Here is a 461,373-nt window from a genome sequence, read left to right as displayed (position 1 = left end):
CTTTTTATACTTTTTTGATGTATAAAGGCCTTGCGCTGCTACCCATGATCGGGCGGCTTATTTCACAGCTACGCTCTTAATAAAAAAGTAAGAGCCCGCAATGACCTACGCTTCAGCTATCAGGGATCTCTACATAGCCCGCTGCAACCTTTCGGCTTCATGGGACCATTACAAAACCCCGTGAAGGGATCCTGAAGTCTTGGATCGGCCATTGCGATTGCCCCGGTGATGGATATATATTCGCATTCCAAAAACTTTATATGTACTTTAAATTGTAGGAGGTGGTTTAAATGACAAAACAAAGGAAGGATAAGCTCAAAGAATATATAGCTTTCGATCCGCTTCAAATCGAGGGGGTTAAACGGAGAACCCTTGGTGATGGCACCATAGGCGGAAAGGCTAAAGGTTTTCTCTATTCAAAGATAATTCTGCAGGGAAAAAGCGATGAGATTTTAACAAATGTGATGTTCCCTCAGAGCTATTTTATCGCGACCAGCGTGTACGAAGAATTTTTAGAAAAAAATGGCATTTATAAAATTTTAGAGGAATCATCCCAGGATCTCGAGAGGACCCAGAGAGCGATCATGGAAGGGAATTTTTCCGATTATGTAAATGATTTTCTGAAACGGGTATTGAGCGTTATGAACTGTCCGCTGGCTATAAGGTCATCTTCGATGCTGGAGGACAGTGTCAAATATTCCTTTGCGGGTAAGTATTTTACCACGTTTATATCCAACAGAGGCAGCGAAAAGGAGAGACTGCAAAAGCTTACCGATGCCATAAAACAGGTCTACGCCAGCACCTTCGGTAAAAACTCGGTGGTTTACAGAAAAAAGCACGGGCTCGAAGACGAAAAGATGGCGGTTATTATTCAGGAACTCTTCGGAAAACAGAGGGGTGACGGCTTTTACCCGGAAATAGCAGGCGTAGGTTTTTCGCAGAACTACCGGCGTTTTACCGAGAGGATAAGAAAGGAAGACGGGGTCGTCCGCATGGTGTTCGGGCTCGGCACCAGGAGCACCGGAAGGGGATATGCCAGGACCTTTTCTCTGACAAACCTGGAGTTAAGGCCCGAAGGCAACAACGCTCAGGAAATAGCCAAGTATTCTCAGGAGACCTTTGACATGCTCAATCTGAAGACGGGGAAGTTAGAATCGTATAATATCAATGAGAGGCTTGACCTGATACCTTATCACAGGAGTTTCAACAGGTTGTGTTCCCTGTATTCCGCAGCCGAAAACATGATAAAAGACATTCCTCCAGTCATAACCTCTCTCAGCGCGGGTGAAAAGCTCATATTTACATTCGACAGATTCCCGGCTTATAAACCGCGATTTTTCAGTTTGATGAAATATCTTTTTTCGGTGCTCGAAGACGCTATGGGGATCGCGGTGGATGTGGAATGGGCTTATGAGCCGGAAGACCCCAGGTTCGCCCTTATTCAGGTGAGGCCCCTGTCAAGCTTGGAAGAGTACCGGAAGGTTAGGATTCCCGAAAAAATAAAGAAGGAGGATATCATCCTTGCCGGCGACCGGATGTTGACCAACGGTATGGTGCAGGGCATCAAATACCTGGTGTACGTCGACCATGACGAATTCCACAAAAGCCCTGATAAATACGCCATCGCCAGGGAAGTGGGCAGGGTGAACGAAACGCTGGCCGGTGAAAGATATATCCTGGTGGGGCCGGGACGGTGGGGTTCCAGTAATCCGGTGCAGGGTGTCCCCGTAAACTACAATGAGATATGCAACTGCGGCGTGCTTATTGAAGTGGGCATCCAGAGGAAGAGATTCACACCGGAGCTTTCTTACGGCACCCATTTTTTCGCCAATTTGGAGCTGGACGGTATCCTCTACATACCGGTTTTCGACAGCATCGAGACCAATATAATCAATTTTGACTGGTTCCGGAATGCATCGAGAAAAGCCACCGGCCACAGGGCGGTTTGGATTTATGAGGGGGAATTCGATGTTTATCTGGACGGGGACAATATGAAGGGGATTATATTGAAAAAATAAAGGCGGGTTAAACAAGCGCTAGCCCGTTTAACCCGCTTTTTTTAAACATTACCTTTCCGTGTTCATAAAACGCACCAAGACAACAGCAGCCTGGGCTCTTGTAACCGGGACCTGCGGCAGGAATCTGCCGGAAACGCCCTTGATCAGGCCGAGACCCATGGCGATGGCTGCATGGCCTCTGTAAACGGGATTGACCGACGCGCCGTCTTCCGCTTTGATAACGTATGTATCCTGAAGGGAAGCGACCCTGTCATACCCCATGGCTCTCACCAGGATTGCCGCCATGAGTTCCCGCGTAATGGGACCTTCACCCTGAACCTCGCCTTTTTTAACAAACCCCGCCCTGACGGCGGCGTCGATTATCTTTTCGGCCTCTTTGCCGTCCTTTTCTGGCGGTGTGGGGATTCCGTATTTGAGCATAAGCTCCCGCGCCGTTTCAACCGGGTAATTACCGGTGGCGGCAAGCATCATTTTAAGGAATTCGGCGGCGGTGATTTTTTCGTCGGGGCCGAACTTTTCGCCCTGCGAATCGATGATGCCCATATTTACAAGCAATTGCACTTCCTTTTCGGCCCAGTGGCCTCTAATATCGGTGAACTCGGGTTTGGGCTTTTCCTCGATGGGATTGCCGGCATAATCCAGGGGCTTCATGTCGAAGGCGTCGAAGGTGTACGAGGGCGACGGGTTGACACCGTATACGAGCCTGTATCCACTACCGCTCCTTTCGGATTCATTGAACCGTATGTATCCCAGCTGCAGGCCTACTTTTTCGAGGAAGAGGTCTTGGGCCCGGTCTTTATCTACGACACCTTTAGGCTCGGGGAAGGTGGCATCGGACCATCTGCTGTAATAACTTAAGATCTTGCCGGTCCGGGCGTCGACGGTTACACTGAAACCGTTGTCCGGGAAGGGTATTCCGTTGACCTGCCTTGTGTAATTAAATACGAATTCTCTTGTTTTTTCCGGAACCGGCTGCTGATTTTCAGGGTTTTCGAGTTTAACCATCAAGTGCTTTTCAGGCTGCACCTTTTTAAGGAAATCATTTGCTTTTTCCTCGGCTGCTTCCCGATCGATGTTCTGCTTAAAGTCATCTCTGTAGCGCGAGCTGTCGTATATATCGAAACTCAGGAGTTCCGAGGTCGATGCGTCAACCCGGGCGTTTATTGAGCCGTAATCTTCGGGCTTTCCGGAATTTTTCTCCCAGCTGATGCTCCACACCCTGCGCCCGGGGTTGTCGTAATCCTCGTAAAGCCCTGCATACCGCTGCTCGTAATTACCGGGTATTTCCACGTATTTTTTTACGACCTCAACGGCTTTTTCCTTGGGGATCAATTTTTTTGCAGCATCCAGTTCCTTCTGTTCCTGGGGCGTCAGTTCATCCAAAGCCCGCTTGGCTTCTCCGGCTCCGTAGCCGTCAAAGAATACGGGATTCCCGTTGGAATATCCCTGGCTCAGCTCCTCTCCGGTGAAGGCGTCCACGTAAAAGCTGTTGGGATTATTGACCTGATATACCAGTTTAACCTTTTGCTCTCTTGTTTCGTAATTGTAAAACCGCCTGTACATCAAAGTCAATCCGGATTTTTCAAGGAATACCTTTTCGGCATCCTCTTTGGGTAAAATTTTTTTCGGAGACGGCAGTGCTTCAAAGGTCCACTGGAAGCTGTAGTTGGTGACTTCACCGGTAAAGGCGTCTACGGTGATGTTAAAACCGTTGTCGATTACAGGGATACCCTCGTAAACTCTTTCAAAATAAAGGTGATACTGGCGGGTGTGAACGTCGATCAGTGGCCTTACCGGGGGGGCAACCTGCCTGCGGTAGACGGTCATTGCAAATTCTTCAGGCTGAAGCTTTGTCGCAAATCCTTGAGCAATCTTTTTCGCATCCTCTTCGGAAATCTTAGGCAAAAGGGTACCTTTTCGAGTATCTTCGCCGGAGTAATTGGAGAGGTGTTTTATGTATCCCCTATCGGCGTCCACCGTAACGTAGAGCCTCTTATAGGGCTCTTTGGAGGTACTCCAGTTTAGATTCCACATCCTGCCTTCGGATGTTTCACTATAGTCTATAGAAAATTTGTCATAGATGCTGGTGTCGAAAAACTTTTTTACGAGCTCGACGGCCTGCTCCTGTGAGAATTTCGGATTTTCACCGGCGAAAGTAGAAGCGGGAAAGGTCGAAAGAAAGAAAAGAAGGATAAGCGCCCATGCAAAAGGGGCCTTGAATCTTTTCATAATGTTTTCCCTCCCTGATATGATATTAAGGTACGTTTTCTGGAACTTTCCATCACCTCCCTTTATGGAAATTATAACATTATTTAAAAAAATATTTCACAATTTTATGTTACAGATTTATTACAAGGAAATACGTAAAGAATTCTTAATCAAGAGTCTCTTTAAAATCCCTATCCAGCCGGTATATGAAGGCAAGAATTTCTGCGACAGCTCTGTAGAGTTCGGGTGGGATTTCAAGTCCGACTTCCACCGAAAGAAGGGCCCCGGCCAGTTCCGGGTCAGTGTGGAGGGGAATGCCGTGTTCCTTTGCTGTTTGTATTATTCTTTCGGCGGTTTCGCCCCTGCCCGAAGCCACCACCCTGGGGGCTCCATCTTTTTCGGGGTCGTATTTTAAAGCAACGGCTTTCCTTTGAGGAAATTTTTCCCTTTCACTCACGCTAGCCTCTCCTTTTTACGGTTTTATTCATACGGTTATGTCCACGCCGCTGTTGATGCCGGAGGGATCAAGGTCCTCGAAAAGAAATTTATCGATGTCTACTTTTTGCCATTTCCACCGGAGGGATTCGACCACCAGGGAGCGAGGGATCTTCTCCCTTATGTCCTCGTATCTTTTCCTCGCAATATCCAGCTTTTCCCTATCCTCGAACACCAAACTACCGTCTATGACTCCCTTTGAATAAGTAAGATTCACAAGAATTCTTCCCAGGCCTGCTATGTTGACCAGGAAAGAAAGGTTAACGGGCGGTGACCCTTGGCGTTCTTCCCGCCGCCTTTTTACCTTTAGCAGTATATTTCCGAAAAATGGATGACCAACAGAGAAAAAGGCCACCTTTACGTCTTTAAGGTCGGCGTGGGCCGCATTCAGAACCTTCAGCGCTATCCGGATGAAGGTGCTGGGCTCCGCAGCTTCCCGGGCAGCGGAACCGGGCTTTTCTTCTACGGCGTTATTCCAAAGATCCCCGGTCGAACGGGGCAGAATCTCGTCTTCGAGGGTCGGGTTTTCACGGGGGCGGTCGATTTCCTCGACCAGTTTTTCAATGACCCGGGAAAATATTTTCAGCCGGTTTTGGGTTATGGGGATGTTGAGTTTGGACAGGGTAAGAATGGGCAAAAGGTCCCTCCCGGCAGGAGTAGCGGCCGGGGGGCGGTGGGTTGCTTTATCCTGCCGGTTTAGTACTTTAAACACGATCTGGTCAGCTGAGAACCGGACCGGTTTCAGGGTGAGGGTCTGACCTTCCGCAAACCCGAGGTCGGTCCTGGCTAAGATCCTTTCGCCATTTATGTCGATGATATAGCCGCCTTCAACTTTTTTGCATACCACGGCCCTGCAGGCCGTGTCTACAGAAGCCGAAAGATTAGGGCTCGGGCCTTCAACCATAAAGGTTTTCATAGCTCTTCCACCTTTTGCTGTATTTGCCTAATATTATACAAAAATTTTTCCATTTAAGATACAGTAAATAAGCGAACATTCATGAAAATTTATTAATAAATGTTCGATTTTATATTGACTTTTTGAGCTGTATCTGGTAACATACAGGTATCAAAAAAATATTAACGTCTACCCCCTATATAATTCCGGGAATATGGCCCGGAAGTCTCTACCGGGTGGCCGTAAACCACCGCAGGCTATAGGGGAAAGTTTCTTTTCCCCGTAGTCGGGGACTTTTTGTTTTTTGCTGGGGGAATAATAAAACGTGGAGGGATACATTTGAAGGACGAGATGGCAATTTACAGCAAGTCATCCGGTAATCTGATGGACAGACTCTTTAACCTCTCCGAAAGCGGAACCGATGTCAGGACTGAGGTCACCGCGGGTCTCACCACTTTTGTCACGATGGCCTATATACTCCTGGTCAATCCGATAGTCCTCAAGGATGCGGGCCTGGACCAGGGAGCGGTTTTTATGGCCACCGCCCTGGCTGCCGCCGTTTCGACTATGTTCATGGGGCTTTACGCCAACTATCCTTTCGCCCTTGCGCCCGGTATGGGCCTCAACGCTTTCTTCGCCTACGTAATGGTAGGAAAAATGCAGATTCCCTGGCAGACCGCTCTTGGTGCGGTATTTATCTCGGGTATAATCGCTGTAATCGTTACGCTGACCGGCCTCAGGGAGATGCTTATCAGAGCAATTCCGCTGCCGCTGAAGCACGCAGTGGGTGCAGGTATAGGGCTTTTCATAGCCTTTATAGGTTTTAAAAACGCGGGCATAATAGTTTCAAATCCAGCTACTTTCGTGGATCTGGGCAACTTCAAAGACCCGGGCACCCTGCTCGCTACCATCGGCCTTATAGTTACCGCGGTCCTGGTGGCCCGGGGAGTCAGGGGCGGGATGCTCCTGGGAATAATAATAACCACCATAATCGGGATACCTATGGGGATTACCAAATTGCCGGGGTCTCTTATCTCCGCACCCCCCAGCATGGCGCCGGGGCTTTTAAAGCTCGATATAGCCGGAGCCCTGAAGTTCTCGATGTTTCCGGTGATATTCTCCCTTTTCTTTGCCGACCTTTTCGACACCATCGGTACCTTCGTCGGGGTTGCCAGCCGCACCGGCATGATAGATGAGAAGGGCAATTTAAAGAATGGCAACAGGGCTCTGCTTGCCGATTCTCTTGGTACCGTCATAGGTTCACTGCTGGGCACCAGCAACACCACCACCTATGTGGAAAGCGCCGCCGGCGTAAGCGTGGGAGGCAGGACGGGCCTCACTTCGGTGGTTGTATCGCTGCTTTTCATAGCCAGTATATTATTCTCGCCCTTAGCGCTGGCAGTACCGTCCCAGGCCACCGCTCCGGCCCTGATAATAGTGGGCATTTTTATGGCGAGCAGCCTTAATGAGATAAAATTCGATAACTTTTACGAGGCTTTTCCCGCCTTTATCACCGCCGTGCTCATGCCCCTTACCTTCAGCATATCGATGGGGCTTGCTGTGGGCTTCATATCCTATACCCTGCTGATGCTCCTGTCCGGCAGGGGTAGGGAGGTCCACTGGATGATGTACGTGCTCACGGCAACCTTCGTGCTGTATTTCGTGTTCGTAAGATAAAAGGAGTGCTGTAGAGGAACTGTAAGCCCGCACCGCTAGGTGATATGCTCCCCTCTGAAGTAAACGGTTTTTATTATTTCAACTGTCTACTTGACAGGGGGCAGTTCACTAAGCGGTGCGGGCTTAAAATTTGTATATTCTTTGCAGCGGAATTGTGGTAAAATCGAATCTGAGATATGCTTTTTGGGGGGGATTTCCATGAGTGCAAAAGTGTATTTTTACAGCATGCGCGCAAAAAAGCGTTCCCAAAGCCTTTCAGCGAAGGTCACGAAGCTCTTCGATGCCGCTGGATTTAAAAGCATCATATCCGAAAACGACCTTGTGGCGATAAAGATTCATTTCGGAGAAAAGGGAAACAACGCTTACATAAACCCAATATTCGTCCGGCAGGTGGTGGAAAAGGTTAAAAATAGCGGAGGCAAACCTTTCCTGACGGACACGAATACCCTCTACAAAGGTTCCAGGAGCAACGGCGTTGACCATGTTGTGACCGCAATTGAAAACGGTTTTGCGTATGCAGTGGCCGGGGCCCCCGTGGTTATCGCCGACGGTATTGTGAGCAAAGACTCAGTTGAAGTTAAGATAGGGAAAAAGCATTTCGAGACTGTGAAGATCGCATCCGGGATTTATTACGCCAATTCCATGATTGTCATGTCCCATTTTAAAGGCCACGAGACGGCGGGTTTCGGCGGGGCCATAAAGAACCTGGCCATGGGATGCGCCCCTGCCGCTGGCAAGCAGCAGCAGCACTCCACATTGAAGCCCTTCGTGGATAAAAACTGCAGGAAGTGTCTATCCTGTATCAAAAACTGCCCCGAGGAGGCGATTTCGCTGGTAGACGGGGCGGCGTATATAGATCCCGAAAAATGCGTCGGCTGCGGCGAGTGCATCTCGATGTGCTACTTCGGCGTGATTAAACCCCAGTGGAAGACCGATAACCGGGAGTTCATTGAGAGGATGACCGAGCACGCCTACGGAGCCTTCCTCACAAAAAAAGGCAAAATAGCGTTCATGAACTTCGTGATGAACGTAACTCCGCTGTGCGATTGCACCCCCTGGAGTGACGCACCGCTGGTGCCCGATGTAGGCATCCTGGCGTCGCTGGACCCGGTGGCCATAGACCAGGCGAGCTACGACCTGGTAACGAGCCAGCACGGGCACAGGAACAGTGCTCTGGGAGAGGCAGGTAGGGGTTTCGAACCCGGTGAGGATAAATTCGCTGCCGTTCACCCGGAGGCCAATGGCCTGGTGCAGCTGGAATACGCCGAAGAACTAGGGATGGGCACCAGGAAATACGAGCTGGTGGAGTTAAACTAGAAGACAAAATAAGAGCCGTGCCTATGGCACGGCTCGTGCTTATAACAGGGCTTAGCACTTATCATCGAAGTCTTTAAAGTCGCCCAACAGGAGAAGAATAAGTATCAGGAATACTATAAACGCCTTGCGATCATCAAAAAATCTGTGGGACATTTCGGTACCTCCTTTAACATTTTCTAGTTATAATATATGATAAATCGGTAATCGGGGTTACTTTTAAAGGCAACATTTTGATTGGCGAGTGAGAAAAGGGTCGTGAAATTTCCATCCCGGGGAGGATAAGTTCGCCGCCGTGCACCCGGAGGCCAATGGCCTGGTGCAGCTGGAATACGCCGAAGAACTGGGGATGGGCGCCAGGAACGACATAATAAGAGCCGTGCCTAGGGCACGGCTCATGTTTATATAACAAGGCTTAGCACTTGTCGTGGAAATCTTTTTCGCCTAACAATAGAAGAATCAGTATCAGAAATACTATAAACGCCTTGCGATCGTCAAAGAATCTCCTGCGGTCGTCGAAAAATCCGCCGGACATTCAGGCACCTCCTTTCATTTTCTTGTTATAATATATGATTAGTCGGCAATGGGGGTTCCTTTATAAAGGCAACACTTTAATCGCAGAAAAAAAAAAAGAGGGATTTCATATCCCTCTTTTATATAGTCAGAACTAACGGCTTATTTCCACCGTTTTTGCGGCAGGGTTCCATACCACCTTTGCCCCGAGCACCTCGCTCACGAATCTCAGCGGAACCATTGTCCTGGAGTTCTTCAGCTCGGCCTTGGTGTCGAAAGGCACGGTCTTTCCGTTCAAGATCGCTTTTTTCTCGCCTATCTTAAGGCTGATATTTTTCCCGTTGCCCTCTATTATGACCATGTTGTTTTTACTGTCCCAATGAACCCTGGCACCCAGGCTCTCAGAAATGAACCTGACGGGCACCATGGTGCGCTGCTCGCTGTTGATGTAGGGCTGCTGATCAGGAAAGTCCACCTCGACGCCGTTGACCTTAACGGTAAGATCAACCACCTGAAGCCTTATTTTTTCTGTGAGGCCTTCGGTTTTGACGGTGAGGTAAATTTCACCAGATTTTTTTGCGTTGATGGTAAGGGTTTTTGCGTCGAAGCTCGCCGACCCGGCAGGGGATACGGCGTATTCTACGGAATACGGGTAGCCGAGCTGTATTTTATGGCCCGCAGGAGAGATACCGTAGATCTTGAGAACCGTTGGCTGGCCCATTTTAAGCGCTGGAGTTTCGGTGATGATCTTTTCAAGTAACGGTACCACCCTGTAGTTTATTCTGTCTCCCTGAATATTGACCAGCACAGCTGCCGGTTCTCGAGCGTTTACTCCGGGGACGTTTACGTATCTGATCCCGTCCTCCATTCTGGTCGAAAATTTTTCCGCCCCTCCGGAAATCACCCACATGTTTCGGTAAGCATCCCTGTGATCGGAAAGGACCTTTTTGAGGAGGTCGCCCTCCAGCGGATCTTTGAAAGCCTCGGGAGTTCTGTCCAGGACCACAATGATGTTTTTATATTTGGAAGCGGCAGATTTTACGTCCTCTTTAAGTTTCAACCACTGGCCGGGGTTGGTAAGCCTCAGGCTGCCCTTCGAAGCGTCCAGGAATATAAAGAAGGTTCCGGCGACAGCGTGGGTGGAATAGCCGGATCCGGCCATCCTGTAATTTTTGAGGACTGCCGCTGCGCTGCCGTTCTGCGGGGCAAGGCCGCCGACATAGGCCCGACCCGCGATAACGTTGAACCCGGTCTTAAAACGCCCAAAGACCGAAGACGCCATATTGAAGGTCTTTTGGTAGGCCTGACTGTAGTTAGTGCCCATCAATAGGTCCCCGAAAACGCCGAAAGTTACGCTATCGCTCTGGAACGGGGTATTTGCCTCGTCAACGGGAAGCGGAACAGGGGGCAAAAGCGATTCGTCGAATTCTCCGGAGTCTCCTACCTTTACCAGGGCGCCGGCTTTAAGATTCATGAATCGGGCGATAACCGCACCCACCCCGGGGCTGGTCGATGCAATAAATACACCGTTTTCAAAGTATCCGGGGTTTCCGGTGACCTCCCAGGTAATGTCCACCGGCTCAATCGGAGCTCTGTAACCCATTCTGTCGACTGCATAAACTGCGAAGGATTTCTTCCCACCCGGGGAAAGCTGAATCCTGGCGGGTTCCACGGCGATCGCCGCTGTATCTTGCAGCACCCTGATGTTGACGGAGGCTTTGAGGTCACCTAAAGAAGCCGTAACGGTGCCGGTGCCGCTCTTTTCGGCGTAAAGTACGTTCCCGCTAAAAGTGCCCAGTCCCCCCGAAACGCTCCACCTGATAAGGCTTGGGTCCACATCGACGGGATTGTAGTTCTCGTCGAAGGCCTTTATATCAAATACTCTGTGGCCCTTTTTCGGTATGTTGAAGGAACTAGCGACTATTTTAAAGCCGTGGACCTTCCCCGAAGAGGGTAACTTTGCAAAGATGCCCAGGCCATTGACGACGGGCCTTTCGGTTTTTTCCGAAACGCTGTTAATGACGGCCGGAGCTTTTTCTCCTGGAGCCCTCACTACCATGGTGGACGAGCCTCCGCCGTCCAGGTTAATGGCGTTGTAAGCACCCAGGTTCAACATCAGCCGGGCCAGCTCTTCCTGGGTCATACCCCTGCTTTCCGCCTGCCTTCCGTCCACCACAGCCAGTATGAGAGTCTTGCCGTCTTTCGTAAAACCTATAGCCGTTCTGGGGTTTTGCCCCGCTATGTTGTGAGAGAAGGTGGGGGGTATTGCCCCGTTTTCCACAAGAACCGCACCGCCGCCCAGAGCCATTTTTAGGTTTGAAATGTCGGGCGTAATCTTTAGGTCGATCTTTACAACGTCTCCGATTGCAAACTTATTTTTTAAAAACTCCGAGCCTGCTCCTATGGCGGCGAGTATAAGGGAGTCATGCGGAATTTCGGCCGATCTTCCGTCAAAGATGTTGACAACCTCGCCGTTTTCGATAACGGCGAATGTCATATCGGGAGTGCCCGCCGGTAATGCCGGGGTGGTTTTTCCGAAGTCCGGGGTATAGACCATTATCCTGCCTTGTCCGGTACCCACCTTATTTACACCACCGATCTCAAAGGAAGTGCCGTCGGGAGCTTCCACCTTTCCGGTGAATTCCAGGCGCAGCAGCTGGGGTATCTTTTCAAATGTAAGGGCAAAGGCGGCCATGTCCTTTCTGTTGGATGGAGACGAGATAAGTTCACCGTCGGTCACCTGGACGCCTATGGGCGATGAAGGATTGGCCATTATGAAGAAGTCGCCGTTCACACCGGCAACAGCTCCGTTTTCCGCTACCATCCTGCTCAGGATCTGGCGCTCCGAAAGCCCTTTCGTGTTCATTATGGCATCTATGTCCACATTTTCCGAAGTCAGGTCTACTTTCAGGATATGTATTTTTTGCCACCCCAGGGATGTAAATACCGTCCTTCCTTCATAGGTGACTCCCCGGGTTACCGGAAACCCGTCCACTTCTTCGTGGAGGAGCACCTCTTGAGCTAAGCCCTGGAACGCAGAAGAGAAAAGCAGGAAAAATGCAAGAAAAGCCGGTAGAATCCGCTTGGCGATGATTCCCAGGTGCATTTTGAATTCAACTCCTTGTTAATTTTTTTTGGTGTCCCTTTCCTAAATATTCTAATTCTATGCGCCCGGGGAATTTCCTTTATATGTAACAAACTTGTAATATTTAATTGGGTGAAAGCGATATTAGAGTAGACCCGTTCTCCGGACAAGGTAGAAGAGAAAAAGGAGGATTGGCTGGTGAACCAGATAGATAAAGAGGGAGTGCCGTCCCAGGCGGGATAAAGGGTTTTCGGTAAGGGTGCCGAGGAGCCTGAATCCCCTGGCGTAAAACAGTTGTCCCAAGGCCGTGCCGTAGAGGAAGACACCGAAGTAGGGCAGGAGGGGGTAATAGTCCAGGGAAGCGAAAGAGCGGGTCGTAAGCCCGAAAGGGAAAACATATGGATTCCGGACCGTTAGGGTGTTGAAATAGATACCGGTTGCGATTGTGGCAGTGCCGAGAAGGATCACTGCCGCCGGCTTCATTCTTTTTAAGAGCCCTGAGATCATATAGGCAGAGCCCAGGAAGTGAAGTATCCCGAATTTTATATAGTTGGTTTTATCCAGGGTGTAGGTTGCCGCCGTGAGGGCCATACCGAGCAGAAAGATGCGGATGCCTCTTAAAACGGGGCGGCAGCTGAAACAGGAGCTTATGCCAGCGATAGCTATGAACATAATAGCTGAAAGCTTCCCCTCGTAGTACCAGAAGCCGCGGGTATAATCGATGTCGACGCCGAAGTAGTAGGAAAGGTCGAAAACGGCATGGAATATTACCATCAGCACGATGGCTATGCCGCGGAAAAAGTCGAGTTCAACAATACGCTTCATAAAAATACCAGCCCTTCGGGTGTTTTTATCTTAGTATACCATCCCGGAGGGAAAATATATAGTATGGGCAAAATTTTTACGCGGCTCCAGAGAACTAAATTGAGGCTAAAAAGCCTTTAAAAAGAATAGCATAAAAAATTTTTTTGTAGCAGGAAAACCAAAATTTATGGCGAAATAATATAGCATAATGACAACGTTATCAAAATACAGAGGTGTTAGATGAAAAATATACGTAAACAACCTACAATAAAGGATGTAGCAAGAGAAGCAGGAGTATCACTTAAAACAGTATCGAGGGTTATAAATAATTCCAGCAAGGTTAAACCGGAGACCCGGGAGAAGGTTTTAAAAGCAATTAAAACCTTGGGATACCGCCCGAACGCAGTTGCGAGAGGACTAAGGATTAAAAAAACTTACTCCATAGGTGTGATTATCGCAGATATTACGAACAATTTCTATAGCAATATAGTTAGAGGAATAGAAGATGTCGCTCTCAGTAGAAATTACAGCATGCTGCTTGCAAACTCTGATGAGATGCTTTCAAAAGAGAAATTATACACTAGGGTTTTTACTGAAAAACAGATTGAAGGGATGATAATTGTTCCTTCGGCAGGTTCTAAGGAGTATTTGAAGCCTCTATTAAAGAATGTTCCAATTGTATTCATCGATAGAGATGTCGAAGAATTAGAAGTATCGTCAGTTACTGTAGATAATGAAAGAGGGGCATACGAACTCACAAAACATCTTATAGTGGACCACGGTTACACGAAAATTGCATATATATCCCATACTATGGGCGTTACGACGAGCGACAAGAGATACGAAGGATTTAAAAGAGCATTGTATGAATTTGGTATTACCCCGATTGCTGAACTAATCAAGCTCGATAATAAAACTGCACAAGATGGGTATCGAGCAACAAAAGAAATAATAAGCAGCGGTAACAGACCTCAAGCCATTTTTACAAGTAATAACGTGATGGCCTTGGGCGCTATGAAAGCGCTGGAATATTATTCTTTAGAAGCGCCGAGGGATATAGCATTGGTGACCTTCGATGACATTAAATGGGCAGAAGGATTCAGACCTCATCTGACTGTAATGTCCCAGCCGGCCTATGAAATAGGAAGGCACGCAGCAAATATCCTGTTTAAACAGATGGATGGAGAATCCAAATTGGAAAAAGTTGTATTACCTACCCAGTTGATCATAAGGGATTCCTGCGGCTGTACTATGATTAAAAAAAATAATTAATACAATATATATTTTTTATGACAACGTTAGACATTTTTCATTCTAAAAAGAAGAGGGGTGTAGAAAGGTGTTGAAAAAGTCAAAAGTAAAAGAAATTCAGGAAAAAGTTTATGAAGCATTGAAAAAGGCCAATATAGCAATAACCCCCGAGGAAAAGGAGAACATTGAGGTTGCGGACTTCGGCTTGGGTGATTTAGAAAATACAGGTCTTCAGCTCCTAGTCTATGTCAACACCGACAGGTATTGCGCCAAGGAATTGGTGCTGTTCCCCGGACAAACATGCCCGGAGCACAGGCATCCTCCGGTAAACGGCAAGCCGGGAAAGCAGGAAACCTTCCGCTGCAGATACGGAAAAGTATATTTGTATGTAGAGGGGGAAAAGACTGAAAACCCTCACTGCAGACCGCCTAAAGGGAGCGAACAGTATTATACCGTCTGGCATGAGATCGAATTAAACCCGGGTGAGCAATATACCATAGAGCCCAATACATTGCATTGGTTCCAGGCAGGAGAGGAAGGTGCTATAGTTTCCGAGTTTTCCTCCCACAGCGATGATGAATCAGACATATTTACGGACCCAAGAATAAAAAGAATACCTGAAATTGAGGACTAGATTGGGGGTTAAATTTTTGCCTGAAGTAACCTGTATAGGTATTTTAGTGGCCGACATTATCGGTGCGCCAGTTATTGAATATCCGGAAGCGGGAAGACTGGTTACAGTGGATAGTATAGGTCTTTATACGGGAGGATGTGCGGTAAACACTGCAATAGCCCTTTCTAGGCTGGGAATAAAAACCGGATTAATCGGAAAGGTAGGCTGCGATTACCTGGGAGAATTTTTAATAGATTCATTAAAAAAAGAAGGCGTAGATACAGGGGGAATAGTCAGAACTGATGTAAAAAATACTTCCAGCACGATTGTAATAGTAGATAAGAGCGGAGAACGGAGCTTTATTCATTATGTAGGGGCAAATGCGGAATTTGGGTTGGATGACATGAACTTTGAACTGTTAAAGGGTAACAAAATAGTGCACATAGCTGGAAGTTTCCTGATGCCCAAGTTTGATGGGATTGAAACTGCAAAAGCCCTAAAAAGAATAAAAGAAATGGGAGTGACGACATCAGTAGATACTGCTTGGGATGCCAGTGGAAGATGGCTAAAAACGATTGAGCCATGCCTTCCCTACATTGATATTTTTATACCGAGTATAGATGAGGCTAAAATGATAAGTGGTGAAGAAAAACCTGAAAAAATTGCAGAGTTCTTCATGTCTTATGGAATTAAAACCGTTGTTATAAAAATGGGCTCGGCAGGTAGTTTCGGCTGCAATAAGCAGGAACAGATATATATGCCGCCTTTTAAGGTTGAGGTTAAAGATACCACTGGAGCAGGGGATTCGTTTGTAGCCGGGTTTCTAACAGGAATCGTTAGAGAATTTTCCCTTGAGGAATCCCTGGAATTGGGGAATGCTGCTGGAGCGCTTTGCGTCACCAGTTACGGAGCATCAGCTGGTATAAAGTCATTAGCCGATACTCTTGAATTCATAAAACGGCACAAAGATGGAGAGATATAATCATGCTTGTTTCGACAAAGGTCATACTTGAAAAAGCAAAACAATATGGCTTTGGTGTTGCTGCTCCTAATGTAATTAATATGGAAACCGTAGAAGCGGCATTTGAAGCCGCAAGCGAACTAAACGCACCCATAATAATAGATGTGGCTGAACCCCACGGCGTCGAAAAACTAGGCCCTATTGTGAAATACTATGCTGAAAAGTTTTCTCACGTAATTGCCTCGTTACATTTGGATCATGGAACTTCCTTTGAAATAGCTATAAAGGCCATAAAAGAAGGCTATACATCCATTATGGTTGATCGGTCCACTCTTCCTTTTGAAGAAAATGTAGCCCAGGTAAAGGAAATAGTAAAGATAGCACATGCGGCAGGAGTATCCGTAGAAGCTGAACTGGGGCATGTGGGACAGGGATATGAGTATGAAAAAACACGGGATGAGGGCCTTACAAAAGTTGACGAAGCAGTCGAATATGTGAAGCAAACCGGGGTGGATATGCTGGCGGTAGCCATAGGGACTTCTCACGGAACTTACAGAGGCCTTCCGAGGATAGATTTTGAACTGCTTGAAAAAATAAGTTCCGCGGTTGATGTGCCATTGGTTATCCACGGCGGATCCGGTACGGGCGATGAGAACTTAAAGAAAGCTGTAAAAATGGGAATTCAAAAAGTCAACCTGTTTACCGATTTGAGCAATGCGGGCTTGAATGCGATGTATGAATACATTAAGAATGGCGATATAGCAGCAGAGGAAGAGGATTTTGAAACCGGAAAAGTTGTAAAAGTGCCACCGAATTTGTTTAATGCTTTTAGATCTGCGAAGGAAGGATACAAGCGCATGCTTAAACACTATATGTGTCTATTTGAGTCCGACGATAAAGCGGGACTTTATAAAATCTAAGAATAATAGGTGAAAAGAAAATGTATTTTTTGGGCATTGATGTGGGGACTTCCTCGGTTAAAATCATTTTGATGGATATGAACGGAACATCTATTTTTACAACCTCCAGACAATATCCGTTGCACTATCCGCATGTCGGATGGGCTGAGCAGGATCCTGAAGATTGGTGGAGGGGGGTTAAAGACGGAATCAGAGAAATATTAGAAAAGTCGAAAGTACCTGCCGAAGCAATAAAGGCCGTAGGGTTGAGCGGCCAGATGCACGGTTTGGTGGCACTTGATAAAAACGATCGAGTTTTAATGCCTGCAATTTTATGGTGTGACCAAAGAACACAAGAAGAGTGTGATTATTTAAATAATACAATCGGAGTAAGTTTGCTCGCAAAATATACCGGTAATAAAGCTCTCGCTGGTTTTACGGCACCTAAAATTTTATGGGTAAAAAACCATAAAAAACATATATTTGAAAAAATAGCCCATATTCTCCTCCCAAAGGATTTTATTAGGTTTAAATTGACGGGAGAATATGCTACCGATGTATCAGACGCGTCAGGTACATTACTTTTTGACGTTGAAAATAGAAAATGGTCACAAAAGATGCTTGAAATAGTTGGGATTTCCGAAAGCGTTCTTCCAGAATGCTATGAATCTTATGAAGTCACCGGCAAGATTTCTCAATGGGCAGCAGATGAAACAGGCCTGATTGCCGGTACTCCCGTGGTTGGAGGGGGAGGAGATCAAGCCTGCGGTGCGGTTGGTACAGGTACTGTAGAAAGCGGTATAATATCGGTGGCATTAGGTACTTCAGGTGTCGTGTTCGCATGCCAGGACAGCTACAGTGTTGATGAGGAAAGCAGATTACATTCTTTCTGCCATGCCAACGGGAAATGGCATGTGATGGGAGTTATGCTTTCAGCAGCGTCATGTCTAAAGTGGTGGGTTGAAAATGTGACCACTTACGGTGAGAAAAACGGTTATGATCTATTACTGGAAGAAGCAGAAAAGAGTTCTCCGGGAAGCAATGGCATCATATTTCTACCGTATTTAATGGGCGAAAGGACCCCTTACAATGATCCGGATGCAAGAGGCTCTTTTATAGGTTTGAATATAACGCATAAAAGAGGAGACATGACCAGAGCTATACTGGAAGGTGTGGCTTTTGGACTCAGGGATTCCCTGGAAATAATAAGGGAAATGCAGATTCCGATAAAATCCGCAAGGGTAAGTGGTGGAGGTGCGACGAGCACTTTGTGGCGGCGGATCCTGGCGAGTGTATTTAACTTAAGAGTTGATGTAGTGAATTCTACCGAAGGTCCGGCATTTGGAGCTGCAATACTAGCTGCGGTAGGAGCTGGTGCTTTCAGAGATGTCAATGAAGCATCTAGGAGTATTATAAAAACCATGGACAGTGTCTTCCCGGATGATGCCGAAGTAAATGTTTATAACGATATATATAAAATATACCATGGTCTTTATAAAAATTTAAATAAGTCTTTTGCAAATATATCAAAGCTTTTTCAGAGGTGATTTCGCAAAAATTTTTTTAGGAGAGATAATTTTATGGAAAATTTGTTACTCAAAGCAGAAAATATTTCAAAACAATTTTCCGGCGTTAAGGCGTTACAAAATGTGAGCTTCGAATTAAGAAAAGGTGAAGTTCACGCACTGTTAGGAGAAAACGGAGCGGGGAAATCGACTTTTGTAAAAATCCTTGCAGGTATACACAAGAAAGATGAAGGTACTATTTATATCGATGGAAAGCCGGTGACAATTGACAACCCGAAAGCTGCACAGGAACATAAAATAAGCATCATACACCAGGAATTGAACCTCTGTCCGCATCTAACAGTAGCCCAGAATATCTTTCTCGGAAGGGAATACATGATAAATGGTGTGATAAATGAAAAAAGGCAAAATGAAGAAGCTAAAAAAATATTAAAGAAATTCAACCTGGATATTGACCCGGCAACCAAGGTAAAAAACCTCCCTGTGTCAAAGCAACAGATGGTAGAAATAGCTAAAGCCATATCTACCGACGCAAGGATACTTATAATGGACGAACCGACCTCAGCACTTACGGAAAATGAAATTGAAGAACTCTTTTCGATGATTAAAAAGTTGAAGGAAAACGGCTGCGGAATAATATATATTTCACATCGCCTTGAAGAACTGAAGGAAATAGCGGATAGGGTCACGGTTTTCAGAGATGGAAAATATATAAAGACCCTTGATTTTAAAGACACAAGGTTGGACGAGCTTATTTCCCTAATGGTGGGAAGAGAAATAAACGAAAAGTTCCCTAGAGTCGAGGTTCCAAGGGGCGAAAAAATTTTTGAAGTGAGGAATATAAGCCGGGGCAATATACTGAAGAATATTTCATTCGAACTCTATGAAGGGGAAATTCTTGGATTTGCTGGACTTATGGGTTCGGGTAGAACGGAGCTTATGAGGGCTATTTTTGGAGCCGACAAAAGGGACAGCGGTGAAATTTACTTACATGGAAAAAAACTTAATATAAATTCACCAGCCGATGCAATTAAGAATGGAATAGTATACGTCCCGGAAGATAGAAAACACGATGGTCTCGCTCTCAACATGTGCGTTTCTCATAATATTACGATGGCAAGCGTGGAAAGTATTTGTAACAAAATAGGCGTTCTGAATACAAAAAAAGAAATTTCTGTTTCCAATAAGATAGTTTCCGATCTAAAAATTAAGACACCAAGCCTTTTTCAAAGAGTAAGAAACCTGAGCGGTGGCAATCAGCAGAAAATAGTTGTAGGAAAATGGATTTTAAAAAATCCGGCACTGTATATATTTGATGAACCTACAAGGGGTATAGATGTAGGCGCAAAAATTGAGATATACAATATTCTTAATCAATTGAAACAGAAGGGTATTGGCGTAATAATCGTGTCATCAGAACTCCCTGAACTGCTGGGAATTAGCGATAGAATATATGTGATGTGCGAAGGAGAAATAAAGGCTAATTTGATTACAAGGAGGACTACGCAGAAGGAAATAATGTATTATGCAACATTATATAAAAATGAAAGGAAAGTAGTGTTATGAAAACTGGTGATATTATGAAAGGCTTGAATAGTAACACTTTTCAAAGATTGTCGGTATTGAGCATATTGATCATCATGTGCATAATTTTTGGTCTATCGAGTAAAGTCTTTTTTTCCACCGAAAACCTTTTAACGGTTGCATTACAAACAGTGATCATAGCGATAATAGCTATAGGTCAAACGTTTGTCATAATCACTACTGGAATAGACCTTTCGATAGGTTCTACCATAGCATTGTCCGGCATAATAACCTCAATGCTGCTTGTGGCAAAAGTTCCGGTATTTTTTTCAATTATGGTAGGGCTCCTGGTTGGCATTATTATAGGTTTCATAAACGGTTTAGTAATAGTTTATGGGAAAGTTCCACCGTTTATCGTGACTTTAGGTACAATGAGTATAGTTAGGGGCATTGCGTTGGTACTGACCAACGGTATCCCAATTACCAATCTCCCGCCGGGCTTTACAGTAATAGGTTCGGGCAGGGTTCTTGGCATTCCTATCCCGGTTTACATTATGATAGTGCTGGCGCTAGTTTTTGGATTCATACTTTCAAAAACAAAACTGGGCAGGTATAACTATGCCATTGGTAGCAATTTCGAAGCTGCCAGACTTTCTGGAATTGATACAAATAAAGTGCTGATATCTATCTATTCTATAAGCGGCTTTTTAGCTGCATGCGCAGGAATCATACTGACCGCGCGAATAGTATCAGGCCAGCCCACAGCAGGTACGGGGTATGAACTTGATGCGGTGGCAGCATCGGTAATAGGCGGCGCGAGTCTGTTGGGTGGAGAGGGAACGGTCCTGGGAGCAGTTATAGGAGCTTTTGTGATTGGGGTTCTCAGAAACGGTTTGAATTTATTAAATGTCTCCGCTTTTTGGCAGCAGATAGCAATAGGTATAGTTATAATCGCGGCCGTTTACTTTGATGGTTTAAGGAGAAATAAACTTTCATAACTTTAAATTATAAAACTTGGCATTCTATTTTGAAGAATGCCGGGTTTTAAGATAATATATTAAGATTAAGGAGGTATCTCTAATGCTTAGACGCATCAAGCTGATGTCCGTTCTTATCACTGCCGCCATACTTTTTTCGTTCGTACTTGCAGGGTGCGGCGGTAGTGGCAACAGTACGGGGGCTAATGCGGAAGGGGGTAAAAAGTACAACTTTGTTCTCATCACCATGGATTCCATGGACCAGCATTGGCTATCCGTGAAGAGGGGTGCAGAAGAGAAAGCCCAGGAACTTGGCAATGTCACCGTTACGTTTAGAGCTCCGGCGGATAAAACTGATCCCGGTGAACAGGTAAGAATGGTTGAGGATGCTATCAACCAGAAGGCTGATGCAATACTTCTCGCTCCCCTTGATGCAGAGGCATTAAAGCCGGTAGTAGAAAAAGCAGCAGATGCAAACATTCCTGTAATCATTATTGATTCCCCGGTCAACACCGATAAAATAGTAAGTTTCATTGCAACAGACAATATAAAAGCTGCACAGATTGCAGCTGACACCCTGGCAGAATTAATTGGCAAGAAAGGTAAAATAGCCATTATCAATCACCAGCCCGGTGCCGGGACGGCAATGATGAGAGAGAATGGCTTCAAAGAAGTGATCAAGAATAAATATCCTGATATTCAAATTGTTACGACCCAGTACAGTATGGGTGATAAGACAAAAGCCATGAACCAGGCTCTTGACATAATGACAGCAAATCCTGATCTTGCCGGATTTTACGCTTGCAACGAAGGGTCAACTGTTGGTGTTGCACAGGCGATAAAACAGAGGAATGCTACCGGCAAAATAAAGCTGGTGGGCTTCGATAAATCTCAGGATACAATAAATGCAATAAATGAAGGAATGTTGCAGGCAACTATGGTTCAGAACCCGTATAAGATGGGGAGCTTAGGTGTGCAATTTGCTTATGATACGCTTCAAGGAAAAGAAGTAGAAAAGAAAGTGGATACAGGCGTAACAGTAATTACAAAAGAGAACGTCGAAGAGATAATTAGCGGCTCGCTAAGTAAATAACCGAGTCTCATAAAGGCTGTTGAATTACTTCAGCAGCCTTTATGCATATTTCAATAGGAGGATGATTTAGATTGCCGATAGTAAATAATGTGTATTATAGTAAAAAGGAACTTTTAAGAAAGTGTGGGACGATAAATCAAATTGCCGGTTATAAAAGGTATTTTTTTTCTGAGGGAAAGGCAAGAGGCGTGGAGGCGGTAGATGTTAATAATGGTAATGGCCTTAGATTTACAATTTTATTGGATAGAAATATGGATATCGCCTTTGCCGATTTTCGAGGGGTGAATTTAGCGTATATAACAAAAAATGGAATAGTTGCACCCCAGTTTTTTGAAAAAGACGGCAATGAGTGGTTTAGAAGCTTCATTGGTGGACTTCTTACAACATGCGGTATATCTTACGCCGGCGCACCATGTGTTGATTTGGGGGAAAATTTAGGGCTCCACGGTAGGATAAGCAACTGCCCTGCTGACAATATTTGTTGTAGAAATTATTGGGATGGAGAGGATTTTATTATCGAGGTTTCGGGTCAATCCCATGAGACTAAGTTTTTCGGGGAAAATCTGACTTTGCACCGAACTATAAAGGTTAAGGCGGGGGAGAACAGGATATTTCTTCATGACAGAATTGAAAATAACGGTTTTGAAAGCACGCCGATCATGATGATTTACCATTGTAATTTGGGATTTCCTCTGGTTGATGAAGGTAGCGAAATATATATTAATTCTGACAGGTCAATTCCAACGAGTTTAGAATCTGAAAAAAATATGAAAGACCAATTTAAAATCACTTCCCCTAAGCATGGAACTATAGAAAACGTATACTTTCACGAGTTTTTAGAAAACAAAGAAATGGGTTTAGCCGTGCTTTTTAACAAAAAATTGATGGGTAATGGTCTTGGCTTATACATAAAATTTGACTTAAAAGAACTCCCATATCTTAATCTATGGAAGATGATGGGTGAAGGAGAGTACGTAGTGGGATTAGAGCCTTCAAATTGTATGACCCTCGGTCGAGATAAAGAGAGGGAGAGAGGTACATTAAGATATATCGAACCCGGAGAAATTAAAGATTTTATTTTAGAAATAGGAATAATAGAAGATGTAAGCAAAAAATTAGGTGGAAAATTGAACATATTTGAAGAATTACTAAAAGGGTGAAAAATCCCCTCAGTTTTAGTGAAGCAAGTAAAATAATCCCCGGTCTTTTTAAGACCGGGGATTTGATATTTCGTCAAAAGGAAATTAATGCGGTTTTATTGCCGTGATCCGCCAGGCTGAGTACTATATCCGCTGCCTTCTCCGCCGGCCGGGTCTTTTTTAAGCCTGCGGCGTTCCTCTTCATGGTTTGAATGAGGTGTTTGTTGCGGGTCAATTCTTTAACCAGATCCACAAGCTCTTTTTGATTTTGGGCTTTTTTAGCCACGCCTTTTTTAAGTAGGAACGCGGCGTTTCTCTCCTCCTGGCCGGGCAGGGGGTTATATAGGACGATGGGCAATTCCTTAGAGATGGCTTCCGCGATGGTGAGGCCGCCGGCTTTTGTGATGAGCAGATCAGCCGCTCCCATGTAATCCCACATGTTTCTCACAAATCCCAGGACCCTCACGTTGTCCAGGTGGTTTTCCGCGACGATCCTCCGAAGAGCCTCCCGTAAGGGCGGGTTTTTACCGCAAATTATAGCGAGCTGCACCGTCGCCGAAGCCAGTTGTTTAACGGTATACTCATCCAGGACCGTGAGGCCCAGGCCGCCTCCGGTCACAAGCAAAAGGGGCACATCTTCCCTGAACCCTAACGCCCTCTTGGCGTCGGTCCCGATCACCTCCCGGTGGAAATTGGGGTCTATGGGTATGCCGGTGGGGTATATGATGCTTGGATTGATCCCGAAATCCAACATGGGTTTCAGCAGGAACTCGTCGGCGGTGATATAGGCATTCGTATGGTCGTTTATCCAGAAGCCGTGGACGTCAAAGTCGGTGATCACGACTGCCAGTGGGGTTTCGAGCCCCTTCTGCTTCAAACGGGACGCCACGCAGGCCGGGAAGGGATGGGTGCAGACGATTACGTCGGGCCTTTCTTTATCAAGGATTTCCCTGAGGAAAAAATACATAGCGGACCGGAGCAGTTTCTTTGCAAGCCCTGCCTTCTTTTTATTTCTTTCCCTTTCGTAGAAATACCCCCATATTTCGGGCTTCATGTTGATGGCGCTCAGGTACATCTTCAGGGTGACTTTTGAAACATGGGGATGGAAATATTGAAAAAAGTTGATAACCTTGACTTCAGTGTCGGGGGATATATTTTTTATGCCTTTTGAGAGGGCGAGAGCGGCTCTCTCGTGACCGGCCCCGAATTTCTCCGACAGTATCAGGACTTTTTTGCAGTCCATCGAAATAACCCCCGTTTCCAAAGGGAACTAAGATAACATTAACACAAAATCAATATGGAGTAAAGCTGAGGGACTTTGGACCGTCATGCCTGACAAAAAATTATCAAACAAGGTCGAAAAAAAGGCAGCTGGCCCAAAATAGCTTAAAAATGCGATAAAATCCCGGTCATTGAGTCGTTAGAGATTAATTTTTTGGTTGCATAAATATTAAATTTTATATATAATTTTTCGCAATATACTTTAAAACGTTAAAGGAGTGAAGGACATGCAAGACATCCGAGAAGAAGTAAAAAAGATTTTCCCAAAAGTACAGGCTTTACGCCGCGATTTTCACGCGCATCCGGAGCTCGGCTTTGAGGAGACGCGCACCTCCAAAATTGTGGAGGAAACTCTCAAAAGTCTGGGCCTTGAGGTAAAGACCGGAATCGCCAAAACGGGGGTTGTTGGGTTGCTGGATACCGGAAAGCCCGGTCCAACGGTAGCCCTGCGGGCTGATATGGATGCCCTGCCCGTAAGGGATGCCAAAAAGGTGCCTTACGCCTCCACCGTTGAAGGGGTCTGCCATGCCTGCGGCCACGACGGCCATACCGCCATGCTGTTAGGGGCTGCAATAGCTTTGTCATCGTTGAAGGACGCTTTTTGTGGAAAAGTTAAATTCATCTTCCAACCCTGTGAAGAAATAGTTCCGGGAGGGGCAAAATTCATGGTTGAAGCCGGGGTGCTGGAAAATCCTAAAGTGGATAACATCTTCGGCCTTCACCTTTGGACCAGTTACCCCGTCGGCACCGTCGGTTTAAAAGCCGGTCCCTTTATGGCAGCACCTGATTCATTTACAGCGGAGATCATCGGCAAAGGCGGCCACGGTTCCGCCCCCCATGAAACCGTCGATGCCGTGGTGGTGGCCGCCCAAGTGGTTACCGCATTGCAGACGATTGTCAGCCGATCCGTAAAGCCCATCGAACCGGCGGTAATAAGCGTAGGTACACTGCAGGCGGGGTACACCTTCAATGTAATCGCCGACATCGCCAAAATCTCCGGCACCGTTCGAACCTACAGCGATGAAACTCGCGCACTTATTCAAAAAAGAATGGAGGAAATTCTAAAAGGGATAACTGCGGCTTACGGTGCCGATTATCGTTTTAACTATACGTACGGTTATCCGTCACTTATAAACGACGAAAAAGTAACAGGCTACGTACGGCAAATTGCTGCACAGGTGGTGGGAGCGGAAAACGTCATCGATGCCGAACCGGTGATGGGAGGCGAAGACTTCGCTTACTATTTGCAGAAGGTTCCCGGTGCCTTTGCCTTCGTGGGAGCTAAAAACGAAGCTAAAGGTATTGTTGCTCCCCATCATCACCCGGAATTTGACATAGATGAGGATGCTCTGGCCATCGGTGTGGAACTTTTGGTACGCTACGTTTTGAATAACGGAAAGCTTAGAGCATAGAGGAGGGATGAAAATGAGTGTTGCTACCACAAAAAAATTAGCGGATATCCAAAAGAACAAAACATCTCTTCTTGATAAACTTTTGAATTTAGTGGAACGCGGCGGTAATAAATTGCCGGACCCGGCTACTTTGTTTTTCGGGCTTTCTCTGCTTGTAATTATCCTCTCTCATGTGGCGGCTGTCGCCGGATGGCAGGCTGTAAATCCGGCCACCAAAGAAGTGGTAAGAGCGGTAAGTTTGCTTCAAAGAGAAAACATCGTTAAAATTCTTACCGAAATGGTCAACAACTTTGCTACCTTCCCACCCCTCGGGCTGGTGCTGGTGGTGATGATGGGAGTAGGTGTCGCCGAATCCAGCGGTTTGATAAGTGCACTTTTGCGCAGGTTGTTGATCGGCGCTCCAGTCTCGGTTATCGTGCCGGCGGTTGTATTTGCGGGAATTATGGGAAATGCCGCCGGAGACTCGGCTTTCATAGTGCTTCCGCCCCTGGCAGCGATGATTTTTGCAAGCGTCGGCAGGCATCCCATCGCAGGGATTGCCGCAGCCTATGCCGGAGTGGCCGGTGGTTTCAGCGCCAATTTATTTGTCAATATGTCGGACGTGTTGCTGGCAGGTTTTACGGAAAAGGCGGCCCAGATCATCGACCCCAAGTATATTGCCAATCCAGCTATGAATTATTATTTCTTCATTGCATCTACTTTTCTCCTAACTTTCGTAGGGAGCTGGGTGACGGTAAAGGTTGTTGAACCCCGTTTAGGTGCCTTCCTGGGCCAGAATGAGACGTTCCATCCCCTAAACGATGTAGAAAAGAAAGCACTGCGGGTCGCGGGCCTCATTGCCCTGGCTTATGTGGGCCTAATCGCCTATTTGACCCTGCCCGCCAATGCGCTGTTGAGGGATCCGCAAACCGGTTCCCTGATCGTCTCTCCCTTCATGAAAGGTTTAGTGCCGATCATGACCGGATTTTTCCTGTTTCCGGCCATTGGCTACGGTATCGTTGCCGGAACCATTAAATCCGATAAAGATCTGGCCGCCCAGATGGGAAAAGCGATGAGCACGATGGGTTCGTATATTGTTCTTGCTTTTCTGGCTGCCCAATTCATGGCATTCTTCAACTGGAGCAACATGGGCACTATTCTGGCCATAAAGGGTGCCAACTTCCTGCAAAATATTGGCTTTACCGGCTTACCACTGCTGCTCGGCATCATAATCTTAACCTCTATGATCAACCTACTGGTTGCCAGCGCTTCCGCTAAATGGGCTGTGCTGGGGCCGGTCTTCGTTCCGATGCTCATGCTTTTGGGGTATTCCCCGGCCTTCACTCAGCTGGCTTACAGGATAGGGGACTCCATTACCAACCCCATCACCCCGCTGCTCGCTTATTTTCCCATTGCCCTCTCGCAGGCCCGTAAATATGACGAAAAGTTGGGGATGGGTACGCTTATATCTACCCTACTTCCTTTTTCAATCTACTTCGCACTGGGATGGTTTATCATGTTCTCTCTCTGGTATCTCCTCGACCTACCCCTGGGTCCCGGGAATATGATCCGGCTGTAATAGATTTTAAATCGTCCCCTGATCGGTTGTACCGGTCAGGGATTTTTGTTATTTTACACGTATTTTTCTTCCTTCTTTAAGCCCTGCCAGCTGGGGATTTAGTATGACCAGGTCTCCTTTTTTCAAGCCCTCTTCTATAACCGCAAGGCTTTCGCTTTCAAAACCGGTTTTTACCGGACGAACTTTTGCCCTTTTGCCCTCCACCACCCATACGGCGTCACCATTTTCGTAGGGGAATAGTGCGGTTTTGGGCACCGCCAGCACGCCTTCCCTTTTATCCGTTGTAAATTCCACATCGAGCACGGTGCCGGGGATTAATTGCAGGTTTTGGGGAGCCAGAGGTTTTACGGTAACTTTGACGCGCTGTTCTTCGAGGCCCAGGGATGATATCTTTTCCACGGCGGTAGGAGCTACCTTTTCTACAACTCCATCGAAAATGAGGTTTTCGCTTTTCCTTTCCTGAATCAATTTCACCTTCATTCCATCTGCTATATCCGGTGCCGAGTCAGCCGGGACGAAAACCTCCACGAGGTATTCGCCCTTTTGAAAAATCTTCATCAGTCTGGAGCCGGGATTTACGACATCGCCCTGCTTGACGGTAAGGTCGGCCACTATTCCATCTACCGGTGAAGTAATCCTGCACCTTTCGATCCTGTACTTAAGTAAGTCGATCTGGGATTGTAGAGCTTCGGCCCTCCCCGAGTAATATTGCCGGGACTCACCGGTGGGGTTTCGGGACTCATAAAGTAGTTTCAGGGCTTCCTGCTGCCGCTGGAGGTTGATTTTCGCCGTTTCCATCATATTTCTGGCATTCTCGTATTCTTTTAACGTAACGGCGCCTTCGCTATACAATTTTTCCATTCTCTTAAAATCATTTTCCAGGATTGTAAGGTCATGCCGGGCCTGTTCTACCAGTAATTCCTGGCTTTTTATTTCAGAGTCCAGGGGTTTTTGGAAAGCCTTGGCCTCTTCGCCCCGGAGGCTTTTAAGCTCGGCCTGAAGTTGCTTTAATTGAAACTCCAGCTCTTTTGAATTCAGTAGGGCCAATATATCTCCTGCCTTTACCTGCTGGCCCTCTTCTACATTAAGTTTGACTATTTCACCTGCCTGAAGGCTGTGGACGGAATACTCCACCGCGGGAATTACTTGACCTTCCTCCTTAAAAGTCCTGGTTACCGTGACCGGTTGAACTTTCAGGACTTCTGCGTCAATGCCCCTATTGTTTTCGTAGAAAAAAGTCCCCACCAGGGCGATTAAGATTATCGAAACTATCAATATTTTTCTTTTCACAGTCCTCACCGCTTTCCTTTCATATTTTATTCTCTGGCTTTAAGGACTTCTGCCGGGTTCAACCTCTTGACCTTCCGGGCTGAGACCTTCTGGGCAATAAAGATAGAGAATACGGTAGCAGCGAAGGCCAGAAGGAGTGAGGTGAAGGTCACGCTTTCCGGCATGGTAAACATATCGTTGCTCACAACCCGCGATATGCCGGCCAACATCATTTTTGAGACCGGCACGCCTGCAATCATGGCCGGCACTCCTATGCACCATTGTTCGAAGGTGACCACCGACAGTACCTCCTCCGGCGTCATGCCGAGCACCATCATTGAAGAAAGTTCCCTGCTACGCTCCGAAACGGAAATCACCGAAGAGCTGTAAATGATAGCGAAACCGATTACAACTCCGATCAGAGCGTATATATAAATCATGCTGCCGTAGGATGCCATCATTTCTTTGAATTTATTGAGCCTCTGTTCCCGCTCGTCGATAGAACTTATATACTTGCTATGCATGTATTTTTCCCGGAGGGAGGTTATGGCTTCTTCTTCGACCTTCAGCAAGATCGATGTGGCCATATCTTCGTGTTTTAGAAAATCCTGCAAAGCCCCTATTTCCATGTAAGCGTTTATTCCCACATACTGGGGGATTATCCCTGCAACTTCAAGAACACCCTCATTTTCACCGGCCTTCATGGGGCTTTCCACCATCAGCTTTGTTCCGACTCCGGCGTTCAGCAGGTTTGCCAGCCTTTCAGAAAGAAGAATACCGTTTTCGGGGGGTGTGATTTTATTATAATTTTTGTCCAGAATGTTATAAAGCCGGCTATCCCGGGGAAGTCCCAGTATGACCGTATCCTTTTTCAGCCACCGGTTTTTTAAAGTTACGGGGACTTCGGCTACCGGCTCCGCGTATCTTACTCCTGGGAAAGCATTAAGTTCCCTGTTAACATTTTTTTGATCAAGGGGCCTTGAGAGGATGAGCTTTACATCGTAAACCTCCACTTTTTCGTACTGGTCGAACATCATCTTCTGTACCAGGTCATTCATCGACCACGTAAAGGCCGAAATGGCAAAGCAGAACATGATGCCCAAGAATATGAAAAGGCTCCGTCCCCAGTTCCGTGAAATGTTCCTCGCGGCCATCATTTCCTGGACGCTGAGCATTTTCCAGATAAAGCTTATCTTTTCCAGAAGTACCCTCCTTCCCAGAATGGGAGCGGGTGGCCGCATGGCCTCGGCAGGTTCCAAGGCAAGAACCTTTTTACAACCCTGAAAACCGGCTATAAGAGAAAAAGAAAGCGAAAGTAAAACGCTCAATAAAATTAAAGACGGGGAGAATCTCCCTTCAAGGCCGGGGAGGTTGAAAAATACCTGATACATCGATGTCAGAGGATAGGAAAGAAGCGCGCCGAGTATACTGCCGGTAAGGCCTCCGGCAAGGCCTATGGTCAGTGCGTAGGACAAGTAGTGGAATAGGATTTCTCCGGAGGTAAAGCCCTCGGCCTTCAAAATTCCTATCTGTACCCTCTGCTGCTCTATCAACCTTTTAAGGGTAATATATAAAATTGCTCCTGCGATTGAGAGAAACATTACGGGCATAGCTGTCGATACGGATTCCAGGCTTTTCAGTTCCTGGTCCAAAAGCATATGGCTCATCTGTTCCGCACGGGGGATTATGCTTTCTACGCCATAGGGTTCCAGCCTTTTTTCCAGCTCTTCTTTGACCTTTTCATAGTTGGCTCCCGGCTTCAGGGTAAATACCAGTTCGTTGAAAGCTTTTTCATCGGGAAACAGCTTTTCCATCGCTCTTATGGGGATAAAAGCGATCCCAAAGGTTTCCGGCGAAGGATACAGGTCCGCCGCGGTGCGGAGGGCGTATACGAATTCCGGGCTGTTCCCAACCCCGGCCACGGTGAGTTTCCTAATCCTGCCGCCGGCTATGACTTCGATTTCATCGTTCAGATCGAGATTGTTTGCTTCAAAAAACTTACCGTCAATCCATACGTTCATGGAATCGTCATCGAGGGGCCTGCCCCGGGTAAGGAGCACCCCGTTTATCGGGTTTGAAATGCCGGGGTCGATGGAAACAAGGCGCAGGTAAACGTTATCTTTCACACCGGGCTTTAATACCATCACGTCCTTCACCAGGCGGCCCTGGATCTTTTTTATGCCTTCGATGCTTTCCAGATTTTTCACTTCGCTTCGGGGTATGGCCTGCACTTTTATGAAGCCGTCGGCAAAATTCTGCTCTTTATAAAACTTCTGCTGAGAATCCCGTAAACTTCCCACCACCGTGGTAAACGCAGTAAAAACCAGAAGGCCCATAACTATGATCACGGTGCAGGCGATGTAAGAACCTTTATTCTCTTTCAAATCCCTTATCATCTTTCGCCACAGCATCACCAGGTCACCTTCTCCGGCGGCAGCGGGTTTTCGTTTTCCACGATTCTGTCCAGCCTGCCGTCTTTTAAATAAAAAACTCTGTGGGCCATCTGGGCTATCGCAGCGTTGTGGGTGATTATAACTACCGTTTTGGAATACGTATAGCAAAAATCCTGAAGCAGTTTAAGTACCTGAATGCTCGTTTTATAGTCTAAAGCTCCGGTGGGCTCGTCGCACAGCAGCAACCGCGGGTTTTTGACCATGGCTCGAGCTATGGCTACCCGCTGCTGCTCTCCTCCGGATAACTGGGAGGGAAAATGGTGCGCCCGGTCGGCAAGTCCTACTTTTTTCAGCAGTTCCTCGGCTGAAAGGGGGTTTCGGGCTATCTGTACCGAAAGAAGAACATTTTCCAGAGCCGTCAGGTTCGGCAGGAGGTTATAAAATTGAAAAACAAATCCCACCTCGTTTCGGCGATAGGAAGTCAATTGCTTTCCGTCGGAGCTGTGGAGAGGTGTGCCCATGTAAAAAAGTTCGCCGTCGCTCGGCTTATCCATTCCCCCTATGATATTGAGCAGGGTGCTCTTGCCGGATCCGCTGGGCCCGAGGACCACCACCATTTCGCCTTCCATCAATTCAAAGCTGACTCCCCTCAAAGCTTCTACTGTAACTTCGCCCATTTTGTATACCTTGCTTAAGTTTCTGGCAACTATTAGGGTATCCAACGACACCCCTCCTTTCTATCGTTTTAGGGTGAATGGTCGTCAATATTGATAATTTTGTTAAATTGTTATGTTAATTTTATTGTAATCCAATAAAAAGTAAAGTCAAGAAAAGAAAGCTTAGTGCGAAGACATGCAAAAAAAGGATATCACCTTTGTTTTATAGAATATTGCAGCGATGGCGTGCACTTTTGTATTCTGGTATGGAAAATAGGAGGGTTTTAGATGCAGGTTTATTCATTCAAAGAACTTACGCAGCCCGCGAAAAAGCAGCTTTATAATTATATTACTAAAAGCGGCTGGAACCATTACGTAGAAACATATGAAGAAATGCTTCAAAATTACGGCGGTGTTCTTTTTAATTTCGGTGAAAGCCATTTCTCCCTATGGGAAGAGGGGGAAATCCTGGGCACCATGGGCTGTATAACTAAAGAAGTTACCCATAGGGGAGAAGCTTTTATAACCGGTATAAACATAGATAATACGGAAAGGTATGCTGATTGCTTTAAAATACTCGTAGAAAAATGCGAGCGTTACTGTATTTCAAAAGGGGCCAGAAAGATTTCTCTCGGCATAACTCCCGATCTGGAGTTTTTGCGGGCGAATATTGAATCATTCGGGTACAGGTACACTCACAGAATTCTTGTCATGAAATACTGCTGCGGTGAGGATGTCTCGACACAAAACGATATTTCCAGGGAAATATTCTTTGAAATGCTGTCGAATCAAAATAAAGACAGCTTCCGGGAAGTTCACAATGAAGCCTTTCGACATTCTCCGAACGCTGCATTACTCAACGATGAAGATATGAACGGGATGCTCGAGGCATGTAAAGAAAATCCCGGATTGAAAGGACTCTGCCTTTATAACGGCAGGCCGGCCGGAATTTATGACTTAAAACTAAAGAATAAAATTGGTTGGATCGAGACAATAGGTGTCTACCCGGATTTTCAGGGGCATGGAATAGGAAAGGCTCTTCTGAAAAAAAGCGTCGATATCCTTCGTGCTTCCGGTGCCGAAGAAATAAGGCTTTTTGTAATAGATGTAAACCAAAGGGCTTATAAATTATACAAAAAATTCGGATTTGAGGATGAAGGTGTAAGATCGCTGTGGTTTCGGAAGGCTCCTTTCTAATATATAGAGTAAAAAATAGGAAAAATAAAAAGAGGTGTGATCGATAAAATGAACAGCTGCTTCCACCCAAATCTCTTTCGGAAACCGTCAAAACTAAAGAGGAGTGGAGACTGCCAAATTTAAAAAGGCCCGGTAATCGGGCCTTTTTAAGTTTTAATCAGACAAATTTTGTCGATGTCAATATCACCAGGAATACCATACAGGCCTCCGGCGCCGAAGACAAGATGGAAATCTGGGTCATGGTCACCGTCTTTGTTGTAAGTATATGTATTTCTATTAGCAAGAGGTGGTAATGTCCGAAGAACAAAAGAGATACCAGAAGGCTGCTGAAATTTTTCAGCAGCCCTCTTGCCGTTATCTAAATATTCTGCGTCTCCTGCGCAGCAGTTCAAATATTAAAAGGGCGAGTACGAGCGATCTCAGGGGTCTCCTGCGGCCAAACTGCTGAGTCTCTACTTCGGCTGAATACCACGACGGAGACCACGAGCACATTACCTCATCACACCAGCGCTCCAGCATTTCACGGGTGGGGCAGGGGCATCTCCAGGGATCATCGTACCTGTCGCATACCATGCGCACGTGGGGCATTATTTCCTGGCATAATGGATCGTGCATGCGCATCATTTCGGCTTCAATCATGTCGTAGGTATAATGCTCATGTTTATGATCGTGGTAATGTTTATGATCGTGGTAGTCGGGGCAGTCTTTGTAGTCGGGTTTGTAGTCGGGGCAACCTTTGTAATCGGTCATCTATATGAAACCTCCTTTCTTCCTTTTAAGGTCTAATATATTATATTAACTTTAATGCAGAGAAGTTCCGCTGCTGCGGCCAAGGATTGTTCACCTACGGTGTTCACAGAAAAAAACCCCGGTTTCACGGGGTGCCTCAGTTTTATAAGATTAATCAACGGACAAAGCTCAGCCCTTTTTCCGGGCGATCAGAAAATATTCATCTGTATGGCCGCCGTGGGGCTGGTAGTCAAAACCGTGATTTCTTAGCTCATCTACTATCCGGTCGGCCTGGTGAGCGTCGGTCGCTTCCATGCGAATGACAACTTCTTCTCCGGGTTTAATTGACTTTAATCTGCTTCTCAACGCATTTATGTCGTAATCGTTGATTTCCTGCCCCAGGTTGATGTAAATTTCCGCCATGTTAACCCTCCTCATCTACTACATAGGTTAGTATACCCGTGAGAGAATTAATTATCATATCTTAAAGTTCATTTTCAATATAAAGCCCCGGCTGCCTTAATGGCTCAAACCGGGGCTTTACTTACTCCTCAAAATCGATTTTCAGCGAATTTTCCCAGAGGCCGTGGATATTGCAGTAGCTCAGAGCAATCAATGTTCCTGGCTTTTCGACAATTACGCTAGTGTGCACACAGGGGTTGCACTTGGCCGAACCTTTATTGGGGCCTTCCACCGATTCGGCGTGGGCCTCAAACCGGTACGTCCCCAATTCTATTGTGAATTTTTCTCCTTCGGGCTGATAGAAGAGTTTTATCCATCTTATGTGGTGTTCCGTAGTGTTCGGGTGGGGAATTTCCTTGCCTACGCAAAGATGTACATCAAACGATTCACCTTTTTTTACTGGTCCCTTAACTTCTATCACGGGGACGTGCTTTTCCTTTTTCCAGTCGTCTTTCTGAAGGTGATTGGCTAAAGAATCCATATAAGTCCCTCCTTTGGATGGTAATAATACTCATTACTTATAATATTCTTCATATCCAGATGAATTCCTGCATGAATTATGAATTTATTTTACTCTAATATTCTTTGTAATTTGGTAAAAGTTATGCTAATATTTATGTACAAGTTCTTGTGTTTCAAAAGAGATTTAGGGCTTTCGGGCCCAAGGAGGGACTCTTGTGGTTACAAGAGAACAGCTGGCGAGGGTCATAGACCATACGCTCCTGAAGCCCACGGCGACACTGGAAGACATCGAAAGACTATGCGAAGAAGCAAAGAAATACGGTTTTTACCTGGTCTGCGTGAACCCGTGCTACGTAAGTTTCGCGGTCGAGAAGCTCTCCGGGAGCAACGTAAAGGTCGGAGCCACTGTAGGGTTTCCGCTGGGAGCGGCGTTGCCCGAGTTAAAGGCCTACGAGGCCAGAAAGGCCGTGGAATCGGGTGCGTTGGAAGTAGACATGGTCATGAACGTAGGCTTTTTAAAGAGCGGGGACTATTATGCAGTGAGGCAGGACATCGAAGGCGTGGTCAGGGCGGTAAAGGAAGTAAATCCAGAAGCCATAGTAAAAGTTATTCTCGAGATGTGCTATTTGACGGAAAGCGAAAAGGTTACAGCTCTGAAACTCTGCCAGGAGGCCAAAGCCGATTTTGTTAAGACATCCACCGGCTTGGGCCCCGGCGGTGCGACGGTAGAGGACGTAAGGCTTATGAAAAAAATGGTTGGGGATACTATGGGGGTAAAGGCTTCGGGAGGAATAAGGGACCTGAAAACCGCCCTTCAGATGATCGAAGCCGGTGCCACCAGGATAGGCACCAGCTCCGGCGTGGCCATTATAGAAGAGCTAAAGTAAAGAGTATAAAGCGCTCGGTTTATACCGGGCGCTTTCCTCATTGAGGAAGTGTCGTGTCTGCCTGTTCGATTTGCGCCAGCACATCCCCGCACCTGGTTATCGAGTCGAATATCTTAGCTATCGAATGGCTCTGAAGGAGGGCGCTCTGAGCCTGTGCCATAGCCGAGATGGCCTGCTGCATGGCCTGGACCACCTGCATATCGGTGGCTACCTGCTGCTCGTGACACTGTTTTTCCATCTGTTCAAGGATCTGGCTGTACTGTTTTGCATTGGCCTGCAGATTGGAAAACCCCATTCGGGCTGCCTGCTGCAGCTGCTGTGCACTGTTAAATATGCTTTCCAGGCGCCGGGAATCCATGAGATTTGTAGAAGCTTGGTTTAAGGTGCTCTGTATCTGCTGTTCCGTTGTCATACGTTGTTCCCTGGCCAGGTCGCATATACACTGGATTTCCTGGGCAAAATGCTGATGCTGGTTGTTCTGGTAACCGGCGGCCTGCTGCCGCTGTTCATTTAATATCTGGTTTATTCTTTGAGCCGTTTCACTCGCCGGACTTTCGCTGATTTCGGCCATAAATTCTTTTCCTTTATCGTCGGCCATGGTTTTTCCTCCTCCTATAAATTTATTTTCTCCTTTTTTGGCCGAAGTAATGCGGTGTATACCTGGCGAAAAGAAGGAAAAAATAAGAGTGATAAAAAATCAGGAGGAGGTAATAGGGCGCATGGCAAAAACAGTAATAGGAGTATTCGAAAACCGTGAGCAGGCGGAAAAAGCGGTAAACGAAATGAGGGAATCGGGTTTTGATACAAATGAAATTTCCATCGTAGCTAAAGGCGAGCAGAGAGGCAACAACGGTGGCATGGGCATGGACACCGTCGCCGACGGAACCACCACCGGTGGCGTTTTGGGCGGCTTGGCAGGTCTTGCGCTCGGTGCGGGAGCGCTGGCAATTCCCGGTCTCGGTCCGATCATCGCTGCCGGACCTATAGCGGGTCTCCTTTCCGGCGCCGCCACGGGAGGTATTGCCGGCGGTCTGATCGACTGGGGCATTCCCGAGGAGAGAGGGCGCTACTACGAAGAAGAGGTGAAAAGGGGCAAGATCCTGGCCGCCGTAAGGACCCACGAACAAAAGGTGGAAAAAGCAGCCGATGTAATGAGGCGAAACGGGGCCAGGGATGTAGAAACCCACTGAAGTATCCGCGGGGAAGAATGATGAAAGCATTCTTCCCCGTATTTTCTTAATATGATATAATTAAATTGTAGCGTTGTACAACATTTTTTAAGAGTAGATTTCAAAAAAGTATTACAATACATGTAAATTTATAAAAGAGGTAAGATTAATGTTTTTGTCGAATATATATAATATGCAGGATTTTTAGGGCTTTAGGGGGCTCGAATAATGCAGATGAATTACAGTCTTACCCTTTCGCAGACCCAGAAACTGCTGATGACCCCGGAACTGAGACAAGCCATTACCATTCTGCAGCTGTCCAGCGTGGAACTTTTTGAATATATTGAACAGGAACTTTTGAACAACCCGCTGCTGGACAAAGAAGAAGAAACTTATCCGGGCGAAGAAATAAAGGTTGAGACCGGAGCAAAGGACAAGGATACTCTCGACTGGGAGGAGTATCTGCAAGACTCTTATGATTTGGATTTTTTAAGGTATCCCAGAGAGGTAAGGGAAGAGGAGAACAGCTTTGAGAACTTCATTTCGGCCGTACCCACATTGCAGGAACACCTGGTAATGCAGCTGCGCCTTGCTCCCGTATCTAAGAAGGTTTTTAAAATAGGGGTGTTCCTGATCGGCAATCTGGATAAAAACGGTTACTTGGCGGTTGGTGTGGACGAGGCGGCAAAAATTCTAAAGGTCTCCGAAAAAGAGGTTGAGGAAGCCCTCAAAGTCATTCAATCTTTCGATCCCCCAGGGATAGGAGCGAGAAATATCAAGGAATGCCTTTTAATCCAGGTTGAACAAAGGGGTATAAAAGACCTCAAACTGCGAGCCCTCATAGAGAACCACCTTAATGACCTGGCGGAGGCAAAATATACAAAAATAGCCGAGAGACTGAATATACCGCTCTCGAGGGTGCAGGAACTCAAAGACATAGTGCTCACCCTGGACCCGAAGCCGGGCAGGAATTTTTCTACGGCAAATGAAACCCAGTATATTATCCCGGATGCGGTTATCGAAAGAGTGGGCAACGAGTACGTGGTAATAATGAACGATTCGGTGGCGCCCAGGCTTTCAATCAACCCTTATTACAGGTCTTTGCTGTTGTCGGAGGACAAGGAATCCCTTGCTTCCAAGTTCCTGACCCGCAAGCTGGAGTCGGCCCTCTGGCTAATAAAGAGTATAGAACAGAGGCGAATGACCTTATACAAAGTTATCAAAGCCATAATTGACGTACAAAGAGAGTTTCTGGATTACGGCATTTCGGGCCTGAAACCCCTCACGTTGAAGCAGATAGCTGATAAAATCGGAGTCCATGAGTCTACAGTCAGTAGGGCGATAAGCGGCAAGTACGTCCAGACTCCCCGCGGAGTGTTTGAACTGAAATTCTTCTTTAAAAACGGGCTTGAAAATCTCAACGGATCGGCCACGTCCTCGGAAACCATCAAAAAGATGTTGAAGGAAATGATATCTCGGGAAGACCCATATAACCCCCTCAGCGATCAGAAGATATCCGACAACTTTAAGAAAAATGGAATAATCATCTCGAGGAGGACGGTGGCCAAATACAGGGAAGAACTGGGAATACCCTCTTCCGCCAAAAGAAAAAGGTACTAAGATTTACCGCTTGAGGCAGGAATTTGGCTGGATTTGTGGTATTATATATATAAAAATAGAATCTGGTTATCTTTGTTTTTTTACTCCAATCGGGACAAAATGAATAATAGAGGGACAGAAATTATCCCGGTAGAGTTCAGATTCCTGGGCCGGCATTGAATCAAATAAGACTTCATTGCAGAAACTTAAACTGTGGTGTGTAAAAGTTATAACGAGCCGCAAAAACGGCGGGAAAGTCTTTTTCCCGCTGTAGAATAGATTAATTAAAAGAGGAGGAAATTATCATGAGCATTAAAGTAGGTATCAACGGTTTCGGGAGGATAGGCAGGAATTCCTTTAAAGCTGCCCTGAAAAACCACCCGGAGATAGACATCGTGGCGATCAACGATCTTACAGACGCTGAAACCCTCGCACACCTTTTGAAGTACGACTCCGTTTTCGGCCCGTTTGAAGGAGAGGTTATTACCAAAGAGAATGCTATAGTAGTAAACGGCAAGGAGATCAAGGTGTTTGCCGAAAAAGATCCGGCGAATCTCCCGTGGAAGGACCTGGGAGTCGACATCGTGGTGGAATCCTCCGGTGTTTTCACTTCCAAGGACAAAGCCGTGAAGCACATCGAATCCGGAGGGGCCAAAAAGGTGATAATTTCCGCGCCGGCAAAAGGTGAAGATATAACCATCGTCATGGGAGTCAATCACGACAAATACGACCCGGCGCAGCACCATGTAATTTCCAACGCCTCCTGTACAACCAACTGCCTTGCCCCTGTGGCCAAAGTGCTGATGGACAATTTCGGTATTAAAAAGGGGCTGATGAACACCATCCACTCCTACACCAATGACCAGAGAATTCTTGACCTTCCGCACAAGGACCTGAGAAGAGCTAGAGCCGCAGCCCTCAACATAATACCCACAACTACCGGTGCCGCAAAAGCGGTGGCACTGGTAATCCCGGAACTCGCCGGCAAGCTCAACGGTTTTGCCATGAGGGTTCCCACCCCCACCGTATCGGTGGTCGACTTTACGGCTGTGCTTGAAAAGAACGTGACCGCCGAAGAAGTAAACCAAGCGCTGAAGGCGGCGGCGGATGGCCCCATGAAGGGCATTCTGGGTTACACCGAAGAACCCTTGGTTTCCATGGACTTCAAAGGTTCCGAGTATTCATCGATAGTAGACGGCCTTTCTACCATGGTCATCGGCGACGACCTGGTGAAGGTGGTTGCCTGGTATGATAACGAATGGGGGTATTCCTGTCGAGTGATGGATTTGGTAAAATATATAGCAGAGAAGGGACTTTAATGCAAAATAGCCCGTTTTCGGGCTATTTTGCTAAAAGGGAGAAATTCCATGGAAGAAATCGCAAGTCTTTTAAAAAAAATTGCGCCCGAAATGGCCGAGATCGTTGAACAGAGATTTGACATCCTCAGAAATATTTATTACAACCAACCGATAGGCCGTCGGGCCCTGTCGGCGGTGCTTGCCCTTTCGGAAAGGCCTCTGAGGACCGAAGTAAAACGCCTGGAGGAACTGGGGCTGCTGGAGATCGACCCTAAGGGCATGAGGGTTTCTCGTGAAGGAGAAGAGCTCATCGCCCGGCTGGAAAATTTCGTGTATTTCCTGAAAGGCCTGAGCTTTATAGCTGAAAGAATTAAGGAAAAGTTTGAATGCGAGGACGTACTTATTATTCCCGGAAATTCCGACAGGGACGAGACCGTAAAAAAGCAACTGGGCAGGGAAGCTGCTTCCTATTTGAGGTCGTGCCTGAAGAACGGCGACGTTATCGCAGTAACCGGCGGCACAACTATGGCCCAGGTTCCCAAGGGAATGCCCAACCTCACGGGATATGAGGACGTGGTGGTGGTCCCTGCCAGAGGAGGTTTGGGCGAAAGAGTGGAACTTCAGGCCAACACCATAGCAGCGGAACTGGCCGGCAGGCTGGGAGCCCAGTACAGGTTGCTCTACGTGCCCGACAATTTAGGGCCGGAGGCAATGGAGTCCATCGTTAACGAGCCGGGGATAAAAGAGGTCATCGCCCTCATACGCAGAGCCGATATAGTGGTTCACGGCATAGGTGGTGCGGAGGAAATGGCCCGCCGGCGGGGCCTCTCCGAAAGCGAAATCCGCAGGATACTGGAAAACGGTGCGGTGGCCGAGGCTTTCGGCTTTTACTTCGACCATGAAGGCCGGATAGTATACAGCACCACCAGCGCGGGGCTCAGTGTAAAGGACCTGAAAAACATCCGGAAGGTGATCGCGATAGCCGGGGGCAGCGGCAAGGCGCCGGCCATAAGGGCCTTTTTAAAGTACCACCGGCCTACGATTCTAATAACCGATGAGGGTGCGGCAAAAAAACTTCTCGAAATAGAGGGAGGAAAGAATGCATGAATAAGAAGACCGTAGAGGATTTTGATGTGAAGGGTAGGAGGGTACTGGTCCGGGTGGACTTCAACGTTCCCATGGACGACCGGGGAACAATAACCGATGATACCCGCATTAGGGCCGCTCTGCCCACCATCGAATACCTCGTAAACCGTGAAGCCAAAGTAATTCTGGCCTCTCACCTGGGAAGGCCCAAGGGTAAGTTCAATCCCAAGTACAGCCTTGCGCCGGTAGCCAGGAGGCTCTCGGAGCTGCTCGGCAGAGAGGTAATAATGGCGGAAGACTGTATAGGGGGAAAAGTGGAAAAGGCCGTAGCGTCGATGAAACCCGGCGACGTGATGCTGCTCGAAAACGTCCGTTTCTATGCAGAGGAAGAGGCCAACGACAGGGGATTCGCTGAAAAGCTTGCAAAGCTTGCTGACATATATATAAACGACGCCTTCGGCACCGCCCACAGAGCCCATGCCTCTACGGCGGGAGTGGCGGAATTTTTGCCCGCCGGTGCCGGATTCCTCATGAAAAAGGAAATCGAGACGATGGGCAGAGCTCTGGAAAACCCCGATAGGCCTTTTGTAGCCATCCTCGGAGGGGCCAAGGTGAGCGATAAAATAGGGGTAATCAAAAACCTGCTGGGCAAGGTCGACCACCTGTTGATAGGCGGCGGAATGGCCTTCACCTTCCTGAAGAGTATGGGGTATAATATCGGCATGTCCCTCCTTGAGGAGGACAAGGTAGAACTGGCCGCATCCCTTTTAGAAGAAGCCCGCAAAAAGGGCGTCGAAGTGCTGCTGCCCGTAGACGTGGTCGTTGCTCCTGAGATTAAAGAAGGGGTCGGGTACAGGACGGTGCCGGTAAGTGAAATCCCGGACGACATGATAGGCGTCGATATCGGGGAAGCCACCCGCGAAAGGTTCGCCGAAGTAATAAAGAAGGCCGGTACGGTGGTGTGGAACGGCCCCATGGGGGTATTCGAAATAAGGGCTTTTGCTGAAGGGACGCTTGCCGTGGCCCGTGCCATGGCCGAGTCCGGAGCCGTAACCATAGTGGGCGGCGGAGATTCGGCAGCTGCGGTGGAACAGCTGGGCTTTGCCGATTCCATGACCCATATTTCCACCGGCGGAGGCGCTTCCCTGGAATTCCTGGAAGGCAAGGAACTTCCCGGTGTAGCGGTATTAAATGACAAGTAATGTTATTTGGCAGGTAACAGCCTGGCACCTACCGTGCGGCCTGCCGCTCTAAGGCTCGCTCTGCTATAAGAATAATTCGACAGTGAAATAGTTTAGTAAAAATTGGAGGTGAAGTCCATGCCCAGGACGCCGCTTTTCGCAGGCAACTGGAAGATGCATAAGAACGTCGTAGAGACCCTGGAATTCCTGGAAGCCTTTCTCCGAAAGGCGAAGGACGTTCACGGGGAAATAGCTTTTTGCCCTCCCTTCACCAGCCTCTGGGCCGCGGCTGAAAGGCTGAAGGGTTCCGGCGTAAAAATCGGCGCTCAGAATATGCACTGGGAGGATAAAGGCGCCTTTACCGGGGAAATTTCCCCGGCGATGCTCAAGGAAATACCCTGCGATTACGTGATAATAGGCCACTCGGAGCGCCGCCAGTATTTTAACGAGACCGATGAGACCGTCAACAGGAAGGTAAAGGCGGCGCTGAAGTACGCCATCAAACCGATCATCTGCGTGGGTGAGAGTCTGGAGCAGAGGGAAAAGGGAAAGACGCTTTCCGTTGTCTTAAGCCAGGTGGAAAGAGCACTGGAAGGGGTTGATATTCGCGACGGGAAAGAGCTGGTTTTTGCCTACGAACCCGTTTGGGCAATAGGTACCGGAAAGGTGGCCCTGCCTTCTGATGCCCAGGAGGTTATAGGAGCCATCAGGAATAAGCTTTCCGAACTTTACGGTGCTCGGGTGTCTCAGAACATCAGGATTTTGTACGGCGGCAGTGTCAAGCCGGAAAATGTAAGGGACCTCATGGCTGAACCTGACATTGACGGCGCCCTTGTAGGCGGCGCCAGCCTCGATGCTGATACTTTTTACAGGATAGCTGCATACGATCAGGGTTAGGAGTTGAAGGAAGTGTCGAAAAAACCGCTTTTGCTAATGGTTCTCGATGGTTGGGGAATTGACGAAAGGCGCGAAGGCAATGCTATACTGAGCGCTAGGACTCCCAATTACGACCGGCTTTTAAGGCATTATCCCAATACGGTTCTGGAATCCAGCGGGCTAGCCGTGGGACTTCCCGAGGGGCAGATGGGGAACTCCGAAGTCGGACATCTAAACTTAGGAGCGGGTCGCATTGTCTATCAGGAATTTACCCGCATCAGCGAAGACATAAAAAGCGGGAGGTTTTTTGAAAACGAGGAACTCGTTGAAGCCGTAAGGCGCGCCCGCGAGGGTGGGAAAGCCCTCCATCTCATGGGCCTTTTGTCCGACGGCGGAGTCCACAGCCACATAGATCACCTGATAGCCCTTTTAAAGCTCAGCCGCAAAGAGGGACTGGATAGGGTTTACGTCCACGCCTTTCTCGACGGCAGGGATGTCCCCCCCGCAAATGCCACAGTATACATCGAAAAGCTCGAAAAGGAGATGGCCCAACTCGGCGTAGGACGCATAGCGACCATCTCCGGGAGATATTATGCCATGGACAGGGACAAGCGTTGGGAGCGGACGGAAAAGGCATACAACGCCATGGTTCTGGGAGAAGGCCTCCGGGCTGAAAGTGCCATGAAAGCTCTGGAGGAGGCCTATAAGAGGGGTGAGACCGACGAGTTCGTCATCCCCACCGTGATAACGGACGCTGAAGGAAAACCCACGGGTGTCGTAGAAGCTGGGGATTCCATAATATTTTTCAACTTCAGACCCGACAGGGCAAGGCAGCTGACGTACGCTTTCTGTGAAGAGGATTTCAAAGGATTTACCCGGCAAAAGGGGTTCATCCCGGTCCACTACGTCTGCATGACCCAGTACGACGAGAAAGTGAAAAACGCCAAAATAGCTTATAAACCCCAGTTGCTCAAGAACATCTTTGCTGAGGTTATATCCAACATCGGGCTAAAGCAGCTGCGCATAGCGGAAACAGAAAAGTACGCCCACGTCACGTTTTTCTTCAACGGCGGTGAGGAAAAACCCTTCCCCGGCGAGGACCGGCTGCTTGTCCCATCGCCCAAAGTGCCCACCTACGATATGAAGCCGGAGATGAGCGCGTACGAAGTGACCGAAGAAGTGATAAAAAAGATTGACGAAGACAAATACGATGTGATAATCATGAACTACGCCAACCCGGACATGGTCGGGCACACCGGGGTATTTGAAGCCGCCGTGAAAGCCATAGAAACCGTTGACGAATGCATCGGCCGGGTGGTGGAAGCCGTACAGAAAAAGAACGGCACAGTAATTATAACCGCAGACCACGGCAATGCCGAGAAGATGGTGGATTTCGAGACGGGGGAAGCCCATACTGCCCATACAAGCGACCCGGTACCCTTTATCCTGGTGAGCGACCGAAGCTGCAGGCTCCGCCCGGGAATCCTGGCGGATGTGGCACCCACCATGCTGGAACTTCTCGGCATTGAAAAGCCCGCGGAAATGACTGGGTGTTCGCTGATAGAAGAAAGGCTTTAGAAAATTGTAAGGGGTGGTATAAATGTCAACTATTATGAACGTTTTTGCTAGGGAGATACTGGATTCCAGGGGAAATCCCACCGTTGAAGCCGAGGTTATCCTTGAAGACGGAACGGTTGGAAGGGCAGCTGTTCCTTCGGGAGCATCTACGGGGCAGTTTGAAGCCGTAGAGCTCAGGGATAACGACCCGAAGAGGTATAAGGGCAAGGGTGTTTTGAAAGCCGTGGAAAACGTAAACGAGGTCATCGGTCCGGAACTGGAGGGGATGGATGCACTGGACCAGGTGGCGGTAGACAGGTTACTGATCGATTTAGACGGCACTAAGAACAAGGGCAGGCTCGGCGCCAATGCCATCCTCGGCGTTTCCCTCGCTGTGGCGAAGGCAGCCGCCAATTACCTGGGGGTTCCCCTTTACCGCTATATAGGAGGGACCAACGCAAAAGTATTGCCCATACCGATGATGAACATACTGAACGGAGGCAAGCACGCCGACAACAACGTGGACCTGCAGGAGTTCATGATAATGCCGGTAGGGGCCGAAAATTTCGCCCATGCCCTGAGGATGGGAGCCGAGACCTTCCATACACTGAAGAAGGTATTGAGCGAGAAAGGCCTGAGTACTACCGTGGGTGACGAAGGCGGGTTTGCTCCAAATTTGGCTTCCAACGAAGATGCTATAAAGTACATCCTTGAAGCCATCGAAAGGGCGGGATACGTGCCGGGGAAAGACATCTACGTAGCCCTGGATGCCGCAGCCACCGAGTTTTACAAGGACGGCAAGTACCATCTGAAGGGAGAAGGCCTTGAACTGGACCCGGCGGCAATGGTCGAGTATTACGTGAAACTGGTGGAGAAATACCCGATAATATCCATCGAAGACGGTATGGCTGAGGAAGACTGGGATGGATGGAAGCTCCTCACCGATGCCCTGGGCAAGAAGGTGCAGCTGGTGGGTGACGACCTTTTCGTTACGAACACCGAGCGCCTGGCCAGGGGAATAGAACTGGGAGTCGCCAACTCCATCCTGATCAAGCTAAATCAGATAGGCACCCTTACGGAGACTCTTGATGCTATAAAAATGGCTGAAAGGGCAGGTTATACGGCTATCGTGTCCCACCGCTCCGGAGAAACCGAGGACACCACCATCGCCGACCTGGTAGTGGGTGTAAACGCCGGCATGATCAAGACCGGCGCACCCTCACGCACCGACCGGGTGGCCAAGTACAACCAACTCCTACGCATAGAGGAAGACCTGGACACGGCCGCTGGTTACGCGGGTATAAGTGCCTTCTATAATATAAGAAAGAAATAGGAATAGGGCTCCTCGCACTTCGGGGAGCCCGTTTTTGCCGTTGCATAAACGCGATTTTGTGAGGTAGAATAAACTGTGAAGGGAGGTTAAAAAATATGGAAATAGACCTTCAAAAAATCGATATCCTCCGGGAAAGGACCGGCTGTACCTACCGCAAGGCTAAAGAAGCGCTGGAAGCCGCAGGAGGCGACGTGGTAAAAGCGCTCATCATTCTTGAAGAGGAGCAAAAAGAGGGATTTAAACTCGAGGACCTCGGAACAAAAGGCAGCATGCTCCTGGAGAAAATAAAAGAACTCATCCGCAAGGGTAATGTAACCCGCCTGCGCATAAAACAAGGTGACCGCGTGCTCCTGGAAATTCCGGTTACCGTCGGAGCCATAGGAGCCATACTGGCGCCGTATCTTGCCGCTATAGGGGTAATCGCCGCACTGGTAACACGCTGCACGATACAGATAGAGAAGGAAAACGGCGAGAAAGAAGAGATAGTTTTCGAAAACAGGCAATCCGATAAAGATTCCTAGGTTATTCCGAGGCCCTTCTCTTTTGGAGAAGAGCTTCGTTTTTGTTTTATTGCCTGAGTGTGCTCGAAAATATTGAGTTTTTTAGCATATTATGATAAAATAACATTCGTTAATTAATAAAGGGGGTACATTGGATGCAGGGTCTGCACATAGTGCTCACTGTGGTATACATCCTCGTGTGTATTGGACTCATAGCTACGGTCCTTTTGCAATCGGGTAAGAGCGCCGGACTTTCCGGGACAATCGCCGGCGGTGCTGAGACTTTTTTCGGTAAGAAAAAGGGTATTGACGATAAATTGGCCAAAATTACCGAAATATTTGCCGTCGCTTTCCTGGCGTTGTCCATCTTAATGATGATAGTATTAAAATAACCGCAGGTTCGTCCCTTAACATGCGGATAAAGCTCATACCATCATGGGCTTGGTGTTCGCACCGATATTCATGAGATGATAAAAGCTTCCGACCTTTTGCAGGTCAGGAAGCTTTTTTTATGATTACAACCATCTCTTTCTCTTGAAAAACCAGATCAAACCGATGGCGGTTAATCCCATGAGCAGTAATGTAAATGGGTAGCCCCACCGCCAGTTCAGCTCCGGCATGTACTTGAAATTCATGCCGTATATACCTGCTATTAAAGTGAGGGGCATCATTATAGCCGTAAATATTGTCAGCACCTTCATGATCTCGTTAGTTAGATTAGATACTATTGTAAGATAGGACTCCAGGGCTCCTGAAACCCTTTCGGAATAAAGATCCACGGTATCGAACAGCCTTAACAGGTGATCGTACACGTCCATAAGAAAGAGGCGGCTTTCACTGCGTATGTAAGGAAAATCGTGGCGCAGCACCATGTTGAAAACTTCGCGCTGGGCAGAGAGTATCTTCCTGATTCGCAAGATTTCCTGCTTGATATCGAAAATCCTGGATGGCAGATTTTTCTCGGGACGGCCGAATATCGAATCCTCTATGATGGAAAGGCGCTCATCCAGGTCATCAAGCAGAGGGAAGTATTCATCGACCAGGGTATCAGAGATGCTGTACAGCAGAAAATCAACACCTTTTTGGAAGACCGCAGGATTTTTTATGAAATGCTCTATGAGGTTATCGACACATGACAGCGGCTTCCAGTGAAAGGTTACTAGGTAATTGTGGGACATATAAACGTTGAATTCCATAGGTTCCTTCTTAATATCTCCCGAAAGTGCATGGAGCACGATGAAATAATATCCTTCGTATTCCTCAATTTTGGGCCTCTGCAACCTATAAAGACAGTCTTCGATGGTAAGGGGATGAAAATGAAAGCAATCTGTCAGCACGGAAATCTCCTCTTTGTCTGGGGAGGTCATATCCAACCAGAAAAGGTCGTCTTTTGTACTGCATATTCTTGCTTTTATTTCATTAAGATCTCGGAGCACCGATAAGCCTTTAGACATGCTGTATGACAGGAGAGTGAGCATGACATACCTCCAGTTAATCTATGTGTTTTTCAATTATATAATACGTTATTTATTTCGGTGATACAAATGTAAAATTAAATTCCCTTTTGCTCACCGGTAGTATTCTAAAAATATATTAAAGCAAATTTAGACGATTCTTTTTCTGTTCGATTTCGCACATTTTGTGCAATATCGGAATTGAGGCGGCTTATTGATCGGTTTTAATAAGGAAAAACACTCATATGAAGAGCCTTTTGCGTGGAACAAAATTTGCATATTGGTAGTAACAATCAAACAATTTTAAAAAAAGGAGGAATTGCATTTGGAGAAAAGACCATATTCGTTAAGCATGCTGGTTGGTGCAGCTTTCTTGATGGCTACCTCTGCCATAGGTCCTGGTTTTCTGACGCAGACCGCAGTATTTACTCAACAATACTTGGCCAGTTTTAGCGCAATAATTCTAGTGACAATAATAGTCGATATAATAGTCCAGGTAAATGTCTGGCGCATTATAGTAGCCGCGGGCAAGCGAGGCCAGGAAATAGCGAATGAAGTACTGCCGGGACTTGGTTATTTCGTGTCTCTAATTGTCGTGATTGGCGGCATAGCTTTCAATATCGGAAATATAGCTGGCACTGGGATGAGCTTAAATACCATATTTGGAATTGATGCCCGTTGGGGAGCGGTCATATCCGCTATTATGTGTATACTCATATTTACCTCAAAAGAAATTGGAAATGCAATGGACAGGTTTGCCCAAATTCTAGGCATTTTTATGGTCTTGCTGGCCGCCTATGTTTCAGTGGCTGCGAATCCCCCAATAGGAGAAGTTGCAGTACGTACCTTTGCTCCAACTCAATTTGACTTTTTACCAATGATTACACTAATAGGTGGAACAGTAGGCGGTTATATTACCTTTGCAGGAGGACATCGTCTTATTGAAGGAAATATGAAAGGCATTAAAGCAGTGAGTGAAGCTACCAAGAGTGCTGTGCTCGGAATAGTAGTTGCTGGCATAATGAGATACGCTCTATTTTTAGCAAATCTGGGAGTAGCTGTGAAGGGTATTAAGTTTGACGCGGTGAATCCAGCTGCAACACCATTTTTAACCGTGGCAGGCATAGCGGGTTATAAGATGTTCGGACTGGTACTTTGGTCAGCCGCCGCTACTTCTGTCGTCGGTTGCTCTTTTACAACCCTTTCTTTTATAAAAACGTATTTCAAGCCAGTAGAAGAGCACTTTTCTAAATTCATCATAGGCTTTATAGTCTTCTGCACATTGTTCTTTATACTGATTGGAAAACCTGTTACCCTTCTTATATTTGCGGGAGCCATAAACGGCTTAATCCTACCTATCACCCTGGGCTGCATGCTCTTAGCTTGCAGGAATAAAAAGATAGTTGGTGAGTACCGTCATCCGACCATATTGATCGTACTTGGAATTTTAGTCTTTATTTTAGAAGTCTACGGCGGAATCAATGCGCTATCAGGAATAAAAGAGTTATTCAAATAATATCTTCATAGCGCAGAGTTTATTTTTCACTTTCGTTTGGGAAGTATTTTTTCATTCTGCGCTGCAGAGCAAAACGGCTAATGCCCAAAAGCTCTGCAGCTTTTGTTATGTTCCAGTGAGTCCTTTCGAGGGCGTCTTTTATATGTCGCTTTTCCATATCTTCCAGTGAAAGAAAGGTCGAACTTTCCGAGATTTCCGTGGATTCCGTCCGGCCGCTTTTCAATTCCATGGGAAGTTCGTATTCGGTTATCAAGTTTTTTCTGGCAAGAATAAATGCCCTTTCTAATATATTTTTAAGTTCCCTTACATTTCCGGGCCAGTAGTAATTTTGGAGGATTCGAAGGGCACCTTCTGAGAAGCCGGTGATGTTTTTCTTGAATTGCCTGTTAAAAAAGGTGCGGTAGTATTCCAGTAAAGGAATTATATCACACCTTCTTTTCCGAAGTGGCGGGATTTTTATATGGAAAACGCATATACGGTAAAAAAGATCCCGCCTGAAGTTTCCCCGCTCTACTTCAGCTTTGAGGTCTTTGTTTGTGGCGGAAATTATGCGCACATTAACGGGGAGATTTGATAATCCCCCGACCCTCCTTATCTTCCTATCTTCCAGCACCCGGAGAAGTTTGGACTGAAGCTCCAGCGGCAGCTCTCCCATCTCGTCCAGAAAAAGGCTTCCGCCGTTGGCTAATTCAAAAAGCCCCTTTTTTCGCTCGCCTGCTCCCGTAAACGCGTTTTTCTCGTGGCCGAAAAGTTCGCTCTCAAAAAGGTTGCCGGGGATTGCACTGCAATTTATTGTGACTAGAGGGCCGGACGATCGCCTGCTTTTTTCGTGGATCATCCGGGCGACGAGCTCCTTGCCCGTGCCTGTTTCCCCTTCGATCAGCACGTTGGAATCGGATTGAGCGATAGCATCTAGCTGGGATAAAATGTCGAGTACCTTTTTGTCGCGGGTGATAAATACCGTCTTATCTTGATTTAATTTCAGTAGTTCGTTTTCGGCTTCAAGGGCTCTCTCTCTCACAGCCCTTTCTAAAGACAATTTAATCTCGTTTAGGTCGAAGGGTTTTGTTATAAAATCGTAAGCTCCTCTTTTTATAGCCTCTACGGCTGTTTTCGTATCTCCAAAAGCAGTAATGACAATGGTTATGATGCCGTCGGAAAACTCCTTTATCTTGTCTATAATTTGCATCCCGTCGATATCGGGCAGGCGAAGGTCCAGGATAACCGCATCGGGAGAGCAGTTTTTTAGCATATTTAACCCAACCCTGCCGCTGAGGGCGGTTTCCACTGAATGGCCATCGGCCTGTAATGCTATTTTTAAAGCCCTGCTTATAGAGGGCTCGTCATCTATTATCAGTATTTTTAATTTGTTCATTAATTACCACCAAAACTATTTTACTGCAAAAAAAATAAGGCCGCAAATACCAAAACAACTGATCGATTTTTTGGAAAGGATGTTCTTTTTAGTTCAATCAACGTTTTCGCTCATTTTGTGCGAAAATGAGCTAGGGAATGCCAGGTAAACAGATGTGCCGGAATCTTCAGTGCTTTCTATCCATATACGGCCTCGGTTTTTTATAGTGAGGCTCTGGACAACGCACAGACCCAGGCCGGTACCTCCCGGGAAAGTAGTAAAAAACGGTGTGAAGATTCTAGAGAGGTGCTGTTTTGGTATGCCAATGCCCTTATCCCTCACACATATTACCGTCTCGTCAAAAGTTTGATGTAAGGACACATTTATGAAGCCCCCCTGCCTGCTGGCCCTTATGGCGTTGGTAATTAAGTTCATGAGGATCTGCTTTAGATGATTGGGATCTATATACACTTCATCGCTCCCTTCCGGCAAAGAGCACCTCAAATCTAGGGCCTTTTCTTTAAGAAGGGGAACTATAAAAGGCCTAATTTCTTCAACGGTTCTTTTCAAGGATACTCTGGCCGGCATGGGTTCTGAGGGACGCGCGTAGTGAAGTAAGCTGGTGATAATCCTGTTTATCCTGTCAATTTCCCTATAAATTGCTGAGAAGAGTTCTACTGAGGTTTCGTTGGTTCCCGGTAAATTAAGGGATTCCAGCACCTGAAAACACGATTGTATACCCTGAAGAGGGTTTCTGATCTCGTGGGCGAGAGCTGCTGACATCTCGCCTATGGAAGCCAGACGATTTATATGTTCCATTTTATGTTTCAATTTCTCTTCCTCAGTGACGTCGGAAAAACAAAGTATGAAATTTTCACCGGTAGGTGTTACTTCGTATTGTATAAACTTCGTCATGCCACCGCTGGAAGGCCACTTAGCCATGCCTTTTGACGGAATTGTGCCTTCCGGGTATTCTCTTATAAAATCCTTTGCCCATTCTGAAAGAGAGGGGCTTGTCTCAAAAATGTTATTAGCGGCTTTATTGGACAGGAGTATTTTATGGTCTTTGGAAAAAAGAAGTATGCCGTAATTTATACCATTTAGTATTTTCTGATTTAGTTCCGTTAACCTGAGAACATCATCTATATATTTTTTTAACTTTTCTGCCATGGCGTTGAAGGCATTTTTTAAAATCCCGATTTCGTCGTTGCGCCTGTAATCTACTTTGGCATTGAAATTTCCCTTGGCCAGCTCATCACAGGCTGCGGCGAATTTTTTTATGGGCAGCACCAGACTGTAGGCGAAAAAAATGGTGAGCTGGGATGATGCAAGTATGGCTATTATCGCTACCAGAATGGTGTACTTTTGCAAATCGAAAAGTCGGTTAGTAATGAATTCATCGTCTATGTATGCGGAACTTTCAGGAAACCTGGATACTAGGTCCTGGATTATGCGGTAAGAACCGTAATATGATGTAAATCCGACTACGGTCAGGGAAAACACGATTATAATGAGGATGGGTATGAGTATCCTGAGCTCAATGCTTCGCACGTTTTGACCTCCATTCTACAGCCCAGAATGCGGCTAAAGATGCGGTGAAGCCGAGCAGGCCTGGATGGATGTTGGACAGAATTGTAATTTTGGTAAGTGTCTGTAGGAGCAAGAAGACCAAATAAGTAATCAGGCCAGATGTGAATGATGCTTCCGCCGCCCGAGTGGAATTTTTCAAAAAAACACCTGCGTAAAGTGGAATAAAAGTGGACGAAGAGAATATTCCCCAGATATTCCCGCCGAATTCTATCAAACTTTTCGGTGGATTAAACGACAAAAGCAGGGATAAAGTGCCGGCAACTGCAATTGTTATGCGGTTCAGGTTGAGCATCTCTTCTTCTCGAATTTCTTTCCTAAGGTTCTTTAATATGTCATAGGTAAAGCTGGTGGCTATCAGTAGAAGCTGGGAATTTGCAGTAGAGACCGAAGCTGCTATGATGCTTACGAGTATTATGCCGTTAAGGTAAGCCGGAGATATACGGTTGAGCAGCGTGGGAATTATCTCATCTACGTTGTTTACAGGCGGGGAGGTAGGGATCAGCACTCTGAGCCCCAGGGCTCCAAACACGATAAAGGTGTAGATAATAGAAAGCAAAAAAACGGCAAAAATTATCATTTTCTTCGCTGTGGCTGTATCCTTTGCTGATACTATCCTAATAACGTATTGGGGATTTGCCGCCAGACCGAGGCCCCAGCCAAAGAAAGAAGTAAGAAGGTAGGCCGGAGGTTGAAGGCCTTTACAGAATATATCTAATAACCCTCCAGGTGGCGTCTTTATTTCCGACCCAAAAATGGGAGGGGCATCCAACAAATCCGCTTGGTGAATTATATTGGAAATACCGCCGTTCTGCAGGATTATATATGTACCGAAGGCGAGAAAGGAGGCAAATATTATGAAAGCGTTGACAGTGTCAGTTTTAACTACGGAGAAGAGCCCTCCGAAAGTTGTATAAAGAATGTAAAGGTATACTAAAAAGATAGCTGCGGTATAAGGTATGTTGAGCAGCATGCTCATAACCAGGCCGAATCCTTTAATCTGCATGGTGATATAGAATATGTAGGAAAATATCATTATCAGGGCAACGCAGATCTGCATTATTTTCGAGTTGTATCTGAGGCTGAAGAATTCAGGATAAGTAAATAGGCTGTACTCTTTTCTCAACCGCCGGGAAAGCAATACCAGGAGAATGGCACCGGAAAACCATGGAAAAATGCTGTATATGACCCCAGATAGCCCGTAAATGTAAATGTAACCACCAAGGCCTAAAATGGAAGCGGCACTGAACCATGTAGCTAAGAAAGTGGCGGTAGAGAAAAAGGTATTGAGGGAGCGTCCCGCCACAAAAAAGTCTTCCACGCTGTAGGTGTCATAAAAACCGCTCCTTGCCGAGTATATCATCAATATGGTGTAAATGAAGAAAAATATCATGGACAAAAAAGGACCATTCAATTTTTATACCCCCGGGATTCTGCAGAATCTATAACTAAATAATAGCTCATTTAAAAAAATAAAAAAAGTAACTTTTTTTGGGTGCGGAATCGCACACTGCATAGCTATATCCTAGATTTATCTATCGGATCGGAATTGGTATAAAATTTGCATTGTTTTTTATGCTAGATAATTTTTAGGGAGGTGCTTTTTGTGAGTTTCAAGGTTGATCTCAATAGCGACATTGGTGAGAGCTTCGGAGCCTACAAATTGGGTATGGATGAGGAAATTGTAAAATACATATCTTCGGCTAACATTGCTTGTGGTTTTCACGCAGGAGACCCTCTCGTAATGGACAGAACCGTAATGCATTGCAGCAATAATGGCGTTGCGGTAGGTGCCCATCCGGGATTTCCCGATCTAATCGGTTTTGGCAGGAGAAATCTGGATGCATCCTTCGACGAGGTGAAGGCTTACGTCATTTACCAAATAGGGGCACTCAAGGCCTTCGCAGAAGCCCGGGGGCTCAGGTTGCAGCATGTCAAGGCTCACGGTGCCCTTTACAATATGGCAGCCGTTGATGAAAAAATAGCGCTGGCGATCGCGGAAGCCATAGCTGCTGTGGACAGTCGCTTGATATGCGTCGGTATGGCCGGTACGGCTATGGAAAGGGCCGCAGAGAAAGTTGGACTTAAGTTTGCCTGCGAGGTGTTCGCAGACCGAAACTTGAACCCCGATGGTACCCTGGTTTCGAGAAAACTGCCCGGTGCCATGATACACGATGAAGAGGTTGCGTGTGCTAGGGTACTGAAGATGATAAAAGAGGGCGTGGTAGAAGCAGTGGACGGCACGTTGCTGAAGGTCAGGGTCGATACGATATGCGTGCACGGCGACAACCCAAAGGCTGTAGAGTTTGCTAAAAAGCTTAAAATGACCCTGGAAGAAAACAGCGTAGAAGTCTTGCCCATGGGTAGATTCCTATAAGGAGATGGGATAGATGTACGATAAACCCAGAATCTTACTCGCCGGAGATACGGCCATCGTTGTTGAATACGGGGATGAGATATCTGAAGAGTGCAACAGCATGGTGCTTAATATATACAATTTTCTAAAAAGGTGCAATGTTGACGGGGTAGTTTCAATGATCCCCACCTACCGGTCGCTCCTCATTAAGTACAACCCTCTAAAAATCGGTTTCGAAGAACTGGTGGAATGCGTAAAAAAGGCCGATATGGAAGAAAGCGGGAGTTTATTTAAACCGAGGGTGATTGAGATTCCTGTGGCCTATGGTGGGGAATTTGGACCAGACCTGGATTTCGTGGCGGAATATCATAATATGACTCCGGAGGAAATAATAGAAATTCACATGGAGCCCCTCTATCGCATATACATGCTGGGGTTTACCATGGGTTTTGCTTACCTGGGCGGCATGTCTGAGAAAATAGCCACTCCCAGGCTCGAGACACCCCGCGAAAAGATTGAGGCTGGTTCGGTTGGCATCGCCGGCGGCCAGACGGGTATCTATCCGCTGGATAGCCCGGGCGGGTGGAGGTTGATAGGAAGAACACCGGTAAAACTTTACGACCCGAGGAGGGAAAACCCCATTTTGCTGGAAGCCGGCAACTACATAAAATTCGTCAGAATAAGTCCAGAAGAATACCACAAAATCGGGGAAGAAGTTGAGAGAGGGACTTATAATATTAAAACTTACGAATATGAGACTTACGCTGGCAAAAACTCCTGAACAGGAGGAGAATAAAAATGGCAACTTTCAGAGTATTGCAACCCGGACTTTTTACTACAATACAGGATCTGGGAAGGTATGGATATGAAAGCCAGGGTGTTCCCACATCGGGGGCCATGGATGAATTCGCTTTTAGAGTAGGCAATATTCTGCTCGGAAATGAAGAAAATGCGCCCGCCCTTGAGATCACGATAATAGGCCCTACGCTGGAAGTACTGGAAGACACGGTTGTGGCGGTAACCGGGGCCGACTTGAACGTCGAAGTCAACGGGAAAAGGAGAACGGTATGGTCGTCCTTTCCGGTGAGGAGGGGGGACATATTATCCCTTGGTCCGGTAAGTTCGGGGTGCCGCGCATACCTTGCTGTTTGCGGAGGTTTTTCGGCCGATACAGTAATGGGCAGTGCATCCACCTATACCAGGGGAAAGCTGGGCGGACTGGAAGGCAGACCTTTAAAAAGGGGGGACGTGCTCTCCAGAGCCAGGGGTGGATTAATAAACAAATTCTACAGGGTGGCGGATAAGTACATTCCCTCTTACGGAGCTGAAGCCGAAATAAGGGTTATCCCTGGCCCTCAGGACGATTGTTTTGACCGGGAGGCTTTCGAGCTGTTTTTGAATTCAACTTATACCGTTACAAAAGACTCGGACAGAATGGGTTATAGGCTTGAAGGTCCGGAAATAAGAGCAAAATTAAAGCACGACATAATCACCGACGGCATTTTACCCGGAGCCGTCCAGGTGCCTGGAAACGGCAAGCCCATAGTGATGCTGAAGGATGCCCAGACCACAGGAGGGTATACCAAAATTGCGACCTGTATATGGGTGGATCTATCAAAACTCGCCCAGCTGAAACCGGGGGACAGACTTCAGTTCAAGGCAGTGGATTTAAAGCAGGCCCACGAGGCGCTAAGAGAGAGGGAAAGGCTTATTAAGGAGATTAAGGCTTCATTGAAAACTATAAAATATTTCGATGTGAAGGTCAGCGGCAGAACATATGACGTCATCATGGAGGATTTGGAGTGATAGTTTACGGGAGGCGGGGATATAATGGAAAAAATGACGGCCCGGGAGGCCAGGATGATGGAAATAAGAGACGATGAGGTGCCAGTCTTCTGGGCTTGTGGAGTAACGCCTCAGGCGGTAGCCCTAGAATCGAAGCCGGAGATTATGATAACTCATTCACCGGGTCATATGTTTATAACCGACATTAGAGACGAACAGCTGGCTGTATAATAATTTGTGTGATATGGTCTTGGTTGAAAGACCTTTCATTGGCGGGACGAAAAATGTGCGGCCGTGTGTGGTTTGTATGTCACTAGCGACCGCATATTTGTTACCCGGTCTCCTGCTAAAGATTAACGGCAATGTACATGACTTAGCAGCGTCAAAATGATAATATGATAAAGGAACTGGAAAAAAGATTAGAGCCATTAACCTCTAATTATTAAAATGCTTAGGAGGTTTCCGGTATGAAAATTTACGACCTGCCCACCCCGGTATTCCTGGTGGACCTGGATGTTCTGGAACAAAATATCAAAGAGACGGCCGACATTGTCAAAACTTACGGCAAGCGACTGTGGCCGATGGTTAAGACCCATAAGAGCACCGAAATAGCCGCGATGCAGAAGGCGGCCGGTGCAGAAGGTTTCCTGGTGGGTACCCTGCTGGAGGCGGAAAGGCTGGTAGAAAAAGGCTTCAACGATATCATGCTGGCATACCCGGTGGCGGGAAGGCAAAACCTGAAGAGGGTTATCCGGTTGGCCCAAAAGGCGCGTATCATCCTGAGCATAGACTGCGTGGAAGTTGCGAGGGAGATCAACTCAGCCCTTGAGGAAAACGGTGTAGAGCTTGAATACCTCATTATAATAGACAGCGGCCTCAGGAGGTTTGGAGTCCTGCCGGAAGACGCGGCCGGGCTTGCGCGGGAATTGGCCGCCTTGAAAACCCTGAAGCTGGTCGGAATTGCCACCCACCCCGGCCACGTTTACGGCGCAAGCGGGCCCGAAAAGGTAGATGAAATAGCTCGCCAGGAAGTGGATGCTCTGAGGACTGCCGCCGGCATTCTAGAAAAGGAAGGCTTTAAAGTGGAAATCGTCGCGACGGGCAGCACCCCCACCTTCCGCTATGCCGTAAAGGACGAGAGGATAAACGTGCTCAGGCCCGGAAACTACGTGTTTTACGACGTCATCCAGGCCTCGCTGGGGGTTGTCCCCCTCGAAAAGTGTTCCCTCACCGTCATGGGAACCGTGATCTCGCGCCCCAGGCCGGGTAACATGATCCTTGACGTGGGCAGCAAGTGTTTAGGCCTTGACCGGGGAGCTCACGGAATTTCCCTGATGAAGGGTTTCGGCGCCGTTGCAGGCCATCCCGAACTGACTTTAGTCAGCCTGTCGGAGGAAGTGGCCAAGGTGGAGGTCGAAGGGGAAACGTCATTGAAGGTAGGGGATCGGGTTAGGATAATTCCTAACCACGCGTGCGCAGCCTGCAATATGGCCGGTTACCTGGTGGGCTGCAGGGGTGAAGAAGTGGAGAGGGTAATCGAGGTTGACATGAGAAACGGCACGCGGAAACCAAAAATTTTTATCTAAAAGAAGGATTGAGAGATTTTTCGTCGAATTATTAAATAAAAACACTAGTGCAATTAATCACATAAAGGGGGCTGCGATGGGAAACGTACCCGAACATGAAATCATCGTAACGGGATACGCGAAGCTCCCCGGTGAAACCACCGCGCAGAGGCTGTATACCGTAGTAGGAGTCACCCTATTGGTCGATACCAAGACTTCGAACATAATGGATGCGGATATTACGCTGGCGACAAACGTGGCTAGGGACTTTTTCAAAAGGGCGGTGGTTGGGGGGAATATGGAAAACTTCGATAGCATATTGAAAGTATTTGAAAACCAGTACTGGGGAACAGCTAAAAAATCAATTATTACAGCTCTTAAGATATGCCTGATGAAGTATAAGGAATATCTGAAAAAAAAATAAATACTGATAAGGCCATTTATCTGTAACGGTGAAAAGACCTTTCGCCGGAAAAGCGGATAATGTGCGGCCGTAGGTGGCATTTCATGCCACCGCGGCCGCATTTTTATTTTTGGAAAATAATGAATAACTTTTACGGGGTGATAAAGATGAAGGCCTCCAGTGAAAGACTTCGGTCAAGAAGCCTTGAGGCCAAAATCATGACGGCCGAAGAGGCTGCATCCCTCATCAAAGACGGGATGATCGTCGGCACCAGCGGTTTTACGCCGGCCGGGTACCCCAAGGAGGTTCCGATGGCCCTGGCGAAACGGGCTGAGAAGGAAAACCTAAGGATAACTCTATATACCGGTGCCTCGGTGGGTGATGAGCTGGACGGGACCCTTGCCAGGGCTGGTGCCATAACCAAGAGAATACCCTACCAGACCAATGACAGTATTAGGAAAGGTATTAATTCGGGCCAGATCGAGTTTGTGGACCTTCACCTGAGCCATATGCCCCAAATGATTAGGTACGGCTTTCTGGGCAAGCTCGACGTAGCCATAGTTGAGGCCGTAGCTATTCGGGAAGATGGAGGCATAGTACCGGCTACCTCGGTGGGCAATACCCCCGTTTTCATAGAGATGGCAGAAAAAGTAATAGTTGAGCTGAACGAAAGCCAACCCCTAGAATTGGAAGGAATGCACGATATCTATACGCCGGAGAATCCACCTCACCGCAAACCGATACCCATTACTAAGACTGCCGACAGGATAGGCACCACTTATATACCCTGCAATCCCGAAAAAATTGCCGCGATTGTCCTGACCAGCAGGAAGGACAGTGTAAGACCCCTTGCTCCTGTTAACGAGTGTTCCCGAAAAATTTCCGAGCACCTCATCGAATTCTTAGACCATGAAGTCAAAAGGGGCAGGCTTCCCAAAAAGCTGCTGCCGCTGCAGTCGGGTGTCGGGAATATTGCCAACGCCGTGCTGAAAGGCCTTGTGGATTCTCCATTTGAAGGGCTCGAGTTTTATTCGGAGGTTATCCAGGATGCGGTGTTCGACCTGCTGGACAGCGGCAAGATGACCATAGCTTCCGGCACATCTGTTACTCCTTCGGAAGAAGGGCTTGAAAGATTCTATAAAAATATTAATTTCTACAGGGATAAGATCATACTCAGACCTCAGGAGATAAGCAACAATCCCGAAGTGATCCGCCGCCTGGGGATCATAGCCATGAATACAGCTATTGAGGTTGACATATACGGCCACGTTAATTCAACCCATATAATGGGCACCAAAATGATGAACGGTATAGGAGGTTCCGGCGATTTCGCCAGGAACGCCTATTTATCAATTTTCGCAACCCCGTCCACCGCCAAAGACGGTGCAATCTCCTGTATAGTTCCGAAAGTATCCCACGTGGACCACACCGAGCACGACGTAATGGTAGTGGTTACCGAACAAGGCTTGGCCGACCTCAGGGGACTGAGCCCCAGGGAAAGGGCCAGGGAAATCATACAAAAATGTGCCCATCCTGACTACAGGGACGCCCTTATGGAATATTACAAAAAAGCGGTGGATCTATCGGGTTCCGCCCATACGCCGCATATCCTCGAGGAAGCATTATCCTGGCACATAAACTTTTTGCAAAAAGGGAGGATGATATAAAAGACCTTTATTCCACTAAAAATTTCGGGAGGGATATTTCTGGACGCATTTATCAAGAGTGTAACAGGGAATAAATTCTTCATCCTGTTCGTGGCTACCGCTCTCGGCCTGATGATTGGAAGAATAAAGATCAAAGGTATTAGCCTGGAGACTTCCGGTGCGCTTTTCGTGGGTCTCGTCTTTGGGGCTTTAGGCTACAAGGTCGACAATGTGCTCTTCACCTTCAGCCTTGTGCTGTTCGTTTCGGCCGTAGGTCTGCTGGCGGCAAAGGACATAGGAAAGGTAATAAAGCTTTACGGACTGAAGTTCGTCATGCTGGGGATAATAATCACCTTTGCCGGAGCCTTCGCTACTTATATTCTCACTTTAATGTACCAGGGAAGTCTGGATCCCTACCTGGTATCCGGGACCTATACCGGTGCCCTAACCAGTTCGCCGGGCCTTGCCGCGGCGCTGGAGGCCACCAACAACAACCCGAATATAACCATTGGGCATGCCGTGGCATACCCCTTCGGCGTACTAGTTGTAATACTTTTCGTACATCTGGCTCCGATAATCTTCAGGATAGATGTAAAGAAGGAGCTTGAAAGGTATAGGATTGAAATGGGGCGGGGTGAGTCCGCCGATAAGTCCGAAGGTCAAGAAGCGAAGGAAAAGTTTAATCTGCTGAGTTACTGCATCATTCTTGCCATCGGTATTATCATAGGCAGCATTCCGATTAAATTACCGGGCATCGCAACACCCGTAAAACTGGAGACCACGGGTGGCGTCCTTATATCCGCACTTTTGCTGGGCTATTTTAGAAAGATAGGGCCGTTGAGCACCCGTATGCCCAAGGAAGTGCTGGCCTCTTTTAGAGAACTGGGCCTTGCCTTCTTCCTTGCTATCGTAGGTATCGAGAGCGGAGCAGGCGTTATGGAAGTGGTAAAGCAGTCCGGCGTCAGCTTGATGGTAATCGGGTTTTTAGCGGGGGTTTTCGCCGCACTGGTCGGATTCCTGATCGGCAGGTATATCTGGAAGATAAACTGGATACTCCTGGCCGGTGCTATATGCGGTGGTATGACCAGTACGCCGGGTCTCGGAGCGGCCATCGACGCCACCGGTACCGATGAGGTTGCCACCGGTTACGGCGCGACCTATCCGATAGCGCTTCTCTTCATGGTAATATGGACCATACTGCTCCACACGATACTCGGTTAATTTGGTCAGAATTCCTCGCTGAGCCGTTTCAGCCCACGCCGTGAATTTCGGCGGTTAACTTAGTTTTTCCCGGCATCCCGATTGCACTACTGGAGACTTCCGGCAGTTTTCTATGACCCATCCCTCCCGCTCCGGACAAATTCGCGTCGGTCGTTACGGGGTGCCGGGGATTTTTCTAAATCTTTATATTTATAAATATGGAGGTATTGGCAGATGTTTAACCAGGAATCCCTCAAAAAACTTGAACAAGAAAAGACAAGATGGGAAAGTACAACAGTAGACAAAGTCATAAAAAAGACTCCAGAGAGGCATGAAAAATTCTACACCGGCTCCAACTTAGAAGTGGACCGCCTGTATACACCATTAGATGTACAAGAACTAGACTATATGAAAGACCTGGGTTTTCCCGGTGAATACCCTTACACCAGGGGAATTCAGCCCACAATGTATAGAGGCCGCTTCTGGACCATGAGGCAGTATGCGGGCTTTGGCACCGCTGAAGAATCCAACGAAAGATATAAATATCTCCTGTCCCAGGGACAGACAGGCTTGAGTGTGGCTTTCGACCTGCCCACCCAGATAGGCTACGACTCTGACCATCCCCTAGCTCAAGGTGAAGTGGGCAAAGTAGGCGTAGCCATCGACTCGCTGAAAGACATGGAGATACTGTTTGACGGCATACCCCTGGATCAGGTCAGCACATCCATGACCATAAACGCTCCTGCTTCGGTACTTCTTGCCATGTATATAGCTGTGGCGGAAAAACAGGGAGTGAGCGCCGACAAACTATCGGGGACCATCCAGAACGACATACTGAAAGAATACGTGGCGCGGGGCACCTATATATTCCCGCCGGAGCCATCCATGAGGCTCATCACCAACATCTTTGAATTCTGCTCCAAGCACGTGCCAAAATGGAACACCATAAGCATAAGCGGCTACCACATAAGGGAAGCGGGAGCCACGGCGGTACAGGAAGTGGCCTTCACCTTGGCCAACGGTATAGCCTACGTAGAAGCCGCAATAAAAGCTGGCCTTGACGTCGACGAATTTGCTCCGAGACTTTCCTTCTTCTTCAACGCCCACAACGACCTGCTGGAAGAAGTGGCCAAATTCAGAGCAGCGAGGAGACTGTGGGCCCGTATAATGAAAGAACGTTTCAAAGCCAAAAACCCGAAATCAATGATGCTGCGCTTCCACACCCAGACCGGTGGGTCCACCCTTACCGCTCAGCAGCCGGACAACAACATAGTAAGGGTAACCATCCAGGCTCTGGCAGCAGTGCTGGGAGGCACCCAATCGCTGCACACCAACTCAAGAGACGAAGCACTGGCTTTACCGACCGAAGAATCCGTGAGAATAGCTCTGAGGACCCAGCAGATAATAGCTTACGAAAGCGGAGTAACGGAGACAATAGATCCGCTTGCTGGTTCCTACTATGTAGAACACCTCACAAACCTCATAGAACAAAAAGCCATGGAATATATACAAAAAATCGACGAACTTGGAGGCGCCCCGAAGGCCATAGAAAAAGGCTACATCCAGCAGGAAATCCAAGACAGCGCCTACAGATACCAGCAGGAAATCGAATCGGGCCGCAGGATAGTAGTGGGAGTAAACAAATTCCAGATAGAAGAAGAACCGCCGAAGAACCTCCTAAAAGTAAATCCGGAAGTCGAAAAAATACAGAAAAAGAAACTCGAAACACTGAGGGCAACCAGGGACAACATAGCCGTCCAAAACGCACTGGAGGAACTCTCCAAAAAAGCTGCCACCGATGAAAACCTCATGCCGAGCATAATAAACTGCGTAAAGGCGTATGCCACTCTGGGTGAAATATGCGACACCCTGCGCCGGGTATTCGGCGAATACAAGGCTACCGTAACCTTTTAACGAGGGGTGAAAAAAATGCAGGAAACAAAGACGATAAGAGTATTGATAGCAAAACCGGGCCTTGACGGCCATGACCGTGGAGCAAAAGTAATAGCCAGGGCTTTGAGAGACGCGGGGATGGAAGTAATCTACACCGGACTTCGCCAGACTCCTGAACAGATAGTAGAAGCCGCCATCCAGGAAGACGTAGACGTAATAGGGCTTTCGATACTGTCCGGAGCCCACAACGTGCTCTTCCCCAGGGTAATAGAACTTTTGAGGGAAAAGGGAGCCGATGATATCCTGGTAGTTGGCGGAGGTGTAATACCCCACGATGACATTCCTTACCTGAAGGAGTGCGGCATAGCAGAGATATTTACCCCGGGCACACCTATTTCTCAAATAGTGGAGTTTATAAAAAACAAACTGAGCGCGGGAGGTAAAAAGCAATGAAGACCCTGAAAATAGACCACATAGGTGTAGCCGTAAAGAGCATAGAAGAGGCGTCGAAAATATACACCGAACTTTTAGGGCTTGAAATGCACGGCGTGGAAGAGGTGGCGGAGCAGAAAGTAAAAGTAGCCTTCATACCGGTAGGAGAAAGCGAAGTGGAACTTCTTGAATCCACCGACCCCGAAGGCCCTATCGCACGGTTCATAGAGAAAAACGGCGAGGGGATACAGCACATAGCCTTCCGGGTGGACGATATTGAAAAAGCTCTGGAAGAGCTCAAGCAAAAGGGTGTAAGGCTAATCGATGAAAAACCCAGATACGGTGCAGGGGGAGCGAAAATCGCCTTCATCCATCCCAAAGCTACGAAAGGCGTGCTCATAGAACTTTGCGAGAGATAAAGGAGAGTGAAAGGGCAAATGGAGACCATGGAGCAAAAACTCGAGATACTGAGGAAAAAGAGAAATGAAGTCCAGCTCGGTGGCGGCGAGGGTAAGATAAAAAAACAGCACGAGAGCGGTAAACTCACCGCCCGGGAGAGGATCGAAAAACTCCTGGATGAAGGAAGCTTTGTAGAAATCGACGCTTTTGTAGAACACCGCTGCATAGAGTTTGACATGGCAGATACGAAAGCACCGGGCGAGGGAGTCGTCACCGGCTACGGCACCGTAAACGGAAGACTCGTATTTGTCTTTGCCCAGGACTTCACCGTAATAGGCGGTTCCTTAGGAGAAATGCATGCCGCAAAAATATGCAAAATAATGGACATGGCCATGAAAATGGGTGCTCCCGTCATAGGCCTCAACGACTCAGGGGGAGCCAGGATCCAGGAAGGCGTCGACGCCTTAAAAGGCTACGGCGACATATTCTACAGGAACACCATAGCATCCGGCGTCATACCCCAGATATCGGTAATTCTTGGGCCCTGCGCCGGCGGCGCCGTATATTCTCCGGCCCTCACCGACTTCATATTCATGGTGGACGGCATAAGCAAAATGTTCATAACCGGCCCCCAGGTAATAAAAGCCGTAACTGGCGAAGAAGTGAGCCCCGAAGAACTGGGTGGCGGCCTTGCTCACAACACAAAAAGCGGCGTTGCCCACTTTTTAGCGGCAAACGAAGAAGAGTGCATCGAGAGCATAAAGAAACTGCTCTCATATATACCGTCGAACAACCTGGAAGACCCACCGTATGTCGAACCCAAAGACGAAGCCTTTAAAATAATAGAAGAATTGAACAGTCTTGTGCCAGCAGACCCCAACAGACCCTACGACATGAAAGAAGTCATCAAAAAGATAGTGGACGGCGGCGACTTCTTCGAAGTGCAGCCTCACTTTGCTCAGAACATGATAACCGGCTTTGCGAGAATTAACGGCAGAAGCGTGGGTATCCTGGCCAACCAGCCCAAAGTCCTTGCAGGCTGCCTCGACATAAACGCCTCCGACAAAGCCGCAAGATTCGTGCGCTTTTGCGATGCCTTCAACGTCCCCATAATAACCTTCACCGACACTCCGGGTTATCTGCCCGGTGTAACGCAGGAGCACAACGGCATCATAAGGCACGGCGCAAAACTCCTTTACGCCTACTCCGAAGCAACCGTGCCCAAGATAACGGTGATAGTGAGGAAGGCCTACGGCGGAGCGTATATAGCCATGTGCTCCAAACACCTGGGAGCCGACCAGGTATTTGCCTGGCCTACCGCCGAAATAGCCGTAATGGGCCCTGAAGGAGCGGCCAACATCATATTCAGAAAAGAAATCGAACAGTCTAAAGATCCTGCTGCCACCAGGAAAGAGAAGATCGAAGAATACCGGAATAAATTCGCAACACCGTATCAAGCCGCCAAAAGAGGCTACATCGACGACGTAATAGAACCCTCCACAACCAGAGTAAAGCTAATAAGCGCTCTTGAAATGCTGGCGACAAAAAGAGAAAAGCGGCCCGCCAAGAAACACGGCAACATGCCCGTCTAAAAGAAAGGGGGATGAAAAAAATGAGCGAACTTGCAAAAGACCTTGTGGAATCCCTGAGGACCGGCGTGCTCGGTATGGGAATAACCCTCGTCTCACTATACGTGCTGTCTCTTCTATTGGACCTCATGCGGATCGTATTTAACAGGCCTGACAAAAATGAACCCGAAAACCTGTCAGGCCCGGCACAGGAAGAAATGGTGATTAAGGAAGAAACAGAAGAAGGCGAAGAGGAACTTGTGGCCGTCATAACGGCCGCTCTTTCGGCATACCTTCAAAAACCCGCTGACCGGATAAAAATAGGGTTAATTAGGAGAATCCATCAAACGACCCCAATCTGGGGTATGGAATCAAGGCTGAATCCAATGGAGTAAAAATCAAAAGAAAGGGGAAATACCATGAAAAAATACAGGATCACGGTAAACGAAAAAGTCTACGAAGTTGAAGTGGAAGAAATAGGAGGTGAAGAAATAAAGGCCCCTGCTCCCAAGAAAGAAGCGGCTCCGGCGCCCAAAGCCGAAGCCCCCAAAGCGGCACCAACCCCTGCAAAGGCACCTAAAAAAGCCGCTGCTGCCGGAAAACTCACCGTAAACGCCCCAATGCCCGGCACAATTCTTTCGATAAAGGCAAAACCGGGCTCGAGTGTCAAAAAAGGCCAGGTAATAATGATCCTTGAAGCCATGAAAATGGAAAACGAAATCCTCGCACCCCAGGACGGCACCGTTCTTTCCATAGAAGTAAGCGAAGGGGCTTCCGTCAATACCGGTGATATTTTGGCTGTAATGGAATAAAACCAAAAAGCAGGGAGGAGAAACAAATTGCTCGACCAGATAATAAACTTTATTGAATCCACCGGCTACTTTAACGTCACGCTGCCCCAGCTCATAATGATAATCATAGCCTTTGTGCTCATGTATCTTGCAATAGTAAAAAAATACGAGCCGCTGCTTTTAGTGCCCATAAGCTTTGGCGTGCTTCTTGCCAACATACCCGTGGCGGGCCTCATGGAACCGGGCGGATTTTTATACTGGATATACCAGGGAGTGAAACTCGGCGTATTCCCGCCCCTCATATTCCTGGGGGTTGGCGCCATGACCGACTTCGGCCCCTTAATAGCAAACCCGAAAAGTCTCCTTTTGGGAGCCGCAGCCCAGCTAGGTATTTTCGCTACATTCCTGGGGGCAACACTTTTGGGGTTTGACGTAAAAGAAGCCGCTTCCATAGGCATAATAGGCGGAGCCGACGGCCCCACGGCCATATTCCTGACAAGCAAACTCGCCCCTCACCTTCTCGGTGCCGTGGCGATAGCCGCATACTCCTACATGGCCCTGGTGCCCGTAATACAGCCCCCCATAATGCGCCTTCTGACCACCAAAAAAGAGCGCACCGTAGTGATGGAACAATTAAGGCCCGTATCAAAGACCGAAAAAATAATATTCCCGATAATAGTAACGGTTCTTGCAAGCTTTTTAGTGCCCCCCGCCACGGCGCTCATCGGCTGCCTCATGCTGGGCAACCTCTTCAGAGAATGCGGCGTAGTAGATAGGCTCACCAAGACCGCCCAGAACGAATTGATAAACATAATAACCATATTTATAGGACTTACCGTAGGAGCCACCGCCAGCGCCGATAAATTCTTAAGGATCCAGACTATACAAATTATAATTCTCGGTATGATAGCCTTTGCGTTTGGCACTGCGGGCGGAGTGCTTTTCGGCAAGCTGATGTATCTTTTGACCGGCGGCAAGGTAAACCCCTTAATAGGCTCTGCCGGAGTGTCGGCGGTACCCATGGCTGCCCGAGTGTCTCAGAAAGTGGCCCAGGAAGAGATGCCCGGCAACTTTATACTGATGCACGCCATGGGTCCCAATGTAGCTGGCGTCATAGGGTCTGCCATAGCAGCAGGCGTGTTGCTTTCGCTGTACGGGGGTTAATAAAAGCCGCTCCATTTTGGGGCGGCTTTTTTACGATGAGCATGACATGGCGGGTTCAAAATGGTAATATGAAAGTATAAGAGAAACCGAAAAAGGATGAACTTTAGACTTACTGTGAGGTGTGTAACGTGAATTTAAGAGAAGAAGCCCTCAAGCTCCATGAGGAAAACCGCGGGAAGATCGAGGTTGTATCGAAGGTTCCGCTGAGGGATTTCAGGCATTTAAGCCTGGCGTACACCCCGGGAGTTGCCGAACCGTGTAAAGAGATAAAGCAGAATCGGGAACTGGTTTACAGGTATACGTGCAAGGGACGTGTTGTGGCCGTCGTGACCGATGGCTCCGCCGTGCTCGGCCTTGGCAACATCGGCCCCGAAGCCGGTATGCCGGTAATGGAAGGGAAAGCTCTTTTATTTAAGACCTTTGCCGGAGTAGACGCCTTCCCCATATGCCTTGCCACCCAGGATGTGGACGAGATCGTGGGTGCCGTTAAAAACATTGCCCCAACCTTCGGCGGCATAAATCTGGAAGATATTTCAGCGCCCCGCTGTTTCGAGATCGAAAGGCGGCTTAAACAGGAACTGGACATACCGGTTTTTCACGATGACCAGCACGGCACGGCCATCGTAGTGCTGGCGGGTGTGCTCAACGCCCTGAAGATAGTGGGCAAGGATATGGCGAAAGTGCGTTTTGTTATAAATGGTGCCGGAGCGGCGGGGGTAGCTATAGCGAAGCTGCTTTTGAGGGCCGGAGCTGGCGATGTGGTTGTATGCGACCGCAGGGGCGTGATTTACCTGGGCAGAGAAGGTATGGACTGGAGCAAGGAAGAGCTGGCCCGGATCACCAACAGAAGCGGTATTAAAGGGGATTTGAAGGAGGCAATGGAGGGCAGCGATGTATTCATAGGCGTGTCCGCCGCGGGTGTGGTGACGCGGGATATGGTGGCAAGTATGGCGAAGGACCCGGTGGTGTTTGCCATGGCCAACCCGGTGCCGGAAATTTTCCCCGATGAGGCTAAGGCCGGTGGAGCCAAGGTGGTGGGAACGGGCAGGTCCGACTTTCCCAACCAGATAAACAACGTTCTGGCCTTCCCGGGGATTTTCAGGGGAGCCCTTGAGGTGAGGGCTAAAGACATAAACGAAGAGATGAAGCTGGCAGCCGCCCACGCCATTGCATCGCTGGTGGCTCCTGAATAACTGTCACCCGATTGCTGCATACCTTCGGCCTTAGACAGGAGGGTGGCCGCTTATGTTGCCTGCGAGGTGGCGAAAGCCGCGATGAATTCCGGGATAGCCCGGATTGCCGTTGACGCGGAGCAGCTGAGAGAATCGATGCTTAGTGAGGTGCGAAATCTTTGATGAGGGAGATTAGAGCCGAATTAATTAAGGAAACCGTGAAAGACCTCTTTATGAAGGCCAATTACTTTGCCGGCGAAGATCTAGTGTGTAAATTTAAAGAGGCAAAGAAAAAAGAGGAGTCGCCGATCGGAAAATCCGTGCTGGACCAGATCATCCAAAACGCCGAGATTGCGGCTAGGGAACGAATAGCCCTATGCCAGGACACCGGGATGGCGGTGCTATTCGTGGAGCTGGGGCAGGACGTGCGCATAGCCGGCGACGACTTCAATGAAGCTGTGAACGCCGGAGTAAGGGAAGCTTACGAGCAGGGCTACCTCAGAAAGTCGGTGGTGGATGATCCCCTCTTCGATAGGAAAAACACCGGGGACAACACGCCGGCCGTCGTACACCTGGAGATTGTGAAGGGGGACAGAATAAAATTCATCGCCGTTCCCAAGGGGTTCGGCAGCGAAAACATGAGCTCTATAAAGATGCTGACTCCCGCTGAAGGAGTAAAAGGCGTAAAGGATTTCGTGGTGGGCAGCGTGCTGAAAGCAGGTCCAAATCCCTGCCCGCCGGTAGTAGTGGGAGTGGGGATCGGAGGCACCATGGAAAAAGCCGCCTTGCTTGCGAAAAAAGCTCTAACAAGGCCTTTGGACCGGCGCCACCCGGACGAAAGGTATGCCCAGCTTGAAAGTGAAATCCTCAACCTGATAAACTCGTCAGGTATAGGTCCCGGTGGTCTTGGTGGAAGGACGACAGCGTTGGCCGTGAACATTGAGTATTTCCCGACCCATATAGCAGGCCTGCCCGTGGCTGTAAATATAAGCTGCCATGCCTATCGCCACGCGCAAGCCACGATTTAAGGGGGAATAAAGCATGGGTGATGCTATTAGAATCAATACTCCTGTTACTTCTGAACAGTTGAAGATACTGAAGGCGGGTGACAGCGTGCTTATAAGCGGGGTGATCTATACTGCCAGGGATGCAGCCCACAAGAGGCTGGTCCAACTGATGAAAGAGGGCAAGGACCTCCCGGTGAATTTAAACGGCCAGATAATTTACTACGTCGGGCCGGCCCCTGCAAAGCCCGGTTATGCGGCGGGGCCTGCAGGACCCACTACCAGCGGCAGGATGGATCCCTATACGGTACCGCTGCTGGAAAGGGGCCTAAAAGGTATGATAGGGAAGGGCATCAGATCGGCGGAAGTTATAGAAGCCATGAAGAAATACGGCGCCGTTTACTTCGGCGCCGTGGGCGGAGCCGCAGCTTTGATATCGCGAAGTATAAAAAAAGTTGAAGTAGTGGCCTTTGAGGACCTGGGCACGGAAGCCATCCACCGCTTTTACGTGGAAGATTTTCCGGCGATCGTGATAATCGATTCCGAAGGCAATAATTTATATGAAATCGAGCCTCCCAAATACAGGCGCTGAAAGCAGTATAATACCGCCGATTTTTGCTGCTTTTGGCGGGCTTTTCGTAAAAAAGCCCCTCCTAGCGATAAATTATGGCGTAAAATCGGATATACTAATATAGAAAAAATAAATGTTACTTGGATAGGGCGCTTTGAAAAATAAGGTTGTGTTTTTAATATGCTGGGGAAAGATGATATAGTAAAGAGGTAAATATAAAATATAGAATATAAAATATAGCATGAATTAAAAAAAGAATATATAATAAAAAATGAATATCTAAGGGGAGGCTTTTTTATGGATTTCGGTTTTTATCGGGTTGAAAATCTTTTTAGAACCGCCAATTTTGTAATAGTGCTGCTCGAAGTGCTGCTCGTAGTGCTCTGGATAGGTTTTGCTGTAAATTCAAAGAGGACGTCGGTGATCGCTTTTGTCTCGGCTATATCGGCCATAATTCTCCTTGCTTCGGTTCTGGGAGGAAATCCCGTAATATCTTTGGTGCTCCTAATTGTTCTGGTATCGCTGATGGCAAATACGATAAGGGTCGTCAACGAGTACCAGAGGGGGGTGCTGCTCAGGTTCGGTAAATTTGCATACGTGGTAGGCCCGGGAATTAACGTAATCATGCCTTTCGGGATAGACCGCCTGCTGGTGGTCGATCTGAGGACCGCTACGATAGACGTGCCGAGGCAGGAGATAATCACAAAAGACAACATACCGGTGATGATCGACGCGGTGGTCTACTTCAACGTATTCCAGCCGGAGCTTGCAGTGCTGAAGGTGCAGAACTACTTTAACGCCACCAGCCTGCTCGCACAGACTATTTTAAGGGCAATCCTCGGGAAGTATGACCTGGATGATATTCTGGCGAAGAGGCAGGAACTAAACGAGATGCTGAGGGAGGAACTGGACAGGGCGACAGATCCGTGGGGCGTGAAAGTTACCGCCACGGAGATAAAGTCCATAGAGCTGCCGGAAGAGATGAAGAGGGCTATGGCCAAACAGGCTGAGGCGGAGAGGGAACGTCGGGCTAAGATAATAAGAGCCGAAGGTGAACTTCAGGCTGCGGAAAAACTTTCGGAAGCGGCCAGCATAATCTCGCGAAACGCCGGCGCTTTGCAACTGAGGCAGCTTCAAACCCTGACCGAAATAGCGGTGGAGAGAAATTCCACTATAATATTCCCCCTCCCGCTGGAGATAATGAAATTTTTCGTTACAAACAGCGAAATAAAAGGGAGTTCGGGTAATTCCGAGAATATAGGTTAAACAACCCCAATGCCGTATTCAACAACTATTGCTGAAATTTTTTTTTATCACTCGCAGGAAAATATGAGAAAATGTAGTATAATAATATAATGTAAATAGCAATTATTACTAATAAGGGGGTCATACGATAATGAACTTAAAAGGCACCAGAACGGAAAAAAATCTGATGGAAGCATTTGCCGGTGAATCTCAGGCACGCAATAAGTATACTTACTTCGCATCAGTAGCAAAGAAGGAAGGATATGATCAGATTGCCGCCATTTTCCTGGAAACGGCGGAAAATGAAAAGGAACATGCGAAAGTTTGGGCTAAATACCTGGGCTTGATCGGTGATACGGCGAAAAACCTGGAAGAGGCTGCCAGCGGTGAGAACTACGAGTGGACTACAATGTACAAGGAATTCGCAAAAGTCGCAAGAGAAGAAGGATTCATCGAAATCGCCGAGCACTTTGAGAGGGTGGCGGAGGTGGAAGCTGCCCACGAAGCCAGGTACCGCAAGCTGCTTGCCAGACTGCAGGAAGGTACGCTTTTCAAACGACCGACGCCCATAAAGTGGCGTTGCCGGAATTGCGGATATATATACGACGGCACCGAGGCTCCCGAAAAGTGTCCGGCCTGCGACCATCCGAAAGGATTCTACGAGCCGCTTGTTGATGATTTAAACTAACCGGGGATTAGAACCCCGGTTTTTTCATGTAAAAAGATAGATGCCGGGTTCAAGCCCAGCATCAGAATTTGCCCTCATAATCTCTTATAAATCTCTCGATAGACCTGTCGTAAGTCTTTTCGGTTTCGCTGGAAAAATAACAGGCCGGGAGTTCACCGTTTCTCCTGTGGTAGTGCAGGCACTCACAGCAGCGGCCCTTGCGGGAACAGGGCTCATAGGTGCACGTACAGATGATTTTATTTTTTGTTAGAGTGCATTCCAAAACTGATCACCTCCACTTAAAAATTTTAATCCCGTTATGTTTGATAAATCAAGGTACTGCTTTAATAAGAAATAAATATGCTACAATGTATTTGAGATTGCCTTAACCCCTTGATGCGGGAAGAGTGCGGAGAAAGTTTGACTACAGGATGGAGGGATCGAGGTATGTTTAATATAATCCTGCTCGGCATCACGAGCCTTCTCACCGACATCAGCAGCGAAATGGTTTATCCATTGCTGCCCATCTTCCTCACCACCAGGCTGGGAGCCACCCCGCTGGTCGTCGGCACCATCGAGGGAATTGCCGAGAGCCTGGCGTGTTTGCTTAAAGTGTTTTCGGGGTATTTTTCCGACAGGGCAAGCCTCCGCAAGCCCTTTGCTATAGCAGGGTACGCCGCTTCCACCTTGGGAAAGATTTTCCTTTATACAGCCGCTTCCTGGCCGGTGGTACTGGCAGGGCGGGTGGTCGACAGGTTCGGCAAGGGCATCAGAACCGCCCCTCGCGACGCCCTAATATCCGAATCGTCTTCCGAGGGTGCCCGAGGCAGGGCTTTTGGGCTTCACAGGACTATGGATACCCTTGGAGCGGCGATAGGAGTGCTGCTGGCCTATTACTTCTTAACCAGGGCACATGTTGATTTCCGCCAGATATTCCTCTATTCCCTGGTTCCAGCGTTTATAGGCGTCCTTGCTTTATTTTTCGTGCGGGAAAAGGGGGTGGTCGAAGAGAGGAAAGAATGGCCATCCCTCAACTGGAACGCTCTGGACCGCCGGTTGAAATCCTTCCTGATCCTGATGTTCGTATTCAACCTTGGCAATTCATCAAACCAGTTCCTGCTCCTTAAAGCCAAAAACGTGGGATTCGACGCAAAAACAATACTGCTGCTTTACCTTACATACAACCTGGTGTATAACATCGTATCCTATCCAGCGGGAGCTATATCCGACCGCATAGGCAGGAAGGTCATGATAGTGGCGGGATATCTGATTTACGGTTTTGTATACTTCGGATTCGCCCTGGCAAGCACGCCCGTTTCCATATGGGTGCTTTTTGCCGCTTACGGACTTTACACGGCTTTTACAGAAGGCGTGGAGAAGGCCTTTATATCCGATATAGCCCCGGAAAACGTAAGGGGTACTATGATAGGGCTTCATGCCACTTTAGTGGGCATCGGCCTTTTACCCGCCTCGCTCATAGCGGGAGCCCTGTGGAATGCTTTTGGAGCATCGGCGCCCTTTTACTTTGGAGGATTCATGGGGATTCTTGCCGCAGTTGGTATATGGCTTTTGATATAGGACTCAGCGGAAGGCAGTACCCCGGAAACTTGCCAAAATTTATATTAAGGGGTACAATAAATGCAAAAAGACTGGGAAAAACTATGAAGGAGTGGTTTTTTTGACCAGAGATGAAGCTCTGGAACTGGTAAAGAAAAACGTCTCCAACAAAAACCTGGTAAAGCACATGATCGCCGCCGAGGCGGTAATGAGGAGGCTTGCCAGGCACTTCGGCGAGGATGAGGAAAAGTGGGGCCTCACGGGCCTCTTGCACGATGTGGACTTTGACCGGGTAAAGGACGACCTTTCAAAGCACAGCCTGGTGGGCGGGCAGATGGCTAGGGAATGGGGGCTCGACGAAGAAGTGGCCCACGCCATAGAAGCGCACAACGAAGCGCACGGCATAGAGCGAAACACCCTTCTTTCAAAGGCCATGTTTGCCGTCGACCCTTTAACCGGGCTCATCGTTGCCTCCGCCCTGATTCATCCGGAAAAAAAGCTTTCGGCCATAGATACCCAGTTTGTAATAAACCGCTTTTACGAAAAATCTTTTGCAAGGGGTGCAAGCCGCGAAAAAATAGCTACCTGTTCGGAGCTGAAACTTAGCCTGGAGGAGTTCATTTCGATGGCTCTGGAAGCCATGCAGGAGATTCACGAAGAACTGGGGCTATAATTTGATTCAGGGAGGAGATTATGGATCTAAAAGAAAGAATCCTTGACCTGATGAAAAGCGAAGGGTACAGGCCCATGACCGAGGCAGAGATCTTTACGGCTCTGGACCTGGAGCTGAGGGATGCGGACCAGCTGCTGAAAACCCTCCAGTTCATGGAAAAGGAAGGCCTTGTCGTTAAAAACCGGAAGGGAAGGTACGGGGTGCCCGAACGGATGAACCTGGTGGTGGGGCGGCTGGAGGGCAACCCGAAGGGATACGCTTTCTTGATCCCTGACAACCCCGACATCGAGGATATATACATCGGGCTTGAAAACCTCAATGGCGCGGTCCACGGGGACAGGGTCATAGTGCGCTCTATATTTAAGCCCACGGGCGGCAGAGTCGAAGGTGAAGTTGTCCGGATACTCAAGAGGGCATCCACCCGGATCGTAGGGACCCTGGAACGCGGGAAACACTTTGCCTTCGTAACCCCCGATGATAAAAGGTTTTATTACGATATCTTCATACCCAAAGATGAAATGGCCGGGGCAAAATCGGGACAGAAGGTCGTGGTCGGTATAACGAAATGGCCCGAGGGCCGGCGCAACCCCGAAGGCCGCGTTATCGAGATACTGGGTTACGAGGACGAGCCGGGTGTAGACATACTGTCAGTTATAAAAAAGTACAACCTACCCCTGGAATTCCCTGAAAAAGTGCTCCGGCAGGCCGAACAAATACCAGATGAAATCACCGATGAGGACCTGGCAGGGAGGCTTGACCTCAGAGACGAGAAAATAGTAACCATAGACGGAGAGGACGCCAAGGACCTGGATGACGCGGTATCGGTCCGGCGCATCCCCGGCGGCTACAGGCTGGGTGTGCACATCGCCGATGTGAGTTACTACGTAAAGGAGAAGACGCCCCTTGATATAGAGGCCATGAAGAGAGGATGCAGCGTGTACCTGGTGGACAGGGTAATACCGATGCTGCCTCCCAAGCTCTCCAACGGCATCTGTAGCCTCAACCCCAGGGTGCCCCGCCTCACCATGAGCGTAATAATCGATTTCGACGATAAGGCCCATGTAAAAAGCTATCAAATAACTCCCAGCATCATAAAGACCTGCGAACGGATGACCTATACGGCCGTGAACAAAATACTTGAGGATAACGACAAAGAGACCATAAAGCGGTACGAATATTTGGTAGATGACTTCAAGCTCATGGCGGAACTGGCGGCAAAATTGACCAGGAAGCGTTTTGAGCGGGGCAGCCTGGATTTCAATTTCGAGGAGGCAAAGGTGATACTCGACGAAGACGGACGGCCTTTGGACATAGTGAGAGAGAGAAGGGGCGTTGGAGAAAGGATCATTGAGGAATTCATGCTGGCGGCCAATGAGGTCATAGCCGAGCATATGTACTGGCTAAAAGTTCCATTTGTCTACAGGGTACACGAACTGCCCGATAGGGAAAAGATATACGCCCTGCAGGAATTTCTTTACAACCTGGGGTATTCCATAAAGGGCGTGAAAAACATCAAGCCCAAGGCATTACAGCAGATCATTGAGGCAGTCAAGGGAAAACCGGAAGAGCGGGTGGTGAACACGGTTCTCCTGAGGTCCCTGAAAAGGGCGCGCTACAGCGAGGAAAACCTGGGGCACTTCGGCCTTGCCGCCCACTATTACACCCATTTCACGTCACCCATCCGCCGCTATCCCGACCTGATAATACACCGTATTCTCAGGGATCAGCTGGTGGGAAAGCTGGACGAAAAGCGCCAGGAACAGTTGAACGAAGTGCTGGGCAGGATTGCAAAACATTCTTCCGAAAGGGAGCGCATTGCCGAAGAAGCCGAAAGGGAAACGGTAGAGCTGAAAATGGCCGAGTATATGGCCGGGAGAATAGGCAAGGTTTATCCTGGAATCATTTCCAGCGTGACCCCCTTCGGGTTTTTTGTGGAGCTGGAAAATACCGTGGAAGGCCTGGTTCACGTAAGCACCCTGGAAGACGATTTCTACCACTTTGACGATAAAACCATCACCCTTAGGGGGGAGCGGACGAACAAAGTTTTCAGGATAGGCAATAGGGTAAAGGTAAAGGTCATCAAGGTGAATAAAAATGACAGGCAAATAGACTTTGCCCTTGAGGAGAAACTGGATTAGGGGGGGTATTATGCGGGAAAAAAAATCCCGGGACCTGGTTACCAACCGGAAAGCCCGCCACGACTACCACATAATAGAGACTTATGAGGCGGGTATAGTGCTGGCCGGCACCGAGGTAAAGTCCTTAAGGGAAGGTAAGGCCAATTTAAAGGACAGTTTCGCCCGGGTTGAAAAAGGAGAACTGTACCTTTACAATATGCACATAAGCCCTTACGAGAAGGGAAATATATTCAACAAGGACCCGCTGAGGCCCCGAAAGCTGCTCATGCACCGCCGGGAGATAGACCGGCTCTACGGACTGGTGAAGGAGAAAGGTGTTACCCTGGTGCCCCTGAGGGTGTATTTGAACGAAAGGGGCCTGGTAAAGGTTGAGCTGGCAGTGGCCAAGGGTAAGACCCTATACGATAAAAGGGAGGATATCAAGCGCAGGGACGCCGAGCGGGAAATGGAAAAGGCCTTCAAGGAGTACAATAGATGACTACAAAGCACCGGCTAAGGTGCTTTTTTAAGTTCTCGCTTGACATGGCGGTTGTCTAATATTAACTTATTAATGGGTGCCCTCGACGGCACCTATTAAAAAGACGGAAAATGTAACCTGACGGGAGGAAATTACCATGAAGGTTATTTTTCGAATGCCTTTCAAGAGAGAAGTAGAAGTTAAGGGTATAAAGACGGTAAGACAGCTGGCCGAAGAGCTCAAATTCAGCCTGGAATCCCACCTGGTGCTCAGGGACGGGAAAATGCTCACGCCCGACGAAGCGCTCAAGGAGGACGACGTGGTTGAAGTGCTCTCTGCGATATCCGGAGGATAAAGGAGGGGATGTTGTATGCGCTGCCGCCGCTGCGGTGATAAGGCGGAAATATACCTGAAAAGACACAACGCGGCTTTCTGCAGCGATTGCTTTCAGGTTTACTACTCGGAACAGGTGCGCCGGAATATAAGGCGGGAAAAGATGTTCGGCCCCAAAGATCGGGTGCTGGTCGTAGTATCCGGCGGGAAGGACAGCATGGCCCTATGGCACATATTGCTAAAAGAGGGTTACGACGTCACTGCCATGTATATTAACCTGGGAATAGGCGACTATTCGGAAAGGTCCCAGGAGGTCGTCGAGCGGTTTTCTGAAGAACATGAGGCTCCCCTGATAGTAAAGAACATCGAAAAAGAGTACGGCTTAAACATCCCATGGTTAGCCCGGGAAATCCGCCGCAGCACCTGTTCCCTATGCGGCACGATAAAAAGGTACCTTTTCAACAAAGTGGCTCTGGACGAAGGATTCGACGTGGTGGCCACCGGACACAACCTGGACGACGAGGCAGCTACTCTTCTCGGAAACGTGCTGAGCTGGCAGGAAGGGTACCTGGCCCGGCAATCGCCGGTGCTTCCCAGTACCCACCCCAAACTGGTAAAGAAGGTAAAACCCCTGTTTACCCTGACGGAAAGGGAAAACCTGGCGTATGTATTATTCAACGGCATCAGTTTCATCCATGAAGAATGCCCTCATGCGCTGGGCGCCAGTTCCATACTGTATAAGGAAGTGCTGAATAAACTGGAAGAGGCGAGTCCCGGTACCAAGCAGCGGTTTCTTACCAACTTTTTGAAGAAAGGAAGAAAAAATTTTGAAGCCTGCTCCGAAACTCCGGACCTGCGCGAGTGCAGCATCTGCGGCCAGGTGACCACCGCCGAAGTCTGTTCCTTCTGCCGGCTGAGGCAGATGGCGGAAAAGAAAAAAATGAAGGCAGATTCGCAGCCGCAGAAAGATGAGAACCTGGAGCAGTGAAAAAGGAATTTATTATATAAAAAGTATAGCTTAAAAAATTTTGTTGTTATATAATTTAATCGATAAGCTTTTTTAAGGAGAGGTACCATGGCGCTGATTTGATGTACACCACAATTTTGCAGGTTCTAAAGGCCTCCTGCGGGAGGTCTTTTCGGCATGCAATTTTCAGGAGGTGTACATCAAATGAATAGGCGAAATTACTTTTTAATGTGCGCCATCGTATTTCTCCAGGGATTCGTATTTTACGGGCCCATAGCCACCGTGTACAGGCAGGCTAGGGGACTTTCAATGTATGATATATTTTTAATCGAATCGGTTTCACTGGTATTGATGATAATGTTGGAAATTCCCTGGGGATGGTTTGCTGATAGGTTTGGTTACAAGCTGACCCTGGTAATTTCCAACTTTTTGTTTTTCTTGTCCAAGATAATTTTCTACAAGGCAGGCTCTTTCGAGTTATTCTTGCTGGAGAGGATAATCCTCGCCCTTTCGATCTCCGGCATTTCGGGGTGCGATATTGCATTGCTTTATGATTCTATCGATAAAGAGCAGTCGGAAAAATATTTCGGGAGATACGAGACGGCTGCTACGCTGGGATTTTTCCTGGCATCGATGGTATCCACCGCCGTAGTCGGGGTATCGATGGACATGGCCGCTCTACTTACTATTTTTCCTTACGCGATTGCATGGGTATTGACGTTGTTCCTTCAGGAGACCGGGCGCAGAACCGGAAATAAACCGGTCCTTTTATCCAGCCTCAAAAGTGCGTTTAGAGACTTGCGGATGTTGCTGCTCGTCATAGCCGCGGCGCTGGTTACCCAGGTCAACCACTCCGCGACGGTCTTTTTAAATCAGGTTCAATATATGAAAAGCGGCATTGACCCAAAGTACTTCGGCATAATCATGGCAGGGATGCAGCTTTCGCCGGTGTTTTCGGCAAAAACATACACCATTACCGGGAAGTTGGGCCAGGGGATGGCTATGAAGCTGCTGTTCGGCGCCATTGCCGCCAGTTGTTTTATCCTTTCCCGCACGAGTCATCCTGCTGTCAGCGTTGTTTTCATCGCAGTTATAGGAGCAAGTTATTCACTGTCCCGGCCGATATTGCTGGATATACAAAATAGATCCATAACCACCACCGACAGGGCTACCTTTTTATCGATCTACTCTATGATAATCAACGTAATATGCGCTGTCATAAACCTCATCGTGGGCCGGGCTGCGGACGTTTCCATTGAGACAGCCTTTATCGTCTGCGGTATTGCTGCCGCGACGGCGTTTTTCTTGATCAACGCATATTTTAACTTTCCAGCCGGGAAGTCATCTCATGTAAAAGATGGATTGAAAGGCGGGAATTCCTGCTGAAAAAACAACTGCGAAGAAAGAAACATCTCACGCAAGGTGGAGAGCATGGGGGAAATTAATTAATTCTTCGATGGAAAATCTTTTACTTGATACTTATGTAAAAATCTATTAGCTTTTCGGTAATAAGCAGATGCAAGAAAACCACCTTTAATTGATAGATATTGATAATATTCATATTAATGAGTACTTATAAATATTTACATTTTTAACGAAATTTCAACGAAACTGAACACCTAATCTACGGAGCATTTCAAATGTATTTGTATAAGGAACATTGAATGCATTACAAACATTCGGAATTTGAACTTTATTCTTTTTTTCTGATTTTAATTGTTCATGTGTAACTACCACGAATCCCTTGGCCTTTGCATACGCAATCAACCAACCATCTGCAACGTTGGCAAATTCTTTTTTAGCCTCTTCATAAAACTGGTTCTGATTGGATACCCATTTGATAATATCCCTATAGGCTTCAATGACGTCAGTTTCTGTGGTCGGTTTACACCAAGTTTGAAACGTATTCTTTATCCATTTCGCTAGATCATCTTTTCCTCGTTCTATTTCTTTCATTACTTGATCAATAGTAATCACACGTCCGCTCTGAGCATGTGTAACCAAAGCATTCCAAAAGGCCGGCGCAATGTCAAAAGCATAGTAGAATCGTGCTGCATGTATAAAAATATTAGCATCCAAAACGTATACAGAGTTATTGGTCATAATAAACCTCCAAATCCAAGTATCTCTGCATATCGTTCAAAAGCTTTCCCATAAAGCCCTGTAAGTCGATAGGCATCGTTATAGAGAAGTTTGCCCTCTCTAACAGCACATACCACAGCTTTTGCAAAACGCCGGCCAACGCGCATATTTTGGATTGCGTAGAAGTTACCCCCTTCACTGTCTTGAGTGACAAGGCGCTCTTTAGCTTGATAGTCCTTATAAAATTCGATAAATTCTTCTTTTGTAATATATCCTAAGTCAAGGGCTCTACGGGCAACAACCAGTTCACTAACCTTAAAATGGCGAGCAAGTAACTGAAAAGGTTCAGATTCATCAGAAACGTGAATCCAAACTTCATGAAATTTATGCTCGGGAACCAAAAACTCTGCTGCAACAATATTACAAATTTTTTCAGTTTCATCATCAGCAGGTTGAAGATCCCTTAGATCAAATGCTGCACTAATACCGAACCATACGTGAGCCAATTCATGTGCTAGAGTAAACATCTGAGCAGCTTTACCGTCAGCACCATTTACAAATACTAAGGGCGCATATTCATCTATCAGAACAAAACCTCGAAATTCAGTCGGATTAAGTTTACGACGTGTATTATTTCCTACAATACTATTAACAACCACAATTATACCTATATCTTCCATCTTGATTTGCAATTTTCGTAATGCTTCAGTCCAATTACGCTGGCTTGCTGCCCATTCTTCTTCAAGTCCTAATGTGTTTCTTATATTTCGAGCCACTTGACGAGGATCATCTTCAAGTTTTGCAGAGTTGACAAAAGATAGAGGTTCTTGTCCTTCTTCGATAAGATAATCACGCATCCAATATTGGCGCAGTTTCATCATCTGAACAGTATCAATGAGTTCGGGGCTAAATGGGCGCATAGGTTGATTATTGATGGTGCGAAAATAGGGGACGGGAAGTTGCTCCACTGGTGGCTCTGGAAGAAAGAAATAACCAAGCGGAGTATATGTCGCCTTTGCTAAGTCTTCTAACTGTTTCAAAGTAGGCATACTTTCCCCGCGTAGCCACTGGGATAATTTAGGAAACTTCCGCTTTACTACAGAAGCTCTACCCGATCTCTCTAGAGCCCAGAGAAGAACAGATGTGCTTATAGCTACTTTGGCTGTTTTGGTCATGACGCCGCTACCCCCTTTCATTATAATTATATCATTTTTCAGCTTTTTGTTTTTCTTTTTGCCTTTGCAATTCATGGAAGGACATACAGATTTGTTATATTACTTAGAAGTTGTTAAAATAACATATGTTTGTGGAAAAGACTTTATATGGTCTGTCAAAAAAAGTTGCGGGAGTGCGCCTCATAGGTACCTACATTGCAATGAAGTATGGATTTTAGGTTATGTTGGTAATATTTTTAGTCTGTCTAGGGTAAAAACCGATGCAAAAATTATTTTTTTTAGACAATAAAGATACTGCTCCAGTGACCGGCTTTTTTCCCAGTTTCCATTTGATTACATAGCTCACACCGGTCTGTAAAATCTTCTACATCTTCGCCTATTATATCGATAGGTCCCATTCTTTTCTTGCATCATCGTAATTCTTACTCAAGCTGTGTTCTAGGAGCCTTTGCCTTACTAATGGGAAATCTCGTTGGTTAAGTTCTTCTTCCTCTTCATAGAAGAACTTAACTTTATCCTTACGCTTGGGATTAAAAAAATTCTTTTTTCCCAATTTGTCGCTCCCTTTTCTTTATTCTTGAGTAAATTTACTCCCGCACTTTGATGTCGGCTATTCTCCAGTTCTAGTGGGATATAAAAAATAATCCAGACTCTATCTGTAGAGTCTGGATAGTTTTCTTTTCTATGGTAGCCCTACGGGGACTCGAACCCCGGTTTCCGCCGTGAGAGGGCGGCGTCCTGGACCACTAGACGATAGGGCCATGGCTGCGGGACCAGGATTCGAACCTGGACAGCATGATCCAGAGTCATGAGTGCTACCGTTACACCATCCCGCAACAACTCGCAAAACATATTTTAGCACATTTGTGTGTATAAGTCAAGACCATTTTAACTGCAGGCGTTTTTTTCCGACAGGTACTTTTTTATTCTCCTCAATAATATAGTATCGATCTTGCCTTCGATTTCTATTCCATCCTGTTTAAATTCCTCCCTTTCCACGAGACTCGTTTCATGAATTTCATCGAGCAGGAATCCGTATTCGTAAGGGATGCACAGCAATGCGTGCTCGCGGGTCTGGGGAAGCAATTGGCATATTTTTTCCCGCAATATGTCGAGGTTGGTTCCGCAGAGGGCTGAAATCTCCACCACGTTCTCTTCACCGGTTATGAGTTCACGGTGGTTTACCCTGTCTATTTTATTCAGAGCCAGTATGGTCGGAATGTTTTCGGCTCCTATTTCCTTCAGCACCGACTTTACGGTTGATATTTCCTCGTCCGCCTTTGGGCTGGAAGCATCGACCACGTGTATCAGCAGGTCTGCTTCCTTCACTTCTTCCAGGGTGGCTTTGAAGGCTTCCACTATTTCGTGGGGGAGTTTTCGTATGAATCCAACTGTATCCGATAAAAGCACCCTTCGACCGTCGGGAAGTAGGAGCGCCCTCGTGGTCGGGTCCAGGGTGTCAAAAAGCCTGTCATTGCTGGAAACCCCGGCTCCCGTAAGGGCATTCATCAGTGTGGATTTTCCTGCATTGGTATAGCCGACAAGACTTATGACCGGGTATTTTCTGGAACTTCTCAGCAGCTTTCTATTTTTCCTAATTCTTTCCAATTCTTTTTTTAAATGGGTGATTCTGCGCCTGATGTGCCTCCGGTCCGTTTCCAACTTTGTCTCGCCGGGGCCCCTCGTGCCGATACCTCCGCCTTCTCTGGAAAGCTCGACGCCTTTGCCTGTGAGCCTGGGCAGCATGTGCTGGAGCTGGGCCAGTTCCACCTGGATCTTGCCTTCTAAGGATCTAGCCCTCTGAGCAAAAATATCCAGCACCAGAGTGGTTCTGTCTATTATCTGAACTCCGATAAGGTTTTCCAGGTTTCGAATCTGAACCGGTGTCAGGTCGTCATCGAAAATAACCGCATTGGCTCCCAGGCCCTCTACCAATTCCGCTATTTCCCGAGCTTTGCCCATACCCAGGTAATAGGCGGGGTCTTTGCTTGCGCGCTTCTGGGTCACCTTTGCTAAGACTTTTGCTCCGGCCGTTTCTGAAAGCAGCGCCAGTTCTTCGAGGGTTTCATCGCAGGATTTATCATCGATTAAACCGGCCAAAATGGCCTCCGTCTTCGGTTTTATGTTTTCATGGGATGGCATTATAAGACGACCTCCCGAAATGCTCTGTGATTTAAATTATATCACTTTCAAACGCCCGGGCGGATATACTTTTTTTGAATTTTGTTATATAATTTTATAGAAAATTTTTGCTGGAGGGGAACTACATGCCGCTTGTAACATCCAGGGAAATGTTCAAAAAAGCTTACGAAGGCGGGTATGCAATAGGTGCTTTCAATGTAAACAACATGGAGATCATTCAGGGGATAGTTGAGGCCGCCAGGGAAGAAAAGGCGCCGCTCATCCTTCAGGTTTCCGCCGGGGCAAGGAAGTATGCGAGGCCCATTTATCTTAAAAAGCTGGTGGAAGCGGCCGTGGAGGATACGGGTATTCCGATAGTGCTTCACCTGGACCACGGCGAGGATTTTGAAATATGTAAAGCCTGTATAGACGACGGCTTTACTTCTGTAATGATTGACGGTTCCAGGCTGCCCTTTGAGGAGAATATCGCCCTCACCAGGAGAGTGGTCGAATACGCCCACGAGAGAGGTGTGGTGGTGGAAGGCGAGCTGGGCAGGCTGGCGGGAGTAGAGGACAATGTAAAGGTGAGCGACCGGGAAGCTACTTTTACGGATCCTGACCAGGCCCTGGAATTCGTCGAGAGGACCGGGGTCGATTCCCTGGCTGTAGCCATCGGAACCAGTCACGGGGCTTATAAATTCAAGGGTGAAGCGTATCTGGATTTTGAAAGGCTCAAAAAGATAACGGAGAAACTGCCCGGGTTCCCATTGGTGCTCCACGGTGCTTCATCAGTGCTGCCCGAGTACGTAGAAATATGTAACAGGTACGGAGGAAATATTCCCGGAGCCCAGGGTGTGCCGGAAGACATGTTGAGGAAGGCCGCTTCCATGGGGGTTTGCAAGATAAACATAGACACCGACTTGAGGCTGGCCATGACCGCCACTATTCGCAGGTATTTTTCTGAAAACCCGTCGGAATTCGACCCGAGAAAATACCTGGGCGAAGCCCGGGAAGCAATCAAGAAAATCGTAAGGCACAAGATGAGAAACGTTCTGGGCTGCAGCGGAAAAATATGATAAAAACACCGGTTGAACGGGAGGAGAATTAAATGAAAAAAATAGCAGTGGGTATTGACCTGGGCGGCACTAAAATCGCCACCTGTGCCATGGACGATGACGGAAACCTCCTTGAGAAGATCGAGCTTCCCACCCTTGCAAAGGAGGGTCCGCAAAAGATTATCATGCGGATGAAGCAGAGCGTTTACGAGATCCTCAAAAGGATTGATTTGTCTTTGTCCGACATAGCGGGCATAGGCATAGGAGTGCCCGGCCCGATGGACGCCAAAAGGGGGCTCGTCAAAAACCCGCCCAACCTTCCGGGGTGGAAGGATATACCGCTGCTTTCGATCATGAAAGAGGAGTTCAATATTCCCGTCATCATGGAAAACGACGCCAACGCAGCGGCGATTGCGGAAAACCTCTTCGGTGCCGGGAAAGGCGTAAAAAACTTTATTTACATAACCATCAGCACCGGTATAGGAGGGGGCGTCATCACCGGCGGCAGGATTTTTAAGGGTGGCGATGGAAACGCCGCGGAAGTGGGCCATGTGACGATAAATTTCGAAGGTCCTGTATGCGGCTGCGGGAACTCGGGCTGCTGGGAAGCGTATGCTTCCGGCACCGCACTGGCGAGGTTCGCCAGGGAAGGCATTTTATCGGGCAGAAAGACCAGGATAACTGATCTTGCCGGACAGGATGAGGTAAGAGCCGAGCACGTTTTCGCTGCTGCCAAAGAAGGGGACGAGTTTGCCAGGGAACTGGTGGAAAAAGAGGGCTTTTACCTGGGGGTGGGGCTGGCAAATGTGGTAAACGCCTATAATCCCGAGCGCATCGCAATCGGCGGCGGACTTACCCACGCCTGGGACATGTTTTATTCTACGATGGTCGAAGTTATGAAAACCAGGGCTCTCCCGGCTAATGTAGAGAATCTTGAGGTGATGAAGGCAAAGCTGGGAACGGATGTGGGCACAATAGGTGCTGCATCGCTGGTTTTCCATAAGGAGTAGATGTAGTTGACTGAAGCGGGCAGGAGTTCTACGGCGGCGGCTCGAGCCGCCGCCGTAATAATGATTGCTACACTTTTGAGCAAGATACTGGGATTTTTTCGGGAACTCTTAATAGGTTCTAAATTCGGTGCAACCAGCGTCACGGACGCATATCTGGTCTCTCTCACGGTTCCAGCGGTTCTTTTTGCCACGGTGGCCGGAGCCCTTTCAACTTCTTTTATCCCGGTATATTCGGAGATCGAAGCGAAAAAGGGCAGGGAGAGGGCCGTAGGCTTTGCTGGAAATCTTTTCAACGTCATACTGATCGTTTCCCTTATGTTCAGCCTTTTCGGCGCTGTTTTCTCAAGATTGCTGGTAAAGCTGGTGGCCATGGGGTTTTCCGGGGAGACTCTGGAAATGGCGGCGGCCTTCACCCGGATTACTATGTTTATGAGTGCCTTCGTGGCTCTGGCCAACGTATTGACCGGCTACCTTCAGTCCAACCGCGAGTTTACCGTTCCAGCCGTTATAGGAATACCTTATAACGTTATAATAATTTCGGCGCTGCTTTTCAGCGAGGTTCTGGGTATTTGGGGTCTCGTGGTCGCTACGGTGGTTGCAGCTGCTTTCCAGGTGCTGATTCAGTTGCCGGCCGCCGTGAAAAAAGGGTTTAAATTCACCCCCGGGATCGATTTTGCCGACGAAGACCTGAAGCGCATGGGCATTCTGATCATACCCGTCGTCCTTGGGACGGGGGTGAGTCAGTTGAACGTGCTGGTGGACAGGATGCTGGCATCGAGCTTGGAGGAGGGAACCATAGCGGCGCTGAACTTTGCCAGCCGCCTGAACGGTTTCGTCTACGGCATATTCACCCTTTCGGTGGCCACCGTCATTTATCCTTCGCTCTCGCGCCTCTCGGCCGAGGGCGATATGGAGGGATTCAAGAGGACTCTGGGGCGGGCTCTGGGTTTTGTGATCGCCATAGTCATGCCATTGAGTGCCGGCGCCATGGTTCTAAGGGTACCGATAGTCAGGTTCCTGTTTGAAAGGGGAGCCTTCGACTCTAGAGCCACCTTCATGACGGCTACAGCGCTGCTTTATTTCTCCGCAGGCATGGTGGGTTTCGGGCTCAGGGACGTTTTGAGCAGGGCCTTTTATTCCCTCAGGGATACGGCCACTCCCATGGTCAACGGGGCCGTAGCTGTGGGGATAAACGTAGTATTGAACCTCATACTGGTAAAATTTATGGGTCTGGGAGGTCTTGCCCTGGCTACCAGTATTTCCGCGCTGGCGGGTACCGCCATGCTCTTTTACAGCTTGCGGAGAAAAATCGGCCCTTTGGGTGGCCGAAGGATTCTGATGAGTTTTGTAAAATCCATAGCGGCATGTGCCGTCATGAGCGCCGCGGTACACAACGTATACGGCATGATGAGTAATGTGTTCGTTCCACGAGCCCTGGTGTATCAGGCCCTGGACCTGGGGGTTTCCGTATTGGCCGGAGTCTTAGTTTACTTGACCATAGTTCTGATCCTGAGGATGGACGATGTGGTATGGGCAGCAAAGGCTTTTATTACAGCAAGGTTTAAAAGATAGGGGATTTATTGCTGAAACTCGTTCAGCGCGAGGAAAATCTCCATTTTTACGGCATCCTTGAATTTTCTTATGTCGAGGCCGGTCTGGGAGGAGATTTTATCCAGCCTGTACATCAGCGTATTTCGGTGGATGTAGAGCTTTCGGGCGGCCATTGCCAGGTTTAGGTTGCAGTCGATCACGGTCCTTATGGTTTTAATGGCCTCTTCGTCGAGAAATTGGATTTTTCTTCTCATTTCCATCATGAACTCCCGGCGGCTTTCGTCGGGCAGCGACGCCAGCAGCCTTTCCAGGGCCATCTCCGGGTAATAGAGCACACCGGTTTTGATGAAGGGAGCGAATTTAAGGGCTTTAACAGCGTCCCGGTAGAGCGCCGGAAGCTCTTGGGGCACCCGGGCAATGCCTCCTATGCATATCAGAGTCTTTGAAGAAACCTCTTCGGCCAGAGTCTGGTACAGGGCCCGGGAGGTTTCCTTGAGCTCGTCCAGATCCGCTGCCGGTATGATGAAGATAAAAGCTTCGCCGGTTTTAGCAAGCAGCGCTTCGTCAAAAAGGCTTTCGATAAAGGGCTCCGGTTCAAAGGAACCCGACGATTTTATAAGTATAAGGCCGCAGGGACAGGGCAGGTCTTCGATGATATCCCCTTTTCCATCAAGAAAAGCCATCAGCTTTTCCGAAAACCTGCGGTTTACGAGCTCTTCCAGCAGCAGAGAAAAATCGACAAGCTGCTCCCGTGCAAGTTCGGCTACCAGCACGTATTCCGAGCCGCACAGTTTTACTGTGCATCTTGCCGGTTTTTCCACGAGTTTTTCCTGCAGCACGCAACGCCCCTTCTTATCCAGGATTGCAAAGGGTGTTTTCAGCCGCTTTTTTAGTTCCAAAAGGATTTCCGCAATTGCCTTTTGCATATATACCACCAGTGATAATCATATCATAACATTGGAAAAAAGTAAGCAGCCCCTGAGCATAAGAAATGCCAGGGGCTTTTTCATCACTCCATTATCCTTTTTGTCGTCACCCTGTCGAAAAGGTGAAGTTTATTCATATCGAACCCTATTTTTATCCTATCGCCGGGCCGGGCGTTGCTCCTAGGATCGACTCTGGCCGTCAGGGACTTGTCTTGGAAGTTCAGGTAAAGGTAAGTTTCTGAGCCCATGAGCTCGACCACGTCAACGTTCACCTCAAAGCAGTATTCCGGAAAGTAATCGAGGAAAGCCGGTTCGTCGTGGATGTCTTCGGGTCTGATGCCCATCACGACCTCTTTGCCGATGTAAGAGGGGTCTATTTTCTTTTTCACACCTTCGGGTATCAAAAGTTTCGTATTGCCAAAGTTTATATAGACCTTATCCCCTTCGCCGGAAAGATGTCCTTCCAAAAAGTTCATCTGGGGGCTTCCGATGAAACCGGCAACAAAGATATTGGCCGGATGGTCGTAAATCCTCTTGGGTGTATCCACCTGCTGGATGAGCCCGTCTTTCATGACCACTATCCTGTCCCCCATGGTCATGGCCTCCGTCTGGTCGTGGGTGACGTATATAAAAGTGGTCTGCAGCCTCTGGTGCAGTTTTTGTAGTTCAGTCCTCATCTGAACCCTGAGCTTGGCGTCGAGGTTGGACAGCGGTTCGTCCATGAGAAATACCTTGGGTTCACGCACAATGGCTCTTCCTAAGGCTACGCGCTGCCTCTGACCCCCCGACAGAGCTTTGGGTTTCCTATTGAGCAGTTCCTCAATTCCGAGGATCATCGCGGCCTCCCTTACCTTCCTGTCGATTTCGGCCTTCGGCACCTTTCTGAGCTTCAGCCCGAACGCCATATTATCGTACACGCTCATGTGGGGATAGAGGGCATAGTTCTGGAAAACCATGGCGATATCCCGGTCCTTCGGAGGCACGTCGTTCACCAGACGGTCTCCTATGTAAAGTTCTCCGGAAGAAATTTCCTCAAGGCCCGCCACCATCCTGAGGGTTGTTGATTTACCGCACCCCGAAGGACCTACCAGCACCACGAACTCCTTATCGGCTATTTCCAGATTGAAATCGGTTACCGCCTTGAATCCACCGGGGTAAACCTTATTTACATTTTTAAAGACTACGCTGGCCATTATCTCCCCTCCCTACCTTTTTATCAATAATATATTACACCTTTGAGGGGCCTGCATAAATTGACAGGTCGTACGAAAATGTAGGTGAAAATATTTACATTTTAACCAAAAAATTTTTTTGCAAAAATAAATATTACACCATAATAAAAATTTTTTTATCATAAGGAGGATTTTTTTATATGATGTAGAATATTATATCGGGAAGGATGTTTATAATATGGAAAAGAAGAAAAGAGATCTTTTAAAAACCTACATCCCCCTGGTGGATTTCATCGCCGGCATTGTCGGCCCCTTCTGCGAAGTGGTGCTGCACGATGTAAGCAATGTGGAGTCATCCATAGTAGCCATTAAAAACAACCATATAAGCGGCCGGCAAGTCGGCGGGCCCCTTACTGACCTGGGGTTGAAACTCTTAAAGGAAAAGGCTTATGTGGAGAAAGACTACCTCTTAAATTACCCGGGAAAGACGAAGGATGGAAAGGTCCTGCGCTCCTCCACCTTTTTCATAAAAGACGAAGATGGCGATATAGCCGGAATGTTGTGCGTCAACATGGACCTGAGCGCCGCCTATGCGGCAAAGCGCTTTATAGAAGATTTCATAATGAATATAAACGGGGAGCCCCAGGATCAAAGCACATATAAAGAAGACAGGAAAGAGGTACCGGAAAACCTGACTCTTTCCCTGGAAGAGTTAATGCGCTCGATAATTGAAAATACGGTGGCAGAAGTCAACGTACCCCCGGAGCGTATGTCCCCCGAAGAAAAGATGGGGGTTGTCCATAAGTTGAGCGAAAAGGGAGTATTTTTGCTTAAAGGTGCAATCGCCGAGGTGGCAAGGCACCTAAAGACATCGGAAAACACCATTTACCGCTACCTTAGCAGGAAGAACAGCGATCTCTAATCATATATTAATAAATTTATGAAGGAAGGAGAAGATAAAATGAAAAAAGTGATCAAAACCGACATGGCTCCGAAAGCCATAGGACCCTATTCACAGGCCGTCATGGTCGGAGATTTCTTATTTGCCTCCGGTCAGATTGCCATAAACCCTGCCACCGGAGAAATAGTTGAGGGCGGCATCGAAGCCCAGACCCGGCAGGTAATGGAAAACGTGAAAAACATACTCAAGGCGGCCAACATGGATTTCAGCAATGTGGTCAAGACCACGGTATTCATCACCAATATGGACGATTTTGCTAAAGTAAACGAAATTTACGCCGAATACTTTAGCGAAAACCCACCAGCCCGGTCCTGCGTCGAGGTGAGCAGACTGCCGAAAGGGGTACTCATAGAGGTTGAGGTAATAGCGCACAGGTAACCGAGCCTGTGCGTTTAATATGAGGAGGTAAATAAAATTGAAAGTAACTCTGGAAGATATAAGGGAAGCCAGGGAAGTTCTGAAAAACGTGGCATACAAGACAGGTTTGGTACACAACACCACTTTGAGTGAGATGACCGGCAACCATGTATACCTGAAGATGGAAAACCTTCAGAAGACCGGTTCCTTTAAACTGAGGGGTGCTTACAACAAGATAGCCCACCTGACCGAGGAGGAAAAGAAAAGAGGTGTTATCGCCTCATCGGCTGGCAACCACGCCCAGGGGGTTGCCTTAGGGGCTACGTCATACGGCATAAAATCCACGATAGTTATGCCCAAACACGCCCCCTTGTCCAAAGTTTCCGCCACGAGAAAGTATGGCGCTGGAGTGGTGCTGCACGGCAGTGTGTACGACGAGGCCTACGCCATGGCCAAAAAGATCCAGGAGGAAACCGGAGCGACTTTCATCCACCCGTTTAACGACCCGCTTGTAATAGCCGGCCAGGGTACCATCGGGCTTGAGATAATTGAAGACCTGCCCGAGACCGATGTAATTGTAGTGCCCATCGGAGGTGGGGGCTTAATATCGGGTGTTGCCATCGCGGCAAAAAGCTTGAAACCAGATGTCAAGGTGATAGGGGTCCAGACCAGCAATATGCCGTCCATGGCCGTATCGATTTCAAAAAAGGCCATAACTACGGTAGAGGGAGTGCCTACCATCGCCGACGGTATAGCGGTTAAAACGCCGGGAGACCTGACCTTCGAAATCGTAAAAGAGTACGTCGACGACATAGTTACGGTGGATGAAGACGAAATCGCCAACGCCATACTTCTCCTGCTGGAAAGGGCCAAGGTGGTTTCCGAAGGGGCAGGAGCGGTAGCAGTAGCGGCTATACTGAACCGCCTGAACAATATAAAGGATAAGAGGATAGTGGCTGTGGTAAGCGGTGGCAACATCGACGTAAATATCCTGGCAAGGGTCATTGATAAGGGACTCGTGAAGAGTGGGCGGAAAATATTTGTCGACACTTTCCTGCCTGATAAGCCCGGAACCTTATGTACACTTTTAAACCTTGTAGCCGGAACTGGTGCTAACGTGCTTTCAGTTACCCACAGCAGATCTGACAAAGACGTGCCCATAGGTTATGCAAAGGTGGAGCTGGAACTGGAGACGGCGGACGAAGAGCACGTTCAGAGGATAAAAGATGTGCTTGAAAAGCACAATTATAGCATAAATATCCTATAAAATATTGCCGCAAAGGAGGGATATCGGGGGGATTTAAGGGGTGATAAAGTTTGAATCTGTTTGACATCATAGGACCTGTGATGATAGGCCCTTCCAGCTCCCACACGGCCGGAGCCGTGAGACTGGGGAATATGGCAAGGAATATTCTGGGAGAAGAACCGAGAAGGGCCCGGATAGTAGTTTATAATTCCTTCGCAAAAACGGGCCGCGGTCACGGCACAGACAAAGCCCTGATCGCGGGCCTTTTAGGGTTTGCTCCCGATGACGAGCGGATAAGAACCTCCTTCGAGGAGGCAGGAAAAAGGGGATTGGTTTACGAACTGGTAGCCGGCGAAGACGATGATAGCCTGCATCCCAATACGGCCCTGTTCGTGCTGGAAGGCAATACCCGAAAAACCGAGGTGGCCGGCTGTTCCATCGGCGGCGGCCGGGTCAAGATTACGGCTATCGACGGGTTTGAAGTGGATTTTTCGGGAGAATATCCAACCATTATTACCGTTCACAGGGACAGGCCCGGCATAGTAGCCCGAGTTACGACACACCTGGCGGAAAAGGGGTTCAATATCGCCCAGATGAGGGTTTCGAGAAAGACAAAGGGTGAACAAGCACTGATGATCATAGAAACCGACGAGCCGTTACCCGAAGGAATAAAAGAGGTTCTTGAAAGCATTGAAGACATATACCGGATATTGATAATATTACCAGCGTAAAGGTGGAAAAGTATGATAAGATCTATAGAGGAACTGGTAAAATCGGCGGAAAAAAGAGGCTGTAAGATATCCACCGTAGTCAGAGAACTGGAGGCAAAATATACTGGCAGTACCGAAGAGGAACTCTTTAAGAAGATGAGGTCTTATTTTGATGTTATGAAGGAAGCCGCAAATCGGGGGGTGGCCGCTGAAATCCGCTCAATAAGCGGCATCACGGGCGGAGAAGGCAGGAAAATGTGGAATGCCGCAGGTTCGGCTCTCGCGGGCAGTACCGTGGCGAAGGCTGCCGCAAGGGCCATGGCGGTATCCAACGTGAACGCTTCCATGGGGAAGATCGTGGCCGCTCCTACGGCTGGTTCCTGCGGTATACTGCCCGGATCTGTTTTGACGGTAGGAGAAAAGCTGGGAAAAAGCGATGACGAAATTGTGGACAGCCTTTTCACCGCCGCCGCAGTGGGAAGGATAATAGCCCTAAATGCCACCATCGCCGGTGCCGAAGGAGGCTGCCAGGCGGAGTGCGGTGCCGCTTCCGCCATGGCCGCTGCCGCCGTCGTTGAGCTGGCGGGGGGAAGCCCAAGACAGGCTGCTCATGCGGTTGCCATGGCGTTGAAGGCAGTGATGGGACTTGTATGCGATCCCGTGGCAGGCCTGGTGGAGGTGCCCTGCATAAAGCGCAACGCCATGGGGGCTGCTCAAGCCATTCTGGCTGCAGATATGGCTATGGCGGGCATTGAAAGCGTTATTCCCGCCGATGAAGTGATAACAGCCATGAAGGAAGTCGGGCGCATGATGTCCGACAGGTTAAAGGAAACCGCTATGGGCGGGCTCGCCGTAACACCGACGGGCAAAAATTTGAGTGAAAAAATTTAAATCTTTAAAGGAGGTACAGCTATGAAAAGTTTTACTTTGGGGTTGCTGCCAAGGCTTATTATCGCAATTATTCTAGGTATACTCATCGGTTCATTTATGCCAGCCCCGGTTGTTAGAATACTAGCAACTTTTAACTCCATATTCGGAAATTTCCTGGGATTCGTAATACCCCTGATAATAGTCGGATTCGTAGCGCCCGGTATCGCAGAACTCGGCACCGGTGCCGGTAAACTGCTGGGTATAACGACAGCCATAGCTTATCTTTCAACTCTGATAAGCGGGTTTTTCGCCTTTGGGGTTTCCACAACCCTGCTGCCCAGAATCATTCAGGTAAACAGCCAGTTTGCGGCTACCAATCCGGAAGAAGCCCTTTTAAAGCCCTTCTTCACCATAGACATGCCGCCCCTCTTTGGAGTTATGTCAGCCCTGGTCATAGCCTTTATTCTGGGTATAGGAATGGCAGCATTAAAAGAAAAGACCATGTATAATTTTATGTCCGAATTCCAAAAGATCGTCCAGATGGTCATTACTAAGGTTATAATTCCGCTTTTACCTGTTCATATAGCAGGTATATTCGCCAATATGACCCATGCGGGAGAAGTTGCAAGAATTCTGTCGGTGTTCGGCAAGGTGTTCGTAATAGTTATAGCATCACACCTGATCATAATACTATTCCAGTTCACGGTGGCCTGCCTCTACAGCGGGAAGAGCTTGATAAAGGCACTCAAAAACCAGATTCCCGGTTACCTGACAGCCATAGGAACCCAGTCCTCGGCAGCGACCATTCCGGTAAATCTGGAGTGCGCGAGAAACAATGGAGTATCGGAGGGTATAAGGGAATTCGTCGTACCTCTATGCGCCACCATTCATCTTTCCGGCAGCACCATAACGCTGACTACCTGCGCAATTGCGGTAATGATGCTGAACGGTATGCCGGTCACGCTGGCCAAGATGGCAGGATTCATATTAATGCTCGGTGTCACCATGGTAGCCGCTCCGGGCGTACCCGGCGGTGCGGTAATGGCGGCCCTGGGTATTCTCCAGAGCATGCTGGGCTTTAACGAAGCGCAGCTGGCACTCATGATCGCGCTCTATCTGACCCAGGACAGCTTTGGAACAGCGTGCAACGTATCCGGCGACAACGCCATCGCAATTATTGTGGATAAGATAGCCCAGCGCATGAAGTTAAAGGCGGCTTAATTAAAATCATATAACGTATTGCCCTTGTTACCGGCTCCCCGGCATGCTAAAATAGGTGCCGGGGGGTTTTTATTATGTCAAAGACGGGACTTTTGTCATTGATATGGGATGGAGAAAACTTGCTTATGCTCGATCAGAGGCTTTTGCCCGGCAAAATAAAATATAGCAAAAAGACCACCGTGGAAGAGATCTGGGATAGCATAAAGACCCTGGAAGTCAGGGGCGCTCCCGCTATTGGAGTCGCGGCGGCCTACGGGTTTTATTTTGCCGCCAGAGAGGCTCCGGATACCGATTTTGAATCCTTCTGGAAATACGTCAAGGAGAAATCGGATTACCTGGCATCCTCAAGGCCAACAGCGGTTAACCTGTTCTGGGCGCTTTCCCGGATGGAGAAAAAGGTTCTGGATTCAAGACACCTTCCGGTTTCTGAAATAAGAAGACTTGTAAGAGAGGAAGCCGAGGCGATCCACAGGGAGGACGAGGAGATCTGCCGTAAAATCGGAGAATACGGTTTGACCCTGCTTCGGGACGGTGCCGGCGTTCTTACCCACTGCAATGCGGGACAGCTCGCCACAGCCCGTTACGGAACGGCTACTGCCCCGATATATCTGGCTCATGAAAAAGGTTGGAAAATCAGGGTATTTGCTGATGAGACCAGGCCGGTAAATCAGGGCTCCCGCCTAACAGCCCTCGAGCTGAAGGAAGCGGGCATAGACGTGACGCTTATATGCGATAACATGGCGGCGATGGTTATGTCTAAGGGCTGGGTTGATGCGGTCATCGTGGGGTGCGACAGGGTTGCGGCCAACGGTGATACCGCCAACAAGATAGGTACCCTCGGCCTTTCGATACTGGCAAAATACTACGGAATACCCTTTTACGTGGCGGCTCCGACTCCGACTATCGACCTCGATACGAAGAGCGGTGAGCACATACCGATCGAGGAGAGGGATCCCGATGAAGTAACGTGCAGTTTCGGTAAGAGGACTGCTCCTGAAGGTATTAAGGTCTACAATCCGGCTTTTGACGTCACGCCGGCCGAGAATATTACGGCCTTTATAACCGAAAAGGGTATCATATACCCGCCCTATGAGGAAAATATTAAAAATTTGTTTAATCAGAAAAAGTAGCACAAAGACCTCACGGAGGTCTTTTTTTTCCTGCTTTTTCTATGATATATTAATAATAAGGGGCGATATGCCGGTAATTTCTGGGTAGAATATATTTATTATATTTACGACGTTTATAGGGGGGGTACGTTATGGAAAGATACGGGGTTATAATGGCGGGAGGCGGTGGAACCCGTTTCTGGCCCTTAAGCCGTACGTCTACTCCCAAACAGTTTCTTAACATAACCGGCGAAGACACGATGATAAACGATACCATAAAGAGAATAAAGGACCTCATTCCGCCCGAGCGGATTCTGATCGTTACCAATAAAGCTCAGGAAAAAATGTTAAAACAGGTGGTTTCGGACGAGATTCCGCAGGAAAACATCCTGCTGGAACCCGTAAGCAGAAATACCGCAGCCTGTATCGCTTATGCTTCTCTCGTAATAAAAAAAAGAAGCGGTGACGCGGTGATGGGCGTTTTCCCTTCCGATCATTACATAAAAAACACCCATGAATTTCAGAGAGTTTTAAATGCTGCTTTTAGCCTTGCAGAGAACTCTGAAAAAATGATAACCATGGGCATAACGCCTACCTTCCCCTCTACCGGCTACGGTTATATTAATTTCGACAGGGAAAAAAGCATACAGGCGGAAAATAAGACCGCCTATGAAGTAATAGAATTCGTAGAAAAACCCGACGTGCCTAAGGCAAAGGCCTATATAGAGAGCGGAAACTATCTATGGAACAGCGGTATGTTCGTCTGGAAGACTTCGGTAATTTTGTCAAGTTTCGAGCGTTTCCTTCCGAGGCTTTATAACAAACTGGCTGAAGTGGAAGAATACATAGATACCCCCAAAGAAAAAGAAGTCATCGAGAAGGTGTATCCCACCCTGCCCGACATCTCCATAGATTACGGCATAATGGAAAGAGCCGTGGATGTTGCCGTTATCCCGGGGGATTTCGGCTGGAGCGATGTAGGAAGCTGGGATTCGCTAGGCACCGTAATTCCGCCCGATGAAAACGGAAATATTACGCGGGGGGATTACGTCGACATAGGGACCAGGAACAGCATTATATACTCCAGCGGCAGGCTCATCGCCACCGTCGGACTGGAGGATATGATAGTAGTCGAGACCTGCGACGCTATTCTGGTATGCCCCAAGAAAAAAGCCCAGGAAGTTAAAAAAGTCGTGGAGCAGCTCAAAAAAATGGGAAGAGAAGACCTGCTTTAAAACAAAGGGCCCTTTCCCGGGGCCCAAATAATATGCGGGGAATTGTACCGATGAGAAATCTCGTTAAGGTTGCCGCCGTGGTGGTTTTAGCACTTATTGTGATTGCCAGATTAAAATTCGGCGTATCCTGGCGGGATGCGGTCGCGCCGGCGGGCTCCTCGGATGCTGCGAAAGCAGACGGTATAGGGGAAGCCCATAAGGGTGCCGTCGAGAACCCCACCATTACCCTTATAGCGGTGGGCGATGTCATGATGCATATAGGCCAGATATGGTCCGGCTATGATGCGAAAACCAAGCGTTTTGATTATTCGGAGTTTTTCAACGAGGCAAAACACGTTATATCATCGGCCGACCTTTCTATGGCTAATCTCGAGACGACGCTGGCGGGGCAGCGCGTAAATTTACCGGGTATCCCCGGTTCAATAGCCCCGATGAAATTGCCGACGCATTAAAAGACGCGGGTTTTGACGTTATCATGACCGCCAACAACCATTCGCTGGACAGGGGGGAAGAAGGAGTCCCGAGAACTTTAAAGGTGGTCGAGGAAAAGGGTCTCACTCCCGTCGGCATAAATAAATCCCGGGAAGACCAAAAGAACCGTTCTCAAAGAAGTCAACGACGTCAGAATCGCCTTCCTTACCTATACTTACGGCACAAACGGCATCTCACTTCCGAAGGATAAACCTTACCTGGTTAACCTCATAAATCCGGAAATAATGGTTGAGGACATAAAGTCCGCCAGAAGCGGGGCCGATGCAGTGGTGGTGTACCTTCATTTCGGGCAGGAGTACCACCGGCAGCCTTCAACAGAACAAAAAAATTGGCTCACCAACTCATAATCGCAGGAGCCGATCTGATAGCAGCAAGTCATCCTCACGTAATCCAACCGGGCGAATGGGTTGAAGTGGAAGATGCGTCGGGAAAGATTTCGAAAAAATACATAGCCTATTCCCTGGGAAATTTCATTTCGGCGCAAAATTTTCCTCATACCGACGAAGGCGTCATACTTAAGGTAACCCTGGAAAAGGACTTGGAGGAAAACCTGGTATCCGTGGTACGCGTCGAAGAAATTCCAACCTGGATTCATAAATACAGGGAAAAAGGCAGGATGAAGTATTCGGTTAAACTGGGCAAAAAAGAGAAGTGAATTATCCCCTTGCTTAAAGTTGTAGGTTCTGTTTGTTAAAAGTATAAAGAGAATTAAAATAAATACAGTTCCTTCGGGAAGGTGTGAAAAATGCGATTTAACGTAGAAGAAAAGTACAAGATTCTATTTGCGGTGCTGATAGGCAGTATCATGGGCCCCCTTGACGGTAGCGCCGTGAATGTGGCCATGCCCACGCTTTCCACGTTTTTTAATGCGGGTATGACGACCGTTAGCTGGGTATCCATGGCATACCTCTTGGTTTTGAGCGGACTTCTCCTCACCTATGGTAGGCTCGGGGATGTTATAGGATACAAGAAACTTTTTCTCCGGGGAATACTGGTATTTACGGCGGCATCCGCACTCTGTGGGCTGTCGCCCTTTATAGGGTTTTTGATACTGGCGAGGGCTCTTCAGGCAGCCGGAGCGGGAATGATGATGGCCGTGGCCCCCGCTATCATTACCACCACCTTTCCCCGGCGGGAGAGGGGAAAGGCTCTGGGGTTTAATGCCGTCGCAGTAGCAACCGGGATGTCAATAGGTCCTTCTGTAGGGGGATTTCTGCTTAATGCACTGGGCTGGAGGTCAATATTTTTAATAAACATACCTATAGGAATCGGGGGATACCTGTGGGCGAAAAAGGTTCTTCCCGCCGGTCAGAGCCTTAAGCATGCAAAATTTGACGTCCCTGGAGCTGTCTTGGGCCTTTCCTTTTTGACGGCGCTGCTCCTTTACATCAGCAAAGGCCAGGAACTGAGCTGGTCATCGTTATATGCGCGTTCGCTGGTTGTGATATCGCTCGTGTCTTTAGCGGCTTTCGTAATGCACGAAAAAAGAGCAGAAGATCCGATGCTGGACCTGAAGCTCTTCTCCAACCGCACGTTTACCGCCGGGAATTTGAGCTGTCTTCTCAATTTTACAGCCCAGTACATAATGGTTTTCCTGACGCCCTTTTACCTTGACCGTGCGGGTTTTTCACCCAGCCAGGTAGGCGGTATAATGACTGCTTTTCCTTTGACGGTGCTTTTTGTAGCTCCCCTGAGCGGCATGCTGTCCGATAGGTTGGGTTCCTTGCTCCTCAGCACCATGGGTGCTTTTACATGCGCGGCAGCACTTTTTTTAATGGGCGGTCTTGGACTTGACTCCGGTACACCGGATGTGGTCTGGAGGCTGATGCTCTTCGGAATAGGTAACGGGCTTTTTCAGACGCCTAACAACAGTTCCGTTATGGGCAGTGCGCCCATGAACCGCCAGGGAGTGGCGTCAGGTGTGCTGGCCACCATGAGAAACGTGGGTATGGTAGTGGGAGTGGCCGTTGCAAGCGGCTTTTTTTCGGCTCGTAACAGTTACTACATGACGATTCTTCCCTATTCGGGCCAGGCGTTGCTGGACGCTGCTTTTATAAGGGCTTTAAGAGATGCGTATTTTCTGGCGGCGTTTATCGACCTCTTATGCATGCTGGCTTCCTCGGTAAGGGGAAAATCGACTTATAGCGATGAAAATCGAAAAACTGAAAAAAGCCGCTAAGCAGCGCAGAACCCTCTAATTAAAAAATACGGCCTATTACGGCCCATATTTTTTTTAATTCGGAGTGCCGTTGCCGCAAAGATATGCGTAAAAATTTTTGAAAGAGAACTCATATAACTCCCTTTTTGTAAATATTTTAGTAACGAGCGCAAAAAGGGGGATAGTTATGAGTGCATCCTGGTGGAAAATTTTCCGGATTAAGGGTTCTGCAGTTATATTTGTTGTTCTTACGGCGGTAACCTTTTTAATCTTTGGGAGAGCGAACCGGGTACTGCCGGTTTTTTGGGCGCGATCCCCACTGGCCGGTAAAACCGTGGTGATCGACCCGGGTCACGGGGGCATAGACGGGGGGACATATCACAAAGACGGCACTCTTGAAAAGCACATAAACCTTGCGGTGGCCACCAAACTGAAAGGCGTTCTGGAAAAGAGCGGGGCGAAGGTGGTAATGACGCGCACGAAAGACGAATCCCTGGATCACAGGAACAATAAGAGTAATTCCCGCCACAAAAGGGATCTCATCGCAAGGGTGGACATAATCAACGAAGTTAAACCGGACATTTACCTCAGCCTCCACGTAAATGCTGAAAGGGGTTCGCCGGCAACGCGGGGCCCGATGGTCTTTTATTACATAGAAGATGAAGAAAGTAAGAGGCTCGCCGAGTTAATACAAGCTCAACTGGAAGAAGCATATAAATCGGCGGGACAGGAAGTCAGGAAGAGAAGACCTTTCGCCAACTCTTCGCTTTTTTTGCTGTGCAATGCCAGAGTTCCGGGGGTTATAGTAGAACTGGGATTTATGACAAACGCTGCTGACCGGCGGCTTTTGCAAAACGCAGATTTTCAGTATAAACTATCTAGCGCCATCGAACGGGCGCTAAGGGAATATTTTTGATGTTCTTTTTTTATTTTTTTGTGTTATAATAAATAAAGCGTTATAATAAAAAAAAAAGCATTATGTACGCGGGTGATCGAATGAACGACAAACTGAAAAAAGAGATCGTGGATTGGATAAAATCTATAGCCTTTGCGCTGGTCATAGCCCTTGCCATAAGAGCATACATTTTTGAGCCCATGATAGTGCCGACGGGTTCTATGATACCAACTATCAATATCGGCGACAGAATTCTGGTTAATAAATATATTTATAGGTTCGAACCTATAAAGAGGGGAGACATCGTAGTCTTCAAGTACCCGGATGATCCCAGGCAGCCCTATGTCAAACGTGTGATAGGATTGGGCGGCGATGTAGTGGAGATAAGGGACGGGAAGCTGTACATAAACGACAGCCCCGTAGATGAGCCATATATAAACGAGCCCATGATAGGCAGTTACGGGCCTTATAAGGTGCCGGAGGGGCACTATTTCATGATGGGGGATAACAGGAATAATTCTAAAGACAGCAGGTTCTGGGAAAACAAATACCTACCCAGAAAGCTGGTGATCGGGAAGGCCGTATACCGTATATGGCCTCCCGGCAGGATAGGTAGATTAAAATAACAGCCGTGCGAATTCATTCGCACGGCTGTTATTTTTTAAAACGCTTTAAACATTTGCTTACTTGTTCCGCATATCGGACATTTGTCCGGGGCCTCATTCAGGACCGTATAGCCGCACACCGGACAGATATAAACAGCTTTTAATTCTATATCCTTGCCCTGTTTTGCGGCATTCTGGGCATCTTTGAATAGTTTAGCGTGGATTTTCTCTGCTTCCAGCGCGTAATGGAAAGATTTTTCTGCCCCCGTTTCATTCTGGAACCGGGCAGTATTTAGGTAGACGGGATACATCTGCTCTACTTTGTGTAGTTCGCCGTTAATCGCGCCCTGCAGGTTATCAACAGTTTTCCCGACGCCGAAAACGGCACCGGCAGCAACCGTGGCATCGCTTATTCCTCCGTCGAGCTCACGGAAATGATTGTTGGCATGCACTCTTTCGGCATAGGATATAGCTTCAAAGAGTCTCGCGATGTTTTTGAATCCTTCCTTTTCTGCTATCTCCCCCCACAGCAGGTACCTCATGTGAGCCATGCTTTCTCCGCCGTAGGCGGAACGTAGAAAATCCGCAGTCATTGCATTTTTTACGGGCATTTTTATACCTCCTTTAAATTTATAGTTGCCAAGTGTTAACTATTAAATTCATATGAGTCATCACTCCCTTTATATTCTACCCGAGTGTGATATGCCATAGTTTCGTTCAATAGTTTTTTATTTCTGGGTAGGTTACCCCAAGGCAAAGAAGAGATATCAAAAAGCAAAGAAGCGTAATTAGAAAGCTGATCCAAAACAACTACAGGCATAGAACCAATTGCAGCATGATAAGCAGCGATAAAACCTTAACGCCTCAACAGGAGTCAGTCATTCCATTCATGTTTTTAAAGCGCAACCTTATTTTAAATACCAATAGCAGTGAACTGATAAAGAGGTAATTTATTTTTAAAAATAGAGGCATAAGCTTCTGGAGGCAGAGCCGACTGATCGGTGATATACTTTACATCGATCTGCCAGAACTGCAAAAGTAGAGAAATCTGCTGCAAAGTGGCGGGAACCGTTAACTGTCCGTATTTACGGCAACGTATACCATAGTGCCTTCTTATGTTTCGAATAGTAAAAGGAGAAAGATTAACATTAAAGGTATTTTTAATAAATAGAGCCAGTCTTTTAGAGCCCATTTAGTTTCTTTTGCCAAAGCAACGACCAAATTTTCAATATGCTCAGGCGTCCTGTTGGGCATGCGAGATTTAGGGCCTCGTTTTTTGATGCAGGCCGATATATCGCCGTTTGAAAGCCTGAAACGCTCTGCTATTTTATGGATCCATCTTGTAGAAACACCTAAAATTTTAGCGGTTTCCTTAATGGAATGGGACTCTAGCAAAGAGATAGTAATTTGAGCGATAGCCTGGGGATTACCCGAAGCTTTAAGTTTTTGGTATAATATCATTGGGTGGTGTACATGCTTAATGGGTTTTTGTTCTGCCATATCCATAATGCCCCAGAGATACCCACCTTTTGTAATGTCTTTTTTACTTTAATAAAGTAGTGCGAACGAAACTCTGGCTCATCTACAAATAACTACAAAAATTATATTGACAGCAGTTTAATCCACTGGTATAATCAAAAAAATTGAATATTATTAAGGTTAAAAAACCTCTTATCAAGAGTGGTGGAGGGACTGGCCCGATGAAACCCGGCAACCGTTAGAAGCTCTGCTTCTAAAATGGTGCCAATTCCTGCAAAACGTTAAGCGTTTTGAGAGATAAGAGGAAGGCGGTCAAAAAACCCTCTTCTTATCGAAGGGGGTTTTTTTTATACAAAACCGGAGGAGGGATCATGTATGACAAATTTCAGATTCAACACATTGGCCGTTCACGCCGGACAGGAGGCAGACCCCGTTACAGGTTCCATGGCGGTACCCATCTATCAGACTACTTCCTATATATTCAAAAGCACCGAACATGCGGCAAATCTGTTCGCCCTGAAAGAGGAAGGGCACATATATACCCGCATCTCGAATCCCACTCAGGATGTGCTGGAAAAACGTATTGCCGCTCTCGAAGGCGGTGTGGGGGCACTCGCGCTTTCTTCCGGCCAAGCGGCCATAGCCGGTGTCATAATGAGTATCGCCAAGGCCGGCGATGAAATCGTTTCTTCCAGCAATCTGTATGGCGGGACGTACAGCCTGCTGTCATCGACATTAAAACGGCTGGGCATACAAGTAAAATTTGTTGACCCCCGGGACCCGGCTAATTTTAGAAAGGCAATAGGACCCCGGACCAGAGCCCTTTATGGGGAAATAATCGGCAACCCGAAGATAGACATTCTGGATGTGGAAGAAGTGGCAAGAATAGCCCACGAGGCGGGTATACCCCTTATTGTGGACAATACTTTCGCTACGCCCTACCTCTGCAGGCCGTTTGAATTCGGTGCCGACATAGTGGTGCACTCTGCCACGAAATTTATCGGCGGGCACGGCACATGTATAGGGGGGATTATTGTCGATTCGGGGAAGTTCGACTGGACAAATGGCAAGTTCCCCGAATTTACCGAACCGGACCCCAGCTACCACGGCGTAGTATATACCGAAGTCTTCGGAAAAGCCGCCTTTATAGCCAAGGCAAGAACCCAGTTCCTCAGAGATATGGGAGCATGTATCAGCCCCTTCAATGCCTTTTTACTGCTGCAGGGCCTGGAGACACTCCACGTGAGAATGCAGCGCCATGTGGAAAATGCTCAAAAAGTAGCGAAATTTTTAAAAGATCATCCGAAAGTGGCCTGGATCAATTACCCGGGGCTTACGGAGTCCCCATATCACGCGCTGGCTCAAAAATACATGCCTAAGGGGGCCGGTGCCATATTAACTTTTGGAATTAAAGGCGGGCTTGAGGCAGGCAAAAGATTCATAGAAAACGTGAGGCTGTTTTCTCATCTTGCAAACGTGGGCGACGCAAAGTCTCTGGTGATACACCCGGCCAGTACCACCCATCAGCAACTCGACCCGGAAGAGCAGCTGGCCGCAGGGGTTACTCCCGATATGATAAGGCTCTCCATCGGCATTGAGGATATTGATGACATATTGGAAGACCTGGAAAGAGGCCTTGCCGCTATTTAATTTTCCCCAGGGAGGATGGCCATGATCGTTAAAAAGCGGTTTTTTTCCTTTACTAAAGAAGAGATTCAGTTTACTACCGAAAGCGGATATACTTTCGATGCCCTTCAGGTGGCCTATGAGACCTACGGGCGGTTAAACCGGGAAAGGGATAACGCCATCCTAGTGCTGCACGCCTTAACCGGAGACGCCCACGCGGCAGGGTTTTACACCAGCCGGGACCCAAAGCCCGGCTGGTGGGACCCGATGATCGGCCCCGGCAGGGCACTGGACACGGATAAATATTTTGTCATTTGCTCCAATGTGCTGGGAGGATGCGGCGGAACCACCGGTCCCACTTCCATTAATCCACGAACCAAGGCTCCCTACGGCATAGGCTTTCCTCCCATAAATATACGGGATATGGTGAGATTACAAAAAATTTTGCTGGATAACCTGGGGATAAAAAAATTGAGGATGGCAATCGGCGGCTCCATGGGGGGCATGCAGGCTCTCGAATGGGCGGTGACCTTCCCCGATTCTGTGGAAACTGTAGTGGCTATAGCCGCGACACACGAACTTTCTCCCCTCGCTATTGCTTTCAATTACGCCGGTATAAAGGCTATAGAAAACGATCCCCTTTGGAGAAACGGGAATTATTACTCCTCCGGTCAGCCGGTCAAAGGTCTTATGCTTGCTCGGATGATTGGCACCCTTACTTACAAAAGTGACGAACTTTTCAAGCGTAGGTTTTCCAGAAAAATGGACCCTGAAAGGGGACTATTTCAGGTGGAAAGCTACCTCGAACACCAGGGAGAAATTTTTGTCAACCGCTTCGACGCAAATACTTACCTCTGCCTGCTGAAGGCTATGAACCGCCATAACATAGCGGAGCCTTACGGTTTGCTGGAAAGGGCTCTGAGGCGGATAAAAGCAAAGGTTTTTATGGTTGGGATAGATACAGATATGCTTTATCCTCCTGTCGATATGCGGAGTTTTATCCAGCGGTTGAATACGGCCGGCGGGTACGGAGAATACAGGGAAATAAAATCGTATCAAGGCCACGATGCTTTCCTGGTGGATTTCGACCAGTTGGCTCCCATTGTAAGGGAAATCCTTAAAAATACACGCACAAAAACCCTATTAAATGAATCCCCGTTGGTCTGATGGGGGCATTGCACCCAAATCCCCATTCTCGCCGGAGGACAAAGGGGTAGTCTTAAACTTAATTCTACTAGTGACGATAATCTACAAGGTGAATTATTATAAAAATAACCACGAATTTAGGACATAAGGGGTTGCATTTTTTAAAAGTTTAGGGTATAATAAATCTTGCGTTTGAGGTTAAGCCTCGAGCGTGGTGCTCAGCTGAGAAAAGTGGGGACGTAGCTCAGCTGGGAGAGCGCTACATTCGCATTGTAGAGGCCGTGGGTTCAAATCCCATCGTCTCCACCAAAAATATGCGGGCGCGTAGCTCAGTGGTATGAGCGCTTGACTCACATTCAAGAGGTCGCAGGTTCGATCCCTGCCGTGCCCACCAAAATAAAATAGTTCTTTTAGTGGGGCTATAGCTCAGTTGGGAGAGCGCTTGAATGGCATTCAAGAGGTCAGGGGTTCGAATCCCCTTAGCTCCACCAAAATTTTGTACAAAAAACGCTGGTTTTCCGGCGTTTTATTTTTTTTTTCAATTTTTATATTGCAATTATCGCCTGATATTGCTAAAATAAAAAGTAATCCGCTAAATATTAAGCGCATGCCGAAAAACCGGCAGAGATAATTCGGATATAGGGGAGGATTAACCGTGAGGAGAGGTAGAGGAATTGTCTGGTGTATTGTAATTCTTATAATACTTTCGTTTGCCATACCGGTCTTCGGAGACGGAGGGCAAGGAGCTGAAAAACCCGAGCACTACGGGTTCTGGTCGCTGCTACCACCGGTCATAGCCATCAGTCTTGCAATAATCACGAAAGAAGTGCTCAGTTCCCTAGTGATCGGTATTATGGTGGGCGCCATGACCCTGACCGGAGGAAACGTGATTGAGGCCTTTAAGAAGGCGATGGAAACCCTTATCAACACCGCTGGTGACCCATCCTGGAACTTCAGGGTGCTCGTATTCATAATGCTCCTGGGTTCTATAATAGGCATGATCTCCAGGGCGAACGGCCCCCAAGCCTTCGGGCGCTGGGCCGAGAAAAACATAAAAAGCAGGAGCCTCTCGCTTTTCATAACCTGGATCCTGGGAGTATTGATATTTATGGATGACTACTTCAACTGTATGACCGTGGGTACAGCTCTCAGGCCGGTAACCGACAGATTCAAGGTATCCAGGGCAAAGCTTTCGTTCATTATCGATTCCACGGCAGCGCCTGTATGCACCCTTGTACCCATTTCCACATGGGTCGCCTATGTGGCATCCCTCATGATGCCGCTTTTTGAGCAGTACAAATTGAACCTGAACCCCTACACCGTATACATGCAGATGATCCCTTACGATTTTTACCCGTGGCTCATTGTGCTTATGGTCCTGGTTACGTCGTTTACCAATCTGGAATACGGACCTATGGCCCGGGCGGAACGCAGGGCTCTTTCCGGTGAGGGCCTCTGGGATACAAGCATCACGAAAACCCCGCCGGGAGACGAATTCGAGAGCATGGAAAAATCCGAAAAGGGCTCCGCGATAGACATGGTCGGTCCGTTAGTAGGATTGATAGTAATCATGCTGCTGTGTATGGCCTACACCGGTGGGTTTTTTGAAGGCAAAGCCGGCTTTTTCCAGGCAGTGATGAATTCCGATTCGGCCACAGCCCTCGTCTGGGGAGCCACTATAACCCTGATCCTTACGGCTGTTTTCTATTCGGTCCGAGGTGTCGTACGGCTAAAGGATTCAATGGAAGCGGTTATACAGGGAGCAAAGTCGATGACGGTGGCGCTTTTCATCCTATCACTGGCTTGGACCATAGGCAGCATATGTAAAGAAGTGGGAACGGGGATATATGTTTCCAGCATCATGTCCGAAACCTTCCCAGCATGGGCAGTACCTTTTACCCTCTTTATCTTAAGCGCTTTTATAGCGTTTTCAACCGGTACTTCTTGGGGCACATGGGCCATAATGATCCCGATAGCCATACCTCTGGCAGTGGCTATGAAGATTAATATACTGCCGTGCGTGGCGGCTGTAATTTCCGGAGGTGTTTTCGGGGACCACTGCTCTCCGATTTCCGATACCACGATTATGTCTTCGACAGGCGGCGCGTGTCCGCATATAGAACACGTAAACACCCAGCTGCCCTACGCCCTCACCGCTGCAATCACCTCTGCTATAGGATTTTTGATTTTAGGCTTCTTTGACCACCCGATTATTGTATGGCTGATAACGATAGTAATGTTCTTCGGCGTGGTTTATATTATGCACAAGGTGTGGGGCGGAGAGGTCATCGAAGAACCTCAAAAGACATTGCAGAAGACATTGCCGGCAGGTCAGGATTTATAACGCAGGGAAAGGGGGTTCTCCTCTGGAGGAACCCCCTTTATGATTTTGGGAAGGCTTTGGACCTAATTTGGATCGAATCTTGAACAAAAATAACAAAATTTTGACATGCATATATTATTGTGTTATATTATAACTGTATAATTGTGTAACTGTTTACAAACAGGAGGATACTATGGCATCAGATGAGATCAAAAAGGTATCGCTTGCCGTAATAAGAAGACTTCCCAAATACCATAAATTCTTGGGCGAGCTTTTGCAGAAAAATGTCGAAAGAGTCTCGTCCCATGAGATGGGTCGTATCCTAGGTTTTACAGCCTCTCAGATTAGGCAGGATCTGAATAATTTTGGAGAATTCGGTCAGCAGGGTTACGGCTACAATGTCGAACAGCTGTATAATGAGCTTGCGAAAATTCTAGGGCTGAATACTGAACATAAGATGGTGATCGTAGGGGCCGGTAAACTGGGACAGGCCCTTGCCGGTTACGGTGATTTCGAACGGCATGGATTTAAAATTCTGGCTCTGTTTGATGTGAATCCCGACCTTATTGGAAAAAGTATCCGTGGCATCCCTGTACACGACATAAATGATATAATTTATTTTATAAATGAAAACGAAGTAGACATTGCGGTGATCACTGTGCCCCGGGAAAACGCCCAGGAGGTAGCTGATACTTTGAGTAAAACCATGATAAAAGGGATATGGAATTTCGCCCCCATCGAAGTTAAAGCCGGTCCCGGGGTAATCGTGGAAAACGTGCTCCTCCTCGACAGCCTTTTAACTTTAAGTTACAGGATGAATGAGAGCAGGGTGAAGGAGCGGATTGCAACGCAGAAAAATTCATGAAGAATAAAAATTTGCCGTTGACTGGGTGAGTCAATAGGCCGTCTTCCCTGGATGAATATATGAAAACCGGATTTAAATATCCGGTTTTTTTACATTTCTGTTACGTTTTATAATTTGAGGAGGATTTAGGGTTTTAAAGTCGAAACTTGTTATAGTAGACAAAAGGAGTTTACTTCGCACTAACAAACAGCAGGAGGTTTTTTGCATGTTTAAGAAAATCGCTATCGCACTTTTAGCGATACTTTTTTTGCACACCACCGTATATGCGGCTCTACCTGCGGAGCCTATCGAAATCTACATTAACCAGAAAAAGATAGTATCCGACGTGGCGCCTATAATTTACAAAGACAGGACTCTGGTACCTCTGAGGGTGATCTCCGAAAATCTTGGTGCTGCTGTCCACTGGGACGCCGTACAGCGCACCGTCAGAGTGGTTTCTGGAAAGACGCTGATAGTTCTCAAAATAAACGATACCAAGGCTTTTATAAACCAAACACCGGTCACACTAGACGTGCCTCCAATGATAATTAAAGACAGGACCATGGTACCCCTGAGGTTTATAGGAGAATCGCTGGGGGCAAAAGTGTCCTGGGACGGTGTCAGAAGAAGGGTCGATGTAATCAAGTATTCTCCCCAGATTCTGGATTTTTCGTATAGTACTGTAAACGAAGTCCCGGCCGTAGTGATAAAAGGCAACGTGCCTCTGGAATATTCGGTGGCCCAGTCGGAGGCAGAAAACGCGGTCGTAGTCGACATAAAGGCCGAATTGAAGACCAATAAGAACATCTTGAATGTACACGACAATTATGTGGACAGGGTAATTGCGGAAGTTTTGGAAACAGAGTCTCCGGCGAGCCGTTTTGTGGTAGAAATTAAAGAAGGAGTTTCCTTCGATATTTTAAGAATGGATGGGCAGAACTCTTTGGCAATAGTCTTTCGAAATGCCCTCACCGGTATAGAGTTCGAGGGAGGAGAAGACCTTATCGCCACGTTGAGGACTTTGGGGCCCGCTAAATACAACCATTTCACCCTCGGCACGCCGGAAAAAGGCGATTACAGGCTGGTATTGGATATATTCGGCGCAAGGCTTTCGGCATCAGCGCCCGAAGTACCCGAGAATGACTACGTTAAAAGCGTGCGGGTGAGCCAGTTTTCGACAAACCCCGATACAGTAAGGGTCGTCTTCGACCTGAAGACGGACGTCCATTATCAGGTTTATAAAGACGGGAGTAACATCACGGTGAACTTTTCTCCCACCGGCAACCCTCTCAAAGGCAGGATCATCGTGATTGACCCTGGCCACGGCGGCTCGGACCCCGGAGCAGTATATTCAGGGGTTAACGAAAAAGATTTGAACCTCGATATCGCTCTTAGATTAAAAAAGCTCCTGGAAGAAAACGGGGCGAAAGTGCTGATGACCAGGGAGACCGACATTTACGTAAACCTGTACACCAGGGCAGGTATTGCAAATGAAGCGGGGGCAGATTTGTTCGTAAGCATTCATAATAATTCCATCAATAACCCTGCAATTTCGGGGACCCAGACCCTGTACTACCCGACGCCGGAAAAGAAGGCTTTTGCTCAGACCATCCATAAAGCTGTTGTTGAAACTCTGGGCCTTCCGGACAAGGGCCTGATAGAAAGGCCCAACTTGGTAGTCATCCGGGAGACCAAGATGCCTTCAGCACTGGTGGAAGTCGCTTTCATGAGCAGTAGCCACGACCTTGGGCTACTGCGGACGGAGGCGTTTAGGCAAAAGGCCGCCGAAGGAATATTTAAAGGCATTTTCAATTACCTTTCGGGTCAATAAACTTTGTTGACACAAAAACCCGGGTTTGATATGATACACTTGAATCTCGATAAGGGGGTTGAGTTTTGACTCCACTGCTAGGCTATTTATTCATTTTTATCGCTCGGGTTTGTGACGTTTCTCTTTCAACGTTAAGAACCTTGATGGTTGTTAGGGGTCACCGGATGCAGGCGGCTGTAATGGGCTTTTTTGAGGTGATTATTTACATAACGGCTTTAAACCAGGTTGTAGGGAAACTGGGCGACCCATTAAACCTGATTGCTTATGCATTGGGTTTCGCCACAGGCAATTACGTTGGCAGCCTGCTGGAAGAAAAATTGGCTCTCGGCCTCACAACGGTACAGGTCATTACGCAGAACCCCGAACTTCCAGAAAAAATCAGGAGCCGGGGATTTGGTGTAACTATGCTTCAGGGCATGGGAAAAGAAGGAACACGTCACGTGCTCGTCATATATCTGGCACGAAAAAACGTTCCGGCTCTGATCAACCTCATAGAAAGCGAGGACGAATCGGCATTTATCACCATAATGGATATGAAGTCGGCTAAAGGGGGATACTTTAAACAGGCAAAGTGACCCTCAGGCATAAAAAACCTCTTCTTAAATATATATTAATTAAGATGTATACTTTAAGAGGAGGTTGTTTTATGCCCAAGAGGGTTGCGGCGCTTATTTTGATCCTCATTCTTATTTTCAGCATTACAGCCTGCGGGCTGCAGAAAAAAGACAGCGGCGACGCTTCATCCCAAGAGTCGGAACCTGTCCAGGAAACGCAGGCTAACATGCGCAGGACAGTGTTTTATTTTGTAAACGAACACGATCTTCTGGTACCGGTCACCAGGGATATACCCTGGGTTGAGGGAATAGCCAAATCCGCTCTGGAAAGCCTTGTGGACACGCCCGAGATAAGAGCCGAGCTTGAGCCCAAAGGCCTTAAGCCCCCTCTACCTTCGGGAACCAAAGTGCTGGGCATGACGATAAGGGACGGCATTGCAAAAGTTGACTTCAGCAGGGAATTTCTAAATCTGAACGGGAAAACCGCAGAGCAGAACGCTATAAAGGCTGTAGTATATACCCTAACGGAATTTCCCTCGGTCCAGAAAGTCCAATTAATGGTAGAAGGTAAACCTTTAAAAAAATGCCCTAACGGTACGATTTTGAAAGACGAACTCCAGCGTGAAAAGATCAATCTGGAACCGGGTGCCGCAGCTGAGGGTAATAATATGGTTCCTGTGATGCTGTATTTCAGAGGAAGCAGCAGCGACGGAAATTTTACCTATTACGTGCCGGTTACGCGAATGGTGAAAAAGAGCGATAACCTCATGAAAACAGCACTGGAAGAACTCATCAAAGGACCGGTGCAGGGAATGGGTTTGAGTTCGGTCATACCCGCCGACACAAAGGTGCTTGATGTCAGCCTGAAGGAGAATGAGGCGATTGTCAATTTTTCCAAAGAGATCGAGGGCTATGGTGGCGGTGTTGACACCGAACAGGCGCTGGTAAATACCGTAGTGCTGACTCTTTCGGAATTTCCCGGAGTGGAGAAGGTAACCATTCAGGTGGAGGGTAAAAGCGGGGTTTTGCCCGAAGGTACCATTCTGGATACGCCCATTTTGAAACCGGCGTATATAAACCCCGCCAATATATGATATAGTTTTAGAGAGGATGGTATTTTTTGGCGAGAGCTGACGGCAGAGAATTCGACGAGATAAGACCTGTAAACATTATACGCCGCTTCAATAAATACGCCGAAGGGTCTGTTCTTATTGAAGCGGGTGATACAAAGGTAATATGTACCGCAACCGTCGACGAAAAAGTACCGCCTTTCTTGAGAGGTAAAGGGCAGGGATGGGTAACGGCCGAATACTCCATGCTCCCAAGGGCCACGGAAATTCGGAATATCAGGGAAAGCTTGAAGCCCAGCGGGAGGACCATGGAAATCCAGAGGTTGATCGGTAGGGCCATGAGATCTGTGGTTGATCTTGCAGCTTTGGGTGAGAGGACCGTATGGCTGGACTGCGATGTAATCCAGGCCGATGGGGGTACCCGTACGGCGGCTATCACCGGTGCCTTTGTAGCCCTGGTGGATGCTTTCAAGTATTTAAAGGACAACGGAATCATTGAAGTTATTCCGGTTAACAGTTTTGTGGCTGCAGTAAGTGTGGGCATTGTCGACGGCGAAAAGTTGCTGGACCTGAATTTTGAGGAGGACTGCAGAGCCCAGGTTGATATGAATGTGGTGATGACCGACAAGGGGCAACTTGTAGAGGTCCAGGGTACCGGAGAAGCTTTTCCTTTCACCCGCCAGGATCTGAACGATATGCTGGATCTGGCCCAAAAAGGTGTTTTTGAGCTGATTTCCATCCAAAAACAAGTTTTAAGCGACGTAGTCGACGAGGTTGGAAAAAATGATGGATCTGGTAATAGCAACTAAGAATAGAGGTAAACTAAAAGAATTTAAAGAAATGCTTTCCGATATACCCTTGAATATAATTTCACTTTTAGACTTTCCGGGGATCGAAGTTGAGGAAAGCGGCAGCACTTTTGAAGAAAATGCGGTCATGAAAGCGAAAAAAGTCTTAGAGCTGACCGGTATCGCGTCCCTTGGCGATGATTCAGGTCTTGAAGTGGCCGCTCTGGGAGGCAGGCCCGGAGTGCATACAGCCAGGTTTGCAGGTCCCGGAGCCGGCGACGTAGACAATATAAATAAGCTGCTGAACGAGCTCAAGGGCGTTCCCTGGGAAAAAAGGCAGGCGAGATTTGTTTGCTGCCTGTGCTTTGCATTACCCGACGGAAGGGTTTTTGTGGAGTACGGTTACTTGAAAGGGCTTATTACCTTTGAGCCCAGAGGTACCATGGGATTTGGGTACGATCCTGTTTTTTTTGTACCCGAGCTGGGGAAAACCCTAGCTGAGGCCACCCCTGAGGAGAAAAACGCCGTGAGCCACCGGGCGAGGGCCACAGAAAAAATCAGAAAGCACATACTTCAATGCACCAGAGGTTGAAGCGGAGGGGCGACATTTGAGAATCGGAGTATTTAGCGATACGCACGGTTTTCTACATTTTATAGATAAAGCCATGAAAGTTGTGGAACCTGTGGATTTGATCTTGCATGCAGGAGACATATCGGCCGACGCTGATTACATCAGGGAAGCGTATAATTACAGGGTTTACGGGGTGTCAGGCAACTGCGACACCGGTTCCGACTATCCGGGTGAGAGGCTGATCCAATTGGAAGGTAAAAAGATACTTCTCACCCACGGCCATGCGTATCGTGTAAAACACGGGTATGAAAGGCTATTGGCCAGGGCAAAGGACCTTTCTGCCGATGCGGTGGTTTTCGGTCATACCCACTGTCCGGAAAATACGCGCGTGGGAAATGTCCTGATTTTCAACCCCGGCAGTCTTGCCCTTCCAAGGTGTGGCACGGGAAGGACTTTCGGTGTGCTTGAGATACGGGACGAGGATATAAAAAGCTCCATAAAGGAGCTTTGAAAAAAGCGAGGGAGGGTTTGAGCTTATGGGGAAAATCTTATTCGGGGCCAAGGTTTCCGAAAAGCACCTCATAAAAACGCGCGAAGTCGCCCCCGACTGGAACATAGTCATAAGCGAAAACCCCGAGGAAAAAATAAAAGAGATAAAAGACGCTGAAGTTTACGTGGACTGGGGATTCAACTTTGAAAGGCAGCTTGTTGAGGCTGCCGAACGGCTAAAATGGATCCAGTCGCTGAGCGCCGGTGTTGAACGCTTGCCCTTTGATCTGGTCAAGGAAAAGGGCATAATTGTAACCAATACCAGCGGAATTCATAAAGTGCCAATTTCGGAGCTGGTGTTCGGCTACATGCTCATGTTTGCCAGAGGGCTGAACCGGTTTTACGAACAGCAGAAAAATAAGATTTGGAATAAAAAAGTAAATACTACGGAGCTATTCGAAAAGACTTTGGGAATAGTGGGGACCGGTAATATCGGCAGCGAGATAGCAAGGCTGGGAAAGGCTTTCGGCATGAAAGTGATCGGCCTTCGCAGGAGCGGCAGGATAAAAGGAGATTACGATGAGATGTACGGCAGCAGTTCTCTGAAAGAACTCCTGTCGAAGTCCGATTTCGTGGTGTGCGCTGTCCCTCTTACTGTCGAGACCCGTCACCTGTTTAGAGAAGAACACTTCAGAGCCATGAAGCCTACAGCTTATTTCATAAACATAGCCCGGGGCGCCGTGGTTGACGAGAGTGCTCTTATAAAGGCACTGAAAGAAGGCTGGATAGCGGGAGCGGCCTTAGATGTATTTGAGGAAGAGCCCCTGCCGCCGGAAAGTCCTTTGTGGGGAATGCCCAACGTCATAATAACTCCACACATAGCAGGCAGCTCCGACCGTTACATGGAAAGAGCCATGAAAGTGGTGAACGAAAACCTGGAAAGATACCTGAAGAATGAGCGATTGATAAATGTCGTCGACCTGGACAGGGGATACTGATAATATGCCCGGTTTGATAAAACCGGGCTTTAATTTTGATTACATAAAAAGCAGGAAATGGCATAAATATGAAGAATAGTAAAAATATGTAAAATAAAATTATTTCCGTCAAGGGCAAACCGTCGAAAGGTAGGGACGCAAAGCCACGGGCCTACGAAGAGACAAGCTCTTCATAGCAGCCGGGCTGCCGGGGTTTAAAATAGATTATAGGATTGTAAAAGACTACCTTTCCAGTGTCCGGCAGAGGTAGTTTTGTTTTAAGTTTAATCGGAATTTGGAGGTGCGCAGGTGAGAAAAGATGGGCTTACGGCAGTTTACGAATTCGAGGACATAGTTGGTCAAAGCCGTGCGATAAAAAAGGCAATAGAAGCGGCAAAGAAAATAGCATCAAGCGATTCAACGGTGCTTATTTACGGGGAAAGCGGCACCGGAAAGGAACTTTTCGCTCAGGCTATACACAATGCTTCCAGGAGAAAGGATGGTCCTTTCGTACCTGTGAATTTTGCCGCATTACCAAGTAATCTGCTTGAAAGCGAACTTTTCGGCTACGAAGAGGGTGCGTTTACCGGGGCTAAGAAAGGGGGAAAACCCGGCCTGTTCGAGGAGGCCGATGGCGGCACAATTTTTCTTGACGAAATAGGCGATGCGCCGCAGGATTTTCAGGTGAGGCTTTTAAGAGTCCTACAGGAGAAGAGAATAATCAGGGTCGGAGGGCTTAAGGCAATACAGTTGGACGTGAGGGTTATAGCTGCTACGAACAAAGATCTCTGGAAAAAAGTTAAGGAGGGCTCTTTCAGGCAGGATCTTTATTACAGGCTGAGCGTTCTACCGCTGTATGTCCCACCGCTGAGGGAAAGGAAAGAGGACATTTTGGTATTACTGGGATTTTATCTGAAAAGGTATACCGATGGAAGGATTACGAATGCATGGGATTTTTTTGAAGAAGATACCCTTGATTACCTGCTTTCGTACGAGTGGCCGGGGAATGTGAGGGAACTTGTAAATCTGGTGGAGTACCTGGTTAGCGTAAAGGATGAGACGACCAGGATCGCCATCGAGGATTTGCCATCACACATGATCTCCGGGATATTGAGCGCTGCAAGCGATCTGAGTGTAAAGGAAAAAAGGGAAGCAATGATATGGATCATGAAGAAAATAAAAGAGAACGACGGCATCGGCCGGAGGGCTCTGGCTGAAATGGCCAAGAGAGAGAACTGGAATTTGGGAGAGGGTATTATAAGGAGAATGATGAAACAGATGGAGCGGGACGGCCTGATTGAATTGAAAATAGGAGCTAAAGGCGCCGTACTGACGGGAAAGGGAAAAGCGTTGCTTGAAATGGTCGAGAACGGCGGAAAATGGGAAGAAGGGATGTAAAGGGCTTCCCTGCCCTCTCCCTGTTTGTCCATCGCGATTGCACCACAATGTTCAGGATGAACGTCCTGAAACTACGAGAAATGGTTTTTGACAAGCTTGAAGGAGCCTATCGCGGTCATTATAAATCCAATTACGGGCAGGATTAGCGATTGGAAGAATTTTTGCATCGCCGGGCTTTTGTATATTAATGGAACTACAGGTATCCTGACGGCGGAATTAAATCCTTCAATGAATAGTCCCGGTAGTCCTAAGAATCCGTGATGTTCGATAAACGCTAGAATTTGCCCGAAATTAGCACATGCATTTTTTAACAAAGCCAGCTTTATAGCTTCAGGGTTAACCGGATAGTTTTTGGGATCGAATTTTGCCAAAATGTCTCTTATCTCTTGTTCGTACTGTTCATCAGCAAAAAACTCAATAAAAATATTGTTTTCTAATTCTATTGTTATTCCACTTGTGCGTTCCACTAAATGATTATTAGGATGAAGGTGAACCCCGCGCAATTTATTCTTTGTATTGGAAATAAACAAAACGTCTTTTGCAAAATAGGGATGGCCTATATCGCTTTCAGAAATATTATTATTATCTAATAAGCCGTTATCATATAAAAACGAAACGAACCTGCGATTTAAATCATTTTTCAATATAAACTCCGTATGGTAAATAAAACTTCTTAATGAAAAACCGGCAAGCAAAATAAAGATTCCCAGTACGGTACAAATTATGCCGATTTTTCTACTCATAAAATCTATCCTTTCTCTGAATAGTCTAATATTATTATAATATTATTTTCAGAATATAAAAAACGACAGAATAATCTTCATAACTGTAAAGTTATGTGGGGGTATAAACATGAATGACTGGGAGTTCACTTAGCACGTAATAACAGGCCGCTTTTCCTTTGAACATGCATATATTTTTTTTTAAGCTAATGGGAAAACGGGACGCTAAAAACGGGATACAATCATCCCGTTTTCCCATTTTATATCCATAATTACCAATAAAAGAGCCCTTTTGGATTGGTACGTTTGTTGCATATACATAATTTCAGACGGCGCCGTCGTAAAAAAATCTTTAGGGAGGTGTCCTGTATGAAGAAGAGGTACATCCCGGTCATACTCATCGCGGCGCTTTTCCTGAACATATTGATACCGGGACTTGGCGCCGCTCAGCCGGGAGGTGTAGTTCCCGGGGAGCCGGTGGAAGCCATCGGCCGGGAAGAGGTGGCCCAAAAGCAACTGGCCGCTGAAAAAATCGACGATTTGCCATTTATCGGGGATCGGGACGAGAATAAGATAGCGGATGACCTCGACGGATTGATCGAGGCTCAAGGGGATGAAAAGGTACCCGTAGTAGTCAGATTGAAGGAAAACCCGTCGGAAAAGGTTCTGAAGGATCTGGAGACGCACATCGGTGTCATTGAGAGAAAAGCCCAGTGGGAGAAGGCATTGAAGGGCTTTTCGGCGATGATGACACCGGAGCAGATAAGAGCCCTGTCGAAGAACCCGATGGTCGAAAGAATCGATATGGACCGGGAAGTAAAGGCGTTTATAAACACCGCTACGCAGTGGACGGGAGTTCAGGCGGCCAGAAGTGATTTTGGCGTCGACGGAGATAGGGACGGCAACAAGACTTCGTATTCCAAAAACGATGTGGTAATAGCGGTCCTCGACACAGGCATAGACGCAGGCCACGTAGACCTGGATGGCGGAAAGGTAATAGGGTGGTACGATGTAATCAACGGAAGGACTACTCCCTACGATGACAATGGCCACGGCACCCATGTGGCCAGCATCGCTGCGGGTACCGGCGAGGGGAACCCGGCTTATAAAGGCGTGGCTCCGGGGGCGGCTCTGGTAGGAATAAAGGTCCTGAATTCCGCCGGGTCCGGCACGATCAGCGGGATAATTTCGGGCATCGAGTGGATGATCCAGAACAAGAATACCTACGGCATACGCATAGGCAACATGAGCCTCGGGGCAGCGGGCTCTTCCGACGGAACTGACAGTCTGTCGCAGGCGGTAAACAACGCGGTGAACAACGGCATAATAATGGTGGTTGCTGCGGGCAATGAGGGGCCGGCCAGGTACACCATAGGTTCACCTGCCGCAGCGGCGAATGCTATAACCGTGGGCTCCCTCTACGACCCGGGTGAAAGGGGATGGGTGCTGTCCGAATTTTCCAGCAGGGGACCTACGGCCGACAATCGCATAAAACCGGATATAACCGCTCCGGGCAGCAATATCACCGCAGCCAGGGCGGGTACCACCAGCGGTTACGTGACCTACAGCGGTACGTCCATGGCGACGCCCTTCATATCCGGTGTTATAGCGTTGATGCTGGATGCCAACTATGCGCTTACTGATTCCCAGGTTAAGAACATCCTTTACTCCAGCGCCAATGTGAAAGACTTCGGGCCCTCGGGCAAGGACATCGATTTCGGCTACGGCATAAACCTCTCGTACAACTGCATTAAACAGGCAGGCGGATTTGCCGGCAGCTTCTCCGACGGCATAGGGTTCTCCTTCATTCAGGACAGCCTGTCCGGCACGGGCAATACCGACTGGTGGCAATTCGACGTGACCGATACTACAAAGCCCATCGGAATCACCTTCGTAATGCCGAATCACACCTCCTCGATAGATTTCGATATATACCTCTACGATCCGAACGATACCCTGGTCGCCAGTTCCACGGGAACCGCGAGGCAGGAACAGATTCGCTACACGCCTACCAAAACCGGCACATACAAACTGAGGGTTTACTCGTATAGAGGCTCCGGAAACTACTGGTTCAATGTCAGCTGGAAGTGATGCGAAAGTTATATCCCCTCTTCACTATAAAAAAGCAGAATAGAGGCGATAAAGCCTCTATTCTGCTACTTATACACCATTCATCATACCGGTCAGTTGCATTACCTGGATAGACTTAGTTAAAATGGAGGAGGCGGGCGATAAAGAATAGGTTGATGGGCGTGTTTTCCGGTTTGCTGTTTCGAGAAATTGGGGAAAGTGTCTAGAATAGGAGAGATTCGCCGTGAAATGGTTTAAAGGTTTTCTGGTTGTGGTTCTATGCTTTACGTTGATTGCAGTTATTGGGACGGAGGCATTGAAAGCGCAGGATTCGGAATTAACAAAGGAGCAACTGCAAGACATTGAAAATGCGAAAATTCGAACGGAGAGACTGTTAAAAAATTGGAATAAAGTTGCCTTACCGGATGAAAAAGAACTTAAGAAAGAGTTCAAGTACAAATATTTAAAGAAAGGGGTAAATAGTGGAGTTACCGTTACAGCACCCGCCGGTTCAATTGGTTCATATGGAGATATCCTGGTAACGTTGAGTGAGTCAAGCTCAGGTTCTTCTTCCTGGGTTGGTGGTCATGCCGGTGTTGTGTACAATTCTGATTATACGGTAGAAAGCTTCGGAAATAAAGGTAGTCTGAACGGTGTAAGACGTTGGCCGAACGATTGGGGTGTCCGTTACTCTAATGTAAAAGGTTTGTGGGTGAGCGGTGCGGGAGATGCCGATTATCGATACGCTGCTGATTATTCCTATGCACAAATTGGGAAACCGTACAATTACAACTTTTTTGATATCAACCGTACGGATGCATTCTATTGCTCTCAACTAGCCTGGCGGGCCTGGAAAAATCGAGGTTGGGACTTAAACGATGGAGGCGCCGTGTGGCCGGTGGATCTTGTGGAAAGCCCCCATACGGTAGTCTTTTACTCAAAATAAAATACTAGGAGCGGCAGTGGCCGCTCATTTTCTTTGGAGGGGCAAAAAGTTATGTTAAATAATAAAATGATAATCACTTTAATTGCATCAGTTTTGATCATGTTATTCATCCTTACCGGCTGTTCCAATAAGTTTAATTGGGAAAAAGGTTTTTTAGCCGTTGTGTATACCAATTCTCTTAAGGAAAAGTCTACGATTGTTGTCCTTGATGACGAAGGAAAGGAAATTACGACCCTAAATATTCCCGTGCGGGGAATATTTGAGGTCAAACGCACTGGGGATCAAGAACTGGTTATGCTTGGGCGATTTTCCGACAAGATTGTCCGGGTAAAGGAAGATAAAGTAATAATTGAAAAGACCCATCAGTTCCCTTTTTTATACGATAAAATTGATGAGAATCGAGAACTTGTCATCTACAATAGCGATCCTCAAGGAGATATTGATTATTTTAGCTATGATTTTCGTAACCGCAACCACAGCAATACGATTCGCCATAAAGGATTTCCCTGGGCTCTTGAAACCGACAAAAAATACGCTTACGTTTATGTGGCGCAGGTCCCGCAAAAAAACCAATCTATAGATGTATTTGATTTGCAAGGACACCTGATCAAAAGTATTCCGCTGAATGTAGGCGGCAGAGCGGGCGATGTTCGAATTGTGGACGGACGGCTTATAATCACTTCCCTTAGCGATAGTCGAAGGGAGCAACCTGATCAACACGTAATTGTTATTGATTTAGATGGATCGTGGGAGGCGAGAACTTTAAAATTAAGGTATCCTGCACCTAATCATATATTAACCACTTCAGATTCTATTGTCATCACCCATGACATTGCCGATGACCGGTCTATCCTTACATTTCTGGATCGAAAAACTCTGAAGCAAAAAGCTAATTTCGTTCTAAATCATAAAGTTTATCGCGCGGCTATCGCTGGCGATCATCTTTATACACTCCATCAAATTGGGAATGGGGGAAAAATTATTGTATACGATTTAAAAAACATGAAACAGATAAGCACGTATTCGTTGAAGGGTAGAGGAGAGATGATGGTTCAAAATTTTGTTCTATTAAAATAATTAATTGAAAAACTCTTGAGAAACCTGGGCTTATTATAGTAAAATATTTTCGTAAACGTTTACGAACCTAGGAGTGACGAAATGCCCACTATAGAAGATATAGCAAGACTTGCAAACGTATCGATAGCAACTGTGTCGAGGGTTTTCAACAACAAGCCCGATGTCAGCGAAAAAACCCGGGAAAGGGTGCTTAAGATCGCAAGGGAGCTGGGATATGAACCCAGCATGCCTGCCCGGAGCCTTATCAAGGGGAAAACCCGGACGGTGGGGCTTATCGTGCCAGATATATCGAACCCCTACTACAGCGAAATAGTAAGAGGAATCGAAGACACCTGCCACAGCCTCAGGTATAACGTGATCCTCTGCAATGCCGACAACAAAAGGGAAAAGGAGTTCGAATACATAGATATCTTAAAAAACCGCTGGGTCGACGGAGTAATATTTCACTGCGACTATTTCAGCGAGGAGCATTATGAGGCCTTCAGCCGGAAGAAAATTCCCGTAGTCCTGGCAGGAAGGGCTACAGTGTACGACGTCCCCTATGTGACTATCGACAATTTCAAAGCCGCCTTCGATGCCGTGAACTACCTCATTTCCCTCGGCCATGAAAGGATAGGAATAATCCACGGTCCTCTGGACGGCATGAAGGAGACCATTGACAGCGTGGACCGGTTGATGGGGTATAAAAAGGCTTTGAGCGAAGCCGGACTTAAAATCTATAATGAACTGATCGCTGAGGGTGACTTTAAGGCGAAGGGGGGTTACGAAGCTGCAAGAAAAATTCTAGAGGCCGGTGTTAAGCCAACAGCCATCTTCGCTGTGAGCGACATAATGGCTATAGGGGCCTTAAACGCCGTTTTTGATTTCGGCCTGAAATGCCCTGATGACGTTTCGGTGGTGGGTTTTGACAACATCGACCTGAGCGAAATGACAAGGCCGCCGCTTACAACTGTAGCTCAGCCTATGTACAATATAGGCGCTGTAGCCGCCGAAATATTGATAAACTTGATCAACGGAGAAAGTGTTGAAAGAAAGCAGATAATACTGGAACATAAACTCGTTATACGGAGTTCTTGTAAAAGCATATAATTTTTTTAGACGACACCGTAAACGATTACGGAGTTTTCTAAAGGGGGTCTGGCCGTGACCTGGCTTAAAAAGTACAGGCTGGAAGCCTTACTGCTGGCACCGCTGCTACTGTACATACTGGGGTTTACAGTATACCCGATATTTCAGACAATTACCATGAGTTTTCTTGATAGGTTCACAGGGGCTTTAACCTTGGCCAACTACCGGGAAATAATCGGTAAGGTGGAGTTTAAGAGCGCGCTCTTTAATACGGTGGCCTTCGCGCTCCTAAGTTTAACCCTTGAAATGGTGACAGCCATAGTCATAGCTCTGATCTTGAAAAGGCGGTTTTTCGGGAGGGGCTTTTTGCGAGCCATGCTAATGGTCCCGATGGGTGTGCCGACGCTTGTCTCGGGTGTGGCGATGACTTACATATTCAGTATTCACGGGTATCTCAATGAACTGCTTTACAGGCTGAATATAATAGAACTTCCGGTCGACTGGGCCAGCGGTGGGCTCCGCACGCTTATGATGGTGTCGCTGGCCGACATGTGGAAGGTCACTCCCATGGTGATTTTGATACTGCTGGCGGGGCTCGAGAGCATACAAGACGAGGTCTATGAGGCTGCCAGTATTGACGGCGCAACAGCCTGGCAGACATTCAGAAACATCACCCTTCCCCTCCTGAAACCGTATATCACAATGGCCATTATACTGAGGGCTATTGATGCTTTCAGGGTATTCGAGCTTGTGCTGGTCCTTGCCGGGAGAGCTACACCGGTGCTTTCAACTTTTGCTTACGACGAGTACAACAATTATGGAAATGCCTATACATCGGCTGCTGCTTCCACGATTTTGCTCGTAATCATCATGATATTTATATACGGGTACTTAAAAGTGGGCGGCTCTGAGGAGGTTAGTGGATAATGAGGGGTAGAGATTTAAGCCGTAAAATATCCGATTCCCTGTATCTGCCTGTGGCCCTCCTTGCGGCGATGGCTATGGTCATACCCGTATACATACTCTTTAAAGTTTCGGTGAGCACCCCCGGTGAAATTTTAACCGCCCATCCTTCTTTTCTAATCAGGGATTTTACGCTGGAACACTGGGTGAAGGTTTTGAAATCGGGCAACCTGAAGGCGCCCTTCGTCAAAAGTTTTGCCGTGGCTACTCTGACAACGGTTGCAGCTGTATTGATAGCATCTCCCGCCGCATACGTTATAGCCAGGATGCCCCGCAAAATAAAGTATCCGCTGGTACTGTCCCTCTTTCTAACAAGGATGTTCCCGGAAGTGGGAATAGCGCTGCCCATTTCGGTCCAGTTTATTAAGATGAATTTAATCGACACGTACTTGGGCCTTGTCCTTGCACATCTGATACTCAATCTCCCCTTTGCTGCCTGGATACTGGTGGGAACTTTCGAGACTATTCCGAAAGATCTGGAAGAAGCCGCTATGGTCGACGGGGCGGGGAAGGTAGAATCGTTGATAAAAGTAATCATGCCTCTAGCGCTACCGGGTATCGCGGTTGCTGCTATATTCGTATGGCTGAACTCGTGGAACGAGTTTACCTATGCCCTGTACCTCACCGTTTCGCAGAGGACGCTGCCTCTGCAGACCTATTATTACGTCGTGAGGGGAGGATGGTTTGACGCAGCTACATACGCCACCATTTTAACTATACCGGTAATGGTGGTGACATTCTTTCTCCAGCGCTATATGAAAGGGGGGTATTTGTCGGGAGCTGTTAAAGGTTAAATCGATCTTAAGCTATAAAAAAACAAGGAGGAGTAAGTTATGAAAAAGAGCATGCTAAAGGCGATTTGTTTAGCTCTGGTGTCGATGCTCTTTCTAGCCTCGCTGACCGGGTGCGGTACCACCGGTAATAATCAGGCCGATGCGAGGAAAGGCGTGCTCAAGGTCGCCATGGGGCTGGCCGAGGAAGAATGGAAGGTAATGAGGGAAAACGTGTTTCCCGAATTTGAGAAAAAATACGGCGTAAAAATCGAACCCATCCAGATGGAAGCAGGGGATGCCGTTAAAAAGCTTGAAGCCATGCACCAGGCTGGACAGATGGATATCGATCTTATAACCCAGGACAACATGCAGCTGGCGCCGCTCGTTGAAAAGGGGCTGGTTGAAGATCTGACGCCCTACGAGAACATGATCCCCGATGAGGTTATCCCGAACCTTATAGAGGTGGGAGAATTCAACGGTAAACTCTACTTTATGCCCTACAGGCCGAATGTAGAAATTGCTTTCTACAACGAGAAGAAGTTTAACGAATACGGCTTGAAGCCTCCTACCAACTGGGATGAGCTGCTGCAGGTGGCAAAGACATTTAAAGAAAAAGAGGGTGTCGGTAAAGTAGTAGTAAAGATGAATCTGGGTCCCGACAGCACCTGCCATATGTTTGACTTTATAAGGTCTGCCGGCGGAGACCCGACGGTGCTAAATGACGAAGGATCAATCAGGGCTTTTACATTCCTCAAGGAACTTTACCCGTATCTATCTCCTGAGAGCAAGAAAGCTGACTGGAATACTCCGAACCAGTACCTGGCTACCGAAAGCGCATATCTTGTACAGAACTGGCCCTTTACGTCGGTCGTAGTTGTGAAAGACGGAGGTAAGGAAGAGATCAAAGCATATCATGGATGGGCAGGTCCCGTCAAGGAATCCCACGTCCTGGGCGGTGAAGTGATAGGTATACCGAAGGGTGCTCCGAATAAAGAGATGGCTGTCAAGTTTATGGAATTCCTGATGAGCAAGGAAGTCCAGGAGATCCTCACTTCGAAGCTCGGCTGGCCGTCCATGAGAACCGATGCCTACGGTAAAGTCGAGGAATGGCAAAAACCCTACTTTGAAGCAGTTTCGGAGGCTTTGAAGCACGCGGAACCGAGGCCGAACCTTACATATTGGGCCGATGTGGACAAGGCCATAAACGGCGCGTTGAGGGAAATTGTTCTTGAAGGTAAAGAGGTAAAGCCCACCCTCGATAAGTACCATGAAATGATCGAGAAAGCGAAACAGGCTACCGAAGGCAAGTAAGTCCGACCGTCCCCCACCTGAACCCTTCAGGTGGGGGATGATACTCTTCACACAATTATTAAATTTACAAAAGACGAACATTTGCTGGGAGGTTATTCGGCTTGAGTGGAAGCAATGCACGCAAAAGTATAATATACGAATTTGACGAGTGGATGATCAGAGAGACCGAGTTCGACATAAAGACCAATTTCAGGGACGAGACCGTATTTACTACTGGCAACGGATACATGGGGATGAGGGGCAATTTTGAGGAAGGCTACAGCGGCCCTGCTGATACCACCTTCAACGCCACGTATATAAACGGGTTTTACGAGGAATACGATATAGTATACCCGGAAGGCGGCTACGGATTTCCCCGAAAGGGCCAGGCCATGCTCAACGTGGCCGACGCCAAAATCATCATACCGTTTATAGACGGCGAGAGATTCGACCTGCTGACGGGAAGGATTCACGCGTACGAGAGAAAACTGGATATGAAAAGGGGCATCCTTGTAAGGAGGATCACGTGGGAGTCGCCCTCGGGCAAAATAGTAGAAGCCGAAATTAAGAGGCTGGTACACTTTGACAGGCCGCACCTGGCCGCCGTATCTTTCTCGCTGAAACCGGTAAACTTCGACGGCTTTTTTGAATTCGTATCCCGCATCGACGGCAGGGTTTCAAATCTAGATGAGAGCTCTGACTTCAGGGTAGGTTCGGGGTTGAAGGGCCGGGCGCTTTTCACGGTCGACAAAGGCGTAGACGGAACGGGGGCGTGGCTGGAACAAAGGACGGAAAGGAGCGGTTTTTTCCTTTCGTGTGCTGTGGAACATGACCTGGTACCCGGCGGGGATGCGGTGATTACCGGCCACCAGGCCGAAGAGGAATTAGAGATAAGGTTCCGGGTGAAAGCACACAAAGGAGTCACCTGTAACCTCTTTAAATATATATCATATTTTACTTCCCGGGACGCCGGACGTGAGGACCTTGTGCTTCTTGCCCGGAGGGAAGTCAGTAAAGCCAAAGAGGACGGCTTCGCCCAATTGGAGGCGGAGCAGGAGACCTTTCTCGAGGACTTCTGGAAAGACGCCGACATGGTCATCGAGGGAGACCCCGCAGCCCAGCAGGGAATTAGATTCAGTATGTTTTCGCTCCTTCAATCGGCGGGCAGGGACGGCAAAACCAACGTAGCCGCGAAGGGCCTTACTGGTGAGGGTTACGGCGGTCATTACTTCTGGGACTCAGAAATATACATGCTGCCTTTCTTCATCTATACCAGGCCGGATATAGCAAAAGCTTTATTAATGCACCGCTACCGGTTGCTGGACGCTGCCAGAGAAAGGGCCGGGGAGCTGGGGCACAGGGGAGCTCTGTACCCCTGGAGGACTATCGACGGCCCCGAGTGTTCGGCGTTTTTCCCGGCGGGTACCGCTCAGTACCATATCAACGCCGATATAGTATACGCTATAAAACGCTATGTGGAAGCGACCGGGGATGAGGAATTCCTGTACGGTTACGGGGCGGAGATAGCCTTCGAGACGGCCCGGTTCTGGGTTGATCTTGGCTCCTACATACCCGCAAAGGGCGGCAAGTTCTGCATAAACTGCGTTACCGGGCCCGACGAGTATACGGCCCTTGTAGACAATAACGCGTATACGAATCACATGGCCAAAATGAACCTGGAGTTTGCGGCAAAAATAGCGGACAGGATGAAGCGGGAAAGGCCCGGGGATTACAGGAAGCTTTCGCAAAAGATCAACCTTCAAGATGAGGAAGTTGACGAATGGCGCAGGGCAGCCGAAAATATGTACCTTCCGTATTCCGAGGAACTGGGGATAGTACCTCAGGATGACGGTTTTCTCTACAAAAAGAGGATTACGGTTGACATGATACCCGAAAAAGATTTTCCGCTCCTTTTACACTGGCATTATTTAAATATATACCGGCATCAGATATGCAAGCAGCCGGATGTGCTGCTGTTGATGTTCCTTTTAAGGGAGAAATTCACCATCGAGGAAATAAGGAGGAACTACCATTACTACGAGCCGGTAACCACCCACGATTCGTCCCTCTCGCCGCCAGTGTTTGCTGCGCTGGCAGCCGAACTGGGCTATCATGGTGAAGCTTACCGGTACTTTATATGGTCGTGCCGAATGGATCTGGACGACTACAACGGCAACACGAAAGACGGCATACACGCAGCCGCTATGGGTGGCGCGTGGCTCGCCGCCGTATACGGCTTCGGTGGCCTAAGGGTTTATCCTGATGGGCTTTACTTTTTCCCGGCTCTGCCCGAAAAATGGCGCTGCCTCAAGTTTACCTTGAAATACAGAGGCAGGAGGCTCCGCGTGATGCTCGAGAGGGAAAAGGTCTTTTATACCCTGGAGGAAGGCGAGCCCATAAAAATACGCCACTTTGGCTCGGAACTTTTGCTGAAGCCCGGTATTACCGTAGAGGGGGAGATCCGCCGTGCCGGTTTATAAAGCCGCCGTTTTCGACCTGGACGGGGTTATTGCCGACACGGCCAGGTTTCATTACCTGGCATGGAAAAAATTAGCCGACGAATTGGGCATTTATTTTGACGAAAAAATAAACGAAAGGCTGAAAGGCGTAGGGAGGATGGAATCCCTGGAGATGATCCTGGAAAAAAGCCCGCGAAAGTTTACCAGGGAGGAAAAGGAGCACCTCGCCGAAAAAAAGAACGGGTACTATAAAGATATGATAGAAAAGATGACGCAGGAAGACCTGCTTCCCGGCGCAGGAGAACTCATTTTAGCCCTTAAGGGCAGAGGCGTAAAAATCGCCCTTGCATCGGCCAGTAGAAATGCACCTATTGTATTGAAACGCCTTGGAATAGAGGAGTTGTTCGACTACGTGGTGGATGCAGCCCGGATTAAAAGGGGCAAGCCCGACCCAGAGATATTCCTTGTGGCCGCTGAAAACCTGGGTTTGAAACCCGGTGAGTGTGTGGGGATGGAAGACTCAACAGCGGGTATAGAAGCGATAAAAAGGGCGGGCATGTTTGCAGTCGGGATAGGAGATCCGCAAATTTTGAAAAAAGCCGACATAGTTCTTAAGGATCTGAAAAATTTTAGGGAGATCCTCAGATTATTCGACAATCAAGTTGAAAGTATTTGAAAAGGGAGCGGGATTGTGTTAAAATAATCTTGACGCAAAATATAATTTAATGTATACTATACATTGTCTCTAAAGACGTTCGAGGCATGGCGCAGCTTGGTAGCGCACATGGTTTGGGACCATGGGGTCGGGGGTTCAAGTCCCTCTGCCTCGACCAGAAACATGCGGGAATAGCTCAGGTGGTAGAGCACCAGCCTTCCAAGCTGGGTGCCGCGGGTTCGAATCCCGTTTCCCGCTCCATACGCGCCCGTAGCTCAGTTGGATAGAGCAACGGACTTCTAATCCGTAGGTCAGAGGTTCGAATCCTCTCGGGCGCGCCATACGTGGTGGATATAGTTCAGGTGGCTAGAACGCCAGATTGTGGCTCTGGAGGCCGTGGGTTCGAGTCCCACTATCCACCCCAAAATTTTTTTATGCTGGGGCGTAGCCAAGCGGTAAGGCACGGGACTTTGGATCCTGCATCGTAGGTTCGAATCCTGCCGCCCCAGCCATTAAGGGCCATTAGCTCAGGCGGTAGAGCACCTGACTTTTAATCAGGGTGTCGGAGGTTCGAGTCCTCCATGGCTCACCATGCGGGCGTGGCGGAACTGGCAGACGCGACGGACTTAGGATCCGTTGGGTTTCCCGTGGAGGTTCAAATCCTCTCGCCCGCACCATATGAGTTTTGCAAAGAACCTCGGTAATTTGTACCGGGGTATTGTTTTATTATTTATTTTTTTATGCTATAATAAAATGGCAAAAAAGGTTTAGCGTGATTGTGAGGAGGAGCATAATGAAGGTTAATGTGGAAAAAATAGAAAATAATGTAGCAACTTTAAAAATTGAAGTTGGCGCTGACGAATTTGAAAAGGCGCTGGAGCAGGCATACAAAAAGAACGTCAAGAGGTTTAACATACCGGGATTCAGAAGAGGCAAAGCTCCCAGAAGATTGATTGAAATGCATTACGGCCCGGAAGTTTTTTATGAAGACGCAGCGGAAATAGTGCTGTCCGAAGCCTATAAAAAAGGTGTGGAAGAGAATAACCTAGAGCCTGTGGACCATCCACATTTCGATATAGATCAGATTGAAAAAGGGAAAGGCATCGTCGCCACCGCAAAAGTCACCGTCAAACCCGAAGTGGATTTAGGAGAATATAAAGGTTTAGAAGTGGAAAAAATGGTGTACAATGTTACAGAGGAGGATGTAGAAAAGGAACTGAAGGCCCTGCAGGAGAAAAACGCCAGGCTCATTTCCGTTGAAAGGGCGGCCCAGAAAGGGGACATTGTAATAGTCGATCTTGAAGGTTTTCTAGATGGGAAACCCCTCAAGGACGGGAAGGTGCAAAATTATCCCATGGAGCTCGGCTCAAAAATCCTGGTGGAAGACCTGGAAGAGCAGATAGCGGGTATGAACGCTGGAGAAACCCGGGAGGTTAAGGTTACATACCCGGCCGACCACCCGAACAAAGAGCTGGCAGGAAAGGAAGTATTGTTTAAAGTCACGCTGAAAGAAATTAAGGAAAAGGAGCTCCCAGTAATTGACGACGAATTTGCCAAAGACGTGAGCGAGTTCGATACACTGCAGGAATTAAAGCAGGATATAAAGAATAAACTGGAAGAAAGGGCGAAATCTTTCGCCGAAAGTTCGCTAAGGGGTTCAATCCTCAAAAAGCTGACGGAGCAGGCAAAGGTCGATATTCCTCAGGCTATGATCGACAGGGAAATCGAAAGGCTGATCATGGACTTTGCCTTCCAGTTGAGATTGAGGGGCATGGATTTAAAAGAGTATCTTGAAGCATCCCAGCTTTCGCCGGAGGAATTTAAGGCAAAATTCCAGGACAGGGCTTATGAAAATGTAAAAACTTCTCTTGTGCTCGAAGCCGTAGCTAAAGCCGAAAACATTGAGGTGTCCGAGGAAGAACTCGACGACGAACTTTCAAAGTACGCCGAAGCCGCCCAGAAATCCCTGGCCGAATACAAAAAGGGTTTAAAAGAGGAGAATTTAGAGTATATTAAAGACCGTATACTGACCCGGAAGATTTTCGATTTCCTGAAATCCCACGCAAAGGTTACGGAAAAGGTCGTGGAAGGGATTGCCGGGAACGAGGGTGAAGGCGAGGAAGAGCAAGTCTAAGTTGAAAGGGAGGGCATTAATATGAGTCTTGTGCCAATTGTAATTGAACAGACAAACCGTGGAGAAAGGGCTTACGATATCTATTCGAGGCTCCTCAAAGATAGGATAGTATTCATCGGGACTCCCATAGACGATTCGATTGCGAGCCTTGTCATCGCCCAGCTGCTGTTTTTAGAGTCCGAAGACCCGGATAAAGATATCTATCTCTACATCAACTCCCCCGGTGGCTCCGTAACGGCCGGCCTTGCCATATACGATACCATGCAGTACATCAAACCCGACGTTTCCACTATATGTATCGGTATGGCTGCCAGCATGGGTGCGGTGCTTCTGGCGGGTGGCGCCCCGGGCAAGCGCTTAGCACTTCCCAATTCCAGGATAATGATCCACCAACCATGGGGAGGTGTGCAGGGCCGGGCCCTGGACATAGAAACCCACGCAAAAGAGATTCTGCGCTTGAGGGAAGTATTAAACGAAATACTGGTCAAGCACACGAAACAGCCTCTTGAGAGAATAGAGAGGGACACGGAGAGGGACTACTTCATGTCTGCCGTTGAAGCAAAGCAATACGGTCTTATCGATGAGGTGATCTACAAGAGGACCAAAGCCGGAGAAAAGAGGTGATACCATGTTTAAATTCAACGACGAAAAGGGCCAATTAAAGTGCTCCTTTTGCGGAAAAACTCAGGACCAGGTGCGTAAACTTGTGGCGGGTCCCGGTGTATATATATGTGACGAATGCATTGAGCTCTGCAACGAGATAATAGAAGAGGAATTCAGTGAAGACGCAGAAATGGATTTTTCTAATATTCCCAAACCCAGCGAGATAAAAGAGATACTTGACCAGTATGTCATCGGCCAGGAAAAAGCAAAGAAAATACTGTCGGTAGCGGTATACAACCATTACAAGCGCATTAATTCCAGCGTAAAAACGGACGATGTTGAACTTCAAAAGAGCAACATCATAATGCTCGGACCTACGGGCAGCGGTAAGACGTTGCTGGCTCAGACCCTTGCCAAAATTTTGAATGTGCCCTTTGCCATCGCCGATGCTACCTCCCTCACCGAAGCTGGTTACGTGGGCGAGGACGTGGAAAACATCCTCCTAAAGCTCATTCAGGCCGCTGACTATGATGTCGAAAAAGCGGAAAAGGGTATAGTGTATATAGACGAGATCGATAAGATAGCCAGAAAATCGGAAAATCCGTCCATAACTAGAGACGTTTCCGGCGAAGGAGTGCAGCAGGCACTGCTGAAGATCCTGGAAGGCACCATTGCGAGCGTACCTCCCCAGGGAGGCCGCAAGCATCCGCACCAGGAATTCATACAGATAGATACTACCAACATCCTGTTCATCTGCGGCGGTGCCTTTGAAGGTATAGAAAAAATCATAGCCAACAGGATAGGAAAGAAATCTATAGGATTTGGTGCGGAGATTCGCAGTAAGGAAGAAAAAAATGTAGGCGAGCTTTTGAGCCAGATAATGCCGGAAGACCTGCTGAAGTTCGGCATGATACCGGAATTCGTTGGTAGGGTTCCCATCATAGTAACCCTGGATGCTTTGGACGAGCAAGCACTCATAAGAATTTTAAAAGAACCCAAAAACGCACTCGTAAAGCAGTACCAGAAATTGTTCGAGATGGACAACGTGCAGCTCGAGTTTACCGATGAGGCCCTGCAGGTCATAGCACAGGAGGCGCTGAATAGGAAGACCGGTGCGAGAGGATTGAGGGCGATCCTGGAGGAAGTTATGATGGACGTAATGTATGAGATACCCTCCAGGAGCGATATAACCAAGTGCGTCGTCACCAAAGAAGTTGTCCTAAAGCGAGAGGAGCCGATAATAGTAACTTCCGAAAGAAAGAAGGCCAAGAAAAAAGAAGTGACTGCTTAAAGTTAAAGTGCAGCGAAAGCTGCACTTTTTTACTTCCCTTTCCAGGATAAATTAAATCCGGGCGGTAATAATAAAAAAAGCCGAAGTTTGGGAAGGGAGGAGATATTTTTTGAACGTGACACTGAATATCCTAAGCCTGATACAGATAGTTTTCGCCATAGTTATCGGGCTTTATCTTTTAAACCTCCTGAGAAACCAGCAGGGGAACAGGGTTGTGGTCGACCGCGAATCCAGGAAAGAGTTGGAAAAACTGCGGAGGTTGAGGGAAATATCCCTCACAGAACCGCTGGCAGAGAAAACGAGACCCACGAAATTTGAAGATATTATTGGGCAAGAGGAGGGCCTGAAAGCCCTGAAAGCGGCCTTGTGCGGGCCTAATCCCCAGCACGTCATTATCTACGGTCCTCCGGGTATAGGAAAAACCGCAGCCGCTAGGCTGGTGCTGGAGGAAGCTAAAAAAACCCCCGGTTCGCCCTTTGGCCCCGACGCCAAATTCGTGGAAGTGGATGCTACCATAGCCAGGTTTGACGAGAGGGGGATAGCCGACCCTCTTATAGGCTCCGTGCACGATCCTATATACCAGGGAGCCGGCCCCTTGGGCATAGCGGGAATACCTCAGCCCAAACCGGGAGCCGTTACCAAAGCCCATGGAGGAGTGCTTTTCATCGACGAAATCGGAGAGCTGCATCCTGTACAGATGAACAAGCTGTTAAAGGTACTGGAAGACCGCAAGGTTTTCCTGGAGAGCGCCTATTACAACAGCGAAGATCCAAATATCCCCCTTTACATTCACGAGATTTTTCAAAAAGGACTTCCCGCCGACTTCCGGCTGGTTGGTGCAACTACCAGGACTCCGCAGGAAATTCCTCCGGCGATCCGCTCTAGGTGTATAGAAATATTTTTTAAACCCCTCAGCCCCGAAGACATAGGTAAGATTGCCAGGAACGCGGCGGCCAAGATATCCTTTGAGATGGAAGAACGGGCCGTAGAAATAATTAAAAAATACGCCACTAACGGGCGCGAGGCGGTGAACATACTGCAGATGGCCGCCGGGCTAGCGATGATGGAAAGGCGCAAGAAAATAGAAGCGAAAGACGTTGAGTGGGTAATAAACAGTGGACAATACTCTCCCAGGCCGGAAAAGAAAGTAAGTCCCACTCCCCAGGTGGGGTCCGCTAATGGTCTTGCGGTTTACGGCCCCAATATGGGCACCCTTGTTGAAATAGAGGCTACCGCTATACCGGTTGAAAGGGGTAAGGGCAAGTTCACTGTCACCGGTATCATGGAAGAAGAGGAAATGGGTGGGGAAATGCACAGGCTGAAGCGCAAGGCTACTGCAAGAGGTGCCGTGGACAACTGCCTTACGGTACTAAAAAAATATCTGGGAGTAGACCCCGGGGATTACGACATACACCTGAATTTCCCAGGAGGTATACCGATAGACGGCCCATCGGCGGGTATCACCGTCGCCACAGCCATTTACTCTGCCATAACCAATATCCCCGTGAATAACCTGGTTGCCATGACCGGGGAGCTCTCCATCAGGGGGTTTGTTAAGCCGGTGGGAGGCATAGTTGCCAAGATCGAGGCTGCCAGGAGGGCGGGAGCCAAAACGGTAATAATACCCAAAGAAAACTGGCAGGATCTCTTTAAAACCATGGATGTGAAGATCCTGGCAGTAGACAGGATCGAAGAGGTAATAGAACATGCCCTGGTATTTTCGCACGAAAAACCGGTGGCCGATAGAAAAATGGCAATTTTATCGGGCAGGAATTAAATAAATTTCGGCGAATAAAATTAATAAAGATAAATCTACCTTTTTCTTATCTTCATAGATATATCGGAGGGAATTTTGTGGAAAAACGCAAACTTAAGCGAACCCTGCCGTTGCTACCCTTAAGGGGTCTTTTAGTTTTTCCCCACATGGTACTTCATTTCGATGTGGGTAGAGACAAGTCCATTGGCGCTCTTGAAGAAGCCATGGTCGGGGATGAAAAAATAGTTCTGGCAGCCCAGAAAGACGCTAGAGTCGACTCTCCAATGCCCGAAGACATATACGGAACCGGCACGGTGGCTAAGATAAAGCAGCTCTTAAAAATGCCGGGGGACACCATAAGGGTACTGGTAGAAGGTTTGCACCGGGCTACGATACAGGAATACATCCAGTGCGAACCCTTTTTCAAGGTTAAAGTTGAGGAGATTGTCGAGGACGACGTGGAAGCAGGACCGGAAGAAGAAGCCCTGATGAGAGGTGTCATGAGCCTCTTTGAAAACTACGTCAATCTGAACCGAAAAATCAACCCTGACGCATTGATCTCCATCGGAAATATGCGCCAGCCCGGACGTTTTGCCGACACTATAGCGTCGTATCTTAACCTAAAGATCGAGGACAAACAACTGATTCTCGAGACGCTCAACATAAAAGATAGACTGTCTTTTTTATTTGAAACCCTCACGCGGGAGATCGAAATTCTGGAGCTGGAAAAGAGGATAAACAATAGGGTCAAAAAGCAGCTGGAAAAATCGCAGAAAGAATATTACCTGAGAGAACAGATCAGGGCAATCCAGCAGGAGCTGGGCGAGCAGGACGAGAGGGTGGCTGAGGCCAACGAATACCGAGACAAGATCAAAGCCTTGAATTTACCCAAAGACCTCGAGGAAAAAATGATGAAAGAAGTCGACAGGTTGGAAAGAACTCCCCCAGCATCCGCGGAGATGGCTGTTATAAGGAATTACCTTGACTGGATAGTAGCCCTTCCGTGGAATACGGCCACCGAGGATCTACTGGATATTAAATCGGCGCAAGCGATTTTAGACGAGGGCCATTACGGGCTTGAAAAGGTCAAGGAGAGGATATTGGAGTTTCTTGCCGTCAGGAAACTGGCCGAGTCGACAAAGGCCCCCATATTATGCTTGGCTGGCCCTCCGGGGGTGGGCAAGACGTCCCTGGCCAGGTCCATAGCTAAAGCAATGGGTCGAAAGTTCGTCAGGGTATCCCTGGGTGGGGTCAGGGATGAAGCTGAAATCCGCGGCCATAGGAGGACGTACGTGGGAGCTCTGCCCGGCAGGATAATCCAGGGAATGAAGCAGGCCGGGACGAAAAACCCGGTGTTCCTGCTGGACGAGATCGACAAAATGAGCTCCGATTTTCGTGGTGACCCCGCGGCAGCCCTCCTGGAAGTGCTGGATCCCGAGCAGAACCACAGTTTTTCCGACCATTATATAGAACTTCCCTTCGACCTTTCAAAGGTACTTTTCATAACGACAGCCAACACCTTATATAACATTCCAAGGCCGCTTTTAGACCGCATGGAAGTGATATCGATACCGGGGTATACCGAGTACGAGAAACTGCAGATAGCAAAGCTTCATTTAATCCCCCGGCAGATAAGGGAACACGGGCTGAAACCGGAAAACCTGGCGTTTCTCGACGAAGCTGTAATAAAGATAATCCGCAACTATACCCGCGAAGCAGGGGTAAGAAACCTTGAACGCGAAATAGCGAGTATCTGCCGAAAGGTCGCCAGGTCCGTGGTGGAAGGCGAAAAGACCACGGTGGAAGTGGACGGCTCCATGGTCGAGAATTTTCTGGGTGTCCCCAGGTTCCATTACGGTGTCATCGAGGAGACAGACCAGGTCGGGGTGGCTACCGGTCTTGCCTGGACGGAAATGGGCGGCGATATACTGAACATAGAAGCTACGGTTATGAAGGGAAAGGGAAAGCTGATCCTTACCGGCAAGCTGGGGGACGTGATGCAGGAGTCGGCCCATGCCGGTTACACTTACGTCAGATCAAAGGCTGAGGAACTGGGCATTGAAGAGGATTTTCACGAAAAGTACGACGTGCATATTCACGTCCCGGAAGGGGCCATACCAAAAGACGGGCCTTCTGCAGGGATCACCATGGCCTGTGCCCTTATTTCCGCTCTTTCCGGGCAACCGGTGGATAGGACCGTGGCCATGACCGGAGAAATAACCCTGCGGGGTAGGGTCCTACCGGTGGGAGGCATTAAGGAGAAGGTACTGGCAGCCCACAGGGCGGGCATTAAGACCATCATACTTCCCGAAGAAAATATCAAGGATCTGGAAGAAGTGCCCCAAAATGTAAAGCAAGAACTCTGCTTTATCTTCGTCAGAACTATGGACGAGGTCATCGAAAAGGCGCTAAAGACATTGCCGAGAAAGGGCATTCCCAAGGCTCAGGAACATATAAAAGATATGAACAGTCTTTTCACCGCCCAGTGAGCCGAATTCTTGTAGACTTTAGATGGTACGGGACCTGAAGTTCTCCAAAGCAAGTCTTGCGTATTCCTTGGCTGTGAAAAAGGAGTGGTCTTTGTAGTTGCCGCATTCTTTTTCGGTGGTGGCGGGTACGCCTTCGGGATTCGTCTCCAGGACCTTGTTGAGCACCTTTATGAATACCGTCTCCAGTTCCTGTACCGGTGTTTCTCCGAATTTTATGAGGTAAAAACCGGTCCTACACCCCATCGGCGATACATCGATAACGTCTTCCAGGTACTGTCTGAAATATACGGCGAAAAGATGTTCCAGGGTATGAAGGCCTCCGGTTGGAATAGCATCTCGATTGGGTTGTACCAGCCGGAGGTCATATTTTACCACTACATCCTCCTTCGGTCCTTTGATCCGTTCCGCCAGCCGGACATAGGGTGCTTTTACCGTCGTATGATCAAGTTTGAAGCTTTCTACCTGAACAGTCACGATAAATCCCCCTTTCTTATAGATAAAATAATTTTACATCTTTTTCATTTATTGCTCAACGGGTCTCATTCATAGTATAATTAAAAAGAAAGCTCATATACCGATTTTGTAAATGGAAACTGCAAGGTTCGGCTAAGATAAAGAATGAAAGGGGTTTGCCCATGATGACCATATTTGACCCCTCGGTACAGCATCGAATAATGGTATGCGTAACTCCGCAGAAAAGCTGCGAGAGGTTAATCCAGAGGGGTGCGGCCAGGGCCAGAGAATTGGGAGGAGAATTCTGCGTAGTATACGTAAACAAATCCCAGGATCTGGGCCGAGATTTAAAGGAACACAAAATTTTGCTGGAACTCTTCGAGATGGCCAAAGGCCTTGGAGGTACGGTTTCGATTCTATCCGGTAATAAGGTGTACCATACCCTTGCGGAGTACGCCAAAAACAACCGGATTACACATATAATAGTCGGTAAATCCCTGCGTTCTGCTTTCGACGTTCAAAAAAACGGGGAAATCATCAATCCGCTGATCAAAGCCGTTGAAAACAACGGCATATTGGTGGAAGTGGTCGAATAGGGGGGCATTTTTTTGAGGGATATTCTGAAAAGAACGCTTGACTATTTGCATCAAAAAGATCAGAAAATCTTTATGTACCTGAACCAGAAGATTAAGTGCAGGACTCTTGATGCGATCATGCCGCGCCTGACCCACCTCGGAGGGGCTACTTTTACCATACTTCTCTGCGCGTTCTTTTATCTTTTCGGGAAAGAGGAGGCCAGGCTGGCCGCCAGCGAAGCCTTTGTAGCCCTGACCGGAAGCCAGGGTATTGTTCAAATTTTTAAAAAGAGCATCTACAGAAAGAGGCCGTACATGGTGCTGCCCAACGTAAATACGTTCTGGAAACGGTTGCTCAGGGATTACTCCTTTCCTTCGGGTCACACCGTAGCCGGGTTCTCCCTGGCGGTGGTGTTTTCGCTGTACTTCCCGTCCTACCGGTACGCCATATATTCGCTGGCCGCACTGGTGGGCTTTTCGCGGATATACACGGGGATGCACTACCCTTCCGATGTGCTGAGCGGTGCTTTTTTGGGGACGACCTTTGCACTATTGACCCATTCGATAAAAAAATTAATCGTCAGCTGAATAAGCTGTTTTTTTTTGTTTTAAGAGGATTTTCCTTTAAAAAGTGGAATAATTAATAAATGAAAACAATAAAGGGAGGGGTTTTTGATGGACGTTGAAAAAGCGATAAAATTAAATGAGGAACCCCTTATAAGGTCGGTGTGTGAAATACTTAAGATAAGAAGCGTAGAAGAAGATCCGGCGCCGGGAAAACCTTTCGGAGAAGGTGTAGCCAAGGCCCTGGAGTACGCCCTGGACCTGGCCGACAGTTTCGGTCTGAGGACCAGGAACCTTGATAATTACATAGGTTGGGCCGAATGGGGCGAAGGCGACGAAATGGTGGGCATACTGGTTCACCTGGACGTGGTGCCGGAAGGAAAGGGCTGGACTTATCCGCCCTACGGCGGGGAAATCCACGATGGGAAAATTTACGGCCGGGGTGCCATTGACAACAAAGGGCCTGCTATGGCGGCGCTTTATGCCCTTAAAACTTTAAAGGATGCGGGTGTCAAATTTAAGAGAAGGGTCCGGGTGATATTCGGCACCAACGAAGAAAGCGGTATGAAATGCATAAATTACTACCTGGAACACGACGAGGCCCCGACGATGGGTTTTTCGCCCGACGCCGAATACCCGATAATAAACGGAGAAAAGGGTATTTTGACCTTCTCTTTAAAGAGCGACTTTGAGAAATGCTGCGGAAGGAAGAAAGCCCCTACGAGGCTGATCTCACTTAAGGGCGGCCAAAGGCCGAATATGGTACCGGATTACGCCGAAGCGGTATTGAGGGGAGACGTCGCCTACCTGGAAGAGAAGTTCAGAGCTTTTAAGGAAAAATCCGGTTACGACATGGAGTTTTCCACCGATGGGGAAACGGTGACGGTTAAATCCCACGGCGTTTCCGCCCACGGCAGCCTGCCCCACAAGGGGAAGAACGCTGTTATGCAGCTTGTGGCGTTTCTTTCCGAACTAGACCTCGATAACACCGCTCAGGAGGACTTTATTCGCTTCCTGAACGACAAAATTGGACTGGATACCACCGGTAAGGGGTTGGGCGTCGATGTGTCGGACGACTTGTCGGGCCCGCTGACGTTTAACGTGGGAATCATCCGCCTGGACGAAAAGGCCGGGGAAGTTGTAATAAACATCAGGTATCCGATAAAATATAAAGGAGAAGAGCTCCTTTTCAGGATAAAGGAAAATCTGGCCCAAGGAGTGCGTTTAGAAGACGTATCGGACAACCCGCCGCATTACGTGCCTGAAGACAGCGTCATCGTCCAGACCCTGAAGGAGGCTTACGAAAAGGTCACCGGTGAAAAGGCTTACTGTTTTTCCATCGGTGGAGGAACGTATGCACGCATGGTGAAAAATGCGGTGGCCTTCGGACCAGGCTTTCCGGGCAAACCAGAGCTGGCCCATGAAAAGGACGAGTATATAGAAATCGAAGACCTCTTGAAAAACCTGAGGATATATACTAACGTGCTGCTGGAGCTGGTGACCTGATACTTTTGATTGGAGTGATTAAATTGGAACTCCAAAAAATGGAAGACCCTGCTATTGACAGACTTTTTGAAGCAATACTGCTTTTAAAGACCAAGGATGAATGCTACCGATTTTTTGAGGATATCTGTACCATCGCCGAGATAAAGGCCATGGCCCAGCGGCTGCAGGTGGCTGAGATGCTGCAGGCCGGGTACACTTACGGCGATATAGCCGAAAAGACCGGAGCGAGCACGGCTACCATAAGCCGAGTCAAACGCTTTTTAAATTACGGTGCCGATGGTTACAAGATAATCCTGGAGCGACTGAAGGAAAAAGACAAGAAAAACGAGTAGCGTGGATTCCACGCTACTTTTCTATGGGAGGGTATAAATGAACTACCTGTCCGACCTAAACGAAGAGCAAAGAAAGGCGGTCACACACCCGGGAGGGCCTCTTTTGATTCTGGCAGGAGCGGGAAGCGGCAAGACCAGGGTGCTAACTTACAGGATCGCATATCTCATTGAGAAAATGGGTGTCGACCCCGGGAGCATAATGGCTATCACCTTTACCAACAAGGCGGCACAGGAGATGAAGGAGAGGATCGAAAAGCTCCTGCCCTGGGCCCGGGGGATGCTGGTCAGCACCTTTCACTCGGCCTGCGTGCGTATACTGAGGTCCGACATAGACAAGCTGGGTTACAACAAAAACTTCATAATCTTCGACACCCAGGACCAGCTGGTGCTGATAAGGGATTGTATCAAGGCCTTGGGGCTTGACGAAAAGAAATACGCCCCCACGGCGGTACTCAATTACATCGGCAGGGCCAAGGACCGGCTTCAAACCCCGGAGGAATGCCATGATAGAGCGAAGGATATAAGGGAAAAGGCCATGTCCAGGGTGTACGAGCTTTACCAGAAGAGGTTAAAGGAGAGCAACGCCCTGGATTTCGACGACCTGATAATGAAGACCGTGGAGCTTTTCCGCAAAAACCCCGAAGTTCTATCCTATTACCAGAACAGGTTCAGGCATATACTGGTGGACGAATACCAGGACACCAACAGGGCCCAGTACGTCCTGGTCAAGTTGCTCGCCGAAAAGCACAGGAATCTGTGCGTCGTAGGCGACGACGACCAGAGCATATACGGCTTCAGAGGGGCAGATATAAGAAACATACTGGATTTCGAAGAGGATTTTCCCGATGCTACGGTTATCCGCCTGGAACAGAACTACCGGTCTACCCAGAACATTCTCGACGCCGCCAACAGCGTCATAAGTCACAATTTCGACAGGAAGCAAAAAAGTCTGTGGACCGAGAACGGCAGGGGCGATAAGATATATCTTGCTACCCTTGGGAACGAGCACGAAGAGGCTTTTTTCATTGCCCGGGAAATAGAAAAACTTGTAAATATGAAAAATTTCAGGTTCAGAGACTTTGCGGTGCTTTACAGGACCAACGCCCAGTCTCGCGTTCTGGAAGAGATGATGGTGAAGATGGGCCTGCCGTATAAAATTGTGGGTGGCGTCAGGTTTTACCAGCGCAGGGAAATAAAGGACATCCTGGCATACCTTCGCGTCGTCGCCAATCCATCGGATAACGTAAGTCTCCTCAGGATCATAAACGTGCCGCGGCGGGGTATAGGCGAGGCTACGGTAGAGACCCTTAAACTGCTGGCGGAAGAAAGGGAAAAGTCCGTTTATCACATCATGAAGGAAGAATTGGCGGAATTATCCTCCAGGGTCAGGAGCAAACTCCGCGACTTCGTGGATATGATAGACGATTTTATCAAGAAAGCCGGAGAGCTTTCGGTGCCCGACCTCATCGCTTATATCCTGGACAGGAGCGGTTATTTGAAGGAACTGGAAGCCGAAAACACGCCGGATGCCCAGAGCCGGATTGAAAACCTGAAGGAAATGATAGGCGTCGCTATAGAGTTTGAAAAGAAGTTCCCGGGAGCGGCACTTCAGGACTTCCTGGCCGAAATCGCCCTGGTCTCCGACGTGGACGAGTTCGACGAGGACAGGGACGCAGTGATTTTGATGACGCTGCACAGCGCTAAGGGCCTGGAATTTCCGGTGGTTTTTTTGAGCGGGATGGACGAAGGGATATTCCCGCATTCAAGGGCTATGTTCGACGAGGAAGAACTCGAGGAGGAACGGCGGCTGTGCTACGTAGGGATAACGCGAGCGAAGAAGAGGCTTTACCTCACCAGGGCCTGGAGCCGCAACCTCTACGGCAACACCTCCTATTATTCCGCCTCCAGGTTTATCGACGAAATCCCCGCAAGGTTGATAAAAGAGATCAGGCCCGGAGATGATACACTGGAGGAAGAAGAAAAGCCTCGCGAGGATAAAAAAGCGGAACAGGCTGTACCTGTAAAACCCCGGACTCAAAAACTGAAAACGGGGGTAAAACCTCAGGAGCCGGTAAAATTGAATCCCGGCGACAGGGTGAAGCATTCCAAGTGGGGTGAAGGCGTGGTCACCGCCGTATACGGAGCCGGCGAAAATACAGAGATTGCGGTGAACTTCGCCTCGGAAGGAACAAAACGCCTGATGTTAAAGTACGCTCCTTTGGTGAAGATATGAGAAATAAAATAAATTCTTGTTGAGAGGATGGAGTGTATGGACAGGTCTGAAGCCGAAGCCAGGATAAAAGAATTGAGGGAACTTATAAACTACCACAACAGGCAGTACTACGTCTACGATAACCCCGTAATATCCGACGCCGAATACGATAAACTGATGAGACAACTGGAAAAACTTGAAAAGCAGTTTCCCGAACTCATCACTCCCGACTCGCCCAGTCAGCGGGTTGGGGGAGAGCCGCTTCCCTATTTCACCCAGGTGGTCCACCGGGTGCCCATGATGAGCCTTGCCAACGCCTTCGACAGCGGGGAACTTAAGGATTTCCACAGGCGTGTCACCGAAGCGGTCGGAAGCGAAGTCCAGTACGTGGTGGAGCCTAAAATCGACGGCCTCGCGGTTTCAATAACTTATGAGAACGGGATTTTTAAGACAGCTGCTACAAGGGGCGACGGCGAAGTGGGGGAAGACGTCACCCAGAACGTGAAGACCATAAAGAGCGTGCCGCTTAGCCTGGACTTTCCTCCCGATAAAAGGCCGGCTGTTCTGGAGGTCAGGGGCGAGGTCTACCTGCCTAAGGAGGATTTCAGGAAGCTAAACGAAGAGAGGGAAGAACAGGGGCTCCCGCTTTTTGCAAACCCGCGAAACGCAGCGGCGGGTTCATTGAGGCAGCTCGACCCGAAAGTTACTGCCAAAAGGCCCCTGGCCGTTTACATATACGGCCTGGGGTATGCGGAGGGCATAGAGTTTGAGACCCATTACGAAGTGCTTCAGTTTTTCAAAAGAATCGGCCTCCGGGTCAATCCTCACGTGGTGCTTTTTGATAGGTTCCAAGACGTGATAGACTACTGCATGAGCTGGAATGAAAAGCGCCACGACCTGCCCTACGAGATAGACGGCATGGTGATAAAGGTAAATTCCTTAAAGCAGCAGGGGATCCTGGGTGCCACCGCCAAAAGCCCCCGGTGGGCGATAGCCTATAAGTTCCCGGCAGAGCAGAAGAAGACGGTGATAAAGGATATAATCGTAAGGGTGGGCAGGACGGGCGTCCTCACCCCTACGGCGATTTTGGAACCCGTGAGGGTGGCGGGCTCCACTGTCAGCAAAGCCACCCTTCACAACGAGGACTACATCAGGGAAAAGGATATAAAAATTGGCGATACGGTCATAATCCATAAAGCCGGCGACGTAATCCCCGAAGTGGTGGAAGTTGTAAAGGAAAAGCGCACAGGAAAAGAGCGGGATTTCGAAATGCCCCACCGCTGCCCCGAGTGCGGTTCCGAGGCGGTGAGGCTTCCGGGAGAAGCGGCGTACCGCTGCACCAACAGCACCGGCTGTCCGGCCCAGATAAGGAGGAGCATCGAGCACTTCGCCTCGCGGGACGCCATGGACATAAGGGGACTGGGATCGGCTATAGTTTCCCTCCTGATATCGCAGGGGCTTATTAAGGACGCCGCCGACCTTTACTACCTGAAGCGGGAGGATCTTGTGCCCTTAGAGCGCATGGGAGAAAAGTCCGCCGCCAATCTGCTCGCAGCTATCGAGGAGAGCAAAAAAAGGCCCCTGGACCGGCTGATATACGCCCTGGGCATCCCCTTCGTGGGTTCCAGGACGGCGTCGCTTTTAGCCGAAGCCTTCAGTTCCATAGACGACCTGCAGAAGGCCAAATACGAGGACCTGATAAAGGTTCCTGAAATCGGCGACAAGATAGCCCAAAGTATCCTGGCGTTTTTCAGGCAGGAACAGACAAACGATCTCATTTCCCGCCTGAGGGCCGCTGGTGTAAATATGGAGGCTCAAAAGAAGGCCGAAGGGCCGAGGCCCCTGGACGGGCTTACCTTTGTGCTTACCGGGACCCTGGAGAAGTACACGCGGCAGCAGGCCACTGAACTCATCGAAAAGCTCGGCGGCAGGGTCACCGGCAGCGTGAGCAAAAAGACCGACTACGTGGTAGTGGGTAAGGACCCGGGCTCCAAATACGAAAACGCCCTGAAATTGGGAATAAAAATCCTGAATGAGGGTGAGTTCGAGGAACTGATAGAAAAATGGAAAGCGTGACGGTTGCGGGGTGAGGAATGTGTACGCTGAAGGAGAGTTTTTGGATTTTTTGATAAAAGCGAAAAGGGCTACTTATGCGTCTCGGGGTGACGATGCATCCGTAACGCCTTTGTTGGAAGGTTCGCGGCAGTTGGAGTTTCGGGAAGGGCATTTTTTGTACCGCGATATATATTTCGGGATGAGATTCTTTGCAGGCCAAGAAGTCGTTTATTATAAAGGGAATCCGATTTGGTCTATGTGCTATTCGGGCGGAGTCGAAAAAGATTCCGACATTGAATTTGCAAGAAAAGTTTACGCCTTTTTAAGAAAGGCGATGAGAAATGTCGATGCGGAAAACCCCTTTCGCGGACCTGAAGAATATATTGAAGGAGATTACGTCTACAGAGATAGCAATGAAGGGGGATTGGACAGGTTCAAAGGCAAAGAGACGATATCCTTTGCCGGTAAAGTCGTATACAGTCTTAACTATTGCGGTGGATTTGTTAGGTAAGTGCGCGTGTGAACGGAGAGTACTATTAACACAGCTTATATGTGCTCTCCTTTATTTTTTAGCAGGAGTTATCTCGTGAAAGTAGAATTATTATTTTAATTCAGTTAAAAGCAAAAATTGGAGGCTGCAATGAAGGTAATAAAGAGTTCCCCGCCGGAGACTGTGGAAATTTACTATCTTCTCAATCTGCTATTTAGCATCCACCTTGGATTTATAGGGGCTACTTACGTCTTATTTTTCTACAATTTCGGCATAAGTAAATTGATAACGAATGTGCTAAGTTCCCTTTTTATGGTTAGCGTATTTGTTATGGAAATTCCGACGGGAGCCTATGCCGATGCTTTCGGCTATAGGAAAACCTTAATCTTGGCGGGGCTGTTTTTAAGCATAGCCATGTTGCTGTTTTCCATCGGGAATAATATATTGATATTCGGTATCGCGCAAATACTATGGGGAGTAAGTTTTGCCTTTGAATCGGGCGCGTTAGATGCCTGGATGGTCAATAATTCTTGTTTAACCGGACCGGATTTAGATAAGATTTTTATTAAAGCAGGTAAGATAAATAACATATCCATGATAATATCGGGTTTGTTAGGGGGATATTTGGCTAATATAAATATCGCATTACCATGGAAACTTTCATTAATTTCAGCCTCAATATATGTAATTTTAGTGGCTTTATATGTAAATAAACCGGTTCGCAGCGTTGAGCCAGAAAAAAATATAAATAAATTGGATTTTAAAAATGGTATTTACAAAATTTTATCAGTCATCGTCACCAGTAAGAATTATATTTTAAAAATCCCTCTATTGAAGTATATAATTGAGTTTAATATGATTTTGAGCTTTTGCTTTTCGCCCGTCTTTGTATACTGGTCGCCCTATCTAAAAAGTTTGTCTAACGAAGGTTTTTGGCTATTGGGCTGGATTTGGGTGTTTATTAAAATATCAAATTTAGCAGGAAACTTAATAATAGAGTATATACCAAAATCAGGTAATTACAGACTGAATATCCTGTTTGTGGCAACAGTATGTGTTTCTATTGTACTGTCAATAGCTTCTTTATCCAAAAAATTTATCACTGCTCTTATAATGTTCTTGTTGTTTGAAACTTTGCTTGGGATTATACAACCCTTGCAAAAAGGTTATATCAACGAATTTATAACGGATGCTGAAAGAGCAACCCTTTTGTCGCTAGATTCGATGCTTTCCAGAGCGGCTAACTTTTTATCATTGATTATAATGGGACTTATAGGTGATCTAACTTCAATGCAGACCACATGGCTGATATCCGCCGGGATCTTGATCGTCAATTTAATCATAATTAAAAAGTTAAATCATTATCAAAAAGATGTTGTTGAGGATTCTGTCTCTCAGACCTGAACCCTTATGAAAAAACAAGAGCCTGTATCGCCGGATACAGGACACAATCACCAATCGCCGTAGGCAGCAGGCTAACTAGCGACTTTTGAGACCCCTGTTTTACCGAAAAATTAGCGATGGTCATTACCGGCGTCATCGCCGGCTTCGATCGCTTGATAAATTCTAAAAGCAGTGCTTTCATCGTCGATACCAGCTTCCTCCAGCAGGTCCAGCACTTCCTCCCGGGACCAGCCCTTCGCTCGCGCGGCCGGACCGATAAGGCTTACCGCCAAGGGGATGAGGGGCTCCCTTTTTTCAGACAGGGCCATTTCTTCTGCCTTTTTGGCTGCTTTCATGGACCGGTTCAACAAATCACGGTCCTCCGGAGTCAGTTTTTTGCGCAGCGCTGCTTGCAGGCGGCTCCGGATTATTTGTGGCTGGCTTTTGATTACCTTTGCCATTTCGCCAAGACATTTTTCTGCATAGGAGCACCAGGCGGCACAACCGGGATCGAATCGGGGATTGGCTACCTGCTTTTTGCAATTGGGGCAGCGCCGGGTTACATCATTTTTCCAGAATTCTACGCTGTTGCCGCAGTGGGGGCAGGGAAACTCAAATATATCTTCGGGTCTCCAGAAACTTTGATCCTGTCCAGGGCACTTCCAGAAGGACATGGATCTTCCTCCCTTTTTGATGTTTAAAAATTAAATTCGTTGTGTAAGAGCCATCCATTATCCAAGGATGGCTCTTTTTTTTATAGATAAAGGCTTTAAATCATCCAATAGATGGGTTTAATTCTTTCTATCTCCCTTAATTCCTATTTCCACCAGGTTCAGCGGTATATCTTTCCCGGAAAGATTTAACGCTTCTTCAACAATTTTCACCAAACCGTAACAGCAGGGCACTTCCATGTGGGCCACGGTGACGCTCTTTATGTGGTTGCGCTTGAAAATTTCTGCAAGCTTTTTTACGTAGTAGTTGCCGTCATCGAGTTTGGGGCAGCCTATGACCACACTTTTGCCCTTTAAAAGTTCCAGGTGATAGTTGGGGTATGCAAAAGGCACGCAGTCTGCGGTCACCAGAAGGTCGGCCCCGTCGAAGTAAGGAGCGTCCACGGGCACCAGCATGAGCTGTACCGGCCAGTTGCCCAGCTGGGACCTGATGCTTATGGAGACTTCTCCATCGGAAAAAGTTTTTGCCGCGGCTTTTACGTTTTCTCCAGTCTCGGGTGCATGTTTCAGGTTCATCATCTGGCTTCCGGGACAGGAAAATCCGTGATGGGCGTGCGCCATGGTTTCGGGTTTGCTGCGGGAAAGGTGTTCCTTTACCGCCTCTTCGTCGAACTCTTCGGCTTCTCTTTCGATAATCGTTATAGCGCCTCTGGGGCACTCCCCGAGGCAGGCACCCAGCCCGTCGCAGTATCTATCCGAGATGAGCCTTGCCTTCCCGTCTATGATCTGTATGGCTCCCTCGGCGCAGGCCGGAACGCAAAGCCCGCAGCCGTTGCACTTTTCTTCATCGATATGGACTATTTTCCTTATTGCCATATTCGAAACCTCCTTAGTCTTGCCTGAATCTAATTTTATCATAACAGGTTCTATAATGTAACGCTGTGATTTACCTCACATTAATTCTGGCAAAGAGAGGGATTTGGTGTTTAATTATCCTGTGGATGAGTAGGCTTTTCAAAGTGACCATGGTTGTCAGGCATGTAATAATGAGATGTGCGTTGATTCATCTTATAATTTAAACAATGGTGTTTGAAATTATAGAAAATTAGAGTATAATTATTTATGCGGGATGGATGGATTTTCAAGAAAGTAAGGTGATTTTATGAGTTTAGCGGAAAAGTTCTTAAAAGAATTTAATGAACTTACAGAAGAAAGGAAGAGGGAAGTAATAGACTTTATTGAGTTTTTGAAGGCGAAGGATAAGAAAGAATTAGAAAAATTTATGGATTCTATTATCGAAGAGAATAGACAGGCATTTAAGGAGCTTTGCTGATGAGATGGGTTACTTTGGAGGATGTAATATTATTTCATGAAAAAATAATAGAAAAAATAGGGGGCCTTAGTGGTATAAGGGATATAAGATTAATAGAAAGTGCGATAAATAAGGCTTTTGTTACGTTTGAAGGACAGGAACTGTATAAAGATCTCGAGGACAAAATCCCAACCACAACTTTTGCCCTTATTAGGAACCATGGATTCATTGATGGTAATAAGAGGATAGGTATCGCCGTAATGCTTCTACTTTTAAAACTAAATGGAGTTGATTTAAGGTATGAACAAAAAGAGTTAGTAGAATTAGGATTTGGAATAGCTGATGGATCATTAGATGAAAAAGATATAAAAGGATGGATAATAAGACATCTGGAAAGGAACTAACTTTGAAAGACCCCGATTACTTGGCGGGGTTTTTATTTTTTGCAAATTTTGGGGTTTAGTTTGACTTGCGTTCCAGCTGCCGTTCCAAAAAATTCAGAGTGTCACAAAAAAATTTAAGCGGCATTATTTAGATCCTGAGCCAAACGGAATAATCCGGGTTCAAGAAAAACCTCGCTGAATATTATATATAAGGACCAAACGATTCATTTGGAGGCGAGGGAAATGAAGACTTACGAAGGTAGGATCACCCCAATACCTTTGAACCCGAGGCTCTTATTAATGCCGGGCTTTTCCGAGCGCCAGATCCTTGAACATTTTGAAGTCCTTTATAAAGGCTACGTGAACAAAGTGAACGAGATTCGTTCACTGCTTCCCTCGGCCGACCGCCAGGAGGCGAACGCCACTTACAGTGAGTTCAGGTGCCTGAAAAAAGGGGAAACTTACGCGATAGACGGTGTCATACTGCACGAGCTTTACTTCGATAATCTGGGAGGTCCCGGCGGAGTGCCCCGGGGAGACCTGATGAGGCGGCTGGAGAGGGATTTCGGATCGTATCAGAGTTGGCTGGAAGACTTCACGGCTACGGGGATCTCCGCCAGGGGCTGGGCGGTGCTGGTCTACGACCCGCGCGACGGCAGGCTTCACAATTACCTGCTGGACGCCCATGACCATGGCGTCGTTCAGAATACCGCGGCTATCCTTGTGCTCGACGTATACGAACACGCTTACTTTATAGATTACGGTACGAGAAAAGCCGACTACATCAGGGCGTTCATGCAGAACGTCGACTGGTCGGTAGCTGAGAGAAGATGGGATAGAATAAGGAGATTGTATGATGTGATGTAAAATTTTAGGCGTCAAGGGCGTGCCGGTTCTCTGTCCCTTGACGCTTTAGTATGAAGTTTGCAAACAGGAGCCCATTTGGGAATTTATGCACAAAAGCTCATTTTTAAAATTATTGAAATTAATGCTTTTGTATATTATAATATAGTTGGTAAAAGTGAGTATTTGAACATATTATTTCCATGGTATGCAACCCCTCGATTTTGAGGTTGCAGAAACTAAAATAATTTATTTAAAGGGGGTATTTCATGACTAAAAAATTATCTCTACTGGCCCTTTCTTTAATCGTTGCACTCACTCTTTCCGTCATTGCACCGGTTCAAAGCGCCATTTTTAAGGTAGATGCCGTTTCTGCGGCAACCAGTTCACAGAATACTTCAACGCAAAAACAAACAACAAAGACACCGGCAACGACTACCAAATCCACCAAAACGCAAACCGCCGTTAAAAAATCAACTCCTACCGTTACAAAAACTTCCAGCACAAGCGGTATTAAACGCTTACTTGCCTTGGGCTCCTATGGTCAGGATGTAAAACTCCTGCAAACCATGCTTAATCAGCGCGGCTACAAGCTCAAGGTAGATGGTATATTTGGCCCCAAAACTTTAGCGGCGGTAAAAGATTTCCAAAAGAAAAATGGCCTTAAGGTAGATGGAATAGTAGGCCCCAAAACTCTTGCAAAACTAATGCCGGCTCCGGCGAAAACAGCGGCTGCAAAGCCCGCACAAACTACAAAACAACCTACACAGCAGCAGGTATCACAAAGTGAAAAAGTCGTGGTAAAGATAGGAAAGGTTGACTATTCAGCTCATCCTTCCAAGAGCTTTACGGTTGCGATAGCTGCGGTTGCGGGTGACAAGATAGTTGCAGCGTATATTGATGACTACCAGTTCATGCCTAAAGATGTGGCAACGGGAGTTCCCAATTCCGATGGGGACTTAGGCAAAAATTATCCTGAAGGCTACGTATTGGCATCGAAGCTGACCAATGCGGCATACTACAGCAATAATATGAAGGAAAAAGCAGGTTCTACAGTTCCCATAGATAAGAACTTCGCAGCAATTGTAAATTACGTAAAAGGTAAGACCATCAGCGAATTAGAGGCAAAACTTGCACAAACAACCCCGGAAAATATGGTGGATGCGGTAACCGGTGCGACCTTGGCGGACACACACGGTTATGTATCGGCAATCGTGGCAGCTGCTAAGGCTGCTAAAAATGCTGATGCAAGCTATTCATTCCAAGTCGATGTGAAGGATTTAAGCAATATTAAAATTGGGAAAGTTGACTATTCAGCTCATCCTTCGAAGTGCTTTACACTTGCAGCAGCGGTTGTTGTAGGGAACAAGATAGTTGCAGCGTATATTGATGACTACCAGTTCATGCCTAAAGATGTGGCAACGGGAGTTCCCAATTCCGATGGGGACTTAGGCAAAAATTATCCTGAAGGCTACGTATTGGCATCGAAGCTGACCAATGCGGCATACTACAGCAATAATATGAAGGAAAAAGCAGGTTCTACAGTTCCCATAGATAAGAACTTCGCAGCAATTGTAAATTACGTAAAAGGTAAGACCATCAGCGAATTAGAGGCAAAACTTGCACAAACAACCCCGGAAAATATGGTGGATGCGGTAACCGGTGCGACCTTGGCGGACACACACGGTTATATATCGGCAATCGTGGCAGCTGCTAAGGCTGCTAAGTAATAATTCAAAGCAAGTAAAATAAAAAAGGTAAATTTTTAAAAGACGGTTAATAGGCCTTGAAAAGGATTAGTAGCCTATTAACCGTCTTTTTTATCTCGATTACCCGGAAACTCAGTTCAGGTTCAGTTCTTCTGCTCAAAAACTGCGGGGAGATAAATATTTATTGGTTAACCATTAAAACAGCAGGAAAATAAAGGAATTTGTAGTAATATATATTGTTATAATATTAAAAAAGAGGAAATAAGATAGACAGCGAAAAGGGCAAACTCACCGAAAGGTGGGGGCGCAAAGCCATAGGGTCTAAGGTGCTTTTGCACTATGACAGCCTGGTTGCCGCTGACCAAAACGATCTGGCTCGCTCTCTTTTTCGGTGGCGGGTCTTTTTTGTTTTCGGATATAGACTCGGAAAGGGGGGCACTTTTTTGGTATGGGGATGAAACCAAAGCTTAGGGAATTAATATATAGGGCAAAAGACGGCGATGAGGAGGCCCTTGTCCAGCTAGTTGAAAGGTTTGTGCCCATAGTTAAAAAATACACGCGCAGGGTGGGTAACGGAGAAATGTATTCCAACCTGGTGGAGTGGATTGTAAAGGCGGTAAAGCGCTACCAGCCCGATACCAGGTGGGGCAGGGAAGAACTGAATCGCTATCTGGCTTCTCTGAGGGAGAAAAACGATATAAAAAAGCAAGAATAATTTTACAGGGGGTTATAATACGACTTCATGTCTCCTCTTTTATATGGTAAGGGAATAAACCGGGGAGGTGAAGCTGTATGGTCAGTATCCCCAAATTCTACGAACTCGACCTCGACCCCGAAGACGCAAGGATTGCGGCCTGGTTTTTAAAGGGACTTAAGAGAGAAGCGAGAAGACTTTATTTGAAGCAGAAAAAACTGAAACAACACGAGCTCCTGATTTTAAACAACAGAGTGGACAGGGATAACGATGGCGAATCTCCGGAATTGATAGACACCCTGGCAGACGGGATCGATGTACTGTCACGGGTGGAAGACAGGATATTCGTCAGGGAAGCTCTGATGATGCTGACGGCAAGGCAGCAAAAAGTTATAATGGCGACGGTCTTTGAAGGTGCCACCGAGAAAGAAGTAGCCGAAAGGCTGGGGATATCCCAGCCGGCGGTAAATAAGATAAAGAACAGGGCTTTGAGTAAGTTGAAAAAATACCTGCGTGCAATCTGAAAGCCATAGCTCGCGCTATGGCTTTTTTTGCTATCCCTTGACAGCTCCGGCGGTGAGGCCCGAAATGATTCTCTTCTGAAATATTAGTACCATCACTATAAGCGGAACGGTTACTACCACCGATGCCGCCGCGATGTCCCCCCAGGGGAGTTCATGCTCGCCGGGGAACATGGCTATCCCTACCGGCACTGTACGCATTAGGTCCTTGGTGTTGAATACCAGGGCGAAGAGGAACTCGTTCCAGGCTGCTATGAAAGTTAGTATGGCCGTGGTGAACATCCCCGGTGCAGCAAGCGGAAAGATAATCTTCAGGAATGCCTGCATTGGTGTCGCTCCGTCTACCTTGGCCGATTCTTCCAGCTCGAAGGGTATCTCTCGGAAAAAGGACGTCAGGATCCAGAGGGATAACGGTATGGTAAAAGTGGTGTAAGTTAGAATAAGCCCAAGATGTGTGTTTAAAAGGTTTATCTTTTTCAAAAACAGGAAGAGCGGGCTTATTATGGATATGCCCGGGAACATGGATACCGACAGTACCAGGGCCAAAATAAGGGCCTTGCCCCTGAATTTGAGCCTGGCTATGGCGTAAGCGGCAAAAGAAGACACAAAAAGGCTCAAAAAGGTTGTGGCAGACGCCACTATCAGGCTGTTCTTCAGGTACACCAGGAAAGGCCTCTTCGTGAAAACAGAAAGGTAATACCCGGTAAAAATCCTGTCTGGTATCCATCTAGGGGGTATGCTGAAGAGCTGTTCCGGCGGCTTTATAGATGTCATAAACTGCCAGAGGAATGGAAACAGGATGTATAAAAGGAAAAGTATCACGAAGGTGCAAAACAGAATCTGATTCAGTAAGCTTTTATTTTCCATAAGCTCACCTCAAAATCGTGTTCTTATCCATCATTCTGATGTATAACATAGCCAGGATGAACACGAATATGAATATCACCACTGAGATAGCCGAACCGAGTCCGAAGTCCAGGTTTCGGAAAAGTGTCTTATATGCGTAAATGGAAAGGGTTTCCGTAGAGTTACCGGGCCCTCCTCCGGTCAGCACGAAGATGAGGTCGAACACCCTGAAAGCGTCCAGAGTTCTGAATATCAGGGCTACAAGAATTGTGGGCTTCAAAAGCGGCAGGGTGATGCTGAAAAATTGCCTGACGCTGCCGGCACCATCTACCCTTGCTGCTTCGTACAGTTCTTCCGGTATCGTCTGGAGTCCGGCAAGAAGGATCAGGGCCATGAAGGGTGAGGTCTTCCAAACGTCGGCGAAGATGGCTGCTCCCATAGCTGACGCTGGCGTCCCCAGCCAGGACCTGTAGCTTTCTATCAATCCCAGCTTCATTAGGATGTCGTTTAACACGCCGAACTGATCGTTGTAGATGAACTTCCACATCAATGCCGACACTATGGTGGGGATTGCCCAGGGTACCAGAACCGCCGCCCTGATAAGGCCCGTGGCTCTGAACCTTTTGTTCATAAGCAGGGCCATTGTCATGCCGACCACCAGTTCCAGCGCTACGGATATTACCGTGAAGTAAAAAGTATTCAACGTCGCCGCCCAAAACCGACCGTCAGAAAAAAGAATGGTATAATTTTGGAGCCCGACGAATTTGGTAAGGCCGATGAGCTGCAATCTCATGTGAAAAAGACTGAGCCTGAAGGTTTCGAATACCGGGTATATATTTATTAGGATTATGCAAAGCAGTGCGGGAGTAACGAGCAAATATCCCAGCACCGGTTCGCTTATTTCAAATTTTTTATTCTTCCACATGACACTTTTACCCCTTCGAAAAGAGTGGCAGCCTAAAGCTGCCACTACTTCTTTCCGCTGTTTTTGATTATTTCGTTCAGGTCCTTTTCGATGTTTTTAATCGCCTGTTCAGCCGTAATCTCGCCGGTGAGGGCTTTGTGGAAGTTAATCTGCATAGAGTCGGACATCTGCGTGTAGAAGGGCGATACCGGTCTAGGCTTAGCGGTTATGAAAGCATCGTAAAAGTCGGCCCAGTACGGGTTCTTTTCCAGGATTTCTTTATCCTGATAAAGAGATTTCAAAGTAGGAAGGACGCCACCGTAAAGCGCTGAAATCTTCTGACCTTCCTCGCTGGTTACGAATTCGATGAACTTCCAGGCTTCTTCCGGGTGCTTTGAGTATTTATTTATAGCTAGGTTCCATCCTCCAAGCGCTGGAGTTCCCGCCTTGCCGTCCTTACCTCTGGGGATGGGGGCGATACCGACCTTGCCCTTAACCGGAGAGTCGTCCGCGTTTAGTAGCGCCCAGGCATAAGGCCAGTTTCTCATGAACAGAGCTTCACCTTGCTGGAATACTATCCTCGCGTCTTCTTCCTTGTAGGTGGTAATGCCCGGAGGAGCTATCTTTTCCTTAACCAGATTAACCATATTCTGCAGGCCTGCTATAGCCTGCGGCGAATTTATGACGACCCGGTCGCCCTCGAGGATGCTGCCGCCGTTGCCGCCGATAAACTCAAGGGCGTTGCAAACCAGACCTTCGTATTGATTGCCCTGGAATACTATCCCGTATTTTGTGCCGCCCTTGCCCACGTTTGCTTTGGCCATCTTTATGAGATCATCCCAGGTTTCGGGCGGGTTCTGGATTATATCTTTTCTGTAGTAAAGAATCCCCGCATCTGTATACCTAGGGACTGCCCACACGTGACCGTTATAAGTAACCGCTTCAACCGGACCTGTTAAAAATTTCTCTCTCATTTCAGGGGTGAATTTATCGTCCAGAGGCAGTACCCAGCCCGCCGCGGCAAATTCCGGAGGCCAAATGATGTCAAGGGCAATCACATCCATACTGGAATCGCCGGCTGAAAGGGCGGTTACATAGGCGTTGTGCTGGTCATCGGGGGATTGAGGCAGTTCTAAAAATTTCACCTTGATATTCGGGTATTTTTTCTCAAAAGCTTCGATTAATTTCTTGGTAGCAGGTGTGGAATCCTTGCCGGAAGCATAAGTTATGGTTACAACTTCACTTCCGCTGCCGCTCCCCGCAGGAACATTATTATTGTTTCCGGAGCTGCATCCTGAAAGCATACCGGCTACAAGGGTTGCGATCAGTAAGAGTGCCAGCGGTTTTAGACCTTTAAACATGTGATCTCCCTCCCTAGAGAATTATGTTTCCAAGATTATTTTATTAAAACCAAATTGTAAATAAATAAGGCATTTTTAATATTTAGTGAATTTTTTTATTATACTTTGAAAACATATTATCAAATTTTATATAATTTAATAAAGGTAGTTTTGTTGGGCGGGTGAATTCTTGTGCTGTTCAAGAGGCTACTAGTATCCTACATCCTAATAAGCGTAGTTCCGCTCCTCGTTGCCGCAGCCGTTACCAGCAACATAACCGCCAGGATGATAAACGAGGAGATCCAGAGGACCACTGTGCAGGCTTTGGATCAGGCAGGCAAAAATATATCAGGCATCTTTGACGAGGCGAAAAATGCCATATTCTCGGTATCGATGAACAGGGAGCTCCAGAGTAATCTATCGAGGGAAAGTGCGTCACCCTTCGAGATCAACCGAGAAATAACCGCCATAAGAAACAACCTGCTCTATCAGGGGATTTTCAACGACAGCTATTCATCTATAGAGGTCTACGCTATAAATAAGAAAATGTACCCCATGAGGCACACCCAGAATGATGTAATGTCGGCCGGGATTGTTGAAGGGCAAGACTGGTACAGGACCACGGTGCATATGGGAGGTAAGCTCTACTGGCGGGTTTCCAACGATTTCGGCAGGCCTCAGATCTCGGTGTCGAGGCTCGTATTCGATGTTAAAAATTACACCAATCCGCTGGCGGTGGTGTCGGTAGACATAGACTTGGACGTGATAAAATCCATACTCTCTGGAATTCGCTTGGGGAAGACCGGAAGGGTGTTTCTCCTTGACAACCGGGGCCAAACGATTTATCCGATTGACGAAAATATGACGGTGCCGTTTAATTTGTTGGACGCAACATCCGGTAGTGACCGCGTAAATTTAAACGGGCGCGAGATGAGGGTCATATACAATACACTTCCGCAGACGGGCTGGAAGCTGGTCGGTGTGGTACCGGTGGACGAGCTTACCAGGAAGGCTGACATGGCAAGAAATATAATCTACCTTATAGCAATAATCAGTCTCCTCGTAGCGGTAATGATGTCAGTGTATTTTTCATGCAGTATCTCCAACCCCATCATGAGCCTAGCCGGCATAATGAAAAAAGTTGAAAACGGAGACCTAAATTTGAGCGTCAGTACCCCTTTAAAGGGCGAGATAGCGATACTTTACTCCAGTTTCAATTACATGATAAAGATGATCAACGATCTAATTCAGGAAGTTTACGTATCCAGAATAAAGAAAAAGGAAGCAGAATTGAAGCTCTTCAAGCCCAGATAAACCCACATTTTCTTTATAACACCCTAGATTCTATAAACTGGCTTGCTATAAAGAACAACGTGCCGGATATAAGTAAAATGGTGACATCTTTGGCTTCCATACTAAGGTACAGCCTCAATCGGGGAAATGATGTGATAACCGTCGAAGACGAATTGAGGCAGGTTAAAAGCTATATCACCATACAGAAGATAAGGTTTTCCGATAAATTTGACGTATATTACCGCATAAGCCAAGATATTTTCGACTGCAAGATCATCAAGTTGATACTTCAACCCCTGGTGGAGAATGCCATAATTCACGGAATAGAGACCTACCAGGGCAAAGGGTATATCGAAATAAGGGGATTTGCAGAGGGTAATGAAGTAGTGTTCGAGGTGGAAAACAACGGGAACGCCCCGGACCTGGATAAAATTAACAGTTTATTGAATTCCGGGGGCGAAGTTAGCAACGGTTACGGCATAAAAAACGTGAATGAGAGGTTAAAGTTGTATTACGGTGAAGAATATGGTCTTAGCTACCGTATACAGGACGGCAACACGGTGGCGGTTATCAGGGTACCCAGGATAACTTAATGCATTTGATTTTCAGGGGTGCTGTTATGCTGAAACTCATAATAGCCGACGACGAACCTATAGTGAGGGAAGGTTTGAAGGAGTCCGTCAACTGGGATGAACTAGGACTCCGGGTCGTAGGGTGCGCCCGGGACGGCAGGGAAGCCCTCGAAATTTTTACTTCCTGCGGCTGCGACGTGATCCTGACCGACATCCGCATGCCATTCATGAGCGGGCTGGAGCTCACCGGTAGAGTGAAGGAAATAGATCCGTCGGTGATTGTCGTGCTCTTGAGCGCCTACGACGAGTTCAGGTACGCCCAGGAGGCAATAAGGCTGGGAGCCTTTGACTATATTTTGAAGCCCATTGACCTGGACGAACTGAAGAAAACTATGGAGAAGGCCGTTAGAAAAAAGCAAGAAATGCTGGACAGTGAAAACCGTGTTATACCGCAGCTCAACCGGGAAGATATGGAATTTTTCAAGCCCGAAAGCTCTAGATTTCCCCTAAAGATGGAAGAGGAACTAGCAAAAGCGGTGAAGAGAGCCGACGGCCCCCTTGCACTGGAAATTTTTCAGCGGATCTGGGACGAGTTCTGCAGTAAAAACTACTCCCTGGAATTCCTAAAAAGGTGGGGATTTGAGCTCGTCGCCATAATTACCCGTTCGGTTATAGAAATAGGTGAAAACGTGGACATTCTTTTTAAAAACACAGACCCCTGGGCTGAGATTTCACGTAAAAAATCGAAGGAAGAACTTTACGGCTGGATGAAGGACCTCATAGAAATTATATGCGAGTGCATCGGTTTGAACAAAAACGTCAGAAACAAGAAGCTGGTGGAAGAAGTGGTGAGGATAATAAAGGAAAACTACCACGATAAAAACCTGACTTTGAACAGCATAGCCGAGCGGCTTTATATAACCCCGAATTACCTGAGCACCCTATTTAAAACCGAAATGGGCCAGGGATTTTGTGAGTATCTCACCGAGTACCGCGTGGAGAGGGCCAAGGAGATGTTGAAGGATGTCAGGTTAAGAATTTACGAGATTTCGGATGCGGTAGGGTATACGGACCCCCATTATTTCAGCAAAATATTCAAGAGCATAACGGGCCTAACCCCCAGGGAATACAGGGAGAAAATCCTGTAAAAAATTACACCAAATAATAAACTAGTATTATTTAAAAGTTCATTATTTTTATACAAAATATTACCGGTAGCAAATACCATCGGAAAGGGGAGAACCTTTTATGAACAGAAAATGGTGGAAAGAAGCCGTAGTCTACCAAATATACCCGAGGAGCTTTTACGATTCCAACGGTGACGGTATAGGCGATTTGAGGGGAATTATCCAGAAACTAGATTACCTGAAGGAGCTGGGTGTGGACGCGATCTGGCTCAACCCGGTGTACAAATCGCCGAATGCTGACAACGGTTATGATGTCAGCGATTACTACGATATTATGGATGAGTTTGGCACTATGGCCGATTTCGACGAACTGCTTCAAGAGGCGCACAGGAGGGGAATGAAGCTCATTATGGACCTTGTGGTGAACCACACCTCCGACGAGCACAAATGGTTCATAGAATCCCGCTCCTCGAAGCACAGTCCTTACAGGGACTATTACATATGGAGGGAAGGGCAGAACGGCCGGGAGCCCAACAATTGGGTTTCCATATTCGGCGGCCCTGCCTGGGAATATGACGAAAGGACCGGGGAGTATTACCTGCACCTGTTTGCCGTCAAGCAGCCGGACCTTAACTGGGAAAATCCGCGGTTGAGGAAAGAAATCTACGAAATGATAAACTGGTGGTTAAAGAAAGGCATCGACGGTTTCAGGTTGGACGCTATCAACCTGATCTCGAAAGTTGAAGGGCTTCCCGACGATCCTAATCCTCAGGGGGAAAGATTCCCGGGTTCCAGATTTTACTTGAACGGCCCGAAAGTTCATGACTATCTGCATGAGATGTACAGGGAAGCCTTTAGCAAATACGACATAATGACGGTGGGGGAAATACCCGGAGTGACGCCGGAAATCGGTAGGCTTTATGTCGATGAGGACAGAGAAGAGCTGAACATGATCATCCACTTTGAACTCATGGATTTGGACTGCGGATCCGGAGGAAAGTGGGATGTGGTACCCTGGAAGCTTACCGACTTTAAGAAGATCATGTATAACTGGTATAAAGGATTGAAGTATAAAGGCTGGGTAGCCCTTTATCTCAACAACCACGACCAGCCGAGGATGGTTTCCCGCTTCGGCAACGACGGCAGGTACAGGGTGCAGTCGGCCAAAATGCTGGCGACACTCCTGCACACCTGGCAGGGCACCCCGTTTATTTACCAGGGCGAGGAAATCGGTATGACCAATGTAGCCTTTGACAGCATCGAAGACTACAGGGATATAGAGACTTTAAACTGGTATAACGAAAAGGTAAAGGGGGGTTATGACCCCGAAAGGTTGATGAAGGCCATCCACGCCAGGAGCAGGGATAACGCCAGAACTCCCATGCAATGGAACTCCGGTCCAAATGCGGGATTCACAACGGGCATCCCTTGGATAAAGGTCAATCCAAACTACAGAGAAATCAACGTAGAAAATGCACTTAAAGACCCCGATTCGGTTTTTTACTACTACAAAAAGCTAATCGAACTCAGGAAAAAGCACCCTGCGATAGTATACGGGGACGTAAATATGATCCTTGAGGATGATGAAAACATCTTTGCTTACACCCGGACCCTTGATGATGATAAACTGCTGGTGGTTCTCAATTTTTTCGAAAATGAAGTCGAGTTTGTGCTCTCCGACGAGGTCGAATTCAGAGATTATAAACTTCTGCTTTCCAATTATCCCGTAGAGGGTGATTTAAAGAGGACTATTCTGAAACCTTACGAAGCAAGGGTTTATAAATTATTTTAGTTAAGTAAATGGAGCTGTCTCCCGCGGCTCCATTTTTTTACATATTCGTTCCAAAATATTGACATTGCAAAAAACGGTGGTAAAATTATGAAAAATGCACCGAAAGAATGCTTAAAAGAAAATTGAGGTGAGGTCTATTGTGTATCGAGGTTGACCGTGTTTCAAAAAGATATATCCTCCGGAAAATTAAGGGCTGGACGCGCCTGGAGTGGCAGAAAATAGAAGCGTTAAAAGGCGTCTCATTTAAAGTGGAACCCGGGCGGGCTCTGGCGTTAATTGGACCCAACGGTGCGGGTAAATCGACAATGATAAAACTGCTGTGTGGAATTCTCAGTCCGACGCAGGGCAGCATAAAGGTTCTGGGAATGGACCCTTTTAAAGACCGCAGTAGATTGGCGTACCGTATTTCTTCCGTATTCGGGCAGAGGTCCCAATTGTGGTACCACCTGCCTCCCATCGACACCTTCCAGTTGCTAGGCAGGATATACGACATAGACCGAACAGAGCTCAAAAAGCGAATGAAGGAGCTGGTTGAGTTATTCGATCTGAGTTCCTTCCTCTACCAACCGGTGCGCAAGCTTTCTCTGGGACAGCGTATGCGCTGCGAAATTGCAGCAGCGCTCATCCATAATCCCGAGATACTGTTTCTGGACGAACCAACTATCGGCCTGGACGTGGTGGCCAGGTCCATGGTTATAGATGTCTTGAAAGACCTTAACCGAAGTAAAAACGTGACCATAATTCTCACCTCGCACGATACCAGCGACATCGAGCGAATCTGCGAGGACGTCATAGTTCTCAACGAGGGCAGAATCGTGCTGGAGTCGAAAATCAGGGAAATGAGAAAAAACTTTTTCCATTCCAAGATCATTGAAGTGGAATTTTCCGAACCCATTAACGATTTGAACCTGCCCCCGGGGGCAAGGGTAATCGATCAAAACGGGTCTATCGTAAGACTAGAAGTCGATTTAAAAACGTGTGATGTAAACGAAGTGGTGAGCCGGATAGTTACATACAATATGGTTCGCGACATAACCATTCAGGACCCTCCCCTGGAGTCTATAATTCACCACATTTACCTTTCGGGTTATCCGGCGGGGAGGGAGGCGGAGAGAAATGCTCAAGTCGATGGATAAATACATAGCTGCCTCCGCTTTGAGCGCCAAGAATTATCTGGCGTATACTTCCGAGGTGATCTTCCGGTCGGGATTCCTGGTGGTTATCCTGTTTGTATTTGTCAACTTATGGACAGTTACGTACAGCCGATCCGGCGCCGGGGTGATCGCCGGACTTGACCTCAAACAAATGCTGTGGTACCTTGTATTTACCGAGTCGATCGTTATTTCACGGCCTAGGGTGGATCAAAAGGTCGAAGAAGATATTCGGACCGGCACTGTTAGTTATACTCTCGCCCGGCCTTATAACTATCTATTATTTCAACTAAGCGTAAGCTTCGGGGAGCGGACGGTGCGGTTTATATGCACCCTTCTTGTTGGTTACGCCGTAATGACTATTATGATAGGACCTTACATTCCCGGCTTATCCACGCTGCCTTTTCTTATAGTAACAGTGGCCTTGGCGATGCTGGCCGACCTTATCGGAATGATTATCGTAGGATTTCTCGCGTTCTGGGTGGAGGATGTATCTCCCTTTTTCCTGGTGTATTCCAGGCTGCAGATGCTGCTGGGGGGAATGATAATACCCATTACTTTGTTTCCGCCTTTTCTCCGCAAGCTGTCAGAGTGGCTTCCCTTCAGGTTTATGGTGTATGCTCCTGCTAAATTGTTTGTGGATTATGATATTAATCAGGCTCTGATCATAATGGCAGAACAGACTTTCCTCTGCATTTTGCTGTTCCTCATTGGGATGTCGGTATACCGGATGGGGGTGAAACGCCTGGATGTCAACGGTGGGTAAATACTTCAACCTGTTTTTAGGTTATTTATACATTTACGCGAAAGGGCTTCTGGAATACGGGGTCAGCAGTCTGATAGCCCTTTTTGGCTCCCTTTTAAACAGCGCCATCTGGCTGGTTTTCTGGTGGGTGTTTTTCCGCAGATTTCCCAATATTTCCGAATGGCAGTTTGTCCATTTGTTCACCATTTGGGCCGTGCTGAACGTTGCTTTGGCGTTGGTCAGCGTTTTTTACAATGTTTACAAGATCCCGGCGCTTATCAATGAGGGTAAGCTTGAGTACTACCTTGTAAGGCCAAAAAATGCGCTCTTTCACCTTTTAATCGCCAGGATGCAGCTGGTGGATCTGGTGGAAGCTTTCATATGGTTTATCAGTTTTATCATACTGAAACCGGAACTTGCGTCAATTATTCTGTTCTTAATGATGTCGGCGATCTCGGCTGCAATCATCCACGGTTTTCTTCTCATCCTGGGTTCTCTTGGCTTTTTCCTCAAATCCGCAGACGGTATCGGTACGGAATTATACAACGCCCTGATCACCTTCAGCACGTACCCGAACTGGATATTCAGGGGAGCGGCCAAATGGATAATATTCACCGTCATCCCGGCGGGTTTCATCTCTTACGTCCCCGTACAGGTTATTTATAACCGGGCTTACTTTTGGATACTTGGGAGCCTGGGATTTGGGATACTCCTGAACGTTGTCGGATATCTTGTTTTTTCCATGGGCCTTAAGTACTTCGAAACCGGCAATACGTTCGTTATAAGGGCTGATTGAAGAAGTCAGTTAATTTTTTACGAAAGGAGATTCGTTATGCTTAAGGTGAGTCTTATTCAGATGGATTTAGCTCATGGTGACCCGGTGGAAAACCGCCGGAAGTTGGAAGGGCTCTTGCGGGAGGCTTTGAAGCCAAAAGTTAAGCCAGATGTGATAGTGCTGCCGGAAATGTGGAACACCGGTTATGCCCTGGAAAGGCTCTCCGAGATAGCCGACAGGGACGGCAGGCCCACCATAGAATGGCTCAAAAAAGTAGCTGCGGAGAACGGCATAAACATAGTAGCGGGTTCTATAGCCGACATCAGGAGCGAATCGCCCGCGGAGGAACCCCGGGTGTACAACACAGCTTACGTCATCAACAGGAGCGGAGAGGTTGTAGCCCGGTACGACAAGGTCCACAGGTTCAGGCTGATGGGCGAGGAAAAGTATGTAGCACCGGGCGAAAGGGCCGTCACCTTTGACCTGGACGGCGTAACCTGTGGTCTGGCTATATGCTACGACATAAGGTTCCCGGAATTCATTAGGAAAATAGCGCTGCTCGGAGCCAGAATCCTTTTCGTACCGGCTCAGTGGCCGAAACCAAGACAGATGCACTGGAAACTCCTGAACATGGTCAGGGCCATAGAGAATCAATTCTACGTGGTGGGTGTAAACAGAGTGGGAAGCCAGGGCAAAGCCGTCTTTCCGGGTATATCCCTTGTTGTGAACCCGTGGGGTGAAGTGCTGCTAGAAGCTGATGAAAAGGAGGGCATATTTGAAACAACTATTGACCTTTCAGCCGTCGATAAGGTGAGGAGATATATCCCCGTATTTGAAGACCGGCGGCCGGATGTATATTATTAGAAATCGATAAATTTATACAAAGTATAGAACCTTAGCATCCGGGAAATATTCCCGGATTTTTTCTTCGAAAAACTCCTTTAAATCCTTCATTTTTTCTGGCGGATATAGGTACTTGCCGTAGCCGAACTGGCCGAATTTAAAGACCCGTTCCCTTTTATCAAGCGGCACCTTCGTCCTGGGGAACACATCCAGGATGTTTTTCTTTGCCCTGGCGGTGAACCGGTGGGTTATGAGTTCGAATTCCGGCGGATGTTTTACCCGGCTGGCAAGCTCCTTCTTGAGGTTTTCCAGCAATTCTCCGTATTCCTGTTCCCATCCGGGATAGTGGAAGATGGGGCCAATAATGAAACCTAGCGGATATCCAGCCTCCGCGACCTTTGATGCGGCTTCGATCCTTTCTTCCAGAGGCGGGGTCTTGTGCTCGAAATTTTTTATGACGCTAGCAGAATTGATGCTGAACCGGAAGGTAGTCCTGCCGCAGTGCTGGGCATCCAGCAGTGAATCCACATTGGTGAACTTGGTTACGAACCGAAAAAGGCCTTTTTCCTGTTTTGCAAAAAACTCGATGGTCTTTTTGAGAGCACCGGTGTACGGTTCCACCGGGAGCGGATCCGAAGTGGCCGATCCCTCGAAAATGGTAGTCTCCGGCAGTCTTTTTTCAATGTACTTTTCTGCCCGGTCCAGTATCTCGTCTATATTTACGTAAACCCTGATGTAGGGTTTTTTCCCCAGAGTTGTGTTGAGGTAGCAGTACTCGCATTCGCCTATGCAGCTGGTAACAAGAGGAAGCTGGTAGTGGGCGGAAGGCCTGCAGCTTTGGAATTCCGGGCTGCGCCGGATGCCGACGACCAGGGTCCTCTTGGCTTCAAAGTAAGCTTCCTGGGGATTTTTACCGGGTATCCCGGTAACTCTGTTGTGGGACCCGACAAAGTAAATGTCCACCCCCAGCTCCTGCATTTTGAAATATATCTGCCTTCCCAGGGGATAATCCAGGGCATCGCGCTCAAAATAAGCTCTTTTGGGGATAAAGGGGTCCATAATCTTTCACCTCATATTTATTTTTCCCCGGATTCCCCGGAATACGTTGAATTCAGGGATTTCAAATGATAAACTTTATCTTAAAGGCGGGCTAATAGAGGAACTGTGTGGCAATATTATAAGGTATTGAATAACTTTATAACTCGAAAATGGAGAGTGGCTGATAATGAAGGCAAAACTGAAACCCGTTTCCACCAACTGCTACGCATTCACCAACCCCGAATCAAAGGTTGAAATTCATGTTTATCTCAGTCCCGGGCTATTTCAGGATTTCGGGGAGGACGAAGCCATAAACCAGCTTTACAACGCCTCACTCCTGCCGGGGGTTGTAAGCCCGGTTATCGGCATGCCGGACATACATACCGGGTTCGGGCTGCCCATAGGAGGAGTCATGGCTACCGACTACGAAACCGGCGTGGTTTCGGCGGGTGCCGTAGGGATGGACATAAACTGCGGCGTCAGACTTTTGACCACCAGGATTGACGCAGGGGAAATAAACAAGGAAAAGATATCGAAGATCCTGGATGCCATATCATCCCGTGTGCCTTCCGGAGTGGGCAAATCGAGTGCGGTGAAGGCTCTTCGAAAACCGGACCTGGATGCGGTGGCTCAGATCGGGGTCGAGTATTTTGTAAGGGCAGGCTTCGGCAGAAAGGAAGACCTGGAGAGGATCGAGGACCGGGGGTGCATCCCCGGAGGAGATGCCGCAGCGGTGCCCAAGGCGGCGAGGGAAAGGGCTGACCAGCTTGCCACCATAGGCGGCGGCAATCACTTCATAGAAATAGGCAGGGTTGCAAAGGTCTTCGACCAGGAGACCGCGGAAAGATTCGGGCTTTTTAAAGACATGGTATACGTGCTCATACACACCGGCAGCCGGGGCCTGGGGCACCAGATATGCACCGATTATTCCAGGATTATGTGGGAACATTCCGAGAGGAACGGCTCCAAGGCTCCGGTGAAGGGACTTGCGTGCGCACCGGTTTTTTCGGAGGACGGCCAAAACTACTTGAAAGCCATGGCCTGTGCGGCCAACTACGCTTTCTGCAACCGGCAGTTAATAACCCATTTCGTGCGGGAGGCCTTCGTAGAGGTCCTGAAAAAGCCCGAATCCGAGCTGGGACTCGACCTGCTTTACGACGTAGCCCATAACATCGCAAAAAAAGAAAAGCACGGGGGAAGGTGGCTCCTCGTCCACAGGAAGGGCGCTACCAGAGCCCTCCCCGCCGGCCATGGCGATAATCCGCCCTGCTACAGGGATACTGGGCATCCGGCGATAATCCCCGGCAGCATGGGCACGGCCTCGTACGTGCTGGTGGGACTCCCCGAAATACACCGCACTTTTTGCTCGGTAAACCACGGCGCCGGCCGGGTCATGTCCAGGAAGAGGGCAAAGAGCGAATTTACAAGAGAACAGCTCCTGGAACAGACAAAAAACGTGGTTATAGCGGCGAGCAATTTAAAGGCGCTGCTAGATGAGGCGCCGTTGGCCTACAAAGATATCGACGAGGTGGTGTTCACTCTGGTTGATGCCGGCCTCACAAAGCCGGTGGTGAAGCTAAAGCCCATGGGAGTCTTAAAGGGCGAAGGCGACGAATCGTAAAGATTCATCCGTCAAAGTCCAGGGCTTCTTTGAATTCTTCCAGAGTAGTGACCGGACTTTTGCAGGACCCGTTTTTGCACACGTATGCTGCCGTCCTGCCGCCGATTTTGCCGTAGTTTTCATACGCGGGGACTATTTCTTTCAAACGGTCCGCATGGGCCCAAACCGCATATGGGAAGAAATTTTCCGCGAGATAGTTGGTGAACATCTCGGGCCTTTCTCCGGCTATTATGACTTCAGTACCTCCTGTCACTGCATATATAAAGGAGTAGAGGAAGAAAGTGTGGTAAACGGGGTTTTCGCTGATTGTCCTTGCGAAAACCCTGTACTGATTTCGGGCCAGCTCTTCCATGCCGCTGTCGAAGAGCAGTCTCGAGAGCCTGGCAAGGGAAAAAGCGGCCATCGAATTTCCGGAAGGCACCGCGCCGTCGTAGGCATCCTTTGCCCGTGCGGGCAGGTGATCCACATCGCTGCCGGTGAGGTAAAACCCGCCGGCTTCTTTGTCGTAAAAGAGGTCTATCATTTCATCCGCCAGGGACTTTGCTTTTTTAAGGTAGCTGGTTTCGAGGGTATACTCGTAAGCCTCCAGAAGAGCCCATAAAAGATGGCTGTAATCGTCGAAGGTCGCCTTGGCCTTCATAATGCCTTCCCTGTATCCGACGTGGAGGCGCCCATCGGACCCACGGGCGTTTTCCAGAATGAAATTCAAAGCGACCTCGGCTTCTTTCCTGTAGTTTTCGTTCTTCGTAATCCCGTATACCCTGAATAGGGAGGCGATCATTAGGCTGTTGCCCGAAACCAGGATTTTTTCGTCCCTGAAAGGTTTTACCCTTTGTTCCCTGTATTCAAAGAGCTTTTTTCTGGTATCCTCGTCCATTTTACAGGAAAGATCCCTGCCTATAAGGTTCGGGATGTTTTTTCCTTCGAAATTTCCCCTTTCGGTTATATTGTAACTTTCCATGAACTCATCGGCGCGGTCGCCCAATACATGCCTTATCTCCTGCGGCGTCCAGGTGTAGAACCTGCCTTCTTCCCCTTCCGAGTCGGCGTCTTCAGCGGTGTAAAACCCTCCCTCCGGGTTTCTGAGATTCCTTAAGACGTAGTCTATTATTTCCAGAGCAAAGGTCTTGAAAAACTCGTCCCGGGCTATTTTGTAGGCTTCGGCGCAGACAAAAGAGACCAGTGCGTTGTCGTACAGCATTTTCTCGAAATGGGGTACCAGCCATCGCCTGTCGGTGGAATACCGGCACAGGCCGAAGCCTATATGGTCGTATATGCCGCCTTTGTACATGTTTTTCAGGGTATTTTCCACCATTTCGAGGGCTTCGGGGTCCTTCCTGTAGTGATAGTACCCGAGCAGGAAAAGCAGGGTGCCGGGCATCGGAAACTTGGGCGCCCCGAAGAATCCGCCGTATTTCCTGTCGTAAGAGGCCTTCAGTATTTCAAAGGCTTTATCGATCACCCCGGGATCCAGTTCTCCGTGACCGGTGCGCTCCAGTTTTTTAATCGATGACACTATTTCCCTACCTGTGGTGATTAACCTTTCCCTATCTTTTTGCCACAGTTCGTTTATCTTAAAAAGTACAGTTTTGAGTCCCGGCCGGCCGTAGGAGTCCTCCTTTGGTAGATAAGTTGCCGCAAATACCGGGTGCTTATCAGGAGTCATGATAATGGTTAAAGGCCAACCGCCGCTGCCGGTAAGAGCCTGACACACTTCCATGTAAAAATTGTCCACGTCGGGGTGCTCTTCACGGTCTACTTTGATGGAGACGTAGTATCTGTTAAGTATATTCCCAACTTCTTCATCTTCGAAGCTTTCCTTCTCCATGACGTGGCACCAGTGGCAGGTCGAATACCCTATGCTCAAGAAAATCAACTTATTCTCAGTTTTCGCCTTTTCAAACGCCTCCGTTCCCCACGGGTACCAGTCCACGGGGTTGTAAGCGTGCTGAAGCAGATAGGGCGATTTTTCGTTAATCAGCCGGTTGGGTTTCCTTTTACTATCAATTGAATTCAAAATCGATACCCCCTGCAGCAATTTTTTTTTAGTATATACAAAAAACCAATATCCATTTATGGTCATATCTTGCTTTTTTTATTTTCTTGATTTTCATCTTTTAAGGATTAGCGGGCTCCCAGCAATGATTGATAATTTACAATTGACTGTGTTTGCTTAATATCATATAATTTAATTGAATCCAAAACGTTTTGGAAGTGATAAAATGCCTACTATTAAGGATATAGCACTGCTGGCAGGCGTGTCAGTCACCACCGTTTCCAGGGCGCTCAACGGGTATTCGGATGTGAGCGAAGCAACCAGGCAAAAGATAAAGAAGATAGCGGAGGAACTCAATTACACCCCCAACTCTATTGCAAGGGGGCTGGTGATGAAAAAGACGAATACGGTAGGTCTGGTTGTGTCCGAAATAATAAAGCCGGGGGTATACCACCCCTTTTTCCTGGAGGTGCTGTCGGGTATCAAGGCGGCCCTTCATAAGTCGGGTTACGATATCATACTCTTCACCGTAGACCCCGAATCCCAGGGAAAAACTTCCTACGAAAGGCTGTGCAAGGAGCGAAAAGTAGACGGCACCATAGTGCAGGGCTTAAAACTGAGCGACCCTTACATCGAACAGATTAAAAGCACTGATATTCCAACGGTACTGATAGACATACCCATCCTCACCGAAAGGGTAGGGTATGTGAGTTCAGATAACGTTAAGGGGGCTTTCGATGCGGTAAATTACCTGGTGCAGATAGGGCATAGTGAAATCGGCTTTATAAACGGGCATAAAGACGCCGCCGTCAGTATTGAAAGGCTGGAAGGATACAGGAAAGCTCTGGAACACCACGGAATCCCGTATGACGAACGATATGTGGCGTACGGGGATTACACCCAGCAGAGCGGAGCCGAGGCTTTTAAAGAACTGCTTCGGGAGATTCCTCAGATCACTGCTGTCTTTTGCGCCTCAGACCTGATGGCTGTGGGAGCTCTCAAGGCTGCCGGGGAGATGGGAAAAAAGGTACCGGGAGAGATCTCGATAGTGGGATTTGACGACATAGAGCTCGCCACAATAATAACTCCGAACCTCACCACGATAAGGCAGGAGAAGTACAGGATAGGGTATAAGGCCGCCGAACTTCTGCTGTCGATTATAAGGGGAGAAAAACCCAGGCACGTGGTAGTACCCCACAGGCTCGTCGTCCGTCAGTCAACCCGGGCCTTACGTACAGGATGCACGCCAGAGCAGTAAAATACCTAGATAAGCGAGGTTGATAGTTTTGCATAAAGTTATAAAAGAAGACGGAGTTTTTGTTGAAACCTGCGAATCGGGAGACATAGAAGAGTCGACACTGGGCATGTTTTACCAGGATACCCGTTACTTATCGAAGTACGAACTTAAGATAAACGGAAAAAGGCCGGTGTTTTTATCGGCCAGCGCAGAGAAAAATTATTTTAAAGAAGTTTATCTTGCCGATGAAAAAAACGAAGTCCTCATCTCCAGGAAATCCTGCATCTATAAAAATACTTTCAACGAGAGAATTCGGCTTACAAATTACGGTTTAAGGACCTCAGAGCTTTATCTCACGATCGAGCTTGATGCGGATTTCAAGCACATGTTTGAGGTGAGGGGGTTTGCCGGAAGAAAGGGCACGGGCAAGAAACTTGCCCCGGTTGTGGAGCCGAGAAAGATAATCTTAAGATATACCGGTTCTGACAACATCCTCAGGTCAACGGTGATAACGTTCAGCCGGAATATAACCTCTTTCAAAGACGGTAGGCTGGGTTTTTCGGTAGAGCTGGGTCCCAAAGAGAGCTTTGACCTTTGCGTATGCGTCCACGCTGGCGAAATTGATTCACAAGATTTTATATCATCCGACTTCGAGAAAAATTTTAAAGCGATCCGCGAAAGCTACGATTTGTGGTTCGAGCGCTGCACAAAGGTTTTCACTGACAGCAGTCAGTTCAACAACCTTTACAAGAGATCCTTGGCAGACCTGCGGATGCTGCTGAGCGATTTCGGAGAAGGGCCGATGGCCGTGGCCGGTATCCCCTGGTTTGCGGTGCCCTTCGGTAGGGACAGCATCATAACAGGGATCCAGGCACTGCTTGCCAATACCGAAATTGCTCGGGGTACGCTGGGGACCATGGCGAGATACCAGGGGCAAAAGCTAGATCCATGGAGCGACGAAGAGCCCGGCAAGATAATGCACGAGCTCAGGCAGGGAGAGCTGGTGAATACTAAGGAGGTGCCCTTCGGGCCTTACTACGGCACCCTGGACGCCACACCGCTGTTCCTCATCCTGCTTTCGGAATACTACAACTGGACCGGGGATAAAAAATTCTTCATGGAGCTCTTTCCGGCCGCCGAAAAAGCGCTTAAGTGGATGGAGCAATACGGAGATAGGGACGGAGACAGCTTTCTCGAATACATAAGGGAAAAAGAGGGGGGCCTTGTCAATCAGGGATGGAAGGATTCGAAAGATTCGGTGGTCTTCAGCGACGGAAGGCTCGCCGATCCTCCCATAGCACTGGCGGAAATTCAGGGTTATGCCTATGACGCCCTTATGAGGATGGCACGGATTTACGGGGAGCTGGGGAAGAAAGAAAAGGCGAATGGATTATTAAGAAAAGCCGCTCATTTGAAGGAAAGATTTCACCGGGCGTTCTGGATGGAGGATAAAAAGTACTTCGCCGAGGCCCTGGATGGGGAAAAGAGGAAGGTCGATTCCATAACCTCAAACCCCGGGCACTGCCTGTGGTCCGGCATGTTGGAATACGAAAAAGCAGTACTCGTGGCCGATAGGCTTTTGAGCGACGAACTTTTTTCCGGATGGGGAATAAGGACCATGAGCTGCAGAGAAGCCGCCTACAATCCCGCAAGTTATCACAACGGTTCGGTATGGCCCCACGACAATTCCCTTATAGCTCTGGGACTCGCCAGGTACGGCTTCAAGGATCACCTTAAGAAGTTAATAAGCGGGATGATAGCCGCTTCGGAGTACTTCGAGTACTGCAGGCTGCCGGAGCTTTTCTGCGGGTTTAGCAGGGAGGACGGCGGTCCGGTGAGGTACCCGGTGGCGTGTTCACCGCAGGCCTGGGCTGCGGCTACCCCCATAGCTCTGCTCCAGGCGATGCTGGGAATGCGGATTGACGCCGCACAAAAGTGTATAGAGTTAAATCCGGCATTGCCGGAGGATATAAACCATATAGAGATAAGGGATATGTTGATAGGAGGTGAAACCGTTGACTTTGCGGTTCACAGGATAGGGGGTGGCATTAAGCTAGAAATTTTACGGTCAGAAGGTATTAATATCATTATGAAGGAGAGGGGAAGATCATGAAGAGGAAGATCTTCTGTATAGCTATCAGTGCTGGAACCAGGTTATGGCGGGCACATTGCTTCTGACACTGCCGACTATACTGGTTTTCTTGATATTCCAGAAGCAGTTTGTAAAAGGAATATTTACGACTGGACTCAAGTAAAAAAAGTCTATTTGTTACTAAAACTAAAAAAGTTGACAAATATATAGCATTTTGTACACTTTTATAGCACTAGTAATCATTTTCTCTTGTCAAAAAACACGGTAAGTTGTATTATAGAATTGAATAAAACATTTTTTTTGTAATTATTATAGTAATTTTTGTAAGAAGGGGGAATTTGAATGGCGGATAAAAAGCGAATCCTTGTGCTGGGAGGTGGATATGGAGGACTGACGGCAGCTCAAAAGCTGAACAAGCTCCTGGCCAAGAGAGACGACGTGGAGATCTACCTCATAAACAGATCCCCTTATCAGGTTTACCTGACTGAGCTTCACCTGGTTGCCGGCAACAGGGTAAAACCGGAAGGAGTGCTATATTCGCTGGAGAAGGCTCTGGAGGGGACCGGGGTTAGGCTGGTAGTGGATGAAATCCACGATGCCGATTTGAAGACCAGAACACTGAGGGGCAGAAAGGCGGACTACACCTTCGACTACCTTATACTCGCCTGCGGCAGCGAACCGGAGTATTTCGGCATTCCGGGTATGAAAGAACACGCCTTTACGCTCTGGTCGCACGAAGATGCGTTGAGGATTAAGCAGCGAGTAATAGAGATGTTCGAAAAGGCCAGATACGAGGTCGATGAGAAAAGAAGGCGTGAATATCTCACCTTCGTGGTCGGCGGCGGTGGATTTACCGGCATCGAGATGGTGGGAGAGCTGGTGGAGTGGGTTGAAGACCTTTGTAGGGAATACGGCATAGACCGCAGTGAAGTATCACTGATGGTGGTGGAAGCGCTCCCCAAAATCCTTCCCAACCTGTCCGATGAGCTCATCAAAAAGGCGACTTCTTATCTCGAAAAGCATGGCGTGAAAATAATCCTGAATTCTCCCATTGTCAGCGTTGAACCCGACGGCTTTACCCTCAAAACCGGTGAAAAAATAAAAACCCAGACCCTTATATGGACCGGTGGTGTGAGGGGGAACTCATTCGCCGAAAAGCTGGGGCTGGAGACCGGTGGCCGGGGTAGGATAAAGGTCAATGAATACCTTGAGACCAGTCAAAAAGGTATATACGCGATAGGGGACGTAAGCTTCTACGTGAATGAAAAAAATTTCGTCATGCCTGCGCTGGTCGAATCTGCGATGCAGTCCGGCGAGTGTGCGGCTCATAACATAGCCGCCGATATTACCGGTAAGCCCAAGAAAGCGCTCAAACTCAACCTCCACGGGAATATGGTCTCGATAGGTGAAAGGTACTGCGTCGCCGAGGTAATGGGACGTAAACTTACCGGCTTTATAGCTACTTTCATAAAGCATTTGGCCGACATGCACTATCTTTTCGGTGTCGGCGGTTTAGGTTTCGTAAGGGAATATATCGGGCATCAGTTCTTCCGGAAAAACCGTGGGAAATCTTTCATCGTTGAAAATATAGGCGTTAGCACCAGTATGGTATGGTTGGCTATTCTGAGGATTTACCTGGGCTACAGGTGGCTGGTTTCGGGTATGGAAAAGGTACACGCCGGATGGCTGGCGGCAGGAGATAAGCTGGTAGCAGGAGCGTCTACAAGTCCTATAGGGCCGAATACGCCGGAATGGTATGCCAATTTCGTTGAAAAATTCATCTTCCCCAACGCGCTGTTTTTCCAGACGGTAATAACGCTTAGCGAGCTGGCGATAGGTACGTGCCTCATCTTAGGTCTGTTTACATCGCTGGCTTCACTGGGATCGCTCTTCATGCTGATTAATTTCATGATCTCCGGTTCGGGAGACATGTGGTTCTTTATGGTGTCGCTGGCGGTGTGCTTCTCGGGTGCAGGCCATTCCTTCGGACTCGACCGCTGGGTGATCCCCTGGATCTCCAGGCTTGTAAAGAGGATTGTCAGAGGGGGAGGCCGAAAACCGGCGCTACCTGGTTCTATCCACAACGTAGTCGGCTAGGAGCATGAGAGAACTCCTGGCGGGACTGTCTTCAAGAACTAATAGATTTTCTTTTGATTTTTCTACGTAACGCCCGGCTATATGTCGGGCGTATTCTATTCCTCCCGATTCCTTTACAATTTCGATTATGGTGCTGATTGTGCTGTCGTCTATCCGGTGTTTATCCGATAGAAGTTCCCGCAGCTCTAGCGCAGTGGATTGATTGTTCAGAGCGTACAGGAGGGGTAAAGTGATTACCCCTTCTTTTATATCATTTCCCCTGGGTTTTCCGCTCCGGCTTTCGTCTTCAGTTAGATCCAGGATATCGTCCATTACCTGAAAAGCCATTCCCAACAGAATGCCGTATTTTTTTAGAGCAGATATAGTGCGGGGATCAGCTTTCGCTCCCCTTGCTCCCAGTTCGCAGCTAAGGGCGAAGAGGAGGGCGGTTTTTTTCCGGATGCGCCGGGCGTAATCTAAAAAGCTTATAGTGATATCGAAGGCCTCCCTTTTCTGACGCACTTCACCTTCGCATACTCTGTAAAGTACACTGGATACGGACTTTAAAATGTCGAAATCGCCGTGGTCTACGAGTATCTTGAAAGTCCTGGCAAGTACGTAGTCTCCAGCGTAGACCGCCGCGTCCTTTCCGATAGCAGCCTGTACCGTTGAGATGCCCCGCCTAAGGGGGGAATCGTCAACGATGTCATCGTGGATCAATGTGGCCGTATGTACCAGCTCCACAGCTACCGCAAGGGGTTTGATCTTTTCATAGTCGTAATTTCCGAATCTGGCTGAAAGGTACACCAGAGCGGGCCTTATCCTTTTGCCGCCAGCCTTTATAGTCCTTTCTAAAGGTTCCGAGAGAAAAGGTTCATTTGTCTTTATCGATGAGAGAAGTTCTTCCTCAAGGCAGGACATTTCACGGGAGATCTCACGGTAAAAATCGAATCTTGCCATGCGAAACTTCACTCTTTCTATATAAAATTCCGTTACATTATAAAAGAAAGGGCATACATTAGAGTATGCCCTTCGGATTTCCTTTTTCAGGCTATTATTTTGCCAGAGAAAGGGCTTTTGTCATCAAATCCTTGAACTTGGTGGTAGTTCCGGTGGCACCCGTCACCGAATCCACCTGTTCCGGATTCTGCTTTTCTACGAGGGACTTGGACAAAGCCTCAACCGCTTTTGTGGGAGTGGAGCCCGATTTTGCTTCCATATTCTTGGCGTACTCCTGGTCGGTCGATTTGTAATGGCCGTCTTCTTTGTTGACCTCATCGAAGAATACAGACTGAATTTTGCCGTCTTTTACGATTACCGCGGCCATTGCCTTCCAGCCGTGGTCGTCAAAGTCGGCTTCCGATGCCTTGTAAAGGCCGTCCTTTAAGCCGTCTTTGGCTTCAACTGGTGAGCCTTTCAGTGCTTCGGCTACCAGGCTCTTGAATCTGTCAGAAGAGCTCGTGGCGCCAGAAACGGCTTCAACATCTTCGGGTTTCTGCTTTTCTACCAGGGCCTGCTCCAGTTTCGGATAAACATCCAGCGGTGTGGTGCCGGAGTTCTCTTTCATCCTGGAACCGTATTCTGGATCGAAGCTCTTCAGCTTGCCTTCCTGGTTGATTTCATCGTAGAACACGTTTGTTATTTTTCCATCTTTCACAATTACGGTCACAAGACCCTTCCAGCCATGGTCATCGAACTCCTTGTCTTCTGCGTAGTAGGTGCCGTCCTGCAGTGCTCCCTGCTGAGGCTGCTCAGTTTGCTGCTGATTTTGCTGATCCTGCGGCTGCTGTTGCGAGTTTTGGGAACTGCAGCCGGCTACAAGGGTTACGACCAGGAGAAGTGCGATTGTTAGTGACAGTAATTTTTTCATAATAACCCCCCTGTATCGAATAATTTGTTGCTTCTCTTTAATTATATTATACATCAAAAGGCAAAATCCTTCTAAATTTTTTTGTTTCGGGTAATATTTTTTTTTTGAACTTTTTAACCCAAGAGGGCGGCGATTATGAGGGTTAAACCGGTCAGCTGGTATACTTGGACTGTCTTAGCGTTGGCTTCTATAAGCCTCGGAATATCGTCGTAATACCGCCGTGCGACATCAACGGCACGCCTGGCAAGGGGAAAGACGCATAACGGCAAAAGGAAAAATGGGTTGCCCGCAATGAAAGCAAGTATAGCACTCAGAGCAAAGGCCGCCGTAAAAAGTGCGGCAAACACAGAGGTGGCCTTTTTTTTGCCCATCCTTACAACCCAGTTTTTCTTTTGACCCATCATGTCCGCTTCGTAGTCGGGGAACTGGTTGATCCAGAGGACGTTAGCGATGAGAAGTCCCAGAATTAATGAACACAGGACGGCTTCGGTAGAGATTTTATAAGTCTGGACAAGGTAAGTTCCGCACAGCACGAGAGGTCCGAAGGTTAACCCCACAGCGAGTTCGCCGAAGCCCCTGTAGCAGAGTTTTACAGGCGGAAGGCTGTAGAATATGGAAATGGCATAACCGGCGATACCTATCCATAATACCTCGGGTTCTCTTGCAAAGACTACATACAAACCAACGAGGCCCGCCAGAATCATGGTAACAGCGGCGATTACCTTAACTTCCGATAGGGTCAGTATTCCGTCGACTATGACTTTTTTCCCGCCGCTGAAAGGGGTTCTTTTGTCAGGCGTAATGGATGTATCAACGCCGGATTCGAAGTCTACAAATTCGTTTACCGCATTTTTACCTATTTCTATTAGGTATACCCCCACCAGACTCCAAAGGAACCAGTACAGGTTAAACGTTCCCTCGAGACTATAGGCAAGGGCGGCGGCCACAGCCATAGGAACCGTTGAAGCGACCCATATTTTAGGATCGGCCAGCTGCCAGAAGCCACGCCAGAGTCGGATCCGGTTTTCGTTAATCATTGATACCCTCCTCTCCCAGGAAATTGGTTTTTTCGAGTTTAATATTAAACCAGTCCCGGTATCTTGTCAATATTGACAATTTTCAGCGCTTATGATTTCCCGGCCGTTTTTTTCTGGATAAATGTTGCAATCTATAGATGACAGGTATATAATAAAATCAAACAATTAAATAACTGTTCAAATGTTGATAGCATTTTTTCAGTAGAGGGTGGGGAGAAATATATGGGAGCTGAAGAAAAGCTATACAGGGTTAATGAAAAAAAGGTGTACAGAGTCGAAGGCATAACCTGACTCGATTGTGCTGCCAAGTTTGAAAGAAACGTGGCAGCACTGCCCGGTGTTACCAGGGCTGTCTTAAACCCGGCGACGGGTAGGCTCACCGTGGAAGGCAATGTGGACATTGACGCTATCCGGCGGGAAGGCCTTAAAGAAAACTATAAAATATTCCCGGCCGAGGAAAAAGAGGAGCGGGCTCAGGCGGGGACAGGAATTAAGATAAACAAAGAATTGCTCCGGACGGTGGTATCCGCAGCTGCTCTTTTGGCGGCTTATATCGGGAGAAAAGTGGGTGTGATAGCTTACTTTTATGTCCCTCTGTTCCTGCTTGCCATGGTCGCCGGGGGCTGGGAGAATTTCCGGAAGGCCTATTATTCTTTAAGACGACTTAATTTGAATATGAGCGTTCTAATGAGCATAGCTGTCATAGGAGCAGTGGCAATCGGCGAGCTGGAGGAGGGTGCCGTTGTGGCATTCCTGTACTCGGTTTCGGAAATGCTGGAATCCTGGACCATGGAGAGAGCGAGACGGTCGATACGCCTGCTCATGGACATAGCACCCAAAACCGCAAGAATAAAAAAGCCGTGGGGCGAAGTGGATGTCCCCGTAGATGAAATTAATATTGGCGATATAATTGTAATCCGTCCCGGCGAGAAAATAGCCATGGACGGGGTCATACTAAAGGGCGAGTCGGCGATAAACGAGGCTGCTATCACCGGAGAATCGATACCCGCCGAAAAGGGGCCCGGTGACGAGGTTTATGCGGGGACCATTAACACTCACGGCTCGCTGGAAGTAAAAGTTACGAAACTCGTTCAGGATACCACCCTGGCGAAAATTATACACCTGGTTGAGGAGGCCCAGACAAGACGCGCTCCGGTTCAGGCTTTTGTGGACCGGTTTGCAGCTGTATATACACCAATAGTGATTGTGCTCGCCGGCGCCGTAGCACTGGTGCCGCCGCTTTTCCTGGGCCATGAATGGACGCCATGGCTGTACCGCGGCCTCGCTTTGCTGGTGGTATCGTGTCCGTGCGCTCTTGTGGTTTCAACGCCTGTAGCTGTAGTAAGTGCTATAGGTAACGCGGCAAGGAACGGAGTCTTAATAAAAGGCGGAATATACCTTGAAGAAGCTGGTTCTTTAAAGGTTGTCGCTCTTGACAAGACCGGTACTCTTACGAGAGGAAAGCCGGTGGTTACCGATGTAATAGCTGTAGGTAACGAATCTGAAACAGAGGTTCTTCGCAAGGCTGCCAGCGTAGAAAAGCGATCGGAACACCCCCTTGCCGTTGCCATAGTTAAAGCCGCGGAAGCCCGGGGTGTAGAAATGATACCGGCAGAAGATTTTACTGCTTTCACAGGCCGGGGGGCAAGAGGTTCCGTGGACGGAGAGGCGCTATTTGTAGGAAATATGAAGTTTTTTGAGGAACTGGGTGTAGAGGCCGGTGGAATAACGGAGGACGTAAAGCGCCTTCAGGAAGAAGGCAAGACGGCTATGCTGGTGGGGACGGAAAACGGTATTATAGGAATTATTGCCGTTGCCGACGAGATAAGGGAAACGAGCAAAAAGGCTTTGGCCTTACTCAAACGCGCCGGCATCGAGCGGACGATAATGCTTACCGGCGATAATAAAGCCACTGCTAAAGCTGTAGCCGCCCGCGCCGGTGTCGATGAGTTTTTAGCCGAACTGCTGCCTCAGGATAAGGTAAGAGCCCTCGAAGATTTGATAAAAAAATACGGGAAGGTTGCCATGGTGGGGGATGGTATAAATGACGCTCCCGCACTGGCTGCAGCTACCTTAGGAATAGCCATGGGCGGGACCGGTACCGATACGGCCCTTGAGACGGCGGACATAGTGTTAATGACCGACGACCTGACTAAAGTGGCGTTTACGATCCGCCTGAGCAGAGCTGCACTGCAGGTGATACGCCAGAATATAACATTGTCGCTGGTCATTAAAGCCCTGGCGGTGGCGGCCGTTTTCCCGGGGTGGTTGACGCTGTGGCTGGCCATTCTGGCCGATATGGGAGCGACTTTACTGGTGACTCTCAACGGAATCAGGTTGTTGAAAATAAAGAAGTTGGAAGAAAGGACTTAAAATGATAGCGCACCGGCGACTCATTGCACCGGTGCGCTCAATTTTTTCTTTAGGGTTTTCAGCCGGAAGAAATCTTCTCTTTCCTTTTCTTCGAGCATTTCCGATATCATTTTTACGATTGTTTCAAATTTTGGGATCTGTATGTTCTTTAGCGCGTTAGCCCTTTTCTGCGTCTTCTTTATCTCTATGGCGAGCTTGAAAACGGAGTCCTCCACCTCTGCGAGTTCAAAGAACAGGTATTTTACCTCGTAAAATTTCTGGCGGGCTACATCCAGAGCCGCATTTGTATGGTAGAAACTGTAACTTTTTTCCAGATCTTTCTTCTCATACCTGACAATAGGGATTTCCACTCCCATTACGCTGCGGGTAAGTACCGTGAACTCGGCGGTTTCCGGGATCGACCTGGCCACCTCGTAGACCTGGGATATACCCAGGGTGATATTGGCCATCTGGAGTGCCTCGTAAGCCTCGCTAAAAATCTTTCTCACTTTATCCTGAAGTTCTGCGGCCCTGTTCATCAATCCCATCATTTCCCTTATAAGCACGTTTCTCTTTTTGTCCAGGAGTTCATAGCCCTTCCTTGAAAATTCCAGGGCCGCCGCTGCAGCTATCAGGTTAGCCTTTGTAGGAGCTATATTTTCCCTCATAAGTTCACTTCCTAAGGTATTTATTTACAAGAGCCGGGTCGATCCTGGTAATTTCAGATGCGGGCAGCACTTTTAGTAGATCCCACATGATGTCTAGAGTCTGCTCTATGCTTCTGTTTTCGTCGAATTTCTGAGTCAGGAAAACTCTTTCAAATCTGCGACCGAATTCCATATAGCATTTATCGGTTTCGGACAGCTCCTCTTCTCCTATAACCTGAGCCAGGGCTCTGACTTCCTGCACCCTGGAATAAGCGGCAAATATCTGGTTTGCCAGGTCCGGGTGATCCTCCCGGGTGTACTCACTGCCGATACCGTCCTTCATGAGCCTGGAGAGAGACGGGAGCACGTCGATAGGAGGATAAATGCCCAGCTGGTATAGGGCTCTGGAAAGCACTATTTGCCCTTCTGTTATATATCCGGTCAGGTCCGGGATGGGGTGGGTTATGTCGTCGTTTGGCATGGTGAGTATGGGGATCTGGGTTATGCTGCCGCCGGACCCCCTTAGAATTCCCGCTCTCTCGTAAAGGCTGGCCAGGTCCGAGTACATGTATCCGGGATAACCTTTTCGCGACGGTACTTCTTCCCGGGCGGAAGATATCTCCCTCAGGGCATCGCAGTAGCTGGTCATATCGGTCATAATGACCAGCACGTGCATGTCGCACTCAAAGGCCAAATATTCTGCCGCGGTGAGAGCGCACCGGGGGGTTATGATCCTTTCCACTACCGGATCGTCGGCCAGGTTGACGAACATCACTACCCGATCCATTACACCGGCTTCTTCGAAACTCCTCACAAAAAAATCAGCTTCGTCGTGCTTTATCCCCATGGCGGCAAAAACGACCGCAAACTTCCCGGATTCCTCTCCCGATATACCCGCCTGCCGGACTATCTGGGCTGCCAGCTCGTTGTGGGGCAGGCCGTCACCGGAAAATATCGGAAGCTTTTGCCCGCGGATGAGGGTGATAAGCCCGTCGATGGCGGAAATTCCCGTTCTAATAAAATTCCTCGGGTAGAGCCTGGCTACGGGATTTATAGGCCTGCCGTTTACGTCGTACGTATTTTCGGAGTAAATCTCTCCGGCACCGTCAATGGGTTTTGCAATTCCGTTGAAAATCCGGCCCAGGATATCCCTGGAGAGGGTGATTCTCATGGGGCTACCGGTAAAACTGACGCTCACTTTGTCGAGGGATATGCCGGAAGTTCCCTCAAACACCTGGATTATAACCTTACTACCGCTGATTTCCACAACCTTACCCATGCGGGTTCCGCGCCCCGGGATTTCTATTTCTACAATTTCGTCGTAAGCGACTTCTCCGACATCTTCCATTATTACGAGTGGGCCCTCAACCTTTTCCAGCTTCAGATACTTAACCTTCATAAAACACACCTTCTTTGTACATGCTCTCGAGGCTGTCGAAATACTCGTCTATCTGTTTAATGAGCTCATCGAAATTCAGAGTATACTTCATCATAATGACATCATTAAAGATCTTCTCGTTTTTAACCTTGGCAATGGGAATACCTTTTTTAACCGAAGATAAAGCCCTTTCGTAAAGTCTGTCGATAACTTTCAGCATTGTGTACTGCCTGTCAAGGGGCACGTAGGAGTCTTCCTTATGGTAGGCATTCTGCTGTAAATAAGCCATCTTCAGCACCCTGGCTATTTCAAGCACCAGCCTCTGATCGTCGGGAAGTACATCCTCGCCAACCAGTTTGACTATATCCATCAGCTTATTTTCTTCGCGGAGAAGGCCGAGCATCTTCGCCCTGAGTTCGAGTAAGTCGGGAGCTACGTTGTCCGAGAACCAATCCTCCAGCATCTTTACATAGCCGCTGTATGATAAAAGCCAGTTTATAGACGGGAAATGCCGCGCATAGGCCAGCTCTTTGTCCAGAGCCAGAAAAGCCCCCACAACCCTTTTAGTAGCCTGGGTGACGGGCTCCGAAAAATCGCCGCCGGCGGGGGAAACGGCGCCTATAATCGTAATGGACCCTTCGCTGCCGTTGAGATTTTTAAAATAGCCGGCCCGCTCGTAAAACTGGGCCAGCCTTGACGCAAGATATGCAGGGTAACCCTCCTCGGCAGGCATTTCTTCCAGCCTTCCGGCGATCTCTCTCAGAGCCTCCGCCCAGCGCGATGTAGAGTCGGCCATTAATGCTACGTTGTATCCCATATCCCTGAAATATTCAGCTATAGTTATACCGGTATATATTGATGCCTCGCGGGCAGCAACGGGCATGTTTGATGTGTTGGCTATAAGCACTGTCCTGTCCATAAGAGGTTTGCCGGTTCTGGGGTCCTGCAATTTAGGGAAATCCTCCAGCACTTCGGTCATTTCGTTGCCCCGTTCACCGCAACCTATATATACGATAATGTCGGCATCGCTCCACTTGGCCAGCTGGTGTTGGGTTATAGTTTTGCCGGTGCCGAAACCGCCCGGAATGGCGGCGGTTCCTCCCTTTGCCAGGGGGAAAAACGTATCTATAACCCTCTGCCCGGTCACCAGGAGTTTCCCGATAGGCATCCGCTTTGCCACCGGCCTGGGCTCTCTGACAGGCCACTCCTGGCACATTTTGAGCTCAAAGGTCTTTCCTTCGTTTTCAAGGAGGGCCAGGGTGTCGTTTATGGTGTACCTTCCGCTTTCTTTCGCCCATACTACCCGACCGTGTAACCCGGGGGGTACCATTATCCGGTGGACTATCATGGAGGTCTCCTGCACCCGGGCGAATACATCGCCTTCCTTCAGGTGATCCCCTTCGCGGATAAGAATTTCCACATCCCAGAGTTTTTCTTCGTCGAGGGATATGAGTCCTATCCCCGGCGGTATAAAGCCTGATTCTTCTTTGTAAATGTGCGAAAGCGGTCTTTCGATGCCGTCAAATATATTGCCCAAAATGCCCGGCCCAAGCTTCACCGACAGGGGCTTTCCGGTACCGGTTACCGGCTCTCCCGCACGGAGACCGGAAGTCTCTTCGTACACTTGGATCGTGGCCACTTCTTTATCCAGAGATATGACCTCACCGATGAGCTTTTTTTCGCCTACCAGTACCATCTCTCTCATTGTGAAGCCTTTCATACCGGAAGCTCTGACAACGGGTCCGTTGATGTAAATTATTCTCCCTGTCTCCACTTGTTACACCTCCCCGCTAAGATGATTATAGAGGAGTCGAGCAAGTACACTGCGATTCTCTTCTACGAGAGTATCAACAGAGAGGTCCACCTCTATCCTGCCGCTTTCGCTTCTTGCCACAACACCACCGATCATGCTGTCATCCCCCGAAACTATTTCAAATTCGCCCGGGGGCTTCAGGTCAGAGATAATGGACCTAATGACCTGTTCGTATTTACCAAGATCGGTGGGTGTAAAGATATAAATTATTTTCTCTCCTTTAGGGAAGCGGGAGGTTACCTGAACCAGCATCTTTTTCAAAAATTCCATGTATCCAGGGGTGTTGAGAAATTTTTTTATCTTATCCCTTACTTCATTCAGAAGCCTTTCCAGGAGTTCCTCTCTTTTTCTCAGCACCTCGAAATGAGCGTCAGCACGGGCCCTGGAGACCATCTGTTCTCTTTTTACATTTGCCTCCCGGGCGGCTTCTGATACTTTTTCCTCCATTTTTTTCTTAAATTCCTCCGATAAAGCCGCTTTTTGAGCTTCGTAACGGTCCACAAGCTTCTGGTATTTTTCGCTGTATTCGTGTTCCAGTCTTTCGAAAATGACCTTTGTAAAGAGGGATATTTTATCATCTATGGTCGTTGACATATTGTCACCTCAAATCTTAATTCCAACGGATTCCTTGATATAACGGGTTAGGAAGTCCGGCGGGCGGCGGCTGCCATGCCTGTCGGGAACCTCGATTATTATGGGAAGGCCTTTTCTGAGTTTAAGCCGGTTCAGCTGATCCTTTACTTTTTCTGCCAACCCCTCGGTTATTATGACAAGACCAATATCTTTTTTGGAGTAAATCTCCGTTAATTCTCTCAGCACTTCTTCTCTCTCGTGTAATACCTTCCCATCAATCCCCGCCAGCCTCATACCGGTTAACGTATCAGCATTGTCGCTCAAGACAAAAGCCTTCATAATCTATCCCTCATAAGCTGCCCAGGATCATGATGGAAACAATAAGGCCGTAGATAGCTATACCTTCGGCAAGACCCACATAAATGAGCGTCTTACCGAGGATTTTCGGGTCTTCGGACACTGCTCCCAATGCCGATGAACCCACAGCTCCCACCGCATAACCCGCACCTATTGTAGCAAGGCCGGTGGAGAGCGCTGCTGCTATAAAGGCTAGGCCGCCCGATGGGTTATCCGAACCGGCCGCTCTGACCTCGGCAGGCATTATAAACGTGAGAAAAGCCGCAATTAAGAGCGCGTAAAAACCTACACTCCACCTCAACACCTTTCGGGCTTTAGCCCCATCGAGCCTGTAGTAAATACCTGCAGCAACGGTTAAAACAGAAATGATCATTGCAAGAAAAACCACTGTGTACATTTTACATTCCCTCCAATTTTTATATTGCATAATTCATGCCAATAGAACGCTTTGCGAAACGCTTTTGCCGGAAAGCAATTTTTCTTGAAATCGCTTTTTTGATTTTTACGGGCTCATACTCTACACCATCTCCCTTGAAATACTTGCTGAATAGCTCGTAATATTCCAGTCTCAAAGCCTGTATGAAAACTATCAACCCTTCCAGACCTATTATCACAGCATTGCCAAGTACCAGGAGGAAAAAGCTTCCGATTCCGGAATTTGTCATTTCGGCCATAGTGGCAAAAGCTATATAAAGGCCGGCATGATTTAGAGCAAAGGCACCCACCCGGATGAAGGAAATGGTATTGGACATTGCGGAAAGTAGGGTTTCGAGAGCACCAAACCCTTCCTCTACGTAATAATCCCCCGGTAATTGTCTGTAGAGCTTCTCAGCTCCCGTTATTTTGCCGGCCAGCGGCTGCTTAAACACCATCAGGATGATAAGTGCAACCAGGGAAAGCGAAAGGTACGGTGAAAGGCCGCCTATTCCAACAGCATATCTGTAAGCTGCATATAAAAGCAGGACGTAGAATGCGAGGCCTGTTACCCCGTTTCTGCCGAACATACCTTCCTCGAGGTTCCTTTCAATATATGAATTCATTATGCTGTAAATAAACCCAAGGATTATCAATATAGCACCCAGAACGACAGCCCCCGCCAGCATGAGGTTAATATTGGCCATCGGCCTTACCAGGAGGGCCGGAATTATCTCCTCCGACCCAAACACGCTGCCGTAGAGAAGGCCGAAGACTGTGGAACTTAAACCGATACTGCTCAGGATCCCGCCGAGGGCGGTTCTTGCCTTCAGATATCTAAGCAAGAGCCCGGCGATTAACAGCACGAGGCCCTGACCCACGTCTCCGAACATGGCTCCGAAGAGCAGGAGATAACTTAGCGCAAAAAATAAAGTCGGGTCCTTCTCGTTGTAAGCAGGCACTCCGTACATTTTTACCATTTCTTCAAAAGGCCTGATAATGGGAAGATTCCTCAATTTCGTAGGCGGCGTTATGCCCGGCGTTCTTTTTTGTACATCTTCGACGATTATTATAATGTCATTCCCGAAGGTAGCTTCGAGTTCTTCTTTAAGGCGGACTACGCAGCTTTCCGGAACGAATCCGAACATAAAAAACAGGTGCTTACCCGTAGCGAGATTGGTTTTAACCTCCTCAACCTTCTTTTCCATTGCAAGCCGGGCGTAAGCCTTTTCAACTTCGACCGTGTATTTTTCCCTGTAATTTTCTATGGACTTTGTCATGGAATCAATGGCGTTCATATCTTCATTTATACCGGCTTCCAGCTGTTTTATGACGGTGGCCGGTGTCCCGTTGAAACTATCGGGAAGAGGAAGCTCTACAAAATTGAGGGAAGTAAAAATCCTTTCTACGGTTTCTTCAAGGCTTTTCGGTGTTATAGAGGCTACCACCACGTTTTTGCCTTCATCCTTAATTTTTAAGACCACCGCCGGTATATTTTCGTAATTCTTTTTGAGCTTGAGGTAGTTTTCCTTCGTGAGTTTAAGCAGCTTGAAGGTCAGGAAATTCATTTTTTCCAGTTGTTCCACATTAAATTTGTACTTTTCGAGGTACCTCAGATTGTTTATATAAGTCTTTTTTTCTTCTATAGACCTTTTTCTCTGGTTTATACTCTCGGCTAAGGAGTGTATCTCAGAATAGATTTCGAAAATTTGCTTCATAAAATCGTCAAATTCGTAATCCTGCCCCATGTACTCGGGTATTACGGCGGGCTTTAAATTGAAAATGCCCAGGAGGTTGTTTACAACCTCTTCCTCCCGGGAAAAGTCCCTCCGCAATGTATACGGTTTAATATAAGGAAGATCTTCTAAAGCCTCTATATTTTTTTCATTGGGAGGTAAGACGAAATCGCTAGAGCTTATCCTGGAGATGGAGTTGATTACATGCATGCTACCGTTTAATATAATTAGTCGCAGGATCCTGTTCATTTGGGGGATTTTGCCTATTATCCCCATCATCTTCATTTTCTCAATAGCCATAAAAGCTCGCCTCCTAATTATACCGCCCTTATCAAGAACCTCCCGGATTCCTCGGGTGAAAGGTTGTATCTAATGCATTCGGTTATCGAGATAATGTCTTTTATTTCGAACTCCAGAAACAATGCATAAGCGATAGCCTGTATTATGCTCATGGGAGAACGTCGTAATAAAGCCTTAAGTCTGTAGAACAAAAATCTATTTATTCTCCTTTCCATGTATATGTCACCGGTTTCGTCTTTTTTGAAAAGGAAGCCGTACCCCAGCTCCCCGGCCATACTATCTAGTTCGTCGAGATTTATAGAATAGCACAGTTCCCTGCGCTTTAAAAAGCTGATGCGGTCCCCCATGTCTATAGTGTAATTGAGCAACTCCTCCGGGGACAGCATGTAAAATTTCTTGCCCCTGTATATCCATTGAAGATTATATAAATCCGATACCATCCCCTCCCATTTTTCTAGAATTTTTCTATCTCCATTTTCAAGCTTTTCTGACCTCTTCTTTAAAATGCTGAAGTAAGCCGTATCCAGGGCCATTTCCAGATGAAAGAGATTTTCCCTTTTTCCGTCAAGCAGGGGCTTTACGTAATCGTCAAATTCGGACCCCTCCAAAGCCATTATGAGATCTCTTAAAGTCTCTGCCTTAAGCACCTTATCGGAGGGTACATTGCTGTACCTGCCTATAAACGCATAAGGCCTGTCAATCAGGCCAGTTTCGGAGCTGTTATATATGTCTCTTGCCAGATTTTTCAAATCCTCGATTTCATACTTCAGGTACAGCGCCTTCAAAAATTCCTTATAATTCCCTCTAAAAAAATAAAGCAGTTTATCGAGATTTTTCACCATATTGCGTCGAAGGATTCTTTCGAGGGTAGCCCTGCTCAACTTATCGGTGTTTATATCGTCCAACAGCTTACGGTAGGGAGTATTTTCTCTAAGATAACCGGCAAGCTCTGCGATAGACCTTTTCCGAAGCATCTCGGCGTAATGCTGGTCTTGCAAAAAATTGCGTTCCATTGCTCTTATCTTCGTGTTGACGGCGGCAAATCGAGTTATCCTGTCCATAATCAATACCTCTTTAGATCAAATATCGTATTAATGAACTCATCCTTTATTTCATCTTTAACTTGCGTAAACCTCGCTTCCATATTTTTTATCAATTCAGTCGTATCTTTTTGTATTTTTTCAACTTGTTGATTACCTGTCAGAATTGCTTTGGCATAAATGTCTTTTACCGTTTGGTCGATTTCCCGGTTAAAACTTTCAATCATCTCCTGGATTTCCCGGCGGTAGCGGGACTCTAGGTCGGCTAGACTTTTATCCCTCTTTTCTCTGATCTCCACTGCTTTACTGTCTATCTCTAGAAACCGCTCTATCGATTGTCCTACGATTTTTTCTTCCAAGCAGATCACCCTTTTTTAATTAGATCTTTTTATAATCTATACTCCTCTAAAAAAATAAAAGCAAACTGAAATAAGTTATAAAATTCTACCATCCTATGCTGCAATGTACCGGTAAACCCTCCTAACCGGGTACTATCTCAAAATTTCTCGTGTTTTGTCAAAAAAGCAGTGATTACTTTTCACCGGGACTGAAGTAAGGCTATTGGCAATAATTTATTAATGATGTATAATAAATATAAATAAAATAATAAATGATAAATGTTGAACGTGCTGGGGGAGCTTCGGCTGAGAGGAAGCCCGATGGCAGGGCTTCGACCCCAGAACCTGAACGGGGTAATGCCCGCGTAGGGAAGCACGTGAATCGCATCGATTTACTTGCCCACCTATACGGGTGGGCTTTTATTTTTAATATTAAAAAGGAGAGGATAATTATGAGAAGACAGAATCTATCTGCATTTATCGAAGGCGCACTGATGATCGGGATTGCTACAATATTGAGTTTCTTCAAGGTCTTTCAGGCCCCTTACGGCGGCTCTGTTACCCTAGGAAGTATGGTGCCCATCATCCTCTACTCGGTACGGCATGGAGCTTCCAGAGGATTTTTTGCGGGAACGGTATACGGTCTTTTGCAGCTAATGATAGAACCCTTTATCGTCCATCCTGTGCAGGTAATTTTAGACTACCCGCTTGCATTCGGAATGCTGGGCTTTGCAGGGCTGTTTGGAAGAAGGATTTATCTCGGTATACCCGTGGGCATTTTAGGCCGGTTTTTGTCGCACCTTCTTTCAGGTGTAATCTTCTTTTACTCCTACGCTCCCGAGGGTATGAGTCCCCTTGTCTACTCGGTGCTTTACAACGGCGGTTACCTGTTGCCCGAACTAGTCATAAGCCTTCTTGTATTGAGATTTGTGCTTTACCGCTTTATTCGTAAGGATGAAGGCTGCGGCGTTTCTGATTGAAATGATTTTTTAAACTCCCTCTTCGGAAGGGTGATTTAACTTCCGGGGAGGGAGTTTTTTTCGCGAAGGATTGAGTAACCGCCGGTAAGCAATTTTAAAGAGCATCTATTAAAAATATCGATAGTAAATATTAATTTATTATATATTTCGATAGCAGGTTCGCCTGCTATGGTGATAAAATCTGAATTGGATATTCTTCTGAAAAGCCGGACAAAACGAAACCGTCCGAAAAGGTGGCGTCTTTGGCCCAAAAATTATCTATCATTTCGTTGGAGTCGGGGCTGCGATCCCGGGAACCTCATCACTAAAGAAAAAGTTATTAAGGGGGATTTTAAATGACCGATTACAAAAAGTTATGGGAATCGATGGACATTGACCTTGAAAAGCACGATCAGCTATGCAACCTGCTGCCAGGCTTTTTCGCTGACGTGTATCTTTCTCAGGAAAACCGGCCGGAAGGAATGAACTACTTTAATCTGGTGGTATCTTCGATTCACGGCCTCAGGCCCGAAGAACTAAAGCGGCATAAGGATGACGGGGGCAAGGTGGTGGGCACCTTCTGCGTTTACGTGCCCGACGAGCTTATAGTTGCCGCAGGAGCCATAGGCATAGGGTTGTGCGGCGGGTCCCAGTTCTGGGTGCCTGATGGGGAAAAGGTACTGCCCAAAAACACATGTCCGCTGATCAAATCTTTTATGGGGGCAAAAATAACCAGGACGTGTCCTTACTTTCAGTCCTGCGACCTGCTTGTAGGTGAGACGACCTGCGACGGTAAGAAAAAGGCCTGGGAAATACTTGAAAATTATGCCGATATCCACGTGATGCACCTTCCTCAAATGAAGCGGGACGTTGATATAAAAGCCTGGGTTCAAGAAATTGAGATACTAAAGGAAAAGCTGGAAAAACTTACGGGGAATGAAATAACCCCGGATAAATTGAAAGATGCGATAAGGCTTATAAACGAAAAGAGAAGGGCTCTAAAGCGCCTTTATGAACTGAGGAAGGCAAGGCCGGTACCCATCAGCGGAAAGGATGCCCTTTTGGTTAGCCAGATAGCTTTTTACGATGATCCGGAGCGTTTTACCTCTAAAGTAAACGACCTTTGCGACGAACTGGAGGAAAGGGTAAAGTCGGGGGAAGGCGTTTTCCCGGCCCACGCAAAGCGTATCCTCATAACCGGTACTCCCATGGCTATACCGAACTGGAAACTGCACCACATAGTGGAATCGAGCGGTGCCGTTGTGGTCTGCGAGGAAACCTGCACCGGCACCAGATACTTTGAAAACTTCGTGGAAGAGGCTTCAAACACGCTGGAAGGGCAGTTTAGAGCTCTTGCTGAAAGGTACATGAAGACTAACTGCGCATGCTTTACCCCCAACCGCGGCAGAATCGATGATATAATACGCCTGGCCAGGGAATACGAGGCTGATGGCGTCATTTACTATAATCTGCAGTTCTGCCAGCCCTACGCTGTGGAGTATGAACTTGTCAGGCGGGCTTTGCAGAAGGAAGGGATACCCGTTATTCTCATTGAAACTGATTACAGCGAAAATGATTCGGAGCAGGTAAAAACCCGGGTTCAGGCTTTTCTTGAAATGCTCGGCTGAAAAAACAAAGACACTGAAAAAGCGGTTCTTATAAAGGGAACCGCTTTCAGCTTGTAGACAAAGCCGCTTTTAGGATGCATAACCTAAAAGCGGCTTTTTGTTGAAGGCGAAGAAAATTTTTAAGAAAAACGAATGTAAAGCGGGGACTGTTGGCGGAAACGTTCCCCGTCTTTTCTTCCATAAAGCCAGCTTTTTTAAATTCATGCATGCGAAAAGAAGCGTGAGGTAATGTCCAACTTTCCTCAAGCCTCGTAGATTTGTATAGCGCATGCCATGCTTTTCCTTCGCATCGGCAAATACCCGCTCGATGGTCTGGCCGCGCATTTTGTATAGTTCTTTACCCCATTGGGTGTGTCTTATATCTTCCGCTATTTCTATGTAATGCTCCCATATATGCCGAGTTATGATTTTTGTGTAATTTTTACTTTTGGTGCACTGTAGGCGCATGGGACATTTACAGCATATTTGGGGGTTGCTCCTATATTCCCGGTATCCCGCCCGGTTGGTGGTGCTGTATTCTAATATTTGGTTGTTGGGGCATATGTAACAATCATAATATTCGTCATAGACGTATTCGCGTTTTTTAAAGTAGCCATCTTTGGTCATCGGCCTCTTGTAGGGCATAACGGGAAGCGCTCCTGCCTCAATGATTTCTCTGCATATCCCGGGGGTTTTGTAGCCTGCATCAACCACTACCGCCTCTATTTTAGAAAATTTATCGTTTACTTCTTGAAATAAATCGGAGAATACCTGGCTGTCATGAACATTTCCAGGTGCTATTTTGACACCAAGGACAAAGTTGTTCCGGTCACAGGCTACAGAAGCTGTGTAGGCAAAGCAGCGCTCTTTTTCCCCTTTTTGAAACATCCCACTTTCAGGATCTGTGGTGCTTACCCTGACTTTTTTAGAGCTATTTTCTCCTTTGTTGTTATCGTCATCATCATCTTCTTCTTCAAAGGGCTTTTTACCGTTTGCTTCCCGTTCGGCGTTGATTTCTTTTAAAAGTTCTTCCTTATATTTTTGAGTCCGTTGCTTAGCGACTTTCTCGATATATTTATTCTTATTGGCACTGGCTTTTATGTGAGTAGCATCGATAAATACTGCATCTGTTTTAACAAACCCGCATTCTATTGCTTCCATCAACACCCGCTCGAATATCTTTTCAAATAGATCACTTTCCTTAAACCGCCGTTCATAGTTTTTTCCAAAAGTTGAAAAGTGAGGTATTTTTTCTTGTAATCCATAGCCTAAAAACCAACGGTAAGCTACATTGACTTCTACTTCTCTGATGGTTTGGCGCATGGAGCGGATTCCATACAATACTTGGAGCATGAGTAGCTTAATTAACACTACCGGGTCAATACTAGGTCTTCCTGTATTTTCGCTATATAGGTCTTTTACTTCATCATAAATGAAATTAAAATCGATGCTTTCTTCTACTGCCCTAAGGAGATGGTCTTGAGGTACTAAGCTATCGATGCTTACTAATTCTACCTGCTCTATTATTTCTCGATTTTTCTTCGTTAACATTTCATCGCCCCACAATATTTTTGTATCTTCTTTAATTTTACTAAAAAGCTGATGATTTCTGTACTAGCTTTTGCAAAAAAAGACTGTCGACAGTTACTTTGTCGACAGTCTGAAAGCGGTTCTTATAAAGGGAACCGCTTTTTCGTTATGGCTTTATAATATAGCCCACACTACCAGCCTGTATAACGATGCGATTATAAAACACACCAGCAGTGCGACGGTGGTCGTAAGCACCGCTGCGAAAATCGCCCATCTGGCTTTTCCTGTTTCGCATCTTATGGTCCACAGCGTGGTGGCGCAGGGAAAATGGAGCAGGGAAAAGAGCATAGTGTTGATGGCGGTAAGGATGGTCCAGCCGTTGCTTATAAGCAGGTCCTTGAGGCCTGCGAAGTTGTCGGGGGAAATCATGGATCCCTGGGCGAGATACCCCATGAGCAGTATGGGTAAAACTATCTCGTTGGCGGGCAGGCCTGCGATAAAAGCCATGAGAATGTATCCGTCCAGGCCCACCAGCCGACCGAGCGGGTCTAAAAAGGCTGCTGCCTGGGCCAGCAGGCTCTGATTTCCTAATTTTATATTGGCCAGAAGCCATATAATGCCGCCGGCGGGAGCTGCCACGGCCACAGCCCGCCCCAGAACGAAAAGGGTGCGCTCGTATATGGAGCGTATTATTATACCGCCGATATGGGGAGGGCGGTATGGCGGAAGTTCCAGTATAAAGGATGAGGGTAGCCCCTTGAGCAGGGTGGAGGCAAGCAGTTTTGACACTACCAGCGTTGTAAATACGCCGAAAACGACTAATCCGGATACGGCAATGGGAGCCAGCAGCCACCCCAGATCGGGTGCAAGCCCTCCTATAAAAAGCGACGCGAGCAGCATCAAAGTCGGGAAGCGGCCGTTACAGGGCACAAAATTGTTGGTAAGGATGGCTATGATGCGTTCCCGCGGTGAGTCTATTATCCGGCAGGATACAACGCCGGCGGCATTACACCCGAAGCCCATGCTCATGGTAAGGGCCTGTTTTCCATGGGTACCAGATCTTTTAAAAAAATAGTCCAGATTGAAAGCCACCCGGGGCAGATAGCCCAGGTCTTCCAGGAAGGTGAATAGTGGAAAGAATATCGCCATCGGAGGCAGCATTACCGATACCACCCACGCCATGGTCTTGTACATTCCGGTGATTAAAAACCCGTTGACCCACTCAGGGGCTCCGATCGAAACAAGAAAGCTTTCAAGAAAACCCTGGATTCCAAAAAGAATTTTCGCGAGGATCCTTGAAGGGTAATTGGCTCCCACCAAGGTTAGCCAGAATATAACGCCCAAAAGAAGGAGCATAAAAAGAATACCTGTAACTTTTGAAGTGAGCAGCAAGTCTATCTTTTTATCTAAGCTTTCCCTAAAACCTTCGTATCTTACAGCCTTCCGGCTGATGCTTTCAGCCTTCTCATAAATTTTTTCCACGATCAGGTCTTTCACGTCTGTCGTTACATGTGAAATGTCATCTGAGTTCCCGGTTTCTTGGGACCGTTGAAAAATACGAGTATCCATACGCGTTTCCCCCCCGGTTTTTATCCCGGACTTTGATGAGTTTTTTGATGTCTTCGATCGAATAGTCGCCCGAGATAATATTCAGGGCTAACCAGCGGGGATTTATACCGTCGGAAAAGGTTTTTTCCAGGCGGGGTACTAGTTCCCCGATGGCTTTCTCCAGTTCTTCGCCGTAATTTACTTTCCGCGGCGATGGTTTGATTTCTCCGGAATACACCTTCAAAATCATTTCTTTTAGCTCATATAACCCTATACCTCTGCGCGCAGCTGTGGCAACCACGGGGACTCCCAGTTCCTCCGAGAGAACGTCGCTGTCCACATATATTCCTTTCTTAGTAGCCTCATCTATCAAATTCACGCAGACTATAATCCTGTCGGTAATTTCCATTATCTGCAGCACCAGGTTCAGGTTTCTCTCGAGGCAGGTGGCGTCGGTTACTACCAGCATGACGTCGGGCCTGTTGAACAGAATAAAATTGCGGGCTACCTGTTCTTCAAGCGAATTTGCGAGAAGAGAATAGGTACCCGGCAGGTCGACGATGTTAAATCTCACATTCTTATGGTAAAACGTTCCCCGAGCAAGACTCACGGTTTTGCCCGGCCAGTTCCCTGTATGTTGCTTCATCCCGGTCAGTGCGTTGAAAATAGTGCTCTTGCCGGTGTTGGGGTTTCCGGCTAGTGCTACAAGAGGCCTAGGGAAACTATCTTCCAACAAAAAATCCATACTTATCACCTTATGAACTTCATTCGGGAATCACCAGTATTTTTGACGCGTCTTCTTTTCGCAGAGCAATGACGGTACCCCGAATCCGGTAGGCTGTCGGGTCACCGGTGAAGCTGGTAAAATAAGCAGTTATGGGCGTTCCGGGGACAAATCCCAGGTCAAGGAGCCTGCGGCGGAAAAGCCCCTTGCTGAGAAGCGCCGCCACCCTGCCTGTTTTACCGATCGGGAGTTTATCAAGAGTGATTACATGTTTCTCCATCCAGAGCCCCCTTTATTGTTTTTACAAAAAGCGGGGTGTTCTTAATTATAAGATATGAGTAAGATCTGTTAACGGTTCCAATAAAAATTTATAAGTTTCGGTCAGTGCCGGAAATTCTAGAGCCGGGAATATTTAATTCAAACAAGCCCCTTGAGGCTATTTTTTTATAAAATTTATCTATCTCAGAAGGAATTAGAAAATTATGGTCGAATTTTATATATGGGATGTGACGGAGGGATCGTAGTTGGAAAACCTGAACAGAGATGAGATTATCAGGCATTATGAAGAAGTCATAAAAAGGATCAAAGATATAGTCTCTGCAAAAATCATAACGAGTCCTGACGGAAATATTTCCGAGATCCACGTTCTGGCCAATTCCGACAGGAATCCCAAACAGATAGTGAGAGACATCGAGACGGCACTCATTGCGACCTTCGGTTCTGAAATAGATCATAAGAAAATAAGTGTGGCTCAGCTTAACAAAGAAGAGCTTGTAACGGAATCCCGTTTGAAGTTAGATGGTATAGATGTGAAAAAAACCAATTACAGCTACGAGATTACGATAACCTTGAAGGGCTCCGATGGCAGTGTATACGAAGGCAGAACCACAGGTGCCGGGTCTTCTAAGCAATTTTTAAGGCTCGTCGCCCTTGCCGCCATCGATGCCGTTCAGCAGTACTTGAACAGTAATTTTATAATTACCCTCGAAGATATTAATATCTTTAGAATCGGTGATAAGGAGGCGATCGCCGTACTTATATCCATACTTGTGGACGGGAATGAGGAGACCTTTCTGGGAACCGCTCTCTTCCGTCAGGATAAAGCAGAGAGTATTGTCCTGGCGGTGCTAAATGCCATAAACCGCCGGATAAATTTTCTGATAAAAGAAAAAATGATTGAAAATGTTTAAAAGGGCCGACAGAAGCGAAGCGGTTTTTTTGGCCTGCTCTAATAGCGGCGGAGCAGAGCACCGTAGACAGGGAGGAGGCTGTAAAAAATGAAATTCAATGCTACTCTGGTTAAGATATTGCTGGCATTGATGGCTCTTGTCCTTGCCGGCGGTGCTAATTTTAAGTTAGGTTAATATAATTTATTTCAGTCGGCCCTTCATTTTATTTAAATTTGAGTTAGTTAATATTTTGATTAACATTTTTATCAGGTGACAAAAACATGATTAAAAACAGTAAACAAAATTTATTTTTTATATTATTGATGGCTATTGCGGGATTTTTTTTGTTACATTCTTTAAATTCATTATTACATATTGATACAAAGACTTTTGTTATTTTTGTCGGCCTTGCTTTCTTAGCAGAAATATTACCGGTTAAACTGGTAAATGATGCTGAAGTTACGGTAGGTTTCGCAGTTTTCATCGGTTCTATATTAGTATTAGGGTATAAGGCGAGCATTTGGGTTGCTTTTTTTTCAGAGCTTCTTTGTGAAATAAGGCATAGAGTACCTAATTATGCCTTTCTAAAAAAAATAACTAATATTGGGATATACATAATAATGGTGGCTGGTTCTGGCTATATCTATGAAAAACTAGGCGGTGTTCCCGGTAATATTAATCTTCAGGAAAATTTAAGCAGTTTTATTGCTTTAATTATTACGTACTTTTTATTAAATGTTGGCTTAGTCACCACAGCATTGACAATAATATACAAAAAATCGATTAAATATATTTTTTCGACTACTTTTAAATGGGCTTTGCCAAACTACGCAGCTCTTGCGCCCTTAGGCATTTTACTAGCCATTATATACATTAACAATGGAGCATTAGGATTACTTTTATTTCTTATCCCCCTCCTAGTTGCACGCCATTCTTTCAAACTCTACATGGACATGAAAAAAGTATATTTGGAAACAATTCAGGCTTTGGCCACAGCTATAGAAGCCAAGGACCCTTATACCAGAGGCCATTCCGAAAGAGTAGCAAAACTTGCGGTGGCCATAGCGGAAGAATTAAGAATGGACAACGATTTCATCAGCCATTTACAGTATGCGGCATTACTCCATGACATCGGTAAAATAGGGATTCCAGAGGAAATTTTGAATAAACCGTGTAAACTCTCCGAAGACGAGTTCTCCAAAATAAAAACCCATCCCGCATTGGGGGCTAGTATCGTAAAAAACGTTGACTTTTTGGCTCAAGCTTCTTCTTTTATTATGTACCATCACGAGAGGATGGATGGAAGCGGTTATCCGATGGGGCTGAAGGGTAAGGAAATTCCGCTGGGGGCGCAAATAATAGCCGTAGCCGATGTGTTCGACGCCCTGACGACGGACAGGCCTTACCGTAAAGCGTGGAATCCTAAGGATGCACTGGCTGAACTGGAAAGAAACTCCGGAGTACAGTTCCGGCCTGCTGTTATAAAGGCGTTAAAAAAAGTCTTGGAAAGGGAGAAAATCCGGGAAAATGCTTTTGATTGATTTTATGATAATTTCATTTATAATAGGGTTTTTAAGAAAGGGAAATTTAAAGGGACTTTCCGAAATCCCATTAAGAAGGCTGGAGATCATATTTGCCTCGTTTATTATCCGATACATGCCGTTGTTTTTAAAAGGTTCGCTCAAAGAATTTGCCTCAAATCACATAATAGCAATTTCAATAATTTCCTATACGCTGCTGTTATGCGGCCTATTTTCAAACTGGCATATAAAGCCGCTGAGGCCCGTTGCGATTGGAGTATTTCTGAACTTTTTGGTCATAGTTGCCAACGGCGGCAAAATGCCAGTATCTCTCTGGGCTGTCGACGCGGCAGGGCTTCAGGACTACAAGGCCGATCTATTCAACCCGGATTACCTATACCATACTGCCCTTACTCCCTCAACCAGATTGGCGATTCTCGGGGATATCATACCTCTGCCCAGGCCGTATCCGAACCCCCGGGTATTCAGTATTGGTGACCTGTTGATGGCGGCGGGAGTATTCATTCTGATTCAGGAGGCTATGTTGAAAAAGATGTCGTCAAGTGGTAAAATTAAAGGAAGATGAATAGAAAGGAACCTGCAAAAAAGGTTCCTTATAAATTTTTTCGGAAATTTCTTGAGGTGATAATATGTTAGGGGTCTTGAAAAAAATATTCGGCGATTCCAACGATAGAGAGATAAAAAAGTTAACCCCCATAGTGGAAAAAGTAAACGACTGGGAGTCCAAAATAAAGGTGCTTTCCGATAGCCAGCTTAGAGAGAAGACCAACGAGTTTAAAAATAGGCTGGCCGCCGGCGAGACCCTGGATGACCTTTTGCCCGAGGCTTTCGCTGTTGTCAAGGAGGCGGCAAAGAGGACCCTGGGTATGAGGCCCTTTGACGTCCAGGTGATGGGGGGCATAGTGCTGCACCAGGGGCGAATAGCCGAGATGAAAACCGGCGAAGGGAAGACCCTTGTGGCCACGATGCCGGCCTACCTGAACGCCCTGACCGGGCGGGGAGTGCACGTGGTTACCGTGAACGACTACCTTGCCCGGCGCGATAGCGAGTGGATGGGGTCGATTTATAAATTCCTCGGGCTGGAGGTGGGCTTGATAGTCCACGGGCTTGATTACGAGGAGAGAAAGAGGGCGTACAACGCCGATATAACTTACGGTACAAACAACGAGTTCGGGTTCGACTATCTCAGGGATAACATGGTGCTTTTTAAGGAACACATGGTCCAGAGGGAGCTAAACTACGCCATCATCGACGAAGTCGACAGCATACTCATAGATGAAGCTCGTACACCTCTAATAATATCAGGTCAGGCCGAGGAATCCACGGACATATACTATAAGTTTGCCCGTTTTGTGCCCAGATTAAAACCTGGTGAGGACTATGTCGTTGACGAGAAGGCCCGCAGTGTGATTCCCACCGAAAAGGGCATAAAAAAGGCCGAGGAATTCCTGGGGGTCAGCAACCTTTACGACGAGGAAAACATGGAGCTCCTGCACCATTTCCACCAAGCCCTAAAAGCCCATGCCCTTATGAAAAGGGACAGGGACTACGTGGTGAAGGACGGGCAGGTTATAATAGTCGACGAGTTCACCGGAAGGCTAATGTACGGCCGCAGGTACAGCGAAGGCCTGCACCAGGCCATCGAGGCTAAAGAAGGGGTCAAGGTTGAACGCGAGAGCAAGACTCTTGCTACCATAACCTTCCAGAATTACTTCCGCATGTACAAGAAACTGGCAGGAATGACGGGTACCGCCGCCACCGAAGAAGAGGAATTCAGGAAGATCTACGGTATGGACGTAGTGGTGATACCCACCAATAAACCGATGATAAGGGTGGATTACCCGGATGTAGTATATAAGACCGAAAAGGCCAAATTCCAGGCGGTGGTGCGGGAAATCGAAGATTGTTACCGGAGGGGCCAGCCGGTGCTGGTAGGCACCGTATCGATAGAAAAGTCAGAGATGTTGAGCGAGATGCTGAAGAAGAGAGGTATCCCGCACCAGGTGCTGAACGCCAAGTACCACGAGAAAGAGGCCGAGATAATAGCAAAGGCGGGCCAGAGGGGAGCGGTAACAATTGCCACCAACATGGCCGGACGCGGCACCGATATCGTGCTGGGAGAAGGTGTAGCCGAGCTAGGGGGCCTGCACGTAATCGGCACCGAGAGGCACGAATCTCGGCGTATTGACAATCAGCTCCGGGGCCGTTCGGGCCGCCAGGGTGATCCCGGTTCTTCCAGGTTTTACGTTTCACTGGAAGACGACCTCATGAGGCTTTTCGGCTCCGACAGCATCAAGGGGTTGATGGACCGCCTGGGCCTGGAGGATGACCAACCCATAGAACATCCTCTAATAACGAGAGCCATAGAAAACGCACAGAAAAAGGTTGAAGCAAGGAACTTCGATATAAGGAAGCACGTGCTCGAATTCGACGATGTCATGAATACCCAGCGGGAAGTAATATATTCTCAGCGCCGCAAGGTCCTGGAACAGGAAAACCTGAAAGACAGCATAAAGCAGATGATTGAAGATGTAGTAAACCGGCTGCTGGACATATACGCCGCCAAGGAGATCCACCCGGAAGAGTGGGATCTAAAAGGCCTAGCCGAATACTATGCGGATATATTCACCATAAAGGATGTCCTTAACGCGATAAATCCTGAGGAGACGACCAGGGAAGAAATCAGGCGCTTGCTGGTGGACAGGGCCCTGGAAGCTTATGAGCGGAAAGAAGCCGAAATCGGCGATGAAACCATGCGGGAACTGGAGAAAGTGATAATGCTCAAGGTTGTGGACCAGAAGTGGATGGACCACATCGACGCCATGGATCAGCTCCGCGAAGGCATCGGCCTCAGGGCGTACGGACAGAGGGACCCGCTAGTGGAGTACAAGATCGAAGGCTACGAGATGTTCCAGGAGATGATTAAGAGCATCCAGGAGGATACGCTTAGGTATCTGTTCAGGGTGCAGCTGAAAACCGCGCCTCAGAGGCGGGAAGTGGCTCGCAACCTTTCATACTCCCACGGGGATGGTGAAAAGCCCCAGCCCGTGAGAAAGGGCGCAAAAGTAGGTAGGAACGATCCGTGCCCCTGCGGCAGCGGAAAGAAGTACAAGAAGTGCTGCGGGAGGTAGGCAATATAATAAAATTTGGTGCCTGACTTAAATCTGAAGCAAACTTCAGTTGAAATAGGAGGCGATAACGGTGCTCGAAGAGATAAGGAGTGAAATTGAGGCCTTTGAACCGCACATCCAAGAGATGAGGGATGCTCTTTGAAATCGACAGGCTCAAAAGCGAAATAGCTCAGCTGGAAGAAAAGACCCTTACCCCGAATTTCTGGGACGACGCTCAGGCGGCACAGAAAATCCTACAGACTTTGAATCAGCTTAAAGAAACAGTAGAGAAATTCGAGGCTATAAAGAAAAAATGGGAAGACCTCATGACGCTGATAGAGCTCGGCATTGAGGACCATGACGAGGGACTTTACGGAGAAATATCCGCTGAAGCCGAGGAATTCAAAAAGGAATTCGAGGAAATGAGGCTTAAGACACTGCTGAGGGGTAGGTACGACAAAAACAACGCAATACTTTCGCTCCACGCCGGAGCCGGTGGTACCGAAGCCCAGGACTGGGTGCAGATGCTGCTTCGCATGTACACCCGCTGGGCTGAAGACAAGGGATACAAGGTCAAGGTCCTGGACATGCTGCCGGGAGAAGAAGCTGGTATAAAGAGCGCTACGATACTCGTAGAAGGCCCTTACGCCTACGGCTATCTCAAGTCGGAGCAGGGCGTGCACCGGCTCGTGAGAATATCCCCCTTTGATGCAGCTGGGAGGCGGCATACCTCTTTTGCCTCCGTCGATGTCATCCCCGAGATCGAAGACGATATAGAAGTAGAAATAAAACCCGAGGACTTAAAGATAGAGACCTTCAGGTCCGGTGGGGCGGGCGGCCAGTACGTAAACAAGACCGAGTCGGCGGTCCGGATTACCCATATACCCACGGGCATCGTGGTTACCTGCCAGAACGAACGCTCGCAACAGAGTAACAGGAATACGGCCATGAAGCTCTTGAGGGCGAAACTCTTTAATCTGTACCTTGAAGAACAGCAGAAGAAGATAAACGAACTGCGCGGGGAACAGAAAGAGATTGCCTGGGGCAACCAGATAAGGTCGTATGTCTTTCACCCCTACAGCTTGGTGAAAGACCATAGGACCAATGTGGAGGTTGGCAACGTCCAGGCCGTAATGGACGGGGAGATAGATATGTTTATAAATGCGTATTTAAAATCAATGGCAAAATAAAAAAATTGATGAGCCGGTTAATACGGCTCATTATTTATACCATTTTATCTTTGTACCCTGTATATTAGAGGACAATATTGAATTCTGTCGAAATATATTATGTAAAAATAAACATGGAGGTATTTAAGATGAATAAAATGGGAAAAATTTTTTTGATTTTAGCTACAGTGACCGTTTTTATGATTTTTTCCATGACCGGCAGGGCTGATGTGGGCGAGCCGGGGTCCGAAAGCGATCCGCTAGTTACAAAAAGTTATGTGGACAAGCTATTTTCAAACATCCAGCAGTCAATAAATTCCGGGACCGGAGGTTCCGTAAGTCCGGAAATTGTTAACCTGTCTCCGGGACAGCAGCTTGTGGGTGACATGGGGACGGAAATCATACTGCGGAGCGGTCAGGCGGTAATAGTGGACGGCGCCGGTGGCGGTCTTGCTGACGTTACCGCTGGTAAAGATATAAAAAAGGATGAAATTGTACCGGCCAATCACCTTCTTATTGTCCCGCGGGATGACGGCCGGGGCATTACCGCTAAAAGTAACGTTGTCGTTATGGTGAGGGGCAATTTTACCGTTAAACGGTAAACTTTACATTGAAAATGAATGGTGTTATACTTTTTTTAGCATTTTTAGGAGGGAGATATTTTTGGAGAAATGGCTGAGAACCCTGTTTGTTTTACTTTTAGCGATGTCAATAATTTCCTCGGGGGTGGCTTTACTTCCCCGCATGAGGGCGGAAAATACCCATAATATGGTGGACGGTGCCCTGTCTTACGCCGACCTGAAAAATATGGCACAGGAACGGCAAACAACTGTTGAAGAGGTCGCTCGGTTATTTGAAGAGAAGGCAAAAGTCAATGCCGTGCTTTATAAAGAGGAAAGCCTCAAGGACCTGGCCGACGACGGGCGCATTTTTATTGCCAACCGGCAGCAGATGATGCTTTTAGGGTGGCGGGAGAATTTGCCGTTTAACGGGGGCGAGACTTACATAGTGACTGCCGACGCCGATGTAAAAGAGCGGGTGAAGCATCATCTGACGGAAAAACTCGGCGGGGAAAAGATGGCGTTGCTGCCGGAAAGAAACGGATTTTATGCCATAGCGTTAGATATGCGTCCATCTCTGGTAGAGGGGATTGGAGTGGGTTTTGACCGTGAAAACGTGGCAAAGTTGGAAAATATGGGCTTTCACTCCGTTTTCATGCTGAAAGACTGGCCCAATGTGAACGAAAGGGGAATACGTTTCGCCATAAAAGATCTTACACTGACGGGAAAGAATATAAGTGCGGTCCTCTTCGAAAAAAAGCAGGTTCTGGGTTATCCGGAATACCTTCCGGTTTTGGCCGAAGAGATGAACAGGTACCGGCTTACGCTCGGTCAGGTGGAGTTTTACAACCAGCGGGGTTTCGATAAACTGGCTACCCTGTTAGACCAGCGCGTGATCCGAATGCACAGTGTGACCGACGAAGAAATGCAGACTATCGAGCCGCAGGAACTGGTGGACCGCCTGACCCTTGCTGCAAGAGAGAGAAATATACGTATATTGTTTTTGAAATTTTTGCCTGCCTCTGATGTTGAAAGACGTTTTGAAATAAATGCCGGTTACATGGAAAAGGTGGTAACAAGGCTTAAAACTGCCGGTCTGCAATTAGAAGCGGGGAACGGGACGATACCGCGCCCCTTTGAGCCATTTCATCATAGCCCAATACTGCTTTTTTTGATAGGTTTAGGACCATTGGCGGGCGGCATGCTGTTTCTGGAAAAGCTTGGAATTAAACGGACTTCCATTCTCGCCGGGTTAACCGCTATCGGGGTTTTAGGCCTTGCATTGGCTTTTTTTGCTTTTCCGCTGCTGGCCCGCAAAATGGTTGCCCTGGCTTCCGTTATAGTTTTCCCCACACTTTCCATTATATGCCTGGTGCCCCGGCAGGCCCTCAAGCCCTGGCAAGCCGTGCTTCGTATGTCACAGATGACGGTTTTTTCCCTGATGGGGGCACTGATGGTGTCCGGGGTTCTTGCCGATACTTCCTTTATGCTCAAGCTGCAGCAGTTCAGTGGAGTAAAAGTGGCCTATCTCTTTCCGGTACTTTTCGTGGCCTGCGCCTTTTTCATACTTTACGGTGAAGGAACACCCGGCGAAAGATTGAAAAAGCTCATGGACCAGCCGGTGCTGGTAAAATATTTACTGCTGGCGGCGGCGCTGGCGGTGGTGGGTATTGTCTATTTAACCCGCACCGGCAATGAAGGGGCGGTGGGGGTCAGCGCTCTGGAGCTTAAATTTCGGGCTCTGCTCGACCGAGCGCTGGGCGTGAGACCCAGGACCAAGGAGTTTTTAATAGGCCATCCACTAATGCTTGTGCTCCTTTGCCTGGGTTACAGGGATCACAGATATCTGCCCATCTTAATTCTGGCCAGTATAGGCCAGGTTTCTATGGTCAATACTTTTGCTCACATTCACACACCGTTTATCATCTCCTTTGTCCGAAGCATTAACGGGCTTATCCTGGGAACAATGGCAGGCCTAGTTTTAATAGCAGTGTTCCGGCTGTGCCGGTGTTTGGAGAAGAGGTGGCAGGATGGCTGAGGTGGTACTTTCCGGATATTACGGTTTCGATAACCTGGGCGATGAGGCGGTACTTTATGCTATAGTCTCCGCCCTGCGGCATGAGGCTCCTCAGCTTAAAATAACGGTCCTTTCTAACAATCCCAAAAAAACCGAGAGCCTGTACGGGGTAAAAGCGGTGAATCGCTGGAAATTGTCAGAGGTGGCCGGAGCTCTTAAAAAAGCGGATATGCTGATAAGCGGCGGTGGAAGCCTCTTGCAGGATGTAACAAGTCCCCTTTCTTTGCTCTACTACCTTGGTGTGATTTCGCTTGCAAGAACTTTTAAGAAAAAGGTCTTTATTTACGCCCAGGGCTTTGGCCCGGTTAACCGGGCATGGGCCCGGTTGCTGGTAAGGCGTGTGGTACAGACTGTAGATTATATAACCTTGCGCGATGAGGAGTCGGCTGAGGATCTTCGTTACCTCGGAGTAAGCCGGCCTCCCGTTGTCGTCACCGCCGACCCCGTTCTCGGCCTGGATCTTTCCACAGTGGATAAGGACCGTGGAATTGCCCTGCTGCGGCAGGCTGGAGCGGATTTGAACAGGCCGCTGGTGGGGCTTGCCCTGCGCTGCTGGAAGGGGGAAGAGGTATACCTTCCCGCCGTTGCAGGTCTGGCCGACAGGCTGATAGAAGAAGGCGCTTTGCCCGTTTTTATACCCTTTCATCATCCGGAAGATCTGGATGCGGCGAAACAGGCAATTCAGCTTATGAAAAGACCGGAGGCGGTACTGCTAAAAAGGCCCCTTACTGTGGAAGAAATGCTGTCGGTCACGGGTTGCCTCAGTATGATGGTGGGTATGAGACTGCATTCTCTCATAATGGCGGCGGCGTGCGGCAGGCCCGTGGTGGGCCTGTCTTATGACCCAAAGGTTGACCGGTTCCTACGGCTCATCGGCGCACCGCCGGCCCTAAAGGTCGAGGATATCAACCTGAATGACTTGCATATACTGGTAAGGGCTAGATTAAGGGAGGGGCAGACTCCCCAGGAGCGGTCGGTAATGACTAATTTGAAAGAAAGGGCACTGCAGTCTGCAAAACTTGCCATAAGGTGTCTGAATCAGTAAAACTCACCGCATAAACTACCGCTTATTTACTGGAGGAAGAACAATGCAACCGGATATCAACGATGAAATTGATATTATGGGAATATTATTGGATAGAGTTGATTATTATAAGGCAAGCCAGCGGATTATGGAATTTTTGGAGTCTCCGGGCGCCAAAATTGTGGTAACACCCAATGCAGAAATCATTATGGCCGCCCAGAAAAACAAAAAATTGAAGGATGCTGTAAACAGCGCCGACCTTTCCTTACCCGACGGCATAGGTGTTGTTCTGGCATCCAGGTTACTGGGCCGCCCTCTTGAACAGAGAACCACTGGTTTTGACCTCATGATGGAACTTCTGAAGATGGCGGCAGACAGAAAACTTTCAATCTTCTTATTGGGAGGAAAACCGGGGGTGGCGGAGGACGCCGCAAAAAACATAAAGAAGAAATTTCCGGGCATTAGGGTCGCAGGAACTCACCACGGCTATTTTGACGAGTCGGGCGAGGAAAAGGTCGTGGGCATAATAAATGAGGCTTCTCCGGATATATTGTTTGTGGCTATGGGAGCCCCTAAGCAGGAAATATTCATGGCGAAAAACCGGGATAAACTCCGGTGCAGGGTAGCCATGGGGGTCGGGGGGAGCCTCGACGTGCTATCGGGGAAGGTCCGCCGGGCTCCGGTATTCATGCAAAGGGCGGGGCTCGAGTGGTTATACAGGCTCATAACCCAGCCCTCAAGGTTTCGCAGGATGAGCGTTCTTCCCTTGTTTCTTTTTAATGTAATTTTTAGAAGAGGGAAGTGAGCATAATGAGGCTGAAAGCCCAGGTTTACGATTATCTTTTAATTGCGCTGGGTACTTTTATAGGCTCCCTTGGCCTTACCATGTTCCTGATACCTAATAAGGTGGCCGCAGGAGGAGTTAGCGGTTTAGCCACGGTGCTCCACTATCTCTTCGGCCTGCCGGTGGGCTGGACAATGCTCGCCTTCAACATACCCCTTTTTATAGCCGGAGTAGTTTTTCTCGGCTCCGGTTTTGGCGCAAAAACTGTTCTGGGCACCGTGCTGCTTTCGGTTTTCACCGAACTCACGAAGAATTTCCCGGTGCTGACGAGAGATCTGTTGCTTTCCAGCGTTTACGGCGGAATAGTCCTGGGCCTGGGACTCGGGCTCGTATTCAGGACCAGGGCGTCCACCGGCGGTTCCGATATAGCTGCCATGCTGATGCACCATTTTTTACCTTCGGTCAGCATAGGTCAGGGTATACTCATTATTGACTTTTTTGTCATCGCCCTGAACGGGGTTTCCTTCAACTGGGAGCTTGCGATGTACTCCTGGATAGCCCTTTACGTCAGCAGCAAGGTCATAGATATAGTCCAGGAAGGTATAAATTACGCAAAAGCCGTATACATAATATCCGACAGGAATGATGAGATCCAGAAGAGGATACTGGAAGACCTGGGCAGGGGCATCACCCTTTTCGAAGCAAAGGGAGGTTACACTGGAGAAAACAGGGATGTGCTAATGTGCGCCGTGACCCGCCTGGAGCTTCCAAAGCTGAAGAAGATAATATGGGATATAGACCCCAGAGCGTTTATAATAGTCCACGACGTTCACGAAGTGCTGGGGGAAGGATTTACGCTGATTGATAATAATAAATAGATGATAATAAAAAAAAATTACCGAGGTGATTAGGAAATGGCAATAACCCGAGAAAAAGTAGAAGAACTAACAGCAATAGCCCGCAGGGTGAGAAGGCATATCATAGATATGACTTCAGAAGCCGGTTCGGGCCATCCCGGCGGGTCACTATCCTGCGGCGACATCCTCGTTGCCCTTTATTTCCATGTGATGAAAGTAGACCCCCAAAATCCCGACTGGCCCGAAAGGGATAGGCTGGTGCTCTCAAAAGGCCACGCGGCCCCTGCGCTTTACGCGGTTCTGGCCGAAAAAGGCTATTTCCCGGTAGAAGAACTGCTTACCTTGAGAAAAATAAATTCCAGGCTGCAGGGACATCCTGACATGAAAAAGACGCCGGGGGTCGACATGACCACCGGTTCTCTGGGACAGGGGCTTTCTGCAGCAAACGGAATGGCCATCGCAGCAAAACTTGACGGAAAGGACTACAGGGTGTACGCCGTCCTCGGAGACGGGGAGCTCCAAGAGGGCCAGGTATGGGAGGCGGCAATGGCTGCATCCCATTACAAATTGGACAACCTTACGGCATTCGTCGACCACAACGGCTTGCAGATAGACGGCCCCATAGCGGAAGTAATGTCGCCGGAAATAATCCAGGATAAGTTCCGAGCCTTCGGCTGGAACGTCGTAGACGTGGACGGCCACGATTTCGAAGACATAATAAGGGGTATTGAAGAAGCCGTGAACACAAAAGGCAGGCCCACGGTGATAGTCGCAAAGACGGTAAAGGGTAAGGGAGTGCCGTTTATGGAAAACCAGGTTGACTGGCACGGGAAAGCCCCGTCCCGCCAGCAGGCGGAAGAGGCCCTGAAGGCTCTTGAGCAGTAACCGAAGCTTATCATCATTAAAATGGAATGGAGGTTTAAAAATGCCCAAAATAGCCACGCGTGAAGCTTACGGTGAAGCCCTCGCCGAACTTGGCGAAGAAATAAAGGACATAGTGGTTCTGGATGCGGACCTTTCCAAATCCACCAAGACCAGCGTATTTGCAAAAAAATTCCCCGAGCGCTTCTTTAACATGGGGATAGCCGAACAAAACCTCATGGGTACGGCGGCGGGATTGGCCACCTGCGGCAAGATCCCCTTTGCCAGCACCTTTGCCGTATTTGCCACCGGCAGAGCCTTTGAACAGATAAGAAACTCTATATGCTACCCCAACCTTAACGTAAAGATCGCAGCGTCCCATGCTGGTATTACCGTCGGCGAAGACGGAGCCACCCACCAATCCGTGGAAGACATTGCCATTATGAGGTCTTTGCCCAACATGACGATCATCGCCCCGGCCGATGCCGTTGAGACAAAGCAGGCGGTAAGAGCGGCTGCTATGCTAAAGGGCCCCGTATACCTGAGACTGGGCCGCCACCCGGTGGAGCCCATCTTCGATGAAAATTACAAGTTTGAACCGGGCAAAGGCGTCATCCTCAAAAACGGTAAAGACGTTGCCCTGATCGCAACCGGTACAATGGTGGCCGAAGCGCTGAAGGCAGCCGAGATGCTGGCAAAAGACGGTATAGACGCTATGGTCATCAACATTCACACGATAAAGCCGATTGATAAAGAGGTAATTATGCAGGCAGCCGAATGCGGAGCAATAGTCACCGCCGAAGAACATTCAATAGTCGGCGGTTTAGGGAGCGCCGTGGCCGAAGTACTCGCGGAGGAAAAGCCAACTCCGATGAAGAGGATAGGCCTTCGCGACGTATTCGGACAGTCCGGAAGGCCCGAAGAACTAATGAAAGTCTACGGCCTGACGGCGGAGGATATTGCCAAGGCTGCAAGATCTTTGAGACGGTAATGACTTAAGTTGGCCGCTGTTATTTCCGTCAATTCGGAAATAACAGCGGCTGTATATTTTCGTCGGAAATGAATAACCTTTTAATCAAGGAAGGAGGTAAAAAATTGAAGATCGGAATAATCGGAGGTAGCGGAGTATACACTCCCATCCTGGTCAATGAGATCACCATGTTAAATGATTACCTGAATCTAGACTTGATCGTTCTTAACGGCCGGTCTGTTGAGAAATTAAACGCTGTTAAAACCGTTTGTGAATACATAGTAAAAAAGAGCGGCCAGGATATAAAGATACACACAACTGACAACCGGATTGAAGCAATATCCGGTATGGATGTGATTATTTGCCAAATAAGAGTTGGAGGCCTGGAAGCCAGAGCTTTTGACGAAGAATTCCCTCGTAAGTTCGGCATAGTGGGGGAAGAAACCGTCGGCCCCGGTGGCCTTTCTAACGCCATGAGGACGATTCCCGTAATGCTCCAAATAACCGCAGAAGTTGAACAATACAATAAAAAGGCAAATCTAATAGTGCTTACTAATCCGTGTGGAATGGTATTGAGGGCAATAAATTATCGTCATAAAGTAAATGCCACAGGCCTGTGTGACATGCCGCAAAATTTGATTAACAGCATTGCTTCCTTTCTGCATACTAAGCCTGAAAAAATATTCGCCGAATATTACGGCCTGAACCATTTCGGATGGATAAACAAAGTGTACCATAAAGGCGTAGATGTGACGCGCACCGTAATTGATAATTTTGAGAATATAGACGTTAATATAGATAAGGAAATAGTGAGAATTCACGGGGCGGTTCCTATTTCCTACCTGAAGTACTATTTTCATCCCGAAAGATTTTTAGAAGGATCGAAGCCGGTGAAGGCTAGAGAACTTATATCGCTGGAGGGAGAGATTCTTAGAAATATACAATCCGGCGACATCGAGGAAGTTTTGAACTTATTGAACAGGCGTTCCGTAAAATGGTACAGGTATATTGTCGAATATATAAAGGCTTTGAATGATGACAACTGGAGCTACCACATCCTCAATGTAAGGAACGGTTCTACCCTGGATTTCTTGCCAGAAAACTCCGTTATCGAAGTGGGCTGCCTGGTGAAGAGGGGTGTTGCAAAGCCCCTTCCGGTGAGGGATATACCTCAATCCGTGAAAGCTATGATATTCCAGATGGATACATATGAAGACCTAGCGGTCAAGGGGATATTGAACAATGATTACGACACTTTAATGGAAGCTTTGATGATTCATCCGCATATACGATCCTACGATAAAGCAAAGTTGGTCTTAGAAAGCATTCTAGAAGGAAATAGGAAAATGGGCTTTTAAGTGAGTGGAATGGGTATCCACTTTTTTTTTACATCCGATGCATTGTTTTCAAATTTGATGTTGACTCTTACGTTACGTAATACTTTATAATGAACGCTGAAGGGAGGCCACAACGATGGCAATGAGAGTGAAAGAAGTTGCGGATTTAGTTGGAATTAGTGTGCGCACGCTGCATTATTATGATGAAATCGGGCTATTAACTCCAGAGGAGACTACTGAATCCGGGTATCGCCTTTACACCGATGATGACCTTGAGAAATTACAACAGATCCTATTTTTCAAAGAGCTTGGCTTCCCTTTAAAGAAAATCAAAGAAATGATCAATAGTCCTTCATTTGATCGATACAAGGCGCTGGTACTGCAACGAAAAATGTTGCTTGAAAAACGCAGGCGGCTCGATAAAATGATTGCTACCATTGACAAAACGATTAAGCATATGAAAGGAGAAATTCAAATGACGAACAAAGAAAAATTTGAAGGTTTCGATTTTAGCCGTAATCCATACGAACAGGAAGCCCGCGAACTTTGGGGAGATGAAGCTGTCGATAAAGCAAACGCCAAAATAGGGAGTAAGTCTCAAGATGAGCAAGAAGCTATGGCGAAAGCGATGGATTCGATCTTTAAAAAACTTGCAGCCCTTCGTCATGGTTCGCCTGAATCAGAAGAGGCACAAGCGGCAATTAAAGAATGGTATGACTTTTTGAACAAAAACTTTGGTTGTTACTCTCCTGAGGCATTCAAAGGATTAGGTCAAATGTACGTGGATGATGACCGCTTCACTAAAAACATAGATCGATTTGGGGAAGGTTTAGCGAAATTTATGCGCGATGCCATGGCAATCTTCGCGGATAGCAAAAAATAAGATAAGACACTTGACAAAATATTAAAATTGTATATTTTTAATTATTAGAAATGGATAACGCCGAATAAAAACTCTGATGCACCATCAGAGTTTTAATTTTCTTAGGTTACTACTTGATAAAAACAGAACACACTCCAATTTATGGCAATTGATGCTATAACGCCTTGAGTTGGATAATATAGCCTGTTTAAATGTATAATAAAAATGACCCGGTTACCTGCGAAAGTAATGTCCTCTCATTATACAATAAAAAGCGAGGGATGTTTATGAATTTAGCTATATTATCCACCTATCCGCCTCGGGAGTGCGGTATAGCATCATTTGCAAAGGATCTCAGGGACAATCTTACCATGTGGGGGCAAGACGTAAAAATACTGGCCATTACCGACAATGAAACGCCGTATTCATATCCACAGGAAGTAGCCTTCGAACTCCATGAGGAGAAGAAGGACGATTTTATCTCAGCGGCCGAATTTATCAATGCGGCTTTCATGGACGCAGTGCTTCTTGAGCACGAATACGGAATATTTGGCGGCTGTGACGGCAGCTATGTCCTTGATTTTGTGGCACACCTGAAAAAGCCCTTTATACTGAATACCCATACAGTGCTGTCCCAGCCAACGGTAAGCCAAAAGAGCATATTGATGAAGCTGGGACGCAAGGCCGCGGCCGTAATATGTATGACCCGGCGCTCGGCCGAACTTCTCTACGAAGTTTACAGAATACCGCTGAACAAAATATACGTAGTACCCCACGGCGTACCGGTATTCCGTAAAAAGCCCCGGGAGAGGTTGAAGGAGGCCTACGGAGTAGCCGGTCGACCTGTGATTACGACCTTCGGGTTTATAGGGCCGGGTAAAGGCATAGAACTGGGTATAAGGGCTGTTGCTATTTTAAAGGAAAAGTACCCGAATATTGTTTACTGGGTGGTTGGCGAGACCCATCCCAAGCTTAAAATGCGAGAAGGAGAAGTGTATCGGGAGTCATTGGAAGAACTAGTAGATTCGCTCAAATTGCATGACAACGTGCGCTTTGCAAACAAATTTTTAAGTTTTGAAGAACTAGGAGACTTTCTCTACATGACCGACGTTTATCTGACGCCCTACCCGGGCAGGCACCAGGCGGTAAGCGGTACACTTTCCTACGCCATTGGATGCGGCAGGGCTATAGTTTCGACACCTTACGACTACTCGCTGGAGATGCTGGCTAATGGCAGGGGACTTGTAGCGTCCGATGCTGATTCCGGTGAACTGGCCCGTCTAATAGATATGGTGCTGGGCGACCCTCTTTTGAAAAGTCAGCTGGAGAAGAAGGCTGCAAACCTAGGGAAGAGCATGACATGGCCTCAGGTTGCCAAAAGCTACGTGGAAATCATAGAGGAAATCCTGCAGCCCAATTACAGGAGGAGTGCGGTAAAAGATGTATAAGCACTTGCTTCGAATGACCGACTCCACGGGCATAATCCAGTTCTCGGATAAGTCGCGGCCTTTAAAAAGCAGTGGATATACCGTCGACGATAATGCCAGGGCTTTATTAGTAGCCATCAACATGAAGGATAAGGAGAGGGAAAAGCTATCCCGGATATACGCCAGCTTCCTGGAACAGGCTCAGGAGGAAAGCGGCATCTGGAACAACTTGAAGTTGGAGGACCGGTTCGTGCCTGTACTTAATTCTGAAGACTGCATAGGCCGCGCCTTCATGGCGGCTAGTTTCGCTGCGAACAGCGACCTGGAGGATATAAAGCTGGCCAGTCAAAAAATGATATTAAAAAGTATGAAAAAGGCGTTGAATGTTCAATCTCCCAGGGCTGTGGCCTACGTGCTGCTGGGGCTGGTTTACCTAATAAACAATTTTAATTTTTACTCGGCACTGTATCCTGCTGCCAAAGATATGGCTAACAGACTTGTTAAATTATACGAAGAATGCCATACGAATAGCTGGCAGTGGTTTGAAGAAAAACTAACGTACTGTAATGCCCTCCTCCCCCATTCCCTTTTTGCCTTTTATGCTATAAGTAACGATAAGAAGGTACTGGAAGTGGCCAGAAATACCCTGAGATTTCTGACCGATGCCCTCTTCAAAAGAGGCTATCTCAATATAGTCGGCAACAGGGGATGGTGGCAGAAGGAGAGCGAAATGCCGTTATACGACCAGCAGCCGGTAGACGCAGCTTCCGTAATACTGGCCTGCCTGCAAGCGTTCCTGTCGACCGGGGAAAAAGAATACGTTCTCAAGGCGAAGGTAGCCTACGATTGGTACTGGGGCAAAAATATAAACGAAATACCCCTCATCAACCGGGAGACTCAGGGCTGTCACGATGCTTTAACTCCCCATGGTGTTAACCAGAACCAGGGAGCTGAAGCGCTCATTTCCTTTTTGCTGGCCCATCAGATTCTCAAAGGTATAGAGAACAGGGAAGAGATGGTGTCTATTCCGGCGGTATAGGAGGAGGAATCGTGGAATCAAGACTTTTCTACGATACCCTGGAAAGCATAAAACAGCTTATCGAAGGTAAAAACAAGGTGGATGTCGTAATAGGCATCCCGTTTTATAACGAAAAGGAAACCCTGAAGGAAGTTGTTCGGATAGCAAAAGAAAGTTTGAATTTCGGTGGAGTTTCCAAACTGATAGTGTGTGCCGGGGACCCTGCGGGCAGAGAAACTCTGGAGTTTATGGAGGGTTTTAAAGAAGATGATCTCATCGTCTTTTTGATGCCCGAAGGGGTCAACGGTAGGGGATTCAGCATAAGGGCCATTTTCGAAGTGGCCCGTTTTTTAGAATCGGATGTACTCCTCCTGGAGGCTGATTTGAAAAAAGAGGAGGATCGTGGACTTAGACCTGCCTCTATAGACAGGCTATACAAACCGGTGAGGGAAGAGTACGACCTTGTTATTGCAAATTTCAGGCGTCATCCCTTTGAAAATACCACCGGCGGCCTGTTGGTATCGCCATTGCTTACAGCTTTGTACGGTGTTCGTATATCAGACCCCTTGAGCGGCATCTTTGCCATTTCCCACGACCTAGTGGAGGATTACTGCTCGGAGTTCGACCAGTGCCAGGAACACGTTGGAGGGTACGGTATAAACCCCTGGCTCATAACAACGGCTCTTCGCTGGGGAAAAAGAATATGCGAGGTAAATCTGGGAGTGAAGCTTTCGCAGCAGGATTTCGAGAAGAGAACCATAGTGTTCAAGGCAATGGCCAGAGCTCTTCTCGAGTGCATAATTAGAGATGAGGATATATGGCTAAAAGACAGGGATCTGGTAAAAAAGCTCGATGTACTTGGACTGGAAGAAAAACAAGTCCCTCTTACGGTGGCCTGCAATTATGATAGTTTCGTCGCATCTTTCAAGGAGAGCTTCGAACACTATAAAGGTCTCTTCAGGGGAATACTTGCCGGTGAATTGTACGGTGCCCTGGAGAAACTCGCCTCCATGGAAAATGATGTTTTCGAATTTCCGCCGGAATTATGGGCTAAAGTCATCTACGAGTTCCTGCTGGCGTACTCCTTCCGGGACGACGTGTCCCGGGAGGATGTCCTGGATGCGCTGTCAGGGGTGTACGACGGCAGGGTTGCAGGATACATCAAAGAGATACAAACCCTGGAAGCGGCCTTAAAGATTACCGGCATTGATTTGAGGGATGTTGTTTATTCCAAAGTCCAAAGTCTTTACGAAGAACAGGAACGGGCTTTTATAGAAAACGGTAGCGACTTCAGAGCCAGATGGAAAAACCGGGCCGTTAGGACGAGGTCGAAGATTACCCCGCTGGACTACCTGGAGTTCATTCCGGGGGTCCCCATCGTCCTCCCGAAAAAGCTGAGGGGCTACCGGGGCAGAGAAGTTTACCCGAACGAGATCTTTAAAAGGCTTCAAAGAAAATACAAAGCGGCCTTTGAAAATTATATCGCGAAAATCCTGAACAAAAAGGAAGAGGATCCGAAGAAGATCATCAGCGGTTTTGAAAGTTTCATGGCTGAACTTGAAAAAACCATAGACAGCCTTTTTCCCGGGGACCTTTCCACCGAAGAGGGCACGCTGAAAATGTGTGAAAACCTCTTCAAAATATTCCCCCATAGGAAAGTGCTGTGCGTGAAATGGGAGATCCTTCGCAGGCTGCTCTACGAATTTCCCCCCAGAAATCTGCTGGTTAAATTGAATTTTCGCAGCATGAGGGAACTCCTGGACAACATGGATGTCAGGGATATCCTGACCCTCGCCCGGTTTACCGAGAAAGCTGAGTACTTTGACCGCCTTTACGAATGGTTGCAGGATAACCTGCGCCCCGATAGTTTTGAAGAAGTGGAGCTTCTGCCCTTGATTTTAAGCAGGAACAGATTCCCAGGGTTGAACGAAGTAAGGGATATTTCCGATTATAACCGGCTGACTGCGCGGATAGCGGTAGTGAACCTCGGTAGGGGAATGGGGGGTAAATACCCAAAACTGCGCTATTTTACCAGGATAGCCAAGAGCATTATCGAAGCCGAGCATTTTTCCCGCATCTGGGAAAATTATGCCAGGGAGCCCAGAGAAGTCGGGCGGAAATTCGTAAACTCCATAACCCGGCATTACAGCAAGGAAGTGTTTTCAGCCCATCAGATATTCGAAAACTGGCATCAGCGGGAATTCGTGGCGAGGCTCAGGAAGTTTGCCAAAAATATCGCCGAAGAGGGCAAGGAAGAAGAGGCACACAAGCTCATGGCTATGGCTGAGGGCTACGGACTCAGCCTTACCCTGCACGACGGCACCTTTTTACCGTGTTCTGCATGGACCTGGGCCAGTTTCAGTTTCAAAGGCGGCGAAGGAGTCCCCACCCCGCTCTCGCTGTACGTTGAAAGGGACTGGTTTAACCATGACCTTTTGGAAGAGATTTATAGAGAAATGGGATACGACCCCGGGGAAATAATGCAACAGGTCTTTCAGCTAATCGCCCTCGGAAGGGAAAGCCAGGACCTGAAGGACGTGCTTCTGGGCGTAAAGCCCCCTAAGGAAGAAGTAGTAATCCAGGACCTGGAGGACTGGCCGCCTGCCGGGATGCTGACACGGTACGAAAGAAACCCGATTTTGAATCCCATCAAGGAGCACTGGTGGGAGAGCAGGTACGTGCTGAACGCCGCCTCTCTCAGGATTAAGGATAGGGTCTACCTGCTGTACAGAGCTTTCGGGCAGGATGAGGTCTCCAGGATAGGCCTGGCCGTTACCGACGGCTACAACGTGATAGAAAGGCTAGATAAGCCCATATTTGTCCCCGAGACCAACGAAGAAATAAAGGGCTGCGAAGACCCCAGAGTAGTGATAATAGACGACGAGATTATAATGTTTTACACCGCTTACGATGGGATCGTGGCACAGATAGCCGCCGCGTCAATTTCCGTGGAGGACTTTCTTAACCGCAACTTTGACAGGTGGAAGCGAAGGGGGCTTGCCTTCCCGGGACTCTGGGATAAGGACGCTATTTTGTTCCCGGAAAAGATAGGGGGAAATTACGTCATATACCACCGGATCGAACCCAGTATATGGGTCGCCTATTCCGATGAGCTGGTCTTCCCGTGGCCGCATGAAGGCCATAAGATAATAATCGGGCCCCGTTCCGGGATGATGTGGGATTCCCTGAAAATAGGAGCGGGAGCCCAGCCCATAAAGACCAAGTACGGCTGGCTCCTGATATACCATGGGGTCGACTATCAGATGGTGTACAGGTTGGGGGTTATCCTGGTCGACCTGAAGGACCCGGGCCGCGTGCTCTATCGTTCGCCCAATCCGATTCTTTCTCCGGAGACCGAGTGCGAACTCGGCAGGGAGGGTGAATGCTGGGTTCCCAACGTGGTGTTTACATGCGGAGCGGTACCAGCTGAAGATAAGGAGATTTTGGATGAAAACGACGAGATCCTGGTGTATTACGGTGCGGCGGATACGAGCATCTGCGTTGCTACCGGTAAAGTAGGCGATCTGATACCGGAAGAAGTAAGGCGCCGGCTGAAAAGGATAGCCGATGTCAGGGTGTAATGTTAAAAGCCGTGAGCTGTCGCCGATCCGGCCGGTTGGCGATAGCCCGGCTTTATTTTTATTGTCACCCAGGTTATCGTTATTAACTTTCAGAGTATTGAAATTCTCAAATTTTTATGTTATCATTAAGTTAATTAAATATGAAATTCATTCCGAAAGTCTTCGGGGCAAGGTGAGAAGGCGTTTAGCCTTCAATTCCTGACCGGCGGTGATAGGCGAAAGCCTTAAGCCCGCGAGCCGCAAGGCAGATCCGGTGAAATTCCGGAGCCGACAGTAAAGTCTGGATGGGAGAAGACTGGTTTAATTATTTTTTAGCCAAAATACCCTGAGGACATCAGGGTATTTTTTTTATAAATTGCGGAGGTGTTTATGGAACGAGACGTTTTCTTCATGAGGCGAGCGTTGGATCTGGCGAAGAAAGGCAGGGGCACTACCAGTCCGAACCCCATGGTAGGCGCCGTAGTGGTAAAGGACGGTGAGATAGTCGGCGAAGGCTACCACAGAAAGGCCGGAGAGCCCCATGCCGAGGTAGAAGCTTTAGCCCAGGCGGCTGAAAGGGCTAGGGGGGCGGAGCTTTACGTAAACCTTGAGCCCTGCTGCCATTACGGCAGAACACCTCCCTGCGCTGATACGATAATAAGGGCTGGTGTAAAAAGGGTTGTGGCTGCTATGGCCGATCCTAACCCTTTGGTTGCCGGTAAGGGCATAAAGCGCTTGAAAGAAGCCGGTATCGAGGTGGTAGTCGGGGTGCTCGAAGAAGAGGCCAAAAAATTGAACGAGGTGTTCATAAAATACATCATCACCGGCAAACCCTTCGTTGTGGCAAAAATAGCCCAGTCCTTTGACGGCAAGATCGCCATGGCTTCGGGCGAATCCAGGTGGATTACCGGGGAACCCGCCAGGGTAAAAGCCCACGAGTTAAGGAGCTGGTACGACGCAATAATGGTGGGCGTTGGCACGGTGATGGCCGATGATCCCCTCCTCACCTGCCGGCTGCCGGAAAAAAGGAAAAATCCGGTCAGGATAGTTGTGGATTCCGGAGCCCGGATGCCCCCCGACGCGCGGATGCTGAGATGCGAGGGCGGTCGGGTAATACTCGCCACCACGGAGAGGGCTGACAGCGAAAGGGTGAGTGCTCTGAAGGAGAGGGGTGTGGAAGTGATAAAAGTGCCCCCGGCCGAAGGCAGGGTGGACCTGTCCCGGCTGATGGAGATCCTCGGCGGTATGGGGATAACCAGTGTACTCGTGGAAGGAGGGTCTACCCTTACCTCATCTCTAATAAAAGGGAATCTGGTGGATAAGCTGCTGGTCTTCGTCGCCCCTGTAGTAATAGGCGGGGAGGGGATTGATTCTGTCGGCAAACTTCATGTTGACCGGCTCAGCCAGGCACCCCGGTTTAAATTTCATTCGATAGATGCGATAGGCGGCGATCTTTTGCTGGAAGCATATCCGGACCTGAAAAGGGAGGAAGACTCATGTTTACCGGGATAATCGAAGAGGTAGGAGTTGTTACAAAGCTTGTAGGGTCTTCTTCGGGAGCCATGATCACCGTATCGTGCAAAAAAGTTCTGGAAGACCTCAGGGTCGGCGACAGTGTTGCGGTCAACGGGGTATGTCTGACCGCCAGGGATGTCGGGAATGATTTTTTTGTGGCCGACGTAATGCCGGAAACCTTCAGAAGCACAGCCTTGAGCGAACTTTCGGCGGGCAAACGCGTAAACCTCGAGAGGGCGTTGAAAGCAGGAGGCCGGTTCGGTGGACACATTGTCCTCGGTCATGTGGACGGGGTCGGCAAGATCCTGAAATCCCACCCGGAAGGAAATGCGGTAGTGATCGAGATAGGTGCGCCGCTGGAGCTTATGGAATATGTGGTCCCTAAGGGTTCCGTAGCCGTAGACGGCATCAGCCTGACCGTCCAGGGGGTGAAAAAACATGGTTTTATGATTTCAATTATACCCCATACCCTCAGAGCTACAGCCCTCCAGTATAAAAAACCGGGAGATAAGGTAAACCTCGAAACCGATATTATAGGGAAGTACGTGAGGGAGTTCCTGTTGACCATGCGGGAGAGCGATTCGGGGAAAGGCCTCACCGCTGAAATGCTCAAGTTTTACGGCTTTTAGCCGGTGCCGGACTTTTTGGTTGAAAGGAAGGAGAAAACCGATGGCGCGAGAATTTGAATTTAATACCGTTGAGGAAGCGATTGAGGACATTAAACAGGGCAGGATGGTAATCGTCGTCGACGACGAGGACCGAGAAAACGAAGGAGACCTGGTTATGGCTGCGGAAAAGGTAACGCCGGAAGCCATAAGCTTTATGGCAATTTACGGCCGCGGCCTGATATGCGTCCCGATAACGGAAAAAAGGGCGAAAGAACTGGACCTTCCCCTGATGGTGAGCAGCAACACCGACAATATGTGCACCGCATTCACGGTTTCTGTGGATTACGTGGGAAATTCCACGGGCATATCGGCTTACGACAGGGCCGATACGGTAAAGGCGTTGATCGACCCATCCACAAAGCCCCAGGACCTGCGCCGGCCGGGCCATATATTCCCCCTGATAGCCAGGGACGGCGGAGTGCTGCGCAGGGCTGGTCACACCGAAGCAGCCGTCGATCTTGCCCGGCTGGCCGGGCTTTATCCGGCGGGGGTTATCTGCGAAATAATGAAGGACGACGGCACAATGGCAAGGCTCCCCGACCTTATGAGGTTTGCAAAAGAAAGGGGGTTGAAAATAATTACGATAGAAGACCTCATCAGGTACCGAAAATCGAGAGAAAAGCTGGTGCGGCAGGTGGCCCGGACGGTGCTGCCCACCGATTACGGCGATTTTAAGCTGATATGCTATGAAGACATAGTAACTGCCGAGACCCACCTGGCACTCATGAAGGGGGAGATAAAGAAGGGCGATGTACCCCTGGTGCGCGTGCACTCGGAATGCCTGACCGGGGATGTTTTTTCTTCCCGGCGCTGTGACTGCGGCCCGCAGCTGAGGGCAGCAATGAGGTTGATCCAGGAGGAGGGGAAAGGCCTGATACTCTACATGCGCCAGGAAGGCAGGGGTATAGGGCTTGCCAACAAAATCAGAGCATATGAATTGCAGGATGCGGGATTCGACACGGTGGAGGCAAACATACAGCTGGGGTTTCCTCCCGACCTTCGTGATTACGGCATAGGTGCACAGATACTCAGGGACCTTGGGGTTGAGAAGATGCGCCTTCTTACCAATAATCCCAAAAAAGTGGTGGGCCTTTCGGGTTACGGCCTAGAGATAGTGGAGCGAGTGCCGCTAAAAATCCCGGCTAACGAGAGCAATGCCAAGTACCTGGAAACCAAAAAAGAAAAAATGGGTCACTGGCTATAGTTAAAAGGAGGAGGAATTAAAAATGCCAAAAATTTTCCAAGCTAAACTCACAGCCGAAAACCTGAGATTCGGCATCGTCGTCGGCCGTTTCAACGAATTTATTACCGGTAAACTGCTGGAAGGGGCTCTCGACTGCCTGGTGCGCCACGGCGCCGCCGACGGGGCCATCGAGATTTACTGGGTGCCTGGGAGCTTCGAGATACCTCTGACGGCAAAAATGCTGGCCGAGAGCAAGCGCTTCGATGCGGTGATCTGCCTGGGTGCAGTTATAAGAGGTGCAACGCCTCATTTCGATTATGTCGCGGCCGAAGTATCCAAAGGGATTGCCCTGGTATCTCTCGAAACAGGGGTGCCCACCATCTTCGGCGTCCTGACCACCGATACCATAGAGCAGGCGGTGGAGCGAGCGGGCACAAAAGCGGGGAATAAAGGCTGGGATGCTGCCCTGACGGCCATAGAGATGGCTAACCTTAAGAAATTACTACCCCGAAGCGGCGAATAGCCGCTTTTTTTGTTTGACGGGAAGATATTACCAAAAAATATGAGCCCTGAGAGGGAAGGAATTTTGGGATTTATGTCGAAGTAAAAAAATAGTAATAAGGGGTGATTTTAGGTGTTACATATGATCGAGATGGTCGGGGTTTCCAAAGTATACCCGGGCGGTAGTGTCGCCCTTCAGGATATAAGCGTCAAAATCGAAAAGGGCGAGTTCGTTTTTCTGGTAGGCCCTACCGGTGCCGGCAAGTCCACGTTCATTAAACTCCTATTTCGCGAAGAGCTGCCCACCCGGGGGCAGATTTTCTTCAACGGTAAGAACATAACCCGCTTGAGGCCCAACGAGGTGCCGTATCTAAGGAGAAGGCTTGGGGTCGTATTTCAGGACTTCAGGCTGCTGCCTCAAAAGACCGTCTACGAAAATGTCGCCTTTGCTATGGAAGTGGTTGAAGCATCGCCAAGAGAGATAAAAAAGAGAGTGCCCAAGGTGCTTGAAATGGTGGGCCTCTCCCACAAATTAAACGCCAGGCCGCACGAACTGTCGGGGGGAGAACAGCAGAGGGTAGCCCTCGCCAGAGCCCTGGTCAACAATCCGGATGTAATCATAGCCGATGAACCCACCGGCAACCTGGACCCGGATACTTCCTGGGAAATAATGAAATTGCTTAACGAAATAAACAAAAAGGGCACTACCTTGATTGTCGCCACCCATGCCAAAGAAGTGGTAGACGTGATGAGAAAAAGGGTTTTGCAGTTGGAAAACGGCCGTCTCGTCAGGGATGAAGAAAGAGGGGTTTATAGCTGTGAAATTTAGGACTATCCGCTACTTTTTCAGGGAAGCTTTCGTCAACCTGTTGCGAAACGGCTGGATGAGCCTAGCCTCTGTAGGAGCCGTGGCGTCGGCGCTGATAATATTCGGCTCCTTTTTGATGATTTCCATCAATTTCGACCATATAGCAAAAGACGTTGAATCCCAGGTGGAGATCACCGCTTACCTAAATGACTCCGTAAACCAGCTGCAGATCAACCAAATCGAATATCGGATAAAGAGTATTCCCGGAGTGAAAGAAGTTACATTTATTTCGAAGGAACAGGCTCTCGAGGAGTTTAAAAAACAGGTGGGGGAGGAGTTACTGGAGGGTATAGAAAATCCGTTGCCTCACTCCTTCCGCATAAGGGTGGAAAATCCCCAGGAGGTGGTTGATATCGCTTCCCGCACCCAGGAGATTGCCGGGGTGGAGGAAGTGAAGTACGGCAAGGGTGTTGTTGAAAAGCTGTTCAACATCACCTACTGGATGAGATTGCTGGGCCTTGCCATTATGGCGATATTCGCCGTAATTTCGGTATTTATTATATCGAATACAATAAGGATCACTGTTTTCGCCCGGAGAAGGGAAATAAATATCATGAAGTACATCGGCGCCACCGACTGGTTCGTGCGATGGCCCTTCCTCATAGAAGGTATGCTCCTTGGCTTTGCCGGTTCGATGATCGCGATGATTTTCCTTATTAGTGGCTACAATTATTTATATGATACGGTGATGTTGAATATTCCGATGATTTCCCTGCTGCCGATAGAGGAATTTAGCGATTACACTCTAGGATTACTGGCTGTGGGGACCCTGCTGGGAGCCTTTGGTAGCGGATTTTCGATTAAGCGTTTTCTGAGGGTTTAGCCATCGAAGGGAGGTATAGGCTTGGGAGAAATCAAAAACAAAGCTAGGCGCCTTTTTGCGTTGATCTTGGCCGTAATTTTTATACTAGCGGCAGTACCGGCCCTGGCCAAGGACCTGCAGGACCTGAAAAATCAATACAACAATTTGTCGCGTAAGTTACAAGAGGTAAACTATAATTTAAAGAGAGTGGATTCTCAAAGGAAAGATGTAATAAACGAACTCGCCGAAATAGAGAAGGACCTGGAGGCGACGCAGCAAAAACTGGCTGCGGCCGAAGCAAACTTGCAGCTGATTCAGCAAAAGCTCGCTGCTACCCAGCAGGAGCTCAACAGGGCTGAACAGGAGGTTGAGGACCAGAAGGAGAACCTGAAGGCTCGCCTGAAAGCGATGTACATAGCTGGTCCCGTAGATTACCTGGAGGTATTGCTGGCTTCCACCAGTTTCTCCGATTTTTTGACAAGGATTGACGCAGTAAAAAGGATTGTGGACTACGACAAGAGCCTACTGGCGGAATTCAAGGCAAAAAAGGACCTGATAGCGAAGAAGAAGGCGGAGCTTGAGGAACAAAAGCAGGAGATCGCCCGGCAGCACCAGATCATTAACAGACATAGGATGACGATAGCTTCCCGCCAGCAGGACCGCAAGAGATTGTTGGCCAAGCTGGAAGCCGAGAAGAGGGAGTACGAGCGCCAGCAGGATCAGCTGGAGGCGGAATCCCAGAAAATAGCTGAAATGATAAGGCAAATTCAGGCCAGAAACAACAAGGGGTATATGGGAACCGGTGAGTTCCTCTGGCCCTGCCCCAGTTCAACGAGGATTACTTCCGAATACGGCTGGCGCACCCACCCGATATTCAAGACCAGGCGGTTCCACACGGGAGTCGACATCGGCGCTTCCATGGGTGCCAACGTTGTGGCGGCCGATGATGGCGTAGTGATATATGCCGGGTATTACGGCGGTTACGGCAATACCGTTATTGTCGACCACGGCGGCGGCATATCCACCCTGTATGCTCACCTTTCAAAAATACTAGTAAGCGATGGGGAAAAGGTTAAGCGCGGAGACAGGGTGGGTCTAGTGGGCAGCACTGGGTACTCCACGGGGCCGCACCTCCACTTTGAAGTGCGTAAGAACGGTCAGCATGTTAACCCCTGGAATTGGTTAAAATAAGTGATATAAAAGAAAGAAGTTTAATAAATTATAGATAAATGGAAAACAAGATTAAGGTGGGTTAAATATATGCTGACCGATAACAGAAAAAAATTTATCAGTGCGCTTATATCGGCGATTATATCATGCCTGTTGTTTATTGTTGGGTTCTATTTAGGGGCTACTCATGACGTTAAGCCCCTTTCTGCTTTAAAGGAAAAGCAGCCGAAGGAGGTTATTTCCCGGGAAAACATCGAATTTCAGGAGCTCAAACCGGCTATCGATGTGATGAACTACATTCGGGAGAGATACATAAAGGAAGTTCCGGTAGACGTGCTGGTGCAGGGAGCCATCAAAGGTATGGTTCAGGCTCTGGGAGACCCGTATTCCGTGTTCATGGATGCCGATGAATTCCAGGATTTCATGATTTCCGTAAACGGTAGCTTTGAGGGAGTAGGGCTTTCGCTCGACATAGATGAAAAAACCGGCTCAATAATAGTGATAGCGCCGATTGAAGGCACCCCTGCGCATAAAGCCGGAATTCGCCCCCGGGACAGGATAGTAAAGGTGGATGACGTGGAACTCAAGGGAAAGACTCTGGACGAGGCCGTAAAGCTCCTTCGCGGCAGGAAGGGCACCAAGGTTACGGTTTACATAGAGCGACCGGGAGTAAAGAATTTATTGAAATACGAACTCGTAAGGGATGATATAAAGCTGAAGACGGTTAAACGGGATGTGTTGGGAGATGGCATCGGATACGTAAAGATTACATCCTTTGATACTTACACGCCCGAAGAATTCAATGATGCCTTGGTTTACTTACAACAGAAGGGCGTAAAAGCTCTGGTTCTGGACCTTCGGAATAACCCCGGCGGTTCCCTCAGTGCGGCGGCAGAAGTAGCCGACGCATTAATGGGGAAAGGGCTGGTGGTCTTCACCGAAGACAGATACGGTCACCGGTTGGAAGAATATTACTCCGATACGGCTAGCCTTAATATACCGTTGGCGGTACTTATAAACGAGAACAGCGCCAGTGCGGCGGAAATTGTGGCAGGAGCCCTTCAGGACACGGGCAGGGGCGTACTGGTGGGCAAAAAGACCTTCGGGAAAGGTACCGTCCAGGAACTGACACCGCTGAACAACGGTTCCGGACTGAAATTAACTATAGCTAAATATTTTTTACCCAGCGGAAGGAGCATCGACGGAAAAGGAGTTGAACCCAACGTCGAGGTGGCGCAGGGCAAAACGGATAATCCATTCGATTTGCCGCCGGAGAAGGACGAACAGCTGAAAAAAGCCATTGACATATTAAAAACATCCGTCAGAGCGGCTAATTGAGGAGAATAGCTATGTTTCCATTATTCCGCATTCTTGTTTTTATCCTGAAAGGACTGCCCCTTGCGGTGACCAATCCATTTTTCTGGACGGTGCTTCTCATTATATGGCTACAATACAGGAAGTCTGCCGACCTGGAAGAGAGGATGTTCGGAGTCGTAAAAGTAAGCCCGGGGAAAAAAGTGCTTTACGCCGTCTTTTTCGGAATACTGGGAGGTATCGTCGGCAGCTTTGTTATAGTCTTTTTGGGTATCAGCATAACGGAGGCCGGTTTGATTTACGTCTGGCCTCTGGCGATTATTCTCATGCTGATACACCCGCATCTGATGTGTTTTTCTTACGCAGGGGGTATAGTTTCTCTATTTTCTTTACTGTTCGGCTATCCCAGGATAGACGTCGCCGGACTTATGGCACTGGTAGGAGTGCTCCACATGGTGGAAAGCCTCCTCATTTACACAGCGGGCCATCTAAATTCGGCCCCCGTCTTCATACAGGATAAGAAGTACGGCATAGTGGGGGGATTTTCCCTCCAGGAATTCTGGCCGGTTCCGATAATGATGCTGGCGGTTATGCTGGGGCAGGTACCCACACAGGATATAATCAACATGCCCGCCTGGTGGCCGATAATTAAACCTCCTGCCGAAATTCTCGGAAGAAAGGATCTTGTCTATCTCATGATGCCGGTGGTAGCTGCCTTAGGATACGGCGACATAGCTCTTACCAGGCCTCCCAGGGCCAGGAGCAGGGCGTCGGCGTTGAACCTTTTGATTTTCAGCGTGGTTCTTCTGCTTCTAGCAATTATGGCTTCCAGGATCCACGCTTTCAAGTATATAGCTGCCCTGTTCGCACCCATAGCCCATGAAGCATTAATAATTATGGGGCGGAAGAACGAGAGGGAAAGACCGCCGCTGTTTACTCCTCCCACAAGAGGAGTCAGGGTCCTGGATGTATTGAAGGATTCTCCGGCGGAAAAAATGGGAATAGAACCCGGAGATATAATCCTTTCAATAAACGGACGGCAGGTTGAGGATTCGGAAGATATAAGACTGATAAAAACAATGATGCCCACCTATATCTGGCTTGATGTGCTCAAAACCGACGGCAGCTTTAAAACCATGGAGATGAATACATATCTCGACGGAGTAAGCATCCTAGGGGTCCTACTCGTTCCTAAAAGCCAGGATGTGCCTTTTGTAGTGATGGAAGAAAAGGGTCTTTTAGAGGGGTTGAAGAGATTTTTTAGGAAAAGGAATGGATAAGGGAATAAAGCTGTAGGAGGGATTTGCCTGCAGCTTTTTTTTTTACCATTTTTCCAGCAATTATGTATAAACTGTGGTAAAATGAGCAAAAATATTAATGAAAGAGGGGAGGTAGATTGGAGGTCGTAGAGAATTAACAATAAAAATTAAGAAAATTATAAGATATTTATAACTTACATACTTGATTAATTTTTTAACGTCTGATATAATATTTGTGAAAGATATAACAGTCTCAACATCACGAAGGAGGGAAAAAATGACGCGGCAGCAGTACTTAGAGAGGGAAAGAGACATGCTCCTCAGGGCTTACCTTACCGCTTCTGAAGAAGAAAAGCGTGAAATTATGTTGAAAATAATGAACATAGACACCATACATGATGACAAGGATACTTATGGGCAAAGGTCCAACGGATTTTTTACCCGCCGCCGGAACAAGATAATTTACGTCAACTGACATATCGAAAACGGAGAGGAATGTTAAATCCTCCTTTTTTTTTATGTCCTGGAAATACTAAAATTTAAGGAGTATAAAATCTGAACCGCAGGGCTTATTTTTAATGGTAAAAAATATTCATTTATTGAAGTTTTTCGTTGCATTATAATTATTAAAGCGAGATATCGACATATTACGGCAAAATTAGACGCAGAATGGTACGAAAATTGCACCATATATTGATGCAAAAGTTTTTTCGGAGGTTATCTTAGATATGATAGAGGCTAACGCCAGAAGTGCCTACGCAACCTTTGACATACCGCTTGAGAGCATCCTGGAGAATATAAACGAGGGTATCTGTGTAATTGACCGCTCGAGGCGCGTTATATACTGGAACAGACAGGCCGAAAAGCTCTACGGCATAAAAAAAGACCAGATTCTGGGCAGGGATATAGTGCAATTTTTCCCCAACGCCCTGGCGCTCGAGGTGCTGAAAACGGGAAAACCCATAGAATATGTTGAACACAGGCCTAGAGAAGGCAACGTGGTCGTCATCAGCTCAATACCCATAAAAAAAGACGGTGAACTTCTGGGCGTGGTATCCATAGACCAGGATATAACCGAGATAAGAAAGCTCAGCTACGAGTTGCAAAAGGCAAGAAATAGGATCCAGTATCTGGAATACGTCGAAGAAGAGATCAAGAAACTGCATCGGGATTTCAATTTTGAAAACATCGTTTATAAGAGCAAGACCATGTACGATCTGATTCTGCTCGCAATGAAGGTGGCCGAAAGCGACGCTTCGGTACTGATTCAAGGCGAAAGCGGTACCGGCAAGGACCTGTTTGCCCGCGCCATACACCAGGGCAGCCAGAGAAAAGATAAGCCTTTTGTAGTAGTGGACTGCAGTTCTATACCGGAAAGCCTGCTGGAAAGCGAGCTTTTCGGTTATGAGCCTGGGGCTTTCACCGGCGCCCAGAAAAAGGGTAAACCGGGGAAATTTGAGCTAGCTGAAGGCGGAACTGTCTTCCTTGACGAGATAGGTGAAATGCCTTTGGAAATGCAGTCAAAGTTGCTTCGGGTGCTGGAGAATCGAGAATTTTACCGGGTCGGAGGTGTAAAACCGGTAAAGGTAAATATAAGGATTATCTCGGCTACGAACAGGGATCTCGCGGAAATGGTAAAACAGGGGAAATTCAGGGAGGACCTCTTTTACAGGCTGGATGTAGTCTCGCTGAAAATACCACCGTTAAGGGAGCGCCCGGAGGATATACCGGTACTGATAGATTATTATTTGAAAAAATATTCGGTGGAAAATAAAAAAGTCATCGACAGGATAGAACCCGCCGCCGTGGAGATGTTGCTCAATTATCCCTGGCCCGGCAATGTCAGGGAATTAAAAAATGTGGTCGAAAGGCTGGTAATACTGGCTGAAGACGGATCGATCCTGGCGGAACACCTACCTCAGTCTATAAAGAAATATTTTGAAAATACCACCAGAATTACTGATAAAGACCGATTCATGAAATTGGAGCAGGTAGTGGCCGAGGCAGAGAAGAAGGCTATCACCCACGCCTTGAAGATGACGGGGAATAATAAGGCCAAGGCCGCTGAAATGCTGGGCATTCCACGCAGCACCCTTTATTACAAAATTAAAACATTAAAAATAGAATGTCCAACCGATTGACATGCGTCAGCAGGTTGGACATTTTTCGTGATAGTAATCACAAATGTTTGAAATTGATTGCGGTAGATTTTTATCAAAAGGTGTCGGTACATTGTACATACTATATTTCATCTCCTAAGCATAATAGGCTTGTTAATTGTCGATATTAACTAATGAAAGCCGCTCAGAAAAGCTTTTGTCTAATTTTAGCGAGTATTGGCACGAAAATTGCAATAACATTGTTACCACATTCACAAAGGAGGTGATTGCGCGTGGAGTATAAATTGAAAATACCGTTGCAACAGCATATAGGAGCGCCCTGCAAACCCGTCGTCAGTGCGGGTGAAAGGGTAAAAAAAGGCCAGTTAATAGCCGCTCCGGAGAAATTGGGGGCCAACATACACGCCAGCCTCAGCGGCGTGGTGACGGCAGTAACCGGCGAGTATATAGAAATAGAGCCCGATAAAGAGCAACCCGAGGATTACGTGCCTATCAAGGAAACCTCCAGCATGCTTGAGGCGATCAAAGAGGCGGGTATAGTTGGTATGGGCGGAGCCGGGTTCCCCACTCATGTAAAGATGGATGTCGATTTACAGGGTGGCACTGTTATTGCCAACGGCGTGGAATGCGAGCCGCTGCTTTCTCACAATGTACGGCAGATGGAGCAGAACCCGGAAATCGTCTACCGTGGGCTGAAATACGCCATGCAAATAACCAATGCTTCCCGCGGCTATATAGCCATTAAGGCTAAAAACAAGAAAGCCGTAGAAGCCATGAAATCGGTGATCGACGATCCCAGGATAGAAGTGAGGGAAATGCCCGACATTTACCCGATGGGGGAAGAAAGGGCGCTGGTCCGGGAAATTCTGGGACAGCTTTTGAGGCCCGATCAGCTGCCATCGGCGGCTCGAGCCGTTATTTCAAACGTGGAGACCCTTTCCCGTATCTGCGAGGCGGTAGAAAAGAGGAAACCGGTCATATCGAAAAACGTCACAGTGATCGGCCGGCTGAAGAGCGGCCGCCAAGCCCGCGTATTTTTCGATGTACCCATCGGAACACCAATTGCTGAGCTGATTGAGAAGGCCGGGGGTTTTGAGGGGGACTTCGGGGAAATAATAATGGGAGGCCCCTTCACGGGCAAAGCCGTAGATCTGGACTGTGTTGTCACCAAGACAACGGGAGGTATAATAGTCACTGATCCACTGCCCCGGGAGAAGAGAAAAGCCGGGCTCCTCGTCTGCGGCTGCGGTGCCAATGAGGCAAGGCTTCGGGAAGTAGCCGAAAAGATGGGGGCCTGCGTTGCCGGAGTTGAGCGCTGTAAGCAGGTAGTTGACGTCAAGGGAGGAATTAAATGCGAGAATCCCGGAAACTGCCCGGGACAGGCTGAAAAGATCCTGAAGCTAAAGAAAATGGGAGCAGACGTACTCATAGTAGGGACATGCAGTGACTGTACCAACACCGTAATGGGTGTTGCACCGAAACTTAAATTGCCCGTTTACCATCATACCGATCACGTGCTCCGCACGGTGGGTCATCCGCTGGTGCGCAGGCTTAAAAAATAAGAAAAGGAGGTAGAGATTTATGTCCATCACTCCGGAAACCGCCAATCAGCATAAAAATGACCCGGCAGTCGTTTGCTGTCTTACCCACGAAGGAACGATCATCAGCCCGGCAGACCTGGAGGATCCAGCCATATTCCCTGACCTGGAGGACTCGGGCTTGCTCACCATACCTGAAAACGTTCTTACCATCGGCCAAGTTCTTGGAAAAAAATTGATAAAAACCATCGACGCCCTGACGCCTATTACCCCCGACATGATCGAGGGTGGTCTGGATCAAGGGGAAAAGCCTGAGGTAGTAGAGGAAGCTGAGATGGTGCAATCCGGAGCCGCCCAGACCGTAACGGGTGCCGGCAATGTGATAAGGATCCACATTGAAGAGGGTAAGGGAATTAACCTGGAGATTCCCGCCATCGTAACTGCAGCAGGGACCGCCGAACCTGCCGCAAAACCGGTGGAGGGAGCCCAAGAGGCTGTAAAACCCAGAGTGGAAGACAGGGTAAGGAGAACCCTTCTGATGCGGGAATTTGAGGTTAAAGAGGTAAGACTCGGAGACGAGACTTCCTTTGAAAACGGAGTCCTTACGATCAGGAAGGGCCTCGTTGAAGATGCGCTGAAAGCCGATCCTATCGCCAAGAAGATGGAGATAGATATAATAACGCCCGATAATAAAAATGTATTTACAAACACCATTATGGACGTTATACCGATTGCCACAAAAGTTGAGGGTTCCCTTGGCGAAGGTGTCACCCACGTTATGTCCGGTGCCGTCGTAATCCTCACCGGCGTGGATGAGAGCGGCATCCAGGTGCACGAATTCGGATCCTGCGAGGGAATTATCGGCGAAAAAGTGAGGTTCGGCAGGCCCGGATGTCCCGATGAAAACGATATAATGATCCGTATCCATGTGACGATACAGGCTGGAACGGGTATGGAGAGGAAAGGGCCTTATGCTGCTCACAAGGCCTGCGATGCTGTAATTCAGGAAATCCGTGAAGTGCTGAAAAAGAAACCTGCTTCCGAAGCCGCCAGGGAAATCGAATACAAAGACGTGGAAAGGATCGGCAGGCCCAGAGTAGTCATTGTGAAGGAGATCATGGGCCAGGGCGCAATGCACGACAACGTCATCCTGCCGAAGGAACCGGCCGGAGTGCTGGGTGGAAGGCCCAACGTAGACCTCGGCAACATCCCGGTGGTGCTTTCCGCCAACGAGGTAAGGGACGGCGGAATCCACGCCCTCACCTGCATAGGCCCCGCCTCCAAGGAGAATACGCGTCACTATTTCAGGGAACCGCTGGTAAACCTGGTAGCTGACGACGAGGAAGTAAACCTGGTAGGCGTGGTATTCGTGGGTAGCCCGCAGGTAAATGAAGAAAAGTTCTACGTATCGGAGCGCCTTGGAGCCCTCGTGGAAGCGCTGGGCGTTGACGGCGCCATCGTAACTACCGAAGGTTTCGGAAACAATCACATAGACTTCGCTTCCCACATCGAGCAGATAGGCAAGAGGGGCATTCCCGTTGTAGGCGTGACTTATGCCGCTTACCAGGGTCAGCTCATCGTGGGCAACAAGTATATGGACGCCATGGTTGAACTGAATAAAGACCCCAACGGTATGGAGTCCGAGATACTGGGCGACAATACCCTGACGAAGGAAGACGCCGTAAGGGCTCTGGCCATGCTCAAGGCTAAAATGGCTGGTGCAGAAATTAAACCCGCGCCGAAAAAGTGGGATCAGTCGGTAATCGAGAACAACCAGAAACTCGTCGAGAAAGCTTAAGGGAGAAAGAGAATGGAAATATACCCCGAAGCCCGGCCCGTAAAGGGAAGGATTATAGAGGTTACCGAACGCGATGTTAAGATTGAATTTTACGGCCGCATGGGGATGCTGAGAATCCCGCTCCGGATGCTTATCTGCGATAAGCGTCCGGAGGTCGGCGATGAAGTCGAACTCATGATGAGCTACGTCAAACTAAAAAATGATGGGAGGTAGAATAAATGAAACTAACGGTTGTGCAAGGGCTGCAATCGGAAATTTACGTTCCGATAACCCCGCCCCCTGTTTATACGCCGTTTACAAAACAGCTCAGGGACTGCACCGTGGCTCTGGTGTCCGCTGCAGGAATTCACATGAAATCCCAAAAGCCGTTTAACCTGGCAGGGGACTTCACCTTCAGGGAAATACCCGGAGACACGCCGTCCTCCGAGCTGATGGTAACGCACGGCGGATACGACAACACCGACGTAAACAAAGACATCAACTGCATGTTCCCCATCGACCGCCTGAGGGAACTGGCAAAGGAAGGCTTTATAAAGGCGGTTGCTCCCGTCCATGTTGGATTTATGGGCGGTGGCGGAAATGTTAAGAAATTCCAGGAAGAAACCGGTCCCCAGATCGCCGAAGTACTGAAAAGGGAAGGAGTTGATGCGGTCGTTCTGACCGCCGGGTGAGGGACCTGTCACCGCTCTGCCGTGATTGTGCAGAGAGCAATCGAAAGCGTAGGGATTCCCACGGTACTGATTGCCGCGCTGCCGCCGGTGGCGAAGCAGCAGGGGTCCCCGAGAATAGTCGCTCCGATGGTGCCCATGGGTGCCAACGTGGGTGAACCCAACAACAAGGTGATGCAGACCGCGATATTGAAGGATGCCCTTAACGCTCTGGTCACAATAGACTCTTACGGAAAAGTGGTAAACCTGCCTTACGAGTACAAGGCAAAGATATAAAACCTTTCCGCCGGTGGGCCAAAAAAACTGCCTGCCGGCGGAGGATAAATTCCTCAACCGATAAAAAGGGGGTGAGAAAAGGAATGTTCAAAATATCGGTCAAACAGGCCAAAAGCATAACGATGGAAATGCCGGAAAAATTAGCACAGATGGCACTGAGAGAAAAGCCACAGCAGAGTAAATCGAAAGCAGTAACCCCACTGCCTAAAGAAAATGTTTTACGTACCCTAATTTGGCGCGAATTTTCAGTAAACAATGTACAAATTTCTAATAATACCAAAATTGTCGACAACACCCTTTATCTGGATGGGGCTTTAGCCCAGCAAGCGCTTAGTATTAACCCACTTGTGAAAAAAGTAACTATAGATGTGATAAAACCCGGTCAGCACGATGTTTTCACGAATACCATAATGGATATTATGCCCATAGCTACCAAGGTTGAGGGTAAAATGGGCGAGGGGATAACTCATTGCCTGCGGGGTGTGGTAGTCTTTCTGACAGGAATCGACGAGGCCGGCAGGCAGATAGCCGAATTCGGCTCATCCCACGGTATTTTAAAGGACAAGGTTGCCTTTGGCATGCCGGGGACGCCCAAAATCGATGAGATTGTGCTGAGGATCGATGTAGTTATAGAAAAGGGAGCGGGAATGGAAAGGCGGGGTCCCCTGGCGGCGCATCAGGTCTGCGACTGGATTTTAGACCATATAAGGCGGGAACTGAAAAAAATGCCCCCCCAGGAGGCCGTCTTTACGCAGGAATTCAAGGATATAAGGCGTGAAGGCAGACCGAAAGTGCTGATCGTTAAGGAACTGGGCGGCCAGGGTGCCATGCATGAAAAAATCATCATGCCGTCGGAACCCGGAGGAGTAAGGGGTGGAAAATCGATCATCGATCTCGGGAACGTTCCGGTTATACTTACTCCCAATGAGGTAAAGGATGGCGGCATACATTCTATGACTTAGGGGGTGACAAAAATGGGAGTAGGCCCTTCGACTAAAGAAACTACGTTGCATCATATGAGAGATCCGTTGGTAGAAATTGTGCAGAACGACAAGGATGTGGATCTGGTAGGAATAGCCGTTGTAGGAAGCCCCCAGGATAACCTGGAGAAGTTCTACGTAGCGAAAAGGCTGGGTATGCTGGCCGAAGCCCTAGGAGTCGACGGAGTGCTGATTTATGCGGAGGGATTTGGAAACCAGCACGTGGATTTCGCTGCCCATATCGAGGAGCTGGGTAAAAGGGGAATTCCCGTCGTAGGTCTCACCTTTGCGGGCAACGGTCTTGTGGTGGAAAACGAGTATATGGAGGATATAATCGACCTGGACAAAGCCGGCCAGGGCATGGAGACAGAAGTTGTCGGGCAAAATTGTGTTGTCAAAGCGGATGCGGTAAAATCGCTAAAGATTTTAAAGCAAAAAATGAAAAAGAAAAGGGGATGATATAAAATGAGATTCAGCAGGTATATAATCGCAGTGGACTCCCACACCATGGGAGAGCCGACAAGGGTAGTAGTCGGGGGTATTCCTCACATTCCGGGAAGGACTATGGCCGAGAAAAAAGCATATCTGGAGCAGAACATGGATCATATCAGGACCGCGCTCATGCATGAGCCCCGGGGACACAGGGATATGTTCGGTTCAATAATTACTGCCCCGGTGAACCAGGAGGCGGATTTCGGAATAATATTCATGGACGGCGGCGGTTATCTCAACATGTGCGGCCATGGGTCGATCGGTGCGGTCACCGTTGCAATAGAAACTGGGATGGTAAAGCCCTTATCGCCTGTGACCCACGTAAAGCTGGATACTCCTGCGGGGCTGATCGAAGCGCGGGCTGAGTTATCGGATAACATCGTAAAATCCGTTACTATAAAGAATGTTCCGGCATTCCTATACGAACCCGACGTTAAAATCGATGTGCCGGGAATAGGTGAAATTACCGCCGACATTTCCTTCGGAGGCAGCTTCTTCGCAATAGTCGACGCCAAACAGCTTGGAATAAAAGTGGACCCCTCCAATATCGACGATTTAATCAAGGCCGGAATGGCGATAAAGAGAGCCGCGAACGAACAGATTAAGGTTCAGCACCCGGAAAAGGAGCATATAAAGACCATTGACCTCGTGGAGATTTACGATGAAACGGAAAATCCGAACGCTCATTTAAAAAATGTCGTCATTTTTGGAGATGGACAGGCCGACCGCTCTCCCTGCGGTACCGGTACCAGTGCCAAAATGGCAACCCTTTACGCTAAAGGTAAGCTATCTTTGAACCAGGAATTCTTTTATGAGAGCATCATAGGCACAGTATTTAAAGGCAAGCTGGTTGCCGAAACCCAGGTGGGACCTTACAAAGCCGTTATACCCGAAATAACCGGAAGCGCTTATATCACAGGATTTAACCAGTTCGTCATCGACCCCGAAGACCCCGTAAAATACGGTTTTCTTTTAGGAAAGCCCGGATCGGGCGAATGCTGCAAAATGAATTAATTTAAGACGTGCTATGAAAAGTCAATAGGCTAGAGCAAAAATTTCTTGACAATCACATAGAAATTCTGTTCACGCATTTTTGCCGGGAGGAGACCATTGATAATCCGGGTCATACGGCCGGTTATCCTTCCAGAGAGAGTAGATCAGGTGAACAAGTTTTCTTGCAACGGCTCCTGTAGCAACATTCGAGTGCTTTCCCTGGCTGCGTTTTTGCTCATAATAAGCCCTCAACTCCGGGTTAAAACGGCGGGCTGAAACAGCGGCTAACCACAAGCTGTTTCTTAAAACAGGGGAACCGCGTTTAGACATACGGTTACGAGTACCCTCAAACAATCCTGAAGCCCTGACTGTAGCATCTAAACCGGCATAAGCTACGAGAGCCCGGGGGTTAGGGAAACGAGAAATATCACCTATCTCACCGATAATTGCGGCAGCCAGGACAGGGCCAATACCTGGAATAGTTTCAATTACGTGGCGATAAGGGGTATCCTTACTAGGACGAAGCTCCTCCATAACCTCGTTAATTGCATCTTCAATAACCTTTATCTGTTCTTCAATAAATTCAATTTGCTCAACCAACAAACGAAGCTGTAATGTGAAAGCGTCTAAAGCCATGGTGATACCGAAGGTCCCCTTAGCCAGAGATTGAATCTTTTTAGCTCTTTCTTCACCGAACCGACCGCGGGAATGTTCTTTCAGGAAAGCAGATAACTCTGAAAGGTCCACTTCGGCTAATTCTTCCGGCTCCGGGTAAGATTTAAGCAGCTCCCTTGAAGTCCGGATAAACACATCGGAGAAGCAGTCTGGGTATTCAGGGAAAATCCTATCCAAAATACCAAGCACCCTGTTCTTAAGGCCACCGACCTGGCGTACGAACTCAAAGCGGAGTCGGGAGAGCGACTGCAATTTGAGGGTTGTTTCGGAAGGGAGTCTGGTCTCGGGGGCTCTTCCCAATCGCAGCAAGTCAGCAAGGAGCAGAGCATCTTTTTGGTCGGTTTTAGTTTTACGCACATAGAGATTCCGCAAAGCATCCGACTGAATGGGATTGATGACATGAAGTTCAAATCCCTGGTTAGTGAGGTAGCAGTAGATAGGGAGCCAGTAATGGCCGGTAGCCTCTAAGCAGAACTTTACGTCATCAGGCTTTAAACCGAGTCTTTCCAATGCCTGCAAAAGCTTATTCATTCCTTTATGGTTATTGTCTAGATGCATTTTTAAGACTATATCACCGGAGTCGTTTACGAGGCATACTTCGTGACTGTGTTTAGCCACATCAATACCGCCATAGAACATGATTTACATCCTTGCTTTCACTGAATTAGGCAGGGTTCCCGCAATCCTCTATAAGTCTCAACCTTGCGCGTAACTCGAGGCATGCAGCAAGCTACATCCGCAACGTGCTCATTCGAGACATCTCATAGAGGAGGGGCTTCACTCTTAATTTCGGGACAGCGAAAGAGCTTCCCAAGGAGGAAGATCGAAGTCCCCTGCCGCTACGAGAAATATTAGCTAAGTTTTATCAGAATTCCTGTGTGGTTGTCAAAAAACTTTGAATGACCCTTAATTACATTATTAAAGCTAACTATATTGTACAAGGAGGGGAAATATGACTCAGGCAGTACTTTCGGTTCTCGGACTGCTCACCCTCGGATTCTCTTATGTATTTTTCAAAGATACGGTGAAAAACAAGCATACGTTTTCCGACGCCAGTTGGGCAAAACTTTCTCTGGTGGGATTTATCGTGAACTTCTTCGATACCCTGGGCATAGGCAGTTTCGCTCCCACCACCGCATTTTTTAAACTGATGAAGCTCGTCCCCGATAAATTGATACCCGGCACGCTGAACGTAAGCATGACAATACCCGTTGTTCTTGAAGCACTGATCTTTATAACAGTAATTCAAGTAGAACCTATCACCCTCATATCAATGCTCGCTTCGGCGACCCTCGGCGCCGTTGTCGGTGCCGGTATAGTTTCCAAACTGCCCGAGAAAAAAATCCAGATCGGTATGGGTATTGCCCTGCTGGTGGTGGCAATGATTTTCCTGGCAGGCATGTTCAACCTCATGCCCGTCGGCGGTGAAGCCATAGGTCTTACCGGAACCAAACTTATAATCGGTGTCGTGGGCAACTTCATCCTCGGCGCCCTGATGACAATAGGCATCGGTCTCTACGCACCGTGCATGGCTTTGGTTTACGCCCTGGGTATGAGCCCGAGGGTAGCTTTCCCGATAATGATGGGTTCCTGTGCTTTCCTCATGCCAGCTGCTTCGATCAAATTCGTACAGGAAGGCGCATACGACAGGAAGGCCTCCGTTGCGATAACAATCGCCGGGACCATCGGCGTTCTAATAGCGGCATACATCGTAAAAACCTTGCCCCTTAACCTGCTGAAGTGGCTCGTGGTTTTCGTAATAATTTACACCGCCATCACAATGCTGAGATCGGCCTTTAATAATCAGGTGGCTAACGAATAAAACTTTATTTTCAGGACCCTGGGAGAGATTCAGGGTCCTGAAAAATTTTTATGGAGGGAAGATGAGTAGAAAAAGGTTGCTTGCTACACGTTTTTGGATTTATATCTGCTGATATGGGTTAGGCTATCGGTACCGTAACGTGTGTCGCTTTTATAAAACCCGATTTCGGCAAATTGGTCAGCGGTAAGGTATTGATGCTGGGGAAAGTCTGGTGAGAATTCGCATACTTTTTGAAATTTAGTTTTACGGGCCTAGCAGAAATAAAAACTGCGCCGTTACAGGGGGCAGTTTTTTCTTTATAAGTAAAGCGGCTTTATCTGACGTGCCTGCTTCTAATGAAATTTTACAGAGAGATTTACTCTTTTTGATTTTGATATTATAATTATATAATATTAGACGTCTAAATAATATTCTTGGAGGAGAATGTATGGAGGTTATCGATCCTAACTCACTCTACAGCCTTTTTTTGAAGGTAAGCCGGCTCCATTATTTAATGACCCGTGAACTTTTAGAAAAAATCAATATTTATCCCGGCCAACCTCCGCTGCTTCTAATTCTTTATAAACATGGCGGGCAAAGTCAAAGGGAACTCGCAGAAAGGTTGAAGGTTAAACCGGCGACCATTACGGTAATGCTAAACAGAATTGAAAAAGCCGGTTTGATTGTGCGAAAACAGGATGATAACGATCAGCGGATCTCAAGGGTGTATATTACCGAAAAAGGAAGAGAGATATGCAGTAAGCTCCGCGAAATAATTTTAACCATTGATAGAGAATGTTTTAAAGATTTTAACGAACAGGAAAAAGAAACTCTTGCAATGCTATTTCAGAAAATGACTATTAACTTAGAAAAAGCCTTAAATAACCAGAGGGTGAAATAATGATAAAACTGCTGAAATTTTTAAAACCCTATAGAAATTATGTTATAGTTTCTTTAATTTTAATCTTTTTTCAATCTATTTCAGAACTATACCTGCCCAATTTGATGTCAGATATAGTAGATATAGGAATTGTAAAGGGTGATATAAGATACATTTTGCAAAAAGGAGAAATAATGCTGCTTGTAGCAGCGGGAGGGACTGTATCTGCTATTGTTGCCAGTTATTTATCCTCTCAAGCTGCAATGGGATTTGGGAAAATATTAAGAAATAAAATTTTCTCCCAAGTAGAAAATTTTTCATTACAAGAATTCGATAAATTTGGTACCGCATCGTTGATTACCCGCACGACAAATGACGTTAACCAGATTCAGATGGTGATCATGATAACTCTGCGCATGGTGGCAAGGGCACCTTTAATATGTATAGGCGGTATAATATTGGCGGTATCAAAGGATGCGAGACTTTCGTTGATTTTGTTAATCACTGTCCCTATACTTGCCTTCTTGGTTTTTGTTCTATATAAAAAGGCAATGCCGCTTTTTGATGCCATCCAAAAGAAAATCGATAGGGTGAACCTTATACTGCGTGAAAATCTTACAGGAATAAGGGTTATCCGGGCATTTAACAAAATTGAATATGAAAAGAAAAGGTTTAACGAGGCCAATATAGATTTGACTAATATGTCAATTAAGGTAAATAGAATAATGGCTTGGCTTATGCCTGCAATGATGCTGCTGTTGAATTTTACTATAATAGCGGTTATCTGGTTTGGAGGAATTAGGATAGATAAAGGAACGATGCAGGTAGGCGATTTGATGGCTTTTATTCAGTATATAATTCAGATCATGTTTTCACTTATAATGGTTTCAGTGGTTTTCGTTATGCTTCCTCGCGCTTCGGCTTCTGCTTTGAGGATAAATGAAGTGCTGGAAATCGTGCCTAAAATAAAGGAGCCCGAGAAACCAGAAGAAATAAAAAATATCAGAGGTGTAATTGAATTCAAAGATGTTACCTTCAGTTATCCGGGAGCTGATGAGCCTGCATTGAAAAATATTTCTTTCAAGGCAGAACCCGGGAAGTTAACTGCAATTATTGGCGGGACCGGTTCGGGTAAGTCTACTGTTTTGAATCTTATTATGAGATTTTACGATGCAGACAGTGGAAGTATTTTGATCGATGGTGTGGACATAAAACTTTTACCTCAAACAAAATTGAGGGACATGATAGGATACGTGCCGCAAAAAGCTGTATTGTTTTCTGGTACGATCGCTGACAATATCAGATTTGGTAAAAACGATGCTGCCGATGAACAAATAAGGAAAGCTGCTTGTATTGCTCAGGCTACCGAGTTTATTTTTCAGATGAAAGATGAATTTAATTCGGAAATTTCCCAGGGAGGTAAGAACCTTTCGGGGGGCCAGAAGCAGAGATTAGCTATTGCCAGAGCTGTAGTAAAAAGGCCGAAGATTTATCTTTTTGATGATTGTTTTTCCGCCCTTGATTTTAAAACCGATGCGAAAGTCCGGGCAGCATTAAGAGAGGAAACGAAAGACGCGACTGTCATCGTAGTGGCGCAGAGAGTGGCGACGATTATGGATGCTGACCAAATTATTGTACTGCAAAAAGGGGAAATAGCAGGAATCGGGACGCATAAACAACTGCTGAACACCTGCCAGATATATCGCGAAATAGTTTTATCTCAGCTTTCAGGGGAGGAATTAATATGAGTGCCGGGCCAGGCGGACCTGTTTTTACCGGGAGAAGGCATGGTGGAAGGGGATTCGTCGGTGGGCTACCGATGGTGAGGCCCGCGGAAAAACCGAAGGATTTTAAAGGGACTTTGGGAAGGCTTATAAAATATCTAAAACCCTATGCTTTTGAATTTTTCATTGTTCTTATCCTGGTATTACTTAGCACTGTATTTAATATATTAGGTCCCAAAATAATGGGTGAAGCTACGACCAAACTTTTTGAAGGTTTGATTGCAAAAAGGATGCATGTGCCCGGTGCTAAAATCGATTTCGAGTATATAGCAAAAATTTTATTTATTTTAGCCGGCCTTTACGCTTCAAGTGCTCTGTTTACCTATATTCAGCAATATATAATGGTGAGTATTTCCCAAAAAACGGTTTTGAAAATGAGAAACGATGTTGTGGAAAAGCTTTCCAAGCTTCCGCTCAAATATTTTGATTCGCGAACCCATGGCGAAATACTGAGTAGGATTACGAATGACATTGATAATGTAAGCAGCACTTTACAGCAGAGCATTATCCAGCTGATTTCTGCTGTTGTTACAATTATAGGTATCGTTGTAATGATGCTTACAATAAATCCGGTTTTAACTCTCATTACTTTTGTGACATTGCCTTTAAGTATTATTGCAACGATGTCAATAGCAGCGAAATCTCAAAAATTATTTGCAAAACAGCAAAGGGTTTTGGGTGAATTAAACGGCCATGTGGAAGAAACTTACGGAGGCCATAATATTGTAAAAGCCTTTAATCGAGAAAAAGATGTTCTAAAAATTTTTAATGATATAAACGAAGAACTTTATAATGCTGCCTGGAAGGCTCAGTTTATGTCGGGTGTTATAATGCCCGTTATGAACTTTATTAACAATATTGGCTATGTAATTGTTTGCGTCGTGGGAGGGATTTTTGTAATAAAGAAGATTCTGGAAATAGGGGATGTTCAGGCTTTTATACAGTATTCGAGACAGTTCAATCATCCCATAACTCAGACTGCAAATATAGTAAATATTATTCAATCGACGATTGCCTCCGCTGAACGGGTATTTGAAATACTGGATGAAGAGGAAGAAGTTCCGGATAAAGCAAAGTTTTTCTTGAATGATATAAAGGGAAAGATAAAATTTGAAAATGTAAAGTTCAGTTATAAACAAAATATGCCCTTGATAGACAATTTAAATATTGAGGTAAGCCCCGGGCAGACAGTAGCAATAGTAGGCCCAACCGGTGCGGGGAAAACAACCCTTGTAAACCTCTTGATGCGTTTTTATGAAATTCAGGATGGAAGAATCACTATCGATGGAGTGGATATAAGAGACATAAGTCGTGCCAATTTAAGAAAAATATTCGGGATGGTACTGCAGGATACTTGGCTTTTCAGTGGTACTATAAAAGAAAATATTGCTTACGGAAAAGAAGGTGCTACCGATGAGGAAATTATAAAAGCTGCAAAAGCGGCTCATGCTCACCACTTTATTAAAACATTACCCGGTGGTTATGATACGCTTTTGAATGAAGAAGCTTCAAACATTTCCCAGGGGCAAAAACAGCTGATTACTATAGCCCGTGCTTTTTTAGCGGACCCGGAGATCCTCATTTTAGATGAGGCGACGAGTAATGTGGATACCCTGACGGAAATTTACATTCAAAAGGCTATGAAAAACCTTATGAAAGGGAGGACGAGTTTTGTCATTGCCCACAGGCTATCCACTATAAAGGATGCTGATATTATTCTCGTTGTAAATAATGGGAAAATCATAGAAAAGGGTACTCATAAGGAACTTCTGGATAGAGGTGGTTTTTATGCGGAACTTTATAAAAGCCAGTTTTTGGGGGCTATCTAATCTGTTGTGAAGAAAAATTCACAAACATAGTTTTGGGGATTGGCTTTCTTCCCTGTATTAATTATGATATAATTTTTAAAGTAAAATCGATGAAGAAGGTGATCTTATGGGGGAGTTTCGGGTTGTTTCAGAATTTACTCCCAAGGGAGACCAGCCTAAAGCCATTGCCGCGCTGTCCGAAGGGATCAGGAAGGGTTACAAATTCCAGACGCTGCTGGGGGCCACCGGCACAGGTAAGACCTTTACAATAGCCAATCTCATAGAGAAGGTACAAAAGCCCACTCTCGTAATAGCTCACAACAAAACCCTGGCCGGGCAGCTCTGCAGCGAGCTCAAAGAATTTTTTCCGAACAATGCCGTCGAGTATTTCGTCAGTTACTACGACTATTACCAGCCCGAGGCATACATCCCCCAGACCGATACTTATATAGAAAAGGACGCTTCTATAAACGACGAAATAGACAAGCTGCGCCATTCGGCTACCGCCGCATTGTTCGAGCGCAGGGATGTGGTGATCGTGGCGAGCGTCTCGTGTATATACAGCCTTGGTTCCCCGGTGGATTACGAGAACCAGGTGATTTCCCTGAGGCCCGGTATGGTAAAAGACAGGGACGAGATCATCCGGAGGCTGGTGGAAATCCAGTATACCCGGAATGAGTTCGAATTCAGCCGGAACACCTTCCGGGTGCACGGGGATATCCTTGAAATTTATCCGGCATCCTTCACGGAAAGAGCCATAAGGGTGGAATTTTTCGGCGACGTCATCGACAGGATAACCGAGATAGACACCCTCACCGGGGAAGTGATGGGTGAGAGGACCCATGTTTCCATTTTCCCGGCTTCCCACTACGTCACTCCGAGAGACAAGCTGGAAGCCGCAATCAAATCCATAAAGGAGGAACTGGAGGAAAGGCTGGCCGAACTGAGAGCTAAAGGGAAGCTTTTGGAAGCAGCCAGGCTCGAGCAGCGCACCAATTACGACATAGAGATGCTCAGGGAGACCGGTTACTGCAAGGGCATAGAAAACTATTCAAGGCATCTTACCGGGAGAAAACCCGGTGAACCTCCTTTCACGCTTCTCGATTATTTTCCCAGGGATTACCTCATAATAATAGATGAATCCCACGTCACCATACCCCAGCTACGCGCCATGTGGGCGGGAGACAGGTCCCGGAAGGAAGCACTGGTAGAACACGGTTTCAGGCTGCCTTCGGCCTTCGACAATAGACCTCTCACCTTCGAAGAGTTCGAGGAAAGGATAAATCAGGTCATCTTTCTCTCTGCAACACCCGGCCCCTATGAGCTGGAGAAGAGCTCCCAGGTGGTCGAACAGATCATAAGGCCCACGGGTCTGGTAGACCCGGAGGTGGAAGTGAGGCCCACGAAGGGGCAGATCGACGACCTCATCGGGGAGATAAGAAAAAGGGCCGAAAAAGACCAGCGAGTCTTGGTCACCACCCTTACAAAGAAGATGGCCGAAGACCTGTGCGATTACTTAAGGGAATCCGGGATAAAAGTGAAATACCTGCATTCTGAGATCAACACCCTGGAGAGGCTCCAGATTTTACGCGACCTGAGGCTTGGAAAATTTGACTGCCTGGTTGGCGTCAACCTCCTCAGGGAAGGCCTTGATCTCCCTGAAGTTTCGCTGGTGGCCATCCTCGACGCCGATAAGGAAGGGTTTTTGCGGTCGGAAACTTCGCTCATCCAGACCATCGGCCGCGCGGCGCGCAATGCAGAGGGTAGGGTGATAATGTACGCCGATACGATAACCGAATCAATGGCCAGGGCAATAAGTGAAACCAACCGCCGCCGCATGATACAGATGGAGTACAACAGGAAGCATGGCATAGTGCCTACGACCGTCAAAAAGGGAATCAGGGAAATGATCGAGGCCACAAAAGCCGCTGAAGAGAGAGCCGATTACCTGCCTGAAAAGGACCTGGCCAGGATGAGCAAGAAAGAGCTGAAAGCTTATCTTGACAAGCTGGAAAAGGAAATGAAGCAGGCTGCCAGGAACCTGGAGTTTGAAAGGGCGGCCCAGCTCCGCGATATAATCTTTGAAATCAAAGCCCAGGCTTTCAGCGTGGTTAGAGACCGCAAGACGGTTTCAAAAAGCTAAAAGGGTTGTGATGCTCATGTCCAAGGATAAAATAATCGTAAAAGGTGCAAGACAGCACAATCTGAAAAATATAGACGTGGAAATCCCCAGGGATAAGCTGGTTGTCATAACGGGCATTTCGGGTTCGGGTAAATCCACCCTCGCCTTCGATACGATTTACGCCGAAGGTCAGAGGCGGTACGTGGAGTCCCTATCTGCCTATGCCAGGCAGTTTTTGGGCCAGATGGATAAGCCCGACGTGGATTATATAGAGGGGTTGTCCCCGGCTATATCCATAGACCAGAAGACCACGAGCAAGAACCCGCGTTCCACCGTAGGAACGGTTACGGAAATTTACGACTACCTAAGACTCCTTTTTGCCCGGATCGGTAAGCCTCACTGCCCCAGGTGCGGTAGGGAGATATCGCAGCAGACCGTAGACCAGATGGTGGACGCGGTGATGGAACTGCCAGAAGGTACCAGGATACAGGTGCTATCACCCGTGATCAGAGGCCGGAAGGGCGAACACCTGAAGCTCATCGAACAGATAAAGAAGGACGGTTTTGTCCGCATAAGGGTTGACGGGGAAATCAGAGAAACCGCAGAAGAAATCAAACTGGACAAGAATAAAAAGCACAACATCGATATAATCGTGGACAGGATAATTGTAAAACCTGGAGTGGAATCCAGGCTGGCCGATTCCATAGAGACGGCTCTAGCCCGGGCGGGAGGGCTGGTGGTCATAGATGTTATTGGAGATAAAGAAATACTTTTTTCCCAGAATTTTGCCTGCCCGGACTGCGGTATAAGCCTTGAGGAACTGTCACCCAGAATGTTCTCCTTTAACAGCCCTTACGGCGCCTGTCCGGCCTGCAGCGGTCTTGGGGTGAACATGGAGATTGACCCGGACCTGGTTATACCGGATAGGTCCAAGTCCGTGGCCGAAGGTGCCATAGTGCCCTGGAACAGCAGCCCCGACGGCTATTATTTCCAGATGCTGCAGGCGGTACTGGAACATTACGGCTACGATGTGGAAACTCCTATCGAGAAAATGGACGAGCGCATGATAGAAATACTGCTTTACGGGTCCGATGAGGTCATAGACTTTTACTACGAGAGCCGTTACGGCAGCTCAAGGCATTTCAGGGGATACTTCGAGGGCGTGATAAACAACTTAAAGAGGCGTTACGAAGAGACGGATTCCGAATGGTCCCGGGAAGAGATCGAGGAGTTTATGAGTACCAGGCCGTGTCCCGCGTGCAAGGGGGCCAGGCTGAAGCCGGAAAGCTTGGCCGTGAAGGTGGGCGGTCTTTCCATCGCTCAGGTTACAGCTTTCTCCATAAAAGATGCCATGGACTTTTTCAACAACCTGCAGCTCACCGAAAAGGAGCGGCTCATCGCCCACCAGGTGTTGAAGGAAATTAAAAGTAGGTTACAGTTTTTGATCGACGTAGGTCTGGAATATTTGACCCTGGACAGGCCCTCGGGGACCCTCTCCGGTGGCGAGTCGCAGAGGATAAGGCTTGCTACCCAGATAGGCTCCAGACTGGTGGGTGTCCTCTACATCCTGGACGAGCCTAGCATTGGCCTGCACCAGAGGGACAACGAACGGCTGATAAAGACTCTTAAAGAGCTCAGGGATCTGGGAAACACGGTTCTGGTAGTCGAACACGACGAGGATACCATGAGGGCCGCCGATTACATTATCGACATAGGTCCGGGGGCCGGGGAAAATGGCGGGAGGGTCGTTGCGGCAGGGCCGGTTGAAGTCATCGAAAAGTGCGAAGAGTCCCTTACGGGACAGTATTTAAGCGGCAGGTTGACCATACCGGTGCCTCCTGTGCGGAGGAAGCCCGACGGCCGGTGGATCGTCCTTAAGGGCTGCCGGGAGCACAACCTGAAAAATATCGACGTTAAGTTCCCCGTGGGCCTTTTCACCTGTGTTACAGGGGTTTCCGGCTCCGGAAAAAGTACCCTCGTGAACGAAATCCTCTACAAGGCTCTGAGGGAAAAGCTATACAAGGTAAAAACCAGACCCGGGGATTTTGACGATATTGAAGGCGTCGAATATGTGGACAAAGTGATAAATATAGACCAGTCGCCCATCGGCAGGACCCCGAGGTCCAACCCGGCCACCTACACCGGAGTGTTCAACGATATCCGGGAGGTTTTCTCCCTGACCCCGGAGGCCAGGATGAGGGGCTACAAACCAGGCAGGTTCAGCTTCAACGTAAAAGGTGGCCGCTGTGAAGCGTGCAAGGGCGACGGTATTATAAAGATAGAAATGCACTTCCTGGCGGACGTCTACGTGCCCTGCGAAGTATGCAAAGGCAAGCGCTATAACCGGGAAACCCTGGAAGTGAAATATAAAGGGAAAAGCATAGCCGATGTGCTGGACATGACGGTGGACGAAGCCCTGGAATTTTTCCAGAACATCCCCAAAATCAAGCGTAAACTGGAGACCCTGAGGGATGTGGGGCTGGGATACATCAAACTGGGCCAGTCCTCGACGACGCTGTCGGGAGGTGAAGCCCAAAGGGTCAAGCTAGCCACCGAACTTTCTAGGAAGAACAACGGCGGCACGGTGTACATCCTGGACGAGCCCACAACGGGACTCCATCCGGCGGATATCAAGAAACTGCTGGATGTGCTCCACAGACTCGTAGAAAGCGGCAGCACGGTCATAGTCATAGAACACAACCTGGATGTAATCAAAACGGCCGATTATATAATAGACCTGGGGCCCGAAGGGGGAGACGGGGGAGGAGAAGTTATAGCTCTGGGTACCCCCGAGGAAGTGGCGGCCAACGAGAGGTCTTACACAGGGTATTTTCTCAAGAAGGTTCTGGGGATGCACGAAATGAAAAAGGTATCTTCGGCCGGTTAAACTTCATGTTGATGAATAAAAAAGAGATCCCACTTTTTCAAGTGGGATCTTTACTTGTATTTGTCCGCGCACGGTAGCATCCGGTTCAGTTTTTCTTTCTTTATTTCTCAAAGATGAAATCCTTGCGGTCAAGTTTTTCTTCAATATCTTTTATCTCTTTCTTAATTTCTTTCAGGCCAAAATCCTTGTTGTCGAGTTTGTCTTCGATATCTTTTATTTCCTTCTTTATTTCCTTTAGGCCGAAATCCTTGCTGTCAAGTTTGTCTTCGATATCTTTTATCTCCTTCTTTATTTCCTTTAATCCAAAATCCTTGTTGTCAAGTTTATCTTCGATATCTTTTATCTCCTTCTTAATTTCTTTTAAGCCGAATTTGTCATCATCGAGCTTTTTCTCTATTTCCTTTACTTCTTTCTTAATTTCTTCTAAGCCGAAGTCTTTGCTGTCAAGTTTATCTTCGATATCTTTTATCTCCTTCTTAATTTCCTTTAGGCCGAATTTATCATCATCGAGTTTTTTCTCTATATGCTTTATTTCTTTCTTAATTTCTTTTAAGCCGAAGTCTTTGTCATCCAGCTTTTTCTCTATATCTTTAATCTCCTTCTTTATTTCCTTCAGGCCGAACTTTCTGTTCAATAGCAGGGCGATTACCGCTAAATCGAAGCTAGAAATTTGAGCGTCTCCGGCGGTTTCTAGTTCACCGAGGAATCCGTCAAGAAATTGATCTATATTATCAAGGTCTTCAACGGACTCCAGTTGTTCAAATTTATCTATTAGCTTTTTTAACAGTTCAGTTTTTGTCATATCTTTGATAATCCCCCTCTTTTCTTGCTGTTTTGTTTTTCCACTGTATAATATGAACACAACAACAAAAATGTTCATAGCCCACAAAGGGATAAAAAAATCCCACTTCAGTCTGGACAAATATGGCAATCTCCTGACAAAAAGCCGAACAGGATGGCAAAGGCCGGATAATTGGGAGAAGGTGCTACTATGACCTGGCTATTAATGGTATAATATATGGGAGAAGCGAGTTTGTACCAAGCGATGGCTAGAGTTTCTATCCCACCGGAAAAACTGGTACTGGGTATTTTCACTCCAACAGAAACACCAGAAAGCATGCTGACTAAAGTTGGCATCATCAAGCGGTACGGCCTCATCGACATCGCCATCTGGCGGTTGGGCTTGGTGACTGGTGAAATGTAGGACGCGTTTAGGTCTACGGCAATGCCAGGGAGGTTACGTTGGCGAGGTTGTCAAAGATTTTTCGGGAAGCGGAACAAAATAGTCAATTTGTGCGTCTGTACTTTTTGGAAAGGAAATTTTTGAAAGAGGTTTTGCCAGTGAGGAAAAAGTGGCTATGGAATCTTTTGATTGTAGTACTTCTGATAACCAGTTTGCCAGGTAGTGTTATGGCAGATCAACCAATTGCTGTGACTCTTAATAGTGAGCAACTCCACTTTGATGTCTTACCGATTCTTGAGAACAGTCGGGTGCTAGTACCACTTCGAGCTATCTTTGAGACTTTAGGGGCAACTGTAGATTGGAACGGTACTACAGGCACAGTAACGGCAGCTAAAGGTAATAGTATCGTCACATTAACGGTTGGTGAAAACATGGCTTATAAGAATGGTGCCAGGGTCGAACTTGACGTTCCGACTAAAATAGTAAATGGGAGAACATTGGTCCCAGTTAGATTTGTTTCGGAGGCGTTGGGGGAAAGGGTTTATTGGATTCCTAAAACAAGTACTGTGCTTATTTTTAGCCAAGACATCCTAACTTACAATCTAAATAAATTGGCCCAGATGGTAGAGCAGACAAAAAATCAAAACTTGGAAGAAGCAAGGAAATTGGTTATAAATAACAATGGATTGTGGCGTTATCTGCTATTAACGAAGGAGGACTGGATAGCAAAAAGCAATATACTCCAGTATGAGACTACGGATCTGCATAACATTTGGTTCCCCGAGGGGGAAGCTTTGCGCTTCTTGGCCCGTTTCGTGAATCGACCTTATAGTCTTGACCAGTCTCCTTACGAGCAAACGGGCTCCCCAATTATAGATGTGGTGACGTTCATAGACCTCTCGGGAGAGAAGCCTTCGCTCGTTTGGCTCGCTTATCTTGGGAAAGCAAATGAAAAAATTATTACTTTTAAAGATGACACTATCGATTTGACTTTGAAGTCGTACATGGAAAAGTGGCACGGAGCAGACTGGGGATACAGAGTAGTTAATGGGACAAAACCTGATTTGCTTGGGGTTAAACTGCAGGGATATAGGCCCGGACCTGGATATTGGTTCCCAATTAACAATTAATATACTTAATATCCGTAAAAAGAGCCGGATTATCTCCGGCTCTTAATGTACGTATCGGATTAGAGTTTAGTAGTTATGTTTTATTCTCTTTTCATGCCACTGACTTATCCACTCAATCGTATATTTGGGATCATTGCCTGGAGGATTTGTGAAAGTTCCGCTTTCTGTTATACTATTGTAGCTAGTGGTCCATAAACTCCAGGTTTCTCCCGGGCCAGTTTTTAAGCTCATCCCTGTCCATCTCATCCAGTTATATTTGACTTCTCCGGCACCTCCAGTATCCCCATCCTCGTACGTATCATTGACGTACTTGTATCGTACTTTCTGGTTGCCAAGATCCAGATAGACACGTCGTTGAAGAGTGTCGTTGATAAAGAAGACAACTGCGTACTTACCCCGCCCGGAATCGTAGTTCTGATATCAGCTTCATTGTAAATGATGTCGAATCTGTGGAAAGAACTGGGACTGAGCTACGCCAGTCCTGAGTACTATCAATTGTATTTACAAAAGCATACCAACCGCGGGGAGCATCGTTTCCTCTTTCGTAGATGGGGCTTAGTAAAGCCCCCTCTGTCTTCATCAGGCAGCCCTGTTATTAATAGCGGGAAGCATTCTGCTTTGCTGCTTCGGTATAATAATCCGCCCTTCCACAGCCGGATTGACTTGCGGATACTGGCGCAGATACCGGATGAGTTCATCGCGCATCCACTCACCGGTAGACCAGCCAAGGAATTTCCCATTCTTGAAAACTTCATAACCGTCGCCACCGTTATAGAGGAAGTCATTAGTGGCAACCTTATATTTGGCCTGCGGGTCAATGGGCACACCATTGACCAAAACTTCGGTAACCCGCTGGCCGGGTTCTTTGCTGGGATCGATTGTGACTTTAATGCCGGAGATCTGGGCAAAACGGCCATCGGCCAAGGGATACTTGGAATAGGCGTTTTCCAGAGCCTCAATTACCTGGCTGCCGGTAAGTTCAACCAATACCAGCAAGTTATCAAAAGGCAATACGGAATAGATATCCCTAACCCTGATGGGCCCTTTTGCAATACTGGCTCTAATTCCACCAGCATTGGTTATAGCTATATCGGCACCCAGCGCAGTCCGCATCCAATCGGCGATGAAGTTACCCAGGTTGGTTTCACCTGTTCTTACCTTTTCCCGTTCTCCTACCAGGTCAACCAGCGCTTCGCCTATAACCTCGTCCATCTTAGCATTTAGTTCTTCTTCATAGGGTTTTATCAGGTTTTTGATTTTTTCGTCCGGTTTTATGCTTTCATCAATGGGTATGAGCCTGTACTTCATGTTTAGAAGCTTGGCTCCGTTGCGGTCTACGGCAAATTCAAGGTCGATCCTGCCCAGGTTCTCGCCGTGCTGGCCGGTCTGGACGATTTTTACCCCTGATACCTCAACGGGTTGATCCAGCCTGGTGTGAGAGTGCCCACCTATAATGAGATCGATGCCTTCAACCTTCTGGGCCAGTTTCTTGTCCTCCTCAACCCCCATGTGGGAGAGAACGATATTATAAACGGATCCGTTCTTTTTCAACGCTGCAACAGTTTCACCGGCAGCGGCGACCGGGTCTAAAACCTTCAATCCTTCGATCCCTTTAGGATTAACAAGGGTGGGCAATTCAGGAGTGATAAGGCCGGTAAAGCCAATGGCAACAGGACCTACCTCTTTTACTACATAACCTTTGCCGGTAAAAAGCTGGCCGCTTTTACTGTCATTAAGGTTAGCGCAGATGTAGTCGTATTTGGCTTCATTCATTCTGTTTTTAATAGTTTCTCGGCCCCAGTCGAACTCATGGTTGCCAAAAGTGGCCAAATCCAGCTGAATGGCGTTGTAAGCTTCAATTACGTTGCTCCCGTAGAAGAAATTGGCAATAGGTGCGCCCTGGATGTGGTCACCGCTGTCAACCATCAAAGTCCATGGGTTTTGCTTCCTGGTCTCGGCTACCACCGTCGCCACCCGGGCCATACCGCCAAAGGGCTTATTGTTGTTATCCAGCCGCTCGGTAATATACCCATGAAGGTCGTTGAGGTGCAGGATGGTAACCACGGGATACCGGCCTCTGGCTACCAGGGCGGCTACCTCGCCCCGGGTTACTTCTTTTTTCGGATTTAATGTGCCGCCGGGGTAACCCCTTAGCAATCCTTTCTCCAGGGCAAAGGCCAAAGCTTCCCTAGCCCAGGGGCTGACGGACCAAGCATCGGTAAAGCCGGCTAGAGCGTTCTCCTTTTTAGCCGTACCGGCTGCCCCCATTATTCTAGCCAGGATAACTGCAGCTTCTTCCCTGGTGAGGGGTGCTTCCGGTGCAAAAAGACCAGCTTGTTTACCGTTGACCAGACCTTTTTGCGCTAAAGTTTCTATATAGCCCGATGCCCAGTGTCCTCCGGGGACATCCTTAAACCGGGAAGCAGGCGCTTTTACCGGCTCTATACCATAAGCCCTCGCCACAAGGACTGCATACTGGGCCCTGGTAATGGGCTGCTCAAGTGCAAAGGTGCCGTCGGAAAAGCCCGTTAGGGCCTTGTTGCGTACAAGGCGGTCTACATCTTCTTTAGCCCAATGGGTAATGTGATCGGGTAAAAGCCGCCAGTTGTTGTCCGTTTCGGGGTAGATAACCTTTTGTTCCTTTATGTATTCAATTATCAGGTTGCGGATCTCTTCCGTGGTCTGGAAAAGTACCGGCGCATCTTTAAACATGGTGTATCCGCCGCCACCGGAAGCCCGATAGCTGTTTACGGCTATAGTAAATTTTTGGTCGTCGCGCACCGGCTTGCCTTTGTAGGTAAGATTCCGGATCCGCTGTCCCGGAGGCCTGGAGATATCCATGATATATTCCACGCCCTGAATGGTGTCAAAGTTGTAATGGCGCTTGTCGGGATTGATCAATGGGGAAGATCCGGCGCCGAAGTCGTAAGTATTGTAATAGGTGGCGGACCATTCAAGAGCTTCTTTTATCAGCTTGCCCGTGACCTCTAATTTTAGAAGGGTATTTTCGTAAATATAGAGGGAATAGATATCTCGAACGGTCAGAGGCCCTTTCTTCAAAGTCGGCGGATCGGCAGGCAGCATGGCAGCCATGGAAAGGTCGGCCCCGGTAACTTTTAACTGGACTTTATGAATGAGATCCATAATAGCGGTATCTTTCAGGCGGGAATAGGTGCCGTGAAAATCGCCAGCCGCTTCTCCGATAGTGCTGTTTACATAAGCTAATGCCGCCTCATGATAATCCCCGGCCAAAGCCATTACTTCGGGATCGGCCTCCACACCGTCAACTGCCAGGTCTTCTCCCATTTTTTCTTTTATCTGCCAACCATTGTCGGTCTTAAGCAGGGTAATATCAAGCCGCGCCAGTTTGCTCCCCCAGCGGTAGGGCTGGACTACCAGCACACCATTGACCAGCTGAGGTGGAATATCCATATGGGAGTGGCCGGTAATCAGAACATCAATGCCGGGCACTTCCTTAGTCAGAGCATAAGCCTGATTTTCGTAAGCGGTGCCGTTGCTGGCTCCTGTCTTCAAATCCACCTCAAAACCCATATGGGCCGAAACGACCAATAGGTCAACCTTATCCCGCAACTGGGGTACCCACTTTTTAGCCTCTTCTACCGCATCTTTAACGGTAAGGGGCCCTAGCTTTTGCTTGGTAGTCCAGTTAGGCAGATTTTTGCTGGTAAGTCCCAATATGCCCACTTTAACGCCGGCTATTTCTTTAATTACGTAAGGGGTATAGGCCGGCTGCCCGTCGGGTAGATATAAGTTGGCTGCTAGGATGGGAAAATTGGCCTGATTCTTTACTTTTTCCAGCCAATCGTATCCGAAATCCTGAATCTCATGATTTCCAACTACCATGGCGTCATAGCCCATAGCGTTCATTACCTTTATCATCGGATGGGGTTTGTCCGGTTCAACCTTGGTAAAATAATAGACGAGGGGCGTTCCTTGAATGGTATCACCGTTGTCCAGCAAAAGGGTATTGGGGTTTTCACCACGAACTTTTTTGACTAGAGTGCTTATTTTTGCGAGGCCAACGTTGCTATCTTTTAGAGTGAAATAATCGAACGGATAGATGTTGCCGTGCAGATCGGATGTAGCCAGGATGGTTATTTTTACCTCTTGCGTTTGAGCTGCGGCCTGCAGGGGAAATGCCATGGAACTCGCCAGCAAACAAAAACTTATCAAAAAAGCTAGTAATTTGCTGACCGGTCTACCCATGATTTAACACCTCCTAGTTTAAAAAATTGATTTTTATAAAGAATTTCTCTATACCCCCCCTTTTTTGTTTATGAAAGATCATTATCAAATACGGACTTGTAAAACACAATTTCCTGAAAATTAATATTCGATATTTTTTTTGAATAATCCTGCAATTAATGGTATTTTTTGTTAAACTTTCCTTATGATCGTGAACTAAATCGCTTAAACGATAATCTGCGCTAATAAAAACAAACCCACCTAACGGCATTTATTCGCCAGCGGTGGGTTTTTATGCTTAAATTTCCTTAATTTTTAACGGTGCTCATTAATTCGAACGAGCCGAAATCTTGAGTCTCACCCTATTACTTATTTTCGGAAAAGGCTGCCGAATATGAAGCTAAAATAGAATTACCGAAAGCAAAATAAGCTATTCTAATCGCCTCGGCAATTTCCTCATCTTTAACTCCCATGTTCTTTAACTGTTTTGATATGTTCATCACACCCTGATAGGCTCCATGGGCAGCATCGAGAGCTAGGGCGATTAAGAGTTTTGTCTTTTGGTCAAGCGCTCCGGGCCCCATAGCAGAAGAAAATACACCCTCTATGGCTTTTGCAAAATCAGGATCGTTTTTTTCCACCGATGCCAGAAAAGGTGGTAGCGGCATTCAAACCCCTCCCAGTTGAATAGTTTGTTCTTAATATTTTTATTTATATTATAGCACATCACACATAAACCTGATAGGATCGCATGCCTTGCTTCATCCTTGGCGATTCATTGAAGTAATCTCTCGTATCCAATCCTAAAACCAAAAACTCGCCACCACTGCTCCCATCAATCCTCTGAATATCAGGTTTCAATCCTTTATAGACTCCCATGCCGCAAAAGCGGCACCATCAGAGGATGAAAATGCACTTTCATGATATAATCAGTATAGCGGCTGGCGAAGGCAGGTCGTTCTTACCTTGGTGCTTCGAGCCCGACTTATAGACAGACCCCAACGACCAGGTGCACCACAGATTGTTGCTCCCGTTACGGGAAGCACGAAGGATAGAATAACTATTTATGGTTGTTGCACCAGCCCTTCAATATTAAAGCCGCTAAGGAGTTGCTTTTATGGATGTAGTGTATTCTCACGTCTGCGGCCTGGACGTTCATAAAAAGAGCGTCGTGGCTTGTGTAATTACTCCCGATGGTAAGGAAATTCGCTCTTTTTCAACTATGACCGATGACCTGTTCGCCTTAAAGGAATTCATTAAAAACAAAGGATGTACTGTCGTCGCCATGAAAAGCACCGGTTCTTTCTGGAAACCCATCTACAACCTGCTGGAGCTTGAGAATTTGAAGATTCTACTTGTCAATGCAAAGCATATTAAAAATGTGCCTGGCAGAAAAACCGATGTCAAGGATGCTGAATGGATTGCTAGTCTACTCCGCCACGGCCTTTTGAAAGGCAGCTTCGTCCCCGACAGAGAGCAAAGGGAGCTTCGCGAACTTGTCCGTTACAGGCACGGCCTTGTTGAAGAGCGCTCAAGGGAGCTTAACCGCATCCAGAAAGTGCTTGAAGGAGCCAATATCAAGCTGTCTTCGGTGGTCTCCGATATTAACGGCATGTCCAGCCGTGCTATACTGGAAGCTCTCATCAGCGGTGTAGATGACCCCGAAATCCTGGCAGAGCTTTCTCATGGTAAGTTAAAGAATAAAAAGGAAGATCTAAAGCGCGCTTTAAAAGGATTTATTAATTATCACCAGAGAAAGATGCTGGAAATAAAGCTAAAACATATTGATTACCTCGATGAAGAAATAGAAAGATTGGATGAAGAAATTAAAAATCGAATGCTCCCTTTTGAAGAGGACCTGGCACTGCTGGATACGATTCCAGGAGTGGGAAGAAGGACTGCCGAACAGATAATTGCTGAAATCGGAACCAATATGGATCAGTTCCCCTCCGCCGCTCATTTGTGTTCATGGGCGGGGCTGTGTCCAGGTCAGAATGAAAGCGCCGGTAAACGAAAGTCCGCCAGGACCCGAAAGGGAAACAAGAAGTTGCGTAGCGCTCTTGTAGAAGCTGCCCGGGCCGCCTCCAGAGCAAAAGATACTTATCTTTCAAGTCAATACCACCGCATCGCTGCCCGAAGAGGATCGAATCGAGCAGCTGTTGCGGTAGCTAACAGCATCCTAACTATAGTTTATCATATTCTCAAGCGTAAGCAACCTTATATTGAATTAGGTCCGAATTTTTACGAAGAGAAAAGGCGCAATATGGTCATCCGGCAGTCTTTGAAGAAGCTTGAGTCTTTAGGGTTGAAGGTTACGGTCGAAACGATAGTGTCTTAACTATTTTGAGATTTGTTATTACGCACATTAAGCTCAGGATTTATCCCATATTTTTAAATTATGTATGGGCTTAGTTTTTTATTGCCTTTTTGCGGATCATTATTTTCAGGATAGGTAGACTAAGAACCTTGGGTAGCGGCAAACTTTTTTCAATCCGTTGTGAGGTTTCAATCCCTTATAGGTAGACTAAGAACTCTTCAAGGAGTAGATGCCTATGAAAGAGCAAGAGTTGTTTCAATCCCTTATAGGTAGACTAAGAACGGTTAGATATTCAAGCTAGTAGTCTTAAAGAACGCTTGTTTCAATCCCTTATAGGTAGACTAAGAACTTTGTTTACAGACCAGATTGTAGGGCTATCTTTTGGGTTTCAATCCCTTATAGGTAGACTAAGAACGTATAGCGGGGCAAAAAGAGGCGATGTGGCGGCTGTAGTTTCAATCCCTTATAGGTAGACTAAGAACGCTGAATGCACCCTGCTCGAAGCGGGGGAGGTTTGTGTGTTTCAATCCCTTATAGGTAGACTAAGAACGTAACCTTTGGTGAGCGGCGAATACTCCTGCCTTATAAGTTTCAATCCCTTATAGGTAGACTAAGAACCCCTATGCGGTAGGCGGCAGGTGCGAGATATACAAGGTTTCAATCCCTTATAGGTAGACTAAGAACTCGGGCTCTCAATCATAGACGTTGCTAATGCCATGTGTTTCAATCCCTTATAGGTAGACTAAGAACCCTGAGCTGATTGCTGGCGTAATGAATCCCATTTCATGTTTCAATCCCTTATAGGTAGACTAAGAACCAGGTTAGTCGCCATAGAAGGCGAAGCAAATACACCCTGTTTCAATCCCTTATAGGTAGACTAAGAACTGTCCTTCTCCGCCTTAATCGCTTCTCGCAGCTGGGTTTCAATCCCTTATAGGTAGACTAAGAACATAATTTCTGCAATTAGCTCTTTCTTATTGTCCATGGTTTCAATCCCTTATAGGTAGACTAAGAACGAAGAAGTGAAAATCCATCAGGCGGAAAAACGGTCGGGTTTCAATCCCTTATAGGTAGACTAAGAACTCATAATAATGATAGGTTATTCGATTATTATTTCTGTTTCAATCCCTTATAGGTAGACTAAGAACCCGTAAAATTTCATAAAAAACTAAGATCTACAACGAAAAATACATATCGGATCCATTAATAACCATTTCGTCGCAAATTTCAAAAATCCTTCTTAAGCAGCGTAAATTTTGATTTCAAGCATGATTCGCGTTTGTCGTCGACCCCCGGGGGTTTTTGCAGTACCGGAGGTCGACGACAAGTTTATTTCAAACATACCTAATGATAAACATAAGTCAAACCTCTACTTTCGTAGAGAGTTTTAATTTTAATGGTGCCGAAAGAGTGACGGTTTTCGCTAAGAAAAACATCAACAGTGTAACCGCATTAAATAGATAATATTTTGTATAGAATGTTATCCCCTTCGTTATATAAATGACTTTGATCATCCAGCGGATTGTCTTAATTATATAAGACCATCAAACTCCTCTCCTATTCTTATGTTAAAAGCCAACCTGACCCCAATGACTGCCAAAATAAAACCTTCAACAATCAAAATTAAATTACGCATATCTCTCACTTCTTCGAAAAACCCGCCAGTAAAGGCTTTTTTCCTCATAAGCTTTTGCGAATTTATCATCATCTATTTAAAGAGTTGCCGTGTCCCGCCTGGAGCATTTTCCCCGCATACTTACCTGCGCCAACAATGAGTGCATAAGAATTTTCTACAAAGTTACAAAAAATCCTTCTTAAAAAGAGAAAATTTTTTGAATTCATCTCCTAAATCCCGATGTGCCTGGTTTACAGGAAGCGGCGGCAGCTACGTTAACGGATTACTAACCAAAGAAAAAGACCTCGCGAAAACGCAAGGCCAAAAGTAATTATTTAACCCATCCGGCAGGCATTAACTGCCGGTTAAATTTACTCCAAACTGCAGTAAAAAATAAAGCTTCCGAAAAAATTCAAAACCTCGGAAGCTTTGATTTTCCTGGTGCCGAAGGCGGGAGTCGAACCCGCACGGCCTTATCGGCCACCGGATTTTGAGTCCGGCGCGTCTGCCAATTCCACCACTTCGGCACAGTTACACTTTTATATTACCATATACCCGGCCATAATTCAAGAGGCTTTCAACCCAAAAAAAAGATGCAGGCGGCTCAACACCGCATCTTCTGGAGTATTTCAAGCACTTCTATAAAATAATTATTCTCCCGGATCATGTGATCGACTATCCTAGGCCATACATTCATCTGCCTGCCCGGGATGGTACACCTTGTAAGATCCGCTAAAAGCCTCTGCAAAAAGCCTCCCCAATGCTTCATAATGTTAATGCTAATGGATATAAACGGTTCTGGTGACCTGGAAGCTCTGAAAGCCTTTCCTATTTCATTGTAAAGTCTTCTTATTTGCCTTTCCCACTGGAGCATCTCTTTCATATACGCTTCCTGGCCCGGCCTGAAGTATAAGGCCATTACACCGGCATGTTTTCAAAGCCAATCTCCAACCAGAAAAAGAGTTCATCATGAGCAATTTCCCTGAATTCCTCCTGCAGCCGGGGTATCAGAACCTGCGGCGCTGTCGTGGCCGTGCCTTCGCCGGGTATGTTCAGTTCCCGCCTAGATGGTCTCGGCCTACCTTTGACCCTGGCCAGTATTCTGAGAAAAACAGCGCTTCACGCCTTATATGATCAACTAGCTCAGCGGGCAAAATCGAAAGAATTCTGCAGGCACGGATTCCTGCCGCTACCCTGCCTTTAAAGTCTATGAAGTCCAGCACCAGGTTCTGCAGGAAGGAGCATACCGGCACCGTCGCGCTCTGGTTCTAACTCGTCGGTTAGAAAGTTAAACCGCCTGTAAAATTCGTCGGATTCATTGAACAGAAATTCTTCGGTGGGATCGAAGGCGTTTCTCATAAACCTGGCGTGATCTTTCATTATTTCAACCCCGAAGTTGATTTCTCTCTGCAGGAACAAATCATGCTGAATATCCAAGGTAACGCCTCCGCTGTTTGTTTTTGCAATAGTATTCTATGCCCAACTTTACGCTTCCGTTCATGAAGAGAATTCCTCCGGGATGTGATTTTTATCACAGAATTTGCCGTTACAGAACGCTATTATTTAAATGAACGACAAAACGAGGAGGGATTCTATGTTCTGCTATCAGTGCGAGCAGACTCCGAAAGGCGGCTGCACCAGGATCGGAGTTTGCGGTAAAAACGAGGACATTTCCAGCCTCCAGGATATTATCATTCTGGGACTCAAGGGAATCTCAGCATATGCGGTCCACGCCAGGGAACTTGGCTTTACCGATCCCGAAGTAGACGCCACCGTACAGGAAGCCTTGTACATGACGCTGACCAACGTGAACTTCAACCTGAAGGAACACATCGACATGGCAATGAAGGTAGGAAAGGCCACCATCAAGGTGATGGAGCTCCTCGATAAAGCCCATACATCCAAATTCGGCATTCCGGAACCTGTAACTGTTTCTCAGGATAAAATCGAAGGTCACTGCATACTCGTAACGGGTCACAACCTCCATGCCCTTGGAGAACTGCTGAAGCAGTCCGAAGGAAAGGGCGTCAACGTCTATACCCACTCGGAAATGCTGCCGGCTCACGGTTATCCCGAGCTCAGAAAATACAAGCACCTCAAGGGCAATATAGGTAAGTCCTGGACGGACCAGAGGAAACTTTTCGAGGAATTCCCCGGTGCGATTCTCGGAACCACCAACTGCATTATGCCCATTAAAGGCAGCTATTCCGACCGCTTCTTCAGCTACGGCGTTGCCGGCCTGGAAGGAGTTCAGAAAATAGAAAACGATGACTTCACACCCGTCATCGAAAAGGCCCTCTCGCTGCCGCCGGCCAACGCAGACTCCGATAAAAAGGTCATAACCGGTTTCCACCACGAAACAGTGCTCAAGATTGCTCCCGAGGTCATCGAAGCAGTCAAAGCCGGAAAGATCAGGAGGTTCTTCGTAATAGCAGGCTGCGATACGCCCGGAAGCGGCAACGACTACTACAGGCAACTGGCCTTGTCGCTGCCCAAAGACTGCGTGATCCTCACCACATCCTGCGGCAAGTTCCGTTTCAACGATGTGGATTACGGCACGGTGCCCGGGACCAATATACCGCGCTATATAGACCTCGGGCAGTGCAATAACTCCATCTCGGCGGTTAAAATAGCTGCAGCCCTGGCGGAAGCTTTCAATTGCTCGGTCAATGACCTCCCGCTTACGATAGTGCTTTCCTGGTTCGAGCAGAAGGCCGTAGCCATACTGCTGGGCCTTTTGAGCCTCGGCGTAAAAAATATCTACATCGGCCCCAAGGCTCCGGAATTCTTCACACCCGGGGTAATAAAGGTGCTGCAGGACAACTTCAACCTAAAACTCATAAGCGACGTAAACAAAGACCTGCCCGATATGCTTGGATAAAATTTAACGGCATCTCCAGACGGAGATGCCTTATTTTTTGACCAATGGTGGGATCCTTAAATAGACAAGTGTTCAATATTATCCTTTTTTCATAACATAACATAAGATTTAACTAATGAAGCAAAGTGGGCAAAAAACATATTTTTTATCTAGGAGGAGTGTTAAATGGGTTACTACATTTCGGTTGAACAAAATGTAAATATTTTCGTTGAGGATTTGGATCCGGGACATGGAAAACCAATCTTATTTATACATGGATGGCCGCTCAATCATAAACAGTTTGAATATCAGTTCAACCAACTTCCAAAAATGGGTTACCGTTGCATTGGGATAGATTTGCGCGGATTCGGGAAGTCGGATCGCCCGTGGAAAGGATATTCGTACAACCGATTGGCAGATGACATCCGGATCGTGATTGATACTCTACAGTTAGAGGATATCACCCTTGCTGGACACTCCATGGGAGGCGCAATTGCCATCCGGTACATGGCCCGGCATGCAGGGCATAAAGTATCTAAACTAGTCCTTATTGGTGCTGCGGCTTTCACCAGACGCCCATTTGGACTAACAAAAGAGGAAGTTAAGCGGTGGGAACGGACATGGAATGATTTAATAGAAGCTACCTATATCGATCGCCCCAAAATGCTTGATGGCGTTGGGGACGTATTTTTTGCACGTTATGTAACAGAGAGTTTCAAGGACTGGTTCCATGGACTGGGAATAGAAGCGTCTGGCCATGCAACAGCTATGTGTGCCGTTTCCCTTCGAGATGAAGATTTAGGGCAAGATTTGTCTAAAATTTATGTTCCTACTGGAATTTTCCATGGTATACACGACAAAGTCTGCCCGTTTAAGTTTGCCGAATTGATGCATGCCCAAATCAAGGGATCGGAACTCATCCCCTTTATGTATAGTGGTCATGGATTGTTTTACGAAGAGTGGGAGAAATTTAATCGCGAGTTAATACGCTTCATTGGATGACTTTGAATCATCCTTTTCGACCAGGTAACCACAATGTATCAAATATTATACTGCGTACACTTTTCGCAACAATGTCACCAGGATGTCAACGAACTGCCGCCCCCTGTGTGCGAAGTCCCGGAGGCTTCTGCCCGTCTCACGGTGCCTCATGTTCACATCCACTTCGACAACCCTAAAGCCCTTCCGGAGCGCATCGATTAAAAAGCCGACCTCAGCTCCGAATCCGCCGGGTATCTCCTTTACACTCTCCAGCACCTCCCGCTTTATCGCCCGCTGCCCCGACAGTGGTGCCGATATTCTGTGGCCTGTCAGCAGGTAAACTCCCCAACCTGCCAGCGCCTTTACAAAACCAAAGCCGCCTTTCTTTAGCGGCCGCGGGAACCTGGCTATGGTCATATCGGCATCACCACGCACAACCGCCTCTATCAGCTTCTCGAGATCACCGGTATCGAAGCGGAGGTCGGCGTCGAGAAAAACAACGATTTCGCCTTTGGTGGCTTCAAATCCCGTCATAAGGGCTTTTCCCTTCCCTAAATTCGCATTATGTTTTATGACAATGGCACCAGCGCTGGCCGCCGTCCTGGCAGTACGGTCGGACGAACCGTCATCCACCACTATTACTTCCCGCAGATTATGAAGTTCCATAGCCTTTTTTACGACCGATGCAATATTATCTTCTTCATTAAAGGCGGGAATCACTACGCTTACTTCCATCCCGATCCCTCTGAATGTAAATTAAATTTAAAGGTTAAACTAAAACCGAAACGCTGGGAGGTGAAATTTTTGAGAAAAAGTATTAGAGTTATCGCTTTTATGATTATATTTTTGATGTCTTTTTATTCACCTTCACCGGCATATCAACCCACCTCACCTAAACCACCTGATAAACCCCAGGGTGATGTTTCAATTGTAATATACGCCCTGGAAAGAAAGCTGGTCGTCATGGTGGACGGCAAACCCTTCAAAACCTTTCCGGTAGCGGTGGGCACCTTTGATACGCCTACCCCGATCGGGCTTTTCAGGATAACGGAAAAATCTAAATGGGGAGAGGGGTTTGGCACCCGCTGGATGAGGCTAAGCGTCCCCTGGGGAACTTACGGCATCCACGGCACGAACAAACCCCATTCCATAGGCAGTTTCGCCTCACACGGATGTATCCGCATGCATAACAGGCACGTCGAACAGCTTTACGATTGGGTAAAGGTAGGCACAAAGGTTTATATAGTCGGCGGTGTGGACGGCCCGTTCACCTTCGGCTTCAGGACCCTCGTTGAGGGCAGCAGGGGTTCGGATGTGATGGAAGTACAAAAGAGGCTGGCAAATCACGGGTTTTACAATGGCAGCTTTGACGGAATTTACGGGTCCGGAACCCGCGAAGCCGTGAAAGCCTTTCAAAAGGCCAAAGGTCTCAAGGCTACCGGCATAGTGGACGAAGCCACCTACAAGGCCCTAGGTATATGCAGGTTCGAATAAAAAAGTCCGCGAAAGCGGACTTTAAATTTTTTAATATGGATCCTCCAACGGCTATAAAATAGGGTTTTCTGCCCTTTCACTATTTGTAAAATGTTCCACCGCAGCCGGGCATTCCCGAGCAAGTTTGTTTAAAAAATCGCAGACTACATCGGGTTTTGCCTCCCGCAATTCGGCTTTAATGGATTCCACCAAGTCTTCGGACAGAGCTCCTGCTTTCATTATCGCCGACTTTATGACGCTGATGGTTCTTTCGATGTCCTCGCCGGTTTCAATCGGGGGTGTCATGATGACTCCTCCTTTTGTATATTAATATTTCTTCTTTTCCGCAAAAATATATACTAAGTTTTTGAAAATAAAAAAAGAACCGCTTTGGCTCTTTTTCTTACAAAATAAAATAAGGCTCCTTTTTTCAACCAGGAGCCTTGTTTTCCTGGTGCCGAAGGTGGGATTCGAACCCACACGTGCGTTTCGCACACTACACCCTGAATGTAGCGCGTCTGCCAATTCCACCACTTCGGCACGAACCGCATTATTATATTACCACATTCTCTTGAATAATTCAAGAGCTTTTTGTTCTAGTTCTACGGCTAATTATCTTTCGTGTACGATGAACATTTTTGTTGGTATGTTCATATTATACAGTAGAAAAACAAAACAATAAAACAACAAAGAGGGGGATTATCAAAGATATGACAAAAACTGAACTGTTAAAAAAGCTAATAGATAAATTTGAACAACTGGAATCCGTTGAAGGCCTTGATAGTATAGATCAATTTGTTGACGGACTCGTAGGCGAGCTGGAATCAGACGAAGGCGCCAAAGTTTCTACCTTCGATTTAGCAATAATCGCCCTGCTCTTGAACAAAAAGTTCGGCTTGAAGGAAATAAAGAAGGAGATTAAAGATATAGAGAAAAAACTGGACGACAAAGACTTCGGCTTAAAAGAAATTAAGAAAGAAATAAAGGATATAGAGAAAAAACTCGATGATGATAAATTCGGCCTAAAGGAAATTAAGAAAGAGATAAAAGATATCGAAGATAAACTTGACAGCAAAGACTTCGGCTTAGAAGAAATTAAGAAAGAAGTAAAGGAAATAGAGAAAAAGCTCGATGATGACAAATTCGGCTTAAAAGAAATTAAGAAGGAGATAAAAGAAATCGAATATAAACTTGACAACAAGGATTTTGGATTAAAGGAAATAAAGAAGGAGATAAAAGATATCGAAGACAAACTTGACAACAAGGATTTCGGCCTGAAAGAAATAAAGAAAGAGATAAAAGATATTGAAGAAAAGCTTGACTGCAAGAATTACACCTTATAGAAATAAAGAAAGAGCAAGCGTGAATTAGAAAAGAAACCGTCGACAAAGTACTTTCGGCAGTCTGAAGGGGGCTTTACTGAGCCCCCTTTTTGCATTATTAATATTATGTAGAATAAAATTTAGTAAGCGAACCATAGGGTGATACATTTGTTTTACATAGTAACCGCGTTTCATACCGAAGCAAAGCCGATAATTGAGCATTTCGGCTTGAAGAAAATACCTCGACCCTGCAGGTTTCAGGTTTTCGCCGGGGACAACATGGTCCTTGTGGAAAGCGGCATGGGAATTGTGGCTTCCGCTGCCGCCACCTCATTTTTGCTGACGGAATTCAAAGCAGGGGAAAGGGATGTAATCTTAAACGTAGGCATCTGCGGAGCGAAAGAGAAGAGCTTAAAAAAAGGAGATGCGGTACTCTGCCACAAGGTAATAAATCACGATACGAAAAGGGCTTTTTACCCCGACGTTATCGTAAAGCACGCAATGAAGGAAGGGGTACTCGAGACCTTTTCGTTCCCGGTAGATAAGGATGAATATCCCGAATCCCATATAGAAGGTGATCTGGTCGATATGGAGGGGGCAGGTTTTTTCGAAGCGGCGTCTTTTTTTCTTCCACCGCATAAAATCCACTGCGTGAAGGTGGTCTATGACTATCTGGACGGGGAAAGGGTGGATCCAGTCAGGGTTTTGGAGTATATCCGGGGGAACATTCCTTTAATAGAGAGTTTGATGACCTGCTATAATGCACTGGACGAGCAGTATCCAATGGTTTTCGATGAGGGAGAACCGGAAATAATTCGCGAAATCAGCCGGAATCTGAAACTTTCAGTTACAATGACCCATCAGCTAAAAGATATGGTAAGGGCTTATGTGGCGAGGCACAAAAGAGGGCCGGAAGAACTGAAGGGTTTTTTGAATATTAAAGTATGCTCTAAAAACGAGGGGAAGGTATACTTTGAAAGGATTAGAGAAATGCTCAGTCATTAAAAGTTTTTCCCACATCTACATAGAGGAAGGGGTAATGGATCACCCGGTGACGCGGGAAATTATAAAAAAGTTTCCCGGTGCGGTGAAAATCAGGATAAAGCACTATAAGGATGTATTCTGCAGACCAAGGCAGAATTTTATCGTACAGGAAATGAGCAGGAAATTGATCCTTGCCGAGAAAAACGGTGAAATGATTTACCCCGGCCCTGAAGTCTGCCAGGATTTCGGGAATAAAAATTTTTACTACACCGCTCCAATTTTAAACTGCATTTATAGCTGCGAGTACTGCTACCTTCGCGGAATGTACCCTTCCGCCAACATAGTGATCTTTGTCAACATAGAGGATTATTTTAGAAAAGTAGAGAGCCTCTTGGAACGACAGCCGGTTTACCTCTGCCTTTCCTATGATTCGGATCTTCTGGCAATGGAGAGGATAGTGCCCCTTACTTCCAGGTGGATTGCGTACGCGAGGGAGAAGAGGAACTTAAAAGTCGAAATCAGAACAAAGAGCGCAAATTATTCAGCCATAAGGCGACTACCACCGGCTGATAATATCATTTTAGCCTGGACGCTTTCGCCCTCCGAGGTGATCGAGAAATACGAGCGAAAGACGCCTTCCCTGGAACACAGGCTGAAATGCATAAAAAATGCTGTTGACGACGGTTGGAAGGTGAGGCTGTGTTTCGATCCGGTTTTATATTTTGAAAACTGGCAGCGGGCTTATGAAAATCTCATAACCCGAACTTTTTCTATCGTTCAGCCTGAAAAAATATACGACGCCGGCATCGGCGTGTTCAGAATCTCCCGGGATTACCTGAAGAGGATGAGGAAAATCACTCCAGCTTCTGATATAATCTTTTATCCCTATGAAGAAAGGAATGGAATCTATAGCTATCCGGAACGGAAAAAAGGAGAGATAATTGAATATGTATCCGGGTTGGTGAAAAAGTACCTGCCCTCCGAAAAAATCTTTATATAAAAGCCCTGCAGGGGCTTTTTTTAATAATCAGGTTGCTCTTTCCCAGGAGTCCAGTTCCTCCAAAATGGTCCTGCATACCGATATGAGCAGTTTTATCTGTTGCACAGGCCTGGTCCTAACCATCGTAACCAGCTCATTTATGGCAGCTTCGGTATCCGGCTGGGCTTCGTAAGTCGCGGGGTCCTCCAGCACGTAATCCAGGCTCACGTTCAGGGCTTTCGCTATTTTGGAAAGGGTCTTGAGGGAGGGTAATTTGTCGCCTCTTTCCACCTGTCCGATGTAGCTGTAGTGGAGATTCGCCCTCTCACCCAATTCTTCCTGCGTCAAGTCCCGTTGCAACCTTATCTGCCTTATTCGTTTGCCTATATTCTTGAAAAATTCCCCGTTTTCCAAATAGACCAACTCCCTACAAGTATCCCTTACTATATGGTGCAATTTTTGGTAACTAAAGTAAAGAGAATATAAGTATTAAAAAATGAGTCGAATAATGTCGGTCGCCCCACAAATATTTTTCCTCATAGAGAAGGTTTTTAAAAGATTTTGGTGAATAATAAGTATACAGGAGTGAATGTGATGAAGAAAATAATGTTGATTGATGGAAACAGCCTGATCCACAGGGCCTTTCATGCCTTGCCGCCGCTGATGACATCCAAGGGAGTGCATACCAACGCTGTATACGGCTTCATGAACATGCTGATGCGGATTCTGAAGGAACAGCGGCCCGACTACATAGCGGTGGCCTTTGATAAAAAGTCACCCACATTCAGGCACCAGGAATTTATTGAGTATAAGGCCAACAGGGTCAGGACACCCGAAGAGCTGGTGGGCCAATTCGACGTTTTAAAACAAATACTAAAGGCGATGAACATCCGATATATCGAAATAGACGGATACGAAGCCGATGACATACTCGGGAGCCTGTCGAAAAAAGCCGAAGAAGCAGGGATCTTTACGCTCATCGTAACAGGGGATAAGGATACCCTTCAGCTGGTATCTCCCATGGTCCACGTGATGCTTACCAGGAAGGGTATATCGGAAATGGAGATTTACGATCCCGATAAGATGGCTGAGCGGTTCGGTATACCACCGCAGGCCATCCCCGATATGAAGGGGCTCATGGGCGACTCGTCCGACAATATACCCGGCATTCCGGGGGTAGGAGAAAAAACGGCCTTGAAACTTTTGCAGGAATACGGCTCCCTGGAAAATATCCTGGAAAATGCAGAGAAGCTCAAGGGGAAGTTACGGGAAAATATATTAAAATACGGTGAGCAGGCTCGAGTCAGCAAGCGCCTGGCGACCATCGTCAGGGATGTGGAGCTGGACGTCGACCTGGAAGAGATTGCTTTAACCGAACCCGATTACGCAGAGCTCCTAAAAATTTTCAGGGAGCTGGAGTTTTACACTCTCATAAATAAACTGCCCCGCCCGCAAGAGAAAGAAGAACATCCTGAGAAGCTGTCGTGCACCGTAATCGACTACAGCGGTTTCGGCCGGATGATGGAAAGGGTAAGAGCTGCGGGAGTTCTGGCCGTGGAACTGAAAACCGACGGTAGAAATCCCATGGATGCCCACCTTATAGGCATAGGCTTTTCGCCTTCCCGCGGGGAAGGGTTTTACGTACCGGCAGAAGTACTGGAAAAAAGCCCGGAGGTGAAATCCGATCTAAAAGCCGTACTGGCCGACCCGGGGATTACTAAGATAATCCACGACGGAAAGTACGCGAGGACGGTACTTGCTAAAATAGGAATGGATTTTGTATACAATTTTGATACCATGCTGGCAGCTTACCTGCTGGACCCCTCAAAGCCCAGATATGACCTGGAGAGCGTAGTCTTCGATAACCTGGGCGTGGAATTGAAAGGCACCGAAGATCCCGGCAGGAGGGTAGCGTACCTCATACCTTTGAAGGAGATAATGAGCGAAAAACTTAAAAGCTGCGCAATGGAAGAGCTCTTTTTCGGAGTTGAGATGCCGCTGAGCTTCGTGCTGTCTGATATGGAGATGACGGGGATAAAAGTGGACCCCGAAAAGCTCGAATCTCTATCAAGGGAGTTCGGGGAAAAACTGGAGGAACTAACCGGAGAAATTTACCGGCTTGCGGGGGTGGAGTTTAACATAAACTCGCCGAAACAACTGGGGGAAGTGCTTTTTGAAAAGCTAAACCTGCCGGTCATAAAGAAAAAAAAGAGCGGTTATTCCACCGATGCCGAAGTCCTGGAAAAACTGAAAAACGCCCATCCGGTCGTGGAGAAGATTCTGGAATACCGGTTCTTGATGAAAATGAAGTCAACCTATGCCGATGGGCTGTTGGCCCTTGTTGACAAAAGCACTTATCGTATTCACAGCAATTTCAATCAGACTATAACCGCCACCGGCCGTATCAGCAGTACCGAGCCGAACCTGCAGAACATACCCGTCAAGACCGATATAGGCAGGAAGATAAGGGGGGTGTTTGTGGCGGAAAGTCCCGAGCATGTCTTGCTGTCCGGGGATTATTCCCAGATAGAGCTGAGGGTCCTGGCACATTTATCGGGAGATGAGGGGCTTATCGAGGCTTTCATAAAAGGGGAGGATATCCATACCAGGACCGCCAGCGAGGTCTTCGGGGTTCCTCCCGAACAGGTTACCCCTCTTTTAAGGGATAGAGCAAAAGCCGTAAATTTTGGTATAATCTATGGTATAAGCGATTACGGCCTTGCCCAGAACCTGGGCATATCCACCGCGGAAGCCCGGGAGTATATCGAAAATTACTTAAACAGGTATCCGAAGGTAAGGGATTATATCCGGGAGACCATCAGGAATGCCAGGATGAGCGGGTATGTGACCACCATCCTCAACCGCAGGCGCTACATTCCGGAAATTAACAGCAGGAACTACAACCTCAGGTCCTTTGCCGAGAGGGTGGCGATGAACACCCCCATTCAGGGGAGTGCTGCAGATATAATAAAGGTTGCCATGGTGAAAATTACCAACCACTTTCGTGAGTATGGACTCAAGGCCAAAATGCTAATTCAGGTTCACGACGAGCTGATCTTCGACGTTCCGAAGTCCGAGCTTGAAGTCGTGAAAAATATCGTTAAAGATGATATGGAAAACGCCATTCCGCTGAAGGTCCCGCTGGTGGTCGATTTTAAGGAGGGCTATACCTGGGAAGAAATAAGCTGAGGAGGAGACATCCTTGAAGGTTATAGGCCTTACCGGTGGCATTGCTAGCGGCAAGAGCACCGTATCCGCGATTTTACGCCAAAAAGGGGCATATATTATAGATGCCGACGAGATAGCCAGGGAAATTGTTAAGCCGGGTAAACCGGCATGGAAGGAAATCGTGGATTATTTCGGCAGCGACATTTTGAACGAAGACGGTAGTATAAAGCGAAGAAAACTGGGGAGAATCGTTTTTTCCGATGATAAAAAGCTGGCCGTGCTGAACAGGATAACCCACCCCAGGATTGTCGAGGAGATCAAAAAAGAGCTTGAAGCATGTAGGCAAAGGAACGAGAAGGTCGTTGTGGTAGACGCCGCCCTTCTTCTGGAAATAGGCCTCGACATGCTGGTGGACGAGGTATGGCTCGTGTCGGTCGATGAAAAAACCCAGGTTAAAAGGCTTATTGAGAGAGAGCGATCTATAAGCTATACCGAGGCACTGGAACGGATTAGGGCTCAAATGCCGCTGGAAGAAAAACTCAAGTTTGCAACCAGGGTTATAGATAACAACGGCGATATAGAAAATACTAAAAAACAAGTAGACAGGATATGGAGGGAAATTGAAAAGTCGTGGGAAGATTCAAAACACGAAACGCAGCAGTCTACATTTTAATGTTACTGGGTTTACTGGCGCTTTATAACAACATTTCCTGGTTTTTAAAGTATCTTTACCCTCTAAGATACGAGGAGTATATCGTCAGGTATGCTGCCGAATACGAGGTAGATCCTTATCTGGTGGCTGCCGTGATAAAAGTAGAAAGCAACTTTTCCCCCACGGCTGTTTCCCCTAAGGGGGCCATAGGATTGATGCAGCTTATGCCTGAGACCGCCAGGTGGGCTGCAGACCAAATGGGAGTCCGTAATTTTAACGGAGATTTATTCAATCCGGAGCTGAATATCCGTATAGGTACCTGGTATCTGTCGATGCTAATAAAGGAATTTGACGGGGATACGAATATGGCACTGGCGGCGTACAACGGAGGGACTGGCAATGTAAAAGAGTGGATAAAAAACGGAGTATTAAGCAGAAAAAGGGACGTAGATTTGATCCCCTTCGGTGAAACCAGAAATTTCGTGTATAAGGTCAAAAGAGCCTATACCTGGTACAAGAGATTGTACAAACTATGAATTAAGAATTTTTTATGGAGGTTAGTTTATGAAGGAAATCAGGACTCTTGAGGATGTAAAAAAATTGAACCTGGAACCGCAGAGGCTTTTTTATTCGGCCAGCCACGAAGAAATAAAAACAGGAGCCACCGCCGACATTTACTTCGTAAAGACCATGGAGATTTTGAATCACATGGGGCTCGCCCGCAAGGAGGTGGTGGCAGAGGTTTTCCCGAGGAAATCGGGCATTATATGCGGAGTGGAAGAGGTCCTGAATCTGTTGAAGGACAAGGACGTGGAGATTTACGGCCTTCAGGAGGGAGAAAGTTTCTCACCAAAAGAGACGATAATGCGAATAAAAGGGCCTTACGAGGAATTCGCAATTTTTGAGACGGCTCTCCTCGGCATACTGGCTCATTCCAGCGGCTGGGCCACAGCGGCCAGGGAATGCAGGGAGGCGGCGGGAGACAAGGTTATGATCTGCTTCGGGGCTCGCCACGTGCACCCTGCAGTGGCACCGGTTATGGAGAGGGCGGCCTTAATAGGCGGCGCCAGCAACGCCAGCTGCATACTCGCCGCCAAGTTGCTGGGCAAGCAGCCTTCGGGCACGGTGCCCCACGCCGCTATGCTGATCGCCGGGGATACCATATCGGTGGCCAGAACTTACAACGAGATAATGCCGCCGGATTCGCCGAGGATTATCCTGGTAGACACCTTTAAAGATGAGGTCGAGGAATCCCTGGCGGTGGCGGAGGCCCTGGGCAGAGCCCTGGAAGGGATAAGGCTTGATACCCCCAGCGAGAGGGGAGGCGTGACCAAAGAGCTGGTCTATGAAGTCAGAAAGAGACTGGACCAGAAAGGCTACGATTATGTAAAGATTTTCGTGTCAGGTGGGCTTACCCCCGACCGGATAAGGGAACTCTCGGAAGCCGGGGCCGATGCCTTCGGGGTTGGAAGCTATATATCGGGTGCATCACCCATAGATATGACCATGGACATCAAGATGGTAGAAGGTAAGCCCGTAGCAAAACGCGGACGAATCCCTGGGATTATCGAGAATCCCAGGTTAAAGAAATTAAAGTAAAGTTAAAGCTCCGGGAACCAAAGGTTTATTTCCCGGCGGGCGTTCTCCGGGCTGTCGGAGGCGTGAACCAAGTTGTGGGTAGTTGACGTGGCAAAGTCACCCCTGATTGTGCCGGGGAGGGCTTCTTCCACTTTTGTAGCACCGTTAAGGAGCCGAACCAGCTTTATAGCGTTTTCGCCCTCAAGCACCATGGCAAAAACCGGTCCGGAAGTAATATAATCTACCAGTTCCCGGAAAAAGGGTTTAGAAGAGTGTTCCCGGTAGTGTTCTTCGGCCAGCTGCCGTGAAACGGTGAGGAGCTTGGCCGCTACGAGAGTTAGCCCTTTCTGTTCGTAGCGCTGTAAAATAGTCCCGACGAGTCCCCGTTTTACGCCGTCGGGCTTTATCATGACAAAGGTTCTTTCCAAAAGCCATACCTCCCAGAATTTTTTGACTATATTTTACATAAAATTATTTTACAGTGCAAGTTTTTTATGTAAGGTGATGCGCGTGTTTAAAGACCGCATCGATGCAGGTAAAAGGCTCTCTCGGATTCTTGAAAAATACAAAAACACCGCGAATGCGGTGGTTTTCGCAATACCCAGGGGTGGGGTGGTGGTAGCCAGGGTTGTTTGCGACTATCTTAACCTTCCCATGGATATTGTCGTTGCACGCAAAATTGGGGCTCCGTTTAACGAGGAGCTGGCGATTGGAGCGGTAGTTCCCGGCGGCAGAGTTTTATTGAACGAGGATGCCGTAGCAATACTGAGGGTGAGCGAGGACTACATCGAAAAGCAGAGGCTGCGCAAAATCGAGGAGATCAGGCGGAGGCTGGAAATGTACCGGGGAAGCGACGCTTACGCCAACCTGGAAGGCAAGACGGCCATCATAGTGGACGATGGTATCGCCACCGGTTATACGGTCAAGGCTGCCGTGGAGTTCGTCCGGGGCCTAAACGCCGGCCGCATCATAGTAGCCGCCCCGGTTATAGCACCCGATACCCTGAGGGAGCTTCAAGATCTTGTCGACGAAGTGGTTTACATTTACTCCGAGGAGCCCTTTTACGCTGTAGGACAGTTTTACAGTGATTTCAGAGAGGTGCAGGACGATGAAGTCCTGGTAATGTTAAAAAATAAAAGAAAAGGTGAGTAAAAATGCCGCTTTTGCTTAAAGCAGTCATCATGGGAATAGTCGAAGGTCTGACCGAATTCCTGCCCGTATCCTCAACGGGCCATCTAATTATTGCCGGTGACCTGATAGGTTTTAAGGGTAGCCCCTTCCACATAATGTTTGATATAGTGATACAGCTCGGCGCAATACTCGCAGTGGTGTTTTATTACAGGAAGAGAATAGCGAGCTCCCTGAGGCAGCTTTCTCCGGGGCAAAAGGGGTTTCGTTTCTGGCTCAATATTTTGATAGCATTTTTCCCGTCGGCCATAGCCGGAGTGCTGCTTAATGATTATATTGAGGAGTATCTGTTTTCATCTTTTACGGTAGCTATTGCCCTCATAGCCGGCGGTTTTCTCATGATATTAGCCGAAAACGTCTTCGGCCGTTACGGTATAAACGACGTGGATGATATGGATGCCGGGAAATCGCTGATCGTCGGGATTGCCCAGTGCCTTTCACTGTTTCCCGGCATGTCGCGCTCCGCTTCCACAATAATGGGCGGTATGGCGGCAGGATTATCCGTGAAAGCCGCCGCGGAGTTTTCCTTTTTTCTGGCCATCCCCACCATGCTGGGAGCCACCGCCTTTTCACTGATGAAGGGATTTTCCGCCGTAACTCCCGCGGAGTGGCAGGCTTTAGGCGTGGGATTTGTCGTTTCCTTCCTGGTGGCCCTGTTGGCGGTGGACAGATTTCTGGCGTACCTTACCAAGCATTCCTTAAAATCTTTTGCGTATTACAGGATCGTCGCAGGAGTAATCATGCTTATACTCGTATATACCGGGCTAGTGGGATAAAACATTTCATAATTATATTATTTTTTTACAGAGGCAAGCCTTCATTTATATGACTTGCCTCTTATTTTGTTGGATTTTACTTTACAATACAGCCTGTTGGTTTCATGACCCCGACCCGGCGGTAGTTACATACCATAACCCAACGGCTCTTCAGTTGGTTCCGGAGCGGTTTTCCTTAAACTGCAACAGGTAGAGCTTGTAGTAAAGTCCCCTCTTTTCCAGCAGCTCTTCGTGAGTTCCGCATTCCCTTATCCGCCCTTTGTGGAGCACAATTATCTTGTCGGCATGCTGTACGGTTGACAGGCGGTGGGCTATTATTATCGTCGTGCGGCCCCGGGTGATCTTCTCCAGCGCATCCTGAATAAGAGACTCAGTTTCGGTATCAACGGCCGATGTGGCTTCATCCAGTATGAGGATGGCTGGGTCGAAGGCCAGAGCCCTGGCAAAGGCCAGAAGCTGCCTCTGGCCGGCGGAAAGGGTGCCGCCTCTTTCGGTGACCTCTTCGTCGTATTTGTTCGGTTTTGTTTCGATAAATCGGTGCGCGTTGGTGTAACGCGCCACTTCCCGGATCTTTTCATCGTCTATTTCGGTGTCGTTGAGACGGATGTTATATTTTATGTCTCCGGAAAATAAAAACACGTCCTGCTGCACCACGCCTATCTGGCGCCTTAAGTCGCTCTGCCTCATATCCCTTATATCTACGCCGTCTACGAGGATCTGGCCCCTGTTCACGTCGTAAAACCGGCAGATCAGATTGATTATAGAAGTCTTTCCCGCGCCGGTAGCGCCTACCAAGGCCACGGTTTCGCCGGGTTCTACTTTGAAACTCACGTCCTTCAGTACCCAGTCTTCACCTTCATAGGCGAACCATACGTTTCTGAATTCTATTTCTCCCCTGAACCTGCCTACCGCTACCGGATCGGACGGGTCTTTGATCGGGCTTTCGGTATCTAGCACCTGGAAGATTCTTTCGGAAGAGGCCATAGCCGACTGGAGGATGTTGAATTTTTCGGCCAGGTCGTTGATGGGTTGGAAGAACTGGCCCATATAATGGACGAAAGCATAGAGGGTGCCGAAGCTCAGCATCCCCCTTATAACCCTCGGCCCGCCGTACCAGATGAGTAGTGAGAGGGATAGGTAGTACACTAGGTCCAGGAATGGCCGGAAAACGGCAAATACCTGAAGCTCCCTCATAGTGGCCAGGTAATATTCCCGGTTTATACGGTCGAATTCGGCAAACTTTTTTGCTTCTCTGTTGAATATCTGAATAACTTTCATCCCCGTAATGTTTTCGCTCAATGTCGCATTGATGCGGGCGATTTTCTTTCTAACTTCCCGATAAGCTTCGCGGGCTTTATTCCGAAAAATAACGGTGGCTACGGCTATGATGGGAGCTACGGAGAGCGCTGCTATCGCCATCCTAAAATTCATCCTCATCATGACAATGATGATACCCAAAAGCAAAAACAGGTCCTTGAACAGGTTTACCAGCACGCTGGTGTACATCTCATTGAGGGTTTCGGTGTCGTTGGTTACCCTGGTAACCAGCCTCCCTACCGGATTCTTGTCGAAATATGAAAGGTGCATGTTTTCGATATGGCTGAATATTTCCTTCCTTAAATTGAGTATGATGTTCTGGCCGGCATACTGGAGCAGGTACACCTGGACATAGTTGACCGCAAACCTGATGAAAAGTATTAAAACAAAAATTAGCGACAATCTGGTGAGCCCTTCTACGTCGCGGGCCCTGAAACGCTTGAGTTCATCGGGATCAAGCGGGAAAGCTTTCAATAGCTTTTCTCCCTGCCTGGCGACGATTTCGCCGTCAACGGTTTCGATAATGACGTTACCGTTTTCCGCAAAGCCCTGGACCAGGTAATACTTTCCGTGCTGCTCTACAATCCGGTAGTGAGTCGCACCGGGTGGTGCCTGGGAAAGGTCACTGCTTCGCACCAGCGTTTTGTCATGCCAGCTGACTGTGTGTGCTCCCGGCGGGATTTTATCTCGGGGGACTTCCAAATACGGAATTTTAAAGGCATTGATATAGCCGTCGAGGGCAGAGCGCACTATGTACGGCTGAGCCAGGTCCGCGGCGGTGACAACCATTAAGAGAAGGATACAGAATACCATCAGGGCAGCATAAGGGCGCGCATATTTCAGGAGCCGCCTGAAAATATGAAGGTCGATAGGTTTTTCCTGCAGTTCGTCCTCGTGAAAACCGTTCAACAGTTACACCCTTTCCTCAATTCATCTCTTCGAGAGATTTTTCAAGAAGCTGTTTCTGGTAGAGGTTGTAATATATGCCCTTGATTTCGAGCAGCTCTTCATGGGTTCCCCTCTCGACGATCTTCCCGCCGTCCAGAACTATGATTTCATCGGCGTGCATTACAGTCGATATGCGGTGGGAAATTAGAATACTGGTCCGGCCGCGGCAGAACCGTTTTAAATTGACGAGGATTTTCTCTTCCGTGGCCGCATCCACAGCCGAGAGGCAGTCGTCGAGGATAATTATTCTCGGGTTTTTGATCAGGGCCCTGGCAATCGAAATCCTCTGCTTCTGACCGCCGGAAAGATTGACACCCCGTTCGCCCAGGAGGGTTTCATACTGCTCGGGTAAAGCCAGTATATCTTCGTGAATGCCTGCCATTTTTGCAGCATCCACTATTTCTTCATCGGAATATTCACCGCTGAAAGCTATGTTTTCCCGGACGGAGGTGGCAAAGAGAAAAGTATCCTGTGGGACGTACCCCACCTTTTCTCGCAGGGTTTTGAGGGGAATTCTGTTGATGTCGATGCCGTCGATGTATACGGTATCCGGCGGTACCGGATAAAGGCGGAGAAGAAGACTTGCTATTGTGCTTTTTCCGCTGCCTACGGCGCCCACGATGGCGAGGCTCCCGCCGGCGGGGACCCGCAAACTTATATCGCTGACGGAAGGTTTTTGAGCTCCCGGGTAGGTGAAAGTCAGGTTTTTGATTTCTATCTCTCCCCGCAGGTCATCGACAGGCAGAGTATCGGGCCCGTCAAGCACCTCCGGTTTTTCCTGTAAAATAGCGTTGATTCTCTCCATGGACGCGGCACCCCTCTGTATCAAATTTATAAGCCAGCCAATGGCTATTGTGGGCCAGGTGAGGAGGCCAAGATACGAGATGAAAGCCACAAAATCGCCCACAGAAATGCGGCCGTACATCGTAAGTTTTCCACCGTACCAAATAACGATGAGGAGGCTAAGGCCCGAGATCAACTCGATCAGCGGGAAGAACATCCCCCATATCTTTACGAGCTGCATGTTCGTCTCCATGTTATACCGGCAGATCCGGGAAAATTTCTCCATCTCCTTTTCTTCCTGTACGAAGGACTTAATTACCCGGATACCCGCGAAATTTTCCTGAGTGCATTCGGTGAGTTTTGAAAAAGCCTCCTGGACGGCTTTGAAGCGGTTATGGATCATCGCGCCGAACCGCGTTACGGTAAAGACCAGAAAGGGGAGGGGAAGGAGAGCAAAAAGCGTCAGCTCCCAGCTTATGGTCTTTCCCATCATAAAAATTGCCGCCAGCGTCATAAATGCTGCATCTACCGCCAGCACGATTCCCATACCCAGAGCTTGTCTTACCGCCTGGATATCGTTGGTGGCGTGCGCCATTATATCGCCGGTCTTATGGTGCTGAAAATACGTCAGTGATAGGGTCTGCAGGTGGGCGTAAAGCTTATTTCTCAGCTCGTATTCGATTTTCCGGGAGCTTCCAAGCAGGTACATCCGCCACAGGTACCTTAGGAGCGCGATGGCAAAAGCTATTAATATGAGAGCGGAAACGTACCTGACGGCGAAATCTCTATTAAAAGTCCCTCGGTTTATGGCGTCAGCCGTTTCGCCCAGCAACCTGGGGTAAATTATCTGCAGGAAGTCCACAACTACGAGCCACAGCACACCCACTGCGTACATACCCTTATAGCGGTAAAAAAAATCCCGCAGGGCAAGAAAATTTCTCATAAAATCACTCCGTTTCCAGATACATAATTATTCTATGTAAAATAAGGAAACCCTTTATTTTAATAAATTTAAATATAATTTTAAACGAGAACCGCCAAAAAAGGCCGAAAAGCACGACTCAACAACCAGCTCCCGGCTCGTCACTTGACTTATTGGAGTGAAAATTATATAATTTTTACCGTTCGTGGTAATTTTATACCTCTGTCTACCGTTGGGCCTTGTAAAAAAGCAGGGTCCTTTTTAAATCTCGGGATGGAGGTGAAGCCATGGACATCAAAGGGATAGCGGAGGAAGTCTGCAAAAAGACAGGGGTTGAAACTACAGGGCGCGATGTGGAAAAAGTACTGTCGGGGCTGACAAGCAGTTCCCATTTCTGGGAGGTCGTCTGTACAGCCCGGGAGCCGTTCAGCGTTGTAGCTGAAGTAGTCGAGGTACTAAAGCGGACAAGACTGGTAAAAGTAGATGAACAGGGGGACATATATTTTACTCCTGAAGGCATGAAATTTTTAAAAAGCCGCGGGATAACCCCCAGGAAAGATTACACCTGTCCGGCGTGCGAGGGACGGGGAATAGGGCTCGAGAAGCTGAAAGAACTGGTGCAAAAATTTGATGAAGTGACCGCCGACCGTCCCAAAGCCATAATCGATTACGACCAGGGATTCGTGACAACACGAACCGTGGTGAGCAGAATAGCCCTCATGGCGGACAGGGGGGATCTGGAGGGTAAAAAGCTATTGGTTCTGGGAGACGACGATCTTGTGAGCATAGCCGCCGGCCTTTCGGGGATGCCAGCGGAGGTCGTCGTCATGGAGATCGACGACAGGCTGGTTGAATATATTAATGACAAAGCCACTAAATTAGGGCTACCGGTAAAGGCTATAAAGTACGATTTCAGGGAAAAACTGCCCGATGAATACGTGGGTTATTTCGATACTTTTACCACAGACCCGCCGGAGACCCTGGAAGCCCTTGAGGTCTGCATGGGCAGGGGACTCACGGGCCTTTCAGGCGAGGGGTGTGCCGGTTACTTCGGGCTAACCCGTACGGAGGCTTCCCTGAAGAAATGGAACCTGTTCCAGCAGATGCTGGTAGATAAATTCAAGGTGGCCATTACCGATATAATTGACGACTTCAACCACTACGTCAACTGGGATTACCTGCTGGGTAGCATTCGAGACGATTACTCTTTCGTGCAGGTAAAACCCAGGCTCAACTGGTACAGGTCCTCAATGTACCGCATAGAGACGTTAAGCGGCTTCAAGGGAATGGAAAATAAGTCTATGCCCTGCGAGCTTTACATAGACCAAGAGGCTCTGATTTACCGACCGGGGCAAATGTAATGTGCCATAGTTTCGTTCAATAGCTTTTTATTTCTGGGCAGGTTATCCCAGGGCAAAGAAGAGATGTCAAAAAGCAAAGAAGTGTAATTAGAAAGCTGATCCAAAACAACTACAGGCATAGAACCAATTGCAGGATGATAAAAGCAGCGATAAAACTTCAACGCCTCAACAGGAGTCATTCCATTCATGTTTTTGCCAAAATGCGGCCGCCTGTAGTTGAAATATAGTATCCAATTTTGAGCCATCTTTAGGAATGAAGTCCTTGAAGTTACTTTTTTCAAGTTTAAAGCGTAAAACTCCTCATCATCAGTGCGGTGAGAGCGTTCAACGAAGCAATTTGTTTCCTTATTCCTTTCCGGGATATTAAGCAAAGATACGTTCCAATGATCGAAAATAAGTTTTTGAATGAGTTTTCTTTTACGAGAGCCGGCACTGCCTCCGAACTCTGCTCCATTGTCTGTTTGAAAGAAGAGTTGATGTTTTACACCGAAGGCTCTAAGCCAGGCTGCCACAAGCAGCATGAAAGTCAACCCATTTTTAAAATCGAGAGAATCGGCATACGCAATAAAGCGCAACCTTGTTTTAATATCAATAGCAGTGAACTGAAAAGGAGGCAGCTTATTTTTGAAAATAGATGCATAAGCTTCGGGAGGCAAAGCCGATTGATCGGCGATATGTTTTGCATCGATCTGCCAGAGCTGCAAAGGTTCGAAGGCGGAGAAATCTGTAGCAAATCGGCGGGAGCCGGTAAGCGTCTTGTGTTTACGGCAGTGTATACCGTAACGTCTTCTAATATTTCGAATAGTAAAAGGGGAAAGTTGAATATTGAAGGTATTTTTAATGAACAATGCCAGCCTTTTAGAGCCCAGATTAGTTTCTTTTGCCAGAGTAACGACCAAATTTTCGATGTGCTCCGGAGTTCTGTTAGGCATGCGGAATTTAGGTCCTCGTTTTTTGATACAGGCCGATATATCCCCATTAGAAAGCCTGAAACGCTCTCTTAATTTATACACCCATCTTGGAGTAACACCCAAGATTTTAGCGGTTTCTTTAACGGAATGAGACTCAAGTAAAGAGATAGTGATTTGAGCAACAGCCTGGGGATTACCCGAAGCTTTAAGTTTTTGGTATAATGTCATTGGGTGGGATCCCTCCTTAGTGGGTTTCTGTTGTTCCATATCCATAATACCCCAGGGATACCCACCCTTTGCAATGTCTTTTTCACTTTAATAAAGTAGTGTGAACGAAACTGTGGCTCATCTACAAACCGACCGGGGCAAAAGCGTTGACAAAGAAAAAAAAGTGTGGTATTTTAAATATTAAAACTTGAAAAGCAAAAACGATGAAGGGGACAGTAAGCGCCGGGAAGCCCCCAGCGAGCCGGGGTTGGGTGGGAGCCCGGTGGATTTACCGGTGGCTGAAGATCACCCCTGAGTGAGGCCCGAAACCAGCGGAGTAGGAGCCTACGGCTATTGCCGTTATCTAGACAAGGGAGGTGCGGGAATTTTCCGCACCTTACCAGGGTGGTACCGCGGGAGAAATCTCGTCCCTTTTTGAGGGACGGGATTTTTTTATATATTCTAACCTTCAATTGCTAAAGATGGAGGTAGTATGTCATGTTTAAAAAAGTTGAGCCTACTATGAATTTTGTCCCGATCGAAGAGAAAATACTGGATTTCTGGAAAAGGGAAAAGATTTTCGAAAAGAGCATAGAAAACAGGAAGGATGCCCCCAACTACGTGTTTTACGAGGGGCCTCCTACGGCTAACGGAAAGCCCCACGCCGGCCACGTGCTGACCAGGGTCGTCAAGGACTTGATCCCCAGGTACAAGACCATGATGGGGTACAGGGTCGACCGTAAAGCCGGGTGGGATACCCACGGGCTTCCGGTGGAGTTGGAAGTTGAAAAGCAGCTTGGAATCAGCGGGAAACCCCAGATAGAGGAATACGGAGTGGAAGAGTTCATAAAGAAATGCAAAAATAGCGTCTTTACCTACGAACAGGAATGGAAGAGGATGACCGAGAGGGTAGGGTTCTGGATCGACATGGAGAACCCTTACGTCACCTACCACAACACCTACATCGAATCGGTGTGGTGGGCCTTGAAAAAAATCTGGGAGAAGGGTCTTCTATATAAAGGTCACAAAGTTGTGCCCTACTGCCCCAGGTGCGGGACATCGTTGTCCAGCCACGAGGTAGCCCAGGGTTACGACGAGGTCGAAGACCCATCCGTATTTGTGAAGTTCCCGCTGGAGGGAGAAGAAAATACTTATTTCCTTGTATGGACCACTACTCCGTGGACGCTGCCTTCCAACGCAGCCCTGGCAGTAAAAGGAGACTCCACCTACGTAAAGGTTGAGCATAACGGCGAAAAACTCATACTTGCTGAAGAAAGGCTGAGCGTCCTGGATGGGGAATACACCGTCCTGGAAAAGTTCACGGGCGAAAAACTTTCCGGCGTTAAGTACAGGCCCGTATTCCCGTTCTTTGAAAACGAGAGGGAAAGAGCCTTTTATGTGGTCACCGCGGATTTCGTCGTGATGGACGAAGGCACCGGAATCGTGCACATGGCGCCGGCCTTCGGCGAGGACGACTACAGGACGGGACAGAAGCACGGACTGCCGGTATTACAGCCCGTAGATGCCCAGGGAAGGTTTACAGAACAGGTGGAATCCTGGGCCGGGGTATTCGTAAAGGACGCCGATAAAGGCATCATAAAAGACCTGAAGCAGAGGGGGCTTCTGTACAAGGCTGAAAGGTACCTGCACACATATCCTTTTTGCTGGCGCTGCGATACGCCGCTTTTATACTATGCCCGCAGCAGCTGGTTTATCAAGACAACAGCTATTAAAGACAGGCTCCTGGAGATAAACCGGAAGATAGGTTGGCATCCGGAGCACATAAGGGACGGCCGCTTCGGCAATTTCCTTGAAAACGTCATAGATTGGTGTCTGAGCCGCGAGCGCTACTGGGGAACGCCGCTCAACATCTGGATATGCCAGGAATGCGGCAAAGAGCACGCCGTCGGCAGTATAGAGGAATTGAAGGCGATGAGCAAGCTGCCGCTGGGAGATATAGAACTGCACAAGCCCTACGTTGACGAAGTCGTATTAAAATGCCCCGGCTGCGGCGGCGATATGAGGCGCGTGCCCGAGGTCATAGACTGCTGGTTCGATTCGGGCTCGATGCCTTTCGCCCAGCTCCACTACCCCTTTGAAAACGAAGAGACCTTTAAAACCCATTTCCCGGCGGATTTCATATCCGAGGCCATCGACCAGACCCGGGGATGGTTCTACAGCCTCTTTGTGATATCTACTCTGCTGTTTGACGATTCGCCTTACAAAAACGTACTGGTAATGGGGCACGTGCTGGACCAGTACGGGCAGAAGATGAGCAAACACAAGGGTAACGTGCTGGACCCGTGGGAGATCCTGAACGAGCAGGGTGCCGACGCCATGCGCTGGTACCTTTACGTGGCAAGTCCTCCGTGGAACCCCAGCCGCTTCTACAAAGAGGCTGTAAGCGAAGCCCAGCGGCGATTCCTGGGCACCCTGTGGAACATCTATTCCTTCTTTACACTTTACGCCAGTATCGACAATTTCGACCCGAGAAAACATTCGCTGGATCCGAAATCCAGGCACGAAATGGACCGCTGGCTTCTGTCCAGGGTAAACAGCACCAACAGGAGAGTAAGGAAATGCCTGGACGGATTCGATATAACTACTGCAGCCAGGGCCCTGGAAGAGCTGGTAGACGATATGAGCAATTGGTACGTCCGCCGGTGCAGGGAAAGGTTCTGGAAATCCGAAATGGACCAGGACAAAATCGCAGCATACCTCACACTGTACGAAGCGCTGGTGGAGTTCATAAAGATAGCGGCTCCCTTCGTGCCGTTTATCACCGAAGAACTTTACCAGAACCTGGTGAGAGTGCCTTATCCCGAATCGCCGGAGAGCGTACACCTTTGCTACTACCCTGAGGTAAGGGAGGAGCTTATCGATTTAAAACTGGAGCACAAGATGGAGCTGGCGCGCAAGATCGTGGAATTAGGAAGGGCTGCCAGGAACAAGGCTAAAATCAAGAACCGCCAGCCCCTTTCGAGAATGATGGTCCAGCTGAGGAATCCCAACGATGAAGAGCTTTTAAAAGATCTGACCGATATTATCAAAGAAGAGCTGAATATAAAAGAAATCGAGTATATCCACATGGCCGAACAGTACTTTACCTACATGCTAAAGCCCCGTTTCGACCTGCTGGGGCCCAAATACGGTAAGCTCATGCCTGCTATTGCCCGGGAAATTTCTAAGGCCAATGCTGCCGAATTGATCAGGGAAGCCAGAGAAAAGGGCGAGGTAGTCCTGACGGTAGAAGGGCAGGAGGTAAAGCTGACCCAGGACGATCTCGATATAAGAGCCCAGGACAAAGAAGGGTTCTGCACCGAGGGAGAAGGGGGCTACTACGTGGTGCTCGATACAACGATTACCCACGAACTAGTGCTGGAAGGTATAGCCCGGGAGCTCACCAGCAAAATACAGAACATGAGGAAGGAAGCCGGATTTGAAGTAGAAGATAAAATATACGTCTATTACCAGGGTGACGCAGTAATTGATGAAGCCATGGACGTCCACGGAGGGGAGATTAAAGGCGATACGCTGGCGATTTCCATCGAAAAAGCCGCCCCGCCGGAAGACAGCTTTGCCAGGGAGTGGGATATAAACGGGCACGGGGCGTTGCTTGGAGTAAAAAAAGCGTGAGGTGAGGGCTGTGAATGAAACGATCAGGGTCTTAAAGGAAAGAAGAAGTATAAGGCAATATGCAGCCAGACCCATACCCAGGGAAATCCTGGAGGACATCGTAGATTGCGCAAGGCTTGCTCCATCGGCCAACAACGTTCAACCGTGGGTATTCGTGGTAGTAACCAACGAAGAAGGCAAAAAGGAACTGGCCCGGCTCGCAACCTGGGGGAAGTTTATCGCCGATGCCGCCGCCTGCGTGGCTGTGTTCTGCGAAAAGGACAACAACCACGCTGTGGAAGACGGTTCGGCTGCTACCGAAAATATCATACTGGCAGCTAAAGCTTACGGTATCGGTTCCTGCTGGGTGGCGGGATACAGGAGGCCTTACAGCGATGAGGTCAGGAGGTTACTGGGGGTGCCCGAAAAATACGAACTTATCTCGCTGGTACCCCTGGGATACTCTGATAAGACGCCGAATCCGCCCAAGAAGCCGCTGTCGGAAGTGCTGAAGTGGGAAAAATACGAATAAAATCTGACCCGAGGGTGCACCCTACACCCTCGGGTTATTTTTTTAGTTCGGTTATTAGTCTAATGGCATGTATAGCCCTCTGACGGTGATTTTCGGCAAATCTTGAAACGGGAGCAGGAAAAGGGCAATAGCCGTAGAAAAATTACTAGTGGGAGCTATTATGCTTGTCCAGCGGTGTAATTTTAAAAGCGGTTACATTTTATTCGGAGAGGGGAAACAGCGTTGGAGATAACATTTACAGGCATTCAACCTTTCAACCTGGAAGCGATAGCCGAAAGCGGTCAGGCCTTCCGCTGGAACAGGCTGGAAGACGGGGGTTACCTGGGCGTGGTCGGTAACCTGGTGATAAAGGCCTACCAGGAGGAAGATACCCTAAGGATATTTACCAACGGCGGTAATGATTCGATCGGGTTTATTCGGGATTATTTTGACCTGGAAAGAGATTACCGGGAGATCGAGGATAAGCTCAGCGGTTTCGACGAATTGGTACCAGCGGTAAAGTTCTGCAGCGGTAACCGCATACTCCACCAACAACCATGGGAAACCCTGATTTCATTTATCCTTTCAGCCAACAACAGCATACCTAATATAAAGCGGACGATAGAGCGGATGTGCAGCTGTTACGGAACTCCTGTGGAATTTGAGGGAGAAATCTACTATACTTTTCCCACCCCGGAAGTGCTGGCTTCTTTATCGGAAGCCCAGATCAGAGATACCCGCTGCGGTTTCAGGGGCAAGTACGTGATTGCAGCGGCCAGGATGGTCGCCGGTGGCGACATCGTCCTGGACGAACTGGAGAAGCTTCCCACCGGCGAAGCAAGAGACTATCTCATGAAGATCCCCGGAGTAGGGCGGAAGATAGCCGACTGCGTGCTGCTTTTTTCCCTGCGGAAATTCGACGCCTTCCCGGTAGACGTATGGATAAAAAGGGTTGTGGAGCACCTTTATTTTGACGGCAGGGAAATGCCGGTAAAAAAACTGCAGGAGTTTGCGGAAAATAGATTCGGCCCACTCGCCGGGTTCGCTCAGCAGTACCTTTTCCATTACACCAGAACTTGCTGGAGTGATATTAAAGACACCCCCGGCTCTAAGAAAGACTAAGTTGAGTTCTTCTAGAGGCAGCAGGTGGACTTTTTGATAAATATCAGCAGCAGATAAAGACAACAGGAAAAGGAGCATAAAAATATATAAGACCTGGGCTAAATAATTACAGTGAAAAGTAGGGTCCAGGAATTTTGATCAAGTCCAATTTTTTGTGAAAACCCTTCTGGCTAGAACCAGGAGTTTCTCATCACCACCGTTTAGCCTATTATACCGCCTCCGCCCTCCCCTTTTTTTAGGCGTCAAGGATATGCTATCGCCGAGCTTTGCCCGTCCTTGATACCGGATGCTTTCGGCGGTTACGAATAGTTACCGGTATGACTGCGCAATTGAATATACCAAGATTGATGAGTTCTTGAATGGTATTTTTGTATGGATCGAGTTTTGATCCTCTTTTAGGATGCGGCTTCCTTTCGGAATTGCGTCTGCTCTAAGGTATTTTCTTACCATATTCCTTGAGCGACCTGTTTCTCGTGTAATTGCACGAATGTCTTGCCCATTGTTCTTAATTCATGTAACATGATGATAGATTCACTCCCTAGCATTTATTTCCCTCCGATCTTTTGCGCTGGTATCAGAGGGATATTTCGCCAGGGGGGATCAATTCCTTTTCGTTGCTCCTGGAAAATTTACACCGGCGGTGACAACGATTTCAGTTAAACTGATAAGGGTTATATTTACTCCTGCCAAAAAGAGAGAAAATTACGATCCCCAAAAAGTCCTTGGGTAATATCGGATTATTCAAACAAACCAGTAAGCAGCCTAAAGGCTAAACATCCGATTGACAGGGAATGTATTTTCTATGCCGGGTATCACCTGAACCTACACCATACTAATATAAATAATGTTTTTTATTTTATTTAGTCCACGTATTTTCAAACGGTGAACAGAAGGTTGAGATATACCTAATTGTTTGGCAATCTCTTTTTCCGTCAACCCTTTAAAAATAATTAATTCAATAACTTTTCTTTGTTGTAGAGTAAGTACTGATAGAACTTGTTGTATGTATATCTTATCTTCAACTTCACTGAAAGGATCGGTGGGATCTGAAATAGTGTTAATCATTTCCACAGGTTTACTATCGTCAGGATTTACGAAATCGTTTAAGATCAATATTTCATGCTGCTTCAACTTTTTTTCCTTTTTTAATAGCCTAATAGCTTCATGCCGAAGCCCGACTAAAAACCACGACAGTATTTTTGCGTCTTCTTTATCAAGGTCTTTAAAATTTACGTTAAATTGGGATTTGTAGACCATCTTGACACCTTCCTTCTGGACCTCTATTATTAATAATAATTAAAAAACATTTTAATAATCTGTCCAAAATTTAATTATTTGATTAATTAAGGTAAAAATTGTAAGAAAAATCGGCAATAAAAAGATATAAAGGACCTTTTATCAGGGCTTCCGGTGGGAAAAGCGCCTAGATTCACTAATACTATCCCAAAAGCATAAGATTTTAAGTAAAGGATGTGCATACCTGGTTCGGAGATTGCTTGGCCAAAGTAAAAAGGTCAAGTTTTATGAACCAGGTGGATGTATGTCAATGAAGTTCAAAAAGAGACTTTTCTACGGGTGTCTGATTATAATACTGGTTTTGATTGGAGTCTCAAGATTTAACCATTTAATAAAGCGGGAAGAGTTGGCGCATAAAACAAATTCGCAATCTCAAAATATCAGTTTGGTATATTTAAAAATGGTTACGGAAAATGAAGGATGGGCTATTGGATCGGATAAAGTATACCGAACCATCGACGGCGGGGCAACGTGGGAAGACGTAACCCCACAGGGTGCGAAGGAAATCTATACCTGGTATTTTCTGAATTCAGATTTGGCGTGGATCGTATCTTCGAGAGATTTAAAGGGTACACTCTACAGAACGGAAAATGGAGGAAGGCATTGGGTTGAAGAGGAGGTGCCTTTTAATTTAGGGCTACTATTCTTTATCCCCGGCGAAAAGTCTTATAACGGATGGGCTTTAAAAAATTACGGCCCTGCTTCGGGAAGCAGTCCCGTCGATGTATATAAACTGATAAACGGCTCCTGGTCGATGATTCACAAGGGTCAGGGTCCGGGTACTACATTAGAAAAACCAGGCACTCTCCCCTATGCCGGATATAAAAACGGCTTTGTATTCCTGCCGGATACCAAAACCGGATTTGTAACCATCGAATACCGCGAACTGGGAAAGTACGGTTTATATGTCACCAGGGACGGTGGTTATACCTGGCTGCAAAGTATTCTTCCAATACCATCAGAATACAGTGACAGTAGTATTTATATTACTGCCCCTATCTTTTTCAATGATGAAAAAGAGTCCACCGGGATATTACCGGTCTGGTTTATGAATAAAGAAGGCGACTATTCGGTAGTTTTCTTCATTACCCATGATAAAGGGGAAAGCTGGTCTGGAGCACCTCCTTTCAGAGCAAAAGAAAGGATTATTTCTATAAATATAACGGATAGATCCCATTGGTGGGTTTTAACAGAATCAAAGCTATATGGAACCCGCGATGGCGGTAATACTTGGAACGAGCTCCATCATCCTAAAGGCGCAGTTCAGATTCAGTTCGTTAATCCTAAAGTAGGGTGGGCACTTATTAATCTTGACACGGGAACAGAGATACTTCACAGCAATAGCGGCGGGCTTTCGTGGAAAAGAATTTTTTAAAAAGCTGCCTATAAAAGATAGGCAGCTCAGCTTGTAGACAAAGCCGCTTTTAGGATGCATAACCTAAAAGCGGCTTTTTGTTGAAGGCGAAGAAAATTTTTAAGAAAAACGAATGTAAAGCGGGGACTGTTGGCGGAAACGTTCCCCGTCTTTTCTTCCATAAAGCCAGCTTTTTTAAATTCATGCATGCGAAAAGAAGCGTGAGGTAATGTCCAACTTTCCTCAAGCCTCGTAGATTTGTATAGCGCATGCCATGCTTTTCCTTCGCATCGGCAAATACCCGCTCGATGGTCTGGCCGCGCATTTTGTATAGTTCTTTACCCCATTGGGTGTGTCTTATATCTTCCGCTATTTCTATGTAATGCTCCCATATATGCCGAGTTATGATTTTTGTGTAATTTTTACTTTTGGTGCACTGTAGGCGCATGGGACATTTACAGCATATTTGGGGGTTGCTCCTATATTCCCGGTATCCCGCCCGGTTGGTGGTGCTGTATTCTAATATTTGGTTGTTGGGGCATATGTAACAATCATAATATTCGTCATAGACGTATTCGCGTTTTTTAAAGTAGCCATCTTTGGTCATCGGCCTCTTGTAGGGCATAACGGGAAGCGCTCCTGCCTCAATGATTTCTCTGCATATCCCGGGGGTTTTGTAGCCTGCATCAACCACTACCGCCTCTATTTTAGAAAATTTATCGTTTACTTCTTGAAATAAATCGGAGAATACCTGGCTGTCATGAACATTTCCAGGTGCTATTTTGACACCAAGGACAAAGTTGTTCCGGTCACAGGCTACAGAAGCTGTGTAGGCAAAGCAGCGCTCTTTTTCCCCTTTTTGAAACATCCCACTTTCAGGATCTGTGGTGCTTACCCTGACTTTTTTAGAGCTATTTTCTCCTTTGTTGTTATCGTCATCATCATCTTCTTCTTCAAAGGGCTTTTTACCGTTTGCTTCCCGTTCGGCGTTGATTTCTTTTAAAAGTTCTTTCTTATATTTTTGAGTCCGTTGCTTAGCGACTTTCTCGATATATTTATTCTTATTGGCACTGGCTTTTATGTGAGTAGCATCGATAAATACTGCATCTGTTTTAACAAACCCGCATTCTATTGCTTCCATCAACACCCGCTCGAATATCTTTTCAAATAGATCACTTTCCTTAAACCGCCGTTCATAGTTTTTTCCAAAAGTTGAAAAGTGAGGTATTTTTTCTTGTAATCCATAGCCTAAAAACCAACGGTAAGCTACATTGACTTCTACTTCTCTGATGGTTTGGCGCATGGAGCGGATTCCATACAATGCTTGGAGCATGAGTAGCTTAATTAACACTACCGGGTCAATACTAGGTCTTCCTGTATTTTCGCTATATAGGTCTTTTACTTCATCATAAATGAAATTAAAGTCGATGCTTTCTTCTACTGCCCTAAGGAGATGGTCTTGAGGTACTAAGCTATCGATGCTTACTAATTCTACCTGCTCTATTATTTCTCGATTTTTCTTCGTTAACATTTCATCGCCCCACAATATTTTTGTATCTTCTTTAATTTTACTAAAAAGCTGATGATTTTTGTACTGGCTTTTGCAAAAAAAGACTGTCGACAGTTACTTTGTCGACAGTCTGAGCTGCCTATAAAAGATAGGCAGCTTTTAGTGATATTCGGGCTAACTTTTTTTAATATTTCCACCCACCAGCAGCACCGCTTGATTCATCAGGATCCACTTTAATATTACAAAGATCCTGATTTGAACCAAGTTGACGTAAATGATAGCCAGGCCATGGATCTTTGTTTCTCCCGTTACTCCAAGCTGGAGCATATGCTTGGAAGAAGTAGGTTGCAATGTCTTGTTCTTTACACCAAGTTAGTACATCATAGCTTCCATATACGCCAATTTTGTAATAAATTTCTTCTTCACCATATTTCCGACGCTCATAAAGGTATTGTAAGTAACCATCTCTAACTCCTACAAAGTAATCTAGAATAGCTTGTTTATGTGATGAAGTAGCATCAAAATCTACAGCAAAAAAAACAGGGGTATTAGCTGTCTGCTGAATATCTGCAGCATAGTGAAAAGCATTGTTACCATCTTTTTTACCTTGATCATATGTGAAATACGAAGGTTTATCAGCAGGACCGTCTTCCCAAATTGATACAATATATAGTCCCGCAGAAGAAATATTTTGAGCTTCAATTTTAGTCAATGATTTCCAAGTATTAGTAACTGCAAAGTATCTTCCAACAAAAGTTTTACCATTATTTTTGAGACAATTTAAAACATTAGATACATTTGTAGCTGTATGGATTCCATATGCCATTTTACCCATCCTCCTTGTACAATATAGTTAGCTTTAATAATGTAATTAAGGGTCATTCAAAGTTTTTTGACAACCACACAGGAATTCTGATAAAACTTAGCTAATATTTCTCGTAGCGGCAGGGGACTTCGATCTTCCTCCTTGGGAAGCTCTTTCGCTGTCCCGAAATTAAGAGTGAAGCCCCTCCTCTATGAGATGTCTCGAATGAGCACGTTGCGGATGTAGCTTGCTGCATGCCTCGAGTTACGCGCAAGGTTGAGACTTATAGAGGATTGCGGGAACCCTGCCTAATTCAGTGAAAGCGAGGATGTAAATCATGTTCTATGGCGGTATTGATGTGGCTAAACACAGTCACGAAGTATGCCTCGTAAACGACTCCGGTGATATAGTCTTAAAAATGCATCTAGACAATAACCATAAAGGAATGAATAAGCTTTTGCAGGCATTGGAAAGACTCGGTTTAAAGCCTGATGACGTAAAGTTCTGCTTAGAGGCTACCGGCCATTACTGGCTCCCTATCTACTGCTACCTCACTAACCAGGGATTTGAACTTCATGTCATCAATCCCATTCAGTCGGATGCTTTGCGGAATCTCTATGTGCGTAAAACTAAAACCGACCAAAAAGATGCTCTGCTCCTTGCTGACTTGCTGCGATTGGGAAGAGCCCCCGAGACCAGACTCCCTTCCGAAACAACCCTCAAATTGCAGTCGCTCTCCCGACTCCGCTTTGAGTTCGTACGCCAGGTCGGTGGCCTTAAGAACAGGGTGCTTGGTATTTTGGATAGGATTTTCCCTGAATACCCAGACTGCTTCTCCGATGTGTTTATCCGGACTTCAAGGGAGCTGCTTAAATCTTACCCGGAGCCGGGAAGAATTAGCCGAAGTGGACCTTTCAGAGTTATCTGCTTTCCTGAAAGAACATTCCCGCGGTCGGTTCGGTGAAGAAAGAGCTAAAAAGATTCAATCTCTGGCTAAGGGGACCTTCGGTATCACCATGGCTTTAGACGCTTTCACATTACAGCTTCGTTTGTTGGTTGAGCAAATTGAATTTATTGAAGAACAGATAAAGGTTATTGAAGATGCAATTAACGAGGTTATGGAGGAGCTTCGTCCTAGTAAGGATACCCCTTATCGCCACGTAATTGAAACTATTCCAGGTATTGGCCCTGTCCTGGCTGCCGCAATTATCGGTGAGATAGGTGATATTTCTCGTTTCCCTAACCCCCGGGCTCTCGTAGCTTATGCCGGTTTAGATGCTACAGTCAGGGCTTCAGGATTGTTTGAGGGTACTCGTAACCGTATGTCTAAACGCGGTTCCCCTGTTTTAAGAAACAGCTTGTGGTTAGCCGCTGTTTCAGCCCGCCGTTTTAACCCGGAGTTGAGGGCTTATTATGAGCAAAAACGCAGCCAGGGAAAGCACTCGAATGTTGCTACAGGAGCCGTTGCAAGAAAACTTGTTCACCTGATCTACTCTCTCTGGAAGGATAACCGGCCGTATGACCCGGATTATCAATGGTCTCCTCCCGGCAAAAATGCGTGAACAGAATTTCTATGTGATTGTCAAGAAATTTTTGCTCTAGCCTATTGACTTTTCATAGCACGTCTTAATATTTTGGTTTTTTGAATTTGAAATAATATAAATTACTCAACATTATTTAGGAGTTCACATTTTCAACTGTCAATAGCGGATTTAAATTGACCCATTTTCAGCGATTTTAAATTGACCCACCCTGGCTTTTTTTAAATTTAAGCATTATTATGTTGGTTACCATACAACCCGGTCTTTAGCCTGTCCTTTAGGCGGTAGCTGTTGCCCCTTATGTTGATTATGTGGGCATGGTGTAATAGTCTATCCAACACTGCAGTAGCAAGTACAGGGTCTCCCATGAGCTCCCCCCATTCTCCAAAGCCTTTGTTGCTGGTAAGTATTATGCTCCCCTTTTCATATCGGGCACTTATTAGCTGGAAAAAGAGGTTCGAGCCAAGGCCATCTAATGGAAGATAGCCTACTTCATCGATTACAAGGAGCTTGGGCCTAGTGTAGATCCTCATTCGCCTTTCTAACCGGCTTTCTTTATATGCCTTTTTGAGGTCCTCAATGAGCCTAGAAAGACTCGTGAAGTAGACTGATATACCACAAGATAGGGCTTCTATAGCAAGAGCCACGGCAAGGTGCGTCTTCCCTACTCCAGGCGGGCCAAGAAATATTACGTTTTCTACCCGGTGGACAAAGGCCATTGTGGCAAGCTCTTTTATCAGTTTTTCATCGATGCTGGGCTGGAAGGCAAAGTCAAATTCGGTTAGAGTCTTGCGGTATGGAAGCCGGGCAAGTTTTGACCTTACCTCGATATTCCGCCTTTGCCTTTCAGCAAGTTCAGCCTCGAGCAGGTTATTTAAGAAATCAAGATACGTGCTATTTTGGCGTTGAGCTCTTTCAAGGAGGGCGTCAAGGAAAGATGCTGCGTTTAAAAGCCCCAGTTCTTCAAGGTGGGACCGAGCTTTTTCAAGGTCTATCATACTGTGCCCACCTCCAGGAGGCTTTCGTAAACCCCCAGAGAACGCTTCTCAACTTCCAGGGAAGATAACTTGATAGCCCTCGGTCTAGGATAGAACATGCCTTCGGCTTCTTTTAGACCCTTATACTGACCTTTGAGGAAAACGATGGTCCTTGAGCGATAATGTTTTTCGTGGGTTGCTATCACCTTCCCATCATAGAGGATTTCGATTTTGCCGTTTTTGTCCCTTACAACCACCTCTTTTCCGCTATATTGCCAGGGAACGCCGTATCTTACGCCGTTAAAGCTCAAGAGGCCGTCTTTGTGGACTTTCCTTACTTCTTCAAGGAATTTTTGGTATCTGTCAGAGGCAGGGAGTGGTTTGAGGTTTTCTTCCTTCAGGCGGTCAATAGGCTTTTCCCCGGTGGTGCCGTGAATCCTCCTGTTTTTCTTTTCGCACCACACTATTGCCTGGTGGTTTAAGTCACCGTAGTTTATGAACTTCCTACCCGGCAGGAAGTTGCTTTTGACAAAGTCTATTCCGCTTTCTACTTTGCCTTTGGTCTGTGGACGTCGTGCTCTGCACACTTTAGGGGTAAATCCAAGGGTTACAGCCAGGTCTTCAAAGATGGAGTTCCATATGGGCTTTCTGTTTTCTCCGGTGCCAAGTATTACGGTCTTCATTCTGTCGGTAAGGACTATGTCGGTCACTCCGCCGAAGTATTCAAACCCGCGGATCAGGCAGCGGATGAAGGTATGTATGTCGCAGCGGTTTGTGAATTCTACGTATATGGCTCTGGAGTAACCCAGTACCATGACGAAGACGTAAAGCTTACGTATTTCGCCGGTTTCCTCGTCAATGTAGGTGTATTCGCCCCAGTCGACCTGGGCCTGCTGGCCGGGCTTGGTTTCGTAGCGGCATACGGCAGGAACCTGTTTTGGGGGTCTAAATTGTCTTACATAGTCCCTTAAGATAGTGCGGCCGCCGGTATAGCCTTCTTCTTTGATTCTTTCGTAGATAACTTCGCAATTGAATATACCAAGATTTATGAGCTCTTGAATGGTATCTTTGTATGGATCGAGCTTTGATCCTCTTTTGGGATGCGGCTTCCTTTCGGGAATGCCCTCTGCCCTTAAGTATTTTCTTACCGTATTCCTTGAACGGCCTGTTTCTCGTGCAATTGCACGGATGCTCTTGCCCATTGCTCTTAATTCGTGTAACATGATAATAGATCCACTCCCTAGCACTTATTTCCCTCCGATCTTTTGGCTGGTATCAGAGGGATATTTCGCCAGGGGGTGGGTCAATTCCTTTTCGTTGCTCCTGGGTCAATTATACACCGGCGGTGACATCAACCACCTCCTTATGTTTGTCCCTTGTTATTTAAAGAGTAAATAAGAGGGTATTTTAATACCCCCCTATTAAAAAATTTTTAATCCTTCCCATTCGGGATACGATTAATTTCTTTTTTATGTCCTTTTTCGGGAATAATTTGGGATTAAATATTTACGTATTCGGCTATATCGGCAGGAAAATTAAGGAATATGGAAATATAAATTTTAAAATTATCAATTAAAGAGAAATAATACACAGAGAAAAGGGTAAACTCAATGAAAGGTAGGGGTGCAAAAGCCATAGGGTCTAAGGTGCATTTACATTATAACAGCATGGCTGCCGCTGAATAAAAAGATCTGGCTAGCTTTCTTTTTCGGCGGCGATTCTTTTTTGGTTTCAATGTTGTTTATTGCATAATTAAAATGGACAGAGTTGCAAAATAAAATCCCCACTTTTGCAACTCAAAAATCCCCAAATTTGCAAAGGTCATTGCAGGCACCCCTAAAAACCTTTACCCTTGTAGTTAGGGAAATCTTAACTGCAAGGGAGGATTGGAGGATGCTCACAATGACCCATATTGATAATATCAGAAAAGCGTTCTTTATGAAAGGGCAAAATATCAGCGAGATAGCCCGGGAATTCCAAAAAGACCGAAAAACTATACGCAAGTATATTTATCAAGAAGACTGGAACACCAGGGTTAAAGTTGAAGAAGTTAAACATACCTTCCCAAAACTCGACCCTTTCAAGGCGGATATAGATCAGTGGCTTGAAGAAGATAAAAAAGCTCGCAAAAAGCAGAGGCATACCGCCAAAAGGATTTATGACAGGCTCTGTGAAAAATACCAAGATAAGTTTAACTGTTCTTACCGCACCGTAGCAGGCTACGTAGCCATGAGAAAAAAAGAATTGTACCAGGACAACTCATGTCGTCTGCCGCTGGAACATATCCCGGGTGAAGCGCAGGTGGATTTCGGTGAGGCAGACTTTTACGAAAACGGGACGCTGCATCACGGATTTTATCTGAACCTGTCGTTTCCCTACAGTAACGTAGGATATACCCAGCTTTTCAAGGGAGAAAACCAGGAATGCCTGTTTCAGGGACTTAAGGACATATTTGAACACTTGGGGGGAGTACCCCGTAAGCTATGGTTTGATAACGCCAGCACTATCGTGAAACTCTCGAAAAATGGAGAGCGCAAACTAACCGACGCCTTCCTGAGGTTCAAGCAGCACTATGGTTTTGAAGCGGTATTCTGTAACCCTGCTTCCGGCCATGAAAAGGGTAATGTGGAAAACAAGGTGGGATACCACCGGCGCAACTTCCTTGTCCCGGTCCCCAGGTTTGAAAAGCTGGAGGATTTTAACCGCGAACTTTTACGATTGTGCGACCGGGACATGCACCGCGAACACTACCGGAAGGAGGCATCCATAGCCGAACTTTTTAATGAAGACCGTAAGGCTCTGCTTGAGCTGCCTACCGTTCCTTACGAGGTAGCCGGTTACATAACAGTCAAAACCAACGCCTACGCCAAATTCAGCTTGAACGGTGGAAAGCACCTATACTCTACCGCCCCCAAATACGCCAACAGCCGGGTGCTTGTAAAGATAACAGCCCATGAGGTCATACCGCTGGATGAGAGCCACCGGGAAATCGTGCGCCACCGGCGGCTTTACGGGGACAACAAGCAAGAAAGCATGGACTGGCTGCCATATCTTACCCAGCTTTCCCGCTGTCCGGGAGCCCTTAAGTATTCGGGAATATACAGCATGCTGCCGGACCCACTCCGGGAATACCTCGACGGCTTAAGCAAAAGTGAGCGCGGCAAAGCGCTCAAGGCTTTGGCTGTGCTTTGTACCAAAAGCAGTTTTGAACAGGCTGTGAACGCTGTAGCCGAGGCTCTCCTTTACGGAGTGCAGGATTTAGACAGCCTCGTAGCCATCCATAACAGGATAACGGGTATAACCCCGCAGTTGGAGCCGGTAAAGATTCCGGAAGGGGTTCCTGAACTCACTGCATTCCGCTTCAATGCAGAAGACTATGACAAAGCCTTTCTGAAAGGCGGTGCCAATTTATGCTGAAGGACGAAATCGCCGCCTGCTGTAAAGCATTAAAACTCAGCCGCAATCTAGTGGAAAACTGCGACAAGATCGAGGCTCAAAGCCATGAAGAATACCTGCTGAAGCTGCTAAGATTAGAACTGGAGCACAGAGACGCAAGCCGAAAGGACAGGCTTTTGAAAAATGCGGGCTTTTACACGATAAAGACCTTTGCCGGCTACATATTCGATGAAATCAAACTCCCGCAGGGGCTTACACCGCAGGACCTAAAAGATTGCAAATTTCTCGAAGAAAAGAAAAACCTGATCCTTTACGGCAACGTGGGAACCGGCAAAACCCATCTTGCCACCGCCATCGGTGTGGAGGCCTGTAAAAAAGGCTACAACGTAAAGTTTTTCCGCACTGCAGCGCTGGTAAACCGGCTGGTGGAAGCCCGGAAGGGAGGTGAACTTTCCGGGTTACTGAAACAGCTTTCCAAACCAGATCTTCTGATCTGCGACGAATGGGGCTATGTTCCTTTGGACCGCGAAGGAGCGCAGCTACTTTTTCAGGTGATTTCGGACTGCTATGAACGTCGCAGTGTAGTAATTACCACTAACCTGGAATTCAGCCGCTGGGCGAGCATTTTCTACGATGAGCAGATGACAGCAGCAATGATTGACCGGCTAATACACCACAGTTACCTATTGATCTTTGATGGTCAAAGCTACCGGATGAGGCAATCACTCATGAGGCAATTAAGTTAACATAAAAATTCCCCACCGGTGCCTGGGGAAAAACCTTTGCAAAAATGGGGAATTTCCTCTTGCAAAAAACATTTCAATGTAAATTTGAAGGAAGCAAATGAACTTTTTAATAAACTGCAGCAGATAAAGACAAAAGGAAAAGGAGATAAAAGTATATAAATCTGGGCTAAATAATTACAGTGAAAGGGTAAAGCCCAGAATTTTTTTGCAAAATTTGTAGCAAAAGAGTTATTTTTGTGCTAAAATATATTTAGATGATTATCTAAATATCTAAGGGGGGATTATAATGGGCAAAAATAAAAAATCCGCCCTGCCGGTGAACTGGCTGCTTTTGGGATTGATACTATCGCTGTACGTCGTAAGTTTCATTTTATACCCCGTATTGTCGGATATGGTACCGTCCCACTGGAATATCTACGGGCAGGTTGACGGATATATGGCTAAAACCTACCATATTGTATTTTTTCCGTCCCTTATACTCGGCATATACCTGCTGATGTCGTTTGCTCCCGTCATCGACCCGAAACCCGAGAGCTACGAGAAGTTCAAGAACGTTGTTGAGGCCTTCCGTACGATAATGGTCCTCATTCTTTCCGCGATATATATAGCGGCCACCTTGTACGCTCTGGGAATCCAGGTTTCGGTAGCGAAGGTTATTATGCCTGCCATCGGGTTAATGCTGGTCTTTTTGGGCAATTACATGGGCAAGATAAGGCATAATTACACTTTCGGCATAAAAACCCCCTGGACGCTCGCCAGCGAGGAAGTATGGAACAAAACCCACAGGATTTCAGGACCTTTATGGGTAGCCGCCGGAGCGGTATGGGTCTTAAGCGTATTTTTCAACGAAAAGCTGGGGTTCATCCTCAGCATGGGATCGATGTTTGCCGTCACCATCTTCGGGGTGGTTTATTCGTACGTGGTATTTAAGAAGCTTCAAAACGGGGTATAACGATGGAATACGGGGAGGTGCCGAATACGAGTCTCAGCATAGTTTTTAAAGCCCCTTCCGATCCCGTAAGAAGGAAGATCCTGTCCATGCTGAAGGAAAAGGATATGACCGCCGGGGAGATCGCAGCCCAGTTTAATATATCCTGGCCTAGCATCTCTCACCACCTTAATACTTTAAAACAGGCGGGCATGGTCGTGGACGAGAGAAAGGGTCAGAACATATACTATTCCCTAAACACTTCGGTCTTTGAGGAAGTTGTGGCCTTCGCTTTCGAACTTTTGGGCAGGAAAGATGATGAAAGGGTGGAAAAGTAAGCGTTAAAAAAGTTGAGGAGGTGGCTAATCACCTCCTCTATTCAATCTGAATATTAACTCTGTTTCCATTCCTCCCAGACTTTACCCACCAGGTTGACTCCGGGCTTTAATACCGGGCAGCCGGGCTCCCAGCCGGAAGGTGTGACCTCGGCGCCGCCGGTTTTCCTCACGTGCTGTAAGGCCTTTATCCATCTTATAAATTCTTCCGGGTTCCTGCCTACGGGAGGCGTCAGGATTTCGAAGGCCTGGACTACGCCGTCAGGGTCTATGATAAAAGTTCCCCTCACATCCACTTTAACTTCCTCGTCGTAAACTCCGTAAATTCTGCCTATATCTCCACCGGCGTCCGAGAGCATCGGGTATGGGAGGCCGCCTTCCACCAACTTGGAAAGCTCCACTTCCTGCCATGCCTTGTGTACGAATACGCTGTCAACGCTGATAGCGAGCACCTCAACTCCCAGCGACTTTAGTTCGTTGTACCGCTCGGCAACTGCCGTCAGTTCTGTGGGTCAGACAAAGGTGAAATCACCGGGGTAAAAGTAGAGTACCACCCACCGACCCAAGTAATCCGAGAGTTTCACATCAATGAACTCGCCGTTGTGATACGCCCTCGCCGTAAAGTCGGGTGCCTTTTTACCTACCATCACCATTTTGCCACATCTCCTTTCTCACGACTTTTAGTATGGGATGAAATAAAAAATATTGTTGTTACAACTACATATAATTTGTCGGTAATGAATTACCTGGATTATCACCCCAATATAGTATTAGAAAAATTTTATTGAAATAAACTTGCAATTGTGTACACTATCTGTTACAACTCGCTATAATATGTAGTATTCAAAATGGCTAATATACGATATAATAAAATTAGGCAATAAGGAGGTGATTAGCAATGATACAGGTTAGTGCAACAGAGTTTAAAAACAATGTGGGAAAGTTTATAAAACTTTCAAAGAAAGAGGATATCTTGATTTTAAAAAACGGGAAGGCTGTTGCAAAACTTACAGCAGTATCAAAAAATGATAAAGAGATTGCTTATGACAGACTTTTGGAGATGATAAAAAGAAGTAAACCGGTTAGCGAAGAAATTGACCTGGAGGCCATGAGAGAAGAGAGGCTAAAAAGATATGATAATATTACTTGACACAAATATCTCTCTTGACTTCTTGCTTAAAAGGGAGCCATTTTTTGAGCCGGTAAATAAAATTTTAGTAATGGTAAAAAATAACGAAATTGAAGCCTGCATTACAGCCTCATCGGTAACCGACATTTATTTTATTATGCGAAAGTATAAAACGCAGAAGGAACGAATATTAATGCTAACTGAATATTTAAAGCTTGTCGATATAATAAGTACTACTAAAGTGGATGTTTTGAGGGCTTTAAAAATGAAAAGTGCAGACTTTGAGGATGCAGTCGTTTTCCAGAGTGCAAAGCGTAAAAAAGTCGATTATATAATAACCAGGGATAAGATGGGGTTTGCGGACAAAGCAATCAAAACAGTAAGTCCGGAGGAATTCTTGAGAATTATAAAAAAAGAAATTTGACCATACTTTTTTAAAAGTTATCATGCAATACTAATATAGTGAACTGAGCCTTGCTTATTGAAAAAATTTATAATATAATATAAACGGATAGAAAATTATTAAACTAAATAGCCCTGTGGATGAAGGATGCGGGAGAGACCCCACTAAGGGGCGCCGAAGGGGTAAGTGGCTTAGCCATGAAACTCTCAGGCAAAAGGACCGTATCCCGACATGCCTCTGGAAAGCCGCAAGGCGCCGACGGGGCAATTTCCTGAATTATGAGAATTCGGGAAAGAATCTCTCAGGTAAAGGACAGAGAGAAATAAAGGTTTATCCCTTTATTTCTCTTTTTTATTTGACGTTTTAGGGCATAATTAAATTTAAGGAGGTGCGATGTTTTGATCGAGGTAAACAGCGAAAATTTTGAGCAGGAGGTATTAAGGTCTGAAAAACCGGTGCTGGTCGATTTCTGGAGCCCGAGGTGCGAGCCCTGTAAGGCACTGATGCCGCACGTGGAAAAGCTCGAAGATGTATACGGCGACAGGGTTAAGTTCTGCAAGCTCGACACCTCTAAAAACATGCGGCTTGCTATAAGCCAGAAAGTCATGGGACTCCCGACGCTCACGATTTACAAGAACGGAGAGAAGGTTGATCAGGTAACGAAAGAAGTCACTATTGAAATGGTGGAGGAAATGATTAAGAGGAACATATAAGGGGAGGGTAATAATGAGACTGGAGCTCGGGTATTTTAACGTAAAAGAAGTGGTGTTCGGTGACACCACCCGGTTTGAAGACGGCGTTCTAACAGTCAATAAGAAAGAACTTGCCGAGCTTTTACTTGCCGACAACCGGATAAAAGATGTGGATTTTGATGTGGCAAAACCCGGCGAGGAAGTGAGGATAATTCCGGTCAAAGACGTAATCGAGCCCCGCGTTAAGGTAACCGATGGCACTGTCTTTCCGGGGTTTCTCGGCAAACCGACCACCGTCGGCCAAGGAAGGACCCACGTCCTGAGAGGCATGGCCGTTGTTACCTGCGGAAGGATCGTGGGCTTTCAGGAAGGCATAATCGACATGAGCGGCCCCGGAGCCGAATACACCCCGTTCTCGAAACTGATCAACCTGGTGGTAATAGCAAACCCCGTGGACGGCCTTTCCGCCCACGAACACGAAGAAGCCCTCCGCATAGCCGGGCTGAAGGCTGCAGCTTATCTTGCGGCCTGCGTGAAGGAAAAAGAGCCCGAGGAAATCAAGGTCTATGAGACAAAACCCATCGCCCAGGCCTTAAAAGAATACCCCGAGCTGCCGAAGGTGGCCTACGTCTATCAACTTCAGAGCCAGGGACTGCTGCACGATACATACGTATACGGTGTCGACGCCAAAAAGATTATACCTACCCTCATATATCCCACCGAGCTAATGGATGGAGCTGTCGTAAGCGGTAACTGCGTTTCCGCCTGCGACAAGAATACCACCTATGTGCATCAGAACAACCCCGTCGTCGAAGAACTCTACAAACGCCACGGCGAGGATATAAACTTTGTAGGTGTAATCATAACCAACGAGAACGTTACTCTTGCCGATAAGGTGCGCTCTTCCGACTACACGGCAAAACTCGCCGAGTACCTGGGCCTTGACGGCGTTATCATCACCGAGGAAGGCTTCGGCAATCCGGATACCGACCTCATAATGAACTGCAGAAAGATAGAATCAAAAGGAATCAAGACGGTCCTCATTACTGACGAATACGCCGGTAGGGATGGGGCATCCCAGTCGCTGGCCGATGCCGACCCGAAGGCCGATGCGGTGGTTACCGCTGGCAATGCCAACGAGGTAATCGTATTACCTCCTATGAAGAAGGTAATAGGCCTTGTGGATACCGCCGCCGTTATAGCTGGCGGGTCGCAGAAGGCTTTGAGAGAAGACGGCAGCATAGAAATCGAGCTTCAGGCGATAACCGGCGCTACGTCGGAAGTGGGCCTGACGCGCCTGAGCGCAATAACCCTGTAATAAAATAGCGAGGGAGGCGGAATTATGTTTGAAGGCAAAAAGATAGTTATAGTGGGTGACAGGGACGGTGTTCCCGGTCCGGCCATAGAAGCATGTATGAAGACAACTCCGGGTGAAGTGGTGTTCTCCACCACCGAGTGCTTCGTCTGAACGGCCGCCGGTGCGATGGATCTGGAGATCCAAAGGAGAATCAAAGAACTGGCCGATGAGCACGGCCCCGAAAACGTAGTCGTGATTTTAGGCGGTGCTGAACCTGAAGCTGCAGGAATCGCGGCGGAAACCGTAACCAACGGCGACCCGACCTTCGCCGGTCCTCTGGCCGGTGTGTCGCTGGGGCTTGCAGTGTACCACATAGTGGAACCCGAAGTAAAAGCAGCCGTTGACCCGGCCGTGTACGAGGAACAGGTCGGAGTAGTGGAGATGGTGCTGGATGTGGAGGCTATAGCAAAAGAAGTCAAAAAGTACCGCGAGCAGTATTCCAAGTATAGGGCATAGCCTGGAAGGAGAGCTGCGCGATGGGTAAATTCAGGGTTGTCCATTACATTAACCAGTTTTTTGGCCAGATAGGAGGCGAGGACAAGGCCGACACACCCCCGCAGGATAGGGAAGGGGCTGTCGGCCCCGGCATGGCTTTTAATGCCGCCTTCGCCGGTGAAGCAGAAATAGTGGGTACCGTGATCTGCGGCGACTCGTATTTCAACGAACACCAGGAAGAGGCCATAGCCGACATTATGGAGTGTATAAAAAAATACAATCCGGATCTGGTGATCGCCGGTCCCGCCTTCAACGCCGGCCGTTACGGGATGGCTTGCGGCAGCGTATGTAAGGCGGTTAGGGAAGCCCTAAAAATACCCGCCGTTACCGGCATGTTTATAGAAAACCCCGGCGTGGAGGTATATAAAAAAGATGTATACATTATAGAGACTGCCGGTTCGGCTGCGGGTATGCGCGATGCGGTGCCAAAAATGGCCAAACTTGCCCTGAAGCTTCTAAAGCGCGAACAGATCGGCACGCCCCAAGAAGAAGGTTACATACCCCGCGGAATCAGAAAGAACGTTTTCGTGGAGGAATACGGCGCTAAGCGGGCTGTAGATATGCTGATAAAGAAGCTGAAGGGTGAGCCCTTCATCACGGAGTATCCCATGCCCAACTTCGACAGGGTGACGCCCGCACCGGCCGTAAAAGATCTCTCGAAGGCGGTTGTAGCCCTGGTCACTTCGGGCGGCATAGTGCCCAAGGGCAATCCCGACAAGATTGAGGCTTCCAGCGCTTCCAAGTACGGTAAGTACGATATCGAAGGAGTGGAATACCTTACTCCCGATAAATACCAGACCGCCCACGGCGGTTATGACCCCACCTACGCCAATGAGGACCCCAACAGAGTTCTGCCTGTTGACGTAATGCGCGAATTGGAGCAGGAAGGCGTTATAGGGAAGCTCCACAGGTACTACTACGCCACGGTGGGCAACGGCACATCGGTGGCAAATGCCAGGAGATTTGCCCAGGAAATTGCAAAAGAGCTCATTGCCGACGGCGTCCAGGCCGTAATCCTCACCTCCACCTGAGGGACCTGTACTCGTTGCGGTGCAACGATGGTAAAAGAACTCGAAAGGGCAGGCCTGCCCACAACTCATATCTGCACGATAGTGCCGATTTCCATGACGGTGGGCGCCAACAGGATAGTCCCGGCCGTGGCCATACCGCACCCGCTGGGTAACCCGTCGCTCACCAAGGAGCAGGAAAAATCCCTCAGGCGCAAGCTGGTCCTCAAGGCTTTGAAAGCCCTGACGATTGACGTAGAAAGCCAGACGGTTTTTGAGGACTAGGCGTTTGCGCAAGGAAAGTAACGGAGGAGGGCTTAGAGTGAGCAATGCTGTTATTTCAGGTGCCGGCTACGTCCTGGTGCACGCTCCCAACATCATGATGGTGGCTGGCACCACCCAGCTTTTAGAAAAGGAAAATCCCAATTCGGAGTATATAAAGCGGATAAAGGACCACATTAGAAGCTACGATGACGCCATCGCCTACCCGCCAAATCAGGCCTATATAGGAAATATATCCCCCGGAGACCTGAGAAGCATAAAAAGGCCCTGGTACGAGAACCCCATAAAAGGCGCATCGAGGTTCGGCAGATACGGTGAAATAATGCCCGAGGACGAGTTTTACGGTTTGATGGCCATCTCCGACGTTTTCGACCTGGTAATTCTGGAAAAAGAATTCGCCGAAGGCGTAAAGCAAAAACTTTCCCGCCACCCGCTTTTGTCGGAGAACGATGTAAACCGCATAAAAATGGTGGCCGATGAGGAGACCATCAAAAAGCATTTAGAAAACGGCGCCGTCGAATTGATGTACGGCGGAAAGCTCGTAGGCTGCGTTAGGAAAGCCCACGACAAGGATGAAACTCTATCGGCTCACGTGATGATCGAAAACCTGGCTACCAAAGCCTCGGCGGTGATGGCATTAAGGTACCTGCTGAAAGTTACCGGCATTGCCCCGACGGATGTGGACTATATCATAGAATGTTCCGAAGAAGCCTGCGGCGACATGAACCAGAGGGGTGGCGGAAATTTCGCCAAGGCCATCGGCGAAATAGCCGGCTGCGGCAATGCGACGGGGGCTGACATGAGAGGGTTCTGCGCCGGGCCCACCCATGCCCTCATAAGCGCGGCCGCCTTAGTAAGCTCCGGTATATATAGGAACGTGGTAGTGGTTGCCGGAGGCGCTACGGCAAAACTGGGCATGAACGGCAGGGACCATGTCAACAAGGGAATGCCCGTGCTGGAAGACGTCCTGGGCGGGTTTGCAGTGCTCGTCAGTGCCGACGACGGTATGAACCCCATCATAAGGCTCGATTCGATAGGAAAGCACCCGATCGCCGCCGGCGCTGCTCCCCAGGCCGTAATGCAAAATATAGTTTATAATCCTCTGGATAGGCTTGGCCTCAAAGCTTCTGACGTGGACAAATACGCGCCCGAGCTCCAGAACCCGGAGATCACGGAACCCGCCGGGGCCGGCGACGTGCCGAGGGCGAACTACAGGATGATAGCAGCCATCGGCGTAAAACGGGGAGAGCTCAGGAAGGAAGACCTGGATTCCTTCGTAGAGAAGCACGGAGTAACCGGCTTTGCCCCGACCCAGGGCCATATCCCTTCGGGTGTCCCCATAATAGGGTACGCAAGGGAACAGATCCTGGCAGGTAGTATGAAGAGAGCTATGATAATAGGTAAGGGCAGCCTTTTCCTTGGCCGTATGACTAATATGTTCGACGGTATATCCTTTATAATGGAAAAGAACCCCGGCATACAAAAAGAGGCGGCCAAGACAATCGACGTTTCGTCGTACCTGGCAGAGGCCTTCCGTGAGTTCGCAGAATACCTCGAGACAAGGGGGAAGGTCGATGCCTCTAGATAAATCGGGTCTTTTCTACATGCTGGCCGACGCCCTTGAAGGCCGGGGCGGCAGGCGGGTAAAAATAGGCCTGACCGCGCTCGGCAGCGAACACCCGCCGAAAATGCTGGTGGATGCGGCACAACAAGCGGCCCAAAACCTGAAGGGAGTCGATGTGGTGGTCATCGGCCCCGGGAAGGAGATATCCGCCCCGGGGCTCGAGAGCATAGAAGCCTCGACCCTGGAGGAAGCTCACCGCATTATGGAAAGAATGCTGGATAGTGGGGAGCTCGATGCTGCAGTCACCATGCACTACAATTTCCCCATAGGCGTTTCCACCGTCGGCAGGGTCGTGACGCCGGCCCGCGGCAGGTCCATGCTGATTGCCACAACGACGGGGACTTCCGCCACCAACCGGGTGGAAGCCATGGTTAAAAACGCCGTGTACGGTATCATCACGGCAAAAGCTCTCGGCATCGAAAACCCTAGGGTGGGCATCCTGAATCTGGACGGCTCCCGACAGGTGGAGCGAACGTTGAAGCTGCTGGCCGAGCGGGGGTACGAGATTAATTTTGCCGAGTCCGTAAGGGCCGACGGTGGCTGCATAATGCGGGGGAATGACCTGCTGGCCGGCTCCTGTGACGTCATGGTGACCGACACGCTAACCGGAAACATACTCATGAAAGTGTTTTCTGCCTACACCACCGGCGGTGATTATGAAGCTCTGGGATGGGGGTACGGCCCGGGCATAGGCGAAGGGTATCGGAGGATAATTCTGATCCTCTCCAGGGCGTCCGGCGCTCCGGTGGTAGAGGGAGCGATAAAGTACGCGGCGGAATTGGTAAGAGGCAACCTCCTGGAAAAAGCGGCCCAGGAATTTGAAAAGTTGAGAGCGGTAAAATTTCACGAGATACTCGCCGAACTGGATAAAGCCGCAAAACCGGCAGAAGCGGCCGAGATTACACCCCCGCCGAAAAAGAGCGTTACAGAAGAGATAGCCGGTATCGACGTGCTCCAGGTGGAGGATGCTGTGAAAGTTTTATGGAAGAACGGCATATATGCGGAAAGCGGTATGGGGTGTACCGGTCCCGTTATACTGGTGGCCCATGAAGACTTGAAATCCGCGGTAGACACCCTGAAGGCCGCAGGGTATCTATAAAATTGGGATCAAAAAAACTTAAAAAGACCTGTGTCTTTTAATATTAAGACACAGGTCAGCTTGTAGACAAAGCCGCTTTTAGGATGCATAACCTAAAAGCGGCTTTTTGTTGAAGGCGAAGAAAATTTTTAAGAAAAACGAATGTAAAGCGGGGACTGTTGGCGGAAACGTTCCCCGTCTTTTCTTCCATAAAGCCAGCTTTTTTAAATTCATGCATGCGAAAAGAAGCGTGAGGTAATGTCCAACTTTCCTCAAGCCTCGTAGATTTGTATAGCGCATGCCATGCTTTTCCTTCGCATCGGCAAATACCCGCTCGATGGTCTGGCCGCGCATTTTGTATAGTTCTTTACCCCATTGGGTGTGTCTTATATCTTCCGCTATTTCTATGTAATGCTCCCATATATGCCGAGTTATGATTTTTGTGTAATTTTTACTTTTGGTGCACTGTAGGCGCATGGGACATTTACAGCATATTTGGGGGTTGCTCCTATATTCCCGGTATCCCGCCCGGTTGGTGGTGCTGTATTCTAATATTTGGTTGTTGGGGCATATGTAACAATCATAATATTCGTCATAGACGTATTCGCGTTTTTTAAAGTAGCCATCTTTGGTCATCGGCCTCTTGTAGGGCATAACGGGAAGCGCTCCTGCCTCAATGATTTCTCTGCATATCCCGGGGGTTTTGTAGCCTGCATCAACCACTACCGCCTCTATTTTAGAAAATTTATCGTTTACTTCTTGAAATAAATCGGAGAATACCTGGCTGTCATGAACATTTCCAGGTGCTATTTTGACACCAAGGACAAAGTTGTTCCGGTCACAGGCTACAGAAGCTGTGTAGGCAAAGCAGCGCTCTTTTTCCCCTTTTTGAAACATCCCACTTTCAGGATCTGTGGTGCTTACCCTGACTTTTTTAGAGCTATTTTCTCCTTTGTTGTTATCGTCATCATCATCTTCTTCTTCAAAGGGCTTTTTACCGTTTGCTTCCCGTTCGGCGTTGATTTCTTTTAAAAGTTCTTTCTTATATTTTTGAGTCCGTTGCTTAGCGACTTTCTCGATATATTTATTCTTATTGGCACTGGCTTTTATGTGAGTAGCATCGATAAATACTGCATCTGTTTTAACAAACCCGCATTCTATTGCTTCCATCAACACCCGCTCGAATATCTTTTCAAATAGATCACTTTCCTTAAACCGCCGTTCATAGTTTTTTCCAAAAGTTGAAAAGTGAGGTATTTTTTCTTGTAATCCATAGCCTAAAAACCAACGGTAAGCTACATTGACTTCTACTTCTCTGATGGTTTGGCGCATGGAGCGGATTCCATACAATGCTTGGAGCATGAGTAGCTTAATTAACACTACCGGGTCAATACTAGGTCTTCCTGTATTTTCGCTATATAGGTCTTTTACTTCATCATAAATGAAATTAAAGTCGATGCTTTCTTCTACTGCCCTAAGGAGATGGTCTTGAGGTACTAAGCTATCGATGCTTACTAATTCTACCTGCTCTATTATTTCTCGATTTTTCTTCGTTAACATTTCATCGCCCCACAATATTTTTGTATCTTCTTTAATTTTACTAAAAAGCTGATGATTTTTGTACTGGCTTTTGCAAAAAAAGACTGTCGACAGTTACTTTGTCGACAGTCTGAGACCTGTGTCTTTTAATATTAAGACACAGGTCTTTTTTTTTTTCGATCTTGATAAATCCTCTTTCGTCGCAGGAGAATTTTTAAAGTAACCAGAATGCGCCTTTGAAAATATTATATGAAGAGATAGATTTTTGGCGGAAGGAAGGAGTGACGAAATTGAGAAAAATAGCGCTAATTATGGTTATTGTCCTGCTGGTATCTGTCTTTGCGGCGGGATGTAGCCGCGAGATTCAAAAAGAGCAGTCCGCGCAAGGCGGTGGTGTGCAGGGAGGCCATTTCCCGGGGGTTCAACCGCTTTCGCCCGCGGTAAAGGTGACAGTGGGGATGAAGCAGGTGGTTTCCGATGCGGGAATACTAATCGGCATGGCTAAAGGATATTACAAAGAACTCGGTATAGAAATCGAGCCCGTACAGTTCAACACGGGACAGGACATGATAAACGCCCTCGGGGCTGGCCAGCTTGACGTGGGGTGTACCGTGACGGCGTCCGGCCTGTTCAATGCGATGTTACGGGGGATTCCGATAAAGATAGTGGCCGACAAAGGAATAAATGTGCCGGGCAGGGGATACTACCGGCTGGTAATCCGTAAGGACCTGGTGGACGAAATAAAGGACTACAAGGACCTGAAGGGACGGAAACTGGCTGTGGTCGGCACTGCATCTCTCGATGAGATCGCCCTGGACCGGGTCCTGAACAAAGCGGGTTTGACCACTCGTGACGTAGACCTGCAGGTCATAAGATCCTTTCCCGATATCGTGGCTGCCATGAGCAACAAGAGCATTGACGGCGGCATGCTCATAGAGCCTTTTATAGCCGCGGCTGTAGAAAAGAACATAGCGGATCCGTGGAAAGACCCTTCCGAGTACGATCCTGATGCCCAGACCGCGCTGCTGGTTTACGGAAAGAGCATGATAGAAAGGCCGGAGGTCGCAAAAAGATTCATGCTGGCATATATAAAATCCCTCAGGGATTACAACGATGCCTTTTTCAAGAATATTAATAAGGACGAGATCGTATCAATTCTTGCCGAATACTCGGTGGTCAAGGACAGAGCCCTTTACGATAAGATGTTTCCGGTAGGTTTGAACCCCGACGGCTATGTTAAAATGAAGGGCATCCGAATGGACCTGGATTGGTATAGCAAGAGGGGATTATTGAAGGGCGAACTTAAGGCCGAAGACGTTGTAGATAACAGCTACGTAGATTACGCTCTGAGTGTCCTTGGAAAGTATGAATAAAAATGGTAGATTATATGGACCAGTTTACGCATCTGAAAGGGGGGAAGCATCGTGAGTGCTGTTGAAGATAAGCTAAACCGGATCATAAAAATCGAAGAAGTAAGTAGCGGTACCGATAAATCGCTGCAGGGAAGGGCTCTCTTACTCAAAGTCCTCTCCTTTCTTTCCCCCTTATTTTTACTTTTAATATGGGAGATCCTGGCCAGATTAAATGTTATAGACGTCCGCCTTTTTTCCAGCCCTTCGCGGATCTTCGCTACACTGGTGCCGCTTATTTCTTCGGGAGAACTGCTGTACCACACTCTGATCAGCGCCGGAAGAATATTTCTTGGATTTATCGCAGGCGCCGTGCCCGGGGTAATCCTGGGCCTTTCCATGGGACTTTTTCCTCCGGTGAGAGCTTTACTCATGCCACTGGTGGCCGTCACCTTTCCCATACCCAAACTGGCCATTATGCCATTGATACTTATAGTTTTCGGGCTTGGTGAAACCTCGAAAATATTTACAATAGCTATTGGCGTATTTTACCTGGTGCTGATTAATACCATGGCGGGAGTCCTGAACATCGACACCATATATATGGATGTGGCCAGGAGCTTCGGTGCGAACAGGGCTCAATTTTATACGACGGTGGCGTTTCCCGGCGCCCTTCCGATGATCTTCGCGGGGTTAAAGCTGGGAATGGGCACCGCGCTCCTTCTTATCGTAGCGGCAGAGCTTTCTGCCGCCCAGGCTGGTGTGGGGTGGATGATCTGGCGGGCGTACGACATGTTCGACATAGAAAAGATGTTCTGTGCGCTGATAGTCCTGGCTATTTTGGGGTACATCTTTTCTTACGCCCTGGACTTTGTCGAGAAAGTTGTAATTCCTTGGAAGAATCGCTGAAAGGTGGGGATAATCTTGGGCGCTGCGGAAGTTATTCGAGTGGAAAACCTGACAAAAATTTTCAGGACCCGTGATTCCGAGATCGTTGCTCTGGAAAACGTAAATCTGTCGGTTAAGGAAGGGGAGTTTCTCTGCATAGTCGGACCCAGCGGATGCGGCAAGACCACCCTTCTCAGGATTTTTGCGGGGCTGGAGAGACAAACTCATGGAAAGGTGTACCTCAGGGTTAAAAATACCGATAACCCCCTCACCGCGATGGTGTTTCAGGGAGACTCCATTTTTCCGTGGATGAAGGTGACGGAAAACGTGGAATACGGCCTGCGAATGAGGGGAATTCCCGCCCGCGAGAGGAAGGAAATCGCACTGAAGTATCTAAAATTGATGGGGCTTGAAAAATTTGCCGATTATTATCCCCACCAGCTCTCCGGTGGTATGAAGCAGAGGATAAACGTCGCGAGGGCCTTTGCCAGTGACCCGGAAATACTCCTTATGGATGAGCCTTTCGGCGCTCTCGACGAACAAAACAGGCTAATCCTGCAGCAGGAACTTTTGCGGATATGGGAAGGAAGCGGCAAAACCACCGTTTTCATAACCCACAGCATCGATGAAGCTCTGCTTCTTGGGGATAGGATAATAGTAATGACTGCACTGCCGGGAAAAATAAAAGCCATTCTCGAAGTGGGGCTGGCGAGGCCGCGGGATATGCTTTCGATAAAGTCCTCTCCGCAGTTTGTAGAGCTTTACAAAGAAATCTGGGGGCTTTTGCGGGAAGAAGTGCTCAAAGCCAGGGATATAAAGTGTTAAAAAATTAACCGGGGGAAGGGTTTATGCCGGAATTATTATCGAGCTTTCTGCTTGCCGTTGCGGTAAGCGTAGACAGTTTTTCTGCAGGAATCGCCTATGGAATGAGAAAGATAAAAATACCCGTACTTTCCCAGCTTATAATTGCCTTTTCGACTTCGGTGGCCCTTTCACTGGCAATGGCAGGGGGTAAGCTGCTGGAGAAATTTATAAGCCCGCACCTTACCGAATATGCCGGCAGCTTCATTTTATTTTTGTTAGGCGTATCATCGTTGAGAGAAACCCTGGCCCGGAGGGATTTGCCCGAAGATCGCCAAAACCCGAGACCCAGGATGATAGCCACCTTTAAGATAAAACCGCTGGGGCTTGTCGTAAAGATACTGAAAGAACCCGTTGTAGCGGACCTGAATATTTCGGGCACTATAGAAACCAGAGAAGCTTTCCTGCTGGGTACAGCCCTGGCTTTGGATGCCTTCGGTGCGGGCTTGGGGGCTGGAGCTGCTGGATTTAAGGTGCTTCCGACAATCACACTTGTAACATTTATGGGGTTCATTTTCATGATGATAGGACTGCATTTGGGATTTAAAAGGTTCCAGGGGCAAAAAAGCTATTTTTCTTTTATTCCCGGTGGGTTGTTTATATTTCTGGCCGTGGCCAGGGTTTTATGGAAATTCTAAAAGCAGATGGACTTTCTTAGGCGACACCACCGGAATTGACTTTCGGGGGGATTTCTAAAAGACCTTTCTTTACTTTCTGTTTCTGTATAAAATATCCGGCTATAAGCAACCCCAGGCCTACCAGGTCGGTTTCGATACCAGGAGTCACCATTAGAACACCACCGGCAAAGAAAATAATTCGTTCCAGTATCGATTGATGGGTGAGGAAGTACCCGGATACCGCTGAACCTACTCCGATTATACCTATAATGGAGGTTATAACGATTTCAATGATATCTGCAGCCGTGACATTTATGAGGAGCATCGAAGGGTGGTAAACAAAAACATAAGGTACCAGGAATGCAGCTATTGCCAGCTTTGACGCCTCTATACCGGTCCGGAAAGGATTTGCCTTTGCTATACCGGCGCCGACGAAAGCAGCTAAAGCCACAGGCGGCGTTACGTCGGCGATGATGCCGAAGTAAAAGGCGAACATGTGAGCCGCCAGCACGGGAACGTTCATCATTATCAGTGCCGGAGCCGCTATAGTAGAAGTTATGACATAGTTGGCTGTTGTCGGCACCCCCATGCCCAGGATAAGGGATGTTATCATGGTGAAAAACAGGGTTAGGAAAAGGTTTTGGTTGGCGAGATCCACCAGCGTTGAGCCTAGCTTAAGGCCTAGTCCCGTCTGGGTGACGACGCCGACGATTATACCGGCGCAAGCGGTAGCGGCCACTACTCCGAGGGCGCTCCGGGCTCCCTGTTCCAGGCCTTTTACAATATCCGAAAAGCTTATACGTGTATTTTTTCTCAGCATCGAAGAAAGGATTACGAGCATAATTGCAAAAAGCGCCGCCTTCATTGGAGTACGGCCTGTTGCCAGCAGATAAATTAATGCGATGAGGGGGATGAGCAGGTGACCCCTTTCTTTCAAAATTATACCGAGTTTCGGGAGTTCCTCGCGCTTCATGCCCCTGAGCCCGAGCTTCTTTGCTTCAAAGTGAACCTGAGTCCATACCCCGAAATAGTAAAGAAGCGCGGGTATGACTGCCGCCTGGATTATTCTCAAATAAGGAACTCCAATGAATTCGACCATTAAGAAAGCTGCTGCGCCCATTATAGGCGGCATGATCTGCCCTCCGGTGGACGCGACGGCTTCCACGGCGCCGGCAAATTCGGGCCTGTACCCAAGGCTTTTCATCATCGGGATGGTGAAACTTCCGGAACCCGCGGTGTTGGCCACTGAACTGCCGGATACGGTTCCTTCAAGAGCGGAAGAAATGACCGCCACTTTGGCCGGTCCTCCTGCTGCCCATCCGGCTATTGCGTTGGCAAGGTCAATGAACAGCTGGCCAAGCCCGGTTTTTTCAAGGAAGGCACCGAGCAGTATAAACAGGAAAATAAACTGCGAAGAAACTCCGATGGGTATACCGAATATACCTTCCGTTGTAAAGAACTGGTGCTGGACGAGGCCCGGCAGGTCTACACCCCTGTGAGCTAGTGGTCCCGGCATTTGTCGCCCGAAAAGAGCGTAGATAATGAAGAGAGAAGCGATGATGACCATTGGCGGTCCTACTACCCTCCTCACGGCCTCCAGCACCAGGAGAATTCCTACCAAGCCTATGATGTAGTCGAGAGTGGTAACCGTTCCGGCCCGCTCTACCAGCTGCTGGTAAAATGCGGGTATATACAGGGGAACTGCCGCTCCCAGTATTGAAAAAACTATGTCGATAGGATGAATACTTTCTCTGGACCAGGATTTTCGCGCTGGGTATAAAAGGAATATGAGACACAGTGCGAATGAAAGGTGAATGGACCTCTGGATCATGGCGTCCAAGGCACCTTCGGCGGCGGTGTAAAGCTGAAACACGGAAAAAGTTATGGCGATAGCGGCGACCAACTTTGCCGCAAAACCCCGGAGTGTTCTATAGTCGGATTCTGCATCGACTTTTCTTAATATTTCCTGGGCAATTTTTTCGGCGTCTGCATTAAAATTTGGTTTTTCGCTCATTTTTTCCACTCCCTTCTGTTGATTTTTTTATAATCCATCGATGCCCGGCGGAAATAGTGAGCAGGTCTTCTCTTTCCGCGATATCGGTGAAATTTATGCGCCTGCCGTCAACGATTACTGCGTGACCGGGCAGCGGAGAAACCCAGAGGGGTATTTTGTCTAAAGTCTTCGATTCCCTCACGACGAATTCGCCGTTTTCATTTTTAAATCCCCCCTCGGATGAAAAGGGCAATCCCGTACCGAGCGAATAAAAACGCACTTCTTTAATAGTCATGGTGTTGTCATCGTTTATGTTATAAAGCTCGTAAACCGGGGTTTTTTCTATGGAGTGCAGGAAAGTAAGGGTAAACTCACCGTTTTTAACCGGAATGACCGTTCTGCTTTTTTTATGCTCGTTATATATGATAAGTACCTTTTCCTGTTCTAAGCGGAAATGGGTGAAGAAAATCGCTGTCAATACCGTTAATATAACCACGCACAGGAGTTTCTCAGCTTTCATAAAAGGAGCATTGGAATGGCTCCAATGCTCGAAAACCCCTCCTTCAGCTATTTGCCGATCTCGTTAAAGTATTTTTCGGCTCCGGGATGAAGCGGTATGGACATACCCTCTTTGCCGGTGTCGGGCACTATGAGCTCGCCGCTTGAGTGAGCCGCTTTCAAGCGCTCCTGGTTTTCGTACATGGTCTTAACCAGCTGGTAGACCGTATCTTCGTCGTATTTAGCACTTACCGCAAGCATGGATTTGACCGATACCGTCACAACATCTTCCGTCTGTCCGCTGTACGTGTTAGCCGGTATTACCGTCCGGGTGTAGAACGGGTACTTGGAGGTAAGGGTTTCGATGGTCTTGTCGTCAAGGGGTATGAGCACTATCTTATGCTGGGCGGCGATATCCTGTATCGCTGCCGTTGGGTATCCGGCCGTAACAAAGGCTGCGTCGATATTGCCGTCTTTCAGGTTGTTGGCAGCATCAGCGAAGCTTAAGTATTGAACCTGAATATCGTTGTAGGTTATACCGGCAGCTTCGAGGATCTGCCTGGCGTTGGCTTCGGTGCCGCTGCCCGCGGAACCCACGGCCACCTTCTTGCCCTTGAGGTCGTCGAGGGTTTTGATCCCCTTATCGGCTCTGGTGACGATCTGGATCGTCTCGGGGTAGAGAGTCGCAAGGCCCCTTATGTCCTCGTACTTGTTGTCCTTAAACATCTCGGTGCCGTTGTAAGCGTAATAAGCGATGTCGTTCTGTACGAAAATCACTTCGGCTTTTCCGTCTTTTAAAAGGTTTACGTTCGCCACCGAAGCGCCGGTGGTCTGAGCGGTGGCGTTTACCCCCTGTATGTTTTTATTCCAGATTTCCGCTAAAGCTCCGCCGAGAGGAAAATAGGTACCTGAAGTTCCGCCGGTTGCTATATTGATGAATTTCTGCCCTCCGGCGTTGCTGCCACCGCAGCCGGCAGTGAAGAGGGCAACCAGCAGCAAGATGGTTAGAAGGCTAAAAATTTTTTTACCCATATTCAGGCCTCCTTTTTTTGTTAATTAATTCTATTCTAATTTTAATTTACAAGTAACTCTAAATATACTATTTTCTAAAAAAACCCCACTAAAATGCATACATGTATACAATTGATTTTAATTCGATTAATTGAAAATGTCAATATTTTTGTCAAGTATAATTTGCAAAATGCAATGGAGGCAAATTAATGTTATAATATAAAGAAAATGATAATAGGAGGGGTCTTTTTTGAAGTATAAAGCCACGACAACGTTGGTGGCCATTGCCGTAATACTCGTGATGCTTGTAGCATATGTCCTGGGCGGCTACAACGGCCTTGTGGCCGCGGAGGAAGACGTAAACGGCAAGTGGAGCCAGGTGGAAAACCAGCTCCAGAGAAGAGCCGACCTTATTCCCAATCTGGTGGAAACGGTAAAGGGTTACGCGGCTCACGAGCAGGAGATATTCACAGAGGTCACCAGGGCCCGCGAAAAACTCATTAGCGCCGGTTCCGTGGTGGAAAAGGCTCAGGCCGAGGCAGAGCTTTCCAGCGCCCTATCGCGTTTGCTGGCCATCGTGGAGAACTATCCTAATTTGAAAGCCGACGCCAACTTCAGACAGCTGTCCGACGAGCTGGTGGGCACCGAGAACCGCATAGCCGTGGCCAGAATGGACTATAACAACGCCGTCCAGAGGTACAACAGCAAAATACGCAGCTTCCCGACGGTCATCATTGCAAGACTTATGGGTTTTGATAAAAAAGAATACTTTAAAGCAGAAGAGGGGGCCAAAGAGGCACCGAAGGTGGACTTTGATAAAAAAGGAGACCAATAAAAATGGATATTAAAAAATCCATTTTAACACTTCTTTTTGTGGTTTTAACCGCCGTAATGTGTCTTGCGGGATTTTTACCGGCCGTCCACGCTGCCGAGCCCGTTCCCGCCCGGCCTTCGGAACTTTTTTACGTCTACGACTACGCCGGCCTTATAGACGAAGCCGATGAGGCAAAGATGAGGGAAGTGGCGAAAGTTATAGACGATAAGAGCGGGGCTCAGGTGGTAGTTGTGACGGTGAACGACCTGGCAGGCAGGACGATAGAAGACTATGCCCTGACCCTTTTCAGGAGCTGGGGCATAGGAGACAGGGAAAAGAACAACGGAGTCCTCATCCTGGTGAACAAGGAGAACCTGCTGGCCGGAAGGAGCGGCCGGATTCGCATAGAGGTGGGTTACGGCCTTGAAGGGGCGATAACCGATGGGAAGGCCGGATGGATCCTCGACACCTATGCACTGCCCGCTTTTGAAAAAGGGGAATTCTCCAGAGGTATAGCGGATACCTTCATGGCCGTTTCAGCCGAAGTCGCCCGGGAGTATGCCCTCGATCTGGAACAGGGTGAGCTTTCCGGCCTCTCCGATTATGTCCGGGAAGAGGGCATACCTTTTGATCTGATCCTTGCTATTATAGTATTTATTATTGCTGCGATTATGGTTATAAACAGAGGTAGAAGAGCGGCGCGCCGGTGGCCCTTCGACGATCACGGGCCTTTCTGGGGTCCCTTCGGCGGAGGCGGATTTGGCGGAGGTTTCGGTGGCGGTGGCGGCTTTGGCGGCGGTTTTGGAGGAGGTTTCGGCGGCGGAGGTGGTAGTTTCGGAGGAGGCTCCAGCGGCGGCGGGGGAGCAAGCCGGTAAAACTTCCGGTACAGGTATTTTTTGACTGGTGTTACGTTATAATAATCATAACGGAATTTTTTTATTTTCCCAAAGGGCGGGTGACTGATTTTGAGGGTTTTCATTAAAGGCATCGGAGAAAGGTCTTACGAGGGTCCCGTTACTTTCCTTGAAATATCCCGGGAAGTTCAGGCGGCCTTTTCATCGCCTGTAGCTGCCGCCGTCATGGGAAACAGGGTTTACGACCTTGAGCACACCCTTACCGGCGATGCGGATATAGAATTTCTGGATCTTTCTACCGAGATCGGCATGAGGATTTACTTGAGGACCCTCGTTTTTATTTTTATAAAGGCATGCGGCGATGTTCTGCCGGGCAGCCGGGTGCACGTGGAGCACTCCATAGGCGATGGAATATACTGTGAAGTGTACTGGAAGGAACCCATCGGTGAAGATGATGTGGAATCGATAGAAAAGAGGATGCGGGAACTGGTCGATAAGGATATACCTATAGTTAAAAGAAGGATGGCCGTCGAAGATGCGGCAATCGAGTTCAAGAAAATGGGATGGGACGACAAGGTAAGAGTGTTGAAATATGTAAAAAAAGATTATGTAGATGTATATGAACTCGACGGTTTGAAAGGCTTTTTTCCCGGCTATCTACTGCCGTCCACCGGTTACGTCCAGTGGTTCAAGCTGAAGTTTTACCTGCCGGGCATCATCCTGCAGCATCCTCGTCCGGAAAACCCGACCGAACTGCCTACCTTTAAGGAACAGCCCAAGCTGTTTAAGGTAATCAGGGAATCCGAGCGCTGGGCCCATATCCTGGGAGTCGCCGACGCCGGAGCGTTGAACGATTACATTACCTCCGGCCGGGCCGGGGAAATTATAAGGATAGCCGAAGCTCTCCACGAAAAGAAGATTGCCCAGATTGCCGACACCATTTCCGAAAACAGGGATATGCTCAGGGTTATACTGATCGCCGGTCCATCGTCGTCCGGCAAGACCACCTTCGCACAGAGGTTGATGGTACAGCTCAGGGTAAACGGATTAAGGCCCGTATCCATATCCCTGGACGATTATTTCGTTGACCGGGACAAAACGCCGCTGGACAGCGATGGAAAGCCCGATTTCGAAGCTCTGGAAGCTATAGATCTGAAACTTTTCAATCAGCACCTCGCTGCCTTAATACAGGGCAAGGAGGTATACCTGCCCAAATACAATTTCATTACTGGAAAGAGGGAATTTCAAAAGTTTCCAGTCAAGATCGACAAGGATCAGCCCATCCTGGTTGAAGGCATACATGCCCTCAACGAGAAACTCACTTTTGCCATCCCGAAAGAGGATAAATTCAAAATTTACGTGAGTGCCCTTACGCAGCTTTCTATAGACAATCATAACTATATCTCAACCACAGATACAAGGCTCCTCAGGCGCATCGTCCGGGACAGCCGCACCCGCGGGGCCGACGCCAGGATGACCATAGCCATGTGGCCTTCGGTTCAAAAGGGAGCCCGAAAGCATATTTTCTCGTTTCAGGAGGAAGCAGACGTAATGTTTAACTCGGCCCTGGTATATGAGTTTGCGGTATTGAAAAAATACGCCGAGCCCTTGCTCAGAGAGATCAAACCCGAGCATCCGGAATACGTGACGGCCGGGCATCTTCTGAAATTGCTGGAGTACTTTGAACCTCTGGAAGACGAATGGGAAATACCGGCCACATCAATAATCCGCGAATTCGTTGGCAGCAGCTGCTTTAGGGTGGGATAGCGGAAAATAGGGGGAATACCCGGTGGATTTTGATAGAGATTGCTGTTATAATTATAATTACAGAATATTAAAAACAGAGGGGAGCATCTGTTATGAAAGTAACGGTAAGCGGCAAGAATTTTGAAGTGACTCCGGCTCTGAGAGAATACGCGGAAAAGAAGATAGGAAAATTGGGCAGGCATTTCAATCATTTAAATAACGACAACCTGGAGGCACAGGTGACGCTTCACGTAGAAAAAGACAGGCATATCGTAGAAGTTACGATACCAGTAAACGATATAATACTTAGAGGCGAAGAAGAAACCCAGGACATGTATTCTTCCATAGACCTGGTTGTTGATAAACTGAACAGACAAATTGAAAAATACAAGACAAAGCTCACAAAAGCCCTGAGGAAGAATTCCAACAAAAACGACGCTGTGGTCGAGAGCGAAATCCCCGAAGAAAATGAGCCGAGGATCGTCAAGGTTAAAAGATTTGCAGTAAAGCCGATGAGCGTAGACGAAGCGGTACTGCAGATGGACCTCCTCGGGCACGATTTCTTTGTTTTCGTCAATGCTGAAACCGATGAAATAAACGTTGTTTACAAGAGAAAAGACGGGGATTACGGCCTGATAGTCCCCGAAATGCTCTAGCCTACCTGTCGGGTAGGCTTTTTTAAATTTTAAACTCCACGCTGAAATTGACCCTATTGCTTGGATAATGATAATTTTAAATCTGGAAAATTCATCCGAATTCTCGGGTCTAAACTCTACAACAAAAGCAAAACGTAATCAGCGGTAGGATCAGGGTTAAGGGATTGCCGGAACTGCTCTTAATATTGATTTTTTGGAAAAAGTCTTGATTCAAAAGTTCCTGTATTTTCAATATTTCGTCGCCCATAAAAATACCTGCTTTCTTGATAAAGGCAACCTACTAAATAATATGAGCCGTGGTGCAAAAGTGAAACCCCGAGGTAATTTTTGCCTCGTCAGGCAGGAGAAAAATAGAAATCTGTCGAAGTATATCTTGAATGAAAATTTTTATAAAGGTATAAAAAATTTATGCTGTACGTTGGAATCAAAAAAATTACCGGCTTTTTACTGGATGCCCTTTTCCCTGAAAGCCCCTTTTGCGCTGTGTGCGGCTCCAGGCTGCCGCAGGGTGAGCGCCTGCTCTGCGGTTCGTGCAGGGATAGGATGGAGCCGATAAGCCAGCCGTTTTGCTTAAAATGCGGCCGGCCGCTTTATTGCGAAAATGCGGTATGCGCCGACTGTAGCGATAAAAACCGCTATTTTGTGGGGGCAAGAGCCTGGGGCGTTTACCGGGGCGTTTTAAAACAGGTTATACACCTTTACAAGTACCGGGGAGAGCGCCGCCTGAGCTACTTATTAGGCCTAAAAATGCTCGAGGCTCTCGAAAGACAGAACTGGCCTTCCTTCGACTACCTGGCACCCGTCCCCCTGCACCCGAAAAGGGAGCGAGAGAGGGGGTTCAATCAGTCCCTGCTGCTTGCTGATGTGATCAGCAGCAAGACCGGTATACCTGTTTTCAAAGGCCTCATCAGGGCAAGGCCGACCGAACACCAGACCTTTTTAGAGAAAAGCTCCAGAGAAACCAATGTAGCCGGAGCTTTTGCGGTAAAAGACGGCTCTGCGATAAAAGAAAAGACCCTGCTTCTCATCGATGACGTCTATACTACGGGGAGCACGGCCGATGAATGCTCAAAGGCCCTGCTTCAAGCCGGGGCTTCCGGTGTTTACGTACTGACCGCTGCAAGAGGGTGATTACTGGAGGTGAATGGAGTGGAAATCAGGAACTGTCCGGTGTGCGGTAAAGTATTTGTTTTCGTGACCAGGAACCTCTGCTCGGAATGCGCGGCCAAAGAGGAGGAGGAATTCCGAAAGGTAAAGGATTACCTGTATGAAGTTCCGGGTGCCACTATGGAAGAAATTTCCGAAAAAACCGGGGTTTCTACCAAGAAGATACTGGAATTTTTAAGGGAAGGGCGGCTGATCCTCAAAAGGGAAAACGCGAACATACTGCTCCATTGCGAAATGTGCGGTTCTCCAATTCTCACCGGACGGGTCTGTGAAAAGTGCGCCGGAGAGATGAAGAGAAAGTTCGGCATCGGCAAAACTCCCCTGAATCAAAGTGGGGACATGAAGGGCAGGATACACCTCAGCCGTTACCAAAAGCAAAAAATTTAGAGAAACGCGGGCAAAAAACAAAGAATTTCGGATTAATTTTAAGATATTTGCGGCAAACCGCCGGATATGCGCCTCATTCGCGCGCTTTTTTTATGCGATAAATTATATAGAAGTTACGCGAAAGGGGAATATACCGTGAATATAAACCGGACGGGCCTTCAGGGTATCATAAAACTCTACGAAACCGCTGCAAGAGAGATAGAGAGAAAATCAGAAAAAAAGTCCGGTAGGTATTTGACCGACAGGCTCAGCCTTTCCTCCGATGCCGTAGAAATAAAAAGAGCTTTAGAACTTGCCTCAAAGACCGGAGAAATAAGGACGGAAAAGGTTGCAGAGCTCAAGGAGAGGATTGAAAAGGGCACCTACAATATCGAGGGAAGGCTCATAGCCGAAAAAATGGTCGAGGATTTTCTGGGGGGAAAATTGATATAACGGGGGCTTTTGTATGAACTTTTTGGGGGCTGCAAATGAACTTGTTGAAAATCTAAAAAGACAGCTGGAAATCTATGAGGAGCTGCTAGGGCTTTCGGAAAAGAAAACAGATATCCTGGTCAAAGGTGATGTAAAAACCCTAGGGGAGATAACGGAAATAGAACAGGAATTGATAGTAAGGCTCGGCAGAATAGAAGAGGAGAGGATAAAAATAGTCGCGGTGATCGCCGGCGGAGAAATTACCGTCAGCCGGTTGGAGGAGAAACTCCCGGATAATATAAAGATGGAACTCGGAAGGATATCCGGAGAACTTATCGAAGTTCTCGCAAAACTTCGCGACAGGAATCAAATCAACGAAAAGCTCATTCAAAGAGCTCTTGAATACATCAATTACTCTATTGAAATCATAGCCGGGGTCGGCAAAGAGGCTACCGGCTACGGCGCCGATGGCAAAACCGCGGAAAAGGAGACCATAAGGCTTATCGACAAAAGAGCGTAGACGGGACGGTGAACTATTTTGTATTCCAGCTTTTTCGGCATTGAAATCGCAAAAAGGGCGCTCTTTGCCCAGCAGAGGGCCCAGGAAAACGTATCCCATAACGTGGCCAACGCTAACACGCCCGGATACTCCAGGCAGCGACCGGTAATGGAGGCCACCTATACGAAGCCGTGGGCCGGCATGTATACCGCTGCCGGAGCGGTCCAGGCCGGGACCGGGGTCCGGGTGGCCGATATCGTCAGGATAAGGGATGCTTTTGCCGATATGCAGTACAGGGACGAGAACTCGTCTCTCGGCCAGTGGTCGGTCCAGACCGATATACTCCGGCAGGTGGAGGCGGTGTTCAACGAACCTTCCGATATAGGCGTTTCTTCGGTGCTGACCCAGTTCTGGCAGGCGCTGGAGGAACTTTCCAAAAATCCCGAGGCCATAGAAATAAGGGAAACGGTAAAGGAGAGAGCGGTAACCCTTGCCGACACCGTGAACCACGTGGCCACCAAACTCACGGAAATACTAGATGATATAAACTTCAGGATTTCGGTAAAGGTAGACGAAGTCAACACCCTGGCGCGCCAGATAGCGGACTTGAACGCCCAGATACAGCAGATGGAAATAACCGGAATCACCGCCAGCGACCTGAGGGACAAGCGCGACGTGCTGCTGGACGACCTGTCGAAACTGGTTAACATAAACACATACGAGGATGAGAACGGCGTCTTTACGGTTAACGTGGGAGGCGCCATCCTGGTGAAGGGCAGCGACTACGAAGTAATGTCCTTCGACGGGGCGGACATCAAATGGCAGGTTTATAACACTCCGGTAAACATAGCGAAGGGTGAACTGAAAGGTTTGCTTGAACTGAGGGATCAAAAAGTCAAAACATACCTTGATTCCATCAAGACCTTTGCCCAAACCCTGGCGGGGGAGTTCAACAAAATTCATAAAAGCGGCTACGACCTAATGGGAGATCCAGGAGAAGACTTCTTCATATATAATAATTCCCTTTCGGGCAGCATCCTCTCGGTAAATCAAAGCATACTGAATGATGTTAAAAAGATCGCAGCCGCTCAAGACCCGGATGCGGTTCCCGGCGATAACCGCAACGCACTTAAGCTGGCTGATCTAAAGTATATGAAACTGACCACGCTGGGTGGCACGCTGGACGAATACTACGGGTCCCTGATTGCAAGGCTGGGGATCGATTCCCAGCAATCCATACGCATGACGGAGAGCCAGGAGTTCATGGTGAGCCAGCTGGATGAGCAGAGGAAAGCCGTGTCATCGGTCTCGCTGGATGAGGAAATGAGCAGAATGATCATGTACCAGCACGCCTACAATGCGGCGGCCAGAATGATAACGGCCATCGACGAAATGCTGGACACTATTGTGAGCCGTATGGGAATAACCGGAAGGTAGGGATGTAAATGCGGGTAACCCAGAGTATGATAACCGAAGCATTTATAAGAAACCTGTCTCAAAACCTGAGAAGGCTCGGTAAAAAGGAAGACATGCTGGCTTCAGGCAAAAAAGTACGGCTGCCTTCCGACGATCCGGTCTCAGCCACGCTCGCCATGAGACTTCGCGATACCCTCTTAACCGTAGAGCAGTACACCAAAAACACCGAGGATGCTATAACCTGGCTTAAAAGCACCGAAACCGCCCTGGCCAATACGGGGGAGATTCTACAGCGAATAAGGGAGCTCACCGTATATGCGGCCAACGATACCCTCTCTGCCGAGGAACGAGAAATGGTGCTGGATGAGATAACCCAGCTAAAACACCAGCTGCTGCAGGAAGCCAATGCGAGCCATAACAAAAAGTATTTGTTTAACGGTTATCACACCGATCAGGCTCCGTTTTATATAGATGCAATGGATGGTAAGATAAAACCTTCAGTTGCGACGAGCGAGACGGTGGACTACAACATCGGAAGGTCCAATAGCATTCAGGTGAATGTAATGGGTAACGATGTTTTCACGGATATATTTCTGACCGTAGAAGACATCGAGCAGGACCTGCTGAACAACGATTCTGCAAGTTTATCTGGAAGGCTTGATCAACTGGACAATGCCATAGACACAGTCTTAAAATACCGCTCGCAAATAGGCGCCAGGATAAACAGGCTGGAAGCCACAAAGACCAGACTGGAATACAACAACATCGATTATACTGAACTGCTTTCCAAGACGGAAGACGTCGATGTGGCAAAACTCATAATGGACCTGAAAATGGAGGAAAACGTATATAGAGCATCACTGGCTGTAGGCGCCCGCATAATCCAGCCCACCCTGGTGGATTTTCTAAGATAGCATAATATGGCCCTGAAAGGGCCTTAAATTTATGGCGGGAGGTGATCCTGTTGCTTTTATATCGCGTCGATATAAAATTCGGATTCGGACAGTTGGGTTTTAATATTTACCCGGGAGATGTGAAAATAAAAACCGATATTATAAATCAATTCAATATTGAAAAAAAAGAACCGGAACTAGATAATAAAGCTAGTTTACCACAGATAACAATAGATTCCTCGCAATGCTGGATGGAAATTGGATATTTTCCTCCTCAAGAACTTGCGGTGAACTTTTTCGAGGATGCTAAAAATTCGACCCTTGATTACATTGAAAAAAAGGCTGTTGAAGGTGATATGTTGGGTGCCATAGAAAAAGGAATCCAAATTCAGGATTTGGCTTTATCTGAGGTTTTCACCGAAAAAGATTTCAATATTGACTTTGTTCCTAAGTCAAGGCCGAAAATCAGAGCGACTTCTGCAGAGCTTTCATTTAATTATCGCCCTGGTCATGTAAATGTGGATGTGGGTCGCTTCCCGGTTAAGTTTAATCATTATAGGGCGGCAGTTAAAGCTTATCTTGAGAAAAAACCTTTCATAGATATTAATGTAGTAAAATCCGGGGAGAGGATCGATATTAAACTGTGATTTCATTAAAAAATTTGGAGGGCTAATTAAAATATGTTAAAAATTAAAACCAAATATTTCGGGCAAATTGAAATCGACGAAAACAAGATAATTACTTTTGTCAGCGGTATTGTGGGTTTCGAGTCGCTTAAAAAGTTTATCCTCATAGATCATCCCGGTAATGAACAGATAAAATGGCTCCAGTCCGTTGAAGAACCTAATTTTGCCCTTCCATTGGTCGATCCCCTGCTTTTCTTTCCGGACTACTCTCCGACAGTATCCAAAGAGTACATTTCTCCTCTCAAAATCCAGTCGCTGGCTGATGCGGTTGTACTGTGCGTTCTAACGGTTCCGCAGGACTTAAAGGTAACCGTGAATTTAAAAGCACCGATTATCCTGAATCCTATAGAGAGTCTGGCTGATCAAATCATTGCCGAAAACCCCGAATACAAAACGAAGCACCCCATTAAGCTGTTGAGTGATGCTAACGAGGGGCGGTGATTTATAATGCTTGTGCTGTCCAGAAAAAAAGAAGAGAAGATCCTCATCGGGTCTGATATAGTGATTACTATAGTGGATATAGAAGGGGATAGGGTAAAATTAGGAATCAATGCACCGCCCGGCGCTAAAATCCTCCGGGCTGAACTTTACGAAGAGATAAAAGAAGAAAACCGTGGGGCTAATGGCTCTTCCTATGAGGTATTAAAAAAGCTCGATAATATTATAAAAAAGTGATTTCAAGTATATAGAAAGGACATCTAGCCATGCAAATAAACTTTCTGGATCTCAAAACCCAGTATGAAACGATAAAAGAAGAAATAAAAAATGTCCTCTTAGCGGCCGTAGAAAGCGGCCAGTACATAATGGGTCCTAACGTCAAGGTCTTCGAACAAGAAATAGCCTCATATCTTGGCGTAAAACACGCCATCGCCGTGGCCAACGGTACCGATGCCCTGGTCATGACTCTGGACGCCCTGCGTATAGGCCCCGGCGACGAAGTTATCACATCCCCGTATACCTTTTTCGCCTCGGCCGAATGCATATCCCGGGTGGGAGCAAAACCCGTATTCACCGACATAGATGCCGACACCTTAAACATGAATCCTGAAGAAATAGAGAAAAAAATCACAGAAAAGACAAAAGCCATAATCCCCGTCCATATCTTCGGTCAAGCTGCTGACATAGAAAGAATAATGGCCATTGCGGAGAAATATGGCCTTCACGTAATAGAAGACGCCTGCCAGGCCATAGGAGCCGAAATAAACGGCAGGAAACTAGGCACCATTGGCAAAGCCGGCTGCTTTTCCTTTTTTCCCACCAAGAACTTAGGAGCTTACGGGGACGGAGGCCTTGTAGTAACAAACGACGATGATCTCGCCGAGAAAATAAAACTCCTTCGGGTACACGGAAGCAGAGTGAAATACTTTCATACAATCATAGGATACAACAGCCGCCTCGACGAAATCCAGGCGGCGATATTGAGGGTAAAGCTAAAGCATATCGATGCCTGGAACGAGGCGCGAAGACAAAAGGCAAAACTGTATAACGAGCTATTGCAAAACACCCCTGTGAAAACGCCCGGCGTAAAAGACGAAAAAAGTCATGTATATCACCTCTACACAATCCTTGCTCCCGAAAGGGACGAACTTAAAAAATACCTGGAACAAAAAGGCATACCAACGGGGATATATTACCCCTTACCCCTGCACTTACAGGAGGCATATAAAAACCTAGGCTACAAAAAAGGTGACCTGCCCGTCGCTGAAGAAACGTGTGAAAAAAACCTCTCGCTTCCACTTTACCCTGAACTTCCCGAAAAACACATAAAATACATAGCAGACGCCATAATCGAATACTACAAAAAAGGGTGAACCCGATGACAACAAATCAGGGAACAATGGAATTAATAGAAAACAATACAGCCCTCGAGCTAATAGAAAAAATAAACACGAAAACCGCAAAAATAGGCGTAATAGGCCTGGGGTATGTGGGCCTTCCCTTGGCCGTAGAAAAAGCCAAAGTCGGCTACCAGGTCATCGGCTTTGACATACAGCAGAAAAAAGTTGAAATGGTAAACAGCGGCATAAACTACATAGGTGACGTCATTGACGGCGACCTCAAAAAAGTGGTGGAAAGTGGGAAACTGAAGGCATCCTCTGATTATGACGAAATAAGGGAATTAGATATAGTAACCATATGCGTCCCCACCCCGATAGACAAAAACAAGCAGCCCGACCTCACCTACGTAAAAAACTCTACAAAAGAAATAGCAAAAAGACTTCACACCGGCATGTTAATAGTCCTCGAAAGCACTACATACCCGGGTACAACAGAAGAAGTATTAAAACCCATCCTCGAAGATACCGGGTTAAAATGCGGGCAGGACTTCTTCCTAGCCTACTCTCCCGAAAGAGTCGACCCGGGTAACAAACGATACAACACCAAAAACACCCCCAAAGTAGTGGGTGGAGTCACGAAATTCTGCACAAAAGTGGCGGCAGCGCTCTACCGCAACGTCCTTGAAGGAGAGGTCTTCGAAGTTTCAAGTCCCAAAGTTGCCGAAATGGAAAAAATCTACGAAAATGTGTTCCGGCACGTAAATATAGCCCTGGCTAACGAAATGGCCCTCCTTTGCCGACGGATGGGTATAGACGTCTGGGAAGTAATAGAAGCGGCAAAAACCAAACCTTACGGCTTCATGCCCTTTTACCCGGGTCCGGGCATAGGCGGCCACTGCATTCCAGTAGACCCTTACTATCTCCTCTGGAAAGCAAGAGAGTATGACTTTCACACCAGATTCATCGAACTTGCCGGTGAAATAAACGAATACATGCCTAAATACACCGTAGAAAGAGCTGCTGAAATCCTCAATGAAGCATCAAGACCCCTAAAAAACGCTAAAATACTAATCCTGGGCGTAGCCTATAAAAAAGACATCGATGACATGAGAGAAAGTCCGGTGCTTAAAATAATAGAAGAACTCGAAAAAGTGGGTGCAGATGTAAAATACAACGATCCCTATATACCCGAGTTCACCCACAAAGGAAAACATTATAGATCAATAAAAATAACAGAAGAACTCCTCAAAGATGCCGACCTCGTAATAATAGCCACCGACCACAGTACCTACGACCCTAACTTCATCCTGGAACATTCGAAACTGATCCTTGATACTAGAAACGCCATGAAAAACCTCTCTCACCCCAAAATCCATAAACTGTAGGTGAAAAACTTTATGGAAAAACTAAAAATTGCTGTAATAGGCTGCGGCAGCATAGCTAGAAAACACATAAAAGCTATAGCGGAAAACAAAGACAAATTAGAACTCACAGCCCTATGCGACATTGACCCTCAAAAGACTGAACAGCTCGCTGCCGGTTATCAACAGCTTACCGGCAAAGAGCCAGGGAAAATAAAAAAACACACCGACTATGAGAAAATATTAAAAGACCAGGAAATAGACATAGTTGCCATCACCACCTCCAGCGGTATAAGACCCAAAATAGCCATAGGAGCCCTTGATGAAGGAAAACACCTCATCCTTGAAAAACCCATGGCCCTTTCAACGAAAGATGCAGACCATATAACAAAAAAAGCCGAACAGAAAGGCCTAAAAGTCACTGTATGCCATCAGCTGCGATTTTTACCCCATATACAGAAACTAAAAGAAATCGTAAACTCCGGCACTATGGGGAAAATAGTCCACGCAGCTGCAGCCATGCGCTGGAACCGCAGCAACGAATATTACTCCTCATCTCCCTGGAGGGGCACCTGGAAACACGACGGCGGTGCTTTCATGAACCAGGCCATACACCTTATAGACCTACTTTTATGGATTATGGGACCCGTCCAAACCGTCTACGCCGAGACCGGCACTTTCATCAAAAAAATCGAAGCGGAAGACGCAGGAGCGGCTTTACTCAGATTCAAAAATGATGCCCTGGGCGTCATAGAGGCTAGTGTCTGTGTATACCCCGAAAATCTGGAAGAAACCCTGGGCGTTTTCGGAGAAAAAGGCACCGTTGTAATCGGAGGGAAAACCCTCGACATAGTAAAAACCTGGAACATTAAAGACCAAAAACCTTATGAAACCGAAAAAGAACAGAAGGACCTTCATGTCCTGCTTTACGAAGACATGATAAACGCAGTAAAAGAAAACCGCGAACCCCTAATAAACGCCAAAGAAGGTCAAAAAGCCGTAGAACTTGTGCTTTCCATATACAAATCCTCCCTCACAAAAAAGCCGGTGAAACTGCCTCCCGGCGACTTTTCAACAGAACACATGATAGGGGGATAAAAAATGAACCACATATCCAACAGAGCAAAAATAGCCCCTGACGTAAAAATAGGAAAGTTCACCGTAATAGAAGACGACGTAGAAATTGGTAAAGGCACTGTAATCGGTAATAACGTCACTATATATAAAGGAACGAAAATAGGCAAAAACGTAAGAATAGACGACAATGCTGTAATAGGCAAACAGCCCATGCGAGCCCAAAACAGCATATTCAAGGACACTGCAGAAAAACCTCCCTGCCGTATAGGCGACGAGACCATAATAGGTACATCGGCAGTAATATACGCCGGGAGCGTCATCGGTTCAAAATGCCTCATTGCCGACCTTGCTACCGTAAGAGAAGACGTGACAATAGGCGACATGACCATAATAGGCCGGGGAGTTGCAGTAGAAAACTACTGCAAAATAGGGTCGAAGTGCAAAATAGAGACAAACGCCTACATAACCGCCCTATCGGAAATAGAAGACCAAGTTTTCGTAGCCCCCTGCGTAGCCACCTCCAACGACAACTCTGCTGGGCGGGATCCTGACCGGGTAAAGAAGATGAAGGGTGTAACTGTAAAGAAAAAAGCAAGGATTGGAGTAAACGCAACGATCCTCCCTGGGAAGGTCATAGGCGAGGACGCCTTTGTGGGGGCTGGAGCCGTTGTTACGAAAGACGTGGAAGATGGCAAGGTAGTAATCGGGAATCCAGCGAGGGAGAAGGATGATTTATCTGTTAGTGGGAAGGAGAAAAGTTGATGAACGATCTGGAATTGAAGAAAAAACGATTTAAAGAACTCATTGAAGAACTCATTAACGACGGTGATCTGGAAAGTGCTGAAAAGTATTTGAATGAGTATGAAAAAAGCATCACTGGGGATGCTGATGTTTACTCGATGAAGGGGATCATACGTTTTATAGAAGGGAAATACGACGAAGCGGAGAGATATTTTAAAAAAGGATTGCTGCTTGAATATAATAATGTGGATTTACTGTATAATTTGGCAAAATTAAAAATGCACTTAAATGATGGCGGGACGGCTTTGAAATACTTAGTGAGAGCACTATTTTATTCTTCAGAAGACGAATTGAAGAGAGAGATACGAGATCTGATTTCGACGTTGAAAGGCGACAATGAAATGGAAATCCCCAAAAAAATAGTATTTTTTGTAAAGCCGGGTCTAGATAATTTCATTAATGATATAATAATGGGATTAACCGATGAATATGAAACCAGGAAAGTTATAGTGAACAATTTAAAGCAAATCGATGAAGGTATGGAATGGGCGGATATTTGCTGGTTTGAGTGGTGTGATGAGCTTGTTATTTACGGAAGCAAACACCTACTCGCAGAGAAGAAGAAAGTTATTTGCAGATTACATAGCTATGAGGCTTTTACGGATTACCCAGCCAAAGTGAATTGGGCTAATGTTGATAAAGTAATATTTGTTGCAAAACACATTTATGATATAGTTGCAAAAAGGTTTTCCGGAATTAAAGAAAAAGGTAAAAGCATCGTTATAAATAACGGTATTGACTTAAACAAATTTACTTTTAAAAATAGATGCAAAGGTTTTGATGTTGCATATGTGGGGTATATAAATTACAAAAAAGGGCCGATGTTGCTTTTACAGTTGATAAAAGCTCTTGTTGATATTGATAAGAGATATAAACTTCACATTGCTGGTGTTTTTCAAGACGAGCGATATAAACTATATTATAAACAAATGATCGAAGAAATGGGTATTAAGGATAATGTAATATTTTATGGTTGGGTTGATGATATAGATAAATGGCTTGAAGATAAGAATTATATTGTTTCTACTAGTGTTCTGGAAGGGCATCCTTATTCTGTTATGGAAGCAATGGCTAAAGGAATAAAACCTGTTATTCACTGTTTTGTTGGAGCAAAGGATATATTTGAAAATAGATATTTATGGACTACCATAAATACAGCAGTTGAAATGGTTCTTTCTAATGAATATAATTCGCTAGAATACAGGCGATTTATCGAAGGTAATTATTCTTTGGAAATTCAAATTAAGAAGATAAGGGAACTACTTAATTCTTTAGGGAACATGATTGAGATAAACTCTATAACAAGCAAGCAAACAACCCAAGTAAAAAGTGTGTGGGATAAAATATGGAGCCATTATAAATCCGAGGGACCGGTAAAGATTGCTAATGAACCGGGTGGGATGGTATTAAGGTCTGAGTTTATCGATCTTTTAAATAATTTTTTCGTACTAAAAAGTGCAAAAATCCTGGAGGTCGGTTGTGGTGGCGGTCAATTTTCCTTGGAATTTTGTCTAAGAAATGCATTTTATGAAGGGATTGATTTGAGTAAAGATGCAATTGATTTAGCAAGAAAACTTTCAAGCTTTTACAGTTTAAAGAATTGTAATTTTAAGCTTGGAGATGGGTTTGATTTAAGTTACCCAAATGGGCAATTTGACATAGTATTCAACATGGATGTGATTGAGCATTTCACCGACGATGACATAATAAAGATGCTGAAAGAAATGGCTAGAGCAGGCAAGTACGTCGTAATTGGAGTGCCATATAGTGGTTCGAAAATTTACAGTGTTGCAAAGAAATTTTCACAGAAAACGGGTACCTGGGAATACGGGTATGAAAGGGACTTTCATACCCTCGGACACTTATTTGAAAAAGCAGGATTAAAATTACTGTATGAGGATGTCATAGGTTATCAATCAGAATGCCAATATTTAAAAAGGATAAATCTAGGAGCTTATGAAGTTGCTTTAGGAGAAAATATTGCGCGGTTGTTTCTCAGTGATAATGAAAAAATCGGTAGCTGGTTGATTTCGATAGGAACTTTGAGCGAACAGTACAGTGAAATATTTAATAAAGCAAGGCAGTTGAAGGGTAGAGTTGAGTTTTCTAAGGGAGTGAAAGTAAGAGAGGGAAAGAATCCATCCGTTTCCATAATAATACCCTTTTACAATGGTAGCGAGTATGTTGCCGGATTAGTTGAAAATCTATCTCAAATAGAATATGATAACTTCGAAGTCGTATTTGTGAATGACGGCTCTGAAGAAAACACTGAAGAGATCCTTAAAAAAGAAATGTCAGCAATAAAAAATATCAACACAACATTTATAAGATTTGATGACAATAGAGGTCAGTTTTTTTCGAGACTTGAAGGCATAAAACATTCTTCCGGCGAATATGTGTTTTTCCATGATATGGATGATATTATTTATAGAAAAGGGTTCAAAAAACTTATTAATGATATGGGAAATTTCAGCAATAGTGATAGCATACATATTCCTGTATCCTGTGCACTGATGGATGAAAATGGTTATAACGGTCAGATATGGTATCATTCTATCCTGCCGTCGGCTGCGGATTATTTAGTTGAAGAGGTGTTGTCTCTTTGCGGTAAGGTTTCTATAATAAACACTCTATTTAAAAAAGAAATGCTTATTCAATACTACGAGGAACTAAGTACTCTTTTAGGTGGGATTATCAAGAAAGAGAAAATTAAAGTGGGGGAAGACACTGTAGTTTTTGATTTTCTAGCAATGAGAGGTGCAATATACAGAATCCTTCCTGTTTACTATACTTTACGAGGGTATAGGTTTTCCAGACAATCATTTTCAAGAAATTTACATTATAGACTCAACGGTATACCTTTAACTATTGCTTTTAACATTAATTATCTTTTAGGGGAAAAACTAATTGATAACCATTTTGAAAACACTGTAAAAGAAAAGGTTTTAAGTACTTATGGGAGTGAAATGGGAAACATATTTTTAACAAATTACGAGAGGTATAGAGAAATGTTAAAAAATATTATCATCTAAGCCTTTAGAGTTTTTTTATAGATAAAATTCCCTTGACTCTGATGGTTGGCGGAAAGTTAAGTTGATAAGTGGTTGTAAATAATAGCCCCACTAATGTTTATGTTTTCCGGAGGAGATACGTAAATGTTTAGTCTAGTTCTAGATACGTGTAAAAACATTGTCGATACGTATATGGAAACATTTAAACCTCTTATCGAAAAATTCAATGCCGAGGTAGTTGTAATAAGTGATGGTGAAATTGAATCCGCATTGGAGCAAGAATATCCTGTTTACGAATACTTTGGCGATTACAGTAATTTGGAAGAATATTGTTTTTCCCTATGCCGAAATGACCACATAATTATAATTAGAAACGGTTGGAAACTTGAACAAAAGTTTGTAGAAAACTTGGGAGAAAGTCTTTTAATTTTGGACAAGAACACCTTTATTACATGTAAATGTAGAATTTACTATAGCCCAGATAAGTTTGCGGAAATAAAAGTGCCTTTAGTCTTCAATAAAAAAAATACCGAAGCTGTGGAAAAAAGTATAGATTGTGTAATAGAAGATTATGGTTTGCTTGAAAGTTGTATAGAAAATATTGAGAAAAATTTATGGAAGCTGATAAAATATAAAGCTTACGATATCGTTTATAATTGGTGGAGATATATTTCAGAAGAGGACAAGGATGGTAATCTGAGATTAAAGTTTCTAGAGGCGTTGGAAAAAATTAAACTCAAGCTTAATCTAGAGGAACAATATAAAATTGAGGACCTTTTTAGAAACGAAGAATTTGGAGAGTATAAAAAGTACTTAAATACAAAAAGATTGTATTTGGAAAAAAAGGAAGGCTACCGCGATCTTGTTAAAAATAATATTAAAAAGTTAAATGTATCGAGTAAGAACACCTTTTTAACCTATTTTATTCCTCTATTTATGGAAGATGGCGATTTATTGATTTATTTTTTGGAAACCATCGGTATGGATTTAACAAAAACTTATATATCATATTTTCTTTCTTCCCATGAAAATTTTTATGATAAGTTATATAATTTTTTGATTTCCATAGACCTTCCCAAGGAAATAAAAATGAAGAACAACAAAAGAGTGTATTTATTTAAAGAAATAACCAGGACTTATATAACGGAAATGTCTGCAAAAGCGGACGATATAGAAAAAAAACAGAAATTGGTTCAGGTCTTCGTCGATTATACCAATTATGCTATTTATACAGTAAATGACCGCATGAGGAAAAACGCAAATATTTTCATCGATCAGGAGACCAAATTCATCATAGAAATCGATAAGGCTATCGGAAAGTTAAACCAGGGGAATATAGAAGATGCCATAGATTTATTGCTTAATGCCGCCAAAATTTATCCTGCAATGGAAAAAGCCATTATGTATTACATACAAAAACTTCGAATTGAAAATCAGGTAAAACCATATAAACTTAGTATTTGCATGATCGTAAAAGACGAAGAAAAAAACCTGGATCGTTGCCTTTCCAGTCTAAAACCGCTGGTCGATTCCGGGTTAGCCGAACTTATAATAGTGGATACAGGGTCGAAAGATGATACAATTTCAATTGCTAAAAAATATACCGACAAAGTATTTTTGCATCCCTGGCAGGGTAGCTTTTCCGAAGCGCGCAACTACAGCATATCCCTCGCCCAAGGGGAGTATATATTCATAATAGACGCCGATGAAGAACTTGAACCTGAAGGGGTAAATGAGCTCATAGAAACATTCAATTCGGATGGGTATTGGAAATACAGTACTTACACATTAAAAGTAAAAAACTTTAGCAACGTTGAACTAACTAAATACAGCATTAACACTCAAGCCCTTATATTCAAAAATGATGGAACCTTTTATTACGAGGGTAGCGTCCACAATCAACCGATGTATAAGCTTCCGATAAAGCACCTCGACGCCGTCGTGCTCCATTACGGTTATATAATGGCCGATGAAGAGGTAAGGGAGAAAAAATTTAAACGAACGGCCACTTTACTGAAAAAAGAGCTCGCCAAGGATCCGCACAATATATATTACAGATTCCAGCTCAGCGTTAGCTACGGTATGTACGGCGATGAAAAAGAAGCATTGCGGCATGTGCAGCAATATATGGAAATATTAGAAAACAAAGAGGTCGTAACTCCCCGGGAACTTATGTACTATGCTCACGCTGCCAGAGTTTATTTGAGAAATTTAATGTACGATGACGCATTAAGGATTTGCGACAAAGCACTTAAAATCCAACCAGATTATATAGATTTAGTATTTTATAAAGCCGCAGTTTTATTTAAGAAAGAAGAATACGAACCTGCCATAAAATACCTGAAAAATTACTTGGATCTTTACGACGATTTTCTGCAGCGGGATATAGCCGGCAACGATTCATTGGTATTTTATACCCTAGATTCAAGAAATGAGGCTTTAAAAATGCTTCTGATTTCATACTACAGATTGAAAAAATATACCGAATGTATCGAGTTAGGACTATCAGTTATTGACTATCAGCTGCTGCCGGAAATAGCGACAATCATGATCGAATGTGCTTTCGAATCGGAGAGGTATAAGGAACTAGCAGATATATACAAAAATATAGTCCTTACCTTTAATGAGCGCGAACTAAGGGATTCGTTTGTTTACCTTATGCAAGAAATTTTTAAAAAATTCACTCCGGAAAAAGTTAGAAAGTGTCTGGAGGCTTTTAGAAATCTCGACATTGAAGACGATTTCATCGATTTACTAAAAGTAAATGATATCCTCAATACGGGTAATTCGGAAGACCTGGATGCATATTTTATCGGAATTGATAAAATAGATAAAAACATACTGATCGACGTAGAAATGCTCAAAAAGTATAAAAACGCGTTAAAATTTACCCTTATAAACCCATTTATAGTTGATAGTTTGCCCGATGAAAGGATTTTAAGCCTTCTCGATACTTATTTAGGTACACTGTGCCAGCTAGTGGCAAATAACAGAGAAGACTTGCTATCCCAAAAAGAGCTTTTATTCCTAAATTCGATCCTTGACGCACTCGATGAACTCAGCAAAAAGAACCCGGGTAATGCTTTAAAATATATTAAACTCGCCGCATCTAGTTATGAAGAAATTGCAAAGCCTCTAAACATATTTGTTGCAAACATGTTTCGAACGTAGGTGGAGATTTTCTGAGTAAAATTGGCCAATAGATAAGAAATCTGTCGATAAAATGTCACAATAAAATGATTTGGACAAAAATGGAGTTTATCAGAGTTAAATTGCAATAAATAAAACGGCGATAACTATAGTGGAAGAAAAATTTCGGTCCGGCCGGCCGAAGGTATTCCGCAGGGAAGCGGAAAATAAAAAATCAAGGAGGAAAATATTATGAGGATTAACCACAATATCAGCGCCCTTAATGCTTACAGGCAATTGACCATTAACAACACCTCCATGCAGAAATCCCTTGAGAAACTGTCATCCGGATACAGGATCAACAGAGCAGGAGACGATGCTGCGGGTCTTGCAATATCGGAAAAGATGAGGGCTCAGATCAGAGGTCTCAATATGGCTGTTAAAAACGCTCAGGACGGCATCTCTCTGATCCAGACAGCCGAAGGAGCTTTAACAGAGACCCATGCTATACTGCAGAGAATGAGAGAACTTGCTGTGCAGGCTGCCAATGATACCAACACTGTGGATGACAGAAAGGCACTTCAGGAAGAAGTAAACCAGCTGATTGCCGAAATCAACAGGATTGCGGATAATACAGAGTTCAATACGCAGAAACTTCTCGATGCTTCTTTCACCGGCAAAGTATTCCATATCGGCGCCAACATTGGACAGTCTATAACTATAGGCATTGCGGATATGGATGCAGCCGCTCTCGGTGTAGATGCTGTTGCTATAACTAACCAGACCGGCGCAAATACCGCAATTTCTACAATAGATGCTGCAATCAAAACTGTATCCGATGAGCGCGCGAAACTAGGCGCTTACCAGAACCGCCTGGAGCACACCATCAACAACCTCTCGGTGGCTACCGAAAACCTCACCGCTGCCGAATCCCGTATCCGCGACGTAGATATGGCCAAGGAAATGATGGAGTTCACGAGACAGAGCATACTGAACCAGGCAGCGACGGCAATGCTTGCTCAAGCCAACATGTTGCCGCAGTCGGTACTCAAACTATTGGGCTAAATTTAAAAATAATATATAGTGCCACGGCCAAAGGCCCCGGTTCCCCGGGGCCTTTTGAATATTATTAAGTTAGGTATTAAGAATTCACAAGGAGAAGGTTTTTTTCTAAATCATTGCTATGCGACGTTCTTCAGAAATAATTTTATCAACACACAAAAACGGCTTTAGAGCGTCAAAAACAACTCTTACCTGAAGAAAGTCATAAATGTCTTTTGAGAAAATTACGTACAGGCTGAAGATCAAAAGCCTACATTTTCATTGACGGTTGACACAAATATGAATTTTACTGTGATGGAGGTATTCTACTCCTACGTAAAAACAAAATATTAATCTTTTCTTTAGATCAAGTCCAATTTTTTGTGTAAAATTCCCTCTGAAACCACCTTTTCCTTTACTTTTTTCGAGCTTTCTTTTTGCCACTCAAAGTATTCGGCCATATCTAAGTATTTTTTTTCCAGAAGCCCATTTTTCGTCCTGTTTCATAAGTAATGCTCCAATTAGACGAATAGCTAATTCACGGTTTGGAAGATTCTTAAAACCTTTCACTTTGGCGTATTTCTTCGTTTAGCCGCTTCTTTCCCGTTTGTGGTTCGAAGTCTTTTCCTATACCGCTCGGGAAACTCTAATACCGCTATAGCATCTTCAAATCCAGATTCTAATACATCCATGGCCTTTGGTGTAGCCTTTTTCGTTTACACCAACGGCGATTAATAGGTTCCGCTTCGAACCCGGCCATCTTCCCTAACTCTTATAACCATAGCATCTACTATGACGAAGGGGAATTTCTTTTCTCTAAGAGGACTGGAATTCCAGGCTGTAACAATAGGGTCAAGGTTTTTGCAAAGCTCGGAGATTGTAGATTTTGAAAACTCGGTACCGCAAAGCTCGTATGTAGATACGCCGTTAACCACCATTTCCATTAATGCCAGTAAGAGGGCTTGTTTGCTTCTGTGGTAACGGCGAAAGATGTCAGTAGTTAGCTTACCGTTGCGGAGCATGGGGATCCTTAACGTAAGGGTACCGACTCTGGTGACTAAATTTCTCGGATAGTATCCGTTACGGTAGGCTTGTCTTTCTTCGGTTCTTTCATAAGGTTCGGCTTTGATTTGTTCGGTAGCCTGGGCTTGGAGTATTTGGTTGAGTATGGACTCCAATAGTTTGGCCATCCCCTCATCTTTAGCTCCCTTTAGAAAAAGGTGGTGCAAAATTTCAGAATCGATGGTAATATTATATTGAGCCATTTCTCATCCCTCCAGTTAGGTTTTTGTGTTGGCAATTTAATTCTAACCAGAGGGATGGGGGTGGCTCAACACCATTTTACGCAATTATATGGACTTAACTCTTATTCCTACAATTGAACCTTTGGAAATATATAGGCAATACGCTTATCCTAGAGGGGGATTATATGGACTGGCAAGAAAAGTATTTAGAGAAGCTGGACGCGATATTAATGATAAGTAAAATATAAGCCCTAGGGAAATCCTAACGATCATTCCCAGGGATTTATATCTTTAGCTAGAAAATGGTTTCGGCTATCAAGATTAATATTAACGAAACACCCCATCCGATGGTAGTAGGTATTGACCATGTTAGAGTTTGTTCTTTTACGTTTTCTATCCCTAAAAGCCTATTTACTACCCAGAAAAAGCTATCATTAAAATAAGAAAATATCATTGCGCCGAGTGCGGCGGCTTGGGCTGCTATTAAAGGATTTACCGAGAGATTTGCCAGGATGGGGGCTGTAATCGATGCTGAAGTAATCATAGCGACTGTACCGCTCCCTTGTACAAGACGTACAAGTGTCGCTACAAAAAACGGTAGCAGGACCGGCGGCATGGGCGTACTTGCAATAAGATTTGCGATGTAGTTTCCGACTCCGCTATCCCTCAATACCTGTCCCAGAGCTTGGTGGAATCCCGCCGTGGAGGAGCAGGCCGCCGACCGGGCATACAGGATGGGGCAGGAAAACAATGTCCAGGTTTTCAGGCTAATAACTCGGGGCACCATAGAAGAGAAGATCGACGAGCTTCAGAAAAAGAAGAAGGATCTTATAGGTTCGACGTATCGGAGGGTGAAGTTTTCATAAATTCCCTTTCGAAGGAAGAAGTAATGGAGCTTTTTAGGATGAATTGATTTTGCCAACGCGTCGGTTAAAATTTACGAAAGGCTATCGAGCTGGAATTAGGAAGAAATGTAGAGCTATAAACGAATATAAGATATTATTCTTTACGGCGTTAGTAAGCGGAGAAAGCGTTGCGGGTAAGAATAAAATCCGCAGTAATATTTTCATAAAAATTTTCACTAGAATTCATTGTGAATTTTTCGTATTACCCGTATAATTAAATTAAGCAAAGAATACAATAGGAAGGAGGGATAGACTGTGTTAGGAGTGGGCGATGCAATTATGAGAAGAAGATTTTTTGATCTTAAAGATCTGGTTTCGTATATGATCTCCGTTAGTGATTTGGGGAGAGGAAAGGCGTCTAAAATTATAGAAGAAGTTGCTAATAGGAAAGAGCACTATATAATAATTAAAAATAATAAGCCTCAGGCGGTAATTATACCTATTGATCAGTATGATGAACTTATGGAAGCGCAGGAAGAGTTAGAACTTCTACAGCTTGCAATTGAAAGAATGAAAAACTTAAAAGAAGAGGATCTTATACCATTTGATGAAGCTTTAAAAGAAGCTAGTTTAAACGAAAAAGAATTAGAGCAGTACATTGATTTGGTGGAGATCGAATAACATGTGGCAGATTTCTTTAATACCTGAAGCTCAAAAAGACATTTTAAAACTGGACAAATCCATACAAAAAATAGTTTATGCAGGTATTAAAAAAGTAAGTCAAAATCCTCTTTCCAAAAGCGAGGGAGGATATGGAAAACATCTCGGCACCAGGAACGGCAACAACTTAACTGTTTTTTTAAAAATTAAATACAGGGGCATAGGAATTAGGGTTGTATATACACTCGTTAGGGACAAAAAGCTCATAAATATAGTTGCTGTTTCTCCAAGGGATGATGATTATTGTTACTTAATAGCAACTAAAAGAAAAAACAAATACGGAACCGCATTATTTTCGAATGGATTTTTGAAATTAGAAAAGGACTAATTAGTTGATTTTTACTCGATAGCCGGGGGTAATAGGCTCCCGGCTAAAAATTTTCTGGAGCATGGTTAGGGTAAACCTCCAATAAGTGGGATTGTATAGATTGAGCTTTCGAGAGAAAAATTGATTTAATGTTAAAAAATGGCGCGGTAAATTAAGGTAAGCAGTTATATTTGCCAAAATAAGCGATATTTCGATTTAATTTGTGTAAAAAGAAATTCGATAAACAAAATAGAAGGAGTATCTAGCTTCGCATGTGAAAAGATAAACTGCAAGTTCATTAGCCAATTTTCTAAAAAAGGGTGAAGTTTCATGCGCATAGAAGGCACAAAAAACCTCACCTTTCAGCTGGAAAAGCTCGAATACAGGACGGATTCGGGTTCAATAATTCCAGCGGAAAATCTAAAGAAGCCTGGTTCTAGAGAAAATCCACCGGGTGAAGAAGTGGTTTTTGGGGAAGAGGATTTTCAAAACCTTACCGAAAAGCTGGAGGATTTCGCTTTAGAAATTAAAAACACCCGGTTCGAGTTTTCCGTCCATGAAGAGACAAAAAGGGTAATTGTAAGGATTTACGACAAAAATACGGACGAGCTCATAAGCGAAATACCACCGGAGAAGTTTTTGGATCTTATTGCAAATATATGGAAGCAAGTAGGACTCATAATAGACAAGAGGGTTTAATTTTTATATGTCGAAGGGTAGGTGCGAATAAATGCCTTACAATACTTTAAGGATAGGCGGTCTTGCTTCGGGCATAGACATAGACCAGATTATTTCGGACCTCATGAAGGTCGAGCGCATGAGGGTCGATAAATTGTACCAGCAAAGACAGATACTGGAATGGCAGAGACAGGATTACCGGGATATAAACCTCAAGCTGAAGGCGCTCTATGACAATGTCTTTAATATGAAACTTCAGGGTACATATTTGAAATATAAGGCTACCGGCACTCTATCATCTGGCGCATCGTCGGATGTGTATTTTACCGCCGTGGCCGGTTCGACAGCTATGGCGGGAGAGTATACCGTCAAAGTGGTCGGGCTTGCCGACTATGCGAAAATAGAAAGCGGCGCGCCGATCACAAAAGAACTGCAGGGCAGTGGAATTGTATCAAATTTGACGGATACCATTAATATCTCTCCTTCAAATAATAAATTCAAAATTTCCGTGGATGGAATTATCCAGGAGATTACTCTTGGTTCGGGTAGCTATACCATAAACACTCTGGTGGACCATATTCAATCGAAATTAGATGCTTCTGACAGTCTTATAAAAAATAAAGTGAAAGTTGGGTATTTTTACGATTCCGTTGCGGGTAACTATAGGTTGACTTTTGCTCCTGCTGATAACTACAACCATAATATAAAGATTGTCCTCAATGCTGATCCAAGTGTCGATGCACTCGGAACCCTTGGTTTTTCCGATGGTGCCACGTATACAGAGATAGACCCGGCTAAATCTATTAAGGATCAAAGATTGATTTTTAAAAATGATCCTTTCGGCGGAAACGAAAATCTCACCGAATTTAAATTTACCATATACAATGGCGATAAATCTGAAACATTTACTTTTAACGTTACGGACTCAATAAACTATATTCTCTCCAAGATATCTTCCAGTGAAAACATAAAAGTTACGGCATATTACGATCCCCTAACCGATAAGGTGGTGTTCAAGTCCAAGGATACCGGTGCAAACACCAGCATAAAAATAGTGAACGAAACCGGCCATTTGTTCGGCGATGGCAGTACTCCTGGCGCTTTTAATATTGCTTCAGGAGAGGCTGCTTGGGGAACGAATTCGACCGTTGTAATCAACGGAGTTACAATGGAAAATCCCACCAACAGCTTCACCTTAAACGGCATCCAGTTCACCCTGAAGCAGGCCATGCCCGATACCGAAACCGCAACTCTAAGAATCGAATCCGACATCGACGGCGTTGTTGAGAGCATAAAAAACTTCATAAACCTCTACAACGACACCATCGACGCCATAAACAAGAAACTATCGGAAGAACGCTACCGGGATTATCCTCCGCTGACAGACGCACAGAAAAAGGAAATGACGGAGGATGAGATAAAGCTCTGGGAGGAAAAGGCCAAAAGCGGGCTTTTGAGGTCCGACCCGCTGCTTTCAGGTATAGTCAGTAAAATGAGAGAGGCGATATATACACCTATCAGTGGGTTGCCGGCAGAATTTGATTCGCTGTACGATATCGGGATAACGACGGGTAGCTACATCGAGAAAGGAAAACTGTATCTTGACGAGAACAAGCTGCGGCAGGCCCTTTCAAAGGATTTAAATGCCGTTATGAGGCTTTTTACCAACACGAATGAGACAGACTCTGCTCAAAACGGCATTGCGGTAAAACTGTACGACATCCTGAAGTCCGGCATGAAGAGCATAACCGATAAGGCCGGAGGCGGGGATTTTGAGATTTTCGACAACAGCCTGCTCGCAAAAAAGATAAGGGATATAAACGAAAGAATCGATAGTATGGAAGAACAGCTAAAGGAAATCGAAGACCGCTACTGGCGCCAGTTTACGGAGATGGAGAAGGCAATATCAGCCATGAACCAGCAGAGCCTGTGGCTGGCAAGCCAGATGGGACTTTACGGTTCGCAGTCTTAATAAGGGGGGTTATCCGTGATTAACGCATACCAGCAGTACCAGCAAAACTACATACTCTCGGCACCACCGGAGAAGCTTGTGGTAATGCTCTGCGAAGGCGCTCTGAAATTTGCAAGGCTCGCTAAGAAAGCTATTGAAGAAAAGAATTATGCGGAAGCCAACAATTATCTTATAAGAACGCAGGATATAATAATGGAGCTGAACGCCAGCCTTGACATGGAATATGAAATATCCAAAAATTTGAGGAGCCTTTACAACTTCATTTACCAGCGGCTGATAGAAGCAAATCTAAAAAAAGACGGCGGGGTTGTAGAGGAAATAGAACCTCTCTTGGAAGATCTAAAGGATACATGGCAAAGGGTATATATTGAAGTGAGCGGGTTAGGGAAAAATGGTAAGTGAAGAAAAGGACACCAACTTGACGGTCCTTCTAAAGAAAAAGAAAAATACATTGGAAAACATAAAAAAGCTCACCGCTGAAATGATAAAGGCTCTCGAAGATGAAAGACATGAAGAATTTATGGCGCTTTTGCCGCTGCGCCGGGAGGCGATGGATGAGTCGGGGAGAATCGATGATAAAATCCTTCAGGAAGCCGGCGGGCGCGAAAATTTTGCCTTAATGTTAAAAGAAAGAGAATCGGCTTTTCATGTAAACGAAATAAGAAAAGTGCTAAACGAGTTAAAAGCCTTCGATGATGAGTTAAATGAAAAGGCAAGAAAAGCCATTGAAGGCCTTCAACAGAAGATCGATGAACACTATAGAACAAAAAAGGCTTATACGAAGTATAGAAATCTCTATGAAAACGCCGTTATACCGTTCGGAGCTTTTATAGATGAGAAAAAATAGGGTATATAATTGGGAAAAAGCGGCGCTAATTATATTGCGTAGCAGCGCCGCTTTATTTTTCCGCCATCCTTAAACGCAGCATAACTGCCATGGCGTGACAGGACTTTTTGTGATATTATGGAGAAGGGCAATTACTGAGAGAGAGGGTGTACCTCTATGTCTGAAAGCATTCAGAATTTTGAGACCAAGTTTTGGCAGGCGCTAGAAAATTTATTCGTCGGAGCTGAAATAGAAGGTAAATCCGGCTATGTGAATCTTCTAAAGGCTAAATCGAAGTACTTTAGCGTAATAAAAGAAAAGCTGATGGGTGATATAGAAGGGGCTTTAGTTGTATTTCCGGATTTTAGAGAGGAACTTTATACAAAACTTTATTCTTTCTTTCATAGGTACTTTTCGGAAAGCGGAAGCATCTATTTTTCCTATACTCCGCTTTACTACAATGTTTACGAAAGAGTTTACGAAGATGAAAAAGAAAAGTGGAAAAGAGTAGAAGCCTATGATCATAGTTTTGAGAGGGTAATATCGGATAAAGAAGACGTATCGCTATTTTGGAAGACGCACATGCTTTACTACGTAAAAACTGATAGGATTATCAGAAGCATGACTGTGGAAGTTGATGGTGTTAAATTTTTCTTTGACGCCTCCAGTATTGAGCTAAAGAAAGGAAACGAAAAAAAGGAAACGATATATAGCTTCGAGAAAGTTGGAAAAGGCGGGACAATAGTTCTTAAAGTCATATATGCCGAAAACGGCAGAAAAACGAAAGCGAACGAGATACTAAAGCAATTAAAAGCAAATGGCATCAGGGTATCCGAGGAGACCTTGAATAAAGCGATAAGGACTTTTGAGAAACAGGCCGAAGTAGATTACTTCATAAGCAAGGATGCAAGCAAATTTTTGAAAGAACAGTTTGACCTGTGGATGTACCAGTACATCTTTTCTCAGGACACAAACTGGTCCGAAAAGAGAATAAAGGAACTACAGGTGCTAAAGAGGATCGCCTATAAAGTGATAGACTTTATATCCCAGTTTGAAGATGAACTGAGAAAAATATGGGAAAAGCCGAGATTTGCCTTTAACTCAAACTATGTGATCACGTTGGACAGGATAGCCAGCAGGGAAGGCGGCATTGAAGTTGTGGAAAAGATACTGCGGCACGGTGGTTTGAAGGAACAGATGAAGGAATGGAAGGATTTAGGTATAGTAAAAAGCGACTTTCAAGGGATCGAAATCATCGAAGAAGATCCTGATGGCAAGAAAAAGTTGAGCGAGGATTACAAATTTCTCCCGGTCGATACTAAATACTTTAAAGACATCGAGGTAGAAATTCTGGCGCTGTTTGACAACCTGGACCACCAGCTTGACGGCTGGCTTATAAAGAGCGAAAACTGGCAGGCGCTAAATACAATACTCCCTAAGTTTAAGGAAAAGGTGCAGACTATCTACATAGATCCCCCCTTCAACAAAGAACAGGACGCTGATTATTACTACACGGTCAAGTTTAAGGACTCTACATGGATTACCATGCTGGAAAACAGGATCAGTTTAGGGAAGGAATTGTTGAATAAAAGAGGGAGTATTTTTGTTAGGTGCGATTATAACGGTAATATGTATGTCAGGCTGTTAATGAATAAGGTGTTTGGAGAAGAGAATTTCAGGAATGAGATAGTAGTTAACAGGACAAAGAAAATTTTTGCAGGGGTTAGAGGTTATAATGTAGCCACTGATAGTTTGTTTTTTTACTCAAAGGACAGCGATTTTTACTTTGTTCCCCAATATAAACAGCGGGAAGGCAAACAAAAATGGATAAATATGCATTCTCCGGGAGAACGAAGGCCACCGGAGAGGATTATTTTGGGGCGTTTATTCTACCCTCCAAAGGGAAGGCACTGGACTTTTGTGCAGGAAAGGATTGCGGAACTGGAAAGGCAAGGGAGAATTAGAATATATGAAGAGGCAGAGTACATCGATATGTTGGGGAATAAAGTTCAAGGGATGCCTCAATACTTGACGGGGGAGATGGAACTATTAGATTCAAGCTGGACTGATATTCCAGGCTATTCCCAGATTTGCGGATTCCCAACAGAAAACTCCGAAATTCTCCTGAAGCGTGTTATAGAATCAACGTCAAAAGAAGGCGATCTTGTTATGGACTTTTTTCTCGGCTCCGGCACCACAACGGCAGTAGCGCATAAACTGAAGAGAAAGTGGATCGGAGTAGAAATGGGTGAGCACTTTTATACCGTAGTCCTGCCGAGGATGAAGAAAGTTTTATTCTACGACAAATCGGGAATTTCAAAAGAAAAGGATGTTAAGGAAAGATATAATGAGAAAAACGCAGGGGGATTCTTCAAGTATTACGAACTTGAACAGTATGAAGACATCCTAAGGACTGTAGACTATCAGGATGTGGAAAATCCGAAGGGCTTGTTTGACATCCCGGAGCTTGACGTTTACCAGGCGAAAATATTCCTCGCCGACAAGAAGTTATTGAGGGCCGTCGAAATCGATAGAGAAAACAATAAAGTGAGGCTGAACCTTGGTGCGCTTTACCCAGGCAAAAATGTAGATGTGGCAGAAACACTCTCGAACGTTACGGGTAAAGGCATAAAGAAGATTACCATGGACTATGTGGAATTCGACAACGGGAGCAGGGAATATTTCGACGATCTTGACTACAAAGAATTTAAACCTTTATTGTGGTGGGAATAAACCATGGCAAAAGCAAAGAAGACAGAGGTAAAATCGTGCATAGTGCTGCAGGGTGTGGCAGAGAATGCTGCCTTCCCTGCAGAATGGAATGTTATAGATAAGCGGTTTTCCGAGGCAAAGAATCTTTTTGACTATCAACTGAAAGCACTGGAAAATGCGATAAAGGTACTCTGGATATACTATGGTTGTTGCAACCGGGATAAGCGTAAATTCGCGGAAATCTACAGCGAATTGGGCTCTGCGCTTGATATTGTGGTCAAAAACAAGAGCGTGAAAGTACTAGATGAGTTTTACCAGGTGGCAGGCGGCAAGTATCCGTTCTTTAACTTTGCCAACCGCATGTCGTTCTGGATGGCAACAGGCAGCGGAAAGACTCTTGTGATCGTAAAGCTCATAGAAGTACTGTACAGGTTAATGAAATGCGGGCTTATTCCAGAGGGGGAAATCCTCTTTCTTACTTACAGGGAAGACCTGATAAAGCAATTTATGGAGCATATTGAGGAATACAATCGCGCAAGAACCTGGCATGAAAGAATTAACCTGACAAATTTGAAAGATTTCGAAAAAGCGAGAGCGCATGTGTCGTCCAAACCATACGGAAATATAGAGGTATTCTACTACCGCTCGGACCTTATTTCAGACGAAAGAAAAGAAAACGTGCTGAACTACAAAGATTATCTTGCAGGAAAGGACGGCGGGAACTGGTACGTTATCCTTGATGAGGCGCACAAAGGCGATCCGGATGACAGTAAAAGGCAGCATATATTCTCCATCCTTTCAAAAAACGGTTTTCTCTTCAACTTCTCGGCCACTTTTACTTCGCTTATTGATATAGCCACCACCGTTTACAACTTTAATCTCGCAGAATTTGTAAAAGCCGGGTTTGGTAAAAAGATCATGCTGTTACAGGAAGAACTGAAGGCATTCAAAGAAAAAGAGGATTTGAACGAGGCGGCGAAGCGAAAGGTTGTCTTAAAATCGCTGATACTGCTTGCGTTTACGAAGAAGGTATGTGAAGGGATTAAGGAAAAGGCAACTTATCATAATCCCTTAGCAGTTTTTCTTGTCAATTCGGTAAATACAAAGGATGCGGATATGTACCTGGTATTTAAACAGATAGAGGCTCTCGCACACCGTATTGACGACAGCATGCTGAGTGCTGCTAAAAACGAATTGGCAAACGAGTTCAGGAATACAGAGTACATAGTGGGGGATGGAAAACCGGACGGCACACTGAGAGATTTTGCCGGGTCCATTATTGAAGTTACCAAAGATGACATACTGAATCTTGTATACAATGCCGAAAAACCCGGCAACATAGAAGCGATTGTGGATAAGAAAAACAACGAAATAGCGTTGAAGCTGGACACTTCTGACAGGCCTTTTGCGCTGATACGCATGGGGGATATATCGAAATGGATTAAAGAGGGATTGAAAACTTACAAAGTAGAGGAAAAGCACATAACACAAGAAGGTGGGTACTTCGAAGAGCTAAATGTTCCAGCAAGCCCTATAAATATACTCCTGGGCAGCAGAACGTTTTATGAAGGTTGGGACAGTAACAGGCCAAACATAATAAACTTCATAAATATAGGAACTAACGAGGACGCAAAGAAGTTTGCACTCCAGGCGATTGGCAGGGGCGTGAGGATTGAACCTTTCAGAGGTAAAAGAAAGAGGCTGTGGTATCTGCAGAACGAACTCGATGACAAGCTATATAAAGAAATAAAGAACCTGGTGAAACCGCTTGAGTCTGTCTTTGTTATGGCAACAAATAAAAGCGCAATGGAAACCATACTTACGGAACTTGAACTTGTCAAGAAAATTGATGAATTTGAAGAAGTTTCTTTATGGACGAATGAAGATGAACTGGAAGGAAAGACGCTCTTAATCCCCGTTTACAAAAATACCGGAAGGCTGCAGATAGAAAATCAAAAGGCCGTGCCGAAGTTTGAGATGAGCGAGCAAAACTACACTTTGCTGAAATGGTATCTTGACTTGCTGCCGGAAGAGGTCTTTGTAGTAAAATACGGCGCAACTCCAGATATATACGATAGGATGAAAAGGATTGTCGGCCAAAAGAGCAAATTTATACGTTTCGATGAAAACAAAAACTATAGGGACGTAGATTTGCTTGTGCAAAGGTTTATGGCATACGTCGGGGCAAAGGATCAAGATGTAAGCGCATTTAAGCCGTTGCAGGACGAGATAGTGCACTTCAGAAAGATCAAAGTAAGGATCGACCAAAAGACCTCTTTCGAAGAAGGAGCGCGGGCGGTAAAGGAGTATAAACCGCTGTCAGACGAAGATATCTTCCGGAAAAGTGAGGAAGAAGGTGTCACCCTGGAGCAGGCACTGAAAAAGTACGGCAGAAGGGTTAATGTAATCGATGATATTTGCCTGCAGAAGCTTGGGAGACATTACTACATCCCCGTGGTCTACTCTGAAAGCAGTACGGTAGACTGGATTAAGAACATAATTACCGAGCCGGGCGAGGTTTCCTTCCTTAAAGAATTAGTCGATGTAATGCATGAAATAGACAGATGCTGCGATTGGTGGATGTTTAGCAAGCTGAACGAACACTACGATGTAGATATTTACATCCCTTATTTTAATTCGAACAGGGGAGAATTATCGAAGTTCATTCCGGACTTTGTATTCTGGCTAAAGAAAGGGAACGAATATAAAATAGTGTTTATAGATCCGAAAGCGACAAGCTTTGTGGACTACGAAATGAAGGTGGAGGGGTATAAGAAGCTTTTTACTGTACCGGATGCTAGCGGTAGGCTTATGAAGAAAAAGTTTACTTTCAACGGCCTAGAGGTTACCGTAAGCCTGAAGTTCTATACAACTGATAAGGTAAAGCCGGGTGAGTATGAAAAGTTTTGGATTGAAAAAGATAGTCTCGGCGATTTCTTCAAAGCAGAACTCGCCGGCTGCTGAGTATCAAAATTTCATTGAGAGGAGGTGAAGATGACTTACTTATGGATAAAGTTAAAGAAGAAAAGTTTGGCAGTAGACCATCTATTTTACAACCTATTTTCGAAAAAAATAAAATCCGTTTTGAGAAAAACATTTATTTTATAACGTGTAGAAAAAAATACAATAGTAAAGTAAACACAAGATATTTAATATTTTTAGAGGCACTAAGTAAAGCGGAATTTAATGAAAAAGATTTTACATATATTAAAAACAGTATTAACGATATTTTTTTGCATAGGTCGTATATTTTATTTTTGGATGAAAAACAGAAAAAGATTTACTTAAAAAACTTTTATGGTGAAGAAAGAGAACTAAGCTTTTTGGATTTTAAAAGATTTATTTTGACGAAAACAGTATGCCCGTATGTATGTTCATCGGCAAAAGGTAGCGAAGAATCGTCTCCGTTTAGTAAATTTTTTAGGGAAAATTTAGGTGCTGGTTTTTCCATGACAGATATAGATTTTCTACTTCCAAACTCTATTTTCATAGAGGAAAAAACATTCTCTAAAGAGTCGGGTGATAATGTTTATGGATATATTGGATACGGCCAATGCCTGTCTTTTAATGAATTATTGGAGGATGTTTTTAAAGAACACTGTAAAATACTTATAATTTTCACTAAAGAAGAAAAAGAATATTTTTACTTGTATCCTTTTAGGAAAATGGATTGTAAAAATGCTGTAAAGGAAATCGAACGATGGGATAATATGGTAGAATTGAATTTAAATAAAAGTTATAGATTTAGCAAAGAAAGCTTCGTGCGATTCATAACGGACATTGCCAATAACGGTTGCAAGCAATGGGTCTCCTCTATAACCTAAAAAATAATCCTAAATTTTTCTTGCTTTTTTTATTTTCCAGGTATATAATTAACAATAGGCATTACTTAGGTCTGTGGTTGAAAGTCGATGCCGGCCGCGGGCAAAGCGACTCCCTCGGGTGGTCTCACCTGCAAGTGCGGCGAAAGAGGGTATGACCAGGTCAGCTAAGGAATGCCAGAAAATAATCTTAATTCAAAGTGAGGGGTTTTTTTAATGGCATTCCAGGACAAGGTATTAGTATGTAAAGACTGCGGGAAGGAGTTCGTCTTTACAGCAGGCGAACAGGAATTCTACGCAGAAAAGGGCTTTGAAAACGAGCCCAGCCGCTGCAAGCCGTGCCGCGACGCAAGAAAAGCCAGCAGGAGGGACTTCGGCGCGAAGAAGGGCCAGAGGACTCTATACGATGCTGTGTGTGCGGACTGCGGTGCAGAAACAAAGGTTCCCTTTAAGCCGAGAAACGACAGGCCCGTATACTGCAGCGAGTGCTTCCAGAAACACCGGGTAGAAAATGAAATATAATTAAAGGGAAAGCAGGGGTCCGGAAAAACCGGGCCTTTTATTTTTTTGTCATATTCAATAAAAGTTAATAAATAATGTATTGAAAAATTATACGCATTAATGTATAATTATACCTAGTTTAACTGATGAGAAGTTGGGGGGTCAAAGATGGCAACGAAGAAGTTTTTTTTGACACTGTTCATTCTGGTTTTCATAACGGCCGCGGTTCTTGGTGTAACCGGGTGCGGCCAGAAGGCTTCGCAGGATGCGGGTAGCAGTCAGGTTGAGCAGCAGGATACGGTAGATAAGATCAAAAAGGCAGGGAAGCTTGTCATCGGTACCAGTGCCGATTATCCGCCCTTTGAGTTCCACCAGGTTACCGGAGGTAAAGACGAAATCGTAGGCTTCGACATTGACATCGCTAAGGCCATAGCGAAGGAACTGGGCGTCGACCTGGAGATAAAAGATATGGCTTTCGAAAGTATAATTCCGGCTGTTTTAAGCAAAACCGTTGACCTGGGCATAGCCGGTTTCACCATAACCGAAGAGCGATTAAAGAGCGTAAACTTCTCGGATCCCTACATAGATGGGGGTCAACAGATCATCACGTATAAAGGCAGCGGCGTCAAGAGCAAAGAAGACCTCAATGGGAAAACCATAGGAGTGCAGCTGGGCACTACAGGTGAGGAAATAGCAAAGAAGATAGAGGGTGCAAAACTGAAGCAGTTCGACAAGGTTGGCGCCGCCGTGCTGGACCTGATGAACAAGAGGGTTGAAGCGGTAATAGTCGACCTTCCCGTGGCCCAGGCTTTTGTCACAAACAACCCGGATAAGCTTGAATTGGCGGGAGAACCTCTGGACGATGCGGCAAAAGCTGTGGTTATCCGCAAGGAAGACCAAAAACTCCTTGATGTCGTAAACAAGGTAATTAAAGACCTGAAGGACAGCGGTGAATACGACCGGCTTGTTAAAGAGTGGTTCGTAGACTATAAACCTGCCAGTTAATTTAAAGTTTTTTTTCCGAAAGGGGAAGGGAATTGACCAATCTCGATTTTTCGATAGTTCTACCTTACATTAACCTATTTTTCAAGGGAGCCCTGACAGCTATTGAAATTACGTTACTCGCCGTACTCATAGGAATATTTATAGGCACTTTCGTGGGAATGGGGAAAATGTCCCGGGTATTTATACTAAAATTTATCTGCAGCGCTTATGTGGAGGTTATCCGGGGAACTCCCCTTCTCGTCCAGCTGCTCATATTCTACTTCGGGCTTCCCCAGATTTTGGGTTTTACCATACCCGAGTTTACGGCGGCGGTACTGGCATTGGGGATAAACAGCGGCGGTTACGTGGCCGAAATAGTCAGGGGGGGCATCCTGGCCGTAGACCGGGGCCAGATGGAAGCGGCCAGATCCCTTGGCATGTCCCACGCCCAGGCCATGAGGTATATTATCCTGCCGCAGGCTTTTAAGAAAATGATACCGCCCCTTGGAAACGAGTTCATAACATTGCTGAAAAATTCATCGCTGGCTACGACCATAGGTTTTTCTGAACTTACGAGAGCGGCCCAGATAGTGGCGGGCAATACTTACAAGCCCTTCGAGCCCTATTTGACCGCCGCGGCCTTTTACTTTATCATGACGCTGGGTTTTTCATGGATATTAGGGGTGCTGGAAAGGAGGCTGGCGGCCGGTGATTGAGGTAAAGGATTTACACAAGAGTTTCGGAAAGCAGGAGGTATTAAAGGGCATCAGCACCAAAATAGATAAAGGCGAAGTAGTAGTCATCATAGGCCCCAGCGGGTCTGGTAAGAGCACCTTTTTGAGGTGCCTGAACCTTTTAGAAAAACCGAGCAGCGGTGAGATAAGAATCGAAGGTAAATCTCTGATGGACCCCAGTACCGATATAAATAAGATAAGGCAGGATGTGGGGATGGTATTCCAGCAATTTAACCTCTTTCCCCACAAAACGGTCATCGAAAACATCACCCTGGCCCCCGTCAAGGTAAGGGGAGTGAATCCCAAAGAAGCGCAGGAAAGGGCTATGGAGCTGTTAAACCGGGTCGGCCTCGCCGACAAGGCCGGATGCTATCCCTCCTCGCTCTCCGGCGGGCAAAAACAAAGGGTTGCGATAGCCAGGGCCCTGGCCATGAACCCGAAGGTCATGCTATTCGATGAGCCCACATCAGCCCTGGACCCGGAGATGATAAAGGAAGTACTGGATGTCATGAAAGACCTGGCTGCTGAGGGCATGACCATGGTGGTGGTCACCCACGAAATGGGGTTTGCCAGGGAAGTGGGCGACAGGGTTATGTTTATGGATGAGGGGATGATAGTCGAAGAGGGTAGACCCGAAGAAATTTTTGAAAGGCCCCAAAATCAAAGGACGCGGGATTTTTTAGGTAAGATCCTGTAATTTATACAAAAACAACCCGGGCATAGGGCCCGGGTTGTTGCTTTTTAAAGGAGGTTTTCAGCCTATATGAGCATATCTTTGGCTTTAGTTAGCTGGTATGCCATGTAACCTGCGGCAAAAAGCAGTAGGAGGGAAAGCACCGGCGGTACCGTTATTAAAAGGCGCGCAGCCTCGGGGGATTTTCCCGTGGCTTTTACTGTTTCCAAAAGCACCGCCTGGTAGTCGACCATCACCCTGTGTCCGAAACGCAGCCACAAGGCCGACACCGCGAAAGCCAAGGGCAGTAAGAGCATCGCCAGGGTGTAGCCCACGGCTCTCCTTTTTTTAAGGGCGTTTAGTCCCAGGAATATGGGTACCAGAAAGACCAGCGAAAATGCTGCCCCCAGGAATTGAGGCGAAAGAGCTATGAACAAGGCCGATGTAAGGGCGAATAAACGAATCCCGGTACTTAGCGGGGCCAGGGCGTTCTTGAAATCGAAGTAGGCTGCGTTGGCGTATCGCAGGTAGGAATAAACCGGATCCTTCATTTCGCTTTTTCTGGATTTCAGCTTTTTGACCAGATCATCGCCCTTTTTTACAAGGGCTTCGTATACCCTTTTCTGTTCGCCGTTTGTTATGCCGCCCGGTTCGAAATCCCGATAGCGCTCTTTGGCCTTTTCCAGTTCCTTTTTTATCCTGGTCCGGGTATATGCGGGGATGTCGGCGGAGTTTGCCCATTTTTCAATGGATATAAGCGTTTGAAATACTTCGTTTGCCAAAATATTACCTCCAGGTTTTCCGAATTTTTTGTTATAATTTATTATATCACATAATATCTTTGTTGGGGGGCTTTTTGATGATTCCCTCTCTAAAAGGTGAAGCGGAATACGTGATAAATCTTCTGAAAAACATTATCGAAATGATTCCCGATGCCGTAATGGTGGCTGACAGGGACGGGAACTGCATAATGGTGAATCAGGCTTACAAGAACTTAAGCGGGCTTTCGGATGAGGATGTGGTTGGAAAGCCGGCCGATATAGATATAGCGGAAAGGGACAGTGTGCTCATCAAATCCATCCGGGAGGGCAGGGAGTTTGTAAACCTCTTGCGGCGGGTGGGGCCCGACAAAAGGGAGGTGCTATGCAGCGCCAAACCCATCTACATCCAGGGGGAATTAGTGGGGAGCGTTGGCGTCATGCACGACATATCGGAGATAAAGCGGTTGAGCAGGGAGCTGGAGCACAAGAACAGGATACTCCGCAGCCTCGAGTCAAAATATACTCTGGACGACATTCTGGGAAACAGCGAAAAGATCCTGAAGGCTAAGGAAGAGGCGAAAGCCTGTGCGGGCGTTTCTGCCACCGTGCTGCTCGTGGGAGAAAGCGGTACCGGAAAAGAGCTTTTCGCCCACGCCATCCACAACATGAGCCCCAGGGCCGGAGGGCCGTTTGTGAGGGTAAACTGCGCTGCAATAAATAAAGAACTGGTGGAGAGCGAACTCTTCGGTTATGAGGGAGGCGCCTTCACTGGTTCTCTGAGGCACGGTAAAAAGGGATATTTCGAGCAGGCTGACGGCGGCACTTTATTTTTGGACGAAATCAGCGAATTCAGCCTCCAGGCGCAGGCCAAGCTCCTCAGGGTACTGCAGGAGCAGGAGGTGCTCAGGATAGGCAGCACGGTACCCCAGAAAGTCGACGTGAGGGTTATAGCCGCCACCAACAGAGACCTGGAGGAAGAGGTGCGGCGGGGAAATTTCAGGCAGGACCTGTACTATCGCCTGAATGTGATCAAGATAACAATACCTCCGCTGAGAGAGAGGAAGGAAGATATACCCCTGCTCTGCAATAGCATAATAAAAAAGTACAACCAAAAATACGGACGGGGTATAAACTCGATTTCTAAAAAGGCTTTGGAAATTCTTATGTCGTATGACTGGCCGGGAAATGTGAGAGAATTGGAAAACATCATAAGCCGTGCCATGATAAATATGGATATATCCGAAAAGGAGATTAAACCCGAGCATCTACCGGATCTGGTGGATAATCACGGTTTTTTGCGCCAATTGTCCGACGGCGATATTGTCGTCAGCGTCAAGGGAAAGACTTGGGACCAGGTGAAAAGAGAGTTCGAAGCGAAAGTCCTGAAATTTTTCCTGAACAAGAAAAAATCCAAAACGGCAATAGCAAAAGACCTGGGAATAACCAGGCGAGCCCTTTACAAGAAAATGAAGTTGTTGGAAGATTGATAAATTGCAGGATAAATCCGATGATTCGAATAAAACGTGAATAAAAGTATACACCATTACCTTCGGTGCAGGGGTATTTTAAAGAGATGCGAACAAAAGTATACAGATAAAGAGAACAAAAGTACACAATTGAACCCTCCCGGTAGGTTTTTTCGCGGTGGCATCTTTCTTGCTTTTTAGTTATGTCGAAAAATTCTACTTAGGGAGGGTTTTCTGTGAAAATAGATATTTTCAAGGAAATGGAGAAACACGGTTTTGAACAGATAATCTTCAATTACGACAAGACCACAGGCCTAAAGGCCATAATAGCCATTCACGACACGACTTTGGGCCCAGCCCTCGGAGGCTGCCGTATGTGGCCTTACGAAACCGAAGACGAAGCTCTGATAGATGCCATGCGCCTGGCAAAAGGTATGACCTACAAGTGCGCCGTCTCGGATAACAATTTCGGCGGCGGTAAGACGGTAATAATCGGTGACCCGAAGAAGGACAAGTCAGAAGCGCTCTTCAGGGCCTTGGGGCGTTTCGTTCAGACCCTCGGCGGCAGGTACTATACCGGCACCGACTTGGGGACCACCGGTATGGATTTCGTTTATGCCAGCCGCGAATCCGATTACATGGTGGGCCTGCCCGAGGAATACGGCGGAAGCGGCAATTCGGCTGTTCCCACCGCCTACGGCGTGTACAATGGCATGAAAGCTGCGGCCAAAATAGTATTCGGCAGCGATTCGCTGAAAGGGCTGAAAGTAGCAATCCAGGGCGTTGGCAAGGTAGGACGGGTGCTGGTAGGTTACCTTAAGGAAGAAGGAGCTCAGGTAATCATTGCCGATATAAGCGAGGAAAATATAAACAAGGTAAAGGAAAAATACCCGGATGTGGAAGTAGTAGAATCCGAAAAGATATACGACGTGGAATGCGACATATTCGCTCCATGCGCTAGAGGCGGCATCATCAACGATGACACCATATCCAGGTTAAAGTGCAGGATCGTGGCCGGGGCTGCCAACAACCAGCTGCTCGAGCCCAGACACGGTGATGCGCTGCATGAAAAGGGAATCCTGTACGCCCCGGATTACGTGATAAACGCCGGCGGCCTCATCCAGGTTGCCGATGAACTGGAATTCAAAAATGACGAAAAGAGGCATGAGCGGGTGATGATGAAAGCGAAGGGCATTTACGATATCCTGCTTAAGATATTTACCATAAGCAAGGAGCAAAATGTACCGCCCCACAAGGTTGCTGACAGGCTTGCCGAAGAGCGCATAGAAGTTATAGGTAGACTGAAGACCAATTATGTAAAAAGATAGGAGGGCATATGGAAAAGTTTAGGATACTCGCAATAAACCCCGGATCCACATCCACGAAGATCTCGATTTTTCACGGTGAAGAAGAGGTTTTCACGGAAAATATAGTCCACGATTATGAAGAATTGAAGAAATTCAAAAATGTCATAGAACAAGAAGGCTACCGTTACGAAGCGATATTAAACGCTCTTGCAGCCAGGGGCTATAGCCTGGATGAAATAGACGTGGTGGTGGCCAGAGGTGGCATTTTGCGTCCAGTCAAAGCAGGCACCTACCGCATAAACGACCTCATGCTGGAGGACCTAAAGGATGCCGTGGCCGGAGAGCATGCCTCCAATGTGGCTGCTTTTATAGCTCATCGCATCGGTGCTGAAAAGGGTATCCCGGCTTATATAGTCGACCCGGTTTCTGTGGATGAAATGGAAGATGTGGCGCGTATTTCGGGGCTCGACGGAATCGAGAGAAAGAGCCTGTCCCACGCGCTCAACATCAGACGGGTTATATATAAGGTCTCTGAAAAATTCGGAAAAGACCCAGGTGAGCTCAATTTCATTGTGGCTCACCTGGGCGGCGGGATTTCCATAGGTGCCATAAGAAGGGGACAGATGGTAGATGTGGAGAGCGCCAACTGCGAGGGCCCCTTTTCCCCGGAAAGGTCAGGGGGGCTGCCGATCCTAGAGCTGATAGACCTCTGCTTCAGCGGCAGGTTTACGAAAGATGAGCTGAAAAGAAGACTTATCCAGGAAGGCGGGGTATATTCGTATCTCGGAACGAAGGATATAAGAGAAGTTGAAGAAAGAACAAGGAGCGGCGATAAAAAAGCTGCCCTCATACTGGAGGCGATGGTTTACCAAATAGCCAAGTGTATAGGCCAGATGGCGACGGTATTAAAAGGCGATGTGGACTTTATAATTCTTACCGGAGGCATAGCCAAATCCGATTACATCAGCGAATGTATAGCCGACAGGGTTAAATTCATAGCCCCTGTAGAAAGAGTGCCCGGCGAAGAGGAGATGAAGGCACTAGCTGAAGCCGCGTGTAGGGTCATGACCGGGCGCGAGAAGGTACTGGATTACGGGGGAGGTGAATAAGAATGATGAGAAATTTCGGCGAAATGCTGGAGAGGCTGAAAAACCTTCCGCCCGTTCGGCTCAGCGTCGTACAGGCTGCCGATGCCCCCGTGCTGGAAGCTGTAAAGGACGCTTACGAAAAGGGTATTATAGAACCGTTGCTGGTAGGAGAAAAAGAAAAGATCCGGGAGGAAGCTTCTAAAATAGGCTTTTCCCTTGAAAATATAGAAATAATCGATTGTCCTGCGAAGGAAGCGCCTATGGTAGGAGTGCGACTGGTCTATGAAAACCGGGCCGATGTACTCATGAAGGGCCTCGTGGACACGGCGGCCTTCATGAGGGCGGTGCTGAATCCCGATTTCGGGCTTAGGACCGGTATGCTCCTGAGCCACCTGGCCGCCTTCGAGATACCCAATTTCGAAAGAATACTTTTCATAACCGACGGCGGCGTTAACATCGCGCCCACTCTGGAAGAAAAGGCCGCAATCCTCCAAAATGCCATCAACGCGCTAAGGGCAATCGGTTACAGCGAGCCGAAAGTGGCGCTTCTTTCGGCAGTGGAAACCGTTTCCACCAAGATGCAGTCGGCCGTGGATGCCGCCATCCTGGCCAAAATGGCGGAAAGGAAGCAAATAAGAGGGGCTCTGGTTGACGGCCCCCTGGCTCTGGACAACGCCGTCAGCGAAGAGGCGGCGGCCCATAAAGGCATAAAAAGCCCCGTCGCGGGGAAGGCCGACCTCATCCTTGTACCCAATATAGAGACGGGAAATGCCCTGGGCAAATCCCTCACCTTCCTGGCGGGGGGCCACATGGCCGGCGTAGTGGTAGGGGCAAAAGCTCCTGTAGTACTTTCTTCTAGAGCGGATTCGCCGGTGTCAAAGCTAATGTCTATTACTCTTGCATGCCTTATAAAACGGGGTGAGAAATCGTGAAAAAGGTCTTCCTTACAGGGAACGAGGCCATAGCGCGCGGTGCTTACGAGTACGGTGTTACCTTTGCATCGGCATATCCCGGTACTCCCAGCACCGAGATCCTGGAAAATATAGCTAAATACAGCGAGATTTATTCGGAATGGGCTCCTAACGAAAAGGTAGCCCTGGAGGCTGCCGCCGGGGCATCTATGGCCGGAGCCCGGGCAATAGTTTCCATGAAACACGTGGGCCTGAACGTGGCAGCAGATCCTCTTTTTACTCTTGCTTATACCGGCGTCAACGGCGGCCTTGTAATAGTCAGCGCCGACGATCCCGGTATGCACAGTTCTCAGAACGAACAGGACAACAGAAATTTTGCACCCTTTGCCAAAATCCCCATGCTGGAGCCCTCCGACAGCCAGGAAGCAAAAGACCTGGTGGGCGAAGCCCTGAAGATAAGCGAGATGTTCGACACTCCGGTGCTTTTCAGGACCACCACCCGCATATCCCACAGCCGCGGCGTGGTCCAGATCGGTGAGAGGCAACAAGCGGACATCAAGCCCTATGAAAAAAATCCCGAGAAATTCTCGATGATTCCGGGTTTTGCCCGCAAGAGAAGGTTAATCCTGAAGGAACGGCTTAAAGCCCTGGAAGAATACAGCGAAAAATTCCCGTACAACAGGGTGGAGTGGGGAAAGAGTTACGAGGTTGGGATTATCACCAGCGGCATCAGTTACCAGTACGTCAAAGAGGTTTTCGGTGACGAAGTAAGCGTTTTGAAGCTGACGATGACCTTCCCCCTGCCCAAAAAGCTTATCGCCGGTTTCGTGTCCCGGGTAAAAGAAGTCTACGTGGTCGAGGAGCTCGACCCCTATCTGGAAAACCAAATCAGGGCTATGGGATTCAAGGTCAGGGGCAAAGAGCTCATACCGGAGATCGGCGAGCTCAGCGCGGAAATCATAAGGGAAGCGCTGAAGGGGGAAAAGGTTACTCCCGCCTTCAAACAGTATACTTCCGTGCCGCCGAGGCCGCCGGTGCTATGCCCGGGATGTCCTCACAGAGGGGTTTTCTACGTGCTGAAAAAAATGAAGGCCGTGGTGACCAGCGACATCGGGTGCTACAGCCTGGGAGTGCTACCTCCTCTGGAGTCCATCGACAGCATCCTCTGCATGGGTGCCAGCATAAGCATGGGTCACGGTTTCAAGAAGGCCTTCGAGATTAACGGGAAGGACGCCACTGTCATCACCGTAATAGGCGACTCCACATTCCTGCACTCGGGTATTACTTCCCTGATGGATGCTGTGTATAACCGCAGCAATACAATAAACATCATTGTTGACAATAGTATCACCGCCATGACCGGACACCAGCACCACCCGGGCACCGGATACAACATCAAGGCAGAACCGGCTCCCGCAGTGTCCATTGAAGCTATTTGCAGGGCCATAGGCGTGGAAAACGTATCGGTGGTGGACTCCTACGACCTTAAGGCCGTGAAGGATGCCGTGAAAAAGGCCCTGGAGTACAAAGAAGGTCCCAGCGTTATCATCACCAGGAGGGCGTGCGCCCTGCTGAAGGGCAAAGGCCCCAAAGGGCTCTACACCATAAGTGAGGAAAAGTGCAGAAGGTGCAGGATGTGTTTAAGGTTGGGGTGCCCTGCTATACAGGTAAGGGGAGACGTTATATTCATAAACCCCATAAACTGTGTTGGCTGCGCCGTATGCGTTCAGGTCTGCCCCTTCGGTGCAATAGAAAAGGCGGGTGATGAGTGATGACTGTAAAGAGCATATTCATTTCCGGAGTCGGAGGCCAGGGTAACATTCTGGCGGGCAAAGTCATAACAACAGCGCTCGTGAACCAGGGATACGATGTAAAAATGTCAGAAGTTCACGGCATGGCACAGCGCGGGGGCAGCGTGATCACACAGATCAGATACGGCGAGAGGGTCTACTCTCCCCTCATCGAAAAAGGCGGGGCCGATGTGCTCCTGGCCTTCGAGAAGCTCGAGGCGGTAAGGTATATAGAGTACCTTTCGCCCGAAGGCACGCTGATCGTAAACGACCTGGAACTGCCGCCGGCTTCGGTGCTTACGGGAAAAGCAGAGTACCCGCCGGACATCATTGAAAGGCTCAAATCCGAGGTGAAAAACACAATAGTTGTTGATGCTGTCAATATAGCGCGGGAATGCGGCGAAGTTAGAGCCCAAAACATGGTGCTGGTCGGCGTCCTGGCCAGGGTTATGGACTGGTCAAAACAGTCCTTTATGGAAGTTATTAAAGAAGTAGTCCCTGTCCGGTTCGCCCAAATAAATATAGATGCTTTTAATAGAGGGTGGGAGCTCCACGGTTAACATTATTTTTTTACCTTAATCTTTCAGAATATTATAAAAATATTATAATTGAAACACGTGAATAACATATTGAAAATTGCATTTCTTTAATGTATAATCTAATAAATTATAAATATACATTGGTATACATTTACATATTAAAGGAGGGTTTTTATGACGGAAGACAGAGAGAATTGGGGGACTAAGCTCGGACTCATTCTTGCTATGGCGGGGAATGCCATAGGTCTCGGCAACTTCTGGCGGTTCCCCTACCAGGTTGCCAAATACGGCGGCGGCGCATTCATGATTCCTTACTTTGCTTCACTTTTACTAATAGGTATACCTCTCATGTATGTGGAATGGATGCAGGGCCGCTACGGAGGCAGATACGGTCACGGTACCATGGGCTGCTCGACTTACCTGCTGGCAAGAGAAAGGATTGGTCATACGAAAGCAGCTATAATGGGCGCTATTATAGGAATGCTGGTTTTTGCGGTGACAACACTGGTTAACTCATATTACATCCAGATAATCGGTTGGACTCTCGGTTACACTTACCTTTCCCTGACAGGCAGATACATGGATGCCACCAAGCCCACAGCCGAGGTTTTCGTAAGCTATATCCAAAATCCGGTTACGTCTATACTGTTCTGGGTAATAGCACTTGCACTCCTAGCGTATGCTCTCAGCAGGGGTGTCCAGGGTGGTATCGAGGCATGGGCTAAAGTAATGATGCCGCTCCTTTACGTGTTCGGATTAATCCTCATCGTAAGAACGTTAACCCTGGGGTCTCCGGTAAACCCTGACTGGTCGCCGATAAAAGGTCTTGACTTCTTATGGACACCTAAATGGGAGGCCCTTAACTGGCAAGCAGCACTGGCTGCAGCGGGCCAAATATTTTTTACCCTTTCCCTTGGCATGGGTATCATTCAGAACTACGCCTCGTATATGAAACCCGACGAGGATATAGTGCTCTCGGCTACGTCGATGATATTCCTCAATGAATTTGCGGAAGTCATCCTGGGAGGCACCATAGCCATTCCGATAGCGTATACCTTCCTGGGCCCTGACGGTGTGGCAGGCGGCCCCGGGCTTTCGTTTATCGCCCTTCCCAACGTGTTCCGCATGATGCCGGCTGGCCAATTTTTCGGTGCCTTCTGGTTCCTGGTGCTGTTCTTTGCCGGTTACACTTCGGCCATAGCCATGTACAACTACTTGATAGCAATACTGGAAGAAGACCTCAAAGTACAGAGAAAGACAGCTGCTCTTGTGGTCTTCGCGCTCTACATCATTGTTGGTCTGCCTTCAGCACTTGAACCCATTTTGACCAAGACCGGCGATTTGGCGTTCCTCACCGAGCTTGACAATTGGGTAGGAACTTACTTGCTGGTAGTCGTAGGTTTATTAGAGGCCCTTGTCGCCGGCTGGATGTTCGGTCCGAAAAACTGTCTGGAAGAAATAAACAGGGGCAGCTGGTGGAAGGTGCCCAATGGAATTTTCAGCTTCATGATAAAATACGTCACGCCGGTTGCGACAGCTATATTGCTCATCCTAAGCACGATAAGCTATATCCAGCAGGGTTACTTCAAATGGGTGCCCAGTTTTGTAGAAAATACACCTCAGTTGGTACCCTGGGTGCAGGGCGCGCGTATGTTGTTGGTAGGAATATTTATCTTGGGCTTCCTCCAATCCTACTATTCAATTCAGAAAAATTACGGAAAAGCCCAAGCACAAAAAGGCGTAAAAGCCTAAAGGGAGGCGTAAAATATGTCCGGTGGAGCGCTGTTTTTCTTAGGTTTTGCATGGGTCTTTATAATAACTGGGGTTTTCGTCACGATGAGCAGTCTGGTGAAGCACCAGACCAAATAAGGAGCTGCGATTTTCGCAGCTCCTTTTTTTGGCATGGAATTCGGGGCTGATTTTTTGTACAATTAAGAAGAGGTAGAAAGGGGTGATGCCGGAATGATGGAAACACTTCGCTTCATGGTGAAGACCAGGGACAGGGTCGGTATGGCCCTTGATATTTTGAAGATTCTTTATAGGTACGGCATAAACCTCAAGGCTATGGAAGTTGGCCCGGGGTATGCCTGGTTAAAAATCGAAAAAAACGACTCGCTTTCCTTCGATTTTTTAAAAAAACAGCTCCTCCTGGAAGAAGATGTCCTCGAAGTAGATGAAATAAAGCTGCTGCCCCAGGAGGAGAGGGAAAAAAAGATTAAAGCTGTCCTCGATGCGACCAGTGAGGGTATAATTGCCATCGATAAAAACGGTATAATAACCACATTCAATCCTGCGGCTGAAAAAATACTCAAGATAAGGGCACAGGAAGCTGTTGGTAAGCAGATATCCGAAATACTATCACCGAATTTACCCATGCTCAGGACCGTAAAAACCGGAGAAAGCTACGATAATGTGGAGATAGTGCTGAACAGCGAAAAGTCCAAAAGCCATTATATCACTTCCGGCCGCCCCATCCTGGACGAGGACGGGAATCCGGTGGGAGCCGTGGCGTCACTGCAGGATATAGAGAGCGTCATGAACTTGGTTTACTCCTTTACCCAGCCGGCCATGATAACCTTCGACGAGATACTGGGAGAAAGCGACAAAATCAGAAAGGTCAAGGAAATAGCAAAAATTGCTGCAAAGGGAAACTCCACGGTACTCATAAGAGGGGAGAGCGGGACCGGCAAGGAGCTTTTCGCCCGGTCCATCCACATGGCAAGCCCGAGGCGCGATAGACCCTTTGTGGCCGTAAACTGTGCCGCCATACCCGATACGCTGCTGGAAAGCGAACTGTTCGGTTATGAGGAAGGAGCTTTTACAGGAGCAAAAAAGGGCGGGAAACAGGGGCTGTTTAAATATGCCGACAAGGGTACGCTATTCCTCGACGAGATAGGGGAACTTTCAACCCACCTGCAGGTCAAACTGCTCCGGGTGCTCCAGGAAGGCAAAATCCGGAGGGTGGGGGGAAATGAGGAAATCCCGGTGGATGTGAGGATAATAGCTGCTACGAACAGGAACCTGGAGAAGCTGATGAGGGACGGCCAGTTTAGAGAAGACCTTTATTACAGGCTCAACGTGATCCCCGTCTTCATACCGCCGCTCAGAGAAAGGAAGGAAGATATTCCGCTTTTGGCCATGCACCTTATAAAGAAACTGAGCCAGAAGATGAACAAAAAGGTTTCGAATATAAGCCCCGATGCGATGAAAAAGCTTATGGAATACGACTGGCCGGGAAACGTGAGGGAGCTTTCCAATGTCATAGAGAGGGCCATGAACCTGTGCGACGACGAAGTCATCGGGACGGAACACCTTATTTTAAAAGAAGAGGAATTCAACGAGTCGCCGGGTTCCCCGCGGGGTAGCGGGAAAGCCTTCAAGAGCCTGAAAGAAGTGGTGGCGGAAGTCGAAAAGAAGGCGATTCTTGAAGCACTGGAAAACTCAAGGAGCGTGAGGGAAGCGGCAAGGCTTTTGGGTGTGACCCACGCTACGGTGTTGAACAAGATGAAAAATTACGGGATAAAAAAAGAAGCTCGCTGGTTCGATTAAACGGTAAAAAAATTGACCATTGGATATGTTAATAACCGCATTTTTCGCCCCGCTGGTAAATTATTTTACCACGATGGTGTTAAAAAAGCCCCTCCAACAATGGCACGGTTTTTGCAAGTTTTATTGAATAAAGAATTTTATACAGGAGGGAATCATATGGGATTCAATACCAAAGCCGTTCACGCGGGACAAAAACACGACCCGGTAACGGGGTCCCACGTGACGCCGATTTATCAGACGTCAACCTTTGTTTTTGAAAACGTGGACCAGGGGGCGCGCCGTTTTGCAGGCCAGGAAGAAGGTTATATATATACCAGGCTTGGAAACCCAACCATAACGGAACTTGAAGAAAAGATGGCAGTCCTCGAAGGCGGTGAAGCTGCCATAGCCACCGCTTCCGGTATGGCGGCCATTTCAACGGTGCTCTTTACCCTGTTAAAACAAGGGGACCATGTGGTGGCAAGTGATGCGCTGTACGGATGCACTCACAGCTTTTTAAGCCATGTGGCACCCAAATACGGTATAGATGTTACTTTCACGGATGCTTCTGACCTGACGAATCTTGAAAAGGCTATGAAACCCAATACAAAAGTTGTTTATGTGGAGACACCGGCCAACCCCACGCTGAAGCTGATTGACCTTAAAGGTGCCGCAGAAATAGCCCATAAGTTCGGAGCAAGGCTGGTGGTCGACAATACCTTCATGTCGCCGTATCTGCAGAGGCCTATAGAACATGGGGCGGACGTGGTGGTCCACAGCGCCACCAAGTATATCGGCGGCCACGGTGACGTCATAGGAGGTATAATCGTCGGCCCGAAAGACCTGATAACTGAAATGAAGATGCCGTATCTCAAGGATATCGGAGGCGTAATAGGCCCCTTTGACGCCTGGCTCCTCATCAGAGGATTGAAAACTCTGGGATTGCGCATGGAGCGCCACTGCCAGAATGCGCAGAAGGTGGCCGAATACCTGGAAGGCCATCCAATGATCGAGAGAGTCTACTATCCGGGTTTACCATCCCATCCGCAGCATGACCTGGCCAAGCGGCAGATGGACGGCTTCGGCGGCATGATAAGCTTCGAGCTCAGAGGCGGAATCGAGGCAGGAAAGCTGTTGATGAACAGTGTAAAAATGATAACGCTGGCTGTAAGCCTCGGTTGTGTCGATTCTCTGATCCAGCATCCAGCATCTATGACCCATTCCCCCGTTCCTAGGGAGGAGAGGCTGAAGGCCGGAATAACCGACGGTCTGGTTAGACTGTCCGTTGGTATAGAGGATGTGGAGGATATAATTGGAGACCTGGATCAAGCCCTTGAAAAGGTGCAGAAGGGGTTAAAAGATGGATTTTCAACCGGGGCCTAAAGCTCATTTAGAAAGGAGTTAGAGATGAAAAGCGGTAAAAACCCTCTTGCTCTATTACCCCTTGCAGTATTTCTCGCGCTCTTCCTGGGAAGCGGGATTTATTTCAACAGCAAAGGCGTAGAATTTGCCTTTTACCAGCTTCCATCGCCAGTGGCAGCAGTTGCAGGTATCACCGTTGCTTTTATCCTTTTTAAAGGCTCCCTTGATGAAAAGATGGAAAGTTTCATCAGCGGAGTTGGAGATTCAAATATAATAATAATGTGCATGATATACCTTTTAGCGGGAGCTTTTTCTACCGTGGCAAACGCCATGGGCGGAGTAGACTCGACAGTTAACTTCGGACTCTCCGTGATTCCTCCTAATATGATACTACCCGGTTTATTCATAATATCGGCCTTTGTGTCCACGGCAATGGGAACTTCCATGGGCACGATTGCGGCGGTATGCCCGATAGCGGTGGACATGGCATTAAAAGCCCAGATACCTCTAGCAGTAGCTGTAGGTACCGTGGTAGGTGGTGCCATGTTCGGAGATAATTTGTCCATGATATCCGATACTACCATAGCCGCCACCAGGACCCAGGGCTGCGCTATGAAGGACAAGTTTATCATGAACTTCAAGATCGCCCTGCCGGCGGCTTTGATAACAATAGCTTTACTTGCTTTTACGGGGATAACGGGTCAGATCCCGCAGGGCCTTGAGTATAATTTTATTAAAATATTACCCTACGTTTCAGTGCTAGTGCTGGCATTAATGGGGATGAACGTGTTTCTGGTGCTGCTCATCGGAATAATACTTGCGGGAGCTATCGGCCTTGCCGATGGAAGTTTTACCCTCATCTCTTTTACGCAGAAAATGTACGAGGGCTTCGGCACCATGCAGGAGATATTTATTCTTTCACTGCTGATCGGCGGCCTTGCCGCTATGATCACGAAAGAAGGCGGTATAGATTACCTGCTTGACTTCATAAGCCGCCGCATAAGAAGCCGCAAGGGCGCCGAATTGGGTATAGGCGCATTGGTTTCGGTGGCCGATATATGCACGGCGAACAACACCGTGGCAATCGTTATTACCGGCCCCATGGCCAAAAAGATGGCCGAGGAAAATGGTGTCGATCCAAGAAGAAGTGCAAGTATGCTCGATATATTTTCCTGCGTATGGCAGGGTATAATACCTTACGGCGCCCAGCTCCTTCTTGCCGGCAGCATAGCCAAGCTGTCACCGGTAGAGATAATGCCTTTCCTCTATTATCCTTATCTGCTTGGGTTCATGGCACTGGCGGCTATAGCCTTCGGTATTCCTAGGGCGATCAGGTCATAAAAATTGCAAGTAAAACAAGGTAATTACAAAAAGCATAGACGGCGGAGAAATCCGCCGATTTTTTTCTTACTAGATAAACACAGAATTAAAGAAAAAATGAATAATTACTATAGAAATATATAGAAGATCAAGTCCAATTTTTTTGTGTAAAATTCCCTCTGGTTAGAATTAAGCAATAAAAGTTAACTTATCGAAACCACCTTTTCCTTTACTTTTTTCGAGCTTTCTTTTTGCCACTCAAAGTATTCGGACATATCTGAGTATTTTTTTCCAGAAGCCCATTTTTCGTCCTGTTCCATAAGTAATGATCCAATTAGACGAATGGCTGATTCACGGTTTGGAAAGATCCTTGAACCTTGCACTTTGGCGTATTTCTTCGTTTAGCCGCTTCTTTCCCGTTTGTAGTTCGAAGTCTTTTCCTATACCGCTCGGGAAACTCTAATACCGCTATGACATCTTCAAATCCAGATTCTAATACATCCATTTTACACAATTATATGGACTTAACTAACAAAACTGCCTTGGAAAATATTATGGAGCCGCTGATAACGGTTAAAAGAATGAGAAGAATTGATGCTGAAAAAATTGCTATGAAATATCTTAAACAGGTAGGACTTGAAGAGAAAAAGCATTTATATCCTTCTAAGCTATCAGGCGGACAGCAGCAACGGGTTGCAATTGCTAGAGCTTTAGCAGTGGAGCCAGAAATAATATTGATGGACGAACCTACTTCGGTCCTTGACCCTGAACTTGTGGGAGAAGTTTTGGAAGTAATAATTGCCATATGACAATGCTAATTGTTACTCACGAAATGGACTTTGCAAAGGATGTTGCAGATAGAGTCATTCTTATGGAAAGTGGAAAAATAGTTGAAGAAGGTAGCCCCATAGAGCTTTTTGATGAATCTAAAAATACCAGGATAAGTAGATTTGTGAGAAAAATTACAAAACTAACCAGTGACTTTTTGCAAAGTGAACACTTCCTTAAGTCATACCCCGAACAGCGGAGAAATCCGCTGTTTTTTTATTCAACATAATGGAAATATGCTATAATTGAATTCGTGATAGACAACTGCGGGGAAAGACCCGGTGCGGAGTGAGGAAAATGGAGCTGAGGGATTACCATGTACACCTGGAACGGGGACCTTATACAATCGAATGGATGAAGAGATTTCTGGAAGAGGGTGCAAAAAGATGCGTTAAGGAAGTGGGCTTTTCAGAGCACTGCTACAGGTTTATCCAGGCGAAGCACTTGTGGCGAAGTAGCGGCTCAAGGGGTAAATGGCACGAAGAAAGGGCCACCGAAGATATAGAGTGGTATATTGATGTCGTTGAAAAGGCCAAAAGCGAAGGGCTCCCGGTAAAGCTTGGAATCGAAGTAGATTATATACCGGAATGGGAAGGGGAAATAAGGGATTTTGTTTTAAAATACCCCTTTGACTATGTGATAGGTTCGGTCCACTGGCTGGGCGATTTCGGATTCGACAATCCGGATTATATTCGGGAGTGGGAGATCAGAGATGTGTACGAAACCCATAAGGAATACTTCGGTGTGCTTGTAAAAGCCATAGAGTCGGACATTTTTGACATTATAGCCCATATAGACGTGATAAAAGTTTTCGGTCATGTGACAGTAAAGGATCTTACACCGGTTTACGAAAAAGTAGCCGCTGCAATGCGGAGGGCGGATGTGTGTGCCGAGATCAGTACCGCTGGTATTAGGAAACCCGTTGGCGAGATTTACCCGTCACCGGCCATTATGAGTCACCTGAAAAAGTATGAAATTCCCGTCATGATCAATTCCGATGCCCACAGGCCTGAAGATGTGGGCAGGGATTTTGGCAGGGCGCTGGAATATGTGAAATCTTACGGTTTTAATAGATTGTGCTATTTCGAAAAAAGGAAAAGACTTCAGTACAAAATTTAAAAGAGGCGGTGTGAGATGTTCCATATTGTGCTGGTAGAACCGGAAATCCCACAGAACACCGGAAATATCGCCCGGACGTGCGCTGCTACGGGGGCGGTACTTCACCTTGTGGGCCCTCTGGGATTTTCCCTTGAAGACAGGTACCTGAAGAGAGCCGGGCTGGATTACTGGCACCTGGTGGACGTAAGGTATTACTCGAACTACAGCGAGTTTGAAGAAAAAAACCGGGGTATGCCGATGTTTTTTTTAACGACAAAAGCTGAAAAATGCTATACGGACGTAATTTACGAGCCGGGCAGCTACCTGGTGTTCGGAAAAGAAACCGCAGGCCTGCCCCTCGAACTTCTAAAGGCCAATTGGGAAAGATGCGTAAGGATACCGATGGTCGATGATGCCAGATCTTTGAACCTCTCTAATGCTGCGGCTATAGTACTTTATGAGGCCCTGAGGCAGAACAATTTTAAAGGCTTGAAAATAAAAGGCCCTTCCGGGAAATAAAATAAAATTTAACAGGCGGTGGTGGGATGCTTAAAAAAAGAGATCGAATCGCAATAGATATAACCGCCATGGCCCATGAAGGACAGGGGGTGGGGAGGGTAGACGGCCTTGCGGTATTTGTCGAAGGGGCGTTAAAGGGTGAAAGGGTTCTGGCGGTAGTGGAAAAGGTTTCAAAAAACTACGCTATAGCTCGGGCGGAGGAGATCATATCCCCGTCGCCCGATCGAATCATCCCCCGGTGTCCCCATGCTGACGAGTGCGGTGGGTGCTCTCTCCAGCACCTGTCGTATAAGGGGCAGCTGGAGTTTAAAACGCAAAAGGTTAGGGACAGCCTCGAGAGGATAGGCCGAATATACACGACAGTGTTTGATACCATCGGGATGGAAGATCCATGGAAATATAGAAATAAAGCCCAGTATCCGGTGGGGAAGAAGGACTACCGGCCCGCATTAGGATTTTACATGAAGAGGAGCCATGACCTGGTCCCCATAGAAGGTTGTCTTATCCAGCACGAACTGAGCTGGCGGGCGGCAGAGGTGGTCCGGGATTGGATGGAAAAATTCCGGGTATCGATTTACGACGAGATAAACCACAAGGGGCTTATCAGACACGTGGTGACCAGAATAGGGGCCAAAACCGGTGAAGTAATGGTGGTGCTGGTAATTAACGGAAGGGAAGTGCCTCATTTAAGGGAGCTACTCGGCGCGTTGGAGAAAAACGTAGAAGGCCTTAAAAGCGTTTATCTTAATGTTAACACGAAGAAGACAAATGTGATTATGGGCGATGAAAATATACTGGTCTACGGCGAACCTCATATTATCGACTTTATAGGAGAAATAAAATTCACCCTTTCGCCCAACTCCTTCTTCCAGGTTAACCCGGTGCAGGTGGAGGTACTTTATAAAAAAGTGATGGAATACGCCGGGCTTACGGGCGAAGAGACCGTTATCGATGCCTACTGCGGTATAGGTACAATAACTTTGTTTTTGGCCGGGAAGGCAAGGATGGTTTACGGCATCGAAGTTGTACCCCAGGCTGTAATGGATGCCAGGAATAACGCTTTATTGAACGGAATAGAAAATGTAGAATTCATTGAAGGAGCGGCTGAAGAAGTAATGCCCCAGCTGGTTGAACGGGGTATTAGAGCCGATGTAATAGTGATGGATCCGCCCAGGCGTGGGTGTGATGAAAAGCTACTGGATGCGGCCGTAAAAATGAATCCTCCCCGCATGGTATACGTATCGTGCAATCCCGCTACTCTTGCGAGAGACTTAAGGTACTTAGAAGATAGGGGATACAGGACCGAATTAGTACAACCCGTAGACATGTTCCCTTTCACACATCACGTGGAGTGCGTGGCATTGATCAAAAAGACATAGAACAAATAAAGCAGGCCAATGACCGAGAAGCGGCCGCAAGCGTCCGCTCTCGGATCACATTAGCCTGCATTGCTAACTGAAAGAGGTATGCATTTGAGGCCGGAATTAGGGGGAAATTATTTTGCAGGTTCTTCCTTATCCGCTTTCGTATCCGGTTTAACAGTGTGAATTTCCTCAGAATCTTTTTTATCTTTGCCTCCGGATTTGTGCTTGAATACTTCAAATGGGCGCATCATTTCGTGGTCTTCATGCTCGAGGATATGGCAGTGAAACGGGTATATTCCGGTAAAGTCACCGAAACGTGCTATAATCCTGGTTACATGTCCCGGTTCGGCCCTTACGGTATCTTTCCATCCTTTTTCGTTTTCATCCGGTAGGACCGGAGGACCTATAAATTTAAGGGTGCCTGTTGCTGTATATTCCTGGACATCAAAAGGCTGCCGGTTCAAAATCTGGAACTGAACCAGATGGACGTGTATAGGATGGGCAGCTGCAGCCGTGTTGATGATGTTCCATACCTCCACATTTCCCAATTTTGTTTTTATTGTGACAGGATCCGTCCATTTTTTGTTTTCAAGCATAAACATGAATCTGCCAAGCTCATCCTGTCCAACGACGATTTCAATATTCCTTTGCTTTGCCTTTTTTACCGGGAGCGGTTTTATTCTGTTCAGTATTAAAGGCAGACTGCTGTTATCCTTTACAGGAGTACCGCTTACTCTGAACTGCATAATTTCTGGAAGTGGAGGGCCGAAAGGAGGTATTTCTTCGTTAATAAGGGTAAAGGTTTGATTTTCCAGACCTGTAAAATCAACAATTACATCAGCGCGTTCGGCTGGCTGAAGCGATAGAGAGTCAAGCTTTACGGGCCTTTCCAGGAATCCTCCGTCAGTGCCTATCTGATACCATGCCGGCAAAATCCGCCCGGCTTCCCCGGAAAACCGTAATTTATAACTACGCGAATTAGATCCGTTCAATATGCGGAACCGATATTTCCTTGGCTTCACAACGAGGTAAGGCCATACCTTTCCATTAACAAGGGCATAATTTCCAAAGAACCCCGGGACAATAGACGGCTCTACTCCATTATTATTAGGAGCAGGATAAGATAATGATCCGTCGTCGTTAAAATCCTTATCCTGAATGATCAACGGAATTTCATACTCTCCTGAAGGAAGGTTCAAGCGTTCTTCACGCTCATCTCGAATCAGGTAAAGACCCACCAGGCCTGCATAGACATTAAGCCTTGTAATGCCTACGGCGTGATCATGGTACCATAGAGTAGCCGCCTGTTGCTTGTTAGGGTAATAATACAGTGCTGATTTCCCCGGAGTAAACCAATCATCAGGGAATCCGTCACTGTCAGGCCGTACGTTCAGACCATGTAGATGGACTACGGTTCGCACTTCCGGATTATCCTTAGCGCCATGAATTGTTTTGTCAATGGGTAGAAAATGTTTTTCCGGGAGCCTGTTAATCCATCTAACATAAATGGGCTGCCCCTTATAAGCTTCGATTGTCGGGCCGGGGTAGCTATTTTCATATCCCCAGACTCTTGTGTCTGGCATATCACTGTGAAGATTCTGGTAAAATTCTGTCATTTCCAATTCATAGTAAGGTATGCCGTTTTTTGTTCCTACAGGACGGATAAATTTTGGAACCGGCAACGGATCTTTAAATTTTTCAAGTTTTGGAGCCATATAATAACCCCTCCCTCCATATAGGTATAAGATCGCACGGTCAAGTTTTATCATTTCTTTGTAAAATGGTATAAAGTTTTGATTTACTTTACAGTTCATTGTATGCATGAAATTTAATACCTGCTTCTTTATTATGTTAAGTTTGTAAAATCCTCTGTATAGCCGGCAGAGCCGTTCACAATCTGTTATTCCTGTGTTGTTTTTAGATTTTTTCGTGATCATTTGTGGATTTATTGACCGTTTACAGACACAACCTTGAAGGAGATAACGTATGCTACATATAATAAAAACTTTATGGGAGGCGAGAAAATGCCCATCAGTTATAGAAGTTCTTGATCCGTAAGTATTAAAATATGCTTTTTGATAATGTATTATTAGGAATGGAGGGAGGCGGGTTCATTGTCAATATAAGAGAGGACAACGTGTTATATCCGCTTGGCCGGTGTTATTGTAAAATAAATAGTAGAAGAACCTGCATTCTGGATTTAGAGGTAGGTGGTGTAACATCAGCGAGTTTGACTTTGTTTCTACATTTTAAGTATAGGAGGGTTTAAATGCCTTTAAAGAGTTTCTTAGAGCTGGTGGAAATACGGACAAAGGCAGCAAGTATTATACCTTTTTTTCTAGGAGCCACTTACAGTGTTTACCGCTATAATAGTTTTAACCTGAAAAACTTTTTTTTAATGTTAATATCGCTGCTTTCAATTGATATGGCCACAACTGCTATAAATAACTACATTGATTATAAAAAGGCTAATGTGACCTGCGGTTATAATTATGAAAAACATAATGCTATCGTCAGTTACGGGATTAAGGAAAGTACCGTTAGATTGACAATAGTCTTATTGATACTGATAGCTATTGTTTTCGGTTTGCTACTATATCTAAATACCGATGTAGTCGTTCTGATTATAGGTGTTATATCCTTCATGGTCGGAATTTTTTATACGTTCGGACCGTTACCCATATCGAGGATGCCGTTGGGAGAGATTTTCTCGGGTTTTTTTATGGGGTTTGTCATCGTATTTCTTTCGGTGTACATTCACGTATTTGACCAGGGCATAGTGGAAATTACATTGAATCGAGATGTGCTGAGTGTAAGTGTCAATATATTAGAAGTAATTAAAATTTTTATGATTTCGGTGCCCGCTGTAAACGGCATCGCGAATATTATGCTGGCAAACAATATCTGCGATATTGAGGATGACATTAAAAATAAAAGGTATACCCTGCCTGTTTACATAGGGAAAAGTAGTGCCATCAAGCTTTTTAAATTTCTATACGGCGTAATTTATCTTTTCATTATCGTCTCGATAGGGCTGAAGATTATTCCTGTATTTTCCGCTGCGGCGATAATGACCGTTTTACCCGTATATAAAAACGTAAAAAAATTCAGTGAAAAGCAGACTAAAAAGGATACTTTTGTCTTGTCGGTTAAGAATTTTGTCCTGATAAATGCTGTTTATATTTTGACTATTATGGCCGGGTTGCAAAAATGAGTTCGACCCGGCCGTATTTTCAAATAGTGGAATTCTAAATTGTATCTTTATTATATCTGACGAGAAAGTAATTCATAAATTTTTTTGCAGCGTTGTTTATTTTTGCGTCCTTTTTTACTATAAATCCTGCATCCCAAAATGCAGTAGGTTCGTCGATGGGTATGCAGCGTATGTTATTGTATTTTTCAACATGGGTGAGCTTATCCACAAAAACGAATATCCCCTTATTTAATTCGACGAAATCGTAGGCGACTTTTAAATCATGGCTGGATTTAAAGTAAACATTCGGGGCAAATCCAGCCTTGTTGAAATGTTCCAGAATAACCCGCTGAATGCGAAATGTATCATTTAGAAGAATGAATTTTTCATTTTTGAGGTCTTCAAATTTCACGCTTTTTTTGGATGCCAGAGGATTTTTTTTGTTTACTATGGCAATGAGGTTTTCCTTTATTAAATGATAATATTTGAAATTCCTCAGATCTCTCGGTTTAACCGTTAAAGCCAAATCCAGATTGCCGTTTAATACGTTCGATTCGCAGTCTATATCAGAAAATTCTGCTATATGAATTTCTATATCATTGTATGTCTGTTCGAATTCAATTATTTCTTTGACACCCAAAATTTGTAAGGTTCCCGGGGCAAAGCCTATTTTTATCCCTACCTTTTCTTTGTTTAATTTATTGTTTACTTCAGTAATGAAGTCCTCGTAGTTTTTAACCAGAGCTTCTGCCTTCGGCAGGATATACTTACCGAGCTCGGTAAGGACGACTCCGCGGGAATTTCTGTTAAAAAGGGGTGCTCCGATTTCCCTTTCCAGATTTTTTATCCTCCTGCTCAAGGCTTGTTGGGTGATGAAAAGTTCCTTGGCAGTTTTGGTAAAACTGTTATTCTGGCACACCTTTACGAAATATTTAAGAGAAATTATATCCATATACGATCACCCTGTATTGGATGAGGTCTATAATCATGTTACACAAATTAAGGGCAAAGGGCAAGAATATTTGCAAGGGGGGCAGGCCTATAAATAAAAGGTTGTGGCTGATACAACAGTTTTGCGTTATACAAGGGGGATGAAGATAATTAAAATATTAGATGGAAAGCTAAAGTTCTCACTATAACAAACGCGCAAGAAGGGGAGGAGGAAAAAAGTGTTCGACAGTTTATTTTCCAAAGGGAAAATAGGCACGATGGAGACCAAAAATAGGATTGTCTTCACGGCTATGGGCAATGCACTGGCCAATAACGATGGAACCGTATCGGAAAGGGATATACATTTTTATGGGGCGAGGGCAAAAGGTGGAGTTGGCCTTATCATTACGGAATGCACGGTGGTTGACGAAAGGGGTAAGGGAAACACCAGGCAGATATGCGTTTACGATGATAGATTCATACCGGGCCTCAAAGCTTTGGCCGACGAAGTCCATAAATACGACGGCAAAATAGTAGTCCAAATCTATCATCCGGGAAGACAAGGGATCTCTGCTATAAACGGCAACATGCCCATGATGGCCCCCAGTGATGTGGAGTGTAAAGTGGTGCGGCAGCCGGTGCAAGCTATGACCATCGAGCAAATAGAGGAAATGGTGAATAAATTCGTAGATGCCGCAGTAAGGATCAAAAAAGCAGGTTTTGATGGAGTTGAGGTCCACGCCGCTCATGGATATTTGATAAATCAGTTTTTGAGCCCCTATACGAATAAGAGGACCGATAAATACGGCGGAAGTCTTGAAAACAGGATGAGATTCTTAGAGGAGATAGTCACCGGTATTAGGGAAAAGTGCGGCAAGGATTTTCCGCTGTTGGTCAGGTTGACTGTGGACGAGTTTTTAGGGAGGGTGGGCCTTCCGGAAGAAGGGCTTCACCTTGAAGAAAGCGTTAAAATAGCCAAAAGGCTGGAAGAGCTGGGTGTGGATGCGCTGGATATCAGCTGCGGCATATACGAGACTATGAATGTGTCCTGGGAACCTTCTTCCTTTGAACAAGGATGGAAGATACATTTGGCTGAAACCGTAAAGAAAGCAGTAAATATACCCGTCATAGGTGTTTCGGTGTTTAGGGATCCGGAATATGCCGATCGAATGATTAAAGAAGGGAAGATTGATTTTGCAGGTTCGGCAAGACAGCATTTCGCCGATCCTGAATGGTCCAATAAAGCTAGAGACGGAAGAATAGATGAAATAAGGAAGTGCATATCGTGCCTTTACTGTATGGAAACGCTTATAAACGCTGATTTAACCGGTATACCGAGTCAGTGCAGCATTAATATACAGAGCGGAAGAGAATGGGAATTGAATGAGTTTAAAGAAGATGGAGAAGGAAAGGTTGTGGCTATAATTGGCGCAGGGCCGGCGGGACTTGAAGCGGCAAGGATTCTGGCAAAGAGAAAGTATAAACCCGTGATATTTGAAAAGACGGATAAATTGGGTGGTCAGTTGCAACTTGCGAATAAGCCGCCCAAAAAGGAAAAGATCAACTGGCTTATAGATTACTTGAAAACCCAGGTAGAAAAGGCAAAGGTTGAAATAAGGTACAATGCGATACCTACCGTAGAGAGCTTGAAAGAACTCAATCCTTACGCAGTATTCATTGCGCAGGGTTCAAATCCGATAATACCAAAATCCATTCCGGGAATTGAAAGGAAAAATGTCCTGACGGCAGAGGATATACTGAGCGGGAAAGTGAAGTTGAGCAATAAAAAAGTGGCGGTCGTGGGTTCTGGAATGACCGGGTTGGAGACAGCCCATTATCTCGCTGCCGGCGGCAACGATGTCAGCGTATTCGAAATGGCTGACGAAATTGGGCCTGGACTTTACTTCCAAAATTTAATAGAAGTATTGGGGCATTTGGAATCTTTCAAAGTGAAATTATATCCAAAACACAAGCTGGTTAAGATAGACGAAGATAAAGTCGTTTTTGAAAATACCAAAACCGGAGAAAACGAGGACTATGAGTTCGATTATATTGTGCTATCTCTTGGGAGAATCCCCAATACGGGGCTTGTCGATGAAATAAAAGAAGCTTTTGACAGAGTATTTGTGCTGGGAGATGCAGAAAAAGTTGGGAAAATAAGGAACGCCATGGAATCTGGCTTTACGGCTGCCTACAACTTATGATATTATGGGAGGGATAAAAATGGTAAATTATGCAAGGTATGCCCAGCTCTGCCCGATAATCTACGGCAGAGGAACCGCAACCTTGCTGGGAGAAGAGGTTAAGAAACTCGGATGCACTAAAGTGATGGTCGTATCGGGCAAGCATGTGGCAAAAAGCGAAATCTATGAAAAGTGCAAGAAAAGTTTGTTAGATGCAGGAATAAAACTGGTCGAATTCAACGAAGTGATACCCGAGCCGCCGGATTATATCGTAAACCGGGGAGGAGAAGTAGCGAGGGCGGAAAAGGTAGATGGGATAGTGGCCATAGGCGGAGGAAGTGCCATGGATGCCGCTAAAGCGATAAATATTTTGATAAACAACCCTCCTCCCATAAACCAGTACTTCGGGAATCCTTTTTACAAGCCAGGTGTGCCGGTCGTCATGGTGGTAACCACTGCCGGAACGGGAAGCGAAAGCACCAATGTGGCCGTTATAACGGATACCGTAAATAATGTGAAAAACTCGGTGTTGGGAGCAGCTTCTTTGGGTATATTGGATCCGGAAGCGACAATTACCGTGCCCCCTGAAGCCACGGTGCATACGGGAATGGATGCCTTCGCCCATGCGGCAGAAGCTATTACGGCAAAAGTGCCCAATCCCAAATCTGAGCTTCTGGCTTCGGATGCGATAAGGAGAATAATGAAATATCTGCCCGTGGCTGTCAAAGACGGCGCAAACATCGAGGCAAGGGGCAACCTGTTGTTGGCGAGCAACTTTGCCGGTATTGCCTTCAACGATGCTCTGGTCCACTTGGGGCATGCGATCGCCCATTCTATAGGGGCAAAGTTTCACGTAACTCACGGGGTGGCGTGCGCATTGGCCCTGCCCGAGGTGATGAAGTACGCGGCGGGGATAGATGCTTCAAAAGTCAAGGTTGTCGGTGAAGCGATGGGAATATCCTTTACCGGTAGTGAAAGCGATGAAGAAATAGGAGAAATTGTAGCTGAAGCTATTAGAAAATTTATAAGAGAACTTAAGGTAAAATCCATAAGGCAACTGGGAATATCAAAAGAAGATTTAATTGATACCGTTGATATGATATTCAAAGATCCGTGTTATAATTTTGTTCCCAGGGAGCTGAACAAGCAGGAAGTTGTTGACATATTAAATAATATGTATGAGAACTATTAAATCTTCCATATTGAATTGGTTCCACCGCCTTTTACACGAATATGATCCATCCCCTGTTTCCCTCCGACCTTTTAAGCAGGTTTCGGAAGGAGATATTTCACCAGGGGGTGGATCATTTTTTTGTTGTGACAGCAGCCATTCTATTATTATTTCAGCACACCGCATCCCTCCATGAAAATATTTCAAACGTAAATATGGTGGGTTTCAATTTAAATTTGATATTGTATACAGAATTTAATAAAATTCAGCATTGACATAAATGGAAAAAGTATGATAGAATTTCAAACAATATATTTATGAATATTTTTTTATATTTATAAGGGGGGATTTTATGCTTAAAAAATTGATAGCTCTTTTACTTTCAATGTTAATAGTAGCGGGTATTTTGACGGGGTGCTCTGATACTGCTACAAAATCATCTAATGAACTGGTTTTTTCAATTACATCGGAACCGCCAAATATGGATCCTCAGTTGGCAACCGATCAGTATTCAATCATAGTAGGTAATGCGGTATTTGAAGGGTTGGTGCGCTATTACGACGGGAAAATTTATCCGGGTATGGCGGAAAAATGGGAGGTATCCGAAGATAAAAGAGTATATACCTTTTATTTAAGGGATGCCAAATGGAGCGACGGTTCCAAAGTGACGGCCTATGACTTCGAATATTCCATAAAAAGGCTTCTTGATCCGAAACTGGCTTCCGGATACGCCTATCAAGCTTATTATATTTTAAATGGAGAAGAATACAATACGGGAAAAATAAAAGATCCGAATCAGGTGGGTGTAAAGGCTCTTGATGAGAAAAACACTTCAAATCACACTTAAATCTCCTACAAAATATTTTGAAAGCCTATTGGGGTTCATATCCTTTATGCCATCAAAAAGGGATTTTGTGGAAAAGTATGGACAAAAATATGCTGCCGATGCGGATAAAATGGCCTACAACGGGCCCTTCATCATAAAAGAATGGAAGCACGAACAGGAAATTGTTCTTGAGAAGAATCCTAATTACTGGAACAAGGATAAGATAAAACTGGATACTGTCAGGATATTGATAATAACAGATCCCAACACCGCCTATCAGATGTTTGAAAACGGCGAACTCGACTTTGCTGATGTTCCGATGACAATGGTGGATAAGGTGAGAAGCGATGGCAACGGATTGACATATATGGATAGTTACGAGTATTTTATAAGATTCAATATGAAGAACGAGGATAAACCCATACTCGCCGATGAGAATTTCAGAAAAGCTATAGGTTTTGCAATCGACAGGGAAAATTATATTAGTATGGCCTTTAAGGGTGTTTCAAAACCGGCTACCAGGTACATTCCACCCACTATGTCCGGCCTCGAAAAGAAATTTGCAGAAGAATACCCCTATGAGTTTTATCCCAAAAACGCAGATGTATCAAAGGCAAAAGAACTTCTGAATGAGGCAATGAAGAAATATGGAATTACCGGTCCATCCAAGATAAATATTGAATTAATGGTTGACGATAGCTCAGGGACAAAGGATGGCGTTGAAGCAATTCAGGATATGCTTGTGAGAAATCTGGGCATAAACGTATCTATAAAAACGGTGACATTTAAAGAAAGGCTGCAAAGAATGAAAACCGGCGAATATGAGGTTATGATTACCCGCTGGGGCCCCGATTACGACGATCCGATGACTTATCTTGATTACTGGACCCTGAGCGAAGGTATGATCAACAGCGGCTGGACCGATGAAAAATATAACGAGTTATGCGAGAAGGCAAAGAATGAGATCGACTTTGCAAAGAGAAATGAAATAATGTTCGAGGCTGAAAAGTACTTGCTCGAAAAGGGCGCTGTAGTTCCCCTCTACTTCCGAGAAAAGATGTGGGTGAAGAAGGACTACGTAAAAGACCTCGTCAGAACCTTCTCGAGCGGTTCCGATCCGGATTTTATTTATGCTTCAATAGAAGGCGGAAAATAAATTATAAAGTTCCGGGAATTTTTCCCGGAACTTTCAGACTGTCGACAAAGTAACTGTCGACAGTCTTTTTTTGCAAAAGGTAGTACAAAAATCATCAGCTTTTTAGTAAAATTAAAGAAGATACAAAAATATTGTGGGGCGATGAAATGTTAACGAAGAAAAATAGAGAAATAATAAAGCAAGTAGAATTAGTAAGCATCGATAGCCTGGTGCCTCAAGACCATCTCCTTAGAGCTGTAGAAGAAAGCATCGACTTTAGTTTCATATATGAAGAAGTAAAAGACCTATATAGCGAAAATACAGGAAGACCTAGTATTGACCCGGTAGTGTTAATTAAGCTACTCATGCTCCAAGCATTGTATGGAATCCGCTCCATGCGCCAAACCATCAGAGAAGTAGAAGTCAATGTAGCTTACCGTTGGTTTTTAGGCTATGGATTACAAGAAAAAATACCTCACTTTTCAACTTTTGGAAAAAACTATGAACGGCGGTTTAAGGAAAGTGATCTATTTGAAAAGATATTCGAGCGGGTGTTGATGGAAGCAATAGAATGCGGGTTTGTTAAAACAGATGCAGTATTTATCGATGCTACTCACATAAAAGCCAGTGCCAATAAGAATAAATATATCGAGAAAGTCGCTAAGCAACGGACTCAAAAATATAAGGAAGAACTTTTAAAAGAAATCAACGCCGAACGGGAAGCAAACGGTAAAAAGCCCTTTGAAGAAGAAGATGATGATGACGATAACAACAAAGGAGAAAATAGCTCTAAAAAAGTCAGGGTAAGCACCACAGATCCTGAAAGTGGGATGTTTCAAAAAGGGGAAAAAGAGCGCTGCTTTGCCTACACAGCTTCTGTAGCCTGTGACCGGAACAACTTTGTCCTTGGTGTCAAAATAGCACCTGGAAATGTTCATGACAGCCAGGTATTCTCCGATTTATTTCAAGAAGTAAACGATAAATTTTCTAAAATAGAGGCGGTAGTGGTTGATGCAGGCTACAAAACCCCCGGGATATGCAGAGAAATCATTGAGGCAGGAGCGCTTCCCGTTATGCCCTACAAGAGGCCGATGACCAAAGATGGCTACTTTAAAAAACGCGAATACGTCTATGACGAATATTATGATTGTTACATATGCCCCAACAACCAAATATTAGAATACAGCACCACCAACCGGGCGGGATACCGGGAATATAGGAGCAACCCCCAAATATGCTGTAAATGTCCCATGCGCCTACAGTGCACCAAAAGTAAAAATTACACAAAAATCATAACTCGGCATATATGGGAGCATTACATAGAAATAGCGGAAGATATAAGACACACCCAATGGGGTAAAGAACTATACAAAATGCGCGGCCAGACCATCGAGCGGGTATTTGCCGATGCGAAGGAAAAGCATGGCATGCGCTATACAAATCTACGAGGCTTGAGGAAAGTTGGACATTACCTCACGCTTCTTTTCGCATGCATGAATTTAAAAAAGCTGGCTTTATGGAAGAAAAGACGGGGAACGTTTCCGCCAACAGTCCCCGCTTTACATTCGTTTTTCTTAAAAATTTTCTTCGCCTTCAACAAAAAGCCGCTTTTAGGTTATGCATCCTAAAAGCGGCTTTGTCTACAAGCTGAAAGTTCCGGGAATTTTTCCCGGAACTTTTTATCTTTGAATATATAAATTTTTCATCGCATACGATACCACAGCAGACCTGTTAGGTAAATTAAGTTTGCGCAGAATCTTTGATACATAATTTCTTACTGTTGCCGGCGATAAATACAGTTCACTAGCTATCTCCTTGTTGGTTTTTCCTAAAGCCAGCGCGTAAAAAACCTTTTGTTCCTGGGCCGTTAAAAGATTTAGCGGGTTTTTACCAACCTCGCTATTGGGCTTCGCAAGCAGTTCTTTAACAATTTTTGTATCGATAAATTTTCCGCCTTGGACTACTTTTGTTATTGCATATATTAGATCGGTTTTGTCGCAACTTTTAAGCAAAATAGCATCCGCCCAATCTTTAATATATGGAAATGCTATCTCCTGCTCTTCAATGTTGCAAAAAATTACAATGCTCATATTAGGATGCCGAACTTTAATCAGTTTACATGCGTCGACCTCCTTATCATCTTTCAAGTTTACCCCAATCAGAATAACATCTGTGTGTATTTCTTCTAACAAGGGGACGGCATCACATGCCGTCTTCGCCTCACCAGCATAATTTAAAAAAAAGGTGCTCTCTATTATCGCCTTGAGCCCTATACGCAAAATTGTCGTAGGTTCGATTATCATAACGTCTAGATTCTTGTCGGCAAATAAAAAAATATTGTCTTTCACTTCGGTAAGGTTCGTAAAGGCTAATTTGGTAACTATTTCGAAAAATTCTTTATTTGCAGCACTTTCACCGTCTCCTATATAATGGGCTATATACTTGCTCTTGTTATAATCGAAATAAAGTGGTGAACAATTCGTTATGTAAAGGTCGGAGGGAATTACCCTCTCTATAATCGCATCAAAATTATCCTCCTTCAACAATTGAACCGCTTCATAAAAATTTCTGCATCCTTTTACTCTATGGCCCATCTGTCTTATTTTCTTTAACATTTTAGAATTTCTCTCATTGTTGGGATCTATAAGAAGTATATTTAGCATTGCACACCCCCGTAATCGAATTAATAGTGCCTAGCATAATATAACTGCAGTTGATGTATTTCATTGAAGTCACAAAAGTACCTTATTATTAATAATCAGGAGAATCAACGGAAATTTTTTATTCAATTCGTACAACATTATCTTATGTTCAAAAAACAGCTGTAAATATTACCGCTGTCACCTTTTTATTTATGACAATACTAAAAAAGAAAGTTCGACATAATTCAATCAATAATGATAAAAGTTTTATGGGTGACTATAAAAATTGTGATGAATGATGATGAAAATTGTTACAATCCTGGCGTCCGGAAGAATTGAATTTTGTATTACTTTTAGTATATAGTATAAATGTGTATACAATAGTAAAAATTACCTATATTTTCAGGTCAATAATCCTAAAAGATCGTTGTACAAGATTAAAAAATTTGTCGAATTTTAAAAAAAGCAACACCTCTATTTTTTTTATAGTAGGGGGATTTTTATGAGACTATTTTCAAAATGGAGTTATGAAGCAAAGACAAGAGTTATAGTTTTTACGCTTGTATCGACCGCTTTTTTGGTTTATTTCGTAGAGCCGGATTCTATCATATTTTCGCCAGTTTTCTACATAATACTTATTTTTCTAACCGCTATAAGCTTTCCTAGAAAGTGGAGCTGGGCTTGCCTGCCGGTGTTTATCTTTTTATCTTTTTATATTCATTTAAAAGAGCGTTCCGGAAATCTTGCTATATATGGATCTGTGCTTTATCCGATAGTTTTTGGGCTGGTTTATACGGCGGGTTTACAGTTTAGAACAATGCTCGTTGAATTAATCAGCAGTAGTAGATTTGTTAAAAGTCAAAGTGAAGAAGTTGAACAAGTTCACACCAAAATGTTGAGTGCTTTAGTTAATGCTATTGAAGCAAAAGATGACTTTTTGTATAACCATTCGAAAAATGTTGCAGAAATCGCTCGAAAAATTGCTTGCTTTATGGGGTTGTCTTCTTCAGAAGTAAATGAAGTATATTATTCGGCCCTTCTCCATGATATCGGGAAAATCGGTGTTAGAGAATCTACACTCAACAAGAAATCACCTCTCACTGAAAGTGAATGGTACGAAATAAAAAGACACCCGATTATAGGTGCTTCAATATTGGCTCATGTTCCGCAGTTTCAGCAGCTGGCGGAGAACGTGCTTTATCACCATAAATATTTTGATGGCAATGGATATCCCGAGATAAAAGTTGAGGGTAAAAATATACCCTTGGGGGCGCGGATAATTGCGGTAGCTGATGCGTTTGACGCGATGACCTCAAATAGGGTTTATCGGAAAAAGATGACCGTTGTTGAAGCATGCAAAGAATTGAAAAGATGCGGTGGAACCCAATTTGATCCGGAGATCGTAGAAGCATTAATAGCAGTTGTTGGCAATGATTTACCGAGGGGATTGATATTTCAACAAAGTAAATACGGAAAGTGGTTTGTGTAAATTTTTCAGGTGATATCTTGATGTCGGGCGATGTTAGTCGTTACGGTCCGAAATGAAGCGACAAGTGCTCTTTAATCAAAAATATAATAGTTAATCGATTTACTGAGCCATTTTCTCCATCTTGTATTGATGATTCGGTAATCTCTAATTTTACAAAAAAAGAGAAGGTGGCTCGTAATATTTTACGGTATAAGGAGGTGAAAAAATGCAGCGGTGTATTGAATGCGCGAAAAAACATCCAGACCGTAATTGTGTGGAATGCAATAATTTTGTTCCGGCAGGTCCCCTTCGACGGGTGCCTTCGCCGCCTGTTCGGATATTACTGGAAGATGAGCATGGCAAGCAATACCCAGCTCGCATTCTAGTGTTAAGTACCAGGGAGTTTGGACTGGAAACGGAGGCTCCAATTCCGGGTCGGTATAAAATCAGGCTGCAGGAAGGCTTGTGGGTTGAGGTTGCCGGGGTACCTTTCAAAGGGAAAAATAATGTACATGTTTTTGATATCTTGTATGTCCACAGGAACCAGGAAACTGCCTTTCGTCTCAGCAAGGAGGAATATCAGTTGTTGGGAGGAAGCGCCGGTGAGCTGGTTCAGGAGATTACCAAGCGCTTGCCGGCGCACCTTCAGGACCTTGTCAGGGAAAAGCTGCTGGCTGAAGTGGAGAAATCCGAAATAATTAACGCTCTCAAGGTGGGGAAGGTTATGAAATACGAAGGGGGACGCTTTCGCTACCTTTCAGGTCAAGCTGACCTGGCCCTGCCCATGGAAGAAGCGGAAAAGCTGATGCGTCAGGCTATCCGTCAAGCAGAACACCGGCGCGAATTAATCGTCAGCGAAGATGGGAAAAGGGTGTTTGACCTCCACGGCGTGCCTTTCGACCACAAGAGCGGAGGACTGCTGGCTTTTGACATAACCGAGGTGATTGAAAAGGAGAGAAAGATGTACCGGCGGGAGATGCAGGCTTACCGGGAGGCTATAGCGGCGGTGACAGGGGGCCGGCTGAACCTCGCGAATGGTGAAGAGATTGAGAGAGTGGTATCGGAAGGGACAGAATTGGTCAAGGGTGAGGTACGGCAGACCCATGATATTCCTGAAGCCCGCCGGATAATACAAAAATTTTTGCCTTCTATTGACAGGCGCAGGTGGCACGCGATCGCCCTGTGCCTGTCAGAGGCGCTGACTAACGCTCTGAAACATGCGGGGGGCGGGTGCTGGCAAGCCAGACAGGCAGGGGATACCGTCAGGGTTATTGTTCGGGACAGAGGTCCGGGAATAAAAAAAAGCGAGTTGGCCCGGGCCACACTGATGCAACATTATTCAACCAAGAATTCCCTGGGGTGTGGATTTACCCTGATGCTCTACTATGCGGACTACCTCCACCTCAATACTGGACCGTCGGGTACCACCCTAGCCATGGACTTTTGCGTTGTACCTGCGATAAGTTAAGACCGGACAAGATCAATAAAGAAGGTGATTTGATTGTTGAAAGTGGGAGTTTTTGTTGCCCGGGGAGTATGCCGGGTAGTGTTGAACGGTGAATTGGACGTAGAAACAGTAGCGCAATTTAAAGAAGTTGTTGGGAAAATTAGGGAATGCACCTTGGAGGTGGACATGTCAGGTGTTTCTTTCATTGATTCTACCGGTTTGAAAAGTTTACTGGACATTAACAACGAATGGCGACAAAAGGGAGGCAAGATGCTGATTTTGAGGCCGCAACCCGATGTGGCGGAGGTGATGCGGCTGGTAGGGCTTGACAGGCTCCTGGAGCAAAGCACCGCTCCAGCCGGAGAAGAGAGGGAGGAATAAAATGATAGAAGTGATTACAGGAAATGAGAAAATATTAAGTGCTTATGGATTGGAAGGTAGTGGCTGCAGCCTGCCAGCCGGCCAGGTCGGGGGAGATTTTTTTGATTTTATTTCCTGCGATAATAGAACCGTGTTTGCTGTTATTGGAGATGTTATGGGGAAAGGATTCCATGCGGCCAGACTGATGGAAACAATCCGCTATATGCTCCTGGAGTGTATCAGGATTAATCCGAATCCTCTTGAAGTCGTTCGCAGGTTAAACAAGGTGGGAGGGTATGAACTGCGGAAATACGGGGCCTTCGCTTCGCTATGCCTACTGTGTTACGACGGTATAACAGGACGCCTCTCATGTGTTAATGCAGGGCACCACCCTCCCCTTCTTCTATCCGGTGGCGAGGTGAAAGTTGCCCGTTGCAGGGGAGTCGCCTTGGGCCTTTTGGAAGATTACCTTGGGTCAGGAGTAGAGGAATTTTTTCTTTCTGCCGGAGATGCGGTGGTGCTGTATACCGATGGACTTGTGGAAGCCTGTGGGCCGGGGGAACAAAGGTACGGGCAGAAACGATTGAGAGAGATAGTAAGTCTTCACCATGGCGCTGAGGCGGACAGGATAAGAAAAAATATTTTATCTGACCTGGAGACATTTACCAGCGGTTTTCCTCAAAAGGATGACGTAACACTGGTTGTCATAAAAGTGACGGAAAAGGCGGGTGAAAGGATTGGAGATTAGAGTCCGGCAGCAGAAAGGAATGGCAATCCTGGAGGTGGAAGGCGAACTGGACTTTAGCAACGTGGATCAGTTACAACAGGAAATTCAGCGTCGGCCGGAGGGAGTGGTGGAGATAGACCTGCAGGGACTTAGGTTCATAGATTCTTCCGGGGCGGGAATGCTTCTGAACCAGGCCAGACACTTTTTCAGTAAGGGGCGCACCCTGAAAATTGTTAATATCCCGGATCTTATTCGAGAAGACCTGGAAGTGATAGGTTTTTTTCAGGTGATGGAAGCATTGAAGGCAAATCCCAACGCTTAGGCGGGAGGTGTGTTCGTGAATGAAGGAGGAAATTGCCCGGGATGCCCTAATAGCAACAGCCGATATATTGAACAAAGCTTTTTTGAAAGGAGAAGCGGTGGGGCCGTATGCTTTGGTTAAACAGGGGTGCCTGATTGTCCGGCACAGACCGGAGGGACCTTACCCGGTGGTGGTGCCTTGTCCGGGAGTGAGGTTTATTATTAACGGCCGGGAGTGCACTCAACCCATCCCCGTATCCAGTAAAGACACGGTGCAGTTGGAGACGGTGAAGGAGATGAGAAAAGGGGAATGGTCTGTGACCGTTTCTTCCGATGGCCTACAAGCGATTTTGAGAGTACGCCCTACAGTAGAACTTTACCGGGAATTACCGGATCTCCCGCCAGCCAGGATACTGCAGTTATCGGTAGTGGAGCGGGAAGAACTACATCCCCCGCTTACATGGGATGAACTATTGCAGGAGTTATCCCGTCTGGGAATTAATTATGGAATCGACTGGGAAGCATGCTTCAGAGCCGTTACATCCTGCGATGAAGAAGAGGTGGTTGTTGCAAGAGGTATTCCCGCAGAGCCGGGAAAAGACGGACGGGTAGAATTGCTTTTTCCCCTTAATCCCAAGGTGCCGGTAGTGGCGAAAGAAGACAAAGCGGTGGATTTCCGGAAACGCTTTGTTTTTACTTCGGTGGAGGCGGGAGAAATCCTTGCTGTCAAACACCCTCCGGAGCAGGGACGCCCTGGCACCAGCGTCAAGGGTGAGGTGATTTTGCCGCCGTCGCCACGTGATTTTATCCTTTCTGCAGGTGAGGGAGCGGTGCTTACCGGGGATGGTGAACGGGTTATAGCGGCCCGCTCTGGACGTCCCGCTGTCTCCCGCTGGGGCAACTTGGTAAAGGTGAGCGTATTACCTGAGTTGGTACATAATGGTGATGTAGACCTTGCCTCAGGTAACATTGTCTTCAAAGGAGATGTCTTAATTACCGGAAATGTGACGGAGAGGATGGTGGTCGAGGCCGACGGAAATGTAAGGGTGGGAGGCTTGGTCTCCGGTGCGAGGGTTCAAGCTGCTGGGTCCATCCTTATCAGCGGGAATATCCTATCTTCGGTAATAATCGCAGGAAGAGTTCCTACTCATCTACAGCGGATGTTGCCGCAGGTTCATGCTTTGGCGGTCGGGCTTCAAGAGATGACAATGGCTATCCGGCAGTTGCTGGGACACCCGGCCTTCAAGCAAGGCGATCTTAAAGGCGGTATCGGCCCCCTGGTAAAGTTATTGTTGGAGGGAAAGTTTAGCCATCTTCCTGCTGCTGCCGGTACCTTTAGAAAGCAGGTTGAAACAATGCCACTGGGAATGGCCGCTGAAGGCCTGGAAGAGTTTGTCCGGGAAGTCGAACGTGTGCTGGTTCGTTCCCCGCTGGCTGTGCGGGACCTCCAGGAGATCGAAACATTGGCGGCACGAGCTGGGGAATGGGAACAGGCCTTTGCTTTTACCCCATCTACTGAAAGTGATGTGGAAGCGTCAAGCGTACACAATTCTACAGTAATAGCTACCGGCGATGTCCGGGTGGTGGGCAGTGGGTGTTATATTTCCCGGATAGAGGCCGGTAAGAAAGTCACCGTATCCGGGGTATTTCGCGGTGGCGAAATACACGCCGGCGGGGATGTGCATGTGGGAGAGCTGGGGGCCAAAAGCGGGGCCGCCACCAGGGTAGTGACTGGCCCTAAAGCCGTAGTTACCGTGGGACATGCCTTTGAGAACGCTTTAATACTGATAGGTGGACGGGCATACCGCTTTAATAAGGAAGAAAAAAATGTCCGGTTATTGTTGGATAAAGATGGGAATCTGAGGTCCTATAGTATGGCAACAACATCATAATATAACCCCAGAACAGTTACATAAAAATTGAGGACGGCCCTACCGGGCCGTCTCAGACTGTCGACAAAGTAACTGTCGACAGTCTTTTTTTGCAAAAGCTAGTACAAAAATCATCAGCTTTTTAGTAAAATTAAAGAAGATACAAAAATATTGTGGGGCGATGAAATGTTAACGAAGAAAAATCGAGAAATAATAGAGCAGGTAGAATTAGTAAGCATCGATAGCTTAGTACCTCAAGACCATCTCCTTAGGGCAGTAGAAGAAAGCATCGACTTTAATTTCATTTATGATGAAGTAAAAGACCTATATAGCGAAAATACAGGAAGACCTAGTATTGACCCGGTAGTGTTAATTAAGCTACTCATGCTCCAAGCATTGTATGGAATCCGCTCCATGCGCCAAACCATCAGAGAAGTAGAAGTCAATGTAGCTTACCGTTGGTTTTTAGGCTATGGATTACAAGAAAAAATACCTCACTTTTCAACTTTTGGAAAAAACTATGAACGGCGGTTTAAGGAAAGTGATCTATTTGAAAAGATATTCGAGCGGGTGTTGATGGAAGCAATAGAATGCGGGTTTGTTAAAACAGATGCAGTATTTATCGATGCTACTCACATAAAAGCCAGTGCCAATAAGAATAAATATATCGAGAAAGTCGCTAAGCAACGGACTCAAAAATATAAGGAAGAACTTTTAAAAGAAATCAACGCCGAACGGGAAGCAAACGGTAAAAAGCCCTTTGAAGAAGAAGATGATGATGACGATAACAACAAAGGAGAAAATAGCTCTAAAAAAGTCAGGGTAAGCACCACAGATCCTGAAAGTGGGATGTTTCAAAAAGGGGAAAAAGAGCGCTGCTTTGCCTACACAGCTTCTGTAGCCTGTGACCGGAACAACTTTGTCCTTGGTGTCAAAATAGCACCTGGAAATGTTCATGACAGCCAGGTATTCTCCGATTTATTTCAAGAAGTAAACGATAAATTTTCTAAAATAGAGGCGGTAGTGGTTGATGCAGGCTACAAAACCCCCGGGATATGCAGAGAAATCATTGAGGCAGGAGCGCTTCCCGTTATGCCCTACAAGAGGCCGATGACCAAAGATGGTTACTTTAAAAAACGCGAATACGTCTATGACGAATATTATGATTGTTACATATGCCCCAACAACCAAATATTAGAATACAGCACCACCAACCGGGCGGGATACCGGGAATATAGGAGCAACCCCCAAATATGCTGTAAATGTCCCATGCGCCTACAGTGCACCAAAAGTAAAAATTACACAAAAATCATAACTCGGCATATATGGGAGCATTACATAGAAATAGCGGAAGATATAAGACACACCCAATGGGGTAAAGAACTATACAAAATGCGCGGCCAGACCATCGAGCGGGTATTTGCCGATGCGAAGGAAAAGCATGGCATGCGCTATACAAATCTACGAGGCTTGAGGAAAGTTGGACATTACCTCACGCTTCTTTTCGCATGCATGAATTTAAAAAAGCTGGCTTTATGGAAGAAAAGACGGGGAACGTTTCCGCCAACAGTCCCCGCTTTACATTCGTTTTTCTTAAAAATTTTCTTCGCCTTCAACAAAAAGCCGCTTTTAGGTTATGCATCCTAAAAGCGGCTTTGTCTACAAGCTGGGACGGCCCTACCGGGCCGTCTTCAGTGTTTGTGGCCAGCTTAACTGCGCTAGGTGATCGGGATGTTCTCTGGCCTTAAGCCGGTTCATTTTTTAAATAAATCACCGATCCGTTATTGTAAAAAATAACGCTTAAATGAACGTTCATCAAATCAATCAACCGCATAAAATTGTCGCCGGTAAAATCATCAAAAAAGTAGGTACAGATTCCAACAACCGGCAGCTTTCTAAGGGCATTATCCAGCGAACTTTCAAATTCAATAAGGTTATGAAAATGTCCTCCGAAGGACAGCGGGTTAGGGGAAGCTGAACCCCACATAGTCTTATATCCTAATTCTAAAGTTTTTCTTGCCTCCTCCGACCATATCTGAACCGGTCCATTTTTCCCTGAACGATTATAATAATCAGTCAGGTCGATAATGGTAAGGATATTTCTTGCTTCAAGCTCCTCAATAGGTAGCCCTCTAATAGACAGTTCCCTTCTGACGTCATCGGGTTTTTGACACCAGCACCCTTTAAACAATCTAAATCCTCTGGATAATCCCTTTTTAAAAAACTCTGCCTCAAGATCAAAAAGATCGTTTGTGTCGCGGGTAACCGCCAAAACGTGGCCGCGATGAGGGCCGATTTTATCCCAAAAACGCTGCCCTCTGATACTGGTGGTATTGGTTTCATTTAGTTTTGACGCAAGGATTTCTTTTCTTATGCGCCACTCTTTGCCTAGTTTGACTCCGGGGAGCTTTCCGGCTCTTAGCCATCTATAAATTGTATTGGGAGTTGTTCGAAGAATTTTTGATACCTCTTCTACAGTTAGCAATTCTTCGTTCATATTAACCACTGCTTCACTTATTAGTAATAATTAATTATTTGTAATAAGATGATACAACAAAGTATTAAAAATATCAAGCAAAATATATGTTTCATCAATTATACAAAGTTATACAATGATAATAAAATATATACTATATTATATATTGACATACAATATAATGAGATTTAAAATAAAATTAGATTAATAATATGCTTTCAAACATTTTTATACTTTCAGTAATTCTATAACATTTTTTTTTGCAAAAATTTACATAAGGAGCTGTCTCTTTTTGATAGCTCGAATCATTGCTAAAATCAAACTATTAGAAAATAGATTTAATGATTTGTCGGGACAAAAAACTGGTTATTTAATAGTTGCCATGTCAGGAAGTTTTCTCGGTATTTGTTTAATAACTTATTTGGGATTTCGATTTGAAACAGCCCTGATTTTTCCGCCTTTAGCTAGTTCTACAGTAGTATTATTTGAGTCTCCGGTTTCCTTGTCAAAAGTAAAATGTGTTGTGGGAGGGCAATTAATATCTGCTATTGTAGGGGTAACTGTTTCCCGGTTTTTGGGAGTGACCTGGTGGAGTATTGCTATTGCTGTAACTCTAGCATTTTATTTAATGATTCTCACTGATACATTGCATCCTCCTGGAGGCTCAACGGCGTTCGTGGCTGTTTTATCGAATCATTCTTATGGATTTGTGATCATGCCGGTATTACTCGGAGTGGGACTCCTGATATTGGTGGCTTTGGTGATTCATGTAATTTTAATAAATATAAGGAGGAATTGAAGTTGGCAGAATGTCACGTAATTAAGATTGGTGACGCAATGGTAGGAGGTCCGTTCGGATCTACTACCGGTTTAGTGGTGGGGAGTATTTTTTACGACAAACACTCTATTGTTTCTGATCCTTTCGCCGGTGAGTTTGATCAATCTCGTGCGGCGGAACTGGTTGACCGTGTAAATCAACTCAGTAAGCGATATGGGGTTCAAATGGCCTTTGACATCATTGCAGCTTCACCTGAGGCTATGGAACGTTTTTTGGAATTCGTAAGTGCGCGTACAAACCTCCCATTATTAATAAATGCTACTGAGGCCGAAACTCGTATAGCCGGGCTTGAGGCGGCTGCTAAACTTGGAATTCTGAACCGTTCTATTTATGCTTCACTCAACGAGGATACCGAAGATGAAGAATTGGAAGCACTTGGCCGGCACCGCCCCGCTGCTGTCATGATTCTTGCTAGCGATGTTAGCAATCCCACCCCTGAAGGAACCTGCGAAATGATTGAAAACTATTATCACCCTATGTTAAAGGAGATTGGTGTACAAGCTCCGATTGTTGATGTAGGCACTATGGACCCACCTTCGATAGGCTTGAATATCCGGCAAATTCAGGCTGTACGGGAACGTTTCGGTTATCCTGCAGGATGTGCTTTTTCCAACTGTTTTCCACAATGGACCAGCGTGAAAAAGTTGGGCAGGGAATGGGTAAATTTGTCTTTGGCAACAGCCCTTGCCGTCTGTCGTGCCGCCGGTGCAGACTATTTACACTACGGTATCATTGAGAAGGCTGCAGTAGCAGTTTATGTGTCGGGGACTGCAGAAGTATTCTATGGATTTGCGGCTAAGGAACTAGACGGGCAAAAACTACCGGAGAATCATCCCTTATGGAATATGTTCAAATTATAAAGGGAGATGGAGTAATGTCACTCCGGATGAAATTAGCTGAATTGCTTTCCGGAAAGTGGAACGGTCCACCGCTAATTGATATCGGAACAACATCCCTCACCGGCATTCAGGCCGGTGCCCTTCCGCATTTGCGAGAAGACGGTGCAGTGGCACATCCTATTTATGAAACTTTGCCTTTGGCTCCAAAGGAGTGTATCCGTTTAGGGTCTGATTTCCTCCGTACTGGTCTTTTATTTGACCCACCGGTGATAACCGGTGAAGCTTTTACTGACGCTTTCGGTGTTCAATGGCAAAGGGACGAAGGTTTATTGTCACCAATCAGCCATCCTTTGGAAAATGCAGAGCTCAAGGATATCTTACATTACCCTAACCCCGAATGGCGGAACCAATTACAGCTTGTTGAACCGGAATTTAGAGAGGCAGGCATTTTAATCGCGGATGCTCCTTGCCCGGGTCTAATAGATCTGAGCTTTATGCTGCGCAACCCCTGGCGGTTTATGGAAGACATTGCTGAAAAAAACTGGAAGATGGCTGCAGCCCTCTTGGATTGGTCATTGGAAACTATTATTGAGGCATATAACTACATGTTGAGTTCGCTTCCCGAGCAACCGGATGTTATCGTTTACAGCGATGATCTGGGCTACCAAGACGGGATGTTTTTCTCTCCATCGGATTTCCGCAATCTAGTCCGTCCTTATATGCATTCGTTGCTGACCCGGCTTAGACAGTTAACCCCGGCGGCGATTTGTTTTCACAGTTGCGGAGCTATTCGCCCCATCCTGAAGGAAATAGCAGAATTGGGTATCGAGTTAATCAACCTGGATACCAAAGCTAAAGGGATGGATGTTTTGGAAGTGCGGCGGGAACTGCCCGCTTCCATAATATTGCACGGATCAAACGACCTGTGTGCTTTGGGCGAAGCCGTGGCCAATAAAAACAAAGCTAGAATCGCCTTATTAATTACAGAGTTGGCTCAGAGTGCACCGGTCATTGCCGGTCCCCTCGACAACATGTCTTCGGCAGAACAAGTGCTTGCAGCTATCCGCGGGGCTGCGTTTATCCGCAATTTCTCCAGCGATGATTTTGAAAAGTTGCGTAATATTGGTCCGGTTCGAAACATCATTGAAGAGGCAATAGAGAAAACATTATTAGCAGAATTTCCTGAAATTGCGGCCCTTTAATATAAAGTTCACAAAATTATGGGAAAAGGGGTGAGATATTTTCGGATAATCCAAAATATACAAAAGATTTGCAAATGAAAAATTTGAGGAGGGAACAAGTATGGCAAAGATGACCAGCCGGGAAAGAGTTATTGCGGCAGTTACAATGAAAGAGCTGCCGGATCAGGTCCCCGTAAACCCTTTGTTAATGACACGGGGCATTCGCGAGGGTGGAGTTAGAATTGATGAGGTTATGTTCGACGGCGAGGCTATGGCCAGAGCAAAAATCAAAGCACTGCAAAAATTCGGTGGAGACGTGGTGCTTGCCGGAACCGACTTGTTTACCCCGGTAGAGAACCTGGGCGCTGTATTAGAATACCTGCCCTATGCACAACCTTCATTAGTTGAACATCCCGCGCCTACAAAAGAAGCTTTTTACCGCTTAAAAGATAACTACCTAAAGAATGGTTTTAATCCGGATAAAGGTCGTTTGAGAGCAATTCAACAAGAAATAAAAACCTTTATAAAAGAAGGCTGGAAGGATACACATGTACTGGCTACACCCGTCGGCGGTCCGATTACTACCGCTCAGATGGTTACCGGAACAGACAACTTTTTTACCTATTTGGCTGAAGATCCGGATTTCGCTAAAGAGGTTATAGAACTATCTCTTGATGTTGTGAAAAATGTCTGCCGGATGATGTTTGAAGCTGGTGTTGATGTCGTCAATATCCTTGACCCATTCTGCTCCTGTGATATTCTACCGCCGGAAATGTATAGAGAATTCGGCTTACCTTACCAGCAGAGGTTATTCGCTTATATTAAGGAAATCGGCGGTATAGGCCTCCTCCATACATGCACCTATACCCAACCCATTTGGCCCGACATTGTTACAACCGGCGCCGTTAACTTTAACGGTGATATGTACCCCGGAGCAGATCATGCTAAGCGTACTATAGGAGATAAAATTTCACTAATGGGTACGGTTAGCCCATACTCAACGTTAGTCCACGGCACTCCCGAGGATGTTGCCAAGGAAGTAAAGAAACTAGTTGCTGAAGTGGGGTATAACGGCGGATTTATCTGCATGCCCGGATGTGATATTGACTGGACTGTTCCGGAAGAAAATTTACGCGCGTTGATTGACACCTGCGCGTCAATCAAGTACCCGATAGACATCGAGGCCCTTGGTGACCTGAGTAATGTTTATTTGCCCGGACACCCCAAACACCCGGGTATGCGCAAAATTTCAACGGATGACGATCAAATGGTAAGAATGGGAATACGGAAGACCCTTGAGGTAAAGAAAACTCCTGAAGAAGAGGTTTACATCAACCTGGCGGATGCGGTTATGGAATATGATGATGAAAAAGCAGTAGAGTGGGCCAAAAAAGGTTTGGAACTCGGTTTGACCCCCCAACAGATTATATTCAACGGTTTATCCGTTGGAATGAAAATGGTCGGCGATTTATATGAGCGCAACGAACGTTTTGTGACCGATATGATTAAATCTGCCAAGACGATGGAAAAGGCATTAGCTATCCTTGCTCCGCTGATGGAAGCCTCAGGCATAGGATCCGGAAAGAAAGAAACGGTTGTAATGGGGCTCGTGCGCGGCAACACTCAAGACATTGGCAAAAATCTCGTGGTTCTTATGTTAAAGGCAAATGGCTATAATGTTATAGACCTCGGCAAGAACGTTAAACCTGAGCAGTTTATAGAAGCGGCAGAAGCCAATAATGCTGTAGCCATTGGTATATCTGTTATGACTAACTCCTCGGTTACCTATGCAGAGAAAACCGTCCAATTACTTAAAGAGAAAGGTCTAGCCGACAAGTATCTGGTGATGACCGGCGGAGCAGCGATGAATGAGGAGATTGCCGAGCGAATAGGTGCCAAATATGGTTCGGATGCCAACGCAGCTGTTTCTTTAGTGAAAGAGTATCTTGCTGCAAGAGAAAGGGCCAACTGATTATGCCTTTATACGACTTTGTTTGCAGCGATTGTAATGCCAAGCGTTCGGTGATAATAGATTATAAAGACAAAGAGGGATTGGAACTGATATGTGTTCACTGCGGTGGAGTGATGAGAGCTTCTTCGGTAGCGTTGTTTTCTTTTGTTAAACCGGGAGGAAAACATCCCGCCAATCGGGAAATAACTAAGCCTTGCGGGCACACTCTTCATTGTCGCTGTGCCGCCGTAAAACAAAAAGGCCCCAATCCTTTTGAAAAAAAGTCAATTAAATTCCAATTCATGTTCCGGGAAATTTTCCCGGAACTTTTTTATTTGCAATAATAATAGTTCAATGAGAAACTATAGAAATGTTTTATTTATGTTATAGAAAGTTTTATATATAATTGTAATTGTGCAGAGGGGGATCAGCTACCCGGTGGTAGCTAATTCACTGTGAAGCTATGTTGGTCAATATTAAAAAGATTGGAGGAAAATTTTCGTGGAGAAAAGCGCATTAATTGAATCAATTCGCAAGAAGGCCGAGGGTTATTTTGCTCGCGGAGAATTTTTTTGTTCGGAAGCCGTGGTACACACCATCAATGAGTTGCTCGGCTGGCCGTTTCCTGAGGAAGTTGTAAAAATGGCATCCGGTTTTCCGATAGGCATTGGCAGGTCGGGGTGCCTCTGCGGAGCCGTCAGTGGTGGCACCATGGCCCTTGGCATGGCTTACGGGAGGAAGCACGGTGAACCCATGAACGAAAAAATGTTTCAAATGTCCGCTGGGCTGCACGACCATATCAAAAGTATGTATAAAAGCACATGCTGCCGCGTCCTTGTGAGAAATTACGATTTTAACAGTCCCGAAAGAAAAGCCCACTGTATTAAAATAACAGGCGAAGTCGCCGCATGGGTTGCTGAAAAGTTGCTGGAAGATCCGGAAATTGCACAAAAAATTAACATGGGAGGAATAGGATAAGCGCGGTGGTAAATATGAAAATGATTATCAACAAAGCACCTATTCCGATAGCCGGGTTGATGCTGGCTTTAGCAGCAGCGGGCAACCTGGTTTTGTCCTACGGAGAAGTATATAGAAATATTTTTGGCGTTTTGTCTGCTGTTATAATGTTTTTGCTCGTTGTAAAAATGTGTACCGTGCCGAAATCCTTGGCAGAGGGCTTCGAAAATCCTGTGGTTGCCGGCGTCATGCCCACGTTTTCCATGAGTTTGATGATTTTATCCACGTATATGAAACCCTATTTTTATACGGCGGCTTACTGCTTATGGCTTCTCGGCTTATCTTTACACGCCGTACTGATGCTTTATTTTACTAAAAAATATATCTTCAACTTTAATATTAAAAAAGTTTTTCCAAGCTTCTTTATTGTCTACGTAGGTATCGTCTGCGGCAGCGTGACTGCCCCGGTATTTGGGATGACAAACTTTGGCCGATTCCTATTCTGGTTCGGCTTCACATCTTATTTAATTTTACTGCCGCTAATAATATACAGGGTTGTAGTAATAAAAGGAATACCGGAACCGGCTGTGCCAACCATTGCTATTTTTTCAGCCCCGGCGAGTCTGTGCCTGGCTGGTTATTTGAATTCTTTCCAGCAAAAAAATATGGCTATGGTCGCGTTTTTAAGCATATTATCGCTGGTTATGTATATTTCAGTGATGCTGTATATTCCTAAAATACTGAAGTTAAAATTCTATCCCAGCTATTCGGCCTTAACATTTCCATTTGTCATTACCGCCGTTGCAATGAAAGGCACATACGCTTTTTTAACAAAAACGGGAAAGACAATTCCGCTTTTTATGTATTTAACCAAATTTGCAGAGCTTTGGGCAATTGGAATGGTCCTTTATGTGTTGATAAGATACGCCATTTTCCTACTGAAACCGGATGATCGAATGCTTTTAAATTAAAATCCGCTTTTTCGGGGAATAATAAATCCAGGAAAACTGTGGCGTTTGCGAAAGTAAAGAAGGGCCCGTAACCATGGGTAACGAGATTTATAGAGAAGCTTCGGCTATAAAATGTGAAACACTCCTGCCCGGATATGCTTTTAAACGGGCTCGGGTGTTTTTTATTTGTAAAACATAAAATTGAATTTTCCGGATCATGGTGCTAACATATTAGCTGATGGAACGCGATTGAGGAGGTTTTGTATTTGCGGCTCACCCAGCACAATGCCATCTACCTTCACGCCAGAAGGTACAGGGAGATAATCAACGTAATCGTGAAGTACGGCTTTGGATATCTGCTGGAAAGGATCGGACTTGCCCGCCTGATAAGCGGGGACAAGTACCGGAAAGTCAGGAGATTGACCGCTCCCGAAAGGGTCAGGTTGATGCTTGAAGAGCTGGGGCCGACTTTCGTAAAGTTAGGCCAGATTCTGGCCACCAGGCCCGACGTGATACCACCCGATTACATAGAGGAGATTAAAAAGCTGCACGATAGGATTCCCGGCGTCGGGTTCGACAGGATAAAGGAGCAGGTGGAGAGGGAGCTGGGGATAAGGATTGAGGAAGTATTTTCATCTTTTGAACCTCAGCCTTTTGCGGCAGCTTCTATAGCCCAGGTCCACAGGGCTGTTTTGAAAAGCGGGCAGAGCGTTGTGGTGAAGGTGCAGAGACCGGGGATAGAACGGGTTATTAAAGCAGACCTGGATATACTGCAAAGCCTGGCCAGGCTCGCCGAAAGACATATCCCGGAAAGCCGCATATACGATCCGGTGGGGCTGGTGGAGGAATTTGCCCATGCTCTGCAGAGGGAACTGGACTTTACCCGGGAAGGCTGGAATGTGGAGAGGTTCAGGCGAAACTTTGAGGGGGACTATAGCGTTTATGTCCCCAGGGTTTTCTGGGAGTTTACAACCCGCAGGGTTCTTACGATAGAATACGTGAGCGGTGTCAGAGTGGACCAACTTGATAAGATTGAGGAGATGGGAATTTCCAGAAAGAAGATAGCGGAAAAGGGTGCCAGGGCAATTTTAAAGCAAATTTTCGCGCATGGATTCTTCCACGCCGACCCGCACCCGGGCAATATATTGGTACGGCCGGACGGCAGGATAGCCTTCATAGATTTCGGGATGATGGGCAGGATAGACCGTTACACCAGGTATAAAATGGCCGATCTTATAAAAAATGTAGTAAAAAGAGATGAAGAGAGAATCGTCGATATCCTCCTCGATATCGGAGATGCCGGCAGACAATGCAATATCGGGGAACTGCAGCTGGACGTCCAGGACATGCTGGAACGGTATTACGGCAGAACCTTAAAAGAAATAAACATGACGGGACTCCTTAACGAAATTTTTGCCACGGCGAACAGGTATGGTATAAAGATACCTCCGGGGTTCGCACTGCTTTCCAAGGCTATATTGACGATCGACGGCATTGGAAGGCAGCTTTACCCGGAGTTCGATTTTATAAAAATAGCCGGGCCCTTTGTGAAGCAGCTGATGAAAGAACGGTACAGCCTCCCATACATGGCCAGAGTTCTCAGGGCTAATTTGGGTGAAGCGGCCAGGTCTCTTCTACTTTTACCTGACCTGATAGGTGAAATATACGACAAAGTAAAGAGGGAAAGCATAAAGATAGATTTTGAGTACAATGGCCTCGAAAAGTTCGCCTTCGAGCTTAACCGTATGACCAACAGGCTGGTGTTCAGCATGATAGTTGCGGCGCTGATAATCGGAACATCACTGATAATCCGCTCCAACGCCGGTCCCCACCTTCAGGGCTTTCCCATTATGGGGATATTGGGTTTCGTCCTGGCAGGGGTACTGGGGTTCGGCCTATTGATTTCCATAATAAAGACGGGTATAATGTGAGTGAATTTTTATAGTTGGAGGAAGGGGTATGAATAAAAGAAGATTTAAATTGATTCAGGCTTTACTGGTTGCCGTTCTCGTGTTCAATATCTTTTCTCCCGAAGTGCTGGCTGCCGGTGGTCAGCAAGACATTCCTCCAGAAGTAGATCTCCTGATGAAGCTCTCCGATTTCATCGAACAAAACTACGCCGGCGATGTGGACAGGCTGCAGCTGATTCAAGGAGCCTTACGCGGCATGGTCGATTCTCTGAACGATCCGTATTCGGAGTATTTTTCGCCCGAAGAACTGAAGGAATTTGAACGGTCGACCAGCGGAAATTTCGGCGGAATAGGTATCGTTATAACGACAAAGGACGGCTTTACTACCGTGGTTTCTGTGCTGGAAGGCTCTCCCGCGGCAAGGAAAGGAATAAAGCCCGGAGACAGGATAGTGGAAATCGATGGGAAGGACGTGACCAAATTAACCACTTCGGAAGTGGCGGAGCTGTTAAGGGGCAATGAAGGCACGAAAGTTAGCGTAGGGATTCTTAGAGAAGGCGAAAAGCAGATTTTGAAGTTCGATATAACCCGGGAAATAATTAGGGTAAACCCGATAGAATACAGAATTCTGGAAAAGGGCATCGGGTACATAAAAATCAGCGAATTCAACGAAAATACCGCAGAAAACATAGACAAGGCACTGGCGGCTTTCAAAAACAGCGGTGTCAGAGGATTGGTACTGGACCTCCGCAACAATCCCGGCGGGCTTCTGGATCAGGCCGTTGAAACCGCCAGGCGTTTTGTGCCCAAAGGGCTCATAGTAAAGGTTATCTCCAAAAACGGTAATACCAGGGCTTATTACTCCGATTCGGCCCCTTCTCCCTTCAAGCTCGTGGTGCTTGTTAACGGGGGTTCTGCCAGTGCATCGGAGATACTGGCCGGAGCCATAAAAGACAGAAAAGCCGGAGTAATAGTGGGTGAGAGGACCTTTGGCAAGGCAACCGTGCAGCAGCTTATCAACCTGGGGAGTTTAGGAGGCATAAAACTTACCATCGCCAGATACGTCACGCCCAGCGGGATTGATATAAACGAGACCGGCATCGTACCGGATATAGAAGTAAAGCAGGATACCTCCGACCCCACAAAAGATTTCGTGCCGCTTAAGTCCACGAGGCCTCTTAAGTACGGCTGCATAGGCCTTGATGTTATGGGACTTCAGCAGCACCTGCGGTTCCTCGGCCTGTTTAATGGTGAACCCGACGGCGTATTCGAGCAAAGGACCAAAAAGGCGGTAGAAGATTTTCAGGCTAAAAAAGGATTCCCAGTAAACGGAATTGCCGACGAAAAACTGCTGGAAGCTCTTGATGGGGCCGTGAATGAGGCGCTTAAGTCTCGCGAGGATCTACAACTCAAGAAGGCTCTTGAAGTCTTAAAGGGACTTTTAACTGAAAAAACAAAAAGAGCTGTATAAAATAATAACGCGGTATATTAAAGCTTTGAAATTCGGCTAAAATTATAAATTCATGAAATGCTCCTTGGGCAGTAAAAGAAAATGAAATATCAAGAAAAACTATAATTATGACCATAAACTGATTTTAGTTAAGTTTGCTCTGATAACAGTTAAATTGTATAATGTATGCAGTATGAACATGTAGCTAAGGAGGACGGAGAATGGATCAACTATTGTACGGCATTCTATCTTTAAAACTATCTCAGGTCATAATGTTTTTAATCGGTGGTGTTCTTATTTATCTAGCTATTAAAAAAGAGTACGAACCAATGCTTTTGCTGCCCATTGGCTTCGGTGCAATTCTGGCTAACATCCCTTTTTCTTCGGCAATAGGCGATGAAGGTTTTTTGACATTACTATTTAAAGCAGGAATACTGACAGAACTATTTCCCGTGTTGATATTTATCGCCGTGGGAGCCATGATCGACTTTACTCCCCTTCTGCAGCAACCCTTCATGCTTTTCTTCGGTGCTGCGGCCCAGTTCGGCATATTCTTTACCATGGCCATGGCGGCTTTATTTGGATTTGATCTTAAAGAGGCGGCATCTATTGGAATAATAGGTGCGGCTGACGGTCCCACTTCGATTTACGTGGCTACCAAATTCGCACGGCATTTACTGGCCCCTATTTCGGTAGCGGCCTATTCCTATATGTCCCTGGTTCCCATCATTCAGCCGCCGGTTATCAAATTGCTGACAACTTCGGCTGAGAGAAAAATTCGTATGAAACCGGAGTTTAACGTAAAAATTTCAAAAACGGTTTTGATTCTCTTCCCCATAGTCATTACCATCATAGCAGGAATAGTTGCTCCCGTAAGCGTGGCCCTCGTCGGTTCCTTAATGTTCGGCAATTTAATTCGTGTATGCGGTGTTTTGGACAGGCTTTCCAAAGCGGCCCAGAACGAACTGGCAAATCTTGTTACGCTTCTTCTTGGAATTACCATTGGTTCAACAATGACCGCAGAACAGTTCTTAAACCCCTCGACATTGCTGATTATAGCTATGGGCCTGGTGGCGTTTATCTTTGATACCGCCGGCGGTGTCATATTCGCAAAAATCCTCAACCTTTTCCTCAAAAATAAAATAAATCCCATGGTCGGAGCAGCGGGTATATCTGCGTTTCCCATGTCCGCCAGAGTTATTCAGAAATTGGCACAGCAGGAAGATCCGTCAAACTTTGTGCTGATGCAGGCAGTAGGTGCTAACGTGGCGGGACAGTTAGGCTCCATTATAGCGGGCGGTTTAATCCTTACACTGGTAAAATAAGATAAAGGAGGAATTCCGTTGGAGGTTTTTTTTGAGACATTACGGTTGATGGTAATAGGCATGGCCGGCGTATTTACCGCTATATCACTCTTTTATGTTATGATAAAATTAATGATAAAACTCTTTCCGCGAGATAATAAAATCCCGGCGGATGCCCGAAACTGACTCTGATCTTGACATTCTCTGTGTTTGGAGTATAATAATGTAAAAAAGTTAAGAGAAATAGGGGTAAGTTATGGGCGACGTATATATATTCGGACATAAAAATCCGGACACCGATTCAATTTGTTCTGCAATTGCATACAGTGATTTCAAAAATCTCACTGAAAAAGGCCACAATTACATTCCCGCTAGATTAGGCGCGGTCAGCAGAGAAACGCAATATGTTCTGGACTATTTCGGCGTAACCGTTCCCCGGCTTATAGAAAATGTTTACACACAAGTATCCGATATACAGTTTGATGAGCCAGTAAATGTAAATAAAGATGCTTCAATCTTTCAGGCCAGGGAAATGATGATTAAGCATAACGCCGGGACGATAAACATAGTGGATGACGATGGTAAATTTCTGGGCCTTGCTACGCTGGGGGACATTTCAAAGACCTACTTAGAATCTTCATTAGATTTTTCCCAATATAAAGTACCTGTAAAAAATATTGCAGAAACCTTGAAAGGCGAAGTTCTCGTCTTGAAAGAAGAGGTATTCAGCGGGAATATTTTTGTGGCGGACATGCAGATAGACGATATCCAAAGCCGCATAAAAGAATGCGATATATTGATAGCTGGCAATAGGAAAGATGTTCAACTCATGGCTGTCAAAGGCGGAATAAAAATCCTTGTAGTCACAGGGAGCCATGAGGTAACGGACGATGTATTAAGGGCCGCTAAAGCGAACGGCGTAACGGTGATAAAAGCGCCTTGCGATACGTTTGATGCCATGAAATTGATAAATCAGAGCATACCCGTTCAGTACAGCATGAAAACCCAGGATCTAGTCACTTTTAGTTTGGAAGATACGATTAATGATGTTAAGGAAACAATGCAGAAGTACGCGTACAGAAGCTTCCCTGTTCTGGACGGCCGGAAGAGGCCCGTGGGTATGCTGGCAAGGCACCACATAAAGGATTATCCCAGAAAAAACGTAATACTAGTTGACCATAATGAAAAGTCTCAGTCTGCAGAAGGAATCGAACAGGCGAATATCCTGGAAATCATAGACCACCACAGATTAGGGGGTCTTGAGACCGAACAACCCATCGTATTCACAAACCGGCCCGTAGGCTGCACTGCGACTATAATTTTAAGATGCTATGAAGAAAAGAACCTTGTGCCATCAAAAGAAATAGCAGGCCTGATGTGCGCTGCCATATTATCGGATACCCTCATATTTAAATCGCCCACGTGTACCGACGAAGACGTAAGAGCGGCAAAAAAACTCGCCGGCATAGCCGGTATAGAAATTGAAAAATTCGGAAGGGCAATGTTTGAGGCGGGGACATCTCTGGAGGGGAAAACCGAAGAAGAGATATTTTTTACCGATTTTAAAGAGTTTAAAGTAGGAGACTTCAAATTTGGCGTAAGCCAGGTGAATACTTTTAGTAATGCCTCGGAACCCCTCAAAAACCGCCTGATACAATTCATGGAAAAACTGAGGGCCGACAGGGAGTACGACTTCCTGCTCCTTATGCTGACGGATATAATCAATGAATCTTCCGAGTGTCTGTTTGAGGGTAATCATGATGAACTAATTAAAAAGGCTTTCGGTGTGGATTTTGCTGGATACAGCTTCTTACTGCCCGGTGTTGTTTCCAGAAAAAAGCAGGTTATCCCGAGGATCATATCAGCTATAAATTCTCTTTCATGATTCGGGCAGGAAACCGATGACTGCATATATGCCCTCATTGTCGATCGAATGTATTACTTCAAGATCGGCTTGCTTCATGTAGCAGGCTACCTCGTCCGCGAGCGGGAGAAGATGATGGGACACGGGTGAGCCTGCCGACCGGTGAACGGCGTTAATTTTTTCCCGGCTTTCCGAATGACATATAACCAGCCTGCCTCCCGGATTCAACAGGGAGGCGGTTTTTTTTACGCATTTTTGCTTGTCTTCAACATGAGGAAATACCGTATCGCGTAAAAAGGCCCGCGGCAACGATGTCTTTGATTTTATCTTGCATTATACATACCACCTTGAAAACTTTATGAGTAACATATAATAAAGAAAACGTAACACGATGTCTTAAAAAAATATTTTCATAAATCAAATAATGCCCGTTACGGACAATCGGGAATGTTTTACGCCCTTCAGGGAGGATTAACAAAGTTCTATCCACTTTGATTTACCAAGGAAATTAAAAGATTCTGCACGGCCTCTATCATGTGCTCATGGGTGTAGCGTTCCATTACCGTTCGGCAGGCTGTACGGGCCATTTTTTCCGCATCACCGGGGTTTTTTATAACGTATTCCATGGCTTCAGCAAGGGCACGGGGGTTGTCGGGCGGCACCAGCATGCCGGTTACTCCGTGTCTTATTATTTCCGGATTTCCTCCAACGTCGGTGGCTATGACCGGTTTTCCCATGGCCATGGCTTCCAGCAGTGAAAGGCTCAAACCCTCGCTGCGCGAGGAGAGCACCAGCATATCCGAATTTTGCATTATGCGGTATATATCCCGGCAGAACCCCAGGAAATTCACCCTTCCTTCCAGTCTCAGGTTCGATACTAAATTTTTTAACTCCCGTTCGAGAGGGCCGTTACCGGCTATATAAAAGACTACCTCTATACCGTCGTTGGAAAGCCTCTCGACCAGGATGGCGCAGGCCTTAAGAAATACGTCAACTCCCTTGTCCGGGATGAGACGGGATATGTTCAGAATCGCAACGGGTTTTTGCCGGCATTCACCGTTGCTTCCGGTGTATTTTGCTATAAGATGCGGATCTATGCCGTTGTATATAACTTCGATTTTTTCCGTGGGAATTGCCCACATCCTGCTGATCTCTCGGGCCATACGGTGCGACACGGTTATAATTTTGTGATTGCGCCTCAACAAATGTCCGGCAGCGCGGTTTATAAAATTTTCCTTCGGGAAATTGTGAACCGTTGTTACGATGAAGGGGGTACCGGCGGCGAGGGCGGCAGTAGTGCCGATTATAGCCGCGGCCAACCCGTGGGCGTGAATTATTTCAATCCCTTCTTTTTTGAGAAGCCTGACGATGTCGAAGAGGGATCTTGCCACCGCTATGGGGCTTCGACGGTCCCCCAGTTTAATGCTGTGGACTTTTACGTTTAATTTCTCCAGATTCCAGGTATCCGGGTTGTCGTCCGAAAGGGCGAGGAATATGTCGAATTTAGCTTTATCGAGACCCCAAAGGAGCTGTTCCACGTGGCGCTTCATGCCACCTTCGGAGTCCCGGACCAGTTCTAGGAGTTTTATCTTCTGCATTTCAATCGACCTGCCGGTGAACTGTTATTTCTTCGGCTATCAGCAGCAAAACCGGCAACCCCAGAAAAATCGCCATGGTTCCTGCTGCTACGATGCCCGAATCGTTGAAAATAAACCCCAGAATGCAACCGATGCTGGCGCCGGCAAATCCGGCGTAAAGTTGTTGGTACCTACTAAATATTTTTTTCATGGTATCGGGGGGTCTAAAGGAAAGGGAAATTATGACCGCAATGGTTGTGATCAATACCCGAGTCCAAGGTGTGTACTTAAACAGCCTGTAGTTCATAGAGAGTTTACGCGTTGCGATGGAGAATACAGGATTGATTCCATTTTCTTTCACCAAGGCCACCGTCTGGCTGATATGACTGGGAGGTCCTACTACGGTTGCCAAGAAAAACAACAGTGCCAGCATGAGCGCCATCCCGGCGCCAATGCCTCCGAAGGTCTTCAGGTTAAGCCTCGAGCCGGAGAGCAAAAGCAGAGTGGTCAAAAAGGCTCCGTAAGCGCTGATGGCTCCACCCACATTGCTGCCAAAAAACGGGGATGATATGAGATAAAAGACCGAGCCGAAAACGAAAAGGCTAACTGCGAGCGACGTAAGGCGATTTTTAATTTTAATTTCGTCAAGCATGGCGGTAATACCGATGGTCGTAGATCCTATGAGTACGCCCTCGTATTCGTTACCAAGGCCGTAATAGCGGGCACCCGCTATAGGGTCATGTCCCAATACCGAAGTTCCTAAAAGCCGTGCACCGGATAACAGGTCGGCGGTTATTGCCGATGCGGTGAGCAGGCTTATAAAAGTAATAGCGCCAAGGGTACTTTTAAATCTCATGCCGATTGACGCTACTGCCGTAGAGATGATAAAGGTCCAGGCGTACCTGTAAAATAAAGTTTCCCCCGGGAGTAACGGAAGTACAAGGAAAACCAGCGGTACCGCCATATTTGCAAGGATAAAGGGCTTTGCGAAAGCAAGCCAGTTCTTTTTAAAATAAATTAAAAGCAGAAATGCTATGGAGACAGCTATCTGCATGGCTACATACGGCTTTATAAGATAAGCCCTCTGAATATATGTATTAACCGCTTTACGGTTGGTATCGAGGAGGAAATTGTAGGCCCCTGAAAAATCTATACTTTCTATGGGATTGCCCAGCATAACCGCCGGCACCGGGATCCGGAAAAAATCAAGTACAGTTGGAGCTATGTCAATATTGGAGATTATACCGGGACGGCGGGTGGTGGCGGATCGCGCAAGGCCCGGGTCCATCTTGGGGCCGGCCGCTATGAACGGAGTGAGTAGCTTACGTTCAGAATACCCCTGGTGGGATGGGAAGGGCGTCACGATCATCAACAGGTCTTTTTTTAGGTCCAAAGCCGCTGCCACCCTTCCGATGAATTCATCTGCATCCTTCAGGGCCTTTTTACGGTGGTATTCGTACATTTTCGGAGTGACGAGGTTAATACAGTCGTTAGCTCTGACGGTATCGCCCAGATGGATTACTATAAGGCCGCCTTTTGCTTTTAATTCAATAAACTTTGCGTAAAGTTTTTCATAGTCGGTTTTTACGAAAAAAGGGCTTTTGCTATCTTTTTTGTTGATATCACTCCCCACATACCCCGAGTTTACTACACCACTAGTATCCATTGCTATTAGTGCCGCAAGCCTGTTTTTTTCCAAAGGCGTATCCGCGTTACCCAGGATTGATACGGGTATACCGTTGTTTTTTAAAAGCTCCCCCAGAAGTCCCGGTATTATCTCGTGATCCTGTTTTTTGTTTTCCGAAATTATGGCAGGAATATCTAGCTGAACGATATCACTTTTGGCAGCGGTAACACCGGTGTACATTTCAAAGGCGCTGCCTGCGTCTGACGTTTCATACGCTTCGAAGGCCATCAGAGCTTTTTTGCCTTTGCCGCCGGCATGGGCTCTGGTTCCCGCTCCGAGAGTAAGGTAGCTGCTGGCTGGATCGTAATTCCTAGCAGTCCTTATGTTCATTAGGCCAGCGACGCCCCGGTCCATAAGTCCGCGTATGTTGGGATAATCACCGTTCAGGTCCTCAAGGTTTATACGGTCGAGAACGATCATTACAGCCAACCGGTGGGAAGCACCGGTATCCGCGGCGACGGGGGATGAAAAAAACAGAAGAGTAAATATTAGGAGGAAAAAAGCGACCTGTCTTTTCAACATTGGAAACACTCTCCTGAGTCTTGATTTTACAGTTTATATTATTGAATTAAAACTTCTTTTTTATGATTCTGCTGTAAAGTTTTAAAAACAAATCATATTTAATCCTGTAATGGTAAATACTAGGAAATAGAATATCACCTGTCGGGGGGCTGTAACTTTGAAGGAGTGCTTTTATCGTTTCAGCCTTCTATACAAGTTTGTGAACAGAATATTCCCGCTGGTTGATGCGGAATTAAAAAAATATACGACTCTCGCAGAAAGAATTCCGGATCCGGTGTTAAGCCATCAGGCACTGGAGAGCATAAAGGAAAAGAAGTTCCACTGTCAGGGCGGCAGCGTATACGCTCTGTACCCCGGTGTTTCGCAAAAGGACATGGTGCATTTCATAGTGTCGTACCAGACCATTAGCGATTACCTGGACAATTTGTGCGATAGGGCGGGAGTCATGGAAGAAAAGGCTTTCAGGCAGCTTCACCTGGCCATGATCGATGCCCTGCTTCCGGGGGAGAGTTACAACGATTATTACAAGTATTACCCTTACAGAAACGATGGCGGGTACCTTACGTTATTGGTCAGCGAGTGCAAAAAATTTATATCCACTCTGCCCTCTTATACTGTAATAAGGGAGAAGATTCTCTTTCTGGCAAGGCTTTACTCGGATCTGCAGGTATACAAACACCTGGCGCCGGAAATCAGGGAGTGCAGAATGGCCGGTTGGTTCAGCAACTACCTGGATTACTTCCCCGAAATCAGCGGGTGGGAGTTTTCCGCAGCCGCCGGTTCTACGCTGGGAATTTTTATGTTAGTAGCGGCGGCTGCCGATCCGGAACTGGATAACCTTGAGGCCTGGAAAATATTTCAATCGTATTTTCCCTGGATCTGCGGCCTGCATATCCTGCTAGACTACTACATCGACCTGGATGAGGATAAGGATGGCGGCGACCTTAATTTCGTTAGTTACTACCAAAACAGGATAAAGTGTTTAGAACGGTTGAAGCTGTTTTACCAAAATTCCCTGGAAGAATCGGCAAAATTAAGATACCCAAATTTTCATACCACGGTCGTGGACGGCCTCATGGCCATGTACCTCTCGGACCCAAAAGCCTTTACCGGCGGGCGCGAGCCCTTAACGGCGGAGCTTTTAAACCGCTGCGGATTTTATGCCAAGCTGATGCACGGCTTTTGTTGCAGGCTTAGAAAAACAGCCAGGCTTTGATTATCTTTTTCTTAACATTACCTTCTCGGAAAGGTCCGCCAGTATTTGCTTATAAATCGAATCAGGGAGTTCGTTTAAGATTTCTTTGGCCTTTTTAACGCATTCTTCGGCCTTTGCATATGCTTTCGTGATGGCACCCGAATGCTTGAGATCACGGATAATCTGGTACTTCATATCTGTCGCAAGGTTTCTTTCCATCAGGGTATACCGGTATTTTGCCTCCCACACCCTGTCCCGCAAAAAGTATATATAGGGAAGGGTTATTTTTCCCTCTTCCAAGTCGTGAGCTACGGGCTTCCCCATCTCGCTTGTATCGCCGGTTATATCCAGGATGTCGTCGACTATCTGGAAAGCGTAACCCAGATAGAGGCCGAAAAGTCCCATTTTTTCTATCTGCACCTCATCGGCTTTACCGCAGTCGGCGCCTGATTTGCAGCAGGCTGCGATGAGCGATGCCGTTTTTTTCTCTATGGTTCTAAAATAGCGATCTTCATCAACCGTTAAGTCCGGACTCTCACGAGCCTGTATGATCTCGCCCGTGCACATCTCCTGGATGGCCTCGACCAAGTACCCCATACACCGATTCAGGTTCTGTCTGCAGAGCACTTCAAAAGCTTTAGCGAATATGTAGTCGCCGGCAAGGACTGCCGTATGGTTGCCGTAAACGTAATTTATCGTGGGGCGGTTCCGTCTGTAATCCGACCGGTCTATCACGTCATCGTGTATCAGGGAAGCGGTATGTATTAGTTCAGCGGCTACGGCCGAATAGATCATTTTCGTGTTTACAGGAGAAAAGCAAAGTCCTGAAAGCAGTACCAGCTTGGGCCTGAGCCGCTTTCCACCGGCAAAGAAGTCTTTCAGTATACCGCGGATCGATTCATCGCCTTCCTCGATGACCCGCATTAATTCATTTTCAATGAGCTTCATTTCCTTAGATATCTGAGGGATATCATCTAGGTTGGGATTCACGGTAGAAATCATGGTTCTGCTCCAATCTTTTATTATCGTTGTTTAAGGATATTTTTATCCCGGCCTGATTTTTTTATACAGTTGATTCGCAGGTTATATTGTTGTGATACCCGGCAGTGCAAGTTATTCGTTGATATTTTATACGAAAAATGATACAATATGACCATAAATATAAAATGGTCATATATTTTAAAGGAGGCACATATAATGCCTGCTGCGTTTTCTGAAAAAGAAAAAACTCTAATTAAGAGTAGATTAATAGCCGCAGCTGAAGATTGTTTGCAAAAATATGGAGTTAAGAAAACCAGCGTTGAACATCTCACTAAAATGGCAGGAATTTCAAAGGGAGCGTTTTATATATTCTACAGTTCAAAAGATATGTTATTTTTTGAAGTTGTAGAAAAGATTCAGAACGCAATATTCAGTCAATTAATGGAAAATCTGTCTAAAAAAGATTCTGACCCTAAAACCAAATTTATTGATGCTATTTTTAAAGCTCTTATGCTCGTAAAAAATTCTTCTTTGATTAATCTTATCCAAAGCAATGAAATGGAGATTATTTTGAGAAAGCTGCCGGATGAAGTGATTAAAAAACATCACTCTTTTGATTCTATATTTATAAAAAACCTGTTAAAAGTATTGGAAATCGAGGAGTGTGGCAATATCGATACTATTTCGGCAGCTTTAAGAGCGATTTTTGTTACAGCATTGTATGAAAAACAAATAGGTGAATACTATCACGAAGCTATAAAGCTGTTGGTTACGGGATTGGCAGAACAGATATTTAAGGGGAATGACAATTGGAATGGAGGATTGAAAAATGAAAGTAATCGAGGTGCATAATTTGACAAAAAAATTTAGGAATTTGATTGCGGTTAATAATATTTCATTTAAAAAGGACCTGGAGAAATATATGGTTTCTTAGGGTTAAATGGCGCCGGAAAAACTGCTGCGATACGAATGTTACTCGGAATGATAAAGCCAACACAGGGGACTGTGTTGCTGTTTGGGAATAATGTGGGATACTTAGTCGAAACCACTCATTCATATCCTAACCTTACGGTTAGAGAAAACCTTGAAGTGTATCTTCATTTAAGAAAATTAACCGATAACAAGTTAATAGACAACGTTATTGAAAGATTAAAGCTCTCGGATTATCGAAATACTAAGGCCAAATATCTATCGTTGGGCAATTTACAGCGATTGGGATTAGCAAAAGCGTTAATGCATGAACCCAAACTACTCATTTTAGACGAACCTATGAATGGATTGGATCCAGCGGGGATTATAGAGATTCGGCAGATACTTGTAGAGCTTTCTAAACGAGGAACCACTATTTTTATTTCCAGTCATATCTTAAGCGAGATTGCTAAATTGGCCACAAAAATCGGCATAATACATAAGGGCAGGCTTATTAAAGAATTAGAATCGGAACAATTAGAGCAACAGGTTTTAAAGAAATTAATAGTAGAAACTCGTGATAATATGAAAGCTGTAGAATTGCTAAATAATAGTATTTTTTCAAGTATTAATGATGAAGGTATGATTGAAATATACGATTACAAAGCAATAAGTAATCCTGAAATTATTTGTAAAGGTTGGTTAATGCCGGTTTGCCTCCAAGAACCTTATATGTTTTTGAAGAGGATTTGGAATCCTTCTTCATAAGAACCATAAGCAACGAGGAGGGTTAATGTATGAAGGGGCTAAAAAGAGCATTTATTGCGGAACTATTGAAACTAAAGCACTCGAACGCAATATGGGTTAGTTTTGCTGCTTTTGCTTTGGGGCCCATTATGGGTTGCCTTATAATAATAATTTTGCAAAACCCAATATTAACTCATAAATTAGGAATTATAAGTGCTAAAGCCGCTATACTGACTTTTTCTGCCGATTGGAATTCTTATTTTTCTTTTTTATCGCAAGTAGTGGGATTTGGAGGAATAATAGTATTCGGTTTTGTTGCAAGTTATATCTTTGGAAGGGAGTACGTGGACAGAACGGTGAGGGATTTACTCTCATTGCCGGTTTCTCGTGATAAGATATTAAATGCGAAATTTTTTGTTTATTTTGTCTGGTGCTCTGGCCTAACAATCTCTAATTTAATTTTGGGACTTTTAATAGGGAGAGCATTGAACTTAACGGTTGGGAGCATGGAGTTTTCTATGAAAGCCTCAAGACCTATTTTATCACCGCTCTATTAGCTATGGCCTTAGGTACACCGATTTCTTTTTTTGCATTGTGGAGTAAAGGTTATTTAGCACCTTTAGGTTTTTTAGTGTTAACTTTGATTTTGGATCAGTTTATCGCGATTACCAATATACGATATTATTTTCCATGGTTAATTCCCGGTTTATACAGCGGTGCTCTCGGCGAGTTTAAAAGTCTATTGAATATATGGAGTTATTTGATATTGGCCTTTACTTGTATAGTTTGCTATGCATTGACGATAATATGGTGGAAATACACCGATCATACATAAAGGCTATTATAAGGAAAAAAAGCACCGATTTTTGGATACACAGCCAAAAAGCGGTGCTTGCCTGAAAAGATTTTTTTATTGGCAGAAAAACCTATTCCAAATCCAAATAATCGATATAATTCATTATATTGGCGTTTTTATCTATTATTCCTTTAATTTTGGCTGTTTTGCATGTCATGATGGTGGTGATACCCGGTCCGTGACCCATCTTGACGCAGTCGCTGTGTATTACTACGCCGATGGTTACGGCTCCTTTTAGATAACCTCTTCCGTAAGTGTTATCGCAGTCTTTGAGTAAAACCAAATCGCCGAACCTTAACCGGTCAAGGCCGAGGTTTTGGATTTCGTCTTTGTCGCCGGTCATTATATCATAGTCTCCGCTGAAAGCTGTTGCCGCGCCAAGGCCGGAACCCATGAGGTGTGCCGGGGCTTCGGCGACAACTGGGACTTTAAGTATGCCGTTTTCTTCAATTATAGGTATTTTTAAGAACAGGCGGGGATCGATGTTCATTACCACGATTTCGGGGTAGTCGAGAAGTTTTAGCCCCTGTCCCCAGGCTTTGATGAGTATTTTATCATCTACCGCCATTTTTTCCATGTCTTCTTTTTTGAATTGGAGGATGACATGCTCGATTCCTCCGTGTTTTCCTATAACAACCCCTTTTGCACCTTTTGCGTCGCCGGTTACTACCCTCGCCTCATTTCCTATGCATGACAGCATCATAAGGGCGTTGTTTTCGTTTTTATCTTCGTTTCTTATTGAAACGCCCGGTTCTATGTGGTCGCCGGACAATCCGAAAGCGGAGTCGCCGAGGCTTACGTTGTATGTAATGCCTCCGGTAGCCGGCAGTATATTTACGCTTCCGTCATATCCTATCCTAAAAGGTGATGCGGCAACGGGATGATGGATTTTTCCCTGAACCGATTGAATTACCGTTTTTTCGATGTTGGTCCTTAACATTTCTACACCTCCTTTCACGGACTTTTATTCATCATCCGAAGGATCATTATGGCTATGGGTTAGCTGAACGTATAGCGATTTACGTCTTTACTTTATGTAGTTTACGACGTTCCTTTTCCTTTCAATGGGGCGTGGTTGCTTTGCTGGGTCGGGATACCCCAGGGCCACGGTGAAAAACGGCTCGTAGCCGTCCGGGAGAGAAAATTTTTTCACCTCTTCCTCGATTTTAAACAGAAAACTTGTAAGGCCTATCCAGCATGCACCCAGCCCGAGGCTGTGAGCAGCCAGCAGCATGTTCTGCGTGGCAGCGCTGCAGTCGATCAAGGCGGAATAAGCGTCCTTCCTGCCCGATACCACGATTATCGTGGGCGCATTGTAAAATAGGTGAAATCTCTCGTTGCGCCCCATGGCAGCTATCCATTCTATCTCCGATTCAGCCATGAGCTTTTTTGTCACGCGGCTGAAGTGGTCTATTAATTCCTTGTCCTGTATTACGGTGAAATGCCAAGGTTGCTCGTTGTGCCCGCTGGGGGCATGGATCGCCGCCTCGATGATCGTCTGTATTTCCTCTTCCTTTATCTGTTCCGGCCTGAACCGCCGGATGCTCCTGCGGGTTTTTATGGCATTGATGACCTCGTTCATAATATTTCCCTCCTCTTGAAAATAGACTTCCATACCACTCACTAAATAATATATCATAAAATAACGTCATATTACGGCTGGTTAAAAGAAAAAGTTTCAACAATTGAGCGCTTGTTTTTTGAATTTACGAATTAGTATTGCTCGTTGTTTTAAAGTTGTGTATGATGATTGTATATGATGATTGATTCGCTATTTAGCTTTATTTTTTCATCTTTTTGATTTTGTAATTTGACTGTAAAATCTTAGGAAATCGGGGGTTCAATGAATGAACACTACTTTTAATGGGGAATGGAAATCTGACGATATAAAAGCGGATCTGCACATTCATACAACAGCTTCCGATGGCACCTGGCGACCAAAAACCCTGCTGAAAAAGCTGATAAGTGCAGGGATTAAACTTTTTGCCGTAACCGACCATGATACCACGGAAAATCTTGCTGAGACCGCTGCGCTAGCTAAAGAATACGGTCTCAAATTTATAAACGGAGTGGAGGTCAACACCACTTATAACAACCATAATTATCATATTCTTGGCTTGGGAATCCAACCTGAAAACGAGGAGCTGCAGAGGCTGCTGAAAAGAAACCGGCAATTAATGGAGGAAAAGGATGATGAAAGCATAAAATATCTCGAAAGGAAGTATCCGATTGTTTGCTTCGATGAATATAAAGAGTATAAAAATAACCCGGATAGAGGAGGATGGAAAGCTTTAAATTACTTGATCGATAAAAAGTTATGCAGAAGCTATAAAGACTTTTTCAGCTTATTCGGCGACTGGGGGAACCCTTTTGAAAAACTCGAATTCGTATCGCCCGGCGAAGCGATAAAAGCGATTTGCATGGCCGGAGGGGTTCCTGTATTGGCACACCCGGGTGCGTCGTTTTACGATAAGGATTATAAGGCTTTAATTACCTTCATGATAGGTGAGGGGATTAGAGGTATAGAATGCTATCATCCCGAGAATAGCCCTGAAATAACCCGGTACTGTCTTGAAATATGCAAATCAAATAATCTACTGGTGACCGGTGGTTCGGATTGTCATGGGGAGTTTGTCGCCAGTAGGTGTTTGGGGGTTCCCGATATACGCTTTTCACAGTTAAGGCTGGATGGGGTTCATATATATTAGGGGAAAGCGTAAATCTCACTCCTTTTAGTGAAGTTAATAACCCGGAAAGAGAGGAGAGTATACTTCCGTGTTTCAACTGAACGGAGAACAGGAGCAGAGGGCTCTAAAGCTGCATCGTGAGAGCATCGTTTTCGACGCCCACTGCGACACCATCCTTCAGGTGTTAGAGGGTAAGCGAACTCTCGGAGAAAGGTCAGAGGAGGGACATTTGGATATACCCAGGCTCAAAAGCGGGGGAATTAAAGTCCAGGTATTTTCGGTGTTCGTGCGGCCCGAATGGTACGGCGACGCGGTCCACGCCACGCTGAAAGGGATTGCCGCATTAAAGCGGGAGTTCGAGAAAAACGCTGGCGACGTGGTCCTGACCAGGTCCGCCGACGGTATTAAAAAAGCTGCGGCGGAAGGGAGGATCGCTGCGCTGATAAGTATTGAAGGCGGTGAAGCCCTCCGGGGAGACCTGGATATGCTTGGAATATACTCGGAACTGGGAGTTTCTTCAATGATTCTCACCTGGAACAATAGAAACGCGATTGCCGACGGTGCTGGCGATATCAGGAGCGGAGGAGGGCTTTCGAGTTTTGGAGTCGAGGTCATAAAGGAAATGGAGAGGCTGGGAATGGTGGTAGACCTGGCCCACATATCTCCGAGAGGTTTTTGGGATGTTATAGAAACGGCCACAAAGCCGGTAATCGTCTCCCACTCGCTTCCCAGGAAATTCATGGATATTCCAAGGAACCTCGATGACGATCAGATAAAGGCCGTAGCGGAAAAAGGAGGAGTTATCGGGGTGAGTCTTTACTTTGCCAGTTACGGCGGTGAAGGAGGGAACCTGGAAAAGCTGCTGGATGCCATCGATTACATAGCCAGCATCGGGGGAGTGGACTGCGTCGGTCTCGGTTCCGACTTCGATGGTTTTAGCGGTGAGGTTCCGGGATTGGAATCCTGTGAAAAGTTCTGGAATATTACCCGTGGCCTCGTATACCGGGGTTACTCCGATGAAGACATCGGGAAAATCCTGGGGAATAACTTCATCAGGGTATACGAACAGGTGCAGAGCAAATGAAGAAAGGAGAATTTGCCATGCTATTTGGCGCCCATATATCGATTTCAAAGGGTTACGAAAACGCGGTGAAAGAAGCCCTTTCTATCGGGGCCAACACCCTTCAGTTTTTCACCCGGAATCCGCGGGGAGGCGCCGCCAAGGCCCTGGACGAAAACGATATTAAAAAATCTTTTGAGTTGCGGGAGAAGGAAAACTTCGGGCCCATGGTGGCCCACGCGCCCTATACCGTGAACATGGCGGCTAATAAAAATGAGACGGCGGACTTTACGAGGAGGGTGCTCAGGGAAGACCTGGATAGACTGGAAAAGGTGGGGGCTCCTTACCTCGTGATACATCCGGGTAGCCACCTGGGCGACGGAGTGGAAGCGGGTATTGAAAGAATCGCAGCGGTGTTAAAAGAGGTCGTCACAGGCAGGGAAAGGGTGATGGTACTTTTGGAGACCATGGCCGGTTCGGGCAGCGAAGTGGGATATACCTTTGAGCAGCTGTACGATATAATGGATAAAACCGGCATTCCCCATGCCTTCGGTGTGTGTATAGACACCTGCCACCTTTACGGTGCGGGATATGACGTTAAGGACCGCCTGGACGAGGTCCTGGCGGAGTTTGACCGAGTGCTGGGGTTAGATAAAATTAAAGCCGTGCACCTGAACGACAGTAAATTTGGCCTGGCCAGCCGTAAGGACCGGCATGCCAACCTGGGCCAAGGGCAACTCGGGCTTGAAGCCATAAAAAGAGTCATAACTCACCCCGCCTTAAAAGGCAGAGCCTTTTTGCTGGAGACCCCCGGTGGCATGGAAAACTATAAAAAAGAGATAGCGATTTTAAAGGAAATGAGCAAAGAAAATGGCTGAAGATAGGGATGGCTATGAGGGAAAATAATTTAAACGGCAATATGAAGATCAGCGAAGAGGAAAAAGAGCGCATCCGGAAGATACTTGCACTGCTTGAGGAGTCTTATCCGAACGCTACTACGGCCCTGCGGTACGAAAACCCGTTCCAGCTTTTGGTGGCTACGATCCTTTCAGCCCAGTGCACCGATAGGCGGGTTAATCAGGTGACGGCCAGGCTTTTTAAAAAATACAAGGGGCCGGAAGACTTTGCCCGTGCCGAGCGGCATGAACTGGAGGAAGACATAAAGGAATGCGGCCTTTTCAGGAGCAAGAGCAAAAACATAATCGAGACCTCCCGCATTATCGTGGAAAAATACGGTGGCCGCGTTCCGGATGAATTTGAGGAGCTCATTAAACTACCAGGGGTTGGCCGTAAGACAGCCAACGTAATCCTGGCCAACGCCTTCGGGAAACCGGCCTTTGCGGTGGATACCCATGTATTCAGGGTGGCCAGGCGACTGGGGTTTTCCGACGGAAAGGATCCCCTGGGTGTTGAAAAGGACCTGACAGCAAAGGTACCGAGGGAATACTGGATAAAGGCCCATCACTGGCTCATCAACCACGGACGGCGCGTCTGTACGGCCAGAAAACCAAAATGTGAAAATTGCGTTCTGAAAGATTCATGCCGCTATTATACTTATGAATACAATAGAAATGGGTCTTGATCTGCTGTAACAGTGGGTTCCCTGCTATTATGTATGAAAAGAAGGGAGAGGGGTTTCCGTGGATTACAAAAAATACGTATCGGAAGGCGTTAAAAAAGTCCGAATTTCCACCATAAGGCATTTTTTTAATCTGGTAAACCAGATGCCTGAAGCAATATCCCTATGCATAGGAGAGCCCGATTTTGTCACTCCTTCCCACATAAGCGGTGCGGCCAAAAGGGCTCTCGACGAGGGAAAAACCTCCTACACTCCCAATCCCGGCCTGATGGAACTTCGCCGCGAGATAGCTGATTATCTAAAACGCCGTTTCGGGCTTCAGTACTCTCCGGAAACGGAAATAATAGTCACAATTGGTGCCAGTGAAGCCATCGACGTGGCAATTAGGACGTTGTTAAACCCTGAGGACGAAGTGCTTATTCCCGAACCCTCTTTTGTGGCGTATAAACCCTGCACGATTCTCGCAGGGGGCAGGCCGGTTTTTGTGCCTACGTACCAGGAAGACGAATTCACCCTGAAACCCGATATACTGGAAAGGTACATAACTCCCAGGTCAAAGGTACTGATACTGAACTATCCCAATAACCCAACGGGAGCGGTGATGAGCCGCAAACAGTTGGAAGACATCGCCCGAATTGTCGAAAAGCACGATCTCATCGTTGTTACCGATGAGATATACGCAGAGCTCACTTACGGCGTCGAGCATACGGCTTTTGCGACGATTCCGGGGATGCGCGAGAGAACGGTGACGATAAACGGCTTTTCAAAGGCCTATGCGATGACCGGCTGGAGGCTGGGATACATTGCGGCTCCCGAGGGCCTGGCGTCAGAGATGCTCAAAGTCCACCAGTACAGCGTCACCTGCGCTCCCACCATGGGACAGTATGCCGCGATAGAAGCTCTGAGAAACGGTGACGCCGATATAGAGCTGATGCGCAGCGAGTATGACAAAAGGCGGATTTTTCTTTTGAACAGCCTGAAAAATATGGGTCTCGAGTGCTTCGAGCCGAAGGGCGCCTTTTACATTTTCCCGTCTATAAAAAATACCGGCCTTTCGTCGGAGGAATTCGCCGAGAGGCTCCTGAAGGAGAAAAAGGTGGCAGTGGTCCCCGGCAGCGCCTTCGGGGAGACCGGCCAGGGCTTTATAAGAATAGCCTATGCCACATCGATGGCAAACCTCGAAGAGGCAGTAGATAGAATCGATGCTTTTTTGAAAGAAATAAAATACCGGCCTTAAACGGCCGGTACAGCTTGTAGACAAAGCCGCTTTTAGGATGCATAACCTAAAAGCGGCTTTTTGTTGAAGGCGAAGAAAATTTTTAAGAAAAACGAATGTAAAGCGGGGACTGTTGGCGGAAACGTTCCCCGTCTTTTCTTCCATAAAGCCAGCTTTTTTAAATTCATGCATGCGAAAAGAAGCGTGAGGTAATGTCCAACTTTCCTCAAGCCTCGTAGATTTGTATAGCGCATGCCATGCTTTTCCTTCGCATCGGCAAATACCCGCTCGATGGTCTGGCCGCGCATTTTGTATAGTTCTTTACCCCATTGGGTGTGTCTTATATCTTCCGCTATTTCTATGTAATGCTCCCATATATGCCGAGTTATGATTTTTGTGTAATTTTTACTTTTGGTGCACTGTAGGCGCATGGGACATTTACAGCATATTTGGGGGTTGCTCCTATATTCCCGGTATCCCGCCCGGTTGGTGGTGCTGTATTCTAATATTTGGTTGTTGGGGCATATGTAACAATCATAATATTCGTCATAGACGTATTCGCGTTTTTTAAAGTAGCCATCTTTGGTCATCGGCCTCTTGTAGGGCATAACGGGAAGCGCTCCTGCCTCAATGATTTCTCTGCATATCCCGGGGGTTTTGTAGCCTGCATCAACCACTACCGCCTCTATTTTAGAAAATTTATCGTTTACTTCTTGAAATAAATGGGAGAATACCTGGCTGTCATGAACATTTCCAGGTGCTATTTTGACACCAAGGACAAAGTTGTTCCGGTCACAGGCTACAGAAGCTGTGTAGGCAAAGCAGCGCTCTTTTTCCCCTTTTTGAAACATCCCACTTTCAGGATCTGTGGTGCTTACCCTGACTTTTTTAGAGCTATTTTCTCCTTTGTTGTTATCGTCATCATCATCTTCTTCTTCAAAGGGCTTTTTACCGTTTGCTTCCCGTTCGGCGTTGATTTCTTTTAAAAGTTCTTCCTTATATTTTTGAGTCCGTTGCTTAGCGACTTTCTCGATATATTTATTCTTATTGGCACTGGCTTTTATGTGAGTAGCATCGATAAATACTGCATCTGTTTTAACAAACCCGCATTCTATTGCTTCCATCAACACCCGCTCGAATATCTTTTCAAATAGATCACTTTCCTTAAACCGCCGTTCATAGTTTTTTCCAAAAGTTGTTTTTTGCAAGAGGAAATTCCCCATTTTTGCAAAGGTTTTTCCCCAGGCACCGGTGGGGAATTTTTATGTTAACTTAATTGCCTCATGAGTGATTGCCTCATCCGGTAGCTTTGACCATCAAAGATCAATAGGTAACTGTGGTGTATTAGCCGGTCAATCATTGCTGCTGTCATCTGCTCATCGTAGAAAATGCTCGCCCAGCGGCTGAATTCCAGGTTAGTGGTAATTACTACACTGCGACGTTCATAGCAGTCCGAAATCACCTGAAAAAGTAGCTGCGCTCCTTCGCGGTCCAAAGGAACATAGCCCCATTCGTCGCAGATCAGAAGATCTGGTTTGGAAAGCTGTTTCAGTAACCCGGAAAGTTCACCTCCCTTCCGGGCTTCCACCAGCCGGTTTACCAGCGCTGCAGTGCGGAAAAACTTTACGTTGTAGCCTTTTTTACAGGCCTCCACACCGATGGCGGTGGCAAGATGGGTTTTGCCGGTTCCCACGTTGCCGTAAAGGATCAGGTTTTTCTTTTCTTCGAGAAATTTGCAATCTTTTAGGTCCTGCGGTGTAAGCCCCTGCGGGAGTTTGATTTCATCGAATATGTAGCCGGCAAAGGTCTTTATCGTGTAAAAGCCCGCATTTTTCAAAAGCCTGTCCTTTCGGCTTGCGTCTCTGTGCTCCAGTTCTAATCTTAGCAGCTTCAGCAGGTATTCTTCATGGCTTTGAGCCTCGATCTTGTCGCAGTTTTCCACTAGATTGCGGCTGAGTTTTAATGCTTTACAGCAGGCGGGCGATTTCGTCCTTCAGCATAAATTGGCACCGCCTTTCAGAAAGGCTTTGTCATAGTCTTCTGCATTGAAGCGGAATGCAGTGAGTTCAGGAACCCCTTCCGGAATCTTTACCGGCTCCAACTGCGGGGTTATACCCGTTATCCTGTTATGGATGGCTACGAGGCTGTCTAAATCCTGCACTCCGTAAAGGAGAGCCTCGGCTACAGCGTTCACAGCCTGTTCAAAACTGCTTTTGGTACAAAGCACAGCCAAAGCCTTGAGCGCTTTGCCGCGCTCACTTTTGCTTAAGCCGTCGAGGTATTCCCGGAGTGGGTCCGGCAGCATGCTGTATATTCCCGAATACTTAAGGGCTCCCGGACAGCGGGAAAGCTGGGTAAGATATGGCAGCCAGTCCATGCTTTCTTGCTTGTTGTCCCCGTAAAGCCGCCGGTGGCGCACGATTTCCCGGTGGCTCTCATCCAGCGGTATGACCTCATGGGCTGTTATCTTTACAAGCACCCGGCTGTTGGCGTATTTGGGGGCGGTAGAGTATAGGTGCTTTCCACCGTTCAAGCTGAATTTGGCGTAGGCGTTGGTTTTGACTGTTATGTAACCGGCTACCTCGTAAGGAACGGTAGGCAGCTCAAGCAGAGCCTTACGGTCTTCATTAAAAAGTTCGGCTATGGATGCCTCCTTCCGGTAGTGTTCGCGGTGCATGTCCCGGTCGCACAATCGTAAAAGTTCGCGGTTAAAATCCTCCAGCTTTTCAAACCTGGGGACCGGGACAAGGAAGTTGCGCCGGTGGTATCCCACCTTGTTTTCCACATTACCCTTTTCATGGCCGGAAGCAGGGTTACAGAATACCGCTTCAAAACCATAGTGCTGCTTGAACCTCAGGAAGGCGTCGGTTAGTTTGCGCTCTCCATTTTTCGAGAGTTTCACGATAGTGCTGGCGTTATCAAACCATAGCTTACGGGGTACTCCCCCCAAGTGTTCAAATATGTCCTTAAGTCCCTGAAACAGGCATTCCTGGTTTTCTCCCTTGAAAAGCTGGGTATATCCTACGTTACTGTAGGGAAACGACAGGTTCAGATAAAATCCGTGATGCAGCGTCCCGTTTTCGTAAAAGTCTGCCTCACCGAAATCCACCTGCGCTTCACCCGGGATATGTTCCAGCGGCAGACGACATGAGTTGTCCTGGTACAATTCTTTTTTTCTCATGGCTACGTAGCCTGCTACGGTGCGGTAAGAACAGTTAAACTTATCTTGGTATTTTTCACAGAGCCTGTCATAAATCCTTTTGGCGGTATGCCTCTGCTTTTTGCGAGCTTTTTTATCTTCTTCAAGCCACTGATCTATATCCGCCTTGAAAGGGTCGAGTTTTGGGAAGGTATGTTTAACTTCTTCAACTTTAACCCTGGTGTTCCAGTCTTCTTGATAAATATACTTGCGTATAGTTTTTCGGTCTTTTTGGAATTCCCGGGCTATCTCGCTGATATTTTGCCCTTTCATAAAGAACGCTTTTCTGATATTATCAATATGGGTCATTGTGAGCATCCTCCAATCCTCCCTTGCAGTTAAGATTTCCCTAACTACAAGGGTAAAGGTTTTTAGGGGTGCCTGCAATGACCTTTGCAAATTTGGGGATTTTTGAGTTGCAAAAGTGGGGATTTTATTTTGCAACTCTGTCCATTTTAATTATGCAATAAACATCCATAGCCTAAAAACCAACGGTAAGCTACATTGACTTCTACTTCTCTGATGGTTTGGCGCATGGAGCGGATTCCATACAATGCTTGGAGCATGAGTAGCTTAATTAACACTACCGGGTCAATACTAGGTCTTCCTGTATTTTCGCTATATAGGTCTTTTACTTCTTCATATATGAAACTAAAGTCGATGCTTTCTTCTACAGCTCTAAGGAGATGGTCTTGAGGCACCAGGCTATCGATGCTTACTAATTCTACTTGCTTTATTATTTCTCTATTTTTCTTCGTTAACATTTCATCGCCCCACAATATTTTTGTATCTTCTTTAATTTTACTAAAAAGCTGATGATTTTTGTACTACCTTTTGCAAAAAAAGACTGTCGACAGTTACTTTGTCGACAGTCTGTACCGGCCTTAAATGGCCGGTATTTTACTTAAGTAACGTACGATATCGACAGTATATGCTAAAAATGTTCGGAAAAAATGTTGATTATTGAAGGGATATATGATATTATGTAAGTAATATTATGAACAAATTTAATATAAGAGCAAGTCCCTTATATAATTCCAGGAATAGGGCCTGGAAGTCTCTACCGGGCGGCCGTAAACCGCCCTGGCTATAAGGGTTGGCCGGTTATTACCCTGAACCCAAATGGCTTTTTAGGTAGAGATTTCCATCTCTACCTTTTATTTTTACATAACGATGGGGGTAGAACATGGGTAATGAAAAGATTGCAATTTTGATAGGCAGCGATTCCGACTACGGTGTTATGAAGGATGCTCTGAATATTTTAAGGAATTTCGGGGTGGAATTTGAGGTATCGGTGATTTCGGCTCACCGCACCCCCGAGCGGGTGATTGAATTTGCAAAAAACGCCGAGACCCAGGGTTTCAGCGCGGTTATCGCCGGAGCGGGAAAGGCGGCCCACCTGCCTGGCGTTATAGCCGCCCTTACCACGCTTCCGGTCATAGGGGTTCCGATAAAGTCAAGCGCCCTTGAAGGCTTGGATGCCCTGCTTTCAATAGTGCAGATGCCACCTGGTGTACCGGTGGCTACCGTGGCAATCGACGGAGCGAAGAACGCGGCGCTGCTGGCTGTGGAAATAATGGCCTTGAATGACCCGGACTTGAAGGCAAAGCTTAAAGAATACAGGGAGAGCCTGGCCCGGGAAGTGATGGAAAAAGATGAAAGAATAAAGGGTGAGGTGAAAAATCCGTGAAAAAAACTGCAATGATATACGAAGGCAAGGCAAAAAAAGTGTACCGAACCGACGATGATAAGCTTTTCGTGATGGAATTCAAGGACGATGCCACGGCTTTCAACGGACAAAAGAGGGGGACCATCCGGGACAAAGGCGAGCTAAACAATAAAATTTCGGCGGTGTTATTCGAGATTCTCGAAAAAAACGGCATAAAAACCCACTTTGTAAAGCTTTTGAGTGATAGAGAAATGCTGGTAAAAGCTGTAAAAATCCTACCGCTGGAGGTTATCGTGAGAAACATCGCAGCCGGAAGCATGGCGAAAAGACTTGGCTTAGAAGAAGGATTGGAGCTCAAAAGGCCGGTGCTAGAATTCTGTTATAAGAGTGACGAGCTTGGAGATCCCATGATAAACGCTTACCACGTCCTGGCGATGGACCTGGCCGCCGAAGATGAGATCAGATTCATCGAAGAAACCTCTTTAAGAGTCAACGAGATTTTAAAGGAATACCTCATAAAAAAGGGCATCGTCCTGGTGGATTTTAAGCTGGAATTCGGGAGATTCGACGGCGAAATACTCCTGGCCGATGAAATATCCCCCGATACGTGCCGCTTCTGGGATGCAAAGACCAGGGAAAAACTGGATAAGGACCGCTTCCGCAGGGATCTTGGCGGGGTAGAGGAAGCCTATAGGGAGATACTGAGCAGGGTAAAAGTATGAAAATTTTATAGCATGGTAGCGGCCAAGACACGAAGGCACTGGGCTGTTACCCCTAAAATTAAAATCGATGGAGGAATTATGATGTATCTTGCAAGAATTCACGTGAGGTTTAAGCCCGGCGTGCTCGACCCGCAGGGCGCAGCGATCTTGGGGGCTTTAAATCACCTGGGGTTCGAGGGAGTGAAAAGCGCGCGCACCGGAAAGATGATAGAAATAACTTTAGAAGCTGAGGACAGGAGTGCCGCGGGCCGGACCGTTCGGGAGATGTGTGAGAAGCTCCTGGCGAATCCGGTTATCGAGGACTTCACTTTTGAGATAGCGGAGGAAAACTTATGAAGTGCGCCGTTATCGTTTTTCCCGGCTCAAACTGCGATATCGACTGCTATCACGTGTGGAGGAACGTCCTGGGGCAGCCCGCCGAGTATGTATTTCACAAAGATCGCTTCTCACCGGACGATTTTGATCTGATAATACTGCCGGGGGGCTTCTCCTACGGAGATTACCTCAGGGTCGGGGCGATTGCCAGGTTTTCGCCGGCCATGGCCAGCGTCTACAGGGCGGCCGAAAAAGGAAAGCTGATTCTGGGTATATGCAACGGGTTTCAGATCCTCCTGGAGTCCGGCCTTCTGCCCGGAGCCATGATGAGAAACGGGGATCTTAAATTTCACTGCCACGATGTATACCTGAAAGTGGAGACCGTGGATACGCCCTTTACGAACCTGTACAGGCGGGGTGAGGTAGTAAGAATGCCCATAGCCCACGGGGAGGGCAATTACTACGCCGGCAGGGAAACTATAGAAAGGTTGAAGGCCGAAGGCAGGATCGCGTTCTACTACTGCGACAGGCACGGTATGCTGACCGATGATGCCAACCCCAACGGTTCCCTCGAAAACATTGCCGGTATACTCAATGAAGGTAAGAATATACTCGGAATGATGCCCCATCCGGAGCGCTGTGCCGAAGAGATCCTGGGCAATACCGACGGCAGAAAACTCTTCGAGTCGATCCTGGAATACTTCGAGGGGAGGGTAAAGAGTGGCAGGCAGGGATAATGCAAAAAAACTGGGCCTAACGGACCGCGAATACGATGAAATCGTAAAGACGCTGGGTCGGGAGCCCAACAACGTGGAACTGGGCATGTACAGCGTCATGTGGTCCGAGCACTGCAGCTATAAAAATTCCAGGCCGGTGCTGAAACGGTTTCCCGTCAAAGGGACTCACGTGCTCCAGGGGCCGGGTGAGAATGCCGGCATCGTCGATATAGGCGATAATCTGGCGGTGGTTATGAAGATTGAAAGTCACAACCATCCATCGGCGGTGGAGCCCTATCAGGGCGCCGCCACCGGGGTGGGAGGAATAATCCGCGACATATTCGCAATGGGAGCAAGGCCGGTAGCCCTGCTGGATTCCCTGAGATTCGGGGAACCGGACAACCCCGGGGTCAAATATCTTTTGAAAGGCGTGGTTTCGGGCATAGCCGATTACGGCAACTGCATGGGAATCCCCACCGTAGGCGGTGAAGTTTATTTCAACGAAGCGTATAGAGACAATCCTCTGGTCAACGCCATGTGCGTGGGAATAATCCGCCACGAAGAAATCGTCAGGGGAAGAGCTGCAGGCGTGGGCAATTCGGTGATGCTGGTGGGTTCGGCCACGGGCCGGGACGGCATCCACGGGGCCAGTTTCGCCTCCGAAGAGCTTTCGGAGGATTCCACCTCGAAGCGGCCGTCGGTACAGGTGGGAGATCCGTTTATGGAAAAGCTGCTTCTGGAGGCCTGCCTTGAACTGCGGAAGAACAGGTGGGTTGTAGGGATACAGGACCTGGGCGCTGCTGGCCTGACTTGTGCCTGTTCGGAGACGGCCGCCAGGGCGGGCACGGGTATAGAGCTGGACGTAGCCCTGGTTCCCAGGCGGGAGGAAGGGATGACGCCGTATGAAGTAATGCTTTCGGAATCCCAGGAGCGCATGCTGGTCATCGTGGAGAAGGGGCATGAAGAGGATGTACAAAAGATCTTCGAAAAATGGGACCTGCACGCCGTAAAAATAGGCACGGTGACCGGCGACGGTATGCTGAGGGTGCTGGAAAACGGCCGGGTGGTAGCCGAAGTTCCGGCCAAGTCTCTGGCGGAGGGTGCGCCGGTGATCAAGCGGGAAGGCAGGAGGCCGGCTTATATGGACAATACGGATATAGATTACTCCAGGCTGGAAATGCCCTCAGACCTGAATGAGGTGTTGTTGAGGCTTCTTGCATCTCCAAATATCGCGAGCAAAGCTTGGGTTTACCGGCAGTACGACCACACCGTCCGCGCGGATACGGTTGTACCCCCCGGTTCCGACGCGGCCGTGCTCAGGATAAAAGGCACCCGCAAGGGAATCGCATTGACGACGGACTGCAACGGACTTTACTGCTACCTGGATCCTTACGAGGGAGGCAAGCAAGCGGTGGCCGAAGCCGCACGAAATCTGGTGGTGAGCGGCGCCCGACCTTTAGCCGTAACCGACTGCCTTAATTTCGGCAACCCGGAAAAACCCGAGATATTTTACCAGTTCGAAAAATGCATAGACGGTATTTCCGATGCAGCAAAAGCCCTAGGCACCCCGGTTATAAGCGGCAACGTGAGCTTTTACAATGAGACGAAAGAAAGGACCGTTTTCCCGACTCCCGTGGTGGGTATGGTCGGGCTGCTGGAAGACGTGGAAAGGCGTTGCACCATGGCCTTTAAAAAAGAAGGCGATGTAGTGGTTCTATTAGGCACTAATACCGGCGAACTCGGCGCCTCCGAATACCTGAAGCAAATTTTCGGAATCCAGGGAGGCAGGCCTCCGAGGGTCGACCTGGAGAGGGAGAAAAGGGTACAGCAGTGCTGCCTGAAGGCCATTGAACTGGGGCTTCTGAGCTCAGCCCACGACATATCCGAAGGAGGGCTTGCCGTTGCGCTGGCCGAAAGCTGTATAGCCGGCGGCCTGGGGTTTAAAGGTGAGATTCATACCGGTTTCAGGGCTGACGCCCTGCTTTTCGGTGAAGGTCAGTCGAGGATAATAGCAAGTCTGCCGGAAAAAAACCTTTCAACTTTAAAAGAGCTGGCAGAGGAATTGCGTGTCGAAATCACCGTGCTGGGGTTTGTTTACCCGGAGCGCATGGATATAACGGTCAAAAACGGTGGAAGTATTGCAGGTATGGTAAGCCTTTGCCTTGAGAAGATGGCCTCTGCGTGGTGCGATTCGATAAAGCGGAAGGTTGAAAAATGATGGAGGACAAACTCAAGGAAGCGTGCGGAGTTTTTGGAATATATTCGGATCATGAGGACCCTGCGATAGGCAGGACAGTATACTACGGCCTTTACGCATTACAGCACAGGGGACAGGAGAGCGCCGGCATTGCCGTCAGTTCCGGGAAGGGTATCAGTTGCCACAGGGGTCTGGGACTCGTGTCCGAAGTGTTCAGCGAAAAGATTCTCGACAGCCTTTCGGGATACATAGCCATCGGGCATGTGCGGTACTCCACTACGGGGGCCAACACGCTGAACAACGCCCAGCCCCTGGTGGTGAAGTACGGGAAGGGGGCACTGGCGGTGGCTCACAACGGTAATCTGGTCAATGCGACCGATATCAGGCGGGAGCTTGAAGAGAGCGGTGCCGTGTTCCAGAGTACCGTTGACAGCGAGGTCATCGCCTTCCTCATAGCCGGGGAAGCTTCCGGGGATCTTATAAGAGCAGTAAAGGGCTGCATGGACCGAATCAGGGGGTCGTATGCTCTGGCTATAATGACCGAAGACAGCCTCATAGGTGTGCGGGACCCCCACGGTTTGCGCCCCCTGGGCTTGGGGAGGTACAACGGCTCCTACATTATTTCCTCCGAAAGCTGCGCCTTTGACACTATCGGGGCTGAATTCGTAAGGGATATAGAGCCGGGAGAGATCGTGATAATAAACAGGGACGGCTTAAGGAGCGTAAGGTATGAGGGCCCTGCAAGGCGTTCCCTTTGCATCTTCGAGTTCGTCTATTTTGCCCGGCCGGACAGTACCATAGACGGGGTAAACGTACACACGGCCCGCTGGGAGGCCGGGAAAAATCTTGCCGTTGAACATCCGGCCGATGCGGACCTGGTCATAAGCGTGCCTGACTCCGGCAATGTGGCAGCTATGGGTTTTGCCGCTGCCTCGGGTATACCCTTTGGATTTGGTTTGATCAAAAACAGGTATATAGGCAGGACCTTCATACAGCCGAGCCAGCGGTTGAGGAACTTGGGGGTGAGGTTAAAGCTCAGCGCCCTGAAGGATGTAATAAAGGGCAAGCGCCTGGTCCTGGTAGACGATTCGATAGTAAGGGGTACTACCAGCGGCCAGATTGTAAGGATGCTGAAAGACGCCGGAGCAAAAGAGGTCCACGTTAGGGTTAGCTCTCCTCCCATAGGTTTTTCGTGTTATTTCGGCATAGATACGTCCTCCCGCAGGGAACTCATAGCTGCCAGCTACACCGTGGATGAAATAAGAAAGTTCATAGGCGCCGACAGCCTTGGGTATCTCAGCCTTGAAGGGCTCATAAAATCCACCGGGCTCGGTGCGGATAATTTATGCACCGGCTGCTTTTCCGGTGATTACCCGCTCCAGGTACCCGGGGAAGGCAAGAAGTATTTATTTGAAAAACGTTAGGAGAGATGGCTTATGGATGAAAAGATGACATACAGGGAAGCCGGGGTGGATGTGGATGAGGGCAACAGGGCCGTAAAACTAATAAAACCTCAAATCGAGTCAACCCATAGATGCGGGGTACTGGGAGACATCGGCGGCTTCGGAGGTTTCTTCGAGCTCGACGTGGGAAAGTACCGGCGGCCGGTCCTGGTGTCGGGGGCGGACGGAGTGGGAACCAAACTCAAAATAGCTTTTATGATGGACAAACACGACACCGTAGGCATCGATTGCGTGGCCATGTGCGTCAACGACATACTGGTCCACGGCGCCGAGCCGTTGTTTTTCCTGGACTATATCGCCACCGGGAGACTTGAACCCGAAAAGATCGCGGACATCGTGAAAGGCGTCGCTCAGGGCTGCAGGGAAGCCGGGTGCGCCCTTATTGGTGGCGAAACTGCCGAGATGCCCGGGTTTTACGGCGACAACGAGTACGACCTGGCCGGTTTTGCCGTGGGAGTGGTGAATAAAGACAGGATAATCGACGGGTCGAAGATAAAAGAGAAAGATATAGTCTTGGGCATAGCTTCGTCGGGACTGCACAGCAACGGCTATTCGCTGGCGAGAAAAATACTTTTTGACCGGGGAGGCCTTACCGTAAACACCTACATTGATGAACTTGGGCGGACCGTCGGCGAAGAACTCCTGACACCGACGAGAATTTACGCTGCTATCGTTAGGGAACTTGAGGGACTGGAAATCCACGGTATGGCCCACATAACCGGAGGCGGTTTTATCGACAACCTGCCCCGCATCCTGCCCGGAGGACTGGAGTTCAGGATAAACGAAGGGTCCTGGGATATCCCCCCGGTATTTTCGATCCTTCAGAAGATGGGAAATGTGGAGAAAGCGGAGATGTACAGGACTTTCAACATGGGTATAGGTTTTGTCGTCGTGGCACCGGAAGAGGAAGCCGATAAAGTCATTAAATTATGCCGTAACCGGGGATTGAAAGCCTGGAACATAGGTGAAATATGCAGGGGTGAAGGCGGGGTGGTATTTTGCCGGCGTTAAAGCTTGGAGTTCTGGTTTCGGGAAACGGGACCAACCTTCAGGCGATAATAGACAGTATTAAATCGGGATACTTAAAGGCCGCCGTCGAGGTGGTCGTATCCAGCAGGGACGGGGTGTACGCCCTGGAAAGGGCGAAAAACTGCGGCATAAGGACCTTTGTCGTTCGTCCAGAGGATCACGGTCGTGCCGAAGAGTATGAAGAAGAGATGATCAAGTTGCTAAATTGGGCCGGAGTGGATCTCGTGGTGCTGGCCGGTTTCATAAAGGTGCTATCCCCCCGTTTCGTTAGGGCCTTTTCAGGGAGGATAATCAACATTCACCCCTCGCTAATACCATCCTTCTGCGGCAAGGGTTTCTACGGCATTCGGGTGCACAGGGCAGTTCTGGAGTACGGGGTCAAGGTGACCGGCGCGACTGTCCATTTCGTGGACGAGGGAACCGATACGGGGCCAATCATTCTCCAGAAGGCCGTAGCGGTGGAAGACGACGATACCCCCGAAAGTCTGGCTGCCAGGGTGTTGAAAGTCGAACACGAGCTCCTGCCCGAAGCCATAAAGCTCTACGCAGAAAACAGGCTTCAGGTGGCGGGCAGGAGGGTTTTGATAAGGAAGGAGGAGCTTTGATGATCAGGCGGGCTTTGATATCCGTATCGGATAAAACCGGTGTTGTGGATTTTGCCAGAGGCCTTTTAGAAATGGGCGTGGAAATAATCTCCACCGGAGGGACCGCAAAAACTCTTGAAGAAAACGGCGTCAAAGTTACGCCGGTATCGGAAGTGACCGGTTTTCCAGAAATACTCGACGGTAGGGTCAAGACCCTTCACCCCAAAATCCACGGCGCTATACTGGCCATCCGGAATAAGGATATACATTTAAAGGAAATTGAAGAGCTCGGCATTCAGCCAATAGATCTGGTGGCCGTAAATCTTTACCCTTTCAAGCAAACCATCGAAAAGCCCGGCGTCACCTTGGACGAAGCCGTTGAAAATATAGATATAGGCGGGCCGGCCATGCTGCGCTCAGCCGCCAAAAACCACGAGCACGTTATAGTGGTATGCGATCCGGAGGATTACCCGGCGGTGCTTGAGCAACTGAGGAAGAAAGGGGACGTCGACGGCAGTTTTCGCAGGCAGCTGGCTCTCAAGGCCTTCGAATATACCGCCCATTACGATGCTGTGATTTCGGACTATCTAAGGCGTACCGTTGAGGGAGAGGAAAAAGGAAGAACTCAAAGCATTTTTCCCAAAAACCTTACGCTTGCTTTTGAAAAGTTGCAGGATCTCAGGTACGGGGAAAATCCCCACCAGATGGCGGCCCTTTACAAGGATATGAGGGATACCGGCACCATCGCCGGGGCGAAGCAGCTGTCCGGCAAGGAACTTTCCTTTAACAACATAAACGACGCCGACGCAGCTCTGGCGCTGGTCCTGGAATTTGAAGAACCCTGTGCCGTGGCGGTAAAGCATACGAATCCCTGCGGAGCCGCCTGCGGCGCTGACCTGCGCGAAGCCTATTTAAAGGCATACGCCGCCGATCCGGTCTCCATTTTCGGCGGGATCGTGGCGCTGAACCGGCCCGTTGATGCGGCGACAGCTGAAGAACTTTTAAAGATATTCCTGGAAATCGTAATAGCTCCCGGGTTCAACCAGGACGCCCTTGAAATCCTGAAGGCCAGGAAAAACCTGAGGCTTCTTCAAGTGGATATGGCGGGAAAGAAAAACCGCGGCTGGGACCTCAAAAGGGTAAGCGGCGGCCTGCTGGTCCAGGAACCAGACGTAAAGGACTTTGACGAAAAAGACCTTAAAGTTGTAACCAAGAGGCCGCCCACCGAAACGGAAATGAGGGATCTTCTGTTTGCCTGGAAGGTGGTAAAACACGTTAAATCCAACGCCATAGTGCTGGCGAAAGACAGGACCACCGTGGGAATGGGAATGGGTCAGGTAAACCGAATATGGCCTACCCGGCAGAGCATAGCTCAGGCAGGCGAAAGGGCAAGAGGTGCCGTACTGGCTTCGGATGCCTTCTTCCCCTTCCCGGACGTGGTGGAAGCCGCGGCAGCAGCCGGAATTACCGCTATCATTCAGCCGGGAGGTTCCGTTAGGGACGAGGAATCCATCAGAGCTGCCGATGAAAGAGGCATTGCAATTGTATTCACCGGCGTAAGGCATTTCAAGCACTGAAAGAGGGGGAATATAAGAATGAAGGTGCTGGTAGTTGGCGGCGGCGGCAGGGAACATGCCCTGGTCTGGAAGATAGCCCAAAGCCCCAGGGTAAAGAAGATCTTTTGTTTACCGGGCAATGCGGGCATAGCGGCGCTGGCCCAATGCGTTGATATAAAGGCCGAAGACGTAAAAGGCCTTGCCGGTTTTGCCCAGAAGCAGGGCATCGACCTTACCGTTGTGGGCCCGGAAGCTCCGCTGGTTGCGGGTATAGTCGATGAGTTCGAGAAGCGGGGGCTCAGGATATTCGGACCTTCTAAGGCCGCCGCAAGAATCGAGGGCAGCAAAGTGTTTGCCAAGGAACTAATGAAAAAATACGGCATCCCTACGGCGGACTACCGGGTTTTCGACGATCCCGAGGAAGCGGGCCGGTATATAAGGGAGGCTGAAACTCCGCTGGTGATAAAAGCCGAAGGTCTTGCCGCCGGCAAGGGTGTTATGGTGGCCCGGGAAAGGGAAGAAGCTCTTGACGCCGTGAAGTCGATAATGAAAGACGGGATTTTCGGCGATTCCGGCAGGAGGGTGGTTATCGAGGAGTTTCTGGAAGGACGCGAGGTGACGGTGTTAGCTTTTTGCGATGGAGTTACTGCCGTGCCCATGGAGTGCAGCAGGGATTACAAGAGGGCTTACGACAAAGATCGCGGACCGAATACCGGTGGTATGGGGGCCGTCTCTCCAGCGCATTATTATACTCCCGATGTTTCGGAATACGTGAATAAAAATATAATCCAAAAAACCCTCGAAGCCATGCGCCTGGAAGGCATTCCCTTCAAAGGGGTGCTCTATGCGGGCCTCATGCTGACTTCTAAAGGTCCGAAGGTGCTTGAATTCAACTGCAGGTTCGGCGATCCGGAGACCCAGGTGGTGGTACCCAGGTTGAAAACCGACCTGGTCGACGTTATAGAAGCCGTTATTGAAGGCAGGCTTTCCGAATGCAATATAAATTGGACCGGTGAAAAGGCCGTCTGCGTCGTACTGGCATCGGCGGGCTATCCGGGGGACTACGAAAAAGGGAAGGAAATCGCCGGGATTGAAGATGCCGAAGGGGAAGGTGCGATGGTTTTTCACGCGGGTACAGCTTTAAAGGATGGGAAAATAATCACAGCGGGCGGAAGGGTGCTGGGTGTAACGGCCCTGGGGAGGACAGAGGAAGAGGCAAGGGAAATCGCCTACCGGGCGGTTTCGAGGATCCGCTTTGACGGGATGCATTACAGAAAGGATATAGGACTTTAAAATCGATGTAAAAAAGGAAACCGTTAATTTAAAACCCGGCCGCTCCCGGCGGGAAAACCCCCAACTCGGAATACGGGAGTTACAGCCTCCGGGCTTTGAGCGGCCGGGTTAAATCACCGGTTGAAAGGGTTCATGTTCAATTTAATTCTTCTTCCTGCAGTGCCTGGCCGGTATCCAGGTTAATCAGTAAAACCCGTGAACCGTCTATCAACCCCACCGAGGGTATGCCATCCTTGGGTAGCGAGCAAGAACCGGGGTTTATGTGAGTGAGGCCGGGCAATTTTTTTATGCCCTTCACATGGGTGTGGCCGGTGACCAGTATGTCGATTTTCCATCTGGCGGCAAGCTCTTCGAGATTTTCTTCGCTCAAGTCGTGGCCGTGGGTCAGGAGCAGCCGGTGGTTGTCAAAGCAAAGCATCGTATAGGGCGACTGGATAGGGACTGATATTAGCATCTGGTCGATGGGTGCGTCGCAGTTTCCGGCTGCTATCAGCAAAGGAATATCGATGCCGTTTATAATTTCCGCCAGCTCTTTCGGGTTATAGCCTTCGGGCAGGGGATTCCTGGGGCCGTGGTAAAGTACGTCGCCGGCATGGAGTATGAAGTTGCACCGGCCCAGGACACCCAGCGCCTTCCGAAAAGCCGTGGGGCTGCCGTGCGTGTCACTGATAATGCCTATCCTCATATAACTCCTCCTTTAAATACTTTTCAGCAAGTTCAAGTAAAGTCCGCTTGCTATTGAGTTCCGGGTTTTCGATAACATCTTCCAGAAGCCTGTTCAGGAGTTTGCCCACTATAGGCCCCGACCGGATTCCTAGAGTTTCGATGAGTTCTTTTCCGGATACGGCCAGGTCCTTGATTTTGTAATCGGAGTTCTCCTTTTTCAACTCTTCCAGGTCGTTTATGAGTTTCTTTAGACCTGGGCCAGCGGCCTCATTGAAACCGCTGGCCAGCCGGTCGGCCATCCTGAGTTCAATAAGGTCGTATATGTTTTGCCAGCCCACCCTGGAAATCAGCCGCCTTGCTTCCGAGAGGGGTGAATCCGGCGAGTATACGAACATATGGTGCTCTATCAACAGCAGCACTTTTTTTATTGTCTTACTGTCGAATCTGAGATTTTTCAGTATGTGCTTTGCCGTTTCCACGGATTTGAGATGATGACCGGGAAATTCGAGTCCTTTTTTACCCTCTACGGCACACCCGGGCTTTCCCACATCGTGGAGCAATGCAGCGAGGCGCAGGTGAAGGGAGTTTTTGACATACCTGCAGGCCAGCAGGTTGTGTTCCAGGACGTCGGCGGGCTTGTTAAAGTGCCTCATCCCCATGCCTTCCATTAGTTCGGGTATTATGTAATTCATCAGTCCGGTTACCACCAGAGTCACCAGGCCATCGAAGGGATGGTCGGATGTGATTAACTTCGACAGTTCGTCTCTTATCCTTTCCCGGGAAATAGTGTCCAGCATTGATGCGTAGGCTTTGAGGGAATACATGGTAGACGGTTCTATTGCAAAACCCAGCTGAGCCTGAAACCTGGCGGCTCTTAAAGCCCGCAGTGGGTCTTCCCAGACCCTTTTTGTAGAGCCGGTACACCTGATTGTACGTGCCTTCAAGTCGTTAAGACCTCCAAAGGGGTCGATGAATTGGCCTGTGATAGGGTCGTAAGCCATGGAATTTATGGTAAAATCCCTGCGGGCCAGGTCGGTATAAATCGTGCCTCCGAAAGTATAATGTGGTTTTCTGCCGGGAGCGTCGTCTCTAAAGGGTGTCACTTCGATCTTCGTGTTGCCGCGAATTAAAAGCATTGTGCCGAAATTGCCGTAAGGAATTGCGTCGGCGAATATGGAAGCAATCCTTTCCGGCAGAGCGTCGGTGGCTATATCGTAATCGGGGCTTTCGCGCCCGAGTATTATGTCCCTCAAAGCACCTCCCACAACGAAAGCCTGATGACCCCGGGTATTTAATTCAAGGCATATTTGCTTTACTATTACGGGAATTTTTACATTAAGCTCCATGGCAATTTCCCCCTGCGCTGTGTTATTTTTATCTTAACATATAGCTTCTAAATATACAATTTTTTTGATTTCACAGGCATGGCAAGTATGTTATAATGAGACGGGAGGTGGGATACTTTATGTTGATGAGAGAATTGTATGAAAAAGGTATAAAATACAATGAATTTTTAGAAGAGGCCGACCAAAAATACAGGCGGGAATTTGAGAAATGCTACGAGGATATTAAACTTTCGGAAAAGACGCTGGAACGGATTGAGAAAATAACAGAAAAAATCCGGGTACTGGTCTTTGCCGAACCCTGGTGTCCCGACTGTATAGTCAGCCTGCCGGTTCTTAAGAAAATTGCCGAAATCAACGGATTGATTGATTTTGCAATACTCCCGAGAGAAGGCTATGAGGATTTCCTGGAAAAGTATAAGTACGAAGGCAAGCCCCGGATACCTACCTTTATTTTCCTGAACGAGAAGTACGAAGAGCTCGGCGCTTTTGTGGAGATTCCCCAAATGTTAAAAGACATCTACGCCAGGGGATACCAGCCGGACATTATAGTGGCCCGCAGGGAATACAGGCAGGGTAAATACTCGGAGGTCATAGCCGGTGATTTTCTTCAAATAATTGAAGGTTCAAAAAAAGCAGGGGATGGTGAAAGATGATAAGGTTCAGGGGACATCACCTAATATGCCTCCATTTTTTCCAGGGTGAAGGTTACAACAGGGAATTTGTCGATAACCTGAAGGGATTGGTCGATAGGGCCGGCCGCGGTGAGGAAATCGAAGTGGTAGAGGGCCCCGACGATGTGTGCAGGGCGTGTCCGTACCTTTCGGGAAACCGCTGTGCTCATAAGGAGGGTGCCGACCAGGAGATCAGGCAACTTGACGGCAAAGCTTTGAGTTTCCTGAAAATCAGCGCGGGACAAAGGGTAAATTGGTTGAAATTAAAAGAAAAAATAAAGTCGGCGCCGGAGCACTGGTTTTCTTCTTTCTGCCGGGGATGTGACTGGGAAAGTGTCTGCGACAGGGTGAGGTAGCCTACAAGAGGTGGAAGAATGATGTCCGCCGAATTTCTGAACGAATTTTACGATGAGATACTCAACAGCCTGGATGTTGGTATCCATATAGTAGACCGCGAGGGAAATACGGTTTTTTATAATGCGGCTATGGGCAGGCTGGAGAGGCTTGACCCCGACGCCGTCATAGGCAAAAAACTGCTGGAGGTGTTTCCATCACTTAACCGTGAGACCAGCACCCTATTCAGGGTGCTGAAAACGGGAGAAGCTATTGTCGATCGCGTGCAAACCTATTTTAACTACAGGGGACAGCGGATAACCACCATCAACACCACGCTGCCGCTGAAGAAAGGCAATAAAATAATGGGAGCCGTGGAAATCGCCAAAGATATTACAAAACTCAGGGAAATGGCAGAAAAGGTGGTATTTTTACAGGATTCTACAAAAATAAAAGTTTCACGGGAAATGCCCCACCCGTTTACCAGGTTTACTTTTGAAGACATAATCGGCGAAAGTCCGGCGATTACAAAAGCGATCCACATGGCGAGGAAAGCCTCTATGACCTCTTCTTCGGTGCTAATATTCGGAGAAACGGGTACAGGAAAAGAGTTGTTCGCACATAGCATACACAACGCAAGTCCGCGAAAAGGAAGGCCTTTTATCGCACAGAACTGTGCAGCACTCCCAGAAAGCCTTCTTGAGGGGATCCTGTTCGGTACGGTAAAAGGGAGCTTTACCGGCGCGGTGGACAGACCCGGGCTTTTTGAGCAGGCCCACGGAGGTACCCTGCTTTTAGATGAGATAAATTCCATGGGCATAAACCTTCAGGCAAAACTCTTGAGAGTACTGCAGGAAGGTTGTGTAAGGAGGATCGGCGATACCAGGACCATACCGGTAAACGTAAGGATAATCGCTACGACCAATGAGGATCCTCTGCAGGCTGTAGAAAAGGGAATATTAAGGAAAGACCTCTTCTTCCGGCTGGGAGTCGTCTGCGTGAAAATTCCGCCCCTGAGGGAAAGGAAAGAGGACATAATCCTCCTCACACGCCACTTTATAGATAAGTTCAACAAAAAACTGAACAGGAATGTGATCGACATTTCCCCGGCGGTTAAACGCATTTTTATGGAATACAACTGGCCCGGCAACGTGAGGGAACTGGAGAACGTCATTGAGGGTTCTATGAATATGATAGGAGATGAGTCTTTGATAGAAGAAGAACACCTGCCGTTTTACATTACCGATTATTTGAACAGAAAGTCGGAAAAAACCGGAGCGGATCTTCTTGCCTTTATGGAATTAGAAAATTATTCCCTTGACGAGATACTTAGTAAGATTGAAAAAGAAATCATTAAAAGGACCATAAAAGAATGCAACGGCAACGTGACAAAGGCGGCAGACAGATTGAAAGTTAAGCGACAGACCCTCCAGTACAGGATGAGAAGGCTGAATATGGAATAAGAATTGCATAAAGAATTTTGCTGGAGGTGATTGCTTTGACCTATCCTAGGATCGAAATTAATCTCTCGCTGATCCGGGAAAATGCAAGGTACATCGTAGATTTGTGCAAAAGATCCGGCATCGAGGTGATGGGAATTACCAAAGGTTTCTGTGCCCTGCTGCCCGTCGTCAGGACGATGGTGGACGGGGGTGTCAAAAAGCTCGGGGACTCCCGTATAAAGAATATAAAAAATATGAAATGCTCAGGGCTGGAGATACCGATATATCTCATAAGGATACCCATGCCGTCCGAAGTTGAAGAAGTTGTGCGGTGGGCTGATGGGAGTTTCAACTCCGAACCGGAAGTGATAGACCTGCTTTCGGAAAAGGCACGAGCCCTGGGTAAGATCCACAGGGTTATCCTGATGGTGGATGTGGGCGACCTCAGAGAAGGCGTAATGCCCGAGGATGTGCCTGAGGTCGTAGGACGGATTCTAGAAATGCCCGGTGTGGAATTTGAAGGCTTAGGGACGAATGTCGGATGTTATGGCGGGGTGCTGCCCAGTTATGAAAATACAAAGATTCTTGTGGATTTGGCAAGGGATATTGAAAAAAGGTACGGGGTCAGGGTAAAAACCATTTCCGGCGGCAATACGGCTACACTGAAGTTGGTGGAAAACGGGCGGATTGCTCCCGGCGTGAACCAATTGAGAATCGGCGAAGGCATACTCCTTGGAACCGACCCTACTAACGGCAGGAACGTGCCGGGGACATCCCAGGCGACTATGGTATTGAAGGCAGAAATAATAGAAGTAAAAGTAAAGCCTTCCAAGCCAATCGGCGAGATAGGCCGGGACGCTTTTGGAAATATACCGGTTTTTGAAGACCGGGGGCCGATGAAGAGAGCTATAGTAGCATTGGGTAAGCAGGACTGCAGGATAGAAGGGCTTATTCCTTTAGATGAATCCATAGAGATCCTAGGCGCAAGCAGCGATCACCTTTTGCTTGACGTCACCCGAGCAAAGCGGGACATAAGAGTGGGTTCGGTGGTGGAATTCCGGATGTCTTACGGAGCCATGCTCAGCCTTATGACTTCACCTTATGTGGACAAGGTTCCGGTCTGATATGCAAAAATTTTATCATCAACTGCAAAAAATTTGTAAATGGCAAATCCTTTTTTTAATGATTTTTTGGTATAATACTTTAAAAAAATTATAAAACACGGGAGGTTTAATTGAATGAAAATTCCGAGAAAACCATATCTTTACGAAGCTCTATTTTCTGTATTGGGACTCATCGTTGTCATGGCCGTATCCCTTGTGAAATACCATACCGACCCACACGTGCCTATGTTGATAGGTTCTATTTTCGCTAGCATCGTTGCCTTCCGTGCAGGGTACAGCTGGGAAGAAATCGAAAAGGGCATGATGGAAGGAATATATCAGGCCCTGCAGTCAGTCATAATATTGGTCATCATCGGTGTATTGATCGGCGTATGGATTGTAGCCGGTGTGGTACCTTCGATGATTTACTACGGCCTAGGGCTTTTAACTCCCAAAATATTTCTACTTGCTACACTGCTGATCTGTTCTATAGTTTCGTTGGCTACCGGTACCTCCTGGGGAACGGTTGGCACTATTGGTATAGCCCTCATGGGTATCGGGCAGGGTTTGGGCATGCCTCCGGCTTTGGTCGCCGGGGCGATAATTTCCGGAGCGTACTTCGGTGACAAAATGTCACCGCTTTCCGATACTACCAACCTGGCACCGGCGGTAGCCGGAACCGATGTCTTTACCCACGTAAAGCACATGATCTTCACGACCGGCGTAAGTTATGCCATTGCCGCTGCTTTGTATACGGTAATAGGCTTCAGGTTCAGCGGCGGTTCCATAGATGTAAACGAAATAAACGCCATAAAAAGCGCTTTAGCTTCTCAATTCACAATAAACCCGCTGCTCCTCATACCACCTCTGACGGTTATTCTTTGCGTGGCCCTCAAGGTTCCCGCCATTCCCGGCATCGCATTAGGCGTGATCCTGGGCGCCGTGGAAGCTTTCATATTTCAGAACGCGGACCTGGGGAAGATCATCAGCGCAGGGTATTCGGGCTTTGTGAGCGAGACCGGCAACCAGATGATCGATGATCTGCTGAGCGCCGGAGGAATGACGTCAATGATGTACTCCATTTCCCTGGTGATAGCCTCGATGATGTTCGGAGGCATTATGGAAAAAACCGGCCAGCTGGAGGTTCTGCTTGAAGCTTTGCTCAGAAAGGTAAGAAGCGTCGGAGCTCTGATATGCAGCACTGTTTTGACGTGCGTAGCCAGTAACATGCTGCTGCCCGAACAGTACATTTCGATAATACTGCCCGGAAGATTGTACGCCAGGGCTTACAGGGAGAAAGGGCTTCATCCGAAGAATCTCTCAAGAGCTCTGGAGGATGCAGGGACACTTACATCGCCGTTAGTCCCGTGGAACACTTGCGGCGCCTTTATAAAGGGGGTCCTGGGGATCTCGGCTTTCGCATACGGCCCCTGGGCATTTCTGAACTATATCAACCCCATCGTTTCGATAATATACGGTTTTACAGGTTTTACGATTGAAAAGCTTCGCGAGGATGAATGATACAATAAAAAAATTCGTAAATAAAAAATAAGATCGTTTTTACATTACCCTCTATGATGAGGGTATTTTTTATTGCCAAAAATATTGCAATAAAAGCCAAAAAAGATTGGCATAAAATTTGCTTAAAAATTATTATTAGTTAATTAAAAAGTAAATTAAAGGAGTGTAATAAAATGGAAAAAATAAGAGTCATTATCTGGGGCCTCGGCGCCATGGGCGGAGGCATGGCCAGGATGATTTTGCAGAAAAAAGGTATGGAGATAGTTGGAGCTATAGCTTCCAGGCCCGAAAAAAGCGGCAAGGACCTGGGCGAAGTGCTGGATCTTGGCTTAAAAACCGGGGTGACGATTTCTTGCGACCCGGAAACCGTTTTAAAACAGCCCGCTGACATTGTGCTGCTTGCCACCTCTTCTTTTACCAGAGAGGTTTATCCTCAACTGCAGAGGATTATAGCAAGTGGTAAAAATGTAATCACCATCGCCGAGGAGATGGCTTATCCGGCATACAGGGAACCCGAGCTCGCTGCAAAAATAGATAAAATGGCGAAAGACCATGGAGTAACGGTGTTGGGCACCGGTATCAATCCCGGATTCGTGCTGGATACGCTCATTATTGCACTGAGCGGTGTCTGCATGGACATAAAGAAAATCACCGCGAGAAGAATAAACGACCTTTCTCCCTTCGGGACCACGGTTATGAGAACCCAGGGTGTAGGCACCACCGTTGATGAGTTCCGGAAGGGCCTTGAGGAAGGGACTATTGTGGGCCACATCGGTTTTCCGGAGTCCATAAGCCTGATCTCCGAAGCTTTGGGACTTGAAATCGATGAGATCAGAGAGATGAGAGAGCCCATCGTTTCCAACGTCTACAGGGAAACCCCTTATGCCAGGGTCGAACCGGGCATGGTGGCGGGCTGCAAACATACAGGCATAGGCTACAGAAAGGGTGAGCCCGTAATAGTGCTGGAGCACCCCCAACAGATAAGGCCGGAGCTGGAAGATGTGGAAACCGGCGACTACATCGAAATTGAGGGCACTCCAAACATAAAACTGTCGATTAAACCCGAAATTCCCGGAGGTATAGGGACCATTGCCATCGCGGTAAATATGATTCCTAAGGTTATCAGCGCTAATACGGGCCTAGTAACCATGAAAGATCTGCCGGTTCCGGCGGCCCTGATGGGAGACATAAGAAAACTCGCAAAGGACGGTGTGAATAATGCCTGATGCGGTTAAAGGCACGTGGGTCCAGATTCACCGGGTGGTCCTCAAGTCCGAAGAAAGGTCGCCTCACCTGCCGGACGATACGAAGAAAGTGCCGCTGGAGCTCAGGTTAAAGGGATTTCTCACCCATGACGCATGCATCGGAGACGAAGTGGAGATCGAAACCCTGATAGGCAGGAGGGTGAAGGGCAGGTTGGTGAAAGTAAATCCCGAATACGACCACGGCTTTGGCAGGCCCGTGCCTGAACTTCTCACGATAGGCATGGAGTTGAGGAAGATACTTGGGGGTGACGGCCGGTGACCCGGGACATGAGTTACGAGGCCGTAATGGCCAGGAAAAACGAGATTATGAAAAAGGCGGTTGGGATTGATTACCAGGTCTTTGAATCGGGCAGCATAGCTTTCGACTACGAACGCATGATGAAGGAAGTGGGTTACACCATAGATGAGATAAGAAAGATACAGGCTGAGACGGGAGTTGGTAATACCCCACTGATCGAACTCAAAAACCTCACCAAGCTCGCCCGGAAGCTGGCACCGGCAGGAAAGGGCGCCAGGATTTTTGTAAAGGACGAAGCCTGCAATCCGTCGGGCAGTTTCAAGGACCGGAGGGCATCGGTTTCGGTCTACAGAGCCCAAAAACTCGGCTTTAAAGGGGTGATTGCCGCCACCAGCGGCAATTACGGGGCGGCTGTAGCCTCGCAGGCAGCCATGAGGGGGCTGAACTGCATAGTTGTCCAAGAAGTTTTTGACAGTGAGGGCAGGGGACAGCCCGAGATACTGGAAAAGGGTAGAAAGTGCGAAGCATTTGGTGCTGAAGTTATCCAGCTTTCGGTGGGGCCGGAGCTCTTTTATACTTTTCTCTGCCTCCTCGAGGAGACGGGATATTTTAATGCTTCGCTCTACACGCCCTTCGGCATAGCCGGGGTCGAAACCCTGGGCTACGAGGTGGCCGAACAGGTGAGGGCGGCTACGGGCAGGGACCCGGACGCGGTGGTGATAACCCACGCGGGCGGAGGTAACGTGACCGGTACAGCCAGAGGCCTTTTGAAAGCCGGCTGTAAAAATACAAAGATTATAGGCGCCAGCGTGGACCTTACCGGGCTCCACATGGCCAGCGACCGGGATTTCAACAGGAAATCCTTCACCACCGGCCATACGGGGTTCGGCGTTCCCTTTGCTACATGGCCGGATAGAGCCGATGTGCCCAGAAACGCCGCCAGGTCGCTGCGCTACCTGGACAGGTACGTAACGGTAAGCCAGGGCGAAGTTTTTTACATGACAGAAGCTTTGGCTCAGCTTGAGGGTATGGAACGGGGCCCGGCAGGCAACACGTCTCTGGCCGCCGCTTTTGCAATAGCCCAAGAGATGGACGAAGATCAGGTCATAGTCGTCCAGGAAACCGAGTACACGGGAGCGGGCAAGCTCCCGTCGGCGCAGCTCACCTTTGCGAGAGAAATGGGCATAGAAGTGCGCCGGGGAGACCCCGCCGACGATAAGCCAGGAGAAAGGATAGTAATCCCCGAGCACCCGGCCCAAATAAGGGTTAAGGAAGTCAACCTGGACGCCCTTAAAAAGTCCTATATTTCCAACTGCATAAAACATTACAAGGTTCAGAAGCTGACCGGGGAAGACATTAAATTCCTGGCGGAAGATACCAAGACCAGTGAAGACTATGTGAGAATGGTTGTAAAAGAGCTGGGGATTTCAATCTAAGGGGGTAGGAAAATGCAGCGAAAGGATGACTTTGAAACAAGGCGCCAGCATCTTGCGCATCTTAGCGAAGAAGAGCTCGAAAAAAGGTTCTGGGAGCTCACGGAGAAAATAGTGGAACCTCTGATAGAACTGGCGCGTACCCATACTTCTCCGTCGATAGAGAGGTCCGTACTGCTCCGGATGGGGTTCGACAGCCTGACTGCCAAAGCAATAGTGGAAAAATGCGTAGAAAAGGGCCTGCTGGGAAAGGGCGCGGGTCACGTTGTGCTGAAATATGCTCTCTACAAAAACATTCCCATAAAGGAAGCCGGGGAAAGACTGGCCAAAGGCGATGGTTGGGATGAGATCGAACAGGCAATGGCTGTGAAAATAAGCGCTGCATCTGCAGGGGAGGTGGTATGATGGAACTTAAAAAAAACGAAAAGCTCAATATAGAGGAAATACTGAAAAACCTTGAAAACTACCGGCCCCGGAGGCGGGGATGGCACTGGAGGGAGAAGGTAGAAAATCAAAAAATAGGCCCCTTCGAGTACCGGGAGACTTCGAAGGGCTTGAAAAACAGCATTCCGCTGCCTGCAGCCAAGTATTTCGGCGGTATAGATCCCCAGCCCGATTATGTCATTACCACCGAGATAGCCTCCGGCAGGTTCGAGGACGATATACGCAGGATGCGCATGGCGGCCTGGCACGGAGCCGACCACATTATGGTTATAAGGACCGCGGGGCAGAGCCACTTTGACGGACTTATCGAAGGTACTCCCGAAGGTGTGGGCGGAGTTCCCATTACGCGAAAACAACTCCGGGCCACCAGAAAGGCCCTGGACATGATAGAGGACGAGGTGGGCAGGCCCATCAATTTTCACTCCTATGTGAGCGGTGTGGCAGGGCCGGAAGTGGCGGTACTGTTTGCCGAAGAAGGAGTCAACGGCGCCCACCAGGACCCCCAGTACAACGTGCTTTACAGGAATGTGAATATGGTGCGTTCCTTCGTCGACGCGGCGGTTGCCAAAAAGATAATGGCCTGGGCCGATATGATCCAAATTGACGGGGCCCATAACGCCAACGCTACGGCCAGGGAAGCATGGAAGGTCATGCCCGAGCTCATGGTCCAGCACGCCATAAACGCCATGTATTCGCTGAAGGTGGGAATGAAGAAGGAAAATATTAGCCTTTCTACGGTGCCTCCGACGGCACCTCCGGCACCATGTATAAGGCTTGACCTGCCGTACGCCGTAGCCCTCAGGGAGCTTTTCAAGGGTTTTAGGATGCGGGCCCAAATGAATACGAAGTACATTGAGTCCAGCACGAGGGAGGCGACGGTAACCCATGTGCTCAACCTTCTGATTTCCCGCCTCACCGGTGCCGACATCCAGAGCACGATTACCCCGGATGAAGGAAGAAACGTGCCATGGCATTACTTCAACATACAGGCGGTGGATACGGCAAAACAGGCCCTTGTGGGGATGGACGGATTAACCGAGATGGTCCAGATAAAAAGAGATGGCCCGCTCGGTGAAAAAGTGAGGGAACTCAAAGAGAGGGCTGTGCTGTTCCTTGAAGAGATCGTGGAAGTAGGGGGATACTTCAAGGCTGTCGAAATGGGATTTTTCGTAGACTCGGGATTTTATCCCGAGAGGAACGGCGACGGGATTGTGAGAAAAATCGACGGCGGCGTCGGAGCGGGAACCGTCGTTAAGCGGGATAAGGACTACCTGGCTCCGGTATGCCACCACTTCGGGTACAACAATCTGCCGGAGGGCCTCGAGCATCCCTGCGACTTGATAGGAGGGTGTACCCTTTGCAATCCGGACAAAATAGCTTATATAGATGAGCTTGATGAGAAGGACAACGTACACGTAAGGTTGGAAGAAACCCGGGAGATTCGCGAAAAAGGGCTCATAAAACCCGAAGTTGAATGGTTTGCCGATGGAATAGTCTGCATGAATTTATTCCTGCCGGTCGGAGAAGAGATAGCTGAAGCTGCGGGCTTGGAAATCGCCAAGAGATTGGGGCTTACTGACGCAGAAATCATCCACAGGGAGATAATGCACCCGTCGGAAGGCACGTATCTGGAGATAAAGGGGAAGGTGCCTTTCACGATAGATCCGTCGTCGCTTACAATCCCCAAGAAACCGGAGATCCTTTCGCCGGAGGAGATAATAAATTTCGTAAAGGAGAATCCCGTAAAAATAGTTGCTGCCACCGTGGGTGAGGATGAGCATTCGGTAGGTCTGAGGGAGATAATAGACATCAAACACGGTGGTCTGGAAGGTTTCGGAATAGAATGTCACTATCTGGGCACATCGGTGCCGGTGGAAAAGGTGGTAGACGCGGCGATAGAAATAGATGCGGATGCAATACTCATCAGCACCATCATTACCCATGCCGACATTCACAGGATAAACATGAGGAAACTCCACCAACTGTGTGTAGAAAAGGGCATCAGAGACAGGGTCCTGCTGGTAGGAGGTGGAACTCAGGTCACCGATGATATAGCCAGGGAGTCGGGGCTGGACGCCGGGTTTGGACGCGGTACAAAGGGAATACATGTTGCCAGCTTCCTGGTTAAAAAATTGAGGGAGAAAAAGAGATTGTAAAACGGAGGTTCGTTTAAGTGATAGAAGTGGATGTACTTGTTGCCGAGATAGGCAGCACCACCACTCTCGTAAATGCCTTCAAAGGCTTGGGTACCCCCTGTCCCGAATTTGTGGGACAGGGGCTTGCCCCCACTACGGTGTTGCAGGGCGATGTTACCGTTGGCCTGGAAGGTGCCGTGAAGGATCTGGAGAAAAGACTGGGTAAAGCAGTAAAGTGGAAGAGGATGATGGCCACCAGCAGCGCCGCGGGAGGCCTCAAGATGACCGTCCACGGCCTCGTTTACGATATGACAGCCAAAGCGGCAAAAGAAGCAGCATTGGGCGCGGGTGCCGTTTTGCACATGATGACGGCGGGTTTCTTGAGCCAGTCGGACCTGGAAAAGATAAGGAAAATAAAACCCAACATAATACTGCTGGCGGGTGGAGTGGATTACGGGGAAAAGAAAACCGTCATTGAAAACGCCAGGAAGATTGCGGAGCACTGTCCGGATATCCCGGTGATCTATGCGGGGAATGTGGCAGCCCGGGAAGAGGTGGCAGAAATTTTTTCGGGGAAAAACAGGGTGTTCTTCGTTGAGAACGTATATCCGAGAATCGACGAACTCAACGTAGAACCGGCCCGCAGGGTGATACAGCAGGTTTTTGAAGAACATATAGTGGTGGCGCCGGGAATGGAGAAAATCCGCACTATGGTGGATGGTCCCATAGTGCCCACGCCGGGGGCGGTGATGATGGCTGCCTTGCTTTTAAAGGAAGATATAGGGGACCTGATTGTGGTAGACGTGGGCGGGGCTACAACGGATGTTCACTCCGTTACCGAAGGTTCGGAAGAGATAAACAGGATATTAATAGCCCCAGAACCCGCCGCCAAAAGGACCGTTGAAGGCGATCTGGGGGTTTACGTTAACAGGTATAATGTGGTTGAAGTTTTAGGATTCGAGGAAGCGAGGAAAAAATTCGGTGACAACTTAAGCCACGCCCTTGAAGTCCAGCCGCCGGTGCCGAAAAATCAAGATGAAGTGTGGTTGGCTGAATTTCTTACAGAAATTGCCGCCGTTACAGCCGTCAATCGCCATGCTGGTGGGATAAAACACCTCTACGGGCCCACCGGCAGGTATACGGTTGCGGAGGGTAAGGATCTTACCGGGGTGAAGTGGATAATCGGAACCGGTGGAGCCCTGACCAGGTTACCCGGCGGTAGAAGGATTCTGGAGAAAATCAGGTCCAAGACCACCGGCAAAAAACTGCTGCCCGGCGAGGATGCCCGGGTGTTAATAGACAGGGATTATATAATGGCTTCTACGGGAGTTTTATCAAAAGAATATCCCGATGATGCGATAAAGTTGCTCAAAAAAAGTCTAAGAATCAATGACGTGAGGACCGATTAAAGGTCCTCTCATTGTTTTTCTCGAATTCATTGATAAAGTCCGGTGGTTAAGGTATATTATTATTATTATGATCGCCTTTACTGGAGCCGGTGGGAGGAAGGCCTAAGGGCCTCATTGCCATGGAATTCCTTTCAGATGGTCAGTATCATGCTGGACAAAAGATTTACATATTGAAAGGAGATATTAAAATCCTATGCCTTTCTTATTTTTTTTGTTTTTTGCTACTGCTGTTTTTTCCCTATCTTCTGTTACCGGTTGTAGCATTTTTCATTATAGGTTTTTTATTTCTGCTGCCCTATGTTTTCGTTTTCAATTCGATTTTTAATATCATTACGATTCCGTGGCAGATATTGAAAATCGCCGCTGACAGGAGGGTGAGAAAAAATCACAGCCTGGAACACGCTACGGTGAATGTGCTGGAAGAGAGGTACGGGAGGCCTTTGCGCATAGGAGGGCTTGCTTACTCTGACGGTTTTTCCTTATCGGGTCCGGACCTACCGCCTGCTTATGAGGTGCTGGACGCGGCAAGGGAGGCCCTGTATCGCATGAAAAACGGAGAAATACATCTTGCGATTCACCCACGGTGCGGCACTTCTATGGCGGCAGCAAATCTGATTTTTTCGCTGGCTTTTATACTGGTGCTCGTATTTTACAGCCACCTTTCGATTTTAAACATCCTTGCAGCCTTTCTTCTGGCAAATATGCTGGCGATACCCTTCGGCAGGACGCTGCAAAGATTTTTTACGACTTATAAGGATGTAGGGGATCTTAGGATTGTCGACATTCTCGGCAGGGATTATACCTTTGGGTTTCCTTTTGAGATTTTTTTGAACCCCAACAGGACATATTTTGTACGGACCGAAATTGAATCGAAGCGTTTTAGATATCTAGTGTAGGGGAAAAGAGCAATGAGAATAGAAGGCATCAAAATTGAAGCAACTTTTGAAAAAAGGCTTAACAGGTTTGTGGCTGCAGTAAAAATCGGCAGTAGGTCTCATAAGGTTCACGTGCCAAATAGCGGCAGGCTGGCTGAATTGCTGGTCCCGGGAGCCAGGGTGATTTTAAGGGAAGCTCAAAATCCCGCAAGAAAGTATCCATATGATTTGATCATGGTATACACCGGCGATACTCTGGTTTCCGTGGATTCGTCCTTGCCGGCTAGATTGCTGCTCTCTGAACTTTCAAGGGAACGGATACTAAATTTAAATTACGATTTCGTAAAGCCCGAGGTTAAATACGGTAACAGCCGTTTTGACATCGGCCTGGGCAGCAAGGGGAAAATTTTTTATTACATTGAGGTAAAGGGTGTAACTCTGGTGGAAAACGGCAGGGCCATGTTTCCGGATGCCCCGACGGAAAGGGGCACGAAACACATGCTCGAACTTATAAGAGCCAAAGAAGAAGGCTACGGGGCCGGGGTGTTTTTTATAGTCCAGAGGGAGGATGCGGACAGGTTTTCTCCCAACGATTCTATGGACAAAAAATTCGGAGACGCAGTGAGAAAAGCGGCAGAGGCTGGAGTAGAGGTGTTTGCTTACAACTGCCGGGTTGACCGAAATGAGATACTACTTTTTAATCGATTGCCGGTTGAATTATGACCCATTTTTTTATCTGACAAATAATAGTATAATATTAAATATTAGAGCTTTTAGGGGAAATTACTTATCCGGGGGTATTTTCGTGGAATTTCATCAGTTAGAAGCCTTTGTCAGGGTAGCCGAATACAGGAGTTTTTCAAAAGCGGCCGAGTCCTTGTTTTTAACACAACCCACCATAAGCGCCCATATAATTTCCCTGGAAAAGGAACTCGACATAAAACTTTTTGACAGGCGGGGGAAGGATATTGAACTTACTCCGGCCGGGAGAATCATGTATGAGAGAGCTAAAAACATCCTGGCGGCTAAAGAATTGGCCCTGCTGGAATTGAAAAGGTTTTTGGGAACCGTTGAAGGTGATCTAGAAATATTTGCAAGTTCAATACCGGCCGCCTATATACTGCCCTCTGTTATCAAGGAATTTAACAGAGCGTATCCGGGGGTGGTATTGAGAATTAGACAGGCGGATTCCGGAGAGGTGATAGGCCTGGTTTCCGAAGGTGCGGTTGAACTCGGAATAGTAGGTACAGTATCGGATGCTGAAAACCTGCAGTTTGTGCCGTTTTCTTCCGATGAACTGGTGCTAATAACGCCGAACAACTGGAACAGAGCGCTGAGGAACGACAATTACGTAAGCATTGCCGATTTTTTGCATGAAATGTTTGTACTGCGGGAAAAAAAATCCGGTACCAGAAAGACTTTTGAAACGGCTTTAAAAAATAGAGGTTTTCGGTTGGAGGATTTGAATGTCGTTGCGGAACTGGGCAGTTCCGAGGCGGTAAAGCAGGCCGTTAAAGAGGGCATCGGAGTTTCCGTTATATCGAGGAGGGCTGTCGAGGATTACGAAAAGATGAAATTGCTGAGGGTTTACCGTATAAGGGACATGGAAGTTCACCGGTGTTTTTACCTGGTTTTCAAGAAAGGGAGGACTCTTTCTCCTAATGCTGCCACATTTAAAGAGTTTATTATAAATTTAAAACTTTAGATTACGATACTCTTAAAATGGAGGTAATAATCGTGGCGACAATTGAGGATTTTTTGAATTTAGATATCCGCATTGGTACTATAATTAAAGCAGAATCGTTTCCGGAAGCACGAAAACCCGCAATAAAACTAGAAATTGATTTTGGTAAGATCGGTATTAAACGCTCTTCGGCCCAAATTACAAGGAGATATAAACCGGAACAACTCGTTGGACGTCAAGTGGTCGCAGTAGTAAACTTTCCCCCTAAATTTATCGCGGGTTTTAAATCCGAGGTGCTGGTGCTTGGTGGTATTCCGGAAGAAGGTGATGTGGTACTGTTAAAACCTGATGAGCCTGTAAAAAATGGTACACCGGTTGCTTAGGAGGCTGTGAAGCCTCTTTTTTTATCGGTATTTTTGCCCCAAATTGAGGGAACTATAAATTGAGAAAATAAATTCCAAGGAGGAATAGCCCATGGCAGCATTCGATATCAGGGAGCTGGTGATAAAAAACCTTGAGGGAAGCACCAGGGAAGAGGTGGAAGGGTATATAAATGAAACCATTCAGACCAAAGAAGAACAGGCTCTCCCAGGGATGGGCGTACTATTCGAGGTGGTCTGGCAGAAGTCGAACCAAAATGAGAGGAACAGCATGATGGACAAGATTATGGCTGCCATCAACCGGACATAAAGGGGTGGAAGATCCACCCCATCGTCTTTAAGGTATTAACTGTTCCAGGATAGCGTAGGTTTGAGGTCCCACTATACCATCAACTCTTATATTATTGTCCCTCTGGAGCCGTCGTACGGCCATCTCGGTCAAACGGCCGAAGATGCCGTCTATGGGTCCCATATAATATCCAAGGGCCTGTAATTTCGTCTGGAGTTCGGCCACATCCTTCCCACGCATACCCCTGCGCAATGTTCTCGACCCAAAAGCTTGGCGGGATTGCACGTCTATGCCTCCTTCTGGAAAACTTTTGCAGTATAATAATATGTTAGTCGGATAAAATGTGTTAAAAATGATTAATAATAGCAGGAAAAAATAATTATTTTAAAGAATATATATCATTGATGTTGGAATAACTAAAAATTTCATTCAATCCATGGCTGTTTTCACGAAAGGGAAGGATTATTTTATTTTTATTACAGAAAATTAAAAATATAGAACAAAGTTTTAAAGAAATCAAACTAAAACTTAAAGAAAGAGTGGGTGAAAGAATGATTTTGTTTATCTTGGTACTCTACATGGCTTGTATGTTATTCGTAGGTTGGTGGTGCGGTAAATATTACATAAAAGGCATGACGGATTTTTTGCTGGCCGGTAGAAGACTCGGCCCGTGGCTTTTAACCGCCACGCTGGTGGCAACGCACTTTGGCGGCGGAGCCGTTATGGGAGGAGGGGAATACGGGTATAATTACGGGCTATCGGGAGCATGGTACGGGATATCATGCGGCGTAGGTCTGCTTTTCCTGTTCTTTACCTCAAAATTCAGAGATCTTGCTATATACACCGTGCCGGACTATCTGGAACACAGGTACGGTGGTAAAGCGGTCAGAGTCCTGGGAGCGCTACTTTCGCTCGTTGCACTTATCGGAATTCTGGCAGCTCAAACGATTGCAACTCAGAGTGCTCTCTCCATAGTCGGAATAAAGGGTGATGCCGGTGCCGTGCTGGCAACAATAGTTTTCATTGTTTACACTATGGTAGGAGGTTTATGGGCCGACACCCTGACCGATTTTATCCAAATCATAATAGCCGCCATAGGGGTAGTATGGGCCACAATGATAGTTTTGTCAAAAGCCGGTGGTATGGCAGGGCTTTCGTCTTTAGTTGCTGATAAAGGTGTGACGGACCAGTATTTTAATATATGGGGCATGGGATTTTCAAGCATTATGTGGATTTTGATTCCTACTGTCATGTACACCCTAATTGGTCAGGATTTTTATCAGAGGCTTTTTTCTGCCAGGGATTCAAAAGTTGCAAAAATAGGCTCTCTAGCAGGCGGTATTGTGATGATAATTTTGAGCTTATTCCCAGCAATAATCGGTATGGGTGCGCGGGCCCTTTCGGATATAGACGATGCTAGCAGCGCAGTTCCATGGGTACTGCAAAACCTTATGAATCCCGTCGTTGGTGGAATATTCCTTGCAGCCATATTGGCCGCCATCATGTCTACAGCAAGTTCGCTGCTCACCGCAGCTACCGCTCATATAGTGAAGGATTTATGGGTAGAAACCTTTCATGTAGATGAAGCAAAGGAAGAAAAAAGGCTCCTTGCTGTGTCAAGGAATTTTACTTTTATCCTTGGAATACTTTCGCTGATTATTGCACTTAAAGTTCCCGGGATAATTGATGCGTTGATTTATTCATATACCATGTATACAGCAGGTGTCTTCATACCGGTTATGGGTGGCCTTCTCTGGAAAGGTGCCACCAGAGCCGGCGCTTTATCATCAATAATAGCCGGTTCTATAATTGCCCTCGCAGGTATTTTGACAAAGATCAAAGATAAATATTTTGGAGCTCCGGTAGAAGTCTACGCAGCATTGATTTCACTCGTAATCTTTGTGATTGTTTCATTAGCTACCCAGCCAAAAAAGGTTGATGAACCGGCAAAATAAAAATTGATTCTTTCGTTATTCACGCATAGGTTTTTAAGGGAACCTTCCTTTGAAGTTCGAGGCTATCATCGAACTTCGAAGGTGGTTCCCTTAACGACTTTTTAGGGACTTTTATGATGTTAAAGGATTACACCGATAAAAAATATAATGGGAGGCGATGGATATGATAGTAAATGGAAATAATCTCAGTATAGAAGATGTGGCAAGAGTGGCAATTAAAGGCGAAAAGGTGGAACTTTCGGCAGAATCCAAAGAAAAAATCGAGCATTCAAGAAGATATGTGGAAAACATGATAGAAAGAGGGGAAGTAGTCTACGGCGTTACAACGGGGTTTGGAAAATTTTGTAATGTGGTTGTCTCGAGGGAAGACGTTAAAAAACTGCAGATAAATCTCATAAGAAGCCATTCGGTAGGAGTCGGGGATTACTTTCCCGAAGAAGTAGTAAGGGCAATGATGCTGCTCAGGATTAATGCCCTTGCAAAGGGATACTCGGGAGTAAGGCTTTCTACCCTGATGACATTAGTTGAAATGTTGAATAAAGGAGTTACGCCTCTAGTCCCATGTCAGGGTTCGCTCGGAGCCAGCGGAGACCTGGTGCCCTTAGCCCACATGGTACTGGTTATGCTGGGCGAAGGTGAGGCTATTTATGAAGGCAAGGTTCTTCCCGGAGGAAGGGCTCTGGAACTGGCTGGGATAAAACCGTTAGTGCTGGAAGCCAAGGAGGGGCTCGCGCTCGTCAACGGGACCCAGGCGATGTCGGCAATAGGTTGTATTGCCCTGGTGGAAGCGTTTAACCTTTCGAAAGCGGCTGATATCTGCGGAGCCTTGACCTTTGAGGCTCTGAACGGAATAGTAGACGCTTTTGATGAAAAAATTCATACGGCAAGGCCCCATCCTGGGCAGGTCGAATGCGCGAGGAATATGGCGCGGCTTATCGAGGGGAGTACCCTGGTAACCCGTCAGGGGGAACTGAAAGTGCAGGATGCGTATGCGTTAAGATGTATTCCCCAGGTCCACGGGGCGACAAAGGACGCGCTACGCCATGTCAGGCACGTTTTAGAAATAGAGATAAACTCGGCAACGGACAATCCGCTGATTTTCCCCGATGAAGAACAGGTTATTTCCGGAGGAAATTTCCACGGCCAGCCGGTGGCGATAAACATGGATTATATGGGAATTGCGGTATCAGAGTTGGCGAACATTTCCGAACGGAGAATAGAAAGACTGGTAAATCCCTATTTAAACGAAGGTTTGCCCGCGTTTTTGACAAAAGAAGGAGGTCTCAATTCGGGTCTTATGATAAGCCAGTATACGGCGGCAGCCCTGGTATCCGAGAACAAGACCCTGGCTTCTCCAGCGAGCGTGGATTCCATACCATCATCGGCCAATCAGGAGGATCATGTGAGCATGGGGACCATCGCCGCGCGAAAGGCCATGATGATAGTGGAAAATACCAGGAACGTGCTGGCTATAGAGCTTTTATGTGCGGCACAGGCTATTGATCTCAGGTTTGAAAAGATGGGGGACAAAGGCAGTCTGGGTAAAGGTACCGCCCTAGCCTATGAGGCGGTAAGGGAGCTCGTGGCCGCCGTTGAAGAAGATAGAGTTCTGAGCGGTGACGTAAAAATATTGTCAGAGCTTATACGAAGCGGAGAACTGGTAAAGAGGGTAGAAAATGAAATCGGTCCATTGTATTAATGAGCAAAAGCCTCTAGCGGCAATGCTCGTGCTGAAGTTGGTTCAAGCTCAGCAAAAAATTCCATGTTTCGATGAATTTTTACGAAGGGTAAGAAAAATAAAACGAGAAATATAATAATAAAAAATTATAGGGAGGTATAAAAAATGAAAAGGGTAATACGCGCCCCGAGGGGCAAAGAGATTTCCTGCAAGAGCTGGCAGCAAGAAGCTGCCTTGAGAATGCTTATGAACAATCTCGATCCTGAAGTGGCTGAAAACCCCGACGAACTTATTGTATACGGGGGAGCCGGTAAGGCCGCGAGAAACTGGGAATGTTTTGACAAAATAGTTGAATCTCTGAGGAACCTGGAAAATGATGAGACCCTGCTCATTCAGTCGGGAAAACCGGTGGGGATATTCAAAACCCACCCGATGGCTCCCAGGGTGCTCATATCGAATGCCATGCTGGTTCCCGCATGGGCTACTTGGGAAAATTTCTGGGAGCTGGAGAAAAAAGGACTCACCATGTACGGCCAGATGACCGCCGGCAGCTGGATATATATAGGCACCCAGGGCATAGTGCAGGGCACCTACGAGACCTTTGCCGCATGCGCTAACAAATATTTCGGTGGATCGCTAAAAGGCAAACTGGTCCTGACCGCTGGTATGGGTGGCATGGGCGGAGCTCAGCCTCTTGCTATCACCATGAACGAAGGTGTGGCACTGGTCGTAGAAGTGGACAGGAGCAGGATAGAAAAGAGGATTAAAACCAGGTACTGCGACGTCATGGTGGAAGACCTGGATGAGGCTATTAGCATGGCTCTCAAAGCAAAAGAAGAGGGCAGGGCCATTTCCATCGGACTTGTGGGCAATGCAGCAGAGGTGCACCTGGAACTGTTGCGCAGGGGTATAATACCCGATGTGGTGACCGACCAGACTTCCGCCCACGACCCGTTGAACGGATACGTTCCCGCAGGCATGACCCTTGAGGAAGCCGTCGAACTCAGGAAGACCGATCCACAAAAGTACATCGCGAAAGCCAAGGAGAGCATGGCGATTCACGTCAGGGCGATGCTGGAGATGAAAAAGCGCGGCGCAGTGGTGTTCGATTACGGCAATAACATAAGGCGCCAGGCTTATGACCAGGGAGTAACCGATGCCTTTGACATTCTCGGTTATGTACCTGAGTTCATAAGAGACCTGTTTTCCGAGGGAAGCGGTCCCTTCCGCTGGGCGGCCCTTTCCGGAGATCCGGAAGACATTTACAAAACTGATGAGAAGGTGCTTGAACTCTTCCCAGAAGATAAACACCTGGCCCGCTGGATTAAGCTGGCAAGGGAGCGGGTTGCCTTCCAGGGCCTTCCGGCGAGGATCTGCTGGCTGCGGTATGGCGAACGGGCAAAAGCAGCTCTGGCGTTCAATGAGATGGTGAGAAAAGGCGAACTCTCGGCACCCATAGTCATAGGTAGAGACCATCACGATACGGGTTCCGTCGCTTCTCCATACAGGGAGACCGAGGCTATGAAGGACGGCAGCGACGCCATAGCCGACTGGCCTATCCTGAACGCGCTGCTCAACGTAGCGTCGGGTGCCACCTGGGTTTCTGTGCACCACGGCGGCGGTGTAGGTATCGGATACTCCATCCACGCTGGAGTAGTCGTAGTAGCCGACGGCACCGACGACGCCGCGTTCAGGATTTCCAGGGTGATCAATAACGACCCCGGGACCGGCGTAATGCGCCACGCCGATGCAGGTTACGAAATAGCCATAAGGACTGCAAAGGAAAAAGGCATAAAAATGCCGATGTTGAAGTAAAAAGGAGGCAAAATTCATGGCCAAGCTTGTGGAATGCATACCAAATTTCAGCGAGGGAAGAAGAAAAGAGGTGATAGAGGCCATAGCTGACGCCATTAGGTCCGTGAAAGGCGTACGGCTTCTGGATTTTTCTTCGGACGAGAGCCATAACAGGAGCGTTTTTACCTTTGTCGGTGACCCCGACGCCGTGAAAGAGGCTGCCTTTGCTTCCGCGTCAAAGGCAGCCCAGCTTATTGACATGACAAAGCATAAAGGCGAACACCCGAGGATGGGAGCGGTTGACGTAATACCCTTCGTGCCCGTTAAAGGCATAACGATGGAGGAATGCGTGCAGATTTCCCGCGAAGTCGGCGAAAGGATTGCGGGAGAGCTTTCGATACCGGTGTTTTTGTATGAAGAATCGGCGACGAGGCCCGAACGGAAAAACCTGGCCGATATCAGGCGCGGCGAATTCGAAGGCATGGCGAAAAAGATAAAGGACCCTGCCTGGGCCCCCGACTTTGGAAAACCCGAAATACATCCGACCGCCGGTGCGGTGGCGGTAGGTGCCAGGATGCCGCTGATCGCTTATAATGTGAATTTAAACACTTCGGATGTTAACATCGCAAAAAACATAGCCAAGGTCATCCGGGAGAGCGGAGGCGGCCTGAAAAACGTCAAGGCTATAGGCGTAATGCTGGAGGATAGAAATATCGCCCAGGTCTCCATGAACATGACTAATTACGAGAAGACCGCCCTTTACAGGGCTTTCGAGCTGATCAGGATAGAGGCCAGGAGGTACGGTGTAGACATTATTGGAAGCGAAATCGTCGGCATAACACCGATGAAAGCCCTTATCGATGTGGCAAAATACTACCTGCAGCTGGAAAATTTCGATGACAGCAAGCAGATACTTGAAAATTATCTTATTGCAGAATAAAGGTTTTATGGAGGGTGAGCATGACCAATCCCGACCTTCTAATAAAAAACATAGGAGTTCTGGCAACGCCGGTAGGGAATTGCCCTGTAGGTGGAAACCGGCAGGGCGATATTAAGCTTATCAAAGACGCTTTTATTGCCGTAAAAGACGGTGTAATTACCGGTGTGGGCAGCGCGGAAAATCTTGTCCACATTACTCTCGGGGAAAAGACGGTGGTAATTGATGCCGGGGGCAAACTGGTTACCCCCGGCCTTGTAGACCCGCATACTCACCTCATTTTTTCGGGATGGCGCCAGAAGGAGCTTTCCCTCAAGCTCAAAGGCATGAAATACCTGGAGATACTCAAGATGGGGGGCGGAATTCTCAGCACCGTCAGGAATACCAGGAAGGCCTCTCTGGAAGAACTCGTTTCAAACGGCATGAAGTCTCTCGATCGCATGCTCGAACACGGGACGACCACCTGCGAAGCAAAGAGCGGTTACGGACTAAACCTGAAAGATGAACTCAAATCCCTGGCAGCTATAAGGGAACTGAACAGGTGTCACCCTCTGGATGTGGTGCCCACTTTTATGGGAGCCCATGCAGTTCCCGAGGAGTACAGGGAAAACAAGAAAGAATACATCAGGCTGATCGTGGAGGAAATGATACCCAGGGTAGCCCGGGATAAGCTGGCGGAGTTTTGCGATGTGTTCTGCGAAGAAGGCGTTTTCGATATCGAAGAGTCCAGATACATATTAGAAAGCGGCAAAGCGCACGGGCTCATACCGAAGCTTCACGCCGATGAAATCACACCGATGGGCGGCGCAAAACTCGCTGCAGAGGTGGGAGCTCTATCGGCAGAACACCTTATCTACGCTACCGATGAAGGCATCAGAGCGATGGCAGAAGCGGGGACTATTGCCGTCTTACTTCCCGGGACGTCCTTTTACCTCGGAGAATCCTTCGCTCGCGCCAGGACTATAATAGAGGCCGGCATCCCCGTAGCGCTTGCCACCGATTTTAACCCCGGTTCTTCACCGACCGAGTCGCTGCAGCTGGTGATGAACATTGCCTGTCTAAAGTACAGGATGACACCGGAAGAAGTGCTGACGGCAGTCACGTTAAACTCAGCAGCAGCCGTAAATAGAGCGTCGACTATCGGCACCATTGAGGTTGGGAAGCAGGCCGATATAGTTATATGGGATGCCCCCGACCTAGATTTTATATTCTACCATTACGGGGTAAACCTGGTCAGGACGGTTATAAAAAAAGGCCGGGTTGTAGTTCAAAAATAACATTAATGAAGTGGGCAATCGCGGGATTATTTTATACCTAATAGGAGGGTGAAAATGCTGCTTTCGGAATACCGCATCAAAGAATTTGTGGATGAGCTGGCTTCTAAAAGTCCGGCACCGGGAGGCGGGTCCGCTTCAGCCCTCGCCGGGGCTATGGGTATATCGCTGGCCTCCATGGTGGCAAACCTTACTTCCGGGAAGGAAAAATTTAAGGACCGGGAACCGCTGTTACAGGAAATATTGCTAGAAGCGAAAAAAATAAAGGAATCGCTAGTAACATTGATTGATAGGGACACCGACGCCTTTAACAAAGTGGCGGAAGTTTTAAAAATGCCCCGGGAAACCGAAGAGCAGAAAAAAGCAAGGAGCGAAGCTATGGAACAGGCGCTGAAGGAAGCCGCAGTCATTCCGCTGACAGTTATGGAAGAATGCCTCAAAGCTATCAGGCTGCATGAAAAAGCTCTCGGGAATACGACGACCTCCGCATTGAGTGATCTAGGGGTGGGAGTGCTGTGTCTTAAAGCAGCCCTCTATGGCGCGTGGCTGAACGTAAAAATAAATTTAAATTCGATAAAAGACGCAAAGTTTGTTGAAGATGTGGAAAAGAAAGCCCGGGCCATCTTAAAGCAAGGGACCGAGCTAGCCGACGGGTTATATCAAAAAATAGAGGAAGCGCTTGCATAAAAATAACGGTAAGGGAGCCGAAAGGCTCCTTTTTTTCTGTTTGCTATGGATTATAGGAGGGGGTATAATAAATAAAGAGAAACTAGCGAACTCTAACTCAAATTCGGCAATATCCAAGTAAGCCTGGACTTTCTGCGCCGGATGGTCTGGTGCCTTCATTAAGATTTTAATAAGCATCGGGGAGGTAGTACATTGAGGGAAGATATTATCAAACTGCGGAGAAAAATCTACCGGCTGATTGCCGAACACGCAAGAACTCTCGATAATCTTCAGGATGTATATACTGCGGTCGTTGAATCTATAAGCGATGAAATAAACCGTGAAGAAGCGGAAGCCCGCGTGCGCGCGGCGCTCGGCACCTTCGAAGAGGGTCAAATACCCGAAACTGTAAATTTTCCCTTTATATCAGTAATTGAAAAAGCTTGCGAGGGACACGGGGAAAAATGCGGGTGCAGGATCACCTGCGAACCGAAAGCTGTAAAAGTTAACGAAGAGGGAAAACCGTCTATAGACCTCAACGAGTGCATATCGTGCGGGCTCTGCATCGTAGCATGTCCTGAGGGCGCCATTACCGATAAAACTGAAATCGCCCAGACTATAAATATGATAAAAAAGCACCGGAGGGTTTATGCAGTTGTGGCGCCTGCCTTCGCCGGCCAGTTCGGTCCTGAGGTAAGTGAGGAGCAGGTTAAGACCGCCCTGCTGATGCTGGGCTTTTATGACGTGATCGAGGTAGCTCTGGGGGCCGATATGATTACCGTGAAAGAAGCGGAGGAATTTATAAGGCGTATGGACAGGGGCGACAAATTTATGATAACATCATGCTGCTGTCCTCCTTTTGTGCGGCTGGCCAGAAGCTACAGTGGGAGGATTGCAGGCATGGTATCCGATTCGGTTTCCCCGATGGTGGCTATAGCCAGGTTTATCAAAGCCGAAGACGAGGCCGCAAAGGTGGTTTTCATCGGTCCCTGTATAGCTAAAAAGACCGAAGCCAAACTGCCCGAACTCAGGGATGCGGTTGATTGCGTTCTAACCTTTGAGGAACTGGCTGCCATGTTTGAAGGTTATAAAATCAACCTCAAGGAGTTAAAAGTTGAGGTGCCTTTTGCTGATGCGTCTCACGACGGCAGGATTTATGCCCATACGGGCGGTGTTACCACTGCCATTGTATCGAGCATAAAAACACTCAGGCCGGACATTGATGTAAAAGCCCGACAGGGCAACGGTATCAAAGAGTGCAAGAAGATCCTCGATGCCATAGAAGACGGCACCCTTGACGCCAACTTCGTTGAAGGCATGGCCTGCGTGGGAGGTTGCGTGGGCGGGCCCGGAGTATTAATCCCTCCTGAAGAGGGGGCGAAGGCCGTCGATGAGTTTGCGGCAAGGAGCCATGTTAAGGAGGCCGTGGCGAACGATACCGCCAGGATACTGTTCAGCAAACATAAGGATAGAGTTAAATTGGAATCCCACCGTATGTGACATCCTCCCCGAATGAATAGTGGGAAATACCATTCTGCTAATGTACTATAGTTTTGTTCAATAGCTTTTTATTTCCGACCAGGTTATTGACAGCCGGGCAGGTAGAATGTATAATATATATTGTCAATCGATGAATATGTAGAATTGCAGGGATGGTGGAACTGGCAGACACGCTACTTTGAGGGGGTAGTGGAGATTTGCTCCGTGCGGGTTCAAATCCCGCTCCCTGCACCAGAAAACACTCGGTTTTCGAGGATTTTACGAAAACCGTTTTTTTTTATGTTCAAAACGGATTTTCTAACAAATTTCTAGAGGTAAGAAAGAAGAACCCCCGGTATAGGTCCGGGGAAGTTAATTAGTCTTTTATAGCTTCAACAAAACCTGTAACTTCGTGGTCGTGCCCTTCATTAAAGCTCGTTCTAAAACAAAAATAGTGGGTATGATATCCATTCGGTAATGGTATGGCTATTCCTGTATTAGCTCTAAAAAAGTGAAAGTGACCCTCACTAAAAGTTGTCATTCCGCATATTTCGTGATAATGTTGATGAGAACCATGCATCTTTGCAGGAATAGGAGTGCTGGTAATGCCAAAATGCATATGGCTGTGACCAGCGTTACAGGCCGTAACCCCTATATGTGAATGAACATGTTCTCTTGTATTAACTTTTAACTGCTCAGTGGAATTAGACAAATTGCTCACCCCTTTTATTTTTTTGACTAATATATTATTATGAGAGCCTGAGTTAATGGGTTCTTGCGTAGTTATCTTAAGAATAAAATTGTGCTTATGCTTTTAGCAAAATGATGCTAAAATAAATGTAGACCTCTAATATTTTTCTAGGGGAATACTTATAATTGCGAGGGGTTCGCTTTATTTTTTGGTGATTTTTATGGGCATCAAAGAAAAAATTATAAACTTCGCGAAGAGTATAGGCCTTGACAAGGTGGGGTTTACAACTGCCGAGCCTTTTTTATCCGAAAGGGAAATCCTGCTGGAAAGAAAGGAAAAGGGTCTTTTTTCACCCTTTGAAGAGAACGACGTCGAGCTCAGGTGTGACCCGAATGAACTTTTACCTGGTGCAAGGACCATTATATGTTTTGCCATGGGTTACCTGATAGAACACTCCGATGATACGAAATCGAACGCGGAAAAGCCGCTAGGTATAATATCGAAATATGCCTCCATAAAGGATTATCACCGGGTGATGGGAGAAAAATT

General features: G+C 47.0%; 401 protein-coding genes, 15 tRNA genes, 15 pseudogenes, 1 CRISPR repeat array, 9 riboswitches and 1 other annotated feature (2 of these 442 only partly in view). Of the genes and pseudogenes, 330 read left to right on the top strand and 101 right to left on the bottom strand.

The genetic code is table 11. The features are described 5' to 3' along the window. Both TOCE_RS09510 and TOCE_RS09505 read left to right on the top strand, forming a co-directional pair. On the top strand, positions 1-80 hold the 3' portion of the coding sequence (locus tag TOCE_RS09510) for a DedA family protein (protein WP_013276640.1). It extends 454 nt beyond the left edge of the window; the window shows 80 of its 534 coding nt (coding positions 455-534); its start codon lies off the left edge, out of view; it ends in the stop codon at positions 78-80. A 210-nt stretch (positions 81-290) separates the two neighbouring features. Beyond that, complete coding sequence (locus TOCE_RS09505) at positions 291-2,018, top strand: PEP/pyruvate-binding domain-containing protein (protein WP_013276639.1); 1,728 nt, start codon at positions 291-293, stop codon at positions 2,016-2,018. Positions 2,019-2,066: 48 nt separating this feature from the next. Here TOCE_RS09505 and TOCE_RS09500 read toward each other — a convergent pair whose 3' ends face one another. The 3 genes from TOCE_RS09500 to TOCE_RS09490 all read right to left on the bottom strand — a co-directional run bounded on the left by TOCE_RS09500 (position 2,067) and on the right by TOCE_RS09490 (position 5,637). Next, complete coding sequence (locus TOCE_RS09500; protein WP_013276638.1) at positions 2,067-4,247, bottom strand: YcdB/YcdC domain-containing protein; 2,181 nt, start codon at positions 4,245-4,247, stop codon at positions 2,067-2,069. A gap of 145 nt (positions 4,248-4,392) precedes the next feature. Continuing rightward, entirely contained in the window at positions 4,393-4,683 is a 291-nt protein-coding gene (locus tag TOCE_RS09495; protein ID WP_013276637.1) for an EscU/YscU/HrcU family type III secretion system export apparatus switch protein, read from the bottom strand. 27 nt (positions 4,684-4,710) lie between these two features. After that, on the bottom strand, positions 4,711-5,637 hold the full coding sequence (locus TOCE_RS09490; RefSeq protein ID WP_013276636.1) for a hypothetical protein: 927 nt from the start codon (positions 5,635-5,637) through the stop codon (positions 4,711-4,713). Positions 5,638-5,792: 155 nt separating this feature from the next. Then, a riboswitch (purine riboswitch) is annotated at positions 5,793-5,896 on the top strand. 59 nt (positions 5,897-5,955) lie between these two features. Here TOCE_RS09490 and TOCE_RS09485 point away from each other — a divergent pair. Together TOCE_RS09485 and TOCE_RS09480 are read left to right on the top strand one after the other, a co-directional pair. Then, positions 5,956-7,293: an NCS2 family permease gene (locus TOCE_RS09485; protein WP_013276635.1), complete on the top strand. Its 1,338-nt coding sequence runs from the start codon at positions 5,956-5,958 to the stop codon at positions 7,291-7,293. A 198-nt stretch (positions 7,294-7,491) separates the two neighbouring features. Then, entirely contained in the window at positions 7,492-8,610 is a 1,119-nt protein-coding gene (locus tag TOCE_RS09480) for a DUF362 domain-containing protein (protein WP_013276634.1), read from the top strand. Between the two features lie 664 nt (positions 8,611-9,274). On the opposite strand, the gene TOCE_RS09475 is transcribed toward TOCE_RS09480, so the two are convergent. Further along, positions 9,275-12,226: a phosphodiester glycosidase family protein gene (locus tag TOCE_RS09475; RefSeq protein ID WP_013276631.1), complete on the bottom strand. Its 2,952-nt coding sequence runs from the start codon at positions 12,224-12,226 to the stop codon at positions 9,275-9,277. Between the two features lie 123 nt (positions 12,227-12,349). After that, complete coding sequence (locus TOCE_RS09470) at positions 12,350-13,030, bottom strand: heparan-alpha-glucosaminide N-acetyltransferase (RefSeq protein ID WP_013276630.1); 681 nt, start codon at positions 13,028-13,030, stop codon at positions 12,350-12,352. Positions 13,031-13,249: 219 nt separating this feature from the next. Here TOCE_RS09470 and TOCE_RS09465 point away from each other — a divergent pair, with 219 nt between their 5' ends. The 9 genes from TOCE_RS09465 (at position 13,250) to TOCE_RS09425 (ending at position 23,013) form a co-directional block, all read left to right on the top strand. After that, positions 13,250-14,281, top strand: a complete 1,032-nt coding sequence (locus TOCE_RS09465) for a LacI family DNA-binding transcriptional regulator (protein WP_013276629.1) — start codon at positions 13,250-13,252, stop codon at positions 14,279-14,281. A 94-nt stretch (positions 14,282-14,375) separates the two neighbouring features. Further along, positions 14,376-14,894, top strand: coding sequence for a D-lyxose/D-mannose family sugar isomerase (locus TOCE_RS09460; protein ID WP_425358481.1), 519 nt, complete (start codon positions 14,376-14,378; stop codon positions 14,892-14,894). Positions 14,895-14,910: 16 nt separating this feature from the next. Beyond that, the gene (locus tag TOCE_RS09455; protein ID WP_041424229.1) at positions 14,911-15,855 is read left to right on the top strand and encodes a carbohydrate kinase family protein; all 945 of its coding nucleotides are present in this window, start codon (positions 14,911-14,913) and stop codon (positions 15,853-15,855) included. 2 nt (positions 15,856-15,857) lie between these two features. Beyond that, positions 15,858-16,754 (top strand): class II fructose-bisphosphate aldolase, encoded by an 897-nt coding sequence (locus tag TOCE_RS09450; RefSeq protein ID WP_013276626.1) that lies wholly within the window; start codon positions 15,858-15,860, stop codon positions 16,752-16,754. Positions 16,755-16,774: 20 nt separating this feature from the next. Then, entirely contained in the window at positions 16,775-18,280 is a 1,506-nt protein-coding gene (gene xylB / locus TOCE_RS09445) for a xylulokinase (protein ID WP_013276625.1), read from the top strand. Positions 18,281-18,313: 33 nt separating this feature from the next. Continuing rightward, on the top strand, positions 18,314-19,825 hold the full coding sequence (locus tag TOCE_RS09440; RefSeq protein ID WP_013276624.1) for a sugar ABC transporter ATP-binding protein: 1,512 nt from the start codon (positions 18,314-18,316) through the stop codon (positions 19,823-19,825). After that, entirely contained in the window at positions 19,822-20,781 is a 960-nt protein-coding gene (locus TOCE_RS09435; protein WP_013276623.1) for an ABC transporter permease, read from the top strand. Before TOCE_RS09440 ends, TOCE_RS09435 begins: the two co-directional genes overlap by 4 nt. A gap of 82 nt (positions 20,782-20,863) precedes the next feature. Further along, complete coding sequence (locus TOCE_RS09430; protein ID WP_013276622.1) at positions 20,864-21,853, top strand: ABC transporter substrate-binding protein; 990 nt, start codon at positions 20,864-20,866, stop codon at positions 21,851-21,853. A 71-nt stretch (positions 21,854-21,924) separates the two neighbouring features. Beyond that, positions 21,925-23,013: an aldose 1-epimerase family protein gene (locus TOCE_RS09425; RefSeq protein ID WP_013276621.1), complete on the top strand. Its 1,089-nt coding sequence runs from the start codon at positions 21,925-21,927 to the stop codon at positions 23,011-23,013. Positions 23,014-23,086: 73 nt separating this feature from the next. Here TOCE_RS09425 and TOCE_RS09420 read toward each other — a convergent pair whose 3' ends face one another. Continuing rightward, positions 23,087-24,235 carry an MGDG synthase family glycosyltransferase gene (locus TOCE_RS09420; RefSeq protein WP_013276620.1) on the bottom strand — a complete coding sequence of 383 codons (1,149 nt, stop codon included), beginning with the start codon at positions 24,233-24,235 and terminating at the stop codon, positions 23,087-23,089. A gap of 265 nt (positions 24,236-24,500) precedes the next feature. Between TOCE_RS09420 and TOCE_RS09415 the strand changes: the two genes are divergently transcribed. Continuing rightward, positions 24,501-25,685: a M20 metallopeptidase family protein gene (locus TOCE_RS09415; protein WP_013276619.1), complete on the top strand. Its 1,185-nt coding sequence runs from the start codon at positions 24,501-24,503 to the stop codon at positions 25,683-25,685. Between the two features lie 13 nt (positions 25,686-25,698). Then, a complete protein-coding gene (locus TOCE_RS09410) occupies positions 25,699-27,243 on the top strand; it encodes an AbgT family transporter (RefSeq protein WP_013276618.1) in 1,545 nt (514 codons plus the stop codon). 48 nt (positions 27,244-27,291) lie between these two features. On the opposite strand, the gene TOCE_RS09405 is transcribed toward TOCE_RS09410, so the two are convergent. Genes TOCE_RS09405 through TOCE_RS09395 form a run of 3 tightly spaced genes read right to left on the bottom strand, consistent with a single transcriptional unit; the run spans position 27,292 to position 31,627 of the window. Then, positions 27,292-28,542: an efflux RND transporter periplasmic adaptor subunit gene (locus TOCE_RS09405; RefSeq protein ID WP_013276617.1), complete on the bottom strand. Its 1,251-nt coding sequence runs from the start codon at positions 28,540-28,542 to the stop codon at positions 27,292-27,294. A 17-nt stretch (positions 28,543-28,559) separates the two neighbouring features. Beyond that, entirely contained in the window at positions 28,560-30,923 is a 2,364-nt protein-coding gene (locus tag TOCE_RS09400; protein WP_013276616.1) for an ABC transporter permease, read from the bottom strand. Continuing rightward, positions 30,923-31,627: an ABC transporter ATP-binding protein gene (locus TOCE_RS09395; RefSeq protein WP_013276615.1), complete on the bottom strand. Its 705-nt coding sequence runs from the start codon at positions 31,625-31,627 to the stop codon at positions 30,923-30,925. The genes TOCE_RS09400 and TOCE_RS09395 overlap by 1 nt, the downstream gene beginning before the upstream one ends. Before the next feature lie 222 nt (positions 31,628-31,849). Here TOCE_RS09395 and TOCE_RS11740 point away from each other — a divergent pair, with 222 nt between their 5' ends. Further along, on the top strand, positions 31,850-32,758 hold the full coding sequence (locus tag TOCE_RS11740) for a GNAT family N-acetyltransferase (protein ID WP_013276614.1): 909 nt from the start codon (positions 31,850-31,852) through the stop codon (positions 32,756-32,758). 354 nt (positions 32,759-33,112) lie between these two features. Here the strand turns inward: TOCE_RS11740 and TOCE_RS09385 are convergent, their stop codons facing one another. From TOCE_RS09385 to TOCE_RS09375, 3 genes are all read right to left on the bottom strand, one after another. Continuing rightward, entirely contained in the window at positions 33,113-33,508 is a 396-nt protein-coding gene (locus TOCE_RS09385) for a hypothetical protein (RefSeq protein ID WP_013276613.1), read from the bottom strand. Between the two features lie 168 nt (positions 33,509-33,676). Then, entirely contained in the window at positions 33,677-33,910 is a 234-nt protein-coding gene (locus tag TOCE_RS09380) for a hypothetical protein (protein ID WP_013276612.1), read from the bottom strand. Positions 33,911-34,031: 121 nt separating this feature from the next. Further along, positions 34,032-34,430, bottom strand: a complete 399-nt coding sequence (locus TOCE_RS09375; protein ID WP_013276611.1) for a class II SORL domain-containing protein — start codon at positions 34,428-34,430, stop codon at positions 34,032-34,034. A gap of 196 nt (positions 34,431-34,626) precedes the next feature. Here TOCE_RS09375 and deoC point away from each other — a divergent pair, with 196 nt between their 5' ends. Next, positions 34,627-35,298, top strand: a complete 672-nt coding sequence (gene deoC / locus TOCE_RS09370) for a deoxyribose-phosphate aldolase (protein ID WP_013276610.1) — start codon at positions 34,627-34,629, stop codon at positions 35,296-35,298. 37 nt (positions 35,299-35,335) lie between these two features. Here the strand turns inward: deoC and TOCE_RS09365 are convergent, their stop codons facing one another. Next, entirely contained in the window at positions 35,336-35,896 is a 561-nt protein-coding gene (locus TOCE_RS09365) for a hypothetical protein (RefSeq protein ID WP_013276609.1), read from the bottom strand. 121 nt (positions 35,897-36,017) lie between these two features. On the opposite strand from TOCE_RS09365, the gene TOCE_RS09360 reads away from it, so the two are divergent. From TOCE_RS09360 to secG, 10 genes are all read left to right on the top strand, one after another. Then, a complete protein-coding gene (locus TOCE_RS09360) occupies positions 36,018-36,488 on the top strand; it encodes a general stress protein (protein ID WP_013276608.1) in 471 nt (156 codons plus the stop codon). A 207-nt stretch (positions 36,489-36,695) separates the two neighbouring features. Then, the gene (gene rpoN, locus TOCE_RS09355; protein ID WP_013276607.1) at positions 36,696-38,087 is read left to right on the top strand and encodes an RNA polymerase factor sigma-54; all 1,392 of its coding nucleotides are present in this window, start codon (positions 36,696-36,698) and stop codon (positions 38,085-38,087) included. 284 nt (positions 38,088-38,371) lie between these two features. Next, positions 38,372-39,385, top strand: a complete 1,014-nt coding sequence (gene gap / locus TOCE_RS09350; RefSeq protein ID WP_013276606.1) for a type I glyceraldehyde-3-phosphate dehydrogenase — start codon at positions 38,372-38,374, stop codon at positions 39,383-39,385. A gap of 48 nt (positions 39,386-39,433) precedes the next feature. After that, entirely contained in the window at positions 39,434-40,471 is a 1,038-nt protein-coding gene (locus tag TOCE_RS09345; RefSeq protein WP_013276605.1) for a sugar-binding transcriptional regulator, read from the top strand. Next, a complete protein-coding gene (locus TOCE_RS09340) occupies positions 40,468-41,652 on the top strand; it encodes a phosphoglycerate kinase (RefSeq protein ID WP_013276604.1) in 1,185 nt (394 codons plus the stop codon). The genes TOCE_RS09345 and TOCE_RS09340 overlap by 4 nt, the downstream gene beginning before the upstream one ends. A 117-nt stretch (positions 41,653-41,769) precedes the next feature. Further along, entirely contained in the window at positions 41,770-42,528 is a 759-nt protein-coding gene (tpiA, locus tag TOCE_RS09335; protein WP_013276603.1) for a triose-phosphate isomerase, read from the top strand. A gap of 12 nt (positions 42,529-42,540) precedes the next feature. Further along, positions 42,541-44,085, top strand: a complete 1,545-nt coding sequence (gene gpmI / locus TOCE_RS09330) for a 2,3-bisphosphoglycerate-independent phosphoglycerate mutase (protein ID WP_013276602.1) — start codon at positions 42,541-42,543, stop codon at positions 44,083-44,085. 22 nt (positions 44,086-44,107) lie between these two features. Next, positions 44,108-45,397, top strand: coding sequence for a phosphopyruvate hydratase (gene eno / locus TOCE_RS09325; RefSeq protein ID WP_013276601.1), 1,290 nt, complete (start codon positions 44,108-44,110; stop codon positions 45,395-45,397). 95 nt (positions 45,398-45,492) lie between these two features. Beyond that, entirely contained in the window at positions 45,493-45,918 is a 426-nt protein-coding gene (locus TOCE_RS09320; RefSeq protein WP_013276600.1) for a DUF4342 domain-containing protein, read from the top strand. Between the two features lie 134 nt (positions 45,919-46,052). Continuing rightward, complete coding sequence (gene secG, locus TOCE_RS09315) at positions 46,053-46,289, top strand: preprotein translocase subunit SecG (RefSeq protein WP_013276599.1); 237 nt, start codon at positions 46,053-46,055, stop codon at positions 46,287-46,289. 123 nt (positions 46,290-46,412) lie between these two features. Here the strand turns inward: secG and corA are convergent, their stop codons facing one another. After that, positions 46,413-47,375: a magnesium/cobalt transporter CorA gene (gene corA / locus TOCE_RS09310; protein WP_013276598.1), complete on the bottom strand. Its 963-nt coding sequence runs from the start codon at positions 47,373-47,375 to the stop codon at positions 46,413-46,415. A gap of 301 nt (positions 47,376-47,676) precedes the next feature. Here corA and TOCE_RS09305 point away from each other — a divergent pair, with 301 nt between their 5' ends. Continuing rightward, positions 47,677-48,867: an NRAMP family divalent metal transporter gene (locus tag TOCE_RS09305; protein ID WP_013276597.1), complete on the top strand. Its 1,191-nt coding sequence runs from the start codon at positions 47,677-47,679 to the stop codon at positions 48,865-48,867. A gap of 19 nt (positions 48,868-48,886) precedes the next feature. Here the strand turns inward: TOCE_RS09305 and TOCE_RS09300 are convergent, their stop codons facing one another. The 3 genes from TOCE_RS09300 to TOCE_RS09290 all read right to left on the bottom strand — a co-directional run bounded on the left by TOCE_RS09300 (position 48,887) and on the right by TOCE_RS09290 (position 53,222). Beyond that, a complete protein-coding gene (locus tag TOCE_RS09300) occupies positions 48,887-50,242 on the bottom strand; it encodes a sigma-54-dependent transcriptional regulator (protein WP_013276596.1) in 1,356 nt (451 codons plus the stop codon). 93 nt (positions 50,243-50,335) lie between these two features. After that, positions 50,336-51,772, bottom strand: coding sequence for a sensor histidine kinase (locus TOCE_RS09295; RefSeq protein WP_013276595.1), 1,437 nt, complete (start codon positions 51,770-51,772; stop codon positions 50,336-50,338). Further along, positions 51,759-53,222, bottom strand: coding sequence for a sodium:solute symporter family protein (locus TOCE_RS09290; RefSeq protein WP_013276594.1), 1,464 nt, complete (start codon positions 53,220-53,222; stop codon positions 51,759-51,761). Before TOCE_RS09290 ends, TOCE_RS09295 begins: the two co-directional genes overlap by 14 nt. A gap of 192 nt (positions 53,223-53,414) precedes the next feature. On the opposite strand from TOCE_RS09290, the gene TOCE_RS09285 reads away from it, so the two are divergent. The 20 genes and pseudogenes from TOCE_RS09285 (at position 53,415) to rbr (ending at position 71,690) form a co-directional block, all read left to right on the top strand. Beyond that, a complete protein-coding gene (locus TOCE_RS09285; protein ID WP_013276593.1) occupies positions 53,415-54,185 on the top strand; it encodes a LamB/YcsF family protein in 771 nt (256 codons plus the stop codon). 13 nt (positions 54,186-54,198) lie between these two features. Then, positions 54,199-54,945 (top strand): 5-oxoprolinase subunit PxpB, encoded by a 747-nt coding sequence (gene pxpB / locus TOCE_RS09280; protein WP_013276592.1) that lies wholly within the window; start codon positions 54,199-54,201, stop codon positions 54,943-54,945. A gap of 17 nt (positions 54,946-54,962) precedes the next feature. Beyond that, positions 54,963-55,970 (top strand): 5-oxoprolinase subunit C family protein, encoded by a 1,008-nt coding sequence (locus TOCE_RS09275; RefSeq protein ID WP_013276591.1) that lies wholly within the window; start codon positions 54,963-54,965, stop codon positions 55,968-55,970. 57 nt (positions 55,971-56,027) lie between these two features. Then, positions 56,028-56,180 (top strand): annotated as a pseudogene (locus TOCE_RS09270) (D-glutamate cyclase family protein); the annotation flags it as partial. Between the two features lie 236 nt (positions 56,181-56,416). Continuing rightward, positions 56,417-57,535, top strand: coding sequence for an alanine racemase (locus tag TOCE_RS09265; protein WP_013276590.1), 1,119 nt, complete (start codon positions 56,417-56,419; stop codon positions 57,533-57,535). A 76-nt stretch (positions 57,536-57,611) separates the two neighbouring features. Next, positions 57,612-57,938: a DUF3870 domain-containing protein gene (locus TOCE_RS09260; RefSeq protein WP_013276589.1), complete on the top strand. Its 327-nt coding sequence runs from the start codon at positions 57,612-57,614 to the stop codon at positions 57,936-57,938. Positions 57,939-58,084: 146 nt separating this feature from the next. After that, complete coding sequence (gene scpC / locus TOCE_RS09255; protein WP_041424221.1) at positions 58,085-59,584, top strand: succinyl-CoA:acetate CoA-transferase ScpC; 1,500 nt, start codon at positions 58,085-58,087, stop codon at positions 59,582-59,584. A gap of 90 nt (positions 59,585-59,674) precedes the next feature. Further along, a complete protein-coding gene (locus TOCE_RS09250) occupies positions 59,675-60,784 on the top strand; it encodes an aspartate-alanine antiporter-like transporter (protein WP_013276587.1) in 1,110 nt (369 codons plus the stop codon). Between the two features lie 213 nt (positions 60,785-60,997). After that, positions 60,998-62,677: an acyl-CoA mutase large subunit family protein gene (locus tag TOCE_RS09245; RefSeq protein ID WP_013276586.1), complete on the top strand. Its 1,680-nt coding sequence runs from the start codon at positions 60,998-61,000 to the stop codon at positions 62,675-62,677. 15 nt (positions 62,678-62,692) lie between these two features. Then, positions 62,693-63,109, top strand: coding sequence for a coenzyme B12-dependent isobutyryl CoA mutase small subunit (gene icmB / locus TOCE_RS09240; protein WP_013276585.1), 417 nt, complete (start codon positions 62,693-62,695; stop codon positions 63,107-63,109). Continuing rightward, positions 63,106-63,507, top strand: a complete 402-nt coding sequence (gene mce / locus TOCE_RS09235; protein ID WP_013276584.1) for a methylmalonyl-CoA epimerase — start codon at positions 63,106-63,108, stop codon at positions 63,505-63,507. The genes icmB and mce overlap by 4 nt, the downstream gene beginning before the upstream one ends. An 18-nt stretch (positions 63,508-63,525) precedes the next feature. Further along, positions 63,526-65,079: an acyl-CoA carboxylase subunit beta gene (locus TOCE_RS09230; protein ID WP_013275993.1), complete on the top strand. Its 1,554-nt coding sequence runs from the start codon at positions 63,526-63,528 to the stop codon at positions 65,077-65,079. Between the two features lie 20 nt (positions 65,080-65,099). Continuing rightward, positions 65,100-65,450, top strand: coding sequence for an OadG family transporter subunit (locus TOCE_RS09225; RefSeq protein ID WP_013276583.1), 351 nt, complete (start codon positions 65,100-65,102; stop codon positions 65,448-65,450). A gap of 24 nt (positions 65,451-65,474) precedes the next feature. Next, positions 65,475-65,867, top strand: coding sequence for a biotin/lipoyl-containing protein (locus TOCE_RS09220; RefSeq protein ID WP_013276582.1), 393 nt, complete (start codon positions 65,475-65,477; stop codon positions 65,865-65,867). Between the two features lie 27 nt (positions 65,868-65,894). Beyond that, a complete protein-coding gene (locus tag TOCE_RS09215) occupies positions 65,895-67,010 on the top strand; it encodes a sodium ion-translocating decarboxylase subunit beta (RefSeq protein WP_013276581.1) in 1,116 nt (371 codons plus the stop codon). Positions 67,011-67,138: 128 nt separating this feature from the next. Next, positions 67,139-68,365: pseudogene (locus TOCE_RS09210) on the top strand (NAD(P)-dependent malic enzyme). After that, positions 68,365-69,210, top strand: coding sequence for a fumarate hydratase (locus tag TOCE_RS09205; protein ID WP_041424220.1), 846 nt, complete (start codon positions 68,365-68,367; stop codon positions 69,208-69,210). Before TOCE_RS09210 ends, TOCE_RS09205 begins: the two are co-directional and overlap by 1 nt. Before the next feature lie 13 nt (positions 69,211-69,223). Continuing rightward, positions 69,224-69,778: a Fe-S-containing hydro-lyase gene (locus TOCE_RS09200; protein WP_013276578.1), complete on the top strand. Its 555-nt coding sequence runs from the start codon at positions 69,224-69,226 to the stop codon at positions 69,776-69,778. A 276-nt stretch (positions 69,779-70,054) separates the two neighbouring features. Further along, positions 70,055-71,023 (top strand): slipin family protein, encoded by a 969-nt coding sequence (locus tag TOCE_RS09195; protein ID WP_013276577.1) that lies wholly within the window; start codon positions 70,055-70,057, stop codon positions 71,021-71,023. A gap of 130 nt (positions 71,024-71,153) precedes the next feature. Then, positions 71,154-71,690, top strand: a complete 537-nt coding sequence (rbr, locus tag TOCE_RS09190; protein WP_013276576.1) for a rubrerythrin — start codon at positions 71,154-71,156, stop codon at positions 71,688-71,690. Positions 71,691-71,751: 61 nt separating this feature from the next. Here rbr and TOCE_RS09185 read toward each other — a convergent pair whose 3' ends face one another. Further along, a complete protein-coding gene (locus TOCE_RS09185) occupies positions 71,752-71,952 on the bottom strand; it encodes a DUF6485 family protein (protein WP_013276575.1) in 201 nt (66 codons plus the stop codon). A 164-nt stretch (positions 71,953-72,116) separates the two neighbouring features. Between TOCE_RS09185 and TOCE_RS09180 the strand changes: the two genes are divergently transcribed. The 7 genes from TOCE_RS09180 (at position 72,117) to TOCE_RS09150 (ending at position 79,180) form a co-directional block, all read left to right on the top strand. Further along, positions 72,117-73,247 (top strand): MFS transporter, encoded by a 1,131-nt coding sequence (locus TOCE_RS09180; protein WP_013276574.1) that lies wholly within the window; start codon positions 72,117-72,119, stop codon positions 73,245-73,247. 100 nt (positions 73,248-73,347) lie between these two features. Then, on the top strand, positions 73,348-73,899 hold the full coding sequence (locus tag TOCE_RS09175) for an HD domain-containing protein (RefSeq protein ID WP_013276573.1): 552 nt from the start codon (positions 73,348-73,350) through the stop codon (positions 73,897-73,899). 20 nt (positions 73,900-73,919) lie between these two features. Continuing rightward, on the top strand, positions 73,920-76,037 hold the full coding sequence (rnr, locus tag TOCE_RS09170; protein WP_013276572.1) for a ribonuclease R: 2,118 nt from the start codon (positions 73,920-73,922) through the stop codon (positions 76,035-76,037). Positions 76,038-76,047: 10 nt separating this feature from the next. Beyond that, the gene (gene smpB / locus TOCE_RS09165; RefSeq protein ID WP_013276571.1) at positions 76,048-76,515 is read left to right on the top strand and encodes an SsrA-binding protein SmpB; all 468 of its coding nucleotides are present in this window, start codon (positions 76,048-76,050) and stop codon (positions 76,513-76,515) included. A 136-nt stretch (positions 76,516-76,651) separates the two neighbouring features. Next, positions 76,652-76,849: a MoaD/ThiS family protein gene (locus TOCE_RS09160; protein ID WP_013276570.1), complete on the top strand. Its 198-nt coding sequence runs from the start codon at positions 76,652-76,654 to the stop codon at positions 76,847-76,849. A gap of 15 nt (positions 76,850-76,864) precedes the next feature. Then, a complete protein-coding gene (locus TOCE_RS09155; RefSeq protein WP_013276569.1) occupies positions 76,865-77,815 on the top strand; it encodes a PP-loop family protein in 951 nt (316 codons plus the stop codon). Positions 77,816-77,998: 183 nt separating this feature from the next. Beyond that, positions 77,999-79,180: an MFS transporter gene (locus tag TOCE_RS09150; protein WP_013276568.1), complete on the top strand. Its 1,182-nt coding sequence runs from the start codon at positions 77,999-78,001 to the stop codon at positions 79,178-79,180. Positions 79,181-79,396: 216 nt separating this feature from the next. On the opposite strand, the gene TOCE_RS09145 is transcribed toward TOCE_RS09150, so the two are convergent. The 5 genes from TOCE_RS09145 to hflX all read right to left on the bottom strand — a co-directional run bounded on the left by TOCE_RS09145 (position 79,397) and on the right by hflX (position 83,193). Then, positions 79,397-79,897, bottom strand: a complete 501-nt coding sequence (locus TOCE_RS09145) for a DUF4411 family protein (protein ID WP_013276567.1) — start codon at positions 79,895-79,897, stop codon at positions 79,397-79,399. After that, on the bottom strand, positions 79,894-81,051 hold the full coding sequence (locus TOCE_RS09140; RefSeq protein WP_013276566.1) for an ImmA/IrrE family metallo-endopeptidase: 1,158 nt from the start codon (positions 81,049-81,051) through the stop codon (positions 79,894-79,896). Before TOCE_RS09140 ends, TOCE_RS09145 begins: the two co-directional genes overlap by 4 nt. Positions 81,052-81,736: 685 nt before the next feature. Then, positions 81,737-81,812, bottom strand: a tRNA-Glu gene (locus tag TOCE_RS09135). A gap of 1 nt (position 81,813) precedes the next feature. Then, positions 81,814-81,887, bottom strand: a tRNA-Gln gene (locus TOCE_RS09130). Between the two features lie 52 nt (positions 81,888-81,939). Continuing rightward, positions 81,940-83,193, bottom strand: a complete 1,254-nt coding sequence (gene hflX / locus TOCE_RS09125) for a GTPase HflX (RefSeq protein ID WP_013276564.1) — start codon at positions 83,191-83,193, stop codon at positions 81,940-81,942. Between the two features lie 125 nt (positions 83,194-83,318). Here hflX and fba point away from each other — a divergent pair, with 125 nt between their 5' ends. The 3 genes from fba to murJ are packed head-to-tail and all read left to right on the top strand — an operon-like array spanning position 83,319 to position 86,809. Beyond that, positions 83,319-84,248 (top strand): class II fructose-1,6-bisphosphate aldolase, encoded by a 930-nt coding sequence (gene fba, locus TOCE_RS09120; RefSeq protein WP_013276563.1) that lies wholly within the window; start codon positions 83,319-83,321, stop codon positions 84,246-84,248. Between the two features lie 32 nt (positions 84,249-84,280). Then, the gene (locus tag TOCE_RS09115) at positions 84,281-85,237 is read left to right on the top strand and encodes an ROK family protein (protein WP_013276562.1); all 957 of its coding nucleotides are present in this window, start codon (positions 84,281-84,283) and stop codon (positions 85,235-85,237) included. A 6-nt stretch (positions 85,238-85,243) separates the two neighbouring features. Next, entirely contained in the window at positions 85,244-86,809 is a 1,566-nt protein-coding gene (gene murJ / locus TOCE_RS09110) for a murein biosynthesis integral membrane protein MurJ (protein ID WP_013276561.1), read from the top strand. Positions 86,810-86,814: 5 nt separating this feature from the next. Here the strand turns inward: murJ and TOCE_RS09105 are convergent, their stop codons facing one another. Both TOCE_RS09105 and TOCE_RS09100 read right to left on the bottom strand, forming a co-directional pair. Then, positions 86,815-87,714, bottom strand: a complete 900-nt coding sequence (locus TOCE_RS09105; RefSeq protein ID WP_013276560.1) for a PucR family transcriptional regulator — start codon at positions 87,712-87,714, stop codon at positions 86,815-86,817. An 83-nt stretch (positions 87,715-87,797) separates the two neighbouring features. After that, a complete protein-coding gene (locus TOCE_RS09100; RefSeq protein WP_013276559.1) occupies positions 87,798-88,907 on the bottom strand; it encodes an ABC transporter ATP-binding protein in 1,110 nt (369 codons plus the stop codon). Between the two features lie 217 nt (positions 88,908-89,124). Here TOCE_RS09100 and TOCE_RS09095 point away from each other — a divergent pair, with 217 nt between their 5' ends. From TOCE_RS09095 to lepB, 12 genes and pseudogenes are all read left to right on the top strand, one after another. After that, positions 89,125-89,808, top strand: coding sequence for a helix-turn-helix transcriptional regulator (locus TOCE_RS09095; protein WP_013276558.1), 684 nt, complete (start codon positions 89,125-89,127; stop codon positions 89,806-89,808). 39 nt (positions 89,809-89,847) lie between these two features. After that, positions 89,848-90,225, top strand: coding sequence for a RidA family protein (locus TOCE_RS09090; protein WP_013276557.1), 378 nt, complete (start codon positions 89,848-89,850; stop codon positions 90,223-90,225). A 37-nt stretch (positions 90,226-90,262) separates the two neighbouring features. Next, positions 90,263-91,471, top strand: a complete 1,209-nt coding sequence (gene ilvA, locus TOCE_RS09085; RefSeq protein ID WP_013276556.1) for a threonine ammonia-lyase — start codon at positions 90,263-90,265, stop codon at positions 91,469-91,471. 50 nt (positions 91,472-91,521) lie between these two features. Then, positions 91,522-92,181, top strand: a complete 660-nt coding sequence (sdaAB, locus tag TOCE_RS09080) for an L-serine ammonia-lyase, iron-sulfur-dependent subunit beta (RefSeq protein ID WP_013276555.1) — start codon at positions 91,522-91,524, stop codon at positions 92,179-92,181. Between the two features lie 12 nt (positions 92,182-92,193). Further along, on the top strand, positions 92,194-93,051 hold the full coding sequence (sdaAA, locus tag TOCE_RS09075) for an L-serine ammonia-lyase, iron-sulfur-dependent, subunit alpha (protein WP_013276554.1): 858 nt from the start codon (positions 92,194-92,196) through the stop codon (positions 93,049-93,051). A gap of 21 nt (positions 93,052-93,072) precedes the next feature. Further along, complete coding sequence (locus TOCE_RS09070; protein ID WP_013276553.1) at positions 93,073-94,251, top strand: dicarboxylate/amino acid:cation symporter; 1,179 nt, start codon at positions 93,073-93,075, stop codon at positions 94,249-94,251. A gap of 74 nt (positions 94,252-94,325) precedes the next feature. Next, positions 94,326-95,381, top strand: a complete 1,056-nt coding sequence (gene mtnA / locus TOCE_RS09065; RefSeq protein WP_013276552.1) for an S-methyl-5-thioribose-1-phosphate isomerase — start codon at positions 94,326-94,328, stop codon at positions 95,379-95,381. 131 nt (positions 95,382-95,512) lie between these two features. Then, complete coding sequence (locus TOCE_RS09060; RefSeq protein WP_013276551.1) at positions 95,513-96,595, top strand: mannose-1-phosphate guanylyltransferase; 1,083 nt, start codon at positions 95,513-95,515, stop codon at positions 96,593-96,595. A 32-nt stretch (positions 96,596-96,627) separates the two neighbouring features. Next, a pseudogene (locus TOCE_RS12950) lies at positions 96,628-97,742 on the top strand (CapA family protein). A 90-nt stretch (positions 97,743-97,832) separates the two neighbouring features. Continuing rightward, positions 97,833-99,266 carry an MFS transporter gene (locus tag TOCE_RS09050; RefSeq protein WP_013276550.1) on the top strand — a complete coding sequence of 478 codons (1,434 nt, stop codon included), beginning with the start codon at positions 97,833-97,835 and terminating at the stop codon, positions 99,264-99,266. Positions 99,267-99,432: 166 nt separating this feature from the next. Next, positions 99,433-100,161 (top strand): N-acetylmuramoyl-L-alanine amidase, encoded by a 729-nt coding sequence (locus TOCE_RS09045; protein WP_013276549.1) that lies wholly within the window; start codon positions 99,433-99,435, stop codon positions 100,159-100,161. 80 nt (positions 100,162-100,241) lie between these two features. Then, positions 100,242-100,766 carry a signal peptidase I gene (lepB, locus tag TOCE_RS09040; RefSeq protein ID WP_041423920.1) on the top strand — a complete coding sequence of 175 codons (525 nt, stop codon included), beginning with the start codon at positions 100,242-100,244 and terminating at the stop codon, positions 100,764-100,766. A 35-nt stretch (positions 100,767-100,801) separates the two neighbouring features. On the opposite strand, the gene TOCE_RS09035 is transcribed toward lepB, so the two are convergent. Continuing rightward, complete coding sequence (locus TOCE_RS09035; protein WP_013276547.1) at positions 100,802-101,356, bottom strand: rubrerythrin family protein; 555 nt, start codon at positions 101,354-101,356, stop codon at positions 100,802-100,804. Positions 101,357-101,391: 35 nt separating this feature from the next. Continuing rightward, positions 101,392-102,206, bottom strand: a pseudogene (locus TOCE_RS12945) (transposase family protein). 207 nt (positions 102,207-102,413) lie between these two features. Continuing rightward, positions 102,414-102,528, top strand: a riboswitch (SAM riboswitch). A 71-nt stretch (positions 102,529-102,599) separates the two neighbouring features. Between TOCE_RS12945 and TOCE_RS09025 the strand changes: the two are divergent. The 15 genes from TOCE_RS09025 (at position 102,600) to TOCE_RS08955 (ending at position 115,841) form a co-directional block, all read left to right on the top strand. Continuing rightward, positions 102,600-103,874 carry a homocysteine synthase gene (locus TOCE_RS09025; RefSeq protein ID WP_013276546.1) on the top strand — a complete coding sequence of 425 codons (1,275 nt, stop codon included), beginning with the start codon at positions 102,600-102,602 and terminating at the stop codon, positions 103,872-103,874. 21 nt (positions 103,875-103,895) lie between these two features. Beyond that, a complete protein-coding gene (metX, locus tag TOCE_RS09020; protein ID WP_013276545.1) occupies positions 103,896-105,017 on the top strand; it encodes a homoserine O-acetyltransferase MetX in 1,122 nt (373 codons plus the stop codon). 212 nt (positions 105,018-105,229) lie between these two features. Next, a tRNA-Ala gene (locus TOCE_RS09015) sits at positions 105,230-105,305 on the top strand. Between the two features lie 9 nt (positions 105,306-105,314). Next, positions 105,315-105,390, top strand: a tRNA-Val gene (locus TOCE_RS09010). A gap of 21 nt (positions 105,391-105,411) precedes the next feature. Continuing rightward, positions 105,412-105,487 (top strand) — tRNA-Ala (locus tag TOCE_RS09005). A 164-nt stretch (positions 105,488-105,651) separates the two neighbouring features. Then, the gene (locus tag TOCE_RS09000) at positions 105,652-107,340 is read left to right on the top strand and encodes a Na+/H+ antiporter NhaC family protein (protein WP_013276544.1); all 1,689 of its coding nucleotides are present in this window, start codon (positions 105,652-105,654) and stop codon (positions 107,338-107,340) included. A 172-nt stretch (positions 107,341-107,512) separates the two neighbouring features. After that, positions 107,513-108,184 (top strand): redox-sensing transcriptional repressor Rex, encoded by a 672-nt coding sequence (locus TOCE_RS08995; RefSeq protein WP_013276543.1) that lies wholly within the window; start codon positions 107,513-107,515, stop codon positions 108,182-108,184. A 205-nt stretch (positions 108,185-108,389) separates the two neighbouring features. Next, entirely contained in the window at positions 108,390-109,994 is a 1,605-nt protein-coding gene (locus TOCE_RS08990; protein WP_013276542.1) for an N-acetylmuramoyl-L-alanine amidase family protein, read from the top strand. Between the two features lie 65 nt (positions 109,995-110,059). Continuing rightward, positions 110,060-110,569: a DUF2179 domain-containing protein gene (locus TOCE_RS08985; protein WP_013276541.1), complete on the top strand. Its 510-nt coding sequence runs from the start codon at positions 110,060-110,062 to the stop codon at positions 110,567-110,569. Between the two features lie 71 nt (positions 110,570-110,640). After that, positions 110,641-111,642 carry a GerMN domain-containing protein gene (locus TOCE_RS08980; RefSeq protein WP_013276540.1) on the top strand — a complete coding sequence of 334 codons (1,002 nt, stop codon included), beginning with the start codon at positions 110,641-110,643 and terminating at the stop codon, positions 111,640-111,642. A gap of 26 nt (positions 111,643-111,668) precedes the next feature. Then, positions 111,669-112,427 (top strand): ribonuclease PH, encoded by a 759-nt coding sequence (rph, locus tag TOCE_RS08975; protein WP_013276539.1) that lies wholly within the window; start codon positions 111,669-111,671, stop codon positions 112,425-112,427. Continuing rightward, positions 112,402-112,998, top strand: coding sequence for an XTP/dITP diphosphatase (locus TOCE_RS08970; protein ID WP_013276538.1), 597 nt, complete (start codon positions 112,402-112,404; stop codon positions 112,996-112,998). The genes rph and TOCE_RS08970 overlap by 26 nt, the downstream gene beginning before the upstream one ends. A 16-nt stretch (positions 112,999-113,014) precedes the next feature. Beyond that, on the top strand, positions 113,015-113,488 hold the full coding sequence (locus tag TOCE_RS08965) for a metallophosphoesterase family protein (protein WP_013276537.1): 474 nt from the start codon (positions 113,015-113,017) through the stop codon (positions 113,486-113,488). A 25-nt stretch (positions 113,489-113,513) separates the two neighbouring features. After that, positions 113,514-114,464 carry a D-2-hydroxyacid dehydrogenase gene (locus tag TOCE_RS08960; RefSeq protein WP_013276536.1) on the top strand — a complete coding sequence of 317 codons (951 nt, stop codon included), beginning with the start codon at positions 113,514-113,516 and terminating at the stop codon, positions 114,462-114,464. Between the two features lie 103 nt (positions 114,465-114,567). Continuing rightward, a riboswitch (cyclic di-GMP riboswitch) is annotated at positions 114,568-114,656 on the top strand. A gap of 96 nt (positions 114,657-114,752) precedes the next feature. Next, on the top strand, positions 114,753-115,841 hold the full coding sequence (locus TOCE_RS08955; protein WP_013276535.1) for a sigma 54-interacting transcriptional regulator: 1,089 nt from the start codon (positions 114,753-114,755) through the stop codon (positions 115,839-115,841). 71 nt (positions 115,842-115,912) lie between these two features. Here the strand turns inward: TOCE_RS08955 and TOCE_RS08950 are convergent, their stop codons facing one another. Continuing rightward, complete coding sequence (locus tag TOCE_RS08950; protein WP_013276534.1) at positions 115,913-116,584, bottom strand: hypothetical protein; 672 nt, start codon at positions 116,582-116,584, stop codon at positions 115,913-115,915. 348 nt (positions 116,585-116,932) lie between these two features. On the opposite strand from TOCE_RS08950, the gene TOCE_RS08945 reads away from it, so the two are divergent. The 21 genes from TOCE_RS08945 (at position 116,933) to lon (ending at position 136,137) form a co-directional block, all read left to right on the top strand. Beyond that, positions 116,933-118,654 (top strand): S8 family serine peptidase, encoded by a 1,722-nt coding sequence (locus TOCE_RS08945; protein WP_013276533.1) that lies wholly within the window; start codon positions 116,933-116,935, stop codon positions 118,652-118,654. A 223-nt stretch (positions 118,655-118,877) separates the two neighbouring features. Beyond that, the gene (locus TOCE_RS11725) at positions 118,878-119,579 is read left to right on the top strand and encodes a cell wall-associated hydrolase-like protein (protein WP_013276532.1); all 702 of its coding nucleotides are present in this window, start codon (positions 118,878-118,880) and stop codon (positions 119,577-119,579) included. Positions 119,580-119,630: 51 nt separating this feature from the next. Continuing rightward, entirely contained in the window at positions 119,631-120,656 is a 1,026-nt protein-coding gene (locus tag TOCE_RS08935) for an NHL repeat-containing protein (RefSeq protein ID WP_013276531.1), read from the top strand. Positions 120,657-120,737: 81 nt separating this feature from the next. Beyond that, positions 120,738-121,745 (top strand): LacI family DNA-binding transcriptional regulator, encoded by a 1,008-nt coding sequence (locus tag TOCE_RS08930; protein WP_013276530.1) that lies wholly within the window; start codon positions 120,738-120,740, stop codon positions 121,743-121,745. 54 nt (positions 121,746-121,799) lie between these two features. After that, positions 121,800-122,651 carry a carbohydrate ABC transporter permease gene (locus tag TOCE_RS08925; protein WP_013276529.1) on the top strand — a complete coding sequence of 284 codons (852 nt, stop codon included), beginning with the start codon at positions 121,800-121,802 and terminating at the stop codon, positions 122,649-122,651. Beyond that, positions 122,651-123,481 (top strand): carbohydrate ABC transporter permease, encoded by an 831-nt coding sequence (locus TOCE_RS08920; protein ID WP_013276528.1) that lies wholly within the window; start codon positions 122,651-122,653, stop codon positions 123,479-123,481. The genes TOCE_RS08925 and TOCE_RS08920 overlap by 1 nt, the downstream gene beginning before the upstream one ends. Positions 123,482-123,520: 39 nt before the next feature. Continuing rightward, the gene (locus TOCE_RS08915) at positions 123,521-124,771 is read left to right on the top strand and encodes an ABC transporter substrate-binding protein (protein WP_013276527.1); all 1,251 of its coding nucleotides are present in this window, start codon (positions 123,521-123,523) and stop codon (positions 124,769-124,771) included. 152 nt (positions 124,772-124,923) lie between these two features. Then, positions 124,924-127,230 (top strand): glycoside hydrolase family 65 protein, encoded by a 2,307-nt coding sequence (locus TOCE_RS08910; RefSeq protein ID WP_049817965.1) that lies wholly within the window; start codon positions 124,924-124,926, stop codon positions 127,228-127,230. Continuing rightward, positions 127,217-127,885, top strand: coding sequence for a beta-phosphoglucomutase (pgmB, locus tag TOCE_RS08905; RefSeq protein ID WP_013276525.1), 669 nt, complete (start codon positions 127,217-127,219; stop codon positions 127,883-127,885). Before TOCE_RS08910 ends, pgmB begins: the two co-directional genes overlap by 14 nt. 80 nt (positions 127,886-127,965) lie before the next feature. Continuing rightward, a tRNA-Pro gene (locus tag TOCE_RS08900) sits at positions 127,966-128,042 on the top strand. A 7-nt stretch (positions 128,043-128,049) separates the two neighbouring features. Further along, positions 128,050-128,125, top strand: a tRNA-Gly gene (locus TOCE_RS08895). A 3-nt stretch (positions 128,126-128,128) separates the two neighbouring features. Continuing rightward, positions 128,129-128,205, top strand: a tRNA-Arg gene (locus TOCE_RS08890). A 6-nt stretch (positions 128,206-128,211) separates the two neighbouring features. Continuing rightward, positions 128,212-128,288: transfer RNA gene (locus TOCE_RS08885), tRNA-His, on the top strand. Positions 128,289-128,302: 14 nt separating this feature from the next. Beyond that, positions 128,303-128,376: transfer RNA gene (locus TOCE_RS08880), tRNA-Gln, on the top strand. A 4-nt stretch (positions 128,377-128,380) separates the two neighbouring features. Next, positions 128,381-128,456, top strand: a tRNA-Lys gene (locus tag TOCE_RS08875). A gap of 1 nt (position 128,457) precedes the next feature. Beyond that, positions 128,458-128,541, top strand: a tRNA-Leu gene (locus TOCE_RS08870). A gap of 116 nt (positions 128,542-128,657) precedes the next feature. After that, complete coding sequence (gene tig, locus TOCE_RS08865; protein ID WP_013276524.1) at positions 128,658-129,998, top strand: trigger factor; 1,341 nt, start codon at positions 128,658-128,660, stop codon at positions 129,996-129,998. 21 nt (positions 129,999-130,019) lie between these two features. Beyond that, the gene (gene clpP / locus TOCE_RS08860) at positions 130,020-130,622 is read left to right on the top strand and encodes an ATP-dependent Clp endopeptidase proteolytic subunit ClpP (RefSeq protein ID WP_013276523.1); all 603 of its coding nucleotides are present in this window, start codon (positions 130,020-130,022) and stop codon (positions 130,620-130,622) included. A gap of 4 nt (positions 130,623-130,626) precedes the next feature. Next, positions 130,627-131,892 carry an ATP-dependent Clp protease ATP-binding subunit ClpX gene (gene clpX, locus TOCE_RS08855; protein WP_013276522.1) on the top strand — a complete coding sequence of 422 codons (1,266 nt, stop codon included), beginning with the start codon at positions 130,627-130,629 and terminating at the stop codon, positions 131,890-131,892. Positions 131,893-132,001: 109 nt separating this feature from the next. After that, entirely contained in the window at positions 132,002-133,669 is a 1,668-nt protein-coding gene (lonB, locus tag TOCE_RS08850; protein ID WP_013276521.1) for an ATP-dependent protease LonB, read from the top strand. A gap of 77 nt (positions 133,670-133,746) precedes the next feature. Then, positions 133,747-136,137 (top strand): endopeptidase La, encoded by a 2,391-nt coding sequence (gene lon, locus TOCE_RS08845; protein WP_013276520.1) that lies wholly within the window; start codon positions 133,747-133,749, stop codon positions 136,135-136,137. Positions 136,138-136,155: 18 nt separating this feature from the next. On the opposite strand, the gene TOCE_RS08840 is transcribed toward lon, so the two are convergent. Continuing rightward, positions 136,156-136,611: an S-ribosylhomocysteine lyase gene (locus TOCE_RS08840; RefSeq protein WP_013276519.1), complete on the bottom strand. Its 456-nt coding sequence runs from the start codon at positions 136,609-136,611 to the stop codon at positions 136,156-136,158. 161 nt (positions 136,612-136,772) lie between these two features. On the opposite strand from TOCE_RS08840, the gene TOCE_RS08835 reads away from it, so the two are divergent. The 8 genes from TOCE_RS08835 (at position 136,773) to TOCE_RS08800 (ending at position 145,728) form a co-directional block, all read left to right on the top strand. After that, positions 136,773-137,186, top strand: a complete 414-nt coding sequence (locus TOCE_RS08835; protein WP_041423918.1) for an adenine nucleotide alpha hydrolase family protein — start codon at positions 136,773-136,775, stop codon at positions 137,184-137,186. 12 nt (positions 137,187-137,198) lie between these two features. Further along, entirely contained in the window at positions 137,199-137,753 is a 555-nt protein-coding gene (locus TOCE_RS08830; RefSeq protein ID WP_013276517.1) for a phosphatase PAP2 family protein, read from the top strand. A gap of 87 nt (positions 137,754-137,840) precedes the next feature. Beyond that, the gene (gene pepV, locus TOCE_RS08825) at positions 137,841-139,235 is read left to right on the top strand and encodes a dipeptidase PepV (protein WP_013276516.1); all 1,395 of its coding nucleotides are present in this window, start codon (positions 137,841-137,843) and stop codon (positions 139,233-139,235) included. 23 nt (positions 139,236-139,258) lie between these two features. Continuing rightward, complete coding sequence (locus TOCE_RS08820) at positions 139,259-139,567, top strand: YerC/YecD family TrpR-related protein (RefSeq protein ID WP_013276515.1); 309 nt, start codon at positions 139,259-139,261, stop codon at positions 139,565-139,567. Positions 139,568-139,604: 37 nt separating this feature from the next. Then, complete coding sequence (gene pcrA / locus TOCE_RS08815) at positions 139,605-141,800, top strand: DNA helicase PcrA (protein ID WP_013276514.1); 2,196 nt, start codon at positions 139,605-139,607, stop codon at positions 141,798-141,800. A 36-nt stretch (positions 141,801-141,836) separates the two neighbouring features. Next, the gene (gene ligA, locus TOCE_RS08810; protein ID WP_013276513.1) at positions 141,837-143,855 is read left to right on the top strand and encodes an NAD-dependent DNA ligase LigA; all 2,019 of its coding nucleotides are present in this window, start codon (positions 141,837-141,839) and stop codon (positions 143,853-143,855) included. Between the two features lie 19 nt (positions 143,856-143,874). After that, complete coding sequence (locus tag TOCE_RS08805; RefSeq protein ID WP_041423917.1) at positions 143,875-144,345, top strand: DUF5680 domain-containing protein; 471 nt, start codon at positions 143,875-143,877, stop codon at positions 144,343-144,345. Between the two features lie 129 nt (positions 144,346-144,474). Then, positions 144,475-145,728 (top strand): MFS transporter, encoded by a 1,254-nt coding sequence (locus tag TOCE_RS08800; protein WP_013276511.1) that lies wholly within the window; start codon positions 144,475-144,477, stop codon positions 145,726-145,728. Positions 145,729-145,838: 110 nt separating this feature from the next. On the opposite strand, the gene TOCE_RS08795 is transcribed toward TOCE_RS08800, so the two are convergent. Both TOCE_RS08795 and TOCE_RS08790 read right to left on the bottom strand, forming a co-directional pair. Continuing rightward, a complete protein-coding gene (locus tag TOCE_RS08795; protein ID WP_013276510.1) occupies positions 145,839-146,381 on the bottom strand; it encodes a hypothetical protein in 543 nt (180 codons plus the stop codon). A gap of 117 nt (positions 146,382-146,498) precedes the next feature. Further along, positions 146,499-147,254 carry an ATP-binding protein gene (locus TOCE_RS08790; RefSeq protein ID WP_013276509.1) on the bottom strand — a complete coding sequence of 252 codons (756 nt, stop codon included), beginning with the start codon at positions 147,252-147,254 and terminating at the stop codon, positions 146,499-146,501. 286 nt (positions 147,255-147,540) lie between these two features. Between TOCE_RS08790 and TOCE_RS12160 the strand changes: the two genes are divergently transcribed. From TOCE_RS12160 to TOCE_RS08765, 6 genes are all read left to right on the top strand, one after another. Continuing rightward, positions 147,541-147,711, top strand: coding sequence for a DUF2281 domain-containing protein (locus tag TOCE_RS12160; RefSeq protein WP_013276508.1), 171 nt, complete (start codon positions 147,541-147,543; stop codon positions 147,709-147,711). Continuing rightward, complete coding sequence (locus tag TOCE_RS08785; protein ID WP_013276507.1) at positions 147,711-148,094, top strand: type II toxin-antitoxin system death-on-curing family toxin; 384 nt, start codon at positions 147,711-147,713, stop codon at positions 148,092-148,094. Before TOCE_RS12160 ends, TOCE_RS08785 begins: the two co-directional genes overlap by 1 nt. Positions 148,095-148,316: 222 nt before the next feature. Further along, entirely contained in the window at positions 148,317-148,940 is a 624-nt protein-coding gene (locus TOCE_RS08780; RefSeq protein ID WP_013276506.1) for a superoxide dismutase, read from the top strand. A gap of 245 nt (positions 148,941-149,185) precedes the next feature. Then, the gene (locus TOCE_RS12795; RefSeq protein WP_013276505.1) at positions 149,186-150,646 is read left to right on the top strand and encodes a peptidoglycan-binding domain-containing protein; all 1,461 of its coding nucleotides are present in this window, start codon (positions 149,186-149,188) and stop codon (positions 150,644-150,646) included. 250 nt (positions 150,647-150,896) lie between these two features. Next, positions 150,897-150,984: riboswitch (cyclic di-GMP riboswitch) on the top strand. Between the two features lie 89 nt (positions 150,985-151,073). Next, entirely contained in the window at positions 151,074-151,340 is a 267-nt protein-coding gene (locus tag TOCE_RS08770) for a helix-turn-helix domain-containing protein (protein ID WP_013276504.1), read from the top strand. 77 nt (positions 151,341-151,417) lie between these two features. Continuing rightward, positions 151,418-151,843 carry a sigma-70 family RNA polymerase sigma factor gene (locus TOCE_RS08765; protein ID WP_013276503.1) on the top strand — a complete coding sequence of 142 codons (426 nt, stop codon included), beginning with the start codon at positions 151,418-151,420 and terminating at the stop codon, positions 151,841-151,843. A gap of 30 nt (positions 151,844-151,873) precedes the next feature. On the opposite strand, the gene TOCE_RS08760 is transcribed toward TOCE_RS08765, so the two are convergent. The 3 genes from TOCE_RS08760 to TOCE_RS08750 are packed head-to-tail and all read right to left on the bottom strand — an operon-like array spanning position 151,874 to position 154,951. Beyond that, positions 151,874-152,707, bottom strand: a complete 834-nt coding sequence (locus tag TOCE_RS08760) for a carbohydrate ABC transporter permease (RefSeq protein ID WP_013276502.1) — start codon at positions 152,705-152,707, stop codon at positions 151,874-151,876. A 4-nt stretch (positions 152,708-152,711) separates the two neighbouring features. After that, positions 152,712-153,611: a carbohydrate ABC transporter permease gene (locus TOCE_RS08755; RefSeq protein WP_041423916.1), complete on the bottom strand. Its 900-nt coding sequence runs from the start codon at positions 153,609-153,611 to the stop codon at positions 152,712-152,714. A gap of 44 nt (positions 153,612-153,655) precedes the next feature. Continuing rightward, entirely contained in the window at positions 153,656-154,951 is a 1,296-nt protein-coding gene (locus tag TOCE_RS08750) for an ABC transporter substrate-binding protein (RefSeq protein ID WP_013276500.1), read from the bottom strand. 171 nt (positions 154,952-155,122) lie between these two features. On the opposite strand from TOCE_RS08750, the gene TOCE_RS08745 reads away from it, so the two are divergent. The 8 genes from TOCE_RS08745 to TOCE_RS08715 all read left to right on the top strand — a co-directional run bounded on the left by TOCE_RS08745 (position 155,123) and on the right by TOCE_RS08715 (position 163,249). Next, on the top strand, positions 155,123-156,244 hold the full coding sequence (locus tag TOCE_RS08745; protein WP_223156813.1) for a cache domain-containing sensor histidine kinase: 1,122 nt from the start codon (positions 155,123-155,125) through the stop codon (positions 156,242-156,244). After that, positions 156,193-156,816, top strand: a complete 624-nt coding sequence (locus tag TOCE_RS12475) for a sensor histidine kinase (RefSeq protein WP_223156872.1) — start codon at positions 156,193-156,195, stop codon at positions 156,814-156,816. The genes TOCE_RS08745 and TOCE_RS12475 overlap by 52 nt, the downstream gene beginning before the upstream one ends. Positions 156,817-156,842: 26 nt before the next feature. Further along, positions 156,843-157,943 carry a response regulator transcription factor gene (locus tag TOCE_RS08740; RefSeq protein ID WP_223156812.1) on the top strand — a complete coding sequence of 367 codons (1,101 nt, stop codon included), beginning with the start codon at positions 156,843-156,845 and terminating at the stop codon, positions 157,941-157,943. Between the two features lie 100 nt (positions 157,944-158,043). Further along, on the top strand, positions 158,044-159,714 hold the full coding sequence (locus tag TOCE_RS08735; RefSeq protein WP_013276498.1) for a glycoside hydrolase family 13 protein: 1,671 nt from the start codon (positions 158,044-158,046) through the stop codon (positions 159,712-159,714). A gap of 137 nt (positions 159,715-159,851) precedes the next feature. Further along, on the top strand, positions 159,852-160,850 hold the full coding sequence (locus TOCE_RS08730) for an ABC transporter ATP-binding protein (RefSeq protein WP_013276497.1): 999 nt from the start codon (positions 159,852-159,854) through the stop codon (positions 160,848-160,850). Then, a complete protein-coding gene (locus tag TOCE_RS08725) occupies positions 160,831-161,631 on the top strand; it encodes an ABC transporter permease (protein WP_013276496.1) in 801 nt (266 codons plus the stop codon). The genes TOCE_RS08730 and TOCE_RS08725 overlap by 20 nt, the downstream gene beginning before the upstream one ends. After that, complete coding sequence (locus TOCE_RS08720; RefSeq protein WP_013276495.1) at positions 161,615-162,406, top strand: ABC transporter permease; 792 nt, start codon at positions 161,615-161,617, stop codon at positions 162,404-162,406. Before TOCE_RS08725 ends, TOCE_RS08720 begins: the two co-directional genes overlap by 17 nt. A 36-nt stretch (positions 162,407-162,442) precedes the next feature. Then, positions 162,443-163,249, top strand: coding sequence for a carbon-nitrogen family hydrolase (locus TOCE_RS08715; protein WP_013276494.1), 807 nt, complete (start codon positions 162,443-162,445; stop codon positions 163,247-163,249). 12 nt (positions 163,250-163,261) lie between these two features. Here the strand turns inward: TOCE_RS08715 and splB are convergent, their stop codons facing one another. Next, the gene (gene splB / locus TOCE_RS08710; protein WP_013276493.1) at positions 163,262-164,287 is read right to left on the bottom strand and encodes a spore photoproduct lyase; all 1,026 of its coding nucleotides are present in this window, start codon (positions 164,285-164,287) and stop codon (positions 163,262-163,264) included. 166 nt (positions 164,288-164,453) lie between these two features. Between splB and TOCE_RS08705 the strand changes: the two genes are divergently transcribed. Then, positions 164,454-165,887 (top strand): RtcB family protein, encoded by a 1,434-nt coding sequence (locus TOCE_RS08705; RefSeq protein ID WP_013276492.1) that lies wholly within the window; start codon positions 164,454-164,456, stop codon positions 165,885-165,887. A gap of 4 nt (positions 165,888-165,891) precedes the next feature. On the opposite strand, the gene TOCE_RS08700 is transcribed toward TOCE_RS08705, so the two are convergent. After that, the gene (locus TOCE_RS08700; protein WP_013276491.1) at positions 165,892-167,904 is read right to left on the bottom strand and encodes a thioredoxin domain-containing protein; all 2,013 of its coding nucleotides are present in this window, start codon (positions 167,902-167,904) and stop codon (positions 165,892-165,894) included. Positions 167,905-168,109: 205 nt separating this feature from the next. On the opposite strand from TOCE_RS08700, the gene TOCE_RS08695 reads away from it, so the two are divergent. The 4 genes and pseudogenes from TOCE_RS08695 to TOCE_RS08685 all read left to right on the top strand — a co-directional run bounded on the left by TOCE_RS08695 (position 168,110) and on the right by TOCE_RS08685 (position 173,309). Beyond that, positions 168,110-169,141 (top strand): LacI family DNA-binding transcriptional regulator, encoded by a 1,032-nt coding sequence (locus tag TOCE_RS08695; protein ID WP_013276490.1) that lies wholly within the window; start codon positions 168,110-168,112, stop codon positions 169,139-169,141. Positions 169,142-169,169: 28 nt separating this feature from the next. Beyond that, positions 169,170-171,233 (top strand): amylo-alpha-1,6-glucosidase, encoded by a 2,064-nt coding sequence (locus TOCE_RS08690; protein WP_013276489.1) that lies wholly within the window; start codon positions 169,170-169,172, stop codon positions 171,231-171,233. 22 nt (positions 171,234-171,255) lie between these two features. Continuing rightward, a pseudogene (locus tag TOCE_RS12940) lies at positions 171,256-171,375 on the top strand (carbohydrate ABC transporter permease); the annotation flags it as partial. A gap of 179 nt (positions 171,376-171,554) precedes the next feature. Next, positions 171,555-173,309: an FAD-dependent oxidoreductase gene (locus tag TOCE_RS08685; protein WP_013276488.1), complete on the top strand. Its 1,755-nt coding sequence runs from the start codon at positions 171,555-171,557 to the stop codon at positions 173,307-173,309. On the opposite strand, the gene TOCE_RS08680 is transcribed toward TOCE_RS08685, so the two are convergent. The 3 genes from TOCE_RS08680 to TOCE_RS08670 form a co-directional block, all read right to left on the bottom strand. After that, the gene (locus TOCE_RS08680) at positions 173,277-174,248 is read right to left on the bottom strand and encodes a polyprenyl synthetase family protein (protein ID WP_013276487.1); all 972 of its coding nucleotides are present in this window, start codon (positions 174,246-174,248) and stop codon (positions 173,277-173,279) included. The two genes, TOCE_RS08685 and TOCE_RS08680, sit on opposite strands and share 33 nt — an antisense overlap. Before the next feature lie 94 nt (positions 174,249-174,342). Continuing rightward, positions 174,343-175,158, bottom strand: coding sequence for an FMN-binding protein (locus TOCE_RS08675; RefSeq protein WP_049817919.1), 816 nt, complete (start codon positions 175,156-175,158; stop codon positions 174,343-174,345). A gap of 113 nt (positions 175,159-175,271) precedes the next feature. After that, the gene (locus tag TOCE_RS08670; RefSeq protein WP_013276485.1) at positions 175,272-176,195 is read right to left on the bottom strand and encodes a prenyltransferase; all 924 of its coding nucleotides are present in this window, start codon (positions 176,193-176,195) and stop codon (positions 175,272-175,274) included. A 222-nt stretch (positions 176,196-176,417) separates the two neighbouring features. Here TOCE_RS08670 and TOCE_RS08665 point away from each other — a divergent pair, with 222 nt between their 5' ends. Further along, positions 176,418-178,568, top strand: coding sequence for a heavy metal translocating P-type ATPase (locus tag TOCE_RS08665; RefSeq protein ID WP_013276484.1), 2,151 nt, complete (start codon positions 176,418-176,420; stop codon positions 178,566-178,568). Positions 178,569-178,588: 20 nt separating this feature from the next. On the opposite strand, the gene TOCE_RS08660 is transcribed toward TOCE_RS08665, so the two are convergent. The 9 genes from TOCE_RS08660 to TOCE_RS08620 are packed head-to-tail and all read right to left on the bottom strand — an operon-like array spanning position 178,589 to position 187,164. Further along, positions 178,589-179,215: a V-type ATP synthase subunit D gene (locus tag TOCE_RS08660; RefSeq protein ID WP_013276483.1), complete on the bottom strand. Its 627-nt coding sequence runs from the start codon at positions 179,213-179,215 to the stop codon at positions 178,589-178,591. A 4-nt stretch (positions 179,216-179,219) separates the two neighbouring features. Beyond that, the gene (locus TOCE_RS08655; protein ID WP_013276482.1) at positions 179,220-180,593 is read right to left on the bottom strand and encodes a V-type ATP synthase subunit B; all 1,374 of its coding nucleotides are present in this window, start codon (positions 180,591-180,593) and stop codon (positions 179,220-179,222) included. After that, on the bottom strand, positions 180,583-182,346 hold the full coding sequence (locus TOCE_RS08650; RefSeq protein WP_013276481.1) for a V-type ATP synthase subunit A: 1,764 nt from the start codon (positions 182,344-182,346) through the stop codon (positions 180,583-180,585). Before TOCE_RS08650 ends, TOCE_RS08655 begins: the two co-directional genes overlap by 11 nt. Before the next feature lie 3 nt (positions 182,347-182,349). Next, entirely contained in the window at positions 182,350-182,979 is a 630-nt protein-coding gene (locus TOCE_RS08645; RefSeq protein ID WP_013276480.1) for a V-type ATP synthase subunit E, read from the bottom strand. Positions 182,980-182,988: 9 nt separating this feature from the next. Further along, a complete protein-coding gene (locus TOCE_RS08640; protein ID WP_013276479.1) occupies positions 182,989-183,297 on the bottom strand; it encodes a V-type ATP synthase subunit F in 309 nt (102 codons plus the stop codon). Between the two features lie 10 nt (positions 183,298-183,307). Further along, positions 183,308-183,712 carry an ATP synthase subunit C gene (locus TOCE_RS08635; protein ID WP_013276478.1) on the bottom strand — a complete coding sequence of 135 codons (405 nt, stop codon included), beginning with the start codon at positions 183,710-183,712 and terminating at the stop codon, positions 183,308-183,310. Positions 183,713-183,731: 19 nt separating this feature from the next. Next, positions 183,732-185,765, bottom strand: coding sequence for a V-type ATP synthase subunit I (locus tag TOCE_RS08630; protein WP_013276477.1), 2,034 nt, complete (start codon positions 185,763-185,765; stop codon positions 183,732-183,734). A 17-nt stretch (positions 185,766-185,782) separates the two neighbouring features. Then, positions 185,783-186,826, bottom strand: a complete 1,044-nt coding sequence (locus TOCE_RS08625) for a V-type ATPase subunit (RefSeq protein WP_013276476.1) — start codon at positions 186,824-186,826, stop codon at positions 185,783-185,785. A gap of 2 nt (positions 186,827-186,828) precedes the next feature. After that, complete coding sequence (locus TOCE_RS08620) at positions 186,829-187,164, bottom strand: hypothetical protein (RefSeq protein WP_013276475.1); 336 nt, start codon at positions 187,162-187,164, stop codon at positions 186,829-186,831. Positions 187,165-187,426: 262 nt separating this feature from the next. Then, positions 187,427-187,532: riboswitch (TPP riboswitch) on the top strand. Positions 187,533-187,595: 63 nt separating this feature from the next. On the opposite strand from TOCE_RS08620, the gene thiT reads away from it, so the two are divergent. Then, positions 187,596-188,123 carry an energy-coupled thiamine transporter ThiT gene (gene thiT, locus TOCE_RS08615; protein WP_013276474.1) on the top strand — a complete coding sequence of 176 codons (528 nt, stop codon included), beginning with the start codon at positions 187,596-187,598 and terminating at the stop codon, positions 188,121-188,123. 335 nt (positions 188,124-188,458) lie between these two features. Beyond that, on the top strand, positions 188,459-189,730 hold the full coding sequence (locus TOCE_RS08610; RefSeq protein WP_013276473.1) for a double-cubane-cluster-containing anaerobic reductase: 1,272 nt from the start codon (positions 188,459-188,461) through the stop codon (positions 189,728-189,730). Between the two features lie 69 nt (positions 189,731-189,799). Here TOCE_RS08610 and TOCE_RS08605 read toward each other — a convergent pair whose 3' ends face one another. The 4 genes from TOCE_RS08605 to TOCE_RS08590 all read right to left on the bottom strand — a co-directional run bounded on the left by TOCE_RS08605 (position 189,800) and on the right by TOCE_RS08590 (position 193,791). Further along, the gene (locus TOCE_RS08605; RefSeq protein ID WP_425358464.1) at positions 189,800-191,260 is read right to left on the bottom strand and encodes an IS1182 family transposase; all 1,461 of its coding nucleotides are present in this window, start codon (positions 191,258-191,260) and stop codon (positions 189,800-189,802) included. Positions 191,261-191,413: 153 nt separating this feature from the next. After that, the gene (locus TOCE_RS08600) at positions 191,414-192,808 is read right to left on the bottom strand and encodes a nucleoside recognition domain-containing protein (protein WP_049817918.1); all 1,395 of its coding nucleotides are present in this window, start codon (positions 192,806-192,808) and stop codon (positions 191,414-191,416) included. Continuing rightward, positions 192,759-193,532 carry a FeoB small GTPase domain-containing protein gene (locus tag TOCE_RS08595; protein ID WP_083768502.1) on the bottom strand — a complete coding sequence of 258 codons (774 nt, stop codon included), beginning with the start codon at positions 193,530-193,532 and terminating at the stop codon, positions 192,759-192,761. The genes TOCE_RS08600 and TOCE_RS08595 overlap by 50 nt, the downstream gene beginning before the upstream one ends. A 19-nt stretch (positions 193,533-193,551) precedes the next feature. Beyond that, on the bottom strand, positions 193,552-193,791 hold the full coding sequence (locus tag TOCE_RS08590; RefSeq protein WP_013276471.1) for a FeoA family protein: 240 nt from the start codon (positions 193,789-193,791) through the stop codon (positions 193,552-193,554). Positions 193,792-194,035: 244 nt separating this feature from the next. Here TOCE_RS08590 and TOCE_RS08585 point away from each other — a divergent pair, with 244 nt between their 5' ends. The 34 genes and pseudogenes from TOCE_RS08585 (at position 194,036) to TOCE_RS08410 (ending at position 234,003) form a co-directional block, all read left to right on the top strand. After that, the gene (locus tag TOCE_RS08585; RefSeq protein WP_013276470.1) at positions 194,036-194,701 is read left to right on the top strand and encodes a hypothetical protein; all 666 of its coding nucleotides are present in this window, start codon (positions 194,036-194,038) and stop codon (positions 194,699-194,701) included. Between the two features lie 260 nt (positions 194,702-194,961). Further along, a complete protein-coding gene (locus TOCE_RS08580; RefSeq protein ID WP_013276469.1) occupies positions 194,962-196,221 on the top strand; it encodes an HD-GYP domain-containing protein in 1,260 nt (419 codons plus the stop codon). Further along, positions 196,208-196,786, top strand: coding sequence for a DUF5317 domain-containing protein (locus TOCE_RS08575; protein ID WP_041423915.1), 579 nt, complete (start codon positions 196,208-196,210; stop codon positions 196,784-196,786). Before TOCE_RS08580 ends, TOCE_RS08575 begins: the two co-directional genes overlap by 14 nt. A 64-nt stretch (positions 196,787-196,850) precedes the next feature. Continuing rightward, positions 196,851-199,352 carry a preprotein translocase subunit SecA gene (secA, locus tag TOCE_RS08570; RefSeq protein WP_013276467.1) on the top strand — a complete coding sequence of 834 codons (2,502 nt, stop codon included), beginning with the start codon at positions 196,851-196,853 and terminating at the stop codon, positions 199,350-199,352. Between the two features lie 70 nt (positions 199,353-199,422). Continuing rightward, positions 199,423-200,521, top strand: a protein-coding gene (gene prfB, locus TOCE_RS08565) for a peptide chain release factor 2 (protein WP_013276466.1) whose coding sequence is annotated in 2 segments (ribosomal slippage) — positions 199,423-199,491 and positions 199,493-200,521 — 1,098 coding nt in all. Because the reading frame shifts where the segments join, the coding sequence is not laid out codon by codon here. A 128-nt stretch (positions 200,522-200,649) separates the two neighbouring features. Then, the gene (locus TOCE_RS08560; RefSeq protein ID WP_013276465.1) at positions 200,650-201,102 is read left to right on the top strand and encodes a hypothetical protein; all 453 of its coding nucleotides are present in this window, start codon (positions 200,650-200,652) and stop codon (positions 201,100-201,102) included. Positions 201,103-201,163: 61 nt separating this feature from the next. After that, the gene (locus TOCE_RS08555; RefSeq protein ID WP_013276464.1) at positions 201,164-203,098 is read left to right on the top strand and encodes a DUF5693 family protein; all 1,935 of its coding nucleotides are present in this window, start codon (positions 201,164-201,166) and stop codon (positions 203,096-203,098) included. Next, a complete protein-coding gene (gene csaB, locus TOCE_RS08550; protein WP_013276463.1) occupies positions 203,091-204,182 on the top strand; it encodes a polysaccharide pyruvyl transferase CsaB in 1,092 nt (363 codons plus the stop codon). Before TOCE_RS08555 ends, csaB begins: the two co-directional genes overlap by 8 nt. Before the next feature lie 43 nt (positions 204,183-204,225). After that, positions 204,226-204,966: a WecB/TagA/CpsF family glycosyltransferase gene (locus tag TOCE_RS08545; RefSeq protein WP_013276462.1), complete on the top strand. Its 741-nt coding sequence runs from the start codon at positions 204,226-204,228 to the stop codon at positions 204,964-204,966. Between the two features lie 5 nt (positions 204,967-204,971). Beyond that, positions 204,972-205,823: a YitT family protein gene (locus tag TOCE_RS08540; protein ID WP_013276461.1), complete on the top strand. Its 852-nt coding sequence runs from the start codon at positions 204,972-204,974 to the stop codon at positions 205,821-205,823. Positions 205,824-205,859: 36 nt separating this feature from the next. Beyond that, positions 205,860-206,687, top strand: a complete 828-nt coding sequence (locus tag TOCE_RS08535) for a transketolase (RefSeq protein WP_013276460.1) — start codon at positions 205,860-205,862, stop codon at positions 206,685-206,687. 40 nt (positions 206,688-206,727) lie between these two features. Beyond that, positions 206,728-207,654 (top strand): transketolase family protein, encoded by a 927-nt coding sequence (locus TOCE_RS08530; RefSeq protein ID WP_013276459.1) that lies wholly within the window; start codon positions 206,728-206,730, stop codon positions 207,652-207,654. 104 nt (positions 207,655-207,758) lie between these two features. Then, positions 207,759-208,991 carry a family 4 glycosyl hydrolase gene (locus tag TOCE_RS08525; RefSeq protein ID WP_013276458.1) on the top strand — a complete coding sequence of 411 codons (1,233 nt, stop codon included), beginning with the start codon at positions 207,759-207,761 and terminating at the stop codon, positions 208,989-208,991. Between the two features lie 115 nt (positions 208,992-209,106). Then, entirely contained in the window at positions 209,107-209,853 is a 747-nt protein-coding gene (locus tag TOCE_RS08520; protein WP_013276457.1) for a MerR family transcriptional regulator, read from the top strand. A 266-nt stretch (positions 209,854-210,119) separates the two neighbouring features. Beyond that, on the top strand, positions 210,120-211,280 hold the full coding sequence (locus tag TOCE_RS08515) for a glycosyltransferase family 4 protein (protein ID WP_013276456.1): 1,161 nt from the start codon (positions 210,120-210,122) through the stop codon (positions 211,278-211,280). Next, complete coding sequence (locus tag TOCE_RS08510) at positions 211,273-212,298, top strand: hypothetical protein (RefSeq protein WP_013276455.1); 1,026 nt, start codon at positions 211,273-211,275, stop codon at positions 212,296-212,298. The genes TOCE_RS08515 and TOCE_RS08510 overlap by 8 nt, the downstream gene beginning before the upstream one ends. Positions 212,299-212,309: 11 nt before the next feature. Then, positions 212,310-215,858 carry a glycoside hydrolase family 130 protein gene (locus tag TOCE_RS11720; protein WP_013276454.1) on the top strand — a complete coding sequence of 1,183 codons (3,549 nt, stop codon included), beginning with the start codon at positions 212,310-212,312 and terminating at the stop codon, positions 215,856-215,858. Positions 215,859-216,012: 154 nt separating this feature from the next. After that, positions 216,013-216,158: riboswitch (FMN riboswitch) on the top strand. 69 nt (positions 216,159-216,227) lie between these two features. After that, on the top strand, positions 216,228-217,349 hold the full coding sequence (gene ribD / locus TOCE_RS08500; protein WP_013276453.1) for a bifunctional diaminohydroxyphosphoribosylaminopyrimidine deaminase/5-amino-6-(5-phosphoribosylamino)uracil reductase RibD: 1,122 nt from the start codon (positions 216,228-216,230) through the stop codon (positions 217,347-217,349). After that, positions 217,334-217,981, top strand: a complete 648-nt coding sequence (locus tag TOCE_RS08495; RefSeq protein WP_013276452.1) for a riboflavin synthase — start codon at positions 217,334-217,336, stop codon at positions 217,979-217,981. Before ribD ends, TOCE_RS08495 begins: the two co-directional genes overlap by 16 nt. A 40-nt stretch (positions 217,982-218,021) precedes the next feature. Continuing rightward, positions 218,022-219,224: a bifunctional 3,4-dihydroxy-2-butanone-4-phosphate synthase/GTP cyclohydrolase II gene (locus tag TOCE_RS08490; protein ID WP_013276451.1), complete on the top strand. Its 1,203-nt coding sequence runs from the start codon at positions 218,022-218,024 to the stop codon at positions 219,222-219,224. Positions 219,225-219,246: 22 nt separating this feature from the next. Further along, entirely contained in the window at positions 219,247-219,726 is a 480-nt protein-coding gene (ribH, locus tag TOCE_RS08485; RefSeq protein WP_013276450.1) for a 6,7-dimethyl-8-ribityllumazine synthase, read from the top strand. Positions 219,727-219,846: 120 nt separating this feature from the next. Continuing rightward, complete coding sequence (ftsE, locus tag TOCE_RS08480) at positions 219,847-220,533, top strand: cell division ATP-binding protein FtsE (protein ID WP_013276449.1); 687 nt, start codon at positions 219,847-219,849, stop codon at positions 220,531-220,533. Then, positions 220,523-221,395 (top strand): permease-like cell division protein FtsX, encoded by an 873-nt coding sequence (gene ftsX / locus TOCE_RS08475; protein WP_041423914.1) that lies wholly within the window; start codon positions 220,523-220,525, stop codon positions 221,393-221,395. Before ftsE ends, ftsX begins: the two co-directional genes overlap by 11 nt. Positions 221,396-221,416: 21 nt before the next feature. Next, positions 221,417-222,565, top strand: a complete 1,149-nt coding sequence (locus TOCE_RS12790) for a murein hydrolase activator EnvC family protein (protein WP_013276447.1) — start codon at positions 221,417-221,419, stop codon at positions 222,563-222,565. 69 nt (positions 222,566-222,634) lie between these two features. Next, positions 222,635-223,882 carry a S41 family peptidase gene (locus tag TOCE_RS08465; protein ID WP_013276446.1) on the top strand — a complete coding sequence of 416 codons (1,248 nt, stop codon included), beginning with the start codon at positions 222,635-222,637 and terminating at the stop codon, positions 223,880-223,882. Positions 223,883-223,893: 11 nt separating this feature from the next. Then, the gene (locus tag TOCE_RS08460; RefSeq protein ID WP_013276445.1) at positions 223,894-225,138 is read left to right on the top strand and encodes a PDZ domain-containing protein; all 1,245 of its coding nucleotides are present in this window, start codon (positions 223,894-223,896) and stop codon (positions 225,136-225,138) included. A 256-nt stretch (positions 225,139-225,394) separates the two neighbouring features. Beyond that, entirely contained in the window at positions 225,395-225,592 is a 198-nt protein-coding gene (locus TOCE_RS08455) for a hypothetical protein (protein ID WP_013276444.1), read from the top strand. 253 nt (positions 225,593-225,845) lie between these two features. Beyond that, complete coding sequence (locus tag TOCE_RS08450) at positions 225,846-227,258, top strand: sigma-54 interaction domain-containing protein (RefSeq protein ID WP_013276443.1); 1,413 nt, start codon at positions 225,846-225,848, stop codon at positions 227,256-227,258. A 251-nt stretch (positions 227,259-227,509) separates the two neighbouring features. Further along, complete coding sequence (gene prdC / locus TOCE_RS08445) at positions 227,510-228,799, top strand: proline reductase-associated electron transfer protein PrdC (protein WP_013276442.1); 1,290 nt, start codon at positions 227,510-227,512, stop codon at positions 228,797-228,799. A gap of 19 nt (positions 228,800-228,818) precedes the next feature. Beyond that, complete coding sequence (gene prdA, locus TOCE_RS08440) at positions 228,819-230,573, top strand: D-proline reductase (dithiol) proprotein PrdA (RefSeq protein WP_013276441.1); 1,755 nt, start codon at positions 228,819-228,821, stop codon at positions 230,571-230,573. Between the two features lie 12 nt (positions 230,574-230,585). Further along, the gene (locus tag TOCE_RS08435; RefSeq protein WP_013276440.1) at positions 230,586-230,786 is read left to right on the top strand and encodes a CBO2463/CBO2479 domain-containing protein; all 201 of its coding nucleotides are present in this window, start codon (positions 230,586-230,588) and stop codon (positions 230,784-230,786) included. Positions 230,787-230,791: 5 nt separating this feature from the next. After that, positions 230,792-231,517 (top strand): D-proline reductase (dithiol) protein PrdB, encoded by a 726-nt coding sequence (gene prdB, locus TOCE_RS12785; protein WP_083768500.1) that lies wholly within the window; start codon positions 230,792-230,794, stop codon positions 231,515-231,517. Positions 231,518-231,600: 83 nt separating this feature from the next. Then, positions 231,601-232,956: pseudogene (locus TOCE_RS13000) on the top strand (glycine/sarcosine/betaine reductase component B subunit). Between the two features lie 6 nt (positions 232,957-232,962). Further along, the gene (locus TOCE_RS08410) at positions 232,963-234,003 is read left to right on the top strand and encodes a proline racemase (protein ID WP_013276435.1); all 1,041 of its coding nucleotides are present in this window, start codon (positions 232,963-232,965) and stop codon (positions 234,001-234,003) included. A 69-nt stretch (positions 234,004-234,072) separates the two neighbouring features. Here the strand turns inward: TOCE_RS08410 and TOCE_RS08405 are convergent, their stop codons facing one another. After that, positions 234,073-235,296, bottom strand: a complete 1,224-nt coding sequence (locus TOCE_RS08405) for an IS110 family RNA-guided transposase (RefSeq protein WP_013274925.1) — start codon at positions 235,294-235,296, stop codon at positions 234,073-234,075. Positions 235,297-235,609: 313 nt separating this feature from the next. On the opposite strand from TOCE_RS08405, the gene TOCE_RS08400 reads away from it, so the two are divergent. The 6 genes from TOCE_RS08400 (at position 235,610) to uvrA (ending at position 245,939) form a co-directional block, all read left to right on the top strand. Then, the gene (locus TOCE_RS08400) at positions 235,610-236,479 is read left to right on the top strand and encodes a sulfite exporter TauE/SafE family protein (RefSeq protein ID WP_013276434.1); all 870 of its coding nucleotides are present in this window, start codon (positions 235,610-235,612) and stop codon (positions 236,477-236,479) included. Positions 236,480-236,906: 427 nt separating this feature from the next. Beyond that, positions 236,907-237,359, top strand: a complete 453-nt coding sequence (locus tag TOCE_RS08395; RefSeq protein WP_013276433.1) for a MarR family winged helix-turn-helix transcriptional regulator — start codon at positions 236,907-236,909, stop codon at positions 237,357-237,359. Further along, positions 237,359-239,086: an ABC transporter ATP-binding protein gene (locus TOCE_RS08390; RefSeq protein WP_013276432.1), complete on the top strand. Its 1,728-nt coding sequence runs from the start codon at positions 237,359-237,361 to the stop codon at positions 239,084-239,086. Before TOCE_RS08395 ends, TOCE_RS08390 begins: the two co-directional genes overlap by 1 nt. Next, positions 239,083-240,951 carry an ABC transporter ATP-binding protein gene (locus tag TOCE_RS08385; protein WP_013276431.1) on the top strand — a complete coding sequence of 623 codons (1,869 nt, stop codon included), beginning with the start codon at positions 239,083-239,085 and terminating at the stop codon, positions 240,949-240,951. The genes TOCE_RS08390 and TOCE_RS08385 overlap by 4 nt, the downstream gene beginning before the upstream one ends. A 106-nt stretch (positions 240,952-241,057) precedes the next feature. Then, a complete protein-coding gene (gene uvrB, locus TOCE_RS08380; protein WP_013276430.1) occupies positions 241,058-243,073 on the top strand; it encodes an excinuclease ABC subunit UvrB in 2,016 nt (671 codons plus the stop codon). Between the two features lie 16 nt (positions 243,074-243,089). After that, positions 243,090-245,939 (top strand): excinuclease ABC subunit UvrA, encoded by a 2,850-nt coding sequence (uvrA, locus tag TOCE_RS08375; RefSeq protein WP_013276429.1) that lies wholly within the window; start codon positions 243,090-243,092, stop codon positions 245,937-245,939. A gap of 100 nt (positions 245,940-246,039) precedes the next feature. Here uvrA and TOCE_RS11715 read toward each other — a convergent pair whose 3' ends face one another. Further along, complete coding sequence (locus tag TOCE_RS11715) at positions 246,040-246,741, bottom strand: coiled-coil domain-containing protein (protein WP_148218408.1); 702 nt, start codon at positions 246,739-246,741, stop codon at positions 246,040-246,042. A 231-nt stretch (positions 246,742-246,972) separates the two neighbouring features. On the opposite strand from TOCE_RS11715, the gene TOCE_RS12330 reads away from it, so the two are divergent. Both TOCE_RS12330 and TOCE_RS11710 read left to right on the top strand, forming a co-directional pair. Further along, positions 246,973-247,143 (top strand): hypothetical protein, encoded by a 171-nt coding sequence (locus TOCE_RS12330; RefSeq protein ID WP_187286567.1) that lies wholly within the window; start codon positions 246,973-246,975, stop codon positions 247,141-247,143. 38 nt (positions 247,144-247,181) lie between these two features. After that, positions 247,182-248,252: a copper amine oxidase N-terminal domain-containing protein gene (locus tag TOCE_RS11710; protein WP_013276428.1), complete on the top strand. Its 1,071-nt coding sequence runs from the start codon at positions 247,182-247,184 to the stop codon at positions 248,250-248,252. Positions 248,253-248,831: 579 nt separating this feature from the next. On the opposite strand, the gene TOCE_RS11705 is transcribed toward TOCE_RS11710, so the two are convergent. Together TOCE_RS11705 and TOCE_RS08355 are read right to left on the bottom strand one after the other, a co-directional pair. Further along, positions 248,832-252,479 (bottom strand): 5'-nucleotidase C-terminal domain-containing protein, encoded by a 3,648-nt coding sequence (locus TOCE_RS11705; protein WP_013276427.1) that lies wholly within the window; start codon positions 252,477-252,479, stop codon positions 248,832-248,834. Positions 252,480-252,823: 344 nt separating this feature from the next. Then, positions 252,824-253,126 (bottom strand): carboxymuconolactone decarboxylase family protein, encoded by a 303-nt coding sequence (locus tag TOCE_RS08355; RefSeq protein WP_013276426.1) that lies wholly within the window; start codon positions 253,124-253,126, stop codon positions 252,824-252,826. Positions 253,127-253,575: 449 nt separating this feature from the next. Here TOCE_RS08355 and TOCE_RS08350 point away from each other — a divergent pair, with 449 nt between their 5' ends. Beyond that, a complete protein-coding gene (locus TOCE_RS08350) occupies positions 253,576-254,796 on the top strand; it encodes an IS110 family RNA-guided transposase (protein WP_013276425.1) in 1,221 nt (406 codons plus the stop codon). 164 nt (positions 254,797-254,960) lie between these two features. Then, a CRISPR array of direct repeats spans positions 254,961-255,923; the repeat unit is 30 nt; unit sequence GTTTCAATCCCTTATAGGTAGACTAAGAAC. A gap of 906 nt (positions 255,924-256,829) precedes the next feature. On the opposite strand, the gene TOCE_RS08345 is transcribed toward TOCE_RS08350, so the two are convergent. The 4 genes from TOCE_RS08345 to TOCE_RS08335 form a co-directional block, all read right to left on the bottom strand. After that, positions 256,830-256,917: transfer RNA gene (locus TOCE_RS08345), tRNA-Leu, on the bottom strand. A 77-nt stretch (positions 256,918-256,994) separates the two neighbouring features. Next, positions 256,995-257,309 carry a DUF2935 domain-containing protein gene (locus TOCE_RS08340; RefSeq protein WP_041423913.1) on the bottom strand — a complete coding sequence of 105 codons (315 nt, stop codon included), beginning with the start codon at positions 257,307-257,309 and terminating at the stop codon, positions 256,995-256,997. A 133-nt stretch (positions 257,310-257,442) separates the two neighbouring features. Then, complete coding sequence (locus TOCE_RS12935) at positions 257,443-257,613, bottom strand: DUF2935 domain-containing protein (RefSeq protein WP_187286566.1); 171 nt, start codon at positions 257,611-257,613, stop codon at positions 257,443-257,445. Then, positions 257,591-257,827 (bottom strand): DUF2935 domain-containing protein, encoded by a 237-nt coding sequence (locus TOCE_RS08335; protein ID WP_013276423.1) that lies wholly within the window; start codon positions 257,825-257,827, stop codon positions 257,591-257,593. Before TOCE_RS08335 ends, TOCE_RS12935 begins: the two co-directional genes overlap by 23 nt. 157 nt (positions 257,828-257,984) lie before the next feature. Here TOCE_RS08335 and hcp point away from each other — a divergent pair, with 157 nt between their 5' ends. Continuing rightward, the gene (gene hcp, locus TOCE_RS08330; RefSeq protein WP_148218406.1) at positions 257,985-259,271 is read left to right on the top strand and encodes a hydroxylamine reductase; all 1,287 of its coding nucleotides are present in this window, start codon (positions 257,985-257,987) and stop codon (positions 259,269-259,271) included. A 165-nt stretch (positions 259,272-259,436) separates the two neighbouring features. Next, positions 259,437-260,252: an alpha/beta fold hydrolase gene (locus tag TOCE_RS08325; protein ID WP_013276421.1), complete on the top strand. Its 816-nt coding sequence runs from the start codon at positions 259,437-259,439 to the stop codon at positions 260,250-260,252. A 45-nt stretch (positions 260,253-260,297) separates the two neighbouring features. Here the strand turns inward: TOCE_RS08325 and TOCE_RS08320 are convergent, their stop codons facing one another. Further along, positions 260,298-260,966: a glycosyltransferase family 2 protein gene (locus tag TOCE_RS08320; RefSeq protein ID WP_013276420.1), complete on the bottom strand. Its 669-nt coding sequence runs from the start codon at positions 260,964-260,966 to the stop codon at positions 260,298-260,300. Positions 260,967-261,035: 69 nt separating this feature from the next. Between TOCE_RS08320 and TOCE_RS08315 the strand changes: the two genes are divergently transcribed. After that, entirely contained in the window at positions 261,036-261,725 is a 690-nt protein-coding gene (locus tag TOCE_RS08315) for a L,D-transpeptidase family protein (protein ID WP_013276419.1), read from the top strand. A gap of 51 nt (positions 261,726-261,776) precedes the next feature. Here the strand turns inward: TOCE_RS08315 and TOCE_RS08310 are convergent, their stop codons facing one another. Together TOCE_RS08310 and TOCE_RS08305 are read right to left on the bottom strand one after the other, a co-directional pair. Beyond that, complete coding sequence (locus TOCE_RS08310; RefSeq protein ID WP_013276418.1) at positions 261,777-262,010, bottom strand: hypothetical protein; 234 nt, start codon at positions 262,008-262,010, stop codon at positions 261,777-261,779. A 146-nt stretch (positions 262,011-262,156) separates the two neighbouring features. Beyond that, positions 262,157-262,244: transfer RNA gene (locus tag TOCE_RS08305), tRNA-Leu, on the bottom strand. 170 nt (positions 262,245-262,414) lie between these two features. On the opposite strand from TOCE_RS08305, the gene TOCE_RS08300 reads away from it, so the two are divergent. From TOCE_RS08300 to TOCE_RS08290, 3 genes are all read left to right on the top strand, one after another. Beyond that, on the top strand, positions 262,415-263,047 hold the full coding sequence (locus tag TOCE_RS08300) for a hypothetical protein (protein ID WP_013276417.1): 633 nt from the start codon (positions 262,415-262,417) through the stop codon (positions 263,045-263,047). A 147-nt stretch (positions 263,048-263,194) separates the two neighbouring features. Further along, complete coding sequence (locus TOCE_RS08295) at positions 263,195-264,031, top strand: 5'-methylthioadenosine/S-adenosylhomocysteine nucleosidase family protein (protein WP_013276416.1); 837 nt, start codon at positions 263,195-263,197, stop codon at positions 264,029-264,031. Then, positions 264,000-265,010, top strand: coding sequence for an SPL family radical SAM protein (locus TOCE_RS08290; RefSeq protein WP_013276415.1), 1,011 nt, complete (start codon positions 264,000-264,002; stop codon positions 265,008-265,010). The genes TOCE_RS08295 and TOCE_RS08290 overlap by 32 nt, the downstream gene beginning before the upstream one ends. Before the next feature lie 27 nt (positions 265,011-265,037). Here TOCE_RS08290 and TOCE_RS08285 read toward each other — a convergent pair whose 3' ends face one another. Further along, entirely contained in the window at positions 265,038-265,403 is a 366-nt protein-coding gene (locus TOCE_RS08285; RefSeq protein WP_013276414.1) for a helix-turn-helix domain-containing protein, read from the bottom strand. A 180-nt stretch (positions 265,404-265,583) separates the two neighbouring features. On the opposite strand from TOCE_RS08285, the gene polA reads away from it, so the two are divergent. The 4 genes from polA to TOCE_RS08265 are packed head-to-tail and all read left to right on the top strand — an operon-like array spanning position 265,584 to position 270,408. Next, a complete protein-coding gene (gene polA, locus TOCE_RS08280; RefSeq protein WP_013276413.1) occupies positions 265,584-268,178 on the top strand; it encodes a DNA polymerase I in 2,595 nt (864 codons plus the stop codon). A 13-nt stretch (positions 268,179-268,191) separates the two neighbouring features. Beyond that, positions 268,192-268,830: a dephospho-CoA kinase gene (gene coaE, locus TOCE_RS08275; RefSeq protein ID WP_013276412.1), complete on the top strand. Its 639-nt coding sequence runs from the start codon at positions 268,192-268,194 to the stop codon at positions 268,828-268,830. Next, positions 268,830-269,345 carry a lytic transglycosylase domain-containing protein gene (locus TOCE_RS08270; RefSeq protein WP_013276411.1) on the top strand — a complete coding sequence of 172 codons (516 nt, stop codon included), beginning with the start codon at positions 268,830-268,832 and terminating at the stop codon, positions 269,343-269,345. The genes coaE and TOCE_RS08270 overlap by 1 nt, the downstream gene beginning before the upstream one ends. Before the next feature lie 28 nt (positions 269,346-269,373). After that, positions 269,374-270,408 carry a nicotinate phosphoribosyltransferase gene (locus TOCE_RS08265; protein ID WP_013276410.1) on the top strand — a complete coding sequence of 345 codons (1,035 nt, stop codon included), beginning with the start codon at positions 269,374-269,376 and terminating at the stop codon, positions 270,406-270,408. A gap of 2 nt (positions 270,409-270,410) precedes the next feature. On the opposite strand, the gene ndk is transcribed toward TOCE_RS08265, so the two are convergent. Next, on the bottom strand, positions 270,411-270,815 hold the full coding sequence (gene ndk / locus TOCE_RS08260; protein ID WP_013276409.1) for a nucleoside-diphosphate kinase: 405 nt from the start codon (positions 270,813-270,815) through the stop codon (positions 270,411-270,413). An 82-nt stretch (positions 270,816-270,897) separates the two neighbouring features. Here ndk and TOCE_RS08255 point away from each other — a divergent pair, with 82 nt between their 5' ends. Beyond that, positions 270,898-271,539: a phosphoribosyltransferase gene (locus tag TOCE_RS08255; RefSeq protein ID WP_013276408.1), complete on the top strand. Its 642-nt coding sequence runs from the start codon at positions 270,898-270,900 to the stop codon at positions 271,537-271,539. A gap of 2 nt (positions 271,540-271,541) precedes the next feature. Beyond that, positions 271,542-272,351, top strand: a complete 810-nt coding sequence (locus TOCE_RS08250; protein ID WP_013276407.1) for an undecaprenyl-diphosphate phosphatase — start codon at positions 271,542-271,544, stop codon at positions 272,349-272,351. 150 nt (positions 272,352-272,501) lie between these two features. On the opposite strand, the gene TOCE_RS08245 is transcribed toward TOCE_RS08250, so the two are convergent. Next, a complete protein-coding gene (locus TOCE_RS08245; RefSeq protein WP_013276406.1) occupies positions 272,502-274,577 on the bottom strand; it encodes an ABC transporter ATP-binding protein in 2,076 nt (691 codons plus the stop codon). Positions 274,578-274,593: 16 nt separating this feature from the next. Next, the gene (locus TOCE_RS08240) at positions 274,594-276,342 is read right to left on the bottom strand and encodes an ABC transporter ATP-binding protein (protein WP_013276405.1); all 1,749 of its coding nucleotides are present in this window, start codon (positions 276,340-276,342) and stop codon (positions 274,594-274,596) included. 266 nt (positions 276,343-276,608) lie between these two features. Here TOCE_RS08240 and TOCE_RS08235 point away from each other — a divergent pair, with 266 nt between their 5' ends. Continuing rightward, a complete protein-coding gene (locus TOCE_RS08235; RefSeq protein WP_013276404.1) occupies positions 276,609-277,682 on the top strand; it encodes a bis-aminopropyl spermidine synthase family protein in 1,074 nt (357 codons plus the stop codon). Here TOCE_RS08235 and TOCE_RS08230 read toward each other — a convergent pair. After that, positions 277,661-278,821 (bottom strand): integrase core domain-containing protein, encoded by a 1,161-nt coding sequence (locus TOCE_RS08230; protein ID WP_013276403.1) that lies wholly within the window; start codon positions 278,819-278,821, stop codon positions 277,661-277,663. The two genes, TOCE_RS08235 and TOCE_RS08230, sit on opposite strands and share 22 nt — an antisense overlap. 194 nt (positions 278,822-279,015) lie before the next feature. Then, positions 279,016-279,236 (top strand) — a binding site (T-box leader). Between the two features lie 62 nt (positions 279,237-279,298). On the opposite strand from TOCE_RS08230, the gene ileS reads away from it, so the two are divergent. From ileS to TOCE_RS08215, 3 genes are all read left to right on the top strand, one after another. Beyond that, the gene (gene ileS, locus TOCE_RS08225) at positions 279,299-282,436 is read left to right on the top strand and encodes an isoleucine--tRNA ligase (RefSeq protein ID WP_013276402.1); all 3,138 of its coding nucleotides are present in this window, start codon (positions 279,299-279,301) and stop codon (positions 282,434-282,436) included. A gap of 10 nt (positions 282,437-282,446) precedes the next feature. Then, complete coding sequence (locus tag TOCE_RS08220) at positions 282,447-282,947, top strand: nitroreductase family protein (protein ID WP_013276401.1); 501 nt, start codon at positions 282,447-282,449, stop codon at positions 282,945-282,947. A 222-nt stretch (positions 282,948-283,169) separates the two neighbouring features. After that, entirely contained in the window at positions 283,170-284,048 is an 879-nt protein-coding gene (locus TOCE_RS08215; RefSeq protein ID WP_013276400.1) for a DNA-3-methyladenine glycosylase family protein, read from the top strand. 316 nt (positions 284,049-284,364) lie between these two features. Here the strand turns inward: TOCE_RS08215 and TOCE_RS12145 are convergent. After that, positions 284,365-284,593 (bottom strand): annotated as a pseudogene (locus tag TOCE_RS12145) (IS21 family transposase); the annotation flags it as partial. 277 nt (positions 284,594-284,870) lie between these two features. Next, positions 284,871-285,305 carry a sigma-70 family RNA polymerase sigma factor gene (locus TOCE_RS08210; RefSeq protein WP_013276399.1) on the bottom strand — a complete coding sequence of 145 codons (435 nt, stop codon included), beginning with the start codon at positions 285,303-285,305 and terminating at the stop codon, positions 284,871-284,873. Between the two features lie 289 nt (positions 285,306-285,594). On the opposite strand from TOCE_RS08210, the gene TOCE_RS08205 reads away from it, so the two are divergent. After that, positions 285,595-286,719, top strand: coding sequence for a WD40/YVTN/BNR-like repeat-containing protein (locus TOCE_RS08205; RefSeq protein WP_013276398.1), 1,125 nt, complete (start codon positions 285,595-285,597; stop codon positions 286,717-286,719). Between the two features lie 49 nt (positions 286,720-286,768). Here TOCE_RS08205 and TOCE_RS08200 read toward each other — a convergent pair whose 3' ends face one another. Then, on the bottom strand, positions 286,769-288,229 hold the full coding sequence (locus tag TOCE_RS08200) for an IS1182 family transposase (RefSeq protein WP_425358463.1): 1,461 nt from the start codon (positions 288,227-288,229) through the stop codon (positions 286,769-286,771). A 163-nt stretch (positions 288,230-288,392) separates the two neighbouring features. Continuing rightward, positions 288,393-289,043 (bottom strand): DUF1906 domain-containing protein, encoded by a 651-nt coding sequence (locus tag TOCE_RS08195; RefSeq protein ID WP_223156809.1) that lies wholly within the window; start codon positions 289,041-289,043, stop codon positions 288,393-288,395. A gap of 307 nt (positions 289,044-289,350) precedes the next feature. Here TOCE_RS08195 and TOCE_RS08190 point away from each other — a divergent pair. Then, positions 289,351-290,575 (top strand): annotated as a pseudogene (locus tag TOCE_RS08190) (IS110 family RNA-guided transposase). 206 nt (positions 290,576-290,781) lie between these two features. On the opposite strand, the gene istB (TOCE_RS08185) reads toward TOCE_RS08190, so the two are convergent. After that, positions 290,782-291,552 carry an IS21-like element helper ATPase IstB gene (istB, locus tag TOCE_RS08185; RefSeq protein ID WP_013275028.1) on the bottom strand — a complete coding sequence of 257 codons (771 nt, stop codon included), beginning with the start codon at positions 291,550-291,552 and terminating at the stop codon, positions 290,782-290,784. After that, positions 291,549-292,778, bottom strand: a complete 1,230-nt coding sequence (gene istA, locus TOCE_RS08180) for an IS21 family transposase (RefSeq protein WP_013275027.1) — start codon at positions 292,776-292,778, stop codon at positions 291,549-291,551. The genes istB (TOCE_RS08185) and istA (TOCE_RS08180) overlap by 4 nt, the downstream gene beginning before the upstream one ends. A 343-nt stretch (positions 292,779-293,121) precedes the next feature. Next, a riboswitch (cyclic di-GMP riboswitch) is annotated at positions 293,122-293,210 on the top strand. Between the two features lie 223 nt (positions 293,211-293,433). Here istA (TOCE_RS08180) and istA (TOCE_RS08175) point away from each other — a divergent pair. The 4 genes from istA (TOCE_RS08175) (at position 293,434) to TOCE_RS08160 (ending at position 296,939) form a co-directional block, all read left to right on the top strand. Further along, positions 293,434-294,948: an IS21 family transposase gene (istA, locus tag TOCE_RS08175; protein WP_083768520.1), complete on the top strand. Its 1,515-nt coding sequence runs from the start codon at positions 293,434-293,436 to the stop codon at positions 294,946-294,948. Continuing rightward, the gene (gene istB, locus TOCE_RS08170; RefSeq protein ID WP_013275115.1) at positions 294,942-295,673 is read left to right on the top strand and encodes an IS21-like element helper ATPase IstB; all 732 of its coding nucleotides are present in this window, start codon (positions 294,942-294,944) and stop codon (positions 295,671-295,673) included. The genes istA (TOCE_RS08175) and istB (TOCE_RS08170) overlap by 7 nt, the downstream gene beginning before the upstream one ends. 286 nt (positions 295,674-295,959) lie before the next feature. Next, positions 295,960-296,625: an SdpI family protein gene (locus TOCE_RS08165; protein WP_013276396.1), complete on the top strand. Its 666-nt coding sequence runs from the start codon at positions 295,960-295,962 to the stop codon at positions 296,623-296,625. 2 nt (positions 296,626-296,627) lie between these two features. After that, the gene (locus tag TOCE_RS08160) at positions 296,628-296,939 is read left to right on the top strand and encodes an autorepressor SdpR family transcription factor (RefSeq protein WP_049817916.1); all 312 of its coding nucleotides are present in this window, start codon (positions 296,628-296,630) and stop codon (positions 296,937-296,939) included. 53 nt (positions 296,940-296,992) lie between these two features. On the opposite strand, the pseudogene prxU reads toward TOCE_RS08160, so the two are convergent. Further along, positions 296,993-297,589 (bottom strand): annotated as a pseudogene (prxU, locus tag TOCE_RS08155) (thioredoxin-dependent peroxiredoxin); the annotation flags it as partial. Between the two features lie 245 nt (positions 297,590-297,834). Between prxU and TOCE_RS08145 the strand changes: the two are divergent. The 8 genes from TOCE_RS08145 to grdD all read left to right on the top strand — a co-directional run bounded on the left by TOCE_RS08145 (position 297,835) and on the right by grdD (position 305,024). Continuing rightward, a complete protein-coding gene (locus TOCE_RS08145; protein ID WP_013276392.1) occupies positions 297,835-298,086 on the top strand; it encodes a type II toxin-antitoxin system Phd/YefM family antitoxin in 252 nt (83 codons plus the stop codon). Next, entirely contained in the window at positions 298,070-298,489 is a 420-nt protein-coding gene (locus TOCE_RS08140) for a type II toxin-antitoxin system VapC family toxin (protein WP_013276391.1), read from the top strand. Before TOCE_RS08145 ends, TOCE_RS08140 begins: the two co-directional genes overlap by 17 nt. A 119-nt stretch (positions 298,490-298,608) precedes the next feature. Then, positions 298,609-298,700: riboswitch (glycine riboswitch) on the top strand. A 166-nt stretch (positions 298,701-298,866) separates the two neighbouring features. Next, on the top strand, positions 298,867-299,181 hold the full coding sequence (trxA, locus tag TOCE_RS08135; protein ID WP_013276390.1) for a thioredoxin TrxA: 315 nt from the start codon (positions 298,867-298,869) through the stop codon (positions 299,179-299,181). A gap of 13 nt (positions 299,182-299,194) precedes the next feature. Continuing rightward, positions 299,195-300,478, top strand: coding sequence for a glycine/sarcosine/betaine reductase component B subunit (locus TOCE_RS08130; RefSeq protein WP_013276389.1), 1,284 nt, complete (start codon positions 299,195-299,197; stop codon positions 300,476-300,478). 24 nt (positions 300,479-300,502) lie between these two features. After that, a complete protein-coding gene (gene grdA, locus TOCE_RS08120; RefSeq protein WP_083768495.1) occupies positions 300,503-300,973 on the top strand; it encodes a glycine/sarcosine/betaine reductase complex selenoprotein A in 471 nt (156 codons plus the stop codon). A gap of 20 nt (positions 300,974-300,993) precedes the next feature. Further along, positions 300,994-302,304 (top strand): glycine reductase complex selenoprotein B, encoded by a 1,311-nt coding sequence (grdB, locus tag TOCE_RS08115; protein WP_083768494.1) that lies wholly within the window; start codon positions 300,994-300,996, stop codon positions 302,302-302,304. Positions 302,305-302,341: 37 nt separating this feature from the next. Next, positions 302,342-303,889 (top strand): glycine/sarcosine/betaine reductase complex component C subunit beta, encoded by a 1,548-nt coding sequence (gene grdC / locus TOCE_RS08105; RefSeq protein WP_013276384.1) that lies wholly within the window; start codon positions 302,342-302,344, stop codon positions 303,887-303,889. Continuing rightward, the gene (gene grdD, locus TOCE_RS08100; protein WP_013276383.1) at positions 303,876-305,024 is read left to right on the top strand and encodes a glycine/sarcosine/betaine reductase complex component C subunit alpha; all 1,149 of its coding nucleotides are present in this window, start codon (positions 303,876-303,878) and stop codon (positions 305,022-305,024) included. Before grdC ends, grdD begins: the two co-directional genes overlap by 14 nt. A 78-nt stretch (positions 305,025-305,102) precedes the next feature. On the opposite strand, the gene TOCE_RS08095 is transcribed toward grdD, so the two are convergent. After that, a complete protein-coding gene (locus TOCE_RS08095; protein WP_425358463.1) occupies positions 305,103-306,563 on the bottom strand; it encodes an IS1182 family transposase in 1,461 nt (486 codons plus the stop codon). A 269-nt stretch (positions 306,564-306,832) separates the two neighbouring features. Between TOCE_RS08095 and TOCE_RS08090 the strand changes: the two genes are divergently transcribed. Genes TOCE_RS08090 through ytaF form a run of 4 tightly spaced genes read left to right on the top strand, consistent with a single transcriptional unit; the run spans position 306,833 to position 310,278 of the window. Beyond that, entirely contained in the window at positions 306,833-307,915 is a 1,083-nt protein-coding gene (locus TOCE_RS08090) for an ABC transporter substrate-binding protein (RefSeq protein ID WP_013276381.1), read from the top strand. Positions 307,916-307,966: 51 nt separating this feature from the next. Beyond that, on the top strand, positions 307,967-308,800 hold the full coding sequence (locus TOCE_RS08085) for an ABC transporter permease (protein WP_013276380.1): 834 nt from the start codon (positions 307,967-307,969) through the stop codon (positions 308,798-308,800). 15 nt (positions 308,801-308,815) lie between these two features. Beyond that, complete coding sequence (locus TOCE_RS08080) at positions 308,816-309,604, top strand: ABC transporter ATP-binding protein (RefSeq protein WP_013276379.1); 789 nt, start codon at positions 308,816-308,818, stop codon at positions 309,602-309,604. A gap of 23 nt (positions 309,605-309,627) precedes the next feature. Then, positions 309,628-310,278 carry a sporulation membrane protein YtaF gene (gene ytaF, locus TOCE_RS08075; protein WP_013276378.1) on the top strand — a complete coding sequence of 217 codons (651 nt, stop codon included), beginning with the start codon at positions 309,628-309,630 and terminating at the stop codon, positions 310,276-310,278. A 16-nt stretch (positions 310,279-310,294) separates the two neighbouring features. Here ytaF and TOCE_RS08070 read toward each other — a convergent pair whose 3' ends face one another. From TOCE_RS08070 to TOCE_RS08060, 3 genes are read right to left on the bottom strand one after another with little or no spacing between them, the layout of a single operon-like run. After that, a complete protein-coding gene (locus TOCE_RS08070; RefSeq protein ID WP_013276377.1) occupies positions 310,295-312,271 on the bottom strand; it encodes a TRAP transporter permease in 1,977 nt (658 codons plus the stop codon). Beyond that, positions 312,249-312,770, bottom strand: coding sequence for a DUF1850 domain-containing protein (locus tag TOCE_RS08065; protein WP_013276376.1), 522 nt, complete (start codon positions 312,768-312,770; stop codon positions 312,249-312,251). Before TOCE_RS08065 ends, TOCE_RS08070 begins: the two co-directional genes overlap by 23 nt. Positions 312,771-312,817: 47 nt before the next feature. Beyond that, positions 312,818-313,780 (bottom strand): TAXI family TRAP transporter solute-binding subunit, encoded by a 963-nt coding sequence (locus TOCE_RS08060; protein ID WP_013276375.1) that lies wholly within the window; start codon positions 313,778-313,780, stop codon positions 312,818-312,820. Positions 313,781-314,060: 280 nt separating this feature from the next. Between TOCE_RS08060 and TOCE_RS08055 the strand changes: the two genes are divergently transcribed. The 20 genes from TOCE_RS08055 to TOCE_RS07960 all read left to right on the top strand — a co-directional run bounded on the left by TOCE_RS08055 (position 314,061) and on the right by TOCE_RS07960 (position 335,510). Further along, the gene (locus tag TOCE_RS08055; RefSeq protein WP_049817959.1) at positions 314,061-314,594 is read left to right on the top strand and encodes a LemA family protein; all 534 of its coding nucleotides are present in this window, start codon (positions 314,061-314,063) and stop codon (positions 314,592-314,594) included. A 2-nt stretch (positions 314,595-314,596) separates the two neighbouring features. Next, positions 314,597-315,448 (top strand): TPM domain-containing protein, encoded by an 852-nt coding sequence (locus TOCE_RS08050; protein WP_013276373.1) that lies wholly within the window; start codon positions 314,597-314,599, stop codon positions 315,446-315,448. A gap of 90 nt (positions 315,449-315,538) precedes the next feature. Then, positions 315,539-317,194: a nucleoside kinase gene (locus tag TOCE_RS08045; RefSeq protein WP_013276372.1), complete on the top strand. Its 1,656-nt coding sequence runs from the start codon at positions 315,539-315,541 to the stop codon at positions 317,192-317,194. Between the two features lie 92 nt (positions 317,195-317,286). Next, positions 317,287-317,829, top strand: coding sequence for a ribosome hibernation-promoting factor, HPF/YfiA family (gene hpf, locus TOCE_RS08040; RefSeq protein WP_013276371.1), 543 nt, complete (start codon positions 317,287-317,289; stop codon positions 317,827-317,829). Between the two features lie 408 nt (positions 317,830-318,237). Then, on the top strand, positions 318,238-318,960 hold the full coding sequence (locus tag TOCE_RS08035) for a ComF family protein (RefSeq protein ID WP_013276369.1): 723 nt from the start codon (positions 318,238-318,240) through the stop codon (positions 318,958-318,960). Positions 318,961-318,978: 18 nt separating this feature from the next. Beyond that, on the top strand, positions 318,979-319,383 hold the full coding sequence (locus TOCE_RS08030) for a TIGR03826 family flagellar region protein (RefSeq protein WP_013276368.1): 405 nt from the start codon (positions 318,979-318,981) through the stop codon (positions 319,381-319,383). Between the two features lie 135 nt (positions 319,384-319,518). Further along, on the top strand, positions 319,519-319,815 hold the full coding sequence (flgM, locus tag TOCE_RS08025) for a flagellar biosynthesis anti-sigma factor FlgM (protein ID WP_041423911.1): 297 nt from the start codon (positions 319,519-319,521) through the stop codon (positions 319,813-319,815). A 13-nt stretch (positions 319,816-319,828) separates the two neighbouring features. Next, complete coding sequence (locus TOCE_RS08020) at positions 319,829-320,314, top strand: flagella synthesis protein FlgN (RefSeq protein WP_013276366.1); 486 nt, start codon at positions 319,829-319,831, stop codon at positions 320,312-320,314. A gap of 18 nt (positions 320,315-320,332) precedes the next feature. Then, complete coding sequence (gene flgK / locus TOCE_RS08015) at positions 320,333-321,730, top strand: flagellar hook-associated protein FlgK (RefSeq protein WP_013276365.1); 1,398 nt, start codon at positions 320,333-320,335, stop codon at positions 321,728-321,730. Between the two features lie 8 nt (positions 321,731-321,738). Next, positions 321,739-322,623, top strand: coding sequence for a flagellar hook-associated protein FlgL (gene flgL, locus TOCE_RS08010; protein ID WP_013276364.1), 885 nt, complete (start codon positions 321,739-321,741; stop codon positions 322,621-322,623). 50 nt (positions 322,624-322,673) lie between these two features. Beyond that, positions 322,674-323,249, top strand: coding sequence for a DUF6470 family protein (locus TOCE_RS11700; protein WP_013276363.1), 576 nt, complete (start codon positions 322,674-322,676; stop codon positions 323,247-323,249). 33 nt (positions 323,250-323,282) lie between these two features. Beyond that, positions 323,283-323,729, top strand: coding sequence for a flagellar assembly protein FliW (gene fliW, locus TOCE_RS08000; RefSeq protein WP_013276362.1), 447 nt, complete (start codon positions 323,283-323,285; stop codon positions 323,727-323,729). A gap of 6 nt (positions 323,730-323,735) precedes the next feature. Beyond that, positions 323,736-323,963 (top strand): carbon storage regulator CsrA, encoded by a 228-nt coding sequence (csrA, locus tag TOCE_RS07995; protein WP_013276361.1) that lies wholly within the window; start codon positions 323,736-323,738, stop codon positions 323,961-323,963. Between the two features lie 29 nt (positions 323,964-323,992). Beyond that, entirely contained in the window at positions 323,993-325,099 is a 1,107-nt protein-coding gene (locus TOCE_RS07990; protein WP_013276360.1) for a DegT/DnrJ/EryC1/StrS family aminotransferase, read from the top strand. 5 nt (positions 325,100-325,104) lie between these two features. Beyond that, positions 325,105-326,451: a nucleotide sugar dehydrogenase gene (locus TOCE_RS07985; protein WP_013276359.1), complete on the top strand. Its 1,347-nt coding sequence runs from the start codon at positions 325,105-325,107 to the stop codon at positions 326,449-326,451. A gap of 12 nt (positions 326,452-326,463) precedes the next feature. Beyond that, positions 326,464-327,525, top strand: a complete 1,062-nt coding sequence (locus tag TOCE_RS07980; protein ID WP_013276358.1) for a Gfo/Idh/MocA family protein — start codon at positions 326,464-326,466, stop codon at positions 327,523-327,525. A gap of 3 nt (positions 327,526-327,528) precedes the next feature. Continuing rightward, a complete protein-coding gene (locus TOCE_RS07975) occupies positions 327,529-328,266 on the top strand; it encodes an N-acetyltransferase (RefSeq protein WP_013276357.1) in 738 nt (245 codons plus the stop codon). Beyond that, entirely contained in the window at positions 328,266-331,337 is a 3,072-nt protein-coding gene (locus tag TOCE_RS07970) for a glycosyltransferase (protein ID WP_013276356.1), read from the top strand. The genes TOCE_RS07975 and TOCE_RS07970 overlap by 1 nt, the downstream gene beginning before the upstream one ends. Before the next feature lie 123 nt (positions 331,338-331,460). Continuing rightward, complete coding sequence (locus tag TOCE_RS11695) at positions 331,461-334,487, top strand: glycosyltransferase family 2 protein (RefSeq protein ID WP_013276355.1); 3,027 nt, start codon at positions 331,461-331,463, stop codon at positions 334,485-334,487. A gap of 210 nt (positions 334,488-334,697) precedes the next feature. Continuing rightward, entirely contained in the window at positions 334,698-335,510 is an 813-nt protein-coding gene (locus TOCE_RS07960; RefSeq protein WP_013276354.1) for a flagellin N-terminal helical domain-containing protein, read from the top strand. A gap of 338 nt (positions 335,511-335,848) precedes the next feature. Here the strand turns inward: TOCE_RS07960 and TOCE_RS07955 are convergent. Together TOCE_RS07955 and TOCE_RS11965 are read right to left on the bottom strand one after the other, a co-directional pair. After that, positions 335,849-336,751 (bottom strand): annotated as a pseudogene (locus TOCE_RS07955) (transposase). A 274-nt stretch (positions 336,752-337,025) separates the two neighbouring features. After that, positions 337,026-337,415, bottom strand: a pseudogene (locus TOCE_RS11965) (GntT/GntP/DsdX family permease); the annotation flags it as partial. Position 337,416: 1 nt separating this feature from the next. On the opposite strand from TOCE_RS11965, the pseudogene TOCE_RS12325 reads away from it, so the two are divergent. The 14 genes and pseudogenes from TOCE_RS12325 to TOCE_RS07885 form a co-directional block, all read left to right on the top strand. Beyond that, a pseudogene (locus TOCE_RS12325) lies at positions 337,417-337,643 on the top strand (hypothetical protein); the annotation flags it as partial. 247 nt (positions 337,644-337,890) lie between these two features. Next, a complete protein-coding gene (locus TOCE_RS07945) occupies positions 337,891-338,256 on the top strand; it encodes a type II toxin-antitoxin system Phd/YefM family antitoxin (protein ID WP_013276352.1) in 366 nt (121 codons plus the stop codon). A gap of 1 nt (position 338,257) precedes the next feature. Further along, positions 338,258-338,623, top strand: coding sequence for a type II toxin-antitoxin system RelE family toxin (locus TOCE_RS07940; protein ID WP_013276351.1), 366 nt, complete (start codon positions 338,258-338,260; stop codon positions 338,621-338,623). Positions 338,624-338,932: 309 nt separating this feature from the next. Beyond that, the gene (locus TOCE_RS11690) at positions 338,933-339,301 is read left to right on the top strand and encodes a flagellar protein FlaG (protein WP_013276350.1); all 369 of its coding nucleotides are present in this window, start codon (positions 338,933-338,935) and stop codon (positions 339,299-339,301) included. Positions 339,302-339,332: 31 nt separating this feature from the next. After that, positions 339,333-341,252, top strand: a complete 1,920-nt coding sequence (fliD, locus tag TOCE_RS07930; protein WP_013276349.1) for a flagellar filament capping protein FliD — start codon at positions 339,333-339,335, stop codon at positions 341,250-341,252. A gap of 15 nt (positions 341,253-341,267) precedes the next feature. Continuing rightward, entirely contained in the window at positions 341,268-341,654 is a 387-nt protein-coding gene (fliS, locus tag TOCE_RS07925; RefSeq protein WP_013276348.1) for a flagellar export chaperone FliS, read from the top strand. Next, positions 341,644-342,099: a hypothetical protein gene (locus tag TOCE_RS07920; RefSeq protein ID WP_013276347.1), complete on the top strand. Its 456-nt coding sequence runs from the start codon at positions 341,644-341,646 to the stop codon at positions 342,097-342,099. Before fliS ends, TOCE_RS07920 begins: the two co-directional genes overlap by 11 nt. A 156-nt stretch (positions 342,100-342,255) precedes the next feature. Then, positions 342,256-344,811 carry a site-specific DNA-methyltransferase gene (locus TOCE_RS07915; RefSeq protein ID WP_013276346.1) on the top strand — a complete coding sequence of 852 codons (2,556 nt, stop codon included), beginning with the start codon at positions 342,256-342,258 and terminating at the stop codon, positions 344,809-344,811. A 3-nt stretch (positions 344,812-344,814) separates the two neighbouring features. Further along, positions 344,815-347,754 (top strand): DEAD/DEAH box helicase family protein, encoded by a 2,940-nt coding sequence (locus TOCE_RS07910; RefSeq protein ID WP_013276345.1) that lies wholly within the window; start codon positions 344,815-344,817, stop codon positions 347,752-347,754. Positions 347,755-347,795: 41 nt separating this feature from the next. After that, a complete protein-coding gene (locus tag TOCE_RS07905) occupies positions 347,796-348,614 on the top strand; it encodes a hypothetical protein (RefSeq protein ID WP_013276344.1) in 819 nt (272 codons plus the stop codon). Positions 348,615-348,827: 213 nt separating this feature from the next. Continuing rightward, the gene (locus TOCE_RS07900; RefSeq protein WP_013276343.1) at positions 348,828-349,133 is read left to right on the top strand and encodes a zinc-ribbon domain containing protein; all 306 of its coding nucleotides are present in this window, start codon (positions 348,828-348,830) and stop codon (positions 349,131-349,133) included. Between the two features lie 147 nt (positions 349,134-349,280). Continuing rightward, on the top strand, positions 349,281-350,117 hold the full coding sequence (locus TOCE_RS07895; protein ID WP_013276342.1) for a basic amino acid ABC transporter substrate-binding protein: 837 nt from the start codon (positions 349,281-349,283) through the stop codon (positions 350,115-350,117). Between the two features lie 32 nt (positions 350,118-350,149). After that, the gene (locus TOCE_RS07890; protein WP_013276341.1) at positions 350,150-350,812 is read left to right on the top strand and encodes an amino acid ABC transporter permease; all 663 of its coding nucleotides are present in this window, start codon (positions 350,150-350,152) and stop codon (positions 350,810-350,812) included. Further along, positions 350,805-351,527, top strand: a complete 723-nt coding sequence (locus TOCE_RS07885) for an amino acid ABC transporter ATP-binding protein (RefSeq protein WP_013276340.1) — start codon at positions 350,805-350,807, stop codon at positions 351,525-351,527. The genes TOCE_RS07890 and TOCE_RS07885 overlap by 8 nt, the downstream gene beginning before the upstream one ends. Positions 351,528-351,589: 62 nt before the next feature. Here TOCE_RS07885 and TOCE_RS07880 read toward each other — a convergent pair whose 3' ends face one another. Next, positions 351,590-352,285 carry a hypothetical protein gene (locus TOCE_RS07880; RefSeq protein WP_013276339.1) on the bottom strand — a complete coding sequence of 232 codons (696 nt, stop codon included), beginning with the start codon at positions 352,283-352,285 and terminating at the stop codon, positions 351,590-351,592. 77 nt (positions 352,286-352,362) lie between these two features. On the opposite strand from TOCE_RS07880, the gene TOCE_RS07875 reads away from it, so the two are divergent. The 10 genes from TOCE_RS07875 (at position 352,363) to TOCE_RS07830 (ending at position 365,596) form a co-directional block, all read left to right on the top strand. Beyond that, positions 352,363-353,751, top strand: coding sequence for a sigma-54 interaction domain-containing protein (locus TOCE_RS07875; RefSeq protein WP_013276338.1), 1,389 nt, complete (start codon positions 352,363-352,365; stop codon positions 353,749-353,751). Positions 353,752-353,972: 221 nt separating this feature from the next. Next, entirely contained in the window at positions 353,973-355,058 is a 1,086-nt protein-coding gene (locus TOCE_RS07870; protein WP_041424172.1) for a Glu/Leu/Phe/Val dehydrogenase dimerization domain-containing protein, read from the top strand. Between the two features lie 8 nt (positions 355,059-355,066). Next, complete coding sequence (gene buk / locus TOCE_RS07865) at positions 355,067-356,146, top strand: butyrate kinase (protein ID WP_013276336.1); 1,080 nt, start codon at positions 355,067-355,069, stop codon at positions 356,144-356,146. A 5-nt stretch (positions 356,147-356,151) separates the two neighbouring features. Next, positions 356,152-357,057 carry a bifunctional enoyl-CoA hydratase/phosphate acetyltransferase gene (locus tag TOCE_RS07860; protein ID WP_041424171.1) on the top strand — a complete coding sequence of 302 codons (906 nt, stop codon included), beginning with the start codon at positions 356,152-356,154 and terminating at the stop codon, positions 357,055-357,057. After that, entirely contained in the window at positions 357,054-358,808 is a 1,755-nt protein-coding gene (iorA, locus tag TOCE_RS07855; RefSeq protein WP_013276334.1) for an indolepyruvate ferredoxin oxidoreductase subunit alpha, read from the top strand. Before TOCE_RS07860 ends, iorA begins: the two co-directional genes overlap by 4 nt. Then, positions 358,805-359,386 (top strand): indolepyruvate oxidoreductase subunit beta, encoded by a 582-nt coding sequence (locus TOCE_RS07850; protein WP_041423909.1) that lies wholly within the window; start codon positions 358,805-358,807, stop codon positions 359,384-359,386. The genes iorA and TOCE_RS07850 overlap by 4 nt, the downstream gene beginning before the upstream one ends. A gap of 153 nt (positions 359,387-359,539) precedes the next feature. After that, entirely contained in the window at positions 359,540-361,117 is a 1,578-nt protein-coding gene (locus tag TOCE_RS07845; RefSeq protein ID WP_013276332.1) for a sodium:neurotransmitter symporter family protein, read from the top strand. A gap of 210 nt (positions 361,118-361,327) precedes the next feature. Further along, the gene (locus TOCE_RS07840; RefSeq protein ID WP_013276330.1) at positions 361,328-362,914 is read left to right on the top strand and encodes a sigma 54-interacting transcriptional regulator; all 1,587 of its coding nucleotides are present in this window, start codon (positions 361,328-361,330) and stop codon (positions 362,912-362,914) included. 156 nt (positions 362,915-363,070) lie between these two features. Then, positions 363,071-364,276 carry a methionine gamma-lyase gene (gene megL / locus TOCE_RS07835; protein ID WP_013276329.1) on the top strand — a complete coding sequence of 402 codons (1,206 nt, stop codon included), beginning with the start codon at positions 363,071-363,073 and terminating at the stop codon, positions 364,274-364,276. A 24-nt stretch (positions 364,277-364,300) separates the two neighbouring features. Next, positions 364,301-365,596, top strand: a complete 1,296-nt coding sequence (locus TOCE_RS07830) for a Na+/H+ antiporter NhaC family protein (protein WP_013276328.1) — start codon at positions 364,301-364,303, stop codon at positions 365,594-365,596. Between the two features lie 182 nt (positions 365,597-365,778). On the opposite strand, the pseudogene TOCE_RS12630 reads toward TOCE_RS07830, so the two are convergent. After that, positions 365,779-366,080, bottom strand: a pseudogene (locus TOCE_RS12630) (transposase); the annotation flags it as partial. Here TOCE_RS12630 and TOCE_RS12450 point away from each other — a divergent pair. The 4 genes and pseudogenes from TOCE_RS12450 to rlmD form a co-directional block, all read left to right on the top strand. After that, positions 366,070-366,539 (top strand): annotated as a pseudogene (locus TOCE_RS12450) (amino acid ABC transporter ATP-binding protein); the annotation flags it as partial. The pseudogenes TOCE_RS12630 and TOCE_RS12450 overlap by 11 nt on opposite strands. A 161-nt stretch (positions 366,540-366,700) precedes the next feature. Continuing rightward, the gene (locus tag TOCE_RS07820; protein ID WP_013276327.1) at positions 366,701-367,522 is read left to right on the top strand and encodes a histidinol-phosphatase; all 822 of its coding nucleotides are present in this window, start codon (positions 366,701-366,703) and stop codon (positions 367,520-367,522) included. 15 nt (positions 367,523-367,537) lie between these two features. After that, positions 367,538-368,020, top strand: coding sequence for a tRNA (uridine(34)/cytosine(34)/5-carboxymethylaminomethyluridine(34)-2'-O)-methyltransferase TrmL (gene trmL, locus TOCE_RS07815; RefSeq protein WP_013276326.1), 483 nt, complete (start codon positions 367,538-367,540; stop codon positions 368,018-368,020). Between the two features lie 26 nt (positions 368,021-368,046). Then, entirely contained in the window at positions 368,047-369,399 is a 1,353-nt protein-coding gene (gene rlmD, locus TOCE_RS07810; protein WP_013276325.1) for a 23S rRNA (uracil(1939)-C(5))-methyltransferase RlmD, read from the top strand. A 116-nt stretch (positions 369,400-369,515) separates the two neighbouring features. Here the strand turns inward: rlmD and TOCE_RS07805 are convergent, their stop codons facing one another. After that, positions 369,516-371,099 carry a multicopper oxidase family protein gene (locus TOCE_RS07805; protein WP_148218471.1) on the bottom strand — a complete coding sequence of 528 codons (1,584 nt, stop codon included), beginning with the start codon at positions 371,097-371,099 and terminating at the stop codon, positions 369,516-369,518. A 554-nt stretch (positions 371,100-371,653) separates the two neighbouring features. Between TOCE_RS07805 and menA the strand changes: the two genes are divergently transcribed. After that, positions 371,654-372,598 carry a 1,4-dihydroxy-2-naphthoate polyprenyltransferase gene (gene menA, locus TOCE_RS07800; protein WP_013276323.1) on the top strand — a complete coding sequence of 315 codons (945 nt, stop codon included), beginning with the start codon at positions 371,654-371,656 and terminating at the stop codon, positions 372,596-372,598. Positions 372,599-372,632: 34 nt separating this feature from the next. Here the strand turns inward: menA and TOCE_RS07795 are convergent, their stop codons facing one another. Further along, the gene (locus tag TOCE_RS07795) at positions 372,633-373,529 is read right to left on the bottom strand and encodes a LysR family transcriptional regulator (protein WP_013276322.1); all 897 of its coding nucleotides are present in this window, start codon (positions 373,527-373,529) and stop codon (positions 372,633-372,635) included. Positions 373,530-373,746: 217 nt separating this feature from the next. Between TOCE_RS07795 and TOCE_RS07790 the strand changes: the two genes are divergently transcribed. From TOCE_RS07790 to TOCE_RS07775, 5 genes are all read left to right on the top strand, one after another. Beyond that, positions 373,747-375,711 (top strand): oxidoreductase, encoded by a 1,965-nt coding sequence (locus tag TOCE_RS07790; protein ID WP_013276321.1) that lies wholly within the window; start codon positions 373,747-373,749, stop codon positions 375,709-375,711. A 19-nt stretch (positions 375,712-375,730) separates the two neighbouring features. Next, positions 375,731-376,882, top strand: a complete 1,152-nt coding sequence (locus TOCE_RS07785; protein WP_013276320.1) for an iron-containing alcohol dehydrogenase — start codon at positions 375,731-375,733, stop codon at positions 376,880-376,882. A 331-nt stretch (positions 376,883-377,213) separates the two neighbouring features. After that, positions 377,214-377,708, top strand: a complete 495-nt coding sequence (locus tag TOCE_RS12625; RefSeq protein ID WP_245523118.1) for a peptide ABC transporter substrate-binding protein — start codon at positions 377,214-377,216, stop codon at positions 377,706-377,708. Further along, complete coding sequence (locus TOCE_RS07780) at positions 377,680-378,843, top strand: peptide ABC transporter substrate-binding protein (RefSeq protein WP_245523180.1); 1,164 nt, start codon at positions 377,680-377,682, stop codon at positions 378,841-378,843. The genes TOCE_RS12625 and TOCE_RS07780 overlap by 29 nt, the downstream gene beginning before the upstream one ends. Before the next feature lie 146 nt (positions 378,844-378,989). Further along, positions 378,990-380,450, top strand: a complete 1,461-nt coding sequence (locus tag TOCE_RS07775) for an IS1182 family transposase (protein WP_425358461.1) — start codon at positions 378,990-378,992, stop codon at positions 380,448-380,450. A 51-nt stretch (positions 380,451-380,501) separates the two neighbouring features. Here the strand turns inward: TOCE_RS07775 and TOCE_RS12780 are convergent, their stop codons facing one another. Then, positions 380,502-381,485 carry a response regulator transcription factor gene (locus tag TOCE_RS12780; RefSeq protein ID WP_013276319.1) on the bottom strand — a complete coding sequence of 328 codons (984 nt, stop codon included), beginning with the start codon at positions 381,483-381,485 and terminating at the stop codon, positions 380,502-380,504. Between the two features lie 481 nt (positions 381,486-381,966). Between TOCE_RS12780 and TOCE_RS11675 the strand changes: the two genes are divergently transcribed. The 7 genes from TOCE_RS11675 to TOCE_RS07735 all read left to right on the top strand — a co-directional run bounded on the left by TOCE_RS11675 (position 381,967) and on the right by TOCE_RS07735 (position 389,284). Then, on the top strand, positions 381,967-382,953 hold the full coding sequence (locus TOCE_RS11675; RefSeq protein WP_013276318.1) for an HD-GYP domain-containing protein: 987 nt from the start codon (positions 381,967-381,969) through the stop codon (positions 382,951-382,953). Between the two features lie 562 nt (positions 382,954-383,515). Next, positions 383,516-384,400, top strand: coding sequence for an ATP-binding protein (locus tag TOCE_RS07760; RefSeq protein WP_223156804.1), 885 nt, complete (start codon positions 383,516-383,518; stop codon positions 384,398-384,400). A 42-nt stretch (positions 384,401-384,442) separates the two neighbouring features. After that, a complete protein-coding gene (locus TOCE_RS07755) occupies positions 384,443-384,760 on the top strand; it encodes an STAS domain-containing protein (protein WP_245523178.1) in 318 nt (105 codons plus the stop codon). A gap of 1 nt (position 384,761) precedes the next feature. Further along, positions 384,762-385,487 carry a PP2C family protein-serine/threonine phosphatase gene (locus tag TOCE_RS07750; RefSeq protein ID WP_013276315.1) on the top strand — a complete coding sequence of 242 codons (726 nt, stop codon included), beginning with the start codon at positions 384,762-384,764 and terminating at the stop codon, positions 385,485-385,487. Further along, positions 385,468-385,788, top strand: a complete 321-nt coding sequence (locus TOCE_RS07745) for an STAS domain-containing protein (RefSeq protein ID WP_049817913.1) — start codon at positions 385,468-385,470, stop codon at positions 385,786-385,788. Before TOCE_RS07750 ends, TOCE_RS07745 begins: the two co-directional genes overlap by 20 nt. Before the next feature lie 19 nt (positions 385,789-385,807). Next, entirely contained in the window at positions 385,808-387,658 is a 1,851-nt protein-coding gene (locus TOCE_RS07740; RefSeq protein ID WP_013276313.1) for a flagellar assembly protein A, read from the top strand. A gap of 165 nt (positions 387,659-387,823) precedes the next feature. Beyond that, the gene (locus TOCE_RS07735; RefSeq protein ID WP_425358462.1) at positions 387,824-389,284 is read left to right on the top strand and encodes an IS1182 family transposase; all 1,461 of its coding nucleotides are present in this window, start codon (positions 387,824-387,826) and stop codon (positions 389,282-389,284) included. Between the two features lie 97 nt (positions 389,285-389,381). On the opposite strand, the gene TOCE_RS07730 is transcribed toward TOCE_RS07735, so the two are convergent. Then, positions 389,382-390,134 carry an MEDS domain-containing protein gene (locus TOCE_RS07730; RefSeq protein ID WP_013276312.1) on the bottom strand — a complete coding sequence of 251 codons (753 nt, stop codon included), beginning with the start codon at positions 390,132-390,134 and terminating at the stop codon, positions 389,382-389,384. 271 nt (positions 390,135-390,405) lie between these two features. Between TOCE_RS07730 and TOCE_RS07725 the strand changes: the two genes are divergently transcribed. From TOCE_RS07725 to TOCE_RS07675, 12 genes are all read left to right on the top strand, one after another. Then, positions 390,406-390,912, top strand: coding sequence for an HPP family protein (locus tag TOCE_RS07725; RefSeq protein WP_013276311.1), 507 nt, complete (start codon positions 390,406-390,408; stop codon positions 390,910-390,912). A gap of 2 nt (positions 390,913-390,914) precedes the next feature. Then, a complete protein-coding gene (locus tag TOCE_RS07720; protein ID WP_013276310.1) occupies positions 390,915-391,811 on the top strand; it encodes a tetrahydromethanopterin S-methyltransferase subunit H family protein in 897 nt (298 codons plus the stop codon). Between the two features lie 14 nt (positions 391,812-391,825). Then, positions 391,826-392,992 carry a uroporphyrinogen decarboxylase family protein gene (locus TOCE_RS07715; RefSeq protein WP_013276309.1) on the top strand — a complete coding sequence of 389 codons (1,167 nt, stop codon included), beginning with the start codon at positions 391,826-391,828 and terminating at the stop codon, positions 392,990-392,992. Between the two features lie 100 nt (positions 392,993-393,092). After that, a complete protein-coding gene (locus tag TOCE_RS07710) occupies positions 393,093-394,943 on the top strand; it encodes an MtaA/CmuA family methyltransferase (RefSeq protein WP_013276308.1) in 1,851 nt (616 codons plus the stop codon). 2 nt (positions 394,944-394,945) lie between these two features. Then, positions 394,946-395,266 (top strand): zinc ribbon domain-containing protein, encoded by a 321-nt coding sequence (locus TOCE_RS07705; RefSeq protein WP_013276307.1) that lies wholly within the window; start codon positions 394,946-394,948, stop codon positions 395,264-395,266. A 157-nt stretch (positions 395,267-395,423) separates the two neighbouring features. Further along, complete coding sequence (locus TOCE_RS07700; protein ID WP_013276306.1) at positions 395,424-395,900, top strand: C-GCAxxG-C-C family protein; 477 nt, start codon at positions 395,424-395,426, stop codon at positions 395,898-395,900. Positions 395,901-395,914: 14 nt separating this feature from the next. After that, positions 395,915-396,850, top strand: coding sequence for a TDT family transporter (locus TOCE_RS07695; RefSeq protein WP_013276305.1), 936 nt, complete (start codon positions 395,915-395,917; stop codon positions 396,848-396,850). A 245-nt stretch (positions 396,851-397,095) separates the two neighbouring features. Further along, positions 397,096-398,760 (top strand): 2-polyprenylphenol 6-hydroxylase, encoded by a 1,665-nt coding sequence (gene ubiB, locus TOCE_RS07690; protein WP_013276304.1) that lies wholly within the window; start codon positions 397,096-397,098, stop codon positions 398,758-398,760. A gap of 28 nt (positions 398,761-398,788) precedes the next feature. Then, the gene (locus TOCE_RS07685) at positions 398,789-400,210 is read left to right on the top strand and encodes a S41 family peptidase (protein ID WP_013276303.1); all 1,422 of its coding nucleotides are present in this window, start codon (positions 398,789-398,791) and stop codon (positions 400,208-400,210) included. Positions 400,211-400,410: 200 nt separating this feature from the next. After that, positions 400,411-401,514 (top strand): sodium ion-translocating decarboxylase subunit beta, encoded by a 1,104-nt coding sequence (locus TOCE_RS07680; RefSeq protein WP_013276302.1) that lies wholly within the window; start codon positions 400,411-400,413, stop codon positions 401,512-401,514. A gap of 18 nt (positions 401,515-401,532) precedes the next feature. Next, positions 401,533-401,679 (top strand): OadG-related small transporter subunit, encoded by a 147-nt coding sequence (locus tag TOCE_RS11955; RefSeq protein WP_013276301.1) that lies wholly within the window; start codon positions 401,533-401,535, stop codon positions 401,677-401,679. A 70-nt stretch (positions 401,680-401,749) separates the two neighbouring features. Further along, positions 401,750-403,378: a putative manganese-dependent inorganic diphosphatase gene (locus TOCE_RS07675; protein WP_013276300.1), complete on the top strand. Its 1,629-nt coding sequence runs from the start codon at positions 401,750-401,752 to the stop codon at positions 403,376-403,378. On the opposite strand, the gene TOCE_RS12775 is transcribed toward TOCE_RS07675, so the two are convergent. The 3 genes from TOCE_RS12775 to TOCE_RS07660 all read right to left on the bottom strand — a co-directional run bounded on the left by TOCE_RS12775 (position 403,373) and on the right by TOCE_RS07660 (position 407,143). Beyond that, positions 403,373-403,501 carry a hypothetical protein gene (locus tag TOCE_RS12775; RefSeq protein ID WP_281054634.1) on the bottom strand — a complete coding sequence of 43 codons (129 nt, stop codon included), beginning with the start codon at positions 403,499-403,501 and terminating at the stop codon, positions 403,373-403,375. The two genes, TOCE_RS07675 and TOCE_RS12775, sit on opposite strands and share 6 nt — an antisense overlap. A gap of 338 nt (positions 403,502-403,839) precedes the next feature. Further along, on the bottom strand, positions 403,840-404,955 hold the full coding sequence (locus tag TOCE_RS11670) for a glycosyltransferase family 4 protein (RefSeq protein WP_013276299.1): 1,116 nt from the start codon (positions 404,953-404,955) through the stop codon (positions 403,840-403,842). Between the two features lies 1 nt (position 404,956). Further along, entirely contained in the window at positions 404,957-407,143 is a 2,187-nt protein-coding gene (locus TOCE_RS07660) for an alkaline phosphatase family protein (protein ID WP_013276298.1), read from the bottom strand. Between the two features lie 157 nt (positions 407,144-407,300). Here TOCE_RS07660 and TOCE_RS07655 point away from each other — a divergent pair, with 157 nt between their 5' ends. Then, complete coding sequence (locus TOCE_RS07655) at positions 407,301-408,359, top strand: tetraprenyl-beta-curcumene synthase family protein (protein ID WP_013276297.1); 1,059 nt, start codon at positions 407,301-407,303, stop codon at positions 408,357-408,359. Here TOCE_RS07655 and TOCE_RS07650 read toward each other — a convergent pair whose 3' ends face one another. Continuing rightward, positions 408,360-409,340: a polyprenyl synthetase family protein gene (locus tag TOCE_RS07650; RefSeq protein WP_013276296.1), complete on the bottom strand. Its 981-nt coding sequence runs from the start codon at positions 409,338-409,340 to the stop codon at positions 408,360-408,362. Positions 409,341-409,535: 195 nt separating this feature from the next. Here TOCE_RS07650 and TOCE_RS07645 point away from each other — a divergent pair, with 195 nt between their 5' ends. The 3 genes from TOCE_RS07645 to TOCE_RS11665 all read left to right on the top strand — a co-directional run bounded on the left by TOCE_RS07645 (position 409,536) and on the right by TOCE_RS11665 (position 411,532). Beyond that, positions 409,536-410,171, top strand: coding sequence for a TetR/AcrR family transcriptional regulator (locus TOCE_RS07645; RefSeq protein ID WP_013276295.1), 636 nt, complete (start codon positions 409,536-409,538; stop codon positions 410,169-410,171). Positions 410,172-410,288: 117 nt separating this feature from the next. Continuing rightward, on the top strand, positions 410,289-410,996 hold the full coding sequence (locus TOCE_RS07640; protein ID WP_245523116.1) for an ABC transporter ATP-binding protein: 708 nt from the start codon (positions 410,289-410,291) through the stop codon (positions 410,994-410,996). A 29-nt stretch (positions 410,997-411,025) separates the two neighbouring features. Beyond that, the gene (locus tag TOCE_RS11665; protein WP_049817911.1) at positions 411,026-411,532 is read left to right on the top strand and encodes an ABC transporter permease; all 507 of its coding nucleotides are present in this window, start codon (positions 411,026-411,028) and stop codon (positions 411,530-411,532) included. Between the two features lie 369 nt (positions 411,533-411,901). Here the strand turns inward: TOCE_RS11665 and TOCE_RS07630 are convergent, their stop codons facing one another. Both TOCE_RS07630 and TOCE_RS07625 read right to left on the bottom strand, forming a co-directional pair. Further along, the gene (locus tag TOCE_RS07630) at positions 411,902-412,771 is read right to left on the bottom strand and encodes a DUF4438 domain-containing protein (RefSeq protein ID WP_013276294.1); all 870 of its coding nucleotides are present in this window, start codon (positions 412,769-412,771) and stop codon (positions 411,902-411,904) included. Positions 412,772-412,858: 87 nt separating this feature from the next. Further along, positions 412,859-413,413: a nitroreductase family protein gene (locus tag TOCE_RS07625; protein ID WP_013276293.1), complete on the bottom strand. Its 555-nt coding sequence runs from the start codon at positions 413,411-413,413 to the stop codon at positions 412,859-412,861. A gap of 265 nt (positions 413,414-413,678) precedes the next feature. Between TOCE_RS07625 and TOCE_RS07620 the strand changes: the two genes are divergently transcribed. From TOCE_RS07620 to TOCE_RS07600, 5 genes are all read left to right on the top strand, one after another. Further along, positions 413,679-414,539, top strand: coding sequence for a PHP domain-containing protein (locus TOCE_RS07620; RefSeq protein ID WP_013276292.1), 861 nt, complete (start codon positions 413,679-413,681; stop codon positions 414,537-414,539). 67 nt (positions 414,540-414,606) lie between these two features. Then, entirely contained in the window at positions 414,607-415,602 is a 996-nt protein-coding gene (locus TOCE_RS07615) for a dipeptidase (RefSeq protein WP_013276291.1), read from the top strand. Beyond that, a complete protein-coding gene (locus tag TOCE_RS07610; RefSeq protein WP_223156803.1) occupies positions 415,599-416,456 on the top strand; it encodes a deoxyribonuclease IV in 858 nt (285 codons plus the stop codon). The genes TOCE_RS07615 and TOCE_RS07610 overlap by 4 nt, the downstream gene beginning before the upstream one ends. A gap of 14 nt (positions 416,457-416,470) precedes the next feature. Continuing rightward, positions 416,471-417,160, top strand: coding sequence for an endonuclease III (gene nth / locus TOCE_RS07605; RefSeq protein WP_013276289.1), 690 nt, complete (start codon positions 416,471-416,473; stop codon positions 417,158-417,160). Between the two features lie 58 nt (positions 417,161-417,218). Further along, positions 417,219-418,394, top strand: a complete 1,176-nt coding sequence (locus tag TOCE_RS07600; RefSeq protein ID WP_013276288.1) for an aminotransferase class I/II-fold pyridoxal phosphate-dependent enzyme — start codon at positions 417,219-417,221, stop codon at positions 418,392-418,394. A gap of 32 nt (positions 418,395-418,426) precedes the next feature. Here the strand turns inward: TOCE_RS07600 and TOCE_RS07595 are convergent, their stop codons facing one another. From TOCE_RS07595 to TOCE_RS07580, 4 genes and pseudogenes are all read right to left on the bottom strand, one after another. Beyond that, positions 418,427-419,581: an IS1182 family transposase gene (locus tag TOCE_RS07595; RefSeq protein ID WP_049817910.1), complete on the bottom strand. Its 1,155-nt coding sequence runs from the start codon at positions 419,579-419,581 to the stop codon at positions 418,427-418,429. Between the two features lie 59 nt (positions 419,582-419,640). Continuing rightward, the gene (gene istB, locus TOCE_RS07590) at positions 419,641-420,315 is read right to left on the bottom strand and encodes an IS21-like element helper ATPase IstB (RefSeq protein WP_013276287.1); all 675 of its coding nucleotides are present in this window, start codon (positions 420,313-420,315) and stop codon (positions 419,641-419,643) included. A gap of 51 nt (positions 420,316-420,366) precedes the next feature. Next, on the bottom strand, positions 420,367-421,881 hold the full coding sequence (istA, locus tag TOCE_RS07585) for an IS21 family transposase (RefSeq protein WP_083768520.1): 1,515 nt from the start codon (positions 421,879-421,881) through the stop codon (positions 420,367-420,369). 164 nt (positions 421,882-422,045) lie between these two features. Beyond that, positions 422,046-422,336: pseudogene (locus TOCE_RS07580) on the bottom strand (transposase); the annotation flags it as partial. Positions 422,337-422,579: 243 nt separating this feature from the next. Then, positions 422,580-422,682, top strand: a riboswitch (purine riboswitch). A gap of 76 nt (positions 422,683-422,758) precedes the next feature. Between TOCE_RS07580 and purE the strand changes: the two are divergent. The 10 genes from purE to purD all read left to right on the top strand — a co-directional run bounded on the left by purE (position 422,759) and on the right by purD (position 433,116). Then, positions 422,759-423,262, top strand: coding sequence for a 5-(carboxyamino)imidazole ribonucleotide mutase (gene purE / locus TOCE_RS07575; protein ID WP_013276286.1), 504 nt, complete (start codon positions 422,759-422,761; stop codon positions 423,260-423,262). Continuing rightward, positions 423,259-423,963, top strand: a complete 705-nt coding sequence (purC, locus tag TOCE_RS07570) for a phosphoribosylaminoimidazolesuccinocarboxamide synthase (RefSeq protein WP_013276285.1) — start codon at positions 423,259-423,261, stop codon at positions 423,961-423,963. The genes purE and purC overlap by 4 nt, the downstream gene beginning before the upstream one ends. 81 nt (positions 423,964-424,044) lie before the next feature. Further along, complete coding sequence (gene purS, locus TOCE_RS07565; protein ID WP_013276284.1) at positions 424,045-424,299, top strand: phosphoribosylformylglycinamidine synthase subunit PurS; 255 nt, start codon at positions 424,045-424,047, stop codon at positions 424,297-424,299. Continuing rightward, entirely contained in the window at positions 424,296-425,015 is a 720-nt protein-coding gene (gene purQ / locus TOCE_RS07560) for a phosphoribosylformylglycinamidine synthase subunit PurQ (protein ID WP_013276283.1), read from the top strand. The genes purS and purQ overlap by 4 nt, the downstream gene beginning before the upstream one ends. Continuing rightward, positions 424,999-427,212: a phosphoribosylformylglycinamidine synthase subunit PurL gene (gene purL / locus TOCE_RS07555; RefSeq protein ID WP_013276282.1), complete on the top strand. Its 2,214-nt coding sequence runs from the start codon at positions 424,999-425,001 to the stop codon at positions 427,210-427,212. The genes purQ and purL overlap by 17 nt, the downstream gene beginning before the upstream one ends. Then, on the top strand, positions 427,212-428,615 hold the full coding sequence (gene purF, locus TOCE_RS07550; RefSeq protein WP_041424156.1) for an amidophosphoribosyltransferase: 1,404 nt from the start codon (positions 427,212-427,214) through the stop codon (positions 428,613-428,615). The genes purL and purF overlap by 1 nt, the downstream gene beginning before the upstream one ends. Positions 428,616-428,627: 12 nt before the next feature. Then, entirely contained in the window at positions 428,628-429,665 is a 1,038-nt protein-coding gene (purM, locus tag TOCE_RS07545; RefSeq protein WP_013276280.1) for a phosphoribosylformylglycinamidine cyclo-ligase, read from the top strand. Further along, positions 429,653-430,288 (top strand): phosphoribosylglycinamide formyltransferase, encoded by a 636-nt coding sequence (gene purN / locus TOCE_RS07540; protein WP_013276279.1) that lies wholly within the window; start codon positions 429,653-429,655, stop codon positions 430,286-430,288. Before purM ends, purN begins: the two co-directional genes overlap by 13 nt. Next, complete coding sequence (gene purH, locus TOCE_RS07535; protein ID WP_013276278.1) at positions 430,288-431,844, top strand: bifunctional phosphoribosylaminoimidazolecarboxamide formyltransferase/IMP cyclohydrolase; 1,557 nt, start codon at positions 430,288-430,290, stop codon at positions 431,842-431,844. Before purN ends, purH begins: the two co-directional genes overlap by 1 nt. Positions 431,845-431,862: 18 nt before the next feature. Then, positions 431,863-433,116, top strand: a complete 1,254-nt coding sequence (gene purD, locus TOCE_RS07530; RefSeq protein WP_013276277.1) for a phosphoribosylamine--glycine ligase — start codon at positions 431,863-431,865, stop codon at positions 433,114-433,116. Between the two features lie 136 nt (positions 433,117-433,252). On the opposite strand, the gene yfcE is transcribed toward purD, so the two are convergent. Beyond that, positions 433,253-433,801, bottom strand: coding sequence for a phosphodiesterase (yfcE, locus tag TOCE_RS07525; RefSeq protein WP_013276276.1), 549 nt, complete (start codon positions 433,799-433,801; stop codon positions 433,253-433,255). Then, a complete protein-coding gene (locus TOCE_RS07520) occupies positions 433,779-435,128 on the bottom strand; it encodes a CCA tRNA nucleotidyltransferase (RefSeq protein WP_013276275.1) in 1,350 nt (449 codons plus the stop codon). The genes yfcE and TOCE_RS07520 overlap by 23 nt, the downstream gene beginning before the upstream one ends. Before the next feature lie 119 nt (positions 435,129-435,247). Here TOCE_RS07520 and TOCE_RS07515 point away from each other — a divergent pair, with 119 nt between their 5' ends. From TOCE_RS07515 to sspI, 16 genes are all read left to right on the top strand, one after another. Next, positions 435,248-435,781 (top strand): thioredoxin family protein, encoded by a 534-nt coding sequence (locus TOCE_RS07515; RefSeq protein WP_013276274.1) that lies wholly within the window; start codon positions 435,248-435,250, stop codon positions 435,779-435,781. Continuing rightward, positions 435,778-436,155: a DUF1284 domain-containing protein gene (locus TOCE_RS07510; RefSeq protein ID WP_013276273.1), complete on the top strand. Its 378-nt coding sequence runs from the start codon at positions 435,778-435,780 to the stop codon at positions 436,153-436,155. Before TOCE_RS07515 ends, TOCE_RS07510 begins: the two co-directional genes overlap by 4 nt. 21 nt (positions 436,156-436,176) lie before the next feature. Then, the gene (locus TOCE_RS07505; RefSeq protein ID WP_013276272.1) at positions 436,177-437,595 is read left to right on the top strand and encodes a sigma-54 interaction domain-containing protein; all 1,419 of its coding nucleotides are present in this window, start codon (positions 436,177-436,179) and stop codon (positions 437,593-437,595) included. Positions 437,596-437,630: 35 nt separating this feature from the next. Next, positions 437,631-438,698: an alanine/ornithine racemase family PLP-dependent enzyme gene (locus TOCE_RS07500; protein ID WP_013276271.1), complete on the top strand. Its 1,068-nt coding sequence runs from the start codon at positions 437,631-437,633 to the stop codon at positions 438,696-438,698. Between the two features lie 114 nt (positions 438,699-438,812). Next, on the top strand, positions 438,813-440,198 hold the full coding sequence (nhaC, locus tag TOCE_RS07495) for a Na+/H+ antiporter NhaC (RefSeq protein WP_013276270.1): 1,386 nt from the start codon (positions 438,813-438,815) through the stop codon (positions 440,196-440,198). Between the two features lie 173 nt (positions 440,199-440,371). After that, a complete protein-coding gene (ord, locus tag TOCE_RS07490; protein ID WP_013276269.1) occupies positions 440,372-441,424 on the top strand; it encodes a 2,4-diaminopentanoate dehydrogenase in 1,053 nt (350 codons plus the stop codon). Further along, positions 441,417-441,722: a 2-amino-4-oxopentanoate thiolase subunit OrtA gene (gene ortA, locus TOCE_RS07485; protein WP_013276268.1), complete on the top strand. Its 306-nt coding sequence runs from the start codon at positions 441,417-441,419 to the stop codon at positions 441,720-441,722. Before ord ends, ortA begins: the two co-directional genes overlap by 8 nt. 8 nt (positions 441,723-441,730) lie before the next feature. Next, positions 441,731-443,137 carry a 2-amino-4-oxopentanoate thiolase subunit OrtB gene (gene ortB / locus TOCE_RS07480; RefSeq protein WP_041424154.1) on the top strand — a complete coding sequence of 469 codons (1,407 nt, stop codon included), beginning with the start codon at positions 441,731-441,733 and terminating at the stop codon, positions 443,135-443,137. Positions 443,138-443,149: 12 nt separating this feature from the next. Beyond that, positions 443,150-443,539 (top strand): ornithine aminomutase subunit alpha, encoded by a 390-nt coding sequence (locus TOCE_RS07475; RefSeq protein WP_013276266.1) that lies wholly within the window; start codon positions 443,150-443,152, stop codon positions 443,537-443,539. Further along, complete coding sequence (gene oraE / locus TOCE_RS07470; protein ID WP_013276265.1) at positions 443,539-445,734, top strand: D-ornithine 4,5-aminomutase subunit OraE; 2,196 nt, start codon at positions 443,539-443,541, stop codon at positions 445,732-445,734. The genes TOCE_RS07475 and oraE overlap by 1 nt, the downstream gene beginning before the upstream one ends. Positions 445,735-445,754: 20 nt before the next feature. Beyond that, on the top strand, positions 445,755-447,122 hold the full coding sequence (locus TOCE_RS07465; protein WP_041424153.1) for a GlmL-related ornithine degradation protein: 1,368 nt from the start codon (positions 445,755-445,757) through the stop codon (positions 447,120-447,122). 374 nt (positions 447,123-447,496) lie between these two features. Further along, a complete protein-coding gene (locus TOCE_RS07460; RefSeq protein WP_245523115.1) occupies positions 447,497-448,018 on the top strand; it encodes a DUF6391 domain-containing protein in 522 nt (173 codons plus the stop codon). 12 nt (positions 448,019-448,030) lie between these two features. Beyond that, positions 448,031-448,720, top strand: coding sequence for a DNA/RNA nuclease SfsA (sfsA, locus tag TOCE_RS07455; protein ID WP_013276262.1), 690 nt, complete (start codon positions 448,031-448,033; stop codon positions 448,718-448,720). Positions 448,721-448,802: 82 nt separating this feature from the next. After that, positions 448,803-449,702, top strand: coding sequence for a selenium metabolism-associated LysR family transcriptional regulator (locus TOCE_RS07450; RefSeq protein ID WP_013276261.1), 900 nt, complete (start codon positions 448,803-448,805; stop codon positions 449,700-449,702). 32 nt (positions 449,703-449,734) lie between these two features. Further along, complete coding sequence (gene csaA / locus TOCE_RS07445) at positions 449,735-450,064, top strand: chaperone CsaA (RefSeq protein WP_013276260.1); 330 nt, start codon at positions 449,735-449,737, stop codon at positions 450,062-450,064. 91 nt (positions 450,065-450,155) lie between these two features. Beyond that, on the top strand, positions 450,156-450,371 hold the full coding sequence (sspI, locus tag TOCE_RS07440) for a small acid-soluble spore protein SspI (protein ID WP_013276259.1): 216 nt from the start codon (positions 450,156-450,158) through the stop codon (positions 450,369-450,371). Between the two features lie 27 nt (positions 450,372-450,398). Here the strand turns inward: sspI and TOCE_RS07435 are convergent, their stop codons facing one another. Continuing rightward, complete coding sequence (locus TOCE_RS07435) at positions 450,399-450,635, bottom strand: peptidoglycan-binding domain-containing protein (protein WP_013276258.1); 237 nt, start codon at positions 450,633-450,635, stop codon at positions 450,399-450,401. Between the two features lie 266 nt (positions 450,636-450,901). On the opposite strand from TOCE_RS07435, the gene TOCE_RS07430 reads away from it, so the two are divergent. From TOCE_RS07430 to TOCE_RS07395, 8 genes are all read left to right on the top strand, one after another. Next, positions 450,902-452,305, top strand: coding sequence for a sodium:solute symporter family protein (locus TOCE_RS07430; RefSeq protein WP_013276257.1), 1,404 nt, complete (start codon positions 450,902-450,904; stop codon positions 452,303-452,305). Between the two features lie 163 nt (positions 452,306-452,468). Next, positions 452,469-454,004, top strand: coding sequence for a histidine ammonia-lyase (gene hutH, locus TOCE_RS07425; protein ID WP_013276256.1), 1,536 nt, complete (start codon positions 452,469-452,471; stop codon positions 454,002-454,004). Positions 454,005-454,148: 144 nt separating this feature from the next. After that, entirely contained in the window at positions 454,149-455,798 is a 1,650-nt protein-coding gene (gene hutU / locus TOCE_RS07420) for a urocanate hydratase (RefSeq protein ID WP_013276255.1), read from the top strand. Between the two features lie 16 nt (positions 455,799-455,814). Next, a complete protein-coding gene (gene ftcD / locus TOCE_RS07415) occupies positions 455,815-456,717 on the top strand; it encodes a glutamate formimidoyltransferase (RefSeq protein WP_013276254.1) in 903 nt (300 codons plus the stop codon). Positions 456,718-456,737: 20 nt separating this feature from the next. Beyond that, on the top strand, positions 456,738-457,991 hold the full coding sequence (gene hutI, locus TOCE_RS07410; protein WP_013276253.1) for an imidazolonepropionase: 1,254 nt from the start codon (positions 456,738-456,740) through the stop codon (positions 457,989-457,991). A gap of 54 nt (positions 457,992-458,045) precedes the next feature. Continuing rightward, on the top strand, positions 458,046-458,675 hold the full coding sequence (locus tag TOCE_RS07405; protein ID WP_013276252.1) for a cyclodeaminase/cyclohydrolase family protein: 630 nt from the start codon (positions 458,046-458,048) through the stop codon (positions 458,673-458,675). Between the two features lie 192 nt (positions 458,676-458,867). After that, positions 458,868-460,154, top strand: a complete 1,287-nt coding sequence (locus TOCE_RS07400; protein WP_013276251.1) for a [Fe-Fe] hydrogenase large subunit C-terminal domain-containing protein — start codon at positions 458,868-458,870, stop codon at positions 460,152-460,154. A 146-nt stretch (positions 460,155-460,300) separates the two neighbouring features. Next, positions 460,301-460,388 (top strand) — tRNA-Leu (locus tag TOCE_RS07395). Between the two features lie 121 nt (positions 460,389-460,509). Here the strand turns inward: TOCE_RS07395 and TOCE_RS12930 are convergent. Continuing rightward, positions 460,510-460,752, bottom strand: a complete 243-nt coding sequence (locus tag TOCE_RS12930; protein ID WP_425358480.1) for a YmaF family protein — start codon at positions 460,750-460,752, stop codon at positions 460,510-460,512. A 283-nt stretch (positions 460,753-461,035) separates the two neighbouring features. Here TOCE_RS12930 and queG point away from each other — a divergent pair, with 283 nt between their 5' ends. Beyond that, on the top strand, positions 461,036-461,373 hold the beginning of the coding sequence (gene queG / locus TOCE_RS07390; protein ID WP_245523177.1) for a tRNA epoxyqueuosine(34) reductase QueG. Its footprint extends 679 nt past the window's final position; 338 of the gene's 1,017 nt are visible here — the first part of the coding sequence; its start codon is at positions 461,036-461,038; its stop codon lies beyond the right edge, outside the window.

The sequence above is a fragment of the Thermosediminibacter oceani DSM 16646 genome (assembly GCF_000144645.1).
GTDB classification, from domain to species: domain Bacteria; phylum Bacillota; class Thermosediminibacteria; order Thermosediminibacterales; family Thermosediminibacteraceae; genus Thermosediminibacter; species Thermosediminibacter oceani.
Note: the sequence above shows the minus strand (reverse complement) of the source record. Positions and strands in the feature narration are given on the sequence as shown.

Bases quoted from the DNA above. Each gene is read 5' to 3' on its own strand.
- TOCE_RS08800 (WP_013276511.1), top strand. From the start codon at position 144,475: ATGAAGGTAATAAAGAGTTCCCCGCCGGAGACTGTGGAAATTTACTAT.
- istA (WP_083768520.1), top strand. From the start codon at position 293,434: ATGACCCATATTGATAATATCAGAAAAGCGTTCTTTATGAAAGGGCAA.
- TOCE_RS09145 (WP_013276567.1), bottom strand. From the start codon at position 79,897: ATGACCAATAACTCTGTATACGTTTTGGATGCTAATATTTTTATACAT.
- TOCE_RS08680 (WP_013276487.1), bottom strand. From the start codon at position 174,248: ATGGCAAGATTCGATTTTTACCGTGAGATCTCCCGTGAAATGTCCTGC.
- TOCE_RS09060 (WP_013276551.1), top strand. From the start codon at position 95,513: ATGGAAAGATACGGGGTTATAATGGCGGGAGGCGGTGGAACCCGTTTC.
- TOCE_RS07785 (WP_013276320.1), top strand. From the start codon at position 375,731: ATGGTAAATTATGCAAGGTATGCCCAGCTCTGCCCGATAATCTACGGC.
- TOCE_RS08560 (WP_013276465.1), top strand. From the start codon at position 200,650: ATGAATAAAATGGGAAAAATTTTTTTGATTTTAGCTACAGTGACCGTT.
- pepV (WP_013276516.1), top strand. From the start codon at position 137,841: ATGGACGTTGAAAAAGCGATAAAATTAAATGAGGAACCCCTTATAAGG.
- TOCE_RS08995 (WP_013276543.1), top strand. From the start codon at position 107,513: ATGGCATCAGATGAGATCAAAAAGGTATCGCTTGCCGTAATAAGAAGA.
- TOCE_RS07630 (WP_013276294.1), bottom strand. From the start codon at position 412,771: ATGTTAAGGACCAACATCGAAAAAACGGTAATTCAATCGGTTCAGGGA.
- TOCE_RS08165 (WP_013276396.1), top strand. From the start codon at position 295,960: ATGGGCAAAAATAAAAAATCCGCCCTGCCGGTGAACTGGCTGCTTTTG.
- TOCE_RS08915 (WP_013276527.1), top strand. From the start codon at position 123,521: ATGAAAAAGAGCATGCTAAAGGCGATTTGTTTAGCTCTGGTGTCGATG.
- TOCE_RS08635 (WP_013276478.1), bottom strand. From the start codon at position 183,712: ATGTACACAGTGGTTTTTCTTGCAATGATCATTTCTGTTTTAACCGTT.
- icmB (WP_013276585.1), top strand. From the start codon at position 62,693: ATGCAGGAAACAAAGACGATAAGAGTATTGATAGCAAAACCGGGCCTT.
- TOCE_RS11740 (WP_013276614.1), top strand. From the start codon at position 31,850: ATGCAGGTTTATTCATTCAAAGAACTTACGCAGCCCGCGAAAAAGCAG.
- TOCE_RS08095 (WP_425358463.1), bottom strand. From the start codon at position 306,563: ATGTTAACGAAGAAAAATCGAGAAATAATAGAGCAGGTAGAATTAGTA.
- TOCE_RS08770 (WP_013276504.1), top strand. From the start codon at position 151,074: ATGGGGATGAAACCAAAGCTTAGGGAATTAATATATAGGGCAAAAGAC.
- TOCE_RS08355 (WP_013276426.1), bottom strand. From the start codon at position 253,126: ATGCCGCTACCACCTTTTCTGGCATCGGTGGAAAAAAACGATCCTGAT.
- TOCE_RS08050 (WP_013276373.1), top strand. From the start codon at position 314,597: ATGGATATTAAAAAATCCATTTTAACACTTCTTTTTGTGGTTTTAACC.
- TOCE_RS08675 (WP_049817919.1), bottom strand. From the start codon at position 175,158: ATGAAAAAATTACTGTCACTAACAATCGCACTTCTCCTGGTCGTAACC.
- clpP (WP_013276523.1), top strand. From the start codon at position 130,020: ATGAGTCTTGTGCCAATTGTAATTGAACAGACAAACCGTGGAGAAAGG.
- TOCE_RS09380 (WP_013276612.1), bottom strand. From the start codon at position 33,910: ATGGCGGAAATTTACATCAACCTGGGGCAGGAAATCAACGATTACGAC.
- TOCE_RS08945 (WP_013276533.1), top strand. From the start codon at position 116,933: ATGAAGAAGAGGTACATCCCGGTCATACTCATCGCGGCGCTTTTCCTG.
- TOCE_RS09275 (WP_013276591.1), top strand. From the start codon at position 54,963: ATGGCAACTTTCAGAGTATTGCAACCCGGACTTTTTACTACAATACAG.
- clpX (WP_013276522.1), top strand. From the start codon at position 130,627: ATGTTTAAATTCAACGACGAAAAGGGCCAATTAAAGTGCTCCTTTTGC.
- mce (WP_013276584.1), top strand. From the start codon at position 63,106: ATGAAGACCCTGAAAATAGACCACATAGGTGTAGCCGTAAAGAGCATA.
- TOCE_RS07750 (WP_013276315.1), top strand. From the start codon at position 384,762: ATGATAGAAGTGATTACAGGAAATGAGAAAATATTAAGTGCTTATGGA.
- TOCE_RS07730 (WP_013276312.1), bottom strand. From the start codon at position 390,134: ATGAACGAAGAATTGCTAACTGTAGAAGAGGTATCAAAAATTCTTCGA.
- TOCE_RS08410 (WP_013276435.1), top strand. From the start codon at position 232,963: ATGAGATTCAGCAGGTATATAATCGCAGTGGACTCCCACACCATGGGA.
- TOCE_RS09115 (WP_013276562.1), top strand. From the start codon at position 84,281: ATGAAAAAAATAGCAGTGGGTATTGACCTGGGCGGCACTAAAATCGCC.
- TOCE_RS09505 (WP_013276639.1), top strand. From the start codon at position 291: ATGACAAAACAAAGGAAGGATAAGCTCAAAGAATATATAGCTTTCGAT.
- TOCE_RS08950 (WP_013276534.1), bottom strand. From the start codon at position 116,584: ATGAGTAGAAAAATCGGCATAATTTGTACCGTACTGGGAATCTTTATT.
- TOCE_RS09095 (WP_013276558.1), top strand. From the start codon at position 89,125: ATGGAAAAGAAGAAAAGAGATCTTTTAAAAACCTACATCCCCCTGGTG.
- TOCE_RS09045 (WP_013276549.1), top strand. From the start codon at position 99,433: ATGAGTGCATCCTGGTGGAAAATTTTCCGGATTAAGGGTTCTGCAGTT.
- TOCE_RS09470 (WP_013276630.1), bottom strand. From the start codon at position 13,030: ATGAAGCGTATTGTTGAACTCGACTTTTTCCGCGGCATAGCCATCGTG.
- purE (WP_013276286.1), top strand. From the start codon at position 422,759: ATGGGTAATGAAAAGATTGCAATTTTGATAGGCAGCGATTCCGACTAC.
- TOCE_RS08130 (WP_013276389.1), top strand. From the start codon at position 299,195: ATGAGACTGGAGCTCGGGTATTTTAACGTAAAAGAAGTGGTGTTCGGT.
- TOCE_RS07905 (WP_013276344.1), top strand. From the start codon at position 347,796: ATGGATAAAGTTAAAGAAGAAAAGTTTGGCAGTAGACCATCTATTTTA.
- TOCE_RS09480 (WP_013276634.1), top strand. From the start codon at position 7,492: ATGAGTGCAAAAGTGTATTTTTACAGCATGCGCGCAAAAAAGCGTTCC.
- TOCE_RS07505 (WP_013276272.1), top strand. From the start codon at position 436,177: ATGTCCGCCGAATTTCTGAACGAATTTTACGATGAGATACTCAACAGC.
- TOCE_RS08695 (WP_013276490.1), top strand. From the start codon at position 168,110: ATGCCTACTATTAAGGATATAGCACTGCTGGCAGGCGTGTCAGTCACC.
- TOCE_RS09345 (WP_013276605.1), top strand. From the start codon at position 39,434: ATGGAAGAAATCGCAAGTCTTTTAAAAAAAATTGCGCCCGAAATGGCC.
- TOCE_RS07650 (WP_013276296.1), bottom strand. From the start codon at position 409,340: ATGATTTCTACCGTGAATCCCAACCTAGATGATATCCCTCAGATATCT.
- TOCE_RS07510 (WP_013276273.1), top strand. From the start codon at position 435,778: ATGATAAGGTTCAGGGGACATCACCTAATATGCCTCCATTTTTTCCAG.
- TOCE_RS07780 (WP_245523180.1), top strand. From the start codon at position 377,680: ATGAGAAAAACACTTCAAATCACACTTAAATCTCCTACAAAATATTTT.
- TOCE_RS08545 (WP_013276462.1), top strand. From the start codon at position 204,226: ATGCAACCGGATATCAACGATGAAATTGATATTATGGGAATATTATTG.
- TOCE_RS08740 (WP_223156812.1), top strand. From the start codon at position 156,843: ATGCTGAAACTCATAATAGCCGACGACGAACCTATAGTGAGGGAAGGT.
- TOCE_RS08055 (WP_049817959.1), top strand. From the start codon at position 314,061: ATGCTTGTAGCATATGTCCTGGGCGGCTACAACGGCCTTGTGGCCGCG.
- TOCE_RS09180 (WP_013276574.1), top strand. From the start codon at position 72,117: ATGTTTAATATAATCCTGCTCGGCATCACGAGCCTTCTCACCGACATC.
- TOCE_RS08930 (WP_013276530.1), top strand. From the start codon at position 120,738: ATGCCCACTATAGAAGATATAGCAAGACTTGCAAACGTATCGATAGCA.
- hutH (WP_013276256.1), top strand. From the start codon at position 452,469: ATGATAGTAAATGGAAATAATCTCAGTATAGAAGATGTGGCAAGAGTG.
- pxpB (WP_013276592.1), top strand. From the start codon at position 54,199: ATGTACGATAAACCCAGAATCTTACTCGCCGGAGATACGGCCATCGTT.
- corA (WP_013276598.1), bottom strand. From the start codon at position 47,375: ATGCTCACTCTCCTGTCATACAGCATGTCTAAAGGCTTATCGGTGCTC.
- TOCE_RS08395 (WP_013276433.1), top strand. From the start codon at position 236,907: ATGGAGGTTATCGATCCTAACTCACTCTACAGCCTTTTTTTGAAGGTA.
- TOCE_RS08435 (WP_013276440.1), top strand. From the start codon at position 230,586: ATGGAAATATACCCCGAAGCCCGGCCCGTAAAGGGAAGGATTATAGAG.
- TOCE_RS08595 (WP_083768502.1), bottom strand. From the start codon at position 193,532: ATGGATTTTTTGTTGGAAGATAGTTTCCCTAGGCCTCTTGTAGCACTA.
- TOCE_RS08065 (WP_013276376.1), bottom strand. From the start codon at position 312,770: ATGAAAGCTGAGAAACTCCTGTGCGTGGTTATATTAACGGTATTGACA.
- TOCE_RS07980 (WP_013276358.1), top strand. From the start codon at position 326,464: ATGGAAAAACTAAAAATTGCTGTAATAGGCTGCGGCAGCATAGCTAGA.
- TOCE_RS08660 (WP_013276483.1), bottom strand. From the start codon at position 179,215: ATGAGGGAAAATATAGCTCCTACAAAGGCTAACCTGATAGCTGCAGCG.
- TOCE_RS08685 (WP_013276488.1), top strand. From the start codon at position 171,555: ATGGCGGATAAAAAGCGAATCCTTGTGCTGGGAGGTGGATATGGAGGA.
- TOCE_RS08980 (WP_013276540.1), top strand. From the start codon at position 110,641: ATGCCCAAGAGGGTTGCGGCGCTTATTTTGATCCTCATTCTTATTTTC.
- TOCE_RS08540 (WP_013276461.1), top strand. From the start codon at position 204,972: ATGAGGCTGAAAGCCCAGGTTTACGATTATCTTTTAATTGCGCTGGGT.
- tpiA (WP_013276603.1), top strand. From the start codon at position 41,770: ATGCCCAGGACGCCGCTTTTCGCAGGCAACTGGAAGATGCATAAGAAC.
- TOCE_RS08390 (WP_013276432.1), top strand. From the start codon at position 237,359: ATGATAAAACTGCTGAAATTTTTAAAACCCTATAGAAATTATGTTATA.
- TOCE_RS07820 (WP_013276327.1), top strand. From the start codon at position 366,701: ATGGAGCTGAGGGATTACCATGTACACCTGGAACGGGGACCTTATACA.
- TOCE_RS08455 (WP_013276444.1), top strand. From the start codon at position 225,395: ATGACGCGGCAGCAGTACTTAGAGAGGGAAAGAGACATGCTCCTCAGG.
- TOCE_RS09105 (WP_013276560.1), bottom strand. From the start codon at position 87,714: ATGCAAAAGGCAATTGCGGAAATCCTTTTGGAACTAAAAAAGCGGCTG.
- TOCE_RS07705 (WP_013276307.1), top strand. From the start codon at position 394,946: ATGCCTTTATACGACTTTGTTTGCAGCGATTGTAATGCCAAGCGTTCG.
- TOCE_RS07970 (WP_013276356.1), top strand. From the start codon at position 328,266: ATGAACGATCTGGAATTGAAGAAAAAACGATTTAAAGAACTCATTGAA.
- TOCE_RS08790 (WP_013276509.1), bottom strand. From the start codon at position 147,254: ATGGCAATAAGGAAAATAGTCCATATCGATGAAGAAAAGTGCAACGGC.
- TOCE_RS07910 (WP_013276345.1), top strand. From the start codon at position 344,815: ATGGCAAAAGCAAAGAAGACAGAGGTAAAATCGTGCATAGTGCTGCAG.
- TOCE_RS07610 (WP_223156803.1), top strand. From the start codon at position 415,599: ATGAAGAAAGGAGAATTTGCCATGCTATTTGGCGCCCATATATCGATT.
- TOCE_RS08490 (WP_013276451.1), top strand. From the start codon at position 218,022: ATGGCGCGAGAATTTGAATTTAATACCGTTGAGGAAGCGATTGAGGAC.
- ftcD (WP_013276254.1), top strand. From the start codon at position 455,815: ATGGCCAAGCTTGTGGAATGCATACCAAATTTCAGCGAGGGAAGAAGA.
- TOCE_RS09430 (WP_013276622.1), top strand. From the start codon at position 20,864: ATGCTTAGACGCATCAAGCTGATGTCCGTTCTTATCACTGCCGCCATA.
- sspI (WP_013276259.1), top strand. From the start codon at position 450,156: ATGGCAGCATTCGATATCAGGGAGCTGGTGATAAAAAACCTTGAGGGA.
- TOCE_RS08450 (WP_013276443.1), top strand. From the start codon at position 225,846: ATGATAGAGGCTAACGCCAGAAGTGCCTACGCAACCTTTGACATACCG.
- TOCE_RS08605 (WP_425358464.1), bottom strand. From the start codon at position 191,260: ATGTTAACGAAGAAAAATCGAGAAATAATAGAGCAGGTAGAATTAGTA.
- TOCE_RS08465 (WP_013276446.1), top strand. From the start codon at position 222,635: ATGCTGACCGATAACAGAAAAAAATTTATCAGTGCGCTTATATCGGCG.
- TOCE_RS07645 (WP_013276295.1), top strand. From the start codon at position 409,536: ATGCCTGCTGCGTTTTCTGAAAAAGAAAAAACTCTAATTAAGAGTAGA.
- TOCE_RS08160 (WP_049817916.1), top strand. From the start codon at position 296,628: ATGGAATACGGGGAGGTGCCGAATACGAGTCTCAGCATAGTTTTTAAA.
- TOCE_RS08270 (WP_013276411.1), top strand. From the start codon at position 268,830: ATGTTACTGGGTTTACTGGCGCTTTATAACAACATTTCCTGGTTTTTA.
- nhaC (WP_013276270.1), top strand. From the start codon at position 438,813: ATGAAAATTCCGAGAAAACCATATCTTTACGAAGCTCTATTTTCTGTA.
- TOCE_RS08765 (WP_013276503.1), top strand. From the start codon at position 151,418: ATGGTCAGTATCCCCAAATTCTACGAACTCGACCTCGACCCCGAAGAC.
- TOCE_RS08780 (WP_013276506.1), top strand. From the start codon at position 148,317: ATGAAGACTTACGAAGGTAGGATCACCCCAATACCTTTGAACCCGAGG.
- TOCE_RS08715 (WP_013276494.1), top strand. From the start codon at position 162,443: ATGCTTAAGGTGAGTCTTATTCAGATGGATTTAGCTCATGGTGACCCG.
- TOCE_RS08720 (WP_013276495.1), top strand. From the start codon at position 161,615: ATGTCAACGGTGGGTAAATACTTCAACCTGTTTTTAGGTTATTTATAC.
- TOCE_RS07915 (WP_013276346.1), top strand. From the start codon at position 342,256: ATGTCTGAAAGCATTCAGAATTTTGAGACCAAGTTTTGGCAGGCGCTA.
- secG (WP_013276599.1), top strand. From the start codon at position 46,053: ATGCAGGGTCTGCACATAGTGCTCACTGTGGTATACATCCTCGTGTGT.
- TOCE_RS09155 (WP_013276569.1), top strand. From the start codon at position 76,865: ATGCGCTGCCGCCGCTGCGGTGATAAGGCGGAAATATACCTGAAAAGA.
- TOCE_RS08960 (WP_013276536.1), top strand. From the start codon at position 113,514: ATGGGGAAAATCTTATTCGGGGCCAAGGTTTCCGAAAAGCACCTCATA.
- purM (WP_013276280.1), top strand. From the start codon at position 428,628: ATGGATGAAAAGATGACATACAGGGAAGCCGGGGTGGATGTGGATGAG.
- TOCE_RS08140 (WP_013276391.1), top strand. From the start codon at position 298,070: ATGATAATATTACTTGACACAAATATCTCTCTTGACTTCTTGCTTAAA.
- TOCE_RS11695 (WP_013276355.1), top strand. From the start codon at position 331,461: ATGTTTAGTCTAGTTCTAGATACGTGTAAAAACATTGTCGATACGTAT.
- TOCE_RS07740 (WP_013276313.1), top strand. From the start codon at position 385,808: ATGAAGGAGGAAATTGCCCGGGATGCCCTAATAGCAACAGCCGATATA.
- mtnA (WP_013276552.1), top strand. From the start codon at position 94,326: ATGTCAAAGACGGGACTTTTGTCATTGATATGGGATGGAGAAAACTTG.
- TOCE_RS07840 (WP_013276330.1), top strand. From the start codon at position 361,328: ATGATGGAAACACTTCGCTTCATGGTGAAGACCAGGGACAGGGTCGGT.
- TOCE_RS07675 (WP_013276300.1), top strand. From the start codon at position 401,750: ATGGGCGACGTATATATATTCGGACATAAAAATCCGGACACCGATTCA.
- ortB (WP_041424154.1), top strand. From the start codon at position 441,731: ATGAGTTACGAGGCCGTAATGGCCAGGAAAAACGAGATTATGAAAAAG.
- TOCE_RS08735 (WP_013276498.1), top strand. From the start codon at position 158,044: ATGAACAGAAAATGGTGGAAAGAAGCCGTAGTCTACCAAATATACCCG.
- ligA (WP_013276513.1), top strand. From the start codon at position 141,837: ATGGACAGGTCTGAAGCCGAAGCCAGGATAAAAGAATTGAGGGAACTT.
- TOCE_RS07475 (WP_013276266.1), top strand. From the start codon at position 443,150: ATGCAGCGAAAGGATGACTTTGAAACAAGGCGCCAGCATCTTGCGCAT.
- trmL (WP_013276326.1), top strand. From the start codon at position 367,538: ATGTTCCATATTGTGCTGGTAGAACCGGAAATCCCACAGAACACCGGA.
- TOCE_RS09465 (WP_013276629.1), top strand. From the start codon at position 13,250: ATGAAAAATATACGTAAACAACCTACAATAAAGGATGTAGCAAGAGAA.
- TOCE_RS08265 (WP_013276410.1), top strand. From the start codon at position 269,374: ATGAAGGAAATCAGGACTCTTGAGGATGTAAAAAAATTGAACCTGGAA.
- TOCE_RS08670 (WP_013276485.1), bottom strand. From the start codon at position 176,195: ATGATTAACGAAAACCGGATCCGACTCTGGCGTGGCTTCTGGCAGCTG.
- TOCE_RS08750 (WP_013276500.1), bottom strand. From the start codon at position 154,951: ATGTTTAAAGGTCTAAAACCGCTGGCACTCTTACTGATCGCAACCCTT.
- TOCE_RS09230 (WP_013275993.1), top strand. From the start codon at position 63,526: ATGGAGACCATGGAGCAAAAACTCGAGATACTGAGGAAAAAGAGAAAT.
- TOCE_RS08325 (WP_013276421.1), top strand. From the start codon at position 259,437: ATGGGTTACTACATTTCGGTTGAACAAAATGTAAATATTTTCGTTGAG.
- menA (WP_013276323.1), top strand. From the start codon at position 371,654: ATGCCTTTAAAGAGTTTCTTAGAGCTGGTGGAAATACGGACAAAGGCA.
- purQ (WP_013276283.1), top strand. From the start codon at position 424,296: ATGAAGTGCGCCGTTATCGTTTTTCCCGGCTCAAACTGCGATATCGAC.
- TOCE_RS07685 (WP_013276303.1), top strand. From the start codon at position 398,789: ATGAATAAAAGAAGATTTAAATTGATTCAGGCTTTACTGGTTGCCGTT.
- yfcE (WP_013276276.1), bottom strand. From the start codon at position 433,801: ATGAGGATAGGCATTATCAGTGACACGCACGGCAGCCCCACGGCTTTT.
- fba (WP_013276563.1), top strand. From the start codon at position 83,319: ATGCCGCTTGTAACATCCAGGGAAATGTTCAAAAAAGCTTACGAAGGC.
- hutU (WP_013276255.1), top strand. From the start codon at position 454,149: ATGAAAAGGGTAATACGCGCCCCGAGGGGCAAAGAGATTTCCTGCAAG.
- hpf (WP_013276371.1), top strand. From the start codon at position 317,287: ATGAAAGTAACGGTAAGCGGCAAGAATTTTGAAGTGACTCCGGCTCTG.
- TOCE_RS12930 (WP_425358480.1), bottom strand. From the start codon at position 460,752: ATGCATTTTGGCATTACCAGCACTCCTATTCCTGCAAAGATGCATGGT.
- TOCE_RS09320 (WP_013276600.1), top strand. From the start codon at position 45,493: ATGGAAATAGACCTTCAAAAAATCGATATCCTCCGGGAAAGGACCGGC.
- TOCE_RS08725 (WP_013276496.1), top strand. From the start codon at position 160,831: ATGCTCAAGTCGATGGATAAATACATAGCTGCCTCCGCTTTGAGCGCC.
- TOCE_RS09435 (WP_013276623.1), top strand. From the start codon at position 19,822: ATGAAAACTGGTGATATTATGAAAGGCTTGAATAGTAACACTTTTCAA.
- TOCE_RS07680 (WP_013276302.1), top strand. From the start codon at position 400,411: ATGGATCAACTATTGTACGGCATTCTATCTTTAAAACTATCTCAGGTC.
- TOCE_RS11690 (WP_013276350.1), top strand. From the start codon at position 338,933: ATGCGCATAGAAGGCACAAAAAACCTCACCTTTCAGCTGGAAAAGCTC.
- TOCE_RS09500 (WP_013276638.1), bottom strand. From the start codon at position 4,247: ATGAAAAGATTCAAGGCCCCTTTTGCATGGGCGCTTATCCTTCTTTTC.
- TOCE_RS09410 (WP_013276618.1), top strand. From the start codon at position 25,699: ATGAGTGTTGCTACCACAAAAAAATTAGCGGATATCCAAAAGAACAAA.
- TOCE_RS09365 (WP_013276609.1), bottom strand. From the start codon at position 35,896: ATGGCCGACGATAAAGGAAAAGAATTTATGGCCGAAATCAGCGAAAGT.
- flgL (WP_013276364.1), top strand. From the start codon at position 321,739: ATGCGGGTAACCCAGAGTATGATAACCGAAGCATTTATAAGAAACCTG.
- TOCE_RS08235 (WP_013276404.1), top strand. From the start codon at position 276,609: ATGGACATCAAAGGGATAGCGGAGGAAGTCTGCAAAAAGACAGGGGTT.
- TOCE_RS08320 (WP_013276420.1), bottom strand. From the start codon at position 260,966: ATGGAAGTAAGCGTAGTGATTCCCGCCTTTAATGAAGAAGATAATATT.
- TOCE_RS09385 (WP_013276613.1), bottom strand. From the start codon at position 33,508: ATGACCGATTACAAAGGTTGCCCCGACTACAAACCCGACTACAAAGAC.
- TOCE_RS09205 (WP_041424220.1), top strand. From the start codon at position 68,365: ATGAGGGAGATTAGAGCCGAATTAATTAAGGAAACCGTGAAAGACCTC.
- TOCE_RS11670 (WP_013276299.1), bottom strand. From the start codon at position 404,955: ATGCAGAAGATAAAACTCCTAGAACTGGTCCGGGACTCCGAAGGTGGC.
- TOCE_RS08230 (WP_013276403.1), bottom strand. From the start codon at position 278,821: ATGACATTATACCAAAAACTTAAAGCTTCGGGTAATCCCCAGGCTGTT.
- sfsA (WP_013276262.1), top strand. From the start codon at position 448,031: ATGAGAATAGAAGGCATCAAAATTGAAGCAACTTTTGAAAAAAGGCTT.
- TOCE_RS07640 (WP_245523116.1), top strand. From the start codon at position 410,289: ATGTTACTCGGAATGATAAAGCCAACACAGGGGACTGTGTTGCTGTTT.
- TOCE_RS08760 (WP_013276502.1), bottom strand. From the start codon at position 152,707: ATGGAAAATAAAAGCTTACTGAATCAGATTCTGTTTTGCACCTTCGTG.
- TOCE_RS07775 (WP_425358461.1), top strand. From the start codon at position 378,990: ATGTTAACGAAGAAAAATAGAGAAATAATAAAGCAAGTAGAATTAGTA.
- thiT (WP_013276474.1), top strand. From the start codon at position 187,596: ATGAGAAGACAGAATCTATCTGCATTTATCGAAGGCGCACTGATGATC.
- TOCE_RS08990 (WP_013276542.1), top strand. From the start codon at position 108,390: ATGTTTAAGAAAATCGCTATCGCACTTTTAGCGATACTTTTTTTGCAC.
- tig (WP_013276524.1), top strand. From the start codon at position 128,658: ATGAAGGTTAATGTGGAAAAAATAGAAAATAATGTAGCAACTTTAAAA.
- TOCE_RS08495 (WP_013276452.1), top strand. From the start codon at position 217,334: ATGTTTACCGGGATAATCGAAGAGGTAGGAGTTGTTACAAAGCTTGTA.
- splB (WP_013276493.1), bottom strand. From the start codon at position 164,287: ATGGACCCCTTTATCCCCAAAAGAGCTTATTTTGAGCGCGATGCCCTG.
- TOCE_RS08655 (WP_013276482.1), bottom strand. From the start codon at position 180,593: ATGAAGGTTAAGTATCTGAAGCTGGAAAAGGTTGAGGGCCCACTCGTA.
- TOCE_RS08200 (WP_425358463.1), bottom strand. From the start codon at position 288,229: ATGTTAACGAAGAAAAATCGAGAAATAATAGAGCAGGTAGAATTAGTA.
- TOCE_RS07520 (WP_013276275.1), bottom strand. From the start codon at position 435,128: ATGGAGCTTAATGTAAAAATTCCCGTAATAGTAAAGCAAATATGCCTT.
- ytaF (WP_013276378.1), top strand. From the start codon at position 309,628: ATGCCGGAATTATTATCGAGCTTTCTGCTTGCCGTTGCGGTAAGCGTA.
- TOCE_RS07845 (WP_013276332.1), top strand. From the start codon at position 359,540: ATGACGGAAGACAGAGAGAATTGGGGGACTAAGCTCGGACTCATTCTT.
- TOCE_RS07975 (WP_013276357.1), top strand. From the start codon at position 327,529: ATGAACCACATATCCAACAGAGCAAAAATAGCCCCTGACGTAAAAATA.
- TOCE_RS08400 (WP_013276434.1), top strand. From the start codon at position 235,610: ATGACTCAGGCAGTACTTTCGGTTCTCGGACTGCTCACCCTCGGATTC.
- TOCE_RS09260 (WP_013276589.1), top strand. From the start codon at position 57,612: ATGGGAAACGTACCCGAACATGAAATCATCGTAACGGGATACGCGAAG.
- TOCE_RS09375 (WP_013276611.1), bottom strand. From the start codon at position 34,430: ATGGATTCTTTAGCCAATCACCTTCAGAAAGACGACTGGAAAAAGGAA.
- TOCE_RS08240 (WP_013276405.1), bottom strand. From the start codon at position 276,342: ATGAGAAATTTTCTTGCCCTGCGGGATTTTTTTTACCGCTATAAGGGT.
- buk (WP_013276336.1), top strand. From the start codon at position 355,067: ATGGAAAAGTTTAGGATACTCGCAATAAACCCCGGATCCACATCCACG.
- TOCE_RS08460 (WP_013276445.1), top strand. From the start codon at position 223,894: ATGTTTCCATTATTCCGCATTCTTGTTTTTATCCTGAAAGGACTGCCC.
- TOCE_RS09340 (WP_013276604.1), top strand. From the start codon at position 40,468: ATGAATAAGAAGACCGTAGAGGATTTTGATGTGAAGGGTAGGAGGGTA.
- TOCE_RS07940 (WP_013276351.1), top strand. From the start codon at position 338,258: ATGTGGCAGATTTCTTTAATACCTGAAGCTCAAAAAGACATTTTAAAA.
- TOCE_RS08920 (WP_013276528.1), top strand. From the start codon at position 122,651: ATGAGGGGTAGAGATTTAAGCCGTAAAATATCCGATTCCCTGTATCTG.
- TOCE_RS08020 (WP_013276366.1), top strand. From the start codon at position 319,829: ATGAACTTTTTGGGGGCTGCAAATGAACTTGTTGAAAATCTAAAAAGA.
- TOCE_RS08755 (WP_041423916.1), bottom strand. From the start codon at position 153,611: ATGTGGAAGAATAAAAAATTTGAAATAAGCGAACCGGTGCTGGGATAT.
- TOCE_RS11675 (WP_013276318.1), top strand. From the start codon at position 381,967: ATGAGACTATTTTCAAAATGGAGTTATGAAGCAAAGACAAGAGTTATA.
- ribH (WP_013276450.1), top strand. From the start codon at position 219,247: ATGCCAAAAATTTTCCAAGCTAAACTCACAGCCGAAAACCTGAGATTC.
- TOCE_RS09070 (WP_013276553.1), top strand. From the start codon at position 93,073: ATGAAAAGTTTTACTTTGGGGTTGCTGCCAAGGCTTATTATCGCAATT.
- TOCE_RS07710 (WP_013276308.1), top strand. From the start codon at position 393,093: ATGGCAAAGATGACCAGCCGGGAAAGAGTTATTGCGGCAGTTACAATG.
- uvrA (WP_013276429.1), top strand. From the start codon at position 243,090: ATGTCCAAGGATAAAATAATCGTAAAAGGTGCAAGACAGCACAATCTG.
- TOCE_RS07860 (WP_041424171.1), top strand. From the start codon at position 356,152: ATGAGAAATTTCGGCGAAATGCTGGAGAGGCTGAAAAACCTTCCGCCC.
- TOCE_RS08060 (WP_013276375.1), bottom strand. From the start codon at position 313,780: ATGGGTAAAAAAATTTTTAGCCTTCTAACCATCTTGCTGCTGGTTGCC.
- secA (WP_013276467.1), top strand. From the start codon at position 196,851: ATGTTAGGGGTCTTGAAAAAAATATTCGGCGATTCCAACGATAGAGAG.
- istB (WP_013275115.1), top strand. From the start codon at position 294,942: ATGCTGAAGGACGAAATCGCCGCCTGCTGTAAAGCATTAAAACTCAGC.
- TOCE_RS08350 (WP_013276425.1), top strand. From the start codon at position 253,576: ATGGATGTAGTGTATTCTCACGTCTGCGGCCTGGACGTTCATAAAAAG.
- TOCE_RS08205 (WP_013276398.1), top strand. From the start codon at position 285,595: ATGAAGTTCAAAAAGAGACTTTTCTACGGGTGTCTGATTATAATACTG.
- TOCE_RS07695 (WP_013276305.1), top strand. From the start codon at position 395,915: ATGAAAATGATTATCAACAAAGCACCTATTCCGATAGCCGGGTTGATG.
- TOCE_RS08340 (WP_041423913.1), bottom strand. From the start codon at position 257,309: ATGGCCTTATACTTCAGGCCGGGCCAGGAAGCGTATATGAAAGAGATG.
- TOCE_RS07920 (WP_013276347.1), top strand. From the start codon at position 341,644: ATGGTAAGTGAAGAAAAGGACACCAACTTGACGGTCCTTCTAAAGAAA.
- ileS (WP_013276402.1), top strand. From the start codon at position 279,299: ATGTTTAAAAAAGTTGAGCCTACTATGAATTTTGTCCCGATCGAAGAG.
- TOCE_RS07900 (WP_013276343.1), top strand. From the start codon at position 348,828: ATGGCATTCCAGGACAAGGTATTAGTATGTAAAGACTGCGGGAAGGAG.
- csaB (WP_013276463.1), top strand. From the start codon at position 203,091: ATGGCTGAGGTGGTACTTTCCGGATATTACGGTTTCGATAACCTGGGC.
- TOCE_RS08600 (WP_049817918.1), bottom strand. From the start codon at position 192,808: ATGGATACTCGTATTTTTCAACGGTCCCAAGAAACCGGGAACTCAGAT.
- pcrA (WP_013276514.1), top strand. From the start codon at position 139,605: ATGAACTACCTGTCCGACCTAAACGAAGAGCAAAGAAAGGCGGTCACA.
- istA (WP_083768520.1), bottom strand. From the start codon at position 421,881: ATGACCCATATTGATAATATCAGAAAAGCGTTCTTTATGAAAGGGCAA.
- TOCE_RS08300 (WP_013276417.1), top strand. From the start codon at position 262,415: ATGACAAAAACTGAACTGTTAAAAAAGCTAATAGATAAATTTGAACAA.
- TOCE_RS08970 (WP_013276538.1), top strand. From the start codon at position 112,402: ATGATGGATCTGGTAATAGCAACTAAGAATAGAGGTAAACTAAAAGAA.
- TOCE_RS07795 (WP_013276322.1), bottom strand. From the start codon at position 373,529: ATGGATATAATTTCTCTTAAATATTTCGTAAAGGTGTGCCAGAATAAC.
- TOCE_RS08935 (WP_013276531.1), top strand. From the start codon at position 119,631: ATGTTAAATAATAAAATGATAATCACTTTAATTGCATCAGTTTTGATC.
- oraE (WP_013276265.1), top strand. From the start codon at position 443,539: ATGGAACTTAAAAAAAACGAAAAGCTCAATATAGAGGAAATACTGAAA.
- TOCE_RS08785 (WP_013276507.1), top strand. From the start codon at position 147,711: ATGAGATGGGTTACTTTGGAGGATGTAATATTATTTCATGAAAAAATA.
- smpB (WP_013276571.1), top strand. From the start codon at position 76,048: ATGCGGGAAAAAAAATCCCGGGACCTGGTTACCAACCGGAAAGCCCGC.
- rlmD (WP_013276325.1), top strand. From the start codon at position 368,047: ATGCTTAAAAAAAGAGATCGAATCGCAATAGATATAACCGCCATGGCC.
- TOCE_RS08640 (WP_013276479.1), bottom strand. From the start codon at position 183,297: ATGAAGGCTTTTGTCTTGAGCGACAATGCTGATACGTTAACCGGTATG.
- purS (WP_013276284.1), top strand. From the start codon at position 424,045: ATGTATCTTGCAAGAATTCACGTGAGGTTTAAGCCCGGCGTGCTCGAC.
- eno (WP_013276601.1), top strand. From the start codon at position 44,108: ATGTCAACTATTATGAACGTTTTTGCTAGGGAGATACTGGATTCCAGG.
- TOCE_RS09160 (WP_013276570.1), top strand. From the start codon at position 76,652: ATGAAGGTTATTTTTCGAATGCCTTTCAAGAGAGAAGTAGAAGTTAAG.
- istB (WP_013275028.1), bottom strand. From the start codon at position 291,552: ATGATAGACCTTGAAAAAGCTCGGTCCCACCTTGAAGAACTGGGGCTT.
- TOCE_RS09300 (WP_013276596.1), bottom strand. From the start codon at position 50,242: ATGAACAAATTAAAAATACTGATAATAGATGACGAGCCCTCTATAAGC.
- TOCE_RS08515 (WP_013276456.1), top strand. From the start codon at position 210,120: ATGAATTTAGCTATATTATCCACCTATCCGCCTCGGGAGTGCGGTATA.
- TOCE_RS08575 (WP_041423915.1), top strand. From the start codon at position 196,208: ATGCTTTTGATTGATTTTATGATAATTTCATTTATAATAGGGTTTTTA.
- TOCE_RS09195 (WP_013276577.1), top strand. From the start codon at position 70,055: ATGGATTTCGGTTTTTATCGGGTTGAAAATCTTTTTAGAACCGCCAAT.
- ortA (WP_013276268.1), top strand. From the start codon at position 441,417: ATGCCTGATGCGGTTAAAGGCACGTGGGTCCAGATTCACCGGGTGGTC.
- TOCE_RS08610 (WP_013276473.1), top strand. From the start codon at position 188,459: ATGACCGATTACAAAAAGTTATGGGAATCGATGGACATTGACCTTGAA.
- TOCE_RS09265 (WP_013276590.1), top strand. From the start codon at position 56,417: ATGAAAATTTACGACCTGCCCACCCCGGTATTCCTGGTGGACCTGGAT.
- TOCE_RS09400 (WP_013276616.1), bottom strand. From the start codon at position 30,923: ATGCTGTGGCGAAAGATGATAAGGGATTTGAAAGAGAATAAAGGTTCT.
- TOCE_RS09475 (WP_013276631.1), bottom strand. From the start codon at position 12,226: ATGCACCTGGGAATCATCGCCAAGCGGATTCTACCGGCTTTTCTTGCA.
- TOCE_RS07735 (WP_425358462.1), top strand. From the start codon at position 387,824: ATGTTAACGAAGAAAAATCGAGAAATAATAGAGCAGGTAGAATTAGTA.
- lepB (WP_041423920.1), top strand. From the start codon at position 100,242: ATGAACGACAAACTGAAAAAAGAGATCGTGGATTGGATAAAATCTATA.
- TOCE_RS08195 (WP_223156809.1), bottom strand. From the start codon at position 289,043: ATGGGTAAAATGGCATATGGAATCCATACAGCTACAAATGTATCTAAT.
- csrA (WP_013276361.1), top strand. From the start codon at position 323,736: ATGCTTGTGCTGTCCAGAAAAAAAGAAGAGAAGATCCTCATCGGGTCT.
- TOCE_RS07515 (WP_013276274.1), top strand. From the start codon at position 435,248: ATGTTGATGAGAGAATTGTATGAAAAAGGTATAAAATACAATGAATTT.
- TOCE_RS09050 (WP_013276550.1), top strand. From the start codon at position 97,833: ATGCGATTTAACGTAGAAGAAAAGTACAAGATTCTATTTGCGGTGCTG.
- TOCE_RS12160 (WP_013276508.1), top strand. From the start codon at position 147,541: ATGAGTTTAGCGGAAAAGTTCTTAAAAGAATTTAATGAACTTACAGAA.
- TOCE_RS08520 (WP_013276457.1), top strand. From the start codon at position 209,107: ATGGCAATGAGAGTGAAAGAAGTTGCGGATTTAGTTGGAATTAGTGTG.
- TOCE_RS07985 (WP_013276359.1), top strand. From the start codon at position 325,105: ATGACAACAAATCAGGGAACAATGGAATTAATAGAAAACAATACAGCC.
- TOCE_RS09225 (WP_013276583.1), top strand. From the start codon at position 65,100: ATGAGCGAACTTGCAAAAGACCTTGTGGAATCCCTGAGGACCGGCGTG.
- uvrB (WP_013276430.1), top strand. From the start codon at position 241,058: ATGGGGGAGTTTCGGGTTGTTTCAGAATTTACTCCCAAGGGAGACCAG.
- TOCE_RS07875 (WP_013276338.1), top strand. From the start codon at position 352,363: ATGATTCCCTCTCTAAAAGGTGAAGCGGAATACGTGATAAATCTTCTG.
- TOCE_RS07405 (WP_013276252.1), top strand. From the start codon at position 458,046: ATGCTGCTTTCGGAATACCGCATCAAAGAATTTGTGGATGAGCTGGCT.
- TOCE_RS07895 (WP_013276342.1), top strand. From the start codon at position 349,281: ATGGCAACGAAGAAGTTTTTTTTGACACTGTTCATTCTGGTTTTCATA.
- TOCE_RS11715 (WP_148218408.1), bottom strand. From the start codon at position 246,741: ATGACAAAAACTGAACTGTTAAAAAAGCTAATAGATAAATTTGAACAA.
- TOCE_RS07620 (WP_013276292.1), top strand. From the start codon at position 413,679: ATGAACACTACTTTTAATGGGGAATGGAAATCTGACGATATAAAAGCG.
- TOCE_RS07625 (WP_013276293.1), bottom strand. From the start codon at position 413,413: ATGAACGAGGTCATCAATGCCATAAAAACCCGCAGGAGCATCCGGCGG.
- TOCE_RS09415 (WP_013276619.1), top strand. From the start codon at position 24,501: ATGCAAGACATCCGAGAAGAAGTAAAAAAGATTTTCCCAAAAGTACAG.
- TOCE_RS09420 (WP_013276620.1), bottom strand. From the start codon at position 24,235: ATGGACTGCAAAAAAGTCCTGATACTGTCGGAGAAATTCGGGGCCGGT.
- TOCE_RS07715 (WP_013276309.1), top strand. From the start codon at position 391,826: ATGTCACTCCGGATGAAATTAGCTGAATTGCTTTCCGGAAAGTGGAAC.
- TOCE_RS09245 (WP_013276586.1), top strand. From the start codon at position 60,998: ATGTTTAACCAGGAATCCCTCAAAAAACTTGAACAAGAAAAGACAAGA.
- TOCE_RS08590 (WP_013276471.1), bottom strand. From the start codon at position 193,791: ATGGAGAAACATGTAATCACTCTTGATAAACTCCCGATCGGTAAAACA.
- TOCE_RS08070 (WP_013276377.1), bottom strand. From the start codon at position 312,271: ATGAGCGAAAAACCAAATTTTAATGCAGACGCCGAAAAAATTGCCCAG.
- TOCE_RS08035 (WP_013276369.1), top strand. From the start codon at position 318,238: ATGCTGTACGTTGGAATCAAAAAAATTACCGGCTTTTTACTGGATGCC.
- TOCE_RS07430 (WP_013276257.1), top strand. From the start codon at position 450,902: ATGATTTTGTTTATCTTGGTACTCTACATGGCTTGTATGTTATTCGTA.
- TOCE_RS08910 (WP_049817965.1), top strand. From the start codon at position 124,924: ATGATCAGAGAGACCGAGTTCGACATAAAGACCAATTTCAGGGACGAG.
- TOCE_RS08250 (WP_013276407.1), top strand. From the start codon at position 271,542: ATGCCGCTTTTGCTTAAAGCAGTCATCATGGGAATAGTCGAAGGTCTG.
- xylB (WP_013276625.1), top strand. From the start codon at position 16,775: ATGTATTTTTTGGGCATTGATGTGGGGACTTCCTCGGTTAAAATCATT.
- scpC (WP_041424221.1), top strand. From the start codon at position 58,085: ATGAAGGCCTCCAGTGAAAGACTTCGGTCAAGAAGCCTTGAGGCCAAA.
- gap (WP_013276606.1), top strand. From the start codon at position 38,372: ATGAGCATTAAAGTAGGTATCAACGGTTTCGGGAGGATAGGCAGGAAT.
- TOCE_RS08625 (WP_013276476.1), bottom strand. From the start codon at position 186,826: ATGGACAGGATAACTCGATTTGCCGCCGTCAACACGAAGATAAGAGCA.
- TOCE_RS09440 (WP_013276624.1), top strand. From the start codon at position 18,314: ATGGAAAATTTGTTACTCAAAGCAGAAAATATTTCAAAACAATTTTCC.
- TOCE_RS08645 (WP_013276480.1), bottom strand. From the start codon at position 182,979: ATGTCAACGACCATAGATGATAAAATATCCCTCTTTACAAAGGTCATT.
- TOCE_RS08835 (WP_041423918.1), top strand. From the start codon at position 136,773: ATGATGACCATATTTGACCCCTCGGTACAGCATCGAATAATGGTATGC.
- purD (WP_013276277.1), top strand. From the start codon at position 431,863: ATGAAGGTGCTGGTAGTTGGCGGCGGCGGCAGGGAACATGCCCTGGTC.
- TOCE_RS08310 (WP_013276418.1), bottom strand. From the start codon at position 262,010: ATGACACCCCCGATTGAAACCGGCGAGGACATCGAAAGAACCATCAGC.
- ftsE (WP_013276449.1), top strand. From the start codon at position 219,847: ATGATCGAGATGGTCGGGGTTTCCAAAGTATACCCGGGCGGTAGTGTC.
- TOCE_RS12795 (WP_013276505.1), top strand. From the start codon at position 149,186: ATGACTAAAAAATTATCTCTACTGGCCCTTTCTTTAATCGTTGCACTC.
- grdD (WP_013276383.1), top strand. From the start codon at position 303,876: ATGCCTCTAGATAAATCGGGTCTTTTCTACATGCTGGCCGACGCCCTT.
- TOCE_RS09090 (WP_013276557.1), top strand. From the start codon at position 89,848: ATGAAAAAAGTGATCAAAACCGACATGGCTCCGAAAGCCATAGGACCC.
- hcp (WP_148218406.1), top strand. From the start codon at position 257,985: ATGTTCTGCTATCAGTGCGAGCAGACTCCGAAAGGCGGCTGCACCAGG.
- TOCE_RS09150 (WP_013276568.1), top strand. From the start codon at position 77,999: ATGAATAGGCGAAATTACTTTTTAATGTGCGCCATCGTATTTCTCCAG.
- TOCE_RS07805 (WP_148218471.1), bottom strand. From the start codon at position 371,099: ATGGCTCCAAAACTTGAAAAATTTAAAGATCCGTTGCCGGTTCCAAAA.
- TOCE_RS11705 (WP_013276427.1), bottom strand. From the start codon at position 252,479: ATGGGTAGACCGGTCAGCAAATTACTAGCTTTTTTGATAAGTTTTTGT.
- TOCE_RS09200 (WP_013276578.1), top strand. From the start codon at position 69,224: ATGGGTGATGCTATTAGAATCAATACTCCTGTTACTTCTGAACAGTTG.
- ribD (WP_013276453.1), top strand. From the start codon at position 216,228: ATGGAACGAGACGTTTTCTTCATGAGGCGAGCGTTGGATCTGGCGAAG.
- hutI (WP_013276253.1), top strand. From the start codon at position 456,738: ATGACCAATCCCGACCTTCTAATAAAAAACATAGGAGTTCTGGCAACG.
- TOCE_RS08145 (WP_013276392.1), top strand. From the start codon at position 297,835: ATGATACAGGTTAGTGCAACAGAGTTTAAAAACAATGTGGGAAAGTTT.
- TOCE_RS08210 (WP_013276399.1), bottom strand. From the start codon at position 285,305: ATGGTCTACAAATCCCAATTTAACGTAAATTTTAAAGACCTTGATAAA.
- rnr (WP_013276572.1), top strand. From the start codon at position 73,920: ATGGATCTAAAAGAAAGAATCCTTGACCTGATGAAAAGCGAAGGGTAC.
- TOCE_RS09100 (WP_013276559.1), bottom strand. From the start codon at position 88,907: ATGGCCAGCGTAGTCTTTAAAAATGTAAATAAGGTTTACCCCGGTGGA.
- TOCE_RS12625 (WP_245523118.1), top strand. From the start codon at position 377,214: ATGCTTAAAAAATTGATAGCTCTTTTACTTTCAATGTTAATAGTAGCG.
- prdA (WP_013276441.1), top strand. From the start codon at position 228,819: ATGTCCATCACTCCGGAAACCGCCAATCAGCATAAAAATGACCCGGCA.
- TOCE_RS07960 (WP_013276354.1), top strand. From the start codon at position 334,698: ATGAGGATTAACCACAATATCAGCGCCCTTAATGCTTACAGGCAATTG.
- TOCE_RS09450 (WP_013276626.1), top strand. From the start codon at position 15,858: ATGCTTGTTTCGACAAAGGTCATACTTGAAAAAGCAAAACAATATGGC.
- TOCE_RS07990 (WP_013276360.1), top strand. From the start codon at position 323,993: ATGCAAATAAACTTTCTGGATCTCAAAACCCAGTATGAAACGATAAAA.
- megL (WP_013276329.1), top strand. From the start codon at position 363,071: ATGGGATTCAATACCAAAGCCGTTCACGCGGGACAAAAACACGACCCG.
- TOCE_RS12780 (WP_013276319.1), bottom strand. From the start codon at position 381,485: ATGCTAAATATACTTCTTATAGATCCCAACAATGAGAGAAATTCTAAA.
- TOCE_RS08580 (WP_013276469.1), top strand. From the start codon at position 194,962: ATGATTAAAAACAGTAAACAAAATTTATTTTTTATATTATTGATGGCT.
- TOCE_RS08405 (WP_013274925.1), bottom strand. From the start codon at position 235,296: ATGTTCTATGGCGGTATTGATGTGGCTAAACACAGTCACGAAGTATGC.
- ord (WP_013276269.1), top strand. From the start codon at position 440,372: ATGGAAAAAATAAGAGTCATTATCTGGGGCCTCGGCGCCATGGGCGGA.
- TOCE_RS08535 (WP_013276460.1), top strand. From the start codon at position 205,860: ATGGCAATAACCCGAGAAAAAGTAGAAGAACTAACAGCAATAGCCCGC.
- TOCE_RS08385 (WP_013276431.1), top strand. From the start codon at position 239,083: ATGAGTGCCGGGCCAGGCGGACCTGTTTTTACCGGGAGAAGGCATGGT.
- nth (WP_013276289.1), top strand. From the start codon at position 416,471: ATGAGGGAAAATAATTTAAACGGCAATATGAAGATCAGCGAAGAGGAA.
- purH (WP_013276278.1), top strand. From the start codon at position 430,288: ATGATCAGGCGGGCTTTGATATCCGTATCGGATAAAACCGGTGTTGTG.
- TOCE_RS09490 (WP_013276636.1), bottom strand. From the start codon at position 5,637: ATGAAAACCTTTATGGTTGAAGGCCCGAGCCCTAATCTTTCGGCTTCT.
- polA (WP_013276413.1), top strand. From the start codon at position 265,584: ATGAAGAAAATAATGTTGATTGATGGAAACAGCCTGATCCACAGGGCC.
- fliD (WP_013276349.1), top strand. From the start codon at position 339,333: ATGCCTTACAATACTTTAAGGATAGGCGGTCTTGCTTCGGGCATAGAC.
- hflX (WP_013276564.1), bottom strand. From the start codon at position 83,193: ATGCCATCCCATGAAAACATAAAACCGAAGACGGAGGCCATTTTGGCC.
- TOCE_RS09360 (WP_013276608.1), top strand. From the start codon at position 36,018: ATGGCAAAAACAGTAATAGGAGTATTCGAAAACCGTGAGCAGGCGGAA.
- rbr (WP_013276576.1), top strand. From the start codon at position 71,154: ATGAACTTAAAAGGCACCAGAACGGAAAAAAATCTGATGGAAGCATTT.
- rpoN (WP_013276607.1), top strand. From the start codon at position 36,696: ATGCAGATGAATTACAGTCTTACCCTTTCGCAGACCCAGAAACTGCTG.
- fliW (WP_013276362.1), top strand. From the start codon at position 323,283: ATGTTAAAAATTAAAACCAAATATTTCGGGCAAATTGAAATCGACGAA.
- sdaAA (WP_013276554.1), top strand. From the start codon at position 92,194: ATGATAAGATCTATAGAGGAACTGGTAAAATCGGCGGAAAAAAGAGGC.
- TOCE_RS07830 (WP_013276328.1), top strand. From the start codon at position 364,301: ATGAAAAGCGGTAAAAACCCTCTTGCTCTATTACCCCTTGCAGTATTT.
- TOCE_RS08795 (WP_013276510.1), bottom strand. From the start codon at position 146,381: ATGTCCTTCTGGAAGTGCCCTGGACAGGATCAAAGTTTCTGGAGACCC.
- TOCE_RS08630 (WP_013276477.1), bottom strand. From the start codon at position 185,765: ATGGCTATTGAGAAAATGAAGATGATGGGGATAATAGGCAAAATCCCC.
- TOCE_RS09140 (WP_013276566.1), bottom strand. From the start codon at position 81,051: ATGACCAAAACAGCCAAAGTAGCTATAAGCACATCTGTTCTTCTCTGG.
- TOCE_RS07660 (WP_013276298.1), bottom strand. From the start codon at position 407,143: ATGTTGAAAAGACAGGTCGCTTTTTTCCTCCTAATATTTACTCTTCTG.
- purF (WP_041424156.1), top strand. From the start codon at position 427,212: ATGGAGGACAAACTCAAGGAAGCGTGCGGAGTTTTTGGAATATATTCG.
- TOCE_RS11665 (WP_049817911.1), top strand. From the start codon at position 411,026: ATGAAGGGGCTAAAAAGAGCATTTATTGCGGAACTATTGAAACTAAAG.
- TOCE_RS09220 (WP_013276582.1), top strand. From the start codon at position 65,475: ATGAAAAAATACAGGATCACGGTAAACGAAAAAGTCTACGAAGTTGAA.
- TOCE_RS09035 (WP_013276547.1), bottom strand. From the start codon at position 101,356: ATGCCCGTAAAAAATGCAATGACTGCGGATTTTCTACGTTCCGCCTAC.
- TOCE_RS08705 (WP_013276492.1), top strand. From the start codon at position 164,454: ATGAAGGCAAAACTGAAACCCGTTTCCACCAACTGCTACGCATTCACC.
- TOCE_RS08510 (WP_013276455.1), top strand. From the start codon at position 211,273: ATGTATAAGCACTTGCTTCGAATGACCGACTCCACGGGCATAATCCAG.
- TOCE_RS09025 (WP_013276546.1), top strand. From the start codon at position 102,600: ATGACAAATTTCAGATTCAACACATTGGCCGTTCACGCCGGACAGGAG.
- metX (WP_013276545.1), top strand. From the start codon at position 103,896: ATGATCGTTAAAAAGCGGTTTTTTTCCTTTACTAAAGAAGAGATTCAG.
- TOCE_RS08530 (WP_013276459.1), top strand. From the start codon at position 206,728: ATGCCCAAAATAGCCACGCGTGAAGCTTACGGTGAAGCCCTCGCCGAA.